The organism is Streptomyces reniochalinae, from assembly GCF_003323735.1.
Classification (GTDB): domain Bacteria; phylum Actinomycetota; class Actinomycetes; order Streptomycetales; family Streptomycetaceae; genus Streptomyces; species Streptomyces reniochalinae.
On sequence record NZ_QOIM01000042.1, the window covers coordinates 1 to 461373 of the forward strand.

Sequence of the window (461373 nt, forward strand, 5' to 3'; positions counted from 1 at the left end):
GCACTGGTCACACTGGCGCCGACGACGCCAGCACCAAGCCCGCATCAGCCACTACAAACGACGCGGACACAGCCCCTGACCTGGCCACCAGTCACCGCAAGCACCGTTGCAGTACTAGGGCAAGCCCCCGCCGCCCGGCACCCGTGCGGCTCGTCACGCCGATCCCGTCTCCGGCTCCCTGCGAGCCATCGGCACGACGAGACCCGTGGAGGGCTCCCGCCTCATGTCTTCTTTCGCCGCTGTCGTGGCGTTCCTGTCCGACGCACTCGAACCCGTTTTCTCTACCTCGGCCACCGCCGCCGCCATCGTCGTGTGCACGCTCTGCGTGCGGCTCGCTCTCCATCCGCTGGCCCGCGCGGCGGTGCGGGGCGAGCGGGGACGGGCCGCGCCGGCCCCGCGCGTGGCCGAGCTACAGCGCAAGCACCGCCGCGACCCGGACCTGTTGCGGCGCGAGATGAGCGCTCTCCACGCGCGCGAGGGCGTCTCGCCGGTGGCCGGATGCCTGCCGACGCTGCTGCAACTGCCGGTGTTCTTCGTGATGTACCACGTCTCCACCACCGACGACGCACTGCTGGAACACACCCTGCTCGGGGCTCCGCTGGGCGGCCGGTGGGCGGACGCGCTCGGGCACGGCGGGCCTCTGGGCGCGCAAGGGCTGGTCTACGCGGGCCTGTTCGCGCTGACGCTCGCGGTGGCGTCCTGGACGTACGCGCGAACGCGGCGAGCGGCGGTCCGGACCGCCGGCACGCAAGGAGCGACCGGCGGGGCGGGCGTGGACCGGACGGTTCCGCGGCCGGCGGCGCTGACGCGGCTGTTGCCGCTGCTCTCGTTCGCCACCGTGGTCACGGTCGCGGTGGTGCCGCTGGCCGCCGCGCTGTACGTGGTGACGTCGATGACCTGGACCGCTGTCGAGCGGGCCGCGCTGCGGGCCGGGAGCGTTCCCGGGCGCGAGGTGCCGGAGCGGAAGCGGAGGCCGAGGCTACGGTCCAGTACGTGAACGCGGTCTTGTGGATCTGAACGGGCTCTTGGAGGATCAGCTGATTCGCCTGGGAGGGAGAGCGACGTGAAACTGCTGCGCGTCGGATCGGCGGGGACTGAGCGCCCCGCGCTGCTGGACGAGGACGACACCCTGCGCGACCTGTCGGGGATCGTCCCCGACATCGACGCGGGGCTGCTCGCGGACGAGGCCGCGTTCGGTCGGATCCGCGAGGCCGCTGCCGCAGGACGGCTGCCCGGCCTGGCCGCGGGCACCGAGGCCGGGGCCGCGCGGGTCGGGCCGCCGCTGTCGGGGATCGGCAAGGTGGTGTGCATCGGGCTGAACTTCCACGACCACGCGCGGGAGACGGGCGCCGCGATCCCCGAGGAGCCGATCGTCTTCATGAAGGCGCCCGACACCGTGGTCGGGCCCGACGACACGGTGCTGATCCCGCGCGGAAGCGAGAAGACCGACTGGGAGGTCGAGCTGGCCGTCGTCATCGGCAGACCCGCGCGCTACCTGGCCTCGCACGAGGAGGCGCTGGCCTGCGTCGCCGGATACGCGATCGCCAACGACGTGTCCGAGCGCGCCTTCCAGATCGAGCGCGGCGGCCAGTGGGACAAGGGCAAGAACTGCGAGACGTTCAACCCGCTGGGCCCCTGGCTGGTGACCGCGGACGAGGTCCCGGACCCGCAGACGCTGACGATGCGGCTGTGGGTCAACGGCGCGCTACGCCAGGACGGCACGTCCGCCGACCAGATCTTCCCCGTCGCCGAAGTGGTGCGCTATCTCTCCCACTTCATGACGCTGTATCCGGGCGACGTCATCTCGACCGGCACCCCCGCGGGCGTCGCCATGGGCCAGCCGGAGCCCAAGCCGTATCTGCGTGAGGGCGACGTCGTCGAGCTGGAGATCGCGGGTCTGGGCCGGCAGCGCCAGGTGATGAAGTCCGCGTGAGCGGGCGCGGGCGAGCCCCGCGTGAGCGAGCGGGTCCCAAGGGACCCGCGGCGGGCCCCGGCCCTCACAGGGTGCGGGCGCGGGTGAAGGAGCGCGCCGTCTCCAGTACCTGGAGGGCGGCGGCCGCCTCGTGCGCCGTCACGGGAGGGGGCGTGCCCTCGCGCAGCGCGGTGGCGATCGCGTCGTAGAAGGCGGGATAGTCGCCGTCCAGGGTGGGGACCTCGCGGGTGTCCTCCAGCGCGCCCAGCGTGCCCCACGCCTCCTCGGGCTCCACGCCCCAGGGGGCGCCCTCGGCGGGGCGTGCGCCCTCGCGCAGCGCGTTCTCCTGCGGGTCGAGGCCGTACTTGACGTAGCCGGCCCTGCTGCCCAGCACCCGGAAGCGGGGGCCGAGCCGGGAGGCGGTGGCGCTCATCCACAGGTGGGAGTGGACGCCGCTCTCGTGGGTGAGGGCGATGAAGGTGTCGTCGTCCGCCTCGGCGCCCGGGCGGCGTACGTCGGCCTCCGCGTACACGGACGCGGCGGGTCCGAAGAGGGTCAGCGCCTGGTCGACGAGGTGGCTGCCCAGGTCGTAGAGGAGGCCGCCCACCTCCTGCGGGTCGCCCGACTCGCGCCAGCCGCCCTTGGGCCGGGGCCGCCAGCGTTCGAACCGGGACTCGAAGCGGTGGACCTCGCCCAGCGCGTCCTCGGCGAGGAGGGAGCGCAGGGTGAGGAAGTCGTTGTCCCAGCGCCGGTTCTGGAACGGGGCCAGCAGCAGCCCCTTCGCCTCGGCCTTGGCCGCGAGTTCGCGGGCCTCGGCGGCGGTGGGGGCCAGCGGCTTGTCCACGACGACGGGCAGCCCCGCGTCCAGGGCGCGGTGGGCGAGCCGCACGTGGGTGCGGTTCGGCGTGGCGACGACCACGAGGTCGAGCCTGTCCGGGTCCGCGAACAGGTCGTCGGCCGAGGGCAGCGTCCGCACCTCGCCGCCCGGGGCGCCCGCTTCCCGCGCCCGCTCGCGCCGCTCGGGTTCTGAGGTGACGACGGTGTCGAGCGCGAGCCCCGGCGTCGTGGCGATCAGCGGGGCGTGGAAGACCGAGCCGGCCAGGCCGAACCCGAGCAGGCCGACGCGGAGCGGCGAGGGGGAGGTGTCCATGCGGTTCATGCCCCCACCCTTGCAAAGCGGGTGCGGGCGGGCACGCACCGCCCGCCCCGAGGCCCGAGTACGTCCCGTCCGCCGTGAGTGCGCGCCCTGCGAGGATGCCGAGGTGGCTACCTCGCGCGAAAGCTCCGCACCCTACGAGATCCCCGCAGACGGGGCCGCGCCCGTGCGGGCCGGCATCCCCGAGCACGGGCGGGTCCCCAAGTACTACTGGCTCAAGGCGCGGTTGGTTCCGCTGCTGGAGGAGTTGGGCGAGGGCGGCGTGCTGCCCACGGAGCGCGAACTGGCCCTGCGGCACGAGGTCTCCCGTGAGACGGTCCGCCAGGCGCTGCGCGAACTGCTGCTGGAGGGGCGGTTGCGGCGGGCAGGGCGCGGCACGGTCGTCGCCGGGCCGAAGCTGGCGCAGCCGCTCGCGCTGGCCAGTTACACCGAAGGTGTCCGCCGTCAGGGCCGGGTGCCGGGGCGCACGTTGATCGGTCTGACCCGGCATCGCTGCCCGGCCGCGCTCGCCGCCGATCTCCGGATCGCCGAGGGGGAATGGGTCTGGCATCTGGAGCGGCTGCTGTTCGCGGACGACGAGCGGGTCGGCCTGGAGTCCACGTACGTCGCGGTCGAGCGGGTGCCGGAGCTGGAGCGGGACTTCGAGGCCGACTCGTCCTTCTACGCGTACCTGCGGGAGGGGCTGGGGATCCGCTTCGGCGCGGCGGAGGAGCGGCTGGAGACGGTGCTGGCGACCCCGCGGGAGGCGCTGCTGGTCGGAACGCCGCCCGGGCTGCCGATGCTGTTGATCCACCGGCGCTCCCGGGACGACGAGGGGGCGCCGCTGGAGCGCGTCCGGCTGCTCTACCGCGGCGACCGCTTCAGCTTCACCGTGCGGCTGGAGGGGTGAGGTGCGCGGCGCGGCCGGAGGTGACGTGCACGGTGCGGCCGGAGGGGTGAGCGCCGCACCGCGGTCTGCGGCGGGCCCGCCCGCACCGCGCGGAGCCGCCCGAGGGCTGATCACGAAAGCGTAACGGGTCCGGACCAGAATTGCCGGGCCGTTCACCCGGCCGTCGCCGACGGGCCATCGGGGCCCGGAAGGGTCGCGGACATGCGAGTCATAGTTGTCGGAGCCGGTGTGCTGGGGACCCTGCACGCCTGGCAGGCGGTTCAGCGCGGTCACGAGGTCGTGCACATCGAGCGGGAGGAGGCCGCCCGCGGCGCCTCCGTGCGGAACTTCGGCCTGGTGTGGGTCGGCGGGAGAGCGGAAGGACCCGAGCTGGAGGCGGCGCTGCGCGCCCGGGAGCTGTGGGAGCGGATCGGTCAGGAGGTCCCCGCGCTCGGCTTCCGCGCCTGCGGTTCCCTGACGGCCGTCACCACCGAGGCCGAACTGGCCGTCGCCCGCGCCGCCGCCGAGCGCCCCGACGCCGCCCGGCGCGGCTGCACGCTGCTGACGCCCGAGGAGGTCAGGGCCCTCAACCCGGCGCTGCGCGGCAGCGCGCTGCTGGGCGGGCTGTGGTGCGAGAGGGACGCGGCGCTCGAACCGCGCCCCGCACAGCGCGCCCTTGGGGAGGCGCTGCGCGAGCGGGCGGCGGGCCGCTACACGTTCCTGGGCGGGCGCGAGGTCCGCGACCTGCCGTCCGGCGCCGCGGCGGCGGTGCGGGACGACCGCGGTGAACTGCACGAGGGAGACGCCGTCGTCCTGTGCACGGGCGCCTGGCTAGGCGGGCTGGTCGGCGCGTTGCTGCCCGAGCCGCCGGTGCGCCGGGTGCGGTTGCAGATGATGCAGACCGAACCGCTGGGGGAGAAGCTGACCACGGCGGTCGCGGACGCCGACAGCTTCCGCTACTACCCGGCCTACGGCGGCGCCGCGCTCGACGCGCTGGCGGCGGCCCAGCCGCAGCCGCCCGTCGCCGCGGCGCACGCGATGCAGCTGCTGATGGTGCAGCGCGCGGACGGCTCGCTGACCATCGGCGACACCCACGAGTACGAGACGCCGTTCGGCTTCGACGTGGACGAGCGGCCCTACCGGCACCTGACCGCCGTCGCCGAGCGGCTGCTGGGGCGGGCGCTGCCACCGGTGCGCAGGCGCTGGGCCGGGGTGTACGCGCAGTGCACCGAGCCGGGGCGTGTGGTGCTGCGGCAGCCCGTGCCCGAGCGGACCTCGGCGTGGCTGGTGACCGGGCCCGGCGGGCGCGGGATGACCTGCTCGCCGGCGATCGCCGAACGTACCGCGGACGAGCTGGGCTGGTGAGGGCGTTGACGACAGCGGCACCGAAGGACCGTGCGCCGGACGTGGCGGGCACCACGCTGGTCGTGCTGGACATGGCGGGCACCACCGTGGCGGACGACGGCCTGGTCGAGCAGGCGTTCGGCGCGGCGGCGACGCGCCTGGGAACCGGACCCGGCACCCCGGGGTTCGCGGCGATGCTCGACCACGTACGCGCCACCATGGGCGAGTCGAAGATCTCCGTCTTCCGGCACCTGGCCGGCGGCGACGAGGAGCGGGCGCGGCAGGCCAACACCGCGTTCGAGGACGCCTACGGCAGGCTGGTGGCCGACGGGCACTGCGCCCCCGTGCCCGGGGCCCGCGCGGCCATCGAACAGCTGCGCGCCGCCGGGCGCACCGTCGTTCTGACGACCGGCTTCGCGCGGGCCACCCAGGACGCCATCTCGGCCGCGCTGGGCTGGAGCGACCTGGTCGCGGCCACCCTGTGCCCCGCCGACACCGGCCCGCTGGGACGTGGAAGGCCCCACCCCGACCTGGTGCTCGCCGCGCTGCTGCACACCGGCGCGGCCGACGACGTGCGCCGCGTCGCCGTCGTCGGTGACACGGCGTACGACATGCGCTCCGGCGTACGCGCGGGCGCGGGCGTGGTGGCCGGCGTGCTCACCGGGGCGCACGGCGCGGAGGCGCTGCGCGAGGCCGGGGCGACGCACGTGCTGGACTCCGTCGCCCGCCTGCCCGAGCTGCTGTCCTCCCTGGAGCGCGCGGATGTCTGAGCACGCCGGCACACCCGAGGCCGGCGGTATCCGCTTCGACCAGGTGACCGTCGCCTACGACGGCACGGCCGTCCTGGAGGACTTCGACCTGCGTGTCGAGGCGGGCGAGGTCATGGCCCTCCTCGGGCCCTCGGGGTCGGGCAAGACGACCGCCCTGCGCGCCGTCGCGGGATTCGTCCGCCCCGCGCGCGGACGCGTATGGATCGGTGACCGCGACGTGACCGACCTGCCGCCCCACGCCCGGGACGTCGGCATGGTCGTCCAGCAGTACGCGCTCTTCCCGCACCTGCGCGTCGCCGACAACGTCGCCTTCGGGCTCAAGGCCAGGAGGACACCGCGCGGGCAGGTGGCGGAACGCGTCGCCGAAGTGCTGGAGATGGTCGGTATGGGCGGCTACGCCCGCCGCTACCCCCGGGAACTGTCCGGCGGGCAGCAGCAGCGCGTCGCCATCGCCCGCGCACTGGCCGTACGGCCCGGGGTGCTGCTGCTCGACGAACCGCTCTCCGCACTGGACGCGCGGCTGCGGTCCGGCATGCTCGCCGAACTGGATCGGCTCCACCGCGAACTGCCCGGCGTCTCCGTCCTGTACGTCACCCACGACCAGGTGGAGGCGCTGACGCTGGCCGACCGGGTCGCCGTCATGGACCGGGCGCGGCTGCGGGAGGTCGGCACCCCGCGGGCGCTCTACCGGGCGCCGCGGGGGAGTTTCACGGCGTCGTTCGTCGGCTCGGCCAACCTGCTGCCGGTCACCCGGGCGGGCGAGGGGAGGGTCAGGTTCGGCGACACGGAGCTGCGGGTCGCCACCCCGGGGCCGGGTACCGGCGGTGCGGCCGCCACCTTGTGTGTACGCCCGCACCGGATCTCCCTCGGGGACGGCGGGACCAATGTGCTGCGGGGCGTGGCGAGAGCCGTCCAGTGGCGCGGCGCCACCTACCGCGTGGCCGTCGAGGTCGCCGGGCACGAGGTCGTCGCCGACGTCCCCGAGTCGGCCTCGACGCCCGCCGTCGGCGACCGTGCCGCCGTGTCCTTCGCGGCGGAGGACGGAGTGCTGATCGATGACTGAGACCGACGCCGTCCGCGGTGCTGCCGGGCCGCGCGTGCGCGAGCGGCCGGAGCAACGGCGGCGCGGCGCCCCCGCACCCGGCGGGCACGCCTGGCTGTGGGCCCTGCCGCCGCTGGCCGTGCTGGCCGTCTCCTTCCTCCACCCGCTCGCGCTGGTGGTGCGGGAGAGCTTCTCCGGCGGGACGGCGGCCTACCGGCAGGTGTTCGGCTCCGAGGCGTTCACCGACGCGTTGGTCACGACGGTCGCCCTCGCCGTCGGAGCCACCCTGGGGTGCGTCGTGCTCGGGTTCGCCCTCGCGCTGGTCGTCGCCTTCGTGCCGTTCCCCGGCAGCAGGTCGGTGGCGCGGTTCATCGACGTGTTCCTCTCCTTCCCCTCGTTCCTGATCACGCTCGCGCTGCTCTTCCTGTACGGCACGGTGGGGATGGCGAACGGCCTGTGGACGGGGGCGACGGGGGCCCAGGAGGGGCCGTTCCGCTTCCTGACGACCCCGTGGGGCGTGCTGCTGGCGGAGGTCACGTACTTCACCCCGTTCGTGATGCGCCCCTTGCTGGCCGCGTTCGCGCAGCTGGAGACCGCCCAGCTGGAGGTGGCCTCGTCCCTGGGGGCGCGTCCCGCGCGGATCGTCCGGCAGGTGATCCTGCCGGAGGCGTATCCCGCGCTGATGGCGGGCGGCGCCCTCGTGCTGGTGCTGTGCCTGAACGAGTTCGCCATCGTGCTGTTCACGGGGGCCAAGGACGTGGTGACGCTGCCGATGCTGGTCTACAGCAAGGCGATCCTGGAGTCCGACTACGTCTCGGCGTGCGTGGTCGCCACGGTCGACGTCGTCCTCTCCGTGGGCCTCTACGGCCTCTACCGCTCCCTCACCGGAAGGAGCAGCCGCCGTGCTCGTGCACACGCGTAAGGGGCGCTGGGCGGTGTGGGCCGTCTTCGCGGTGGTCTTCGTCCCGCTGTTCGCACTGCCGCTGCTGGTGATCGCCACGGCGTCGCTGTCCACGAACTGGAGCGGTGCGCTGCCCTCAGGACCCACGGGCGCGCACTACGCGTCGGCCACCCGAGGCGAGTCGCTCGCGGCGCTGAGCGTCTCCTTGCAGACGGCGCTGCTCGCGAGCGTGCTGGCGCTGGCCGTGGGGACGTGGGCCGCACTGTCCGCGGCGTCCCTGGGACGGCGTGGCCGCCGTGTGCTGGACGCGCTGTTCATGCTGCCGGTCGCGGTGCCCTCCGTGGTGGTCGGACTGGCCGTCCTGGTGGCGTACAGCCGCCCGCCCGTGCTGCTCAACGGCACCCGCTGGATCGTGATGCTGGCGCACACGGTGCTGGTGACCGCGTTCGCCTACCAGTCGGTTTCGGCGGCGCTGACCAGGCTCGACCCCGCCTACGCGCAGGCGGCCGCCTCGCTGGGAGCCCGCCCTTGGTACGTGCTGTGGCGGGTGAGGCTGCCGCTGCTGCTGCCGTCGCTGACGGCGGCGGCCGGGCTGTGCTTCGCCCTGTCGATGGGGGAGCTGAGCGCCACGATGATGCTCTACCCGCCGGACTGGATGCCGCTGCCCGTGCAGATCTTCGCCGCCACCGACCGGGGTTCGCCGTTCACCGGATCCGCGCTCGCGGTGGTGCTGATGGCGGCCACCTCGCTGGTGCTTTTCGCCGTCTCCCGTATCCGCACGAAGGCCACCTACCGCTGAGGCCCTCGTGCGGGACGACCCCGATGACCCCGTGGGTCTCGTCACCCTCCCACGTCTCCTCCCGCTGTCTCTCCGCTCCGCGAAAGGTGCGCATGCCCATGTCCCCGCACATCCGCTTTCCCCGGTACGCCCCGGCGCTACTCGTACTTCCGCTGACCGCGCTGACGCTCTCCGGCTGCGGTGGTACGGGTTCGGCCGCCGCGGGCGACGACAAGGTGGTCACCGTCTACAGCGCCGACGGCCTCAAGGGCGAGAGGGGCGACGGCTGGTACGACGAGCAGTTCGAGGCGTTCGAGCGCAAGACCGGTATCAAGGTCAGGTACGTCGAGGGCGGCTCCGGCGAGATGGTGCAGCGCACCGACCGGGAGAAGAACAACACCCAGGCGGACGTCCTGGTCACCCTCCCTCCGTTCATCCAGCAGGCCGACAGCAAGGGCCTGCTGAGCGGGTACGAGCCCGAGGGCGCCGCTCACATCCCGCGGGGGGAGCGGCCGGCCGACGCCCACTTCACGCCGCTGGTCAACAACTACTTCGGGTTTGTCCACAACGCCGAGAAGCTGCCGAAGCCGCCCGAGACCTGGGACGAGCTGCTCTCTGAGAAGTACGAGGGCAAGGTGCAGTACTCGACACCGGGCGTGGCCGGTGACGGAACGGCGCTGCTCGTCAAGGCGATCCACGACTTCGGCGGCAGGAAGCGGGCGATGGACTACCTGGGCGCGCTCCAGAAGAACAACGTCGGCCCCTCCTCCTCGACCAGCAAACTCGCCCCGAAAGTGGACAAGGGGGAACTGCTGGTCGCCAACGGCGACGTGCAGATGAACTACGCGCAGGCTGAGACCATGCCCAACCTCGGCATCTGGTTCCCCGCCGCGAAGAAGGGCGCGAAGCCCACCACGTTCGCGTTGCCCTACACGGCGGGTCTCGTCAAGGGCGGCCCGCACACGGAGAACGGCAGGAAGCTGCTGGACTTCCTCCTCGGCGAGAAGCCCCAGCGCGAGGTCTCCTCCGTCGGCGGCGGCTTCACCGTGCGCGACGACATCGAGGCGCGGGACGACCAGGCCGAGGAGCTGGCAGCGCTGATGAAGGGGGTCGAGGTCTTCCGCCCTGACTGGGAGGAGGTGGCAGGCGACCTCGACTCCTACCTCTCCGCCTGGAAGCGGGCCACCGGCAGCTGACGGCGAGCCGCGTCGCCGCAGCGTCCCTGGCCACGGACGGAAGGGCACAGCGGATGGCACGGTGGAAGGAAACGGCGGAAGGGAACGGCGGAAGGGAACGGTCACCATCGCACGGGATGGCGACGGGTCCGCGCAGGGGCCGGACACGGTCCCCCGGGGGGCCTGCCGTGCGGGGCGGTGCCTCCCGGGCCCGCACCGGCGCTTGCGCTGTGCCGGCGGGAAGACCGGTTCCGTGCGGCCGGCCCCGTCCGTCTCGGCTGACCTGCACCGGCCGCTGCGGTTACGCTGAGCGCGGCGGCCGGTTCCCGTACACCGTGGTACGTCCCTCACCGCCGCCCTGACCACCACGACCCCGGCAGGAGCCCACCCGTGGCAGAGCGCAAGCCCATCGAGTCCTGGCTCACCGACATGGACGGTGTGCTGATGCACGAGGGGATCCCGGTCCCCGGCGCCGACTCCTTCATCAAGCGGCTCAAGGAGTCGGGGCGTCCGTTCCTGGTGCTGACCAACAACTCGATGTACACCCCGAGGGACCTGCACGCGCGGCTGGCCCGCATCGGGCTCGACGTACCGACGGAGAACATCTGGACCTCGGCACTGGCCACCGCGCAGTTCCTCGACGACCAGCGGCCCGGCGGCACCGCCTACGTGATAGGGGAGGCCGGGCTGACGACCGCGCTGCACGACATCGGGTACGTGCTCTCCGACGCCGACCCCGACTACGTGGTCCTCGGGGAGACCCGCACCTACAGCTTCGAGGCCCTGACCCGCGCCATCCGGCTGATCAACGACGGGGCGCGGTTCATCGCCACCAACCCCGACGAGACCGGCCCCTCGGCGGAGGGCGCGCTGCCCGCCACCGGGTCCGTGGCCGCGCTCATCACCAAGGCGACAGGGGCGCACCCCTACTTCGTCGGCAAGCCCAACCCGCTGATGATGCGGGCCGGGCTCAACGCGATCGGCGCCCACTCCGAGACCAGCGCCATGATCGGCGACCGCATGGACACCGACGTGCGCGCCGGCATGGAGGCAGGTCTGGAGACCTTCCTCGTGCTGACGGGGCTGACCAGGCCCGACGAGATCGAGCGGTACCCGTTCCGGGCCTCCAGCGTCGTCGACTCGATCGCGGACCTGGTCGAGCGGGTCTGAGAACCGGCGGGGCACCGCGGGGCGAGCGGTGCCCCGCCGGTCCGTCACACGCCGCCCGGGCGCCGCCGGGGCAGCGGGGTCGCGAACAGGGCGCCGAGAACACCCCACAGCACGAGGTGCGCGCCCAGCGACAGCACACGGAAGTCCCACAGCAAGGTGGCCGGCACCGGCACGGCGTCGGGGTTGTCCGGCAGCAGGAAGAGCGCGGCCAAGGTGGCGACCACCGCGGCCGCCGCCGCCGACTGGCGGACGGGCAGCCCACGCGCCGAGCGGCCGAGCCGCAGGTGCACCTGGTGGGCGAGCACCATGCCGAGCACGCCGATGACGAGCGCGGCCAGCCACAGCGCCTGCCGTTCGGTGACGGTGCCGCTGTCGCCCACCCCCGGCGGGTTGGCCGGATAGCGGAGCGCGGGCAGCAGGGACAGGGCGAGCAACCCGGCCCCGGCCACCCCCATGGAGCGCTGCCAGCCGCGGCCGTCACCCGGGGGCGCGCCCCGGTGGACGAGGGCGTAGGCGACCGTGAAGAACACACCGATCGCGAGCCCGGCCACCACGGCGGTGACCACGAGCCCCAGGTGCTGGGTGCCCCGGCTGAAGATCTCCTCCGCCTCGGCGGCGTGGGAGTGGGCGTGGCCCGCGTGCCCGGCGGCCTCGGTGGCCGAACGCCGCTCCTCCAGCCGGATCGCGCGGTCCATCAGCGGTTCGGCCAGCAGGAGGGAGAACAGCCCCGAGGCGAGCCCGGCGAGCCCGCCGGCCGCGAGGCCGCGTCCGAGCAGGGGCAGCAGGGGATAGGGAGTCGTCTGAGCGGAGACGGACATGAGAAGCGGTGCCCCCGTTTCGTCAGTGGCAGGGAGCGCCGAACAGATGGCGGCCGTCGTGGGAGAACTCGTGCAGGTACGAGCCGGTGGCCGAGACGAGGTTGCCGTTGTCGACGAAGACGGCGTAGAGCGCGATCAGCGCGACGATCGCGGCGGCGGCCACGATGAGCCAGTCCCGGGTCCTGACCGCCGCCGGGTGTGCGGCGGCGGCCTCGGGCGCGGGGGCCGTGCCGACGGTGTGCGGGGACATCCGCATGCCTCCTTCTGGGGTTTCCACGCCCCATCGGTGGTCAGGCGACAGGTCAGTTCCTGACTCCCGTACGTGCGCGCGTCGCCGCGTACGGACACAGTGGCGGGACCGTCCCGGAGTCGCACCGGGTTCCTGCGCACTGTCGCCTCGGTAGTTTGCCGCTCAGGAGGCTCCCAGCCCGCATGTGTACTGTCAATAAGGGCTCCGTCACACCCCGTGGCAAACCCGTCGCCAACCAGCGCTTCTTCCCCGGCAGTTGAGTTGTCCACAGGCCCGGCCGCGGGCGGCGGGCCCTGTGGCACCATGAGGCGAAGAGCCGGGGGGACCGAGGGGGAGAGTGGATGTACGCCAGTCACGGCCGCAGGCCGCCGCGTGCGACGCGCGCCCGGCGCGGTGTCAGCACCCGGCGCCGTGCGCGGGCGCTGGCCGCGGCGCTCGCGGGCGCCGCGCTGCTGCTGGCGGGCTGCTCCTCCTCCGGTGACGGGAGCGGCGGCTCCGGCTCCTCCAAGCCCTCGCCCACCGTCGGGCAGCGCCCCAGGTCCGAGGCGCCGTACTGGGTGGACCCGGAGGGGAACGCCGCGCGCCAGGCCGCCGCCTACGAGCGGGACGGCAAGTCGGCCGAGGCCGCCCGGATGAAGAAGATCGCCGCGCAGCCGGTGGCGGAGTGGATCGGCACCGAGGAGCCGCGCCGCCAGACCGAACGGGTCACCAAGGCCGCCGCCGAGGCGGACCGCGGCGCGCTGCTCGTCCTCTACAACGTGCCCCACCGCGACTGCGGGCAGTACAGCAAGGGGGGCGCGAAGGACGCCGCGGCCTACCGGCAGTGGCTGGACGCCGTCGTCGCAGGCATCGGTGACAGAGCGGCCACGGTGATCGTCGAACCGGACGCCCTCGCCCACGTGGTGGCCGAGGGCTGCACCCCGCCCGAGTTCCACGACGAGCGCTACCGCCTGCTGGCCGAGGCCGTCACCAAGCTCAAGCGCCTCCCCGGCACCACCGTCTACCTCGACGCGGGCAACCCCGACTGGATACGCGACGCCGGCGCCCTCGTCGAGCCGCTGAACCGGGCGGGCATCGCCGAGGCCGACGGCTTCTCGCTGAACGTGTCCAACTACCAGACGACGGCCTCGAACATCGCCTACGGCAGACAGCTGTCGCCCAAGATCGGCAACAAGCCCTTCGTCATCGACACCAGCCGCAACGGCAACGGGCCGCTGGAGGGCGCGCACGCCGACGAGGAGGCGTGGTGCAACCCGCCGGGACGCGCCCTGGGCGAGGCGCCGACCGTCAAGACGGGCCACGAGCGGGTGGACGCCTACCTGTGGATCAAGCGCCCGGGCGAGTCCGACGGCGAGTGCAAGGGCGGCCCCGCGGCCGGCCGGTGGTGGCCTGCCTACGCCCTCCAGCTGGCCCGCAACGCCGAGGACTGACCGCCGCCGGGCCGCAACGCCGAGGAAGGACTTGCGGGGCCCGCGCGGGCTACTCCGGGTCCTGGCTTGTGACCGTGGCGTGCGCGGCGGCCGGGTCGACCTCCACCTTGATCCAGCGCGCCTCGGAGGGGATCCCGTCGTCGTCCACGGCGAAGACCATCCACCATCCCGGAGTGACCAGGGAGGGGTCGTCGGGGATGGTCGTCGTCACCTTGCCGTCCCCCGACCTGGTCATCTTCAGCGCGACCGACGACTGCTCCACGTTCGTCACGTGCGTGAACGACCCGGGCCGCACGAGGCGGAGCTTTTTGAGCGAGCCGGCGTCCTTGCTCCGGAAGGAGACGCGGTCGCCGGCCGCCACCGTCCTGCGGCTCTCGCCGGCGTCCCTGAGGTCGGGCTGCTTCTTGCCCTTGTTCAGGTAGGGGGGCGTGTAGATCTCGATGCGCTGGTCGAACTCTCCCGGCTTGGTGTTGGCCTTGTCGGCGTAGAGCGAGTCGGAGCCGAAGGTCATCACGCGGCCGTCCGGCAGCAGCAGGCCCCCCGAGTGGTAGTTGCGGCCGACGAGGGGCGCGGCGGCCTCCTCGTACGCGTTGGCCTTCGGGTCGTAGATCGCGGACTTGAGCACGTTGCTGTCGCTCTTGCCGCGGTACTGGCCCGAGCCGTTGGTGGTCAGCACCGTGTCGTCGGGCAGGATGACGCTGCTGGGGTAGCGGACCTTGTCGTAGAGGTCGGGGCCGTCCCGGAAGCGGGGCTTCTCCTCCTTGAGGTCGACGACGCGGGTCTTGGACGTCGAGGTGGGGGACTCGCCGACACCGCCACCGCCCTGCACCATGAACTTCCGCGACTGGGTGGGCGGCAGCGGCACGGACATGGCCGTCTCCAGCACGTCGGGGTCGCTCATGCCGGGGATCTCGGTGAACTCGTTGGTCTCGATGTTCCAGATGCCGGGCTTGCGGCCCTTGTCCGCGGGCCCGTAGCCAGCCGTCGTGCCGCTGTAGAAGAGGCGGTTCTCGCCGATCAGGTGCAGCCCGGGGTAGGTGGGGAAGAAACGGGTGTCGGGCAGGTAGTGCCACTTCTTCGTCTTCGGGTTGAAGACCTCGTTCTTGCCGGGGACGACCTGCCCGATGTCGTCGAGCCCGGAGACGGTCAGCACCCGGCCGTCCTGGAGCGTGACCTGTGTGGGGTACCAGCGGGCCTCGTGCATCGGGTCGACGGTCAGGTATCGCTCCGCCACCGGGTCGAACTCGTAGGCGTCCTTGATGCCCTGGAAGTCCTTCTTGTCGAAGGACATCTTCTGCGCGATGCCGTACACGTTCTGCTTCCAGGAGCCCGTCAGGCCGCTGACCGTGTACTTGTCCTGCGTGCCCGTCTGGTACTCGCGGCCCTCCTTCTCGGCCTCGGCGTAGACGCGCGTGACGCTGGCCTCGGTGCCGACCTCGCCGGTGTCCGGGTCCTTCACCTTCTTGGCGGGCGGCAGGTTGACGGCCTTCTGAGAGACGAAGGTCTTGCCGTGCCCGCGGCCGGTGAAGCGGGTGCCCTTCTCGATCATCTTGGCGCGGTCGGGGTTCTCGTTGTAGAGGAGCATCAGCCCGCCGGCCTTCTTCACATCGCCCTTGAGCGTCTCGTACCGCTGGGTGCCGCCCGCGACCAGCAGTTTGCCGTCCGGAAGCTGGTTGTGCCCGGAGCAGAACAGGTCGTTGGGGGTGGGGATGTTCTTGAAGGTGTTTTTGGCCGGGTCCCACAGCACGGTGCGGAAGCTCTTGGCGTCGAAGTTCTTCGCGTCGTTGCCCGAGCCCGCCACCAGCAGCACCTTGCCGGTGTTCAGCAGCGCGGCGTGGATGGTGTTGACGCGGTACTTCTCGGGAACGTCGACGATCTGCCAGTGGCCCTTGTCCGCCTTGTACTCGGGCCGGTTGATCTCGTAGTCGTGGTACTTCGCCGACGCGAAGCCGTACAGCGCGGGGCCGTTGAATCCGGCGATGGCGACGACGACCGCGGTACCGATCGCGATGCGCTTGACGCGGCGGTTCTTGGAACGGCGTCTGGCCTGGCGGCGGGTCGAGCGGGATGTCATGGTTCGGGTCCCCTAAGGGCGATCGGCGCGTGCTGTTCGGACGGGGGCGGCGGGCCCGCTCACGTGTGCGGTGCGCCGTGGGGCGGTTCGCCCCACGGCGGGGGCGCGGGCGACGGCGCCGCCGCCGGGGCGGGCCCGCTCCGCTCGCCCGCCTCGGTGCTCGGCGAGGGCCCGCCGTCCCAAGCGCCGCCCGGCCCGGCGTAGCCCCCGCCCCCAGCCCGGTGACCGCCCACCCCGGGGTGCCCCTGGGCCGCGGCCCGGGGGCCGTTCGGTCCCGGGTCGCCCTGGGGGGAAACCCGGGGGGCGTTCTGGCCCGGTGGGCGTCCGTGGGGGGAAGCCGTGCCGGCGTCCGCCGGGGGAGGGCCGGCCGGCCCGGCAGGAATCCCGTGCGGGCCCGGCTGTTCCGGCGCGGGGGCCCACGCGCCGGCTCGCGGAGCGTGGGCGGGCGCGGCGCCGCCGGCGTCGGGAGCCGTCGGCTGCCGACGCCTGCGGCCCGTTCCCGCGGCCCATGGCGCGCCGTCGCCACGCGCGGCCTCGGAGTCGGACGAGGAGCCGGCGGGCTCCGGAAGGCCACGGCGCCCCGTGCCGGGACGCCGCTCGCCGTGCCGGGCGAGCGGCGCGTGCGCGGCGCCGGTGGGCACGGGAACGGCGGACGGCGGCGCGGGCTCCTGGGGCGTGGCGGCGGCAGGGGTGCGGGGCGGCGCCCCGGCGTACCCGGCGGCGTCGTCCTGCCGGCCGCCCGCAGGGCGGCTCCGCGCCCTCCGGCGCGCTCTGCGCCGCTTCTCGGCGCGGACGGTGACGCGCCAGCCGATGATCGGGGCCGCCGTGATGAGCAGCGCGAGCCCGGCCCAGGTGAGCATCGCCGGGTGGTCGTGGCCCAGGAAGAGGGAGCCGGCGAGGGAGCCGCCGAAGACGGCGATGAAGAAGAGGTGGACGCGGAACGTGCCGAAGAGGGTGTCGGGGCTGGCCGAGTTGCCCTTGGGGGTGACCACGAACTTGCTCTTGCGGCGGAGTACCGCGTCGAAGAGGGAGCGTGCGTAGATCGGCGCCGAGAGCGCGGACATCAGCATGCCGGCGAGTCCGCCGGACCCCTCGGGTTCGTGAGGTGAGACGTTGTGCCGCCGGTTCCAGATGTAGAGGCCGATCTGGAGTGCGGTCGCGTTGCCGTACAGCGCCATCCACACCGTCGGGTCGATCTGCACGCCGGAGGCGCCCATACCGAGGAAGAGGGCGCAGGAGAGAGCGGCGAGGATCCAGTTGAGTGCCGAGATCGGGTAGAAGATCATCAGCATCGTGTAGTTGAACAGCTTGCCCAGCGGCATGGAGCCGAAGCCGCGCCAGTACTGGCCCAGGATCGTCTCGTAGGTGCCACGGGACCAGCGCAGTTGCTGGGTGAAGAAGTCCGTCCAGGCGCCTGGGCCCTCCCCGACGGCCAGGACGTCGGGGGTGTAGACGGAGCGCCACTTGTTGCCGGTGGCCGGGTTGCGGTGGCGGTGCATCTCGAAGCCGGTGGCCATGTCCTCGGTGATGGAGTCGTAGAGGCCGCCGATGGACTTGAGCGCCGAGACGCGTACCGCGTTGCTGGTGCCGACGAACATGGGCGCGTCGTAGGCGTTGCCGGCGCGCTGGATGAGGGCGTGGAAGAGGAACTGCTGGGACTCGGCCGCCTTGGTGACGAAGTTGTCGTAGTTGCCGTAGACCTGGGGGCCGATGACGAAGCCGACGTCGGGGTCGCGGAAGTAGCCGAGCATCCGCTCCAGGTAGTTGGCCAGCGGCACGTGGTCGGTGTCGACGCCGGCGAAGTAGTCGTAGGAGTCGCCGTGGGCGTCGAGCCACGCGTTGTAGTTGCCGTGCTTGGTCCTGGAGCGGAAGGCGCCCTTCTTGGTGTTCCACTGCGCGACGCCCTTGCGGGAGAAGTGGTGCACTCCCAGGCGGCGGCAGACCTCCTTGACCTCGGGGTCGTCGCCCTCGTCGAGCAGCCAGACGTGCACGGTGCCGCGGTGCCGTACCCGTACGGCCGCCTCCAGGGTCTTGGTGACCATCCCGATCGGCTCCTTGCCGGGCACGAACGAGGTGAGGAAGGCGACGCGGGTGCCGGCCTCGGGCACCACCGGTATCGGGTCGCGGGCCACCAGGGTGGCGTGCGCGTTGGATATGACGTTCAGCGTGCGGAACAGCTCGATCAGGCCGATGGAGACGAGCATGACGATGTCGAGCTTGAGCACCAGGTCGGAGACCTCACCGGCGTCGCGCTCCGTCCAGTGCGCGGGCTGCATCAGCCACACCAGCAGTCCGGCGGACAGCAGCGGGGCCAGGCACAGCAGGAAGCCGGCGCGCAGCCGGTGCGGTTCGTCCGCGAGCAGGCTGCGGTAGGCCACGCGGTAGGGAGTGCCGGGCTCGGGGCGGGTGAGCGGGCCCGCGAGCCGGCTGTAGTGCTCGTAGTCGTAGCGGGGCGCGGCGCGTTCCCAGGGGTGCGGTGAGGGGGTTCTGGGCGGTCTGGGTATGCGCAGCTTCGCCGTGCGGGTCGGGTCCTGGTTCTCCCGCGGGTTCGACTCCGGCTGCCGGGCACCCATCGGCGGCGTCGTCATTGAGACCTTCCCCCCGCACGCAGCGCGCTGCGTGCCTCGTGCTGGCCCGTGTCCTGCCCCCCTCGGCCCGGGCGCGGCAGAATTCGGCCGCCGTGCGCGGGAGACGGGTGCGGGCCGGTTCGCGGTTCCCCTGCGGTCGTTCGCTCGTCTGTGCCAGCCGTATCCGTGCGCCCCCGAGCACGGCAGGACTGATCGGTAACCGCACGTCAGGTTGTCGGACTCGTCACATGAACGCAAGACCGGTAGGGGCGGTTTAGCGCTGTTGTGGCGTTATGGCGGCGACAGATGTGACGGATGAGTCATCGAAGCGTGGCCGCCGCGTGGTGGGCTCCGGCGGGGACGAGCGGAGCCGTTCACGGATGTTGCCGAAGTGGTCGCGCACGGCCTCTTCCGCGCGCCGCATGTCACCGGAGCGGACCGCCGCCAGGATCTCCGCGTGCTGCCGCCAGGTCTCCACCGGATCGGCGCGCGGCTCGGCCAGATCCGTGCGCACGCGGTGGAACGCGTCCCAGAACGCGTCCAGCACCTCGCTCAGCAACGCGTTGCCGAGCCCCGCGTAGAGCGCCGAGTGGAAGGCACGGTCCGTCTCGGCGCGCACCGCGCCGGCGTGCGCCTCCTCGCGCATCCGTGTCACGAGCGCCTCCAACGCGGCCCACCGCTCCTCGCCCGCGCCGGACGCGCCCCCGTACTCGGCGACCAGCCGGGCCATCAGCCCCGTCTCCACCGCCTCGCGCAGCTCCAGCAGTTGCAGCAGGCTGCTCTCGCCGCGGTGGTGACCCGCGACGGTACGGAAGGAGAGCTGCTCGGTCATCGGCGCCAGGGACATCGCGCCGACGTACGTGCCGAAACCGTGCCGGATCTCCACGATGCCCATCGCTTGCAGCGCCTTGAGCGCCTCACGCACGGAGTTGCGGCTCACATCGAGCCGCTCCATCAGCTCGGACTCCGTCGGCATCGCCGCGCCCGGCGGCATCCGCTCCTCGAGGATCAGCCTCTTGATCCGCTCCTGGATCCGGCCGGGCCTTCCCCCGCCGCGCACCTTCCGGCCTCCTGCACCCGCCTCCCGAAAGCCTACGCGGGCCGCGTCAGCCTACGCGGGGTGCGGCAGCCGGGGCGCGGCGAAGGTCACCTGGCGCGGCACCGCCCGCCCGTCCGTCGCGAACTCCAGCAGCCGCTCGCCCTCCTCGGCCAGTGCCTGCCGCACCTCGTTAGCCGGCTGCGCGAACGGCGTCAGGGTCAGGGACGCCGACCCGCGCCCCGTCTCCGCCTTCCACGTGCCGCCCACCCGGCCGTCCACCAGGAAGGTTCCGGGCACCTGCCCGTTGCGGGTGGCCAGCGCGCGGCGCACCGGCTCGTCCATCAGGCGGGAGCGGTCGGCGTGCGAGAGGACGAGATTGTCGTACTCGGCCAGGAAGCGCACGGGCACGGGCAGTTCGGGGTGCGGGCGCGGCGCCTCGGGCAGGTCGAACAGCTCGCGCCCCTCCTCGTCGGCGAAGACGCGCAACTGCGGACGCAGCCGCTCCAGCACCTCGCCCAGCCGGGTGAGCCCCGACCAGGTCTGGGCGTCCCGCACCGAGGCGGGTCCGAAGGCGCCCAGGTAGCGCAGCACCATGGTCTCCACACACGGTTCGGCCGGCACGGGGCGGCCCAGCCAGGTCTCCACCGTCTCCAGCAGCGGCTGTCCCGAGCGCCCCCACAGCCCGCGCGGTGGCACCTGCACGAGCGGCAGCAGGCAGCGGGCCGCCATCGACAGCGCCCGCGCCTCCACGTCGGGCCACCGCTCCCGGAGGCGTTCACCCAGTGCGCTGCCCGTCATCGGGCCCTCGGCGAGCAGGTCCCGGGCGGCCTGTGCGACCTGCCAGGTGTCCGTCTCGCCGAGCGCCCCGGCGTAGTTGGCGCGCAGGGCCCGTTCCGTCACGACCCGGGTCAGGGCCCGCAGCTGGAGGGCGTCGCGGTCGCTGACGAGGTGGATGGTGCCGCGCATCACGGTCGTCCTGACCGCCTCGCGGTCCGTCAGCAGCCGGGACAGCTCGCCGGGGTCGAACCCGGCCAGCCTGCTCCACAGCGCGAAGTACGGCGGCGTCGGCGCCTGTGCCTGGAGACCCACCAGGTGTTCGAGGGTGTCCAGTACGGGCATCCGGGCGCGTTCGATCAGGAACTGGCGGGCGAGCAGGGCGCGGCTGAGCGCCGGACGCGTCAGGACTGCGGGCATGGCAGGAGTCTCACCCATGGCCGGGGACTTCGCCACGCGCCACCGCCGCACGGCGCGCCCGGGAGGCCAACAGGCGGTAATGAAGCGGGCGATGCGGTATGGATGGGAAATCACTCGCAGTGGTACCGAAAACGGAAGCCTCCAAGGAAACGGGTCCATGCACAACGCCACTTCCGGCGCCGGAGCCCGCGGCGCGTTCACTCCCGGCACGCTCGCGCTCGTCGTCGGTGTGTTCCTCGTCCAACTGGGCTTCCTGCTCTCCTACATCGGCTCCTTCCACCACCCGGATCCCCAGGGCATCCCCGTCGCCGTCGTCGCGCCGCAGCAGGCCGCCGACCGGCTCGACGGCCTGCCGGGGCACCCCCTGGAGCCCACCGTCGTCAAGGACGAGCAGGCGGCGCGGGAGCGCGTCGAGCAGCGGGACGCCGAGGGCGCCTACGTCATGGACCGGCGCGGCGGCCAGGACACCCTGCTGGTCGCCTCCGCCGCGGGCGGCCCGCAGGCCCAGGCGCTGCGACGCGTCGGGGAGAAGGTGGCCGCCGGGCAGGACCGGCGGCTCAAGGTCGTCGACATCGCACCTTCGGGTGACCGCGACTACGAGAGCCTGACCGCCTTCTACCTGATCGTCGGCTGGCTGGTGGGCGGCTACCTGCTGGCCTCGCTGCTGGGCGTGGTCGCCGGTACCCGTCCGGCCCGGCCGGGAGCGGGCGCGCTGCGGCTCGCGGGGGTGGCCGTCTACTCCGTGCTGTCCGGGCTCGGGGGTGCGATCGTCGTCGACCCGGTGCTGCACGCGCTGCCGCACCACTTCGTGGCGCTGTGGTGGCTGGGGGCGCTGCTGGTCTTCGCCACGGCGGCCTGCACGATGGCGCTGGAGGTTTTCTGCGGGATCGTCGGCATCGGCCTCGCCGTGATCATCTTCGTCGTCCTGGGCAACCCCAGCGCGGGCGGCGCCTTCCAGAAGCACCTCATCCCCTCGTTCTGGCGGGCCATCGGCGACTGGATCCCCACCGGCGCCGGCACCACGGCCGTCCGCAACATCGTCTACTTCTCCGGGAACGCGCTGGGCACCCCGCTGCTGGTGCTGGCCGTCTGGGCAGTCGCGGGCACGGTGCTGCTGCTGGTGGGTTCCGTGCGCCGGCGGGAGCCGGGGCTGACCCTGCCGCTCTGACGCCGGTCTGACGCGGCTCTGCCGCCGACCGGCCGGAGGCCCGGCTCGACGGTGCGTGACGCGGTGGTCGCGCAGCGCGGCGGCCCGCCGCCGTGGTCACGAGCACCCCCGTGAAGGGGGTAGTATTTCCGTCGTCGGCCGGGAACGGCCGACAGGCGCCGTTAGCTCAGTTGGTTAGAGCAGCTGACTCTTAATCAGCGGGTCCGGGGTTCGAGTCCCTGACGGCGTACCTCACAGACTGTGGCCCCCTTGATCACCAAGGGGGCCACAGTCCTTTGCGTGCGGTGTGGACAGTCCTGGCGCGGACGAGCTGGTCGGCGTTCCACCAGGTGAGGGCGGTTCCTCGGGCGGCAGGAGCCGGGACTCACAGCGCCAGCGACAGCATCACCGGTGCGGCCCGCTCGCTCAGCAGCTCGGCCGCCCTGCGTAGTCGGTGCGCTTCGGTGACGGGCAGTGACAGCGCCAGACAGCTCACCGCGGAGCCCGCCGTCACGGGCACCGCCGCGCAGACGGTGCCCACCGCGTACTCCTGGAGATCGAGGACGGGGACCGTCGGCGGCTGCCTGTCCAGGCTGTCCAGCAGCCGGCGCTTGTCGGTGATCGTCCGGGAGGTGAGCCGGGGCGTCCTGTGGCGGGCCAGGTGGTCGGCGCGCCGGTCGTGGTCGAGCTGGCTGAGCAGGCACTTGCCGAGCGCGGTCGCGTGCGCGGCGGAGCGGAAGTCCACCCACTGGTTGACCGCGGGTGTCGAGGGCCCGTCCGCGACCTGGGCGCTCTCCAGCTCGCCGTCCTGGTACCGGCCGAAGTAGACGGCCGCGCCCACCGTGTCCCGCAGCTCGTCCAGCGTGCCCTGTAGGCGCTCGCGCAGGGCCCGGGCGCGCTCCACCCCCGAGCCGAGCAGCACCAGTGCCTCTCCGACGACGTAGCTGCCGTCCTCCAGCCGGGAGAGATAGCCCTCGCGGCACAGCATCCGCAGCAGGTGTCCCAGGCGGACGTGGGGCAGCTCGGCCTCGCGCGAGATCGTCTCCTCGCACACCCCGTCCCGGTGCCGGGCGGCCGACTCCAGCACCCGCAGTGCGTACCGCACCGAGCCGAAGGGCGTGACCGGCTCCCGCTCCGGCTCCTCGGACGGGCCTGAGGACGGTTGGAGTAGCGCCACGGTGTCCCCCTGGGGTTGTGGACCGTCCGCACCGATGGCCGGTCCGTGGGGCACGGCGGTACGGCAGTACGGCTGTACGTCCAACGGTAGCGGTCAACCTCGCGGGAAGACGGGGGTGTTGCTGCTATCGGCATATGCCAGAAGGCTGGATGCGCCCCCGGACGCGCCCCCCTGTGCGCCCCTCGGCGCACAAGGAGGAAACGACACCCGACCAGTGCCGGTCACAGGACGGCGCTGAGGAACTCCCTGGTCCGCTCGTGCTCCGGGTCGCTGAAGATCTTCTCCGGCGACCCGGACTCGATGACCCGGCCCGCGTCGAACATCAGCACGTCGTCGGAGATGTCCCGCGCGAAGTTCATCTCGTGCGTGACGCAGAGCATGGTGATGTCCGTGGAGTGCGCGATGTCCCGCAGCACGTCCAGCACACCGGCCACCAGCTCCGGGTCGAGCGCCGAGGTGACCTCGTCCAGCAGGAGCACCTGCGGCCGCATCGCCAGCGCCCGCGCGATCGCCACCCGCTGCTGCTGACCGCCGGAGAGCTGGGTGGGGTACTTGTCGAGGTGCTCGGTCAGACCGACCATCTCCAGCAGCTCGCGCGCCCGCTGCTCGGCCTCGTCCTTGCCCATGCCCAGCACGTGCACCGGCGCCTCGGTGATGTTGCGGAGCACCTTCATGTTCGGGAAGAGGTTGAACTGCTGGAAGACCATGCCGATCTTCTTGCGCACCTCGCGGGAGTGCTTCTCCCCCGCGGGCACCAGCTTGCCGTTCCTCTCCTCGTGCGACAGGTACTCGCCCGCCACCTTGATGGTGCCCTCCTCGGGCTTCACCAGCGTCATCAGCAGCCGCAGGATCGTCGTCTTGCCGGAACCCGACGGGCCGATGAGCGTGACGTGCTTGCCGGACGCCACGTCGAAGCAGAGGTTGTCCAGCACCACGTTGCTGCCGTAGCGCTTGGTGACGTTGTCGAATCTGATCAGCTCGCTGCCGTCGACGGCCGGGTTCGTGGCCTCGTTCGCAGCGGCGCTCGGGGTTTTGTCAACGGACAAGACGACGCTCCAGGGCTCGCGTAAGCAGGGATGCCGGGTAGGCGATGACGATGAAGGCGATACCGATGACCGTGATCGGCTCGGTCGGCTGGAAGCTGGTCGCGGTGAACTGCCGCGCCTGGCCCAGCATCTCCAGCGCGCCGATCGCGGCGATCTGCGGCGAGTCCTTCAGCATCGCGATGACGTAGTTGCCCAGCGCGGGCACCACGCGGCGGATCGCCTGAGGCAGGATGACGGCGCTCCACGTGCGGCCGCGCGGCATGCTCAGCGCCGTGCACGCCTCCCACTGGCCCTCGGGCACACCCTCGATGCCGGCGCGGTACACCTCGGCCGTGTACGTCGAGTAGTGCAGGCCCAGGCCGATGATGCCGGTGGTCAGCGCCGAGAGGGTGACGCTCCACTCGGGCAGCACGTAGAACAGGAAGAACAGCTGCACCAGCAGCGGGGTGTTGCGGATGAACTCGGTGATGGCCGTCACCGGCCAGCGCACCGCCTTCAGCGGCGAACGCTGCGCCATGGCCCACACCAGGCCGAGCGCGAAAGCGATCAGGGAGCCGAGCACCAGCGCTTCGAGGGTGACGAGCACGCCGTCCCAGAAGCGCGGCATGAAGTCACCGACAGCGGACCAGTCCCACTGCATCAGGCCGCACCTCCCTGGCTGGAGCGGGAAATCGCCGTCGCCTGCTCGATGTCCGGCTTCCGCATGCCTTCGCTCTTCGTCGGAGCCTGGCCGATGCCCGCCTTCGCCTTCCGCTCCACCGCGCGCATCACACGCGTCAGCAGGAACGCCAGGATGAAGTACATGACCAGGATGATCGTGTAGACCGGGGCGCTCTCACCGAGCGCGTTGCGCACCAGCGAAGCCCCGAAGGTGATGTCGCCGACGCCCAGGACGGACACCAGCGCGGTGCCCTTGAGCAGCTCGATCAGCAGGTTGTTGGCGGGCGGGATCATCTCCGGCCACGCCTGCGGCAGCGAGATCTTCGTCAGCCGCTGCCAGGGCGAGAAGCTGAGCGCGATGCCCGCCTCCTGCTGGGCGGGCGCGACGGCGGCCAGCGCCCCGCGCACGATCTCCGAGCCGTACGCGCCGTAACTCAGGCCGAGCGCGAGCACCGCGGCCCACATCGGCACCAGCTGCCAGCCGAAGGCGACGGGCAGCACGAAGAACATCCAGAACATCAGGACCAGGGCCGAGGTGCCCCGGAATATCTCCATGTACAGACCGGAGACGAACCGGACGATCCACAGCCTGTTCGTCCTGGCCACACCCACCACGAAGGCGACGAAAGCGCCCAGTGCCGCGCTGAAGACGGTCAGCTGGACGGTCACCCACACGCCCTGGAGGAGCAGCTCCCACAAACCCGAGGTCAGGTCCGTCATGCGCAGCGCTCCTTCGCGGTCATCGTGGTCATCTCCTGCTTCACGAAGCCGAAAGGCTTCATGACGCGGAAGAGTTCGCCGCTCTCCTTCATCTTGTGCAGCTCACGGTTGAAGGCGTCGCGCAGCTTCGTCTCGTTCTGCCGGAAGGCGAACGCGCCGGTGCCCAGGTCCGGCTTGCCCTCCAGCTTCGGAATGAACGCCTCCGTGTACTCGGCCTTGCGGCTCTTGGTCTGCCTGACCACGTTGCGGACGGTCACCGCCGTCCCCGCGAAGACGTCGGCGCGGCCCTGCTCGACTGCCAGCAGCCCGGCCAGCTGGTCGGGCAGCAGGAGCATCTCCGACTCCTTGAGCCCCGCCTCCTCCGCGTAGGCGATCTCGGCGTAGCCGGTGCCGGTCGCCATCTTGGCGCCGGCCTTCGCGATGTCCTCGTAGCTGTTGAGGTTCTTCGGATTGCCCTTGCGCACGATGAACGCGTCCCGCATCTCGTACTCGGGATCCGCGAACAGCACCTGCTCGCACCGTGTGGGCGTGATGTACATGCCTGCCGCGACCACGTCGAACTGCTGCGAGTTGAGCCCCGGGATCAGCGAGTTGAACTCGGTCGGGAACGGCTGGACCTTCGAGACGCCCAGCCGCTCGAAGATGATCCGGGCGATCGCGGGCGAGGTCCCCGTCAGTTTGCCGTGCTTGTCGATGTAGCTGTAGGGCTGTTCACCGGCGAGGCCCAGCTTCACCGTGCCCTGGGCCTTCAGCCGTTCCAGCAGATCCCCCCCGTTCTTGGCGTCCGCGCTGGACACCCGACTGCATGCGGTTGTCGCCCCGAGCGCACTCACCGCACCCAAGGACGCCGCTCCTGCGAGCAGCGACCGACGGCTCAAACGTCTCCCGGCACGAGTGGTGTTGTTCCTCTGTGGTGGAGCCATGGGCGCGCGGCTACCCAACCGGGATGAAGATATGCGGATCATTTCCGGCCTGTGATGGGGTCGCGACATGCCCGATGTCTGGGCCACCATTGATCCGTCATTGCGCAACACGCTCACCTGGTGCGGAGGCACGATGCCTGATCGCTTCATCGAAGTGTCGTTGGACAAGCGGGGAGTCAGCTGCACGGCAAAGCTGCTCGACGACCGCGCACCGATCACCTGCGCCGCCGTATGGGACGCGCTGCCGCTCGGCGGCGACGTCTACCACGCGAAGTACGCGCGCAACGAGATCTACGCGCTCATCCCCCCGTTCGCTCCGCAGGAGCCGCCGCTGGAGAACCCCACCATCACTCCCATCCCGGGTGACCTGTGTTATTTCACCTTCTCCGACACCCAGCTGGCGACCTCGTCCTACGGCTACGAGGCCGCGGCCGAGCAGCGCGGGAACGAGGCCGCGCACGCGGGGCGCAACACCGTCATCGACCTCGCGCTGTTCTACGAGCGCAACAATCTGCTGATCAACGGTGATGCGGGGTGGGTGCCCGGCATTGTGTGGGGGCAGGTCGTGGAGGGGCTCGACGGGATGGCGGAGGCCTGTCAGGATCTTTGGCGCGCCGGAGCGCTTGGCGAAAGTCTCAACTTTCGCCGGGCCTGACCTTCTCTGGGGGCTCGCCCCCTGTCCCCCTCGTGGGGCGGGCCCCCCAGAGCCTGCCCTTTTCCAGTGGGGCCGCCCACCCCTCATGGGCCTGTCCTCTGTCTGGGGGGCTCCTCACCCAGACTCCGTCCGGGGGGACCCCCACCCCAGGCCCCCGGCCCCTCGCCGGGGAGGCTTTGGGGCGGCGCTGCCCCCCAAAGGCCCCCCGCTACGGGGGCTCCGCCCCCCTAGGAACCCCCGCCACGGGGCTCCGCCCCCTGGACCCCCACAGGAGACAGAACCGCAGTACGCAGGTGCTGGGCCATCTCTCACGCAAGAGGGCCCTCCCAGATACTCCAGGGGGCTCCTACGGGGGGCGGAGCCCCCCGTAGCGGGGGGCAGTTGGGGGGCGGAGCCGCCCCAACGCCCGGCCGGCGAGGCCAAGGGGGTGTGGGGGCGGAGCCCCCACCACGGCCGAGGGCACCTCAAAGAAAGAAGGGGAAGACCATGGGGGCAGGGGCGCAGCCCCGAGGAGAAGGGGTCACAGGGTCGAGGGGAGCTCGGAGGTGATGCCGCTCTCGAACAGAGCGTGCGCCGCACTCAGGACGAGGGCATCCGCGTGTCGCGCCCCGACAAGCTGCACTCCCACAGGCAACCCCCGCTCATCCGCGCCGCACGGCACCGACGCCGCGGGCTGCTGGGTCATGTTGAACGGGTAGGAGAACGGCGTCCATTCCGTCCACCGCTCCATTCCGGAGCCCTCCGGCACCTCGACGCCCGCCGCGAAGGCGGTCAGCGGCATGGTGGGCGTCACCAGGAGGTCGTACCGCTCGTGGAAGGCGCCCATGTGCTTGCCCAGCGCCATGCGTTCGTCGACGGCGGCCAAATAGTCGAGGGCGCTGCGCGCGGCGCCGTCCTCGCAGACGTCCCGTAGGCCGGGATCCAGCCCCGCCCGCTGATCATGGCTGAAATGTTGCGTCACGCGGGCGGCGCCGCTGAACCACAGGGTGTGGAAGGACTCGACCGGGTCGGTGAAGGAGGGGTCGGTCTCCTCCACGACAGCGCCGAGCTCCTCGAGCAGGGCCACGGCCTTGCCCACGGCGGCCGCGACATCGGGTGCCACCCGGACGCGGCCGCCGAAGTCGGGCGAGTAGGCGACGCGCAGACCCCGCACGCCCTCGGCCCCGGCCGCCAGGGCGCCTCGGAAGCTGTGCGGCACAGGCCCCAGGTGGGACCAGTCGCGCGAATCCGGGCTGCTGATGATGTCCATGAGCAGCGCGGCGTCCTCGGCGTCCCGCGTCATGGGGCCGACGTGGGCGAGAGTGCCGAAGGCGCTCGCCGGGTAGATCGGTACCCGCCCGTAGGTGGGCTTCAGCGCGAAGATGCCGCAGAAGGAGGCGGGGATGCGGACGGACCCGCCGCCGTCCGTGCCGAGCGAGAGCGGCCCGGCGCCGGCCGCCACGGCGGCCGCGCTGCCGCCGCTGGAGCCGCCCGCCGTGCGGTCGGGCGCGTGCGGGTTGCCGGTCGCTCCGTGGCGGGGGCTGTCGGTGACACCCTTCCAGCCGAACTCGGGGGTCGTCGTCTTGCCGAGGAAGACGGCGCCGTTCTCGCGCAGCCGGGCGACCGAGGGCGCGTCCTCGTCCCAGGGCCCTTCGCCGGACACGGCCTGCGACCCCTTCAGCGTGGGGCCGCCCCGCTGGAGCAGGATGTCCTTGACGGTCACCGGCACCCCGTCGACGGGGCCCAGCGGCTCGCCGCGGCGCCACCGGTCCGTCGACTCCTCGGCCTGGCGCAGCGCGGCCTCCTGGTCGATGCGGACGAAGGCGTTGACCCGCTCCTGCGTCTCCGCCGCGCGCTCCAGCGCCGCCCGGGTGACCTCGGTGGGGGAGAAGTCCCCCGTTTCGTAGCCCGCCGCGAGCTGGGTCGCGGTCAGGGCGGTGAGATCGGACATGACGAAACCTTCCGAGAGACCGGGCGGCCCCCGACGGGCCGCCCGAACCGAGGGGCCCCGCCCCGGCGGGGCCCCGACAACGGTGATGCCGGGCCCCGCCGGGCCCGTGGGCGGGTCCTGGCGGGGCGCCCGCAGGGGCTCAGGGCTGCGGCGCCGCCGGTCCGGCGGGCGCAGCGGCGGCCGCGGGGGCCGTGGGGACGTAGCCGAGGCGCTTGTCGACGACGTTGTGCAGCGGTTGGCCCCTCTCCCAGCGGTCGTAGTTGTCCAGGAACTGTTCGGCGAGGTCGTCGCGCCAGCCGAGGGTGTCGCCGCACATGTGGGGGGAGATGAGGAGCCCGGGGACGTCCCACAGCCTGCTGTCGGCGGGGAGGGGTTCCGCCGCGAACACGTCCAGGGCCGCTCCGCTGATCCGGTGCTCCAGGAGGGCGTCGACCAGGTCGTCCTCGACGACGTGCTGGCCCCTGCCGACGTTCACGAAGTGCGCTTCGGGCTTCATGCGCGCAAACATCGCGGCGTCGAACATGCCGGCGGACTCGGGGGTCAGCGGTGCCACGCACACGACCCAGTCGGAGTCGCCCACGAGGTGGGGGAGGGAGGCGGTGGCGTGGACGCGCCCGAATTCTGGATCGGTGTCCCGTGCGGTCCGGCCGACGAGGTCCACTTTGACACCGAGTGCCAGTAGTGCGCGGCCGATTTCCCGGCCGATCGGACCCGAACCGACGACGGTCGCGCGACTTCCGCCGACGCGGAATGTCTCCCGGTGCCGCCAACGCCTCTGCCGTTGCAATTCCCAAGTGCCACGGAAATCCTTGGCCATGGCTAGTACGAGGCCCAGGACGTATTCGGCAATCGGCCGGTCGAAGACGCCTCTGGCATTCGTGATGACGGTGTCGCGCGCGTCGGCCAGTTCCGGAAGCAGCCGGTCCACGCCGGCGCTGGGGGTGTGCACCCAGCGTGGCCGCGGGCCGTCGCCCGGCCACGCCCGGCGGACCGCGTCGGAGAGGAAGTCCCAGACCAACAGGACGTCGGCGGCGGGGAGTTGCTCGGCGAGCGTCTTCTCGTCGGCGTGGACGACACGTGCGCGCCCCGCCAGCCGGTCGAGGCGCGGCAGCGGCTCGGCATCGAGGACAAGAACGCAGGTTTCGGACATAGGCAGGAAACCGTTTCGAAACGCAGGGATGGTTGGCTGAGGGTGTGAGCCGACGAGGGACGGGAACCAGCCTCTGATGGCGGGATTGACCACGGTAGGGAGCGGAAACTACCTTCGTCAACAAAGACATCTGCCCCGGCGTCCCGGCTTCTGACCGGCTTTGCAGTTCTTGTGGTTCCTTGACTTCCCTTGACTCAGGGGCCTTCTGGCCATGAGCCATTCCCCTCCGTTCTTTTGGGGCCCGAAAATGGACGTCTCCTTCCTCGGCGGACCGCTGCCGCAGCGCGGCGTGGGAATCGTCGCTCCCTTCGACTTCGCACTGGACCGCGAACTCTGGCGCTGGGTGCCGGACGACGTGTCCCTGCACCTGACCCGCACCCCGTTCGTCCCCGTCGAGGTCAGCCTGGACCTCGCTCGCCTGGTCAGCGAGCACGAGACACTCCGTGAGGCGGTACGGGCGCTCAGTGCCGTGGCCCCCGAAGTGGTGGCCTACGCCTGTACATCCGGGAGTTTCGTGGGGGGCACGGCCGGTGAGCGGGCCATGACCTCGGCCATGGCCGACGCGGGCGAGATCCCCTCGCTCACCACCTCAGGCGCCCTGCTGGAGGCGCTGCGGGAGATCGACGCCCGGCGGATCGCGCTGGTCACCCCCTACACCAAGTCGGTGACCGACTCGCTGGAGGACTACCTGGACGAGGCGGGCATCGGCATCAGCGGCCGCTGCTACCTGGGGCTGACCCGGCACATCTGGCGGGTGCCGTACCGGGACGTGGTCGACATGGCGCGGGAGGCGGTGGTGGACGCGCCGGACGCGCTGTTCATCTCCTGCACCAACCTGCCCACGTACGACGTGATCCCGCAGCTGGAGGCCGAGCTGCGGATGCCGGTGCTCTCCGCCAACCAGGTCACCATGTGGGCGGCGCTGCGCGCCGTCGGCAAGGAGGCGGTCGGCCCCTACCAGGCGCTGCTCGACCCGGTCGCCCGGCGCGGCCCCGCCGCCATGACCTCCTCGATCGCCACCCAGCCGCTCGCGCACGAGACGGACGGCCTGGTGGAGCCGGAGGAAGTGCCGGTGGAGCACGAGCCGGAGGCGGCGCTCGCGGGCGCGGGCACCGAGCCGGCCGAGCCCCTGGAGGGGCCCGCCGACCTCGGATACGGGCAGGCCCTTCACCCGGACGAGTGGGGCGGCGGCGCCCAGCCCCCCGCCTGACCGGACCCGGGGCCCGAGCGGCCCCGCGATCTGACGAGACCCGGGGCCTCACGAGGCCCGTGGTCCGACGAGACCCGGGCCCGACGGGCCCGGGGACTTTCCCCTGCACCCACCCACAGCGGCGACAGCTGCGAGCTCTCACAGGAGGCGTAGATGGCACAGGCGGCATCGGCCCCGGCGGTCGGATTCCTCTACCCCGGCTACTCGGCCGAGGACGACTATCCGAGGCTGGAGCGGATCCTCGCGGAGGCGGGCACCGAGGTGCGGCTGCCGCTGGTGCACACCGACATCGGCGAGGACGCGCACCGGGTGGACGCCCTGCTGGAGATGGGCTCGGCCGCCCGGCTCGCCGCCAAGGTGGAGGAGGCCAAGGGGCACGGCATCCAGGCGGTGGTGTGGGCGTGCACCAGCGCGAGCTTCGTCTTCGGCTGGGACGGCGCGCACGAGCAGGTGCGGGAGCTGGGGGAGACGGCGTCGCTGCCGGCCTCCAGCACCTCCTTCGCCTTCGCCCACGCCGTCCGCGATCTCGCCCTCGAGCGGGTCAGTATCGCGGCGACCTATCCGGAGGACGTGGCCGACCTGTTCCGGGGCTTCCTGCGGGCGGCCGGGGCCGAGGTCGTCGCCATGCGCGGCAGCGGCATCATCACCGCGGCCGAGGTGGGCACCTGGGGCGAGGAGGAGGTGCTGGCCCTGGCCAGGGGCGGCGACCATCCGGAGGCCGAGGCGGTGCTGCTCCCCGACACCGCCCTGCACACGGCGGCCCACATCCCTGCGCTGGAGGCCGAGCTGGGCAAGCCCGTGCTGACGGCCAACCAGGTGACGGCGAAGGAGGGCCTGCGCCTGCTGGACGTCAAGGCGCGCTGCCCGGCACTGGGCGCTCTCTTCGCCTGACGGGCGCCTTCGCCCGCCAGGGCCGCCGGCCCTGGCGGGCGGGCCGGGAAGACAGCCGCCTCCCGGCGTGTTGTACCGGTTCGTGGGTCGTGCACCCGTACCCGTGCGGGCGGGTCCGTCCCACGTATCCGTACGCGCGAGGAAGGCGAGCCACCGTGAGCCGGTCAGGCGAGGACGCACAGGGCAGTGGGCACCGGGGATCCGGGATCCGGGGTGAGGCGCGGGGCTCGGCCCCGGTGCCCCTCTCCGTTCTCGACCTGGTCAACGTGGGCGAGGGCTACACCGCGAGCGACGCGCTGGCGGCCTCGACCCGGCAGGCGGCGCTGGCCGACGCCCGCGGCTTCACCCGCTACTGGGTCGCCGAGCACCACTCGATGCCGGGCGTGGCCAGCTCCTCGCCGGCCGTCATCCTGGCCCACCTGGCCGCGCACACGAGCCGCGTGCGCCTGGGTTCGGGCGGGGTGATGCTGCCCAACCACGCGCCGCTGGTCATCGCCGAGCAGTTCGGCACGCTGGAGGCGCTGGCCCCGGGCCGGGTCGACCTGGGTCTGGGCCGTGCGCCCGGCACCGACGGCGCCACGGCCGCCGCGCTGCGCCGCACCGAGCGGCTGCGTGAGGGCGCCGAGGACTTTCCGCAGCAGCTCGCCGAGCTGATCCGCTTCCTGGACGACGACTTCCCCCAAGGGCACCGCTACGCCCGCATCCACGCCGTGCCCGGGCCCGTGCAGGCCCAGGGCGAGGCGAGGGCCGAGGCGCACCGGCCGCCGGTCTGGCTGCTGGGCTCCTCCGGGTTCAGCGCGCAGCTGGCGGGGCAGCTCGGGCTGCCGTTCGCGTTCGCGCACCACTTCTCGGCCGCCAACACGCTGCCGGCGCTGGACCTGTACCGCGAGACCTTCCGGCCCTCCGCCGTGCTGGACGAGCCGTACGCGCTGATCGGGGCGGCGGCGCTGGCCGCCGACGACGAGAAGGAGGCCTACCGCCAGGTGCTGACGGGGGCCCTGTCGATGGTGCGGCTGCGGACCGGGCGCCCCGGTCTGATCCCGACGCCCGAGGAGGCGGAGGCTCACCCGTTCAGCCCCGTGGAGCGGGACTTCGTCGACAGCTGGCTGGGCAACGTCACCCACGGCACGCCCGACGCCGTGCGCGAGGGGCTGGACGCTCTGGTGAAGCGGACCGGCGCCGACGAGCTGATGCTCACCGCGAACGCGCACACGCCCGAGGCACGGGTCCGCTCCCTGGAGCTGATCGCCGACGCCTACGCGCTGCCCGCCGCCTGAGCCGACCACGCCAGCAGCTCGGCGATCCGGTCGGCCTCCATCGGCTTGGCGTAGTGCCAGCCCTGGCCAGTGTCGCAGCCGATCCGGCGCAGCCGCTCGGCCTGCGCCGGACCCTCCACGCACTCGGCGGTCACGGTCAGGCCCAGCTTGTGTGCCAGCTGCACCAGGGCCGTCACGATCGTCTCGTCCGCCGGGTTCTGGTGCCGGGCGGTGCGGAAGCCGCGGACGAACATGCCGTCCAGCTTGAGGGCGCGTACCGGGAGGCGGCTGAGGTAGGCCAGGTTGGAGTAGCCGGTGCCGAAGTCGTCGATGGCGATGTGGACGCCCATCTCCGAGAGCGCCTGGAGTGCCTGGAGAGGGCGTCCGGCCGAGCCCATCACCGCCGACTCGGTCAGCTCCAGCTGGAGCAGGTGGGCGGGCAGCCCGGTCTCCTGGAGAATCTCGGCGACGTCCCGTACCAGGTCCGAGTCCCACACCTGGCGCACCGCCACGTTGACGCTCACGTAGAGCGGCGGCCCGGGGTGGGCGAGCATCCAGCGCCGTGCCTGGCGGCAGGACTCCTGGAGCACCCACCGGCCGAGCGGCACGATGGCGCCGTTCTCCTCGGCCAGCCCGATGAACCGGTCGGGGCCGAGCATGCCGAACTGCGGGTGCCGCCAGCGCACGAGGGCTTCGACGCCGCGCAGCACGTCGTCACAGAAGCCGACGATGGGCTGGTACTCCAGCACGAACTCGCCGCGTTCCACGGCGCGGCGCAGCGTGGAGGAGAGGGCCTGGCGGGTCATGCGGTGGGCGTTGCGCTCGGGATCGAAGAGGGTCCAGCGCGCCTTGCCGTCGGCCTTGGCCCAGTACAGCGTGGTGTCGGCCGCCTGCATCAGTTCGGTGGGGGTGGTGCCGGCCGTCTCGCGTTCGACGACGCCGATGCTGGCGGAGACCGCGAGGCGCTGCCCGGCCAGGTCGAAGGGGCGCTGGAGCGCGGCGAGCACCGACTGGGCGAGCGCGGTCACCTGCTCGGTTCCGGTGGACGACTCGACCAGCAGCGCGAACTCGTCGCCGCCGAGCCGCGCCACCAGGTGCCCGCCGTCGTCGCCGCCGCGGGACTCGGCGCACTGGGTGAGCCGCTGCGCCACCGCGTCCAGCAGGCAGTCCCCCACCCGGTGTCCGAGGGTGTCGTTGACGGCCTTGAAACCGTCCAGGTCGAGGTAGCACAGGCCGGTTCTGCCGGTCGCCGAGTCGGCCAGCGCTCCGGCCAGCCGTTCGAAGAACAGGGTGCGGTTGGGCAGCCTGGTGACCGGGTCGTGCATCTGGAGGTGGCGCAGCCGCTCTTGCAGGTCGCGGCGCTCGCTGATGTCCGCGATCGAGAGCAGGGCCTCGCCGCCGTGCGCGGTGGGCGTCACGGTGATCTCCGCCCAGAGGGTGTGACCGTCGGCGTGCTTGAGCCTGCGGGTGCACGACATGCGGTCGGCGCGCCCCTGGAGCGCCTCGTGGTAGGCGCTGCGCACCCGCCCGTCCAGGCCGAGGCCCGCCAGCTCGGCGATGGGGCGCGCGGTCAGGCGCTGTGGATCGGCGCCGAGCAGGATGCCCAGCGCGCGGTTGGCCGTCAGCACGCGGCCGTGGGGGTCGACGATGGCCATCGGCAGCTGCGCCGCGTGGAAGGCGGCCCGGAAGTCGCTCTCGCTGTGCCCGTTGTGTGCGCGCCGTCGCCAGCGCTTGTGGCTACTTTCCGTGATGGTCTGGGGTTGCGTTACGAGGGCTTCGCCGGAGTCTTTGCCCGGTCCTTCGAGGGGTCCGTTCACCGATCGCTCCGCGGGGGGCTCGTCTCGTGCGGATCGGTCGGCCGGCTGCCCGTAGGCCGCCCAGGGGAGGATCCGCGCTGGAAATGTGCCGATCATAGAGGTTGGTGCAAGAGCGGAGCCAGTGTCTCCGCTGCCGTTGCCGGTCGCGGGAGCGGCCGGGGAGGGATGTGCGCGCGAGGCTGACCGTTTCGGCGCCAGTGCTGCCAGTCCCCTGACCGCTAATGACCGGGCGTTACGAAGAGTAGTCATACTGCGGTTGACTCGACTGGACTACCGAAACGGTGCAGAGCCGGACATACGACGGGAGGGTGGTGAGGGTCCGCCGTTCCTTTTCCGGTGAGGTCTCCACGTGGCGCCTGCGTCGGTACCCGGGGGTGTTAACAGCTCGGCCCGCGGCCGTCCGGCACACGGGCCCGGACGGCTGGGCCCCGGCATGCGGCACCGGGTGGGAGCGATCGTCATGGCGCTGACCGCCTTCATGGGGGTGGGGCTCTTCGCCGGGCCCGTGCGATCCGTTGCGGCGGGCATGCCGTGCGCTCTGCCGCGCACCGAAGCGCACCACTCGTTGGGTTTGGACACCTGGAACGCCTCCTATCCGCGCCCCGAAGGGACGCTCGATGCCGCCCTTCTCTTTCTCTCTTTCCCCGATGCGACCCCTATGGCCACCCCTCGAGAGCTTGTGAACGACCATTTCCCGGCCACATCGGACTTCTTCTCGCGGGCGAGTTACGGAAAGTTCCGGTTGCGACCGCGTCCGGTGAACCGCTGGATCGAGATGCCCAAGCCCGCCTCGTCCTACGGCATCCAGCGCGACTGGGACGCTGACCTGCGTCTTTCCTATCTGCACGACGCTGTGCGGGCCGTCGACCCGCACGTCGACCTGAGCCGTTACGACGTCGTCTACCTCATCGCCGACCCGGACGCCCCCGGTGTGGACTCCGATGCGACAAAAGTGGTCAATCTCGATGAGCCGATCACCGCAGACGGAACCGCGCTGAACCGTCTCGTCACGGTGTTCGAACAGAGCCCGCCCGACCGCAACGTCCTCGCCCACGAGACCGGCCACCTCTTCGACCTGCCCGACCTGTACCAACGCCCCGCCGACGGCAAGGCCGACTGGGACACCCGGGTCGGCGACTGGGACCTGATGGGCAGCCAGTTCGGACTGGCGCCCGAGCCCTTCGGCTGGCACAAGTGGAAGCTCGGCTGGCTGGAACCAGCCAATGTCAGATGCGTCCCCGTCACCGGCGGAGCACCCCCGCAGGCCCGCTACACCCTCCGGGCGCTGGCGGCACCCTCCCGGCGCGCCGCCGGACCCGACGGCGTCCGGCTCGTCGTCCTGCGCACCGGCGAGAACCGTGCCCTGGCCATGGAGGTCCGCGAACGCGCCGGCAACGACGGCGGCATCTGCACCCAGGGCCTGCTGCTCTACCGGGTCCGCAGCGACACCCCCTCCACCCACGGCCCGATCGAGGTGGTCGACGGGCACCCCGGCACCTCCGCCTGCCGCCGCACCTCCGTGCACAGCAAACTCGCCGACGCCACCTTGGGGGTGGGGGAGAGCTGGTCGGACCCCGGCGAGGCCGTCCGTGTCGAGGTGACCGGGCGCACGGCGGACGGCGACTGGGAGATCCGCGTCATCCGCGGCTGAGGGCGGCCCGCCCCCGGCGCCGGGACCTGCGCGGACACGACGAAGGCCCCCCGCTTCCACGGAGGGCCTTCACCTGTCTGTGCGCCGCCAGGGACTCGAACCCCGGACCCGCTGATTAAGAGTCAGCTGCTCTAACCAACTGAGCTAGCGGCGCCTGCTGACGTCGTAGACCTTAACACCCCGATCCGGTGAACCGGAAATCGATAATTCCGGCGGGCACCGCCCCCACCTGCACCGTCGCGCCCGGCGGCGTACGCCGGCCCGGACCGGAGGCTCAGCCTTGCGGCGAGGGCTCAGCCCTGCGGCGGCGGCTGCGTGCCGGGCACCCGGTTCCTGAGCAGGTCCTGGCCGAACTCGATCATCTTGCGCGCGTACTCCTCCGTCCACCCGCCGCGGTCCGCGATGGCGGCGTCGGGCAGCTTGTCGAACCGCTGCGGATCGGCGAGCTGCGCCGCGGCCGAGGCCTGGTACTCCTGGGCGCGGTCGGCGGCGGCCCGGAACGCGTGCACCAGCTCCGTCGAGCGGTCCAGCAGCTCCTGGGGGTCGGTGAGCGACTCCAGTCCGAAGAAGTGCTCGTCGTCTGGGGCCGCATCGGACGGCTCGAACAGCAGGGGCGCGGGGCGGCGGTACCGCGGGCCGCCGCCGCTCCCCCCGGCGGAGGAGCGCGAGGGGTCCGGAGCCGAGTGCGGCTCAGACATGTACATACCTCCAAGGTCGTGGGGCGCCCCCCATTGTGCGCCCGTCACCCCCGCCCCCGCACGGGTCCCGGGTAAGCCGCCCGGACCCGTCTCCCCCCAGGCCCAGGGACCGGAACTCCAGGGCCCGGGGGAATCAGGCGAGCGGGACCCGGTGCTCGGCCAGGTGGGAGAGCACCGCCTGGTGGGCCTCCCAGCCGTCCGGCGCCCAGGAGGCGGGGCCCAGCTGCACCGGCTCGGTCGCCGGATGGTCGTCCAGCAGCTCGGCGACGCCCGCGCGGCACACCACCACGCACGCGTGCCGGTGCCGGGAGGCCAGCACACACAGCCGCCCCGTCTCCAGGTGGAACTCGGTCGCGTCGGGCCGGCCGGACAGCGGGTGCAGGACGACCGTGACGTCGAACTCCCGGCCTTGCAGCCGGTTGGCCGTGTCCACGGTGACCCGGGCGGCGCGCCCGTCGCTCCCGGCTTCCGCGTACTCGGCCAGGGCGGCGCGGACCGCCGCCGCCTGGTCGCGGTGTGCGGTGCCCACGGCGATCCGCTCGGGGCCCAAGGCCGTGCCCCCGCCGTCCCCGTCCCGCTCACCGTGCGTGCGCCCCTCCCGCTCCAGCATCCGGTGCACGAGGCGGGCCACCGCAGCCACGGCCTCCGGGTCGGTGCGCGGCGTGCGCGCCGCGGGCAGCTCCAGGAGACCCCAGCCCGCGTCCGCCGCCTCGTCCAGCACCGCGTCCCAGGGCGATCCTTGTTCGGGCGCGCCGAAGACGAGCCTGCGGTCGCCCGGCCCCGTGCCGCTGCGGAACGGCGTGTACGGGTAGAACGCCTCCGAGACCAGCCCGGCCGCCGAGTGCGGCAGCCGCCAGGAGACCGGCAGCCGGTACCGGGGCAGCTGCGGATTGTGCGCCAGCAGGGTGCTCACGGCACTCGCCGACGGGTCGTGCGCCTGGCCCGCCCACTGCTCGGCACCGACCTGGCTGAAGGGGTCCAGCTGCCCGGGGTCCCCCACGAACAGCGCCCGCTCGAAGAGCCCGGCCACGGCCAGCAGCGCGTCGGAGCGCATCTGGTACGCCTCGTCCACGATCGCGTGCCGCCACCGCTCCTCGCCGCCCACCCACGCCCATTTGGCGGCCGTGGAGACGACGACGTCGAGCCCGGCGAGGTCGGCGGGGGTCGCGGAGGCGCGCACCGACGGATGGCGCTCCAGCGCCGGGTCGTACGGCTTCGGCTCGCTGCTGTGCAGCCGTCCCACCGGCAGCTCGGCATCGGCCGTCGCCAGCCGGTCGACCAGGTCGTCCACCTGCGCGTTCGTCTGCGCGATGACCATGAGCGGGTGGCCGGCGGCGGCCAGTTCACGCGCCGCGCGCACCACGAGGGTCGACTTGCCCGCGCCGGGCGGCGAGTTCACCACCACGCCACGGTGCGCGCCGTCCACGGCCGCGGCCAGGATCGCCTCGGTGGCCGCCGCGGCCGCCTGAGCCGGGGACGCGGCGGTCCCGGGCTGCTCCACGAGCGTCGTCACAGCACGTCCTCCGAGGTCACCGGGTCGGGCCGCTCCGCGCTCCGCTCACCGGGCGGGCCGCCGTGGGTCCAGGGCGTCTCCTCGGGCTCCGGCAGCCCGGGCCCGCCGCGCGGCGCGTGCTCGAACAGCGTCCAGCACACCAGATCGCCCTTCCGCGGCACGGTGCCAGGCGCGGGCTCCTTCGCCCGCCCCATCCCGTTCACCAGCCGCAGCACCAACTCGCCCGGCCCCGCCATCTCCACCAGCTCGGCCCGCTGCTGCCCGCCCTCGGGGAGCCTGCGGTGCAGCTTGTCCCCGTCGGTCAGCAGGGGCGCGTCCTGGGTGTGCACCGTCACCAGGGGGCGGGGCGAGGGACGCTTGCCCTGAGAGTAGGCCATCTCCACCTCCAGCACCTCCGCGAAGAACGCCTCGCCCGCCAGCCGCCGTACGGCCATCACCAGCGGGTCGTCCAGCGCCTCCTGCGCCTCCAGCTCGGCCTGGCGCTGCTCGCGCATGGCCAGCTTGCGGGCCGCCGTGACCGCGTCGTCCTTGCGCGGCTGGGGTGGCTCGGCGGCCCGCAGCCGGTCCCTGTGGTGGGTGTAGGACTGCCGGTCGCGCCGCCACCGGTCGGGCACATGCTCGGCCTCGGGCAGCGTGCGCAGCATCCCGGCGCCCTCCCACATCGCCTCCCAGGTGGGACGCAGCTGCGTCGCCACCAGCTCGTGCACCTCCTCCTCGGCGCCGGGCACACCGCGGTCGTAGCGGGTGAGCGCCGGAGCCAGCAGCTCGTTGTCGAACGCCGGGTCGGTGGCGGGCCCCGCCGGCGGCACCAGCAGCCGGCCCCGCCCGTCCCTGCCCAGCTCCGCGCGGAGCGCCGCCTCGGCCCCGGTCGCCCCCTCCGGCGGCGCCAGCCACGCCAGCAGCGCCCCCAGGTGCTGGTCCTCCAACTGGCTCTGACCCGTCGCCCAGTGCCGGGTCAGCAGCCCCGTCATGGACAGCAGCAGCGACGAGCCCGGCACCCTGGCGCGCTCGCCGTAGTGGCTCAGCCAGCGGCCCAGCAGCGGCAGCCGGGGCGGCGCAGGGTGCTCGGACTCCGGGTCCTCCTCGGCGGTCCGCCGGAACCGCGTCGAGCGCCCCAGCAGCCTGACGAAGTCCACACCGGGCCCGGTGGGCACCAGCAGCTGCGGCGCGTCGGTGCACAGCTCGGTCTCGACGGTGACCCGCTTGCCCGACTCGGGGTCGGTCTCCTTGCGCTCGACCAGCTCCACCTCGTCCTGGCACGACTCCAGGTGCGGCAGCACCGCCTCGGCCAGCCGGCCGAGGAACGCGAACCGCAGATCGCGGTCGCGCGGCTGGGCAACGGTGAGGATCGTCGGCGCCGACGGCTCGGTACCCAGCATCACCCCCAGCGGGGCACCGTTCTCACCGGCCGTCGTCAGCGGGACGAGGACGAGCGGGTGCTCGGCCAGGTGCCGGTGCCGGACCGTCGCCACCGGCCGTGCACGCCCGCAGGCGACGGCCTCCATGCGGGCCAGCGCGTCGAGCAACGACATCAGCCCACCTCCGCGTCCCGCACGGCGCCGGTCTCCGACGCCTCCCGTGCCCTACCGCGCGCTGCCGCGTCCTCCAGCGCCTCGGCGCGCAGCGCCGCAGCCCTGCGCAGCAGGGCTGCGGCCGGGTCCCGGGAGGCGGCGCTGTCCGGGTCGCCCGAGGCGGCGGCCAGGACGTCGGGCACCGTGGCCAGACCGCCCAGCTCGCCCCGCACCGAGCGGCCCAGTGCGACCACGGAGCCCGCGTCGCGCGCCCGCTGACGGCAGTGGAACGCCAGTTCGCACGTGGAGAGGCATTCCGGCGCGTACGTGGCCGGCACCGACTCCACCGCGGCGGCCAGCTCCTCGGGCTCCTGGGTCGGCGCGAAGTGGAGGCCGTCGGGCAGCTCGGCGGCGATCTCCTCCAGCCGGGTCAGCCGCCGCAGCTGGCGCCGGGTCGCGGCGATCTGCTTGCGCAGCGGGAGCAGCCCGGCCGCGGGAAGATTGGAGAAGTCCTTCGGACACACCAGCAGGGCGCTCTCCCGCACCGCCCGGGGCTGGTTCTCCAGCGCCAGCGCGTACACCGCCGACTGGCGCGCGGCGGCGCCCGCCTTCACCGTGTCGGCCGCGCCGTCCAGGATCGGGAACGACTTGATCTCGATGATGCTGAGGGAGCCGTCCGGGTGGACGGCCAGCGCGTCCGGCTCCAGGTAGGCGGTCGAGCCCGCCACCCGCAGGGACAGCCACGGGTGGTCGAGCAGCGCCCAGCGCCCTTCCGGCACCTCGGCCAGCGCCAGCCGGGTGCGCTCGACGCGCCCCGCGGGACCGTCGGCGGTCAGGTCGGGCACGACGACCTGTGCGGGCTCCGGGCGGGCCTCGCCCACCTGTTCGCACAGCAGTGCGAGCAGCACCTCACCGCCGTCCGCCTTCACGCGCGCCTCGAACGCGTTGCCGCGCACCAGTGCGAACTGCGACTGGCCGAACGGCGCGGGGGAGCCCAGCGCCTGCGCCACCGCTGACTTGTCGACACCCGCGCCGTCCAGCAGCGCCCGGCGGCGGCAGCCCGGATTCGCGGCGAGTGCGGCCAGCGCCCGCGCGTCGAGGTGCTTGTGCGGCACGTCGGGGCCGCCGCGCAGCTCGGCGAGCCGCCGCGGGGAGGCACCCGCCGGTGCCGGGGCCGGCGGCGCGCCCTGCGCGGCGGGTCCGGACGCACCGGGCCCGCTGGAGGTGCCGGACGCGCCGGACGGCTCGGGCGCGCCGGACGGCGGGGTCTGCTTCGGTAGCGAGGGTGTCATCGGCTGTGGCCTCGGGGGAGGGTGCGGTACCCGGTGAAGTCTCGCACCCGACGCCGACAACGCGCCCCGCGACCACCTGACGGACAGCCCCGCCGCCTCCCCGGCGCACCGGGCGGTTCTCCTCCTCCCCTTCTCCGCCCCGCCACTCCTTCGTCCCCTTCGCGCAGCGCCCCGCCGGGCGTCCTGGCGGGGCGCTGCGCGAAGATGGAGGGAGCGGTTTCCGGACACCCGGCCAGCCGCCTTCCGGGCACCCGGGCCCCGCTTCGGCTTTCCGGGCGGCCGGACGATCCAGCACGTCACGTCCGAGAGGTACCCATGGCAGCGCGCATCCTCCTCGTCCGGCACGGTCAGACCGAGTGGTCGATGACCGGGCAGCACACCGGCAGGACGGACATACCGCTGCTGGACGCGGGCCGCCGCATGGCCAAGCTGCTGGGCGAGCGGCTGCACCGCGCTCCCTGGAACGGGCTGCCGGGCGTCGAGGTGCGCACCAGCCCGCTGACCCGGGCCGCCGAGACGTGCACGCTGGCCGGCTTCGACGGCGCCCGCGGCTGGGACGCGCTGATGGAGTGGGACTACGGCGACTACGAGGGCCTGACCCCCGAGCAGATCCGCGAGCGGGCGGGCGAGGACTGGTTCATCTGGCGGGACGGCGTCACCGGCGGCGAGACCCTGGCCGAGGTGGGCGCGCGCGCCGACGAGGTGGTGGACTGGGCCCGTTCGGCCGACCGCGACGTGCTGGTCTTCGCGCACGGCCACATCCTGCGCGTCCTGGGCGCCCGCTGGCTGGGCTACGACCCCTCCTTCGCGGCCCGTCTCAAGCTGGACCCCGCCTCCCTGTCGGTCCTCGGCTGGGCCTACGGCGACCCCGCGGTCGAACGCTGGAACGACACGGGCCACCTCGACTGATCCCGGGCCCGCGGAGCCCGAGGTCCCCGCTCTTGGGCCCCGCCCCTGCCTCCGCCTCCGTCGGCGGCCACCGGTCAGGCCGTCGCCGCCGCCTGACGGCTGAGGAAGTCCGCGACGGCCGGCTCGGCGCGGAAGGCGCGCAGCCGGTCGGCCGCCGCCTGGAGCATCGCGCTGATCCTGGTGGACTGGACGGGCCCGAGGAATTCCAGCGCCCGCGCTCCCGCGGCCGCCGCCTCTTCCACCTCGCCGCGCGCCGCCAGGTCGCCGGCCAGCTCCGCGGTGAACAGCGCGCGGTTGCGGGTGAAGTGGGGTTTCTGCAGGCGTACGGCCTGTTGGGCGTGGTCCGCCGCCCGGTCCCACACCCCCAGGGCCGACCAGCACTGCGCCTCCAGGCCCTCCAGCTCCGCCTCGCCGAAGAAGCTCATCCACTCCGGATCGTCGTCGCGGACGCCGCGTGCGAACAGCCGCTGGGCCCGGGCGAGCGCCTGCCGGCAGCCGGACGTGTCGCCGAGGCCCGCCCAGCCGCCGGCCTCGCGCAGCGCGAGCAGCGACAGCAGGTGGGGGGAGCCCAGCCCCCTGGCGGCCTGCTGGCCCGCCTGCGCGGCGCGTACCGCCTCGCGGGGGCGGCCCGCGTCCCGGGCGAGGAAGGCCGTGTTGCAGAAGGCGTGCGCCTCCAGGGCAGGGTCGGCGGCGACGCGTGCGGTGGCCAGCGCCTCCGCGTAGTGGGAGCGGGCGTCGGCGTAGCGTCCTGAGTCGTGGGCCAGCCAGCCGACGGAGAGGGCGAGTTCGCCCGCGCCCGCGTGCAGCCGGTCGGCGACCGCCTGGCTGCGGGTGCCCGCGTCCAGCAGCTCGTAGGCGGTACGCAGGGGGCCTGCGGCCCGGTGGTAGAGCCCGGCGCCGCCGTGCCGGTCGTCCAGCAGCCGGATGTGCCGTACGGCTTCTTCGACGGCGCCCGCTTCGGTGTCCCCCGCGTACGCGGGGCAGGTGGGGCGGTCCGCGGACCAGGCGTGGGGGGCGCCGCCGAGGGAGGCGGTGGCGAGGGCGGCGGATCCGCCCGTCATGAAAGCGCGACGTAGCACGTCGCTCTCCTCGTCGTACTCGGGACAGTTGGGGAATGCGATGAGACCGGGGCTGTCGGGATGGTCGGTGTGCAGCGGGAGTTGACCGTGGGTGAGGTCGGCGCAGCGCGCGGTGGACCGGCGGGGCGCTTCTTCCACGGCGTGCGCCCCGCGAGCGCGCGCCGCGCGACCGCGTACGGACTCCCGGGGTGCGAAGCCCATGTCCGTCAGCGAAGTGCCGGGGAACATGTGCAGGAACACCCGCTCGTAGGCGTAGTTGGGGCACCTGATCTCGCCCGACTCGACGCGGCCGATGTACCGCGCGTCGCACGAGACCTGTTCACCGATCTCACGTGCCGAACGGCGCACGTTCGCCGCGAACTCTCCGGGGGAGAGGTGCCCCCTCAGTGCCCTGAACGCGGTGTTGGGAGTGTGCTGCGGTCGGGGTGACGTTGAGGGTGACGACGCCATGGCGGAAACGTACCGGCTGTGACGGGTCCGACACCGAGGGTTTGGCTACAAACGGGATATCTCACCCTGCTTCTGCCATGAAGTGCCATCCAATGCGCTGGTTCGCCGCCGTAGCCGTTGACGAAAAAAGCCGTTGGACCAAGCACAGCGACCGCGAGGAGGGGTCTGAGTTGTCGGACAGTGGCGAAGGCAGCCGCACTACTGGCGCCGGACCGGTACCCGAACCCTGCGACCTGGTGACCGTGCCCGCGCGGCACGGGCTGGAGGCGGCGGACATCCTCAGGCTCAGGGACGGGGTCGGACCCGTGCTGCACGACCGCTCCGGGGACACCCTCGGTTTCCTCGTCCCGCCCGGGACGGCGGACTGCTGGGACCTGCCGGGCAGCGCCTGTACGCAGACGTACGTGCGCGAGGCCCGCGCCGTGGCGAGCGCGGCCGGCGAACCGCCCGTGGCCGGCACCGGATGGCTGGTGCCGCCCTCCGTGGCGTACGCGCACGCGACCGAGCCGGCGGAGCTGCGGGCGGCGCTGGGCGAGGCCGCCCGCACGATCGAGGCCGCGAGCCGGGTCTGACCGTGGCTCGCGGCGCGGTGTGCGAAGAGTGCTCTGTCGACACAGGTGGTCGGGTCGGGGTGCTGAGGGCGCCGTCCTGTCACCGTCGCCTTTGTGGCCGGTCCCGGTGGACCGCGCGGAGCCCTCAGCCGGGCGTGCGGGGCGTCAGCGGCCGTAGGCTCCGCCCCGCAGCGCGCGGGTGCCGCCGGGGCAGGCCATGGTCACGCGCTTGGATCCGGAGAGCACCGGGGTGACGTACCTGACCCGGTTCGAGCAGTCGACGAACACGCGGTAGGCACTGCCCGAGCAGGAGATGGCGAAGTACCGCCCCGAGATGCCGGCGTTCCAGCAGCGCAGCGACGCGGCCTTCGACGGGGCGGCGGCGCCGTATCGGCCCGACTTGTGCGCGACGCCCTTCGTGGTGCGGCCCGAGCGGGAGTCCTTGGCCGTGAAGTGGGCGTCCGCCGCCACTTGCGCGGTCTGCGGCGCGGCCGGCGCGGATGCCGTCGCGGAGGGGGCCATGGCCCCGCCGAATCCGAGCGCCAGCAGTGCGCTCGTACCCAGGACAGCCAGTGAATTACGAACCGTCATTCGCGTGTTCCATTTCTTTGTGTCGCGCGGCCTGTGCGGCCGTTCACTCGGTTTTCGAGCGACAGGAAAAGAATCGACGCGGAAGAATGGGGAATCAATAATTCCCCGCTCCTAATATGATATTTGTGCTGGTCGGCGGCGTGACGATGCGCCTTTCCGTGCGCCAGAAGAAACGATTCGGTGCTTCGGTGGGTACGTCTGGAGAATCATGCATGTGGGTGACGCTCCTGGCCATGGATCCACGCCTTTCCGCGTCGGCGAGGGAATCTTTTTCCGTCACAGAAATCACACGGCCCGATATGCGGCGGCACAGAATGCCACCGCGTCCGACACGTGGGCGGGGCTGAGACCGCCGCGGCCCGTGGCGGATACTGGGGGCATGGCACGCGGTGAGAGACGACGGGGGCGGGACGCCGTCGTCGCCCAGGTCGACGGCGGCACCGCCTCGCTGGTGCCCGACCCGGACCGCCCCCGCGCCTGGTCCCTGCTGCTGCACGACGCGCCCCAGTCGCACGTCGACCTCGACGACCCCACCCACCTCGGCTTCGAGTACCAGCGCAGACTCGGCCACGTCGTCGACCTCCTCGCCCCGCCGGGACGGCCCGTGAACGCGCTGCACCTGGGCGGCGGCGCCCTCACACTGGCCCGCTACCTCGCCGCCACCCGCCCCCGCTCCACCCAGCAGGTGATCGAGGTGGATCCGGCACTGACCCGACTGGTGCGCTCCCACCTGCCCCTGGCGAAGGAGTGGCGGATCCGGGTACGCGGCGGCGACGCGCGCGAGGGGCTGGCCAAACTGCCGCCGGGGTGGGCCGACCTCGTCATCGCGGACGTCTTCAGCGGCGCCCGCACCCCCGCCCACCTCACCAGCACCGAGTTCCTGCACCAGGTGCGGCGCGTGCTGCGGCCCGGCGGCTGGTACGCGGCGAACATCGCCGACGGCGCGCCACTGGCCCATCTGCGCGCCCAGATCGCGACCTGCGCCACCGCCTTCGGCCGGCAGTGCGTGCTGGCCGACCCGGCGGTGCTGCGCGGACGCCGGTTCGGCAACACCGTGCTGCTGGCAGCCGACGACCCGCTTCCCGTCGCCGAGTTGACCCGGCGCACGGCGGGCGACCCGCATCCGGGGCGGGTGGAGTCGGGCCGTGCGCTGGACGCCTTCACCGGCGGGGCACGGCCGGTCACCGACGCCACGGCGAAGGCGTCCCCGCCACCGCCAGAGGGCACGTTCGGCTGAGCCCCCGAGCGCGCCCGCCGGTCAGCCGTCGAACGTCTCGATGCGCGGACGGGCCTCGTCCCAGCGGCAGAAGACCGACGAGGACGTGGCGCCCGAGGTGAACGTCACCCTGATGTAGCCCTGGTTGTGCCACACCTTCATCTCCCAGCCGGGATCGGGCGTCGCCGACACCAGCGTGGCGGAGTCGGCCCCCATGTCGAAGACGGCCCTGCCGCCGCGTACGGTCGCGCCCTCGACCTGCCCGGTGCCGCCCCGCCCCCGCTCGGGACCCGCCGAGGTCGGCCGGGGCTTCGTGGACGGGGTCCGCCGCGGTGCGCGGTGCGGCTTCCCGGAGGGCGAGGGCGAAGCGGAGGGGGTGTGCGGCCTGGGGCGGTGGGTCGAGGAGGCACGGGGCGCGGCGCCCGCGCCGGAAGCGCCCGCCTCGGGAGCGTCCGAGACGGGCAGCGCACGCGGCGGTTCGTAGGAGGTGTCGTCCAGCACCGTGTGCACGCCGAACCAGGAGAGGGTCGTGGCGGCGCCGGTGGCGAGCGTCCACGCGAGGGCGTGCGTCCCGCGCGGTCTGCGGAGTCGTCCGGTGCGCTGCATCCCCGTCACCTTAGGGGGCGCCCGGATGCCGTACGGTTCCGCCCATGGCAAGTGTGCTCGTGGTCGAGGACGACCAGTTCGTGCGCTCCGCCCTCATCCGGCACCTGACCGAGGCGGCCCACACGGTCCGCAGCGTGGGCACGGCGCTGGAGGCCCTGCGCGAGGTGGCGCAGGTCGGTTTCGACGTGGTCGTCCTCGACCTCGGGCTGCCGGACCTCGACGGCGCCGAGGCGCTGAAGATGCTGCGCGGCGTCACCGACGTGCCGGTGATCATCGCCACGGCGCGGGACGACGAGGCCGAGATCGTCAGGCTGCTGAACGCGGGCGCCGACGACTACCTGGTCAAACCGTTCTCCGTCGCCCACCTGTCGGCCCGGATGGCGGCGGTGCTGCGCCGTACCCGCACCTCCACCGCAGGCGGCGACGGTGCCGGGGACGCCGTGATCCGGGTGGGCGGCCTCGCCATCGACCCGCTGCGCCGTATGGCACAGCTGGAGGGCGTGCTGCTCGACCTGACCCGCCGCGAGTTCGACCTGCTGGCCTTCCTGGCGCGCCGCCCCGGCGTCGTGGTCGCGCGCAAGGAGCTGCTGGCCGAGGTGTGGCAGCTCAGTTACGGGGACGACCAGACCATCGACGTCCACTTGTCATGGCTGCGGCGGAAGTTGGGGGAGACGGCCGCCAAGCCGCGCTACCTGCACACCCTGCGCGGAGTCGGCGTCAAACTGGAGCCCCCCGCCACCGCGCCCGCTGCCCCGCCCCCTGGCGAGGGCGGGCCCACGTGAGATGGGCCCTGGTGAAGGTCTGCCTCGCCGTGACCGCGATGGTGGTGGTGGCCTTCGCCGTCCCACTGGCCCTCGTCGTCAAGGAGACCGCCAGGGACCGGGCCTTCGCCGGCGCCGAACGCCGGGCCTCCGCCATCGGCCCCGCCCTCGCCATCACCCGCGACCGCCGCCAGCTCCAGCGCGCCGTCGCCATCACCCAGGCCGGCGCCGAGGGGCGCGTCGCCGTCCACGTACCCGCCGAGACGGGGAAGAACGGCGCCAGGAGCGGCCCCATACGCGTCGGCCACAGCCGGGCACCCCGCGCCCGGCTCGCGGCGGCACGCCGCCTCGGCCGAGCCACCACCGTCGAGGTCGGCGGCGGCTACACGCTCCTGCGGCCCACCGCCGTGACGGGCGGCGTCGCCGTCATCGAGGTCTTCGTACCGGACGACGAGGTCACCCACGGCGTCGCCACCTCCTGGATCGTGCTCGCCGGCGTCGGCCTCGCACTGATCGTCGGCTCGGTCGCGGTCGCCGACCGGCTCGGCACCCGCATGGTGCGGCCCGCCGAACGGCTCGCGGGCGCCGCGCACGACCTCGGCGAGGGGCAACTGGACGTGCGGGTGCCCGAAGAAGGGCCGACCGAACTGCGCTCCGCCGCCACCGCCTTCAACTCCATGGCCGACCACGTCGTCCAACTCCTGGCCAACGAGCGGGAACTGGCCGCCGACCTCTCCCACCGGCTGCGCACCCCGCTGACCGTCCTGCGCCTGAACGCCGCCTCCCTCGGCGAGGGCGACACCGCCGAGCAGACCCGGGCCGCCGTCGCACAGCTGGAAGGCGAGGTCGACACCATCATCGCCACCGCTCGCGAACAGAAAGCACTCGCGCCCCACGCCGCCTCCTCCGCCACCTGCGACGCGGCCGAGGTCGTCCGCGAACGGATGGCCTTCTGGTCGGCGCTGGCCGAGGACGAGAGCCGTGAGGCGCGGGTCGCCGGGGTGGAGCGTCCCGTACGGGTGCCGGTCGCCCGCGCCGAGCTGGCCGCGGCCGTCGACGCACTGCTGGGCAACGTCTTCCGGCACACCCCCGAAGGCACCGCCTTCGCCGTCGACCTGCACAGCGGCGGCCCCGCGAGCGAGGCCGCCATCTTGCTGGTCTCCGACGCGGGCAGCGGCATCACCGACCCCGACGCCGCGCTGCGCCGTGGCCACGGCCACGGCGGCCCCGGCTCCACGGGGCTCGGCCTGGACATCGTGCGCCGCGTCGCCGAATCCACCGGCGGCGACGTGCGGCTCGGCCGCTCGGTGCTCGGCGGCACGGAGGTACGGGTGTGGCTCGCACTCCGCGGTGCCGCGCCCGGCGACGGGGCCCGCCGGGTCAGCCACCGGCTCCGCCGCGGCGCACGGCGCGCTCGACTCGCGCGCCGTGCGTGAGGGACGTCGCGGCGCGGTTGCGCGGCGCCTGGGCGCCGCGCCCCTGGGAGGTGCCGCGTTCGACGCCTGCCTGCTCCCTCCCTCAGGCGTCCGCCTGTGCGGGGGTGCGCTGCCGCGCGGGGATGTTGCGGCGCCGGGGACCGCCGTCTGGCGGGGACGCGTGCCCCCGTGCGGGGGCGCTGCCGCGCGGGCCGTCGCCGTGGGTGGGGATGCTGGTGTGCGGGGAACGCGACCCGTGCGTGGGAACGCCGCCGGGTCCGGCCCGTGGGGCGGGCCGGACCCGGCGGCGTGCGGGTGCGCGGTGCTTACTTGTTGGCGCAGGCGTTGCCCGCGGCGGGGTTCAGCAGGCCGATGACGTCGATCGAGTTGCCGCAGACGTTGGCACCGACGTTGACCGGAACCTGGACGACGTTCCCGCTGAGGACACCCGGGGAGTTGGCGGCGCCACCCTGGGCACCGGCGTCGGCGGCCGCGGCGGAGGCACCGCCCAGGACGAGGGCGGCGGCGAAAGCGGCCGTGGTCACGGAACGAAGCATGGTGTTTCTTCTTTCAGGAGACAGACAACTTGCGCTTGGGCACCATCCACGCACAGCGGGCGCGGTGCCGTCGTTGTGACTTTCCGACCGTCGCCCGCGCGTCACCCCACGGAGGGGTGCGTTCCGTGGCGTTCGGAGCAACGCGGCTCCGGTCCGGGCGGCGGAACGCTGCCCGCGGCCTGTTCCGGGCCGCCGCTCCTGAGGGGGCCCTTTCGGTTTCCTTAAGCGCGCCCTAAGGAAACCGGCCGAAGTCCGCAACACGGCATTCGTCCGTTTCACCGCGGCTAGCGTGCTGGCCGTTCCCGTCCCCCACCTCAGCGAGGCATCGACGCGATGACGCACTCAGCCGGCCACCGCCGCCGCACCCGCCGTACGACCACTCTGCTCACGGGCGCCGCTGCCGCCGCCCTCGTCGCGTCAGGCGGCTTCCTGCTCGCCGGCAACGCGACGGCGGGCGAGGAGGCAGCGGCCGCGCCCGACGCGGCCGGTACGCCCTTCGCGCCGTACGTCGACACCTCGCTCCAGCCCTCCTACGACCTGCTGGAGAGCGCGGAGAAGACCGGCGTCAAGGAGTACAACCTGGCCTTCGTCACCAGCGGCGGCGGCCAGTGCGTCCCTCAGTGGGGCGGCTCCCAGGAGCTGGAGGACAACCCCGTCGCCCAGCAGATAGCCGATCTGCGGGCGAAGGGCGGCGACGTCCGCGTCTCCTTCGGCGGCGCCAACGGCTCCGAGCTCGCTACGGCGTGCGATTCGCCGGACGCGCTCGCCGCGGCGTACGGCAAGGTCGTCGACACCTTCGATCTGAAGAAGATCGACCTGGACATCGAGGGCGCGGCGCTGCCCGACACCGAGGCCAACGAGCGGCGCGCCAAGGCCGTCGCCGCGCTCCAGGAGAGCCACCAGGATCTGGACGTCTCCTACACCCTGCCGGTGATGCCCGAGGGGCTGACGGAGCCCGGCGTGGCCCTGCTGAAGAACGCCGAGGCCAACGGGGTGCGGGTGTCGGCCGTCAACATCATGGCCATGGACTACGGGCCCTCCTACGACGGTGACATGGGCGAGTACGCCACCCAGGCGGCGACGGCCACGCACAAGCAGGTCGCCGAGGCGCTCGGTCTGGGCGAGGCGGAGGCGTGGAAGGCGCTGGCCATCACCCCGATGATCGGCGTCAACGACGTCAACGTGGAGGTGTTCGAGCCCGAGGACGCCAAGGAGGTCAGCGCGTTCGCGAAGGAGAAGGGCATGGGCTGGGTCTCGATGTGGTCCGGTACCCGCGACAAGCCCTGCCCCGGCGGCCCCAAGGACCAGGCTGACCCCACCTGCTCCAGCATCGAGCAGCAGCCCTACGACTTCACCGAGGCGTTCGCGGGCTGACCCCACGGCAGCCCCTGTCCGGCCGGACCCGCGTCACGGCCCCCGTCCAGGGCCCGTACCCGGCGCACCGGCCCGCCCGGCGGGGCGCGACGGCCCCACCCCCCACCCGTCGCGCCCCGCCGCGCCGTCGAAGGGGCCCGCGCACGCGCGGGCCCCTTCGACGGCCGTTGTAGTTGAATGAGCTCCCTCGCCCCGGCCTCGCCAGGTCCGGGGCCGGCGCGGGGAGGGGACCATGGCAGCAGCGCGCGGCGGACGACCCGGCAGGCCCGCACCGCCCCGGCCGACTCTGGAGGAGGTCGCACGCCGTGCGGGGGTGGGACGCGGCACCGTCTCCCGGGTGGTCAACGGCTCGCCTCGCGTCAGCGACCGCACCCGCGCCCTCGTCGAGGAGGCCGTCGCCGAACTGGGGTATGTGCCCAACCGGGTGGCCCGCGCGCTGGCGGCGGGCAGCGCGGACGCCATAGCGCTGGTCGTCCCCGAGGCCGGGTCCAGGTTCTTCACCGAGCCGTACTTCTCCGACATCGTCCGCGCGGTCGGTACGGAGCTCGCCCGCGCCGACATGCAGCTGCTCCTCACCCTGCTGGACTCCCAGAAGGAGCGGGACCGCTTCGCGCAGTACGCGATGGCGCACCGGATCGACGGGGTGCTGCTCGTCTCCGTGCACGCCGACCACACGCTGCCCGACCTGCTCACCCGCGCCGGTATCCCCACCGTGCTCGGCGGCAGGCGCCGCGCCGCCGAACCGGTGCCCTACGTCGACTGCGACAACACAGGCGGGGCTCGCGCCGCCGTCGCACATCTGCTCGACCGGGGACGCCGCACCGTCGCCACCATCACGGGACCCGGCAGCGTCCACGCCGCGCGCTGCCGTACGGAGGGCTACCGCGCGGCGCTGCGCGCGGCCCACCGCCCGCTGGACGAACGCCTCGTGGCGGGCGGGGACTTCACCGAGGAGGGCGGTGGCCGCGCCATGCGCCTGCTGCTGGAGCGCGCCCCCGCGCTCGACGCCGTCTTCTGCGCCTCCGACGTGATGGCCGCGGGCGCCCGGCACGCGCTGCGGGAAGCGGGCAGGTCGGTACCGGACGACGTCGCCCTCGTGGGCTTCGACGACTCGGTCGTCTCCCGCCACATGGATCCGCCGCTGACCACGGTGCGGCAGCCCCTGCCCGTCATGGGCCGGGAGATGGCCCGCCTCCTGCTGGACCTCCTCGGCAGGGGAACGCCTGGCGCCCCCGTCGCGCACACCACGGGGGAGGGCGACCGCCGCCACCGCGTCCTGCCCACCGAACTGGTCACCCGCGCCTCCTCCTGACGGCAGGCCGGCCCCTCCTCGGGCCCCTCCGCGGTGCGCGGTCCCGGCCGAAGGCCGTTGCCTCACAGGTACGGCTCGTACGACGACCGGCGGTGACCGGGCTCCCGGCGGACCGCGCCCGGCCACGGACGGGGCGGATGCTTCGGCCGTGTGGTGCAGGCGCCGCCGCGGGCTCCGCCGCCTCGCGGACCTTCAGCGCGCCGCGCGCAGCGCGCGGTCGGGGCGGCAGACGTCGCACACCCGCGCGTCCTCGCCGTCGGCCAGCAGTTCCACCGCCTCCCGTGCGGTGATCCGCCGGGTGAGCCACCCGTCCCTGGCCTGCCAGCAGTCGCGGCGGTGCACGCACCACCACGGCCCCTCCTGGCCGACACCGCGTACGCGGACCGCCACCCACTGGCGGCCGGTCACCGCGCCGGCCGTCGGCAGCGCCGCGTAGCTCTCGCCGGGGAGAGGGGTGATGCTCTCGGCCGCGACGACGATGGCGGTCGGCGCGCTGCCCGGCTCGACGCGTCCGTCGGGGTGCTGGTAGCGGCTGGGCAGGATCGCCTCGCACTCGTACCACCAGTGCCCGTCGGGGGTGCGGGAGCGGCCGGTGACGATGACGTCCAGTTCCTGTCCGTCGGGCATCCGGGCCCGCGCCCACGGCCCTGCCCTGTCACTCCACTCACTCACGTACCGAATATTAGTTCGAATATGGAGGGCTGCGCCGTCCGGGTTCAATCCGCGACGACGTTTTCGTGTTGTACCAAAAAGTGACACTTCGGCAGCCATCGTGGTGCTTCGTCCAACCAACCCTTGGAGGTTCCCATGCGTATGCGTACGCTCGCGCGCTCCGTCGCCGTCGGCTTCGCCGTTCTCGGCCTGGCCGGTGCGGGCGCGGGTTCCGCTGCCGCCTGGCCGAAGGGGCACCAGCACAACTCGGTGCACGAGTCGGTCAGCAAGGAGTGGAAGAAGATCCACGTCTCCGACGACGACCACATCATGAGCGACTCGGTCGTCTTCGTCTTCGGCCCGATGCAGAACGACTGAGCCGAGCGACCCGTAACGGCAGACACTCAAGCTCTGCCCGCCCGTCAGCACCGCGTTCCCGTCTCCCGGCAGGGAGTCCGGGAACGCGGTGTTTTCCGTACCCGGGTGGGACCCGTAGGACCCGTGAACGGTCGCACGGCACGAACGAGCGAGGCCCCCACCGGACTTGCCGGTGAGGGCCTCGCTCGAAGAGGGTGATCGACGGGACTTGAACCCGCGACATCCTGGACCACAACCAGGTGCTCTACCAACTGAGCTACGACCACCACGTCCGGTGCGGGGAGAAGACCTTCCCTGACCGGCCGCTACGAGTGTACAGGGTTCGGGCGTGTGCTCGCGCACGGGTTTCCGGGCGGGGCCGGGACAGGCCCTCCGCCGGTCGGTGCGGCGTCAGGACCGTCAGTGCGCCGGGGGCAGCACGTGCTGGGCGGCGATCTTCTTCGCCGTCTCCGAGTCGGGCCCCGGGTGCGGGACGAACACGGCCTCGCGGTAGTACCGCAGCTCGGCGATCGACTCGCGGATGTCGGCCAGCGCCCGGTGGTTGCCGTTCTTCTCCGGGCTGTTGTAGTAGGCCCGGGGATACCAGCGGCGGGCCAGCTCCTTGACCGAGGAGACGTCCACGATGCGGTAGTGCAGGTGGCTCTCCAGGGCCGGCATGTCCCTGGCGAGGAAGCCGCGGTCGGTGCCGACGGTGTTCCCGCACAGCGGCGCCTTCCCGGCGTCCGGAACCCACTCGCGCAGATACGCCAGCACCTGGGCCTCCGCGTCGGCCAGCGTCGTACCGCCGTCCAGCTCGGCGAGCAGACCGGAGGTGGTGTGCATCTGGCGCACCACCTCCGGCATCGCCTCCAGGGCTGAGGCGGGCGGGCGGATCACGATGTCCACGCCGTCCCCGAGTACGTTCAGCTCCGAGTCGGTCACCAGCGCGGCCACCTCGATGAGCGCGTCATCGGACAGCGAGAGGCCGGTCATCTCGCAGTCGATCCACACCATGCGATCGTTCATGCGCTTCACACTACGTGACCCGTCCCGCTCAGCCCGCCCCGCGGCCACGCTGGCCCGGGACCCGCGGGGCGAACGCGTCCGAGTCGGGTTTGCCCTGTTCTGAGCGGCCTTCCCGTACGCTCCGGTACTCGCGCACCCCCTGACGCCCGCCGTGTGCGGCGGCCGGGCCGTTCGCGGGGGCACCCGCCTGTCCGTGCCCGGCAGCGGCCCCCGGCTCGCCGCCCGGCTCCTGAGCGCTCCCGTACCCGTGCCCCTGACCGGCCGGCGGGTGTCCCGGCTGTACGGCGTGACCCGGCTGCCCGCCCGGGTACCCCGCGCCGGCGTGGACGGGGCCCGGCCCGTATCCCGGCACGTACCCGCCGCCCTGACCGCCGGGGCTCTGACCGCCGGGGCTGTGGCCGCCGGGGCCCGGCTGCGGCTGGTGCGGCAGGCGCGCTCCGCCCTCCGTGCCGTCCCCGCCGAGCAGGGGAGCGTCGTCGCCCTGCTCCCCGTCCACCTGCCGTGCCCGGTAGGCGGCCCGGTAGGCGGCGGGGGAGGCGCCGAGCTGGCGGCGGAAGTGGCCGCGCAGCGCGACGGGGGAGCGGAAGCCGCAGCGTCCCGCCACCTCGTCCACCGAGTAGTCCGACGTCTCCAGCAGCCGCTGCGCCTGGAGCACGCGCTGGGTGATCAGCCACTGCAGTGGAGCGCTCCCAGTAAGAGACCGGAAGCGTCGGTCGAAGGTGCGGCGGCTCATGTACGCGCGCGCGGCGAGGGTCTCCACGTCGAACTGCTCGTGGAGGTGTTCCAGCGCCCAGGCGACGACCTCGGCCAGCGGGTCGGCGCCGATCTCCTCTGGTAAGGAGCGGTCCAGGTGGCGGGGGTGGCCGCCGGTCTCCTGGCCGTTGCCGCGGCGGGGCGGGATGACCAGCCGCCGCGCGAGTGCCCCGGCCGCCTCGGCGCCGTGGTCGGTGCGCACCACGTGCAGGCACAGGTCTATGCCCGCCGCCGTGCCGGCGGAGGTGAGGATGTCGCCGTCGTCCACGAACAGTTCGCGCGGGTCGACGTGGACGGCCGGATAGCGCTTGGCCAGCGTCGGCGCGTACATCCAGTGCGTGGTGGCGGGGCGGCCGTCGAGCAGGCCCGCGGCGGCGAGGACGAACGCGCCCGTGCACAGCCCGATGATCCGGGCCCCCTCCTCGTGCGCGCGGCGCAGCGCCTCCAGGGCTGCCGGGGGTGGTGGCTGGGTGATGGAGCGCCAGGCGGGCACGACGACCGTGCCGGCGCGGGAGATCGCCTCGAGGCCGAACGGCGCGCTCAACTGGAGCCCGCCGGTGGTGCGCAGCGGTCCGTCCTCGCCCGAGCAGACCAGCAGCCGGTAGCGCGGAACTCCCGCGTCCTGGCGGTCGATTCCGAAGACGGAGAGCGGGATGGAACTCTCGAAGATGGGACCACCGCTGAAGAGCAACACCGCCACGATCTCGCGCCGGCGGCGCGCGGCCAGCTTGCGGGTCTCAACTGGGCCGTTCGTGGAGTCCTGGCTCATTGGAACTAAGCCCCCCTCAATCGTTGTGTTCCTCTCGGTCCATACACATCTCCCCCGCTCTCCCCCGCAGCGAAAGCCAAGATCGAATCTACTGCGTCGGACGAGGTGGGCGGTGCAAGTTCGGCATCCGGCGCTATGTCGACAAGGCAACTTGGCGTGAAGCATTCGATCACGAAGCGTTTCACTCAAAGGCGTTGCAGGGAAGTACGCATGCCCTCTCTGCCCCGTCAACGTAGGGTGCACACCCGCGCGGCGCTCCTTTCGTCCCTGGTGACAGGGGGTCGGGGGAGTGGTACGGGAAGGGATGAGGCGTGCTCCCAAGTTGGCCGAAAAACGAGGGGGGTCACACGTACGATCCAGTCACTCCCGGGGCGCACGCCATGGGTGGCCAGAGGCGTGGGAGGCGCATGCTGCGCCTGGTCATCCCCGGTCCGGCGGAGGGCCGAACGGCGCGTGACATCTGGTTACTCAGTGTGCGCCGGTGTGCGCCCCGAGCGATCGTCTCGCGCCATCGCATCGACCCGCTGCCGGGCCGGCGGCGACCGGCGGCCGCCGGTGGCCGACCGCTACTCGGCCGGTGCCCGACCGGGGCCGGCCTGGCGGTGCCGGTCGCGGTGCGGGTGCGCGTACCCGGTGTGCCGGGGTGCCGCGCCGGCGTGACCGGGCCGCCGCGCAAGGTGACCGGACCGCCGCGCAAGGTGGGCGGGTCCCCGGTGCAAGGTGGCGGGGGCCCGGTGCAAGGTGGGCGGGGCCCGCCCGGTGCGGTGCGGTGGCCTCCGCGGGCCCCGGCGGGCCCCGCCCGTGTCAAGGAGGCGCGTAAGGGGCGTAACGCGGCATTGCGCTGAGGGCCGCGCTCAGGCATGCTCCGGGGTCAACCGCCCCGGCGGCCGCCTTCTCTTGCCTGTGCAAGGGGGGAGTGCCGCCGTACCCTTTGGGTAAGGGAATTGGGAAGACGATTCCCGGTCTTCCCCGGTCTTCGTCCCCTTCGTCGAGCCGGCCGTGAGGCCCCGAGCAGAACGAGAAAGCGCAAGCCGTCCGTCGTCCCTCTGTACACAGGACTCATTCGCCGAGACAACTCATGGCAGGACACGAGATCCCTGACCCAGCGGACCGCAGGCAGATCGCCGACTCCACGGCGGTCCCCGAAGCGGCGGGCGAGCCACGCCACTCCTGCGATCCGGCCTTCCAGCACGGCGTCGTCGTCGGTTTCGACGGCTCGGTCTCCAGCGAGCGGGCGCTCGCCTACGCCATCGGCATGGCCCGGCGTACCGTCTCGGGGCTCATCATCGTGCACGTCGCCAACCGGCTGCCGACCACGGTGTGGGCGGGCTGCGAGCCGCCCGTCTTCGTCGACGTCCCCGACCACCGCACCGAGGTCCTCGGGCTCGAACTCGCCTGCGCCGAGCACCTGTCCGAGGTGCCGTGGATCCTGGTGGAGCGCGGCGGCGACATCTGCCACGAACTGGAGGAGGTCGGCAGCGAGTACGCGGCCGACGCCATCGTGGTCGGCTCCACGCACGGCCTGGTGGGGCGGATGTTCGGCTCGGTGGCGGGCCGCCTCGCGCGCCGCGCCCAGCGCCCGGTCGTGGTCGTGCCCTGATCCGGCCGGGGAGCCGAGGTGCCGAGCGCGCGGGGAGTGCCGCGGCCTGTGCCTCCGTGTGCGGTCGGGCGTGCGATCCGGTGTGTGATCCTCCAACTCCGGTGTGTTCACCGGCGGTTGATTCCGTGGGGATCGATAAATCTACTCGCCCGTAGAGGTGCGTTGTGCGCTTGTGAGGGGCATACAGACAGCACGTGGGCGCCCCGGACCGAGGGCGTGCCGCCGACCGGGAGTGACGGTCCCGCGCGGCGGCCCACCTGCCGGCGTAATGGGCGACGCCGGCACAGGGGAGGCGGAATCCCGCGCGGTTGGTGGCCCGCGCGGGATTCCGCCCATCCGCTACTCGACGGTGACGGACTTGGCCAGGTTGCGGGGCTTGTCGATGTCCCGGCCGAGGGCCAGCGCCGTGTGGTAGGCCAGCAGCTGGAGCGGGATGCCCATCAGGATCGGGTCCAGCTCGTCCTCGTTCTTCGGCACCACGATGGTGTGGTCCGCCTTCTCCTGCTCCTGGTGCGCCACGGCCAGAATCCGGCCGCTGCGGGCCTTGATCTCCTCCATGGCCGCGCGGTTCTTCTCCAGCAGGTCGTCCTCCGGCACGATCGCCACCGTCGGCATCGCCGGCTCGATCAGGGCCAGAGGCCCGTGCTTGAGCTCCGAGGCGGGGTAGGCCTCGGCGTGGATGTAGGAGACCTCCTTCAGCTTCAGGGATGCCTCCAGCGCGACGGGGTAGCCGCGCACCCGGCCGATGAAGAGCATGGAGCGGGCGTCCGCGTAGTTCTTGGCCAGCTTCTCGATCTCCGGCTCCTGCTTGAGGATCTCGGCGATCTGGGCCGGCAGCCTGCGCAGGCCCTCGATGATGCGCTTGCCGTCCTTGACCGACAGATCGCGGGTGCGGCCCAGGTGCAGGGCGAGCAGCCCGAAGGCCACCACGGTGTTGGTGAAGCACTTGGTGGACACGACGCAGACCTCGGGGCCCGCGTGCACGTACACCCCGCCGTCGGCCTCGCGCGCGATGGCCGAGCCGACGACGTTGATGACGCCCAGCACGCGAGCGCCCTTGCGCTTGAGCTCCTGGACGGCGGCGAGCGCGTCGTAGGTCTCCCCGGACTGCGAGACGGCGATGTAGAGGGTGTCAGGGTCCACCACCGCGTTGCGGTAGCGGAACTCGCTGGCCGGCTCGGCGTCGGCGGGGATGCGGGCCAGCTCCTCGATCATCTGTGCGCCGATCAACCCCGCGTGGTAGGAGGTGCCGCAGCCGAGGATCTTCACCCGGCGCACGGCGCGCGCCTCGCGCGGGTCCAGGTTGAGGCCGCCGAGGTGGACGGTGGCGAACCGGTCGTCGATACGGCCGGCCAGCACCCGGTCCACCGCGTCCGCCTGCTCGGCGATCTCCTTGTGCATGTAGGTCTCGTGGCCGCCCAGGTCGTAGGACTCGGCGGCGTACTCGACCGTCTCGGGCGAGGAGGAGGTGCGCGACCCCTCTGTGGTGTACGTGCGGTAGTCGCCGGCCTTGATGGTGGCCATCTCGCCGTCGTCCAGGGTGACGACCTGGCGCGTGTGGGAGACCAGCGCGGCGACGTCCGAGGCGACGAACATCTCGTTCTCCCCGATGCCCAGCACGACGGGGGAGCCGTTGCGGGCGACGACGATGCGCTCGGGGAAGTCGGCGTGCAGCACGGCGATGCCGTAGGTGCCCTCGATGTGGCGCAGTGCCTCCTGGATCCGGCCCTCGAGGCTCTCCGCCCGCGCGGCGGCGATGAGGTGGACGAGCACCTCCGTGTCGGTCTCGGAGACGAAGGCGACACCGTCCGCGCTCAGCTTGGCCCGCAGCTCGGCGGCGTTGTCGATGATGCCGTTGTGGACGACGGCGACCTTCTCGGCCGGGTCCAGGTGCGGGTGGGCGTTGACGTCGTTGGGGGCGCCGTGGGTGGCCCAGCGGGTGTGCGCGATGCCGGCCGTGCCGGAGAACCGCTTGGGGACGCGCTCTTCCAGGTCGCGGACGCGGCCCTTGGTCTTGGCCGTCTTGAGGGCGCCGGGTTTGCCCGCGGTGCCGCCGGTCTGGATGGCGATGCCCGCGGAGTCGTAGCCGCGGTACTCCAGTCGCTGGAGCCCCTCCAGCAGGAGCGGGGCGGTGTCACGCTTACCGATATATCCCACGATTCCGCACATACTGCTGATGCCCTGCCTCTCCGTCGTGCTGTGGTGCTGTTGAAGGTGGTGCCGCGTGGTGCGGGTGGTGGCGCCGTGCCCTGTCCGCCGTGGCCTGTTCGCCGCGATCGTCGGAGCAACGGCGCCGGAGGTCAGCCGTAGACGATGCGGCGCAGCTGTCTGAGCGACAGCTGAGGCGGTGCCACGGCGCGGTGCGGCAGCTCGGCCTCGATGCGTTCGAAGATCTCCGGATTCGTCAGGCCCTTGGCCTGGAGCTCCCGGTGCCGGCGCCGGACGAACTCGGATGCCGTCTCGTCGAAGTACGACAAGACGTCCAGCACCACCCGCGCCGCCTCGCCGCGCCGCAGCGGCGTGGTGCGGACCAGGTGGTCGAGTAGGTCGTCGTGGACCGGCGTCGGAGCGTCGAGCACTCGTCGATAGTGCGGTCTCGACGTCACGATCGCAAGAAATCTGCCCGATAGCGGGCACGGCGTGGCGAAAAGTGGAGCCATCCGATGTCTTCACGGTCGTCTTCGGGACCGCCATCATGACGAAGTGTCCTGAAGACGGCTTTCGTTGAGAGTGCGCCACCCCGGTGAACGACCGTTCGAAGAAATCCTGACCGGATCTCGGAGGGATCACTGAATGGGACGACGACTCCGACCGCTGCTGCTCCTGTGCGCCTCACTGCTCGCCGCCACCTCGCTGCCCGCCGTCTCGGCCACCGCCGACACCGGAGTGCGTTCAGGGCAGGGCACCGCGCACGGCCCCCGTTCGCTCGATGAGGTGATACCCGCGCCCGCCTCCGTACGGGCCAAGGGCAAGCCCTACACGCTGTCCCCGCGGACCGTGATCCGGGTGAGCGGCGGGCACGGCCCCGGGCGCGACCGCGTACGAGGGCACGGGCGGGGGAAAAAGGGTGGGCACGACGCCTCCTCGGGTGCGCGCCAGGTGGCCGAACAGCTGGCCGACCTGCTGCGGCCCGCCACCGGCTACCGGCTGCCCGTCACCACCCGCCCCGGACGCGACGGCATCCACCTGAGGCTGAGCGGCGAACGCGGACTCGGTCCCGAGGGATACCGGCTCCACGTCACCGAACGCGCCACCGTCCTCAGCGCCCGCGAGCCCGCGGGCCTCTTCCACGGCATCCAGACCCTGCGCCAGCTCCTGCCCGCCGCCGTCGAGGCCGACAGCACCCGTCCGGGGCCCTGGCAGATCGCCGGCGGCACCCTCACGGACAAGCCGCGCTACGCCTACCGCAGCGCCATGCTGGACGTCTCCCGGCACTTCTTCCCCGTCGACTCGGTCAAGCGCTACATCGACCAGCTCGCCCTCTACAAGATCAACACCCTGCACCTCCACCTCTCCGACGACCAGGGCTGGCGCATCGCCATCGACTCCTGGCCACGGCTGACCACCCACGGCGGCAGCACCCAGGTCGGCGGCGGCCCCGGCGGCTACTACACCAAGGCCGACTACCGCGACATCGTCCGCTACGCCGCCGACCGGCACCTGACCGTCGTGCCCGAGATCGACATGCCGAGCCACACCAACGCCGCCCTGGCCTCGTACGCCGAACTCAACTGCGACGGCAAGGCGCCGCCCCTTTACACCGGCACCGACGTGGGCTTCAGCTCGCTGTGCGTACCACTCGAGCGCACCTACGACTTCGCCGACGACGTGATCCGCGAACTGGCGGCCCTCACCCCCGGCCCCTACCTGCACATCGGCGGCGACGAGGCCCACTCCACCAGCGAGGAGGACTTCGCGGCCTTCATGAAGCGCGTCCAGCCCCTCGTCGCCAAGTACGGCAAGACCGCGGTCGGCTGGCACCAGATCACCGCGGCGCCGCGCCGGGGCACCATCGCCCAGTACTGGGGCTACGACGAGACCGGGGCTGAGGAACGCGCCCAGGTGGCCGCCGCCGCACGCAACGGCACCCGGCTGGTGATCTCCCCGGCGGACCGCTCCTACCTCGACATGAAGTACGACAAGGACACGCCCCTCGGCCTCTCCTGGGCCGGCTACGTGTCCACCGAGCGCTCCTACGACTGGGATCCGGCCACCTACCTCGACGGCGTCCCCGAACGGGCCGTCCTCGGTGTGGAAGCACCCCTGTGGACCGAAACCCTCTCGACCAGCGCCCAGCTCGAGTACATGGCCTTCCCGAAACTGCCCGGCATCGCCGAACTGGGGTGGTCCCCGGCCGCCACCCACGACTGGGACACCTACCGCGTGCGGCTCGCCCGGCAGGCGCCCCGCTGGGACCTGATGGGGGTGAACTACTACCGCTCCCCGCAGGTGCCCTGGGACGGCTAGGAGCCTGTTTCCCGGGTATGGCCGTGCGCTCGCCGGCGTGCGCGTGCCCGGTGACGCGCGACCGGCCTCCGGCTGATACCGGAGGCCGGTGCCGCGTACGGGGGGCGCCGGAGACGCGTCACCTGTCTGACCGGTGACGCGGGCGACCAAGGGGCGGGCGGCGGGCACGGGCATCGCCGGCGAGGCGGGCTCTCGTCCTCAGCCCGCCACGGGAGCGTCCGAGCGCGCGGTCACCGGACGCGTCCCGACCCGGCGGACCGGTGACCCGCCCGCAGCGTCAGAGGCGGTCGAGGACCGCCTTCTTGGCCAGGGCGAACTCCTCGTCCGTCAGAACGCCCGAGCGGTGCAGCTCGCCCAGCTCCCGCAGCCGCCGCAACAGCACGTCGTGGTCGGCACCCGCGGCCGCGGAGCCGCCCCCGCCCGAGGGGGCCGTCCCGGCGCGTGGGCCGCCGCCCGCCGTGGCCTTGGGCGGGGGATCCGCCGCGTCCGCCTCCGGAAGGGCCCGGCCGTCCCGCGCCTGCGCCGGGAGGGAGCCGCCGTGCGGGTGGGGCAGCCGGGCGGCGACGGCTGCCGCCAGCCGCACCGCGCCGCTCGTCTCCCTGGCCTGCCGCACGCCCCACAGCACCAGGCAGTTGGGGTCGTGCTCCGGCTTGAGCGCGCGCTGGTCCTCCTTGAGGCGGAAGCGCAGGCTGCCGTTCTCCCAGCCCAGCGCCGGCGTCCACTCCACACCCTCCAGATCCCCGAGCCCGAGACGGCGCGGGCCGGCCGACGTCTTGCTCTCCTCGGCCATCCAGTTCCAGTCCAGCTGGAGGTTCTCCCCGTCGAACGTCACCGTGCCGTCCGAACCGGTCGCTGTCAGCGGGACGGCCGGACCGGGCAGCAGAAAACGGTCGCACGCCGTCCCCGGCACCTCGGCGAGCAGCAGCGCGGTACGCACCTCCTCGACGAGGTATTCGGCCACGCCCGTGCGGTCCTTCTCCACGGGAAGCTGGTACGGGTCCGAGGAGTCGGGCAGCCGCCCCCGGGCCACCTGGGAGAGGGGGTCGGCGCCCTCACGGAGCCGCAGGCGCAACCTGCCGCCCTTGCGGCCGCCCGGCTCGTAGGCGATACCGGCCACCGCGCCCAGTGGCACGACGATCTCCCCCAGGACCTTGCGCAGCTGGTGCACCTGACGCTCGGTGCCGGGCACGATCCTGAGATGCTCCCCGTCGAAGGTCCAGGCTCCGGCTCGCTGCAAAATCTCCGCCATGCTCCGATTATTCGGGCTCGGGGCAGCGGTGCACACCCGGGTGACGGGCAGGGCCGTGGCGTCAGGCCCCCACCCCCAACTCGCGGGCCACCAGCATGCGCTGGACCTCGCTCGTGCCCTCGCCGATTTCGAGGATCTTGGCGTCGCGCCACATGCGGGCGACCGGGTACTCGTTCATGAAGCCGTAGCCGCCGTGCACCTGGGTGGCCTCGCGGGCGTTGCTGACGGCGATCTCGGAGGAGTACAGCTTCGCCAGCGCGGCCTGCTTCTTGAACGGCTCGCCCGCCACCAGCCGGGCGGCGGCGTCGCGCCAGGTGACGCGCGCGGTGTGCGCCCGCATCTCCATGTCGGCGATCTTGAACTGGATCGCCTGGTTCGCACCGATGGGCTTGCCGAACGCCATACGGGTGTTCGCGTAGCCGACCGACTCGTCCACACAGCCCTGCGCCAGCCCGGTCGCGAGCGCGGAGATCGCGATGCGTCCCTCGTCGAGGATCCGCAGGAACTGCGCGTAGCCGCGGCCCAGCTCGCCCAGCAGGTTGGCCTTCGGCACGCGGACATCGGTGAAGGACAGCTCGTGCGTGTCCGAGGCGTTCCAGCCGACCTTGGAATAGCCGGGAGCCACGGTGAAGCCCGGTGTGCCGGAGGGGACGATGATCGAGGAGATGCGCGGCGCGCCGTTGTCCTTGCGTCCGGTGACGGCCGTGACCGTGACCAGACCCGTGATGTCCGTCCCCGAGTTGGTGATGAAGCACTTGGTGCCGTTGATCACCCATTCCCCTGTGGACTCGTCCAGCACGGCAGTCGTGCGGGTGCCGCCCGCGTCCGACCCGCACTCCGGCTCGGTCAGCCCGAAAGCGCCCAGGACCTGGCCCGAACACAACTTCGGCAGCCACTCCTGCTTCTGCTCCCGCGTGCCGAACAGGTGGATCGGCATCGCCCCCAGGGACACGCCCGCCTCCAGCGTGATCGCCACGGAGGAGTCCACCCGGGCCAGCTCCTCCAGGGCGAGGCAGAGCGCCAGGTAGTCACCGCCCATACCGCCGTACTCCTCGGGGAACGGCAGCCCGAACAGGCCCATGGCCCCCATCTGGCGCACGATCTCGTACGGGAACGCGTGCCGCTCGTAGAAGTCACCGATCGTGGGCGCCACCACGTCGTGGGCGAACTCCTCGACGGTGCGGCGCAGTTCCTCGTGCTCAGGGGAGAGGCGGTGGTCGAGAGCCATGCTGCTCACTGCTCCTTGGTGTCAGTGTCAGGGGAGTTCGGACAAGTCGATGCGGTCGGCGACGTCGGCGCTGCCGGAGCGGACGGAACGCAGGGGGAGGATGGCGAGGGCGGTGCAGAGGGGGAGGGCGGGGATCCCGCGAGGGCGCGGACCGTGCGGGAGGGGCTGGGGCGGCCCAGCTGTTCCGCCATCCAGACACTGGTCGCCGTCAGCCGCGCGAGGTCGACACCCGTCTCGATACCGAGACCGTGCAGCATCCACACGAGGTCCTCGGTGGCGAGGTTGCCGGTGGCGCTCTTCGCGTACGGGCAGCCGCCCAGCCCGCCGGCCGAGGCGTCCACCGTCGACACTCCTCGCTGGAGGGCCGCCAGCGTGTTGGCGAGGGCCTGGCCGTAGGTGTCGTGGAAGTGCACGGCCAGCCGGGGACCGCCCTCGGTCCGCTCCGACAGCCCCGCCTCGTGGAGGGCCGACAGCAGCGCGTGGACGTGGCCCGGGGTGGCCACACCGATGGTGTCGCCCAGGCTCAGCTCGGCACAGCCCATCTCCGCCAGCGCGCGGCACACCCGCACCACCTGGGCCACGGGTACCGCGCCCTCCCACGGGTCCCCGAAGCACATCGACAGGTACCCGCGCACGGCGAGCCCCTCCCGCCGGGCCCGGGCCACGACGGGCTCGAACATCTCCAGCGCGCCGTCCACCGTGCGGTTGAGGTTGGCCTCGGCGAACGACTCCGTGGCGCTCGCGAACACCGCGACCTCGCGCGCCCCCAGCGCCAGCGCCCGCTCCAGACCGCGCGCGTTGGGCACCAGCACCGGCAGGCCCACCCCGTCCAGGACACTGGCGTCGGGGCCGTCGGGGCCGCGCCCGGTCAGCCGGGGGTACAGCTGTTCCGCGTCGGCCAGTTGGGGCACCCATCGGGGGTGTACGAAGCTGGTGGCCTCGACCGTCCTCAGCCCGGCCGCGGCCAGCCCGCGGACGAACTCCGCCTTCACCTCCGTCGGAACGATCGCCTTCTCGTTCTGCAGCCCGTCCCGTGGACCGACCTCGTGGATCCGCACCCGCGCGGGCAGCCCCTCCAGGGGGAAGGCCATGGGCAGCCCCGTCATCCCGCCGCCTCCATCTCGCCTCCCCCGGCGTCCCCGCCGGGCTCGAACGGGTCCACCACCGCGAGGATCTGGTCCATCGCGACGGTGGCGCCTGCCGTGACGTCCAACTGGGCCACGCGCCCCGCGTGCGGCGCCGCGATGACGTGCTCCATCTTCATGGCCTCCACCACCAGCAGGCTCTCGCCCGCCGCCACCTCGTCACCCACCGCGGCCTTGACGAGGGTGACGGTGCCGGGCATGGGAGCCGTCAGCGCGTCGGCACCCTGGGCGGCCCCGGCCCGCTGCAAAGCGGCCGCCACCGGGTCGTGCACCCGCACCTGCCACGCCTCGCCGTCCCGGCCCAGCCACACGCCTGGCGTCTCGCCGTCCCCGCACACGGCGCGGGTGAAGACGCCGCTCATCCCGTCCCAGTCCAGCCGCACCGTGGCGCCCCGGTCCCCGCCGGGCCCGCGGTCCTCTGCGGTGGGGCCAGGGGCCAGGCGCGCGCGCACGGGGGTCGCGCCCTCGACGCTGACCTCCATCTCGCCCGGGGATACGGGCTCGTGTGGGCGTTTGCCGTCCGGGGCGGGGGGACGGACGCGTACCGCCACCGGATCGTGGCCCGGCACCCGCAGATGGTGCACCGTCCACGCCCGCTGTCCGCCGAGCCGCCAGCCCGAGGGCACCGCGAAAGGACTCACCCAGGCCGCCGCCCCGCCGCCACCCGGCTCCCGGCCCGTGCCGGGCGCGGAGGGGCCGGCCCCGCCGCCGTCCTGGGCGGCTCCGGGCGCCGTCGTGGCCGGGGTCAGCGCGGCGTGGCGCAGCAGTGCCGCCGCGCCGTACACCTCGTCAGGCACCCCCTCGGGCAGCAGCTCCGCCGCGGCACGCTCCACCAGGCCCGTGTCCAGCTCGCCGGAGACGACCTCGGGGTGGGCGAGCAGGCCGCGCAGGAACGCCGTGTTGGTGTCCACACCCAGGACCGTCGTCCGCGCCAGCGCCGCCCGCAGACCGCGCAGCGCCGCGGCCCTGTCCGGGGCCCACGCGATGACCTTGGCGAGCATCGGGTCGTACACCGTGCCCACCTCGGTGCCCGTGGTCAGCCCGGAGTCGGTGCGCACCCCCTCGCCTCGCGCCTCCTCCAGCAGCAGCACCCGGCCGGCCGACGGGAGGAAGTCGACCCGTCCGTCGTCGGCGCCCGGCGCGCGGCGCGCCGTCTCCGCGCAGATACGGGCCTCCACCGCGTGCCCGTTCAACGCGACGTCCCCCTGTGCGAGGGGCAACGGCTCTCCGGCGGCCACCCGCAACTGCCACTCGACCAGATCCAGCCCGGTGATCAGCTCGGTGACCGGGTGCTCGACCTGGAGACGGGTGTTCATCTCCATGAAGTAGTACGCGCCCGAGCCGTCCCCCGGCACGATGAACTCCACCGTGCCCGCACCCCGGTAGCCGCACGAGCGGGCCGCGTCCGCAGCCGCCTCGCCCATCGCGGCGCGCGTCGCCGCGTCCAGCAGCGGGCTGGGAGCCTCTTCGACGATCTTCTGGTGGCGTCGCTGGAGGGAGCACTCGCGCTCCCCGAGGTGCAGCACGCTGCCGTGGCCGTCGGCCAGTACCTGGATCTCGATGTGCCGCGGGCGGTCGACCCACCGCTCCACCAGCAGTCCGTCATCCCCGAACGCGCCCCTGGCCTCGCGCCGGGCCGCGGCGATCTCATCCGGCAGCGCCGCCTCGTCCCGTACCAGGCGCATGCCCTTGCCACCGCCGCCCGCCGACGGTTTGAGCAGCACCGGGAGGCCCGTCTGCCGTGCAGCGGCGGCCAGTTCGGCGTCGGACAGGCCGCTGCCCGAGGAGCCGGGCACCACCGGGACCCCGGCCTCGCGCACCGTCTCCTTGGCGCGGATCTTGTCGCCCATCAGCTCGATGGCCGCGGCGGGGGGCCCGATGAAGACCAGCCCTGCCTCGGTGCACCGCCGGGCGAACTCGGCGTTCTCCGCCAGGAAGCCGTACCCCGGGTGGACGGCCTGGGCGCCGCCGCGCCGGGCCGCCTCCAGCAGCCGCTCGATACTCAGATAGCTCTGCACCGCCGCGGCCGGACCGATCCGCACCGCCGTGTCGGCCTCGCGCACGTGGCGTGCGTCGGCGTCCGCGTCGCTGTAGACCGCGACCGAGCGCACGCCCAGCCTGCGCAGCGTGCGGATCACCCGTACCGCGATCTCACCGCGGTTGGCCACCAGCACCGTGTCGAACATCGGTCCTCTCCTTGCCCTCACGACTTCCGTCAGCTCCGCCACCGTGCCCGCCCTCTTCCGTCCGGAAGAGCCCTCCCACCCCAAAGAGCCCTCCCATCCGGAAGCTCGCTCCCTCCGGTGGACCCCTCACATCCGGTGGACGCCCTCACATCCGGAAGACACCGAACCTGGCCGCCTCCGGATCGCGAGGCGGCAGCGGGGCGTTGGCGCACGCCGTCAGAGCCAGCCCCAGCACCTGACGGGTCTCCAGCGGGTCGATCACTCCGTCGTCCCACAGCCGGGCCGTGGCGTAGTAGGCGTTGCCCTGCGTCTCGTACTGGGCACGGACCGGGGCGCGGAACTCCTCCTCCGCCTCGGCGGGCCACTCCTCGCCCCTGGCCTCCAACTGGTCCCGCTTGACGGTGGCGAGCACCGACGCCGCCTGCTCGCCGCCCATCACCGAGATCTTGGCGTTCGGCCACATCCACAGGAACCGGGGGCTGTAGGCCCGGCCGCACATCGAGTAGTTGCCCGCCCCGTAGGAACCGCCGACCACCACCGTCAGCTTCGGGACCCGGGCACACGCCACGGCCGTGACCATCTTGGCGCCGTGCTTGGCGATGCCGCCCGCCTCGTAGTCCTTGCCGACCATGAACCCCGAGATGTTCTGCAGGAACAGCAGCGGGATGCCCCGCTGGTCGCACAACTCGATGAAGTGCGCGCCCTTTTGGGCCGACTCCGAGAACAGGATGCCGTTGTTGGCCACGACACCCACCGGGTGCCCGTGGATATGGGCGAAGCCCGTCGTAAGCGTCGTGCCGTACTCCGCCTTGAACTCCTGGAACCGCGAACCGTCCACCACACGGGCGATCACCTCCCGCACGTCGTACGGCGTGCGGGAGTCGGCCGGCACCGCGTCGTAGAGCCCGGCGGGGTCCAGGGCGGGCTCCTCAGGGGGGCGCACGGACCACGGAAGGGCGCCGGTCGCCGGCCCGCCGGGCGGCAGCGTCGAGACGATGTGCCGCACGATGCGCAGCGCGTGCGCGTCGTCCTGCGCGAGGTGGTCGGTGACGCCGGAGACGCGCGAGTGCGTCTCCCCGCCGCCCAGCTCCTCCGCGGTGACGACCTCTCCCGTGGCGGCCTTCACCAGCGGCGGGCCGCCCAGGAAGATCGTGCCCTGCTCCCGCACGATCACCGCCTCGTCGCTCATCGCCGGGACGTAGGCGCCGCCCGCCGTGCACGAGCCGAGGACGGCGGCGACCTGCGGGATGCCGGCGGCCGACATCCGGGCCTGGTTGTAGAAGATCCGTCCGAAGTGCTCGCGGTCGGGGAAGACCTCGTCCTGCATCGGCAGGAACGCGCCCCCCGAGTCGACCAGATACAGGCACGGCAGCCGGTTCTCCAGCGCCACCTCCTGTGCCCGCAGGTGCTTCTTCACCGTCATCGGGTAGTAGGTGCCGCCTTTGACGGTGGCGTCATTGGCGACGATCAGCACCTCGCGCCCCGAGACCCGGCCGATGCCCGCGATCACCCCGGCTGCCGGGGCCGCGTCCTCGTACATCCCGTCCGCCGCCAGCGGGCACAGCTCCAGGAACGGTGATCCTGGATCGAGCAGGGAGTCCACCCGGTCGCGCGGCAGCAGTTTGCCGCGTGCCACGTGCCGCTCGCGTGCCCGCGCGCCGCCGCCCAGCCGGGCGCGGGCCAGCTTCTCGCGGAGCCGGCCCGCCAGCTCGCGGTGCGCCCTGCGGTTGTCCGCCGACGCCTCCGAGTCCGGGTCGACGGTGCTCGCCAGACGTGGCGCAGCGGGCCCGTGCCCGCTCGTGTCCCGCACCGTCCGCTCGTCCATCAAGCCCAGCTCCCTCACTCGCACACACACCACCCGCCGGCCGTCATCGCCGGAAGGGCACGCGACCGGCCACGGCCGCCGCACGGCGAGACGAGTTAGTGCCCGTTAACCGACGACTTCAGGTTAACGGCTATTAACGAGGCTGTCTAGAATGGACGGATGAGCAACAGGACGGCGGCGGGCACAGCTGCACCAAGTCGGCGGGAGCAGATCCTGGGCGAGGCCGCGCGGCTCTTCGCCGAGCGGGGGTTCCACGGGGTGGGGGTCGACGAGATAGGAGCCGCCGTCGGTATCAGCGGCCCGGGTCTCTACCGCCACTTCGCGGGCAAGGACGCGATGCTGGCCGAGCTGCTGGTCGGAATCAGCGAGCGGCTCCACGACGGCGGGCGGCGCAGGGTGGAGGAGTCGCTGGCGGCCGGGCTCGGCCCCGAGGAGACGCTGGACGCGCTGATCGAGGGGCACATCGACTTCGCGCTCGACGACCGCGAGCTGATCACCCTGCACGACCGCGAGCTCGACCGGCTCCCCGAGGCGGACCGCAAAAAGGTCAGAAAGCTCCAGCGGCAGTACGTCGAGCTGTGGGTCTCGGCGCTGCGGGCGGTGAACGCCGACCTGACCGAGCTGGAGGCCCGCGTCGCCGTGCACACCGTCTTCGGGCTGCTCAACTCGACGCCGCACCTGAGCGGGTCCTCCTCGATGCCGGATCGCGAGACGACCGCGGCGCTGCTGCACCGGCTGGCTCGCGGAGCGTTCTCGGCCGCGGCTCCGCGCGGCCTCGCGCCCTGAGTGCTTGCGGCTCGCGCCTTGAGGGCTTGCGCCTCGCGCCTCGAACGCTTGCGCCTCGCGCCCTGAAGGCTTGCCTCGCGGGTCCCTGCTCCGGCGCCTGCGGCCCTGCTCCCGCTGAGGGGTGCCCCTGTCGGTGGTGTGCGGGCTGCGGGTGGGGTGTGGCTTGTCGCGCCGTTCCCCGCGCCCCTTCGGGGCGCGGGGTGAGCGGCTCTGGACAGTGGACGTGACCGGTCGGTAGCTTGGCCCTATAAGCTGAGCAAGCGCTTAGCCATGGCCGAGGCGACGAGGAGGCGTGCTGTGCGCCGCACGGTGTTCAACGAGGACCACGAGGCGTTCCGCCGGACGATCCGCGACTTCATCGCGGATCAGGTCGTGCCCCACTACGCCCAGTGGGCCGAACAGGGCCACGTCCCCAAGGACTTCTACAAGAAACTCGGCGAGCTGGGCGTCTTCGGCATCGAGGTGCCCGAGGAGTACGGCGGGGCGGGCGAGACCAGCTTCAAGTACAACGCCGTCATCACCGAGGAGTGCGCCCGCGCGGGCGTCAGCTTCGGCGGTTCGAGCGTGCACACGGCGCTCTGCCTCCCGTACATCCTCAAGTACGGCGACGAGGAGCAGAAGAAGCGCTGGCTGCCCGCCTTCGTCTCGGGCGAGATGATGACGGCCATCGCCATGACGGAGCCCGGCACCGGGTCCGACCTGGCCGGGATGAAGACGACGGCCAAGCTGTCCGAGGACGGCACCCACTACGTCCTCAACGGCGCCAAGACCTTCATCACCGGCGGGGTCCAGGCCGACCGGGTCCTGGTGTGTGCCCGTACCGCTCCTCCGTCGCCCGAGGACCGGCGGGGCGGCATCTCCATCCTGGTGGTGGACGCCAGGAGCGAGGGCTACGCGGTCGGCCGCAAGCTGGACAAGCTGGGGCTGCGCGCTTCGGACACGGCGGAGCTGTCCTTCACCGACGTCAAGGTCCCGGTCGAGGACCTGCTGGGCGAGGAGGGCAAGGCGTTCGGCTACCTGGGCCAAAACCTTCCGCAGGAGCGGCTCGGTATCGCGCTGGGCGCCTACGCGCAGTCGGCGGCGGCCGTGCGGTTCGCGCACGAGTACGTGAAGGAGCGGACGGTCTTCGGCAAGGAGGTCGCCTCCTTCCAGAACACCAAGTTCGTCCTGGCCGACTGCAAGGCCGACGTGGACGCGATGCAGGCCGTCTGCGACCGTGCTCTCGAAGCGCTGGACGCGGGGGAGCTGACGCCCGCCGACGCCGCTTCCGCCAAGCTGTTCACCACCGAGCTGGCGGCGCGGGTGATCGACAAGTGCCTCCAGCTGCACGGCGGGTACGGCTACATGCTGGAGTACCCCATCGCCAGCCTGTACGCCGACACCCGGGTGTCCCGGATCTACGGCGGTACCAGCGAGGTCATGCGCTCCATCGTCGCGAAGTCCATGGGGCTGTGACCCCTCCCCGCCGCACGGTCGCGCACGCGCGGCGCCCGGTGCGCGCGCCGCACCACGGGCGTGCGAGCGCGCCTCGCCGTGCGCCTGTGATCTGCGACGTAACACCTGTGGACCGCTCCTCGGCAGAATCGGGCGCATGAGCCAAGAACTGACGTCCCTGCTCGACCTGCTCGATCTGGAGCGGGTCGAGCAGGACATCTTCCGCGGCAGCAGCCGTGCCTCCGTGGTCCCCAGGGTCTTCGGCGGCCAGGTGGCGGCGCAGGCGCTCGTCGCCGCGTGCCGCACCGTTCCCGAGGGGCGGCTGCCGCACTCCCTGCACGCGTACTTCCTGCGCTCCGGCGACCCCGGTGCGCCCATCGTCTACACGGTGGACCGGATACGCGACGGGCGCTCCTTCACCACCCGCCGGGTGGTGGGCGTCCAGCACGGGCAGCCGATCTTCCACCTGTCCGCCTCGTTCCAGACGTACGAGGAGGGGATGGAGCACCAGGAGGCGATGCCGTCGGCGCCGGACCCGGAGACTCTGCCGACGGCGGAGGACATGCTGCCGCGCTACCACGGCCTGTTCACCGATCCCCAGGTGCCCGAGAGGCTGTTGCGGGCGCGGGCCGCGGTGGACCTGCGCTATGTGGAGGCGCCGCCCTTCGCCAGTGTCGGCAGTCCTTCCGAGCCGCGCTCGCAGGTGTGGTTCCGCACCAACGGCAAGCTGGACGGCGCCTCGGACGATCCGATGCTGCACATCTGTCTGGCGACGTACGTCTCGGACATGACGCTGCTGGACTCGGTGCTGCTGGCGCACGGCAGGGGCGGCTGGGCGGTCGGTGACGTGGTGGGGGCCAGTCTGGATCACGCCATGTGGTTCCACCGTCCGTTCCGTGCGGACGAGTGGCTGCTCTACGACCAGGAGTCGCCGACCGCGCAGGGCGGCAGGGGACTGGCCAAGGGCCGGATCTTCACCCGGGACGGCAGGCTGGTCGTCTCGGTCATCCAGGAGGGAGTGGTGCGCGTCCCGCGCTCGGAGGGCGGCAACGGTTCGGGGAGCGACGCGCGCGCGGACAGCGGAAACGTCCCGCGCGCGGACAGCGGCAACACCGCGGGGCGTGAGGGCGCTCAGCCCGCCAGTCCGGCCGCCGCGAGCACGTAGGCGGTCATCGGCTCGTAGAAGCGCGGGTCGACGACGTGATCGTCCAGGGGCACGGTGACCTCCAGCGTGCCCTCCGCCTCGCCGAGGAAGAGCGCGGGGTCGTTGCAGTCGGCGAAGCCGACGGTGGTCAGGCCCCTCTGGGCCGCGCGGCCCGCCCAGCCGTGGTCCGCCACCACCAGGTCGGGCAGCCGCTCCCCGGCCTGCTCCAGGCCGTGCAGGACGCCGGCCATCGGCTCGGGGGAGTGGGTGTGCCACAGCGAGGCGCCCCGCTCGTAGACGGCGACGCCCTGGAACTGCACGATGACGCCCTCGTCCGCGAAGACCCGCAGTGGTGAGCGGACGATGTCGCAGCCGACGGCGCGCAGCGCGGTGGCGAGCGTCCCGTGCATGTCGAGCAGCGCTCCCGGGTGGCCGGTGGCGAACAGCACCCGGGCGCGTCCCTCGGCGGCCTTGCGCAGTTCGGCGGCGGCCCGGTCGAGCGCGGCGACCGTCAGCTCGGGGTCGATGGTGTCCTGGCCCGTGCGGTAGTCCGGGTCGTCGCTGACGCCGCAGCGCTCCGCCATGACCGCGAGCACGTCCTGTTCGTCGGCCCAGCGCTCGCCCAGCTCCAGACCGAGCCAGTAGTGCCGGTCGCCGTTGGCGAGCTTGCGGTAGTGGTCGAGGTTGTTCTCCCGCGGAGTGGCGACGTCCCCCGCGATCCGGGTGCGCACCAGATGGCTGAGCAGCTCGTGGCGGGTGGGCGCTTCCGGGAGCGGCAGAGGGAGCGACACGGGCAAGAGAGGCTGTGGCATGGGGCCATTGTGTCTCGTACGGGCGCTCGATGGACGGAGTGTCCAAAAGGAGGCGTACGGCGCTCAGTACCGTCTAACGGTCCGACCAACCGTTCGGCCTACGCTCGACACCATGACCAGCAGCGACAACTCTCCCCGCCACGCCTCGGACGACGCGCGCCCGCCGCGCGGCCCCGTCGACTCCTCCCGGGTGCCCCGCTACGCCGGTCCCGCGACCTTCGCGCGGCTGCCCCGGATCGATCAGACGGAGGGCCGTGCGGACGTCGCCGTGGTGGGCGTCCCCTTCGACACCGGGGTCTCCTACCGTCCGGGCGCCCGGTTCGGCGGCAACGCCATCCGTGAGGCGTCCCGGCTGCTGCGCCCCTACAACCCGGCGCAGGACGCCTCGCCGTTCGCGCTGGCGCAGGTGGCGGACGCGGGCGACATCGCCGTCAACCCCTTCGACATCGGCGAGGCCCTCGAGACGGTCGAGCACGCGGCCGGGGAGCTGCTGGACGCGGGCTCCCGGCTGATGACGCTGGGCGGCGACCACACCATCGCGCTACCTCTGCTGCGCGCGATGGCCCGCGAGCACGGCCCTGTCGCCCTGCTGCACTTCGACGCCCACCTGGACACCTGGGACACCTATTTCGGCGCTCCCTACACGCACGGCACCCCCTTCAGGCGCGCGGTCGAGGAGGGCGTTCTCGACACCTCGGCGCTCTCTCACGTGGGCACGCGCGGTCCGCTGTACGGGAAGCGGGACCTGGACGACGACGCCAAGATGGGCTTCGGCATCGTCACCTCGGCGGACGTGATGCGCCGCGGAGTGGACGAGGTCGTCGACCAGTTGCGGCAGCGGATCGGCTCGCGTCCGCTGTACGTGTCGGTCGACATCGACGTGCTCGACCCGGCGCACGCGCCCGGCACGGGAACGCCGGAGGCGGGCGGACTGACCTCCAGGGAGCTGCTGGAGATCGTGCGCGGGCTGTCGGACTGCCACCTGATCTCGGCGGACCTGGTCGAGGTGGCTCCCGCGTACGACCACGCGGAGATCACCTCCGTCGCGGCCTCGCACACCGCGTACGAGCTGACGACGCTGATGACACGGCAGATCGCGGCCGCGCGCGGGAGCGCGTCCGGCGGGTGAGCGGCGCGCGGCAGCGGGTTCCGGCCGTGTTGCCGAGCGGGCACGGCCGGCCGTTCCCGCTCGTCCGTACGCGTGTGCTCAGGTCCGTACCGGTGAGCGGATCAACGGCGCAGGTCGGCGCGGACTTGACGGGGGACCGCCGCACACTGCGGCCTGTTACACAGTGCAACTGATTTAATACGAGACGTTACCGAATTTGATCGGTCGATGTGCATGCGGTGGAAGTTCTCGACAAACTGACGGAGCGATCCCGCGCGGGACGGCGGTGCGGAGCGCTGAGAAGAGCCGGCCTCGTGGGGGGTGCCGGCCTGAGCGCCCCAGGGACGCGCCGCCGGTGACCGGGGCGGCACGGGAAGAGCCAGCGGCTCGCCGTGCCGCCACCGGTCACTCTCCTGGAGTCCGCCGGGCGCCGCGGTTCGTGCCCCGTTTCCCGTTCAGTGGCCGGGCGTTGTGGTGGGGCTCGGTGCGTGCGGCTACCGTGCCGTCCCGCGGCACGGCCCGCCGCCCGCCCGCGCACCGCGAAGGGGTTCCACCATGCGTACGCGTATCCCGCTCGCCCTCGCGACCGCCGCCGTCGCACCGGCCGGCTGCGTCACGGCTCCGACGGCAGCCGAGGGGCGCGCGCCCGAACCGGGGGGCGCCCCCTCCCCACCGAGCGCCGTCCGTCGGGGCCGGGAGCCGCCCGCCCTGACCGGGCGACGATCCGCCTGGAATGAAAACCTCATCCTGTGATGTTGGGCCTTCCGCAGGCGGAGGCAGCGTCGAAGGGACGGGGAGCATCGTGGCCGTGGACAGTGGGGGCGTCACCCCGGAGAAACCGGGATGGGCCCGGCGGCTGGCCCGCTACTGCTGGCGCTACAAGCGCGCGGTGGTGCTGGCGCTGGGCGCCTCGCTCGGCGGCATGGGCGTCATGGCGCTCGTCCCGCTGCTGACCAAGGTCGTCATCGATGACGTGGTGGTCGGCGGCCAGGGCAGCCTGTGGACGTGGATCGGCCTGCTGGTGGTCGCGGCCGCCGTCATCTACGTCCTCACCTACGCCCGCCGCTACTACGGCGGGCGGCTCGCGCTGGACGTGCAGCACGACCTGCGCACCGAGATGTACCGCTCGATCGTCCGGCTCGACGGCCGCAGCCAGGACGAGTTGTCCACGGGACAGGTCGTCGGGCGCGGCACCAGCGACCTGCAACTGGTGCAGAGCCTGCTGTTCATGCTGCCCATGATGATCGGCAACGTGCTGCTGTTCCTCGTGGCGCTCGGCGTGATGCTGGTCCTCTCGCCGCTGCTCACCCTGGTGTCGGTGGCCGTCTTCCCGCTGCTGTGGTGGGTGGCCGACCTCAGCCGCAAGCGCCTCTTCCCTGCCACCTGGTACGCGCAGCAGCAGGCCGGCGCGGTCGCCTCGGTGGTGGACGGCGCCGTCACCGGCGTCCGCGTCGTCAAGGGCTTCGGGCAGGAGGCGCAGGAGACCGGCAAGCTGCGGGCGATCGGCCGCAGGCTGTTCGCCGGGCGGCTGCGCACCGTACGCCTGAACGCCCGCTACACGCCCGTCCTCCAGGCGGTGCCCTCGCTCGGGCAGGTCGCCATGCTGGCGCTCGGCGGCTGGATGGCCACCCGCGGCCAGATCACCCTGGGCACGTTCGTGGCCTTCTCCACCTACCTCGCGCAGCTGGTGGGCCCGGTGCGGATGCTCGCGATGATGCTCACCGTCGGGCAGCAGGCCCGCGCCGGTGTCGAGCGGGTGTACGACCTGATCGACACCGAGCCGCAGATGGCCGAGAGCCCGTACGCGCGCGAGCTGCCCGAGGCCACCGACGCCTCGATCGAGTTCGCGGACGTCACCTTCGGCTACACGGCGGGCGACCCGGTGCTGGACGGCTTCAGCCTGCGCGTCGAGCCCGGTGAGACGGTCGCCCTGGTGGGCGCCAGCGGCAGCGGCAAGTCCACCGTCTCGATGCTGCTGCCGCGCTACTACGACGTGACGGGCGGCGCCGTGCGCGTCGGCGGCCAGGACGTGCGCGAGCTGACGCTGGACTCGCTGCGCTCCGCGATCGGGCTCGTGCCCGAGAACCCCTTCCTGTTCTCCTCCTCGCTGCGCGAGAACATCGCCTACGGCGCGCCGGACGCCACCGACGAGCAGATCCGCGCCGCCGCCCGGGCCGCACAGGCCGACCGCTTCATCAACGAGCTGCCCGACGGCTACGAGACCGCCGTCGGCGAGCAGGGCCTGACCCTCTCCGGCGGCCAGCGCCAGCGCATCGCCCTGGCCCGCGCACTGATCACCGACCCGCGGCTGCTCCTGCTGGACGACGCGACCTCGGCCGTCGACGCGCGCGTCGAGCACGAGATCCACGAGGCGCTGCGCGGCGTGATGGCGGGCCGTACGACGCTGCTGATCGCGCACCGCCAGTCCACCCTCGCGCTGGCCGACCGGATCGCCGTCCTCGACGACGGCCGGCTGGCCGACATCGGCACCCACGAGGAGCTGACGCGCCGCTGCGCCCTCTACCGCAGGCTGCTGACCGACCCGGACGAGCTGGGCGACGTACGCCGCGACCCGGCCGGCCTCGCCGCGTCCCAGGACGAGCGGGCCGACCGCGGTGACCAGGGGATCACCCCCGAACTGTGGGTGCGCGAGGACGACCCCGACGCTCCCGGTGCCGCCGCGGGCGGCGCGGGCGTCACCGCGGCCCAGGCGGGACGGCCAGGTACCTTCGCCTCCGAGCTGGCGGGCCTGCCCGGCAGCCCCGAACTGCTCGCCAGGGTGGCCGCGCTGCCGCCCGCGGACGACACACCGGACGTCGACGAGGAGCGGGCCGAGCGCGCGGAGGAGAGCTACGGGCTGCGCAGGCTGCTGCGCGGCTTCGGTGTCGCCCTGCTCGTCGCGCTGGTCTTCGCGGCGCTGGACGCCGGCTTCGGGCTGCTGCTGCCCGTACTGATCCGGCACGGCATCGACGACGGCGTGGAGCAGGGCGCGCTGGGCGCCGTCTGGTTCGCCTCGGGGCTGGCGCTCGCGGTGGTCGTCGCACAGTGGGGCGCGCAGGTCGGCTCGCTGCTGCTGACCGGGCGCACCGGGGAGCGCGTGCTGTACGCCCTGCGGGTGAAGATCTTCGCTCAGTTGCAGCGGCTCGGCCTGGACTACTACGAACGCCACCTGGCCGGCGCCGTGATGACGCGCATGACGACCGACGTGGACGCCCTCTCGACGTTCCTCCAGACCGGTCTTGTCACCGCGGTCGTCTCGCTGTTCACGTTCCTGGGCATCATGGTCGCGCTGCTGCTGCTCGACCTCCAGCTCGCCCTGGTCGTCTTCGCGACGCTGCCGTTGCTGGTCGTCGGCACCGTCTTCTTCCGGCGCCAGAGCGTCAAGGCCTACGAACTGGCGCGCGAGCGCGTCAGCGTCGTCAACGCCGACCTCCAGGAGTCCGTGGCCGGGCTGCGGATGGTGCAGGCCTTCCGCGGAGAGGAGCGCGGCGCCGACCAGTTCGAGCGGCGCAGCGACGGCTACCGGCAGGCCCGGGTGCGCGGCCAGTGGCTGATCTCCGTCTACTTCCCCTTCGTGCAGCTCCTGGCCTCCCTGGCGACCGCCTCCGTACTCGTCGTCGGCGCCACGAGGGTGGAAAACGGCACCCTGACGGCGGGCGCGCTGGTGGCCTACCTGCTCTACATCGAGCTGTTCTTCGCCCCCGTCCAGCAGCTCTCGCAGGTCTTCGACGGGTACCAGCAGGCGGCCGTCTCCCTGCGCCGCATCCAGGAGCTGCTGCGCGAGGAGAGCACCACACCGGTACCCGCCGCCGCGCACGAGCCGGGGGCGCTGCGCGGCGAGATCGAGTTCCGCGACGTCCACTTCCGGTACGCCACGGCCGACCCGGCGGGGGAGCAGAAGCAGGAGCGGGCGCTCGACGACGTCCGGCTGACCATCCCCGCGGGCCAGACCGTCGCCTTCGTGGGGGAGACCGGAGCGGGCAAGTCCACCCTCGTCAAGCTCGTAGCCAGGTTCTACGACCCGAGCGAGGGCGCCGTCCTGGTCGACGGCCACGACCTGCGCGAGGTCGATCTGACCGCCTACCGGCACCGGATCGGGGTCGTACCGCAGGAGCCCTACCTCTTCCCCGGAACGGTGCGGGACGCCATCGCCTACGGGCGGATGGACGCCACCGACGCCGAGGTCGAGGCCGCGGCGCGGGCCGTCGGCGCGCACGAGATGATCGCCTCGCTGTCCGGGGGCTACCTGCACGAGGTGGACGAGCGCGGCCGCAACCTGTCCGCGGGGCAGCGGCAGTTGCTCGCCCTGGCGCGGGCCGAGCTGGTGGGCCCGAGCATCCTGCTGCTGGACGAGGCCACCGCGGCGCTGGACCTGGCGACCGAGTCACTGGTCAACCAGGCGACCGACCGGCTGGCGGGGTCCCGCACCACCCTGGTGGTCGCCCACCGGCTGACCACCGCGGCACGGGCCGACCGGGTCGTCGTCCTCGACCACGGCCGCGTCGTGGAGGACGGCACGCATCAAGAACTGCTGGCCGCGCGGGGCCGGTACGCGCAGCTGTGGCGCACCTTCGCGGGCGAGCCCGCCACGGGCACGGGCGGCGACCCGGAGCACGCGATGGTGTAGCGCTTCTCCCGCGGACCCTGCCAGGGCGCCCCGAGGGGGCGCGGGGTACGGCGCGGCAAACCCCCGCCCGCCCGCGGACCCGATTCCGCGGGCGGGTGGCATTCCCGTGTCGGGGCACGCTGCTGAGGTACGCGCGGGCCGCCGCACTCAGGTGCGGCGGTTACGCGGGTGCGCCCGCGCGGCGCGCTCGTTGCCCCGCTTGTAGTCGCCCGTCCAGCGGGCCATGACCAACTGCTCGTCCCCCGTGCGCACCTCCGCCAGGAAACGCTCGGCCCGGGCGCCGCGCAAAGTGGTGACGGGGCGGTGGTGATGGGAGATCACCACGCCCGCCCCGCCGCGTTGCTCGTAGGAGAATCCGCGGGGTGCAGGCATGCGCCGAGCGTAGGGCTCAGCTCTCCTCCGCTTCCAGAGCGGAGGCGTCCCCGCACAGCTCGACCATGTACTCGTCCACCGTCTGCACCTCGCCGTAGGGGAGGGGCTCGGTGCCGGTGCGCCAGTGGATCGCACAGATCTCCTCGTTCGGGGCGAAGGGCAGCACCTCGCTCAGCTCGCCGCTGAACAGGGCGCCGTACAGCACCCGTTGCTCGGGCCCCAGCGCGGTCTTGGAGAAGCCGACGAAGCGGAGCGCCCCGGCGTCCACCAGCTGGCCGCTCTCCTCCCGCAGCTCACGCGCTGCGGCCTCGCGTGGGGTCTCGCCCTCCTCGATGCCGCCGCCCGGCAGCTCCCAGCACCGGCGGCTGCGGACGTGCACCATCAGCACTCTGCCCTCGTGCCGGGCGGCCACCAGGGCGTAGCCGACGGGGGCGTCGGGGAAGCGGGTGTCCTCCGGCTCGCGCAGGAAGGCCAGCAGGCGCATCCCGCGGGGACCCGTGACCAGTGGAGCGGGCGGGGTGGCGGAATCACTCATGCCCGCAGCGTAAACCGGCGCGGTGACAGGGGTGTTCGGTACCGCTGAGCGGTGTGTGCCGCCCCACATGCGTACACATGGCGGGCTCCGGGGTCTGGCGGGAGCCGTACGCACGCCGATAGGTTCACGTCGACTTTTGGCGTTGTATGGGGAGGGTGAATGCGTAAAACGCTCAGATGGTTGCTGTCTCTGGTGGTGCTCATAGGCACTTTCAGCGTCGGCAGCGCGTCGGCGGGTGCCGCCACAGCGGCCCAGGCCGGCAAGAGCACCGACATCAAGGACCGCATCCTCGCGGTGCCCGGGATGAGCCTCATCGAGGAGAAGCCCGTCGACGGGTACCGCTATTTCGTGCTCAACTACGAGCAGCCGATCGACCATCGGCATCCCGGCAAGGGCACCTTCAAGCAGCGCATCTCGATTCTCCACAAGGACACCAGCCGGCCCACCGTCTTCTACACGGGCGGCTACGACCTCAGCACCACCCCCAGCCGCAGTGAGCCGACGCAGCTGACGGACGGCAACCAGGTCTCCATGGAGTACCGCTTCTTCACCCCGTCCCGGCCCAAGCCCGCCGACTGGTCGAAGCTGACCATCTGGCAGGCGGCCAGCGACCAGCACCGCATCTACAGGGCGCTGAAGAAGATCTACAGCAAGAACTGGATCGCGACCGGCGGCAGCAAGGGCGGCATGACGGCGACGTACTACCGCCGCTTCTACCCCCGCGACATGGACGGCACCGTCCCCTACGTCGCCCCGAACGACGTCCGCAACGACGAGGACTCCGCGTACTACAGGTTCTTCGAGAACGTGGGCACCAAGGAGTGCCGTGACCGGCTCAACGGCGTGCAGCACGAGATCTTCGAGCGCCGCGGCGAGATGGTCCCCCGTCTGAAGAAGTGGGCGAAGGAGAACGACTACACCTTCAAGATGGCCGGCAGCGCCGACAAGGCGTTCGAGCTGATCTCGCAGGACCTGGTGTGGGGCTACTGGCAGTACCACCTGGTCGACGACTGCGACCAGGTGCCCTCCCCGGACGCCTCCACGGACACGCTCTACGAGTGGGCCGACGAGATCGGCGGCTGGGACGCCGGCACCGACCAGGGCATGCTGCCCTACACCCCGTACTACTACCAGGCGGGCACCCAGATGGGGTCGCCCGACTACGAGGAGCCGCTCCTCGACGACGTGCGCAAGTACCCGGGCCTGAACACGCCGCGCGTCTACGTGCCGCGTGACATCCCGATGCGCTTCAACAAGCACGACAAGGCGATGCGCGACATCGACCGCTGGGTGCGCCACAGCTCCTCGCAGATGCTCTACATCTACGGTGAGAACGACCCGTGGGGCGCCGAGCCGTTCCGTCCGGGCAAGCACACCGAGGACACGGCAGTCTTCTGGGCGCCAGGCCAGAACCACGGCGCGAAGATCGCCACGCTCGCCGAGGACGACCGCGCGGCCGCCACCCGCATGGTGCTGGAGTTCGCCGGCCTCGACGCCGACAAGGACAAGAAGCCGAAGCGCCTGACGGCGTACGACAAGAAGCTGGACACGCCGCGGAAGGAGGCGCGGACGCTCCGTCCGTGACCCCTGTCCCCGGCCCTGCTCGCCGGCGCGCTCCTCAGGCCGCGTCGGCGAGCAGCTCCATCAGGTGGGCGCGCACGCCCGGGAGCAGCCCGGTCAGCTCGCGCACCTCGGGGTACCAGCGCTTCTCGTACTCCCAGCACAGCCACTCGACGCCCGTCCCCAGCCCGTGCGCGGGCGTGCGCGCGTCGGCCGACCTGGTGACCACCTCGACCACCTCGGCGAGCGGCAGCACGCCCTCGCCGGGCGGCAGCGGTGTGGTGTCCTGGCGCGAGGGCACGTCCTTGACCTGCACGTAGCCGAGGTGGGGGGCGAGCAGTTCGCAGGAGCGCTGCGGCTCCTCGCCGCCGCGCCAGGTGTGCAGCACGTCCCACAGGGCGCCCACGCCCGGACGGTCGACCGCGTCCAGGACGCGGGCCGCGTCGGCGCCGGTGCGGTGCGAGTCGTGGGTCTCCAGCAGGACGCGTACGCCCAACTCTTCGGCGATCCCGGCGGCGTGCGTGAGCCGGCGTACGGCGATCACGTCGGCCTCGCCCGGGTCGGTGTCGCCGCCGGGGAAGACGCGGGCGTAGGGCGCGCCCAGGTCGTGCGCCAGCTGTAGCAGGGCGCTTACCTCGGCCAGTACGGGCGCGTCGTCTCCGCGCGCGGCCATTTTCGGGTACCCCGCGACGCACAGCAGTTCGACGCCCGCGTCCGCGAACCGCTCGGCCACCTGTGCCCTCTCGCGGTGGTCCAGGCCCGGGTGTACGGGCTCCTCCGGGTGGGCCCGCAGCTCCACCCCGTGGAAGCCCGAACGGGTCGCCGCCCGCAGGACGTCGTCGAGGGGGGCGCCGGGTACACCGAGGGTGGAGAAGGCGAGTCGCATGCGCTCACCCGACCAGATGGGCGGGGGAAAGTCACGCCGCGCACGCGTCAGAACGGCACTCCGCAGCGCAGTACCACGTTCGCGTACGGTCGTGCCTCACCCGTGCGGACCACCAGGCGGGCCCGGTGCGTGAGGGTTTTCAACTCCTCGTGCGGCACCAGCCGCAGCCCGGGGAAGCGGGAGGCCAGCAGGGCGCCGCACTCCGGGTTGGCCTCGTGCACCTCGCTCGCTGCGGTCGCGCCCTCGGTCTCCAACTCCTCCAGGAGCCCGGTGAGCACCTCGGCGAAGGAGGGCACTCCCGCCCGGAAGGACAGGTCGACGACCGTGGGTCCTTCGGGGATCGGCAGCCCCACGTCGCACACCACGACGAGATCCGTGTGGCCCAGTGTGGCCAGCGCCCCGCTCAGGTGGCGGTTGAGTATGCCGGACTTCTTCACCGGGCGCTCTCCTCGGCGCCCTGGGCGGGCGCGTGACCGGTGGCCGTCTCGACGTCGGCGGCGGTCGGGTAGGACTCCTGCGCCCCGGCCCGGGTGACCGCGAAGGAGCCGACGCGTACCGCGTACCGCACGGCCTCCTCCAGGCCCGCGCCGCGGCCCAGCCGCCAGCCGAGCGCGCCGGTGAAGGCGTCGCCCGCGCCTGTGGTGTCCACGGCCTGCACGCGCGGGCTGGGCACCCGCACCATGCCGACCCCGTCCGTCACCTCCGCGCCCACTTGGGGGCCCGCGACCAGGGCGCCCTCGGCGCCGAGCGTGACCACGACGCTGCGCGGGCCGAGACCCAGGAGCGCGGTGGCCCACTCCTCGGGGTCGTCGCTGAGGGACTGGGCTTCCAGCAGCAGGCGTGCCTCGTGCTCGTTGACGACCAGCGGGTCGCACAGCGCCAGCACGTCCTCGGGCAGCCGTGCGGGCGGGGAGGGGTTGAGCACGAGGCGCGCCCCGTGCTCGTCCGCGGCCCGTGCCGCCGCGGCGACCGTCTCCAGGGGGATCTCCAATTGCAGGGAGACCACGGCCGCGGCCTGGAAGAGCCCACGCGCCGCCGCCACGTCGTCGGGCGTGAGGCGGGCGTTGGCGCCGGGGGAGACGACGATGCTGTTGTCCCCCGCCGCGTCGACGGTGATGAGGGCGACGCCGGTGGGTGCGTCCTTGCCCTCGACGGCCTCGGGCGCGCCGGTCGCGCCGGGGACCCTGATGCCGTCCTTGCCCACCGTGCCCGGCGTGTCCGTCGGGCCCACGAGGAGTCCCGCCAACGCCGCACCCGCGTCCCGCTGCGCCTCGGCCAGCATCCGGCCGTAGGCGTCGTCGCCGACGCGCGCCAGCAGCGTGGTGCGGGCGCCGAGCCGGGCGGCGGCAGCCGCCTGGTTCGCGCCCTTGCCGCCCGGGTGGACCCTCAGGTCCGACCCGAGCACCGTCTCGCCGGGTCCTGGCCTGCGGTCGAGACCGATGACCAGGTCGGCGTTGGCGGACCCTACGACCAGCAGGTCGTACTCGTGCATCCGGTGTGCTCCTTCACATCCCGCCGGGGCGTTCACCCGCGGCGGGCACATCCCGCGCGGCGCTTCCTCCGCGGCGGGCCGTTTCGCCTCTCCTGCGCCGGGCCGGTGCCGCCGGCCCGCCCGAAGGTCAGGAGAACCGGTCGACGTTCTTCTTGGTGACGACCTTCACCGGAACCTTGATCTGCTCTTGGACCGTGCCGTCGTCGATGGTGCGCATCGCGTTGCGGACGGCCATCTTGCCCAGCTCGGCCGGCTGCTGCGCCACGGTCGCGTTGAGGGTGCCCGCCTTGACGGCCTTCATCGCGTCCGGGGTGCCGTCGAAGCCGACGATCTTGACGCTCTTGCCCGCCTTGGAACCCAGCGCCTTGACCGCGCCCAGCGCCATCTCGTCGTTCTCCGCGAAGACCGCGTCGATCTCCGGGTGGGACTGCATGGCGTTGGAGGTGACGTCCAGGCCCTTGGCCCGGTCGAAGTCCGCGGGCTGCTTGGTGACGACCTTGATGCCCGGGTACTTCTTGAGGCCGTCCTTGAAGCCCTTGCCGCGCTCACGGGAGGCGGAGGTGCCCGTCTGGCCCTGGAGGACGAGGATCTCGCCCTTGCCGTCGAGCAGCTCGTTGACCTGCTTGGCCGCGGCCTTGCCGCCGGCGACGTTGTCGGAGGCGACCGTCGTCTTGATCTCGGCCTTGTTGACGCTGCGGTCCGCCGCGATGACGGGGATGTCCGCGTTGTTGGCGCCCTTGACGGAGGGGGCGGCCGCGTCGGAGTCGACCGGGTTGATGATGATCGAGTCCACCTGCTGCGAGGTGAAGGTCTGCATCTGGTTGGCCTGCTGGGACGCCTTGTTCGCGGCGTCCTGGACGGTCAGGTCCGCACCCTGTGCCTTGGCTTCCTTCTCGGCGCCTTCCTTCATCTGGACCATGAAGGGCTGGTTGAGCGCGGATATGGCGAAGCCGATCTTGGGCTTTTCCTTGCCGCCCTTGGTGTCGTCCCCGGAGCCACAGGCCGAGGCGGTCAGTGCGACTGCCGCGGCCACGACGACGACAGACGTGTTCTTTCTCTTGCTCATTGCTGCATTCCTTGCAGTCGGCAGATGGACGAACTACGCGAACCCCCCCGTCGCACAAAGATCACGTGCGACGACGCAGTGTATCGAGTAGCACAGCGAGCGCGATGACGACCCCGATGACGACCTGCTGCCAGAAAGCGGAAACGTCCAACAGGTTCAGACCATTGCGCAGAACTGCGAGGATGAGGGCGCCGATGAGCGTTCCGGAAGCCTTGCCGACCCCTCCGGCGAGGCTCGCACCTCCGATCACCACGGCCGCGATCGCGTCCAATTCGAAACCTTCGGCGCCCGTCGGCTGGGCCGAGGCGAGCCGCGAGGTCAGGACGATTCCGGCCACGGCGGCGAAGGCGCCCACCAGGGTGTAGATCACCAGCTTCTGCCGGCGGACGCGGATACCGGACAGGTGCGCGGCCTCCTCGTTGCCGCCGATCGCGTACATCGCGCGCCCGTTGTAGGTGCGGGTCAGGATCAGGGCGGCGATCAGGCCCATCACGATCATCACGATGACCTGTGTCGGCAGCCAGCCGCCGATGTTCTCGCCCATCCAGGAGAGCGAGTCGGGCATCAGGATCGGGTTGCCCTGCGAGACGACCAGCAGCAGGCCGCGCGCGGCCGAGAGCATCGCCAGGGTCGCGATGAACGGCGGCAGCTTGCCGTAGGCGATCAGCACACCGTTGAGCAGGCCGCAGGCCGTGCCGGTGAGGATGGCCAGGATGACGCCGAGGAACGCCGGCATGCCCTGGGTCGTGGTGAACCAGCCGAGCATGATGCCCGAGAACGCGGCCACCGAGCCGACCGACAGGTCGATGCCGCCGGCGACGATGGCGAAGGTCACGCCGAAGGCGAGGATGGCGGTCACCGCGGCCTGCTCGCCGACGTTGAGCAGGTTCGTCGTGGTGAGGAAGTTGCCGTTCACCAGTGCCAGGATCGCGACCAGGACGACGAGGGCGCTGAGCGCCCCGTTGTCCAGCAGGAAGCGGCGTATCGCCTGCGGCGGCCCGCTGCCGCCGGGGCGCTTGTCCAGGCGGTGACCCGGCTGCTGCGTGTCAGTGGCCACGGGGAGAGTCCTCCATCTCGCTCGTACTACCTGGCGCGGAGGTGCCGACGGCCAGCGCCATGACGGCGTCCTGGGTCGCTTCCCGCGCGGTCAGTTCACCGGCGATCCGGCCCTGGGACATCACCAGGACCCGGTCGCTCATGCCCAGCACCTCGGGGAGGTCGCTGGAGATCATCAGCACCGCGTGCCCCGAGGCCGTCAGCTCGTTGATGAGCTGGTAGATCTCGACCTTGGCACCCACGTCGATGCCGCGGGTGGGTTCGTCGAGGATCAGCACGCGGCTCTTGGCGAGCAGCCACTTGCCGATCACGACCTTCTGCTGGTTGCCGCCCGAGAGGGTGCGCACGTGCTGGTCGAGCCCGGCCATCCGCACCCCCAGCCGGTCGGCGATGCGGGCGGCGTCCTTGCGCAGCCCGCCGCGGTCCACCAGGCCGCCCTTGCTCGCCTCGCGCATCGAGACCAGGCCGAGGTTGTCCGAGACCGAGGCGTCGGGCAGCAGGCCCTGGCCCTTGCGGTCCTCGGGGACGAGCCCGAGCCCCACGGTGTGCGAGGCCCACACGTCACCGCCGGGCAGCCGCTTGCCGGCCACCTCGACACGTCCCGCGTCGTAGGCGTCGGCGCCGAAGACCGCGCGGACGACCTCGGTGCGGCCCGCGCCCACCAGCCCGGCGATGCCGACGACCTCGCCCGCCCGCACCTCGAAGCTGATGTCTTCGAAGACGCCCTGCCTGCGCAGCCCCGACACGCGCAGCAGGGGGGCCGCCGACGCCACGGCGTCCTCGGCCTTCACCGTCTCGCGCGGGTACTGCTGCTCGATGCTGCGGCCCACCATCAGCCGCACCAGCTCGTCCTGCGGCGTGGTCGCCGGCACCTGGCCGACGCTGCGGCCGTCGCGCAGCACGGTGACCCGGTCGCCGATGGCCGGGATCTCCTCCAGGTGGTGGGTGATGAAGACGATGCCCACGCCCTCGCAGCGCAGCCTGCGCACGATCGCGAAGAGCCGGTCCACCTCCTCGGAGGTGAGCACGGCGGTGGGCTCGTCCATGATCAGTACGCGGGTGCGCAGGCTGAGCGCCTTGGCGATCTCCACCATCTGGCGCCCGGCGATGCCCAGCTTGCCGACCGGGGTGCGCGGGGGCGCGGTGACGCCGACCCGCTCCAGCAGGACCTTGGCGTCGGCCTCCATCTTCTTGCGGTCCACCATGCCCAGGCGGCGCGGCTGGCGGCCCAGGAAGATGTTCTCCGCGATGGACAGCTGCGGCACCAGGTTGAACTCCTGGTGGATGGTGGCGATGCCCAGCTTCTCCGCGGCTTCCGCGTCCGAGATGCGCACCGCCTGGCCCTCGCGCAGCACCCGCCCCGCGTCCGCGCGGTAGGCGCCGGAGAGCACCTTGATGAGGGTGGATTTGCCGGCGCCGTTCTCGCCCAGCAGGACGTGGACTTCGCCCGCGCGCAGGTCGAAGTCGACACCGTCGAGGGCTACCACGCCCGGGAACGTCTTGCGGATGCCCTCCGTGCGCAGCAACTCCCGTGCCGGGGGCGGGTCAGGGGTGGTCAACGGCGGGTCCTTTCGTCTTCGCCGCAGGAGCGGCGCGCTATGAGGTGGGCGGAGAGCGTGACGGAGCCGGCGCTCCTTCCCTCCACGAGGTCGGTCAGTGCGGTGACCGCGCGGTGGCCCAGCTGTTGGGTCGGCTGGGCTATGGCGGTGATCGGGGGGTCGGTGTGCAGGAACCACGGGATGTCGTCGAAGGCGGCCAGCGACACGTCGTCGGGCACCCGCAGGCCGAGGGTGCGCACCTGTTCCATGACGCCGAGTGCCATCAGGTTGTCCGTCGCGAAAACGGCGTCGGGCGGTTCGGGGAGCGTGAAGAAGCCCTCGGTCACCCGGCGGCCGCTCGCCGTCTGGAAGTCGCCCTGCCCGATGTAGTGGCCGGGCAGCGGCAGGCCGTGCTCGGCCAGCGCGCCGCGGAAGGCGGCCAGCCGCTCGTTGCTGGTGGTGCTCGCGACGGGCCCCGCGATGATGGCCAGCTTCCGGTGGCCGAGGGCGTACAGGTGAGCGACGAGTTCGCGCACGGCGCTGCGCCCGTCGGCGCGCACCAGTGGTACGTCAAGACCCGCGATCCACCGGTCGACGAAGACCATGGGGATGCCGGCGAGCGCCGCCTCGCGCAGCGCGAGGGAGTCGCCGTCGGCGGGCGAGACGAGCAGGCCGTCGATCCTGCGGTCCAGCAGCGTGCGCACGTGGTGGTCCTGGAGGGTGAGCTGCTCGTCGGCGTTGCCGATGATGACGCTGTAGCCGCGGGCGCGGGCCTCGTCCTCGACGGCGCGGGCCAGCTCGGTGAAGAAAGGATTCAGCACGTCGCTGATGACCAGGCCGAGGGTGCGGGTCTGATCCGTGCGCAGGGAGCGGGCGAGCGTGTTGGGCCGGTAGCTCAGCTCGGAGACGGCAGCCAGCACCCGGGTCCTGGTTCCCTCGCGGACCCCGGAGTGGTCGTTGAGGACGCGCGAGACCGTGGCGACGGAGACGCCCGCACGTGCCGCGACGTCCTTGATGCCTGCCATTGCGGTGCCGTGTCCAAGCTGGGAGGGAGCGATCAGATACAGGGGGAGGCTGAAGTGCCGCCGTGCGCAGGGCACTCGGAGGAGGTGCAGCGCCGCGCATGGAAACGATTACATCGGTCATGGAATGTGATGTGCGCATGGTGACGCAAGCTGAGAGCGGTGCCGATGCGAGATCGTGATGATGCGCGTGCAGCCGCAACTACGGCCCTTACGCGGACAGTTCCCGGAGGTTACGAGGAGTTGTCCACGTCGGCCGCCGGACTGTCGCCGCGCGCGGTTACCGTCGTTGCATGACGTACCAGCCTGCTGTGCTCGAAGGGGTACTGGAGCGCATCACCTACGCCAACGAGGACAACGGGTACACCGTCGCCCGCGTCGACACGGGCCGTGGAGCCGGTGACCTGCTGACGGTCGTCGGTGCGCTGCTGGGCGCGCAGGCAGGCGAGTCGCTGCGCATGGAGGGCCGCTGGGGCTCCCACCCGCAGTACGGCCGCCAGTTCCATGTGGACAACTACGTCACGGTGCTGCCCGCCACCGTCCAGGGCATCCGCCGCTACCTGGGCTCGGGGCTCGTCAAGGGGGTGGGCCCGCGCATCGCCGACCGGATCGTCAGCCACTTCGGCGTGCGCACCCTGGAGGTCATCGAGGAGGACCCGAAGAAGCTGATCGACGTGCCCGGGCTCGGCCCCAAGCGCACCAAGCTGATCGCGGCCGCCTGGGAGGAGCAGAAGGCCATCAAGGAGGTGATGGTCTTCCTCCAGGGCGTCGGCGTCTCCACCTCCATCGCCGTGCGCATCTACAAGAGCTACGGCGACGCGTCGATCTCCGTGGTGCGCGGCAACCCCTACCGGCTCGCGGCCGATGTGTGGGGCATCGGCTTTCTGACCGCCGACCGCATCGCCCAGTCCGTCGGCATCCCGCACGACAGCCCGGAGCGCGTCAAGGCCGGCCTGCGGCACGCGCTGTCGCTCTCGTCCGACCAGGGGCACTGCTTCCTCCCCGAGGAGCGGCTCATCTCCGAGGCGGTCAAGCTCCTCCAGGTCGACACCGGCCTGGTCATCGACTGCCTGGGAGAGCTCGCCGCCGACGAGGAGGAGGGCGGTGTCGTCCGCGAGGCGGTGCCCGACCCCGAGGACCCCGAGCGGGACCTGACCGCCGTCTACCTGGTCCCCTTCCACCGCGCTGAGCGGGCACTGGCCGCCCAGCTCCAGCGGCTGCTGCACACGCCCGAGGACCTGCTGCCCGCCTTCCAGGACGTGGACTGGGAGGCGGCGCTCGGCTGGCTCGCCTCCCGTACGGGCGCCGCGCTCGCGCCGGAGCAGAAGGAGGCGGTCAGGCTCGCGCTGACCAGCAAGGTGGCGGTGCTGACCGGCGGCCCGGGATGCGGCAAGTCCTTCACGGTGCGCTCGGTGGTCGAGCTGGCGCGCGCGAAGAAGGCGCGCGTGGTGCTGGCGGCTCCCACGGGCCGGGCCGCCAAGCGGCTGGCCGAGCTGACCGGCGCCGAGGCCTCCACCGTGCACCGGCTGCTGGAGCTGAAACCGGGCGGCGACGCGGCCTTCGACAGGGAGCGCCCGCTCCAGGCCGACCTGGTGGTGGTGGACGAGGCCTCCATGCTCGACCTGCTGCTGGCCAACAAGCTGATCAAGGCGGTGCCGCCGGGCGCGCACCTGCTGCTGGTCGGCGACGTGGACCAGCTGCCCTCGGTCGGCGCCGGCGAGGTGCTGCGCGACCTGCTGGCCGACGGGGGGCCCGTGCCGGCCGTGCGGCTCAAGCGGATCTTCCGCCAGGCCCAGCAGTCCGGCGTGGTGACCAACGCGCACCGCATCAACGCGGGCTCCCAGCCGCTGACCCAGGGCATGAGCGACTTCTTCTGGTTCGTCGAGGAGGACACCGAGGCGGCCGGTGCGCTGACGGTGGACGTGGCGGCGCGCCGCGTCCCGGCGAAGTTCGGGCTCGCCCCGCGCGAGGTGCAGGTGCTGGCGCCCATGCACCGCGGCCCGGCCGGTGCGGGCGCCCTCAACGGGCTGCTCCAGCAGGCCATCACCCCGGCCCGTCCCGGGCTGCCCGAGAAGCGTTTCGGCGGCCGGGTCTTCCGGGTGGGCGACAAGGTCACCCAGATCAGGAACAACTACGAGAAGGGGGCCAACGGCGTCTTCAACGGCACGGTCGGCGTCGTGACCGCGCTCGACACGGACGAGCAGCGGCTGACGGTACGCACCGACGAGGACGAGGAGATCGGCTACGACTTCGACGAGCTGGACGAGCTCTCCCACGCCTACGCGGTCACCATCCACCGTTCCCAGGGCAGCGAGTATCCGGCCGTGGTGATCCCGGTCACCACCGGCGCCTGGATGATGCTCCAGCGGAATCTGCTGTACACGGCGGTGACGCGGGCCAAGAGGCTGGTGGTTCTGGTCGGCTCACGCAGGGCACTCGGCCAGGCGGTGCGCACCGTCTCGGCCGGCCGGCGGTGCACGGCGCTCGATCACCGGTTGGCCGGACGCAGACAGCCCCGAGAGGCGGGAAGGGTTCCGGGGGGTGACCATGACGGCCAGAAGGGTGCAGGATAGCTAGATGGGCGGCACTCCGTGCCACCATGGAGCCCTCTGGCTGACCCCCAGTGCACCGCACAGCGCTGGATAAGGGAGAGTGGAAGAAGCCAGGGCACCTCGAAGAAGAGGCACTACGTCGGTGAGGGATGACGTGAGCGAGAACCGCGACAGCGAGAAATCCGTAGTACTCCGCTACGGAGACGGCGAGTACAGCTACCCGGTCGTCGACAGCACGGTGGGCGACCGTGGCTTCGACATCGGCAAGCTGCGTGCCCAGACCGGTCTGGTGACCCTGGACTCCGGCTACGGCAACACCGCCGCCTACAAGTCGGCCATCACCTACCTCGACGGTGAGCAGGGCATCCTGCGCTACCGCGGCTACCCGATCGAGCAGCTCGCCGAGCGCGGCACCTTCCTGGAGACCGCGTACCTGCTGATCAACGGCGAGCTGCCCACCGTCGACGAGCTGAGCGGGTTCAAGAACGAGATCACGCAGCACACGCTGCTGCACGAGGACGTCAAGCGGTTCTACGACGGCTTCCCGAGCGACGCCCACCCGATGGCGATGCTCTCCTCGGTCGTCAGCGCCCTGTCGACGTTCTACCAGGACAGCCACAACCCCTTCGACGAGGAGCAGCGGGACCTCTCGACCATAAGGCTGCTGGCCAAGCTGCCGACGATCGCCGCCTACGCCTACAAGAAGGCCATCGGGCACCCGGTCGTCTACCCGAGCAACGACCTCGGCTACGTCGAGAACTTCCTGCGCATGACCTTCTCGGTGCCCGCGCAGGAGTACGACCTCGACCCGGTCGTCGTCAACGCCCTCGACAAGCTGCTGATCCTGCACGCCGACCACGAGCAGAACTGCTCGACCTCCACGGTGCGCCTGGTCGGCTCCTCGCAGGCGAACATGTTCGCCTCGATCTCCGCCGGCATCAACGCGCTGTGGGGCCCGCTGCACGGCGGCGCCAACCAGAGCGTGCTGGAGATGCTCCAGTCCATCCAGGCGGCGGGCGGCGACGTCGACACCTTCATCCGCAAGGTGAAGAACAAGGAAGACGGCGTCAAGCTCATGGGCTTCGGCCACCGCGTCTACAAGAACTTCGACCCTCGGGCGAAGATCATCAAGGCGGCGGCCCACGACGTGCTCTCGGCCCTCGGCAAGAGCGACGAGCTGCTGGACATCGCCCTGCGCCTCGAGGAGCACGCGCTCTCCGACGACTACTTCGTCGAGCGCAAGCTCTACCCGAACGTGGACTTCTACACCGGCCTCATCTACCGCGCCATGGGCTTCCCGACCAGCATGTTCACCGTGCTGTTCGCGCTCGGCCGGTTGCCGGGCTGGATCGCCCAGTGGCACGAGATGATCAAGGAGCCGAACTCCCGGATCGGCCGTCCGCGGCAGATCTACACCGGCGTGGTCGAGCGCGACTACGTTCCGGTCGAGGCCCGCTGAGGCGAGCGATCTCCCGACGGGGCGGCCGTCTCCCCTCCTCGGCCCCCGGTCTCTTCGGTCCTCTTCGGCCCTCCAGGAAGGCCCCGGTCCCTTCGGACCGGGGCCTTCCGGTTGTGCGGTGACGGGCCTTCCGTGTCCGGATTTTCGCCCTCCGCTTGTGAGAGTTGCGAAAGAGACGTAGGTCACAGAAATTGGGGGGTAACCATCGGCGGGGTTCGGGGGTCTAACCGGGTGGCGTCGGCCTCCCGGCGGAGTCGCCGCCGCGCTTCGTGTCCGTCTTGGGGGACGGACGTGAGGTGAAGAAATGGTGAACGTGTGCGGGGAGCTTTGAGCGGCCTCCCGACCCGCACGCTCACCCGTAGAGCGCCCGGCCAGGATCCCGTGGGGGGAATCCATGACCGGGAAGAGAAAGCGCCCCGTCGACGGGCCCGTGGGGGGACTCGGCCGATGGGGCGCTTTTCGCTGTCCGGGGCCGCCGCGCCTCGCCTGGCGGTGGGCGGACGTCTCCCGGGGCGGGGACCACCCGTCGAAGCGGCGGCGGGAGCGCGTTCGGGGCGTGGCCGTCGACGGCGTGCTCTCAGGCGCGGCCGACCAGTTCGTAGCCGGCCTCGTCGACGGCTTCGCGTACGGCGGTGTCGTCCAGTTCGCCGGTGGAGGTGACGTCGACCTGCCCCGAGGCGGCCTGGGCCCGCACCGCCGAGACGCCCTCGATCCGGGAGATCTCCTCGGAGACCGCGCCCTCGCAGTGGCCGCAGGTCATTCCGGAAACCTGGTATGTGGTCGTGACGGTGCTCATGGCCGACTCCTCGTTCTCGGTGCGGAGTGTCCGTACGGAGTACTCGCTGGGTGTATGCATGGGCGGCCCCCGGCGGGGGCCGGGCGCGTGCGCGAGGTCGACTCTATACCCCCTTAGGGTATGCGCCAAGCGTGCTCATGCCGCGCACCGGCCGCCGGAGCCGGGTCCACTAAGGGGGGCACCTTGAGGGGGCGCCGGCGGGGTGCGCCGCGCTGGTGCGGTGGGGTTTGCGGCGCCGCGCCCGTGGGGCGGCACGAGTGGTGCCGCCCCACGGGCGCGGGCCCTGTGAAGGGCTCTCCGGATCCTGCGGTGGGTCCTAGGGAGTGTCTTCAAAGTCCCGCCAGGCAGGCGGGACTTTGAAGACACGACCTAGCGGCCTCCGCGGTGTCCCGGCCTGCGGGTGACCCAGTCGCGGATGGTGTCGGCGAACCAGTAGGGCTTACCTCCTTCCACGAGGTCGGGCGGCGGCAGGAGACCGTGTTTCTTGTAGGAGCGCACGGTGTCGGTCCGGACGCCGATGTGCGCGGCGATCTCCTTGTACGACCAGAGCCGTCGGTCGGCCATCTCGCACCTCCCAGGTTGGCTGGTGGGCAGGCCGTCAGCCTGTGTGGGGTGAACGACGGGGAGTGATCCCCGGCGGGGCGCTGTGGGCGCCCTGTGACAGCGGACCTGTCGAACCGTGACATTGGTGACGGGCGTGCCGAAGGACGGGAGAGCAGGTCAATATGTAAGGACAAACTGTTGACAGGTGTCTCCGGGGCGGCGGACGATGTGCCGGGCACGCACCCGCCGAAGAGAGGGGACGCGATACATGACCGCACCGCACGACGTGGTCACCATGGGCCGCATCGGGGTCGACATCTACCCCCTCCAGACCGGCGTGCCGCTCCAGCACGTGGAGAGCTTCGGGAAGTTCCTCGGCGGGTCCGCCACCAACGTGGCGGTCGCCGCCTCGCGGCTCGGCCGCTCCACCGCGGTGGTGACCCGTACGGGCGACGACCCGTTCGGCGTCTACTGCCACGAGGCGCTGCGCGGCTTCGGCGTGGACGACCGGTGGGTGACACCCGTGCGGCGCTATCCGACCCCGGTCACGTTCTGCGAGATCTTCCCCCCGGACGACTTCCCGCTCTACTTCTACCGTCGGCCCAAGGCGCCCGACCTCGAACTGCTCGCCGACGAGCTGGACCTGGCCGGCGTCGCCGCCGCCCGCATCTTCTGGATGACCGGCACGGGACTGTGCGCGGAACCCAGCCGTACGGCCACCCTCGCCGCGCTGGCGGCACGCGGGAAGGAGCGGGCCCCGAGGAACCACACGGCCGGTGCGGGCCCGCACGGTGAGCCCGACGCCGTCGCCACCGTCTTCGACCTCGACTGGCGGCCCATGTTCTGGGGCGCGGGCGTCGAGGGGGAGTTGACCGAGGCGGAGGCCGCCGAGGCGGCCCGCCCCCACTACCGTGCGGCTCTCGCCCACGCCACCGTCGCCGTGGGCAATCTCGCCGAGTGCGAAGTCGCCACCGGGGTCCGCGAGCCGCGCGCCTGTGCCGAGGCCCTGTTGGCGGCGGGCGCCCGGCTGGCCGTCGTCAAGCTGGGCCCTGAAGGCGTGCTGGCGGTCCACGCGGACGGCTCGGCCGCGCGGGTGCCGCCGCATCCGGTGGAGGTCGTCAACGGGCTGGGCGCCGGGGACGCGTTCGGCGGCGCCCTGTGCCACGGACTGCTGGCCGGCTGGGACCTGGAGTACGTGATGCGGTATGCCAACGCCGCCGGGGCGCTGGTCGCCTCGCGGCTGGCCTGTTCCTCCGCGATGCCGACGGCGCCCGAGGTCGAGGAGCTGCTGCGCGGTTGAGCGGGCGCCTCGCCGCGGCGGCGACCCCCGCCGAGCCGGGGCCCTGCCGAGCTGCGGTGTCGTCGAGCCGCCGTGTTCCCCGCGTGCCCTGCCCCCAACCCTTCGAAAGCGAGCCCACCTTGGCCAGCAGCAGTGTCAGCCTCTCGGAGCTGGCGTCCGTGCGCACCCGGCATCCCGAGGCCATCGCCGAGGCGGCGGCTCGCCGTGCGCGCCGTCCGCTGGTGGACGAGCGCGAGCGGCTGGTGATCGTCGCAGCGGACCATCCGGCGCGCGGTGCGCTGGCCGTCGGGGGCGACGCGCTCGCCATGGCGAACCGTGCCGCGCTTTTGGAACGGCTGGTCGTCGCCCTCTCCCGGCCCGGTGTCGACGGGGTGTTGGCGACCGCCGACATCCTGGAGGACCTGCTGCTGCTGGGGGCGCTGGAGAACAAGGTCGTGCTGGGTTCGATGAACCGGGGCGGGCTGGCGGGGGCCGCCTTCGAGCTGGACGACCGGTTCACCGGGCACCGCCCCGAGGACATCGAGCGGCTGCGCTTCGACGGGGGGAAGCTGCTGCTGCGTATCGACTACAGCGACCCCGGTTCCCTGCGGACGCTGCACGCCACCGCGCGCGCCATCGACGAGATGGCGTCCCGCGCGCTGCCGGTCTTCGTCGAGCCGTTCCTGGCGGGACGGGTGGACGGCAGGCTGGTCAACGATCTGAGCGGCCCCGCCGTGGCGCGCTCGGTCGCCATCGCCTCCGGGCTCGGCGGTACGTCCGCCTACACCTGGCTCAAACTGCCGGTCACCGCGGACCCCGAGGACATGGCGTGGGTGTGCGAGACCTCCGCGCTGCCCGTGGTCCTGCTCGGTGGCGAGGTGAGCGGCGATCAGGAGGGCACCTATGAGAAGTGGCGCAGGGCGCTGAGCCTGCCGACCGTGCGCGGGCTGGTCGTCGGGCGTTCCCTGCTCTACCCGGCCGACGGTGAGGTGAGCGCGGCCGTGGACACCGCCGTCCAACTGACGAAAGGGCTGTGACGAGATGACAGGCACCGGGCAGGCGGGCACGGGCAGGACAGGCGCCGGGACGACGGACACCGGGGATACGGAGACCGGCATGACGGACACCGGGGACGGTTTCCATCTGCGGGCGGGGCGGGCCGCCTCGGGCCCCTACGCCCTCGACATCGATCCCAGGAGCGCGGGCTGGGGCTACTCCTCGCTGCGGGTGCTGGAGGTGGAGCCGGGCGGCTCGCACGTGTGGGAGACCGGCGAGAGCGAGTGGATCGTGCTGCCGCTGTCCGGCGGCTGCACCGTCGAGGCCGAGGGGGTGACGCTCCACCTGCACGGCAGGGAGAGCGTGTTCGCCGCCGTCAGCGACTTCGCCTACGTGCCGCGTGAGGCGGAGGTGACGCTCAGCAGCGCGGCGGGCGGCCGGTTCGCGCTGACGGGCGCGCGCTGCGAGCGGCGGCTGCCGGTGCGGTACGGCGCCGCCGAGGACGTCCCCGTCGAGCTGCGGGGCGGCGGGCAGTGCTCGCGGCAGGTCAACAACTTCGCCGCCGCGCACGTGTTCGAGGCCGACCGGCTCATCGCGGTCGAGGTGCTCACCCCCGGCGGCAACTGGTCCTCCTACCCTCCGCACAAGCACGACGAGGCGAGGGAGGGCGTCGAGAGCGAACTGGAGGAGATCTACTACTACGAGATTGCCCCGCACGGGGCCACCGACGGCGTCGGCTACCAGCGCGTCACCCCCAGCGGCCGCGGGCGCGGCACCGACGTGCTCGCCGAGGTGCGCGGCGGTGACGCCGTGCTGATCCCCGACGGCTGGCACGGCCCCTCCATGGCCGCGCCCGGCCACGACATGTACTACCTGAACGTGATGGCCGGTCCCGGGGTGGATCGCGCGTGGCATATCTGCGACCATCCTGACCACGCGTGGATTCGTGGTACGTGGGCCGAAACACCTGTGGATCCCAGGCTTCCGTTGTACGAGGCGAAGGATTTCGCAGCATCGCACGCCAGTTCGCCCGAAGCGGCGCGAGCCGGTGCGCGGGAAGGGGAGACGAAGCGGTGACCACCGTCAGGCTGACCGTCGCACAGGCCCTCGTACGCTTCCTCGCCGCGCAGTACACCGAACGCGACGGGCAACGGCACCGCCTCATCGACGCCTGCTGGGGCATCTTCGGGCACGGCAACGTCGCCGGCATCGGCCAGGCCCTCGTCGAGAGCGGGCAGGGCCCCGACGCGCCGCTCCCCTTCCACCAGGGCCGCAACGAACAGGCCATGGTGCACGCCGCCGTCGGCTTCGCCCGCCACAGGAGCCGGCTCTCCGCGCAGGCCGTCACCACCTCCATCGGCCCGGGCGCCACCAACCTGGTCACCGGCGCCGCGCTGGCCACCCTCAACCGGCTGCCCGTCCTGCTGCTGCCCGGCGACGTCTTCGCGACCCGCGCCCCCGACCCCGTCCTCCAGCAACTGGAGGTCCCCTACGCGGGCGACCTCTCCGTCAACGACGCGCTGCGCCCCGTCTCCCGCTACTTCGACCGGGTACTGCGCCCCGAGGCGCTGATCCCCGCCGCGCTCGGTGCCGCGCGGGTGCTGGCCGATCCCGCCGAGACCGGCGCCGTCACCCTCGCGCTGCCGCAGGACGTGCAGACGGAGGCCCACGACTGGCCCGAGGAGTTCTTCGCCGAACGGACCTGGCGGGTGGGCCGCCCGGGGCTGGAGCCCGACGTGCTGGCCGCGGCGGCCGAGGCGGTCCGTACCGCGCGCAGGCCGCTCGTCGTCGCCGGCGGCGGTGTCCACCACAGCGAGGCCGAAGCGGCGCTGCGGACGTTCGCGGACGTCACCGGCGTACCCGTCGCCTCCACCCAGGCGGGCAAGGGCTCCCTGCGGTTCGACCACCCGTGCGACGTGGGCGGGATCGGGCACACCGGCACCGCCGTGGCCGACGCGCTCGCGCGCACCGCCGACCTGGTCGTCGGCGTCGGCACCCGCTGGACCGACTTCACCACCGCCTCGGGCACCCTCTTCCCCGGCGAAGCCCGTTTCGTCAACCTCAACATCGCCGCCTTCGACGGGCACAAGATGGCCGGTCTCTCCGCCGTCGCCGACGCGCGCGCCGGCCTGGAGGCGCTCACCGGCGCGCTGCGCGGCCACCGGGTCTCGCCCGACTACGAGGCCGAGTACAGCCGTGGCAAGGAGGCATGGGAGCGCACCGTCTCCGAGGCGTTCGCGCCGCACCCCCTGGACGCGCGCGCGAGGCCCTCCCAGACGCAGGTGCTCGGCGCGCTCGACTCCGTCGTCGGCGACGAGGACATCGTCATCAACGCCGCCGGATCCATGCCGGGCGACCTGCACAAGCTGTGGCGCGCCCGCTCACCGCGCCAGTACCACGTCGAGTACGGCTACTCGTGCATGGGCTACGAGATCCCGGCCGCCCTCGGCGTCGCGCTGGCCGATCCGGAGCGCACCGTGTGGGCGCTGGTGGGCGACGGTACGTACCTGATGCTGCCCACCGAGATCGTCACCGCCGTGCAGGAGGGCGTGCCCCTCAACGTCGTCCTCGTCCAAAACCACGGCTACGCCTCCATCGGCGGCCTGTCCGAGCAGACCGGCGGCGAACGCTTCGGCACCGCCTACCGCTACCGCGACCCGGACGGCGGCTACACCGGTGACCCGCTGCCCGTCGACCTCGCCGCCAACGCCGCCTCACTCGGCATGGAGGTGCACCGCGCCGCCACCTGCGAACAGCTGCGCGAGGCGCTGGCGGCGGCCCGCGCCTCGGACCGGCCCACCTGCGTGTACGTCGAGACCGACACCGAGCCCGACGTGCCGGCGCCGGGACCCGAGGCATGGTGGGACGTGGCCGTCGCCGAGACCTCCACGCGCCCGGCGGCCCGCGCGGCGCGCCAGGAGTACGAGCGGCAACGCGCCCAGCGGCGCCACCACCTGTGACAGCCACCGGCGGCAGCGCGAGCCGGCAGCCGGCACAACCCCGTCCCAAGAAAGGTCCCGGCCCCATGAAGACCCTCGGCCACTGGATCGGCAACAAGCCCCACGAGTCGGCCTCCGGCACCGTCGGACCCGTCTGGAACCCGGCCACAGGCGCCCAGCACACGCAGGTCGCCCTCGCCTCCGTGGACGAGGTCGACGCGGCGGTCGCCGCGGCCAAGGCCGCCTACCGCGAGTGGTCGCAGACCTCACTGGCCAGGCGCACCGCCTTCCTGTTCCGCTACCGCGCCCTGCTGGACGCACACCGCGACGAGATCGCCGCACTCATCACCGCCGAACACGGCAAGGTGCACGCGGACGCGCTCGGCGAGGTCGCCCGCGGCATGGAGATCGTGGAGCTGGCCTGCGGCATCCCCGAGAAGCTCAAGGGCGAGCTGTCCACCGAGGTCTCCACCCGGGTCGACGTCTCCTCGATCCGGCAGCCGGTCGGCGTGGTCGCGGGCATCTCGCCGTTCAACTTCCCCGCCATGGTGCCGATGTGGATGTTCCCGCTGGCACTGGCCTGCGGCAACACCTTCGTGCTCAAGCCCAGCGAGAAGGACCCCTCGGCCGCCTACCGGCTCGCCGAGCTGGCCGCCGAGGCGGGGCTGCCCGAAGGCGTACTCAACGTCGTCAACGGCGACAAGGTGGCCGTCGACCGCCTGCTGTCCCACCCCGACGTGGCCGCCGTCTCCTTCGTCGGCTCCACGCCCATCGCCCGCCACGTGCAGGCCGAGGCCACCGCGGCCGGCAAGCGCGTCCAGGCGCTCGGCGGCGCCAAGAACCACATGCTCGTACTGCCCGACGCCGACCTCGACCACGCCGCCGACAACGCCGTGAGCGCCGCCTACGGTTCGGCTGGTGAACGCTGCATGGCCGTCTCCGTGGTGGTGGCCGTCGGCGCGGCGGGCGACGCGCTCGTCGCCAGGATCGCCGAGCGGGCCCGCGCGCTGCGCATCGGCCCCGGTACCGACCCGGCCAGCGAGATGGGCCCGCTCATCACCCGCGAACACCGCGACAAGGTCGCCTCCTACGTCACAGGCGCCGCGGCCCAGGGCGCCGAGGTCGTCGTCGACGGCACGGGCCCGGTCCTCGAAGGGCACCCCGAGTGCGCCGACGGCTTCTTCCTCGGCGTCTCCCTCCTCGACAAGGTCACCCCCGGCATGGCCGCCTACGACGACGAGATCTTCGGCCCCGTGCTGAGCGTCGTGCGCGCCGAGACCTACGACGAGGCCCTCGCCCTGATCAACTCCAGCAAGTGGGGCAACGGCACCGCCGTCTTCACCCGCGACGGCGGCGCCGCCCGCCGCTTCCAGCTGGAGGTCGAGGCCGGCATGGTCGGCGTCAACGTGCCCATCCCGGTCCCGGTGGGCTACCACTCCTTCGGCGGCTGGAAGCAGAGCCTCTTCGGCGACCTGCACGTCTACGGCAACGACGGCGTGCAGTTCTACACCCGCGGCAAGGTCATCACCACCCGCTGGCCCGACCCCGAGGACAGCGGCGGCGTCAACCTCGGCTTTCCGAGCAACCACTGACCACCCGCAGGACCACCCCGCCCCGCTCCGCCGCCGCCCGCCACGGACGGCGGCGGAGCTTCCGCGACCGGCCACAGCGGAGCTTCCGCAGGCCCCCACGACAGTGCTCCCGCCGCCCGCCACGGAGGGGATCGCCTGCTCAGACGGCATGTGACCCCGCTTTCTCGGTAACCTCGACCACATGCTCGGGAACATGAACGCCGCACCGCTGGCCTGGCTCCGGGCGCTCAAGGACACCGCCCGCTCCGGGCTGACCGTGGAGCGCGCGTCGCTGACGCCGCTGATAGCGGTACGCGGCGCGTGCGGCGTGGGCGTCGTGGTCGGGCTGGCACTGCTCATCGGCACGCCGCAACTCGCGGTCTCCAGCGCCTTCGGGGCCTTCGCCTCCGGCATCGCCACCTTCCAGCGCAGCTGGCGGCCCCGGCCCGTACTGGCGCTGGCCGCCTCCGCCGGACTGGCGATCTCCACCTTCCTCGGCTACCTGCTCGTCGGCTGGCCGTGGGCGTTCGTGCTGCTGCTCGCCCTGTGGGCGTTCCTCGCCGGCATGGCGTGGGGGATAGGGCCCACCTCGGGAGTGGTCGCCGCCTTCAACATCTCCGTGATGCTCATCACCGTCCACCTGCCCGCCTCCACACTGGGCGCGCTCAGCCACGCCGCGCTGATCGCCGCCGGCGGCGTGGTGCAGGCCGGACTCATCGTGCTGTTCCCCATCAGGCCCTGGGGCGAGCGGCGCGAAGCGCTCGCCGACGCGCTCGCCGGAGTCGCCGACTACGCCCGCCGGCTGCGGCACGACCCCATGGCGCCCTTCGATCCCGAACCCCTGATCGAGGCCCGCAGCGCCGCCTACGTCACCCCTCGCCAGGCCCGCCGCAGGCCGCGCCAGTTGCACGGCTACCGCGCGCTGGCCGAACGCTTCCGGCCCGTCCTCGCCTCGCTCGCCGACCCCGTCGTCGGCGGCGCGCCGATGGTCGGACCCGAACGCGACCGGGTACGCGAACTCCTGTCAGCCGCGGCCACCGTGCTGGACGCCACCGCCCGCGCCGTACGGCGCGGCGAACGCGTCCGCCTGCCCGACCAGGCACTCGACGTCCTGCGCGTGCCCAAGAGCGGACCCGTACTCTCCGGGCCCGCACGGCGCGCCGGACTCCGCCTGATCGCGCTCACCGACGACGCCGTCGAAGCCGCCCAGGAACCCGTCGAGGTCACCCGCGGCGGCGTACTGGCCCGCGTCACCTGGCACGTGGCCGACCGCGAAGGGCGCCGCCGCGGCTTCCCCGACCGCGCGCCCCTCGTCGACGCCAGCCTCGACGGACCCTACGGACCCGACCCGGAAGAGCTGGCAGCCGAGGAGGCCGAGGCGGCCCGCCTGAAGGAGACCAAGGCGGCAGGCGGCAAACACACCCCCGCCGCGGGGCACGCGCTCGCCCGCGAACGCCACCTGCACATGCCCACCCTCGCCGGGCTCGTCCCCGTCGCCGTCCGCGCCTTCCGCCGCGAACTCCACTGGCGCTCACCGATCCTGCGCCACGCGATCCGCGTCAGCGTCGTCGCCTCCGTCGGCTACCTCCTGGGCAACGCGCTGCCGCCCGCACACGGCTACTGGGTCCCCCTCACCGCCGCCATGGTGCTGCGACCCGACTTCTCCCGCACCTACGAACGAGGCGTGGGCCGGTTCGTCGGCACCCTGCTCGGCGTCGCCGTCGCCGGCACCGTCATGGCACTCGCCGGCCCGGGCCCCTACCTGAGCGCGGCCCTCGCCGTGGTCAGCGTCGGCTTCATGTACCTGCTGATGCGCACCGGACAGGCCATCACCTCCATCTGCACCGGCGCCTACGTCGTCTTCCTCCTCGGCATCCTGGGCACCGACTGGTACCAGACCGCCTACGAACGCGCCGGACTCACCGCACTCGGCGGAGTCCTGGCCATGCTCAGCTACGCCCTCTTCCCCGCCTGGGAAACCCCCCTGCTGCGCGACCGGCTCGCCGACTGGCTCGCCGCCACGGGCCGCTACGCCATCGCCGTCATGGACGCCTTCGCCGAACCCGCCGAACGAGCCCCCCGCCAGGTCCGCGAAGCCCTGCTCGACACCCGCGCGGCCCGCCAGACCTGGGAACAGACCCTCAACCGCGCCGAAGCCGAACCCGTACGCCACCGCGGCACCCACTCCCCGCTCTCCCGCCGCTCCGCCAGCGACGCCCAGTCCGCGCTCGTCACCCTCGGCCGCGCCACGATGCTGCTGGAGGCGCACCTCCCCGACAGGGAGGCCCCCTCAGACCCCGGGGCCGTCGACTTCTCCGCCGCCCTCGCGCCTGCGGTCGCCGCCGCCACCACCGCCATCCGATCGAGCGAACCTGTCGAGTGGGGCGACGTCCACGCCGCCCTCACCCGCTGGTGGGACCAGGCCGACCACCCGCCCCCCGTCGCCCTGCGCACCGCCGAACTCCTCACCGACGCGTTGGACGACCTCGCCCAAGCGGTGACTCCCCGCGACTCCTCGGGACGCGGGCGGGAGCCCCACGCAACTGGTGCCCGTACCGATAAATCATGATCGGCGGCGCGCCGTCGTCGGCTGCCGCCTCCAGCATGACCCGGTAGATGAACGGCGCGGGCCCCGTCACCTGCACGACGGTCCCCGCCTTCCCCGTCTTCCCCGTCTTCTCGTCGCGCACCCTGTCGCCCTCGCCCCACACGGTCACACACTCCGCAGCGGACGGCGAGGCGCGGCCTCGCCGCGCTCGCCTTCACTGTGCTTGTGCCGCAGGTGTGCTCCGAACAGCGCCTCCAGATCGGCCCGCGGCTTCGGGTCCCCGGCCGCCCGGTTGATCTGCGTCCGGTACCACTCGCAGTCCAAACACTGCTCGCGGCTCGCTCGTTCCCGTTCCATGGATGCCTCTATGCCTCTACGCCTCTATGCCTCTTGGATGCTGAAGATTTCCCTTCCGGACCTCAAGAGTGCGTCACCGGGCGTAATCACAACAGCACCGACAGCATGAGGGTTGAGTGGTAATGGGTCGGACTCGAACAACCGGTCCCGCAGCTGTTCGAGGAGCGCGTCAGGCTTCGCATGGCACGGCAATCGCGTCTGGACGAGCCCGGGGCTCCGTCGTTCCGCCTGGTCCTCGACCAAGGCGCGATCGAGCAAACCGTTGGCGGCAATCGGACGATGCGCGAGCAATTGCTGAGTCTGCGGCGGGCATCCGGCCGGCACACGATTCAAGTGCTTCCTTTCGGATCACGCGAGCACACGATGCTGGGGGGCACGCCGGTCCTCCTGACCATGCCCGACGGGTCGGAACTGGCTTACAGCGAAGGGGCGGACCACGGGCGGATCATCGACAAGCCCGAGCACGTCCGCGCCTACGCCCGGTCGTTCGAGCAACTGTGCGCCGACTCGCTCTCTGCGGAGCGGTCCGCGCGACTGATCACCGAGGCGGCGGCTCGCTGCGGGCGCGCACCACGCGAGCGTCGCGCCCTCACCGGCAAGGTGCTGCGTCATCGTGGCGGACGGCTACCACGGCATCGTCCCGGTGCGTGACAGCAAGGCACCCGCCCGCACGCCACTGATGTACTCGGCAACGGCCTGGACGGTGTTCGTCAACGGGCTGAAACGACAGGCGCGCTGACTGGGCCCGCGCCGGCCCGAGGTGGTCCCGCACCGGCGATCAGTCGAAGCCTCCCACTACTTTGCTGCCAGCCCATGGGTAAAACGCCTCGGAAGCCGGACCGGGAAATGCGCGTCACGGTAGTGCGGGGCTTGCACATCCGTGCTGCTCCGCGAGCTTTGATCCGAAGGCGTCGAGCAACTTTCGTTCGAAGTCGGCACTTACTGTGAGTCGGTCTTCATAATCGGCGAACGGAGGAGTCAAGCTGGCAGCTGTGAAGAGGGATGCCGACTCCGTTCCGTGACACCGTGCTGTGGACCAGGCCCAGCCCGGTGTCTCCTCGTCGCGCCCCGCCTTTCCTGGCACCCCGTTAATGATTGCGCCGACGGAGTACCCCCGTGCAAGGGGGCCGTAGAGAGCGGAAAGGCGATAGACCTTTTCATCCTTCTCGTTTACGAGTAGGCAATCCTGCGCGGGAACCTCAGCCACCGCTTCGGTGCCGATTGCCTTCGTGATGCCCCATTTTCGTGCCTCGCGGGCGATACTCCGTAGGCTGCGACACGTTCCGGTGGCCTGAGAGAGAGGCTTTGGTGCGCTCATCACCATGTCGGTAGGTGCCTGGCGCACCTCCTTTCCCAGCCCGGCGTGGCACTTCCATTTTTCGTCCGCTTTCCTGGCGATGACTGTGGTGGCTTGTGCCAGCCTAAGCCGCTCCTCAGCATTTTGAGAGAAGTGGGTATCTGTACCGGCCAAGTCGTACTTGACGTTGACAAGTATGTGCTCACGCCCTTTCGCACGGCAGTTCATCACCACCGTCGCATGCGCGGCGGTACCCCCGTCGACCGTCAGGACCCCGGTCCAACCTGCCCCCAGGGGAGCGGAGGTTGCATTGGTTGCCAGGGGTTTCTGGTTCGCTTGTGTGGCGACCCCGGGCGCCGTCGCCTCAGTGCCGATCGAGATCGTCGCGAGCCGTTTCTTGTCCTCGGCGACCGCCTTACATTCAGTGAGGAGACCATGCGAACCGACCACACCCCCGTACCGAGGCCTCCGGCTGTTGACCTCATTACCCGGGAACAGCTTCTGTGCGGCGTCTTCCTGGAACGCTCCCTCACACATGGGTTCGAAGCCTGTCTCGCCCACTTTCTGCTGTACGAGAATCGCTGCCGCTGCGCACATGACGAGTCCGACGGAGCCAGCGGCCACATGTTTACGCTTGAGCATCAGTCGTCACCGCGGCCGAGCCATCCGTCGGCCTGCCGACGTGACGCGTCCCGCCCACTCATCGCGAATGTCGACTTCAACACAGTGAGCGCGGAGTCCTGCCCTTTTACATCGGAAGAGTCTGCCCAGTCATTGACCAGGTATCGTATCTGCGAATCGGATGAAAGCCACTGCCGCGTAAGCTCTTGTCGCGCCTCGGTATCTGCTGACTGTTTCACGTTGTTGCTCTCTTCCCAAGTTCCCGTGTCAATCGACCGTTGAATCGAATCCCCTACGAAGGGAATGGGAGTGAACACCCCGCCGACGATGTGGTATTTGAGCTTGGCGTTCCAGTCCGCTTCGCTCATTTCCTCATCCCGCAGATCGAGAACACGGTCGCGCCGTATCGCTTCGAAAGCTCCCATGGAGGCTCCGGCGTGTGTCATGGCGTTTTGAACGTCGCCATCTTCGGGGCCTGCCTGCGGTGAAAGTTTCGCAACGTCTTGCCGAATCTGTTCTCGCTCGGCTTGATGCATCACGGCAAAACCTTCCGGTGTGTCCGCAACGCCCCGCATGACACGGACGAGTTTTTCTGGGTGGGCGGACAGGTGCGCGTTGTTCTCGGAGCCGTAGATGCCAATGTGATCCCGCACGTCCTCCCCGCGGTACAGAGTCGTGTGGGTATCCGGCGCATAGTCGGCCAAGGCGTTCGCTATCGGGCGTTGTAGGTTCTCCGGCAGCGAGGAGCCACCCATACCGGGGTCGGCCTGGTTGATGACCTGGTTCATGATCCTCGCCTCAGGGATCGTGTGCGTGGCGTGAGGGCGCGCGGCCCCGTCGCCCACGATCGGCTGTTCGCCAGTCGCTCCGGCCTCGATGGCCCGAGCCAAGCCCCTGCGAGCGTCGCTGTTCTCCTTGTCCGGATCATGCATCCCCGCCGGGTCGGGGGAGCCGAGGTCGACGTGGTTCCAGTCGCGGTCCTTCAGTAGGTACTTGAGATTGTCTCTCTTGTCGTCCGGGCCCGGATCAAGATATTCGGTGGAAGCCTCGGGGTCGTGTGACATCACTTCGAGAACTCCGTCGAGAGGGTCGTGAGCGAAGTGAGCCTCCTTCTTGCTGCCGAAGTCTCCCTTCAGGTCCCAGATATCAGGGTCGCCACCTTGGTCCTCGTCCTCAGCTTTCCGAATCGCGTCGGCAGTGTCGAAGAGGAACTGTTTGCCATAGCCGTCACCGCGTTGCATGAGGGATACCAGGCTTTGATAGCCGCGGACCTTCTGGCCGTGATCACCACTTCCGCTCTCTGCCGGGATCTTTTCTCCGGCAACTTTCAGATCGTATTCTTTGAGCCCGGCTTTTTTCATGCCCTCTTGGAATCTCTTGTAGAAGGCCGAGTCCGGGTTCTTCGTGGCACTGGAGAGGTTCGTCGCGAGTGCCTTGTCCAATGACGTGTAGGACTTCTTGTGGTCCTTGTCATCGTAGTAGGCGAGGTCATCGAGGCGGTCATGTGTCTTGATGAGGCCTTCTGGCCCCCCAAGGGAATTGATGAGGGTGCGGCTGAATGCAGGCTCGTCCCCGTGGGCGCGCGCCAGGATGGCTGCCTCGCGCAATTTCTCAGGCGCGGGCGTCTCGCCATCCTTGATGCTTTCGTAGGTCTTCGCTGCGCGGGCCGCGTTCTTTTTGATGACGTCATCGCCTACAGCACCGTTGAACCCGTTGGGCAGGCCCTTTTCGGGCTCTTTCGGATCAGTCATGAAAGTGGTACAAAGACCGGCATCGGCGTCTTGTGTGTCTTTGACAGCCTGCTTGATCTTGTTTGTCCACTTGTCCTCGACGACCGCTTTGGCTTTGGGGTTTTCGCGGTAGCCGTCGGCGACTTCCTTGCCCTTCTTCGCCGCGACCTTGTCAAGATTCATCGTGCAGTGGCCGCGCGAGTTCACATTCATGCCGGCGTCTTGTGCGTCGTCACGGGCTCGCTCAACTGCCTTCTTGTGGGCGTCCAGAGTCGCATGAGCCAGTCGGAAGAGGGCGCCCACTCCGTGAGCCTCGCCCTTGGCCTGGTCGTACTCCTCGGCTGTCTTACGGCCCCACTGCCCAAAGGCCTTCGCGGACGCCCCTTGCCAACTGTCGGCATCGACAGCGGCTTTGACGTGGTCTCTGTAGTCCTGGCCGAGAGTCCCGAACTTCTTGGCCATTCTTTCCCAGGCCTTTGCGGCCTCCTCTAGACAGCCCAAGTCCGCATGCAGGATATCGTCGTATGAAACCGCCATGCTGCTGTGCCCCTCAGAGGTCGTCGAGCTGGCTCTTGGCCCGAGGCTTGGATACGTCCATACTCGTTGAGACTTGCACGTCGATACCAGAGAGGATCTTGTTGACGTCCAGCAAGGCCTCGTGCTCGTACGTAAGACTTCGGGTGAGATGTTTGTGATGCTCGCGCCAAGAAGTCAGTCGATGGCGAACCCCGGCCCACAGTTCCCAACCGTGGAGTTTTCCGCGAGAAGTAGTCGGGCTTTGCGGGTTTCCCGAGATGAGCTCGGTATCAGCATCCGCGACAGAGCCGGCTGTGGTTGTTGCCGGCCCCAACGTATCGTGGATGTACACCGCTGCCGACTGCTTCTTCGACTCATCGTGGGCAAGGTCGGATCTTTTCGGGATATGCCCGCCAGGTCTCATGCCCGGACTGCGTTTGAGATCCGATTCCTTGTCGTCCCCCATGCCGTATTCGCCCCCCTGGGTCTCTCTTTCACGCGAGACCGCTCCATGGCGATGAGCAGGCCCTCCGGCCGCTGGTCCACGGGAAGGGTCTGCTGAGCGGCCGCGCGGAAAATCGGTCCCCAAAGCTAGCAAGGTCTGTCACCGAACGCCACCGGCAGAAGCGGAGGGTGACGGGTGCTGCTTGCCGTAGTGCAGAAACCCGGCGGGCGGCGGCTGTGGCCAGGTGGTGGGTGGTACGGCGACGGGCCGGATGTCAGCTGCGCGCGATGAACCGGATCCGGTCCTGGTCCCGTGGTGACGGTAGAGACCGCAACAGGAGAGACGATGACGCAACCACCGGGGTACGAACCCGTATCCCCTTTGGGCCCAGAGGAACAGAACGAGTTCGGGATCCCGGGTTCGCCCGTGTCACCGATCGAGTCCCGCACAACTGCCTGGCCCACGAAGGAGGCCAGGTCCGCTGAGGCGACCCAGCGGCAAGGGCAAGGGACGGCAGGGGCAGGCGCTGCCGGTGCCACCGAGCCGTGGCGGGGAGACGTCTCTCTGCCCGATCCGTACGCGTACCAGGCAGCAGCCAGGCTTCCGGACAACCAGGCACGGCAAATCAGCGCCAACGCCCCCTGGCTACGCAATTCCCTCTACATGAGTCCGTCGGAAGCCGCACGCAGTCAGGACCTCTCCTCTGTGCCTGGAAACCCCATTCCCGGCGGCGCGGGCACGTACGGACCCCGCGACGCGCCGGGTAGCAGCGAGAACAAGAACAACAAAAGATCGGAGAACCAAGGCCTCAAGCGGAGTATGGCGGTACGCGAAAGCCCCCTGCTCAAACAGGGCGGGCAGAGGAGAGGCCGGCGCTGACGAAGCACCGGCCGAGCGTCAGCGCTTGACGCGGCCGCGTACCGCCAGGACCGCCAGGCCCAGCAGGATCGGTTCCGACACGCGGGAGGCCATCTCCACGTAGGTGCCGGCCGTGGTCAGATCCTGCCCTGACGACCGGAAGACGACGGAGTTCAGGACGACGCGCAGCGACTGGTCGAGCCGGCGCGCGGTGAACCGGGCGTGGAGCGACGAAGGCGGCCGGCCCGGATCGGGCGTGTCGATCACGAGCCGGGCCTCGTCGCCTGTCAGCCGGCCGGTCGCCTCCTGCGCGGGAGTGTGTCCGGGGATGCCCCAGGCCGTCATCACCAGCACCGTCGCCCCCATCGCCAGGCCCAACCAGGCGAGGGCGCGCGTCGCGCGCAGTCCGTAGCCGGAGAGCGCCCAGTAGACGTGCAGGAGCACGCGTTCTCCCCACGGACGGGTGCGATCCGCGCGCCGCATCTCCATTTCTCCGTAGTAGAAATCCGCTCCTCCCGGCTCGTCCTTGGCGTCCTCGAACGACTTGCGCAACTGGCGGTAGTAAGAAGCCAACGCGGTGGGGGACAGCACCGGCACACCGTCGGGCCCCGCGTCCCAGCCAGGCAGGTTCCGCGCCGCCCGCCAGTGCTGTTCCTCGGCGAGGGTGATCCGGGAAGACCACCGGGTGGGGATGCCGCCCCGGCGGCGCCATCCGGAGGGTACGCGGCCGAACCGGTACTCCCCTTCGAGCCTGATCTGGTCGAGATGGACGGCACCGGCCACCCGGCAGGCACGCAGATCGACGCTGTCGAGCATGAGCTGCGCCGCGTCCACGCCCCGGAGGGAGAGCACCCGGACGGGAGACGCGGCCCCCGCGTCTCCGGCACGGGCGTCGTGCGTGGTCCCGTCCGCCGACCGTGTGGGAAACGGCTCGGTGTGCGCCACCAGGCTCATGGGCTGCTCGAAGACCGCATCCGACAGGTCGACGTCGGCGCGCCGTACGCGCAGCATCGCTGTCGCCGCCCACCGTGTCCGCCAGCAGGTGACACGATCCGCGTCCACTTCCAGGGTGACCGGATCGGAGAAGGTGACCTCGGACAGATCGAGGGTTCCACGGCATACCAGGGGGCCGAAGCGCGCTGTCTTGTCGAAGGTCACGCCCGTGAGATCCACGCCCGCCAGGAAGCGCACATCCGTCAGCTCAGGGGAGTCGGAGAACGTGGCCCTGCTGAAGAAGCACTGCCCCTCGAACACCGCGCCCCTCAAGGACACGTTGGCGGAGAAACGCGCACCGCCGAAATGGGCTTCCTTCGCGAACACCGCCTGCCTGAACGAGGCACGCTCGCCGAAGGCGGAGGAGCCGAACTGGCTGACGCCGTGGAACCGTGCGGCACGGAACGACGGCCGCGGGTCGAAGTGGACCTCGTGAAAGTTCACCGCCCGGTGGAAGACGGTCTCGGCGAAGGTAGCCCTGTCACCGAACCGCGCCCTGTCGAATGTGGCGAGCCCCGCGAACGCAGCGTGCTCCACGGTGGCTCCGTCGCCGAAGTGTGCGTCCGCGAACGTTGCCTCGCCTGTGAAGGCAGCCCTCTTGAAGCTCAACCGCGCGCCGAACCGCGCGGATTCGAAAGAGACATCCTCTGAGAACCGGGCCTCCTCGAAGTGGGCTCGGTCACCGAAGAAGGCGGAGCGGAAGTCGGTGCCTTTCCCGAAGACCGCTCCTCGGAACCGTGCACGGTCTTCGAACCGCGCGCCGTGGAACAGCGTCCCGTCACCGAACTGCGCGAGGGTGAAACTCGTGTTCTCTCCGAACGAGGCCCCGCTGAACCAGACGGCGCCCCCGAACAGCGCCTTCTTGAACACGACGTCGTCCCCGAACTCCGCCCGGTCGAACCGGGAGCCCGTCCCGAAGTGGGCCCCGAAGAACGATGCACGGCTCTCGAAGACCGCCTGCTCGAAAGCGGCCCACCCGAACCGTGCGACGTCGTCCGGGCCCCGTAACGCCGACAGCAACTCCTGAAGGAGAGCGGGCGTGAACCGCGTACCGGAGTAGTCGACGTCCGCCCCCGGCCGCAGCGAACCCAGGTGGCCGGCGCGCTCCTCCTCCGGGAGATGCGCCAGACACCGCGCGTACGGCGTCACCCGGCGACCCCGGCACCCCGTGCGGTTCTCCTCGTCGGCCCCCCACCCACAGTGCGGCCAGTGCGGCGGCTCCATCCGGATATCCCCTCCTTCCCGTCCTGTCCGACCCCCGCGAGGCCCCGTGGGTTGCGCCGACCCGCAGGGGAGCCTGCGCGACCGGCGCGCAGGAGGCAGTCGCAGGGCACGCCACCGCTGTGTACAGCTGCGGCGGCGCCTCCGCATCACGACTCCGCCCCTTGGAGAAAACCTGTAGCGGCGGGAGTAGACATCGGGAGAGGTGGGCGCTAGAGTTTCTCTCGTACTCACGAAGGACAGATGGGTGCGGCAGGTGACGAACTGCCGCACACGAAGTTCAGGGAAGGGAACGGCAGCCGAGCGGTGGGACCGGATACGTGAGGGTTCCGCCACTGGCTGCCGGGCCCGGCAGCCCCAGGGGCTGCAAGCAGTACGGCAAGTCGCAGTGCGAGTAAGTGATCAGAGAAGGAGGAGGTGCAGACGCCATCAGGATCGCCCGGGTGGGCAGGGTCCCCCGGGTACCGCAGACCCCGGATTGGAAGGTGGTCCCCGGTCACGCAGCCGCGATCCACGCACCCGTCCCTCTGGGCGGCGTTGCGGAACGAAGAAACCGGTACAGCTATAGCCGGTAGATGGTGTTGATCCCCCTCGGGGCCTTGGTGCCGTGTGGCACCAAGGCCCCTCGACGCGTTTCCCGAGAGGTGCCAGTGGCCGCAGACGATCGCTCCACCCCGTCGAGCCGTCTCGACGATGACGACTACCCCGCCTACACCATGGGCCGGGCCGCAGAGATGATCGGCACCACGCCGGCCTTCCTGCGGGCCATCGGCGAGGCGAAACTGATCGTTCCGCTCCGCTCGGAGGGCGGCCACCGCCGCTACTCCCGCTACCAGCTGCGCATCGCCGCGCGCGCCCGCGAACTGGTCGATCAGGGCACCCCGATCGACGCCGCCTGCCGCATCATCATTCTCGAAGACCAGCTCGAAGACGCCAAGCGCATCAACGAGCAACTGCGCCACAGCGGCGTTTCGTCACAGCCGTCGGCCGACGGCTGACGCGTGCCGCCACCGAGACCACGATCCGCGAGAACGCGGCCCCCGGATGCTCACTGCCCGCGTCCGCCGCCCGCTCCGGTTTCCCCGCCGAGACGCGACCCGCTGTTCCTCGCGGTCGGGTGCCGGCCGCGGACGACGGGACCGCCAACCGTAGGCGCATACCTCTTACCGCCGTTGCAGAAATACGCGAAGTGGGCGACCACAAATTCCGCCCCGGCACCTCTCGAATTGTCGGCCGCAGACGGCCGGGCGCAGCCCGTGTTACGGTGGATACCAGTTGCAGTTGTGGTTCCCAAAGATTTCATATGCTCTGACGACACGCGTCGACGAGTACGTTTTCAATTCCGGAGTTTCCGGAGGGGAAATCATCGCAGCGACACCGAGTCCGCAAGGTGTGGACTCCGGGCACTGCCCCCGAAGGAGATTCGTACATGGCATCTGGCACCGTTAAGTGGTTCAACTCGGAAAAGGGCTTCGGCTTCATCGAGCAGGAGGGCGGCGGCGCTGACGTCTTCGCCCACTACTCGAACATCGCCGCCACCGGCTTCCGTGAGCTTCTTGAAGGCCAGAAGGTGAACTTCGATGTCACGCAGGGCCAGAAGGGCCCGCAGGCGGAGAACATCGTTCCCGCCTGACGCGTACCACGCAGCTGGGGCCCGCACCATCGGTGCGAGCCCCAGCTCGCTTTGTTGTTACTGCCCGGGAATTCTTCCGTACCCGTGAATTCTGACGGGCACGCTGCCGGAACGAGCAGCACGCTTGTCCGCCGAAGGTCCGTGACCCCGGGTTGCCGGACGCGTTCCAGTCCAGCCCCCTCCCGCCGCCCGAGTCGCTCTCTCCGGTCTCTTCGGTGGTGAGGAAGAGTCCGTCTTTTCAACGGCTCGGTCTTGAGAATCCCCAGGCGGCACGACACTGCCGGGACGCATTCCTCGATACGTGCCGCATCGAGGAAGGTTCATCATGAACCGTACTGCTCGCACGAATGCCAACTTCTCCCGCTCGGGCACGGGCTCCGGCTCCGGGCGGGGCGGCCACGGGCGCACCGATCCGACGAGCCGTCGCCGCAGCGCTCCAGGCCGCCCGGTCAAGGCCGGGCGGAAGGACGGGCCACGTCGGCGGCCTGCCGCCCGCGCAGGGGAGTTCGCCCTGCCCACCAACACCACGGCGCCGCTGCCGGCCGTCGAGAGCTTCACCGAACTCGACCTGCCAGACCGCCTGCTTGCCGCGCTGCGCTCCGCAGGCATGGCCGCGCCGTTCCCGATCCAGGCCGTGACCTTGCCGAACTCCCTGGCAGGCCGCGACGTGCTGGGCCGTGGGCGCACGGGCTCGGGCAAGACACTGGCCTTCGGCCTCGCCCTGCTCGCCCGAACGGCCGGCCGACGAGCCGAGCCCCGGCAACCGCTGGTCCTCGTCCTCGTCCCCACCCGGGAACTGGCCCAGCAGGTCACCGACGCGCTCACCCCCTACGCCCGGTCGCTGCGCCTGCGGCTCACCGCCGTGGTCGGCGGTACGTCGATCGGCCGCCAGGCGAACAGGCTGCGCACCGGATCCGAGGTCGTCGTGGCGACCCCCGGCCGGCTCAAAGACCTCGTCGAACGGGGCGACTGCGCGCTCGACCACGTCGCGGTCACCGTCTTGGACGAGGCGGACCAGATGGCCGACATGGGCTTCATGCCCCAGGTCACCCACCTGCTCGACCAGGTACGGCCCGGCGGGCAGCGGATGCTCTTCTCCGCCACCCTGGACCGGAACGTCGACCTCCTCGTCCGCCGCTACCTGACCGATCCGGTGGTTCACTCCGTGGACCCCTCCGCGGGCGCGGTCACCACGATGGATCACCACCTGTTGCACGTGCACGGCAGCGACAAGCACGCCACCACCACGCAGATCGCGGCACGCGACGGGCGGCTGATCATGTTCCTCGACACCAAGCGTGCGGTGGATCGGCTGGTCAAGGACCTCCTGGCCGTCGGAGTCCGTGCCACGGGCCTGCACGGCGGCAAGTCGCAGTCCCAGCGCACCCGCACCCTCGCCCAGTTCAAGACCGGCCACACGAACGTCCTGGTCGCCACCAACGTCGCGGCCCGCGGTATCCACGTCGACAACCTCGACCTCGTCGTCAACGTCGACCCTCCCAACGACCACAAGGACTATCTGCACCGTGGCGGCCGTACCGCCCGTGCGGGCGAGTCAGGCACCGTCGTCACCCTCGTCCTGCCCGCCCAACGCCGCGACATGGACCGGCTGATGGCAGATGCCGGAATCGAGCCGCAGGTGACCACGGTCCGCTCGGGTGAGGCCGAACTCAGCCGCATCACCGGCGCCCAAGCGCCCTCGGGGCAGCCCATCGCGGCCACCGCGCCGGCCGCCGAGCGTCCCGAAGCCACCAAGCGCACCGGCCCCTCCGGGGCCGTACGCAGGAACCGTGCCGGCCGGGGCAACGGCTCGGCCCGAGGACACCGTTCGGCCCAAGGGCGCCCATCAGCGCCCGCGCCCTCCAGCTGATCTGAAGTCAGGGAGCACTTCCCCGTTTGGGGCTTCCCCAGGAGGCTGTGAGTAGATAGACCCACCACAACGGGTTGACGAAGTTATACCAAGCCTTCCTGCGTTCGAGGTGGTGCTTCCAGTAAGCGTCTTGCTGTTCCACTGATCCGATCCGCTCACAGCAATAGCCGAAGGTAGGAACCAGGTCGCGAATCGTTGGAGGTCGCCACATCCGTAGGATGTACACCATCCATGCCCCGTGCGATGCAGCTTGCGGGGAAGGTCGGGTATCGATTCTGGCGCCGTTACAGCAGAGGATGATATCTCGGCCTGCGAGTTCGGTTCTCAAGTCCTGCAAGGCGTGGAACACGTCTTCCCCTTGCGCCGATGCTTCCACGCCACCGGGAGATTCGAGCCGCAGTACCCAAGGGCCATCCCCTTCGATGGCCATCTTCCATTCCTTCTCCTCGCCCTCTTGCCTTACATGGATGGGAATTTCTTCATTCATTGGTGAACCTCGGGTTCTCTATTATTTCACCGGTTGGTCGCCCGTAGCGCCAGCGCTCTGCTCGCACGATGTTTGCACCGTCGATTCCTCTGAATATTACTTCCCGTTCGGACGGGAAGCCTGTTCCCTTGATGAAGGACTTAGTTGCTCCTCCGAGGGCTCGATTCACGTCTACGCCATAACCGTTGCCTCGTATCTCGTACACCCAAGTCCCCTGACCTCTGGCAGACTGTGGGAAGTTTCCGGCCTGTTTGGCGCTCTTGCTGGTTCCCACCCAGTTTGAAGGCGTGTCATGTAGAGCATACTTACCTATGTCTTCATTTGTCCCCTTAGGGGAGAACCCAGACGAAAATACGTCATTAGGGTCTCGTGTGTCGCCTCTGAAGACGCGTTTCGGGTTTATTGATGCTCTGCGGGGAACCCCGAAGCTCGAAGCCGTAGCCAATCGACAGCTATCTGGCGCGAGACCGAGGACATCTGTCGCGGTGTGAGGGTTACTCACATAAGTGACCGGGTTAGGCGCTGGTGCCAGCCCCAACGGATCGCCAGACACGTACCGCGCCGTCTCCGGATCGTAGTATCGGAAGCAGTTGTAATGCAGGCTTGTTTCGTCGTCTCTGTACTGCCCGGGGAAGCGCAGCGGACAGGCCGCGACGTCTGACCCGGTGGGTGTAACGAGTGGTGTCCCCCACAAGGTGGCCCTGTGGCCCCAGGTGACTTCGCCGTCCGGGGTGGCGAGTTCTGTTGGGGTTCCGGTCAGGTCGGTGAGGATCGCTTGGAAGCGGGGGCGGGGAGCTGTGAGCTTAGTGAGGAGGGAGGTGCCGGGTTCGTGGATGAGGGGGGTGTGATCCGTCTGAGTGAGTGGGCGGTGGGTGTCCGGGTTGTAGTCCCACGTCGTCGTGTGGCCCTCGATGGTGGTCTGTTCAGCCAGGCGGGTGCCGTCCCAGTTGAAGGTGACCCTCTCGCCGGTCGAGCCCTGCTTGGAGATGCGGCGGCCCAGTGGGTCGTAGGTGTACGTCCACTCGTCACCGGTTGAAGTGGTGACGGCTGTGAGACGGTCCTCGGCACTCCACGTGTAGGTCCAGGTGCGCTTCTGGCCGTTGAGGAGGCGGGTCGTCTTGGAGGTGCGGCGGCCCGCGGCGTCGTGTGTGTAGGAGGTGCGCCCGGCGCGGTGGAGGCGGGTTCCTTCCACGGTGCGGTCGCCGGGTGTGGGGTGGTCGGGGGCGTGGGCCGTGGTGAGGTTGCCGGCCGCGTCGTAGGCGTACGTTTCTCGCCAGCCGTGGGCCCGCACGGCTGTGACGCGTCCGACCGGGTTGAGGTCGTAGCGGCGCGTGCCGGAGGTGAGCTCCCGGATTTCCGTGACGTAGCCGTCGGGCCGGTATGCGTAGTCGCGGTGCTGGAGCAGCGCGGTGGGGGTGCGGGTGGTCTGGGTCGTGAGTCTGTCGGCGCGGTCCCATTCCTGCCGCAGCACGAGGGAGCCGGTGCGGCGTTCGGTCTCGCGGCCTGCCGCGTCGTGGGTAAAGGAGAGGATGCCGTGGTCGGTGGCCAGTTCCTGGGGGTGGCTCTCCGCGTCGTAGGTCCAAGTGGAGGTGAACCCTGACGGGGTAGTGCGCTGGACGCATTGGCCGAGCGCGTCGTAGGCGAAGGTCGTGGTGCGGCCGTTGATCGTCTCAGACAGGACGCGTCCCAGCGCGTCCCGTGTGAGGGCGAGGTCGGCTGCGGGGCTGGTGGCGGCGGTCAGTTCGCCCGTGGCGTCGAAGGCGAACGTGGTGGTCGCGTCCGCAGAGACGTCGTGTTGTTCGGTCACCTGGCCGAGGGCGTTGCGGGTGTAGCGGATTGTCTGGTCTTCGGCGTTGGTGCGGGCGGTGAGTCGGCCGAGGGCGTCCAGCTCGTACGTCAGCGTGGCGCCGTTGAAGTCCGTCTCGGAGATCAGGCGTCCGGCGGCGTCATACGCGTACGACCAGTGCAGGCCCTGCGGGTTGGTGACCCGCGTCAGGCGCATCTCCGTGTCGTAGGCGAAGGCGTAGGTAGCGCCGTCGGCGTCGGTGCGGGTGGCCGGGGCGTCGAAGGGGCCGGGCGTGTGCCGGGTGGTGGGGCCGGCCGCGTCCGTGTGGGTGAGGAGGTTGCCCTCACCGTCCCAGGTCCAGCTCTCGCGCGCGCCCTCGGGGCCCTCGCGCCGGCTCGGGTTGCCCTCCGTCGTCCAGGCCATCCGCGTCGTGTGGCCGAGTGGGTCGGTGATCTCGACGATGCGGCCGAACGGGTCGCGGACGACGTGAGTGGTGTAGCCCAGGGCGTCGGTCAGCGCGGTGGGGAGCCCGGCGGCGTCGCAGGTGAGGCGGCGGGTGTGGCCGAGCGCGTCGGTGGCGGTGGTCAGGCGGCCGCACGCGTCGTAGCCGTAGCGGGTGGTGGCTCCGGCCGGGTCGACGGTTCCTGTGAGGTTGCCCGCCTCGTCGTAGGTGTGCCGCCACACGGCGCCGCCGGGTTCGGTCACTTCGAGGGGTTGGTGCAGCGCGTTGTAGGTCGCGCGGGCGTGTGAGCCGTCGGGGAGGTGGACGGAGGTGAGGTTGTCGTCCTCGTCGTAGGTGTAGGTGGTGATGTGGCCCAGCGGGTCGGTCACGGACAGGGGCGCGGTTCCGCGTTCGTTCCACTCGGTGCGGGTCGTGTTGCCGAGCGGGTCGGTCTCGGCGACGACCTGACCGTCGGCGTTGTAGCGGCAGGTGGTGCGGTGGCCGCGGGAGTCGGTGTAGACGGTAGCGCCGGCCGCCTCGTCGTAGGCGAAGGCGCCGTCGTAAATACCGTTGGGGCCGATCGTGCGGACGACGCGGCCTGCCGCGTCGTACTCGTACCGGTAGGTGACACCGTTTCGGTCCGTCCACGAGAGCATGCGGCCCTCGTGGTCGTAGATGAAGCGGAGGGATTTTCCACTGGAGTTGACGACCTCGATGAGGTTGCCCGCCTCGTCGTAGGCGTAGCGCATGACCAGCGTGCTCGGGGGCGGTGTGCTGCTTCCGGGCGCGTAGGCGTCGGGAGCCTCGTGGAGCAGCCGTAGCGCTGTGACGCGCTGGTTTTCGGTCTCGACGCTGAGGTGGTATCCGCCCGAGTGCCGCACCGCAAGCGGGGCGGAGTTCAGGTTGCGGTCGATGTCGATGCCGACGCCGTTGCGGTCCCGGAGGGAGACCAGAGGGAGATGGGCCGCTTCGGGGTCGCCGCAAGGCTGTGGGTCGGCGAAGGTGCGGACGACGCCACTGTCCGGGTCGGTGATGGTGATGGTTCCGGCGGGCTTGCCGTCCCACTCCATGGGCCAGCGCGGCCCCTTCGACGGGGGCAGCGGCTGGTACGGCTCCGGGACGGGGTAGACGAGCCGCATCCCGTCCGCCGCGACGAAGACCACGCCGTGCTGGTCGATCTGGACGCGTTCGTCCAGCGTGGAGGCCCAGCTGGGGCCGAAGTGGACGCCGACCCGATGCGAGGAGAGGTAAGTCCTGGTGAGGACGAGGGGCAGCGACGCGGGCAGTGTCAGGTCCGTCTGCTCCATGAGCATCGTTCCTGTCGCCACGTCCACCGGCTCGCCCTTGGTGGGAGTCCGTTTGCGGGAGCGGGAGAACATCCCCTCCTTGATGAGCTTCGGGCGGAGGGAGGAGACGCGCAAAGAGGGCGGTGCCTTCGGGGCGAAGGTGTGGCCACCGCCGAGGACGCCGCCGAACAGCGTGCCGTACTTCGCGGCGTTGCTGACCTCTTCCAGACTGATCCCGTCCTGCTGCCCGGCCAGGATGCGCGCGGGCTGCGCCACGGCCAGGTCCATGGAGACGCTCGTCGCCCCGGTGAGGACGGCAGCACGCGTGACCCGCGTGAAGAGGGCGCCCGCTCGGGCCGCCAAGGAGCCGGACTTTTCGGCACTCAGGGTGACGATCCTGGTTGCCGCGGCACCGGCCGCCACGTCGGATATCCCGAACGTGGGACCGGTGAAGACGATCCCGGCCGCGATCAGCGCAGCGCTGCCGACGATCTCGCTTCTGATCTGGCTCTTGGTGTCGTCGATGTCATCGGCGAGTTCGTCCAGCGCCTTGGCCATGTCTCTGGCCGCCTCGGGGAGGTTGCGCAGCCAGCCCTTCTCACCCTTCCCGACGTAGCGCGACCAGAATTTCTCGAACGCCTCGACGGCCTCGCCGCTGTTGACGTCCATGATGCCGCGCGCCGAGTGGTTGGTGTCCCCCCTCACCTCCTCGGCGTCCTTCGCGAAGGTCCGCCATGCCTTGGCCGCGTCCCGAAGCTTCCCCTCGTCGCCGTCGGGCCAGATCAGCCCCATGCCCTCGAGGATCTCCCACGCCTTCTCCAAGGCGCTCACGAGCCGCCACTGCTCCTGTCACCTTCACGACCGTGCGCCTCGCGGTCACGGTGTTTGTTGTGTCCGGGGTCGACCTTGGTGAACATGCCCTCGATCAGGTGCTCGTTGTCGACATGGCCGTCCTTCATGTCGTCGAGCGCCTCGTGGATGCTCACCAGCCCGAGCACCAGAATCCCCGCGGAGCCCTCGATCGCGCGCTGGTTCGCCTGGTAGTCCTTAGCGAAGTTTTTTCCCGAGGGATCGTCGCCCCAAGGGTCGCCCAGCCCGTCCAGTGTGGTGATCAACGTGGTGAGTGCCCGGCTCAGCTTCCTGCTCTGCTCACCGAAGACCGGAGCCGCCAGCTTCAGTTCGGGCACCTGGATGCCCAGCACCTCGCCGCCCTTGGTCGCCCCCGCCCCGTAGTCCGAGCTGGTGGTGTGGTTCACCCGCGTGTGGACGGGACGGTCCTGAGCGGACATCGGCGCCTCCTACGACTCGGCGGAGCCTCGAAAATTTGTACGTCGAAAGCTGAGTGTAGTCGGTTGGTAACTTCCCGATGTATGTAATTCCATCGGTCGCAGCTCAGTTCTCCGCCGGACGCGGCTCCGCTCACAACCGCAATGTGCTCACAACCGGAGCGCGCTCGCGGCACCTACATGAACAGCAACCCGACGAAGAAGCCCAGCCCGATCAGGGCGAAGAGCGCGCCCACTCCGACGAAGAGCCACCACAGTGCGCTGCTCTCGTCCGGGAGCGTCCAACGGTCGGGGTTCGCCGGGTCGTAGCGCACCTCGACACGGGTACCGACGGCCAACGTCCGCTCGCGGGGGCGGGCGATGTTCCACCTGGTTTCCATGGCACGTCCCTCGGCCGTGGTCCAGGTGACGACCGGGTAGTACGCGGTCATGTCCCCGTACGTGCGCACGGTGATCGTGGACTCCGACCCAGGCCCCTTCATCTGGGTCGGTTCGAGGCCGCTCACCACACCCTGTGCGCGCGCGCCGCTTCGGACCAGGCCGCGCGTCCGACGGATGTGGACGTACATCCCGCCGCCGAGAAGGAGTCCTATCGGAGTGAAGACCAGCGCGAGTATCCAGGGGGCGGAGGAGTCGGACATGAGACCTGTTCCGATCGGTGGCGGACGGCCGGGCGGCGCGTGAGCGGAAGCCTACCGGCGGTGCCTTCAGCGGCTCCGCCCCACGCCCCCTGGCCATTGCGACAGGGCGGGAACACTTCCGCCGACCCCCTCGTTACGTTCGAGCCCGTTCCGTCGCTGTCCCGAGGAGCATCGTGTCCGAGACCACGCCCAGTACCTCCGCCGCCCTTCCCCCGCTTCCGGGCGCGCGCGCACAAGCCGAGCGGTTGATCGAGGCGGGGGTGGACCGGATCGCCGGGCTGTCCGCCGACGAGGTCCGTGCGTTCGCGAGAGAGGCGGAGGCGGAGGGCGCCGCCGGCGTAGGCGAAGCCCTCCTCGCCGTTCACCCGGAGCGGGCCCCTGCCTCGGCCCTCGCGCCGCTGCTCCGCCGCGACGAAGAGCCGGACAAGCCGGGGTTCGTCGTCACCGACATGCCCGACGTGGACCTCTTCGTTCCGCTCGGCACGGTCGCGCTGCCCGACAGCCCGCTCTACCTCGTCACCGGGCTCGACCGTGGTGACGCAATGGCGAACTGGAGCCCCAACGAGGCGCTGCCCGCCCTCACCACGCGGGGGCGTACCCCGCTGCTGCTCACGGAGGGCATCCACTGGGTGGTGCAGCAGCCCGCCGCCCTGGAGCGGAACCGCTGCTTCATGACCATCGGCTCCCGGCTGCGCAAGGCCGACGAAGCGCTGGACGCCCGCACCCCGGCGATCTGGATCAGCAACGGCACGGGGCGGGACGGCCGCGAGCGCCGCAACGCGCCCAAGGTCGGCTGGTGCTGGGCGGGCAACCGGCACACCTGGCTGGGCTTCGCCTCAGCGGCCGACCGCCGGACCCCGGGCTCGTAGGCACGGCGACGGGAGCGACGGCACGGCGACGGGAGCGACGGCACGGCGACGGGGGCGACGGCACGGCGCCGGTGCCGGCCTCGCTCCCGCTGCCGTCCGAGCCGTCAGTTGGTGATCCGGCCGCCCGCCACGTCGATGGTGAGGCCCGTGAGGTAGCCCGCGGCGTCGGAGGCGAGGAACAGGGCGGTCGAGGCGACGTCGCCGGGCTCGCCCATGCGGCGGAGGGGGTGGCGGAGGGCCAGCTTGTGCTGCACCTCCTTGGGCATGGCGGCGGCCGTCTTCTCGGTGCGGACAGCCGTGGGGGCGAGACAGTTGACGCGGATGCCTTGGGGGCCCAGCTCCGTGGCGAGTTGGCGGGTCAGCATGGTGAGGCCCGCGTGGGCGACGCCGTAGGCGAGGTTCGCCTGGCCGGGCTGGCGGCCCGCGGACGACGACAGGGTCAGGATGCTGCCGCTGAACCGTTCGACCATGCCGGGCAGGAAGGTGCGGACGGTCAGGAACGCGGAGGTCAGCTCCGAGTCGAGGACCTGATGCCAGCGTTCCTCGGTCAGGTCCGGGGTGGGTATGAGGGAGCTCCGTCCGCCCGCGAAGGCGGCGAGGACGTCGACGGGGCCGAGTTCGGCGGCCACCCGGTCGGCGACGCGGCGCAGGGCGCCCGCGTCCGTCACGTCCGCCACGGCACCGATCGCGGTGCCGCCCTGTTTGCCGATCTCCTCGGCCACCGCGAACAACGCGGGACGGTCCCGCCCCACCAGGCAGACGGCGACGCCCTGTGCGGCCAGAGCCCGGCCCGTCTCGGCCCCGATCCCACGCGAACCGCCGGTGACCACGGCCACCTTGCCCGCCAGGTCGGGATAGACCGGCACGTCGGGGTGGACGGGCTGCGCAGGTTTCTCCGCGGGGGGCTTCGCCCCGGCACCGAGTCCGCTGTCGGTGGGCGGCATCAGCGTTCACCCTCGCGTGTGGTGAGTCCCAACTCGGCGCGTCGGCGGTGGCCGTGGAGCGCGGCCCCCACGGCGCAGCCCAGAAGCACGGTGCTCGCGGCGCCCCAGCCCACGAAGAAACTCGCCAGGCTGCCGGGCGACGAGCGGCGCGGGCCCGCCTCGCCCTGCGGGTCGGCGTAGACACGGAAGGTGTCGCCGACCTCGGCGCCGCCGCAGCCGATGCTCAGGCCGGTGTCCGCCGGGACCACCCGCGGTGACAGGGAGCGCAGCTCGCACGTCGGGCCGCCCTTGGCGTGGTGCTGTTCGGCGGTCACCTCGACGTGCACCCACGCGCCGCGCTCCAGGAGGACGGAGGTGGAGTAGCCGACCCCGGCGACGGGGAGGAGGGCGATCCCTGCGAGGAGGACGAGCAGCAGATAGCGGCGCCGCGGCCCGTAGTGGGTCAACTCCAGCAGCAGGGCGAGCAGATAGACCCCGGTGAGCAGGAGAAGCACCCAGAACAGGGGTCTGCCGCCGCCCACGTACCGGGGCACCAGCGTCGTCGCGCCCGCGAGCGCGCAGCCGAGCAGTGCGGCGGACGTCGCCAGCGTCAGGGCGGCGGGGCGGGAGAGCCGCTGGACGCGGGCGTCCAGACGGGGGCTGAGGCGGTGCGGCGCGGCGGGCTGCCCGCCGAGCCGCGCGTAGAGCGCGGCCCTGGGCGAGGGGGGCGTCGTGGTGCGGCCCGTGCCGTCCGGCGTGCCCGGTCCGTACCTGCCCGTGGCCACGCCCGTGCTCGCCCGGTACCTGCGGCTCTTGGCGATGCCCGCGCATCCGGCTGCCGTCAGGATCACGGCCCACGCCAGCATGGCGCCGTAGACCGTGGGGTCGGGCTCCTCGTACGGGTCGGAGGAGAGGGCCTGGCCGAGCCCTGCGGCGAGGAAGACGAACGCGAAGGTGAGTGCGAGGACGGACATGCCCAGCCAGCCCCAGCGGCGTCCCCGCAGCCCGTGCCCCATTCTGTCTCTGCCGCTCGGCACGCCGTACAGCTCGATCAGTCTGCGCCGGTCACGGCTCCGGGCCCGCAGCGGGACCAGCAGGGCGAGCGTCGTCGGCACGAGTGCGGCGCCGACGGCGAGGGACAGGTTCGCCGCGAGCCCTTCGGGGCGGCCCGCGTGCGTGTAGTCGTAGATGCCGGAGGCGAGGAAGCCGCAGCCCGCGCAGAGCCCGATGATCAGCGCCACCCGAGCCCACAGCTCGCGCGGCGCCAGCTCGGACCGGAGCAGAGCCTCGCCACTGGACGTACCGACCGCTCCACCGCGCTCGGGATCGACACCGCGTCCGGGATCGCCCCCGCGCTCAGGATCGCCCCCGCGCCCGGGACCGCCGCCTTCGGGCCCCGGCCCCTGCCTCTGGGCGGCAGTAACTGCCATCGCTCTCGCCCCCGTGCTCCGCCTGTTCTCGCCCCTCGTGTGCGCAGCACTCTAGGCGGTGGCACCGACAGCGCCGGGCGCCGGGGCGCGACGGGCTCGCCTCGCGTGTCAAGTCACCGCGCTGAGTCGCGGGGCCTCGTTTGTGTGGGTCGCGTGCTGTACGCGCGGCGGCCGCCGCTGCCTAGCCTGGGCCCGATGCGGCGTCAGGGACGGTTCACGAGCGGAAGAAACAGGCCGGGCGGGCCGGAGGGGCGGCGGTGGCGCCTCGGGGTGGGGCTGGTGGCGGTCCTCGTCCTGCTCGGCGTGGGGCTGTCCGTGCCCGGCGACGAGGCGACGCGTGGCTGTTCGGGCGCGCGCGTCACCGGCTGGCGTCAGGACGAACGGGCGACGGCCGAGCTGGCGCGGTACGGGAACGACAACGCGCGGCCCGACGACTGGACCGGCGGTGACGGTACCCGCTCGGTGCGGTTGCCGGACGGGCGGACACTGTGGCTGTTCGCCGACACCTTCCTCGACCAGGTGTTTGACGCGGGCGGGTACCGCAGCCGTCGGCCCGACCCCGTGTGGGTGCGGAACTCCGCGCAGGTGATGTCGGAGGACGGGCGCTTCGAGCGGACGCTCCTGGGGGGTACCGACGCCAGGCCGGCGGCCCTGTTCGGGGGTACCGCCACCGCCGACGGGCGCGAGGTGTGGCGCTGGCCTGTGCAGGCGGTGGTGGAGCGGCGGCGGCCCGGAGCGCGGGAGAAGGTCGTCAGGGTGCTGTTGTGGCAGCGCGAGGCGGGCAGCGCGCCGTGGGTCTTCGGTGTGCCCCGGGCGACCGAGGTGGCGACGTTCTCGCTGCCCGAGCTGCGGCTGGAGGGCATCACCACGCTCGACCGGCCGCGCCGTACCGACCCCGAACGCCGCGTGCTGTACGGCACCTCGGCGCTGTCCCGCGGCCGGTGGACCTACGTTTTCGGGGCCGACGAGGGCAGCGTCGAAGGCAAGGCGTCCCGCGCGCACGTGGCCCGTGTGCCGCGCGGTGAGCTGGACGACCCGGAGGCCTGGCAGTACTGGAGCGGTTCCCCTGCGGTGGATCCGTCCGGGGGCGGCTGGCGGTCGGAGCCGGCCGGGTCCGAGCCGATACTCGTCGGCAGGACGGTCCAGCGCGGCGCCACGGGAACGTACACGGTGGTGTGGCACGGTGCCGGCTGGCTGTTGCTGACCATGGACGCCGGGGCCCCGGACGGGGGCGGCATCACGGATGTCGTCTCGTACTGGGCCTGCTCGCCGACCGGCCCCTGGCGCGGCCCGCACCGGGTGGCGAAGCCGCCGCTGCCCGAGGGCGCGGGCCGCTCCGGCGCTGTGCCGTACAACCCGCAGGCGCATCCGGAGTTCTCCCGTCCGGGGGAGGGCGGCGGGGGCGACGGCCTGCTGCTGAGCTACGACGTGAACGTGCTGGGACCCGACACGGGCGCCATCCAGCGGAACGTGGCGCTGTACCGGCCGCGCTTCCTCCGGCTCGACATCGAGCCGACGGGCGCCTCGGCGGGAGGCCCGACGGGCGCTTCGGCGGGAAGACCGTAGAAAGAGACCTCCAGGAGAGGAGAGGAGGGGAGAGGAAGGGAAGGCGTCAGGAGTTGTCGTCGCGCTCCCGTTGCCTTCGGGCGGCCTCCGTGGGGCGGCGCACCGGGTCCACCTCCTGGTCGATGTCGGGGATGCGGTCCAGGTCCTCGTCCCGGGTCTCCTCCTCCCACAGCGCCCGGTACTTCGCGTCCCGCAGTTTCAGCAGGACGCAGGCGACCAGCGCCGAGGCGAGGGAGCCGATGAGGACGGCGGCCTTGGTGTGTTCGGTGACGGCCGCGTCGGTGAAGGCCAGTTCGGAGACCAGCAGCGAGACGGTGAAGCCGATACCGGCCAGCATCGCGACCCCGGCGACGTCCGCCCACGCCAGGTCGGAGCTGAGGCGGGCGCGGGTGAAGCGGGCCGTCAGATAGGTGCCGGCGAACACGCCGACGAACTTGCCGGCGAACAGGCCGAGCATCACCCCGAGCGCCTCCGGTTGCCGGAAGGTTTCTCCCAGCGCGGATCCTGAGACGGCGACGCCGGCGGAGAAGAGGGCGAAGACGGGCACGGCGAACCCCGCGGACAGCGGGCGGACCCGGTGCTCGACGCGTTCGGCGGGGGAGGTGCTGCCGGGGTCCGAGGGGTCGTCGGGGGCGACGCGCAGCAGCAGTCCCATCGCGACGCCCGCGATGGTGGCGTGCACGCCGCTGTTGTAGGCCAGCCCCCAGATGAGGACGCCGAGCGGCACGTACACGTACCAGCCGCGGACGCGGAGGTTGACGTGGAGGACGCGGAAGAGCACCAGTCCCGCGACGGCACCCGCGAACGCCGCCCAGTTGAGGGTGGAGGTGTAAAAGACGGCGATGACGAGGATCGCGCCCAAGTCGTCGACGATCGCCAGCGTCAGCAGGAAGGCGCGGATGCCGGAGGGCAGGTTGGTGCCGATGACGGCGAGGACCCCGAGGGCGAAGGCGATGTCGGTGGCCATCGGCACGGCCCAGCCGTCGAGGCTGCCGCCGCGCGCCCCGTTGACGGCGACGTAGAAGAGCGCGGGTACGGCCATGCCGCACACCGCGGCGGCCATGGGGAGCGCGGCGGCGGCCGGGCGGCGCAGTTCACCGACCGTCAGCTCGCGCTTGAGCTCGATGCCGGCGACGAAGAAGAAGATGGTGAGGATGCCGTCCGAGGCCCAGTGCTCGACGGACAGGTCGAGGCCGAGCGCGGGGAGGCCGAAGTGGAACGCCCGTACGGTCTCGTACAGGTGGCCGAGCGGGGTGTTCGCCCAGACGAGCGCCACCACGGCGGCGGCCAGCAGCACCGTGCCGCCGACCGTCTCGGTGCGCAGCGCGTCGGTGAGGAGCCTCCGCTCCTTGGCGGAGGGCCGCGCGAAGAGCGCGGCCCGGGCACCGGACCGCGCGGAGTCGGTGTCACCGGGCTGCGCGGGGTCGGTGTCACCGGGCTGCGCGGGGTCGGAGGTGCCGCCCGACCGTGTGGTCCCGGACGTGTCGGGCTCCGCGGCGTCGGGGGCGCTCTCGGGCCGGCGCGGTGCGCGGCCGTCGTCCGCGGGGGACGGGGGCGGGGTCATGGTGGCTCCGGAGGGTCGGTACGGGCGGGACGCGGGGATACGTCCCCGCATCGCCGACCAGACTTCCCGGCACACCTATGACATTTTTGGCGTGATCCTGACGCCGCGCTGACACCGTACTCGTGCGGACCCGTCCGTGCACACCAGGCCAGGAGCCCGGCGCCGGAAAACGGAGCACTTTCCTCCGGAACCGGGCGCCGCCGGGTGCGAACTGCCCGCCCGGTGGCGGCGCATGGCCCCGGAACCGCCTTGAGGGGGTGGGGGGGTGTTGATACTGTGCCTTGGATTTACATGGCGTGAGCGTCGGCCGGATCGCGGGGGATGACCGGCTCGGCGGTGGGGGGCAGGTTCTCGTTGTGACACGTTCGACGCGCGGCGCACAAGCCCACGCACAAGCCACGGGGGTGGTGAGGTGAAGACCCAGGAGCGAGGCGCCGCCGGAGGTGGACGTACGGCTGCCCTCCCCGCTCCGGGCGGGGACCGGCTGCCCTCGGCACCCCGCGAACGCAAGCCGGCGCTCGCCGCGCTGGCCGTTCTCCTCGTCCTGCTCGGCGCGCTCGGTGCGACCGTCCTGGTGATGCGGGCCGGTGACCGGGTCGAGGCCGTCGCCCTGACCAAGCGGGTGCCCCGCGGCCAGCCCGTCCCCCATTCGGCGATCAAGTCGGTGATGGTCGCCGAGGACAGCGACATCGAGTACGTGCGCTGGGAGCAGCGCGGTCTGCTCACCAAGTACCGCACCGCGACCGACCTGGTCGACGGCACCGTGCTGGTCGGCAGCATGCTCACCAAGGACAAGGGCCTCGAACCCGGCAAGGCGGTGGTCGGGCTGTCCCTCAAGAGCGGCCAGTACCCGCCGCGCCTGGAGGAGGGCGACACCGTCTCCGCCTACCGGGTGGGCCGCAGCGCCTCCTCGGGCGGGGACGGCGGCTCCGACGACGAGACGGGGAGCGGCAGCGGCGGCCGCAGCGGCGGCAGCGCGGCGCTGGCCGAGGGGGTGCGGGTGCAGTCGATCAGCAAGGACGGAGGCGACTCGGTCGCCTCCAGCGGCAACCTGCCCGTCTCGGTCGTCGTGGACAAGAGCGACGTGGCACAGCTGACCGCCGCCGCCTCCAACGGGGAGGTCTCCCTCGTGCTCGACTCCGGCAGCGGCGGCTGACGGGCCGGCAGGAGCCCGCCGTGACCGTTCACCGGCTCCCGCCGGGACCGCACCCGCCGGTCCAGGACCGCCGCGCCCGCCGTGGAACCGCCCCGCGCGGCGGTGTCGTCGTCCGCTACGGCACCGCGGTGCCCCGTACGGGCACCCGGATGCCGGTCACCAGGCCGCACAGACGTTCCGACGAAGAGCCGACAGAGCTGACAGAGCCGACAGAGTCGAGGAAAGGCGTAGCCGGATGGCGCTGATCGCACTCGCCGCCGACAAGGGGGCACCGGGGGTCACCACGGCCGCCGTAGCCCTCGCGGCGGTGTGGCCGCGCCGCGCCCTGCTGGCCGAGGCGGACACCGCGGGCGGTGACCTCGTCTACCGCAGCCCCGGCACGGACGGCCGGCCGCTCGACCCCAACACCGGCATGCTCTCGCTCGCCGCCGCCGTGCGCCGCGGCCTCGCCCCCGAACAGCTGTGGGACCACGGGCAGCGGCTCTCCGGGGGACTCGACGTGCTCGTGGGGCTCGGCAACGCCGAGCAGTCGGCCGGGCTTGCGGGCCAGTGGGACACCGTAGGACGCGCTTTCGCGACCCTCGCCGACACCCCGCACCCGCAGCTGGCTGCCGACGTCATCGCCGACTGCGGGCGCATCGGACCCGAGGCGGCCTCGGTGGCGCTCTTCCCGCACGCCGCGCTGGTGCTGCTCGTCGCGCGGGGCGAGCCGGAGCAGATCGCGCGCGTACGGGACCGTGCGCTGGCTCTGGCCGCGCGGCTGCACGGGCCGCAGCGCGGCATGGCGCAGCTGGCACAGCCGCTGATCGGGGTGCTGCTGGTCACCGAGGCGCAGGGCGCCTCCAAGGTCGCGGGCCAGGTCAACGACATGCTGGTCGCCTCCCGCGCCGGTGCCAGGGTCGTCGGCGTCCTGGCCCACGACCCGGCGGGCGCCGAACAGTTGGCAGGGCGGCGCCGGGGCCGCGTGGACCGGTCCCTCCTCGTCCGCTCGGTCCGCAAGGTCGCCACCGACCTCCACCAGCAGTACGCCGCCTCCTGGACGACGGGCTCTCCCGCGGGCCGGCCGTCGCCCGGCATGTCACCGGGCGCCGGGGCGCCTCCGGCGGTGCCGGGCGCCCTGCCGGGCGCGGACACCGGCGCGACACCCGTTCCGCCGCACCCGCAGCCCCAGGGCCCGTACGGGGGCCGGCCGACGTGGACGGAACCCGCCCCGAACGCCCCCGGCCCCCCGCAGGCCGCCCAGCCCCCACACGCTGCCCAAGCCCCACAGGCCCCACCGGCCCCACAGGCCCCGCAGCCGCCGCGGGCCACCGAGCCCCCACGCGCCGCCCAGCCCCCACACATCCCGCAGCCCCCACACGCTCCACGGCCCCCGCAAGCCGGGCACGGTCCACAGGCCGGCCAGGCCGGTCCCGACAGCCCGGCCGGCCAGGCCGGCTCGCCAGGACAGGGCGTGGGCGAGACCACGCAGCAGTTCCGGCCCATCGGCGGGCGGCCCAGGCCGCCCGCCCCCGCACCGACTGAGCCCGTGCCCCTCCCGGGTGGCAGGCCGCCGCGGGACGAGGAGGCGGGGTCGTGAGCGTCCAGAGCGTCGTCGACCACCAGTTGGTGAAGCGGTTCCGGCAGGAGGCCGGGGACCGGATCGCCGAGCAGCGGAGGATCGACCAGGCGTCCGGTGTCGCGCCGATGACCACGGAGGACGAGCGGCAGTTCGCGCGCGCCGTGATCGCGCAGATCCTGGAGGAGTACGCGCGGGCGGAGATCAACGCAGGACGCACCCCGCCGGACGCGCACTCCGAGGAGGCGTACGCGGCGGCGGTGCACGCCGCGCTGTTCGGCGTCGGCAGGCTCCAGCCGCTGCTGGACGATCCCGAGGTCGAGAACATCGACGTCAACGGCTACGACCAGGTGTTCGTCGGCTACGCGGACGGCCGTGAGGTGCACGGCGAGCCGGTCGCCGAGTCGGACGAGGAGCTGGTCGAGCTGATCCAGGTGCTCGGCGCCTACTCGGGGCTGTCCTCGCGCCCGTTCGACACCGCCAATCCGCAGCTGGACCTGCGGCTGCCGGACGGCTCCCGGCTCTCGGCGGTGATGGACGTGACGCGGCGTCCCGCGCTGTCGATCCGGCGGGCCCGGATGGGCAAGGTGTTCATCTCCGACCTGGTCGGCAACGCCACGCTCACCCCGGAGCTGGGCAGCTTCCTGACCGCGGCGGTGCGCGCCCGGAAGAACATCATGATCGCGGGCGCCACCAACGCGGGGAAGACGACACTGCTGCGCGCCCTCGCCAACGAGATACCCCGGCACGAGAGGCTGATCACCGTCGAACGGGCCCTGGAGCTGGGGCTCGACCAGTTCCCCGAACTCCACCCGAACGTGGTGGCGTTCGAGGAGCGGCTGCCCAACTCCGAGGGCCAGGGCGCCATCACCATGGCAGAACTGGTGCGCCGCTCCCTGCGTATGAACCCCTCGCGGGTGATCGTCGGTGAGGTGCTCGGCGACGAGATCGTCACCATGCTCAACGCGATGACCCAGGGCAACGACGGTTCGCTCTCCACGATCCACGCCAACAGCTCCAGCGAGGTCTTCAACCGCGTGTCCACCTACGCGCTCCAGGCCCGCGAGCGGCTGCCCATCGAGGCCACCCAGATGCTGATCGCGGGCGCCATCAACTTCGTCGTCTTCGTCGAGCGGCGCAACGCCTACAGCACCGGGGGGCGGCTGACGCGTGCGGTCACCTCCGTCCGCGAGATCAACGGTGTGGACGGGCGGGTGCTCTCCAGCGAGGTGTTCGCCGAGGCGCCGGACGGGCGGCTGCTGGCGCACGCGCCGGTCTCCTGCGCGCAGGAGCTGGCCGTCTTCGGATACCGGCCGACCGGGAACTGGGGGTGAGTGGCATGCCGTACGCGTACTCGGCCTTCTCCGTCACCGCGGGCGGCCTCTTCTCGTTGGCCACCCTCTCGGCGCTGGCCTGCGGTGTCGCGGTCGGCGGCGGCATCGCGCTGTTGATCGTGGCGCTGCGCGGCCTGCCGGCCAAGCCGGCGAGCGAGCGCGCGGAGGCGGGCAAGCGCGCCTCCGAACTGGCGCGGTTCATGAGTAAGCGCGGCTCGATCGCCGTGTGCGCGGGCCTGGTGGTGCTGCTGCTGACGCGCTGGCCCGTCGCGGCCGTCGCCACCGGCATCCTGGTCTTCCTGTGGGACCGCCTCTTCGGCGGTGCCCGCGAGGAGCGGGCCGGGATGAAGCGGGTGGAGGCGCTGGCGGCGTGGACGGAGTCGCTGCGCGACACCATCGCGGGCGCCGTCGGCCTCGAACAGGCCATTCCGGCGTCGGCCCGCGCGGCGGCGCCCTCGCTGCGGCCGCACCTGGACGCCCTCATCGACCGGCTGCGCGCCCGCACCCCGCTGCCTGCCGCGCTCCAGCACCTGGCGGACGAGCTGGACGACCCGTCGGCCGACATCGTCGTCGCGGCGCTGATCCTCAACTCGCGGCTGCGCGGGCCCGGCCTGCGCGAGGTGCTGGGCGCGCTGGCGAAGTCGGCGCGGGAGGAGGTCGACATGCGGCAGCGGGTGATGGCCCAGCGCGCCTCGACGCGGCGCAGCGTGCAGATCGTCGTCGGGGTCAGCGTGGCGTTCGTGCTGGGCCTGGCCGTCTTCAACCGGGACTTCGTCGAGCCGTACGGCAGCCCGCTGGGCCAGACCATCCTCGCCTGCGTGTGCGCCATGTTCGCCTGCGGTTTCTGGTGGCTGCGCAAGCTGTCCAGGATCGAGACGCCGCAGCGGTTCCTGGTGCGGGCCGGCGAGACGGCGCAGGCACCGCGCGCCGCGCAGCCTGGCACACCGGGTGCACAGGGCACGCCGGGCGCTCAGGGCCTGCCGGGGGCGCCGGGCGCCCCGGACGACAAGGAGGTGCTGGAGCGGTGAACGCACTGACTCTCACCGCGCTCACCGGGGCCCTCGTCGGCCTCGGCCTGTTCCTGCTCGTCCGCGCGCTGGCACCCGGCAAGAAGGGCGCCGTCGCCTCGGTCGCCGAGATCGACGCGCTGCGCGCCCGTGCCGCGACCCACCAGCCCGGGAGCACGGCGGCGCAGGACGCCAAGGGTTTCGCCGCCGTCCGCGCCCGGCTCGGTGCGCGCATCGGCGACCTGTACCTGCGCCAGGGCTGGGAGTTGCGCAGCCTGCGCTCCGACCTGGACGTGCTGGAGCGCGGCTGGGAGAACTTCCTGGCCACCAAGGTGCTGCTGGGCGCGGCCGGGCTGTTCTTCGGGCCCTTCCTCTTCTCCGTCGCCTGGCTGATCGGCTTCGGGCGAAGCCCGCTGATCCCGGTGTGGCTGGCGCTGTTCTTCGCCGCACTGTTCTTCATGCTGCCGGACTTGGAGGTGCGGCGTGACGCCGCGGCCAAGCGCCGGGACCTGCGGCGCGTGGTCGGTGCCTACCTCGACCTGGTGGCGATGAACCTGGCGGGCGGCCGCGGGCTGCCCGAGGCCCTGAAAGCGGCCAGCGAGGTCAGCGAAGGATGGGCGCTGCGCCGCATCCGCGACACCCTCGCCGACGCGCGGATCACCGGGCAGAGCCAGTGGGCCGCCCTCGGCGACCTCGGCGTACGGCTCGGCGTGGACGAACTGAAGGACCTGTCCGCTTCACTGGCGCTGGTGGCGGACGACGGCGCGAAGGTACGCGCCTCGCTCTCCTCGCGCGCCGAGACCATGCGGCACAGAGAGCTGGCCGAGATCGAGGGCAGCGCCGGGGAGAAGTCCCAGTCGATGCTTGTGGCCCAGCTGATGCTCTGCGCTGGTTTCCTCGTCTTCCTCATTTACCCCGCGGCCATGCGCGTCTTCCAGATCTGACGCCCGGACGTGACATCCCGCAGCTGTGCCTCAGAAAGGACTGGGACGATGCCGAACACCTCGCGCAACCCGTTTCGCTCCGTCAGTCATCCCGCGTTCGACTTCCTCGTCACGTTTTTGCGCGGCCGCGTCCAGCGGGCCCGCTCGGGCGAGCTGGACCGCGGCGCGTCGGCCGTCGAGTGGGTGATCATCTCTGCGGTCGTGGTGGCGATCGTCGGCGTGGTCGCCGCCATCATCAACATGGCGCTCAAGAACGGCGCCGACAAGGTGAGCGACTGCATCGACGGTGCCGACCAGGACGGCACCTGCGAGTAGGGGGCAGGCAGTGGGAGGGGAGCGACGGCTCGCCGCGTTCGTACGCCGCAGAGGGGTGGAGGCCACCCACCGCGGCGAGCGCGGCATGAGCGCGATCGAGTTCGTGATCCTCACCCCCGTGCTGTTCTTCCTGATCTTCGCGGCGGTGCAGTTCGCGCTGTACTTCTTCGCCGACCACGTGGCGCAGGCCGCCGCGCAGGCCGGAGCGCGCAAGGCCCGCCAGGAGGCCGACGCCGACCCGGGCGGCTGGCGGGCCAGGGCGCGGGAGACCTCCGGCTCCTACATCGAGCAGCTGGGGCCCGAGCTGATCCTCGACCCCGACGTGAAGATGCTCCACCCCGAGCAGAACACCGTGGGCGTCGAGATCCGCGCCCGGGTGCCGTCCGTCTTCCCCGGTCTCGACCTGGACGTGTACGCGATCTCCCAGGGTCCTGTGGAGCGGTTCGTACCGGACGGGGGCGCGTGAGCGTGGCCACGGTGGCGCAGGCACGAAGAACGGGCCCGGCCCTCGGTACGCGGAGCCGGTGGTCGGACGCGGGCCTGTCCACCATCGAGGTCGTCATCCTCGCACCGGTGATGATCCTGTTCATCCTCGTCCTGGTCGCCTTCGGGCAACTGGTGGACGGGCGCGGCGCCGTCGACAGCGCGGCACGGGACGCCGCGCGCGCCGGATCGCTCCAGCACGGCAGCCACGCCGCGGCGATGACCGCCGCGCAGCAGGCGGCGACCGCCACCCTGAAGGGCACCTGCGCCTCAGGGGTGACCGTCAGGGACGCGGGCAGCGACTACCGCTCGGGCGGCCTGTTCACCGTCGAGGTCAGCTGCCGGGTGCGCGGCCTGGGAATGCTCGGCCTGGACATCGCCAAGGACATCTCGGGGCGCTCCAGTTCACCCATCGACCCCTATCGGAGGACCGGATGAGCCGGGCGCGGGTCCGAGGCGCGCGGGCTCTGGTCCGGCGTGTCCGCGCGGCGTGCGACGACCAAGGCTCGGGCGCCGCGGCGGTCATCATGTTCGCGCTGCTGTTCATGGTGCTGGCCGCGTTCGTCGTGGACGGCGGTCTGTCCATCTCCCAGCGCGAACGCGCCGCCGACATCGCCGAACAGGCCGCCAGGTACGCGGCACAGGACATCGACGAGGAGGCCCTGCGCGCCAGCGAGGGCCGCAACGCTCCCATCAACTACGAGAACTGCGCCGCGCGCGTGGCCGAGTTCGCCGGCCGGTCCGGCCTCTCCTCCGCTGACGTGGCCGCCTCGGGCTGCGTGTCCGCCGGCGCCCAGCAGGTGGAGGTCCGCATCCGGCTCACCTACCGGCCCGTCCTGACCGGCCTGTTCTACAGCGCACCGCTGACCGTCCACGGCACGGCGACGGCGGAGTCCGTGACCGGCTGACCGCGCCGGCCCCGCAGGCCGGCCGCCCCGCACCCGACCGCACGTGCCTTCCCGCCCCTTCCGACCTCCTTCCGATCCCGACCGCACTTCTCACCCCAGGAGCACACGAGATGGCGCGCCGCAGTTCGACACCGGCACCGGACCCGCGCGGGTCCGGATCCCGCTCGCGCTCGCGCACGCCCGTGCCCGTGCGCACCCGCCGCACGACCGGGGACGTGCTCAAGGCCTTCCTCGCGTTCGTCGCGCTCGCCGCGCTCGTCGTCGGCGTACCCCTGGCGCTGGCCTCCTTCCTGGGCTGGCCGCTGCCGCGCCGGATGCCGTCCTTCGACATGCTGCGGGACGAGGTGAGCGTCGGCGTCTTCATCAACGTCCTCACCGTGGTGGTGTGGCTGGCGTGGGCGCAGTTCACCGCCTGCGTCCTGGTCGAGGCGAAAGCCGCGCTCTCGGGTGTCGGACTGCCCGCACGGGTGCCGGGCGCGGGCCCGAGCCAGCTGCTGGCCCGCCAACTGATCGCGGCGCTGCTGCTGCTGGGCTCCACCACCGGGAGTTTCGCCCCGGGCCTCGCGCAGCTCGGCCACACCATGCAGCCGCACCAACCGCAGCAGACCGTGGCCTCCGCCCAGCTGACGCCCGGCACGCAGCAGGCACCCACGGGCGCGGCGCACGCGGACGGCGCCGGGCTCTCCACCATGGGCGGACACGGTTCCGGCACGGACGTCGTCCTGGCGGGCGCCGGCACGCAGCACAGGGCGGCCCTTCCCGCATCGACCCGGGACCTGGCCGGCGACGGCAGCAACGCGGGCACGAAGTTCTACCGTATCCAGCCGCCCGAGGGGCGCCACCACGACTCCCTGTGGGAGATCGCCCAGCGTCACCTGGGCGACGGCCGCCGCTACAAGGAGATCTACCGCCTCAACAAGGACCGCTTGCAGCCGGACGGCTCCCGGCTCTCGGAGGCCAGCCTCATCCGGCCTGGCTGGATCATGGAGATGCCCGCCGACGCACACGGCGGCGAACTCGTCGAGATGCCGGAGGAGACGGACGGACTGAGCGAGCGGGAACGCGCCCAGTACGAGCGCTACCAGGCGGGTGGCGGCCACGACCGGGCGGACGGCGGCCAGGGCGGCGGTGGCCACCAGGACGGCAGCGGCTCGCAGGACGACGGCTCCCGGGACGGCGGCTCCCGGGACGGGGACGGGCGGGACGGCGGCTCGCAGGACCGGGAGGCGGAGGGCAGCGGCCGCGGCGACGACGGCACCCACCGGGACGGGCAGGAGGAGCGGGACGGGCAGGATCAGCCCTCCGACAGCACCGAGCAGCCGGACCGTCCCACCACGCCCGACGATTCGGACGCCGACGCCGACGCCGACGCCGACGCCGACGCCGACGCTGACCCGGGCCGAGACGCGGACGGCACCGGTACAGGGCCCGGCGTCGACGACGACGCGGGCACGGGCGACGGCGCCGACCACCCCGACGAGCAGCCCAGCGTGCCCGACAGCAGCACGGACCGGCCGCCCATGCAGCCTGCCCCGGACGCCCAGGACGACGGCGGCGGCCACGCGGACGACGGCACCCACGGGCAGGACGACAGCGGCGTCGGTCCTGACGACGGCGGTTCCGCCCAGGGCGGCGGCCCGGACGAGACCGTGGATGTCGCACCGGACGAACACACCCCCGACCGCCAGGAGCAGTCCGTCCCCGAGGGGCCCGCCGACCGGCAGCCGACGCGTCCTGACCACCTCGGCGACCGTACGGACCAGGACGGCGGCCCGGGGTCCGGCATCGACCAGCCGGACGACACCCGGACGGACACGCCCGAGAGCCCGCGTGACGGCGCGCGCGGCCAGACCCCCTCGGCCGACGGCCCGGACGGCCGCGGCGGAGACGGGGAAGACTCCAAGGGAGCCGGGAACGGCGCCCGGGAAGAGGGACAGGGCGACGACACCCCCACGGACCTCGACCGCGCGGACGGCGCCGAAGCCGGCCATGCGCACTCCGGACCCTCCCCGCGGGACGAGCACGCCGACGGCGCCGCGCTCGGCCCCGTCGGGCTGCCCGAAGCGCTGCTCGGCGCGCCCCTGCTGGCGGCCGGCATCCTCGCCGCGCTGGGCCGCAGGCGCCGCACGGCGCTGTGGCGTACCGTCACGGGCGGCACCCGGCGCGCCCCCGCCGACGACTTCGCACCCCCGTCCGATCCGGCGGCCCAGGCGCGTGACGCGCTCCTCGTCGGCGCCGACCCCGGCGCCGTCCGCTTCCTCGATCTGGCGCTGCGCGGGCTGGCGGAGGACCTGCGCGCGGCCGGCCGCCCGCTGCCCGTCGTCTACGCCGCGTGGCTGACCGATCAGGACCTGCACCTCCAACTCGCCGCGGCGGCGGGCGAACCCCCGGCACCCTGGCGCTACGGGCAGAGCGACGCCTTCTGGACGATCCAGCGCGCCCACACCCGCTTCGACGTCGACACCGCGCAGGCACCGCCCTATCCGGGGCTGGTCGGTCTCGGGCTGCGCGGCCGGGCACGGCTCCTGCTCAACGTGGAGTCCGTGCCGGGACTGGTCTCGGTCGCGGGCGATCCGGCGCTGCGCGAGGCCGTGCTGGCCTCGGTCGCCGCCGAACTCGCCACCGGCACCTGGTCGCGGAACCTCCACCTCACCCTCGTCGGCTTCGGCGAGGACCTGACCGCGCTGGCCCCCGAGCGGATGCGCCACCTGCCCGACGTCCCCGCGCTGCTCGCCGAGCAGCGGGAGCCCTCCGCACAGCGGGGGCCCTCGGCGCCGCACGAGGACACGGGCGGGCGGCAGCGGGTGGTGCTCGTCGGGGCCGAACCGACCGGGGAGGAGGCGCGCCGCCTCGCCGCACTCGCCACCGAAGGGGACGCGGGCGCGAGCGCCCCCGCCGACGGCTTCGTCGTCGGCGTCTCCCCGGGCCGGCTGCCCATGCCCAGCGTCGTGTGGGAGTTCGAGATCGACGACGACGGCACCCTCGCCGCCCCCCGCATGGGCCTCGACGTACGCGCCCAGCAGCTCCCCCGAGACCTGCGCGCCGCGGTCCTCGAACTCTTCGCCGACACCGACGACACGCAGGCCGGCGGCAGCGAGGGCCCCGGCTTCCGTGTCGACCTCAGCGAAAGCGGGCGCCCCGCCGTCTACGCGCGCCTGATGGGCGGCTACGAGGTCACCGGCGTCCAAACCCCCGAGGAGAACCGCGGGCCCCTCCTTCACGAAGCGCTCGCGCTCCTGCTGCTCAACCGCGACGGAGTGCACCCCCGCGTACTGGCCTCGGCGCTGTGGCCCAGGGGCGTCACCGACGACGTCCGCGACGCACTCGTCGAGCGGCTGCGCCACTGGCTCGGCCACGAGAGCGACGGCGCGCCCCGGCTCCTCACCTCGGACGACGGGCGACTGGTCCTGCGGCGCTCCGTCGTCTCCGACTGGGACGTGCTGCGCACCCTCCACCACGGCTGCACCGGCGAACGCGGCGCCAGGCTGTCCGCCGTCGTGCGCCGGGCGCAGCTGACCGACGCGCTCGACCTCGCCCGCGGCCCCCTGCTCGCCGACCGGCCCGCGGGGCGCTACGGCTGGCTGACCCACCACGTCGCCGAGGCGCAGCACCCCGTGCTCGTCGCCGAGATCGGGCTGGCCCTGGCCACCGAACACCTCAGGGCCGGCGCGCCCGACGCCGCCGTGCGTGCCGTGCGGTCGGCGCTGCACAGCGCCCCCGCGGACGAGCGGCTGTGGGAGCAGCTGGTGCGGGCCGCGCACGCCACGGGGGAGCGCGCGGCGCTGGACGAGGCCGTGCGGTGGGTGGTCGAGAGGGCGGATCCGGTGCGGGGCGTACCGCCGCGTACGGCGGCGCTCCTCGACGAGCTGGCTCCCGGCTGGAGTCCGGCCCCGACCGCCCTTCCGTGACCGGCTGCCCCGCCCCGCCTCGCAGCCGGCCCGCCGCCCCGGCGGAGGGAGCCGGCAGGGGGGTTGGTACGTCTCAGCCCGCGAACGCCAGGAGCGGCAGGGCCCAGCGGGCGCGCTGAGGAGAGCCCTGGCGCCCTCCCAGCGGACCGATTCGCGGGGAGGGCGCGGGCGAAGGCGTGAGGGGAGAAAGGACCGTGGCCCGTGCCCTCGGGGGAAGAGGCACGGGCCACGGCGGTCTCCGCGGGGAAGTGGAGGGTCTCAGCTGACCTGGAGCTTCTGGCCGGGGAAGATGAGGTCGGCGTCGCCGCCGACGGTGGACTTGTTGTCCTCGTACACCTGGTGCCAGGTGGTGTCGTGCGCCTCGGCGATCGCGCTGAGGGTGTCACCGGACTTGACGGTGTAGTTGCCGTGCCCCTTCTTGGGGGTCTGCTGCGGCTGCGAGGGCTGCGCCGGCTTCGGCTCGGCCTGCTGCTGCGGGCGCTGCTGCTCCTGCTGCGGCGCCTGCTTCTGCTGCGGCTGTGCCTGCTGCTGGGAGCCGCCGTCGCTGCCGCCGTCCGGGTTCACGTCGGCCGCGGGGCCACCGGAGGTGAGGCCGCCGGCACCGGCGCAGGCCCAGGCGCCCGGGCCCTGCATCTCGAGCAGCTTCTCGGCGACGGCGATCTGCTGCTCCTTGGTGGCCTGGTCGGCGCGCGGCGCGTACTTGGTGCCGCCGGCCGCGGCCCAGCTGGAGTTGTTGAACTGGAGGCCACCGTAGTAGCCGTTGCCGGTGTTGGCCTGCCAGTTGCCGGAGGACTCGCACTGGGCGACCTTCTCCCAGGTGTCCACGGAGGCGGCGTTCGCACCCGTGGCCGACACCAGAGGAAGGGCGACGGCTGCGCCGGCGACGCCGGTCACGGTGGCGATGCGCACGGCCTTGGTGGGTCGACGGTGACGGCCCTTGCCGGAGAACAGCATGGTCTTTCGTTCCTTACGGTCGCGGCTGTTCGCCCAGGAGTTCGGACGAACGTGTCGAGCGGGAGCGACAGTAGGCACAGCTGTCCGGATGCTCCAATTAGTGACCGCAAAGATCCTTCCTGGCGCTTGACACGCAATGGCGGCATCTGTGCTGGTGATGCGGGTGCGCGGAGATCGGTAAAACCGGGTGTGACGTAACCGTTGGAGACAAGCGTCACAGGTATGGGGCATTTGTGCGGTGTTGGGCGTGGGTCACCAGCCGGGGGGCTTGGCCGTGCCCAACGCGCGGTCGACGGCGATCTCGATGACGACCCGGTCGGCGTTGGGGCGCGGCGGCTTGTAGCGGCGCGTGTAGCGGGCTTCGGCGTCGGCCACCGACTCCGCGTCCTCGCGCACCAGGGCCGTCCCCTCGAGCGTGCACCAGCGACGCCCCTCCGCCTGGCTGACCGCCACCCGCACGCCGGGGCCCGCGGCCAGCACGTTGCGCACCTTCTTGCTGGAGCGGCTGCTGATGACCCGTGCCAGGCGCGTCGCCGGGTCGTAGGTCACCCCGACAGGCACCAGGTGCGGGGTGCCGTCGGGCCGCGGGGTGGCGAGGAAGCAGATGTGGCGCTCCTCCCAGAAACCGGGGGAGTCGCCGGGGTCCGGCTGTGCGGGCCCGTTGGAGGTGTGGGTGCTCATGCCGGGCACGCTACCGCCCGCGGCGAGGCGCTCCCCGAGAAGAGCTGAGCCGCTCCTCAGGGGGAACGCAGCGGTGTGGCGGGCCAGTCGAGCAGACGTGCGCCGATCACCGCGGTCTGCAACATGTAGCGGTGGGAGGGGTCGGTGGGGCTGGCACCGGTCAGCTGTTCGATTCGTGCCAGCCGGTAGGTGAAGGCCCGCACGCTCAGCGAGAGCCGGCGAGCGGCCTCCGCGGCCACGCAGCCGGTGTCGAAGTAGGCGGTCAGCGTCTCCAGCAGCGGCTGCGCACCGCCGCGCGCCGTGGTCAGCGGGCCCAGGGCGGCCAGCACCAGGTCGGCCATCGCCTGCCGGTCGCGCGTCAGCACGGGATAGACGAGCAGATCCGCCGCGTAGAGCACCGGCTCCTCCAGCTCCAGCCGCTCCGCGAGGTCCAGCACACTGAGCGCCTCCTCGTACGACTGCACCACGCCGCCGGGCCCCGGCTGCACCCGGCCGATCGCCACCTGGCCGCCGTCGGTGGCGGCGTAGCTGTGCTTGGCGAAATGGGTGAGCACATCGGGCTGGTCGCCGGGCGCGACGCACAAGAGCCTGCCGTCCTTCGTGGTCAGCAGGGTGTTGCGGTTCTGGAAGCGGGCGATGAGCGCCCGCTCGACCTGCCGCGCCACCGGGTCGCCCTCGTCGTAGGCGACGGGGCCGTGTGCGACGGCCACCGCATGGCTGTGCGAGAGCCGCAGCCCGAAGCGTTCGGCGCGCTCGGCGAGCCTGCCCAGGTCGCTGCGGCCGTGGAGCAGGTCGTCGATGAACTCCCGGCGCGCCGCCTCCTCCTGGCGGACGGCCTGCCGCTGGGCGCGCTCGTACCCCTCGGCCACCGCGTCGACGGCCTGGTGCATCCCGGCCAGCAGACTGTCGGGGTCACCCCGCAGAGAGGGCCACGCGGCGCGGGTCGCCTTCAGATGCGCGCCGACGAGGTCGCGCAGTCCGTATCCCGCGTCGGCGGCCCGCTCGCCCAGTGCGCGCCGGGCCTCCAACTCGTCGCGGGTCAGCCGCCGTCCGCTCGTGCACACCTCCGACAGGATCTGCGCGTATCCCGCCAGGTACTCCTGCGGTATCTCCGCCGTTCGGCTCATCCGCTGCCCCGTGCTCCGTCGTCCTGAGGTTTCCGCCGGACCGCGCGTCTCTTAACGGTTTCTTGACGCCGTCCGGCACGCAGACCCTAGAGAACTCTGCCGGGTTCCGGCAATGCGGGGAGGGCGGTGGGACCGCCAGTATGCGTGGTGAGGGGGAACGGGGAAGCGTCCCGGTGCCTCACACCGGCAGGGGGCGGTGCCGGGCACGGGCCGGGGGGCGGTGCGGGGCACCGGCCGGGTGAGGCACCGGGACGGTGGGGGAACGGGGGCGGGGAGGGAGGGGGAATCGGGGGGTTGAGGGGGAAACACGGGGGATCGGGGGAAAGTGGGGGGATCGGGGGAGAAGAGGGCGGAGGGGGTGGCCGGGCGGCAGTCGTGTGCGACGCGGCGCCGGCCTTCCCCGCCGCCCTCTCCTGCGGACTCGACATGATGCTTCGGTGACAACTACTTGCCAACGTGGAAAGTAGATGGCTACCGTGCAAGACGTAAGGGATCGTCAGCACGGGGAGGCATGTCATGGAGGCAGCGGAAGCGCGGGCCGCACTGGCGCGGCGGGACGCGGTGCAGGGAGTCGGGCGACGGGCCCACGCCCAGTGGTACGGGCGGTACCTGCTCGGTTTCCTCCTCTACACGCTGCTGCTGCTCGGGGCCGCGGCGGCCGCACGGACGGAACCCGCGGTCGGGGTCACGCTCAACGCGGTGGGCGCCGTCCTCGGGATCGCCGCGATGGGGTACGCGGGCACGCGGCCCGTCGTCACCCGCGACTTCCGCCGCTTCCACGCCGTCTTCAGCCTCGGCTGGACGGCGCTGTACGTGGCGGCGGTCGTCGTCGGATCCGTGTGGAGCGGAGGTGCCCCGGCCGCCTGGTGGTGGGCGTCGTTCGTGGTGCTGGGGGCCTGGAGCGGTGGCGCGGCGCTGCTGGCGCGACGGGCGCGTGGACGCCGATGAGTGCCACGCGCCACCCGAGGCACCGGCTGGACCCGTTGCTCCAGTCCCCGGTGCGCTTCTCCGTGATGGCGGCGCTGGCCTCCGCGGAGCGACTGGAGTTCCGCTTCGTGCGGGACGCGGTGGAGATCAACGACTCGGCCCTCTCCAAGCAGTCCGCGACGCTGGAGGAGGCAGGGCTCGTCGAGGTGGAGAAGGGGTATCTCGGCAAGCGCCCGCGCACCTGGCTGTCGGCCACCCCGAAGGGCAGGGAGGTCTTCCAGGAGCACTGCGCCTGCCTGCGGGAGATCGCCCGCGGTGTCGAGGCGGACCGGCTGCCTGCGGACAGTGCCTAGCCGAACGCGGGGTGCGGCACGCGGGGGTGCGGCACGCGCCGGCGGTGCACACCGAGCCGCGTGCGCACCGGGCTGGGCCCCTCGAGCAGTACGCGCCGGGCCGTGCGCGGCGAGCGGTGAGGCCGCGAGCCGAAGGCGGGGAGCGATGCTTCGCCCATCGCTCCCCGCCTTCTTCTCTTCTTTTCGGACGCGAATAGCCTTATTGGACTCGCGTCAATCCACGCGTATTAAGCGGCGCCTGCTTTTCGCATCGGCTCGGGCCGCTCTCCCGCGTGCGCGCGACAGGCGTGCCGGGACGACGGCCGCGTACGGCACAGCAGGTCCATCCGGCACAGAATGTCGTGCGCGACCGGAACCATCCGCCTACCCGTCTCCGTCAGGCTCATGCCTCCCGGTGTCCGGCGGAACAGCGGCTGCTGGGTGTGGACTTCGAGCTGTCTTATCTGATCGCTGATGCTGGCTGCCGAGTAGCCCAATTCGGTGGCGGTCCTGGTGACGCTGCCTGTGCGTGCGCAGGTCACAAATGCGCGAAGCATCCGATCGTTCACTGAGTCTCCCCGTGTAGCAAATTACGCAAACTCGGTGTTTTCCGGACACAAGGGCGTTGCGAGCGGTGCAGCCCGGGCGTGGGAGGTCATCCCGCGGTATCCGTATGTCGGATGCCCACTATTCCGCCCAAGCCACCTGCGACACAAGGAGCCTGACGGGCAGTGGGCCGCCGGCCACGTCGGTTGCGTGCTCAACTGCCTGTCGCGGCAGTCCGGTTCCCGGGTTTCGGTGTCTCCGAACACCTCTTGCCGTGCCCGCCGCGAGGGGGCAAGCATTGGCCGCGTTCACCGCCGACCAGCCGACAGGACGCATAGCGCAGAACGTGCCGACGTAATGCGCGTGACGTGGGGATGCAGCGTCTATGTTCAGGATTGAAGAGCAAAGCGAACGCCCGAAATCGTCGATTTCAGAAGAAACCGAAGAAGGCGCCTCGCATGCGCTCGCCGTCAGCGGACTCACCGTTCGGTACGGGGATTTCACGGCGGTAAAGGACGTGGAGTTCACCGTCGGACGCGGTGAGGTCTTCGGTCTGCTCGGCCGCAACGGGGCGGGCAAGACGAGCACCATCGCGGCGGTCACCGGGCTGCTGCGGCCCGCGCAGGGCCGGGTCCGCGTACTCGGCAGGGACGTCGAGGACGGGCCGCGCGGCGGAACCTGGCTGGGCGGTGCCCTCTCCCTCCAGCCGCAGAAGACCAGCCTTTTCCCGCGTCTCACCGTCGAGGAGACGCTGCTGATGTGGGCGTCCCTGTACCCGGAGCCCCGTCCGGTGCCCGCACTCATCGAGGAGTTGGGCCTCGGCCAGAAGGCGCGCACCCGCGCCGCGAAGCTCTCCGGCGGTCAGCAGCAGCGGCTGCTGCTGGCCACCGCGCTGGTCGGCAACACCCCGCTCGTCGTCCTCGACGAGCCGACCACAGGGCTGGACCCGCACGCCCGCCGCGACGCCTGGGCGGTCATCAACCGGGCCAGGTCCCGCGGCACGACCTTCCTGCTGAGCACGCACGCCATGGAGGAAGCCGAGGAGATGTGCGACCGGCTGGCCATCCTCCACGAGGGGCGGCTGCTCACCTCGGGTTCCCCGGCGCGGATCGTGCGCGACCTCACCCAGGGCAGCACGGTCACCGTCAGGTCGAACCAAGAGGGCCTCGCCGTGGCCGCGCGCGGACACTTCGGCGCCGACGCGGTCCACGAGCGGGCAGGTGGCGGCGGCACCCCCCGGTTCAGCGTGGCGACCGAGCGCCCCGAGCGGGCCGTCGCCTGGTTCGAGGAGCGGGCGCCCCAGGCCGACGTACGCGTGCACCGGCCGACGCTGGAAGACGCCTTCCTCGCCGCGACCGGCACCGAAGGACCCCGCGCGAGCGAGGGGAGCGAGCAGTGAGCACGGTCGAGACCGGCAGGACCAGGGCGAACGGTCCGCACGGCGCGCCCGGCGACGAGGCCGGCACCAGCGAGGCGGCCCGCGCGGCGCACCCGGGCGCAGGGCCGCGCACGAGCGGCGGCGCGGGCACGCGGGGGCAGTTCGCACCGCTGGCCAAGGGCATGACCAAGGAGCTGGTCCGCGATCCGATGGCGCTGTTCTTCAGCGTCGTCTTCCCGGTGCTGCTCGCCGGACTGTTCGTCGCGATCATGCAGCTGACGTGGGCGGGCGGCCCGTACAAGATCGCCGTGGTGGGCAGCGGGAGCCAGGCCACCCAGCTGGCGGACGCACTCGGTGACGGGTCGAAGGTCACCGCGCTCGACTCGCCGCGCGGCGCGCCCGAGGGCATGGACGCGGTCGTCGCGCCCACCGCCGACGGCGACACGCTGCGAGTCCTCACCGACCCGGAGAGCCCCTCGGTGGTGACCGCGCTGCGCGACGCGCTTCCGCAGACCGGCTGGGAGGGGCGCGGCATCGACGCGCTGGGCACCGACGGCACACCGCCGTTCGAGCCCATGCCGTTCGTGGTGCCGGGAGTTCTCGTCTTCGCCCTGATGTCGCTGGCCCTCACCGCCACCGCGGGCACCCTCGTCTCGCTCCGCGCCAACGGCACACTGCGGCTGCTGCGCACCACCCCGGCCAGGCCGCAGGCCATCCTCACCTCGCTGCTGCCTGCGCGGGGCGCGCTCGGCCTGGCGCTGCTGGCCGTGGCGGGTGTCGCCGCCACGGCGCTGGGACTGCTCACGCCGCTGTCCGGGCTGACGATGCTGCTGACGACGGCGCTGGGCATGTGGCTGCTGATGTCGGTGGGCTTCCTTTTGGGCGGCACCCTGCGCTCGCCCGAGCTGACCAACGCCATCTCAGGGCTGCTCACCCCCCTGCTGCTGATGGGCTCGGGCGTCCTCTTCCCGCTGGAGCTGATGCCCGACGGGCTCGCGGACGTCCTGTCCTGGAACCCGGTCGCGCTCCTGGGCGACGCGTTGCGGCACGACGTGACCGGCGGCGTCACCCGGCACGCGCAGTGGCTCGACTGGCTGCTGATCGCCGCCACCGCCGCCGTGCTGACCTTCGCGGCCGTCCGCGCCTTCCGCTGGGACACGGAGAAGAAGAACTGATGCATCCGACGACGACACCCGAACGCTCCGGGACCGCACCCGCGACCGGCACCGGGACCGCGACCGCACCGCCCACCGGGACCGCGACCGACGCAGCCGCGCACACCGGCGAGGGCGCGCCGCGGTTCGACGCCGCGACCGCCGAGCCGCCCGGTTCGCTGCGCAGGATGGGCGACCTCGTCTCGCCGTACGGGCTGGTCAGCGGCGCCATCCGGCTCCCCGGCAGCCCCGGCGACCCCGACTTCCCCATCTTCACGGCCTCCCTCGGCGACCCCGGGCACGTGCTGACCGGGCACGAGGACTGGGACCTGGGAGCCGAGCACGGCAACTTCGACGGCGCGGGCGGTGACCTCTCACCCGAGCGTGCCGCGCTGCTGGCGGTCGCCGAGTCCCTGGAGCGGTACTCCTCGTGCGCCCGCGACGCCGACCGCTACCGCTGGGCCACCGCCGAGGAACTCGGCGACGAGGCGGTGCCGCTGGACGCCTGGCCCAGGCTGTCGGCCGCCGAACTCGCGGCCGGTGGACACGGCCTGGTCGGGCCCGACCCCACGGCGCCGATGCGCTGGGTACGCGGCTGGTCCTTCACCCGGCGGCGGCCCGTGTGGGTGCCGGCGGTGCACGTGTGGCTGAAGAACCCGCCCGAGGCGCTGGGCGAGCGCGTCAGCCATCCGGTCTCCACCGGCTGCGCCGTGCACACGGACGTGACCTCCGCCGTCGTCAACGGGCTGCTGGAGGTCGTCGAACGCGACTCGATCGCCCTGACCTGGCTGCAACGGCTGCGGCTGCCCCGGCTGACCCTCGACGTCGAGCGACTGACGCCCAAGCAGCGCCAGTTCGTCGAGCGGGCCGACAACCCGCACGTGCGCACCCAGCTGTTCGACGCCACCACCGACCTCGGCATCCCCGTGATCTACGGGGTGCAGTTGGCCGACTCCGACCCCGCGCTGGCCCAGGTCGTCGCCGCCACCTGCGACCCCGACCCCGGTGAGGCCGTCGCCAAGCTCTACCGCGAGGCCGCCTCGCTGCGCATCGCGCTGCGCCACCACATCACCACCAGCGCCACCACGGAGACGGGCGCGGACGGCGGGGCCGAACAACTCGTCAACGTCGTCGGGGGAGCGGCCGAGGCCGGCCCTGTGGCCGCACGCGACCGCTTCTCGTTCCTGCTGGAGGGCGAGCGCGGGGAACGGCCGCTGTCCGCACTTCCGCGCCCCGCGGCCACCGACCCGCACACCGTGCTGTCCTGGCTGCTCAGGCGCCTGCACGCCCGGGGCTGCGAGGTCGTCGCCGTCGACCTGACGACCGACGAGGCGCGCCAGGTCGGTGCCACCGCGGTGCGGGTGGCCGTGCCGCAGCTGATGCCGCTCTCCTTCGTGCACCGGGCCCGCTACCTGGGCCACCCGAGGCTGTACGAGGCACCGCGGGCCATGGGGCATCCGGTGCTGTCCGAGGACGAGATCACCCCGCTCCCGCAGCCGTTCGCCTGACGCGCCACGCGCCGCCACCCGCGCGTCCCCATCCACCACCCGGGCAGGAGAAGCGATGCACACCGGAACGACCGGTCCCCGCAGACCGCTGTTTCTCGCGGCGGGAGCCTTCGGGCACGCCGTCACCGAGCGCCTGGCCAAGGCGTACACGGGCGCCGTCGTCATGGGCGTCGACGAGGGCAGCCACCCGAGTTTCTGGCCGGTCAGCGACCTGCTGGTGCTGGTCACCGACCATCCGCGCCCCGCGCTGGCCGAGGCGCTGGACAGCTCAGCGTACGCCTGGGGTGTGCCCTGGTTCCCGATCGAGCTGGAGCCGGTCGAGCTGCGCTGCGGCCCCGCCGTCGCGCCCGGCGCCGGCGCCTGCCACCGCTGCTTCACCCGGCGCCGCGCCCAGCACGACCGCTCGCCCCTGCCCGCCGAGGCACGCCGCCGCGAGAGCAACGAGCCCGGCGCGGAGCGCGTGACCGGTTACGCGCCCCACCACGTCGGCATGGCCGTCGCGTTGGCCCGCGCCGCCGTCCGCGACCTGTTCGGCCCGGACGCCGCCGCCGGGGCCGGGGAGAGCGGCGAAGCCGGCGCTGAGGGGCCGCGTGCCGCTGCCCACGTCCGCTCCGTGAACCTCGCCGACGGCAGAACCGCGCGCCACCGCGTCGTCGCCGTCGACCAGTGCCCGCGCTGCCGTCCGGCGCGCGGAGGCGAGGACCTCTCCTGGCGGATCTTCGAACCGCTGACCGACGCCGCACCGGTGGGGAGCTGAACGACGATGGCCAACGGGGACGTACTCACCGCCGAACAGACCGGCGCCGCGGCGCTGCGCGACCCGCAGCTGTCGGTGCCCGCACTGCCCAGGATGCGCAGGGGCGTGGCCTGCTACCAGGCCGGCGGCGGCCTGGTCGTCGAAGGGCTGCCGGCGCCGCAGGTCTTCCGCGGAAAGGCCGCCACCGCACTGCTGCCCCGGCTGCTGCCGCTGCTGGACGGCGCCCGTGACCGCACCGCGCTCGCCGAGGAGCTGGGCATCGGCCCCAACGCCGTCTTCAAGGCGCTGTCGCTGCTGTGGATGTGCGGCGTCATCGAGGACACGCCGCCGCAGGACGGGCCCGCGGCGAAGGCGGGCGAGGACCTGGCGGACGAACTCGCCGACTACCTCTCCCGGATGGGCGACTCCACCGGCGCCAACCCCTCGTGGGAGGCGGGGGCGCTGCGGTTGGCTTCCGCGCGGGTCGTGCTGTACGGCACGGGCCCGACGGCGACCGCGCTGGCCGACGAACTCGCACCCTCCCTCGCCCTCACCCGCGTCTCGGGTCCTGACGCGGCGCCGCCCGAGGGGACCACGCTCGCTGTCGCCGCGGACGCGCCGCCGGCCGAGCTGGCCGCTGCCGCCGCCGTCTGCCGGGAGCGGGAGATCCCCCTCGTGCGGATCGCCGCCGCGCACGGCACCGCCCACCTCGGCCCCTTCGTCCACCCCCGCTACACGCCGTGCCTGGATTGCCTCCTGGCGGAGGAGACGAGGCCGGACGGGAACGCGGCGGGCACGGCCACGGCCGGTGCGGCCACCGCGGGGGAGGCCGGCCACGAGACCGAGCACGAGACCGACGACGAGGCTGCGGCGCTGACCGCCGCGCTCGCCGCCCACGACCTGTTCGGCTTCCTGGGCCGCGCGGTTCCCTCCCCCTACCCCAACCAGTGGCGGACCGTCGACCTCGACGATCTGGGGCAGCGCCGCCACAGCGGCGCCACCCGCCCCGGCTGCCCCACCTGTTCGGCGCTCGCGCCCGCACACGACGGCCCGGGCACCGCGCCGCTGGCCGCCCGCTACGAGGCCTTCATCGGCTTCCCCCCGCACGAGTACATGGACCTCAAGGGCCACCAGCAGCACTACAAGCCGTCCAACCTGGCGCTCCAACGCCAGGAGAAGACCTGGCCCGTCTGCCCCGAGGTCGCACTGCCGGCGCCCGACACCGCCCGCCTCGCGGGCCTCGGCCCCGAGCGGCGCGGCGCGGGCGAGGCCACCACCGGCCTGGAGACGCTCTCGCTCGTGCTGGCCACCGTCGCCGGAGTCCAGGAGCCCGAGGGCGACTTCCTGCGCCGCTGGACCCCCAGCGGCGGCAACATCGGCTCCGTCCTCGCCCACCTCGCCGTCCGCGACGTGCCCGGGCTGGCACCGGGGATCTACGGGTACGTGCCCGGCGGCCACCGGCTGGCCCTCCTTTCGCCCGGCGCCGAGGCGACGGCGGACCTCCCCGGAGAAGCCCCGGCGACCCTGCTGCTGACCGGCAACCTGGGCAAGGTCGCCAAGAAGTACCACTCGTTCGCGCTGCGGGTCACCCTCCTGGACGCGGGCTGCGCCCAGGCGACGCTGCGCCGCGTCTGCCACACCCTCGGCCTGCCGCGCACACCGGTGCGGCGCTGGGACGAGCGGACCGTCACCGCGGCGCTCGGCGTGGACCCGCGCGTCGAGCCCGTCACCGCCGTCACCGACCTCGGGAGGCCGCTGTGATCGCCCCTGACGACCTCGCTCTCCAGCTCGTCGAGTCCTTCCAGCACGCGCCCGCGCACCCGAGCCCCGACGTGCCGCCCCAGCGCGCGGCCCACCCGCGGCCGCTGGGCCCGGACACCCGCATCGGCCCCGGCACGGCCGGCGCCGAACGGCTCGATCTGCTGGACACCCTCCGCACCCGGCGCGCGAGCCGGCTCTGGTCGCCCGAGCCGCTGCCCGCGCCCCTGCTCGCGGACATCGTCGGCGAGGGGGTCACGGCCGACGCCGAGGAGTGGCCGGACGAACAGCCCTACACGCCGCTGGAGATCACCGTGGTGGCCTTCCGGGTGACCGGTATGGAACCCGCCGTGCACCGCTTCGACGGGCTGACCCGCACCACCCGCCCCGTCATGGAGCTGCCGCCGCCCGAGCGGCGCCGCACCCTGACCCTCCAGGCCGAGTTCGGCGACGCGCCCGCCATCGTCTCCGTCGCCGTGGACCCGCACACAGCCGAACTGCGCGACGGCGGCCACGGCTACCGGACGCTGCTGACCCGCGCGGGCGCGGCGGTTCACACCATGTGGCTCGCCGGCGTCTCGCACGGGCTCACCGGCTCGGCGTTCGCCGGATTCATCCCCGCCTCCGTCCGCACCCCGCTGCGCTCCGACGGCACCAGCAGGCAGCAGGTGTTCGCGCTCGCGCTCGGCCACCCGCCCGCGGCCCCGCCCGGCGGCGCCGCGCCACCCGCCGGTCCCCCGGCGGCCGGCCCCTGACCGTCCGCGGGCCCGCCCCGGGGTGACGGGTGTCCCCCGGCACGGGCCACGGACGCACGACCGGCCGCCGTCCGCGGCGGCCGGGCACCGACCCGGCACCGTCCGGTGTCCGTGGAAGAACACCGACAAGGAAAGGAGGGATGCGCGATGGAAGACGCCATCGACCTGTACGCGGTGGCCGAGGACGAGCTGGCCCTGGAGGAACTGCCCGAGGGCAACGCCCTGGCCAGCTTCTCCACCTCGACCAGCGCCAGCACCGCCTCGTGCCCGGCGACCAGCGCGTCCACCGCGTCCAGCGTCTCCAGCTACGGCTGACCAACCCGCCGGACCCGGCCTACTCAGGAAGAGGAGCACCCATGGAAGCCATGGACAACCTCGAGCTCGACCTCTACATCGAGGACCAGGAACTCGCCGTCGAGGAGCTGCCGGACGGCAACGCGCCCGGTGGCTGCTTCGCCTGCGCGGGCTCCGCGTCGACCGCGTCCTGCCCGGGCTCGTCCGCTGCCACCGTCGGCAGCGCGTCCTGCATCGGCTGACGCGAGCGGACCGGACAGCGCACCACCCGCTTGCACACCCCTACGCAGAAAGGAGATGAGAGATGCAGAACAGCGACGACCTCGACCTGTTCGTCGAGGCGTTCGACGACGACCTCGCCGTCGAGGAACTGAGTGAGGGCACCGCGCTGAGCACGTGGTCCAGCGCCACCACCGCGGGCTCCGCGTCCTGCCCCTGGAGCACCGCCTCCTCCTCGTCGTGCGCGTCCAGCTACGGCTGATCGCACGGCGCCGTCAAGAGCCGGGGGAGCACCCCCGTGAACCACGAGTCGCGCACAGGAGGTGACACACATGGACAACAGCGTCGAGCTCGAACTGTGGGCCGAGGACCTGGAACTGGAGGCACTGCCCGAATCGGACAGCCCCTTCACCACCTTCGGCTGCGCCGCCACCGCAGGCTGCGGCAGCTGCCCGGCCGCCTGTCTGGGCACGGCCGGCTGCTTCTCCTCCAACGGCAACTGACGCACGGGACACCCCGTTCGTCCAGCGGACCGGTGATACGCGAACACCGGACCGCGCGCTGAGGTGAACCCCGGTTCCGGAGCGGGCGAAGCGCCCCGGAACCGGGTGCTCGCGGACGCGACCCGCGAGCACGCTCAGGCTAGGGCCTGTCGTTCAGATCTTGCTGGGCTCGCGGCGCCCGGTACCGCGCCTCGCGGCGCTGTCGTCGGTCGCCGCTTCCCCCAGGGCTCGGCTTCGCTCGCCCCGGGAGGTGCCCCCACGCAGGGACTCCTTCCTCCGCCTTGCGAGAGCACGCACCGGACCCCGCTCCCTGATCCAGCCATATCCAAACGCAAGACCCTAGCCGCGGTCCGCCCGCCGAACCGCTACCGGGAGACGTGCCACCACAGGAGCTGTGCATGGAGACCCTCACCCGACCGAAACTCCGCGAGGGCCTGGAAGTCATCCGCGGGATGGACGACCACCCGCTGCTGTACGACGCGGACTCCGGCATCTACCACCGGCTCAGCCGGTCGGCCGCCGGGCTCGTCCAGCGGCTCGACGGCTCCCGGTCCCTGGAGGACATCGCCACGCTGATGACGCAGCGCGGCACCAAGACACCCGAGGCGGCCCGCACCGAGCTGGACCGCTTCGTGAAGAACCTCTACGACAGCGGGCTGCTGGACGGCTCGCCCACGCCGCAGCGGGCCCACCACGCCGGGCGGCGCGGCAAGCGCAGCCAGATGATGCCCCGCTTCGTCGTCAGCCGCACGGTGATGCCCCGGCTGCTGGAGCCGGTGGCCGCCGTCCTGCGCACGGTGCCCGGCAGCGCGCTGGCGGGCGTGCACGTCGCGGGCGGTATCGTCGGCACCCTCGTCGCCGTGTGGGCCCTGTTCGTGGGCCCCTCGGCCGACCCCAGGCTCGCCCACTGGACGACGCTGATCGCGTTCGTGCTCTTCCTGCTCCAGATCGTGCTGCACGAGACGGCGCACGCGATGGTCGCGCAGATCCTGAAAGTGCCCGTACGGGGCTTCGGCTTCGCGCTGCTCTTCTACTTCATGCCGCTCGCCTACGTCGACCGCACCGACGCCTACCGGCTGCGGGAACGCGGCAGCAGAGTCGTCCTGGCACTGGCGGGACCGGTCAACGACGGCTGGGTCGCCGGGGTCACCGGGCTGGTGGCCGTCACCGCGAACGGCACGGTGGCGACCGTGGCCGCCACGATGCTCGTCTTCCAGGTCTTCAGCGTCATCACCAACCTCAACCCGCTGCTGCCCAGCGACGGTTACGCCGCCCTGGAGGCCGGGATGGGCACCGTCGACGCACGCGGCCGCGGATTCGGCCTGCTCAAACACGTCCTGCTGCGCCGCCCGCTGCCCTCCCACCTGGCGGCCATGACGCCCGCGGCGCGCCGACTGCACCTGGCCTACGGGGCACTGTGCACGCTGTACGTGCTGGTGCTGGCCTACGCGGCGGTGCGCGGCACCGCGTTCTCGTACAGCAGCGTCCAGGGGGTGTGGAACCAGTGACGACGACCGTGCGCGACCTTCAGGCGCAGGCCGGCGACGGCACCGCGCACCCGACCGGCGAGACCGGTACCGGGCCCGCTTCCGGGCCAGGAAGCGGGGCGGCCACCGCCTCGCTCACTCCCAGGCTGGGCGGCGTGGCGGTGACCCGGGTCGCCGGGCTGCCCGCCGCGTTCTGCCCGCGCCCCACCGAGCGCACCGCCGCGCTGCTCGACGAACGCGCCGACGCGCAGGCCGCCCTTCAAGAGCTGCGCCCGCGGGTGGAGGACGCGCTCTACGCCCTCGTGCCCGTACTGGACGCGGCCGGTGACGGCGCCACCTCCCTGCGCCGCAAGGTCCTCGCCGCCCGCCGCGCCGCCCACCGGCTGGCCCCCTTCGGCTGGGACGAGACGACCGGCGAACGCGTCGCCGCGCACGCGGACGAGGAGACCCGCGAGGCGCTGGCCCGCTGGCAGACGCTGACCTCCGCCCGGCAGGCGAGCGCCACCGCGCTCGACGCGGCGCTCGCCGACGACCGTGCCGCCGCCGAGGAGACCCTGAGCGCCGCCCTCGAAGCCCCCGGCTTCGCCGACTCCCTCGCCCTGGCCACCCCCGACTGGGTGCGCTACGGCAACGCCCGCCGCACCCGCAAGCGGCAGCGCGCGCTGCGCACCCTCTACTCGTACACCGTCCGCGCCGCCGCCAAGACCAGCCCCTTCGCGCGGCTGACGACGGTGGGCGTCCCCGGCCGCGGCCACGCGGGACACGCCGTCCACCAGGTCTCGGCCACGGTCGCCCTCACCGCTCTGTACGCGCTGGCCCGCGCCCCCCAGACAGCGCCCCTGCTGCGTTACCGTCCCGCCCCGGTCCGCCCGGCGACCGCCCGCACCGGGCCCGGCGAGCCCGCGCGTTCCCTGATGCTGCACCCCGAGTACGTCGCCACGGGCGGTGTCACCTGGCGCAACGACCACGTGGTGGAGGCCGGCGCGGCCGCCGACTGGGCCCGCGCCCTGGCCCGCGCCGGCGACGACGACGGCTCCCTCGGCCACGCGGCGGTGCTGCGCACACTCGGCGGCGCTGACCCCTTCGGCCGCTTCCGCCGCCTGCTCGACACCGGCGTACTGTCCCCCCTCGCGCCCTGGCAGCGCGGCGAGGACGCGGTGCGCGTCCTGTCGGACCTGACCAGCCACCTGGAGATCCCGGAGCCCCCGGGCGCGCCGGGCGACGCCTGGGGCGGGGACGGATCGGACCCGGAGGCCCCGGGTCCGGATTTCTCGGGGCTGGACGTCGTCAGGGAGTTGCGGGTCCTCGAGGGCGAGCGTGAAGCGATGGCGGACGACCGGCGCTCCCCGTCCGCCCAGACCGCCCAGACCGCCCAGACCGTTCGGGGTACGGCCTGCGAAGCGGCCACGGACGCGGCCGGACCCCGCACCGACGGGCCGCGCACCGGCGGACCCCCCACCGACGGGCCACGGCGGCGTGCCGCCGCGGTCGCCCGGGTGCGCGAGCTGGGCAGGGGCTGGGCGCGGGCAGCGGGCTGGGACCGGTTCGAGCCGACCGAGGTCTGGTACGAGGACGCCGCCTGCGACCTGCGGCTCCCGCCGGTGCTCGACGACCCCGGTACCGCCGCCGACCTGCGCGGGCTGGGCGAGGCGCTCAGGCCACGGCTGTTCCGCTCCCACCTCTACGACGAACTGGTGCGCCGCTTCGTCGCCGACCACGGCAGCGGCGGCACCTGCGAGGACGTCCTCGGCTTCGCCATGCGCTGCGGCGCCGAGACCGACCGCGACCCCGGCATGGAGCGCGCCGTACGCCTCGACCTCGCCGCCCGCGAGGATCCGGCCGAGCGCGCGTGGCTGCCCGTCGGGCCCAGCAGCGCGTCCCCGTCGGCGGCCCTTCTGGTCCAGCACATCGCCCCGCCGCCGGACGGGACGGACGGAGTGGAGGGGCCGCGGCTCGTCGTCAACCAGTTCAACCCCGGCACCGGCGGCCTCCTCACCCGCTTCAAGGGGCTGCTGGGCGAGGACTTCGCCGACGCGCTGCGCAGCCACGTGCGCCGCCTGTGGCCGCACGCCGCGCACCACCACGAACTCGTGCTGTGGACCGAGTGCGGCACCGCGCAGGCCCAGTCCGCCGGACTGCTGCCACCGCTCACCCTGCCCGGCGAACTCGACGGACCCGGCGCCCTCGACCTGACCGAGGTCCGCCTCGTCCACGACCCGCGCCAGGACACCCTCACGCTGCTGGCCCCCGACGGGCTTCCGCTGGCCGCCGCGTACACCGGCCTGGTGCCCACCCACCTGTTCCCGAAGTTCGCCCGCTTCCTGGCGGTCCTCTCCGACCCGTGGGTCAACGGCTCGCCCCTGTCGGACTACCGCATGCCCTTCCAGCTGCCACGCGAGCCCGACCGCGTGGTCGCCCTGGAGCGGCGGACACTGACGGCGGGCGCCGCCACACCCCCCGACGGAGGCGAGGGCGACGACGGCGCCACGGAACGCGGCGAGGCCCTTCTCGGCGGCGCGGGCGGCGTGGTGACGCGGCGCGCCCAGTGGACCGTCCCCGTCGGCCACCTGCCGCTGCTCGGCGCCGACGCGACCGACGCGGAGACCGTCGCGGCGGCGGACGCCTTCCGCCGCCGGCACGGCATGCCACGCGAACTGTTCGCCTACCTGCTCCCCGCCAGCGGCGGCATGTCCCCCGACCACGACCGCAAACCCCTGTGGATCCGGCTGGACTCGGCCGTCTCGCTCGACGTACTGGCCCACTGGATCACCCCCGACACGGGACACCTGCGGCTCGTCGAGGCACTGCCCGCACACCACCAGCACCCCCTGCGCGACGCGGACGGTGAACGGCGCGCCGCCGAACACGCCGTCCTGCTGCACTGGGCCGACGGGGAGGAGGACCGATGACCGGCACCGGCACCGGGACGGCGACCCGGCCGCCGGGCGGCGCGCACGCCGCCCCGTCCGGCGAGGACGCGCCGCCGGAAGAAGTCCCCGGCGCGCCCGCGGCGGACTGGTGGTACGTGCGCGCCTACCCCGGCGGCCCGGGCGCCATGGACGCGGCCGTCCGCGCCGCCCTCCCCTGGCTGGCGGCCCGCGCCGCCGAGCTGGACGCTCCCGCCTGGCACTTCCTGCGCTTCTGGGACGCGACGGGCCACCACCTGCGGCTGCGCCTGCGCTGCACGCCCGACCAGGCCGACGCGCTGCACGCCCGCACGGACGAGCTGCGCGCCCTGCTGACGGACCTGCCGCATGACGCGGAAGCCCACGCGGGGGAGGCGGGCGGCGGGCTGTTGCCGGCCGAACCGAGCATGGCCCCGCGCCGCCAGCCCGTCGGCGTGAGCCCCGCGCCGTACGCGCCCGAGCTGGCCAAGTACGGCGGCGCCCGCGGCATCCGCCTCGCCGAGGACGTCTTCACCGACGGCTGCGCCCTGCTGGCAGAGACGGACCTGGTGGCCCTCCCCGCCGCGTACGACCGCGCGGCCGCCGCCGTGGCCCTGACCCAGGCACTCGTCACCGTCTGCCTGGCCCCGGGCGAGAGAGACGCCTTCTGGACGGCCCACCGCCGCCGCTGGCTGGCCCGCCTGCGGATGGCCCTCCCGGCCGACGAGACCCGGCAGCGGCTCAACTCCCTGGCGTCACGGGTACGGAACGCACCGTGGCCCCCGGGTGCGGTGCGCGCCAGACTGGACGCCCACGTGGAGGTGACCGCCGGGGTACTGGACCGCTGCGCCGCGGCCCGTGTCCCCGTCCCCCGCGCCGAGCTGCTGCTCCACCACGTCCACATGGCGCACAACCGGCTGGGCTTCCCGCCGCCGGAGGAGGCGGCGCTGGTGCTGGTGGCGCGCGGTCTGATGGCCCACTGAGGGGCCGCGTCACCACTGCCCCGGCCGGGGCGTTCACGCGCGACGAGCGGGTGGGAGGGTGTTCCTCCCACCCGCTCGGGGTGTCGCATGCGTGGGGTGTTGTCGGCTGGGGGCCTTCTGCTCAGTAGGCGGAGTCGACGTTGTCCATGGAGCCGTAGCGGTCGGCCGCGTAGTTGCAGGCGGCGACGATGTTGGCGACGGGGTCGGTGAGCTTATCGGGGGTGCCCTTGACGTGGTACTGGTCGAAGGTGGGCTGGATCACCTGGAGCAGGCCCCTGGAGGGGGTGCCCTTCTGGGCGTTGACGTCCCAGTCGTTGACGGCGTTGGGGTCACCGGCGGACTCGCGGATGATGTTGCGCTTGATGCCGTCGTAGGAGCCGGGGATGTCGTGCTTGTCCATGATGGCCTTGGCCTCACGGATCCAGCCGTCCAGGTTGTCGGGGTAGGACTTGCCGTCCTTCGCCTCGCCCTTGGTCTCCACCTCGCCCTTGTCCTTGCTCTCGGGCTTGGCCTTGGCCTCGTCCTTCGCGGAGGCGTCGGCCGTGGCGGGCTTCGTCCCGGGCCTGGGGGCGTGGGCGGCGGCGTCGGCCTTGGCGACCTCGTCGACCTTGACCGCGTAGGAGGCGGGCTTGGCCGGCTTCGCCTCGTCCTGGGTGGCGGCGTGGGCGGTGCCGGTCAGCGTGGCGGTGGCGATACCGGCGGCACCCAGGACGGTCAGGCCGGTGGACAGCTTGGTGTTGCGCAGAGCAGTACGCATGCGAGCGGGATGCCTTTCGAAGGGGACACATCCGGCCGCGTCTCCGGGCGGTGCGCCCGGTCTCGTCGCGACCTGGGCCCACCCTGCGGACCGGCTCCCCACCCCGACAACTATGTGACGTACTATCCTGCTTCGTCCGGTTCGTGGGGTGGTGGGGGCTCCGCCGCCGTGACCCCCGGCTCGGGCAAAACGGGCATCCGAAGCCGCTTCGTATGTGATCTGGCCCCTATGGGTGCCCTCACACGCGGCCCCCGCCGCCCTCACCGGCAGCCGAGTGACCCCTCACGCACCGTCGGCAGAATTCAGCCCTCAACGGCGGCGCCGGCGGCCCTGGAGGCCGCTTCCGGCCGCACGTTCGAGGGGGCTCGGTGCATCGTCCGGCATAGCTGACACGCCGGGGCGGAGCCGGTGCCGCGCACGAATTCGAACGCATGATCTAATTCGGGTATGGCGCAGCGCTCCTCCTGGCCGAGGACGAGTACGGCCAGGCCGAATGGGCCGAGGTGTCTCGCGCCGGTCAGCGACCCCGTGCAAAGCCAACCTCGCGCCACCGTTCACGGCAGGTCGTGGCGCCCAAGCCACGCCGGCTTGACCGGTACCCCGTCTGCGTACCGCTCGACCTGCTTGACCTGCTCGACCTGCTCGACCTGCTCGACCTGCTCACTAGCTGAAGCGACGGGCGTGCTCGACGCCTCCACAGGTTCCGGGGCGGCGGGCGCGGCTGAGTCCTCCAGTACCTCCGCCACCGTGAACCGTGTGACGAACGACTGCCACGCCCCGTCAACGACAAGGAGGAACCCGTCGCCCTCCCGAAGCAACCGACGGCGCTTGGGACTTCTGGGGTGCTCGGGAAAGTGGCTCCGAGCCCGCCGCTCCAGCTCTGCGAGCGCCTCCGCACGAGATCCGGAAAGGTGCGCCACCACGTGCGCCTCCGTGTGCTTGCGCTCGCCGACACCCACGGTCGTCTCGATGACCAACCCCCATATCGTCATGCTCTTCACCCCTATACACACTCGTGTGACTCCCTACGGTAGGAGGTGCGGCCGGCCCAGCAGGCCCCACCCGACCGGAGGATCCGGCTGAGAAGAAAGGGGCAGACGGTGGGCCGGGCTGTCCCTCGGAGCGCTGACCTGCACGGTCACTCTTCAGTGGCACGAACTGCCGTCCTCCGACCATCGATGGCACACGATCAAGGGTCGATGACACAGGACACCTGATCACCGCGCAGCGCGAGTGGGACCGCACCTGTCGAGCGCTCGCCGACCACCCCCGCGACCCGAGCCCCTGCGCCGCCGGCTGATGCGGCTCACGAACACGGTGCTCCGGCACCGGTACTGGGGTGGCGGCGGAGGCCGCGGTCCCGGCTGGATGGACCTCTCCCGTCGTGCCCGGGAGCAGGACGGGCACCGATGACCTGGCAGCGGTAGGTTCTCCGCGATGACCTTGATGGAGACGCAGGGCCTCGCGTCGATGACGGACGGGGCGCAACTACGTTGGACGGCACTGGGGGACACGACTCGGAAGCCGCCCGTGGTCATGCTCCATGGCGGTCCGGGGCTGCCGGATTACCTGGGCGTTGTCGCCCCCATGATCGCGGATCTCGCACCCGTGTACCGGTACGACCAGCGTGGCACCGGCCGATCCCCGTGGCGGGGCCGCCATTGTGGTGCCCGGCATGTCGACGACCTCGCCGAGCTGCTCGACGCATGGGGCGTGCCCAAGGCCGTGCTGATCGGACATTCCTACGGCACCGACCTGGCGAGCCGCTTTTGTCTGGCGCACCCTGACCGGGTCGCCGCGATGCTGCTGATGTGCGGGCCGTTCGTCGGTGAGTGGCGCACCGGGGACCGGGCGGAGCGCGAACGTCGCATGTCCGCAGCGCAGCGGGAGCGGCTGCGCGCGCTGGAGGCGGCACCGCGCCGCACCGAGGAGCAGGAAGTCGAGCTGCTCACCCTGGCCTGGTTCACCGACCATGCCGATCCCGAACGCGGATGGCACTGGGCCGCACAGGGTGCCCGGCAGCGGCGCCCCGTCAACTGGGCCATGAACAGCGAACTCGGCAAGGAAGCACGCGCGGACCCGCTCGATGAGCACCTTGCCGATCTGCGCGCGCACCTACCCGCGCGAGCGGAACTCCTCGGTGGGGTCCACGATCCCCGCCCTCTGTCGGCCCTCGCATCACTCGCGTTCCGTCTCGCTCTTCCGCTGACGCGGATCGAGGACGCTGGGCACGAGCCCTGGCTGGAGCAGCCCGACGCCGTGCGTGGGCACCTTCGGAGATTCGTGCAAGGCGCGGTGGGCACATAGGGCTTGGCGCGGTTCGCCGGCGCCATCCCGGGTGCGGTCCGCTTCGGCCCGGCCCCGGACGGCCGCCCGGCGCCCCGAACAGGTACCGGGCCCCCGCTACGACGTGGGCGAAACCGCACGCGAGAAGCTCGGCTGGAAGGCACCAGCCGAGCTTCTCGCGTGGGCTGCTCACCGCCTGGATCAGGCGGTGTGGCAACGACCACTGGAATTCACGTGCCACCGAGACCGAACAGGCCCCGGGCCGGCCCGTGCCGAGGAGTCCTCAGCATCCCCTGGTGGAGATCCCGCCCTTGGGGGAAGCCTGAGCAGCCGTGCTGTTCGGAGTCGCCGACTTGCAGGTGTCCTCGACGACGAGCAGCCACCAGCTACCGTCCTCGTTCTGGTCGCAGATGTACTTGACGATGTTCGGGTTGTTCTCGGCTGACGACTTGCAGGACGAGAAGCTCCCGTACGTGCCGTTGTAGTACCCGCCGCCCTTGGTGATCGGGGCGGCCGGTGCGGCCTGGGCGGACTGGGCAGCGATGCCGGAGAAGGCCAGAAGGCCGACGGCGGCGACTGCCGCGCGCTGGAACTTGCGCATATCTTCCTCTTTTCACGTGCATAGGTGTGGTGGTTCCTGCACACCTGGATTGCATAGCGGCCCGGTTGTCACGGAGCGCGGCCGGAGCGGCCGGCTTCGCTGTCGGCCGGAGTCGTGTCCGGCCGCGGCAAAGTGCCGCGTCGCACTCCAAGATCTCTCCGGGTCACTTGGAGCCGACCACACGTTCGGATGACGCTTCAAGGTCTCAAGATCCTTTGTTACGCGACTATCACAGCCGGCCAAAGCCCTTGCTCTGCCTCCCATGGGCACGGCCCCGACGCCTACCGCGACGAGACGCGGCGCCGCATCCGCACGCACGACTTTGCGTGCCCCGGCCGCGTGCCGCCGGCGTCCCTCGCTCCCACGAGGTGGACAAACCCGTTGCGCGGGGCGGGGATCGGGAAAGACGGCGTGCCCTGGCGACGAGCCCGGGACTCAGGTGTGCAGGTCGCCGTGCTGGACGGCGATGACCGTGCCGGAGTCCCTGGCGTCGTTGGTCTGCGCGAACAGGACGGTGCGGCGTTCCTGGGGGAGAGCGGCGCCGATCTCGGCGGCGAGTCCGGCCAGGTCCTGGCTGCGGGCGGGGTCCCGTTGCAAAAGAGCCGTCAGTTCCAGGGTCTACAGGCCGAGCAGGGTCCGCCGGACGTCGTCGGGTTCCGCGGCCTCCTCGACGAGTTGTCGAGCTGCGCGGCGATCGCCGCCCGGCGATCCGGGGCCTCGCCGCGGTGGAAGAGCCGGAGCACGGCTCCCCTCGTGTCCTGCCACAGGTCCGTCGCCATGGCCGCGACGACCTCCTCGGCGCCGGTCTCGGCGAGGGCCGTCAACTCCTGGGTCACCTGCGCTCCTTCACTGCCCGCGGGTGAGGTGGATGTTCTGCGTACCGTTCTGTGTCGCGTAGACGACCCCGTTGCCCGACGCCCGGTTGACCATCTTTCCGGGAGGCGGGGCCGAGGCTGCGTCCGGAGCGGTTGGGGTCCCGTCGGCCGGGGCGGTGGTGGCGGCGGGTCCGGGCGCGCGCGGGGCGCCCGCGTACCCGGGCAGGTGCAGCCACGCGTGCGCGGCGTACTCCTTCTCCGCGAGGGCGACCCTGGTGAAGGTCTCGGGTTCGATGCCGGGGTAGCCGTGGCGCACGGTCTCGTCGTAGAAGTGCTGCGAGATCAGGAGTGAGGCGGTCACGGTGTCGGGGGCCGCGTCGAGGGCGGCCCGCGCCTGCCGGGCGTCGAGCATTCTGGCGAGGACTTCGAGGGGGCGCCCCGTGACCTGGCCGTCCTGGCCGAGGCAGACGTCTCCCGCGTGCAGCGCTGCCCGGACCCTGACGCTGGTCGAAGGCCCCGCCATGCGGTTGTGGGCGCGTATCGACTTCGCCGGGTGCGACGCCGGTACCCGGCCGGCCCGCGTACTGCACCAGATCGCGATGACGTACGGGGAGCCGCTGGGCGCCGGGGCGGTCATCCGCTGGCCCCTCACCCAGCCGGAGTTGGCCACGTTGTCCGGTGCGGCGGAACCCACCGTGCACAAGGCCCTGCGCAGGCTCCGCGAGACCGGCGTGATCTCGACGGGGTACCGGTCCATCACGGTGGAGGATCTCGCCCTGCTGCGCGGCGTGGCGTTCGCCGACCCGTGACGTGGAGGGGGAATCGGCGTCCCGTGACGTGGAGGGGAGGGCCGCCGCGTGGCGGTGGCCGCGTCCGGAGGCGGCGGTGGAGGAATCGAGCAGAAACCGTCGTGTGACGGGATCGCCGCACCGGACCGTTCCTAGTGTGGCGCACGGAGACCGAGGGTGAGGACACGGCCGTGCCGACCCGCGGCCCGTAAAGGCGGTGGTGAGGCCATGGAACAGCCGGAAGACCACGACGACGCGGCGGCCGCCGGATCCGGGCAGGGCGACGACCGGGAACCGGGCCGGGCGGCCGGATACCGGGTGGACATCGGCGGCGCCGCGAGCGGGCCGGTGATCGCGGGCCACCACAACGTGGTGGTGGACGCCCAGCACGGGTCCGCCGTCACTCTGCTGATGGCGGGGCAACGGCCCAGGCCCGAACGCCGTGACCGCGTCCACCTGCTGCCAGGACGGCAGCACACCCCGCTGGGCCGGAACGCGGAACTGGCGGCTCTGGCCGACGCCGTCGGCTCCGGCGGCCCGGTGTTGCTGTGGGGGCCTCCCGGCGTCGGCAAGAGCACCCTGCTCCGCCACGCCGCGCGCACTCTGTCGCCGGGCCCCGACGGCGTGCTGCTCTTGTCCGCCGCCCACAGGGAACCCCGGGACCTGGCCCAGGACCTCTTCGAAGCCTGCTACGACACCGGCGGATACGCCCCCTCCGGCACCGAACTGCGCCGTCTGATGGCCGGTGTCGAGGTGACGGTCTACCTCGACGACGCGGACCTGACCGCCGAGCAGTTACAGGAACTCACGGACGCGGCACCCGACGCCACGTTCGTCCTCTCCAGCCGGGAGCGGGTACTGCTCGGCGCGGGCACGGCGCTGGAGATCAAGGGGCTGGACCGCGCCTCGGGTCTGGAACTGCTGGCCCGCGAACTCGGCCGCCCCCGACCGGGGGAAGCGCAGGCCGCCGCCGAGCTGTGGCAGGCGGCGGAGGGCGTACCCCTGCTCCTCCTGCGCGCGGCGGCCCTCGCCCGGCGCGACGCCTCCGGCAGCGTCCAGCTGCCACGGCCCGGTGCGAGCGCGGAGCTGCTGCCGCTGCTGCTCGACCAGTTGGACCGCGACACCGCGAACGTGCTGCGCCTGCTGGCGACCCTGGCCGACGCCGAACTCGCCGCCGCCCACATCAGCGCACTGACCGAGGTGCCCGAACCCTCCGCCGTATGCGGGCGCCTGGTGAACCTCGGCCTCGCCACGGCCACGGACGTCGGGTACCGGTGCGCCGCCGACGCCGCACCTGCCGTGCTCGAACGCCACCCGGAACCGTTTGACGCAGAGCACCTGTGCCTCCACCTCGCGCGGTGGGCCGCGCAGCCCTCCACCCCGCCCGCCGACGTCGCCGACCACGCGCGGGCCCTGGAGGCGGCCGCCGAACTGGCCGAGCACGCCGGGCGCCCCGACCTGACCATCGGCCTCGCGCGCGCCGCCGTCCCCGCCCTGGCCCGCGCGCTGCGGACCGACGCGTGGGGGCGGATGCTCGAGATCGGCCTCGAAGCGGCCCAGCGCACGGGCGACATCCGCGCCGTCGCCTACTTCACCCACGAGAGCGGCGTGCGCAGCCTCGTCACCGGGCGCCGTGTCGTGGCCGGGATCCTGCTGTCCGAAGCCGTGGTGCTCTGGCGTCAACTCGGCGACCACGTCGGCGCCGACGCCGCGGCGGGCGCGGGGCAGTACGCGCCCGCCCCGCCCTCCGTGGCGCCCGACGGAGGCGCCGCGACGATGCCGCACGGCGGCAGCGCCCAGAACGGCGACGCGGGTTCCTCCGGCGTCACCGGTTCGACCGGGACGTGGAGAGACAGCCAGGGGGACGTCTTCTCCATCGCGGAGAAAGCGCCCGGGGTCTACGCCATGAGGATCGGTGCCTGCGGCGGTGGCTTCACCGTCGCGGAGTTCAAAGGCGGCAACGGCACCTATCGGGGAAATCCGTCGGTGTCCGCGCACGACACCGACGGCTCGTGCGGCCGACTGGACCTCAGTGCGACCATCACCCTCGCCGGTGGGGACGACAGCGACACCGGCCAGTACACGAAGCAGTTGCGTCCGGGGTCCTCGCAGAGGGTCCAGTGCACCACCTGCGGGACGCGAACGATCACCCGCCTGCGGTGACGCCGGCCGCCTTCTTCCGCCTGCCGATTGGAGATTCCCATGGCGCCCCCACCGGACAACCGTTACTCCGTCAGCACCGGCGGTGACGCCTTCGGACCCGTCGTGGCCGGTCACGACAACCGTGTCGAGGTCCGACAGGCCCCGCCTGCCGATGCCCGGGGGAGGAGGCAGGGAACACCACGGACACCCAAGACCAACACGGCGAGCGACAGCGCCAGCGTCTACACCGTCATGAACGGCGAGTTGCACATCCACTACCCCGAAGGGGCCGACACGCCCTAGCCGGCGGTGGCCGGCACGGTGGCCCGGCGCGGTGGCCCGGAAAACCGGGCTTATCCGCGCCACGCTGCACCACCGGAGGGCGAGTCGGCGTATTCCGCTGCACGCCCGCGGGGTGAGCCTCAGGCGGGCTGTAGCGCGCCGGTGAACTCCCGCACGACGGCGTTGCAGAAGGCGGGCAGGTCGTGCGGGCCGCGGCTGGAGACGAGCCGGTCGTCGACGACGACCTCCTCGTCGACGACCTCGGCGCCCGCGTTGCGCAGGTCGGTGCGGATGCTGGGCCACGAGGTGAGGCGCCGCCCGCTCAGCGCGCCCGCCTCGGCCAGGGTCCAGGGGCCGTGGCAGATGGTGGCCACGGGCTTCCCGGCCTCCATGAACTCCCGCGCGAAGCGCACCGCGTCGGGGTCGGTGCGCAGCTGGTCGGGGTTCATGGTGCCGCCAGGCAGCAGCAGGGCGTCGTAGTCCCGTACGGCGGCGTCGGCCACCTGTTTGTCCACGGGGAAGGTGCCCGCCGGGTCGATGTCCATCTGGCGCGCGTTGATCTGACCGGTGTGGAGGGAGACCAGCTCCGTCTCCGCGCCGGCGCCGTGCAGCGCGCCGCGCGGCTCCTCCAGTTCGACGCGTTCGACCCCGTCGGTGGCGAGAATGGCGATCTTCTTGCCGTGCAGTTCCTCGGTCATGGTGCGGTGTCCCTCCGCTGTCGGTGCCGGCTCCGCGTCCGGCGTCCGCTCACCACAACAGGCTCCCATCTGGCTGCCCAAAGGTGTCAAACGGGACGAAACGCCGAGCGGTCGGCCCGCGTCACCGTGAGCCCGCGTGCGTCACCGTGAGTCAGCCACCGAGGGCGCGCACCAGCGCTCCCGCCAGGGTGTCGGGGGGTGGCGCCGCGGCGTGGGCGGCGGCCCGGGCGCGGCCCTCGGCACGGGCCCAGTCCCACCAGTGCTGCAAGGTCTCCCCGTCCAGCCGCTCGGCGGGGATCACGGCGGGCCAGTCGAGCGCCCGCGCCTGGGCGCTGACCTTCGCACCGCCCGCCACGGGGTCGACGGCGATGACGGGCACGCCCACGCGCAGCGCGAGGACCAGCCCGTGCAGGCGGTTGGTCACCACCAGGTCGGACCTGGCCAGCAGAGCGTCCACCTGTTCGGGGGTGGCGCACAGCCGCCAGTCGCGGGTGTCCAGCCGCGTCTCCAGCGGCAGTCGCGCGCAGTCGTGCGCCCCCAGCCACGCGGTGAGGCGCCGCACCGTCTCCTCGTGGCGGCGCTGTTCCGCGTACTCGTGCTGTCCCGAGGTCAGCACGGTGGCCACGACGGGGGGCGGCTCCCGGGGAGGCCGGGTGCCCGCCGACAGATCGGGCCTCGGGCCGGTGGCCGGCGGCCCGTCCCTGGCGATCACCTCCGCGAAACCGCGCACCGCCCGCGACCCCGGATCGATGACGGAGACGCCCACGGCGACGCGGCGGCAGTGTCCGAACTCCTCGTGCAGCGCCGCGACCTGCGGGCCGTGCAACGGCCCGCAGACGAAGACCAGCACGTCGTAGCGTTCGGGGCGGACCGTGGCCAGCGAGAGCTCGCCGGGCCGGAACGCCGGGCTCCACGCCACGTCGTAGGCCAGTCCCACCTCCCGTGCCACGCCCTCGACGCGGCGCAGCGCCAGCACGTCCCCGGCGGTCGCCTCCCCGTCCTCGAAGCTGAACCAGCCCGCCAGCAGCGCCCGTCGGAAACTCACGGCGCTCCGCCCTCCCCGCTCGCGGCGGGAGCGGCGGTGGCGGGCGCCGTTCCCTCCGCCGCGCCGCGTGCGGCAACGCCCCGGAACCCGCCGTCTCCCCGGGCGCCGTGCGGGCCCGTCGTGCCGGTGCTCGCCCCGGTCGGCTCCGTACCGTGCGGTACGCCGTCGTCGGGCGGCCGCGGGGCCGGGTCCCGGTCCTCAAGTCGTGCGCAGGCGTCGAGCACGTCGGCCGGGTGCAGCCGCAGCAGGCGGGGGTCGGGACGGGTGCCGTGCGGGTCGCCGGGGCGCGGTCCGTCGCCGGGGGAGGGGCGCCACAGCGTCCGGTGCCCGGGGTGCGGCGGCGGGCCCCACAGCGTGGGAGAGACGGGGCCGAACAGGACGACGGACGGGGCGGCGAGAGCGGAGGCGAGGTGGGCCACGCCCGTGTCGCCGACCACCACGGCGCGGGCCCGGGCCACCAGCGCGGCCAGCAGCTCGAAGGGGAGGCCGGAGGCGCCGCCCGGTACCGCGCGCGCCGGGAGCCCGGCGCGCGCGGCCACCTCGTGCGCCAGGGCGAGTTCGCCGGGGCCGTGCGTGATCACGATCTCGTCGCCGCGCGCCCGCAGTTCCCGCGCGACCTGGGCGAACCGTTCGGCCGGCCACCGCCGGGCGCCCGCGTCGGCTCCCGGGTGCACCACCACGGCGCCGGGTGCGGGCGAGGGCACCTCGGGGCGGCCCAGCAGCAGCTCGCAGGGGTCGGCGGGGATGCCGTACCACCGCAGCAGGCGGCACCAGCGCGGCCGTTCGTGTTCGTACTCGCGCCAGGCGGGTGCCGAGCCCTCCGCGTAGGCGAGCAGGCGTGCCGGTGCGCTCGCCGCGAGCGCGTCGCGGCTGGGCGCGCCGTTGCCGTGCAGATCGACGGCCAGCCGTGGCGGCGGCCACGGCCAGCCGAGTGCGGCGGGGACCTCGCGTGCCGTGCCGCCCGCGGGCAGCAGCACGTCGGCGACCTGGGCGGCGCGGGCCGCCGGGGCCAGCCATGCCGGTGCGGCCAGGACCAGTTCGTGCTCGGGGTGGGCCCGCCGCAGCGCCCGCAGCGCCGGTACGGCGGTCAGCAGGTCGCCCAGCCCCAGCGCCCGCAATACCAGCGTCCTGGGCGTCCCCGCCCGGACCCCGGCACCGGCACGGAGCGCGACGGGCCGCCCCTCGCCTTCCCCGCCGCCGGCCGGCCCGCCGGCGGGCCGCCGCCCGCTCGCGCCGGGGCCGCTCCCGCTCACGACTCCACCCCGGGCCGTCCACCCGGCCCGCCCCGCCCGTCCGAACCCGCCGCACGGCCGCCCGGATCGGCGACCTGGGCAGCCCCGCCCGCCCCACTCGCCCTGGCCGTCTCACCCGTACTGCCCGCCCCTGCCGTGCCCGCCGTCCCACCCGCCCCCGCCGAGCGTCCGGCGCGGCGGGCCAGCGCGGTGGTGGAGCGGCCGTCCAGGTACGGGAGGAGGAGGACACGGCCGCCCCACTCCTCCAACGTGCCGGCTTCGGGGAGGCGTTCGGTGCCGTAGTCGCCGCCCTTGACCCACACGTGGGGCCGCAGGTCGCGCAGCAGCAGTTCGGGGGTGTGCTCGTCGAAGACGGCGACCGCGTCGACGCAGTCGAGCCCCGCCAGCACGGAGATCCGGTCGGCCTCGGGGGTGATGGGGCGGCCCTCGCCCTTCAACCGGCGTACGGACACGTCCGAGTTGAGGCAGACGATGAGGCAGTCTCCGGTGCGGCGGGCGTTTTGCAACATGCCGACGTGCCCGGCGTGCAGCAGGTCGAAGCAGCCGCCGGTGGCCACGACGGTCCCGCCGCGTGCCCGCACCGAGGCGGCCAGGGCGCGGGCGTCCGTCAGCGAACGGTCGGCGGCGCGGACCGGCGGCGGCGCGGCGGACGCCGACGGGGCGCCGCCGGGCACGCCGCCCCACAGCCGGGGGTTGCGCACGCCCCCCGCGGCCACGAACGCGCCGGACTGCCGTACCGCCTCCTGGGTGGCCTCCTCCGGCAGCGCGCCCTCGGCCAGGGCGCGGGCCGCTGTCGCGGCGAAGCAGTCGCCGGCACCGCACGGGTCGCCGTCGGCTTCCTGGAGCGGCGGGAAGTAGAGGGGGGCCTCGTCCCCCGGCCTGGCCAGCACGGCGCCGCGCCGCCCCAGCGTCACGGTCACGGCCGCGCTGCGCCACGCGGTGGCGAGGGCGGCGCCGCGCCGCCCGTGCCCGTGCAGCCCTTCGCCGTCCGCGTCGGGGTGGGGGTCGGCGCACAGCGCTGTGGCCTCGGCGGCGTTGGGGGTGACCAGGCGGGCGCCGGGCACGGGGGGCTCCCCGCGCGGATGCGGGTCCCACACGACCTGGGTGTGTCCGGCCAGTACGGCGAGTTCGGCGCGCAGCCGGGCGGCGACCCCGCGCCCGTAGTCGGCGACGAGCACGGTGTGCGCCCCGGCGAGCGCGGCCCTTACCTCGTCGGTGACGGGCCCCACGGTGCCGCCGCCCCGGTCCACCCGCAGCAGCGGGCGCCCCTCGGCGCACAGCCGGGTCTTGACGGGCACGCTGCCGCGCAGGGGCAGCTCCAGCACCTCCACGTGCGGGGCGAGCAGGTCGCGGACGAGCTGGTCGGAGCGGCTCGTGCCCAGCGCGGTGACCAGGACGACCCGGGGGCGTTCGGCGTCCGGGCCGGGGAAGGCGGTGGCGAGGACGGCGGCGAGCCCGGCGCCGCCGGGCCTGCTGTGCTCCTCGGACACGTCGAGCACCGGAGCGGGCGCGTCCGGCGCCAGCCGGCTGGCCTGGCCCTCGACGTCGGTGTCCAACAGGGTGTCGCCGACGACGACGAGCGGGCGGTTGCGCGGCATGCACGCCTCCTTCGGGGGCGGGGCTCAAGCAGGTGGCCCGGGCGACGGCGCGCCCGTCGGTTCACGTCTCGGGCGACATCTCGGGCGGACCTGTGTGCTCCGCGGCCGGCAGCCTCACCTCGCCGCCGACGGCCGGTGCCGGGGCCGTCGCGGCGAGCAGGCCGGCGGCCGGCTGACCGGCCGCGTCGAACGCCTCGCACAGCAGGTGCACGGCGACCAGGTGCACTTCCTGCACGGTCGCGGTGGTGGCCGCGGTCACGCACAGCGCGTCGTCGGCGGCCGCGGCCAGCGGGTTGGGTCCCGGCCCGGTCAGTGCCCACACCCGCAGCCCGGCGCGGCGCCCGGCGAGCGCCGCGGTGAGCAGGTTCTCGCTCCGCCCCGAGGTGGACAGCAGCATCAGCACGTCGCCGCGGCGGCCGTGGGCCGCGACCTGACGGGCGTACAGCTCGGCGAAGCCGTAGTCGTTGCCGATGGCCGTCACGGCGGAGGTGTCGGCGTGCAGGGCGATCGCCGAGTAGGGGGGACGCTCGCTTTGATAGCGGCCGACGAGCTCGGCGGTCAGGTGCTGTGCCTGGGCGGCGCTGCCGCCGTTGCCCGCGGCCAGCAGCCGCCCGCCGTCGCGCAGCACCTCGGCCAGTTCCTCGCCCCACGCGCTCACCTGGGGGGCGTGGGTGTGCCGGAAGGCGGCGACGGCCTGTTCGAGCGCCCGGCAGTGGGCGTGTGCGGGGTCGATGGGGAGCATGGTGGTGGCCGCGGGCCGGGTGGTGGGCCGCGGCCTCCCTCCTTCGCGTGACGAGTAACGACAGGTGACCGGCGCGGGAAGCGGACCGGCGGGGCCGGGGTCGTGGGGGCGGGACGCTGTGTCAGGGGACCGCCGGGGCCGTCAGGGGGCCGCCGTCACCGTGGCCGGTTCGGCGGCGGGCGCGGAGCGGGCCGCGAGCACGTCCCGGTAGACCTCCTCGGTCTGGCTCACCACCTGCTCCCAGCTGTAGCGGGACAGCACCCGCCGCCGCCCCGAGGCTCCGTAGGCCCGGCCCCGGGCGGGCATCGCCAGCAGTGTCCGTACGGCGGTCGCCAGCGCGGCGGGGTCGCGCGGCGGCACCAGAAGCCCCGTGCCGCGGTGCGCGACCGTGTCGCGCTGGCCGCCGACCTCGGTGGCCACCACGGGCGTGCCGCAGCTCATGGCCTCCAGCGGGACGATGCCGAACGGCTCGTAGTCCGCCGGGCACAGCACCGCGTCCGCGGCCCGCATCAGCCGCGGTACCTCCTCGCGGCCCAGCCCGCCCGTCAGGTGCACCCGGTCGGCGACGCCCAGTTCCCGCGCCAGCTCGCGCAGCCGCCGCGCCTCCGGGTCCCGGTCCAGCGCGGCGCCGCCGGGGCCGCCCGCGACGAGGAGTTCGGCGCCGGGGACGCGGGCGAGCGCGGCGATCGAGACGGCCGCGCCCTTGCGCGGCACCAGCCGCCCCACCTGGACCAGCAGCGGACGCCGCGCCGGGCGCGGCCACAGCGGCCCCGTGGGCGTGAACACGTCCGGGTCGACGCCGCAGGGCACCACCGAGACCCGGTCGGTGCCCACGCCCATCGCGGCCAGTTCCTCGACCTCGTCGCGGCAGGTCGCGATGATCCGGTCGCAGGCGGTGCCGACCGCCGTCTCGCAGGGGATGCGCTCCCCCGGGCTGGTGTCGGCCTCCCCCTGGTGCCGCCTCTTGACGGTGCCCAGCGCGTGGTAGGTGTGCGCGAACGGCAGCGCCCGCTCCTGCGCCGCCTGGAGAGTGGCCAGCCCCGACATCCAAAAGTGCGAGTGGACGAGGTGGGGCCGCTCTGCGGCCCACTGGGCGGACAAGAAGGCGCCGAACATGCCCATGTAGGGCAGCAGTTCGTCCTTCGGTACGGGTTCGGGCGGCCCCGCGGGCACGTGGTGGACGTCGACACCGTGGCGCAGCGGCAGCCGCTCGGGCAGGTCGGGGCAGTCCCGCCGGGTGTAGACGGTCACCCGGTGCCCGCGGGCGGCCAGCGTCTCGGCCAGCCGCGCCACGTGGACGTTCTGACCGCCCGCGTCGGCCCCGCCCAGGGCGGCCAGCGGACTGGCGTGCTCGGAGACCAGCGCGATCCGCAGCGGCGCCTGCTCCTTCTTTCCGCCCGTCATCAGCGGGTCACCTCCTCGAGAAGCCGCTCCCAGCTGTGCAGGAACGGTTTGAGCCCGTAGCGGCCCAGCGCGGCGCGCCGGGCACGGGCGCCGTCCTCGGCGGCCGCCTGGGGCTCGTGCAGGTAGCGGCGGGCCGCGTCGGCCAGCACCTCGGGCCGCGTGGAGAGCACCCCGGCGCCCTCGGGCACCGCCTCGAGGGCTTCGGTGGTGGCCAGCGCGACCACCGGCATGCCCAGGTGCATGGCCTCCAGCAGGGACAGACCCAGCGACGTCCAGCGCACCGGGTGCAGATAGCAGCGCCGCCGTGCCAGTTCGGTGTGCAGCCGCTCCTGCGGCAGGTCCTCGGCGCGGCACCGCTCGGGATCCACGCCCAGGTGCGCGGCGAGACCTTCGGTGCGCATGCCGAACACGTCCAGCGGCGCGGCCTCGCTGAGCGCGGGCAGCAGGTCGGTGCCCACGTGCCGGCCGCGCCGTACGGGGTCGTTGACGACGACGGCGGCCCGCTCCAGCTCGCCGGTCCACTGGTGTCCCGGGTCGACGATGCCGTGTTCGATGACGGTGGTGGGGCTCGAGCCGTTGTCCCAGAAGAGCCGGTTGAAGTGGGTGACGTGCACCAGCGTCAGCCCGGGCCTGTCGGCGTACGGGTGGCGGGTGTCGGGCACGTTCCCGTCGGGCGCGTTGTGCTCCAGGTAGACGGCGGGGATGTCGCGGCCCGGGCGGCGCCCGCCCAGCCAGCGGGTGGCCAGCTCCTCCTCGTGGGGGCGTTGCAGCACGACGGCGTCCACGTCCGCCTCGGCGAGCTCGGGCGGGGTCACCTCGCGTACGGAGTCGGGCCAGGCGAACGTCTCGGCGCGGCCCAGCCCGTCGGGACCGCGGTCGGGCAGCACCGGCACCAGGTAGGTGTGCGGTCCCTGCACGAACGCCGTCGTCCAGGAGCCGTGCACGTGCCAGATCAGGATGTTCATGCCCCGGCCTTTCGGTTCGTCGTCACAGTCGCGCGGGTCGCGCGGGCCGCACCGGCGGTGCTGTCCGCACGGCTGGTGCGTGGCGTACGGGCGGAGCGGGCACGGGCTGCGGGCGGCAGCCGGTCGAGGGCGGCCAGCACCTCGGCGTCCTCGATCCCGTCCAGGCAGGGGTGGCCCGGCACGGGGCAGCCCACGGCGCGGGTGCCGGCGCACGGCGCGTCCCGGTCGCCCAGCAGCACGTGCGGCACCCCGAAGGGCGCCCAGCGTCCGGCCGGGACGACGGGCGCGAACAGGCACACGACCGGGGTGCCCACCGCCGCCGCCAGGTGGGAGGGCCCGGTGTTTCCGACGATCACCGCGCGGGCGCCGGCCAGCACGCCCGCCAGCTCGTGCAACCCGGTGCGGCCGCCCAGGTCGAGGGCGTGCTCCCCGGCGACGGCGGCCGTCAGTTCCTTCTCCGAAGCGCCGCCCGTGACCACCACCCGGTGCCCGGCCCCGGCCAGCGCCGAAACGGCTCGCGCCGCCCGCCGCTCGCTCCAGGCGCGGGCGGGCGCGGTGGCGCCCGGGTGGACGACGACGTAGGGGTCGGTGCCGGTCAGCGGGCCCGTGTCGGGCGGGGGCTGGATGTCCAGTCCGCCGTGGTCGCCGGGCGGGAGGGCGAATCCGGCGGCGGCCGCCAGGTCCATCGCGGCCCGCGCCTCGTGCCGCCCGCGCCCCCTGCGGTGCCGCAGCTGGAGCAGCGAGCCCGGATAGTCCTCGCTGTCGGCGGCCACCCACTCCACCCCTGCCAGCTTCAGCAGCAGCGCGGCCGGCAGCGGGCTCTGGTGGTAGGAGGTGAGGATCAGCGCGCGGTCGACACGCCGGGTGGCCAGGGCGTCGACGAGTGCGCCCGCGGCTCGTCCGTCCACCGCCGCCGGGTCGCGCCCCACCCACGGGGCGTCGAAGGTGACGACCTCGTCGACCCCGGGCAGCAGCCGTGCCGCCGCCTGCCCCAGCGGCCCCGCCAGCATGGTGACGCGTCGCGACCCGGCGGCCGCCATCCGCACGGCGGGCCCCGCCAGCAGGACGTCACCGACGCTGTCGAGCCGCACCACGAGCGTGTGGGGGCGCTCGGCGCCGCGGGTCGCCGGGTCGCCGGTCGCCGGGTCGCCGGGTGCGGGGCGGCGGGGTGTGGGTTCCGGGTGCGTCATCCGCGGCCTCCGGGACGGGAGCGGGCGTGGGCGCGTGCGCCGCCCGGGCCGGCGCCGACGCCGCGCTCGGGGCGGCCTTCGGGGCGGCGGCCGGGCGCGTCGGCCGCGGGCCCGTAGGGTCTCCCGGGCGCGGGGCCGAGCAGGGTGCGGACCGCCGAGGCCAGGTGGCCCGCGGCGCGCGGCGCCGCGTCGGTCTCCTCGGGACGGGTGGCCTCGTTGGGGACGAGCAGGCTGGGCGCGCCCGCGTTGTGGGCCGCCAGCAGGTCGGTGCCGACGTCGCCGACGACGACCGTACGGGCCGGGGGCAGGCCCAGTACCCGGCAGACCGCGTGCACCAGCCCCGGAGCCGGCTTGCGGCAGCCGCATCCCGCGCCGGGGACGTGCGGGCACACGGCCGTGACCTCGATGGGCCCCAGCAGCTGAGCCATGCGCGCGTGCAGCGCTTCGAGCTGGGCCAGGGTGAGCAGGCCGCGGCCGACGTCGGGCTGGTTGGTCACCACGGCGGCGCGTGTCCCCGCGGCCTCCAGCAGCCGCATGGCCTCCGCCGCGTGCGGCCGCGCCCGTACCCGCGCGGGGTCGGTGTTGTGCGGCACGTCCTCGATGAGGGTGCCGTCCCGGTCGAACAGCACGGCCCCGGGCGCGCCGTGGACCAGGGCGTCGGCCTCGGACGGGGCGTCGGCCGCGAGCGTGGCGGCGGCCTCGGCCGGGGCGGCGGCCGTGAGCGTGCTGCCGGTGGGGATCCGCAGCAGCGGCGCGTCCGGCCCGTCCTGGTACCAGGTGGCGGCCGCGGTACGGAGCACCACGCCGGTGCGCGCCGGGCCGTGCGGCGGCTGGGCCTCGGTGCGGGTGCTCACGGCCACACCCCCGTGCCGTCGCACCACCGGGCGGGCCGGGCCCGGAGCTGGGCGCGGGCCCAGTGGAAGGTGGCCACCGGCGGGATCAGCAGGCTGCTGAGGGCCATGGTGACGCCCTCGTCGCGGGTGCGGGGACCGGGGCGCAGCCGGGCGGTCAGGAACTCCGCGGTGCCCAGCAGCCACAGCCCCCCCAGCGCGGCCGAGAGGCGGGGCCTTCCGGCGGCCAGCCCGCCGAGGGCCGCCCCGGCCGCCGCCGTGGTGACCAGGTGCCGGGGCAGCCGGCCGCGCGCCGCGCCGGCCCGCCGCCACCATCCGGGACCGTGCAGCCGGTTCATCAGCACGTCGTCCGCGTTGCCGCGCTGCGCCCGCACCGACACCCAGCGGTCGGCGGCGCGTACCGGGTGGACGGTGTGCCGTTCCCCCTCCGCCAGCGACCACCCCGCCGCGTCCAGCCGCAGTGCGAGGTCGGCGTCTTCGCGAAACGCGCGGCGGAAGCGTTCGTCGAAGCCGCCGACCGCCTCCAGCGCCTCGCGCCGGTAGGCCATGTCGGCGGTGATCCACTGCGCGGTGGCCAGCCCCGCGGTGGTGCGTTCCCAGTCCGTGGCCGGCCGGTCCTCGGGCAGCGGGACGGTGATGCGCCCCTGGGTGCCCGCCGTCGCGAGGGGGGAGGAGTCCGCCGCGGCCAGGTCGGCGGCCAGCCGTGCCGTCCAGCGTTCGCCGGGGACGACGTCGTCGTCGAGGAAGGCGATCCACTCCTCCTCGGCGGCGCGCCAGCCCACGTTCCGCGCGGCGGCGGGCCCGGCGGCGGCGCCGGACACCACCGTGACCAGTCCGGCCAGTTCCGCGGGCACCTCGACGGGCAGCGGGTCGCACTGCTGGGCCGGGCGGTCGTCGACGAGCACGATCCGGCGGGGCAGCGGCGGCCCGGCCTCGGCCAGCGCCTGAAGCGTACGGTTCAGCGACGGCCTGCCCAGGGTCGGGATGACGACCGCGAACACGGGCCCGGGCGCCTGGCGTCCGCCGCCCGCGCGGCTCACGCCGCCTCCCCGTGGACGGCGCCGGACTCCGGGGGCTGCGCCTCAGCCTCCCGGCGCGTCGAGCCGGCCGCGCGGGACGGCGAGTCGGCCGCGCGGGACGGCGAGTCGGCCGCGCGGTGGAAGAAGTCGGCTCTGCGCACCACGTACGGGCCGATGGCGAGGAGGTCGACGGGGGAGGAGCCGAAGCACTCCAGCGCGTCGCGCGGGTCGTCCACCATGGGCCGCCCTGCCGTGTTGAGGCTGGTGTTGACGACGACGGGCAGCCCCGTCAGCCGCTCGAACGCGGTCAGCATCCGCGCCACCAGCGGCTCCCTCTCGCTGCTGACGGTCTGGATACGGGCCGTGCCGTCGGTGTGCACGACCGCCGGGATACGGTCCAGCCAGGCGGGACGCACCTCGTGCACGAACAGCATGTACGGGCTGGGCAGCACCCCGTCGAAGATCTCCGGCGCCCGCTCCCGCAGCACCATGGGGGCCACCGGGCGGAACTGTTCGCGGCCCTTGACGTCGTTGAGCCGCTCCAAGTTCGCGGCCCTGCCCGGGTGCGCCAGCAGCGAGCGGTGCCCCAGGGCGCGCGGCCCGTACTCGCTGCGGCCCTGGAACCAGGCGACGATCCCGTCGTCGGCCAGCGCCCTGGCCACCGTCTCGGCCACGTCGTCGGGCTCCTCGAACGGCACCCCGGCCACCGTCAGCCACTCCCGCAGCGCGCTGTCCTCCCAGCGCCGCCCCAGGTCGGCGCCGGCCATCGGTACGGTGGCGTCACCGCCCCGGGAGGCCAGGGCCAGCGCCCCGCCGAGCGCGGTCCCCGCGTCCCCCGCCGCCGGCTGCACCCACACCTGCGAGAACGGGCCCTCGGCGGCGATCCGCGAGTTGGCCACGCAGTTGAGCGCGACGCCGCCCGCCATGGTGAGCAGCTCGTCGTGGGTCCGGCCGTGCAGCCAGCGCACCATGTCCAGCAGCGTGTCCTCCAGACAGCGCTGGGCACTGGCCGCGAGATCGGCGTGCTCCTGGGTGAAGTCCTGCCCCGGTCCGGCCGGCGGGGCGAAACTCTCCCAGGGCACCTGTTCGGCCACGAACCCGCCGTCCCCCGTGGAGTGCACGTAGCGGCTCAGCTCGGCGGCCATGCGCGGCTTCCCGTAGGAGGCCAGGGCCATCACCTTGTACTCGTCCGAGGAGCGCAGGAACCCCAGGTGCGCGGTCAGCTCCTCGTAGACCAGACCGAGCGAGTGCGGCAGCTGCTGCCCTCGCAGCGGCTCGACGACGGCGCCCCGGCGGCGCGCCGCCAGATGGGACGTCGACTCGCCCCGCCCGTCCACCACCAGTACGGAGGAGCGGTCCGCGTCCGGCGCGGCGAACGCCGAGGAGGCCGCGTGCGCCAGGTGGTGCGCCACGAAGTGCACCTTCTCCGGCTCCAGACCCGGCAGCGCCTCGCACAGGAAGGAGGGGGCCTCGCGCGCGTAGGTGAGGCGCAGCGGGTCCCACGGGTCGTCAAGGCCCATGTCCGCGGCGGGCTTGGCCAGGTCCGGGTCGAAGGAGTAGGCCACCGCGTCGAGGTCCTGCGGGCGCAGCCCCGCCTCGGCCAGACACCAGGCGGCCGCCTGCTGCGGGAGCTCCCAGGCGGCGAACGGCACCGGGCGTTTGCCGTGCTTGCGGCGGGAGAACCGCTCCTCCTCCGCCGCGGCCACGGTGTGTCCGTCGATGACGAGCGCCGCCGCCGGGTCGTGGAAGAGAGCGTTGATTCCGAGAACGCGCATGGTCTGGTCCGCCTTTCGCCGGACGGGCGCCGACTGGAGAAGGGGAGAGGGTGAGGTGGGCGGCGTCATCCGGCGGCGTGCTGCCGGAACCAGTCGATGGTGCGCCGCAGGCCGTCCCTGGCCGTCACCGTCGGCTCCCACTGGAGCTTGCCGCGGGCCAGGGTGATGTCGGGACAGCGCACCGCCGGGTCGTCGCTGGGCCGCTCGATGAAGCGCAGCCCCGAGGCGGAGCCGGCCAGATCGATGACGAGACGGGCCAGTTCCTGCATGGTGATCTCGTCGGGGTTGCCGATGTTGACGGGTCCCGGCAGCTCGGAGTCCGCCATCGCCAGGACGCCGCGCACGGTGTCGTCGATGTAGGCGAGCGACCGCGTCTGGCGCCCGTCCCCGGTCACCGTCAGCTCCTCGCCCGCCAGCGCCTGCCGCACGAAGGTGGGGACGGCGCGGCCGTCGTAGCCGCGCATCCGGGGCCCGTAGGTGTTGAAGAGGCGGACGATGCCCACGTCAGCGCCGCGGGCACGGGCCTCTGCCGCCGTCAGGGCCTCCCCGAACCGCTTGGCCTCGTCGTACACGCTGCGCGGCCCCACCGGATTGACATGGCCCCAGTAGCGTTCGCTTTGCGGATGCTCCTGCGGGTCGCCGTAGGCCTCCGAGGTGGAGGCGTGCAGGAAACGCGCACCGTGGCGCCGGGCCAGCGCCAGCGCGTTGCGGGTGCCGGAGCTGCCCGTCTCCAGCGTGTGCAGGGGCATGCGCAGATAGTCGGCGGGGGAGGCGGGCGAGGCGAAGTTCAGCACCAGGTCGGGCGCGCGGTCCGCGCCTGCGCCCGCCACCTCGGCGTCGAACGGGTGGCAGATGTCGGCCTCGACGAGACGGAATCCCGGGCGGCCCGCCAAATGCGCCACATTCTCCCGCCTGCCGGTGCAGAAATCGTCGACACATGTGACCTCGCACCCGCCGTCGAGCAGCGCGGTGCACAAATGCGAGCCGACGAATCCGGCGCCGCCCGTGACGACGGCGTGCCGGAATCCCCGGAAACCGGGTATGGAGTCGGTGGGCTTGTCCATGAGCACTCCTGAGGCTTTCGCTCAGTTGTCCCGAAGGGCGTGCGCGAGACCGTCGACACCGCGCGGGAAACCGCCGTGCCGAGCACCGGTGTGCTCGCTCTCACAAGCCTGCGGTGCCCCGCACCGCGTCGCAACCGAGAGGCTGACGAGCGCTGCTCACCGTGGCGCTGCGCTGCGTGAACGAACGCTGTGCAGCGGGGTCGGGTGCGAACGGGGAGTAGGCGGGTACTTCCCGCTCCCCGGCCTGTGAGCAAGGCAACCCGGCCCCTTTTCCCGCTGGTCATCCCGGGCGCGGGAAGGAAGGCGGCGCGCCGGTCGCAGGAACGGCGACCGAGTCGGCGCGAGCCGTCTGTGAATATGGCTGAGGGCCAGGGCGAGAGCACCGAGAAAGCCCCCTTTTCCGCCCCGCTCCCCGCCCGTTCCCGCGCCCCCTTTCCTCCTGTCCCCTGCCTTCCTGCGTGCATTCCTCATGCCTTTTCACTCGACTGCCGACAGCCTTGCCGAGAGTCCTGCCGACAGCCCTGCCCAGAGCCCCGCGGCGAGTCCGCCCCCCGAGGGCCGGCGCAGCCTGGGCGCACGGTTTTGTGACCGCCTGCCCACGCGGGCCGGGCTCCGCGAGAAGCGGGACGCCGGCGGCTCCGACCGCTCCGAACGCAACCCCTGGCGCTCGCTGCGGTACCCCAGCATGCGCTGGTGGTCCGCGGCCAACCTCGTCTCCAACGTCGGCACCTGGATGCAGTTGACGGTGCAGAACCTGCTCGTCCTCCAGCTCACCGGGTCCGCCGCCACCACCGGGCTGTCGCTGGCCGTGCAGGCCGCGCCCGGACTGCTGCTCAGCCTGGTCGGCGGCAGCCTCGTCGACTCCTGGCCGCGCAAGCTGACCGCCTCGGTCAGCCAGGCCCTGCTGGGCCTCGTCGGCTTCGCCACCGCGGCGTTCGTCGCCACCGGCATGCTCACCGTGCCGCTGCTGATGGTGCTCGCCGCCGTCACCGGATCCATCGCCACGGTCGACAACCCCGCCTGCTCCCTGCTGGGCAACGACCTGGTCAAGCGCAAGGACGTGCCCTCGGCCATCGCGCTCGGCTCCGTGGTGCACAGCGCGGGCCGGCTGATCGGTACGGCCGCGGCCGGTGCCGCCGTCGCCTGGTTCGGCATGGCGTCGGCCTACCTGGTCAACGGCGTCTCGTTCCTTGCGGTGGCCGCCGTCATCCCGTTCCTGAAGCTGGTGCCCAAGGAGGAGCGCGAACCCCAGACCGCGCACGAGCGGCCCGCGCAGGCCACGGCGAAGCCCGCCCGGCGGCGCGCCGGGCTCGGCGGCGACACCCGCGAGGGCCTGGTCTACTTCGCGCGCAACCCCAGGCTGGTCGCCCTGGCCGCCATCACCGGCATCTCCGCCATCTTCGGCCGCAACTACCAGCTGACGCTGGCCGTCCTGGTGACCGGGCCGCTGGCCGCCGGTGCCGGCGCCTTCAGCACCGTCTCGACCGTGCTGGCCGTCGGCGGCATGGCGGGCGCCGTGCTCGCGGGCTGCCTGCGCAAGCCCGCCGTGCGCCACGTGGCCACCCTCGCGGCGGCCGGGGCGCTGCTTCAGGTGGTGGCGGGCTTCTCCCCGTCGCTGGCCTTCCTGATCCTGCTGGTGGCCCCCATGGCCGTGGTCGAGTCCGTCTCGGACACCGCGGGGACGACCGTGCTGCAGACCGAGCCGCCCGCCCACATGCGCGGCCGCGTGCTCGGCGTGTGGCGCAGCGCCTCCACCGGCTGGGGCCTGGTCGGTCCCCCGCTGCTGGGCGCCCTGATGGAGTTCGCGGGCGCACGCGGCGGACTGATCGCGGGCGGGCTGGCCATCGTCGCCGTCACCGGCGCCGCGCAGCTGCTCCAGCAGCGGCCCGTGCGGCTGCCGCGCCCGCGGCGGCGTGCCTCCTCCGGTACCGCCCCGGCGCCGGCCGCCACGGTGGCCGAGGCGGAGCCCGCCACGGTTTGAGGCGGCCCCGCCGCCGGCACAGGCCGCTCCGCCGCAGGCACACCGCTGAGCCGTGGCCGTGGGCCGAGAGCCCGGCCACCGCCCGAGAACCGGGAGCCAGGGGACGCTCCCAGGGGCCCGCGCCCTGCCCCCACCGGCAGGGCGCGGGCCCCGCGCTCTCGCGCCGCGTCCCCACGCGTTTCCTGTGTTGCGGGCCACACGGGTGGCTCCCACCATGGAGTGAGCAGGAAAGGGCATAAGGGACATCCGATATCCCCCGTGCGGCGCACACGTGCCCGTACGGCGCACCCGTGGAGGAACGATGAGCGACGTGAACCCCATCGAGGTTCAGCGGGCCCTCAAGGGCGCCTCCTACCCGACCGACCGGCAGACCCTCACGGACCTCGCCAAGAAGAACAAGGCGAGCGACAAGGTCGTCGACAAGATCTCCCACATGAGGACCGACCGCATCGAGGGGCCTGACCAGGTCGAGAAGGAGATGTTCCGCGGCTGACGCGGCACCATGGCAGCCACCCCCCGCAGCACGCCCGGCCCACTGGACGGCCCACGCCGCCCGGATGGGCCCGGCGGCGTCGACCGGGACAGGCCGGCCGAGAGCTGTCCGCGTGACCTGCGCGGACAGCTCGGTGTCGTCATCGCGACCAGGGACAGGCGCGAGACCCTCGCCCGGACCCTGGAGCGGCTTCGTGCCCTCCCCGAGACCCCCCGCGTCCTGGTGGTGGACAACGCCTCGGCGGACGGGACGGCCGACATGGTCACACGGTCCTTCCCCGGCGTCGAGGTGCTGCGGCTGACCGTCAACCGGGGCGCGCTGGCCCGCAACGAGGGCGTCCGCGCCCTGCACACCCCCTACGTGGCCTTCAGCGACGACGACTCGTGGTGGGAGCCCGGCGCGCTGACCACGGCGGTCGACCTGCTCGCCGCGCGCCCCGCCACGGGTCTGCTGGCGGCCGGCATCACCGTAGGACCCGAGGGCGCCCCCGACCCGCTCAACACCGTGCTGGCCGCGTCCCCGCTGGGGGAGGGGCCGGTCCCGCGCAGCCGCAGAGTGCTCGGCTTCCTCGGCTGCGCCGCCGTCGTGCGCAGACGGGCCTACCTCGACGTGGGCGGCTACCACCCGCTGCTGTTCTTCGGCGCGGAGGAGACGCTGCTCGCCTACGACCTGGCCGCCGCCGGCTGGGAGGTCCTGCACTGCCCCGACGTGGTCGCCCGGCACTCTCCCGCCGACGCGCCCCGACCCGGCCGCCAGGCCCTGGTCCGCCGCAACGAACTCCTGATCACCTGGCTGCGCCGGCCGCTGCCCGTGGCGGTCCGCCGTACGGCCGCGCTGTGCGGTGAGGCCGTGCACGACGCCCAGGCGCGCCGCGTCGCCCGCGCCCTGCTGCCCCGCCTCCCGGCCGCACTGAGGCTGCGCCGCCCCCTTCCCCGGGCCGTGGAGGAGGCCGCACGCCGCGTCGAGGCGGCGCGCCCCGCGGAGGAGGCCGGCGCGTGGGGCGCCGCACCGTCCCCGGAGGGGGCGGGAGCATGACACCGGCCGACGGCGCGTCGCGAAGCCCGGACGGCCCCGGCGGGCCGCACGGGCGGGACCAGGCGCCGCGCGACCCGGCTGCGCGGGCGCTGGATCGACGAGGGCCGGAGTGGCGAGGGCCGGAACGGCGAGGGCCGGCTCGGCAGGGGCCGGATCCGGGGGCGCCGGCTCGGCGGGGGCCGGACGGGACGGGGCCGGACCGGCGGGTGACGGTCGTCGTCATCACCCGGGACCGCCGCGGCGAGCTCCTCCGCACGCTGGGCCTGCTGGCCGACCTCCCCGAGCGGCCCGAGGTCGTCGTCGTGGACAACGCCTCGCGCGACGGCACCGCCGACGCCGTGCGGGCCGCACACCCGCGGGTGAGACTGTTGCGGCCGGGCCGGAACACCGGAGCCGTGGGCCGCAACCTGGCCGTACGCCACGTGACGACCCCCTACGTCGCCTTCTGCGACGACGACTCGTGGTGGGCGCCCGGAGCGCTGCCCGCCGCCGCCGACCACCTGGACGCCCACCCCGCTCTCGCGGGCGTCGTGGCGCGCATCGTCGTCGAACCCGAAGGCACCGAGGACCCTGTCGTGGAGGAACTGCGCACCTCACCGGTACGCGGCCCCGGCTGGCTGCCGGGCCCCGCGCTGGGCTCCTTCCTCGCGGCCGCGACCTGCCTGCGGGTCACCGCGTTCCGCGAGGCGGGCGGCTTCGACCCACGGCTGTGGCTGGGCGGCGAGGAGGAACTGCTGGCCACCGACCTGGCGGTCCGTGGCTGGTGGCTGGCGTTCGCCGAGGAACTGACCATCCACCACGCCCCCTCCAGGGCCCGCGACGCCACGGGCCGGCGCGTGGACGGGCTGCGCAACACCCTCTGGTACACCTGGCTGCGCCGCCCGCTTCCCGCCGCCCTGCGCCGCACCTGCTACCTGGCCCGCACGGTGCCCCGCGACGCGGCCAGCGCCCGCGCCTTCGCCCGCGCCCTGGCCGGACTCGGCTGGGTCGTCGCCGAGCGCCGCCCCGTCCCCGCCCACGTCGAAGACCGCCTGGCCACCCTGGAGCGCGCCCAACGGGCCTCGACGGCACGCCAGTACGTGGGCTGAGCCCTCACTTCGGCGGAAGCCGGCCTGAGCGCGACGTAACGCCTGGTGGGAGCCCCACCGTGCATCTCCCGGCGGGCCGGGAGATGCCGAGGTCCCGGGTCACGGGGCACTGCGGCGCTGGTCGTTGCCCGCCTGGCGGAGAGCCTCGGTGTGCTGTGCGAGGCCCTCGACGCGGGCCGCGAGGGCGGGGTGGCCGGTGGCCAGGTGGGGGCCTGTGCCGGTCAGCGGAGCGATGAGGCGGGCCGCGTCCCCCTCACCCAGGGCCTGGGTGAGGGGGACGCGCGCTGTGGCGGGCAGGTCGGTCAGAGCGGTGATCTCCCCGGCGAGCTGGCGCAGGATCGCGGCGTTGTCACGGGCCCAGGCGGTGACGCTGCGCTCGGCGGCGCGGCGGTCGCGGGTGGCCTGGATGCGCTGTTCGCCGGTGGTGTCCGGGGCTCCGGGGCGTAGCCGCAGGTAGCGGCGTTCGGCGGACTGCCGGTTGGCGACCCCGAGGGGGTGGGCGAGGTCGGCCCAGCTGGCTCCGGCCTCCCGTGCGGTTTCGATCAGCCCGGTTTCCCAGCCGCCGAGCCGGTCCCGCAGCCGGCGCAGCAGCAACAGAGCCGCCAGCGCCTGCTCGGCGCTGGTCCCGGTGTCGGTATGCCGGTCCGGCTGCGGCGCCTGGGCGGTGCGGACGGCTTCCTCGATCGTCTCCAGCGCTGCTTTGGCGGCGGGGAAAGACGCGGGCGGGGAAGCCGGGTCCCCCTCCTTTGCAGGCATGAGTCACCTCCACTCGGAGTGTCATCGTATGGGCGACGCCCTCGCTTGTCATCGTCTGGATGACATGCTACAAGAGAGGCAGGTAGCAGCGCATGGGCATGAACAGCCCGACCCGACAATGGAGGTGACTTCCGATGCTGATGCGCACCGACCCCTTCCGCGAGCTGGACCGACTCACCCAGCAGTTCCTCGGCAACGGCGCGTCCGGCACATGGTCGCGCCCCTCGGCGATGCCGATGGACGCCTACCGCGAAGGCGACGAGTACGTGCTCGCCCTCGACCTGCCCGGCGTCGACCCCGAGGCGATCGACATCGACGTCGAGCGGAACATGCTCACCGTCAAGGCCGAGCGACGCCCGCTCGCCAAGAAGGACGGGACGCAGGTGGAACTGTCCGAGCGCCCGCTGGGCGTCTTCTCGCGCCAGGTCATGCTGGCCGACACCCTGGACACCGAGCACATCGACGCCGACTACGACGCGGGTGTGCTGACCGTGCGCATTCCGATCGCCGAGCGCGCCAAGCCCCGCAAGATCTCCGTCGGTGCCGGGTCCGGCCGCAAGGAGATCCGCGGCTGAGGCAGGCGACTCACGCCGCAGCGGAGGACGGGACCCCGCTTCTCTCCCCCCTACGCGCCCCGTCCTCCGCTCACCCGCGAATCCACGGTCACAGGCATGAGAAAGGGGGCAGTGTCGGCCATGCTGCGGGAAGCGTTTCTGGAACAGGTCCAAGAGCGCGGTGAGTACCCGACGCGTACCGAAGCGGACCGGGCGGCGCGGACCGTGCTGGCGCTGCTGGGCGCACACCTGGTCGGCGAGGTGCGGGCGGACTTGGCAGCACGGCTGCCGGAGACCTTCGCCCTGATCCTCCTCAACCCGTTGCAGGCCGCCGAGCCCCTCTCGTCCGAGCGGTTCGTGCGGGCCGCTGCGGCGTGGATCGAAGGAGCCACCGACGCCACCGCGGCCTGGGACGTCAGCGCGGTGCTCAGCGTGGCCGCCGACGCCGCCGGCGAGGAACTGACCCGGCGCGTGCTGCTCCAGCTCCCACCCGGGTACGACCTGCTCTTCGGCCGCCCCCAGGACGTCGGCACCGCCGGACCCGGCCCGCACGGCCGGTGACCGTTCTCGCTGGTCACCGGCCGCTCACCACTGGACAACCCCAATAACCGCGAACAACCCCATATCGAGAGAGGCACCCTCCACCGATGCAGCCCATGTCGGAGCCGGCGACGCTCACCGCCCCGGCCATGTCCTATACGCGCATGTTGGAACGTGTCCGCTATGACGGCGCCTACTCCACTCGGGAGCGCGCCGAAGAGGTCACCTGCGCGGTCCTGGCCGCCCTCGGCCGACGGCTCGCGGGCGAGGAGCGCGTCGAACTCGCCGCCCGCCTCCCCCGCCAGGCAGCGCAGATCTTCACCGCCCAGATGCCCGAGACCGCCCCGGTGACCGGCTGGGCCTTCGTCAAGGACCTCGCCGCCCGCACCGGCGGCACCCTGGCCACCACACGCTGGGATGTCGGCTCCGTCCTGGGCGTCGTCGCCCACCTGGCGGGCCCGGAACTCCTGGATCGCGTCCTCGCCCAACTCCCCACCGGCTACGCCCTCCTCTTCGGCCGCGCCGAACTCACCCAGGCCGCCTGACGAGAGCTGCACACCGGGAGAACGCGCGGGGGGCGCAGCCGGCGGTGACGCGGCCGGCGGCGGGGTGAGCACGAGCGCCGCCGGAAGCAGCCGCGTCCGAGGGGCGGTCCGCCGCCCCTGCGGGACCTCGGCCTGCGCGCCGCCGGTACGGAGGCTCCGGAGGTACTGCCCCAGCCCACCGCCCGCTCTCCCGGGCCACCCGAAACGGCCCACCGGGAGATCTGCGACGGTTTCCGGCGGGAGGTCCGCTGCGAGCGGCCTCTTCGGGAGACCCGCCTCCAGGTGGCCGTCTCCGCCGCCACGGCGACCGCTCTGATCCGCGTGGCCCGCGACACGCCGACCGGGGCGAACGGTGTCGCCCCTGGCCGGCCATGTTCGGTGCGCCCCCGGCAGGACTCGAACCTGCGGCCAAGCGCTTAGAAGGCGCCTGCTCTATCCACTGAGCTACGGGGGCCGGTCTCCGTTGCGGCGGGCGGGCTCGCCGTCCCCCGGAGTGACCACGGCGGGGTCAAGGATAGGGGGCCGTGCGGCTCGTCCTGTGCGCTTCACGTCCGCGACGTCTTGTGGAGGTTCCGTGAAGCGGTCCCGATAATCGCAGGCTGGTGCGATTCACGCAGCGGTTTTGGCGGCGTGCGGTGCGGGTGTTGCGCAGTCGTTATGGGTGCGGCCGGGTTGCAGGTGGTACATCGGGCTCCAATGCGGCGAAAGAGGTTATTAGACCCCTAAAGCACCTATTTTCCCCGCCTGGTGAGGCGGATACGCTTCAAAACTGCCGCAAAATTGGGCATTCTGCGCATGTGGCGATCTTGGACGTACGGCTCGAACTGCTCGACGCGCTCACCGCACTGCGCGAACGCGTCGCCGCCGCGCGCTTCCCCCTCCCGTTGCCGGGCGCCGAACGCGCCCGCCGCTCGCGGGACGAGCTGCTCGCTCAGCTCGACGACTATCTCCTCCCGCGCGTCCGCACCCCCGAGGCCCCGCTCCTCGCGGTGATCGGCGGGTCGACGGGTGCCGGCAAGTCGACACTGGTCAACTCGCTGGTCGGGCGGAAGGTCAGTGAGGCGGGGGTGCTGCGGCCCACGACACGGACTCCGGTGCTGGTCTGTCATCCGGACGACCGCGCCTGGTTCATCGGCAGGCGCGTGCTGCCGGGCCTGGAGAGGGTGTGGGTCCCCAGACAGGACGCCCCGGGCGCCCCCGACCCCGCCGTCGGCTCCGGTTCCGGAGGTGCCGGCAGCGCCGCCGGGCCGAGGACCGGCACGAGAGCCGGGGCGGGAGCGGGGGGCAGAACCGGAACCCGGCTCGGAGCGGGAGCGGGAGGCGTAGGCGGACCCGGGCCCCGCGGTGACGTGGGAAGTGGCGGCGGCGCCGGCGCCGTGAGAGGCCCCGGCGGCGCCGGCGCGGACGTCGGCTTCGTCGGCCTGCCCGCCGACGACGGCAGGAGCGGACACGGCGGCGGCTGGAGAGGCGGCCCCGGCCGGAGCCGGGACGGTGAGCGGGCCGCGCCCCCGGACACCGACTGCGACCCGGCCGCCTGGGGCCCCGACGGGAACGCGGCCGCCTGGGGCACCGACGGCGAGTCGCAGTGGCAGGCCGACGGGTCGCGGTGGCAGACCGGCGCGTCGCGGTGGCAGGCCGGGGACCCGCAGTGGCAGGGCGACGGGGTAACCGAGCGGGCGTCCGGACGCCGGCCGACGTGGGAGGCCGGCGGGGAGCACGACTGGGAACCCGGCTGGGAGTCCGGCTGGGACGGCGACGAGGCCGCCGAAGGCGAGGCGCCGCTGCCCACCCTGCGCATCGAGACCGACAGCGGCCTGCCGCCCGGACTCGCGCTCCTCGACGCGCCCGACATCGACTCCCTCGTCGCCCACAACCGCGACCTGGCCGCCGAACTGATCTGCGCCGCCGACATCTGGGTCCTGGTGACCACCGCCGCCCGCTACGGCGACGCCGTCCCCTGGCACCTGCTGCGCAGCGCCAAGGAGTACGACGTCACCCTCGCCACTGTCCTGGACCGCGTGCCGCACCAGATGGCCACCGAGGTGGCCGCGCAGTACGGGCTGCTGCTCGACCGCGAGGGCCTGGGCGAGGTGCCCCGCTTCACCATTCCCGAGCTGCCCGAATCGGCCTCGGGCTCCGGACTGCTGCCCGTCTCCGCCGTCAGTGGCCTGCGCGACTGGCTGGAGGGGCGCGCCGCCGACCCCGCCGCACGCCAGGCAGCCGCCGACCGCACCGCCGCCGGGGCGCTCGCCTCGCTGCGCCCACGGATCGCCGCCCTCGCGGGCGCCGCGGCGACCCAGTACGCCGCGGTGTACCGCCTCACCCGGCACATCGAGACCGCCTACGACCACGCCGGCACCCGGCTGCGCGCCCGGATCACCGAGGGCGAACTGCTGGCGGGTGACGCCGCCGAACACTGGCGCTGCTTCCCCGCGGACAGCGACGGCGACGAACTCCTCGACGCCCTCTGCGACGGTCTGGCGGCCCTGCTGTGCGGAGCGGTGGCCGCCGCCGACGAACGCGTGGCCGAACAGTGCCGGTCCACCCCCGCCCTCGACCACTGCGGCCCGTCGGGCCCCGAAGGGGAGCAGGAACGCGGCGAGGCGGCGGGGCGGATCGGCGTCATGGTCCGCCGCTGGCGCCGCTGCGTCGAAGAGCTCGCCGAAGAGGAGACCCGCGCCGCCGGCCGCGCCGCCGCGCCCGACGGCGACACCGAACGCGTGGCGGGCCTCCTCGTCGCCGCCCTGCTCGGCGGCCGGCGCGCCGCCGGAGCCGACGACTCCCTCGCCGCCCTGCTCGGTGAGGACAACGCCCACGAGCTGCGCGAACAGTGCGCGGAAATGCTGGACGAATGCGTCGAACGCGTCCTGAACGGCGAACGCGACCTGCGCCTCGCCCCGCTGGATGACGTCAACACAGGCCCCGAACCGCAAATGGAACTGGTCGCCGCGTTCTCCGCGGTGATCCGGCTCGACAAGGCCCCGCACCGGCTGCGCGAGCCGGCCGGAGCCCAGACGCCGACCCGTGACTTCCCGCCGACGCGTACCCCGCTCGGCCTGCACACCAGCACGCAGCGTGGCCCGCAGCGCGGTCTGCTGAGCGCGCACATGGAGAGGTGACCGCAGTGACGTCCACCGATGCTGCCACCAGCGGAGCCGACGAGACGCCCGACCGCTGGTACGTCGGCACGCCCGGTCACGTCGAAGGGCAACTGGAACTGGCCCTCGACGAGGAGCCGGCGACCGAGCCGTCGCCGGATCCGGTGCCGGGTGCGGCGGCGGGCCTGACGGCGGGCCTGACGGCGGGTCCGGCGGGGCAGGAGCCCCTGCCGCCGCGTTCGATTGCCGCTGAGCCCGCGCCGGGGACCGGAGCGGCGCCCGGGGCCACGGCGGAGCCTGTGCGCGGGCCTGAGCCCGCGCCCGTGTCCGCGCCTGAGCGCGTGTCCGAGCCCGCGCGGAGCGCCGAGCCGGGGGGCGCCGGTGGGGATGTTCCCTCGGCAGCGGGGACCGCCGGCTCGCCTGTGGTGCCCTCGACGGCGACGAGTGAGGCCACCACGCCGGTGAGCCCCGTCAGCGCCCCCGGAGTCGGCGCGGGAGGTCTGCCGTCCCAGGTCGTACCGGTGCCCCACCAACAGGCCGAAACCCCGGCGGACGGGATGTCCACCTCCACCGAAGCCGAAGCCGGAACCGGAACCGGGACCGGGACCGGGACCGACGTTGAGGCCGACGCCGGCAACGTGGCCGGATACGGGTCAAGGGGGGCAGAGGCGGACGACGACGCGGGCTCGCGGACAGGGGACGGTTCGCAGGGCGCGCGTGCCGCCGCGAGCGAGGCGGGGCTCGTCTGGGACGACGGTGTCATCGCCCGTCGCGTCCGCGCACAGCGCACCCCCGAACCCGTGGAGCACAGCCCCGAGCCCCTCCAGGAGGCGGACGGCCGTGCGCCGTTGACGCCCACCCACTCTCCCGTGAGCGACGGCACGAGGCACGAGACGGACTCCCTGGCGCCCGGTCTGGCACCGCCCTGGCGCAGTGCGTCCTGGCCCGACTCCCACGCCCCCGGCACCACCACCGGCACCGGTAGCGACATCGCTACGGAAACGAGCACGGGCACCGTCACGAGTACCGGCACCGGCACCGGCACCGGCGCCCTCGGCCCAGGCGTCGGCAGCGGTCCGGGCCGGGGCCCGGACACAGGCGCGCCGGGCCAGGAGCCGGGCGCGGGCCGGGACCTCGTCACGGAGACCGGTACCGCTCTTCCCTCCGACGGGGCCGCCCCCGGCCCCGTCGCCGCTCCGGCTGCCGCCCGGATCCCCCGGGCGGCGGAAGGAGAGCCGCGACGGGACGCGCGTGGCGACGGCCGCCGCGACACCACGGGACCGGGCCTGGGCCCCGACGCGCAAGATGCCGACGAGCCCGGACCCGCAGCCGACAACAGGCCCACCATCGACAACAGGCCCACCATCGACAACAGGCCCACCATCGACAACAGGCCCACCATTGACAACAAGTCGACCGCCGGCGGCAGGTCCGTCCCCGACAGCGTCCCCGACAGCAGGCGCGCCGCCGGCACCGGGCAAGGCGGCGACGACACGGACGCGGCCGACGGGTTCCCCTGGGACGAGTACGTGGCCGCACACCGGGACGCGCACCAGAACGCGCGCCGCGCCGCGTGGGAAACGGGCGAAGGGGCGGACGCACCGGACGCGCGGGGCGCTGGAGAGCACATGCTGCGGCAGCGGCTCGGAGCCCTGCGCGAACTCGTCGGCCTGTCCCACACCCGGCTCGACGCCGACGTACTGGCCGAGGCAGGACGGGTACTGGACGAGGCTGCGGCCCGCCGCGGCCTGCCCCGCTCCTACACCACTGTGGCGCTGGCGGGCGCCACGGGCAGCGGCAAGTCGTCGCTGTTCAACGCGCTGGCGGGGGCCCGCCTCTCGGAGGTCGGCATGCGCCGCCCCACCACCGCCGCCCCCGTCGCCTGCACCTGGGAGGCGGCAGGACGCGAGGGCGACGCCGGACCCGACGGGCTGCTGGACAGGCTCGGCATCCCGCACCACGCCCGGCACCGTACGCGGGAGATCGGCCTGAGCGGTCTGGTCCTCATCGACCTGCCCGACCTCGACTCCGCCGCGTCCGGGCACCGCGAGCAGGTGGACCGGCTGCTGCGACTGGTCGACGCGGTGGTGTGGGTCGTCGACCCGGAGAAGTACGCCGACGCCGTGCTGCACGAGAGCTACCTGCGTCGCCTGGCCGGACACGCCGAGGTCACCTTCGTCGTCCTCAACCAGACCGACCGCCTCACCCGCGACGCCGTCGACGCGGTCCTCGACGACCTGCGGCGGCTGCTGGACGAGGACGGTATGGCGCTGGGCGAGCACGGCGAACCCGGTGCCGTCGTCCTGTCCGCGTCCGCGCTCACCCACGAGGGCATCGGCGTACTGCACGAGGAGCTGGGCGACTTCGTCGCACAGCAGCGCGCCGCCGTTCTGCGGCTCAGCGCCGACCTCGACGGCACCATGGAACGTCTCCGACCCGTCTACGCGGATCCGGGCCCTGGAGGGTCGGGCGCTCCCGTCGGACTCACCGAAGGTGCCCGCGAGGACTTCGAGGACCGCCTCGCCGTCGCCGTCGGTGCGGCCGCCGCGGGCCAGGCCGCCGAACGCGCCTGGCTGCGCCAGGCCGCACACTCCTGCGGCACGCCCTGGGTACGGGCCCTGCGCTGGTACGCCTCCCGCCCCGGCCTCGCCGACCGGGCCGAACACTCCGACCAGTCGGCGACGGCCGCCACCGAGACGCAGCCAGGACCGGAGCCGGAGCCGGAGCCGGGGCGGGCGCCGGGTGCCGGGGCGGCCGTGGGCGTGGGTGCCGGTACGGACACCGGCGCCCGGGCGGAGCCGGGCTCCCGCGCGGGTGCCGGTGCGGGCGCCGAGCCCGCCACCGGTATCCACAGCGGTGAGCGCGCCCGTGGCCGCGGGCGGGAGCGCGAGACGCTGCAACAGCCGCGTGCCGCCCGGCCCGTGGTGGCGCAAGCCGTACGGGAGCTGGCCGACGCGGCCGCAGCCGGCCTGCCCGGCGCGTGGGCGCGCACCGTACGGGAGTCCGCGCGGCGCGGTGCGGCAGGTCTGCCGGAGCGCCTGGACGAGGTCATGGCCGCCTGCGCCGCCGAAACCCGCGTCGTCCCCGCCCCCCAGGAGCACCGCCCGAACGGCGGCGAGCAGACCCCCGGCGCTCCGCCGGTCCCCGGCGCGGAAGACGGGGAGGTGAGCACGTCCACGCCGGAGCGTGCGGGCGCGCGGCTCCCGGGTGACCACCTCGCGGGCGAGACGGCGGCGGACGTGCCGCCGGACGGCACGCAGGCGGAGGCCGCCTCCCGTTCCTCCCGCCTTCCCCGCTTCGTCCGCCTCTCCCGTTCGGCCCGTCCTGTTCCTTCGGCCCGTGCGGGGCGTGCAGGGCGTGCGGGGCGTGCGGGGCTTACGGGGCGGCGTCGGCCGGGGCGGGCGTCGCGTCCGCCGTGGCACACCGCCGCGCTCGGTGGCCAGTGGCTGCTCCTCGGACTCCAGTTGGCCGCGGTCGTGTGGGCGCTGGCCACGGTCGCGATGGCGGGTGGCGTCACGCGCGCGGTCTCGCTGCCGTGCGCGGCTTTGATGGCGGCGACGTTGGCCGGGCCGCTGCTCGCTTGGGGATGCCGCAGGGCGGCGCGAGGCCCCGCCCGCGCCTACGGGCTGGAGGCGGAACGCAGGCTGCGGCAGCTCGCTGCCTCCAGCGGCAGGGAACGGGTGCTGGAGCCGGTGGCGGCGGAGCTCGTCCGGTACCGCGAGGTGCGGGAGCAGTTCGCCATCGCGGCGGGCTCGGTCCCAGCCGCGGGAGACCCTCTGGGCCCGTGGGGGCAGCCGTCGACCGCCGAGAGCCGGTGGCCGGACACCGCGGACCGCCCGGGCAGCACGAACCAGCCGGGTATCGCGAATCAGTCGGGTATCGGGAACCAGCCGGGCAGTACGGACCGGCGGGGTAGCGCGGGCCGGCCCGAGGGGGCGGGCCGCCCCGAGGCCGCCGGCACCGAGCCGTCACCCACATCGGTGACCGACTTGTGCACAACCGGCGAGTAATACACAGATTCAAGCCGGTTTGCCCACGGCCCCGCTTCCTCCCCCACTCTGGAAACCGAAAGCAGAAGACGGCACGAGAAACACGGGCAGCGGCGGCCGGTCCGCCGCTGCACGGGGGTGGTTCGCATGTATGAGACGCACGTGACGGTGATGGGGAACGTGGCGACGAAGGTCGACCACTGGACCTCGTCGTCCGGGGTTCCGGTCGCCAGGTTCAGGCTCGCCAGTACGGTGCGCCGCTTCGACAAGCGCACCGAGCAGTGGACGGATGCCTCCACCAGCTTCTACACGGTGTGGGCCTGGCGTTCCCTCGCCACCAATGTCGCCTCGTCGGTCTCCCGCGGGGAACCCGTCGTCGTCCGGGGGCAGCTGCGGCTCGCGGAGGAGGAGCGGGAGGGCAGGCGCTACCTGAACGCCGACCTGACGGCCGCCACGGTGGGGCACGACCTGTCGCGCGGCACAGCCGCCTTCGTACGGGTCTCCCGCGCGGCCCCGGAGCTGTCGCGGGGCCCGGCGCCCGCGTGGCCGCCGTTGAGTGCGGCGGTGCCCGACCCGTTCGGCACCTCCACGTCACTCCAGGCCACAGGGGGCGAACGAGTCGAGTGGGGTTCAGGAGAAGGAAGCGCGGAGAAATCCGTCGAGGAGCCCGCCGCCACGGAGCCCGCCGCCACGGAGCCCGTCGCCACGGAGCCTGTCGTCGGGAAACCCGTAGCCGGGAAACCCGCTGGTCGCCTCGCCCGGAATGCCCGGCCCGGTCGGTCCACCCGCAAGGGCCGAGTACGCACCGAGGGAACGGGCGGTTCCGGCGCGGAGCCGGCCGAGGCGCAGGGACCGCGGGGCGAGGCGCTGCTGTCCGAAGCGGCAGCGGAAGGAAGCGTTCCAGGTCAGCGCGGTGCGTCGTGATCGTCCCGGTCCGCCGGATTCGCTGATAACGATTCCGAGTCGGAATGTGTGCCCGACGTGAATCCTGGGGATTCCGCGCTGTTGATCTTCCTACGATCCCACCCGTACCGACTGGGGGGTTCAGCTTTGCGGCAGACCGGCCGCACGGGGGCCAGACGGCTTCGTGCGCGCGCTGCCAAGAGGGGAAGACCATGACTTCTGTAGGCGCGCGGACGGCTCACCGCCTCATGGCCGCCGCCGTGGCCACCGGGCTGTCCGCAGCCGGCGTGGCGGCGGGTGCGCCACCGGCGGCAGCACACCCGGCGGCGGGCCCATACGCCGCGCAGGACGTGCCCGCCGGAGGGCAGCCGGAACAGCGGAACGGGGCGACCGCCACGTTGAACGGCCTCACGACGGCCGACGAGGCGGTCATCACGGTGGACGGCGAGCGGCAGGAGATCAAGGCCGGACTCTTCGAGATGGCCGTCGACGGGGGCGGCACCCTCCAGACCTACGGCATCGACGCGCTCAATCCCGTACGGGAGCAGTCGCGTTACGCGGAAGGGGAGTGGAAGACCTCTCCGCTGTGGGGGAATCGCAACGCGGGCCGGATCCGCTGGGTCGTCGACCATTCCTACCCGCACAGGAACGACCTCCAGGCACTGGCGAAGGCGGCGGGAGCCAAGCGGCTCACCCCGCAGGCCGCCGCTGCCGGCACACAGGTCGCCATCTGGCGGTTCGCCGAAAAGGGGGCACGGGGGGACGTGGGGGGAGGGGGGAGGGGGGCGGCCCCCCAAGAGCCCCCCTCCATCACCCCCACCGACCCCGCCGCCCGGAAGCTGGCCGGCTACCTCGTCAAGAGGGCCCGGAGCATGGCCGAGCCCGGCCCGTCCCTGGCCTTCGACCGGGCGGAGGTCTCCGGCAAGAGCGGCAGCCGCACCGGTCCTGTGGCGGTCCGCACGTCCGCCTCCACCGTCAGCGTGGCGCCGAGTCCCCGTGCCGCTTCTGCGGGGGTGCGGATCGTCGACAAGAGGGGCGAGCCGGTCGAGTCGGCGCGCAACGGTACGAAGGTGTACTTCGAGCTGCCGAAGTCGGCCGAGCCCGGGGCCGCGTCGCTGACCGCGCAGGCGGCGGCCAAGGTTCCGGTGGGCAGGGTGCTGACCGGGGCCGGGGAGCGCGGCAGGGGCCAGGCGCAGATCCTGGCCGGTTCCAGCCAGGCGACGGTTTCGGCCACCGCTTCGGTCAACTGGGCCGAGCGGGACCCCGTGCCGGCCACCACGTCCCGGGAGAACTGTGCGGGGCACGGTGTGGACATCGACGTCGACAACAGCGGGGACGCGACCTTCCCGTTGCGGGTCGGCAAGGAGCGGGAGGAGATCGCCGGAGGCGAGCGGGGCACGGTGACCGTTCCCGTCGAGGAGGACCAGCCCTACCGCATCCCGGTGCGCGGGCCGCACGGGTACGCGAAGACGTTCAGCGGTGTCCTCGACTGCACCACCTCCGCCGCGGTGGGCGGGGTGACCCGGCGAAGCGCCCCGGCGACGGCGGAGCGTCCGGCGACCGTCGGCGGTGGCGGAGCCGTCGTGGGCGAGGGTGACCTGGCCCGGACGGGCGGTGGCGAAACCCGGCTGTTCGCGGCGGTGGCCATCGGTCTTCTCGCGGTCGGTTTCACCACCTTGCGGATCGTGCGCCGGGGCGGGAAATGAGCAGCTGCGGGAAGTGAGCAGTGCTGCCCGACGCTCACTCCGTCGGGCAGCCCCACGTCCGGGCCGGCACGCGCCACTCCTCACCCTGGCTCGCCCCTCCAGGGCGACCCGGCCCCGCCCTGCCCTGGCCCGAAACCTCAGGGAACGGCCGGCCCAATCCACCCCAGGCGGCGCGGACCCGTCACGCCCTCGGGCCGGGGGTCCATCGGCGACGAGACGCTGGCCGAACAGGGGTTTTTCCCTGCGTGGCAGTACGAAGGCGCCCGTGGCCACCGGTGCGGGAAAAAGGAGTCGGTCCAGTCCTCAGTTCTCTTCCGTGGGGTGGGCGCCGGGCTCCGGTGAGGTGTACGCCGTGCGCGTGGCCGGGCGGCAGGCGGATCGGCCGGGATCGTCGCCGGGCGCCGGCCCCGCGGGCCGCGCCCCGTCCGCACCGCTCTCTCCTTCCGGCCCACCCCGGCGCCGTAGCGCACGGTACGTTGCCTCGTTGCGCCGCTGCTGGCGGCGCGACACGGAGGGGCTCGAGAAGCTGCACGCGGCGGCGAACAGGAGCAACACGCCTGCCCCGTAGGTGTGATCCCATATCTGCATGGCGGCGGCGAGCAGTTGGACAACGCCGGTTCCGTAGGCGATCCGGCGGTTTCCGCTCCCCCACTGTTCCAGCGCACGGCCACGGCGGGCCAGGATCTCCGCGGCCGCCTGCCGTTCGGCGGGGTCGGAGGGGATGACGCCGCCCCGCCGGAGGCGCTGCGCCAGCCGGAGGTAGCGGCTGGTCGCGAGACCGGCAACGCGCGCTCTGCGGCGTTCGCGGTACCAGACCACGGACATCACCGTCACGGCGAGGATGAGGAAGAGGCCGGCACCGGTGAGAGCAGCGGTCCGGCGGCCGCTGCTCACCGCCAGCGCGCCGACGGTCATTCCCCACAGCACTGCCGCCACTGCCGTGCCCGAGAGCTGGAAGGCCAGCGTCCGCCGGTCGGCGGATGCCTGTCTGTCCCGTGTCCTCACCTGCCGCCGCCCCCCTCGTTACCGAACTGGACCCTCCCCGAACGGGCCGGGCCATGACGGCTGTTGGGGTACCCGCGGTCGAGGTGGCTATCCCCTTCGCACCGTCCCCCCTCCGCATCGGAGTGGCGGTGCAGGGACGTTCCGTACCGGGAAGGCTTGTCGGGACGTGCCCGAGCGATACGTTCCGTTGTCCATGGTGCTCATTCGGTTACGCCGGCGGGCGCGGGACGGCGCTTTCGAGTGGATACTCCGAGCCGCCCAGGGGGGGCGGATGCGGTGGATCTGGTCAGGCCGCCCCGGGACCGGCCGAGCCCGCAGCTGCGGAGGCCCTGTCCGGGGGCCAGCAGTGTGGGGCCCAGCAGTGTGCTGGTGGGCACCGACCACGGTGGAGTCGGCCGACACGAGCCAGTCGGCCGGTTATGGCGCGGCATCGAGCGATGGCCCGGCGGGCCGGGGTTCCGGCCGGTGTCGGGGGGAGTCCGGGGCCGGGGGTCCGGCCGGTGACGAGTGGTGGCACGGGCCAGGCCGGAATCGTGTGGTGGCCCGGTGGCTGGGGGTGCGGTGGCCCGGTGGCCGGGGGGCGGTGGTGTCGAAGTTGCGGCCCCCGGCCACGGCCGGGATCGGGGGGACCGCTTCGGAGCCCGTTTCCGGGGCGGGGGGCGGGTGCGGCAAGATGGGGTGCGTATGCCTGACGTGGTACGGCCGCGGCTCACTCACGGGCGAGCGGCGCGGCGCGCTGCCGCATGATGAGACGACCCGCGCGGCCCGGCCGCGTACGACTACCTACAGAAGCTCGGACGGTTCCTCTTGGCTGAGTACATCTACACCATGCGCAAGGCGCGCAAGGCGCACGGCGACAAGGTGATCCTCGACGACGTCACCTTGAGCTTCCTGCCCGGCGCCAAGATCGGTGTCGTGGGCCCCAACGGCGCGGGCAAGTCGACCGTGCTCAAGATCATGGCGGGGCTGGAGCAGCCCTCCAACGGTGACGCCATGCTCGCCCCCGGCTACAGCGTGGGCATCCTGTTGCAGGAGCCGCCGCTGGACGAGTCGAAGACGGTTCTGGAGAACGTCCAGGACGGTGTCGCGGAGACGAAGCAGCAGCTCGACCGGTTCAACGAGATCGCCGAGCAGATGGCGACCGAGTACACCGACGCGCTGATGGAGGAGATGGGCAAGCTCCAGGAGAAGCTGGACCACGCGAACGCCTGGGATCTGGACGCGCAGCTGGAGCAGGCCATGGACGCGCTGGGCTGCCCGCCCGGTGACTGGCCGGTCGTCAACCTCTCCGGTGGCGAGAAGCGCCGGGTGGCGCTGTGCAAGCTGCTGCTGGAGCAGCCCGATCTGCTGCTGCTGGACGAGCCCACCAACCACTTGGACGCCGAGTCGGTGCAGTGGCTTGAGCAGCACCTGGCCAAGTACCCGGGCACCGTCATCGCGATCACCCACGACCGGTACTTCCTGGACAACGTGGCCGAGTGGATCATGGAGTTGGACCGTGGCCGGGCCGTCGGCTACGAGGGCAACTACTCCACCTACCTGGACAAGAAGCAGGCCCGGCTGAAGGTGGAGGGCCAGAAGGACGCCAAGCGGGCCAAGCGTCTCAAGGACGAGCTGGAGTGGGTCCGCTCGAACGCCAAGGGGCGGCAGGCGAAGTCGAAGGCGCGTCTGACGCGGTACGAGGAGATGGCGGCCGAGGCGGAGAAGACCCGGAAGCTGGACTTCGAGGAGATCCAGATTCCGCCGGGGCCGCGCCTGGGCAACGTCGTCGTCGAGGTGGACAAGCTGAACAAGGCGTTCGGCGACAAGGTCCTCATCGAGGATTTGTCGTTCACTCTTCCGCGTAACGGCATCGTCGGCGTGATCGGTCCGAACGGTGCGGGCAAGACGACGCTGTTCAAGATGATCCAGGGCCTGGAGGAGCCGGACTCGGGCTCCATCAAGGTCGGCGACACGGTCAAGATCTCCTACGTCGACCAGTCGCGCGCCAACATCAACCCGGACAAGACGCTGTGGGCGGTCGTCTCGGACGAGCTGGACTACATCAACGTCGGCCAGGTCGAGATGCCGTCGCGCGCGTACGTGTCGGCGTTCGGGTTCAAGGGCCCGGACCAGCAGAAGCCGGCGGGTGTGCTCTCCGGCGGTGAGCGCAACCGGCTGAACCTGGCGCTGACACTCAAGCAGGGCGGCAACCTGCTGCTGCTCGACGAGCCGACGAACGACCTGGACGTGGAGACGCTCTCGTCGCTGGAGAACGCGCTGCTGGACTTCCCCGGCTGTGCGGTGGTCGTCTCCCACGACCGCTGGTTCCTCGACCGCGTGGCCACGCACATCCTCGCCTACGAGGGCGACAGCAAGTGGTTCTGGTTCGAGGGCAACTTCGAGTCGTACGAGAAGAACAAGATCGAGCGGCTGGGTCCGGACGCGGCGCGTCCGCACCGGGCGACGCACAAGAAGCTGACGCGGAGCTGAGCGCGTGCGGCACAGCTACGCGTGTCCGCTGCGCTGGTCGGACATGGACGCCTTCGGGCACGTCAACAACACCGTCTACCTCCGGTATCTGGAGGAGGCCAGGATCGATTTCCTGGCCTTGGCGGCGCGGGTGGCGGACCCGGAGGCGTTCACCGGCGGCACGGTCGTGGCGCGACACGAGATCGACTATCTGCGGCAGCTGGTGCACCGTGCCGACCCGGTGACGGTGGAGCTGTGGGTGGTCAAGCTGACGGCCGCTTCGGTGACGTTCGCGTACGAGATCAAGGATGCGGCCGGTGGCGGCGGCCCGTATGTGCGGGCCAGGACGGTCGTGGCGCCGTACAACATCAAGGAGGGGTATCCGCGGCGGCTGTCGCCGGCCGAGCGGTCCTTCCTGGAGGGCTACTTCGATGACAGCCACAGAGGCTGACCGGCTGGTTTTCGCCGATCCCGGGGAGGCGGCGGGGCTCGCCGCCTTCCTGGAGCGGCTGGTGCGCTGGGAGAAGAACGCCGCCGTGCGCATCCAGGCGGGCGACGGTGTGGCCGGGGTGTTCGCCAAGCCGGCCCGTTTCGAGGTGCTGGCGGTGCGCACGGGACGGCTCCTGGAGCCGGCCGAGCTCGATGTGACGGTGGCGGCCGGCGCGTTGCTCGAACTGGTCGAGGAGGAGCGCGAGTCCGTCGGCGTTCCCCGGCCCGTCACCGGCCCCTCGTGGGCGGGGGTGCTGCCGCCGCGAGGCGGGTGGCGGGAGTTCGCCCGGGTGCCGGTCGACGCCGTCGGTACGGTCGCGGCGGCCGCCGTGGGCGAGTTCCGGCAGCGGGCGGAGAAGCTGCCGGCCGAGCGGGGCGGCCGTCAGGCGCTGGACGCGCTCGCCGAGGAGATCTGGTCCCGCCCGCTGGGGCACACCCAGCTGCCGCTGCGCGCCGCGCACGCCGCGCACGCGCTGGGCTTCCTGCGCGGCACCGATCCGGTGACGCTGCTGGAGTCCGGCGCGTGGCTGCGGCTGCGCACGCTCTACGGCTCCGTCGCGGTACGGCGCCAGGGCGGTGCGGGGTCCGGCGCGGGCGCGGGTCTGAGCGTCACCCCGGTGTGAGTTCCACCCGGCGCTCAGCCGGGTTCCTCCTCACCGCGGTCGGGTGCGTCCGTCTCCCGGGCACCGGCCCCCTCGGTCCCTGCCCCGGGCTCCGATGCGGCCCAAGCCCCGGGCTCCGTCGCGGTCCCGCTTTCGGGTCCTGTTCCGGTACCGGGTCCCGTCCCCGTCCCGGGCTCTTCCGACTCCTGTGCCCGGGTGCCGTCGCCCGGGCGGACCTGTATGTGGTCAGGGCGCAGTTCCAGGAGTACGCGGTCGCGGAGGGCGAGCGGCGTGGTGAACTCGGGCGGCAACTGGAGGCGGCCCGAGCGGTCGATCGTGGTGTACTCGCGCCCCACGGTGGCCGCGCCGCCCTCGGCGTCCGGGGTGGCGGTGCGCAGCGTCTCGGTGCTGGTGCGCCCGTCGCGGATGGAGACGGTGCGGTTGACCTGCGCGGACACCGCGGCGTCGTGGGTGACGACCAGGATGGTGGTGCCCAGTTCGGTGTTGGCCCGGCGCAGCGCGGTGAAGACCTCGGCCGCCGTGGCGGTGTCGAGTTCGCCGGTGGGCTCGTCGGCGAGGATGACGGACGGGTCGTTGGCGAGCGCCACCGCGATGGCCACCCGCTGCTGTTGGCCGCCCGAGAGCTGTGCGGGGCGCCGCCCGGCGTGGTCGGCCATGCCGAGCAGGTCGAGGAGTTCGAGGGCCCTCCGCCTCCGCCGCCTGCCCCGGCCGAGGCCGGCCGCGACGGGGTGTGCGCCGCCGGTGCCGGTGCGTCCGCCGCCTGCGCTCAGTTTCATGGGCAGCGCCACGTTCTGTGCGGCCGTCAGATAGGGCAGCAGGTTGCGGGCGGTGCGTTGCCAGATGAAGCCGACGACCCGGCGGCGGTAGTGCAGCCTGGTGCGCGCGTCCATGGCCGGCAGGTCGTGTCCGGCGACGCTCGCGCTGCCCGCCGAGGGGGTGTCGAGTCCTGCGAGGATGTTCAGCAGGGTCGACTTTCCGCTGCCGGACGCTCCGACGAGGGCGGTGAGTTCGCCCTCGTGTACGAGGAGGTCGAGTCCCTGGAGGGCCTGGACCTCGACGCCGTCGCCGCTGAAAATCCGTACCAGGCGGTCGCAGGCGATCAGCGCGTCGGCACCGTAGGCGCGCTCCCGCCGCCCGGCCGCGGCGCGCCGCTCCAGATCGCCGAGGGTGGTGGCCCGCCCCTCGCCGCCCGTGGACGCGGGCGGGGACGCGGACGCGGACTGACGGGGCCGGGGTCGGGGTGTCATGAGGGCTCCTGGTTCTCCGTGCGCAGGTCCGCCGCACCGCCGCCGTGCCGGGCCTGTGCCAGCAGCCCGAGCGTGGCCAGGGCCAGCAGCGCCAGCGGCGGTGCGAGCAGGGGTGGGGCGTCGGCGGTCAGCCCCACGGGCAGGGTGTCGGGCGTGCCCGCCAGGGCGCTCAGGTCGATCCCGGGCCCCAGCAGCGGCACGGTCGCCAGCCCGGTGGCGGCCCCCGCCGCGGCGGTCAGTACGTACAGCGGCAGGCTCTCCAGCAGCAGGACGCCCCGGCCTTGGCGGCGGGCCAGCCCCAGGGTGCGCAGCCGGGCCAGGAGTGCCCGGCGGGCGGGTGCGGTCTGTGCCAGTGACAGCCCGACGGCCAGGGCGCTGTAGCCGGCGGCGGCCAGCACGGCGAGGGTGTAGAGGTGTTCGGCGCCGGACTGGAGCACGGTGTCGGCGTACTCGGCGCGTTCCTCGGCGCGCAGGGAGACCAGGGATCCCGTGTCCGCCTCGGGGAAGGCCGCGGCCGCCAGCCGGCGCAGCGTGCGGGCGTCCGGGCCCTGGCCGCCGGCCAGCAGTGTGGTGGGGGCGAGGAGTGCGGTGCCGCGCACGTCGGGGCGGGCGCGGGCGACGGCTTCGCGGGAGAGGACCACGAAGTCGCCCTGCTGGGTGGCGGGGGTGGCCTCGCGGATGACGGCGGGCCGCACGGGCAGTTGCAGGCCGGGCAGTACGAGGTCGGTGTACTCGGTGCCGTTGCCGAGTTTCCCGGCCAGGCCGGGGGACATCAGCGCGGGGAGGGGCTCGGTGGAGGCGTTCGAGGCGTCGGGTACCAGGGAGTCGGCGGGAAAGGCGGGGAGGCCGTCGTCCCCGGTGAGGCGGGCGTAGGCGGGTGCGTCGACCAGGGCGACGGTCACCGCGTCGGCGACGCCGGTCAGTTCGCCGTCGTCGTGCGCACGGTAGGCCGTCACCGTGTCCACCCCTGGTGCGCGGCGGACCTCTTCCGTCATCCCTGCGGGCAGGTTCTGCGCGCCGGGTGCCTCGATGCGGGCGTCCGCTCCGACGGCGCGCAGGGCGGCGGTGTCCCTGCCGTGTGCGATGCCCGTGAGGACGGTGCCGCCGAACGAGGCCACGGTGAGCGCGACGAGCAGGGCGAGCAGCGCGGGCCCCGACACGGCGGCCGAGGGCGCGCGGGCCGCGCGGGCCACCCCGAGGAACGCGACGGGGCCGGGGCGGCGCGCGGTGAGCCGTTCCAGCAGCCGCAGCGGCAGCGGGTAGCAGCGCAGCAGGAGCAGCGCGGCCGCCAGCGCGACCAGTACGGGGGCGAGCGCCAGCAGCAGGTCCGTGTCGCCCGCTGCGCCTGATCCGTCCGCACCCCCGGCCGTGGCCGTCCCCTGTGCGCTGTTCCGGCCGCCGGTGCCGCGCTGCCGCAGTGCCACGACGGCGGCGACGGCGAGCACGAACGTGCTCACCTCCACCACCGTGCGGCGCCGCGAGGGGCGTCGCCGGGTCAGGTCGCCGCGGGGTGCGGCGGCCCTGACGCGCCGGTGCGCCAGCGCCGCGCGCACCGGCAGGGCCAGCGAGGCCAAAGCGGTGACGGCCGCCGCCGCGGTCAGCGCCGCCGCGCTGCGGGTGCCGTCGGTGGCCGTGTACGCGAGTCCGGTGCCCAGCGCTCCCGCGGGCACCGCGACGGTGGCGCTCTCGGCCAGCAGTCTGCCCGCCAGGCCGGGCAGTGAGGCGCCGCGGGCCCGCAGCAGCGCCAGTTCGTCCGCGCGCCGTTCGGCGGTCAGCAGCGCGGCCAGGAGCAGCACCATCAGCGCTGTGGTGGCCAGGCCGAGCGCGGCGATCAGCAGGAGGGGGGCGACGGCGGAGTTCTCCCGCTCGAAGGCGGTGAGGGTTTCGGCCGGCCCCGTCTCGAAGGTCAGTTCGCCGACGCCCGCGGTCTCGCGCAGCCGTGCCGCGTCGGCGCCGGACGCGAGCCGGGTGAGGTCGCCCGCGGCCTGCCGTGCCTGGTGCCCGGCGAGCGCGCCGGTGTCGAGCGGGTGGTGGAAGTACAGTTCGGCACCGTCGCGCAGGGACAGCAGCGCGGGTGCCGCTTTCGGGTGGATGAACGCGGTGAAGTGCCAGTAGCGCTTCGGTGTTCCGCCCCCGCCGGAGGGCGGGATCGACAGCAGGGAAGGGCGCGCGAGGCTCTGTTCGGCGTTCCAGAAGGGGCTGTGGGCGACCTGTTCTCGGGAGCCGCGCGGCGCCAGCACTCCGGTGACCTGGACCGTGACAGCGCTTCCGCCCGTGCCCGTACGGTCCGGCAGGTGGAAGGTGTCACCCGGGGCGAGGTGCATCCGGCGGGCGGTCTCCTCGGTGACCGCCGCCTGCACCCGGTGCCCCTCCCGCTCCGGGCCCGGCATCCGGCCCCGGGTGAGGGTCGCGTGCCGGGCGAGCCGCGCCTGCGCCGTCAATGTGGCCTTGGGGGCGACGTCCGGGGAGGGGCGGGGCAGTGTCGGATCGTCGGTGTCCGCGGGGCTGGTGTTGCGCACCCCGTACGCCGCCTGCCCGGCCGCCAGGCGCAGGGGGGCGTGGACGGCGCGGCGGAGGGCCGTGTCCGCCCGGTCCACCGCCGCGGGCGCGACGCGCTCGCGCAGTTCGGCGGGGCTTCCCGCGTCCGGCGCGGCGGAGGCCGTGGCGCGGAGCGCGCGGTCGGCGGGGCGGGCCCGTTCGAGAGCGGCGCGCAGCGCGTCGTCAGCGGAGGCGTCGACGGCCCGCGGCAGCGCGGCCGCCACGAACGCCGTCGCCAGCACCAGCACGGCGAACGCCAGCGCCCCGCCGGGCGCCGCCCGCAACCGCGCCCACAGCCACCCGCCGCGGGGCGTGGCCTCTTCGTCGGGGCGCGCGAGGTCCGGCACCGGTCAGTCACCCCTCTCCGTGCGTGGAGCCGCCACGGGGCCCGCGCGGCGGAATGCGGTGGCGGCGACCACCGCGAGCGGCACCGCCAGCACCGCCGCCAGCAGGGCGGCCGTCCCGCCCGCCGGGAGCCGTACCAGCAGGTCGGGCACGGGCGCGCGGGCGTCACCCGTGACGACGATCAGCGGCACCACCAGGCGGACCAGCAGCGCCCCCAGTCCGAGCCCGAGCGCCGCCGAGAGCACCAGCACGAGCCCCTGTTCGGCGGCGAGGGCGTGCGCGAGCCGCCGCCGGGGCGCGCCGAGAGCACGCAGGACGGCGAACTCGTCCGCGCGTTCCCGCGCCGCGCCCGCGGCGCTGACGGCGAAGCCGGTCGCCGCCAGCACGGCGGCGGCAGCGGCCAGCGCGGTCAGCGCGCTGCGGGGCCCGGCGCCCAGTGGGTCGCCGCGCAACTCGGCGGCGACCTCGTCGCGTACCCGTACGGCGCCCACGGCGGGTTCGGCCCTCAGCTTTCCGGCCACCCGGTCGCCCGCGCCCCCGGCGACCGAAAGCCACCACGTGCGCGGCTCCAGCAAGGTGGCGTCCCGTCCCGCCAGCGTCCGGTTCAGCGTCCCCAGGTCGAACAGCAGGGCCCCGGCGCTGCTTTCACCTTCGGTGGCCGGGGCGGGCGAGACGGTGGGCAGGGCGCGGACGGCGCCGGTGAGGCGGACGCTCAACTCGGTCCCCAGGGCGTCGACCGTGACCGTGTCCCCCACCTCGGCACCGCTCGCCCGCAGGTAGGCGTCCGTGGCGACGGCGGCGATCGGCCGGTGCGCACCACCCGGCGGAGCCCCGGGCGACCACAGGACGGAGACGGTGACCGGGTCCGTCTCCCGCGGCGCCTCAGGGGGCGCGGAACCGGTGGTGTAGCGGGCGGTCAGCGCCGCGCCGTCCGGCCGCAGCGCGGCCTTGCGGGCGTCGGCGTCGGCGTACGGGCCGCGCCCCAGGGAAGCCTGCGCGTCGTCGGCGCGGACCCGGGGCGTCCACTGCTCCTGGCGTGCGGGGCGCACCGTGCGGCTGCCGTGCGATCCCGTCGCGGCGATCTCCTCGACGGTCAGCTCCCGTTGCCGGCTGTGCGCGGGAGCCGGGTAGGAGACGCCGATCCCGGTCAGCCGCACCGGCCCCGCCGGTGTTCCGCCGCCCTGCGCGAGGGCGGCGCTCAGCGTGTGCGCCTCCCCGTCGCCCGGCACGTCACCGAGCGGTAGCCGGTAGGGCACGCCGAAACGGTCCTCGACGGTGAGTGAGAGGGTGTCCGCGGCAAAAGAGCCGGCATCGGTGTCCGCGGCGGCGTTCTTCTCGCCCTTTCCGCCCTTGTCAGGGGAGCCCTGCTCAGTACCGGAGGAGCCGCGCTCGTCATCCGGGGAGGCACGCTCGCCCTCCAGCCGTACGCGCAGCCGCAGCCCCCGCGTGTCCTCCGGCAGCCGCACACCGGTCTCCGTACGGTCCTGGCCGGGCAGCGGCCGCAGCAGCCGGGAGGGGGCCTCGTCGGCCAGGTCGTCCCGCAGCCGCAGTATCCCGTCGCCCGCCGTGCTCGCGTCGGTGGCCAGAAGCTGCGCCGTACGGTCGCCCGCCGTGCTGAACGACGCCCGCGCCACCGGCGCCACCCCCTCGACCCCGCGCAGGCCGGTGAACAGCCCGCCCTGCGCGAGCGGGGGTGCGCTGGAGCCGCTGACAAAGATGTCGGCCCCGGTGCGGAAGTCCGCCTGGTCGTCCTGCGAGCGGTCCCAGCTGGCGCCCTGGCCGACCGCGAACACCCCCGTCGCCACGGCCAGGACGAGCAGCAGCGCGGGCCCGGCGCCGCGCAGCGGCCGGCGGCTGAGCTGCCAGCCGGCCAGTGCCGCGGCCAGCCCCCGTCCCCGGGTGGCGAACCGCTCGCCCAGCCGCGCCGCGAGCGGCAGCACCCGCAGTACCAGCACGGTGCCCGCGAGCAGCGCCAGCGCGGGCGCCGCCACCAGCACCGGGTCGATGCCCAGCGCCCCGCCGGACCCTCCCCGGGCGCCGGAGTCCGCGCGCGCCGACAGGACGCCGGTGCCGCCCGCGCGCCGCTCCAGCTGCCAGTAGGCGACCGCTGCCAGCACGACCAGTGCGAGGTCGGCGCCGCCGCGCAGCAGGGTCGCCGCCGTACGCCGCCGGCGCGCGGGCGTGCGGGGGCCGCCGCCCCGGGTGGCGTCGCTCTCCGGGTCCTCGTCCCCCGCGCGGCCACGGGCGAGCAGTGTGGGCAGGGCGATCAGCAGCGCGCAGCCGAGCGCCGTCGCGGCCGCCACCCACCAGCCGCCTGGCACCCCGGCGGCCGGTTCGACGCCCGCGCGGGCGAGCGCGCCGTGCGCTGCCTGCCACCGCACCGCGGGCCCGGCGAGCAGGGGCGCGGCGACCGCCGCGGGCAGCGCCAGCAGCAGCGCCTCGGCGGCGGCCAGGGTGCATACCCGGGTCCTGGAGGCGCCGCGGGCCCGCAGCAGCGCCGTCTGGGAGGCACGTTCGGTGTGCAGCAGTTGCGCCACGAGCAGCAGCGTCAGCCCGGTCAGCAGCACCAGGGGGAGCGCGGCGATCAGCAGGGTGGAGCGCATCACGAGCAGCGACCTGGTGAGGGAGTCCAGCAGCTCGGGGAGGTCCGTGGTGGCCACGGCGTGCGGGGTCAGGGGCGAGGCCCCGATCCGGTCGGCGGCCCTGGCCACGTCGTCGCCCAGAGCGTCGAGGCGGGAGGTGTCCAGGCCGGTGAAGTCGGCGTCCGCCTGCCAGCGGGTCTCGGCGGGCCACAGCGCCATACCCGCGCCCCGGGCCTTTTCCGCGCCCCGGGTTTCTGCCGTTCTTCCCTCCCCGCCGGCGAAGGCGCCGTCGGGGACGGCGAGCGGGCCGTACGTGGTGAAGTCGCCCACTGCCATGCCCCGGCCCGCCAGCGGGTCCAGCCACTTCCAGTAGGCCGAGCCGGGGGAGGCGGGCGCGTAGACGCCGGTGACCTCGACGCGGACGTCGGGCGGCCCATCGAGCCTGCTCGTGACGCGGAAGGTGTCGCCCGGGCGCAGCGAGAGCCGCTCGGCGGCCCGCTGGGGCACCGCCGCGCCGACGGTGCGCTCGCCCGCGCGGGGGGCTCGCGGCCAGGATCCGTCGACCATCGTCACGCGGGCGCGGTCGAAGGTGGCGAAGCGCGTCAGAGCGGGCTCGTCGTCCTGAGAGGCGCCCGAAGCGCCGGAAGCTCCCGGGGCGCCGGCGGCGAGGTCACCGGTGCCGCCCGGGCGCAGCGAGGAGGGCAGCGCGTACGCGCCGGAGTGGGTGCTGGCGGCGGTCCGCACGGGCAGCCCGCCGAAGGCGTCGCGCGCTGCCTGGCGGACGGCCGCGTCCGTGGCCTTCCGGTCCTCGGCGGTGACGTCCGAGCGGACGTCCAGCACGGTACGGGGGGCCGCCCTGTGCTCCAGTGCGCGCCGCGGCCCGGCGTCGCCGACCGCGGTGGCGAAAGCGGCGAGGGTGGTTCCTACGCAGGTGGCCAGCAGGACGGAGAGCAGCGCGGAGGCGAGGAGCAGCCGGTGTGCACGCATGCGTGCCACGACGAACCCGGTCACGCCTTGCCGCCCCCTGTCCCCCTCCGCGCGTGGGGCCGTCGGGGCCCGTACCCCCGTTACGTGCGCGGGGTGGTGCGCTCACGCTCCCGCGTGCGGGTCGGCACGTGCCGGGATCGCGGTCCGACGGTCCGCTCAGTCCGCGGAGTTGACCATAGACCCGGCGGCGTAAACGAGATAGTCCCACAGCGGGGTTTCCAGATGCTCGGGCAGCTCCAGGCTGTCCACCGCGTCCCGCATGTGCCGCAGCCAGGCGTCGTGCGCGGCGCGGTCGACCTTGAACGGGGCGTGCCGCATGCGCAGCCGGGGGTGGCCCCGCGACTCGCTGTAGGTGCGCGGCCCTCCCCAGTACTGCATCAGGAAGAGCGCCAGCCGGTCCTCGGCGGGGCCCAGGTCCTCCTCGGGGTACATCGGCCGCAGCAGGGGGTCCTCGGCGACCCCCTGGTAGAAGCGGTGCACGAGCCGTCGAAAGGTCTCCTCGCCGCCGACCTGCTCGTAGAAGGTCTGCGTGGGAAGGCTGCCGTGCCGGATCTCCATCACCCGTCCATGGTGGCAGACGCCCCGACGGAGGACCCCGGACCTACGACCCCGCCGGGGGCCAGGGAACCGCCGGTGGCGCGGGGTGCGTGTGGACAGGACAGGAGGAGGTGCGAGCGGCGGCGCGGGAAGGACGCGTCGGCGGCGCGGGTCCGGTGCTCGCGTACCGGGCGTTCGGCCGCGGTGTTTGGTCGCGATACGAACAAGATCCCGCCCAATCCGGTGTGGTCACCGGCCGCTGCCGCCATACTGCTGCACCGAGGCACCACAGTCGGGCGGCCCGGCGCCCGCGGCCCCGGGCAGGGGAGCCGGGGGCCGCACGGAGGGGAGCGGGGGCGTACGCGACCGGCAGGGTGTCTGTCAGCGACCGAGGGGGAGGGCTCAGCCGTGACACAGCCGCCGACCGCGCCACCGACACCGCCGCCCGTGCCCGCGGTACCGGCAGCCGGGCACACCGCGGGCGGCGCCCCGGGTCCGGCACCGGGCGCGCGGCCGCCGGGCGACCCGGGCGCCGTCGCGAGCGGCGCGGGACGCCGTACGGCCTGGTCCGAGGGGAGGGCGCGGCTGCGGGCCGCGGTGACGACCGAGCCGGGACGGCTGCGGGCGATCGGCGCCGCTCTCGCCCTGCTGGTGGTGGTGTTCGGAGCGGTCTCGGCCTGGCAGGTGTCCGACCGGAAGGCCGCCGCCGACGCGGTGGCCGAACACAGTCAGCCGCTCAGCGCGGACGCGGCACGCGTCTACCGCTCGCTGGCGGACGCCGACACCTCCGCCTCCAGCGGGTTCCTGGCGGGCGGGGACGAGCCGGACAAGGTGCGGAAGCGGTACGAGGACGACATCCACGAGGCGTCCGGGCTGCTGGCCGACGCGGCGGCCGGCTCCTCGGGTTCGGGTACGGCCCAGCGGCAGATCACCGCGCTCAACCGCGGCCTGCCCGTCTACACGGGGCTGGTCGAGGCGGCGCGGGCCAACAACAGGCAGGGCCTGCCGCTGGGCGGCGCCTACCTGCGGTACGCCAACGAGAAGATGCGCGGCGAACTCCTGCCCGCCGCGCGCAAGCTGTACACGGCCGAGAGCGGGCGTCTTGAGGGCGACTACGCGGACGCCACCTCGTGGCCCCTGTTCGCCCTCGGCGCCGGTGTCGTCGCGCTGGGGGCGCTGGGCTGGGCGCAGCGCCGCACCTACCTGCGCACCAACCGGGTCTTCAACCAGGGGCTGTTGGGCGCGAGCGCCGCCGTGCTGGTGCTGCTGGTGTGGCTGACGGGCGGCCACGCGCTGGCCCGCGCGGGGCTGCACGAGTCGGACACCAGGGGCGCGGCCTCCCTCCAGGCGCTCAACGAGGCGCGGATCGCCACCCTCCAGGCGCGCGGCGACGAGAACATGACGCTGGTCGCCCGGGGCGGCGGTGCCGCGTACGAGGAGAGCTACCGCAAGCGGATGCGGGCCATCACCGGTGACGAGAAGGCCGGCGGCGAGGGGGACGGGGCCCCGGGGACGGGCCTGCTCCACAAAGCACAAAGCCGCGCGGACGACCGTAGGGGGCGGCAGGCCGTGCGGGACGCCGAGAAGGCCGTCGAGGCGTGGCAGCGGCGGCATCTGGCGGCCCGGGTCAAGGACAACAACGGCGACTACGAGGACGCCGTCGCGCAGGTGATCGGCGCCGAGAACAGCACAGGGGAGAGCTTCGACCAGGTCGATGAGAGCCTGAGCCGGGCGACCGCGCACGAGCAGGAGCAGTTCGAGCAGGCGGCCGACAGCGCGCGCGGCAGGTTCGGCGGGCTGGCGGTCGGCGCCCTGGTGCTGGCCGTTCTCGGTGCGGCGGCGGCCGTGCTGGGTATCGGGCGCAGGCTGGCGGAGTACCGGTGAGGCCGGTGAGGGGGGACGCGATGACAGGCGCAGGGACCGCACGCACACGGCCGGCGGGTGCGCGGCAGACGGGCGCGCGGGGCAGGGGCACGCGAACAGGCGGGCGCGGCGGACGGTGGGCCGCCGTGGCGGGCGGTCTGCCGGCCGCCGCCGCCCTCGTCGCGGCCGCGCTGCTGGCTCCCGCGCCCGCCGCGCCGCCCCCGCCCTCCCCGGCCGACGGCGCCGCGCACGGCGCGGGGGCGGCCGCGGGACGTCCCGCCTCGGCCACCGACCCGGACGAGAAGCCCGAGCCGGAGGAGTGCGAGGACGGCGGCAACCCCGCCGAGAGCCTCAAGCCCTCGGGGAAGGCGGGGGAGGCGGTCGAGCGGATCAAGGACGAGGGCAAGCTGGTCGTCGGCGTCGACCAGAACAGCTACCTGTGGGGCTACCGGGATCCGACGACGGGGAAGATCGAGGGCTTCGACATCGACCTGGTCAAGGCCATCGCCCGCGACCTGCTCGGCGGTGACGGGCCCGACAGGATCACCTACAAGACCATCCCCACCGACCAGCGCATCCCCGCCATCGAGAAGGGCGAGGTGGACATGGTCGTGCGGACCATGACCATCGCCTGCGACCGCAAGGACAAGGTCGCCTTCTCCACGGCCTACTTCGAGGCGGGGCAGCAGCTGCTGGTCCCCAAGAAGGATGCCCGCGTCAAGGGCTTCGACGCGAGCATGCGCGGCAAACGCGTGTGCTACGCCTCGGGTTCGACGGCGGAGACGATGATGAAGTCGGACAGGTACGAGGAGCTGGGTGCCGAGCCCGTCGTCGTCCCCAACCAGCTCGACTGCCTGGTGCGCCTCCAGCTCGGCCAGGCCGACGCCACCGTCACCGACAGCGCCCTGGCAGCCGGGCAGGCGGCGCAGGACCCGTCCGTCGAACTCATCGGCGAGCCGCAGACGATCGAGCCGTACGGCGTCGCGATGAACCTCGAGGACGAGGATCTGGTCCGCAGGGTCAACAAGGTGCTGGAGGACTACCGCGAGGACGGGTGGAAGTCCTCCTACAAGCGTTGGCTCGCCGACGACATCGTGGGTACGGAAGGGAAGAAGCCCGCACCGCCGAAACCGCTCTACCGTGACTGAACCGATGCCGGTAGGCGGGTCGCCGCCGGCGCCGGCCCGAGAGAGTGCACGTACGCGTCGAACAGCGAGGTGATCGATGGGGACCGCCGGGCCCGCCGGAGAGGTGATGAGCCGGGAGGAGGCCGACCGCGCTCTGGAGCGTCTCGACGCCGAGCACGAGGCCGTCGAGTCCTCCCTGCTGGCACTCCAGGACCACGCCGGGCGCAGGCTGCTGGAGGGCGCGCGGCTCACCGGGACGACCGCGCACCGCTGGGCGCGCGCCGAGACCGCCATCACCTCGCTGTGGAACGGGTTCGAGACCTACTCGCGCACGCTGGAGCGGGCGCGTGAGCTGCGGGCCCGCCGCCGCTGGCCCAGCCGCGACGACCTGGCGGAGCTGACGCGCCTGCTGCGCGGCACGCTCACCGTCTCCGGCGGCGCACTGGCGGGCTCGCCGGGCGCGAGCCTGACGGAGAGCCCGAAACTCGCCGAGGAGCTGACGCTGAGCCGCCTCGTCGAGCGGATGAACGAGTGGTACGCGCAGGCCCTCGACGTGGTGGCCGCCGCCGACTCGGTGTGGTCGGCGCTGCCCGCCAGGATCGACCTGCTCGCCGCCGAACTCGGGCGCGTGCGTTCCCTGGCGCACTCCGTCGGCGTGCGCCCCGGTGAGCACCCGGCCGCCGACGACCTGGAGCGCACCACCCGTGAACTCACGGCCCTGCGCGAGGAGGTCGTCGCCGACCCGCTCGCCTTCTGGACACCCACCTCGGGCAGCGGCGCCCCCGGCGGCGGCCGCCCCGACACCACGCGCTACGACAACGCGGCCCGCACCCTGGAGGACGTACGGCGCGAGATCGACGCCGTCCTCGCCGTGCGGCAGGACGCCGAGACGCGGCTGATGACCCTCCGCGACGTGCTCAGCCGCGCCGATCGCACCCTCGCCGAAGCGCGCGCCGCGCGCGGCGAGGTACTCGCCAAGATCGCCGCTTGGGACGTACCCGCCGTCAGCGGCCCGCCCACCGCGCTCCAGGAACAGCTCGCCACCGCGGCCGAGCACCGCAGGCACGCGCGCTGGCACCGGCTCTCGCCGCTGCTGGAGAGCCTGGAGGAGCGCGCCGATGAGGAGTTGGAGCGCGCCCGCGCCGAACTGTCGGCCGTCACCGCGCCGCTGGCCGTCCGCGCGGAACTGCGCGGGCGCCTGGACGCGTACAAGGCGAAGGTGGCACAGAACGGCCTGGCGGAGGACCGCATCCTCATCGAGCGCTACGACGCGGCACGCCGCATGCTGTGGAGCGCGCCCTGCGACCTGAGGGCCGCAGAGGAGGCCGTACTGCGCTACCAGCGGGCCGCACAGGAGGCGCTGGCCCAGCGGCAGCGAGATGCCCGGCACACCGCGGGCGGAGCGATGAACATGGGGGCAGAGTGAGCGAGCAGGCGAGCGCGCCGCGGCGGCCGTGCCAACGGCCGCAGTGCGAGGGCGCCTACGAGGACATGGGCGGCGGGGAGCTGTACTGCGACACCTGCGGGCTCGCGCCCGTGGTGGCGCCCGGCGGGGTGCTCGGCTCGGCGCCGACGGGGGTGACCAGCCCGGGGCGGGGCAGCCGCTCCTCGGGGTCGGCCCGCACCGGCTCCGCGCGCGCCTCCGCGCGCTCCCGCTCCTCCCGCCGCTCGGTCTCCGGGCGGCTCTCCCGCTCCCTGTCGGGCCGCTCCACCAGCCGCTCGGTTTCCGTACGCACCGGCCGCTCCTCCACCGGGCCGTCGTCCTCGGCGCGCGGCCGGCTGGGCGCCGGACTCGTCCAGGTCCCCGACGTGCCGCGGCCGGACCCGGCCACCGTGGTGCTGGAGAACCCCGAGGTCCCCGAGCGCAAACGGTTTTGCAGCAACGGCGACTGCGGGGCGCCCGTGGGCCGCTCCCGCGGCGCGCGCTCGGGACGCACCGAGGGGTTTTGCACCCAGTGCGGCCATCCCTACTCGTTCGTGCCCAAGCTGGGCCCGGGCGACATCGTGCACGGCCAGTACGAGGTCGCCGGATGCCTCGCGCACGGCGGGCTCGGCTGGGTCTATCTCGCCGTGGACCGCGCCGTCTCCGACCGCTGGGTCGTCCTCAAGGGCCTCCTCGACACCGGCGACGAGGACGCCATGGCGGCCGCGATCGCCGAGCGGCGCTTCCTGGCGGAGATCGAGCACTCGGGCATCGTGCGCATCTACAACTTCGTCGAGCACCTGGACCAGCGCACCGGCAGCCTCGACGGCTACATCGTCATGGAGTACGTCGGCGGCAGCTCGCTCAAACAGATCGCCAACGAGCGCCGCGCCCCGGACGGGAGACGCGACCCGCTGCCCGTCGAAGTGGCCTGCGCCTACGGCATCGAGGCGCTGGAGGCCCTCGGTCACCTGCACAGCCGCAACCTGCTCTACTGCGACTTCAAGGTCGACAACGCCATCCAGCAGGGCGACCAGCTCAAGCTCATCGACATGGGCGCCGTGCGCCGCATGGACGACGAGGACAGCGCCATCTACGGCACCGTCGGCTACCAGGCGCCCGAAGTGGCCGAAGAGGGACCCTCGGTCGCCTCCGACCTGTACACGGTGGCGCGCACCCTGGCCGTCCTCACCTTCGACTTCCAGGGCTACACCAACGTCTACGTCGACAGCCTGCCCGAGCCCGGCAACATCGAGGTCTTCCACAGGTACGAGTCCTTCTACCGCTTCCTGGTACGGGCCACGGACCCCGACCCGCAGCGCCGGTTCGCCTCGGCCGAGGAGATGTCCGAACAGCTGTTCGGCGTGCTCCGTGAGGTCGTGGCCGTCCAGTCCGGGCGGCCACGCCCCGCCCTCTCCACCCTCTTCGGCCCCGAACTCCGCGTCGTGGACACCGACCTGGTCACCGCGCAGCAGGGCGACATTTCCCTGCTGGGGGCCCGCACGGGCGCGCGCGGCAGCGGCCGGCGCGGCCCACGGCCCGCCGCACGCGGCGGACCCGCGCAGGTGACGCTGCCCGCCCAGGCGGTGGCCCCCGCGAGCGGGAACGCCACGGCCCCCGCGGCGACTGCGGGGACCGCCCTGGCCGCCGCGGGCGGTGCGGGCGCCGCTCCAGGCACCGCCCCGGACGGTGCCGCCGCGGGCAGCGCGCCCGCGCCGCTCGCCTCCTTCCCCGCGCCGGCGCCACCCGCGGCGGGCGCGGCCGGGATCGCGCTGCGCCCCCTGGAGGCGGGCGCGACGGCGCTCGCGCTGCCCGTACCGCGCGTCGACCCGTCCGACCCGAACGCGGGATTCCTCGCGGGGCTGATGGCCTCGGCCCCCGCCGACCTGCTCACCGCGCTGGAAGCCGCCACCACCGACTCCCCCGAACTGCGGCTGCGCACCCTGCGCGCCCACCTCGAACTCGGACCGGGGCCGCAGGGGCCGGACGCCGCGCTCAGTGCGCTCGGCGCGCTGGAAGCCCGGCACGCCGAGGACTGGCGGGTCGTGTGGTATCGCGGCGTGGCCTCCCTGGTGACCGGAGACCGGGAGGCCGCGGCCCTCTCCTTCGACGCCGTCTACGACGCCTTTCCCGGCGAGCCGGCACCCAAGCTGGCGCTCGGCATCTGCGCGGAGGTCCTGGGCCAGTGGGACAACGCCGCCGAGTACTACCACCTGGTGTGGACCACCGACCCGGCCTACGTGAGCGCCGCCTTCGGGCTGGCGCGGGTACGGCTGGCCACCGGCGACCGCGCCGGTGCCGTACGCGTGCTGGAGTCGGTTCCGGAGTCCTCCATCCACTTCACCGCGGCCCGTGTCGCGGCCGTCAGAGCGCGCCTGCGACAGCGCTCGCCGCACGAGCCGCTGCTGGATGACCTTCAGGCGGCCGCACGGCAGGTCGCCGGTCTGGAGGACGTCGGACTGGACGCCGTCCGCCGTCACGAGCTGACCTGCGAGGTACTCGGCTGCGCGCTCGACTGGCTGTTGTGCCAGGCTGGTGCCGCCCGGGGGACGGTCTCCGGGCCCGCGCCTGCGGGTGCGCCGGGCTCACCTCCCGGCGCCGGGGTACGGCTGTTGGACAGTCCGCTCACCGAGGAGGGGCTGCGCTTCGGCCTGGAGCGCTCCTACCGGCTGCTCGCCCGGCACGCGCAGACCGGAACCGAGAGGATCGAACTGGTGGAACGCGCCAACCGCTTCCGCCCCCGGACGTGGGTGTGACCATGCCTCAGCTCGACCAACTGTCCGCCTGCCCGAGCTGCGCGGAGCCGCTCGAGGAGGGTGACCGTTTCTGCGGCGCCTGCGGCGCCGACCTGGAAGCAGCCGCCCGCGACCTCGCCGCCGGCGCACAGGACGCCACGCAGGGGCGCACCCCCACGCTCCCCGACGGCCTGCCGACGGTGCCCCCGCCAGGACAGGGCCACCCGGCCGCACCCCCGCCCCCGCCCGCGCCACCGGCGGACCAGGGCCACGCTTCCGCACCCCCGCCCCCGCCCGCGCCCCCCGCCCCGCCCGTACAGCCGGGTGCCGCCGCGGGTACGGGCCCGCAGCGGCCCGGGGCGGACGGCTGGGAGCATCCCCCGGCCGCGGGCCCGCAGCCCCCCTCACCCGCGTCCGGGCCCCTGCCCGCCTCCGCCGAGCAGGACTTCGCCCTGCCGCCCGCGGCCGGGGAGCCTGTGACGCCCCCACCACCGGCCGGCGCCGGTCCCGTTCCGCCCACCGCCGAAGCGGGCTTCCCTTCGGCCGGTGCCGGGCCCGTCCCACCGGCCGACGGTGCGGGCGTCTCACCGGTCCGGGACGCGGGTGCCCCGACGCCGCCCGCGCAGGGCCCCGCGCCGACCGGTCCCGACCCGCGCACCGTCTCCGACGACCCCGCCGGACCGACGGGCCACGTCACCGGCACCGGTGAAGCCGACGGCTTCGCGGGCGGTCCCGAACCGCTCGGCCCCACCTGCGTCGCCTGCGGCACCGGCACCATCGACGACGACGGCTACTGCGAACACTGCGGCCACAAGCAGCCCCGCGACCGCGACCACATGGAGTCGGCCCTGGCCACCGTGGCCGCAGCCAGCGACCGCGGTCTGCGCCACCACCGCAACGAGGACTTCTACGCCCTCGCCGAGACCGCCACCGGCGAAGGCGCGCCCGTGACGATCGCCGTCGTCTGCGACGGCGTCTCCTCCGCCACCCGCCCCGACGAGGCGTCAGCCGCGGCGGCCGAGGCGGCCAGCGCTTCCCTGCGCACGGCGCTGCCGCAGGGCCGCCACGCGCAGCAGGCCATGCACGACGCGCTCGTCGTCGCCGCCGAGGCGGTCAACGAACTGGCCGCCGACACCCCCGTCGACCCGGCCAAGAACGCGCCCGCCTGCACCGTCGTCGGCGCGCTCAGCTGCGCGGGCATCCTGACCGTCGGCTGGATCGGTGACAGCCGCGCCTACTGGGTGCCCGACGACCGCACGGCCGGCGCCACGCGCCTGACCGAGGACGACTCCTGGGCCGCGCAGATGGTCGCCGCCGGGCTGATGAGCGAGGCCGAGGCCTACGCGGACCCGCGCGCGCACGCCATCACGGGGTGGCTGGGCGCCGACGCCTACGAACTCGACCCGCACACCGCCTCCTTCCAGCCCGAGCGGGCAGGCGTCGTGGTGGTGTGCACGGACGGGCTGTGGAACTACGCCGAGTCCGCCGACGAGATGGCCGCGGCCCTGCCGCCCGACGCAGGCACCCACCCGCTCCACACCGCCCGGCACCTGGTCGGCTACGCGCTGGACGGCGGGGGCCACGACAACGTGACGGTCGCGGTGCTGCCCGTTCCCGCGCCGTCGCCCGCACCGCAGGAGGGGACGAGGCCGGCCTGAGCCGCGCACATGGCGGGCCCCGCCACGACATGGGCCCACCGCGACCCGGCCCACCGCGACCGGGTCCCTCACAACCGGGGGAGAGGGACGGTCGCGGGACGCCGTCCGGGGGGAAGCGCCGCGCACACCGGCACACTTCCGCCCGCCCCTTCGTCTACCTGTCGCCGCAGCACACACAGGAGCGGAAAACATGGCCAACTTCGCCAAGTCCAACGCGCCGCGCTTCTCCGTGGACGTCTACCAGAACGAGTTCCTGCCCGAGGGCGCCCGCGAGGTGAACGCGATCGTCACCGTCACCTCCACCGGCGGCGGCACCACCGGCGGCCTGCCCCTGACGGTGACCGGCACCGGGCACGGCGGCGCGGGAGCGGACGCCGCCGTCGTCATCATGGTCGACTGCTCCGGCTCGATGGACTACCCGCCGACCAAGATGCGCAACGCGCGCGAGGCCACCGCCGCCGCCATCGACACCCTGCGCGACGGCGTCAGGTTCGCCGTCGTCGCCGGAACCCACAAGGCCGTCGAGATCTACCCGGGCGACGGCTCGCTCGCCGTCGCGGGCTCAACCACCCGCTGGGAGGCCAAGGACGCGCTGCGCGGCCTGAGCGCCAACGGCGGAACCGCCATCGGCACCTGGCTCACCCTCGCCGACCGGCTGCTCGGCTCCGCCGATGTCGCCATCCGGCACGGCATCCTGCTCACCGACGGCCGCAACGAGCACGAGTCGCCCGCCGAGTTGAGGGCCGCGCTCGACGCCTGCGCGGGCCGCTTCACCTGCGACGCCCGCGGAGTCGGCACCGACTGGGAGGTCAAGGAGGTGACCGGCATCGCCTCCGCGCTGCTGGGCACCGCCGACATCGTGGCCGACCCCGGCGGCCTCGCGGCGGACTTCACACAGATGATGGAGAACGCCATGGGCAAGGAGGTCGCCGACGTGGCCCTCCGCCTGTGGACACCGCTGGGCACCCGGATCAAGTACGTCAAGCAGGTGGCGCCCACCGTCGAGAACCTGACCGAGCGCCGCACGGAGGCGGGCCCACGCGCCGGGGACTACCCGACGGGGTCATGGGGCGACGAGTCACGCGACTACCACGTCTGTGTGGAGGTGCCCGCCGCCGAGGTCGGCCAGGAGATGCTCGCGGCCCGGGTCTCCCTCGTCCTGCCGGCGCCCGAGGGCGGCACCCCCCAGACCCTCTCCCAGGGCCTCGTGCGGGCGGTGTGGACGGACGACATGGTGGCCACCACCTCCCTCAACCCGCAGGTCGCGCACTACACGGGGCAGGCCGAACTCGCCCAGGCCATCCAGACGGGGCTCGATCTGCGCAAGGCCGGCGACGAAGCGGGCGCAACGGCCAAACTGGGGCGAGCCGTACAGTTGGCGAGCGCCTCGGGGAACACGGATACTGCGAAACTGCTTTCGAAGGTGGTCGACGTGGTGGATGCCGCGACGGGTACTGTTCGACTGAAAGCGAAGGTCGCCGAGGCCGATGAGATGACGCTGGAGACGCGGTCCACCAAGACGGTCCGCGTCAAGCGCTAGCCGCACCGGCCGCGGCGCGCATCCCTACCCGGCGAGGCGCCGGGTACGCACCCGAGCAGGAGCACGGAGGGGGAGGCACTCACCATGCCGACTTGCCCGAACGGCCACCAGTCGGCGGCCGACGACTGGTGCGAGGTCTGCGGTCACCGCATGACCGACGCGCCCGCGTCGCCCGCTGGGGCCGTACCGCCGCCCCCTCCGCCACCCGCCCCCTCCGGCGGCTACGGCTATCCGGGCCCGCCCGGACCCCCGCCCGCGCCCGGCCAGGGGTACGGCCACCCGGGCCCCGACGCGCCCCCGCCCGGCGGCTACGGCTACCCCGGCCCCGGTGCTCCCCCCGGCAGGCCGGAGCTGTGCCCCCAGTGCGGGACCCCGCGCGAGTCGCAGGCGCCCTTCTGTGAGGAGTGCCGCTACAACTTCCTCACCCACACGCCGACCACGTTCGCGCCGCCGCCCGCGCCCAACGCCGCGCCGGGGGCCCCGGGCCCCGACGCCCACGGGCCCCCCGGCTTCCCGCGCCCGTCAGGCCCCGGCTCCCCGGGCCCGGGCGAGCAGGCCCCCGACCCCTTGCGCACCCCGGGCTACGCGGGCCCCGGCTACCCGGCCCCCGGTGACGAGCCCGGCCCCGACCCCCTCCGGACCCCCGGCTACCCCGGCGCCCCCGGCGAGGCCGGTGCCCCGACGGGCCCCGACACACCGCCCGCCCCGGGCGCGCCCCCCGGCTTCCCGGCCCCGGGCGGCCCCGGGCGTGAGAGCCACGGGGCACCCGGCTTCCCGGGCGGCCCGGGTGACGCCGGCGGCCCGGGTGATCCGGCAGGGCCTGACGGCTCGCCGGTGCCCGGCTCCGAGGGGCCTGGCGGTCCGGCGTTCCCCGGGCCGAACGGGCCCGGTTCCGGCGGCCGGGACGCTCCCGCGTTCCCCGGCCAGGCGGGCCCCGGCGGCCCCGAGGGCGCGGGTCACCCCGGCTTCCCCGGCCCGGGCGCTCCCGGCCCCGAGGGCCCGGGTGGTCCCGGCTTCCCGGGCGCCCCGGGTGGTCCTGGCGGACATGGCGCTCCTGCCGGGCCCGGCGGGCCGGGTGGACCGAGCGGACCTGGCCCCGAGGGGCCTGGCGGTCCTGCTTTCCCGGGCGGCCCGGGTGGTCCGGCTGGTCCTGGCGGACATGGCGGTCCGGCTGGCCCTGGCGGTCCGGGTGGGCCCGGGTCCGAGGGTCCGGGTGGTCCTGGATTCCCGGGCGGCCCGGGTGGTCCTGGCGGACATGGCGCTCCTGCCGGGCCTGGCGGCCCGGGTGGCCCCGGGCCCGAGGGCCCGGGCGGGCCTGGTTTCCCGGGCGGTCCCAGTGCCCCGGCTGGTCCTGGCTCCGAAGGTCCTGGCGCTCCCGGCGCCCCGGCCGGCCCTGGTGGCCCCGGGTCCGAGGGGCCTGGCGCGCCGGGCGGGCCTGGTTTCCCGGGTGGGCCGGGTGAGCCCGGAAGGTCTGGCGGGCAGGGCCCGGACGGGCCGGACGCCGGCGGACAGCAGATGCCCGCCGGACAGCACATGCCCGGCGGCCCCGCGGGCCCGGCTGGGCCGGGCGCCGGTCCGTACGGCCCCGACGCGGGGCGGCCCGGTGTTCCGGGCGAGCGTGAGCCGGGGGCTCCCGGCTGGCCTGGCGGCGCCGGTGGCTCGGGACAGGAAGGCCCTGGGCAGCCCGGCGGCTCGCCCGACGCCGGCCCCGGGTGGCGTCCCGGAGCGGAAGGCATGGGCCGGGGCGGCCCCGGCCCGCAGGTTCCGGGGGCACCCGGCGGCGGGGAAGGGGCGCCGGGCCAGGGGCGGCCGTTCCCGGCGAACGAGACCTATGGCGGGCAGCCCACCGGTGGGGACTGGGAGCTGTCCCCGCCGGAAGCCGCCGAGCAGCGCGTCGGCGCCCCGCAGGCACCTGCGGGCGTGCCGGAGGGCCACCCGGGTCAGCCGGGGCACCCGGGGCACCCGGGGCAGCCCCCCGGCGGACCGGCCCCGCAGGGGCCTGGCGCACCGGAGTTCGCGTCGCAGGGCGGGGCACCGGCCCCGCAGGGCGGCGGTGCGTGGACGGCGCTCATCGGCCCCGACCGTGCGTACTTCGCGGCGATGATGCAGCGCAGTGGCCCGGAGGCCGCATCGCTGAACCTGCCCGCCTACTCCCCGGAGCAGCAGTTGCCGTTGACGGGGCCGCAGGTGACGATCGGCCGGCGCCGCGCGTCGACGGGGGAGGCGCCGGACATCGATCTGGGCCGTGCGCCGGAGGATCCGGGGGTGTCGCACCAGCACGCGGTGCTGGTGCAGCAGCCGGACGGTTCCTGGTCGGTGGTGGACCAGGACTCGACCAACGGCACCACGCTCAACGGTGCGGAGGATCCGATACAGCCGTACGTGCCTGTTCCGCTCAAGGAGGGGGACAGGGTGCACGTGGGCGCCTGGACGACGATCACGCTGACGCGGCGGTAGTCCACACCGGGTGGGCGCACCGGCAGGTGCGCCCACCCGTCGGCGCCCGCATCCCCGGGCAGCCGGGCTCCACCAGGCGCCGGGGCCCGACGGGCGCCGGGGGCTACTTCTCCAGCGGCACGGGCGCCCGTGCCGCTTCGAGCGCGAGCGCCTGCTCGTCGACGATGCGGATGCCCCGCGCGTCCAGCGCCTGCTTGACGCGCCACCGCAGCTCGCGCTCGACGCCGAGGCTCTTCTCGGGCATGGTTTTGACGGAGACGCGCAGCACCATGGAGTCGAGTGTCACCTCGTCCAGGCCGAGGACCTCGACGGGCTCCCACAGGACTTCGTCCCAGGGGCTCTCCTTGCTCATCCCCTCGCCCGCGGCGAGGACGGTGGCGCGGACTTCTTCCAGGTCCTCCTCGGCGCGTACCCGTACGTCGAGGGTGGCCATGGCCCACCCCTGGCTGAGGTTGCCGATGCGTTTGATCTCGCCGTTGCGGATGTACCAGATCTCGCCGCCGTCGCCGCGCAGCTGCGTCACGCGGAGGCCGATCTCCATGACGACGCCCGAGGCCTCGCCGGCGTCGATGCGGTCGCCGACGCCGTACTGGTCCTCCAGGAGCATGAACATGCCGGCGAGGACGTCCATGACCAGGTTGCGGGCGCCGAAGCCGAGTGCTACCCCCGCGACGCCCGCGCTGGCGAGGAGCGGCGCCGGGTTGATGCCGAGCCCGGACAGGACGGTCAGGGCCGCGGTGCCCAGGATCATGAAGGAGGCGACGCTGCGCAGGATGGAGCCGATGGCGGCCGACCGTTGCCGTCGGCGTTCTCCGCTGACCAGCAGTCCGCGCAGGGCGTTGCCGCTGTCGACGATCTCGGCGCGGCGGTTCATGCGGGTTATGAGCTGGGTGATGGCCCGGCGGATGAGGTAGCGCAGGACGACGGCGACGACGCAGATGAAGACGATGCGCACGCCGGAGGCGAGCCAGTCCGTCCAGTTGTCCTGGATCCATCCAGCGGCCTCGCTCGCGCTGTCCTGGGCGTCTTCGAGGGACCTCGGCGGCTGGGGTCCATCGGGTGGGGGAGAGGCGCTGAGCAGCCAGTACACAGGATCGACCTTCCGTGCGAGTCACATCCACAGGGCACACGAACGGATGCCTCGACCACACTAACGGCGCAGGGGCTTCACATTTGGTGCCACAGAGCAGTATGGGGCCAGGCGTTCGAGGGAGACGTTCGATCCCGCGTCGCCGGTGTGAGGTGTGGTCCAAAACACGCTGAGCTCGTTGCCCGGTCGTGGTGGCGGAGTGACCAGGGCACGGGACACACTGAGGGGAGATCGTCACGGCGCGAGCCACGCGCCGCCGACGTACGAGGAGGCACCGTGCCGCATGTCCTGGTCCTCAACGCGTCGTACGAGCCGCTCGGCGTCGTACCGCTCCGCCGCGCGCTCGTTCTCGTCCTCAACGAAAAGGCTGTCAGCCTGGAGGACTCCGGCGCCCTGATGCACAGCGCGACTCGTGTGATACCCGCGCCCAGTGTCGTCCGTCTCAAGCGCTTCGTGAGGGTGCCCTTCCGCGGCAGTGTTCCTCTCACGCGCCGCGCGTTGTTCGCCCGGGACGGCGGCCGTTGCGCTTACTGCGGTGGCGTCGCAACCAGCGTCGACCACGTCATTCCGCGCAGCAGGGGCGGGGTGCACGCCTGGGAGAACGTGGTGGCGGCCTGCCGCCGCTGCAACCATGTGAAGGCCGACCGCCATGTCGCCGAGCTGGGCTGGAGGTTGCGTCATCAACCCGCGCCGCCGTCCGGACTCGCCTGGCGGATCATCGGCACGGGGCACCGGGATCCGCGCTGGCTGCCGTATCTCATGCCATACGGCGCGGACGACGATCTCGCCCGGATCGACGGCAAAGCCACTGCCTGAGTTCCGGGCTTTGTTGTGTCGGGTGGCGGGCGCGGTGGGGGGGCGGCCAGGGGCGGCCACCACCGCGTCGCGCGTCGCGGTCCAGTTGGGCCGGCAGCAGGTCGACGGAGCGTTCGCCCGCGCGCGGCGGAGCCGGAGGCGCAGGCGTTGACGGGGTGGTTGTCCAGCGTCATCAGGCGGTGGCGGGGAACGCGCCGCGGGCGCGGGTGAGTTCGCCGCCACGGAGGGTGCGGCGGACGGCGCCCACGCCGCTCCAGCCGATCTGCCCCCGGCTCCGTCCTTCGGCCCGCGCTCAACACCGCGCAGCCGCGGGCGTGCCCAGCTCGCGGGCGCGTGCCCGCGCGTGCGCGCGGGCCCCGCGCGCCGCCCGCACGGTGCGCCGTCCGCACGGTCGCGACCGGGCGCGGAGCCTACACCGTCGGTGCCCCGGATTCCATGGCTCCGGGGCACCACCGTGCCGGGGCCCGCAAAACCTGCCGCCGGATGTCCGGTTCGTCCCTCGTTTCTCCGCTTCCCGATCCGCCCCGTCGGCGATTCGCCGCGGGAACCGACGTGAGCTGGGACACGTTCTCGGGGCGGGCACGTCTGTACTCCGGTCGACTGGGTAGGGCGAGTCCTGTCCGCAATTCGTCAACGAACGGAGGCCCGTCGTGGCCGCGTCCGCTGAACTCCTGCTGTCCGCGCTCGCTCCGCTTCCGCAGCAGCGCACACTCTCCAAACGAGGGCACGAGCCGGTAGACCTGTCCGGTGTGTCCGACCCCGACTCCGGACTCGACGGCTCGTGCACGTGCGGGTGCGCCGACGCCCCCCTCACCAGCGAGCCCCCGCTCGCCGACGCCATCCCGCTGACCAGTGAGCCGCCCCTCGCCGAGGCGCCGCTGACCAGTGAACCCACCGGGGTCGGTTACGGCACGGAGCCGGCGGACATCTGATGCCCCTCCCCCAGGCACGGTCCGGGGGGAACCCCACCCGGCTCGCGCGGCTCGCCGAGGCCCACGGCGTCGCCCTCTCCTACGAGCCCGAACCCGGCCGGCACGTCCAGGTGCCCGAGGGAACGGTCGTGGAGGTGCTGGCGGCGATGGGTGTCGACGCCTCGACGCCGCGTGCTGTCCGTGCGGCGCTGGAGCGGCACGAGTGGGACGGCCGGCAGTTGCTGCCACCCACCGTCGTGCTGCGCTCCGGCGCGCGTCCCGCGTCCGCGCCGGCTCGCACCTCGTGCTTATCCCAGCTTCCCGACGGGACGGTGCTGCGCGTCGTCACCGACAGCGGCACGACCCTGGACTGGGGCCCCGGCACCCGCCTGCCTGTGGGGGTGCACACCCTCTTCGGGCACGCGCCCGACGAACGCGCGGCCCACAGCACGCTCATCGTGGCGCCCGAAACCCTCCCCGCTCCTCGGACCCGGGCCTCGGGCGAGCGCGGTCCCGGGCTCCGCGTCCGGTTGCGGTCGCTGCTTTCGGCCCGCTCCTGGGGGATGGGCGACCTGGCCGACCTCGGTGAGCTGGCCGGCTGGGCGGGGCGCTGTCTCGGTGCCGACTTCCTCCAGCTGGACCCGCCGCACAGCGCCGTGCCCGTCCCCGGCGGGACCGCGCCCGTCCCGCAGGCCGGTGAGCCGGCGGGCCACGCCGACCTCTCGTCCCTTCTGCCCTCCTCCCGCCGCTTTCCGGATCCGGTGCACCTGCGCGTCGAGGAGATCCCGGAGTTCGCGTATCTGGGGGAGGGACAGCGGCGCCGGACCGAGGTGCTCCTGGGGCGTGCAGCGGCCCTGCGCGAGGCCGTGCTCGGCGGTCACGCGCCCCTCGACCGGGGCGCGGTATGGGAACTCAAGCGGGAGGCGCTTGAGCTGGTGCGCCAGGTTCCGCTCGGCCCCGGGCGCCGGGCCGCGTACGACGATTTCGTGGCCGAACGCGGGCAGGCGCTGGTGGATCACGCCACCTGGTGCGCTCTCGCGGAGGTGTACGGCTCCGACTGGCGTTCCTGGCCCGCCGGTCTCGACGACCCCCGGTCCGCGCACACGGCTCGCGTGCGCGAGGAGCGGCGAGACCGGGTCGACTTCCACGTCTGGGCCGCGTGGCTCACCGACTGCCAGTTCGCTGCGGCCCAGCACGCCGCGCGGCGGGCCGGTATGGCCGTCGGTCTGGTGCTCGATCCGGCGGCGGGCGCGCATCCCGGGGGCTCGGACGCCTGGGCGCACCAGGGCAGTCTGGCCCAGGGCGTCAGCCTCGGCGCGCCGCCTGACGGGTGCGGCGCCCGGGGTCAGGACTGGGGGCTGCCGCCCTGGCGGCCGGACGCGCTGGCCCGTGCGGGGTACGCGCCCTACCGCGAGGTCCTGGCCGGGCTCTTCCGGCACGCCGGGGCCCTGCGTCCTGGCGGTGCCGTGGGCCGCTCCAGGCTGTGGTGGATCCCCGACGGCCGTCCGCCCGCACAGGGTGCCTACGTCCGCTACGACGCCGAGGCGATGCGCGGCGTTCTCGCTCTGGAGGCCCACCGGGCGGGCGCTGCCGTCCTCGGCGAGGGGCCTGGCACCGCCGGGCCCGGGGCGGGGGAGGGGCCGTCGGTGCTGGAGGGGCGGGCGCGCGACGCCTCGGTGCCGTGGCCGCGGTGTCCCGACCGGTCCCTTCCCCTGCTGGATGGCCAGGGCCGCCCCGTGCCCTGGGAGGAGAGCGCGGCCTCGCCGCGGGTCAGGGAGCTGCTCGCGGAGTGGGGCGCGCTCCGCGACTGAGAACCCGCCCGCCCCAATAGATCGGACCTATCTCTTCACGCCGTCCCCGGCCTGCGGCACCATGCCCACGTACCCCCCAAGAGATCGGATCTCTCCGGGTGAGGAAGGTGGAGGACTCATGGTGAGACGCCGCTCCCGCGTACGGCTGCTGGTGTCCGCGCTGGCGCTGGCCCTGGCCGGCGCCGTGCTGTCGGCGCCCGCGCAGACGGCTTCCGGGGCCGCACGAGGGCCGGAGGGTGCGGGCTGCCATCGGCCTGTGCGCCCCGCCTCGCAGATGCGGATCGAACCCTGCGACAGCCCGCGCCGCGTCATCGAGAAGGCCGCGAAGACGGTGCCCACGAAGGGGCAGTACGCCTGGCAGCAGCGGGAGGTGACGGCGTTCACGCACTTCGGCATGAACACCTTCACCGACCGCGAGTGGGGTTCGGGAGCGGAGGACCGTTCCCTCTTCGACCCCGGGCACATCGACTTCGACCAGTGGATGCGTGCCTACAAGGCGGCCGGCGCCGAGCAGGTGATGCTGACCGCGAAGCACCACGACGGGTTCGCGCTGTGGCCCAGCCGCTACACCGAACACTCGGTGGAGAACACCCCCTACGGGCGTGACATCGTCGGGCAGTACGTGAAGGCGGCCCGCAAGGCCGGCCTGAAGGTCGGGGTCTACCTCTCTCCCGCCGACGGCGCCGAACTGCCGCACGGCTGGCACGAGAAGTGGCTGGCCGGCCTCCAGGCGAAGCAGGACGCGGGCGAGCAGCTGACCACGGTGGAGCGCACGGCGCTCGCCGACGGCGGTCCTCCGCGGGGGAAGGGCAGATACGGCAACGGCAGCGAGCCGGCCGAGCGCACGTTCCCCACCCTCGTGCCGGGCGACGACCGCGCGGAGAAGGTGGCCTCGGGGAAGCTGCCCCGCTTCACGGCGAAGGTCAACGACTACGACGCCTACTACCTCGACCAGGTCTACGAGATCGTCACCGAGTACGGGCCGCTGGACGAGCTGTGGCTGGACGGCGCGAACCCCTGGAAGGACGCGGGCATCACCCAGGAGTACGGCTGGAGCGAGCTGTTCCGCGCCGTGCACGAGCTGGCGCCCGACACGCCCGTCTTCGGCGGCCCGCAGGGCGTGCGCTGGGTGGGCAACGAGAACGGTGTCGCACGGGAGAGCGAGTGGAGCGTGACGCCGTCGACGGTCGACCCGTGGACGGCGTACGCCGGAGGGCTGCCCAACGACTCCACCGACCCCGACATCGGCTCCCGCGAGAAGCTCCTCGACCCGTCGGTGAAGTATCTCCAGTGGTATCCGGCCGAGGCGGACGTGTCGATCAGGCCGGGCTGGTACCACCACGCCGACGAGCACCCCAAGAGCGCGGCGCAGCTGCTGGAGCTGTACGAGAAGAGCGTCGGGCGCAACGCCTCGCTGCTGCTCAACGTCCCGCCCGCGAAGAACGGCAGGATCGACGCGGCGGATGTACGGGAGCTGACGGCGTTCGGGAAGGCGGTGCGCGACATCTACGGCACCGACCTGACCGAGCGCGGCCCTGGGCCCCCTACGTTCGACCGGGTGGCCGTGGGGGAGGACGTCCGCGAGGGGCAGCGGGTGGAGCGCTTCGCCGTCGAGGCCAGGTCGGGTGGCGCGTGGCGTGAGATCGCCTCGGGTACGACGATCGGCCACCGCCGCATCCTGGCGCTGCCACAGCCGGTGACGGCACGGCAGGTGCGGGTGAAGGTCGAACGCTCGCGCGGGAAGCCGCACCTGAGGCCCCTCACGCTGCACCTGGCGGCGCAGTCGGCGCACCAGAGGGCCACCGTCGACCGATAGCCCACCCCGGCGCGCGGGGCGTGCACCCGTCCGATATCTTGGCGGGGTGAGCAACAAGGTCAACAAGAACGCCCTGCGCGCCGGAACGGTCACCGCCGGTGCGACGCTGATGATGCTCCTGTCGTCCCCCGCGTTCGCGTTCACCCGCGACGACGGCGACGACCCGGGCCCGGGTCTGAGCGTCGCCGAGACGCTGGGGCTCTACGTCGGCATCCCGGTCGTGCTCTTCCTGGTGATCGCCGGGCTGGTCACGCTGGGCGACAAGCGCAAGAAGAGCCACTGACGCCGCGACGGCCGTTATCGGCGCTCGAACGGCCGTGCTTTAGCGCAGAGTTGTCCGCGTTCCGCGACAGCTTCGTCACAAGCGGTGGCAGCCGCCGGGCGGCGGGGAAGTGGCCCCGACATGACGCACGAGGTACCACTCCCGCCCCGCACAGGACTGCCCACCAGTGAGCAGCGGCTGCACGCCGCGCTCCGGTACGCAGGCACCGACGCCGCCGCCCCGCCCGGCGCCGTCTCCAGAGCCCCGCACCGCGCGATGATCACGGGTCTGGCCGCGCTCGCGCTGCACTGCTTCTCCGCCGCGCCCTCCCTGCTGGACCTGGAGCGGATCGACGTGCTCGTCCCCGAACTGGACGACAGCGCCCGCCCGGGGCCCCGCGCCCCGTCCCCCGCGGTCTGCGCCTACACCTCCGCGCACCTGGTGCGCACCCGCATCCTGCCCGAGCCCGAGGAGATCACCGGGCTGCCCGTGGCGCCCGCGCCCCGCGCGCTGGCCGACGCCGTGGCCCAGCTCACCGACGCGGAGGACGTGCGGCGGCTGCTGGTCGAGGCGGTGCGCGGCGGTCACTGCGAGCCCCAGCCCGTCGTCCGCGAGCTGACCCGCGCCCGGCTGCTGGGGCTGCCGCACGTCGCCGACGCCGTGGACAGCCTGCTGGCCGAGGGGCGCGCGCTGACGGAGGGCTGCCTGTACGACATGGTCTTCACCCACGGGCTGCCCGACCCCTGCTGGAACGTCGAGCTCCGCGTCCCCGGCGGCCCGCCCGTCGGCGCCGTGGACGCGTACTGGCCCGACCACGGTGTCGCGCTGGAGATCGACGCGCGTACGCCCCGGGCCGGTGCGGAGGCGGCCTGGGACGCGTACGCGCGCAAGCGCGAGACGCTGGAACAGCTCGGCGTCACCGTCGTGCACGTGACCGAGGCCAAGCTGCGCGACGCCCCCGCCCAGCAGGCGACGGTGGTCCGTACGGCGCTGATGACCTCGTGCGAACGGGAGCCTGCCGCCTACCTGAACGTACTGCCACGCTGACGCGACGGCCGCGGGACGCCTCCCTCAGGGCTCAGCCGCGGTGCTCGGCCTCCACCGGGGCGCGCCGCGGGGGCGTGCCGGGTGACGTCGGCGCATCGCCCCGGCTGGTGTCGGCAGCACGGTGCGCACCCTGCTGCCCGACGTGCTCGCCACGCTCACCGCCGCCCACCCCCGGCTGCGGGTGACCGTCGTCGACGGTGAGGACGTGGACCTGCTGCCCCTGCTGCTCGGCGACGCACTCGACCTGCTCCTGATCGAGAGCTGGCACAGCCGCCCCATGCCGCTGCCCGGCGGCGTCCGGGTCAGGACACTGACCGTGGAGGAGGTGCGGGTCGCGCTCCCGGCAGGACACCCGCTCGCCGACCGCCCCGGACTGGACCTCACTCAGCTGGCCGGCGCCGTCTGGGCGAGCTGCCCCACGGGCACCGAGCCCTACGAGGCGCTGGTACAGGCGCTGCGGGAGCGCGGTATGGAGCCCAGGATCCGCTACGCCGTCGCCGAGTACGCCACACAGCTCGCCTTCGTGGCCCGGGGACTGACCGCGGCGCTCATCCCCGCGATGGGGCAGACGCCCTGCCCGCCCGGCGTCGCCTTCGTGCCCGTGGACCCGCCGCTGACCCGCGAGGTGCGGGCCGCCTGGCGCACGGGCGGCGACAGCCCCCTCCGTACGGGCGTGCCTGGCGGCCCTCACGTCCGACGAGCAGGACGCGGGGGCGCACTGAGACCACCGGGCGTCCCGAACACCCGCTCCAAAGCCCCCGGCGGCCCGCCGCGTCCCGCGGCGCCCGCGTGGAAGGATGGCCCCCAGCACGACTGCGCCGTAAGCCGCGAGAGTTTCGCGAGAGTGGGGAGATCACCAAGTGCCTGGCACGAATCTGACGCGCGAAGAGGCCCAGGAGCGGGCTCGGCTGCTCACCGTCGACTCCTACGAGATCGAGCTGGACCTCAGCGGCGCTCAGGGCGGGGGTGCCGCGGCACCGGGCGGTCCTGACGACGGCGAAGGGACCTTCCGTTCGGTCACCACGATCCGGTTCACCGCCAGGGAAGCGGGCGACACCTTCGCCGACCTGATCGCGCCCGCCGTCCGCGAGGTCACCCTCAACGGCACCGCCCTCGACCCGGCGGACGTCTTCGCCGACTCCCGCATCGCCCTGCGGGGGCTGGCCGCGGGCCGGCAGGAGCTGCGCGTCGTCGCGGACTGTGCCTACACCAACACCGGTGAGGGCCTGCACCGTTTCGTGGACCCGGTGGACGGCCAGCCCTACCTCTACACCCAGTTCGAGGTCCCCGACGCGCGCCGCGTCTTCGCCAATTTCGAGCAGCCCGACCTCAAGGCCACCTTCCAGTTCACCGTCCGCGCCCCCGAGGGCTGGACGGTGATCTCCAACTCCCCGACGCCGCGGCCTCAGGGGACGCTGTGGCGGTTCGCGCCCACACCGCGGATCTCCACCTACATCACGGCGCTGATCGCCGGACCGTACCACGCGGTGCACAGCACCTGGGAAGGCGAGGGCCGCAGCGTTCCGCTGGGCATCTACTGCCGCCCCTCGCTGGCCGAGTACCTGGACGCCGACGCGCTCTTCGAGGTCACCCGGCAGGGCTTCGACTGGTTCCAGGACAAGTTCGACTACCCGTACCCGTTCGAGAAGTACGACCAGCTGTTCGTGCCCGAGTTCAACGCGGGCGCCATGGAGAACGCGGGCGCGGTCACCATCCGCGACCAGTACGTCTTCCGCTCCAAGGTGACCGACGCCGCCTACGAGGGCCGCGCCGAGACCCTCCTGCACGAGCTGGCCCACATGTGGTTCGGCGACCTGGTCACCATGGAGTGGTGGAACGACCTGTGGCTGAACGAGTCGTTCGCCACCTACACCTCCATCGCCTGCCAGGCGCACGCCCCCGGCAGCCGCTGGCCGCACGCCTGGACGAGCTTCGCCAACCAGATGAAGACCTGGGCCTACCGCCAGGACCAGCTGCCCTCCACCCACCCGATCATGGCGCCGATCCGCGACCTGGACGACGTCCTGGTCAACTTCGACGGCATCACCTACGCCAAGGGCGCCTCCGTCCTCAAGCAGCTGGTCGCCTACGTCGGCATGGACGAGTTCTTCCAGGGCGTACGCGCCTACTTCAAGCGCCACGAGTGGGGCAACACCCGCCTCGCCGACCTGCTCGGCGCCCTGGAGGAGACCTCGGGGCGCGACCTGAAGACCTGGTCGAAGGCGTGGCTGGAGACCGCGGGCATCAACGTCCTGCGCCCCGAGCCGACGACGGACGCCGACGGTACCCTGACCGCACTGGCCATCCGCCAGGAGGCGCCGGCCCTGCCCGCGGGCGCCACCGGATCCCCGACCCTGCGCCCGCACCGCCTCGGCGTCGGCTTCTACGATCTGCGCGACGGCAAGCTGGTGCGCACCGACAGCGTCGAACTCGACGTCGACGGCGAGCTGACCCAGGTGCCGCTGCCGAGGGCCCGCAAGCGCCCCGACGTGCTGCTGCTCAACGACGGGGACTACACCTACGCCAAGGTCCGTCTCGACGCCGACTCGCTGGCAGCCGTCACCCGCCACCTGGGCGACTTCGCCGACCCCCTGCCGCGCGCCCTGTGCTGGGCCTCGGCCTGGGACATGACACGGGACGGCGAACTGCCCACCCGCGACTACCTCGAACTCGTCCTGACCGGCGTCGGCAAGGAGTCCGACATCGGCCTCGTCCAGTCCCTGCAACGCCAGGTCAAGCTCGCCCTCGACCTGTACGCGGCGCCCGACTGGCGCGACGCGGGGCTCACCCGCTGGGCCGAGGCCACCCTGGAGCAGCTGCGCGCCGCACGCCCCGGCAGCGACCACCAGCTGGCCTGGGCCCGTGCCTTCGCCGCCGTGGCCAGGACCGACGCCCAGCTCGACCTGCTGGCCGCGCTGCTGGAGGGCGGCGAGTACATCGAGGGGCTGACCGTCGACACGGAGCTGCGCTGGGCCTTCCTCCAGCGGCTCGCCGCCACCGGGCGGGCCGACGAGGCGCAGATCGGCGCCGAACTGACCCGGGACGCGACCTCGGCGGGCGAGCGGCACGCGGCGGCCGCCCGCGCCGCGCGGCCCACGCCGGAGGCGAAGGCCGAGGCGTGGCGCGCCGTCGTCGAGAGCGACACCCTGCCCAACGCGGTGCAGGAGGCCGTCATCTCCGGGTTCGTGCAGACCGACCAGCGCGCCCTGCTCGCGCCTTACACCGAGCGGTACTTCGCCGCCGTCAAGGGCGCCTGGGAGGGGCGCAGCCACGAGATGGCCAGCCAGATCGTGGTCGGCCTCTACCCGGCGCTGCACGTCGAGCAGGGGACGCTGGAGGCCACCGACGCCTGGCTCGCCTCGGCCGGGCCCAGTGCCGCGCTGCGCCGCCTGGTGACCGAGTCCCGGGCCGGTGTCGAGCGGGCGCTGCGCGCCCAGGCGGCCGACGAGGCGGCGGGCGCCGCTCGCTGACCGGCCGCGTACCGCAGACGTCGGCCCCCGGCTGGAAGCCGGGGGCCGACGTGCGGGGAGACGGGGCTCCGCCCGGCCCGTGGGGGGGAGAGGGCCGGTGGGGGGTGGCAGGAGAGCGGCCCTGTGAGCCGTTGGGCGGAGCCCCGGTGGAGCAGCCGGCGCCCGGCCGCCGTCCCGGCGCCGCGAACGGGCCGGAACGCCGGGATGGCGACAGGTGCCGTCAGGTGCGGGGAGTGCGGGGGGAGGTCAGACGCCCGAAGAAGTCACCTGAGCATGGCCGCCTTCTCGAACATCACCTCGGCGACACCGTTGGCCCACAGCTGTTCGACCTGGGCGCGCTCGGTCGCGTTGGGCTGGTCGTTGGTGCAGGACGGGCCGGGGCCGCCGCCGGACATCAGCTCGTCGCAGGGGCCCTCGTAGTGGTCCGGCAGACCCAGCACGTGACCGGTCTCGTGCGCCACGACCCGGTTGGAGTCGTACTGCTGGTTTTGCGCGTAGTCGAGGAAGATGTAGCCGCTGCCGTGCCCGTCGGTGGAGGCGTAGGAGCCGCGCGGGTCGTCGCCCTCGCGGTAGTCGAAGCTGGCGCCGCTGCCCTCGGCGAGCTGCACGTTCTGGACGGCGGAGTTCCACACGGCGGCGCTGTTGGCTATCTGGCTGCGGAAGCTGGGCGCCCCGCTGGCGTCGTACTTGACGGTGACCTGCTGGAAGCCGGGCTTCTCACCCTGCTTCTTGAGCGCTTCCTTGACGATGAACTTGAAGAACTCCTGGTTCTGGCGGTCGCTCTCCCCGGTGTAGCCCTGGACGCTGCCCGCTTCGGTGTGCGAGGTGGCGGCGGCGGGGGCGTGGGAGTCGGCCGTACCGGCGTCGGAGGCGGTGGCGGGGACGGCGCCGAGTCCGAGGGCGACGGTCGTGCCGAGGCCGATCGCTGCGGACAGAACAGAAGTGCGAAGTCTCATGGGGGGATCTCCTCGAGTTCCGAGGGACCGGCGCCGCTGCGAAGTGGCGTGGGGGCGCCGCCGGTCCCTTGGGACGGATTCCTTGGGACGGATTCTCGCTGCGGGAGAGTCTGTTCGAGCGGACGGCGTTCCGGAATGATGCCAGGTGGCGATAGGACCGGGCTATCGCCCGTGCGTCCCGTCCTCCGGGAGGGAACCGGTCGGCCAGGCGGCGCCGTTCACCGCGCCGTCGCCGCCGCTTCGCGGCCCCGTCGCCGTCTGGTAGGACCACTGGCACCGCCGCTATGCTCCCAGGCGTGGAGCTCGAAGTGAGGCATCTTCGTGCACTGTGCGCGATAGCCGACACCGGCAGCGTGCACAAGGCGGCCCGCCAACTCGGCATGACACAGCCTTCGTTGACGACCCAGCTGCGGCGCATCGAGCAGGCCGTCGGCGGCCAGCTCTTCACCAGGCAGCGCACCGGCAGCAAGCCCACCCCGCTCGGCCGCACCGTCCTCACCCGCGCCCGGCCGATCGTCGCGCAGATGACCGAACTGGTCCGCGAGGCCAAGGACGCCGCGGGACTCGGCCCCGGCGGCACGGGCGCGCGGCTGCGGCTCGGCAGCACCGGCAGCAGGGCCGTCCCCGGCTGGCTGCGGCGCCTGAACGGCAGGCTGCCCGAGCGCGACATCACCATCCAGACCGACGTCTCCGCCAACACCCTGCTGTGCATGGTCGCGGGGAACCAGCTCGACGCCGCCTTCGTGCACGAGGTCGAGGGCTCGCCGCTGCGGGTGCCCGACGGCGTCGAACTCCGCGTCCTGGTGCGCCGCGAGCCCCAGTTCGTGGCCGTTCCCGAGACCCACGCGGCCGCCCGCGCGGGTCGGGCCGTCGCGCTCGGCGAACTGGCCGACCAGAAGTGGATGGTCGACCCGTCCGTCGACGGGGACTGGGACGGACTGCGGCGGGTGTTCACGGACGCGGGCGTCGACCCGCGCATCGTCTACGGCGACTACCTGTCCGCCGGCGACCTGGTGGCGGCGGGCGAGGTCGTCACCCCCTGCCAGCCCACCGCCCAGCCGCGGCCCGGCATGTCCATCGTCCCCCTGGAGGGCGATCCGCTCGGGGTGCGGCTGGTGGTGGGCTTCCGCTGCGGGACGGGACTCGGTGAGGAGGGTGAGGCCGTCTTCGCCGACCTGCGGGCCTCCTACGAGGCGGTCGCCTGGTCGAGCCCCGCCTACGCCCGCTGGCTGACCGGCCGGAACGACGCCCCGGCCCCGCCCTTTCACCGTTTCCTGGGGGCTCCGCCCCCAGACTCCGTCCGGGGGGACTCCCACCCAGACCCCCGGTCTTCCATCGCCGGACAGGCTGATTTCAGCCTGTCCGGCGATTGAGGACGAGCGAAGCGATCCCGGGGGGGGCGGGGGGCAGCCCCCCACAGAAACGCTGGAAGGGCGGGCCCGGGCCTTCCTCAGGCACCCCCAGCGCAGGCGTCCACGTGCTGGGCCCGCAAGGCTCGGGCCAAGTCGTCGCGGGACTCCGCGACGAGCCGCCTCAGGGCCGGGGCCGCGTCGGCGTGGGCGGCGAGCCAGGCGTCCGCCGCGTCCAGCGTCGCCTGGTCGCCCTGCGCCGCGGGGAACAGCCCCCGCACGACGGCCATCGCGATCTCGATGGAGCGCGAGGCCCACACCGACTCCAGCACCTCGAAGTACCGTGCGGCGTAGGGCGCGGTCAGCTCCGCCTGCCCGCTCTGGTCGAATCCGGCGATGGTCGCCTCGACGAGCGCGTTGGAGAGCGTGTCGGACTCCACGACCACGGCCCACGCCTGGGCCTTGACCGCGGCGGTCGGCCGGGCCGCCAGGCACCGCACCTGGTGCCGCTTGCCCGACGCGGTGTCGTCCCTGGCCAGCTCCGCGCCGATCGCGGCCTCGTCGGCGATCCCTTCGGCCGCGAGTGCCCCCAAAAACGTCCAGCGCAGTTCCTGGTCCACCTCGAGCCCGTCGACGCGCGCCGTGCCGGCCAGCAGGCCTTGCAGCAGGCGCAGCTCCGCCTCCCCGGAGGCGACGGCGGCCAGGAACCGGGCCCAGGCCAGCTGGTGGCCGCTGCCGGGCTCCGCGTTGCGCAGCCGGGTGACGGCGCCCTCGGACAGCAGCCGTCCGCCCTCGGCCCGCCAGGCGGGCGCGGTGTACCGGTCGAGGGCGAGTTTGGCCTGGCCGTGCAGCATCTGCACGACGCCGATCTCCCTCTCGTCGCCGGCGAACCTGAGCACCAGCGCCAGGAAGTCCCTGGCGGGCATCAGGCCGTCACGGGTGAGGTTCCACAGCGCCGACCAGCACAGGGCGCGGGCGAGGGGGTCGGTGAGTTCGCCGAGGTGGCCGCGGAGGGTGGCGAGGGAGGCGTCGTCGAAGCGGACCTTGCAGTAGGTGAGGTCGGCGTCGTTGACGAGGACCAGGTCGGGCCGGTCGGCGCCGGACAGCTCCGAGACGGTGGTGCGCGCTCCTGTGACGTCCACCTCGGCGCGCGCGTACCGCTCCAGTACGCCGGCCGCCGGGTCACGGCGGTAGAGGCCCACGGCGACGCGGTGCGGGCGCAGCACCGGGTGCGAGTCGGGAGCCTCCTGGAGGACGGCGAGTTCGGTGACGCGGCCGGCCGCGTCGTAGGTGAGCTGCGGGGTGAGGGTGTTGACCCCGGCGGTCTGGAGCCACGCCTTGGACCACTCGCCCATGTCACGCCCCGAGGTCTCCTCCAGGACGGCCAGCAGGTGCTCCAGGCGGGTGTTGCCCCACTGGTGGCGCTGGAAGTAGCGGCGGGCGCCCTCCAGGAAGGCGTCCTGGCCGACGTAGGCGACCAGCTGCTTGAGGACGGAGGCGCCCTTGGCGTAGGTGATGCCGTCGAAGTTGAGCTTGGCGTCCTCCAGGTCCCGGATGTCGGCGGTGACGGGGTGGGTGGAGGGGAGCTGGTCGGCACGGTAGGCCCAGGACTTGCGGCGGTTGGCGAAGGTGATCCAGCCGCCGGTGAACCGGGTGGCCTCCACGAGCGAGAAGGCGCCCATGAAGTCGGCGAAGGACTCCTTGAGCCACAGGTCGTCCCACCACTCCATGGTGACCAGGTCGCCGAACCACATGTGCGCCATCTCGTGCAGGATGACGTTGGCGCGGCCCTCGTAGGAGGCCTCGGTGACGTTGCCGCGGAAGACGAACTCCTCGCGGAAGGTCACGCATCCGGGGTTCTCCATGGCGCCGATGTTGTACTCGGGCACGAACGCCTGGTCGTACTTCCCGAACGGGTACGGGTAGCCGAAGTGGTCGTGGAAGAAGTCCAGACCCTGCTTGGTGACGGTGAAGATGTCCTCGGCGTCGAAGTGGGGGGCCAGCCCCTTGCGGCACAGCGCGCCGAGCGGGACCTCCAGCTCGCTGCCGTCCGCCAGGGTGCGCCGGTAGGTGTCGGCGACGTAGTGGTAGGGGCCGGCGACGACGGCGGTGATGTAGGTGGAGATCGGCCGGGTGCGGGCGAAACGCCACAGGGCGCCGCCGTCGTCGACCGGGCGGGGCTCGCCCTCCTGGGCGCCGTTGCTCAGCACCGTCCAGCCGGCCGGCGCGGTGACGGTGAAGTCGAAGGGCGCCTTGAGGTCCGGCTGTTCGAAGTTCGCGAAGACGCGGCGCGCGTCGGCCGGCTCGTACTGGGTGTAGAGGTAGACCTCGCCGTCCTGCGGGTCGAGGAAGTGGTGGAGGCCCTCGCCGGTGCGGCTGTAGGCGCACCGCGCGTCGATGGTGACCACGTTCTCACCGTCGGCGCGCAGCCCCGGCAGCGTGACGCGGGTGCCGTCGAAGACCTCGTCGACGGGCAGGGAGGCGCCGTTGAGGGTGACCGAGTGGACGTGCGGTGCCACCAGGTCGGCGAAGGTGGTGGCGCCCTCCTCCGCGCACGTGAAGCGGATGGTCGTCGTCGACCTGAAGGTGCGCGGCCCCTCGGCCGGTGGTGCTTCGACGGCCGAGCGCAGGTCGAGCGCCACGTCGTACCCGCTCACGCTCAGCAGCGCGGCGCGCTGCCGGGCCTCGGTGCGGGTCAGGTTCTCTCCGGGCACTGCCACGCTCCCTCTCGCTTCAGGGTCTGGTCCGTCCACGTCTCGTATGGTGAACAACCCGCTCAGCATCCCACGTGCCGCTGAGCACCCGTACCCGGGAATGCGGTCGGTGCCGCCGACGTTGTCGGCGTCCGAGACGATCCGCCCCACTGCCAAGGAGAGCGTATGTCCGAGACGCCCGAGGCGACCCCCGCCGATTTCTGGTTCGACCCCCTGTGCCCCTGGGCGTGGATGACCTCTCGCTGGATGCTGGAGGTGGAGAAGGTGCGGCCGGTTTCGGTCCGCTGGCACGTGATGAGCCTGTCGGTCCTCAACGAGAAGCGGGTCGACGACCTGCCCGAGCGCTACCGCGAGCTGATGGCCCGTGGCTGGGGCCCGGTCCGCGTCTGCGTCGCCGCCGAGCAGGAGCACGGCAGCGAGGTGCTCGGCCCGCTCTACACCGCGATCGGCACCCGCGTGCACCCGGGCGGACGTGAGCTGGACCGCGAGGTGCTGATCGAGGCGCTGGAGGAGGTGGGGCTGCCCGCCGCGCTGGCGGACGCCGCCGACACCGACACCTACGACGCCGCCCTGCGCGCCTCACACGAGGAGGGCATCTCCCTGGTCGGTCAGGAGGTCGGCACGCCGGTCATCGCCGTTCCGGACGCGGCGGGCAAGCAGACCGCCTTCTTCGGGCCCGTGGTCACCCCGGCACCCAAGGGCGAGGCCGCGGCCAGGCTGTGGGACGGCACCCTGATGGTGGCCTCGACCCCCGGCTTCTTCGAGATCAAGCGCACCAGGGACGTGGAGCCGATCTTCGACTGAGCCGACGGGCGGCGAGCGGCCCCCTGTGCGTCACGTCCGCACAGGGGGCCGCTCTCTTTCCATCTCCCGCCCGCCGCGAAAGGTGAGAAGACGATCACGAGGACGGAAGCCGGGCTGCCGCGCGCCGCCGGGTTACGGCGCCAGCAGGAGGTTGTTGGCGCGCTCCTTGGCGGCCGTGTAGCGGGCCGAGACGTCGCGCCAGTTGACGACGCGCCACATGGCCTCGACGAAGTCGACCTTCTGGTTGCGGTATTGCAGGTAGAAGGCGTGCTCCCAGGCGTCGAAGACCAGAATCGGCACCGAGCCCTGCCCGACGTTGCCCTGGTGGTCGTAGACCTGCTCGACGATGAGCCGCCCTGTGACCGGCTCGTAGGCCAGCACGCCCCACCCTGAGCCCTGTGTGGTGGCCGCGGCCTTGGACAGCTGCGCCTTGAACTTGGCGAAGCTGCCGAAGGATTCCGCGATGGCGTCCGCCAGCTCGCCGGTGCCGTCCTTCTCCAGGGGCTCGCCGCCGCCGTCACCGGTCATGTTCTGCCAGTAGATGGTGTGCAGGATGTGCCCCGACAGGTGGAAGGCGAGGTTCTTCTCCAGGCCGTTGATCGACCCCCACGCGTCCTTGTCGCGGGCCTCGGCGAGCTGTTCGAGGGTGTCGTTGGCCCCCTTCACGTACCCGGCGTGGTGCTTGTCGTGGTGCAGCTCGATGATCTCGCCGCTGATGACCGGCTCCAGCGCGGAGTAGTCGTACGGCAGCTCCGGCAAGGTGTATGTCGACATGCCCTCTCGCCCTTCGCTCGCTAATGCACATTACTTGCAACAAGAAGTTAGCAGCAAGAGCGCGCGAAAGAGCGGAGCGCCCCTCGGGGTGAGGGGCGCTCCGCTCCTGGCCTGTCGGGCCGGAGCCCTGTGGTCCTCTCCTTCGGACCGTCCCGGGCTCGCGGCCGGGGCGCCGTCAGGCGTCCTCGGCCACCGCGGGACCCGGACGCGCGCGCTGCCGCAGGTAGCCGACGGCGGCCAGTACCACCGTCAGGCCCGCCGTGAAGGCGAGCTGGGTACGGGTGTCGCCCTCGCGCAGCATCAGCAGCAGGACGGCGAGGATCGCCAGCACGGCCACGATCGTCAGGCCCGGGAAGAGCCACATCCGTACCACCAGCTTCTCGGGCGCCTCACGCTCCAGCCGGTAGCGGGTGACCAGCTGCGAGACGGCGATGAAGCCCCACACGACCAGCGTGGCCGCGCCGACCATGTTCAGCAGCCAGGTGAAGACCGTCTTCTCCCAGAAGATGTTCAGCAGGACCGCGACGAAACCGAAGAAGGACGAGGCGATCACCGCGTAGCGCGGCACGCCCTGCGGGCTCAGCCGGTTCAGGAAGGCCGGGCCCTCGCCCCGCTCCACCAGCGAGTACGACATGCGCGAGGCGCCGTAGATGTTGGCGTTCATGGCCGAGAGCAGCGCGATGAGCACCACCACGTTCATCACCTGCGCGGCGGCGGGGATGCCGACGTAGTCCAGCACGGCGGCGTAGGGGCCCGACTTGACCGTCTCGTCGCTCCACGGCATCAAAGTGACGATCACCAGCATGGAGCCCACGTAGAACAGCGCGATCCGCCACACCGCGGTGCGCACCGCCTTGGCGACGCCGGAGACCGGCTTCTCCGACTCGGCCGCCGCGATCGTCACCGTCTCCAGACCGCCGAACGCGAAGACGGAGGCGAGCAGCCCGACGATCAGCCCGTCGGTGCCGGTGGGGAAGAAGCCGCCGTCGCCGGTCAGGTGGCTGCTGCCGGGCGCGTGGGTGCCGGGCAGCAGTCCGGCTATGGCCAGGACGCCCAGCACCAGGAACGCGCTGATCGCGAGCACCTTCAAGGTGGCGAACCAGAACTCGTACTCACCGAAGTTGCGGACCGCGGCCAGGTTGCTGGCGCAGAACAGGACCATGAAAAGCGCGACCCACATCCACTGCCCTGTCCCCGGCAGCCAGCCCGTCATGATCTTGGCGGCCGCGGTGGCCTCGGTCGCGATGGCGACGCACAGCAGCGTCCAGTAGATCCAGCCCGACGCGAACCCCGCCCAGGGCCCCAGGGCCCGCTCGGCGTGGACGGAGAAGGAACCGGAGGCCGGGCGGGCCGCCGACATCTCGCCGAGCATCCGCATCACCAGCATCACCAGCGCCCCTGAGGCGGCGTAGGCGAGGACGATCGAGGGGCCCGCGGCGGCGATGCCCGCGCCGGAGCCGACGAACAGGCCCGCGCCGATGACGCCGCCGAGGGCGATCATCGACAGGTGGCGCTGCTTGAGACCGTGGGAGAGGGAGCGCCCGTCGGACGTGCCGCCGTCCGGTCCCGAGGGCTTGGCGGGCTCGCCGGGCGGGTGCGGCGCGTCGGACGTCTCGGTGCGCGTCATAGGGGGCCGTTCCTGGGTGTGAGGGGGTGAACGGGGACAGAGCGGTGCGTGGTGCGTGGTGCCCCCACAGTGTTCGGGAGGCAGCCCCGGCACATCAATAATCGTGCAGCCCATCCCGCGATACGGACAGACCGCGTTACGGGTGAATACGGGGTGAACCGCCCACCCGGGCCCGGCCGTCGTGAAGTGCGCCCCGTCCCCGCGCGCCCGGACACTGTCGCCAAGCTCACGGTCCGCTCACGTCCTGGGCACTGTCGCCAAGCTCACGGTCCGCTCACGCACAGCCATCGGACGGTTTCGGCTAGCGTCTTGGGGCACGAGACCGACGAGACGGAGATGCCAGATGAGTGCCCTCACTTCCGCCGCAGCCACCCCGCGCCCCGGAGCCGTGCTCGCGGATCTGCTGCCCGCCTCCAGCGCCGCCCGCGCCCGCGTGAGGGACGCCGCGCTGGTCGTCGGCGGCGCCGCGCTGACGGGGATCGCCGCGCAGATAGCACTGCCGATCCCCGGCTCGCCCGTGCCGGTGACCGGACAGACCTTCGCCGCGCTGCTGGTCGGCGCCGGGCTGGGCGCCGGGCGCGGCTTCCTCGCGCTGGCGCTGTACGCGGTGGCGGGCGTCGCCGGCATGCCGTGGTTCGCCGAGGCATCCTCCGGCGCGGGGCTGCCCACGCTGGGGTACGTCATGGGCATGCTCCTGGCCTCCGTCGCCGTGGGCACGCTGGCCCGCCGCGGCGGCGACCGGGGCGCGCTGCGTACGGCGGGCACGATGGCGGTCGGCATGGCGCTGATCTACGCCGTCGGCGTCCCCTACCTGGCGCTGTCGACCGGCATGTCGCTCGGCGAGGCGGTCGCCGCGGGCCTGGTGCCCTTCCTCATCGGTGACGCCCTCAAGGCGGCGCTGGCGATGGGCGCACTGCCCGCCGCCTGGAAGCTCGCGGGCCGCAAGGGCTGAGCAGGCTCGCACGGCGAAGCACGACGCGCACGGCGTCGTACGACGCGCACACCCAGGGCCCGGCGCCGTACAGGCGCCGGGCCCTCGTGCGTCCAGGGAGCGGGTTGCTCAGCCCGCGTCGGCGGGGGAGCGCGAGGGCACCTCGGCCGCCCCGCCCAGCGGCTGCCCCGCGGTCGCCTTCCCGCGCCCGAGGCGGTCCTTGACCAGCGAGGTGATCAGCACGCCCGCCGCGACGGCCAGCGAGAGGATCATCTGGGTGCGCCCGTCGCCGTCGGTGAACATGTAGCCGATCACGAAGACGATCAGGCCGATGGTCGCCCACGTCAGGTACGGGTACAGCCACATCCGCACCGTCAGCCGCTCGGGCGCCTCCCGTTCGATGCGGCGCCGCATCCGCAGCTGCGAGGCGCAGATGACCAGCCACACGAACAGCGCGACGGCGCCCGAGGAGTTGAGCAGGAACTCGAAGACGGTGTCCTTGGCGATGTAGTTGAAGAAGACCGCGACGAAACCGAAGGCCACCGACGCCAGGATCGCTGCGGTGGGCACCCCCCGCTTGTTGGTACGGCCGAAGGAGGCCGGGGCGTCGCCGCGCTCGCCCAGCGAGAACGCCATCCGGGAGGCCGTGTAGAGGCCGGAGTTGAGGCAGGAGAGGACGGCGGTCAGCACGACGACGTCCATGACGGTGCCCGCGTAGGGGATGTCCAGCGTGTCGAGTACGGCCACGTACGGGCCGTCGGCGGCGATGGCCTTCGAGTCCCACGGCAGCAGCGCCACGATCACGAACATGGAGCCGATGTAGAACAGGCCGATCCGCCAGATCACACTGTTGACGGCCTTGCGCACGGCGGCGACCGGGTTGGGCGACTCGGCGGCGGCCAGCGTGACGATCTCGCTGCCCATGAAGGAGAAGACCACCAGCAGCATCCCGGAGAGGATGGCGCCAGGACCGTTGGGCAAAAACCCGCCCTCGCCCGTCAGGTGGGAGAGCCCGGCCGCGCTGTCGGCGGGCGGCAGGCCCACGAAGGCGACCATGCCGACGACGATGAACGCGACGATCGCCACGACCTTGATGCCGGCGAACCAGAACTCGAACTCCCCGTAGGAGCCGACGGAGATCAGGTTGGTGCCCGTCAGCACCAGCATCACCAGCAGGGCCCACACCCACTGGTCGACGGCGGGTATCCAGCCCTCCAGGATGTCGGCGGCGGCCGTCGCCTCCACGGCGAGCACGACGGCCCAGAAGAACCAGTACAGCCAGCCGATGGTGAACCCGGCCCAGCGGCCCAGCGCCCGGTCGGCGTAGGTGGAGAACGACCCGGAGGCCGGGTCGGCGGCGGCCATCTCACCGAGCATCCGCATCACCAGGACGACCAGCAGCCCGGCCAGTGCGTAGGAGAGCAGGATGCCGGGTCCGGCGTCGGCGATGCCGGCCTTGGAGCCGACGAAAAGACCGGCGCCGATGACGCCGCCAATGGCGATCATGGACAGATGGCGGTTCTTGAGGCCTGCCTGGAGGCCGTCGCCGTCCTGTGCGGCCGCCGGGGCCGCTGCGGTCCCGGCGGACCGGGGCGGCGGCTTCCGCGGCGGCTCCCCCGGCGTAGGCGGGGTCTGCTGAGAACTCATCGGGCAGCCGGCTCCTCGTGAGGTCGTCTTTAACGAGCGTTCACATGTAAGAGGTCGTGCTGCCCACAACGGAAGAGCCGAATCCGGATTGTTGTCCGCGCGACAGCGGACGGCGACGTACCGGGACGCGGCCACCGCGCACGGTCACCGGCGTGACATACCGTGCCGCCTCCTCGGCCCTGCGCGGGGCCACGCCCCGCGGGGATGACACACTCTCGGTATGCGCGTGTACCTCGGCTCCGACCATGCCGGTTACGAACTGAAGAACCACCTCGTCGAGTGGCTGGCCTCCGCGGGCCACGAGCCCGTCGACTGCGGCCCCCACCTCTTCGACGCCGAAGACGACTACCCTCCGTTCTGCCTCCGTGCCGCCGAACGCACGGTCGCCGACAGCGGATCCCTCGGCGTCGTCATCGGCGGCTCGGGCAACGGCGAGCAGATCGCCGCCAACAAGGTCCCCGGCGCGCGCTGCGCCCTGGCCTGGTCCGCCGAGACGGCCGCGCTGGCCCGCGAGCACAACGACGCCAACCTCGTCAGCGTCGGCGCCCGGATGCACACCACCGAGGAGGCCGTCTCCTTCGTCGAGACGTTCCTGAACACGTCCTTCTCGCAGGGCGAGCGCCACCGGCGCCGCATCGGCATGCTCGCCGACTACGAGCGCACCGGTGAGCTGCCGCCCGTCCCCGCCCACCACCCGCAGGCATCCTCGCAGCCCTGATCCCGTGCCCGAGGGACACACCATCCACCGGCTGGCCCGCGACGTCGCGGACCGGTTCGCCGGGCGCACGCTGGACGCGTCCAGCCCGCAGGGCAAGTTCGCCGACGGCGCCGCGCTGCTCGACGGCACGGCGCTGACGGCGACCGAGGCGCACGGCAAGCACCTCTTCCTGGGCTTCGGGTCCGTCGGCTGGGTGCACATACACCTGGGCCTGTACGGCACCTTCCGCTTCGGCGAGGGGGTACCCCCCGAGCCCGTCGGCCAGGTACGGCTGCGGCTGGCCACCCGCCCCGGCGAGACCCCGGCGGGGCCGCTGCACTACGCGGACCTGCGCGGCCCCACCCGCTGCGAGCTGCTGGCCGAACCGGAGAAGCAGGCCGTCAGCGACCGGCTGGGGCCCGACCCGCTGCGTGCCGCCTCCGCGCCCGAGGCGGCCTGGGCGCGGATCTCCCGCAGCCGTACGAGCATCGCCGCGCTGCTCATGGACCAGAAGATCGTCGCCGGGGTCGGCAACGTCTACCGCGCCGAGGTCCTCTTCCGGCACGGCATCGACCCCTACCGCGCGGGCCGCGACCTGACCCGCGCCGAGTGGGACGGGCTGTGGGAGGACCTGGTCGCCCTGATGACGGACGGGGTGCGCAAGAACCGCATCGACACCGTCAGTCACGCGCACACCCCCGAGGCCATGGGGCGCCCGCCGCGCGTGGACGACCACGGCGGCGAGGTCTACGTCTACCGCCGCGCCGGGCAGCCCTGCCTGGTGTGCGGCAGTCCCGTCGCCACCGCCGAACTGGCCGCCCGCAACCTCTTCTGGTGCCCCCACTGCCAGCAGGAGCGACCGCCGGACCGATGAGGCGCCCGGGCGTGCCCGCCGCCCGAGCGGGCCTGGCGCGCGCCTCGTCAGAAGCCGTGCGGCAGCCAGGGGGCCGTCTCGCTCGCGAAGGCGGTGGCCGCCGCCCGCAGCGCGCCCGATCCCGGCCGTACCTCGCGCACCAGACCCGCACGGCCCAGCGCGGCCAGGGAGACCCCTCCCAGATAGGCGCGGCCCAGCTCCCGCACGGACAGCGACAGATCGGCCGCCTCCCGGGTGGGCTCGCACACCGCGCCCTTCTCGTCGCCCGCCAGCCGCCACCGTCCGCTGTTCCACGGGCAGAAGGCGTCCTCGACCTCCAGGACGACGTCCAGCGGGGCACCGTAGGAACGGGCGGCCAGCGCGTCGCCCACCTGAACGAGGCGCACGTACAGCGTGTCGTCGTTGAGGTGCTTCGCGGAGCGGCGCGGGTCGTCCACCAGGTGCAGCCACGGGTCGTCCACCGGCCGGTTGTCCGCGACGATCGACGTCGTCAGGTCGAGGGACCACAAGAAGCGCCACATCGCCGCGTGTCCGGCCGCGTCCACGGCCTCCAGGTCCCGCAGCCGCACCTCGCCCTCGGGCGCGCCCGACTCGGAGGCGCCGAGCCTGACCGCGTAGCGGGCGAACGCCACGGGTGTGCCGTCGCGCAGGGCCACCACGCAGCGCAGGGGCGAAGCGCCGTCGCGCCGGCGCTCGGGGTCGAGCAGGGGCGTGTGCTCCCATCCCGGGCGCCTCTCCAGCATCCCCGGGCGCCGGGGCACGGCCCGCGCGTAGACCGCCTCGCACTCCTGGAGCAGCGCGGACGCCGTGTCCGAGGCCCGCAGCTGAAGCCCGTCCGCCTCGGTGGCCAGGGGCGCGGGGAGGCTCAGCGTGCTCCTGCCGGTGTCGATCCTGACCGCCATACGGCCCGCCGCCAGGCCGTATCCGAACCGCCCGTAGATGGCCGCCTCGGACGCCGTCAGCACGGCCAGCGGCTCCTCACCCGCCGCCCGGATGTCGTCCAACTGGCGGCGCATGAAGGACCGCAGGATGCCGCGCCTGCGATGGGTCGGTGCCACCGTCACCATCGTCACCCCCGCCGTGGGCACCACCGCGCCTCCGGGAACGGCCATGCGGAACGACAGCAGCCCCGCCGTGGCCACCGGACGCCCCTCGTCCCACACCCCCAGGCAGCGCGCGGTCTCGGTCAGCGAGCGGTACAACTTCCGCTCCTCGGGCGTCTCCACCCCCACGAAGGCGCTCAGAACCCTCTCGTACCAGGTGTCCCACTCCGACGGCAGGAGAACACGCAGCTCAGTCGTCATACGGCCATCACTAGCAGGCGATTCGAACACCGGCTAACGGTTTTGACCGCGGGCGCGCCGCCCCGCCGCCACCGCGCGCCCCGCACGCCCCCAGGGCCCACGCCGGGAATCGACGGGCCGCCAGAGGGGTGGCTAGGCTCCGTGGGCATGGCGCAGCGCCGCGCGGAACCCTCCAAGGCGACGACCCGGTCGCACCAGGCACTCAAGGCCTGGCACCGGGTCCGCACCAACCTGCGCAGATCCGCCGTCGACTACTTCCGCGGCGGCGCCTCCGACTGGGTCGCGCTGGCCGGACTGCTGCTCACCGTCCCGGCGTTGACGTGCGCCACCGTCCTCACACCGCTGTGGTGCGCGCCCGAGGCGCTGGTGCTGCCCATCATCGCCGGCGGCCTGCTGCTGCGTCCCGCCAGCCTGCTGGCGCTCTACGCCGCCGCCGCGGTCGCGCTGATGGTCGAGTCGCTGCTGCTGGAGCCCTGGGAGTTCCACGACGGCGCGGGACGCGTCACCCCCGGCACCATCCTGGTGGTCGCCGCCGCGGGACTCTCGGGCCTGCTCATCGCGCAGTTCCGCAGCCGCGTCGGCGTGCCCTGGAGACGCGGCGGCACCATGCTCTTCGACCTGCGCGAACGCATCCGCGTCCAGAGCAAGCTGCCCAAGCTGCCCGCGGGATGGCACCACGAGATGGCGCTGCGCCCCGCGGGCGGCCAGTCCTTCTCCGGGGACTTCGTCGTCGCCGCCAGGACCGGGCCGAGGCGGCGCACCCTGGAACTCGTCCTCACCGACGTCTCGGGCAAGGGCATGGACGCCGCCTCCCGGGCCCTGCTGCTGTCCGGCGCCTTCGGCGGGCTGCTCGGCTCGCTGCCGCCGCACGCCTTCCTGCCCGCCGCCAACGGCTACCTGCTGCGCCAGTCCTGGGACGAGGGGTTCGCCACCTCCGTGCACCTCGTCCTCGACCTCGACAGCGGCGACTACGAACTGCTCTCCGCGGGCCACGTTCCCGCGATGCAGCTCCACGCCGGTTCCGGCAAGTGGGAGGAGAAGGCCGCCGAGGGCCCGCTGCTGGGCGTCTACGACGGTGCCGAGTTCGACCCGGTCAAGGGCAGGCTGCGCCGCGGCGACGTGCTGATGCTCTTCACCGACGGACTGGTGGAGACCGCGGAACGCGATCTCACCGAGGGCATGGACCGCCTCACGGGCGAGGCCGACCGCTACGTCTCCTCCAGTTTCCACGGCGCCGCCTGGCACCTGATCGAATCGGTGGCGCGCGACGTCAACGACGACCGCGCACTGCTGCTGATCTGCCGCGACTGAGGGCCGCACCCGGCCTGCCCGACGCCCCGTACTGGTGCTGCCCCCACCCCGGCTCTGGGGCGAGCGGGATGGCCCGGACCCACCCGTGATCCATACGTTCGAGGTGGCCAACTCGCGGGATCACCAGGGACGGAGAGCGGCATGCGCGAGCATCGGAAGGGGGCACCCATCGCACCGGGAGGGGCGATGGGCGCCGTGGAGCTGCGCGGGGTCACCCGGCGCTACGGGCGCGGGGTGCGGGCCCTCGGCGGCATCGACCTGACACTCCCGTACGGCAGCTTCACGGCCGTCATGGGCCCCTCGGGCTCGGGGAAGTCCACCCTGCTGCAATGCGCCGCCGGACTCGACCGGCCCACCTCGGGCACCGTCCGCCTCGGCGGTACCGACCTGGCCGCGCTCGGGGAGAACAAGCTCACCGAACTGCGCCGCACCCGGCTCGGCTTCGTCTTCCAGGCGTTCAACCTGCTGCCGTCCCTGACCGTCGAACAGAACGTGCTGCTGCCGCTGCGGCTTGCCGGGCACCGCCCCGACCGACGGCGGTCAGCGCGCGTGCTGGCCCAGGTCGGCCTCGGCGCGTACGCGCGCCGCCGTCCCGACCAGCTCTCCGGAGGCCAGCAGCAGAGAGTGGCGCTCGCCCGTGCGCTGGTCACCTCACCCGACGTGATCTTCGCCGACGAGCCGACCGGCGCCCTGGACACCGGTACGGCGGGCGAGGTCCTCGCCCTGCTGCGCGCCGCGGTGGACGCCCCGCCCGAACCGGTCGGCCCGGCGGGCACCGGCGCGACGATCGTCATGGTCACCCACGATCCGGCCGCCGCGGCCCACGCCGACCGCGTCCTCTTCCTGGCGGACGGCACCCTGGTGGACAGCCTGGCCTGCCGCGCGGGCACGGACACCGCCCGCACGGCCGGCCTGATCGCGGCGCGCATGAGCGACCTCACCGCCCGCCTCGCGCGGCGCGGACCGCGGCCGCTCCCCGAGGCCGTCGCGTGAGCCCGCACGGTGCCCGGCGCCCACGGGCGCCCTGGCCGGTCAGAATGGTGCCCAACGGGCTGGCGCGGTCCGCGGTCCGCGCCCATCCGGTCGCCTTCGCGGGCACGTTCGTCGCGCTCACCATGACCGCGATGATCGTCTCGGCCTGCGCCTTCCTGGCGGACACGGGTGCGCGCGCCCGCGCGGTACCGCACCGCTACGCCGACGCGCCCGCCGTGGTGACCGCCGACCAGCGCGCGCACCTGTTCACCGGCAGCGGCGAGGCCCGTGAGGACGTCGGCGAGACCGTCCCCGAACGCGCCAGGATCGCTGTGGGGAAGGCCGCGGCCACGGCGCGCGCCGTGGCCGGCGTGGCACGCGTCGTCCCCGACGTGACCGCCACCGTCGGCGCCCACCACCCCGCGGCGACCCTCACCGGCCACGGCTGGGGCTCCGCCGCCTTTACGGGAACCGAACTCACCGCGGGCGGGCCGCCCCGCACCGGCCGCGACGTGGTCCTCGACGCGGACACCGCGGCCGCCCGCGACCTGACCCCCGGCGACACCCTCCGGCTCACCACGGCGGACGAAGACCGCGCGTTCCGCGTCACCGGCGTCGCGCGAGCGGGGCCGGGGGACGAGGGGACGGCGGCCTGGTTCTCCGACGCCGGCGCACGGGCGCTCGCCGGCCACCCCTCCCGCGCCGACGCCCTCGCCGTCCTGACCGCACCGGGAGCCGACACCGAGGCGGTGGCCTCCCGACTGCGCCGCGCCCTCGGCGAAGGACCCGTCGTCCGCACCGGCCAGGCCAAAGGCGCCGCGGAGGACACGGACGTGGCGTACGGCAAGGAGGCGCTGGAGGCCCTCGGTATCTCCTTCGGCGCCCTCGCCACGCTGACCGCCGTCTTCACCGCCTCGGGCACCGTCGCGCTCTCCCTCACGCAGCGCCGCCGCGAGTTCGCCCTGTTGCGCGCCGTCGGCGCCACCCCGCGCCAGATACGCCGCACGGTCGCCACCGAGACGCTGTTGGTCGCGCCGCTCGCCGGGGCGCTGGGCTGCGTGCCCGGAGCGGCGCTGGCCCGCTGGTGGTTCGGCGCGCTGCGCGAGCGCGACGCCGTACCCAAGAGCGTCCACCTCCACCTCGGCGCGGCCCCGGTGGCCGTCGCGCTCGGCGTCACCGTCGGCACCGCGCTGCTGGCAGGCCACCTCGCCGCCCGCCGCCCCGCCAGGACGCGGCCGAGGGAGGCGCTCGGTGACGCGGCCCGCGAACGGTTCCGGCCCGGCGTCGTCCGCACCCTCCTGGGGCTCGGCGCGCTGGCGGGCGGCGTGGCCATGGCGCGGGTGGCGGGCCAGGAGGGCGGTGAGGACGCGGCGAACCTGGCGCTCGGCGTCGTGCTTCTGCTGATGACGGCGGTCGCCCTGCTCGGCCAGTACGTCGCCAAGGCCTGCTCCTGGCTGCTCGGGCTGCCGCTGCGCGCCGGCTCCGCCGCCTCCGAGCTGGCCGCCGCGGGCACCTGGGCCAACGCCCGCAGGCTGGCGTCGGCGCTCACGCCCGTCGTCTCGGCCATGGCCTTTTGCTGCACGCTGCTCTTCCTCCAGACCAGCGAGGACCGGCAGGCCGGCCTCCAGCAGCGGGCCGGGCTGCGTGCCGATCACATCGTCACCGGCTCAGGGGGTGACGAGAGCGCGGGGCTGCCGCGCACCGCGGCCGAGCGCGCGGCCCGCACGCCCGGCGTGGCCGCCGCGGTGGGCGTGCTGCGCACGACGGTGCTGGTGGAGATCCGCTCCGGCGGCACCTTCCTGCAGACGGCGGACGCCCAGGGCGTCACCGAGCGCGCGGGCCGGCTGTCCGCGGTGGAGGACCTCGGCGTGAGCCACGGCTCGCTCGACGACCTGCGGGAGGGCACCGTTGCCGTCGACCGCCTCGTCGCCCGCGGCGCCCGCGTGGGCCTCGGTGACCGGATCGGTCTGCGGCTGCCGGACGGCACCGAGGTGCGGCCCGAGGTGGTCGCCGTCCACACCCGGGGCACCGGACTCTCCCCGATCGTGCTGGACCGCGCGACGCTGAAGGGCCACGTTGCCTCGCCCTACGACGCGGAAGTACTGGTCCGCCAGGAGCCGGGCGCCGACACCGCGCGGGTCGCCGAGGCCCTGAGCGTCCTCGGCGAGGTCCTCGACACGTCGGCCTGGACCAGGGCGGCGGACCGCGACCGCGCCGTCAACAGGTGGGGCAACCTCACCATGGCCCTCGTCCTGGGCTGCTTCGCCGCCGTGGCCGCGGCGAACACCCTGGTGATGACCGTCGCCGACCGGCGCCGCGAGATGGCCGCGCTGCGGCTGCTGGGCGCGACCCGGGGGCAGGTGCTGCGGATGGTGCACTGGGAGGCGGCGCTGATCACCGTCTCGGCCCTCGCCCTGGGCACCGGGATCGCCCTGCTCACCCTCCGCCCGATGACCGAAGGGCTCTTCCAGGCGCCGCCGCACGTTCCCCCCGCCCTGTACGCGGCGATCGCGGCCACGGTGACGGTGCTCACGTTCGCCTCCACGACGGTGCCCGCGCGTGCGGTGCTGGCCGGGATGGGCCGGCGCTGACGGGCCCGGGCCCCGCGCACACGAGTCGGCCCCCTGCTCCCGTGGAAGGGAGAGGGGGCCGAGCCGTGCGCGGGTGCGGGCTACCGCTTCCGGTGCGAGACCGGACGCCGTGCGGCCTCGCCCGACGCGGGAGCGGAACCCGTGGTGGGGGAGGACTCCCTCTTGCGGGCCATGGCGCCCGGGTCGCGCTTGAAGAACCAGTCCATCTTCGGCTCGATCGCGAACTTGAAGAGCCTCGTCACCCACGGCGTGCACAGCACCGTCATCATCACGGCGGCCAGCACGGTGATGGCGACCCGGCTCAGCGGGTGGTCGACCCAGTCCATCTCGTACCAGTCGAACTGGCGCGAGCCCTGGATGAAGAAGATGTGCAGCAGGTAGGCGTAGAGCGTGCCCGCGCCCAGCACGGTGAACCACATGTGCCGCCTCGGCACCCAGGACAGGAAGCAGGCCGTCATCACCAGGCCGCAGCCGAACAGCGCGAGATACATCACAGCACCCGCCCAGGAGGGCACGTCCATGTCCGCGGCCGCCTTGTCGTGCAGGAACCAGGCCTTGGACATCCGCGGCACCGCCCAGTAGGCGAAGACCATGGCGCACAGCGTGACCGGCACGGCGATGTACCGCGCCTCCTTGCGCTTCACCAGCTGGAAGTGGCGGGGCTGCAATTGCAGGCCGAGCACGAAGAAGGGCAGGAACTGCCCGATGCGCATCAGGTTCAGGTCGCCGCCGATCGACGGCGTCACGCTGGCCGCAGCCCCGACCGCCAGCGCGACCGGCATCGGCCAGCGCAGGCTCTTCCACAGCGGGGTCGTCAGCCGCCAGACGAACAGTGCGCACAGGAACCACAGTGCGAATCCGGGCTCCTGGAAGTGGAACTCCCTGTCCGGGTCGTCGTTGGCCCAGCGCATGAAGAAGGTGTAGGCGAACTGAATCGCCAGGTAGGGCACCACGACCCCGGTGACCAGCCGCTGCACCTGCTTCGGCTTGCCCTCGAAACTCCTGGACAGATAGCCGGAGATGATGATGAAAGCGGGCATGTGGAACGTGTAGAGGACGAAGTACAGCGCTTCCGCCGTACGGCTGTCCTCGCGCAACGGGTCCCAGGCGTGGCCGATCCCGACGAGAACGATCGTCAGGTACTTGGCGTTGTCGAAGAACGGGTCCCGCTGCTTGGCTGCTGGTTTCTTCTGCGCCTTGGGGGACTGCGGCTTCGCAGGCTCCTCCGACGACGCCGGTGGCGTCTCGGAGGGTGACTCCTGGCGGACGGGGGGGAGCGGCGCCCGCTCATAACCAGCGTGCAACATCTGCCGCACCATAGCGCGCGAACCTGTGGACCGTAAATTCTCGTCGCGGCCCTTCTTCCCGCCTGGTTGCGTCCTATTCCCCCCGCACAGGAACGGGGCTGAGGGATCATGGCGCGAATGTTCGGTTTGGCGCCCGTTGCCCCGCTCGAACCCGGTCCCCAGGAGGCCGGCGGCCCCGCGCTCGTGCCCCCGTCGGCGCCCCGTGAGCCCCCTGTCGGGTCTGTGGGTCCCTGTGAGCGAGCCCACAATTCACAGACCCGCACCGGCAATTCACGGGCGACGACAAACGGCACTCGGTGCCGACCGCAATGCACCACGTGCACATATGCGACGCCGCGCATTGATCAGGCCGAATTGGTGGCTGAATTGCGGGCCCGGGCGCCCCTCCCCGGGCGCGCCTCCGTCAACATCGTGGAGCACGTACCCCTGTCAACGGCGAGGATTTACCCGATGATGGGGCCGACGGACGGTCACCCGGTCCCTGCGCCACCGCAGTTGGTGGCACGATGGGTGGGCGCCGTGTGCGCGGGGGTGTGGCCACGGTGGCAGGCCCCCAGGCCGGGTGAGGTTCCGACCATGAGGGTGTGAGCAGTTGTGGCCATCTCGCTGTCCGTAGTCGTGCTGTTGGCGGTCATCCTGGTGGTAATGATCAGGGGCAAGTCCATCAAGCCGGGGCCGGCCATCGTCGCCATGCTCTTCGGCTTCTTCCTTGCCTCCACGGGCATGGCGCCGTCGATCAACAGGTTCCTGAACTCGATCGCGGACACGATCAACCAGATCAGCTTCTAGCCGTACCACCGCCCCGCCGAGCCCCGGCCGCCCCAGGAGACGCCCCGGGCGGCCGCGGGCTGTCCGCGCGCGGACACGACGGGACACGGTGCGTACGCGGGATGTGCGCGAGAGGTACGCGGCGCGCGCCCATCAGTGCTGCCGCGCAGGCGCTGGACAGCTGCCGCGCAGGCGCTGAGCAGGCTCTTTCCACGGCGAAGGCCCGGCCCCCACCAGGGGGCCGGGCCTTCGTTGCGAGCGGGCGACGGGAATCGAACCCGCGTAGCTGGTTTGGAAGACCAGGGCTCTACCATTGAGCTACGCCCGCAGAGGCCGGATCGGCACAGCCGCATCCTACGACATGTACTCTACGTGTCGCATCGACGGGGTGTGGCGCAGCTTGGTAGCGCGTCCGCTTTGGGAGCGGAAGGTCGTCGGTTCGAATCCGGCCACCCCGACCACGTACTATGAAAGACGCGCGTGCCTGTGTCGTGTCTGCATGCATACGGGGCGCAGCTCAAGAATCAGCAAGACCCCCAATGCCAGCCCCAAGGAGACCGACCGTGAAGAGCGCCGTGGAGACCCTGAACCCGACCCGGGTTCGGCTCACTGTCGAGGTGCCCTTCGAGGAGCTCAAGGACAGCCTCGACGCGGCGTACAAGAAGATCAACCAGCAGGTCAGCGTTCCCGGCTTCCGCAAGGGCAAAATCCCCGCGCGCCTGATCGACCAGCGCTTCGGCCGCGGTGCCGTCCTCGAAGAGGCCGTCAACGACGCGCTCCCGAAGCTGTACCAGTCCGCCGTCGACGAGGGCGAGCTCAACGTGCTCGGCCAGCCCGAGGTGGACATCACCGAGCTGAAGGACAACGAGCTGCTGGCCTTCACCGCCGAGGTGGACGTCCGCCCCGAGATCGAGATCCCCGACTACCAGGGCATCGAGGTCGAGGTCGACGCCGTCGAGGTCTCCGACGAGGACGTGGACAAGGCCGTCGAGCAGCTGCGTGAGCGGTTCGCCTCCACCTCGGTCGTCGAGCGCGCCGCCGCCGACGGTGACGTCGTCAAGGTCGACCTCGAGGCGAAGATCGACGGCGAGGTCCTGGAGGACGGCGTCGCGCAGGGCGTGGACTACACGATCGGCTCCGGTGAGCTGCTGGACGGCATCGACGAGGCCGTCACGGGTCTGGAGGCCGGCGGTTCGGCCACCTTCACCTCCGAGCTCAAGGGCGGCTCCGGCGCCGGCCGGGAGGCCGACGTCTCCGTCACGGTCGAGTCCGTCTCCGCGCGGGAACTCCCCGAGCTGGACGACGAGTTCGCGCAGATGGCCAGCGAGTTCGACACGCTGGAGGAGCTGCGCGAGGACAGCCGCAAGCGGCTGGCCGACCAGAAGAAGTACGAGCAGGCCACCCAGGCCCAGGAGAAGGTGCTCGACGCCCTTCTGGAGCTGACCGAGGTGCCGATCCCGGAGAAGCTGCTCGCCGACGAGATCGAGAGCCGCAAGCACAACCTGGTCAACCACCAGCTCGGCCAGCTCGGCCTCGACTTGGGCTCGTACCTGAAGATGCAGGACAAGTCCGAGGAGGACTTCGACGCCGAGCTCAAGGAGCAGGCGGAGAAGGGCATCCGCACCCAGTTCGTCCTGGACGAGCTGGTCAGCAAGGAGAAGCTCAACGTCAGCCAGGAAGAGCTGACCGAGCACCTGATGCGCCGTGCCCAGTCCTCCGGCATGAGCCCGGACCAGTTCGCGCAGGCCGTCGTCGAGGGCGGCCAGGTGCCGGTCCTCGTCGGTGAGGTCGCCCGCGGCAAGGCCCTGGCGAGCGTGGTCGAGGCCGTCACCGTCAAGGACACCAACGGCGAGCCCGTCGACCTGAGCGACGAGGACGAGGCGGCCGAGACCGAGGCCGCCGCCGAGACGGCCGAGGCCGCCGCCGAGGGCGACGAGAAGTCCGGCGCGGAGAAGGCCGAGGGCTGACCGGGCTCTCCCGGAAACGGACCCGCGAACGGGGGGCGCCGGGGCGCGCGAGAGCACGCCCCCGGCGCCCCCCGTTCGGCTGTCGGCCCGGCCGGTCGGGTGACCTGCGCTCACAGCGAAATGCGCTCTGACCGGGATGGCTGCCGCCGGGTGGCGCGTTAGGGTCCCCAGTAGACGAAGACCCCAGTGACGGCCAGCTTCGCGTGGCCGTCCGGACACGAGCAGGTGGACACGTGACGCTTCCGAAGCCTTCCGCCGCCGGTGAGCCCAACTACGGTGGCGGCCTCGGCGACCAGGTCTACAACCGGCTGCTCGACGAGCGCATCATTTTCCTCGGCCAGCCGGTGGACGACGACATCGCCAACAAGATCACCGCCCAGCTCCTTCTCCTCGCCGCCGACCCGGACAAGGACATCTTCCTGTACATCAACAGCCCGGGCGGTTCGGTCCAGGCGGGCATGGCGATCTACGACACCATGCAGTACATCAAGAACGATGTCGTCACCATCGCCATGGGACTCGCGGCGTCGATGGGCCAGTTCCTGCTGACGGCCGGCACGCCCGGCAAGCGGTTCGCGCTGCCCAACGCCGACATCCTCATCCACCAGCCCTCCGCGGGCCTGGCGGGCTCGGCCACCGACATCAAGATCCACGCCGAGCAGCTGCTGCGCACCAAGAAGCGGCTGGCGGAGCTGTCGGCGGCGCACAGCGGCCAGACCGTCGAGCAGTGGACCCGCGACGCGGACCGTGACCGCTGGTTCACCGCCGAGGAGGCCAAGCAGTACGGTCTCATCGACGAGGTCTACGGCAGCGCCGCGCAGCTTCCGGGCGGCGGCGGAACGGGCGCGTGAGGCCCGCCACAGCGCCGCACGGCACGCCTTCGTGCGGCCCCGGGCCGCACGGCCCCCGCCCCGACCGCAGCCACCCGTTCACCTCCAGGAGAACCTCCCGATGACCTCACTTCAGCCGGGCCCGCGGGCCGAGTTCACCGGCATCGCGCCCGAGTCCCGCTACGTCGTCCCGCGCTTCGTCGAGCGCACCTCGCAGGGCGTGCGGGAGTACGACCCGTACGCGAAGCTCTTCGAGGAGCGCGTGATCTTCCTCGGGGTGCAGATCGACGACGCCTCCGCCAACGACGTCATGGCGCAGCTGCTGTGCCTGGAGTCGATGGACCCCGACCGCGACATCTCGGTCTACATCAACTCCCCGGGCGGCAGCTTCACGGCGCTGACGGCGATCTACGACACGATGCAGTTCGTCAAGCCCGACATCCAGACCGTCTGCATGGGCCAGGCGGCCTCGGCCGCCGCGGTGCTGCTCGCCGCCGGTACCCCCGGCAAGCGGATGGCACTGCCGAACGCCCGCATCCTCATCCACCAGCCCTACAGCGAGACGGGCCGCGGCCAGGTCTCCGACCTGGAGATCGCGGCCAACGAGATCCAGCGGATGCGCGACCAGCTGGAGGACATGCTCACCAAGCACTCCACCAAGGAGCGCGAGGTCATCTCCGCGGACATCGAGCGGGACAAGATCCTCACCGCCGAGGAGACCCTGGAGTACGGGCTGATCGACCAGATCGTCTCCACCCGCAAGTCCTCCGTGGGAGTCTGACGGACAGCCCGTTCAGGCGGCCCACAGCCCCTTGGAACGACACGGCGCGGTGCGGGAAGTGTCGGCCAGGTCGTTCCAAGGGGGGCCCATTCCGGCGGCCGGGCAAGGTACCGTCGTTTCAGCACGTACCTCGGTCCGTACATCCCTGACGGATCCCAGGCGAAGGGGAAGCTCCTCGTGGCACGCATCGGTGATGGCGGCGATCTGCTCAAGTGCTCGTTCTGCGGCAAGAGCCAGAAGCAGGTGAAGAAGCTCATCGCGGGGCCAGGTGTGTACATCTGCGACGAGTGCATCGATCTCTGCAACGAGATCATCGAGGAGGAGCTCGCCGAGTCCTCCGAGGTGCGCTGGGACGAGTTGCCCAAGCCCCGGGAGATCTACGAGTTCCTCGAGGGCTACGTCGTCGGCCAGGAGGCCGCGAAGAAGGCGCTCTCGGTCGCGGTCTACAACCACTACAAGCGCGTCCAGGCGGGCGAGAACGGGAGCGGACGGGACGACGGCATCGAGCTGTCCAAGTCCAACATCCTGCTGCTGGGGCCCACGGGCTCCGGCAAGACACTGCTGGCGCAGACGCTGGCCAGGATGCTGAACGTGCCCTTCGCCATCGCCGACGCGACGGCGCTCACCGAGGCGGGTTACGTCGGTGAGGACGTCGAGAACATCCTGCTGAAGCTCATCCAGGCGGCCGACTACGACGTCAAGAAGGCCGAGACCGGCATCATCTACATCGACGAGATCGACAAGGTCGCCCGCAAGAGTGAGAACCCGTCGATCACCCGGGACGTCAGCGGCGAGGGCGTTCAGCAGGCGCTGCTGAAGATCCTGGAGGGCACCTCGGCCTCGGTGCCGCCGCAGGGCGGCCGCAAGCACCCGCACCAGGAGTTCATCCAGATCGACACGACGAACGTGCTGTTCGTCGTGGGCGGTGCCTTCGCGGGGCTGGAGAAGATCATCGAGTCCCGCGCCGGTGCCAAGGGCATCGGTTTCGGCGCCGACATCCGCTCCAAGCGGGAGATCGAGGCCACCAACCAGTTCGAGGAGGTCATGCCGGAGGACCTGGTGAAGTTCGGGATGATCCCCGAGTTCATCGGCCGGCTCCCGGTCATCACCTCGGTGCACAACCTCGACCGCGAGGCGCTCCTGCAGATCCTGATGGAGCCCCGCAACGCCCTGGTCAAGCAGTACCAGCGGCTGTTCGAACTCGACGGCGTCGAGCTGGACTTCGACCGCCCCGCGCTGGAGGCCATCGCCGACCAGGCCATCCTGCGCGGCACCGGGGCGCGCGGCCTGCGCGCCATCATGGAGGAGGTCCTCCAGTCGGTGATGTACGAGGTGCCGTCCCGCAAGGACGTGGAGCGCGTCGTGATCACCGAGGAGGTCGTGCACTCCAACGTCAATCCGACGCTGGTTCCGCGCGCCCGCGGCAACGGCGAGCAGCAGCGCCACGAGAAGAGCGCCTGAGCGCCCACGGCGCCGCCTCACGCCCCCGAGGGCAACGGTGAGGGCCCGCACCCCGACCGGGGTGCGGGCCCTCACCGTTCTGCCGCCCGAAGGGCGCCTTACCGCCGTCCGAAGGGCGCCTTACTTGGGCACGGTCACCTTGTCCTTGACGCGGGAGGTGAGGCCGGCGAACTCCTCCAGGTCGATGGAGCCCGGGGCCGTGTTGGCGATGTCGACCTCCAGCACGACGGCCATCGTGGACTCGTCCGCCCACGCGCAGGCGGGCGCGTAGACGCTGGCGCCGCCCTGGGAGAGGTGCGTCAGCTGGCAGGAGAGCTCCACGCCGCCGCGGGTGAACTCCTTGCGCTCCCCGACGACCCGCCCGTTCTGGCTCTGCCCCATCCCGTCCAGCATGTCGTCGCGCATCTCGGACGAGGAGGCGTCGATGTCCCCGTAGGCCCCGGAGACGGCCAGTCCGCCCGCTGTCGGGCTGCCCGAGGAACCGGCGGAGTACGTGGCGACCTTGGCGACACCGTCGGCAGGCAGCTCGTCCTGGAGCTGCCGCTCCTGCTCGGTCACCTGGGCGTTGTCGTCCACCCTGCTGTAGGAGCCGCTCTCCAGCGTGGCGGGGAACCGGATCTTCTCGGTGCCGTGCGGCTTGCTCGCGGACACGAGCGCGCCGATGCCGAACAGCGCACCGCCGACCACCACCAGGCTGCCGAGCACGATGGCCGTGATGGCACCCCCGCCCAGGCCGCGGCGGGGCGGCGGCAGAGGAGGGGGCGGCCATGCACCGTAAGGGCCGGGAGCGCCGGGCGGCCCGCCGTACGGCCCCGGCGCTCCGTACGGGCCGGGGCCCTGCGGGGGCTGTCCGTAGGGGCCGGGGGCGCCGTAGGGCCCCGGGGGCTGCTGCCCGTGTCCGCCCGGTGGGTTCGGGCCGGGTGGCTGGGTCATGCGGTGGGCTCCCTCCCCTGGACGTGTGCGGAATCGGCCGACTGCCGACTGCCGACTGCCTGCTCAGGCCTTGACGCGGGCCTTCGTCCGCAGGTCGGCGGCGAACTTGGCGACCTCGTCCTTGGAGACGCCGCCGGTGCCCTTCATGGCCGCGGCGACGTCGACACCGACGACGGTGCCCATCGTGCTGTGGTCCGCCCACACGCAGATCGGCATGGACAGGCTGTTGCTGCCCTCAGTGACCTTCGCGGTCCGGCACTTCATCAGCGCGCCGTCCAGCCCCGCGGGCTCCACCGACTCGGCCTCGCCGTCCCAGGAGACCTTCTCGGACTCGCCGACGTTGTCGCCGGTGTCCTGGGAGTTCTCGTTGGCCTTGGAGAAGGCGTCGTCGATGGTCTTCTCCGGGTCGTCGATCGTGCCGTAGACGCCGTTGAAGCTCATGGACTTGCTGCTGGTGCCGCTGCCGGTCGTGTATCCGCCGGTCACCTTCTTGGCGTCCTCGACGCCGAGTTCGGCGGCCTTGGCCTCGTCCGTCGCGCCGACGGGGCCGCCGTCGCTGTCGCCCGCGGACGAACTGGTCTTGTACGCGCCGACCTGGTCGGGGACGGTCAGCTTGTGCGGCCCGTCGTCGGCGACGTCGCTGTTGCCGCCCAGGACGCCGAAGGCGAACAGCCCGCCGATGACGGCGCCCACGACGACCAGCGCGCCGATGACGATGCCGATGGTCTTGCCCTTGCCGCCGCCGCCCTGCGGCGGCATCGGCATCCCGGGCTGGCCCGGCTGCCCGTAGGGGCCCGGCTGTCCTGGCATGCCCGGAGGCTGTCCCGGCATCCCCGGCTGCCCGTGGCCCGGCTGCCCCGGCTGTCCGTACGGTGCGCCGCCCTGTGGCTGGCCCTGCTGCGGGAAGCCGTAACCGGGCTGCTGCGGCTGGCCCTGCTGGGGGTAGCCGTAGCCGGGCTGCGGCTGGCCCGGAGCGCCGCCGTAGGGGCCCGGCCCTCCGGGCTGCGGCGGCTGCTGACCGTACGGCCCAGGCTGGCCGTAGGGGCCTGGCTGGTTGTGGCTCATGGCGGCGCTTCCCCTCCGTTGATGTGCTTATCGCGCCAGCTCATCTTGACGGATGCACGACGAGAACGCCGCACCGGGCGCCGAATCGGTGCCGGGCGGGGACGCAATCGTGAAACTCGCGCAGCGGATTGCCCCGCTCTGCGCGTAATCCGTCGGGACGCGTGGTGTGTGCGGTCCGAGGCGCGCAGAGTCTTCCGAGGCGGGCGGGGTGTGAAGCGCGCCGTGTGCGCGACGGCGCCCGGCAGAGACCGCCGGGCGCCGTCGTCACCCCTGGTCGCCCTCGCCGCCCGAGGCGCGCGGGCTCACTTGAGCGGCACGCGCACGTCCTTGCGGACCTTCGCCGTCGTCTCGCCGGCCTCGGACACGGGGGTGTTCTTGCCGCTGATCACATCGGCCGAGGAAGCGGTCACCACGAAGCCGATGGTGCTGTGGTCGCCCCACATGCAAAACGGCATGGTGAAGCCCTTAATGCCCGAGGAGTCGCCGGGAGGCGCGGTGAACTTCACCTTCTGGCACTTCATCACCGCGTCGTCCCCCAGACCCGCCGGGTTGACCTCCTGCGGCTTGCCGTCCAGTTCGGCCTTGCCGCCACCGCCGGTGCTCGGGTCCTTCTCCGCCTCCTTGGCCACCATCAGCAGCGCGGCGTTGACGACCGCCTCGGGGTTGTCGATCTCGCCGTAGACGCCACCGAAGTTGAGCGACTTGGCGTTGATCCCCTCGCCGCTCTCGTAGGTCGCCGAGACGCTCTTGGGGTGCTTGACCCCGAACTGCTCGAACTTCTGCCGGTCGGACTCGCTGAACCCGCTGGAGGAGTTGTTCTCCGAGCCCGGCTTCTTGTCGTACTCGGACGCCACCGTCTCCGGCGTGATGAGCTTGTACTTCTTGCCGTCGTCCGCGACCGAGGAGCCGCCTCCTCCGCCGCTGCCGCCGCCCTTGTCGTCGTCCTTCCCGGTGAAGAGGACGACGCCGCCTATCACCGCGCCGACGACGACCAGGGCCGCGACGACGATGCCGATGGTCTTGCCCTTGCCGCCGCTGCTCGGCGGCGGCGTCGGCATCCCGGGCATCCCCGGCTGGCCGGGCTGCCCGTAGGGGCCGCCCGGCTGTCCCGGCATGCCGGGCTGCTGCATGCCGGGCTGCTGCTGCGGATAGCCGTAGGGCGCTCCGCCCTGCTGGGGCGGGGGCCCGGGAGGCTGCTGCGGTGCGCCGGGCTGTTGTGGATAGCCGTAGCCGGGCTGCCCTGGGGCGCCGCCGTACGGGTTCGGGCCGCCGGGCTGCTGGGGCGGCTGCCCATAGGGACCCGGCTGCTGGCCGTAGGGCCCGGGCTGCCCTGGCTGGCCGCCGTACGGGCCGGGCTGGTTGTCACTCATGGCGGCGCTTCCCCTCCGTGAACATGTAGTCGAATGCGCTGACGCACATAGTGACGGATGCCGTTCCCGAGCGCTGCACCGGTCCTCAAACCGATTCGAGACCGGGACATCGGCGCCCGTACACTGGCGGTCGTGACGGACAACACTCAGCAGAGCCCGGACGCGAACGGGCCGCACAGCGCCATCCCCGCAGATCTGCCGACCCAGTACGCGCCGGCCGAGGTAGAGGGGAAGCTGTACGAGCGCTGGGTGGAGGCGGGCTGGTTCGAGGCGGACGCCAAGAGCGAGAAGCCGCCGTACACCATCGTCATCCCGCCCCCGAACGTCACAGGATCTCTCCACCTCGGGCACGCTTTCCAGCACACCCTCATGGACGCCCTCACCCGCCGCAAGCGGATGCAGGGGTACGAGGCGCTGTGGCTGCCCGGCATGGACCACGCCGGCATCGCCACCCAGAACAAGGTCGAGCAGCAGCTCGCCGAGGAGGGCAAGTCCCGTCAGGACCTCGGCCGTGAGGCGTTCGTGGAGCGCGTGTGGCGGTGGAAGGAGGAGTACGGAGGCAAGATCCTCGGCCAGATGCGGCGCCTCGGTGACGGCGTCGACTGGTCCCGTGAGCGCTTCACCATGGACGAGGGCCTCTCGCGCGCCGTCCAGACCGTCTTCAAGAAGATGTACGACGACGGGCTGATCTACCGCGCCGAGCGGATCATCAACTGGTGCCCGCGCTGCTTGACGGCCATCTCCGACATCGAGGTGGAGTACAGGGACGACGACGGCGAGCTGGTCCAGCTGAAGTACGGCGAGGGTGAGGAGACGGTGGTCGTCGCCACCACCCGCGCCGAGACGATGCTCGGTGACACCGCGGTGGCCGTCCACCCGGACGACGAGCGCTACCGCCACCTGATCGGCAAGCAGATCAAGCTGCCGCTGACCGACCGCACCATCCCGGTCGTCGCCGACTCGCATGTCGACCCCGAGTTCGGCACGGGACAGGTCAAGGTCACCCCGGCCCACGATCCGAACGACTTCGAGATCGGCCGCCGCCACGACCTGCCGATGCTCACGGTCATGGACGAGCGCGGCGTGATCACCGCGCACGGCCCCTTCCAGGGCCTGGACCGCTTCGAGGCCCGTTCGGCCATCGTGGCCGCGCTGCGCGAGCAGGGCCGGGTCCTGGAGGAGAAGCGCCCCTACGTGCACAGCGTCGGTCACTGCTCGCGCTGCAAGACGACCATCGAGCCGCGGCTGTCCATGCAGTGGTGGGTCAAGGTCGCCCCGCTGGCGAAGGCCGCGGGCGACGCCGTCCGCGACGGCCGCACGAAGATCCACCCGGCCGACATGTCGTCCCGCTACTTCGACTGGGTCGACAACATGCACGACTGGACGATCTCCCGCCAGCTGTGGTGGGGCCACCGCATCCCGGTCTGGTACGGCCCCGAGGGCGAGGTCGTGTGCGTCGGCCCGGACGAGGAGCCACCGGCCCGTGAGGGCTGGCACCAGGACCCGGACGTCCTGGACACCTGGTTCTCCTCGGGCCTGTGGCCCTTCTCGACCCTGGGCTGGCCGGACGAGACGCCGGACCTGGCGAAGTTCTACGCCACCGACGTCCTGGTCACCGGCTACGACATCATCTTCTTCTGGGTCGCGCGGATGATGATGTTCGGCACGTACGTCATGGACGAGCCGCCGTTCCACACCATCGCGCTGACCGGCCTGGTGCGGGACGAGCACGGCAAGAAGATGTCCAAGTCCTTCGGCAACGTCGTCGACCCGCTGGAGTGGATGGACGCCTACGGCTCCGACGCGCTGCGCTTCACCCTCGCCTCCGGCGCCAACCCCGGCACCGACGTGCCCATCGGCGAGGACTGGGTCAAGGCGTCCCGCAACTTCGCCAACAAGATCTGGAACGCCACCCGCTTCGCGCTGATGAACGGCGCCACGGTCGAGGGGGCGCTGCCGGACGCGAGCGAGATGGCGGCCACCGACCGCTGGATCCTCTCCCGGCTGAACACGGTGCTCTGTGAGGTCGACGGCCACTACGAGGACTACCAGTTCGCCAAGCTGGCCGACGCGCTGCGCCACTTCGCCTGGGACGAGGTCTTCGACTGGTACGTCGAGCTGTCCAAGACCACCTTCGCCCGGGGCGGGCGGGCCGCGGAGGTCTCCCGCCGCGTCCTGGGCGAGGTCCTGGACGTCACGCTGCGGCTGCTGCACCCGATCGTCCCGTTCGTCACCGAGGAGCTGTGGACGACGCTGACCGGCGGCGAGTCCGTTGTCGTGGCCGCCTGGCCGCAGGACTCCGGCTTCCGCGACGCGGCGGCCGAGGCGGAGATCGCCACCGTGCAGCAGGCGGTGACCGAGGTCCGCCGCTTCCGCGCGGACCAGGGCCTCCAGCCCGGCCAGAGGGTCCCCGCCGACCTCGCGCTGGCCGGCACCCCGCTGGTTGCCCACGAGGAGGCCGTCAGGCAGCTGCTGCGGCTCCAGCCGGCGGGCGAGGGCTTCCAGGCGACGGCCTCGCTGCCGGTCGCGGGCGCCACCGTCAGCCTCGACCTGTCCGGCGCCATCGACGTGGACGCCGAACGCAAGCGGCTGACGAAGGACTTGGCCGCGGCTCAGAAGGAGCTGGCGCAGACGGGGGCCAAGCTCACCAACGAGGCGTTCCTGGCCAAGGCGCCCGAGCACGTCGTGGACAAGATCCGGGGCCGCAAGGCCGCGGCCGAGGCGGACATCGCGCGCCTGACGCAGCAGTTGGACCGGCTCGCCTGACGCGGGCGGTGACGGCAACGCCCCCTTCTCCGTACGCGGAGGAGGGGGCGCGGTGTTTCCGTGAGGCCGGCGGACTCACTGTCCCATCACGTACTTGACGGTCGGCCCTGTGGTCCAGCCGCCGTCGACGGCGAGCTCGGCGCCGGTGATGTACGACGCCGCGTCCGAGAGCAGGAAGCACACCGCCGAGGCGATCTCACCCGGCTCGCCCACGCGGGCCATCGGGGTGTTGGGGTAGTTGCCCTCGCCCTGCCGGATGCCGACCTCGGCGGTCATCGGGGTGTAGGTCATGCCGGGGTGCACGGAGTTGAGCCGGATGCGGTCGGTGCCCAGCTCGACGGCGCCGATCTTGGTGAGGCCGCGGACGCCCCACTTGGAGGCGCCGTACCCGGCGGTCAGGGCCAGGCCCATCAGCCCCGCCGCCGAGGAGATGTTGACGATGGAGCCGCCGCCGGCCGCCCGCATCGCGGGTACGGCGGTCTTGATGCCGATGAAGACGCCCGTCAGGTTGATGTCGAGCACCTTGCGGAAGAACTCCGTGGAGACGGACTCCAGCGGGGCGCCGGTGGAGATGCCCGCGTTGTTGACGAGGCCGTCGAGGGAGCCGAACTCGGAGACGGCGTGGTCGGCGACGCGCTGCCAGTCCTCCTCCGAGGTGACGTCGTGCGCGGCGAAGCGGGCGTGGTCGCCCAGCGTGGCGGCGGTGGCCTTGCCCTCGTCCTCCAGGACGTCGGTGAGCACCACCCTGGCGCCCGCGGCGACGGCCTGCCGGGCCGTCTCGGCGCCGATGCCGCGTGCTGCTCCGGTGATCAGGAGGGTCTTGCCGTTGAGGTCGGTCATGTCGTGCTCCAGGGGGATTCGCTCAGGGATGTGATGCAGCGCGCGGCGAGCGCCGCGGGGCCCTCGGGCCCGTCGGCCGGCGCGTCACCGGCCGCCCAGGTCTCGACGGCCACGCGGACCGCCGTCGCCGCTGTGCCGGCCACCAGCCGCACCGGGAGCGCGGCGGCGTGCCGCGGGTCGCCCGCGCGCTCGGCGAGCGCGGCCGCCAGTTCGGTCTCGGACGCGTGGTAGGCGTCGTTCCACACCGAGCGCAGCGCGGGGTTCGCCGCGGCCAGCCGCAGCAGCGCGCGCACCCACTCCAGGGATTCGGCGTTGGCGGCGTCGTCGGTGGTGAGCGCTTCGCGGGTGCCGTGCACCAGGGCCTGGGCGAGGGTCAGGTGCGCGGGGGCTGCCCGGGTGGCGTCCACCCACTGCCTGGCCCCGGCCGCGAAGAGCGGGGCGACGGCCTCTTCCTTGGTGGGGAAGTAGCGGTAGAAGGTCCGCGGTGCGACGCCCGCTTCCCGTGCGATGTCCTCGGCCCGGGTGTCCCGCACGCCGCGTTCGACGAAGAGCGCGGCGGCGGTGCGTGCGATGTCCGTGCGGGTCTTCGCCTTGCGGCGCTCGGTGAGCGAAATCGACGGGTTACTGGCGACCAGCATGTCAGCAGACTATGCCTGCATGACACAATATGCCACCGCGGCTGAAACCGGCCCGGGTACGGCCCGGTGCGGGGGCCGGACGCGAGCGGGGGAGACGAGCGACCGTACGACCATGGGTGGCAAGACCAGTGCATCGACGCCAGTTCCTCCTCGGCGCCTCCTCCCTCGCGACCGCCACGGGCCTGGGGCTCACCGGGTGCTCGGCTGACGGCGGGGAGCAGAAGCTGACCGTGCTCGCCTCCAGCTACGACAAGAGCGTCGGATCGGGCATCACCGACCAGTGGAGCGACGTCGTCAAGGCGTTCGGGAAGAAGCACCCGGACATCGAGGTCGACCTCCAGCTCGTCCCCTTCACCCGCATCGACAAGGAGCTCGCCAAGCGGGTCAAGGAAGGCAACCCGCCCGACATCTCCCAGGGCAACGTCTTCGCCGGCTACGCGGAGGACGGCAGGCTCTTTCCCGCCAGCGACGTCTTCAAGATCCCGGTCCAGGCCGACTTCATCACCTCCTTCGCACAGGCGGGCGAGGTGAACTTCGCGCAGTACGGAATCCCGTTCCTGGCCAGCACCCCGCGCCTCTTCTACAACACCGCCCTCTTCGAGAAGGCCGGCATCAGCGGCCCGCCCCGCAGCTGGGAGGAGCTGCGCACCGCGGCCCAGGCGCTCAAGCGGGCGGGCGTGCCCACCCCCTACGGGCTCGCGCTCGGCCCGGAGGCCGCCGAGGACGAGGCGCTCGCCTGGATGCTGGCCGCCGACGGCGGCTACGCCAGCACCGCCGGCTACGACTTCGTCAAGACGGAGAACGTCCACGCACTGACCTGGCTGCGCGCACGCATGGTCGCCAAGGGGCTGGCCGGCGCCCACCCGGAGAAGCTGACCCGCACGAAGGCATACGAGGGCTTCCTCAAGGGGCGGATAGGCATGCTCAACGCGCACCCGGTGCTCCTGGGCACCGCTCAGAAGGCCGGGTTCCCGTACGCGCACGCCGCCTTCCCCAAGGAGGACGGCGGCGCCGCACCGCCCGTCGGCCTCTCCGACTGGCTGATGGCGTTCACGGCCGGCGGCCGCCGCGAGCAGAGCGCGGCGTTCCTCAACTTCCTCTACCAGGTCACCTCCGTGCGCCAGTACGGCAGCGGCCAGGGCACCCTCCCCGTCACCGTCTCCGGCTCGCGTGCCCTGCGCGAAGACCCCTCGGGCAAGCCGCTGCGCCGGTTCATCGACCAGATGCCGGACGCCGAGTTCCAGCCGGTGGGGCGCACCTCCTGGCCGACCGTGCGCACCCGCGTCCAGGGCTCCGTCGGCAAGGCAGTCGACCCCCACGGGCCCTCCCCGCGAGCGGTTCTCGACGCTTTGCAGAAGGCCGCCGACGAGGCCGACCGCGCGGCCCGCCGCGACTGACCGGCGGCGGCCCCGGTGCGACCCGGCGGCCTGCGCCAGCCGCGGCACCCTTACGTAGACTGGTCCGCGTGAGCGACGAGCCCCAGCCCCACGAACCCGACCCGTCCCTCTACGAGCCCGCGGAGTCCCTCGACCCCGACGAGTCGCCCGACGCGTTCGAGGAGATCGTCGGCGAGGAGACCGACCGCGATCCGGATCTCGCGGTGATCGAGGCGGGCAGCCGCACCCTGCGGGCCCAGGCCGGACCCCCGCAGCCGGACGTCGTGCCCGGCAGGCCCGAGGACCCCGAGGTGGACCGGGCGCTGCGCGAGGTGGAGGAGGCGCTGGCCACCCGCTGGGGCGAGACGAAACTGGACCCCTCGGTCCAGCGCATCGCCGCGCTGGTGGACGTGCTGGGGGACCCGCAGCGCTCCTACCCCTCCATCCACATCACCGGCACCAACGGCAAGACGACCACGGCCCGCATGGTCGAGGCGCTGCTGTCCGCTTTCGAGCTGCGCACCGGACGCTACAGCTCCCCGCACGTGCAGTCGGTCACCGAGCGCATCAGCATCGACGGCGCCCCCGTCTCCGCGGAGCGCTTCATCGAGACCTACCGCGACATCGAGCCGTACGTCGAGATGGTCGACGCCCGGCAGGACTACCGGCTCTCCTTCTTCGAGGTGCTCACCGGCATGGCGTACGCGGCCTTCGCCGACGCGCCGGTGGACGTCGCCGTCGTCGAGGTGGGCATGGGCGGCAGGTGGGACGCCACCAACGTCATCGACGCGGGCGTCGCGGTGGTCACCCCGATCTCGCTGGACCACACCGACCGGCTCGGCGACACGCCCGAGGCGATCGCGGTGGAGAAGTCCGGCATCGTCAAGCCCGACGCCACGGTGGTGCTGGCACAGCAGCCGGTGGAGGCGGCCTCCGTCGTGCTGAAGAAGGCCGTCGAGGTGGACGCCACCGTCGCGCGCGAGGGCATGGAGTTCGGCATCGTCGAGCGGCAGGTGGCGGTCGGCGGCCAGCAGCTGACCCTGCGCGGTCTCGGCGGCGAGTACCCCGACGTCTTCCTGCCGCTGCACGGCGCCCACATGGCGCACAACGCGAGTGTGGCCCTGGCCGCCGTCGAGGCCTTCTTCGGCATCGGCAGGCAGCAGGCCCGCGCCCTGGACATCGACGTGGTGCGCCAGGCCTTCGCCTCCGTCTCGTCGCCCGGCCGCCTGGAGGTGGTGCGCACCAGCCCCTCCGTGGTGCTGGACGCCGCCCACAACCCGGGCGGGGCGCGGGCCACGGCGGAGGCCGTCAGCGAGGCCTTCGACTTCAGCAGGCTGGTCGGAGTCGTCGCCCCGAGCGCGGGCAAGGACGTCCGCGGGCTGCTGGAGGCCTTCGAGCCGCTGTTGGCCGAGGTCGTGGTCACCCGCAACTCCAGCCACCGCGCGATGGACGTGGACGAGCTGGCCGCGGTCGCCGTGGAGGTCTTCGGCGAGGAGCGGGTCCAGGTCGAGCCGCGGCTGGATCTGGCGCTGGAGGAGGCGGTGACCCTCGCCGAGGAGGAGGGCGAGTACGCGGGGGCCGGGGTGTTGGTCACCGGCTCCGTCATCACGGTCGGCGAGGCCCGGCTGCTGCTGCGAGGGAGGCGCTAGATGCGCATGCTGGGTGCGTCCACGCTGATCGGTGAATTCTTCATCATCGGTTTCGCCGGATTGGTCGCGATGCGAACGAGTGACCTTTCTGCCTCCACCGTCTGGACGGTCAGCGGTATCGCGATGGTGCTGTGTGTACTGCTGTGCGGATTTCTCACCCGTCCGGGTGGCGTGCAGCTCGGCTGGGCGCTCCAGATCGCGTTGATCGCGAGCGGTTTCGTCGTTCCGATGATGTTTTTCCTGGGTGCCTGCTTCGCCGCGCTGTGGTGGGCTTCGGTGCACTTCGGCAAGAAGATCGACGAGGCGAAGGCGCGGTTCGCCGCGCAGTCGGCGGCCCAGGCCGCGCCCGAGCCGGACGCTGCGTGAGACCGGCTGCCCTCACCCATGTAGCCTCTTTTGACCGCCGGGCTTCACGTCGCGTCACCGCGCCCGGCCTGGCGGAGCCTGCCCTCCCTTTGGGGATGCCTCCCGGCGGCAGCCGGGGGACTCCGGCCGGGAGGTGCGCCCAGCCGTCGCACGACCAGCCAAGGAGTCGCCCCACATGCCCGAGCGCACCCTCGTCATCCTCAAGCCCGATGCCGTCCGACGTGGTTTGACGGGTGAGATCATCGGCCGTATCGAGCGCAAGGCGGGCTGGTCTCTCGCGGCTCTCGAGCTGCGCACTCTGGACCGCGCCACGCTGGAGCAGCACTACGCCGAGCACGAGGGACGCCCGTTCTACGAGCCGCTGGTGGAGTTCATGGCCTCGGGCCCGTCCGTCGTCATGGTCGTCGAGGGCGAACGGGTGATCGAGGGGGTGCGTGCTCTCGCGGGGCCCACCGACCCGATCGCCGCCGCTCCCGGCTCGGTACGCGGAGACTTCGGCACCATCGTGCGGGAGAACCTCATTCACGCCTCGGACTCCGAGGAGTCCGCGGAGCGGGAGATGAAGTTTTTTTTCCCGAGTTTTGCCTGAGGCGAGCGGCTTACCGGCACGGGGGGCCGATTGAGGCGCGAGAGGCGCCCGGAGCGCCTCCGACACGACGTCACCATTACGGTGGCGGTTCCCACTTCCGCCGACAATGGCAAAGGAACCGTCTCCACGTGTTCGAGCAAGCGCGTCTACGATGGAACCCTCGCGCTTTGAGCACGCACCGGGCGCGTACCCACCTCCTTCCGTAGCCGCACTCCACATCGCCCCACTTGGAAGGCCAGACGCATCCATGGGAACCAACATGTCGTTCATCGGCCGTGATATGGCTGTCGACCTCGGGACCGCCAACACGCTGGTGTACGTCAGGGGTCGCGGGATCGTCCTCAACGAGCCGTCCGTCGTCGCGATCAACACGAACACGGGCGGAATCCTCGCGGTCGGCGCCGAAGCGAAGAAGATGATCGGCCGCACCCCTGGCAACATCGTCGCGGTCCGGCCGCTGAAGGACGGCGTCATCGCCGACTTCGAGATCACCGAGCGGATGCTCCGCTACTTCATTCTGAAAATCCACAAGCGCCGTTATCTCGCCCGCCCCCGGGTGGTGGTGTGCGTGCCGTCGGGTATCACCGGCGTCGAGCGCCGTGCCGTCATCGAGGCCTCCACCCAGGCCGGCGCCCGCCAGGTGCACATCATCGAGGAGCCGATGGCCGCGGCGATCGGTTCCGGCCTGCCGGTGCACGAGGCCACCGGCAACATGGTCGTGGACATCGGCGGCGGCACCACCGAGGTGGCCGTCATCTCGCTCGGCGGCATCGTCACCGCGCAGTCCATCCGGGTGGCGGGTGACGAGCTGGACAACGCGATCATCCAGCACATCAAGAAGGAGTACAGCCTCCTGCTGGGCGAGCGCACCGCCGAGTCCATCAAGCTCACCATTGGTTCGGCGCACGACCTGGAGAAGGACGAGCACACCGAGATCCGCGGCCGTGACCTGGTCAGCGGCTTGCCGAAGACGGTGGTGATCTCCGCGGGCGAGGTCCGCAAGGCTATTGAGGAGCCCGTCAACGCCATCGTCGACGCGGTCAAGACGACGCTCGACAAGTGCCCGCCCGAGCTGTCCGGTGACGTGATGGACCGCGGCATCGTGCTCACCGGCGGCGGCGCCCTGCTCCGCGGCCTGGACGAGCGGCTCCGCCGGGAGACGGGCATGCCCATCCACATCGCCGAGGACCCGCTGGACTCGGTGGCGCTGGGTTCGGGCAAGTGCGTCGAGGAGTTCGAGGCGCTCCAGCAGGTGCTCGACGCCCAACCGCGCCGCTGACCGGCGAATAGCACGCCTGTTCGCGACAACCGCAATAACTGACCGTTCAGCGGCGGGTCGTTAAGCCCAGTGGCGGCCGCCGTCACGCACCCCGCCCCGGCGGGGCTGCCTCACCAGAAAGGCACGGCCGCCGCACGTGAGGGACACACGAGAAAGCCGGCTGCTGCTCGTCCTGCTGATCGCCATCGCGTTCGCACTGATCACGGTGGACCTCAGAGGGGGCGAGCAGTCTCCGCTCGACGGCGTACGGCAGGGGGCCGCCTCCGCGCTCGGTCCGGTCGAGAGCGGGGTGGCCACCGCGGTCGACCCCGTCGGCAACGCCATCGCCGCCGTCCGCGACTCGGGTGACCGCCACGACAGAATCACCCGCCTGGAGCAGGAGAACGCGGCGCTCAAGCAGCAACTCGGCTCCAAGGACCGCAACCGCGCCCGCGCCAAGGAACTCGACAAGCTCCTCAAGACCGCCGGCGCGGGCGGCTACGGGGTCAAGGGCGCACAGGTCATCGCGATCGGTGCGGCGCAGGGTTTCTCGTGGACGGTCACCCTGGACGCCGGCCGTGAGGACGGCATCCGCCGCGACATGACCGTCCTCAACGGTGACGGACTGGTCGGCCGGGTCACCACCGTCGGCTCCTCCACCTCCACCGTGCTGCTCGCCAACGACCCGGACTTCACCGTCGGCACCCGCATCGAGAAGACCAACGAACTGGGCTTCGCCGCGGGGCGCGGCGGCAACGCGCTCAGCGTCCAGCTCCTCAACGGCAAGGCCAAGGTGGACAAGGGCGACCGGCTGGTCACCTTCGGGTCCAGCAACGACAAGCCGTTCGTGCCCGGCGTGCCCGTCGGCGAGGTCACCAAGGTCGAGCGGAACAAGGGCACGCTCACCCGTACGGTCCAGGTCAAGCCCTACGTCGGCTTCACCCGTCTCGACGTGGTCGGCATCGTCGTCGAGCCCCCGCGCGAGGACCCCAGGGACGAGGTTCTCAGGTCCAAGAAGCCCGCCAAGCCCAAGCCCGCACCCACGGTGACCGTGACCGCCACGCCCGGCGGCGAATCCTCGCCCAGGAGCTGATCCGCAGTGCTGTACGTCAACCGGATGCTTCTCACGGCCGCTCTCGTGGTCGTCGCCCTCATCGTGCAGGTCACCGTGTTGGCCCGGCTCCAACTGCCCGGTGCCGTCCCCGACCTGCTGCTGTTGACCGTCCTCGGCCTCGCGCTGGTCTACGGCCACACCGCCGGCGCCCTCGTCGGCTTCGTCGCCGGACTGCTGGCCGACGTCGCCCCGCCCGCCGACCACGCCGTGGGGCGCTACGCGCTGGTGCTCTGCCTCATCGGCTACGCCGCGGGCCTGACCAAGCCGGAGGCGGGGCAGCACCGCTCGGCGACCGTCCCGATGCTCGTCGTCGCCTCCGCGGCGATCGGCTCCACCCTGCTGTACGCGGGCGTCGGCGCGCTGGTCGGCGACACCGCGGCCCGGCAGGTCGGCCTCACCGGACTGCTGGCCACCGCCACCCTCTACGACCTGCTGCTCGCGCCGTTCGTCGTCCCCCTGGTCATGGCGCTGGCGCGGCGCGGCGAGAAGGATCCGCTCGGTGCCGAACCGGGCGGCGGCAGCGCAGGCGGCGGTATGCGCGCCTACGGCTGGCTCGCCTCCGGCGCCAGCCTCAGCCCCTCGGGCAGCGGTCTGCTCGGCAAGGGCGGCAAGCCGGGCAAGGGTGTGAAAGCCGGCAAACGCACCTCGCGCAACAAGACGATGGACCTGAGCGGCGGCGGCCGGTCCAAGACGGGCGGGATCAAGGGGGTCAAGCGGCTGTGAGAGCCCTCCCTCCCCAGCCTGCGGCCGGGAGGTGCCCCCACCCGACCACCACCCCTCAAGGAGGCGCTTCGCGCCGTGAGTAACATTCCTGAGACCGGCCGCACCTCCCGTGTCACGATCCGGCTGATCGCCATTCAGGTCCTGGTGATGTCGTTGCTGCTCACTCTCGGCGGGCGGCTGTGGTACTTGCAGATCCGCAATGGCGACGAGTACCAGAAGGAAGCCAAGGGCAACCACGTCCAGCAGGTCGTCGAGCCCGCCGTGCGCGGCTCCATCCTGGACTCCCGCGGGGTACCCATCGCCGACAACGAGACCCGGCTGGTCGTCTCCGCCTCCCGCACCGAACTGATGAAGCAGGACGACGAGGGCGAGGCCGTCCTCGAACGGCTCGCCAAGGTCCTCGGCATGGAGGCCAAGACCGTCAAGCAGAAGGTCCGCCTCTGCGACGCGAAGACCCCGCAGCCCTGCTGGAACGGTTCCCCCTACCAGCCGATCCCGGTCACCGACGACGCCAAGCCCAAGCAGGCCCTCCAGATCCGGGAGCGCTCCGAGGACTTCCCCGGCATCACCGCCGAGCCGGAGGCGGTACGCCGGTACGCCGCGCCGTACGGGGCGAACACCGCTCAGGCGCTCGGCTACCTCTCGCCCGTCACCGACGAGGAGATCGAGAAGGCCAAGGACACCGACTCCCCCTTCCTGCCCTCCGACGAGATCGGCCGCTCGGGCCTGGAGCGCACCTACGACAGCAAGCTGCGGGGCAGCTCGGGCGTCACCCGCTACGAGGTCGACAACCTCGGCCGGGTGATGGGGGAGGCCGAGAGCGAGAAGGCCCGCCCCGGGTCCAACCTGGTCACCTCCATCGACTCCCGCGTTCAGGCCGTCGCCGAGACCCAGCTCGACCAGGCGATGAAGAACGCGCGCAAGGAGTTCGACAAGAACACCGGCCGCAACTACAAGGCCGACGCCGGCGCCGTCGTCGTCATGGAGAACAAGACGGGCCGCGTCGTGTCCATGGCCTCCAACCCCGAGTACGACCCCAACGCCTGGGTCGGCGGCATCTCCGGCAAGGAGTACGCGAAGCTCACCGGCAAGGACTCCAACTACCCGCTGCTCAACCGCTCCATCCAGGGCCTGTCTGCGCCGGGATCCATCTTCAAGGTCATTTCCACCAGCGCCGCCGTCAAGGCCGGGTACCCCTTCAACGGCAACTACGAGTGCTCCTCGGACTACAAGGTGGGCGGCCAGGTCTTCAAGAACTACGAGTCCAAGGGCTACGGCGACATCGGCCTCGGCCGCGCCCTGGAGGTCTCCTGCGACACCGTCTTCTACCGGCTGGCCCACAAGGAGTGGAAGAAGGACGGCGGGAACATGCCCAAGAAGGGCGCCCGCGACCACTTCTACAAGACGGCCCACCAGTTCGGCCTCGGCGAGAAGACCGGCATCGACCTGCCCAACGAGGTCTCGGGCCGCGTTCCGGACCGCGAGTGGAAGAAGAACTACTGGGAAGCCAACAAGGACGCCTGGTGCAAGCAGGCCGAGGACGGCGGCGACAACCCCAGCTACGCCGAGAAGATCGCCAAGGAGAACTGCGTCTCCGGCATGAAGATGCGCGCCGGTGACAGCATCAACTACTCCATCGGCCAGGGCGACACCCTCGTCACCCCCATCCAGATGGCCACCATCTACGGCGCCCTCGGCAACGGCGGCACCCTCTACGACCCCACCCTCGGCAAGGCGGTCATCAGCCCCGACGGCAAGACCGTCAACGAGATCGAGCCCACCTCGCACGGCAAGCTGCCGCTGACCAAGAAGACGCTGGGGCAGATGGACAAGGCACTCCAGGGCGTCGCCACGCGCGGCTCGGCGGCCTGGCGGTTCGGCGAGGCCGGCTGGCCCCAGGACAAGATCAAGATTCGTGCCAAGACCGGTACGGCCGAGGTCGCGGGCAAGCAGACCACCTCCTGGCTGGCCACCTACACCGACGACTTCACCGTCGTGATGACCATCTCCCAGGGCGGTACGGGATCCGGCGCCTCCGGGCCCGCCGTGCGCAACATCTACGACGCGATGTACGGCGTCGGCGAGGACGGCGGCATCGACAAGAAGAAGGCCCTGCTGCCCAAGCCCCAGGCCGCGCTGCCCAAGATCTCCAAGGACGGCACCATCGTCCCCCAGCGGGACAAGCGCCCCGCCGACGACGGCGCCAAGCGCCGGGTCGCCGAACCCCCGGCCGAGTCCCCCGAGACGCGGCGCGAGGCCCAGGCGGCGCGGCACGAGGGCGAGCGGCAGCAGCGGCAACGCGACGGCGCCCGCCAGGCACGTACAACCCTCCAGATCGCGGGAGGTGAACGACGATGAGCACCCGCACGTTCGCGCTGGACGGCTACGGTCCCCGCAAGCGGTCCGCCTGGAACCGGCTGACCGCACGCGACTCGGTCGTGTGGCGCATGGACTGGATCATGCTGCTGTCCGGCACGGTCCTCGCCGTCATCGGTTCGCTGCTCGTCTACTCCGCCACCCGCAACCGCACGGAGCTCAACCAGGGAGACCCCCAGTACTTCCTGGTACGGCACATCATCAGCCTCATCGTCGGCGTGGCCCTGATGGGCGCCACCGTGTGGCTCGGCCACCGCAGACTGCGCAGCGCCGTACCGGTGCTCTACGGCGTCACCGTGCTGCTCGCCCTCGCCGTCCTCACCCCGCTCGGCGCCACCATCAACGGCTCCAGGGCCTGGCTGAACCTGGGCGGCGGCTTCACCGTCCAGCCCGCCGAGTTCATCAAGATCACCGTGATCCTCGGCATGGCGATGCTGCTCGCCGCCAAGGTCGACGCCGGCGACCGGGAACACCCCGACCACCGCACCGTGCTGCACGCGCTGGGCATGGCGGCCCTGCCCATCGTGATCATCCTGGCGATGCCCGACCTCGGCTCCGTCATGGTGCTGGTCATGATCGTGCTGGCCGTCCTGCTGGCCTCCGGCGCCTCCAACCGCTGGGTCATCGGCCTGTGCCTGGCCGGGGCCCTCGGCGCGGTGCTGGTGTGGGCGCTCGGGCTGCTCGACGAGTACCAGATCAACCGGTTCGCGGCCTTCGCCAACCCCGCGCTGGACCCGGCGGGCGTGGGCTACAACACCAACCAGGCCCGCATCGCCATCGGCTCGGGCGGCCTCACCGGCAAGGGGCTCTTCGAGGGCACCCAGACCACCGGGCAGTTCGTCCCCGAACAGCAGACCGACTTCGTCTTCACCGTCGCCGGGGAGGAACTCGGCTTCGTCGGCGGCGGACTGATCCTTCTCCTCCTCGGCGTCCTGATCTGGCGCGCCTGCCGGATCGCGCGGGAATCGACGTCGCTCTACAGCACCATCGTCGCCTCCGGCGTGATCGCCTGGTTCGCCTTCCAGGCGTTCGAGAACATCGGCATGACGCTGGGCATCATGCCCGTCGCGGGACTGCCCCTGCCCTTCGTCTCCTACGGCGGCACGTCCATGTTCGCCGTCTGGATCGCGGTGGGACTGTTGCAGTCCATCCGCACCCAGAAACCCATAGCGGCGTAGGGCAGCGCAGGGGAGCCCGGGCGGAGCCATCGGGCGGGTGGGCGACAACCGTTACTCTGGACGACCGGCCCTGTCATCCCCGGAGCCCGTCCGGGGGCACCCCCCAGTGAAAGTGCGCTCACCAGATGCCCGTCGAGTCGGTCTTCCCCCAGCTAGAGGCCCTCCTCCCGCACGTTCAAAAGCCGATCCAGTACGTGGGCGGCGAGCTCAACTCCACCGTCAAGGACTGGGACGCGGCGGACGTCCGCTGGGCGCTGATGTACCCGGACGCGTACGAGGTGGGTCTGCCCAACCAGGGCGTCATGATCCTCTACGAGGTGCTCAACGAGCGCGAGGGCGTTCTGGCGGAGCGCACCTACAGCGTCTGGCCGGACCTGGAGAAGCTGATGCGGGAGCACGACGTCCCGCAGTTCACCGTGGACGCGCACCGTCCCGTCGGCGCCTTCGACGTGTTCGGCGTCTCCTTCGCCACCGAACTGGGCTACACCAACCTGCTGACGGCCCTCGACCTGTCCGGCATCCCGCTGGAGGCGAAGGACCGCACCGAGGACCACCCGATCGTGATGGCGGGCGGACACGCGGCGTTCAACCCCGAGCCGATCGCCGACTACATCGACGTCGCGGTGATCGGCGACGGCGAGCAGGCCGTGCTGGAGGTCAGCGAGATCATCCGGGCCTGGAAGGCCGAGGGCCGCCCGGGCGGCCGGGACGAGGTGCTGCTGCGCCTGGCCAGGACCGGCGGCGTGTACGTGCCGCGCTTCTACGACGTGGAGTACCTGCCCGACGGCCGGATCGCCCGGGTCGTGCCGAACCGCTCCGGCGTCCCGTGGCGGGTGAGCAAGCACACCGTCATGGACCTGGACGAGTGGCCCTACCCCAAGCAGCCGCTGGTCCCGCTGGCGGAGACGGTGCACGAGCGGATGTCCGTGGAGATCTTCCGCGGCTGCACCCGGGGCTGCCGCTTCTGCCAGGCCGGCATGATCACCCGCCCGGTGCGGGAACGCTCGATCACCGGCATCGGCGACATGGTCGACAAGGGGCTGAAGAACACCGGCTTCGAGGAGGTCGGCCTGCTCTCCCTCTCCTCCGCGGACCACAGCGAGATCGGCGACGTCGCCAAGGGGCTCGCCGACCGCTACGAGGAGGACAAGGTCGGCCTCTCGCTCCCCTCCACGCGGGTGGACGCCTTCAACATCGACCTGGCCAACGAGCTGACCCGCAACGGCCGCCGCTCCGGTCTCACCTTCGCCCCCGAGGGCGGCAGCGAGCGCATCCGCAAGGTCATCAACAAGATGGTCTCCGAGGACGACCTGATCCGCACCGTCGCCACGGCCTACGGCAACGGCTGGCGCCAGGTGAAGCTGTACTTCATGTGCGGGCTGCCCACCGAGACCGACGAGGACGTCCTCCAGATCGGCGACATGGCCGTCAACGTCATCGCCAAGGGCCGCGAGGTCGCGCAGTCCAACGACATCCGCTGCACCGTCTCCATCGGCGGCTTCGTCCCCAAGCCGCACACGCCCTTCCAGTGGGCGCCGCAGCTGTCGGCCGAGGAGACGGACGCCCGTCTGGGCAAGCTGCGGGACAAGATCCGCGGCGACAAGAAGTACGGCCGCTCGATCGGCTTCCGCTACCACGACGGCAAGCCGGGCATCGTCGAGGGCCTCCTCTCGCGCGGTGACCGCCGGATCGGCGCGGTGATCCGCGAGGTGTACGAGCGCGGCGGGCGCTTCGACGGCTGGCGCGAGTACTTCTCCTACGACCTGTGGATGTCCTCGGCCGCCGAGGCGCTGGACGGCACCGGCGTGGACGTCGACTGGTACACCACCCGCGAGCGCTCCTACGAGGAGGTCCTGCCCTGGGACCACCTCGACTCCGGTCTCGACAAGGACTGGCTCTGGGAGGACTGGCAGGACGCCCTCGACGAGACCGAGGTCCCCGACTGCCGCTGGGACCCCTGCTTCGACTGCGGGGTGTGCCCGCAGATGGACACCGAGATCCAGATCGGGCCCACGGGCAAGAAGCTGCTGCCGCTCACCGTGGTCAAGTAGGCGCGTGCGGGGGCCGGATACGGCCCCCGGCCGAGCCCCCGGGCCGGCCCGGCCGAGGGCGCTGGCACACTGGCGCGATGCCGCAGCTGAGTGAGCCCGCGACCGCCGTGCACCTCTCCTTCGTCGCCGCGATGGAGGAGTTCGCCGCCGAGGGGCGGGGTGCGCCCGAGGACGGTTCGGCGATCGCCCGTGACCTGCGCAGGTTCGGGAAGAGCTGGCAGGATCCGGACGTCTTCGCCGAGTACGTGGCCTTCGTCCGCAGCCAGGCCACGCAGGAGACGGCCGCCGCCCTCCGCCACCGGCTCAACGCCATGCTGCTGGAGTACGGCGGCCACATCGGGTACGACGTGCGGCGGACCGCGCGGCGCCGCGGGTACGCGACCGCGATGCTGCGTGCCGCGCTGCCGCGTGCCGCGGCGCTCGGTGTCGAGCGGGCGCTGGTGACCTGCGACCACGACAACGTGGCGTCCCGCAGGGTGATCGAGGCGTGCGGCGGTGTCTTCGAGGTCCGGCGCGGGGTCAAGCTCCGTTACTGGATCGCCACACCGGCGGCCGAACCGGCTGCGTCCTCGCCCCCGTCCTCACCCGCGTGAGTGAACGCGTATCGGCCACGGCCCGGGCCGCACGCGCTGCGGGCCGCGCGCTGCGGGACGCCGGACGCGCGGTGGGCCGCTCCCTGCGGGACGCCGGGCGCGCGGCCGGCGCGGCTTACGCCGCGGTCCGTTCCTCCTTCCGTGCGACCGGGGCCGAGCTGCGGCGCGCCCTGTTCGGAGCGCCCCGCTCCCGGGAGCGGGAGCCGCTGCCGTAGGGCGGCCGCGTACCCTGGGCAGAAGGATCATCCGCACAAACGCACAACGCGTCCGGGTATCGGCCCCGGGGACACGCCGGGGACGGGCCCTCCGGGACGCGTGGCGTCCGGCCGCGGGTGAGGTGCTCCGCGCTCGCGCGGCGCCGCCCTGGCGGCCGGTGCGGACCTCCGCCTTCGTATCGTCCTGTCAGACAGGGGCGGCCCGCCTGAGCGTGCCGCCCGGCACCGAGGAGGGAACCACTGGGCAAGCGACAGCCCGAAGGCCCGCCGCCCGCACCGGCCGTGCAGCGCGTCCGCCTGCGCTACACCAAGCGAGGCCGCCTTCGGTTCACCAGCCACCGCGACTTCCAGCGTGCCTTCGAGCGGGCACTGCGCCGCGCCGAAGTGCCCATGGCGTACTCGGCGGGGTTCACCCCGCACCCCAAGGTCAGCTACGCCAACGCCGCTCCGACCGGAACCGGCAGCGAGGCGGAGTACCTGGAGATCGCCCTCGTCCAGCGGCGTGACCCCGAGCAGTTGCGCGCGCTGCTGGACGCCTGCATGCCGGACGGTCTCGACGTCGTCGACGCGGTCGAGGCGCACGGCTCCGACTTCAGCGACCGGCTCGAGGCGTCCGAGTGGGAGCTGCGGCTCGCCCGCGTGGAGCCGGAGACGGCGCGCGCCGCGGCCGAGGCGTTCCTGGCGGCCGAGACGGTCGAGGTCGAGCGCCGGACCAAGAAGGGCATCCGCACGTTCGACGCCCGCGCCGCCGTCCTGGCGCTCGGGGTGTCCCCCGCTCCGGGGGCGCCTCCCGGACGAAGCCCGGGGCCGGGAGCGGGAACCGTCGCCTCCCGTCAGGACGGCGCCGATAGGCCGGGCGAGGGGGGCTGTGCGATACTGCGGCTGGTAGTACGACACGTGACACCTGCCGTACGACCCGACGACGTCCTGTCCGGTCTCCGCGCTACGGCCGACCTGGCGCCGCCGGTCCCCGCAGCGGTGACCAGGCTGGCGCAGGGGCCGCTCGACGAGGAGAGCGGCGCGGTGACCGACCCGTTCGCACCCGACCGTGACGCGGTCCCGGAGCCCACAGGCACCGGGGTTTCCAGCGCCGGGACGGTGCCGGGCCCCACCGCGTAGGAGCGCCGCCGAAGCCGCGCGCCGCCGCTGAACGCACGCCAGGGAGCCACCCGGGCCGCTGTACGGCAGGCGAGCGCACAGACCAGCAGACTTTCGCCGTAGCCGGGCCGGACCAGGGCCGGAACCGGCGAGTGAGACAACAGCTCCCGTGCGGCGCCCGCGCCCCGGAGAGCGGCCCGCCCCCCGGCGGGCCGCCCCGGTACGAACGAGCGCGGCGCCCGGGAGCGTGACGGGAGAACCGCCCGCATGCTCGAACCAACTGAATCCAACGAGGCAGAGGCCCCGACGACCGGCGCCGCTCCCGCGGGGTCCGTCGTCTCCGGCGACGCCACCGCCGGTGGCGGGGACGCCCAGGCGCCGCAGACGGCCGGGGGTGCGCAGAGCACGCCCAGCGACACGCTGCCGCCCCGCCGCCGTCGCGCGGCCAGCCGCCCCGCGGGCCCGCCCACGGGCGCTGAAGCGTCCGCTTCCGGGTCCGAGGCCCTCACCGTACGAGACAGCGCGGCCCAGGCCCCGCAGGGCGCGGCCCCCGAGGCCCCGCAGGCCGGTGACGCCGCCGACGCCCCCGCCCCCGCCGCGCGCACCCGCCGCAGGGCCACCCGGAAGGCGACGGCCCCCGCCGGGTCCCCGCCCCCGGCCGACCCCGCGACCCGGTCCGCCGAGGCCGAGCCGGCCGAGGCCACCGACTCCGGTGCGCGGCAGCCCGCGGCCGGTGGCGGCCGAAGGACAGGCGAGGCGCCCGCCGCCACTTCCGAGGCCGCCGCCGAGGAGCCGAAGCCGCGCACCCGCCGCCGCGCCACCCGGAAGGCGACCGCCCCCGCCGGCGCTCCGGCCACGGCCGCCGAGGGGGAGACCTCCGGCGCGTCGGCCGAAGCCGAGCAGGCCGGGGAGCAGGCCCCCAAGGCAGCTCGCACCCGCCGCCGGGCCACCAGCCGCAAGGTCTCGCCCGCCGCGCCTGAGCAGGAGACGGCCGACGCCGCCGCGCCCGCCGACGCCGCCGCACAGACGGCCACCGGGTCAGCGGGCGAGGACACCCCGGAGCAGCCCGCGCCGCGTACCCGCCGCCGCGCCACCCGCGCGACCACCGCCCCCGAGCCCGAGACCCCCGAAGCCGACGGCACTGCCGCGGCCTTTGAGGGGACGCCGGCGCAGCCGGAGAGCCCGCGCGGCGCCCGCACGTCCGAGGACACCGCGGAGGCGGCGCCCAAGAGCCGTACCCGCCGCCGCGCCACCCGCGCGTCGGGCGCGACCGAGGCGACCGCGCAGCCGGCTGGGGAGGCCGGGCAGCCGGCCGCCGAGCCCGAGGCGAGCGCACCGGCGCCCGCCGCGCCCGAACGCGCTGCCGAGGAGGAGCCCGCAGCCGAGTCGGCCTCCGGCTCGCAGGGCCGCTCCCGGCGCCGTGCGACCCGCAAGTCGGACGAGGCGGAGCAGACAGGACAGACGGGCAGGAGCGGCAAGGCGGGCAGGCGCCGGGCGACGGACGGGGCCGAGGAGCCGGCCGCCGGCGCCGACGAGCAGGCCGGTGCCGACGAGGGCGACCAGGGCCGTGCGGCCTCGCGGGTCGCCCGCGGCTTCGCGGCGCCGCCCACGGCGAAGAAGCGGCAGCGCGCCGAGCCCGCGGCCGCCGAAGGGGAGGAGACCGGGGAGTCGGCCGGCCGCCGCAAGCGGCCGACGCCGCCCATGGCGGTCTTCCAGGCGCCCGTCTTCACCGAGCCGGCCTTCCAGACCCCGCAGAGCGCCGCCGCCGCGGCCGAGGCGGAGCGCAGGGCCGGGAGCGAACCGGAGGAGGAGCCCGAGCCGGAGCCGGAGACGGCGGAGGAGGGCGCGGGTGCCTCGCGCCGTCGCCGTCGCCGCCGTGCGGACGCGTCCGAGCAGGCCCCCCGTGAAGAGGGCCGGGAGGAGCGCGAGGCCCGTACGTCCGAGCAGGAGACCGACGCCGACGCCGACGCCGACGCCGAGACCGACGGCGAGCCGGACGAGGAGGACGAGGCCGCGCAGGGGGGCGAGCGCCCCACGCGTCGCCGCCGCCGGGGCGGCCGTCGCCGTCGCCGGGGCGAGAGCGGCGAGCAGGGCGAGGGCGCGGACTCCGACGAGGCGGAGGCCGGCCCCCGGGCGGCCCGGGACACCGAGGCCGCCGAGAGCGAGGGCGGCGCCGGGGAGGAGGCCGCCGAGGCCGACGAGGAGGGCGACGCCGGGGGCGGCGGCTCCACCAGCAGCTCGCGCCGTCGCAGGCGCCGTCGTCGCCGTTCGGGGGACGCGGAGGAGCGTTCGGGCGGGCCCGCCACCGCCGACGACCCCGAGCGCACCGTCGTCAAGGTCCGCGAGCCCCGCAAGAAGAAGGACACCGAGCCGGCCGACGAGGTGCAGGCCATCAAGGGCTCCACGCGGTTGGAGGCCAAGAAGCAGCGCCGCCGCGAGGGGCGTGAGCAGGGCCGCCGCCGGGTGCCGATCATCACCGAGGCGGAGTTCCTCGCCCGCCGCGAGGCCGTCAAGCGGGAGATGATCGTCCGCCAGAGCGGCGAGCGCACCCAGATCGGCGTCCTGGAGGACGACGTGCTCGTCGAGCACTTCGTCAACAAGGAGCAGTCGACCAGCTACGTCGGCAACGTCTACCTGGGCAAGGTGCAAAACGTCCTGCCGTCGATGGAGGCCGCCTTCGTCGACATCGGCAAGGGCCGCAACGCCGTGCTGTACGCGGGCGAGGTCAACTTCGAGGCCCTGGGCATGTCGGGCGGCCCGCGCCGCATCGAGACCGCGCTCAAGTCGGGCCAGTCGGTGCTGGTGCAGGTCACCAAGGACCCGATCGGCCACAAGGGCGCCCGTCTGACCAGCCAGGTCTCGCTGCCGGGACGCTACCTCGTCTACGTGCCCGAGGGCTCGATGACGGGCATCAGCCGCAAGCTGCCCGACACCGAGCGCTCGCGGCTCAAGCAGATCCTCAAGCGGGTCGTCCCCGAGGACGCGGGCGTCATCGTGCGCACCGCGGCCGAGGGCGCCAGCGAGGACGAACTGCGCCGCGACGTGGAGCGGTTGCAGGCCCAGTGGGAGGAGATCCGCAAGAAGTCCCACAAGGGCAACGCGCCCACGCTGCTGTACGGCGAGCCGGACATGACGGTCCGCGTGGTGCGGGACATCTTCAACGAGGACTTCTCCAAGGTCATCGTCAGCGGCGACGAGGCGTGGGAGACCATCCACGGCTACGTCGAGCACGTGGCGCCCGACCTGTCCGACCGGCTCCAGAGGTGGACCTCGGACGTGGACGTGTTCGCCACGTACCGCATCGACGAGCAGCTGGCCAAGGCGCTGGATCGCAAGGTGTGGCTGCCCAGCGGCGGCTCGCTGGTGATCGACAGGACCGAGGCGATGATCGTCGTCGACGTCAACACCGGCAAGTTCACGGGCCAGGGCGGCAACCTGGAGGAGACCGTCACCAGGAACAACCTGGAGGCGGCCGAGGAGATCGTCCGCCAGCTGCGGCTGCGCGACCTCGGCGGCATCATCGTCATCGACTTCATCGACATGGTCCTGGAGTCCAACCGGGACCTGGTGCTGCGCCGCCTGCTGGAGTGCCTGGGCAGGGACCGCACCAAGCACCAGGTGGCGGAGGTCACCTCGCTGGGCCTCGTCCAGATGACCCGCAAGCGGGTCGGCCAGGGGCTGCTGGAGTCCTTCTCCGAGCCGTGCGTCCACTGCAACGGGCGCGGCGTGATCGTGCACCTGGACCAGGTGACGGCCGCGCCGGGCGCCGGTGGCGGCGGCAAGAAGGGCAAGAAGGGCAAGGGCAAGGGCGAGTCGAAGGCGGAAGCCAGGGCCGAGGCCAAGGACACGGCCAAGGCGGACGCCCGGCCGGAGGGTCCTGGCAAGGGCGGCGGTCGCCACGGCGGCAGGCCGGAGCCGGCCGAGGAGCGGACCGCGCCGGAGCCCTCGCCCGCGACCGCTCCGGCGGCCGCGGCCGTGGAGCCCGCCGACACGGCCGAGGCGGCGGAGCTGGCACCGGCGCCCGTCGAGTTCGTCCCTGACGAGGACCTGTTCAGCAGCGCGGCCGAGGCGGAGGCGGCGGCGTCCGCCCCGCGGGGCCGTGGCCGGCGCCGGGGCAGCCGGAAGGCGGGCGCGCCCGCCGGCTCGCCGCCGAAGGCCGCGAGCGAGACCGCCGAGGTGGTCAGGCCCGCCGAGCCGGTCGCCGTCGAGGCGGCGCCGGAGCCGGTGCCCGCCGCGGAGCCGGTGTCGGCACCCGAGCCCGCTGCCGCGGCGCCTCGGGCGCGCCGGCGGGCGACACGGAAGGCGAGCGCTCCGGCCGGAGCGCCCCGTACGAGTGACGACACCGGTGCGGTGATGGTCGTCACCGCCGAGGAGGCGCCCGCGCCCGCCGCCGCTGCCGAGCCTGCTGACGGTGGCGAGGTCGTCACCGATGTGGCTCCCGCGCGGCCCCGGCGCAGGGTGACGCGCACGGTGACCACCACGGCCCCCGAACAGGAGGCCGCGGCGGAGCCGCAGTCGGAGTCGGGTGCGGAGTCGGAGTCCGCGACGGAGAAGAAGGCCGCCAAGAAGACGGCGAAGGCCGCCAAGACGGCCAAGACCGCCAAGAAGGCGGCGGCCAAGAAGACGACGACGGCGAAGAAGGCGACGGCCAAGAAGGCGGCGGCGAAGACGACGGCCGCCAAGACCACGGCCAAGACGGCGACCGCCAAGAAGACGACGGCCAAGAAGACCGCGAAGAAGAGCGCCGCCAAGAAGACGGCCGCTGCCGGTCAGGAGGGCACGTCGTCGGTGTCGGCACCGGCTGCCGAGGAGTGAGCCGGACCTGAGCCGCCGTCCGGGACCGGGGTGCTGTGCGCCCCGGCCCCGGACGGCGGCAGCGAGGCCGGAGGTACCGCGGGGCCCGGCGGGGGGCCCGTCCGGATGGGGTACCCTTGACCGTCGGCGTGTCGTTTCTGCGACGCGCCGCTCCTGAGCAACCACCTCCCCTTCCGGGGGGAGAGGCCGTTCAATCCTTCCGGATCAGCTCCGCGCTCGGCGTGGGCGTCGGACGGCTGGCATCAGGGGCTCCGTTTCGAGCGAAGGAGAGTTCCGCGTGTACGCGATCGTGCGCACCGGCGGGCGCCAGCAGAGGGTCTCTGTGGGCGACGTCATCGAGGTTGACCGTATTTCCACCAGCAAGGTCGGCGACACCGTCGAGCTCTCGACCCTGCTCGTCGTCGACGGTGACGCGGTCACCAGCGACCCCTGGGTGCTGGACGGTGTCAAGGTCACGGCCGAGGTGGTGGACCACCACAAGGGCGACAAGATCCGGATTCAGAAGTACAAGAACAAGACCGGATACAAGAAGCGCATCGGCCACCGCCAGCTGCACACCGCGCTGAAGGTCACCGACATCCCCGCCCCGGCCAAGAAGTAAGGACTGAGGAGAGATGGCACACAAGAAGGGCGCATCGTCCACCCGGAACGGTCGCGACTCCAACCCGCAGTTTCTCGGCGTGAAGCGCTTCGGCGGTCAGGTCGTCAGCGCGGGTGAGATCCTGGTCCGCCAGCGCGGCACCCACTTCCACCCGGGCAAGGGCGTCGGCCGCGGCGGCGACGACACCCTGTTCGCGCTGGACGCGGGCGCGGTGCAGTTCGGCACCCACCGCGGCCGCAAGGTCGTGAACGTCGTCCCGGCCGCTCAGTAAGCAGCCGGACGGCACACTCACTCACTCCGAGGGCGGACCTCCTCTCCCCGCCGTACGCGCACGCGCCGTACGGAAGGGAAGCGGGTCCGCCCTCGGCGCGTTCCCCCTCAGTACGCCGGTACATCAGTACCGCAGCACATCGGCACGCCAGCACGCCTTGGAGGCACACCCCTATGACCACCTTCGTGGACCGCGTCGAACTGCACGTCGCCGCGGGTAACGGTGGGCACGGCTGCGCCTCCGTGCACCGGGAGAAGTTCAAGCCGCTCGGCGGCCCGGACGGCGGCAACGGCGGGCGCGGCGGCGACGTCGTCTTCGTCGTCGACCCGGACGTGACGACGCTGCTGGACTACCACCACAGCCCGCACCGCAAGGCCACCAACGGCAGGCCGGGCGAGGGCGGCCACCGTTCGGGACAGGACGGCAAGAGCCTGGTTTTGCCGGTGCCGGAGGGCACCGTCGTCCTCGACCGGCACGGTGAGGTGCTGGCCGACATGGTCGGCGCGGGCACCACCTTCATCGCCGGGCAGGGCGGCCGGGGCGGACTCGGCAACGCCGCGCTGGCCTCCGCCCGGCGCAAGGCGCCGGGCTTCGCCCTGCTGGGGGAGCCCGGCGAGGAGCGGGACGTGGTCCTGGAGCTGAAGACGGTCGCGGACGTCGCGCTCGTCGGCTACCCGAGCGCCGGCAAGTCGTCGCTGATCTCGGTGCTCTCCGCGGCGAAGCCGAAGATCGCCGACTACCCCTTCACCACCCTGGTGCCGAACCTGGGCGTCGTCACCGCGGGCGCGACGGTCTACACGATCGCGGACGTTCCAGGGCTGATCCCCGGCGCCAGCGAGGGCAAGGGCCTCGGGCTCGAATTCCTCCGGCACGTCGAGCGCTGCTCCGTGCTGGTGCACGTGCTGGACTGCGCCACCTTGGAGACCGACCGCGACCCGCTCAGCGACCTCGACGTGATCGAGTCGGAGCTGTCCCGCTACGGCGGTCTCGACGACCGCCCGCGCGTCGTCGTCCTCAACAAGACCGACATCCCCGAGGGCAAGGACCTCGCCGACCTCGTACGGGCCGAGATCGAGGCTCGCGGCCTGCCCGTCCTGGAGGTCTCGGCCGTCTCCCGGCAGGGCCTCAAGGAGCTGTCGTACGCGCTCGCCCGTCTGGTCGACGAGGCCCGCGCGGAACGTCCGGCGCCGGAGGCCACCCGCGTCGTGATCCGCCCCAAGGCGGTGGACGACGCGGGCTTCACGGTGACCCGCCTCGACGAGGGCATGTTCCGGGTACGCGGCGAGAAGCCCGAGCGCTGGGTGCGGCAGACCGACTTCAACAACGACGAGGCCGTCGGCTACCTCGCCGACCGCCTCGCCCGCCTCGGCGTCGAGGAGGAGCTGTTCAAGGCGGGCGCCCGGGAGGGCGACGGCGTGGCCATCGGCGCCGAGGACGACGCGGTCGTCTTCGACTGGGAACCCACCATGATCAGCGGTGCCGAGATGCTCGGCCGCCGCGGCGAGGACCAGCGCTTCGACGCGCCCCGCCCCGCAGCGCAGCGCCGCCGCGACCGCGAGGCCGAGCGCGATGAGGTCCTGGGCGAGTACGAGGGCTTCGACCCGTTCGAGTGACCGTCCGACGCCGCCGCCGGCCTCCCCTCGCCGGGGGAGGCCGACGGCGGTCGTCACGTGACGGGAAGGCCCGAGCCCCTCAGTCCTCCGGCTGGGGGCTGACGCCCTTGCAGCTGGGGGTGTTGTCACGGGTGCCTGGCAGGGCCGAGGCGCGCAGGGCGCGGTAGCGGTCGGCGTAGGCGTCGTGGACGCTGTCGCGCTCCACCTTCAACAGCGTCTCGTCGTTCTTGGTCAGGGCGGGGCCCGAGTAGTTGTGGCTGCCGGTCCACACCAGCTTGCCGGTGGCCTTGGCGTAACGTCCGGAGATCATCAGGGTCTTGGAGTGGACGACCTCGCGCGAGGTGCCGGGGTCGCCGTCGTCGTCGTAGTGCAGGCACCGCACGGCCGGTCCGCCCGGCGCGTGCAGGGCCTCCCAGGTGCCCGGGGAGCCGGTGCTGGCCTCGCTGTCGGTCTGGGCGTAGACGATGTCCACGGCGCAGCCCTGGCGCTGGAGGGAGGCGAGTTTCTCGGCGACGCCCTGGCGGGTGAGCTTGAACATCGCCAGCCGCACGCTGGTGCGGTGGCTGCCCGAGGCGTCCTTCCAGCGGCAGGTGACGTTGTCGAGGATGCCCGTCACCGTGTCGCCGCCGCGCGGGCGCGGGAAGAAGTAGCTGGTATAGGGGGAGGCGGCGGCGCGGGTGTAGCGCCAGGAGCGCCAGTCGGACCCTGCGGCCTTGTCGAAGTAGCGGCTGTAGGCGGCGTACGTGCCGCGCTGGGCGACGACCATCGCGTCGTTCCAGAACTTGGTGTAGCTGCCGGTCGACAGGTTCGACGACGTCTGCACCACGACGTCGCGTAACCCGCCCGTCCGCGAGAAGAGCCAGAACTTGTTGTGCGCGATGGAGTTGCCCGCCGACGGGTCGCCCAGGCACGACGTGCTCTTGGGGCAGAGCCCGACGAAGGACCGCCTCTCCCTGTCGGTGCCCAGCGCCTTGCGCAGGATGGAGTAGGACGTGCTGGAGGGCATGGAGCTGACACTGGACTCGTCCAGCATCACCTGGACGTGCACGCGGCGTTCCGGCGCGGTGTGCGCGGTGGCGAGCGCGCGGGCCACCTCGGCGTCCCAGAAGTGGTAGAGCGCGACCTTGATGGTGGAGCGCGGGGCGGCGCCCTCGATACGTGCCAGCAGATCGCTGCGGATGGCGCGCTGCTGCGCGGCGGTGCCGTTCGGCTGGTTGAAGACCGGGCCCGTGCCCGGGGAGGCCGCAGCGGCGGACGGGGGAGTGGTGAGCGTGAGCCCGGCGCCGAGTAGCAGGGCGAGGGGCGGCGCGGCGGCTCTCAGACGTGACAAAGGGGCCTCCCTGGCGGCTGGTGCGGACCGTGCGGCCGGTACCGGGAGGTACCGGCCGGGTCGCAAGCGAGAGTAGGGACGCCAGAAGGTCCTGCTCAGCCCGTCTCGCCGCCCAGCCGCTACGCCTGGGGCCGGTGTGACGCACGAAGACGGAAGGGCCCCAGGAGGCGAATCCTCCTGGGGCCCTTCCACCGTCTCGCGCTCCCGCGCGCCGGTGTGCGCCGCGCACGCCGCCCGAACGGGTGACGGCTTTGGCGACGCGCTCCGGCCAGGCGCGCGGCCACTGGATGACCGGATCCCGGCCGGGGCCCGGCTACGGAAGACGCGACCCGGCCGGGAGCGGTTACTGGGTGACCGCGTCCTCCGGATCGGAGGCGCCGCCCGGCGCCTCCATCTCCGCCTCCTCGGCGGCCTCCTCCGCTTCCCGCTGTCCGGGGATCTCGGCCGTGCGCCGTGCGACGCGCACGTTGCGGGCCTCCGTCTCGTCGGCGAGCTCCAGCGCCGCGGCGTTGAAGCGCGCGAGCGACGGCGGTTCCGAGGGGCCCAGCAGGCGCGTCTTGAGCTCCTTGCGCGCCCCCGCAAGGGTGTCCTTGCCCGCGTCGCGCACCGACTCCAGAAGGGCCGGGATCTGCTGGGCGTCGGGGGTGAGCACCGTACCGGCCCGCACCGTCGGGAAGGCGTGCCGGAACTCCTCCTCGGTCATGCCGCTGGTGTTGGCCACCGCGTACGGCTTCTCGCTGCTGAGGTAGTCCGAGACGACGGAGGAGACGTCCGAGATCAGCAGGTCGGCCTGGTTGAAGCAGCTGAAGATCGCCGGGCGCGGCCCGGTGACGATCTGGTGCTCGGAGTCGGGGAAGGACGCCCAGTAGGCGGCCTCCCACGCCTCGGTCGCCTCGCGCACCCGTTCGGCGTTGCCCTTCTGCGGGGTGCCCTGGCTCTTCATCCGCTCCATCTCGTCCGCGCTGGCGCGGAACGCCGTGGTGGTGGCCTCGTCCAGGACGGCCGTCCGCCGCTCCAGCTCGGCGGTGGCCCGCGGGTCGCGGCGCCCGGCGCCGCGCTCCACGTTGGCCTGCGTGATCATGGCGCGGATGCGCTGGTCGGCGGCGCCCGCCCGCGGGTCGACCGAGCCGGTCATCGGGTGCGGCTTGTACAGCAGCCGCACCTTCGGGTCGGCCAGCAGCGCGGCGACGATGTGCTCGCCCGCCAGCGGCACCGAGGTGTTGCCCGGGTTGCCGTCCCAGCCCTCCCAGGTCGGCGCGTACAGCACCGTGGTGTAGTCGCTGGCGGGGGCCGCGGCCCGCTCGTCGGCGTGCTGGATGGGGGTCAGCTGGGGGCGGCCGACCTCGACGACGTCCTTGTCGTCCACTCCCACCTCGGCCAGCGCGTACCGCTCCCGGGCGGCCTCGCCCGCCACCCACACCTGGTCGTAGGCCTTGGCGTAGGGGTTGCATGAGGAGAGCTTGTCGGACTCGCCGTGGTTGATGAAGGCGTGCTTGAGGGTGGGGATGCGCAGCACCTGCGAGGTCTTGCCGGAGTTCGCCGGGTGCAGCAGCACCTTGAGCGTCGAGTGCTCCAGGTGCATGAGGTGGGCGACCTTGGGGATGCAGACGATCGGGATGTCGGTGGCGTCGATCTTCTGCACCATGAACCGCTCACGCAGCACGATCAGCGGCCGCCCGTCGAGCTCGGCCAGCGTGCTCAGCCACATGTTCGCCTGGTAGGCGCTGGTCGTCCCGCCGGAGAAGTACATGCCGACGGTCGGCTTGTAGGCCGCCAGCCACTTGTCCAGCCACACCATGACCTCGTGCTCGCTGCGGGAGCGCTTCTTGGGCAGCAGCCAGGTACCCAGGTAGACGGCGCTGCCCAGCGACAGCAAAAACGTGCAGCTGATCCCGACCAGACCCCACTCCTGCTGGGAGAGGCCGGCGGAGAGCATCAGCCCGACGGTGCCCGGGATCGAGAAGCGCAGCAGCCTGCGGCTGGGCTGCCGGGCCAGCAGCCGGGAGGGCGCGTCGGTCAGCCGCAGCGCCGAGGCGTCGATGTTGCGGGTGACGACCGGCAGGGTGCGGGTACGGCGCACCAGCTGGGCCACCGCCTGGCACAGGAAGTGCGCCGCGTAGGCGAGCAGCAGCAACAGGGTGAGCGGGCGCTCTATGTCCGGCGGCACGTCGGGGATCCGGACCAGCCCGATGACGATCAGCATGTCGCGCAGCAGCTGGCGGGTGGTGACGTCGAAACGGACCTTCCCGAGCAGCGCCAGCAGCCCCGGCTGCCGGTGCGTCAGGTACAGGTCGAGAGCGAGGCCCGCCAGGGAGGCGGTGAGGAAGACGGGCACGTTCGGCAACAGCGCACCCGCGAGCTGTGCGGTGTAGAACACCGCCAGCGCGAGCAGCGCCGCGAGCTGCACGGCGCGTCGTGGGGAGAGTCCGGCAGAGGGCACGGGCTGGGCTCCTGGCATGGAGATCGAGGGTCTGCGGAAAAGGGGCGGCCGGTGGCGGTGGGGCCAGGGTCGACCCCTGACCGTATGTCGCCCGCGGGTCAAGTGACAATCTTCGACGGACCCGGATACGTGCTTACGTGGTCAAAGGTAACCATCCGCCCCCGTCCACCGCGCGGAACGGATGAGCGCCCCGGACCAGCGCTGACGTAGATTGCGGACGAGAACCCGCGGCGGGTCACGGGTCAGGGGCGCACACGGGCACCCCGGGCGCGCCGTGGCGGCATGGGTATGAGGGGTACGTACGGGCGTGGCAGGCAGGACGGGAACCACCGGCGACGAGCGGCGCGGCGACGGCGCGGCGCGGACACGCGGCGAGGACGCGGCGCCGTCCGCGGCCGTGCCCGCGGCGGTGTCGGCCGCGGGTGAAGCCGCGGCGCGCGGCGACGGCGGGGAGGCAGCGCCCGGCGACCGCGTGGTGCGCCTGCCCGACGATGGCGCGGCCGAGGCGCCATCGGCCGATCCCGCCGAGGCGCCGGTGACCGGTGTGGCCGTGGGGCCAGCTGTCGGTGCGGCCGAGGCGCCGGTAACCGGTGCGGTCGAGGGGGCAGCTGTCGGTGTGGCCGAGGGGCCGGGGGCTGGTGCGGCAGGGAGGTCGGCGGCCGGTGCGGCCGGGGCGCTGCCGGGGGCGGGCACGGACAGCGGTGCGGCGCGCCACCGGCCGGGGCCCGAGGCGTCGTACCGCGCGGCCGTGCGGGACGCCCGCCGGGTGGTCGTCAAGATCGGCTCCTCCTCGCTGACCACCGCGGCCGGCGGCCTGGACGCCGACCGGGTGGACGCCCTCGTCGACGTCCTCGCCCAGCACGCCGGCCGCCCCGACCGGGAGATCGTGCTGGTCTCCTCCGGCGCCATCGCCGCGGGACTCGCCCCGCTGGGCCTCACCAAGCGCCCCCGCGACCTGGCCCGCCAGCAGGCCGCGGCCAGCGTCGGCCAGGGCCTGCTGGTGGCCCGCTACACCGCGTCCTTCGCGCGCTACGGGCGCCGCGTCGGACAGGTGCTGCTGACCTCCGACGACACCAGCCGCCGCGCCCACTACCGCAACGCCTACCGGACCCTCGGGCAGCTGCTGTCGATGGGCGCGGTGCCCGTCGTGAACGAGAACGACACAGTGGCCACGGACGAGATCCGTTTCGGCGACAACGACCGGCTCGCCGCGCTCGTCGCCCACCTGGTCCGCGCCGACCTGCTGGTCCTCCTCTCCGACGTGGACGGCCTCTACGACGGCAACCCCGCCACGCCCGGCACCCGCCGCATCGACCAGGTGCGCGACCCGGCCGAGCTGGAGGGCCTGGACATCGGCAGCGCGGGCCGCGCGGGCGTGGGCACCGGGGGCATGGTCACCAAGGTGGAGGCGGCGGGCATCGCGGCCGGCGCCGGGGTGCCCGTGGTGCTGACCTCGGCCGTGCACGCGGCGGACGCGCTGGCGGGCCGCGAGACGGGTACCTATTTCCACCCGACCGGGCGACGCGCTGCGGGGCGGCTGCTGTGGCTCGCGCACGCCTCGGCGCCCACCGGTGCGCTCACCCTGGACGAGGGTGCCGTGCGGGCCGTCGTGGAGCGCCGCACCTCGCTGCTGCCCGCGGGCATCGCCGGGCTGGAGGGCGACTTCTCCGCGGGCGATCCGGTGGAGCTGCGGGACACCGCCGGGCGTGCGGTGGCACGGGGACTGGTGAACTTCGACGCGAAGGAACTGCCACGGCTGCTCGGCCGCTCCACCCGCGAGCTGGCCAGGGAGCTGGGCCCGGCCTACGAGCGGGAGGTCGTCCACCGCGACGACCTGGTGCTGCTGCGCTCGTGAGGGGTTCCGGGCTGGGTGTGCGGCCCGTGCCGGTCGTACAGCTGAGCGGTGCCCTACTCGAAGGGGACAGGGAAAAAGACCAGCCTTTCCACGGACACCTTCTGCAAAACGGCCCCACGGGCCCGCGTGGACTGGTCAACTTTGACTCGGGCGGTCCGCGCGGCACGTGCACCCGCACGTGCACGTACCCTCCCCACGCCGCACTCACCAGCACCACTCCAGGAGGCCACCGGTGGGACGACTGGCCAGCGTCGACATGGCGCCTTCTCCCCAGCCCGAGGAACGCATCGGCTCCCGTCTCTGGCACATCACGCTCAGCGTCGCCGGACGGGAGGCGCCGCTCGCCGAGGTGCGCAGCGCCCTCGAACAGCTCGCTCACGATCACCCGTTCCTGCTGACCAGCCGCTACGCCAACGACCACGCCGAGATCCGCTACTGGGAGGAGGCGGAGGATCTGCACGACGCCGCCGCCGTGGCGCTGCGGCTGTGGGGGGAGCACCGCTCCTCGGCCAAGCTGCCGCCCTGGGAGATCGTCGGTCTCGAGGTGATCGGCCGCGAGACCTATCACCAGCGGGTCGCAGAGGGCTACGGACCGCCACCGGCCAGCCCGATCGGTGTCCACCCCTTCTGAGCCGTACACGGACTGCCGAGCCCTCCACGGACTGCCGGTCCCTCCGGGGACTGCCGAGCCGTCCGCGGGGTGCCGACCCACACGCGGGCTGAACGTCCGCGGTAGCCCGGGCGCGGCCGTGAGACGCCGGGGCGCCTCGTCGCGGGCCCCGGCTACCATGCGCGCCATGAGCGCATCCCAGACCAGCGGCTCCCCGACGTTCCCGGCCGAGGGGGCCCCGACGCCTCCGGCCGGCACCGCGCGGCCCGGCGCCGCCGCACCGGCGGCGGACAGCCCCGTGCGCGCGGTGGCCCGGCGCGCGCGCACGGCGGCAGCGGCCCTCGCCCCGGCGCCCCGCACGCTCCGTGACGCCGCGCTGGCCCGTATCGCCGACGCGCTCGTCGCGCGCACCGGCGAGATCGTCGCCGCCAACGCCGACGACGTCGCCGCGGCGCGCTCCGAGGGCACCCCCGAGTCCGTCGTCGACCGGCTCACGCTCACCCCCGAGCGGGTCGCGGCCATCGCCTCCGACGTGCGCGACGTGATCGCGCTGCCCGATCCCGTGGGCGAGGTCCAGCGCGGCTCGACGCTGCCCAACGGCCTGGAGCTGCGGCAGGTCCGCGTCCCGCTCGGCGTCGTCGGGATCGTCTACGAGGCGCGCCCCAACGTCACCGTGGACGCGGCCGCGCTCTGCCTCAAGTCCGGCAACGCCGTCCTGCTGCGCGGCTCCTCCTCCGCGCACGCCTCCAACACGGCCCTGGTGGCCGTGGTGCGTGACGCGGTGGCCGAGGCGGGGCTCCCCGCCGACGCCGTGCAGCTGGTGCCCGGACGGGGCCGCGAGAGCGTCACCGAGCTGATGCGCGCCCGCGGCCTGGTGGACGTGCTCATCCCACGCGGCGGTGCCTCGCTGATCAAGGCGGTGGTCGAGCAGTCGACGGTGCCCGTCATCGAGACCGGCACGGGCAACTGCCACGTCTACGTCGACGAGAGCGCCGATGTGGAGACGGCGCTGGCCATCCTCGTCAACTCCAAGGCCCAGCGTCCCAGCGTCTGCAACGCCGCGGAGACGGTGCTGGTGCACGAGGGCATCGCCGGCGCCTTCCTCCCGCGCGCCCTCGAAGCGCTGGCCGAGGCGGGCGTGACGGTGCACGGCGACGCGGCCTGGCAGAAGGCGGGTGGCGCGGCGGACGGCCGCGCGGTGGTGCCGGCCACCGAAGCGGACTGGGCCGACGAGTACCTCTCCCACGACATCGCCGCGGCGGTCGTACCCTCCCTGGACGCCGCCGTCGAGCACATCCGCGCGTGGTCCTCCGGGCACACCGAGGCCATCGTCACCCGGGACACGGCGGCCGCCCGCCGCTTCACCGCGCTGGTGGACTCCGCGGCCGTCATGGTCAACGCCTCCACCCGGTTCACCGACGGTTCCCAGTTCGGATTCGGGGCCGAGATCGGCATCTCCACGCAGAAGCTGCACGCCCGCGGCCCGATGGGGCTGCCCGAGCTGACCTCGACGAAGTACGTGGTCACCGGTGAGGGGCACGTCCGCCGCTGAGCCACCGTCCCGCTGAGCCGTCCCGCTGAGCCGCCGTCCCACTGGGTGGCGGGAGCGGCCCGGCAGGACGGCGCGGGTGCGTTTCCCGCCTTCTTCCCGTCCTCTTGCCGGCCGATTCCCGTTCGCCCTGCCCAAATTGACCGCATAGGTCTACGCTGGACCGCGTGCCGGACGAGGTGGGGGGCCAGCCGTTCCCGGACGGTGAGGAGCCCGAGTACCGCGACCACGGGGCGGCGGACGACGAGTTCGCCTCCGTGGTCCTCGACGAGGGTTTCGTGCGGGCCGCGCAGGTCCATGAGCCGAGCGCGGCGGAGCGCGTGCGCGCGGCCGCCCAGTCGCACGCAGAGCACACGGAGACCGACGTTCCGCGGGTGGCGGAGGACGGCCTGGTGTACGGCCGCGGCATGGCCGAATTCCCGGAGTCCCCGTACGGCGAGCCGCCCGAGGACGACGCCTGGGACGAGGACCCGGACGGTGACGACGACCGGTTCGACCGCCGGGACCTCTACGCGGAGTACGGCCCCGGCGGGCTCCCGCCCGAGCTGGAGGCGTACGAACACGGCGCCGACTTCGGGTACGCGCGGGGCGCCCACGGCTCGTACGCGGCGCGCGGCGGCGCTCCGCGCCCATACCGGGGGCACCGCAGCTGGCAGCGGCCGATCGCCTGGGTGCTCGCCGTGGTGATGGGGATCGGCATGGTCGCGCTCGCCTTCTCCGCCCTCTACCGGGGCAGCTCCGACCGGGGTGAGGAGCCCGTCCCGCCGCCCGCCACCACGGGCGTGGAGCCGCCGGAGCCGGGCACGCTGCCCACCGTCACCGCGCAGCCGCCCGGCGGCTGACGCCGCCCGCCGCGCCCGCGAGCCGTGCGGACGGCGTAGGAGAACAGGACACCGGCGCTTCGGCAAGTTGTCCGGGACCACGTCGTTTACCTCCCTGCGCGCGGTTCTACCCTGTTGGTATGGCAGGGCGAGTGGAACCTCCTGACGGGACGCCCGACGGGGCTCCCGGCGGCGACGACGAATACCGGTCCCTGGTGTTCGACGAGTCGTTCGTCAACGCTGCGCAGCTCCAGGAGTTCTCCGCCCAGGAGCGGCTGGACGACGAGGAGCACGCGGCTGTCCGCCCCCGCGCTGAGGCGGAACGCCACGGCAGGCTGGGCCTCAGCTTTTCCCGGCAGGGCCTGATCCTGGTCCTGCTCATCGCCCTGGCCTTCGGTACCGCGATCTACATGGGGATACGGAACCCCTACAGGTCGCCCGCCAAGCCGGAGGCCGAGCCCGTGCACAGCGAACTGATGCCGCTCGCGCCCCTGGATCCCGTCGCCGGCGCCACCCCCGACGACCTGTTCGAGCACAGCCCCGCCGCGAGCTTCGAGAACGGGGCCGACGGGGTGACGCTGCCCTCACCCGTTCGCAGCAGCGACCACTTCACCCAGAACCAGGTCGAGGCCGCGCTGCTGGGGGCCAAGGACTACATCGTCCAGAGCTCGCTCGACCCCAGGGTCCTCACCGGCAGCGCCGTGGGGCCCGTGCGCGAACTGCTCGATCCGCGCCAGCACCGCCAGTTCGACCAGAGCGTGAACAACCCGCGCAACGACGGACGGCACGCCGCCACCGCCTGGATGGTGCGCTTCGACCCGGCCAAGGCAGCGCTGGCCGGTGAGCAGGTGCGGGTCCACGGCACCCTCACCGCCCAGGAGGTCTCGGCCAACGCGCTGGAGGTCATCGCCGACCACGTCTTCGTGTACGCCGTACGGCCCGCGGACGCCGGCGACGGCGAGGACGCCGAGCGGGGCACCTCGCTCTTCTCCGTGCGCCGCGAGGTGCGCTTCCACTTCGAACGCGGCGACCTGCGCGACCACCAGGTCACCCTGCGCCAGGTCTCGATGCGGGCGGGGCCGATGAACTGCGGCGAGGATCCGGCGGACAGCCTGGCGCCGCTGCTGGCGGGGGAGAAGGCCAAGGACGCGGGAAAGGCGGGGACCGACCCCTTCGCGCGGGGCCGGTCCACCGCCTCCATGTGCGGGCTGCTGTCGCCCAGTGCCCAGCCGAGCCCGGCGCATCCTTTCAAGGAAAAGGACTGAGGTTCCTCTCCTCGGAGAGGGGCCGGGGCGGCCGCTTCAGCTCGGGTCGGACCCGCCGGGGCGCCCGGTGCCGTCCGTGTCCGGGCCGGAGTCGCCGCTGCCGTCGGCGCCGTTGGTGTTGCCGTTCGAGCCGCCCTGGCCGCCGCCGGAGCCCCGGCCCGTGAAGGTGTCGCGCAGCCGGCCGCCGACGTCCCCGACGCCGCCCGCGATGTCGCGCACGATGCCCATGAGCGGGTCCTTGCTGCTGCGCATCGAGTCCGAGTAGTGGGTCGCCGACTCTCGGAAGGAGTCCCGTATCGACGCCTCCCTGTCCTCCTGGCGCCGGGGGTAGTGGCCGTCCATGATCCGCTGGTAGTCGCGGCTCTCCGCCCACTTCTTCAGCTCGGCGGCGCGCACGGTGGTGAACGGGTGGCTGCGCGGCAGCACGTTCATGATCTTGAGCACGGAGTCGCGCACGTCGCCGCCCGCCTCGTACTCCTTGGCCTGCGCCAGGAAGGCGTCCACGTTCATCTCGTGCAGGTGGTTGCCGCCCGCCAGCTTCATCAGGCCCCGCATGGACGCCTGCAAGTCCTGACCCACCAGCAACCCGGCGCGATCGGCGGACAGTTCCGACTTGCGGAACCACTCGCGCAGGGCGATCACCAGCGCCCGCACCGCGACGCTGCCCAGCGGAATCCACGCGATCTTGATGGCGAGGTCCGACAGGAACAGCAGGATGGTGCGGTAGACGGCGTGACCGGAGAGCGCGTGCCCGACCTCGTGGCCGACCACGGCGCGCATCTCCTCCTCGTCGAGGAGTTCGACCAGGCCCGTGGTCAGCACGATCACCGGCTCGTCCATACCCACGCACATCGCGTTGGGCTTCGGGTCCTGCGTGACGTACATCGGCGGGACCTTCTCCAGGTCCAGGATGTAACAGGCGTCCCGCAGCATCGCATTGAGGTGCGCGAACTGCTGGTCGCTGACCCGGACCGAGTCGGAGAGGTACAGCAGCCGCATGCTGCGCTCGGGCAGCAGCCCGCTCAGCGCCTTGACGACCGTGTCGAAACCGCTCAGCTTGCGCAGCGACACCAGCGCCGAGCGGTCGGTCGGGTGTTCGTACGCCCGGGATGAGATACCCGGGAAGCGCCGCCTCTCGCGGCCCGGCAGGCGCTCCGTGCCGCCAGTGCCGTCTGTCATGGTCTTTCCCCCTCCTCGACTGGGCTGTCCACACTAGAGTGTGGGACGCGGAGCGCGGCCCTCCCGTTGCGTCCGGACGTCTCCGTTCTCACGCACCGCCCGCTCCCCGCCCGTTTCGTGGCCGTCCCGACCCGTGTGGACTGAGTCGGCGTGAGCCGCCGCGAGGCGGCCGCTTACGATGTGGCTGCGCAGCTTTCGTGCCGCCACACGGTGGGCGGTCCGAAGAAGCGCCGCCCAGTGTCCGCGCCTCACGGGATAGGTTCTGCCGACGATGATGCTGCCCAGCACCGCACACGACGCCCTGCTGACCCTCGCCTCCAGCGGCGAGCACGGCGAGAGCGCACGGCACGAGAGCCTCAGCCCGTATCTGACGGGCGGGGGCGCGCTCGTCGCGCTCTTCCTGCTGCTGTGGATCACCACTCGCTTCAACCGGGACCGCTGAGCGGCCCGCCGGGCGCGGGCGTCCGTACACACGTCTCACGAAACGGCACAGGATAGGGTCGTCCCGCATGGGAGAGGACATAGTGCCCGGCACCGGTAAGCGGCGGCTCGGCGTGATGGGGGGCACCTTCGACCCCATCCACCACGGTCACCTGGTGGCCGCGAGCGAGGTGGCCGCGCGCTTCCACCTCGACGAGGTCGTGTTCGTCCCCGCCGGGCAGCCGTGGCAGAAGAGCCACAAGCAGGTCTCGCCCGCCGAGGACCGCTACTTGATGACGGTCATCGCGACCGCGTCGAACCCGCAGTTCTCCGTCAGCCGGATCGACATCGACCGCGGCGGCAGGACCTACACCATCGACACGCTGCGCGAGCTGGCCGAGGCCAACCCGGACACGGACCTGTTCTTCATCACCGGCGCCGACGCGCTGTCGCAGATCCTCAGCTGGCGCAACACCGAAGAACTCTTCTCGCTGGCCCACTTCATCGGCGTCACCCGTCCGGGGCACGCGCTGGCCGATCCGGGGCTGCCCCAGGGGGGCGTCTCCCTGGTGGAGGTCCCGGCGCTCGCCATCTCCTCGACGGACTGCCGCGCACGGGTGGAACGCGGCGATCCGGTCTGGTATCTCGTCCCTGACGGCGTGGTCCGGTACATCAGCAAACGTGCGCTGTACCGGAGCGGCCCAGGGGAGGAATCGCAAGCGTGAGCGACGGCTACGGATACGACCCTTACGCACCACAACCCGAGATCGTCGGCTACGACGAGTACGGCAGGCCCGTATACCGCAGGCAGGACGCGTACGACCAGTCCTACGGCGCCCAGAGCGGTTACGGCCCCCAGGGCGGTTACGACCCCCAGGGCGGTTACGACGCCGGGGGTGGTCACGGCGCCCAGGCCGGGCAGGGTGGCCAGGGCCCCCAAGCCGGTCAGGGCGGGTACGGCGGCCCCTACGACTCCTACGGCCGGCCCGGCGCCGCCCCGCAGCAGCCGGGTTACGACGCGTACTCCGGCTATCCGGACGCCGCCCCGCAGCAGGGCGGCCACGCGGGCACGTACGACTACGGGTCTCAGGCCCCCTACGCTCCGCAGCCGGCCGCCCCGCAGCAGGCGCAGGACACCCAGCAGCAGGCCGGGTTCCCCGAGCAGACCCCGGCGCCCCCGCAGGAGCGGTACGCACCGGAGCAGGCCCGGCAGAGGACCCACGGCCCCGGGGAGCCGTCGCGGGGGCGTCAGGCGCCGCAGGACGGCCCCCATCCGCCCTCCTCGCCGCAGGGGCGGCAGCAGCCCGGCGGCGAGGAGGCCGGATACCACACCGAGCAGTTCTCCTTCGTCGAGGAGGCCAGCGACGAGTCCGAGGACGTCATCGACTGGCTGAAGTTCAGCGAATCCCGCACGGAGCGCCGCGAGGAGGCCAAGCGCCGGGGCCGCAACCGGATCGTCGCGCTCGTCGTGGTGCTGGCGCTCGTGGTGGCCGGCGGTGTCGGCTACCTCTGGTACGCGGGCATGCTGCCGGGCACCGGAGGTGACGAGAGCAGGAGCGGGGCCGCGGCGGGCAAGCACCGGGACGTCATCGTCGTACACCTGCGCGAGGAGAACGGCGACAGTTCCACCGCGCTGCTGGTCGACAACGCCGGCACAGGCCAGGGCACGTCCCTGCTGCTGCCGAACGCCCTGGCCGTCACCACGGAGGACGGGACGACCACGACGCTCGGCAAGTCGGTCGACGACCAGGGCGCGGGGCCCACCAGGGACGCGCTCAACACCCTGCTCGGCTCCGACATCAAGGGCACCTGGCGGCTGGATACGCCTTTCCTGGAGAAGCTCGTCGAACTCGTGGGCGGCATCTCCGTGGACACGGACACCGCCGTGCCAGGCGAGAAGAAGGGCTCGGGGCCGCTCGTCGGGAAGGGGGCGGCGCAGCAGATGGACGGCAGGGCCGCCGTCGCCTACGCCACCTACCGCGCCCAGGGCGAGCCGCAGGACAAGCAGCTCGCCCGCTTCGGCCGGGTGATGCGGGCCGTCCTCAAGAAGGTCTCCAGCGAGCCGCGGGGCGCCACCAGGACCGTCGAGTCGCTGGGCCAGATCCCCGACCCTTCGCTGTCCGAACCGCAGCTCGGCGCCTCGCTCGCGAAGCTGGCCGCACACGCCAAGAAGGGCGACTACCGCTCCCAGGTGGTTCCCGTGCGGGCGAACGGCACCCTGAGCGGGCAGGTCGGCGACGGCATCGTGAGCAAGGTCCTGGGCGGCACCGTGAAGAACTCCGACCCCGACGCGGCGCCCAGGGTGAGCCTGAAGAACGCCACCGGAAAGCGCGGCCCGGACGCCACCGCGTCCGTCGCCCTGGTCAACGGCGGCTACACCGTCGTCAAGGGTGGCGCCGGCGCCACCCGCGCCACCTCGCTGGTGACCTACGCGAAGGCGGCACAGAAGTCCAAGGCCGAGCAGGTCGCCAAGACCCTGGGCCTGCCGGGCGGCGCCGTACGCGAGGGGGAGGGCACCGCCAACGCGGACGTCGCCGTCGTGCTGGGCGCCGACTACGGGGGCTGAGACCGCGCCAGGGCACCGTCGGCGTCCGCGTCTCACCCTCCGTGAGCGAGGCTTCGCGTCGCCGTGATCGCTGTGGTCTCCGTGATTTCCGTGAGCGAGCCCCCGCGGCCACCCGGCCGCGGGGGCGAAGGACCGAGGCCGCCGGGCGGCCGTGAGACCCTGGAATACGACATGCTTCCGACTCGAAAGCCTTGCCTGTGACCGCCACCGACCGTTCCCTCGAGCTCATCGAAACCGCCGCACAGGCGGCCGCCGACAAGCTCGCGCACGACATCGTCGCCTACGACGTCAGTGACGTGCTCGCCATCACCGATGCCTTCCTCCTCGCCTCGGCCCCCAACGACCGGCAGGTCAAGGGCATCGTCGACGAGATCGAGGAGCGACTGCTCAAGGAGCTGGGCGCCAAGCCCGCCCGCCGCGAGGGCGAGCGGGACGGCCGCTGGGTGCTCCTGGACTACGTCGACATCGTCGTCCACGTGCAGCACAGCGAGGAGCGGGTCTTCTACGCCCTGGAGCGGCTGTGGAAGGACTGCCCCGAACTGAGACTCCCCGAGGACGCCGAGGCGACCCGCGGCAAGGGCGCCGAGCACGCGAACGCGGCAGGCGCCGAAGGGCGGGAATCCGCGGCGGACACCTCCGACGAGCTGGACGGAGAGCTGCGCTGAACGGCACCGCGGCGGTCCGCAACCGCAAGATCGTTCTGTGGCGGCACGGCCAGACGGCGTGGAACCTCGAACGCCGTTTCCAGGGCACGACCGACATCCCGCTGACCGACGCGGGGCTCGACCAGGCGCGGCGTGCCGCCCGGCTGCTGGCGGCGCTGCGCCCGGACGCGATCGTCTCCTCCGACCTGCGGCGCACCGTGACCACCGCGACCGAGCTGGCCGCCCTCACCGGGCTCGACGTCACCTACGACGAGGGCCTGCGGGAGACCTTCGCCGGGGACTGGCAGGGGCTCACGCACGAGGAGATCGTCGCCCGCTACGGCGAGCAGTACGCGGCCTGGAAGCGGGGCGAGCCGGTGCGGCGCGGCGGCGGCGAGCTGGAGACGGAGGTCGCCGACCGGGCGGCACCCGTCGTGGAGCGCAGCGCCGACAAACTCCCGGACGGCGGCACGCTCGTCGTCGTCAGCCACGGCGGCACCATCAGGACCACCATCGGGCGGCTCATCGGACTGCCCTCCTCGACCTGGGAGGCGCTGGGCGGCCTCTCCAACTGCAGCTGGTCCGTGCTGGGCGAGACGGTGCGCGGCTGGCGGCTCATGGAGCACAACGCGGGCAGCCTGCCCGAGCCCGTGCTCGGGGACGACGACTGAGCATGCGCCGGTGCCGGTGCCGGTGGGAACCGGCGCCGGAGTCGGGCCGGGTGGCCGAGACCGGCGCCCCTCAGGCCGATTTCTCATTCGGCCTGGCCACCCGCTAGGATTCTTCTCGTTCGCGGCACTCAGGTGCCGGAGCCCGGGGCTATAGCTCAGTTGGTAGAGCGCTTGCATGGCATGCAAGAGGTCAGGAGTTCGATTCTCCTTAGCTCCACGGAAGCGAGAGGCGAGGTGTGCCCACGCAGAGCGTGGGCTGCCTCGCTTCCTTTGTTTTTGCGCGGCTTCGCCGCGCGTTCGTGGGGGCTTCGCCACCCACACCCCCGGCTCGGGGGCTCGGAGGAGTCCGGTGCTCCCCTCGGGCTCTTCTGCTCCTTCGAGTTGTCCTCTCTTCGAGCGGTGTTCCCTCTCGTCCGTGTGCTCTTCCGCGGTCCAGGTCCGGGTGCCTTCTGTGGAAAGGCGGCGCAGGAGGCGGGGCCCCGCAGCGGATCGCTGACCGGGCCTTAAGACAGGGCGGCCGAACGTGGCAGAATCGTGACGGCTGGAGGGGGGAAGGCCCAGGGAGGGACGAGTGCGATGCCGGCGACGGTCCTCGGCGAGGACGCCACCGAGCCCGCATCCGTATGGTCCCCGCCCCACCAGGAGCGCCCACGGGGCGTCCCGGACAACCTGCAGTGCCCGTCCTGTGGTTCGGCGAACGTCGCCCAAGTGCTCGGCGACAATGGAGGAGTGTCCTACGTGTGCACGGCTTGCGGCCACATCTGGAGCTGACTGAGCGATGGGCGCCCACAGCAGGAAGTGCGACTGGTGCGGCAGTGGCACCCCGATCGTGCGCGACATGGAGCCGGCCAACAGCGCGTACCAGTACTGGTGCGAGGACTGCGCGCGAGCGCTGATCATAAAGGGTGACCCGATCGAGACCTACCGCGAACTCGACGGTGAGCCGATCTACGGACGTCTGCTGGACGCCCACTGCACCCTGAAGCGGTTCTACTCCTTCGCGACGGCCTGACGCCGCGCCGCCGTCCTGCCGTCCCGGCGCCTTCCGTCGCCCTGCCCTCCTGACGTCTGCCGCCGTCCCGCGCCGCGCCCGCGAAGGGCCCGCAGTGCCACGACCGCCGTCAGCACGAGAAACGCCGTCCCGGCGAGCGGGTAGCAGGCGGACAGCAGCATCTGTGCGCCGTTTTGGCCCAGTTCGGGAGCGCGGGCGGCGTCCGCGTCGCGGGGCACCCACCAGAGCGCGTACGTGCAGAAGACCGCCACCGTCGCCGCGGCCGCGGCCGCCCAGCGGCGGCTCGCGCGGCGGTGCGCCTCCGCGCCGAGCAGCAGCGCCAGCGGAACGCACCACACCCAGTGGTGGGACCAGGAGATCGGGCTGATCAGCAGCGCCGTCACCGCGCAGGCGACAGCCCCCCACGCGGCGGCGTGCGGCAGCCGCCGCTGCCCGGCCAGCGTGGCCGCCGTCGCGGCCCCCAGCCCCAGCACGGCCGCTGTCACCGCCGCCGCGACCCACAGCGCGCCCGGTTCTCCGGTGTGCAGCAGACGGGCTGCGACGCCGCTCAGCGACTGGTTGTCGGTGATCTCGGAGCGCCCCACGCGTCCCGACTGGAAGAGGGCCTCTCCCCAAAAGTGCCGCGAGTCGCGCGGCAGCAGCACGGCGGACAGCAGCACGGTGGCCGAAAAGGTCGCGGTGGCCACGGCAGCCTGACGCGTCCACGGGTTCCACAGCGCGGCCGCGCTGCCCGAACGGCGCATTCTGCTCACGCCGTGGACGAGGCCGCACAGGGCGAGGAAAACCGCGAACAGCGCGGGGGTGAGTTTGATGCCCGCCGCGACGCCGATCCCCACCCCCGCCCAGCGGTGCCCCTCGCGCCGCGTCAGATCCCACAGCACCAGCACGGCCAGCAGCAGGTTGATCTGCCCGTAGCGCAGCGTCGTCCACACCGGTTCGCACCACACAGCTACCGCGGCGATCACCAGCGTCGCGGCGGTACGGGGGATGTGCAGCGGGCGATCCAGCAGCCGCAGCGTCAGATGGACGAGGGCCACCAGCAGGCCGAGGTTGACGAAGGTCGCCACGCTCCGCATGTCCGCCACGTCCAGCAGCGTCAGCGGCATGAACAGCAGGGCGGCGAAGGGCGGATAGGTGGTCGGCAGGTCGGCGTAGGTGGCCCGCATCGTGTACAGGTCGTAGCCGCCCCGGACGGCCCACCCCTCGGCCCGGTAGACCATCAGGTCGATCATCGAGACGTCCGCCGTGCGCTGTGCCGCCCAGAAGGCGGCGAAGGAGACCATGCACAGGGCCGCCGCCAGCGTGACCGGGCGGCGAAGCAGGTACGCCCTGAGCGTCGGTGTCCATTTGCTCTCGACGGCCTGTTGCAACGTGCTCACGGGGCGACAGTACCGGCTGGTCAGTGGCGGGAACGGGCGGCCCGTGCCCCCCCCCGTCCCCGGTGCGAGGGGAAACCGATTTGGCGAAACGCCGCCCACGCCGTGTAAGCTGGCGGAGCCGCCGAGGGGAAGACCCCGGCGGACCACCCCACGGGGCTATAGCTCAGTTGGTAGAGCGCTTGCATGGCATGCAAGAGGTCAGGAGTTCGATTCTCCTTAGCTCCACGGAAGCGAGAGGCGAGGTGTGCCCACACAGAGCGTGGGCCTCCTCGCTTCCTTTGGTTTTGCGCGGCTTCGCCGCGCGTTTGTGGGGCTTCGCCACCCACACCCCCCCCTGGGGGGTGCCGGATCCCTGGGGAATGCCGGCTCCATGGGGTGCCGGCCGATTGAGGGTGGCCCCTTTTGGTGCCCTCTGACGTGTTGGGGTGTGAGGTCGGGCGGGGTGCTCTTTCCTGTCCGGAAGGGCGATCTCTTCTTGTTCGGGGGGAGTGGTCTCTTCTCGCACGGGTCTCCCGGGCTCCAGGGTGGGCTCCTTTCCTCGTGCGGTACCCTGAGCGCTATGCGTGCCGTACGCCTTCTGCTTAGCGAGCCGCGCTGAACCACTGCCGGTCCCTCCTCCGCGGACCGGAATCGGCGCGGCTCCCCCTCCTGTGCGAGGGGTTTTTTCGTTTCAGGAGCGCTGGGCAGAGACGACCGATGGAGCTTTGAGGACGATGAGCGAGACCACCACCGCCGCCGAGACCGCGGCCCCGTATCGCTACACGGCGGCGCTGGCCGCCGACATCGAGGCACGCTGGCAGGACTTCTGGGAGAAGGAGGGCACCTACGAGGCGCCCAACCCCGGCGAGGGCCCGCTGGGAGGGGAGCCCGCGAAGGCGGCCAGGCCCAAGAAGTTCATCATGGACATGTTCCCGTACCCCTCGGGGGCGGGCCTGCACGTCGGGCACCCGCTGGGCTACATCGCCACCGACGTCTACGCCCGCTACCACCGCATGACCGGGCACAACGTGCTGCACACCCTGGGCTTCGACGCCTTCGGGCTGCCCGCCGAGCAGTACGCGGTGCAGACGGGCACCCACCCGCGGACCTCCACCGAAGCCAACATGGTCCAGATGAAGGCGCAGCTGCGCCGCCTGGGCCTGGGACACGACCAGCGCAGGTCGTTCGCGACGATCGACCCCGAGTACTACCGCTGGACCCAGTGGATCTTCCTGCAGATCTTCAACTCCTGGTACGACGCCGAGGCCCGCACGGCGCGCCCCATCGAGGAACTGGTCGAGCAGTTCGCCTCCGGCGCCCGCCCGACCCCCGAGGGCTGGGGCGCGTGGAGCGAGCTGAGCGAGCGCGGACGGGCCGACCTGCTGGGCGAGTACCGGCTGGCCTACGCCTCTGACGCGCCGGTCAACTGGAGCCCGGGCCTGGGCACCGTGCTGGCCAACGAGGAGGTGACAGCGGACGGGCGCTCCGAGCGGGGGAACTTCCCCGTCTTCAAGGCGAAGCTGCGCCAGTGGAACATGCGGATCACCGCCTACGCGGACCGGCTGCTGGACGACCTGGACGACCTGGACTGGCCCGAGGCCATCAAGCTGCAACAGCGCAACTGGATCGGCCGCAGCGAGGGCGCCCGTATCGCCTTCCCCCTGCAGGACACGACGATCGACGTCTTCACCACCCGCCAGGACACCCTCTTCGGCGCCACCTACATGGTGCTGGCACCCGAACACCCGCTGGTCGCCTCCGTGGTCCCGGACGTGTGGCCCGAGGGCACGCACGAGGTGTGGACCGGCGGCTACGCGACACCCGCCGAGGCCGTCGCCGCCTACCGCGCGCAGGCGGAGGCCAAGTCGGACGTGGAGCGCCAGGCGGAGGCCAAGGACAAGACCGGCGTCTTCACCGGCGTCTACGCCACCAACCCGGTCAGCCAGGAGCGGGTGCCGGTCTTCATCGCCGACTACGTGCTGATGGGCTACGGCACCGGCGCGATCATGGCGGTGCCCGCGCACGACCAGCGCGACTTCGAGTTCGCGCGCGCCTTCGAACTGCCGATGCGCTGCGTCGTGGAGCCGAACGACGGCCGCGGCCTGGACCCGTCGGCGTGGGCGGACGCCTTCAGCTCGTACGACGCGGCCCTCGTCAACTCCGCCGGCGACGGCATCAGCCTGGACGGCCTGGGTGTGGCCGAGGCCAAGGAGCGGACGCGGCGCTGGCTGGAGGAGCACGGGCTGGGCGAGGGCACGGTCAACTACCGGCTGCGTGACTGGCTGTTCAGCCGGCAGCGCTACTGGGGCGAGCCGTTCCCCATCGTCTACGACGAGGACGGCATCGCCCACCCGCTGCCCGAGTCGATGCTGCCGCTCCAGCTGCCCGAGGTCGAGGACTACTCCCCGCGCACCTTCGACCCCGACGACGCCGACACCTCTCCCGAGACGCCGCTGTCGCGGAACGAGGAGTGGGTCCACGTCACGCTGGACCTGGGCGACGGCAAGGGCCCGCGGCGCTTCCGCCGCGAGACCAACACCATGCCCAACTGGGCGGGCTCGTGCTGGTACGAGCTGCGCTACTTGGACCCGCACAACGACGACAAGCTGGTCGACCCCGACGTCGAGCGCTACTGGATGGGCCCGCGCGAGGGGCAGCCGACCGGCGGTGTGGACCTGTACGTGGGCGGCGCCGAGCACGCGGTGCTGCACCTGCTGTACGCGCGCTTCTGGTCCAAGGTGCTGCACGACCTGGGGCACATCTCCTCCGCCGAGCCGTTCCACAAGCTGTACAACCAGGGCATGATCCAGGCGTACGTCTACCGGGACGCGCGCGGGATCGCCGTCCCGGCCGCCGAGGTGGAGGAGCGCGACGGCGCGTACTACTACCAGGGCGAGAAGGTCAGCCGCCTGCTCGGCAAGATGGGCAAGTCCCTGAAGAACGCGGTCACCCCGGACGAGATCTGCGCGGAGTACGGCGCCGACACGCTGCGGCTGTACGAGATGGCCATGGGGCCGCTGGACGTCTCACGGCCCTGGGACACCCGTGCCGTCGTCGGCCAGTTCCGGCTGCTGCAACGCCTGTGGCGCAACGCGGTGGACGAGACGACCGGTGAGACCACCGTCGTCGACACGGAGCCGGACGAGGCGACCCTGCGCGCCGTGCACAAGGCGATCGACAGCGTCACCCAGGACATGGCCGGACTGCGCTTCAACACCGCCATCGCGAAGATCACGGAGCTGAACAACCACGTCACCAAGCTGGGCGAGGTTCCGCGTTCCGTCGCGGAGACGATGGTGCGGCTGATCGCCCCGCTGGCTCCCCACGTCGCGGAGGAGCTGTGGCGCAGGCTGGGCCACGAGGAGAGCGTCGTCTACCAGGACTTCCCCGTCGCCGACCCCGCGTACCTGGTGGACGAGACGGTGACCTGCGTCGTCCAGATCAAGGGCAAGGTCAAGGCCCGCCTGGAGGTCTCGCCCTCCGTCTCCGAGGCGGACCTGGAGGCGGCGGCCCTGGCCGAGCCCGTGGTCGTCAGGGCGCTGGGCGGCGCCGGGGTGCGCAAGGTGATCGTCCGTGCGCCGAAGCTGGTCAACATCGTCCCGGCCTGAGCGTTCCGGTCGGCCTGAGCGTTCCGGCCGCCGGAGAGTTTCGGCCTGAGTCCGGACCTCCGTGTCCGGAAGTGGGTGTCCGGATCTGAGTGTCCGGTCGGACCCCTACGGGACTTCACGGGGACTGCTCCGGGTTCTTCGGAACCCGCGGCAGTCCCCGTCCGTTTACGCTGAACAAAGACGGCGGGACGGACCGACGACGGAGGAGCGACCTGTGGACGTGGCAGTCGTCATCGGGCTGGTGCTCATGCTGGCCGTCCTCGCCCTGGGCACGGTCGTGACCGTGCGGGGCGTACGAGCCGTCAAGAGGGGCGTGGAGCGCACGGGCGTGCAGGTGCGCCGCACGGTCGAGGAGACGACGCTCAAGGCCCGCTCCGCGCAGCCGGGGCCGATCGGCGAAGCCGCCCGCATCCGCCTGGAGTTGCGCAACTCCATCGACGGAACGCGCGCCGCGCTGGAGTCCGGCGCCCGTGACGACCCCGGGCTCAGCGACGCGGTCCACCTGCTGGACCGCCTGCACGAGCACGCCCGCCAGCTCGACGGCGAGCTGCGGCTCCTGATGGAGCACGAACCGGACAGGACGCGGTTCAGCGGGAGGCTCCAGGACGCGCGCGAGCGGATGCGCCGCATCAAGGAGTCCGCCGACTCACTGCGCTTCGCGGCCCAGGACCGGGCACGCCAGTTCGACGCCGAGGGGCTTGACGCGCTGCGGAACCAGATCGACATCGAGTCCGGCGCCCTGCGCCACTGGACCCCGGGGCCGGCCGGTGACATCAGCACCACCGCTTCGCCCGCAGACTCAGCCGCGCAGCGGCCCACCGGCGGAAGGAAGCGCGAGACGCCCCCGTCCACGCCCCGGCGGGGCACCGGAGGAACCGAGGGACAGCCCGAGCTCGGCCCCTCAGGGCAGGGCCTCGACCCGTCGTGGACCGACCCGACGGCCGACCGTGGGCGCGCGCCGCACACGTTCGGGAAACGACCCCCGCGCAGCGCCTCCTGAGCCCGCCCCCTCGCCCGCCCGATACGCTCCGTTCCATGCACGGCCGCCTCGCGATCATCACGGACTCCACCGCCTACCTGCCGCCCCGGGCCCTGCGACGGCATGCGATCGCGGCCGTGCCGCTCACCGTCGTGCTCGGTGACGAGGCGCTCGAAGAGGGCACGGAGATCTCGGCCCGCGCGCTGGAGGCCGCGCTGCGCGAACGGCGCCCCGTGACCACGTCCCGGCCCAGCCCCGACACCTTCGCCCGCGCCTACCGCGCCGCCGCGCGGGCCGGGGCCGAGGGCGTCGTTTCGCTGCACCTGTCCTCCGAGTTCTCCGGCACGTACGACGCCGCCGTGCTGGCAGCCAAGGAAGCGACCGTCCCGGTGCGGGTCGTGGACACCGGCGTCGTGGCGATGGCTCTGGGTTTCTGCGCCCTGGCGGCCGCCGAGACCGCCGAGGCGGGCGGCACGCTGGACGACGCGGTGGCCGCCGCCCGCAAGTGTGCGGAGGCCACCTGCGCGGTCTTCTGTGTCGACACGCTCGACTACCTGCGCAGAGGCGGCCGGATCGGCGCGGCACAGGCCCTGCTGGGCTCGGCACTCGCCGTCAAGCCGCTGCTGGAGGTGGAGGACGGGCGCATCGGAATGCTGGAGAAGGTGCGTACCGCGTCGAAGGCCGTCGCCCGCCTCGAAGAGATCATCGTGGACCGCGCGGGGGACGCCCGGGTGGACATCGCCGTCCACCACCTGGCCGCGGCCGAACGCGCGGCCAAGCTCGCGGAGCGCTTTCGCGAGCGGGTGCCCGGCCTGCGGGAACTGCACGTCAGCGAGGTGGGCGCGGTCATCGGCGCCCACACGGGGCCGGGGCTGCTGGGGGCCGTGCTGTCCGTCAGGTGAGGCTCCGCGAGCCGGAGGCCCGTTTCTGAATGCTGCCTCCTTGGCGTGAAGCTGCCCTCGCCTTTCCCCCCTGTCCCCCGGGCGGGTGAGCGAGTTATCCACAACCCGCGGGTTGTCCACGGGAATCGAGCAAGATCATCATGTGGCGGCGGGGCTGCCTACCGTCCTGGGCATGAGCGAAGGAGTGGGAGAGCCCGAAGCGGAGCGCGGGGTGCGGGGGCGGCCGCCGGCGTGGGTCGCGGACGCGGTCTCGGCGCGTGCGACAGCACAGGGAGCACCGAGTGGACGAAGCCCGGCGCCGCGCCGGGTCGAGGGTGACGACGACGCGGGGACGGCAGGTCCGCCGGGAGACCGCGGAGGGACAGTGGCGAGCCCGGCCGGTGACCAGGGCGGGGTGGCGGGGAGTCCAGGTGGTGACCAGGGCGGGTGGGAGGGCCCGCGAGGTGAGAAGGACGGCGTAGCCGTCGCGGACGGTCGGCCCGCCGTGAGCGGGGCCGGCGTGCGCAGCCGTCGTCCGGCCCGGCGCCGACCACCCCGGGGGCCGCGGGGCAACCCCGGCACGGGTCCGGGCCGGCGGGACGGACACCGCCTCGTACGTCGCTCGCGGCGCACGGCGCCCGATCCGGGAGGGACAGCGACCCGCGCCAGGTCACTGCTCACCGAGGCCCCGCCCCATGGTGAGACGGCTCCGCTCCCGGATGAGACGGCTCCGCTTCCGGATGAGACGGCTCCGCCTCCGGGCAGCGCGACGGCCCCGCTTCCGGGCACGACGGCCGCCTTCCACGAGGGGGCGCCGCCTCTTGTTGAACCATTCGCCGAGCCTCTCGCCGAGCCTCTCGCCGAGCCTCTCGCCGAGCCTCTCGCCGAGCCTCTCGCCGAGCCTCTCGCCGAGCCGCTCGGCGAGGGGGAGGCGCTGCCCGAGCCCCGCGCCAGGACCCGTCCTCTCGTCGAGCGGCCCGCGCCCGAGCACGAGACGTGGGCCATGCCCCGCGCGGAGGCCATCGCGGCGGCCCGTGAGGCCGTCCACCGGAGCCGCGAGCGACTCCACCCCGGGCCGGACCGGAGGGGTGAGTGGCCGGGGGACGAGTGGAGCGGCGGCGCGGCCCGGCCGCCGGGCCCCGAGCCGCACCGTCGCGAGGGGCAGGTGCCTCCGAGGAGCAGGCGGTACGCAGGGGGAGCCGAACCTCTCCCGCCTGCCGCACGGCGGCACGAAGAGGAGCACGGGGAGGACGAGGGTCCCGGGCCGGGCGACGGCTTTGAGCCGGGGCGGGTGGGGGGCGGGTTCTTCACCGAGCAGGACGGAGAACGCGGGGCGGCGCGGGCGAGGCTGCCCTGGCGGGAACGCTGGGGGCTCGCCTTGGAGGAGCGACTGCCGGCGTGGCTGCGGCTGCGCTGCGGAATCGAGCCGAAGACCCTGGTGGCGCTCGTGTTGGTGCTGCTGGTCGCGGTGGGGTTCGCGGTGCACCACTTCTGGACGGGCCGGCCCCAGGGCGTCGCCGTCCCGAGCGCGGAAGGCGCCCCGGAAGGAGGTCCCACAGCGCGCCCACCGGGCGGCGCCTCTCCGGTGCCGGGGTCCGGTGGCGTGGCGGCGGCCTCCACCAGCGCGTCGCCGGGCAAGCGGCTCGTGGTGGACGTCTCCGGAAAGGTGCGCGATCCCGGAGTCCACCGCTTGCCGGCGGGGTCGCGGGTGACCGACGCGCTGGAGGCGGCGGGCGGGCTCCGCAAGGGAGCCGACACCAGTGGGCTGAACCGGGCGCGGCTGCTGGTGGACGGGGAGCAGATCGTGGTGGGGAAGCCCGGCAAGGGCGGGGCCGCCGCGCCCCCCGGCGCCACCGCGGGCGGCGGCGCGTCCACCGGCGCGGCGAGCGGCGGACCCGCGGCGCCGGTCAGCCTGAGTGCGGCGACCCCCGAGCAGTTGGAAAACCTTCCGGGGGTCGGGCCCGTGCTCGCCCAGCACATCGTCGACTACCGCACGGAGCACGGTGGCTTCACAACGGTCGACCAGCTCAAGGAAGTGAACGGCATCGGCGAGAAGCGGTTCGCGGACATCGAGCCCAAGGTCACACCGTGAGCACGAGCCGCCGCCGACGGCGGGCGGCCGGGGGCCTGGCTCCTCCCGACGGCCGTCCGGGCGAAGCGGAAGCGGGGGGAACACCGCAGGAGCCACGGGACTTACGGCTGGTCGGGCCCGCACTGGCGGCCTGGGCGGCGGCTGCCGGAGCACTGGGCGTCTCCGGAACGCGGGCGGCGGTCGGTGTCGCGCTGAGCGGCCTGGCCGGACTCGCGCTGGTGGCCTTCGCGCTACGGGGCAGGAGCGTGAGGACTGCTCCCCCGGGCCGGGCCGCCACCCCGTCCGGCGCTGCGGGCAACGCGGCGCCCGGGACCGCAGCCCAGGTCGGCCACGGGGCGCGGAGGCGGACCGTGCTTCTCGGCGCGGCGGTCAGCCTCCTGTGCGCGGCAGCGGCCGGGGGCAGTGCCGCGCTGCACGCGGCCGACCTGCGCAGGGGACCGTTGCCCGAACTGGCCGAAAGACAGGCGGAGGTGACCGTCGAGCTCACCGTCACAAAAGACCCCCGGGTGACCCGGCCCCGGGTGCGGGGATCACAGCAGTCGCCCGGAGTCGTGGTGGTCCAGGCCCAGGCGGACGCCCTCGTGGCCGGGGACGGCTCCAGGACCCGACTGCGCACACCGGTACTGCTGCTGGTCAGGCTGGACGGGGAGGGAGGCGGAGCGGCGGGGGAGGGGAGGGGCAAGGACAGCGGTCATGACAGCGGCCCGGAGGTGAACGCTCCGCCGTCCCGTACCGCCTGGCTGCGACTGCTGCCCTCCACTCGCCTCCGGATCCGCGGCGACCTCGTGCGGCCCGACTCCGACAGGAGAGGAGGCAGGGACGTCGCGGCGGTGCTGCGGGCCGACTCCGGTCCCCCCGAGGTCATCGGACGACCGACAGCCGTGCAGCGGGCCGCGGGCCGGCTCCGCGCCGGGTTGCGGAGCGCCGTCACCGGTCTGGACGAGGACGCGCGGGGGCTGTTGCCGGGGCTGGTGGTCGGCGACACCTCCGGGCTGAGCCGGGAGCTGGAAGATGCCTTCCGCGCCACGGACATGACACATCTGCTCGCTGTGAGCGGGGCGAACCTGTCGATCCTGCTGGTCCTGCTCATCGGTCCGCCGGGTCTCGCCCACCGGGCGGAGCGGCGGGGGCTCGCTCCACGGCTCGGGCTTCCGCTGCGGACGACGGCGGTGGTCGCGGCCTTGCTGACGCTCGGCTTCGTCGTGGTGTGCAGACCGGAGCCGAGTGTGTTGCGGGCGGCGGCCTGCGGGCTGATCACGGTCTGGGCGATCGGCACGGGACGGCGGCGTTCGCTGTTGCCCGCCCTCGCAGCGGCGGTGCTGGTGCTGGTCTTCTACGACCCCTGGCTGGCGCGGGACTTCGGTTTCCTGCTCTCCGTGCTGGCCACCGCGTCCCTGCTGACGGTGGCGCCCTGCTGGTCCGCGGCCCTGCGCAGGCGCGGGTGGCCGGGCAGGCCGGCGGAAGCCCTGGCCGCCGCGGCCGCGGCGCAGGCCGGGTGCGCGCCGGTGGTCGCGGTGCTGGCGGCGCACGTGAGCCTGGTGGCGGTGCCGTGCAACCTGCTGGCGGAGTTCGCGGTCGCGCCGGCCACCGTGCTCGGTTTCGCCGCGCTGGTGGCCGCGCCGCTCGCGATGCCGGTGGCGAAGGGGCTGGCGTGGCTGGCGAGCTGGCCGGTGGAGGCCATCGCGGGCATCGCACGGACGGGTGCGGGGCTGCCCGGCGCGGAGATCGGCTGGCCGGGGTCCTGGCCGGGGGCGCTGGGGCTCGCGACGCTGCTGGCCGTGCTGTTCCTGGTGGCGGCCCGGCTGCGGCTGCCGTACCGGCCGTGGTGGTGTGCCGCGTGTGTGCTGGCGCTGCTGCTGGCGGTGGTGCGGCCGGTGCCGCTGGTCCGGCCGTTCACGGGGTGGCCGCCGACGGGGTGGCGGATGGTCGCGTGCGACGTGGGCCAGGGCGACGCGCTGGTGCTGGCCGTGGACGCGGGGCGGGGTGGGGCGGGCGGAGCCGTGGTGGTGGACGCGGGCCCCGATCCCGCAGCGGTCGACCGGTGTCTGACCCGGCTCGGTGTGACGTCGGTGCCGCTGGTCGTACTGACGCACTTCCACGCCGACCATGTGGCGGGCGTGACCGGGGTGTTGCGGGGCAGAAAGGTCGGAGCCGTCGAGACGACCGGGCTGGAGCGGCCCCCTGGCCAGGCGGAGTTCGTGCGCGAGGCGGCACGGCGGGCCGGGGTGCCGGTGCTCACCGCCCGCGCGGGCGAGCGGCGCCGTGTCGGAGACCTGCGGTGGGAGGTGGTCTGGCCCCAGCAGGCCGCGGGAGACGGTGTGCCGGGCGGAAGCGGCCTCAACGACGGGAGGAGCGGTGAGGCGGACGGAGAGAGCGGGGAGGGCGCCAACGACGCGAGTGTCACGCTGCTCGTGCGCACGGCCGGTCTCAGCCTGTTCCTGGCCGGCGATCTGGAGCCCGAAGCGCAGCGGGGCTTGCTGGCGCTCCGCCCTGATCTGCCGCGGGCGGACGTGCTGAAGGTGGCGCACCACGGTTCGCGCTTCCAGGACCCCGAACTGATGCGGCGGCTGCGACCGCGGGTGGCCCTCGTCTCGGCGGGGCGGGACAACCCCTACGGGCATCCGGCCCCCGAGACGCTGGATGCGCTGGCCGCCGCGGGGGCGCTGGTCGCGCGGACGGACCGCAACGGGGCGCTGGCACTGGTGCGGCGCCCCGACGGCACCCCTGCCGTGGTCACCCAGCGGGGCGACCCGGTCGGGGGCGGCCCGGTCGCGGCCGGAGGCGGCCCGGACCGTGCAGCGGCGTCGGGCTGCGCACCGGCACCGGACCGCGGGGCGGTGCTGGTCCGCGGGGCGGTGCTGGACCGCGGGGCGGCGCCGGACCAGGCGGTCGCGGCGGTGTCGGGCCGCGGAGTGGCAGCGGGGTACCGCGAGCGTGCCGGGCGGCTCAGTCGTTCTCCAGCCAGCCCTCGTGTTCCTCCGCGAGCGAGGCCAGGAGGGCGGTGTCGAAGGCGCCGTGCGGATCTTCGAGGACGACCAGCCACTGTGCGTCCTCGGCGTCGTCCTCCCCGGCGAGGGCGTCGCGGACCAGTTCGGGCTCCTCACAGAGACCGAGCCGCAGTTCGACCTGGACGGCCACCTCCTCGGCCGCGTCCCTGTCGGGCAGTACCAGTACATGCCGTACGTCGCTCACCGTCACCGGGGCATTCTCCCAGCGGAAGGCCCTGCCGGGTCGGCTGGGGGTTCGGTGGCTCCTGGTGGCCGGACACCGTGACGGGGCGCCGAGAGGCGGGGCGGCGGGGCTGGGAGGTGCTCGGCTGTCGGTGCGGTGTGGGATCCTGGTCGGGATGGCTGCGCGTAAGAAGACCTCCGACGATCCGCTGGCCCCCGTGACCCTCGCGGTGGGCCAGGAGGAGCTGCTCATCGACCGGGCCGTGCGGGCCGTGATCGACGCGGCGCGGGCCGCCGACGCCGACACCGACGTCCGCGACCTCGCGCCGGGAGAGCTCCAGCCGGGCACGCTCGCCGAGCTGACCAGCCCGTCGCTGTTCGCCGAGCGGAAGGTCGTGGTCGTGCGCGCGGCGCAGGACCTGGCGGCGGAGACGGTCAAGGACGTGAAGGCGTACCTGTCCGCGCCGGTGGAGGAGATCACTCTCGTCCTCGTGCACCCGGGCGGCGCGAAGGGCAAAGGGCTGCTGGACGCCGCACGCAAGGCGGGGGCGCGCGAGGTCGAGTGCCCGAAGATGACCAAGCCGGCCGACCGGCTGGCCTTCGTACGCGGTGAGTTCCGGACGCTGGGGCGTTCGGCGACGCCCGAGGCGTGCCAGGCGCTGGTCGACGCCATCGGCAGCGACCTGCGGGAGCTGGCTTCCGCCTGCACGCAGCTCACCGCCGACATCGAGGGGACGATCGACGAGGCCGTGGTCGGCCGCTACTACACGGGCCGGGCGGAGGCCTCCAGCTTCACCGTCGCCGACCGGGCGGTCGAGGGCAGGGCGGCCGAAGCGCTGGAGACGCTGCGCTGGGCGGTGTCCACCGGTGTCGCGCCCGTGCTGATCACCAGCGCGCTGGCGCAGGGGGTCCGGGCCATCGGCAAGCTGGCCGCCGCCCCGCGTGGGGCGCGCCCCGGCGACCTGGCGCGTGAGCTGGGTATGCCGCCGTGGAAGATCGACCGCGTGCGCCAGCAGATGCGTGGATGGACGCCGGACGGCGTGGCCGCCGCGCTGCGGGCCGTCGCGGAGGCGGACGCGGCGGTCAAGGGCGCCGGCAGTGATCCGGAGTACGCGCTGGAGAAGGCGGTCGTCACCATCGCGGGTGCCGCCCGCTCCCGCTGAGCCGGCGCCCCGCCCGCTCCCTCTGCCCCCGAGCCTCGTCGGCTCCAGTCGGCCTCCGAGCCCGGTCCCTCCCGCTGACCTCCGAGCCCCGTCGGCTCCCGCTGACCCGGGCCCCACCAGGCGCAGCCCTCGTCGGCCGTGGCCCAGGGGGGTAACCCCTTACTTGCGAGTAGCAGTACTTGGGCTGCCGGACGGCGCGAGTGCCGCCGCGCGGGGCGGCATTGCACCCGGTCGTACTCGTGCCCGCGCAGCGGTCTACCGGATCAGACTCGGGCGCGCAGGTGAGACCACACAACGATCGCGACGCGATACGCGCCTCAGCGCAGGGTTCCGGCCGTGCGTACTTCGATGAGTGCTTGCCGTGCGAGCGGGCCGAAGTCCTCGCTGTTGTCGGCGTCGATCCACTGGTCGAAGGCGATCTCCCAGGCGAGCGCGCCCAGTTGGGCGGCTACGCGCGCGGTCAGGTCCGGGGTGCCGCGGCGGGTGAGGGCCTCGATCATCGAGGCGGTGAGGTCGATCCTTTTCAGGGCTTCGCGTTCACGCAGTTCCGCATTGGCGCTCAAAACGGCCTGTCGTCGGCTGCTGAACTCGCGGCGGTCGGCGGTGAAGAACGTCCGGCCGAGCGCGTCGAGGGCGTTGCCCACCGTGTCGAGCGGCCCGGCCGCCGGTGGCGCCGAGGCGATCCCTTCGAGGAGTAGACCGGTCACCGTGCCCCTGCCGAAGAGCACTTCGCGCTTGTCCGGGAAGTACCGGAAGAACGTGCTTTTGGTGAGCCCCGCACGCTCCGCGATCTCGATCACGGTCGTGTTCTCGTAGCCGTTCTCCTCGAAGAGGTCGAGGGCGGCGGCGGCGAGTCGTCCTGGTGCGTCGGGTTGCCAGCGAGCCATGAGAGCAGTCTACGGGACTTGGTCCCATCACTGATGTAGGGTCGATGAGACCAAGTCCCATCACTGGCCAAGAGGGGTCACCTATGAGCAAAGCTGTCCGTTACCGGCGATTTGGCGGTCCCGAAGTGCTCGAACTGCACGAGATACCCGAGCCACACGCGGCACCGGACGAAGTCCGCGTCCGGGTCACGGCCGCCGGGCTGAATCCGATGGATTGGCAGATCACCACGCAGCCCGACATGGCAGCGCGGTTCGGCATCACCTTGCCCGCCGGTTTCGGCAGCGACTTCGCCGGAGTGGTGGACGAAGTGGGCTCCGAAGCCACGGGGTTCGCGACCGGCGACCGGGTGTACGGCGGTGCGATTGGCCGGTCCGTCGCCGACTTCGTGCTGGTCAAGACACCGGCGACAACGATATGGCCCACCCCGGAGGGCGTCGCCGACGAGGTGGCGGGCACGCTTCCGGTCTCCGGCCTGACGGCCTCCGCCGCGCTCGCCTCGATCGGGCTCCGCACCGGGGACACCGTCCTGATCGGCGGGGCGGCGGGCGGCGTGGGCATCTTCGCCGTGCAGCTGGCGAAGCTCGCGGGCGCCCGAGTGCTCGGCACCGCCTCCGAGGGCACGTTCGGATTCCTGCGCGGGCTCGGCGTCGAGCCCGTCGCGTACGGCCCCGGCCTGGTGGACCGGGTACGGGCCCTCGCGCCCGAGGGCATCACTGCCGCGACCGACCTGTTCGGAAGAGAGGCAGCCGAGGTCGCGCTCAAGCTCGGCGTGGCACCCCAGCGCGTCTCCGTCGTGGCCGACGGCCCCGCCCCGCCGCCTGGTGTACACAAGGCGGGCGCCCTCGACGCGGGTCCGGGCGCCATGGAGCGAATCGCCGACGCGATCCGTTCCGGCGGGATCACGGTGCCGATCGCGGCCACCTTCCCTGTCGAGCAGATCCGCGAAGCCGTGACGAAGCAGGCCGAGAGGCATGTCCACGGCAAAATAGTGATCGCACTGTGAACCGGCGCTAGGGAGTGTCTTCAAAGTAGCGGCGTCCGCCCGCAAGGCAGGCGGGACTTTGAGGACACGACCTAGGGTCTGTTGTGGAAGTGCTGGTCACAGCCACTCGTCGATGGCTGCGACCAGCACCGTCGCTTCGTAGCGGACGGCGCGTTTGTCGTATCGAGTGGCGACGGCCCGGTGTCGCTTGAGCCGGCTGATCCCATACTCGACCCCGTACCGGTGCTTGTAATCGACCTTGTCCGGACTCCGGGGACCGCCCGCCACGCGGTCCCCGTTCGAGGCGGTTGCGGATCCGGTCCGCCGGAACCGGGATGGTGGCCTTGATCCCGCCTCTGCGCAGGTGGGAGCGATCGGGAAGCGTACGCCTTGTCGGCGCGCACCCGGTGCGGGCGCTTGCGCGGCCTGCCGAGTCCCGGCCTCGGCACCCGGATGGCTTCAGGGCCGCTGCGAACTGCGGGGAGTCGCCCCGCTGCCCCACTTTCGCAACGGACCTAGGCGCGGCCCCCGCCGGCCGTGGGCCCGGTCGTGCCAGCCCTCACCAGGCGCAGCCCCCGCCGGCCGCGGGCCCGGTCGCGCCAGCCCCCACCAGGCGCAGCCCCTGCCAAGCGCGGGCGCCACTCGGCGCGGGCCCCACCCCGGCGCAAGCCCCTCCGGATGCGGGGCTCTCCCTGCACCGGCCGCAGCCGGTGCAGGAACCGCCGGGCGCATGCGAAAGACCCCGCCGGTTCCCTGGGGAAGAGGGAAACAGCGGGGTCTTCCGTGGTGCTGTGTGGTGCGCCGCACCCGCGTGGCGAACGCAGGCCGCGTGCGGCGCGCTGTCTCAAGCGGTGGTCCGGGCGTACGGCGGATGAGAGAGGGCCCGCCTCACGACGCCCGAGCCGGATGGGGTCGGTGCCCCGTCGAGCTGAGAGAGGAGAGGTCAGCCGTTGACGGTGGAGACGTGCTTGGCCAGCGCCGCCTTCTTGTTGGCGGCGTTGTTCTTGTGCAGCACGCCCTTGCTGACGGCCTTGTCGAGCTTGCGGGCCGCCTCCTTCTGGGCCTCGGTCGCCTTGGCGGCGTCACCGGTGGCGACGGCCTCGCGGGTGCGACGGATCGCGGTCTTCAGCTCGGACTTGACGGCCTTGTTGCGCTGCCGCGCCTTCTCGTTCGTCTTGATCCGCTTGATCTGGGACTTGATGTTCGCCACGAAAGAGCCTTTGCGGTTCGGAGTTTCCAACGCCGGTGCCGTGGGGCACCGCATCAGTGCCATAAGGCACAGTCGCCCAGGCTACCAGTCGGGCACCGGCCCCTCCCAATCCTCTCGGTGTCCCGCACGCATGGGACCATGGTGTGCGACACACCCGCGCGAATCCCGCGAACCCTGCCCGAAGACGACCCTGCCCGAAGACGAAACCCAGCCCGAAGATCCCGACAGGCCAGACCCGACAGGACACTGCGTGCCCGCGACCCCAACGAACGCGCCGGAGCCGAGCCGTACCGACCCGGCGCTGATCCGTAACTTCTGCATCATCGCGCACATCGACCACGGCAAGTCCACGCTTGCCGACCGGATGCTCCAGCTGACCGGCGTCGTGGACAAGAGGCAGATGCGCGCGCAGTACCTCGACCGCATGGACATCGAGCGCGAGCGGGGCATCACGATCAAGTCCCAGGCCGTGCGGATGCCCTGGGCGCCCTCGGACGACCCGGGCAGCCCCCATGTGCTCAACATGATCGACACCCCGGGGCACGTCGACTTCACCTACGAGGTCTCCCGCTCCCTGGCGGCGTGCGAGGGGTGCATCCTGCTGGTGGACGCCGCGCAGGGCATCGAGGCGCAGACCCTCGCCAACCTGTACCTGGCGATGGAGCACGACCTCACGATCATCCCCGTGCTGAACAAGATCGATCTGCCGGCCGCGCAGCCCGAGAAGTTCGCGGCGGAGCTGGCGCACCTCATCGGCTGCGAGCCGGAGGACGTGCTGAAGGTCTCAGCGAAGACGGGCGAGGGCGTCGAGGAGCTGCTGGACGAGGTCGTCCGCCAGGTCACCCCGCCGACGGGGGTGGCGGACGCCCCGGCCCGCGCGATGATCTTCGACTCGGTCTACGACGCGTACCGCGGCGTGGTGACCTACATCAAGGTCGTTGACGGGCTGCTCAGCAAGCGCGAGCGCATCCGCATGATGTCGACGGGCGCCACGCACGAGCTGCTGGAGATCGGCGCGAACTCGCCGGAGATGACGCCGGCCGACGGGCTGGGCGTGGGCGAGGTCGGCTACCTGATCACCGGCGTGAAGGACGTGCGCCAGTCGAAGGTGGGTGACACGGTCACCCAGCAGTCCAAGGGTGCCGAGGATCCGCTGCCGGGCTACAAGGACCCGAAGCCGATGGTCTTCTCGGGGCTGTATCCGCTGGACGGCTCCGACTATCCGGAGCTGCGCGAGGCGCTGGACAAGCTGCTGCTCAACGACGCCGCGCTCACCTACGAGCCGGAGAGTTCGGCGGCGCTGGGCTTCGGCTTCCGGGTGGGCTTCCTGGGCCTGCTGCACCTGGAGGTGATCCGGGAGCGGCTGGAGCGCGAGTTCGGACTCGACCTGATCGCCACGGCGCCGAACGTGGTCTACCGGGTGGAGATGGAGGACGGCACCGAGCACGTGGTGACCAACCCCAGCGAGTTCCCCACGGGCAAGACCGCGACGGTGCACGAGCCGGTGGTGCGGGCGACGCTCATCGCGCCCAGCGAGTTCATCGGCGCGATCATGGAGCTGTGCCAGTCGCGGCGCGGCAGCCTGCAGGGCATGGACTACCTGTCGGAGGACCGGGTCGAGCTGCGCTACACGCTGCCCCTGGCGGAGATCGTCTTCGACTTCTTCGACGCGCTGAAGTCCCGTACCCGGGGTTACGCCTCCCTCGACTACGAGCCGACCGGCGAGCAGACGGCCGATCTGGTCAAGGTCGACATCCTCCTCCAGGGGGACAAGGTGGACGCGTTCTCCGCGATCGTCCACAAGGACAAGGCGTACTCCTACGGCACCCGGATGGCCAACAAGCTGCGCGAGCTGATCCCGCGGCAGCAGTTCGAGGTGCCCATCCAGGCGGCGGTCGGTGCCCGCATCATCGCCCGCGAGACGATCCGCGCGATCCGCAAGGACGTGCTGGCTAAGTGCTACGGCGGTGACATCTCGCGGAAGCGGAAGCTGCTGGAGAAGCAGAAGGAGGGCAAGAAGCGGATGAAGGTCGTCGGCCGGGTGGAGGTGCCGCAGGAGGCGTTCATCGCGGCGCTGTCGACCGACGACAGCGGCGGTGGCGGCGAGGCCAAGTCGAAGAAGTAGCTACGAGAGCCCGACGCCGGCTCTCGGGCCCCCGAGTGCCGGGAGAGAGGCTCGGTGCCGTCACCCTCCGCTTCGGCGGCGATCCGCGCAGCAGCCCCCTTACGTAAGGGGGCTGCTGCCTTTAGTCTGATCTCTGCTCAGTAGTTACTCGCCAGTCATAAGACTTGTCGGTCAGGCAGACCCGGGGAGCGCGAGGCGACGCGGCGAGCCGACTCGAGCGAGCAGCCGACACACAGGACGCAAGGACGCGGGTCCCGGAGGATGGCGTGAGCGACACACAGTCCCTGATCGAGAACCGGCCGCCTTCCGTGGCGACGCTCTTTCTGGAGCGGGTCGAGGCCACCCCGGACGCGGAGGCCTACCGGTATCCCGTCATCCGTCCCGCGGGGCAGAGCGAGGGACCCGACGAGTGGCGCTCCTACAGCTGGCGCGAGTCGGCGGAGCGGGTCTTGTCCATCGCGGCGGGCCTCATGGACCTGGGGGTGAGCCCGGAGGAGCGGGTCGCCATCGCCTCCGGTACCCGGATCGAGTGGATCCTGACCGACCTGGGGATCCTGTGCGCGGGAGCGGCCACGACGACGGTCTACCCCAGCACGAACGACGACGAGGTCGCCTACATCCTCGCCGACTCGGCCAGCCGTGTGCTGATCGCCGAGGACGCCACCCAGCTCGCGAAGGTCCGTGCGCACCGCGACGAGCTGCCCGAGCTGGCCCACGTGGTGCTGATGGACGGCGAGCCGGAGGCCGAGGACGCCGCGAGCGGCTGGGTGATCGGCTTCGAGGAGCTGGAGCGCCGCGGTGCCGCCTACCGCGAGGAGCACCCGCGGGCGGTCACCGAGACGGTCGAGGCCCTGCGCGCCGACCAGCTGGCCACGCTGATCTACACCTCGGGCACGACGGGCAGGCCGAAGGGCGTGCGGCTGCCGCAGGACGCCTGGTCGTACATGGCCAGGGCGGTTCCGCAGGCCGGTCTGCTCACCCGGGACGACGTGCAGTACCTGTGGCTGCCGCTGGCGCACGTCTTCGGCAAGATGCTGATCTCGGTGCAGATCGACTCGGGCCACGTCGTCGCCGTGGACGGCCGCGTCGACAAGATCATCGATAATCTGCCGGTCGTGCAGCCGACGAAGATGTGCGCGGTGCCGCGGATCTTCGAGAAGGTCTACAACGGGGTCGCCCAGAAGGCACGGGCGGGCGGGCCGGCGAAGTACAAGATCTTCCTGTGGGCGGCCGAGGTCGCCCGCGAGTACGCGAAGACGACGCAGGACAACCAGCGCCGCACCGGTGTGCCGGACGCGCCCGCGGGCCTGAGGGTCAAGCACGCCATCGCGGACCGGCTGGTCTACAGCAAGCTGCGGGAGGCGTTCGGCGGCCGCATGGTCGGCTGCGTGTCAGGATCCGCCGCGCTCGCTCCGGACCTGGGCTACTTCTTCGCGGGCGCCGGTATCCCGGTGCTGGAGGGCTACGGGCTCACCGAGTCGTCGGCCGCCAGTTTCTGCAACCGCAGCGACAACTTCCGTACGGGCACGGTCGGCAAGCCGATGCCGGGCACCGAGGTGCGTATCGCGGACGACGGCGAGGTCCTGCTGCGCGGCCCCGGCATCATGGAGGGCTACCACGGCCTGCCGGACAAGACCGCGGAGGTGTTGGAGGAGGACGGCTGGTTCCACACCGGAGACATCGGCGAACTGTCCGAGGACGGCTACCTGCGGATCACCGACCGCAAGAAGGATCTGATCAAGACCTCGGGCGGCAAGTACATCGCGCCGGCGGAGGTCGAGGGCCAGTTCAAGGCCGTCTGTCCGTACGTGTCCAACATCCTGGTGCACGGCGCGGGCCGGAACTTCTGCACGGCCCTGATCGCGCTGGACGAGCCCGCCGTCATGGCCTGGGCCGCGGACCAGGAGGACCTCAAGGGCAAGCCGTACGCGGAGGTCGTCGTCTCCGAGCAGGTGCGCGCCCTGGTGGACGGCTACGTCGAGGAGCTGAACAGCGGCTTGCAGCGCTGGCAGACCATCAAGAAGTTCCGTGTGCTCCCGCGTGACCTCGACATCGAGCACGGAGAGCTGACGCCCAGCCTGAAGATGAAGCGCCCCGTGGTGGAGAAGAAGTTCGGCGACCTGATCGACGAGATGTACGAGGGCGCCCGCGAGCGCTGAGCCCGTCGGAGCGCGCGCTCACCGCGCTCAAGGCGCTCACAGCGCCGGGCCCGTCCGGGATGCCACGTGACGCCCGGAGGCACCGTGCGGCTCGTTCAGACGCCGCGCAGCCCGTTCAGCGTGTCGGCCAGCTGGGCGACGTCGCGGGCGAGCCGCGCGGTGTCGGCGCCGCCGTCGGCCAGGCGGGTTTCGACCGCCTCGAGGCGGCGTGCGAAGTCGTCCAGCCGGTGCTGCTCCTCCGTCAGCAGGTGGCACAGCCGGCGGCTCTTGCGGTCCAGGTCGAGGAAGACGCTCACCTTGGTGCGCAGCACCCAGGGGTCGAACGGCTTGGGCACGTAGTCCACGGTGCCGGTGGCGTAGCCCCTAAAGGAGAAGCCGGACTCGCGGGTGGCGGACGGGCCCGTCAGGAAGATGACGGGAAGGTCCTTGGTGTGGTCGGAGCGTTTCAGGCACCGGGCTGTCTCGAAGCCGTCCATGCCCGGCATCGCGACGTCGAGCAGGACGAGCGCGATCTCTTCCCGTTCCAGCACGGTCACCGCCTCAGCGCCGGACGCCGCCCGCGCGAGTGGGACGTGTAACGTCGAGAGCACGGCTTCCAGCGCGACGAGGTTGTCCTCCATGTCGTCGACGAGCAGGACGCCCGCGTCGTGTGGGGGGCGTCCTGTGCCCCTCGTGGATCCCCTGCTCATCGCTCCTCGTCGGTGTCGCCGGGTGGTTGATTCTCGAACGGGAAGAAGGCGAGCACGGTACCCGGCCGTCGCGGTGTGTCAACTTTCGGGGCACGCTTGGTGGTTAGGGGGCGCTTTACTTCCCGGTGAGGGGATTTTCAGCCACCTTTTCCGTGACTCCACGCGTATGAGCGGGCCCCTTCTGTCACTCTTGCTTCACCGCGCTGAGCGGTGACGGAGCAGCTGGGCCGGGGGGAGAGGCACGATGCCGCACACGCGGGCGGAGGCGGGAGCGGAGACCGGCACGGAGGTCGCCGCCGGTGGGGGCGGAGGGTGGGCGAGTCAGGGTGTCCTCTGTTTTCTCGCGGAAGCCTCCGATCTGCTGGCCGGACACACCGACGAGGACAAGGTCGCCTCGCTCGCCGGGCAGTTGATGGTGCCCCGCTTCGCCGACTGGTGCGCGGTGTGGCTGCGGGACGAGGAGCGCTCACGACCGCCACGGCTCGCCCGGGTGTGGCATGCGCAGGAGGGCCGCATCGCCGCTTTGCGCGCCGAGCTCACCCGTCACCCGCCGCTGGGCACCCCCCGCGCCCTCCCGGGCCGGGCCGTCCCCTGGCACCGTCACCGCGAACCGGCCGGTGCCGACGCACGAGCCGGTACCGACGGGAAGGCCGGTGCCGATGGAAAGGCCGGTGCCGACGGGAGAGCCGGTGCCGAGGTCCGCTGTGACTTGGTGGTCGGTGGGCGCACCCTCGGTTCGCTGGTGCTCGGGCGGGAGGGGCTGCCGCGGTTTCCTGACGGAGTCCTCGGCCTGGTCGAGGACTTCGCACGCCGGGTGGCCCTCGCCGTGCTCTCGGCGCGCCGCTACACCCTCCAGGCCACCATCAGCCAGGTCCTCCAGCGGGGGCTGCTGCCCAGCGAGGAGGTGCACGTCCCCGGCCTGGACACCGCGCTGGTCTACGAGCCGGCCGGCGAGGGGGCGTGGGCGGGCGGCGACTTCTACGATCTGCTGCGGCTGCCCTCGGGCCGCTGGCGCTTCGCTCTCGGCGACGTGTGCGGCAGCGGCCCCGAGGCCGCCGTCGTCACCGGGCTGGCCCGCCCCGTGCTGCGGCTGCTCGCCAGGGAGGGCTACTCGGTCACCGAGACGCTGAACCGGCTCAACCGCGAGGTGGGGGAGCAGGCACGGTTCCTCTCCGTCGTCTACGGCGAACTGGCCTTCCGCGACGGGCTGGTGGACTGCACGCTCACCTGCGCCGGGCATCCGCTGCCGCTGGTGCGCGACGCCTCGGGCGCCGTCCGCACCGCCGCGCTGCCGCAGTTGCTGCTCGGCGTCGCACAGGATGTGGACTACGACAGCCAGTCCTTCACCCTGCGCCCCGGCGACACGCTGCTGTGCGTCACCGACGGCGTGACCGAACGCCGCAGCGGGCGGCACCTGTTCGACGACGGAGACGGGCTGGCCGCCCTGTTCGCGGAGTGCGCGGGCCTGGAAGCGGGTGCCACCGCCGAGCGTCTGCGGCGCGCGGTCCACGCCTTCGCCCCGGACCTGCCCGCCGACGATCTGGCCATGCTGGTGCTGCGGGCGCCGGACGGGCCACCGCGGCGCCCGCACACCACGTGAGAACGCCCGGGGACCGCGTGGATACGCCCGCCTACCGCGTGCGCACTCCCGCGTACCACTGGAGCACGCCCGCACGCCGCCCGACGGCCTGCTCGGGGAGGGGGCCGCTCAGTCGACCAGGTCACGCACCACGGCGTCCGCCAGCAGCCGGCCCCGCAGGGTGAGAACGGCGCGTCCCCGTGCGTAGGGTTCAGGATCCAGCAGTCCGTCGTCGCGGGCCCGCCGCGCGGCCTTCGCCCCGTCCCGCGCCAGCAGGCCGAGGGGGCAGCCGTCCCGCAGCCGCAGCTCCAGCAGGATCCGTTCGACGCGCCGGTCCTCGCCGTCGAGGATCTCGCGGCCCGCGCCGGGGGAGCGGCCCTCGGCGAGGGCCTTCGCGTAGCCGGCGGGATGCTTGACGTTCCACCAGCGCACCCCGCCGACGTGGCTGTGCGCGCCGGGCCCCGCGCCCCACCAGTCGGCCCCTGTCCAGTACAGCTCGTTGTGGCGGCACCGGGCGGTCGCGTTCCCTTCCCCCGGACTCCGTCCGTCAGGCGCCTCCATGGCCCAGTTGGAGACCTCGTACCACTCCATGCCCGCCGCGCTCAGGCGCTCCTCGGCGATCAGGTAGCGGTCCGCGTGCACGTCGTCGTCCGTCATGGGCACCTCGCCCCGCCGGATCTGCCGCGCCAGCCGGGTGCCCTCCTCGACGATCAGCGCGTAGGCGGAGACGTGGTCGGGGCCCGCGGCGAGCGCGGCGTCCAGCGAGGCCCGCCAGTCGTCGTCCGTCTCGCCCGGCGTGCCGTAGATCAGGTCGAGGTTGACGTGCGAGAACCCCGCCTTGCGGGCCTCCGCGACGCACTCCTCGGGGCGGCCGGGCGTATGGGTGCGGTCCAGTACCCGCAGTACGTGCGCGCGGGCGCTCTGCATGCCGAACGAGACCCGGTTGAAGCCCGCCTCGCGCAGCTGCGCCAGGTACGCGGGGCCGACGGACTCCGGGTTCGCCTCGGTGGTGATCTCGGCGTCCTTGGCCAGCCCGAACTCCTGGTCGACCGCCCTCAGCATCCGCCCCAGCTCGGCCGCCGGCAGCAGGGTGGGCGTGCCGCCGCCGACGAACACCGTCGAGACGGGACGCGGATCCTCGCCGAGCACCCGGCGGGCGAGGCGGATCTCCTCGACGACCTGCTCCGCGTACCGGTCACGGCTGGTTCCGCCCAGCTCGGAGGCGGTGTAGGTGTTGAAGTCGCAGTAGCCGCAGCGGGTGGCGCAGTACGGCACGTGCAGATAGAAGCCGAGCGGGCGCGTGGCCGCGCCGTCGAGCGCGTGGCGGGGCAGCGAGCCGTCTGCGGGCATCGGCTCGCCGTCGGGAAGTGCGGAGGGCATCTGTCCATTGTCCCCGTTCCCGAACGAAGCCCTCCGTGCGGGAACGGGAACGGGGACCAATCCTCTGTCCCCGTGCGGGACGCCCCCTCGGTGTCAGGCGGCCGTGCCCCCCGCTGCGGTGAGGCGTCGGCCGCGCAGCGCCCGGTAGAGGGCGCCGATCGCGGCTGCCTGCACCAGCGCGGAGAGGCCGACCAGCAGCGCCAGGGCCCAGCCGCTGTCGGGGACGAGCGGCAGGAGGAGCACGGAGACGGGCGCTGTGGCGAAGAACATCCACACCCCCGCGAACGAGGCGTCGGGCCCCGAGCCGAACAGGCTGACGCCGACGGTCAAGAGCACGGAGACCCCGACCAGCGCGAGGTAGACCAGCGACGCCGGGTTGAGCAGCAGTCCCCGAGCGGTCGTTTTTCGTTTGGTGTCCCCGGACCCTGCCATGATCAGACCCCCTGATCCCGGTCGCACCCGAGTGCGACGCCGATGTGTGCGGTGTGCGCTCCCACGGTAGGCACGCCCCGCGGTCCACGGCTTGAGTACGCGTACTCAAGCCGTGCAGGAGAGGGGAGAGGGGAGAGGCGGCGCAGGGGACACGGAGACCGGGAGGCCCTGGCCGGGTCTCAGGCCCCTTCCGGTGCCGTCACGAAGTCGATGAGCTCCTCCACGCGGCCCAGCAGCGCGGGTTCCAGGTCCTTGTAGGAGCGCACGCTGCCCAGGATGCGCTGCCAGGCGGCGCCCGTGTTGGCTTCCCAGCCCAGTCCCGCGCACACGCCCAGCTTCCAGTCCGTTCCCCTGGGTACCTTCGGCCACGCGCCGATCCCCACCGAGGCGGGTTTCACGGCCTCCCAGATGTCGATGTAGGGATGCCCGACGACCAGCACGTTCCCCCCGCTGCGTGTCCCTGCCTCCGCCGCGATCCGCGACTCCTTCGACCCCGGCACCAGGTGGTCCACGAGCACCCCGAGCCGCGCGTCGGGGGCGGGTGCGAAGGTCTCGACGACGGCAGGCAGGTCGTCGACGCCCTCCAGGTACTCCACGACGACCCCCTCGATCCGCAGGTCGTCACCCCACACCTTCTCCACCAGTTCCGCGTCGTGCCGTCCCTCGACGTAGATGCGTCCGGCGCGCGCCACCCGGGCCCGTGCGCCGGGTACGGCGATCGAGCCCGAGGCCGTCAGCCGCGGTCCCCTGGCTGCCGCGGCGGCGGGGGCGGCACGGGGCCGTACGAGCGTGACGGCCCGCCCCTCCAGCAGGAAGCCGCGCGGCGCCATGGGGAAGACCCGGTGCTTGCCGAAGCGGTCCTCCAGGGTGACGGTCGGCCCCTCGGCGGTCTTCTCGCACCGTACGACCGCCCCGCAGAAGCCCGTGGTCACCTCTTCGACCACCAGGTCCGGCTCGGCGGCCACCTCGGGCACGGGCTGCTTCCGCTTCCACGGGGGAGTCAGGTCGGGGTTGTCGTAACGGTCGTGACGGCTGCGCATGGGGCACATTCTGCTACGCGTCGGGGACCGGTTCTGCTACGCGTCGGGCCCGGCGAACCGCCGCGCCAGATCCTCCCGTTGTGCCCGCACGAACGCCGCGTCGACGACGGCCCCGTGCCCGGGTACGTACAGCGCTCCCTCGCCGCCCAGGGCCAGCAGCCGGTCGAGCGCCGCGGGCCAGCGGGCTGGGTGGGCGTCGCCTCCCGCCTGGGGTTCGTCCGACTCCTCCACCAGGTCCCCGCAGAAGACGACGTCGGGGTCTCCCGGCACCAGCACGGCCAGGTCGTGTTCGGTGTGCGCCGGGCCCACGTTGACCAGGACGACCTCGCGCCCTCCCAGGTCGAGGGTCAGCTGTCCGCTGACGGGATGGTGCGGGCGGGCCAGCACGTCGGCGGCCTCGGCGGCCTCGTCCTCCAGCAGCCCGTGTGCGACGGCGTCGTCCCGCAGCGCCTCCCCGTGCCGGCCGAGGAACGCGGCGGCACCGACCGCTCCGTACACCTGCGCTCCGGAGAAGACGGCGGTGCCGAAGACGTGGTCGAAGTGCGGGTGTGTGAGCGCCACCCACCGCACCCGGCGGCCCAGCAGCGCGGTCACGTCCGCGCGGATCCCGGCGCCCTCCCGCAGCGAGGAGCCGGTGTCGATGACCAGGGCTCCGCCGTCGCCGCTGACGGCGCCCACCGTCGCGTCCCACCCCGGCAGCCTGCGCCGCACCACCCCGTCCGCGAGCTGCTCCCAGCGTCGGCCGTCGCCGCCCACGAGCGCGCCGGCGGCCCGCGGTGGGTGCGGCATGTGTGGCGTGTGCGTACGACTGTCCCCTCGCGCCTGCATACGACGACGCTAACGGCAGTGCGCGGCCGGCGCCCCCTCCCGGTGCCCGGGGTACGGTTCGGGGCGGCGGATGAGGCGGCCCTTGCCCCGGCTGTGGTGACCGGCCGTACACTGGCTCAGGGGCTTGGCACTCCGGCATGCAGAGTGCCAGGCGAAGTGCCAGGGATGACCGCCGGGGAACGAACCTGGAGCAGCGGCCGGACGGGAGGTGTGCGCCATGCTCAGCGAGCGCCGACTGGAAGTGCTCCGCGCCATCGTCCAGGACTACGTCGGCACCGAGGAGCCGGTGGGCTCGAAGGCCCTCACAGAGAGGCACAACCTGAAGGTGTCACCGGCCACGGTGCGCAACGACATGGCGGCGCTGGAGGACGAGGGCTACATCGCGCAGCCGCACACCAGCGCGGGGCGCATCCCCACGGACAAGGGGTACCGGCTGTTCGTCGACAAGCTTGCCGGCGTCAAGCCGCTGTCGTCGCCGGAGCGGCGCGCGATCCAGAACTTCCTCGACGGTGCCGTCGACCTCGACGACGTGGTGGGGCGCACGGTGCGGCTGCTGGCCCAGCTCACCCGGCAGGTGGCCGTCGTGCAGTACCCCTCGCTGACGCGTTCGACGGTGCGCCACGTCGAGCTGCTGGGGCTCGCGCCCGCGCGGCTGATGCTGGTGCTGATCACCGACACCGGGCGCGTCGAGCAGCGTTTGATCGACTGCCCGGCGCCGATCGGCGAGACGGTGCTGGCCGATCTGCGCGCCCGGCTCAACAGCCGCGTGGTCGGCCAGCGGTTCACCGAGGTGCCCTCCCTGGTGCAGGACCTGCCCGAGGCGTTCGACGCCGACGACCGCGCCACCATCTCCACGGTCCTGGCGACGCTCCTGGAGACCCTGGTCGAGGAGACCGAGGAGCGGCTGATGATCGGCGGCACCGCCAATCTCACCCGCTTCGGACACGACTTCCCCCTCACCATCCGCCCGGTCCTGGAGGCGCTGGAGGAGCAGGTCGTCCTCCTCAAGCTGCTCGGTGAGGCAAAGGACTCGGGCATGACCGTACGAATCGGGCACGAGAACCAGCACGAGGGACTGAGTTCCACATCGGTCGTCTCCGTCGGCTACGGTTCGGGCGACGAAGCAGTCGCCAAACTCGGCGTGGTCGGACCGACCCGCATGGACTACCCCGGAACGATGGGAGCTGTACGCGCAGTGGCACGGTACGTCGGACAGATCCTGGCGGAGTCATAAGGTGGCGACGGACTACTACGCGGTCCTCGGCGTGCAGCGCGACGCCTCGCAGGACGAGATCAAGAAGGCTTTCCGCAGGCTCGCCCGCGAGCTGCACCCGGACGTCAACCCGGACCCGAAGACCCAGGAGCGGTTCAAGGAGATCAATACCGCCTACGAGGTGCTCTCCGACCCGCAGAAGAAGCAGGTCTACGACCTGGGCGGCGACCCGGCCTCCGGCGCGGCGGGCGGCGCGGCGGGCGGCTTCGGCGGCGGCTTCGGCAACTTCAGCGACATCATGGACGCCTTCTTCGGCACGGCGGCGCAGCGCGGCCCGCGCTCGCGCACCCGCCGCGGCCAGGACGCCATGATCCGCCTCGACATCGATCTGGACGAGTCCGCGTTCGGCACGACCAAGGACATCCAGGTCGACACCGCCGTCGTGTGCAACACCTGTAGCGGCGAGGGCGCGGCCCCCGGCACCTCCGCGCAGACGTGCGACATGTGCCGAGGGCGCGGCGAGGTCTCCCAGGTCACCCGCTCCTTCCTGGGGCAGGTCATGACCTCGCGGCCCTGCCCGCAGTGCCAGGGCTTCGGCACCGTGGTGCCCACGCCCTGCCCCGAGTGCGCGGGCGACGGCCGGATCCGCTCGCGGCGCAGCCTGACGGTGAAGATCCCCGCCGGTGTCGACAACGGCACCCGCATCCAGCTCGCCGGCGAGGGCGAGGTCGGTCCCGGCGGCGGCCCCGCGGGCGACCTGTACGTGGAGATCCACGAGAACTCCCATCCGACGTTCCAGCGCCGCGGTGACGACCTGCACTGCACCGTCACCATCCCCATGACGGCGGCGGCCCTCGGCACCAAGGTGCCGCTGGAGACGCTGGACGGCATGGAGGAGATCGACATCCGTCCCGGCACCCAGTCGGGGCAGTCGGTCCCGCTCCACGAGCGCGGCGTCACCCACCTGCGCGGGGGCGGGCGCGGCCAGCTCATCGTCCACGTCGAGGTCACCACGCCCTCGAAGCTGGAGCCGGAACAGGAGGAGCTGCTCCGCCGCCTCGCCAAGCTGCGCGGTGAGGAACGGCCCACGGGCCAGTTCCAGCCGGGCCAGCAGGGCCTGTTCTCCCGCCTGAAGGACGCCTTCAACGGGCGGTGACCCGGGCGCTTTCGCACCCTCCCCCAGACCCTCGGACTGCGGGGAAAGGGGGCGGGAGGGGCGCGGCAACGGGCTGTGAGGCTGTCTTGCGGGGCGTGACAGGATGGCGTCATGCCCACCCCGTACGCCTCGATGTTCTCGCTGTCCGAGCTGGCTGAGCACCCCGTCATCCAGGCACCGATGGCCGGCGGGGCCGCGGGCCCCGAGTTGGCCGCGGCCGTGAGCGAGGCGGGGGGTCTGGGCTTCCTCGCCGCCGGCTACAAGACGCCGGAGGCGATGTACGAGGAGATCAAACACGTGCGCCGGCTCACGGGCCGCCCCTTCGGCGTGAACCTGTTCCTGCCGCAGCCGCGCACCGCCGAGCCCGCCGCAGTCGACGTCTACCGCGAACAGCTCGCCGGTGAGGCCACCTGGTACGAGACGGAACTGGGTGACACGGAGGGCACGGCGGACGACGCCTACGAGGCGAAGCTGGCGATCCTGCTGGAGGATCCGGTGCCCCTCGTCTCGTTCACGTTCGGCTGCCCCTCGGCCGCCGACCTGGAACGGCTGGCGAAGGCGGGCACCCGCACCCTCGTGACGGCCACCTGCGTCGCGGAGGCACGGGCGGCACAGGAAGCGGGCGCGGACGCCGTGTGCGTCCAGGGGATCGAGGCCGGCGGCCACCTCGGCTCGCACCGCGACGATCCGCAGCGCGAGCCCGGCAGCGGCGGCGTCGGACTGCTCTGTCTCATCGCCCAGGCCAGGGAGGCGGTCACGCTGCCGCTCGTCGCCTCGGGCGGGCTGATGCGCGGCGGGCAGATCGCCGCCGTGCTGGCGGCCGGTGCCACGGCCGCCCAGCTGGGCACGGCCTTCCTCGTCACCCCGGAGTCCGGTGCCGATCCGCTGCACAAGCAGGCCATGACCAACCCGACGTTCACCCGGACCGACTTCACCCGCGCCTTCTCCGGCCGCGCGGCGCGCGGACTGGTCAACCGCTTCATGCGCGAGCACGGCCCGTACGCGCCCGCCGCCTACCCGCAGGTCCACTACCTGACGGCCGGACTGCGCAGGGCCGCGGCCCGGGCGGGCGACCCGCAGGCCATGGCGCTGTGGGCAGGACAGGGACACAGGCTCGCCCGCGAGCTGCCCGCGGGGCAGCTCGTGGAGGTCCTCGTCGCCGAGGTCGCCGCCGCACGGGAGGCGCTGGCATGAGCGCCCCCGTCTTCCTCGCCGACACCGCGTTGCTGAGCCGCGGCACGGTCGTGCTCGACGGGCCCGAGGGACGGCACGCCGTCTCGGTGCGCCGGCTGCGTCCTGGCGAAGAGGTCGTCCTGACCGACGGCGCGGGCACCGGCGCCTGGGGCAGTGTCACCGCCGTGGAGGGCAAGGACCGGCTGGAGGTCACCGTCCGCGAGGTCCGCGTGGAGCCGGAGTCGCAGCCCGCGCTCACCGTCGTCCAGGCCCTTCCCAAGGGCGACCGGGGCGAGTTGGCCGTCGAGACGATGACGGAGACGGGCGTGGACGCGATCGTCCCGTGGGCCGCCTCGCGGGCCGTCACCCGGTGGAAGGGCGAGCGCGCCGCCAAGGCGCTCGGCAAGTGGCGCAGCACGGCGCGGGAAGCGGGGAAGCAGGCGCGGCGGCTGCGGTTCCCCGCGGTGGCCGAGCAGGCGTCGTCGTCCCAGGTGGCCGCGTTGCTGGCCGACGCCGACTTCGCCGGGGTGCTGCACGAGGAGGGCGCGGTGCCGCTGGCGACGGCGCCGCTGCCGTCCTCGGGAAAGATCGTGCTGGTGGTGGGGCCCGAGGGCGGGGTCGCGCCGGAGGAGTTGGAGCTGTTCGCGCGGGCGGGCGCTGAGCCGTTCCGGCTGGGGCCGAGCGTGTTGCGGACGTCCACGGCGGGGACGGCCGCGGCGGCGGTGGTGCTGGCGCGGTCGGGACGCTGGGGCTGAGGGCGCGGCCGCCGGGGGAGGGCCCCCGGGTCCAGGACCGGCCCCGCCTCGGCGGTGGATCACCCGGCGGAATCGGTGAAAGGGCGAGGCGGTGGCCTCGGGTAACATCCGGGCATGGCTTCCAACGGAGAACCGCAGCAGGACTGCCTGTTCTGCAAGATCGTCGCGGGTGAGGTCCCCGCGACGCTGGTGCGGGAGACGGAGACCACCGTCGCGTTCCGCGACATCAACCCGCAGGCCCCCACGCACGTGCTGGTCATCCCCAAGGCGCACTATCCGGACGCCGCCTCTTTGGCGGCCGCCTCACCGGAGCTGATGGCCGACGTGGTGCGCGAGGCGGGCGAGGTCGCGGCGATGGAGAACATCACCCCGGCCGAGAGCGGCGGCCCCCACACCGGCTACCGCGTGGTCTTCAACACCGGTTCGGGGGCCGGGCAGACGGTCTTCCACACGCACGCGCACGTCCTCGGCGGCCGCGGCCTCGAATGGCCGCCCGGGTGACCGGCGGACGGTGACCGGATGCGGACCGGATACAGGGTGACGCGCGTTGTCCGTACGTGAACTGGTCGTTCTGGGCACCGCCAGCCAGGTGCCCACGCGGCGGCGGAACCACAACGGGTACGTACTCCTGTGGGACGGCGAAGGCATCCTCTTCGACCCCGGCGAGGGGACGCAGCGGCAGATGCTGCACACGTCACTCGCCGCGCACGACCTGACGCGGATCTGCCTCACCCACTTCCACGGCGACCACACACTCGGCCTGCCGGGCGTCATCCAGCACATGAGCCTCGACGGGGTGCCGCACGAGGTGACCGCCCACTACCCGGCGAGCGGGCAGGCATACTTCGAGCGCCTGCGCCACGCCACCCCGTTCCACGACACGGTGGCCCTCCGCCAGGCACCCGTCACCGGACCCGGCGTGCTCGCGGGCGGCGCGGACGGACCCGAGGCGCCGTTCACGCTGGAGGCGCGGGAACTCTCGCACCGTATCGACGCGTTCGGCTACCGGCTCACCGAGCCCGACACCCGCCGCATGCTGCCGGAGAAGCTCGCCGAGCGTGGCATCAGCGGCCCGGACGTGGGCCTGCTCCAGCGGCGCGGGGAGCTGCGCGGGGTGCGTCTCGAGGAGGTCAGCGCGCCCCGAGCCGGGCAGCGGTTCGCCTTCGTCATGGACACCCGGCTGTGCGAGGGGGTGTACGAGCTGGCGCAGGGCTGCGACATGCTCGTCATCGAGTCGACGTTCCTGCACGCCGATGCGGAACTCGCCGACGTCTCAGGGCACCTGACGGCCTACCAGGCGGGCCGTGTCGCCGCCGGCGCCGGCGTACGCCACCTGGTGCTGACGCACTTCTCGCAGCGCTACCAGGACACCTCGCTGTTCGCCGCCGAGGCCCGTGCCGCCGGGTTCGAGGGGACGCTGACGGCGGCGGAGGACCTGACGCGGGTGCCGGTACCCAAGCGCCGCTGAGCTGCGGGTCAGCCGCCCATGACGCTGATGAGCCGCTCCAGGCCGATGTTGCCGCCCGAAAGGATGACGCCCACCCTCCTCGGGCCCCCGCCCTCCCGGTGCCCGGCGGGCGGCGGGTCGAGGCGGTCGGCGAGCAGGGCGGCCAGCGCGCAGGCGCCCGCGGGCTCGACCAGCATCTTGAGCCGTTCGAGGACGAACCGCATCGCCGTGCGCAGCTCGTCCTCGCTCACCAGCAGCACGCCCTCCAGGAGCCGCCGGTTGATCGGATACGTCAGGGCGCCGGGCGTGGTGGCTGTCAGGGCGTCGGCGATGGTCCGCGGCACCCGAACGCTCACCCGCTCACCGGCCGCCAGTGAGCGGGCGGTGTCGTCGCCCGCCTCCGGCTCGACGCCGAGAACGCGCATGCCGGGATACAGCCCCTTGGCGGCGGTGGCGCATCCGGCGGCCAGCCCGCCACCGCCCACCGGGACGAGCAACGCGTCCAGCTCGCCCGCCTCCTCCAGCAGCTCCAGGGCTGCGGTGCCCTGGCCCGCCATGGTGCGCGGATGGTCGTAGGGCGGGATGAGGGTCAGCCCGCGGTCGGCGGCGAGCTTCTCGCCGATGGCTTCCCTGCTCTCGGTGTAACGGTCGTAGGTGACGACCTCGGCTCCGTACCCCGCTGTCGCGTCCAGCTTGGCCGTGGGGGCGTCGGCGGGCATGACGATGACGGCGCCGGTGCCGAACTCGCGGGCGGCGAGCGCGACCGCCTGCGCGTGGTTGCCCGACGAGTAGGCCACCACGCCGTGCTCCCGCTGGCGCGGCGTGAGCTGCGTCATCCAGTTGTAGGCCCCGCGGAACTTGAAGGCGCCGGCCCGCTGGAGGTTCTCGCACTTGAGGAACACCTCGGCCCCCACCAGCCGGTCGAGCGTCCGGGAGCGCACGACGGGCGTCCGGTGCACCCCTGCCTCGATGCGGGCGGCCGCCTGGCGGACATCGTCCGGCGTGAGTACGGGATCGGAGGTCTCGGTCACCCCGTGACCGTATCCCAGGGGGTAGGACACCCGCGCGGAGAGGGCACCGGCTGCCGCCGGGCGGCAGGGCGGGGCCTCAGAAGCCGAGCCGGCGCAACTGCTTGGGGTCGCGCTGCCAGTCCTTGGCCACCTTGACGTGCAGGTCGAGGTAGACGGGGGTGCCCAGCAGCGCCTCGATGTGGCGGCGGGAGGTGGAGCCGACCTCCTTGAGCCGCTTGCCCTTGGGGCCGATGACGATGCCCTTCTGGCTGGGCCGCTCCAGGAAGATGTTGGCGTGCACGTCCAGCAGGGGACGGTCCGCCGGGCGGCCCTCGCGGGGCACCATCTCCTCGACCACCACGGCGATCGAGTGCGGCAACTCGTCACGGACGCCTTCCAGCGTGGCCTCGCGGATCAGCTCGGCCACCATGACCTGCTCCGGCTCGTCCGTCAGGTCGCCGTCCGGGTACAGCGGCGGCCCCTCGGGCAGCAGCGGCACCAGCAGGCCGGCCAGCAGCTCCACCTGGGTGCCGGCGGTGCCGGAGACCGGGACGATCTCGGCCCACTCGATGCCCAGCTCCTTGCCGAGCTGGTCGACGGCCATGAGCTGCTCGGCGAGGGCCTCGTGCGTCACCAGGTCGGTCTTGGTGACGACGGCGACCTTCGGCGTCTTCTTCCGCACCTCGGCCAGCTCGCCGGCGATGAACCGGTCACCGGGACCGATCCTCTGGTCGGCCGGGACGCAGAAGCCGATGACATCGACCTCGGCCCAGGTGGTGCGCACCACGTCGTTGAGGCGCTCGCCCAGCAGGGTGCGCGGCTTGTGCAGCCCTGGGGTGTCCACCAGGACGAGCTGCGCGTCGGCCCTGTGCACGATGCCGCGCACCGTGTGCCTGGTGGTCTGCGGCCTGGTGGAGGTGATCGCGACCTTCGTGCCCACCAGCGCGTTGGTCAGCGTCGACTTGCCCGCGTTCGGGCGGCCGACGAAGCAGGCGAAGCCCGAGCGGTACCCGGCCGCGTCCGGATCGTGGCCTGCGTCGGCACCGGGGGCGGTGGAGGAAGCGTTCATGCGCTCCATTGTCCCCGATGGCCGGTACTGGCCCGCACGCCGACTCCGGGCGCCCGGGCGCTCGGCTCAGCCCGCCGTCACGGTCGCACGGAGGGCGCCGTCCGGGCCGGCCAGGAGCACCGGCGTGGCGGGGCCGCCCAGGTCCCCCACGGTCGCCAGGTCCTCGTCCGGCACCTGCTCCGCGTCCGCGACGACGGCCGCCGCCTCCAGCGACTTCGCACCCGAGGCCACGGCCATGGCCACGGCCGTGCGCAGCGCCGACAGGTGGAGGGAGGGCAGCGCGACGGAGCCCGCCACGTAGGTGCGGCCGGTCCCGTCCCGTACGGCGGCGCCTTCGGGGACGGCGTTGCGGGCGCGGGCGCTGCGCGCCAGCGTGAGGATCTTGCGGTCTTCCGGGTCGAGCCCGTCCGTGCTGCTCAGGTCACTCATGACGGCGAGCATATGCGGTGTGCGGGCTGCCTCGAGAGGGCGCCCCGTGGCCAGGCGACGGGCCCGTGCCCCGGCGGCCGGCCCGCGCCCGGGCGGCGGGAGGGTCGGTCCGTGCCCCGGCGGCCGGGCCCGCGTCTTGGCGACCCCCGCACGGTCACCCCGCGACCTGGTGCATGCCCGCGCGGCGTACCTCGGGGTCGGTCAGCCGCGCCGGCTTCTCTCCCGTGCCGGTACCCGCCACCGGGTTGTGCTCGGCTGGGCCGGTGCCGTCCGCGCCGACGGCGCGTCAGCCGCTGAGGCGAGGCTCGCCGGTATCAGGCTGAGCGTCGCCGCCGACGCCGCGGCGCTGCCGGCGGTCGGCCTCCTCGTCGCCCTGACGGTGGGCCGGCGCCGGACGGCCCCCGAGCGGAACCGGCGCCGGGACGGAGGCCGGGCCCGGGGCTGGGACCGGGGCCGAGGCGTGGGGCCCGGGGATCAGTCGTCCTGCTCCGGCGGCACCGTCGGAGTGGGCGTCCGGCCCTTGGCGACCGTCTTGAGGCGCTTGGCCGCCTCCTTGGCCACACCGGTGGTCATCGTGGTGTCGCCCTTGCCCGTGGTCAGCAGGGCGAGACCGGTGGTGGACCCCTCCGCGCGGGTGAGGACGAGGTCCAGCGTGAGCTGCTTCCCGTCCGCCGAGCCGCCCTTGGCGGTGCCCCGCAGCCGGGCACCCGCGCTGTCGCCACCGGCCTTGGTCTTCAGCTCGGAGACCTTCCACTCGACGGTGGTCGCGTTGTTGCGGGTGGTGACCTTCTTGCAGCTGTCCCGCACGCTCTTGAACGTGCTCAGCGCCCGCTTCGCGTCGCGGGTGGCGTCGTAGGAGGCGATCTCGCTGGACAGGTACGGGCCGCTCGCTTTCTTGCTGTAGTCGCGGGAGGCGTCGGTCCGTGCCTCGTGCTTGTCCAGATCGCCGCCGAGGGTGTCCATCAGCTTCTTGCAGTTGCGGTCCTTGGTGCTCAGATCGTCGGGCGCGTCACCCGCCGCCGTGGTGTCGTCCAGGTCCGCGCTCTTCCACCCCGCCGGCAGGTTCTGCTCGACCACCAGCGCCGCGCGGGCCTGCTGTTCGCTGAGCGGGCCCTGCGCCTTCGAGGGCGAACCCGTGGGCGTCGCGTCGGACTTCGAGGGCGAGGGCGACTCCCCGCTGGAGTCGGACTCGCCGTCACCGCCGCATCCGGCGACGGACAGCAGGAGGGCGGCGGACAGGACACCGACGAGCGGGGCACGGCGGCGCGAGGGGCGAGGACGCGGCATGGCGGCGGGCCTTTCGACGAGGGCTCCCCCCACCGCACCAGCTTCCGGCGCTCGCCGCCACCCCACCCGCACCGAACGTGTGACCGGCGCCGGGGACGCCCCTGGCGGCGGCTGACCGCCCCGCGCGGCCGACCCCCGGGGCGGTCATCCGCCGCCCAGCCGCAGCCGCTCCCAGCGGGGCAGCCCGGCGACCACCAGGTCCCAGGAGTCCTCGACCATCTCGCGCACCGCGCGGTCCGGCAGGCTGCCGTCGAGCGTGACCGTGTTCCAGTGCCGCTTGTTGAGGTGCCGGCCGGGCCGCACCGCCGGATACGTCTCGCGCAGCCGCAGCGCGATCTCCGGCTCGCACTTGAGGCTGACGAGGAGCGGCGCTTCGTCCAGTGAACTGAAGGCGAAGATCCGTTTCTTGACCTTGAACGTGGACAGGCCGGGGTTCGCGGGGAACGGGAAGTCCTCCCACGCGTCGTTCTGTCCCAGACAGCAGGCCCTCAGCTCCTCCGGCGTCATGGGACAAGCCTAGGGAACGGGTACGACAGCGCAGCGTCCACGACGCTCGGGCACGGGGGGTGAGCCGCCGCGCCGCCTCAGCCCTCGCCGACGGCCGTGCTTCGCTCGCCGTCGGTCGTCACCGGCTCGCGCACCGCCTCGACCAGCACCGTGACGATCTTGTTGCGGCGCCCTGCGGGGGACTCGGCCGTAAGGCGCAGGCCCGTCAGCGTCGGGTCCGAATGGTCCTCGGTGACGTCCACGACGGTGGCGGCCCCGGCGATCGGGACCCGGCCCAGTGACTTGGCCAGCAGCCCTCCGACCGTCTCCACGTCCTCGTCGTCCCAGCCGGTGAGCCCGTACAGCTCGCCCAGATCGGCGATGTCGAGGCGCGCGGTGACGCGGTAGCGGCCCTCGCCCAGGTCCTCGACGGGCGGCAGCTCGCGGTCGTACTCGTCGGTGATCTCCCCGACGATCTCCTCCAGGATGTCCTCGATGGTCACGACGCCCGCCGTGCTGCCGTACTCGTCGATGACGACGGACACGTGGATGCGGTCCTGCTGCATCTCGCGCAGCAGGTCACCGGCGTTCTTGGTGTCGGGCACGAAGGTGGCGGGGCGCATCGCGGTCGAGACCAGCTCGGTCTCCGCGTCGCGGCTGACGTGTACCTTCCGCGCCAGGTCCTTGAGGTAGACGATGCCCACGACGTCGTCCTCGTTCTCGCCCACCACGGGGATCCGCGAGAACCCGGAGCGCAGCGCCAGGGTCAGCGCCTGGCGGATCGTCTTGAACCGCTCGATGGTGATCAGGTCGGTACGCGGCACCATCACCTCGCGCACCAGCCGGTCGCCGAGCTGGAAGACGGAGTGCACCATCTTCCGCTCCTCCGCCTCGATCAGCGACTCCTGCTCGGCGAGGTCGACCATCGCGCGCAGCTCCGCCTCGCTGGCGAACGGGCCCTTGCGGAACCCCTTGCCCGGCGTCAGCGCGTTGCCCAGCAGGATCAGCAACTGCGGTACGGGGCCCAGGATGCGGGCCAGCGGGAGCAGCACGAAGGCGGAGGCCGTCGCCGTGTTGAGGGGGTGCTGGCGGCCGATGGTGCGCGGCGAGACGCCGATCGCCACGTAGGAGGCGAAGACCATGACCCCTATCGCGACGGCCAGCGCCTGCCAGGTGCCCTCGACGGCCCGCAGGCACGCGTATGTCACCAGCGACCCGGCCGCCACCTCGCACGCCACCCGCAGCAGCAGGGCGAGGTTGAGGTAGCGGGTCGGGTCTGCCGCCACGGCCGCCAGCTTGTCGCTGCCGCGCCGCCCCTGGCGGACCGCCTCCTCGGCGCGGTAGCTGGTCGTACGGGCCAGGCCCGTCTCGGCGCACGCGGCCAGCCAGGCCACGATCACCAGCAGCACGACGGCTGCGATCAGTGGCGTGCTCACGAGGTGGTGGTGGGGGCGGGAGACGGTCCGGTCAAGCCCTGCTCGGCGCGCCAGCCGTCGACGATCGCGGACTGGAGGCCGAACATCTCGGCCCGCTCGGCGGGCTCCTCGTGGTCGTAGCCCAGCAGGTGCAGCACCCCGTGCACGGTGAGCAGCTGCAACTCCTCGTCCATGGAGTGCTTGGTCGGCGCGTCCGCGCCCTGCCTGGTCGCGACCTGGGGGCACAGCACGATGTCCCCGAGGAGCCCCTGCGGGGGCTCCTCCTCGTCCCTGGAGGGCGGGCGCAACTCGTCCATCGGGAAGGACATCACGTCCGTGGGCCCCGGCAGGTCCATCCACTGGAGGTGCAGCTGCTCGATCGTCTCGGGGTCGACGCAGATCACCGACAGCTCCGAGAGCGGATGGATGCGCATCCGGGCCAGCGCGTAACGGGCGATGTCGAGCAGTGCCTGCTCGTCGACCTGGTGCCCTGACTCGTTGTTGACGTCGATCGACATGGTGCGGGTCGACTACTTCCTCTTGCCGTGGTTCCGCCTGGACGGCGGGGCTTCGCTCTCGCCCTGGGCCTCGCGGGCGCTGTCGTAGCGCTCGTACGCGTCGACGATACGGCCCACCAGCTTGTGCCGGACCACGTCGGTGCTGGTCAGCTGGGAGAAGTGCACATCATCGACGCCCTGGAGGATCTCCCGCACCTGGCGCAGCCCGCTCTTCGTGCCGCCGGGCAGGTCCACCTGCGTCACGTCACCGGTGATCACTATCTTGGAGTCGAAACCGAGCCGGGTGAGGAACATCTTCATCTGCTCGGGGTTCGTGTTCTGCGCCTCGTCCAGGATGATGAACGCGTCGTTGAGCGTCCTTCCCCGCATGTAGGCCAGCGGAGCCACCTCGATGGTGCCCGCGGCCATCAGCCGGGGGATCGAGTCCGGGTCCAGCATGTCGTGCAGCGCGTCGTACAGCGGCCGCAGATACGGGTCGATCTTCTCGTAGAGCGTGCCCGGCAGGTAGCCGAGCCGCTCGCCCGCCTCCACGGCGGGACGCGTCAGGATGATCCGGGTGACCTGCTTGGCCTGGAGCGCCTGCACCGCCTTGGCCATCGCCAGATACGTCTTGCCCGTGCCGGCCGGTCCGATACCGAAGACGACCGTGTGCGTGTCGATCGCGTCCACGTACCGCTTCTGGTTGAGCGTCTTGGGACGGATCGTGCGGCCGCGGTTGGAGAGGATGTTCTGGGTGAGCACCTCGGCGGGCGTCTCGTCGGCGTCGCCCGTGCCGTTCTCCTGTGCGCGGAGCATGGAGATGGAGCGCTCCACCGCGTCCTCCGTCATCGGCTGGCCGGTGCGCAGCACCAGCATCATCTCGTCGAAAAGGCGCTGGACGAGCGCCACCTCCGCCGGGTTGCCGGTCGCGCTGATCTCGTTCCCCCGCACGTGGATGTCCGTGTCGGGAAACGCCTCCTCGATGACTCGCAGCAGAGAGTCTCCGGAGCCCAGCACCGTGACCATCGGGTGCTTGGGAGGCACGGTGAAGCGGGCTGTCTCCTGCCCGGATCCGGCCTGGGATGGGGTTGTCTGCGTCATGGGCGGCCTCTGGGGCCTGCTCATCTCCCTTACTGCGCCGTTGTCGCTACGGCTTCCAGGGTACGACGCCCCTCCCGTGGGGCTCACCCGTTTTGCCGAGGACGAGAGTGGCAACGGGCACGGCCGCACCGACACGGAGCGTAATCGTCCGCTGCCCCGATCCCCCGGGCGTCTCACCTCCAGGTGCTGGTGAACGACCGTCCGGGCACCGGCTCGGCGATGAGCGCCACGGCGAGGAAGAAGTGGACCTGGCCGATCGCGGACATCAGCGTGGCGGGCCCCGCTCGCTCAGCGAGGCCGACGACTGTCCCCGGCGCTCTCAGGGGCGCGTACGTCCAGGAGGGGGGCCGTGCGCCAGGCCGGGTCAGCCCGGGGGCTGCTCCGGTGGCCGGAAGCCCAGCGTGGGGACCGCCCGCCGTGGCGGAGCCGACGCCGCGCACCCGGCGAGGATCCGTTCGAGGAAGGCATAGCGCGTGCGGTGCGGCCCGCGCGCGCCCACGCCGCGCCACCAGGCGGCGATCTCGGGCCAGCCGGGCGCGGACAGCGAGCCGCCGAACTCCTGCACGGACAGCGCGGCGGTCAGCCCCGCGAAGGCGAGCCGGTCGGCGAGCGGCCAGCCCGCCAGGCTGCCGGTGACGAAACCGGCGACGAAGACGTCCCCCGCACCGGTCGTGTCCAGCGCCTCCACGGCCACCCCGGGCACGTGGGCCGCCTCTCCGGTACGGGCGTCGACGGCGTACGCCCCCTCGGCACCCAGCGTCACCACGACGAGCGGCACGTACTGAGCGAGGGCGTGCGCGGCGGCGCGCGGGCACTCGGTGCCGGTGTAGCGCATCGCCTCGACCGCGTTCGGCAGGAACGCCTCGCAGTGGGGCAGCTCGGCCAGCGCCGCGAGGTCCCAGCGGCCGGTCTCGTCCCAGCCGACGTCCGCGAAGATCCGGCTCCCGCGCCGCGCCGCCGCCGCGATCCACTCCTGGGCGCGGCCGGGGACCAGCGACGACACGCACGCGGCGGAGGGCGGCGGGCACTCCGGCGCCTCCGGGTCGTAGGCACCGCCGTGCGACCCCGCGCCCTCCGGGGCCCCCGCCTTCCGCGGCGGCGCCTCGTGCCCGTGCGAGATCATCGTCCGCTCGCCCTCGTACGCCATCGAGACGGTGACGGGCGAGTGCCAGCCGGGCACGGTGTGGGACAGCGACAGGTCGATGCCCTCGCCGGCTTCCAGCTCCTCCCGGCAGTAGTCGCCGTACATGTCGTCGCCGAACGCCGCGGCGAGCGACGTACGGAGCCCCAGCCGGGCGAGCGCGGTGGCCATGTTGGCGATGCCGCCGGGGGAGGAACCCATGCCCCGCGCCCACGACTCGGTGCCGCGCACCGGAGCCGAGTCGAGCCCGGTGAAGATGATGTCGAGGAAGACCGTCCCCGTCAGATACACGTCCCGGGAAGGCCCGTCCGGCGCGCGCCTCGCGGCCAGGGGATCGAGCAACGGCCGCGAGAGCGCGGCCCGGGGCGCCTGCCACGGATGCGTGAGCCCACCCCCGGTCGCCCCCGCGCCCCGCGCCGGCGGCTGCTCACCGCAGGGCGGCGCCTGTCCGTCGCGGGGCGGCGCCTGTCCGCCGTCGGGGGCCGGTCGCCCCGGGTGGGGCGGCGTCGGCTCGCGGCTGGAGACCGGCTGTTCGCCGCCGGAGGCCGGGTGCCCGCCGCCGGGCACCGACTGTGGGCGGCCGTGCGCCGGTCCACGGGCGTGCGCGGGGTCACGGACGGGCTCCGGCCGCTCACCGTCGGGCACCGACGCGGGGCCGGGCACCGGCTCGTCGCCCGGCGCCGGCTGCTCAGGCCGGCGCGCGCCCGCTCGCGTCCGGGGCGGCTGCGGGCCGTCGGAGCCCGGCTGTCCGGGCAGCGGCGGCCGGTCGTGGCCGCCTGATGCCGACGGGCCGGACTCGGGGCTCCTGCGCGTGCTCACCGTGCTCACCGTGCCTTCTCCGTCAACTCACCGTCCCCGTCCCGCCATGGCGCGGAACGCCCGCCACGGGCCGGGCCGCTCGCGAGGGCGGGAAGCGCCCGCCACGAAGGCCGAACGCCCCCGTGGCGCCGCACGCCCGCCGCCATGCGGAACGCCCGCCGCAGCGTGCCACCGACGATAGTGCCTGCGTACCCGCGCCGACGCCCCGGCGCGGGACGGGCTCTCCAGGGCGCCGGTGCTCGCGCCCCGGGGCCGCGCGCGCTGCTTCACACCCAGTCGCGGGGGTGTCCAGGCGGCGTGACGCGGGACGGCGCGGACGCTCGCGCGGGAGGGGCCGGCCTCAGGGCCGTGTCGCGCAGGGCGACGGCCGGCGGGTGGGCGAGTTGCCCGCCCATCCGGCCGGCACGGCGCGTGCCACCGGCCGGCTGCGGGGGCGCTCCGCGTCGTGGCGGGCCGGCGCCGACGCGACGGTGGGCTCGGTGGCGAGCGCGGTGACGAGGGTGACCGCGTCCTCCGGCGCCGGGCGGACCCGCCGTCGCCCGCGCGGTTTTTGCCCACTGTTGAATCTCCGCGCGTAGATAAGGACTTGGCGGCACTGCTACGGTCCCGGGGTTCCTCAAGCCCCCGCCTTCTCTGGAGCCGGTATGTCCCGTCGGTCCGTCCGCACCGTCCTGCCTCTCGTGGCCGTCGCAGCCCTCGCCGGTACGGCGTTCTTCGGGGTCGGTCAGGCCACCGCGGAGCACGCGGTGCCCAGGAGCGACAAGGAGATTCCCAACCTCGACCAGGTGAAGACGAAGATCGAGGCGTACTACGGCGACATCGAGACGGAGGACGGCGAGCACTACGCCTCTCCGCGCGGCAACTACGCCAAGCAGACGCGCGGTATCGCGGCGAAGGCCCGTAAGGACATCGAGCGGGACCTGCGCGGGCACGGGCACCACCGGGGCGGTCACCGGGGCGGGAAGCCGGCCATCGTCCTGGACGTGGACGACACCACGCTGCTGACCTACAACTTCGAGCGCCGCATCGGCTACAACTTCAGCACCGAGGCGCAGGACGACTACCTGCGAACCGAGGACATGGCGCCGGTCTTCGGCATGCGCAAGCTCGTCAACTGGGCCCACGGCAAGGGGGTCACCGTCTTCCTGGTGACCGGGCGCGCGGAGTACCAGCGGGACTGGAGCGTGCGGAACCTGGAGAAGGCGGGGTACGACATGCCCGTCGACAAGGAGCACTTCTTCCTCAAGGACGAGAAGAACCCGCCCGCCTACCTGGAGTGCGGAAGCGACTGCACGACGGTCGAGTACAAGTCGGGCACCCGCGCCCACATCGAGGACCAGGGGTACGACATCCTCGCCAACTTCGGGGACCAGTACAGCGACCTCGCGGGCGGTCACGCCGCCCGCGAGGTCAAGCTGCCGAACCCGATGTACTACCTCCCGTAGCGGAGCCGCCGCGGCCCGCCCGCGGGGTCAGGCTCCTTCCTTGAGGACCTTTCTCACCAGCGCGGCCTGCGCCTCGGTGAGTTTGGGGTCGGCGAAGTGGGCGGTGCCGTGGGCACCGCCCTCGACGTCGAGCTCGTAGTGGAACCCGTCGGGTACCCCCATGGGGGCCTCGCTGAGTCCCTCACGCAGTGCCCGGTCGGCCAGGGAGGCGACCTCGTCGGCGTCGGGCCGTCCGGTGGTCTCGAGGGTGGCCCGGCGGGTGAGTCCGCCGAAGCCACCCGTGCGGATGACGGTGATACGCATGCTTCCATCTTCCCGGCCATCCGGCCGCACGTTAAGGCTTGGGCGGCCGGCTTTACGAACGCGTGGTCAGGCTCCTTCCACACCCACCTCGGACCAGCACTTGCGTACCGCCTCCAACTCGTCGCTGCCGTCGCCGTAGCGGGACTTGGCGGCCTCGGCGGTCGCCTTGGCGAAGGCGGCGAAGTCGGTGTCGGCCTTCAGGGTGCCGCCGGTGAGGGTGTCGTACCAGATCTGTCCCGCCCGCTCCCAGGCGTTGCCGCCCAGGTCGACGGCCAGCTTGTAGAAGGCGTGGTTGGGGATGCCGGAGTTGATGTGCACCCCGCCGTTGTCCGAGCTGGTGTTCACGTAGTCGTCCATGGTCGCCGGCTGCGGGTCCTTGCCCAGGACGTCGTCGTCGTACGCGGTGCCGGGCGCCTTCATCGAGCGCAGCGCCTCGCCCTCGACCTGGTCGGTGAACAGCCCCGAGCCGATCAGCCAGTCGGCCTCCTGGGTGCTCTGGCCGAGGCTGTGCTGCTTGATCAGGGAGCCGAACACGTCGGAGACCGACTCGTTGAGCGCCCCGGACTGGCCGAGGTACTCCAGGTTGGCGGTGTACTGGGTCACCCCGTGAGTCAGCTCGTGGCCGATGACGTCGACGGGCAGCGTGAAGTCGCGGAAGACCTCCCCGTCGCCGTCGCCGAAGACCATCTGCTCGCCGTCCCAGAAGGCGTTGTTGTACTCCTCGCCGTAGTGGACGCTGGCGGTCAGCGGCAGGCCGGCGCCGTCGATGGACCAGCGGTCGTAGACGCTGAGGTAGAGCTCGAAGGTGGCGCCCAGTGCGGCGTAGGCGCGGTTGACGGAGGCGTCCTGGGAGGGCGCGGCGCCCTCCTCGCGGACCTTGGTGCCGGGGAGCTGCTGGGTGTGCTCCGCGTCGTAGATGGTGCGCTGCGGCTTCCGCTCGGCGGGGTCGACGTCGGCTGCGGAACGCGCCGCCGCGAGCAGTCCGTTACGCACGGTAGTGATCTGGCGTCGGGTGCGCTGGGTCGCGTCCAGCTCCAGGGTGCGCCGGGCGGGCCGTGAGAAGAGGTCGTCGCCGTGGATCGATACCTGGTCGAGGAGGTGTGGGGGCACGATCGTGCAGAAGACGGGGTGGGTCTGCGGGGAGCGCGCGCGGTGTGACTTCATAGAAAGCAATGTGGCACTGAGTCACCATCCTGTCACCACTGGCTGCCATGATTTCCCGCGAAATGGTGGTGAACGGGACGCTGAAACGTCCCTTTCGCGCCTGTGGCGCCGCTGCTCTCCGGTATCCCGCATGGTGATACGCCTCTGTGGGCACGGCGGGCCTCCGTTATGCTGCTGACATCATGCGTTTCGGGCTGCTTCTTCTTAGCTGCCGCGGCGAGGGTCTGTAGCCACCGCAAGGCCGACCCCCTCCCCGCGGAGTTCGATGCTGTCGTCGGTCCTTACGAAACCTTCGCCTCTTGCCCGCGAACGCGTCCCCGTCCGAGCCTCATCACCTCGGCGGACCCTGCGGGCGGCGAGACATCCGCAGGAGCCTTCGCGTCATGACATCCCAAGCCGACCAGGACACTCGGGCAGACGGTTCACCGCGCTCGCCCATCAGCCGCGCCACCCCGATCACCGCCGCCTCGGTACGCCAGCGCCCCTCCGGCATGCCGGTCCACAAGTACGGGCAGTACGAGGCCGTCGACATCCCCGACCGCACCTGGCCGGGCAACCGGATCACCAGGGCGCCCCGCTGGCTGTCGACCGACCTGCGCGACGGCAACCAGGCGCTGATCGACCCGATGTCCCCGGCCCGCAAGCGCGAGATGTTCGACCTGCTGGTGCGCATGGGCTACAAGGAGATCGAGGTCGGATTCCCCTCCTCGGGCCAGACGGACTTCGACTTCGTGCGCTCCATCATCGAGGAGGGCGCGATCCCCGAGGACGTGACGATCTCCGTCCTCACCCAGGCCCGTGAGGAGCTGATCGAGCGCACCGTCGAGTCGCTCAAGGGCGCCCACCACGCCACCGTCCACCTGTACAACGCGACGGCCCCCGTCTTCCGCGAGGTCGTCTTCCGCGGCACCCGCGACCAGGTCAAGCAGATCGCCGTGGACGGCACCCGGCTGGTGCTGGAGTACGCCGAGAAGCTGCTGGACGACCGCACCGTCTTCGGCTACCAGTACAGCCCCGAGATCTTCACCGACACCGAGCTGGACTTCGCGCTGGAGGTCTGCGAGGGCGTCATGGACGTGTGGCAGCCGGAGGAGGGCCGCGAGATCATCCTCAACCTGCCCGCCACCGTCGAGCGCTCCACGCCCAGCACCCACGCCGACCGGTTCGAGTGGATGGGCCGCCACCTGTCGCGGCGCGAGCACGTCTGCCTGTCCGTGCACCCGCACAACGACCGCGGCACCGCCGTGGCCGCCGCCGAGCTGGCCGTGATGGCGGGCGCCGACCGCGTCGAGGGGTGCCTGTTCGGGCAGGGCGAGCGCACCGGCAACGTCGACCTGGTGACCCTGGGGATGAACCTGCTCAGCCAGGGCGTCGACCCGATGATCGACTTCTCGCAGATCGACGAGATCCGCCGCACCTACGAGTACTGCAACCAGATGGAGGTCCACCCGCGCCACCCGTACGTGGGCGACCTGGTCTACACGGCCTTCTCCGGCTCCCACCAGGACGCCATCAAGAAGGGCTTCGAGGCCATGGAGGCCCGCGCGGCGCAGGCGGGCAAGACGGTGGACGACATCGAGTGGGCCGTCCCCTACCTGCCCATCGACCCCAAGGACGTGGGCCGCTCCTACGAGGCCGTCATCCGGGTCAACTCGCAGTCGGGCAAGGGCGGCATCGCCTACGTGCTCAAGGGGGAGCACAGCCTGGACCTGCCGCGCCGCATGCAGGTGGAGTTCTCCCGGATCATCCAGGAGAAGACCGACGCGGACGGCGGCGAGGTGACCCCCGGCGACATCTGGGAGGTCTTCCAGGACGAGTACCTGCCCACGCCCGAGAAGAGCTGGGGCCGCATCGCGCTGCGCGGTGCGCAGACGTCCGCGACGAGCGAGGGCGCCGACGCGCTCACCGTCGAAGCCGTCGTGGACGGCGAACCGGTGACCCTCAGCGGTACCGGCAACGGCCCGCTGGCCGCCTTCTTCGACGCGCTGCACGCGCTGGACGTGGACGTGCGGCTGCTCGACTACGTGGAGCACACCATGAGCGAGGGCGTCGGTGCCCAGGCCGCCGCCTACATCGAGTGCGCCATCGACGGGCAGGTGCTGTGGGGCGTGGGCATCGACGCCAACATCGTGCGCGCTTCGATCAAGGCAGCCGTCTCGGCGGTCAACCGCGCCTACCGCTGAGGGTGATGCGGCCGAAACCCCTGCTGGGAGCCGCTTGTCGGCTCCCGGCAGGGGACCGGGCCGCCGCCTCGGCAGCGGCCGAAAACCGCGGCGCGGGAGCGAATCGTCGGCCGTGGGGCTGACTCCACCGCACGACTGTGGTTAACATCACGTCCATCCGGCGACGTTGCCGAATCGTGATGGAGGTGCGAGGCCATGCGCCAACGACCCTTCCGTGTACGTCTCGCAGGGGTCCGCACGAGCTGGCGCACCCTCGAAGACGGCGACTTCTTCTGCCCCGGCTGCGGAGGTGACCGCCGCTACCGCAGACGCACGGGCAGGCGCCGCTTCGTGCTCCTGGGCGTCCCGCTGATCCCCCGCGGGCCGGCCGGGCCCGTCGTCGAATGCGTCGCCTGCCGCGGCCACTTCGCCGTCGGCGCGCTCGACCACCCCACCACGGACCGGCTCGCCACCATGCTCCGCGAGGCCGTGCACAGCGTGGCGCTGGCCGTGCTGGCCGCCGGCGGCGCCCAGGCGCGTGCCGTGCGCGAGACGGCGGTGGAGACGGTGCGCGCGGCCGGCTTCCCCGGCTGCCGCGAGGAAGAGCTGATGACGCTGCTCGCCGCGCTCACGCAAGAGAGCGGTCCAGGCGATCCCACCCCGGTGTCCCGGGAGATCGAACTGCACGAGGTGCTCGCCCCGCTCGCCCCGCACCTGGCCGTGCCGGGCCGCGAGAGCCTGCTGCTCCAAGGCGCGCGGATCGCGCTCGCCGACGGGGTGTACTGCGCGGCCGAGCGCGACGTGCTCACCACCGTCGGGCAGGCCCTGCGGATCGGCACGCAGGACGTGGACCGGCTGCTCGCCCAGGCGCACACCCCCTCCTGACCCCGCCGCGGCACGGGGCCCCGTCCCGCCGGGCGGGACGCCAACACCGTTGTTACGCACGAGTATTGACGGGTGCACGCCCGCGCTGATGAGTTGGCCGTATGACGAGCCATCAGCCGCTGCCTGCCTTTCCCGACGGGTTCCTGTGGGGTACGTCGACCTCCGCTTTCCAGATCGAGGGGGGCGCGGAGGCGGACGGGCGGGGCCCCTCCGCCTGGGACGCCTTCACCCGGCAGCCGGGCCGGATCAAGGACGGCAGCGACGCCGCCGTCGCCACCGACCACTACCACCGGTGGCGCGAGGACGTCGCACTCCTGCGGGAGCTGGGCGTGGGCGCCTACCGGTTCTCCGTCTCCTGGCCCCGCGTCCTGCCCGCCGGCAAGGGAGCGGTCAACGCGCCGGGGCTCGACTTCTACGACGCGCTCGTCGACGCGCTGTGCGCCGCGGGCATCGAGCCGGTGCCCACCCTCTTCCACTGGGACACGCCGCTGCCACTGGAGGAGCGCGGCGGCTGGCTGGAGCGGGACACCGCACAGCGGTTCGCCGACTACGCCGACGTGGTCGCCGCCCGCCTCGCCGACCGCGTCACCCGCTGGATCACGCTCAACGAACCCGCCGAGCTCACCCTCCTCGGCTACGGCCTCGGCGAACACGCACCCGGCAAGAGGCTGCTGTTCGACGCGCTGCCCGCCGCCCACCACCAACTGCTCGGCCACGGCCTCGCCGCCCGCGCGCTGCGCGCCCGCGGCGTGCGCTCCCTCGGCGTCGCCAACTCGCACGGGCCCGTCTGGCCGGTGTCCTCCAGCGAGGAGGACACCGGCGCGGCGGCGCTCTACGACCTGCTCACCAACCGGCTGTTCACCGAACCGCTGCTGCTGGGCCGCTACCCCGACGAAGGGCTGGCCGCCATGCTGCCGGGACCCGTCGCCGACGACCTCGACCTGATCGGCGGCTCCCTGGACTGGTACGGCGTCAACTACTACCAGCCCACCCTCGTGGGCGCCCCCGACCCGCACACCCAGGCGGACGAGTTCGCCGGCATCGGCATGCCCGCCGAACTGCCCTTCGGCATCAGGGAGATACCCGGCAAGGAGCGCACCGGATTCGGATGGGCCGTTGTCCCCGAAGGGCTCGGCGAAACCCTGCGGACCCTGCGCGAGAGGTACGGCGAGCGACTGCCTCCCGTCCTCGTCACGGAGAACGGCTGCGCCTACCCCGAACCGGTGGCCGACACCCGCAGGATCGCCTTCCACGACGCACACCTGCGCGAGCTGCACGCGGCCCTCGAAGAGGGAGCCGACGTCCGCGGCTACTTCGTCTGGTCGCTGCTGGACAACTTCGAGTGGGCCGAAGGGTACGAGCAGCGCTTCGGGCTCGTCCACGTCGACTACGCGACGGGCCGCCGCACACCCAAGGACTCCTTCCGCTGGCTGCGGGACGCGCTGCGCGCCCAGCGCCCACCGGGGCGTGAGGCCGGCCGGTGACGGTCGTCCCCCCTTTGTCCGGAGCGGCCGGCGGCCCCGCCGGCCCCGCCGCCGGGCCCCTCGCCGAGCCCACCGCGCCGGTCACCCCGCGCTGGACGACAGCGCTCTCCCTGGCCAACGGCTCGGTATGGGTGGGCTGGTACGGGCCCCTCCAGGTGCTCCTCGCCCTCCAGGCGGCCGAACTGGCCCCCGCGGGGTGGGGCAAGGAGTCCGTACTGGCCTGGGTGACGGGCATCGGCGCCGCCGTCTCCCTGGCCGCCAACCCCCTCTTCGGCGCCCTCTCCGACCGCACCACCTCCCGCTGGGGGCGGCGCATCCCGTGGATCGTCGCGGGCGCGGCCGGCGGCGGCGCGGGCCTGGTGGTCCTCGCGCTCGCGCGGAACATGACGGCGATGGTGCTGGGCTGGTGCCTGGTACAGCTCGCGCTCAACGCCACCTTCGCCGCCCTGGTCGCCGCCGTGCCCGACCGGGTACCGGTCGGGCAGCGCGGCGCCGTCGGCGGCTGGCTGGGCGTCTCCCAGACCCTCGGCGTCGTCCTCGGCACCGGCCTGGCCATGGCCGCGGGCGGCCTCACCGCCGGCTACCTGGCCTGCGCGCTGTTCACCGTGCTCGCCGTAGGCCCGTACGTGCTGCTGCGCCAGGACACACCGCTGCCGCCCGCGCTGCGGCCCGCGTTCACCTGGCGGGGGTTCACCCGCGGCTTCTGGATCAGCCCGCGCGCCCACCCCGACTTCGGCTGGGCCTGGCTGACCCGCTTCCTGGTCAACCTCGGCAACGCGCTGGCACTGCTGTACCTGCTGTACTACCTGCGCGACGAACTGCACGTCGCCGCCCCCGGGGACGGGGTCCTCGTCCTGACCGCCGTCAACGCCGCGCTGCTGCTGGCCACCGTCGTGGCCGGCGGCCTCTGGTCCGACCGCGCGGGGCGGCGCAAACCCTTCGTCCTGTGGGCCGGCGTCGTGATGGCCGCCGCCGCGGCGCTGCTGGCCTGCTGGCAGACCTGGACGGGAGCCCTGTGCGCGGCCGCCCTGCTCGGTGTCGGCTTCGGCGTCTTCACCTCCGTCGACTTCGCCCTCATGGCGGACGTGCTGCCCGCCGCCCTCGACCGCGGCAAGGACCTGGGCGTCATCAACATCGCCAACTCCCTGCCCCAGGTCGCAGCCCCCGCGCTGGCCGCACCCCTGGTCACCCACGCGGGCGGCTACCCGACCCTCTACCTCACCTCCGCCGCCATCGGCCTCGCCGGCGCCCTCCTGGTGCTCCGCATCCGCGGAGTCCGCTAGGGAGTGTCTTCAAAGTAGCGGCGTCCGCCCGGAGGGCGGGCCTGGCGGTGTCTGGTGCGTGCGCTCGCAAGGCGGAGGAGGGAGTCCCTGCGTGGGGGCACCTCCCGGGGCGAGCGAAGCCGAGCCCTGGGGGAAGCGGCGACCGACGACAACGCCGCGAGCGTGCGTGCCAGGCGCCGCCAGGCAGGCGGGACTTTGAAGACACGACCTAGCCCCGCCGGCCGCGGACGGCACCCCCGGCTGCCCCAACCCTCGCGGCCTGGCGCAGGATTGGGCGTGTGCGGATGCCACGGGACCCGATGAACACCGTCATGGACCGCGTCCTGCGGCCCCGGAGCCCCTCGGTGCCCGTCGCCCGGAACGACCTGCTGCTCGCGCTGGGCATGTGCCTGGCCCAGACCGCCATGGCAGCGGGCGCGCCGCCCTCCGACGGGCACACCCCCACGGCGGCGGGCTGGGCGCTGCTCACCTGCTCCGGCGCCGTCCTCGCCCTGAGGCGCAGGGCGCCGTGGCTGACCGTCGCCGTGATCATCGCGTGTGTCGGCCCCTACCACGCCCAGGACTTCTCCCACTCGGCGGCGGTACCCGCGGCCCTCGTCGCCCTGTACTCCATGGCCGCCGCCGGACCCCCGTGGCGCACCTTCACCACGCTCGGCGTACTCGTCGGCATCATGGCGACGGTGATGGGCGGCCTCGGCGCCACCCGCCAACTGGGCGAGATGCTGCGCTCCTCCGGGTGGCTGGTGGTGTGCGTCCTGGTCGGTGAAGCCATCCGCATCCACCGCAACTACGTCGCCGCCGTGGTCGAGCGCGCCGAGAGGGCCGAGCGCACCCGCGAGGAGGAAGCCGCGCGCCGCGTCGTCCAGGAACGGCTGCGCATCGCACGCGACCTGCACGACCTGCTCGCCCACAGCATCACCCTGATCGGCGTGCAGACCTCGGTGGCCGCACACGTGCTCGTCGCCGACCCCGACCGGCTCGACCGCGAAGCCGTCGCCAAGGCGCTCGACGGCATCTATGACACCTGCCGCGGTGCCCGCACGGAACTCAGGACCACGCTGGAGGTGCTGCGCGCCGGCGACGCCGACGGCAGGGAACCGCTGCCGGGACTGTCCTCACTGCCCGATCTGGCACGGGCGGCGTGCGACGCGGGCGCCCACGTCGAACTGTCCGTGACCCGCGGCGCGTACGACCTCGCGCCCGAGCCCGCGGTCGGAGCCGCCGCCTACCGCATCGTCCAGGAGGCACTGACCAACGCCGTACGCCACGCCGGGGCCTCCGTCGGCGTGCGGGCCGCGGTGGAGAGCGCCGGCTCCGCGCTGCGGGTGAGCGTCGTCGACGACGGCGGCGCCGCGGGCACCCGGGCAGCCGCCACCGAACAGGCCGGGGACGGGGGAGGGTTCGGCATCGTCGGCATGCGGGAGCGGGCCCGCAGCGTCGGCGGCACCCTCGAAGCCAGGCCACGCACCGGCGGCGCCGGATTCGCGGTGACCGCCCTGCTGCCCGCGCGGCTCACCCCCTCCCCGCCCCCCTCTCCGTCCACCGACCACGCCCTTGGGAGGAAGGAACCTCGATGAGCGGCCAGACACACGCCTCGGCGAGTGCGTCGGCGAGCGCCTCGACGAGCGCGTCGGCGAGTGGGAGAACGCCGGACGCACCGCGCGGCGCCGGCACCCCCCTGCGGATCGTCCTCGCCGACGACCAGACACTCGTGCGCTCCGCCTTCGCCATGCTCATCGCCTCAGCGCCGGGCATGACCGTCGTCGGGGAGGCCGGCACGGGACGCGAGGCCGTCGCGCTGGCCAGGTCGGCACACGCCGACCTGGTCGTCATGGACATCCGCATGCCCGATCTGGACGGCATCGAGGCCACCCGGCTGATCGCCGCCGCCGGCGACCTCGACCAGGTCAAGGTCCTCGTCCTGACGACGTACGACACCGACGAGCACGTCGTCGAGGCCCTGCGCGCCGGGGCCTCCGGCTTCCTCGTCAAGGACACCAGGCCCGCCGAGTTGCTCGACGCGATCCGCACCGTCGCCGCAGGCGACTCCCTCCTGTCGCCGGGGCCCACGGCCCGGCTGATCGCCCGCGTGCTGCGCACACCGGAGCCCGGCGACAGTGCGGACCGCGCCGAGCCCGCCCCCGGCGCATTGGACGTGCTCTCCGCACGGGAACGCGAGGTCCTCGCCCTGGTGGCGCGCGGCCACAACAACGCCGAGATCGCCCACGCCCTCGCCCTGTCCCCCCTGACGGCCAAGACCCATGTGAGCCGCATCATGGGAAAGCTCTCCGTGCGCGACCGCGCACAACTGGTGATCGCCGCCTACGAATCGGGCCTCGTCACCCCGGGAGCCGCCCCACAGCCACCCGACTGACACCCCGGTACGGGACAATGGCCCCATGTGCTCTTCCCCGGACGCGGCGGTGGTCGTGTGAGCTTGTTCCGCGACGACGGGATTGTTCTGCGCACGCAGAAACTCGGCGAAGCCGACCGCATCATCACGTTGCTCACTCGGGGGCACGGGCGGGTGCGCGCGGTGGCGCGCGGGGTGCGGCGGACGAAGTCGAAGTTCGGGGCGCGGCTGGAGCCGTTCAGCCACGTGGACGTGCAGTTCTTCGCGCGGGGCAGCGATCTCGTGGGGCGCGGCCTGCCGCTGTGCACCCAGACGGAGACGATCGCCCCGTACGGCCGGGGCATCGTCGCGGACTACGACCGCTACACCGCGGGGACGGCCATGCTGGAGACGGCCGAGCGGTTCACCGACCACGAGGGCGAGCCGAACGTGCAGCAGTACCTGCTGCTGGTGGGCGGGCTGCGCACCCTCGCCTCCGGCGAGCACGGCGCGGACCTGGTGCTGGACGCCTTCTTGCTGCGCTCCCTGGCCATGGGCGGCTACGCCCCCAGCTTCGCGGACTGCGCCAAGTGCGGAATGCCCGGGCCCAACCGGTTCTTCTCGGTGGCCTCGGGCGGTGTGGTGTGCGGCGACTGCCGCGTCCCGGGCAGCGTCGTCCCGTCCCCGGAGGCGCTGCGGCTGCTGGGCGCCCTGCTGACGGGCGACTGGGAGACGGCGGACGCCGCCGAGCGGCGGCACTGCCGGGAGGGCTCGGGGCTGGTCTCGGCGTATCTGCACTGGCACCTGGAGCGGGGGCTGCGCTCCTTGCGGTACGTGCGGCAGGCGTCGAACGGTTAGGCTCGGGCGGGTCAGCTGCCCCTTGCCCGCCCGCTGGAGATGAGTACCGAATGGCACGCCGCGGAATGCTGTCCTGGTCGCAGCAGCGCGAGTACCAGGCGCCCGAGCCGCATCCGTCGGGGGCCAGGCCGCCCAAGATCCCGGGTGAGCTCGTCCCGGGGCATGTGGCGGTCGTCATGGACGGCAACGGCCGGTGGGCCAAGCAGCGGGGTCTGCCGCGCACGGAGGGGCACAAGGTCGGTGAGGGCGTCGTGATGGACGTCCTCAAGGGCTGCCTGGAGATGGGCGTCAAGAACCTGTCGCTGTACGCGTTCTCGACGGAGAACTGGAAGCGTTCACCGGAAGAGGTGCGCTTCTTGATGAACTTCAACCGGGACGTGATCCGCCGGCGCCGCGACGAGATGGACGCCCTGGGCATCCGCATCCGCTGGGTGGGCCGGATGCCGAAGCTGTGGAAGTCGGTCGTCCAGGAGTTGCAGGTCGCCCAGGAGCAGACCAGGGACAACGACGCGATGACGCTGTATTTCTGCGTCAACTACGGCGGCCGCGCCGAGGTCGCGGACGCGGCGCGTGCCATCGCCGAGGAGGTCGCCGCGGGCCGGCTCGACCCGTCGAAGGTCAACGAGAAGACGTTCGCGAAGTATCTGTACTACCGCGACATGCCGGACGTGGACCTCTTCCTGCGCCCCTCGGGGGAGCAGCGCACCTCCAACTACCTGATCTGGCAGAGCGCCTACGCGGAGATGGTCTACCAGGACGTGCTGTGGCCGGACTTCGACCGGCGCGACCTGTGGGCGGCCTGCCTGGAGTACGCCCAGCGCGACCGGCGCTTCGGCGGCGCCCTGCCGAACGAGGGCGGAGCGGCCGCGTCGGGCAAGCCCTGAGCGGGCGCCGCGGGCGGGGCTAGCCCGCGAAGTTCCAGGAGACCGTGCCGCCGGTGGTCACGAGGGTTGCCAGCACGATCAGGTCGGCGGCGCCGAGGGCGAGGCCGAGCAGGGCGCGGCGGGGCCTGGTGGTGTGGCGGGCCAGTGCCAGTCCGCCGAGGACCAGGGCGCAGGGGCCCAGGACGATGTTGAAGACCAGCAGTCCGACCAGGCCCATCACGAACGAGGCCACGGCCATGTCGTTCGCGTCGGCCCGGCGGGTGCGGCCCTTGGTCAGTGCGTGGGGGGTGGTGCTCGTCGTGCTCATGGTCGGCTCAGCTCCTTGGTCTGACGGGGCTCGGGCCGAGCGGCCCGGTGCCCCGGTGGCCGGTGTCTGCGGGACCCGGGGTCTTTGGGCCTCAGCTGTGTCGCCTGTGGCGGCGGTGGTGCTCGCGCACGGCGAAGACGAGCAGCCAGGCGGCGATGACCGCGGCTGCGGTCAGGCTCACGGCCGGCGGCAGGTGCGCGGGTGGGCCCACCAGGACGCCGAGCAGGAGGAACGCTGCGACGAGGAAGAGCATGTGTCCCTCTCTCCGAACGGGTACGGCAATTCCAGTGAACAAGTGTGGTGACAACTGTTCACTGAATCTGAGAGTACCCCATTGCGGCGTCCGGCACACAACTGTTTACTGAACCCATGAGCACCACCCCCTCGCAGCGGGACCTCCAGAAGGCCAGGACGCGCCGCGCCCTGCTCGACGCGGGCCTCGGTCTGCTCAAGGAGCAGAGCCTCAGCAGCCTCGGCCTGCGGGAGATCACCCGGGCCGTGGGCATCTCACCCGCGGCGTTCTACCGGCACTTCCGCGACGTCTCCGATCTCGGCGTCGCCCTCGTCGAGGAGTCGCTCGGCAGCCTGCACGAGGTGATACGGAGCGGGCTGACCGAGCACACCGAGGACGCCGAGCGCATCGACCACCTCGTCGGCGCCATCGCCGCCTACGTGCGGGCGCACCCCGAGCACATCCGGTTCGTGGCCAGCGAGCGGCACGGCGGGGTGGCCGCCGTCCGCACCGCCATCGCCGCCGAACTCGACCGCTTCGCCGCGGAGGTGGCCAGGCTGCTGGCCGAGGACGAGGTCTCCCGCGGCTGGAGCGCCGAGGACCTGCGCATGCTGGGGGAGACGTACGTCGACAACATGGTGATGACGGCCTCCGCGTTCCTGGAGGCCGCCCAGGGCGAGGGCCCCGCGTCCGAGACGGTCGCGCACACGGCCCGCCGCCAGCTCCGCCTCATCAGCCTGGGCCGCCGCCACTGGACGACGTCAGGACAGATCTCCGACGCGTGACCCCCGCTCCTGCCGCCGCCCGCCGCCCGCCGTCCCCGCTCGCCGGATCCGCGGGGCAGGCGGAGCGCTCGTCAGGCGGTACGCCTGCGGTACAGCGCCGCGCACGCCGGCAGGGTGACCGCGAGCAGTCCGCCGCACCACGCCAGGGCGAGCCAGGGGCTGTTGCCGGTCGGCTGGTCCAGCAGCAGCCCGCGCAGGGATTCGATGACGGGGGTCACCGGCTGGTTGTCGGCGAAGCCGTGCAGCCACGCCGGCATCGTCTCGACCGGCACGAAGGCACTGCTGGGGTAGGGCAGGAAGAGCATCACGAACGTGAAGCCGCTCGCTGCCTCCGGGGTCTTGGCCAGCAGGCCCGCCGCCGCGCCGAGCCAGGAGAGGGTGGTGATGTAGGCGAGCAGGATGCAGACGGCGGCCAGCCACTGGCCGGTCCCGGCGTGCGGGCGGAAGCCGATGGCGAAGGCGACGCCCAAAACGGCCGCCGTGGCCGCCGCGTTGCGGGCCACGCTGGCGGCCACGTGCCCGGCCAGTACGGCGGTGCTGCTGGTGTCCATCGAGCGGAAGCGGTCGATGATGCCGCCCGTCATGTCGTTCGAGACGGTGGTGGCCGTCATGGACGCGCCGTAGCCCGCGCACAGGATGAGCACGCCGGGTGCCACGTAGGTGACGTACTTTCCGGTGCTCGTCTCGATGGCGCCGCCGAAGAAGTAGACGAACACCAGCATCAGCAGCACCGGCAGCACCAGGGCCGTGATCACGGCGTCCGGGTTGCGGCGGGTCAGCCGGACGGACCGGCTCGCGAGGACGGCGTACTCACTCATGGGTCAGCTCCAAGAAGACGTCGTCGAGCGTGGCAGTGTGCAGGGCGAAGCGCTCCACCTCGGCGCGCGCGGGGTCCAGTTCGTCGAGCAGGGCCCGCACGTGCGCGGCGCTGCCGTCCGTCGCGACGCCCAGCAGCAGTTCCTCCGGCGCCTTGTGCAGCAGCCGCCCGGCCAGGCGCGCGGCCATCGCCTCGTACGCCTCGTGGCCCGCCATGGTCAGGTCGAGGCGCTGGGCCGCGACGGTCTTCTTCAGCTCGGCGGGGGAGCCCTCTGCGATCACACGGCCCCCGTCGAGCACGGCCACGCGGTCGGCGAGCCGGTCGGCCTCCTCCAGGTACTGCGTGGTGAGCAGGACGGTGACGCCGGCCGCCGTGAGCGCTCCGACCGCTTTCCACATCGTGCGGCGGCTGCGCGGGTCGAGCCCCGTGGTCGGCTCGTCGAGGAAGACCACCTCGGGGTCGCCGACGAGGCCCGCCGCGATGTCCAGCCGCCTCCGCATGCCGCCCGAGTAGGTGGCGACCCGGCGGCCCCGCGCCTCGGTGAGAGCGAACCGCTCCAGGAGCTGGTCGGCGCGGCGGGCGGCGGCCCTGCGTGAGTGGCCGCGCAGCGCCGCCATCATGCGCAGGTTCTCGCGCCCGGTCTGGTCCTCGTCGAGCGCCGCGTACTGCCCGGTCAGGCTGATGGCGCGGCGTACCCGCGACCGCTCGGTGACCACGTCGTGGCCCGCGACGCTCGCCTGTCCCGCGTCGGGGCGGGTCAGCGTGGCGAGGATGCGCACGGTGGTGGTCTTGCCCGCTCCGTTCGGCCCGAGCAGCGCGTAGACGCTGCCGCGCCGGACCCGCAGGTCCAGGTTTTCGAGTACGGACACGGAGCCGTACGCCTTGCTCAGCCCCCGGGCCTCGATCGCCCAGTCGGCTTCAGGGCGTGGTCGCGTGACAGTCACGGCAGGCCCCCCTCTCCTGTGTATCCCATACGCGCTACTGCGTATGCCGTATACGTTACAGCGTATGCTATACACGTCCCGGGGGTCAGGAAGCAAGCGGAAGGCGGGAAATGGCGAAGCAGCGCACCGCACAGAACGGTCTCCCGGCCGGAGTGGCAGCCGCCTGGGGCCTGCGCGAGCGCCCTGGCAGAGGCCCGGCGCGCGGTCTGGACGTGGCGCGGATCGTGCGGGCGGCCATCGCGGTCGCCGACGCCGAGGGGCTGGGCGCCGTGTCCATGAGCCGCGTCGCCACGGAGGTCGGCGTCTCCACGATGGCGCTCTACCGCTACGTCGAGGGCAAGAACGACCTGCTGATCCTCATGGAGGACGAAGCGGCCGGCACCCCGCCGCCCGGCCCCGGGCCCGGGGCCGGCTGGCGCGCGGGGCTGGAGCACTGGGCCCGGGCGCACCGGGACGTGCTCACCCGCCACCTGTGGATGGTCCGCATCCCGATCAGCACCCCGCCGCTGAGCCCCCACAGCGTGGAGTGGATGGAGCTGGCGCTGGGGTGCCTGCGCGGTACGGGGCTCGACGCGGAGGAGAAGCTGGGCGTGCTCATTACGCTCAACGGCTACGTCCGCAGCAGCGTCTCCCTGACCGCGGACATCGCCGAGGCGGCGCGCGGGGAGGGCGGCGCCGACTGGGAGGAACTGGAGCCCCGCTACTGGCGCCTGCTGACGCAGTTGACCGCGGCCGGTGACTTCCCCGCGATCAAGGAGATGTTCGCCTCGGGCGAGGTGGACACCGCCTTCGAGGAGGAGGGCGAGGGCAGCGCCGACTTCGAGTTCGGCCTGGCCCTGGTGCTGGACGGGACACAGGCCCTCATCGAACGCCGGGCGTGACCGGGCGCGAGGACCTGACGGCGCTACCGTCCCGTGGCGCACTCCCCGCAGGTGCCGAAGATCTCGACCGTGTGGCCGACGTCGACGAAGCCGTGCTCGGCGGCCACCGAGGCGGCCCACTTCTCGACGGCGGGGCCCTCTACCTCGACGGCCTTGCCGCAGGCGCGGCAGACCAGGTGATGGTGGTGGTCGTCGCTGTGGCAGCGGCGGTAGACGGCCTCACCCTCGTCCGTGCGCAGCACGTCGACCTCGCCGGCGTCGGCGAGGGACTGGAGGGTGCGGTAGACCGTGGTGAGCCCCACCGAATCGCCCCGGTGCTTGAGCATGTCGTGCAGTTCCTGGGCGCTGCGGAACTCCTCGACCTCTGCGAGCGCGGCGGAGACGGCGGCGCGCTGCCGGGTCGACCGGCCGCGTACAGGGGGACCTGCGGTGGTCACGCTCTGGCTCCTTACGTTCGTCGGCTCCGGGGAGTCGCCGGGCGGGGGCTCCGATGCTGCACGGCGTTCGCGAGGACCCATTGTGCCAGGCGAACCCGGAGCGCGGGTATTACACCCTGGTAGGACGGTCCGTACCGGCCGCACTGTCGGTGCGCACACCGCCACGGGCGCCGGCGGCGGCCTCGCCGCCGTCCGCCTCCAGGGCGTCCTCTCCCTCCCCCCGGAAGTCCTCTCGGGAGTCCTTCCCGCCGGTGCCGCCGGGATGCGTGGCCCGGAAGCGCCGCCGGGCCAGCGGCGCGGCCAGCGCGGTGACGACGCCGAACAGGACGATGGCCAGGACGACGATGCTGGCCCCCGGCGGCACGTCGACGTAGTAGGAGGTCACCGTCCCCGAGAGGGTGACGACGACGCCGAAGCCGACCGAGAGCCCCAAAGTGGCCGCGAATCCCCGGGTGGCCTGCTGGGCGGCGGCCACCGGAATCACCATCAGCGCGCTGACCAGCAGCAGCCCGACGACCCGCATCGCCACGGTGACCGTCACCGCCGCCGTCACGGCCAGCAGCAGGTTCAGCAGCCGCACGGGCAGCCCGGTGACCCGCGCGAACTCCTCGTCCTGGCAGATCGCGAACAGCTGACGGCGCAGGCCGAGAGAGACGAGCAGCACGAAGACCGACAGGCCGACGATGGCGACGATGTCCTCGGCGGAGACGGTGGTGATGGAGCCGAACAGGTACGTGGTCAGGTTGGCGTTGGACCCGTTCGGGGCGAGGTTGATGATCATGACGCCGCCCGCCATGCCGCCGTAGAACAGCATGGCCAGCGCGATGTCGCCGCGGGCCTTGCCGTACCAGCGGATCAGCTCCATCGCGACGGCACCCAGCGACGAGACGAGTACGGCCATCCACACCGGGTTGCTGTTCAGCAGGAAGCCGAGCGCGACACCGGTCAGCGCGACGTGCCCGATGCCGTCGCCCATGATGGCCTGACGCCGCTGCACCAGGTAGATGCCCACGGCGGGCGCGGCGATGCCCACGAGCAGCGCGGCGAGCAGCGCGCGCTGCATGAAGGCGAAGTTCAGCATCTCGATCATGAGAGCAGCCCCGTCTCGATCTTCGGTGCGGCCTCGGCGGGTTCGGCGCCGTGCGGGTGGCAGGCCAGGTCGTGCAGCCGGTCGGGATCGTCCACCCGCTCGACCTGCCCGTCGCGCAGCACCACGGCCCGGTCGATGAGCGGGGCGAGCGGGCCCAGCTCGTGCAGCACCAGCAGCACGGAGGTGCCCTCCTCCACCTGCCGGCGCAGCGTGTCGGCCAGCGCCTCCTGGTTGCCGACGTCCACCCCCGCCAGCGGCTCGTCCATGATCAGCAGTTCGGGCTCGGCGGCCAGCGCGCGGGCGATCAGCACCCGCTGGTGCTGGCCGCCGGAGAGCGCGTCCACCGGGTCCTTGATCCGCTCGGCCATGCCCACCTGTTCGAGGGCGTGCCGCACGGCGGCCTTGTCCTCGCGGCCGAGCGGTCCGAAGCGGCGCCGGGCGAGCCGGCCGGCCGCCACGACCTCGCGCACGGTCGCCGGGACCCCGGCCGCAGCCGTGGAGCGCTGCGGTACGTAGCCGAGCCGCTGCCAGCGGCGGAAGCGGGCGAAGGGGGTGCCGAACAGCTCCAGCGTGCCGCCGGTGAGCGGCACCTGGCCGAGGACGGCGCGGATGGTGGTGGACTTGCCCGAGCCGTTGGCCCCCAGCAGCGCGACCGTCTCGCCGCGCGCCACCGTCAGGTCCACGCCGCGCAGCACGGGCCGCCCGCCCAGTGAGGCGGTCGCCCCGCGCAGTGCCACGGCGGGCGGGTCCTCGGCTACGGCCGGCCCGTCACGGCCCGCCGTCGGCTTCGTCGTCATGCCTTCCGTCCTCACTGCGCGCCGAGCGCGGTCTTGAGCGCGGTCAGGTTCTGGTGCATCACGGAGAAGTAGTCCTGCGTCTTCGGGTTCTTCACACTCTCCAGGGGGCTGAGCACCGCCGTCTTCAGGTTGAGGTCGCCGGCGAGGGTCTTGGCGGTCTTGTCGCTGGCGTTGTTCTCGAAGAAGACGGTGTCCACCTCGTCCTTCTTCGCGACGTCGTGCAGCTCCTTCATCCGGGCCGCGCTGGGCTCGGACTCGGGGTCGATCCCGGCCACGGCCTCCTCGTGCAGGCCGTACCGCTCGGCGAGGTAGCCGAAGGCGGCGTGGGTGGTGATGAAGGTGTCGGACTTCTTGCCCTTGAGGCCGTCCTTGAACTCCTTGTCCAGCTTCCCCAGCTTCTTGACGAGGGCTTCGGTGTTCTTCTCGTACTCGTCCTCGTGGTCGGGGTCGGCCTTCTGGAGCTGCTTGCCGACGCCCTCGGCGACCTCCGCGTAGCGGACGGGGTCGAGCCACACGTGCGGGTCGCCGCCGGTCTCGTCGCCGTGGTCGTGGCCCTCGTGTTCCCCGTGGCCGCCGTGGTCGTGGCCCTCCTCCCCGTGCACGTCGGTGCCGTGCTTCTCCAGGGTGGTGAAGGAGGCGGCCTCGGCGATGTTGTCCACGCCTGACTGCTCGACGGCCTCGTCCACGGCGGGCTGGAGCCCCTTGAGGTAGACGATCATGTCGGCCTCGCCGAGCTGCCCCGTCTGCTTGGGGCTCAGCTCCAGGTCGTGCGGCTCGGTGCCGGGCTGGGTGAGGTTGCGGACCTCGACGCGGTCCCCGCCGATCTGCTGCGCGAGGTAGGCCATCGGATAGAAGGAGGCCGCCACGTGCACCTTGCCGTCGTCCCCGGCCCCGCTGCCGCACGCGGCCAGGGTGAGGGAGCCGGCGCCGAGGGCGGTGAGAGCGGCGCTGGTGCGTATGAGGCGGGGGAGGCGAGGACCAGTGTTCATGACACTCATTTTCACGTGCAATGGAAACGATTGTCAACTAGAGCTTAGCGCTACGTGACCGACACGGAGGGCGACGAAGCGGCGCGGAAGGCGGGCCGCACGCGCCCGGGAAAGGCGGCCAACCGATTTGCTGAGTACCCCTCGCTCCCCAGTAATCTGAGGGTTCCGTCTCGCCGTCAATGAAGAGAGCACCGTGGCCGCCGACAAGATCGACACAATTGTCAGCCTCAGCAAGCGCCGTGGCTTCGTCTACCCGTGCAGTGAGATCTACGGCGGTCAGCGTGCCGCCTGGGACTACGGACCGCTGGGCGTGGAGCTCAAGGAGAACATCAAGCGCCAGTGGTGGCGCTCCATGGTCACCTCGCGCGACGACGTGGTGGGAATCGACTCGTCGGTGATCCTGGCCCCCGAGGTGTGGGAGGCATCGGGCCATGTCTCCACCTTCACCGATCCGCTCACCGAGTGCACCTCGTGCCACAAGCGGTTCCGTGCCGACCACCTGATCGAGGCATACGAGGCCAAGCACGGCCGCGAGCCCGAGAACGGCCTGGCCGACCTCAACTGCCCGCACTGCGGCAACAAGGGCGGCTTCACCGAGCCCAAGCAGTTCTCCGGCCTGCTCTCCACCCACCTCGGTCCCACCCAGGACTCCGGCTCGGTCACCTACCTGCGCCCCGAGACCGCGCAGGGCATCTTCACCAACTTCGCCGCCGTCCAGCAGACCTCGCGCAAGAAGCCGCCGTTCGGCATCGCGCAGACGGGCAAGTCGTTCCGCAACGAGATCACGCCGGGCAACTTCATCTTCCGCACCCGCGAGTTCGAGCAGATGGAGATGGAGTTCTTCGTCAGGCCGGGCGAGGACGAGGAGTGGCAGCAGTACTGGATGGACCAGCGCTGGGCCTGGTACCGCGACCTGGGCATCCGCGAGGAGAACATCCGCTGGTACGAGCACCCGAAGGAGAAGCTGTCCCACTACTCCAAGCGGACGGCCGACATCGAGTACCGCTTCCAGTTCGGCGGCAGCGAGTTCGGTGAGCTGGAGGGCATCGCCAACCGCACCGACTACGACCTGACGGCCCACTCCAAGGCGTCCGGGCACGACCTCTCGTACTTCGACCAGGAGGCGGGCGAGCGCTGGACGCCGTACGTCATCGAGCCGGCGGCCGGTGTCAACCGCGCCATGCTCGCCTTCATGCTCGACGCCTACATCGAGGACGAGGCGCCCAACGCCAAGGGCAAGATGGAGAAGCGCACCGTCATGCGCCTCGACCCGCGGCTGGCCCCGGTCAAGGTCGCGGTGCTGCCGCTGTCCCGCAACGAGAAGCTCTCGCCGAAGGCGCGCGGCCTCTCGGAGACGCTGCGCAGGAACTGGAACATCGAGTTCGACGACGCGGGCGCCATCGGCCGCCGCTACCGCCGTCAGGACGAGATCGGCACGCCGTTCTGCGTCACCGTCGACTTCGACACCCTCGACGACAACGCGGTCACGGTGCGTGAGCGCGACACGATGAAGCAGGAGCGGGTCTCCCTGGACCAGATCGAGGGCTACCTCGCGGCCCGCCTCCTGGGCTGCTGAGCGCCTTCGCCTGCGCTGAGTGCCTCCGCCTCCGCGCGGCAAGGGCCCGGCTCCTCCACCGAGGAGCCGGGCCCTTCGCCGTACGCGGCCTTCATGTCTCCTCGAGTCACCCGGCGGTACGGCGCAGCAGCAGGCACACGAAGCCGAAGCTGTCCCGGTAGTCGCGCAGCCACTCGTCCCGGTGTTCGGCTGCCGCGCGCAGCGCCTCCGCGCTGTCGGGGTGGTCGGGATGGTCCAGCGCCCAACGGGAGAGCGAGCCCGTCCAGTTCCACTCGTAGTCGTCCAACTCGTGGCGGGTGGACAGGTGGGCGTACGTGGGCGTCCAGCTGTCCGCGGTCACCGCGTCCACGGTGCCCGCCAGGTCCTGGTACTCGCCCAGCATCTCCCGCGCCCGCGCGCTCGGTTCACCCTCCCAGTAGGCGTCGCCCACCAGTACGGCTCCGCCGGGGGCCAGGTGCCGGGCGGCCGCGTCCAGGGTGGGCAGCAGGCCGCCGAACGCGTGTGTGGCGCCCACGCTGAGCACCACGTCGTAGGCGTGCGGTGCGGTGAACGTGTCGGCCTCGGCGCGGTGCAGCCTCAGCCGCTCGGCCACGCCCGCCTGTTCGGCCCGCTGCCGGGCCCGCTCCAGCGCCGGCGCGGAGACGTCGACGCCGGTCCCCGTCGCGCCGGGGTGCTGCTGGAGGGCGTGCAGCAGCCAGGCGGCCTCACCGCAGCCGAGGTCGAGCACACGCTCGTCACCCCGTACGAGGGCGCGCGCGAGCAGCCGGTGCACGGAGGAGTCGTCGAGCGGGGCGGCGACGGGGTGGTCGGCGTGGGCGAGAAGAGAGCGCGTCTGTCGGTCCATCCGGGCACTGTGGCAGACGGCCCCTCGCTCACTCCTGGTTTTCGGGCATTTCGGGGTCTCCTAAGTTCGCTGCGTTCTCCCGGTGTTCCGGGACCGCGCCGGACCCGGTGGTGTCCAGGTCGAAGTCGAAGGGCGGGGGCAGTCGAAGCTTCTCGCCTAACTTGGCCACGCCGCGCTCCGCGTATCCCTGCGGTGTCGGCTCCCAGAAGGCGGACGCCGTGTGTACCTGCATGTCGAGGACCAGGTACACGGTCACGCCCGCTCTGGCGTAGACGGGGAGCTTGTCCAGCCAGTCGGCGTTGCGGGTGGAACTGGAGGTCAATTCGGCGGCCAGAGTGAGGGCCTCGCCGTCGATGAAGCGCTCTACATCGAGGTAGTACCCCCGCGACCACGGAGACATGACGATGTTTCCCCCGATGATCTCCGCCCGGTAGCCGTCGGGTACCTCCATGGTCATGAGTGTCCGGAACAGCGCCTGGAAGCTGTCCTCGGGTACCTCGGGGGTCTCTGTGGCCGTCGGTCGATCGAGCATCACTGTCATGCTGCGCCTTCCCGCTACGGTGAGCTAGTCGCAACTCACCGTAGCGACGCGCTCGGACAATCGGAGCGCGTGCGGGGGGGGGAGGTCCCCCGAAGGGGTCACGCGTGGGAGGCCGCCGCCCGCAAGACCGCGTCCAGCAGGCCGGGGAAGAGGGCGTCGAGGTCCGCGCGGCGCAGGCAGTTGATCTTCGCGGTGCCGCGGTAGCACTGGTTGATGACGCCCGCCTCGCGCAGGACGCGGAAGTGGTGGGTCGAGGTCGACGTGGCGATGGGAAGCTCGACCTGCGAGCAGGTGGCGCCCTGGCCCTCGCCCTCTCCGTAGCCGTTCAGCGCGGTCACGATGCGCAGCCGCATGGGGTCGGCGAGCGCGTGCAGCACGGCGTCGAGGCGGATCTCCTCGCGGGCGGGGTGCGGGAGTTCGCGTACGGCTGTAGTCGTCGGCACAGGGTCATAGTACGGCAGGCATCGAAATTTGACAGCCTTCGTACTACGGTGGTTATCGTACTAGCGCCGAGGTTCCACGACCGATTGGAGAGCGCCGTGAGCGCACTGTTCGAGCCCCTCACTCTGCGGTCGGTGACCGTGCCCAACCGCGTCTGGATGGCGCCGATGTGCCAGTACTCCGCCGCCCCCGAGGGCCCGGACCAGGGTGCGCCCACCGACTGGCACCTCGCCCACCTCGGCGCCCGCGCCTCCGGCGGTCTGGGCCTGGCGCTGGTCGAGGCCACGGGCATCACCCCCGAGGGCCGGATCAGCCCCTACGACCTGGGCCTGTGGAACGACCGCCAGCAGGAGGCCTTCACCCGCGTCACCCGCTTCCTGGCCGAGCAGGGCACCGTCCCCGGCATCCAGCTCGCGCACGCCGGACGCAAGGCCTCCACCGAGCGCACCTGGGTGGAGCGCGGTGCGCCCCTCGCCCCGGGGGAGAACCACGGCTGGCAGCCGGTCGGCCCCAGTGCTCTCTCGTTCGACGAGCGGCACTCCACGCCCACCGAGCTGTCCAGGGACGAGATCGCCACGCTGGTGCGGCAGTTCGCCGACAGCGCCCGCCGCGCGCACGCGGCCGGCTTCCAGGTCGTCGAGATCCACGGCGCCCACGGCTACCTGATCAACGAATTTCTCTCCCCGTTCACCAACCGCCGCACCGACGAGTACGGCGGCACCTTCGAGGGCCGTACCCGCTTCGCGCTGGAGGTCGTGGACGCCGTCCGCGCCGTGTGGCCCGAGGAGCTGCCGCTGTTCTTCCGCGTCTCCGCCACCGACTGGCTGAGCGAGAACACCGAGGACGGCCGCGAGGGCTGGACCGGCGAGGACACCGTGCGGCTCGCCAAGGAGTTGCTGGCCCGCGGCGTGGACCTGCTCGACACCTCCACGGGCGGCAACGCGCCCGACGCGCGGATCGAGGCCGTGCCCGGCTACCAGGTCCCGTTCGCCGAGCGGGTCAGGCAGGAGACCGGCCTGCCCGTGGGCGCCGTCGGTCTGATCACCGAGCCGCGCCAGGCCGAGGAGATCATCGCCTCGGGCCAGGCCGACGCCGTACTGCTCGGGCGCGAGCTGCTGCGCCGCCCGTACTGGGCGAACGAGGCCGCCGTCGAACTGGGTGCCGAGCCGCGCCGCCCCGTGCAGTACCACCGGGCGTGAGCCCACGGCGCCGCTCCACCGTGGCGTGCTGCACGGTGGCGCCTCACCGTGGAGCTTCGCCGTGGCGCTCTCGGGCGGCGGCCTACCGCCGGGCCGCCGCCTGAACGGTCAGGGCGAGCAGCGTGGCGATCGTCCCCTCGCCCACACCGCCGGGCATGGGCGTGGGGGACGTCAGTTCAGCTGCCGTACGAAGGCGACGAGGAACAGGGCACCGGCCAGGCAGCCCAGCCACACCGTCGGCAGCACCCAGCCGCCACGGCGCTCGCCCCGCAGGGGGGCCGTCACCCGGCGGTGCAGCCCCGCGAGGCCGTAGAGCAGGGCCGTCGCCGCGACGGCGATCGGGCAGCTCACCGCGGCGTGCGCGAGCCACGCGCCGGCCCTGCTGGGGCCGCCCCAGGACGTGTCGTAGGGCCCGTCGTCGACGAACCCGTACAGCACCCCGCGGGCGACGAACAGCACCAGCAGCCCGACGAGCATCAGCGCGAGGACACCGAGCAGCGCGGTGAGGACGGCGTGCACCACGAGCCGGGCCGTCCCGGGGCGCGGGCCGCCGCCGGGCTCCGCCCGCGCCCGCAGCAGCCGCAGCGCGCTTGCGGCGCGCCCCGAGAGCGCGGCGACGAGAGCGAGCAGGCCGACGGGCAGCAGCACGGCCGCCTGTCCCACCCCGCGTCCCGACCGCCGTATGAAGGACTCCCGCACTGCCGGCACCGGCGAGGACGGGACGGAATTTCCCGCAACGTTCATGGGCGGGACGCTAGAGCGGCGCCCACGCCCCTCACGACACACCACGGAGCCATCCCGCCCCCGTACCCCGGTAGGGGGCGGGATGGCTCCCCGGGGTGGGTCGGCGGCCGGCGTGCCCGGTGCGCGGGTTACCGTCCGCTGATGCACATCCTCAGCGTGAACGTCGGCCCGCCACGCAGGGTGGAGTACACCGACGCGCCCTCGGGCGCCACCGGCATCGGCAAGAGCCCCGTGGACGCGCCCGTCCGGGTGGCCGCGCCGTCGGAGTCCGGCGCGGGGGCCGGTGGCGTGAGCGGCGACGCGGTCTGTGACCTGCGGTACCACGGTGGCGACGACAGGGCCGTCTACGCGTTCGCCCGCGAGGACCTCGACGCCTGGCAGCGGGAGCTGGGCTGCGTCCTTCCGCACGGCGCGTTCGGGGAGAACCTCACCACCACCGGCGCCGACCTGCGCGAGACCCTGGTCGGCGAACGCTGGCGGGTCGGCCCCGAACTGGTGCTGGAGGCCACCGGCAGCCGCATCCCGTGCCGCACCTTCGCGGGCTGGGTGGCCGAACAGGGCTGGACGACCGCCAAGGGCTGGCTGCGCCGCTTCACCCTGGCGGGCTCGCCCGGCGCCATGTTCCGCGTCGTCCACCCCGGCACCCTGCGGGCGGGCGACGAGGTGGAGGTCCTCCACCGGCCCGGCCACCGGGTGACGGTCGGCGGCCTCTTCCGCGCCGTGACGACCGAGCGCGAGCGGCTCCCCGACGTCCTGGCCGCCGCCGCGTGGATGGAACGGGAGCAGCGGGAGATCGCCGAGAAGTACGCCGCCAAGTACGCCACCGACTGACCGGTCCGCCCGCGCGTGGGCCGGCTACAGGCGCTGCGTGCCCCACAGTGCCATCGGAAGACGGTCCGCCCGCGCGTGGGCCGGCTCGGGCCGCGCTCCGCCCACGCCGCCCCTCCCGGGCGCACTCGCGCCCCCCCACGGCGCGTCACCGCGTTCCGCGCGCTGCCCGCACTCCCGCCGCCGCCAGGGCCACAAGACCGCAGGACCGGACCGCGAACACCGCGGCCGGCGCCCCGCGCGTTCCCCGGTGCGGCAGCAGTGCCAGGAACACCCAGGAACAGGGAGCCCAGCGTGGCCACGCCCACCGCCGGGCCGGACTGCTGTGCCGTCGCGGCCAGGCCGCCGCCCGCTCCGGCGCGCGAGGCGGGGGCGTCCCCGGATGGGGGACAATGGGGAGTCGCCCCGCCCGCCCCGTCACCCGAAGGACCGCCGCCGCATGACCCGGACCGCCACGCAGCCGCTGCACATCGGACCGCACGCCGTCTGGCCGCCCGTCGTGCTGGCGCCGATGGCGGGGATCACCAACGCGCCGTTCCGTACCCTGTGCCGGGAGTTCTCGGGGGACCGGGGCCTGTTCGTCAGCGAGATGATCACCACGCGGGCGCTGGTGGAGCGCAACGAGAAGACGATGCAGCTCGTGCACTTCGACGCGAGCGAGAAGCCGCGCTCCATCCAGCTGTACGGCGTGGATCCGGTGACCGTCGGCAAGGCGGTGCGGATGATCGCCGACGAGGACCTGGCCGATCACATCGACCTCAACTTCGGCTGCCCCGTGCCCAAGGTCACCCGCAAGGGCGGCGGCTCGGCGCTGCCGTACAAGCGGCCGCTGCTGCGCGCCATCCTGCACGAGGCCGTCGGCAACGCGGGCGGCCTCCCGGTGACCATGAAGATGCGCAAGGGCATCGACGACGACCACCTCACCTGCCTCGACGCGGGACGTATCGCCGTCGAGGAGGGCATCACCGCCATCGCTCTGCACGGCCGCACTGCGGCACAGCACTACGGAGGCACCGCCGACTGGGACGCCATCGCGCGCCTCAAGGAAACGGTTCCGGAGATTCCGGTGCTGGGCAACGGCGACATCTGGTCCGCCGACGACGCCGTGCGGATGATGCGTCGGACCGGCTGCGACGGTGTCGTCGTGGGCCGCGGCTGCCTGGGGCGGCCGTGGCTGTTCGCCGATCTGGTGGCCGCGCTCGCGGGGGAGGGCGAGGCCGGGTACGCGCGGCCCACCCTGCGCGAGGTCGCCGAGGTGATGGTGCGGCACGCGCGGCTGCTGGGGGAGTGGCTGGGGGACGAGGGGCGCGGCGTCATCGACTTCCGCAAGCACGTCGCCTGGTACACCAAGGGCTTCTCCGTGGGCTCCGGGCTGCGCCGGAGGCTCGCGGTCGCGGGCTCGCTGGACGAGCTGCGCGGCCTGCTCGACGAGTTGGACCTCTCCCAGGAGTGGCCCCAGGGGGCCGACGGGCCCCGCGGCCGCACCCACTCGCGCAACAAGGTCGTCCTGCCCGACGGCTGGCTGGACGACCCCTACGCATACGGCACGGGCGTCGGCGCGGACGCCGAACTGGCCACCTCCGGCGGCTGACCGCCCCTTTCCCGGCACGCACGCGCCGCGCGGGGCGTGCCCCCGCGCGGGCTTACCGCCGCCCGGCCTGCGTGCGCAGGGCTGCCGCCTCCAGGCGCGCCGCGTACCCGTCGAGTCGTGCCTCCGCGAAGGTGTCGGCTTCCCAGTCGGCGGGGCGGATCTCGGACGGGCTCGCCCAGACGTACGCCCAGGCCCGGCGGGGTGCCGCCCGGCCGGTGCGGTCGGGCCCAGCGCTGCTGCCGGTTCGACCGGCCCCGTCGGCTTCGTCGCCCCGGTCGAGAACGAGGGTGCGCAACTCGTACGCGTCGTCCTCGAAGTCGTCCAGTACGCGCCACTCGTGCGCCGTCAGCCCGGTCAGCAGCAGGCCGTGCGCGGTCCGTCCGGGGGCCGGGACGAGGCCGGGATACGGCCTGTTCCGCAGCGCCGCGGTGCGCCAGCCGGAGGCCGTGGCGCCGGCGGCGGGCGGAACCTGTCCGAGAAGTGCCGTCAGTATCCGGCGGAAGCGCAGGGTGCCGTAGACGAAGAGGGCGTCGGCGCCGGTGTCGACGGGGCTGAGGCGGGGGCGTCGGGTGCTGTTCGGAGGGGTCATGCGGGGCACCGTACGGTGGCACGGAGACTGTCCGCATGGTGAGACGTTCACTCGAATGGCCGCGTGATTCGCGCCACCTTGATAAGGGTGCCGCTCATATGAGCGATGTGAACGCGCTCAAATGAGTGGTGTATGTCTCCAAGGAGCAGGCGGCGGTTTTACCGACCCTTGGTTCCGAGGTCGTACGCATGTGTCGCGTTCCGTCCGCAAGGCGGCCCGCCGTGCTCCTCAGCGTCATCATCCGTTCGGCTTCTGAATGGAGCGGCCAATCAGCCTCAACCGGTCAGTACTTTCGATCTCTCGGCAGACGGGTGGTTACGGCCGTGTGACATGCCGCTGGACGTACTCGCAAGCCTTTGATCTGGGTACGCTCCCCGCCGTCAGGGCAACCGACCACGAGGAGCCGAGTCCGGTGCCGGTTCACGCGAAGAACACAAAGTCCGCAGTAGACGCACAGCAGACCAAGTACGTCTACGACTTCAGTGAGGGCAACAAGGACCTCAAGGGCCTCCTCGGTGGCAAAGGAGCCAACCTCGCCGAGATGACCAACCTCGGCCTGCCCGTCCCTCCGGGCTTCACCATCACCACCGAGGCGTGCAAGGCCTACCTCGACTCCGGCGAGGCCCCCGCCCAGCTGCGGGACGAGGTGAGCGCTCACCTGAGCGCGCTCGAGGAGCGCATGGGGAAGAAACTCGGCCAGGCCGACGACCCGCTGCTCGTCTCGGTGCGCTCCGGCGCCAAGTTCTCCATGCCCGGAATGATGGACACGGTCCTCAACATCGGCCTGTCCGACGAGTCCGTGCACGGGCTCGCCGCCCAGTCGGGCGACGAGCGCTTCGCCTGGGACTCCTACCGGCGCCTCATCCAGATGTTCGGCGACACCGTGCTCGGCATCCGCGGCGAACGCTTCTCCGAGACGCTGGAGGAAGCCAAGACAGCGCGCGGTGCCACCACGGACGTGGACCTGAGCGCCGAGGCCCTGAAAGAACTGGTCACCAAGTTCAAGAACATCGTCTCCGAGGAGACGGGGCGCGACTTCCCGCAGGACCCGCGCGAACAGATGGACCTGGCCGTGCGCGCGGTCTTCGACTCGTGGAACGGCAGCCGCGCCCGCCTCTACCGCCGCCAGGAGCGCATCCCGCACGACCTGGGCACCGCCGTCAACATCTGCTCGATGGTCTTCGGCAACCTCGGCCCCGACTCGGGCACCGGCGTCGCCTTCACCCGCGACCCCGCCAGCGGCCAGCAGGGCGTCTACGGCGACTACCTGCAAAACGCGCAGGGCGAGGACGTCGTCGCCGGCATCCGCAACACCGTGCCGCTCGCCGACCTCGAAACGCTCGACAAGGCGTCGTACGACCAGCTCATGCAGATCATGGAGACCCTGGAGAACCACTACAGGGACCTGTGCGACATCGAGTTCACCATCGAGCGCGGCAAGCTGTGGATGCTCCAGACCCGGGTGGGCAAGCGCACCGCGGCGGCCGCCTTCCGCATCGCCACCCAACTCGTCGACCAGGGCCTCATCGACGAGGCCGAGGCGCTGCGCCGCGTCAACGGCAGCCAGCTCGCCCAGCTGATGTTCCCCCGCTTCGACTCGAACGGCGGGGTCAAGAACGCCGAGCAGCTCGGCTGGGGCATCGCCGCCTCGCCCGGCGCGGCCGTCGGCAAGGCGGTCTTCGACTCCTACACCGCCATCAAGTGGTCCCGGTCCGGCGAGAAAGTCATCCTCATCCGCCGCGAGACCAACCCCGACGACCTCGACGGCATGCTCGCCGCCGAGGGCATCCTCACCTCGCGCGGCGGCAAGACCTCGCACGCGGCCGTCGTCGCCCGCGGCATGGGCAAGACCTGCGTGTGCGGCGCGGAGGAGCTGGAGGTCGACACCAAGCGGCGCTGCCTCAAGGCCCCGGGCGGGAAGGTCGTCGAGGAGGGCGACGTCGTCTCCATCGACGGCTCCACCGGCAAGGTCTACGCCGGTGAGGTGCCGGTCGTGCCCTCCCCGGTCGTGGAGTACTTCGAGGGCCGCATGCACGCCGGTGCCGACGACGCCGACGAGCTGGTCAAGGCCGTGCACCGGATCATGGCCTACGCGGACCGGGTGCGCCGCCTGCGGGTGCGGGCCAACGCCGACAACGCCGAGGACGCCGCCCGCGCCCGCAGGTTCGGCGCCCAGGGCATCGGCCTGTGCCGTACCGAGCACATGTTCCTCGGCGAGCGGCGTGAGCTGGTCGAGCGGCTCATCCTGGCCGACACCGAGGAGGAGCGGAAGCGGGCGCTGCACGCTCTCCTGCCGCTCCAGCAGGGTGACTTCGTCGAGCTGTTCGAGTCGATGGACGGGCTGCCCGTGACGGTGCGGCTGCTCGACCCTCCGCTGCACGAGTTCCTGCCGGACATCACCGAACTGTCCGTACGGGTCGCGCTCGCGGAGTCGCGCAAGGACGCCAACGAGAACGACCTGCGGCTCCTCCAGGCCGTCCACCGGCTGCACGAGCAGAACCCCATGCTGGGCCTGCGCGGCGTCCGCCTCGGGCTGGTCATCCCCGGCCTTTTCACCATGCAGATCCGCGCCATCGCCGAGGCCGCGGCCGAGCGCAAGGCCGGCGGCGGCGATCCGCGCGCCGAGATCATGATTCCGCTGGTGGGCACCGTGCAGGAGCTGGAACTCGTCCGCGAGGAGGCGCAAGAGGTCATCAACGAGGTCGAGCGGGAGCGCGGCGTCGGCCTGGGCCTGTCCCTCGGCACCATGATCGAGCTGCCGCGGGCCGCGCTGACGGCCGGCCAGATCGCCGAGTGCGCCGACTTCTTCTCCTTCGGCACCAACGACCTCACCCAGACGGTGTGGGCCTTCAGCCGGGACGACGTGGAGGCCAGCTTCTTCACGGCCTACCTGGAGAAGGGCATCTTCGGCGTCTCCCCGTTCGAGACGATCGACAAGGACGGCGTCGGCTCGCTGGTCCGCAGCGCCGCGGAGGCGGGCCGGGCCACCCGGCCCGACCTCAAGCTCGGTGTCTGCGGCGAGCACGGCGGTGACCCCGAGTCGGTGCACTTCTTCCACGAGGTCGGCCTCGACTACGTCTCCTGCTCGCCGTTCCGCATCCCGGTGGCACGTCTGGAGGCGGGCCGTGCGGCGGCCCAGCAGGAGGTTTCCGCGTAAAGGCCGGCCAGCACCCACCCCGGGCCCCCGTCCGCTCACCACCCTCACCGCGGAAGGGGCCCGGTCCCAAGGGGGCGGCACCCGTGCGGGGGTGCCGCCTCCTTCACGCGTGCGTGCCGGCCTCCATGCGTAACGGTCAGCGGGGCCCGGCGCAGGAGCCCGCACGGGCGGGTCTCACCGCGTCTCCTCCAGGCCCAGCGCCTCCACCAGACGGCGCTCCGGATGGGCGCCGACCACCGAGCGGGTGGGCTCGCCGTTCCGGAAGAGGACGAGCGTCGGCATCGACAGGACGCTGTAGGCGGCTTGCGTGGCCGGGTTGCGGTCCACGTCGAGGGAGACCACTTTCAAGGTGCCCTCGCGCTCGGCGGCGATGTGGGCGAGCACCGGGGCGACCATGCGGCACGGCGGGCACCAGTCGGCGGTGAAGTCCACCAGTACCGGCACGTCGCAGCGGAGCACCTCCTCCTCGAACGTGTCGTCGGTGACCTCGGGCAGGTGGCTGGTCCTCGTGCTCATCGTTCTCCCTCGAAGTCGTGTGCGTGCGGCGGAGCCGGTGCGTGGACCGGTGCCGCTGTGCGGGGCCAGACCGGTGTGCGCGGCGGTGCCGGGGCGTGAGCTGGTGCCGGTGTCGGGGGCGGCGGTGTCAGCTCGCAGCGCGGTTGCGGGCCGTGCGGCGACCCGGCCGCCGCCTCGACCTCGGCGCGCGCGAGCCGCGCGTCGACCTCGTCCCGTACGAGGCGCAGTTCGGCGATGCAGGCGTCCAGTTCAGCGAGTTTGCGGCGGTAGACCTCCAGCGAGTCGGGGCAGGAGTCGCCCGCCGGGTGGCCCGCGCGCAGGCACTCCACGAAGGGCCGGGTCTCCTCCAGTTCGAAGCCGTGGTCCCGCAGTGTTCTGATCTGCCGCAGCACCGCGAGGTCGTCCTCGCCGAACGTGCGGTGCCCGTGGGCGTCCCGGTCCACTCGCAACAGGCCGCGCGCCTCGTAGTAGCGCAGTGTCCTGGTGGTGGTGCCCGCGCGTTTGGCCAGCTCCCCGATACGCATCAGGCCCGCGTCCCTCCGTCGTCCGTCGCCGTTTTCGCTGTCCTCGGCGCTGCTTCACACGCTGTGCGTGTGCGGTGCTGTGCACGCTATGCGTTGACGCCGACGTCAACGCAACGGCGTGCGCGGGGTGTTGCCGAGCACGACGCGAGTGGTACACGACACGCCGGGCCGTGACAGCCGCGGGCCTCACAGCCGTGGCCGCCGGAGAGCCGGCAGGACCCCTCTCGTCCCGCGCCGCCGCCCCACCCCAGGCGGCGGCCGGCGAAGCCCCCTTCGTCGTACCGGCCCTGCGTGCGTGGCACGCGGAGGCGGGCGAGTTGCGAGCGTGACACCCGGCAGCGGACCCGACTGCGACACCTTCCGGCGCGGCGTCGCCTCACTGGGCCCGGGCCCCGGCCCGGAACTGCTGGCGCCGACCAGTCACCCGGGACCGCGTCGGCCGGGCGCGGTCACACCGGGTGGTAGCGGCGCTCCGGACGGCCCGTCGTGCCGTACCGGAGAGTGACCCGCGCGGTGCCCGTGGTCACGAAGTGCTCCAGGTAGCGGCGCGCGCTCACCCGGGACAGACCGCTGTGCCGGGCGCACTCGGAGGCGGACAGGCCCGCCTGGGCGCAGCTCGCGTCGAGCGTCGCACGCACCAGGGCCGACGTCTGCTCGGTCAGCCCCTTGGGCAGCGGGCCCCGGCGGGTGGCGAGCGCCCCGCCCGCCGGGGCCTCACCCGCCTGCGGGGCGGGCACGGGCGCGCCCGCTGACGCGGGCGCGGACTGCGGCACGCCCGTACCGGCGCCCGTGAAGACCCGGTCCAGTTCGTCCTGCCCCGGCGAGGTCAGCTCCTCGAACTCCCGCCGGTCGCGCGCGTACCGCTCCAGACGCTCGACCAGCAGCCGTCCCTCGAACGGCTTGACGACGTACTGCACCGCGCCCCCGTGCCGCGCGGCCCGCACGCTGGCCGCGTCCCGCGCCGCCGTGATCACGAGCACGTCGGGGCCGCCACCGGGCGCGCCGTCACCCCGCAGCCGCCGCAGCACCTCAAGGCCGCTCACATCCGGCAGGTACAGATCGAGCAGCACCAGGTCGGGGGCCAGCTCCCGCACCAGGGACAGCGCCTGCGCGCCGCTGTGCGCCACCCCGTCCACCTCGAAGCCCGGCACCCTCGCCACCAGCGTGCTGTGCAGGCGGGCCACCATGAAGTCGTCGTCGACGACCAGTACGCGGATCACGAGGGCACCCCGTAGGCGACCCCCGTCAGCTCCTCCGAGGCCGCCCACAGACGCTGGGCCGCCGCGTCGTTGAGCGTCCACGGTGCCCGCAGCGACGGTGCGGGCGCGCCCCGCCAGCTCGCCAGCCGCGGCCCGGTGAAGGAGTCGGCGCCCACGCCGGGCGCCGTCGCCGCGTACAGCGTCGGCAGCGCGCCGGCCTCTGCGGACTGCGCGATTAGCCGGTTGCCCAGCCGCATCACGCGCTCGGCCGCCCTCCTGCCCTCCATGCGTGCGCTCGCGCTTTGCAGGTTCGTCGCCGCGTAGCCGGGGTGTGCCGCCGCGGCGATCAGCGGCGTGTCGGCCAGGCGGCCTGCCAGCTCGTGGGTGAAGAGCAGATTGGCTGTCTTGGACCGCCCGTAGGCGACCCAGCGCCGGTAGGAGCGCTCGCTGTTCAGGTCGGTGATGTCGATGTTGCCCAGCAGGTGCAGGGCGCTGGAGACGGTGACCACCCGGGGAGCAGGTGAGGCCAGGAGCCTGTCCAGCAGCAGCCCGGTCAGGGCGAAGTGCCCCAGGTGGTTGACGCCGAACTGCCTCTCGAAGCCGTCCGCCGTGCGACCGTACGGCAGCGCCATCACGCCCGCGTTGTTGACCAGCAGGTCCACCCGCTCGTCCGGCAGCTCCTTGGCGAACGCGCTGACCGAGGCCAGGTCGCCCAGGTCGAGCAGGCGCAGCTCGGCGCGCGGCCCCGCCTCCGGCAGCTCCCGCACGAGCCGGTCGCGGGCCCACCGCCCGCGCTCCTCGTCGCGGCAGGCGAGGACGACGCGTGCGCCGCGCCGCGCCAGCTCCCTGGCCGTGACGAAACCCAGCCCGCTGTTGGCGCCGGTCACCACCGCGGTGCGGCCGCTCTGATCGGGGATGTTCCGCGCTGTCCAGCCCATCGCTCGCCCTTGCTCCTCGCCTCGCCGGCGCCCGTCCGTGCGGGGGCCTCTCCCTTCGGAGGCTAGCGGCACCTCCACCCCCGGTCGAGGTCGGCGGTACCGGCGGCGGTGCGTACCGGAGCCCGCGAGTCCGGCGGGCTCCGCACGAGGTCCAGGATTCGGGGCGGGCTCTAGGCTGCCTCCATGAACGCGACTTCCTCCCCGTCCTCCGCCGAGACGTCCGCTTTCGCGGCGCCCCACGTGCTGCTGCTGCACGGCCCCAACCTCAACCTGCTGGGCGAGCGCGACCGCGACACCTACGGCAGCACCACCCTGCGGGACGTCGAGGAGCGCACCACGGCGCTCGGCAAGGAGCTCGGTGCCGAGGTGCGCTGCGCTCAGAGCAACAGCGAGGGCGCGCTCATCGACCTGATCCACGCCACCCGCGGCAGTGACGACGGCATCGTCTTCAACCCGGGCGCCTACGCGCACTACAGCTACGCGCTGCGTGACGCGCTGGAGGCCGTCACCGGGCTCGGTATCCCCTGCGTGGAGGTCCACATCTCCAACGTCCACGCCCGCGAGCCGTTCCGGCACACCTCCGTCACGGCACCGGTGTGCCAGGGCATGGTCTCGGGCCACGGCGTCTTCGGGTACGAGCTGGCGCTGCGCTCCGTACTGCACCGGATCGGGGAGTGGGGCAGCCGGCAGGCGGTCTGAGCCCGCCTCATCCGGTCCGCCTCACCCGGGCGGCCCCACGCCCGGGCCGCCTCGCTCGCCCGGCGTGCCTCAGCCGGCGTGGCTCACTCGGTGCCCGTCACCGCCGTGAGGATGAACACCGAGTCCTCCAGCGCCAGCACCCCGTGCCGCAGGTGCGGAATCCGCTGGATCTGCCCGGCGGCGACGTCCTGGTCGGCGGTGCCCTCGGTGAGCCTGACACTGCCCTGCAAGACGTGCAGGCTCGCCGCCGGGGGAGTGTTGTGCTCCTCCAGGGAGGAGCCCTCCGTCAGCGCGATGACGGACTGCCGCAGCGGCCCGTCGTGCAGGAAGAGGTACGCGCTGCGGCCGTGCGGGTCTTTCCTCGCCAGCGCCAGGTGCTCGGCTGCCAGTGCGGTCATATCATCCATGCGTCCATCGTGCCTCGCACTCCACACGATGCAACCGGCCGACCCGCGCGGGAGCCCGCGCAATTCCCCCCTCGGAACCCCGCGCGGACCTCGCCGGGCCCCGCACGCCGTCGGCCCGGGTCAGCGGTTTCCAGGCCCGCTCTAAGCTGCTGCCGTGACGGCGACCGGGGCGGGGAACGGGCGGACGAGCGCGGCGGCAAATGGCGCGGGGGCCGGGGAGGCGGTGCGGCCCGGCGGCGGGGACGAACTGGCCGAGGCCCTCGCCGAGGTGCTGAGCGGAGCACGGGCGTGCGGCGGACTCCTCCACCGGGCGGTGCTCGCGCCTCCGTGGGGCGTACGCGTCCAGGACGGCGCACCGCTGGCGGTCGCCTCCCTGGTGCGCGGCGAGGGCTGGGTCCTCCCCTCCGGCACACCGGAACCGGACCCGGGGCCGAGCACGAGCCCGGGGCCGGCACCGGCCCCGGCCCCGGAGCCGGGGCCGGCACCCGTGCCGGAGCCGATACCGCTCGCGCCCGGCGACGTGGCGGTACTGCGCGGGCCCGCCCCCTACGTGCTCGCCGACGACCCGGCGACCCGGCCTGATCTGCTGATCCAGCCCGGTGACTGCTGCACCACCGTGGACGGCGTCGACCTGTGCGAGGAGATCGCCCTCGGGGTCCGCACCTACGGCCGCGACCCCGAGGCCCCCACCGTCCTGCTGAGCGGCGGCTACCAGCTGCACGGCGACCTGAGCGGCCGGCTGCTGGACGCGCTGCCGCCGGTGCTGGTGCTGCGCGACACCGAGTGGGACGCGGGGTTGCTGGCGCTCGTCGAACAGGAGATCGTCAGGGACGCGCCCGGCCAGCAGATGGTGCTCGACCGGGTGCTCGACCTGCTGCTGGTGTCGGTGCTGCGGGCGTGGTTCGCCCGCCCCGAGGCGGACGCGCCCGCCTGGTACCGCGCCCAGAGCGATCCCGTGGTCGGCGTCGCGCTGCGGCTGCTGCGCGAACAGCCGGGGCACGGCTGGACGGTGGCCTCGCTGGCCGCCCAGGCCGGGGTCTCCCGCGCGAGCCTCGCCCGGCGGTTCACCGAACTGCTGGGCGAGCCGCCCATGTCCTACCTCGCGCGGCGGCGCATCGACCTGGCCGCACGGCTGCTGCGGGAGCCGGGGGCCACGCTGGGAGCCGTCGCCCGCCGGGTGGGCTACGCGGACGGCTTCGCGCTCAGCGCCGCCTTCAAACGCGTGCGCGGGGTCAGCCCCGCCGAGTACCGCGCGGGGCGGCCCGTCCGAGCCTGAGACGGCGTGCGCGCGCCTCCCGCGGACAGGATGTCGGTGCCGGCAGGCATGCTGCGCGTATGTACCAGGAGAGGGCTTCTCGGGTGCCGGGAGCCGTGGCGTGGTCCCGCGCCGCGGCCGCGCCCGGCACGAGCGGGCGGGTGCTGCCCGACGGCTGCATGGACCTGCTGTTGTGGAACGGCGAACTGGTGGTCGCGGGCCCCGACACCCGCGCGTACACGACCACGGAGCGCCGGGGACTGCCGGTGTACGGGGTGCGCCTGGCGCCGGGGACGGGCCCGCGCGTCTTCGGCGTACGCGCCTGGGAGCTGTGCGACCAGCGGGTGCCGCTCCAGGCGCTGTGGCCGGACCGCCAGGTGCGCGGGCTCCGCGAACGCGTCGCGCACGCCGCCGACCCGCTGGCCGCGCTGGAACAGGTCGCCGCCGAAGCGCCGGCCGCGGGCGCGTACGAGGCCGCCGGCCCGCGGGCCGCCGCGCTGACGGAGACGGTCGCCGCCCTGTTGCGTCGCGGCGCCGGCGTCGCCCGGACCGCCGGACACGTCGGCCTGAGCGAGCGTCAGCTGCACCGCCGCTGCCGGGACGCCTTCGGCTACGGACCCAAGACGCTGGCACGGGTGCTGCGCTTGCAGCGGGCGCTGCGCGCGGCCGGTTCCGGGCTGCCCCTCGCCGAGACCGCCGCGCGGGCCGGCTACGCCGACCAGGCGCACCTCACCCGCGAGGTGCGCGCCCTCACGGGTTTGACACCCGCGAAGCTCCTGCGCACCGCGGACTAGTTGCTTGCGAACAGGTCGATGCCGTTGCCGTCCGGGTCCAGCACGACGGCGTAGCGCTGTCCCCAGAAGGCGTCCCACGGTGCGTGGCGGCCCTCGTATCCGGCGTCCGTCAGCTCGCCGTACACCGTGTCGACCTCGGCGGGGGAGTCGCACGCGAACGCGAGCCCGACGCGTGAGGCCCCGTGCGGCGGTGCGCTCCAGTCGCTGTCGAACGAGCGGACCATCTCCTCCGTGTCCCACGCCAGCCGCAGCCCGCCGGGCCCGGCGGCCTCCACATGCGCTTCCGTGTCCGCGTCCGCGGGAATGTCGAGACCCAGTCGCCGGTAGAAGGCCAGCGAGGCGGCCATGTCCGCGGTGACGATGCCGATCAGGTCGAGTCGAGGTGTCATACGCGCACGCTAGGCGCGGGGCGGGCGCGGTCTCTTGAACGAATCGGACGCCCTCGCGCGGAACCTGGGACCGACCTTGAAAGCGGCCCTCCGGGGCTTACCGTGGCGGCATGGCTGAGGCATTGAGCGTGTTGACGACCGTGGGATCGCAGGAGGAGGCGCGGGCGCTGGCGGCGGGTGCCGTGGAGCGACGGGTCGCGGCGTGTGCGCAGATCAGCGGCGCCGTCACCTCCGTGTACCGGTGGGAGGGCGCGGTGCAGACCGACCCGGAGTGGCAGGTGCTGTTCAAGACCGCCGCCGGCTCCTACGACGCACTGGAGACCTACCTGAACGAGGCCCACCCGTACGACGTCCCGGAGATCATCGCCACCCCGATCGTGCGCGGCAGCGCCGCGTACCTGGAGTGGGTCCGCCAGGAGACGCAGCAGACGCAGGAGACCCAGGGAGCTTAGGAGGCCCGCCCTCCGGTTACCGTCGGCGTATGCGCCCCACGTACGGCACACCCGCAGCGGAGGGCCCCGGCACCCGCCAGGGGCCGAGGTACACGCCGTCGGACATCGCGCGCTGGGTGCCCGAGCCGGACAAGCGCCCGGGGCGTACGGCGTTCCAGCGGGACCGCGCCCGGGTGCTGCACTCGGCGGCGCTGCGCCGTCTCGCGGGCAAGACGCAGGTCGTCGCGCCCGAGACCGCGGCACCTTCCTGGGACGCGTCGCCACGCACCCGGCTGACGCACTCCCTCGAATGCGCCCAGGTCGGCCGCGAGCTGGGCGCCTCGCTGGGCTGCGACCCGGATCTGGTGGAGACCGCGTGTCTGGCACACGACCTGGGGCACCCCCCGTTCGGGCACAACGGCGAGGCCGTCCTCGACGAGATCGCCGCGCCGGCGGGCGGTTTCGAGGGGAACGCACAGTCGCTGCGGCTGCTGACCCGGCTGGAGCCCAAGCGGTTCTCCGCCGAACCCGACGGGCAGGCGCCCGTGGGGCTGAACCTGACGCGGGCCGCGCTGGACGCCGCGACGAAGTACCCGTGGCGCCGGGGCGCGCATCCGGCGGACCCGGCGTCGGGCAAGTTCGGGGTCTACGACGACGACCTGCCGGTCTTCCGCTGGCTGCGCGAGGGCGCGCCCCCGGGCCGCACCTGCTTCGAGGCGCAGGTCATGGACTGGTCGGACGATGTGGCCTACTCGGTGCACGACCTGGAGGACGGCATCAGGGCGGGGCACCTTCAGCCGCGGTCGCTGCGTTCGGGGCCGGAGCGCGGTGACGTGTTCGCCTGCGCCGCCGCACGCTACGCGCCGGGCGCGGACGAGGCGGAGCTGGCCGAGGCGCTGGACCGGCTGCTCGCCCAGGAGTGGTGGCCGCACGAGCACGACGGCACGGCCCTGGCGCAGGCCAGGCTCAAGGACGCGACCAGCCAGCTGATCGGCCGCTTCGCCCTGGCCGCCGAGGCGGCGACCCGCGCCGCCTACGGTTCCGGGCCGCTGACCCGGTACGGGGCCGAGCTGATCGTGCCGGGGCCCGCCCGGCTGGAGTGCGCGGTCCTCAAGGCGGTCGCCGACTGCCACGTGATGCAGCGTCCGGAGCTGGAGCGGCTGCGCGTGGAGCAGCGCGCCGTCCTCCGCGAGCTGGCCGAGGTCCTGCTGGCGCGCGCGCCCGAGGGGCTGGACGCGCAGTACGCGGACCTCTACGAGGAGGCGTCCGGCGCCGAGGGGGTGGCGGCGGCGCGGCTGCGCGTGGTCGTCGACCAGATCTCCACACTCACCGACGCGGCCGCCCGCTCCCTCCACCAGGTGATGACAGCGGGTACGGGGAGGTGACGGTGAGCGAACGGTGCGGAACCCGCCACGGTGCCCGCACGTCCCTTACGCACCCCTGCCTCTTCCCGCGCATGGTGCGATGAGGGACGCTCACGGTGAACGCTCGCAGGTGAACGACGGGGGACGACAGCACGGCCCGCGGGGGCCGGCTCTCCAAGGGGATTCGAGGAGGAGCTTCAAGTGGTGGACGCACACCGTACGTTCGTCATCGTCGGCGGGGGGCTCACGGGGGCGAAAGCCGCCGAGGCCCTGCGCGCCGAGGGGTTCACGGGCCGCGTGATCCTGATCGGTGACGAGCGTGAGCATCCCTACGAGCGTCCCCCGCTCTCCAAGGGCTTCCTCACCGGTTCGGCCGAACGCGGCAGCGTCTTCGTGCACGAGCCGGCCTGGTACGCGGCGGCCGACATCGAGCTGCACCTGGGGCAGCCCGCCGTCCAGCTCGACCCGGAGAGCAGGGCGGTCAGGCTGGGCGACGGTACCCGCATCCACTACGACAAGCTGCTGCTGGCCACCGGGGCCGAGCCGCGCCGGCTGGAGATTCCCGGCACCGATCTGGCGGGCGTGCACCACCTGCGCCGTCTCGCGCACGCCGAGCGGCTGCGCGGGGTGCTGACGGCGCTCGGCCAGGAGAACGGCCACCTGGTGATCGCCGGGGCGGGCTGGATCGGTCTTGAGGTGGCGGCAGCGGCGCGCACGTACGGTGCGGAGGTCACCGTCATCGAGCCGGAGCCCACCCCGCTGCACTCGGTGCTCGGCCCGGAGCTGGGGGCGCTCTTCGCCGACCTGCACCGCGAGAAGGGCGTCAGGTTCCACTTCGGCGCCCGGCTCACCCGGATCGCGGGCGTGGACGGAATGGTGCAGTCGGTGTACACCGACGACGGTGACGAGCACCCCGCGCACGACGTCGTCGCCGCCATCGGGGCCGCGCCCCGCACGGCGCTGGCCGAGGCGGCGGGCCTGGAGACGGCCCCGGGTCCCGGCGGTGGCATCGCGGTGGACGCCTCGCTGCGCACCAGCGACCCGGACGTCTTCGTGGCAGGTGACGCCGCCGCCGTGCGGCATCCGCTGCTGGGCAGGCGGCTGCGGGTCGAGCACTGGGCCAACGCGCTGAACGGCGGCCCGGCCGCCGCCCGCGCGATGCTCGGCAAGGACGTGTCCTACGACCGGGTGCCCTACTTCTTCTCCGACCAGTACGAGCTGGGCATGGAGTACTCCGGTTACGCGCCGCCGGGCTCCTACGACCAGGTGGTGTGCCGGGGCGACGTGGGCAAGCGGGAGTTCGTCGCCTTCTGGCTGAGCGAGGGCCGGGTGCTGGCGGGGATGAACGTCAACGTCTGGGACGTGACGGGCCCCGTGCAAGACCTGATCCGTTCGGGTGCGGAGGTGGACGCGGAGGCGCTGGCGGACCCCGGCGTGCCGCTGGAGTCGCTGGGCGCCACGGCGTGATGCCGGGGCGGCGCCTGGGGGATATGTTGCGGAAAGGAACGGGAGGCGGTGCCGGACGGGGGCCCCGGCCCCTCGGCGTCGCCCCGCCGCGGCGAGCTAAGGACGAGTGAGCGATGGCGAAGCAGACGGTGGCCGAGCAGTTCGTCGACACGCTGGTGCGGTCCGGCGTCGAACGCCTGTACGGAGTGGTGGGGGACAGCCTCAACCCGGTCGTGGACGCCATCCGGCGCAATCCGGCCATCGACTGGATCCAGGTCAGGCACGAGGAGGCCGCCGCCTTCGCCGCCGGGGCCGAGGCCCAGCTGAGCGGGAAGCTCACCGCGTGCGCCGGCTCCTGCGGCCCGGGCAACCTGCACCTGATCAACGGCCTCTTCGACGCGCACCGCTCCATGGCACCCGTGCTGGCGCTGGCCTCGCACATCCCCAGCAGCGAGATCGGCACCCGTTTCTTCCAGGAGACCCACCCCGACCGGCTCTTCGTGGAGTGCAGCCACTACAGCGAGCTGATCTCCAGCGAGCAGCAGATGCCGCGGGTCCTCCAGACGGCCATCCAGCACGCGGTGGGGCAGCAGGGCGTCAGCGTCGTCGCGCTCCCGGGCGACCTGGCCTCCCAGCCCGCGCCCGAGACGCCGGTGGAGCACGCGCTGGTCACCTCCCGGCCCACGGTGCGTCCCGGTGACGCGGAGATCGACGCGCTGGTGCGCATGATCGACGAGTCCGACAAGATCACCCTGTTCTGCGGCGCGGGCACCGCGGGCGCGCACGCGGAGGTCATGGAGTTCGCCGAGCGGATCAAGTCCCCGGTGGGGCACGCGCTGCGCGGCAAGGAGTGGATCCAGTACGACAACCCCTACGACGTGGGGATGAGCGGACTGCTCGGATACGGCGCCGCCTACGAGGCCACCCACGAGTGCGATCTGCTGATCCTGCTGGGCACCGACTTCCCGTACAACGCGTTCCTGCCCAAGAACTGCAAGATCGTCCAGGTGGACGTGCGGCCCGAGCACCTCGGCCGCCGCACCCAGCTCGACCTCGCCGTGTGGGGCGACGTCCGCGAGACGCTGCGCTGTCTCACCCCGCGCGTGCCGCTCAAGACGAACCGCAAGTTCCTCGACCGGATGCTCAAGAAGCACGCCGAGGCGCTGGAAGGCGTCGTCAGCGCCTACACCCGCAAGGTCGACAAGCACACCCCGATCCACCCCGAGTACGTCGCCTCCCTGCTGGACGAGGAGGCCGCCGACGACGCCGTCTTCACCGTGGACACGGGCATGTGCAACGTGTGGGCGGCCCGCTACATCACCCCGAACGGGCGGCGCCGGGTGATCGGCTCCTTCAGCCACGGGTCGATGGCCAACGCCGTTCCGCAGGCCGTCGGGGCCCAGCTCCTCGACCGGGACCGCCAGGTCATCTCCATGTCGGGCGACGGCGGCTTCGCCATGCTGATGGGCGAGTTCCTCACGCTGGTGCAGTACGACCTGCCGGTCAAGGTGGTGCTGTTCAACAACTCCTCGCTGGGCATGGTCGAGCTGGAGATGATGGTGGACGGCATGCCGGCGTACGGGACGAACAACCGCAATCCGGACTTCGCGGCGCTCGCGCAGGCCGCGGGTGCCCACGCGGTCCGCGTCGAGAAGCCCAAGCACCTGCGGGGCGCCCTCAAGGACGTGCTCAAGCACAAGGGTCCGGCGCTGATCGACGTGGTCACCGACCCGCACGCCCTCTCGCTCCCGCCGAAGATCACCCGCGAACAGGTGAGCGGCTTCGCCCTCTCGGCGGGCAAGACGGTGCTGGACGGCGGTGTGGGCCGGATGGTCCAGATGGCCAGGTCCAACCTGCGCAACGTCCCGCGCCCCTGAGCGGACCCCGGCCCGTGGGCGGGGCCGCGGCCCCGCCCACGGGGCCTGACCGCGGCCCCGACCGGCGCGGTGGACGGTGGTCCTGACCACGGGGCGGGACTGTCACCGGCGCGCCGTAGACTTGCCGCGTGGCTGGAAGGATCAACGACGAGGACGTGAAGGCGGTACGGGACGCGGTCCCGATCGACTCCGTCGTCTCCGAATACCTCCAGCTGCGCAACGCGGGCGGCGGCAACCTCAAGGGCCTGTGCCCCTTCCACGACGAGAAGTCCCCCTCCTTTCACGTCAGCCCGAGCAAGGGGTTCTACCACTGCTTCGGCTGCCAGGAGGGCGGGGACACCCTCGACTTCGTGATGAAGGTCGACCACCTGTCCTTCTCCGAGTCCGTCGAGCGGCTCGCGGCCCGCGCCGGCATCACCCTCCGCTACGAGGAGGGCGGCTACGGCCGCGCCTCGCAGCAGGGCGAGCGCACCCGGCTGGTCGAGGCCCACAAGATCGCCGCCCGGTTCTACGCCGAGCAGCTGGACGGGCCCGAGGCCGAGATCGCCCGCCGCTTCCTCGCGGAGCGCGGTTTCGACCAGGAGGCGGCCCGGCACTTCGGCATCGGCTACGCGCCGGCGGGCTGGGACCACCTGGTGCGGTATCTGCGCGGGCAGGGCTTCACCGACAAAGAGCTGACGCTCTCGGGGCTCGCCCAGGAGGCGCGCAACGGCCGCCCCATCGACCGCTTCCGCGGCCGGCTGATGTGGCCGATCCGCGACATCACGGGTGACGTGGTCGGCTTCGGCGCCCGCAAGCTGCGCGAGGACGACCAGGGGCCGAAGTACCTGAACACGCCCGAGACACCGATCTACCGCAAGTCCCAGGTGCTCTACGGCATCGACCTGGCGAAGCGGGAGATCGCCAAGGCCAACCGCGCCGTGGTCGTCGAGGGCTACACGGACGTGATGGCCTGCCATCTGGCCGGGGTCACCACGGCCATCGCCACCTGCGGTACCGCCTTCGGCGGGGAGCACGTGAAGATTCTGCGCAGGGTGCTGATGGACAACGCGCAGTCGGAGGTCGTCTTCACCTTCGACGGCGACGCGGCGGGCCAGAAGGCGGCCCTGCGCGCTTTCGAGGACGACCAGAAGTTCGCAGCGCGCACCTGGATCGCGATCACGCCCGGCGGGATGGACCCGTGCGACCTGCGGCTGGCCGAGGGTGACGAGGCGGTCGCCAAGGTGGTCGAGGGCCGCACCCCGCTCTTCGACTTCGCGATGCGCTCGATCGTCGACCGGCACAACCTGGACACCGCGGAGGGCAGGTCGGCGGCGCTGGAGGAGGTCGCCCCCGTCGTCGTCCAGATCAAGGACCCCTCCATCCGGCGGGGTTACGCGGTGCGGCTGGCGGGCCTGCTGGGCATCGTGGACGAGGAGTTCGTCGTCCGCCGCGTCGCCCAGCTCGCCCGCTGGGCGCGCGAGCGCGGCCATGCCTCCCCGCGCGCCTCCCAGGGCGCCCGGCGGCACGAGGCCGCCGCCGTGCAGGCGCCGTTCGTGCCGCGCGGTCCGGCGCTGAACCTGCGCAGTCCGGCGCACCGGGTCGAGCGGGAGCTGCTGAAGCTGGCGCTCCAGCGTCCGGAGCTGGTCTCGCCCGCGTTCGACGCCTACGGAGCCGACGAGTTCACCGCGCCGCCCTACGCCGTGGTGCGGCAGGCGCTGGAGTCGGCGGGCGGCGCCGAGGCGGGGATCTCCGACAGCGGCTTCCTGGGCCGGGTGCGGGACGCGGCGCCGGACGACACCGTGCGGTCGCTGGTCACCGAGCTGGCCGTCGAGCCGCTGCGCAGCTCGCGCAGCCGCGATGTCGACGAGGCGTACGCGGGGGAGCAGTTGGTCGCCGTGCGCCGCGCCGCCGTGCTGGCCCGGATCGCCGAGCTGGAGGGCGCGGCGCGCCGCCTGGAGGCCCGTGGGGAGTACGAGCGGTCCGCGGGGGTGCGCCAGCAGATCTGGACGCTCCAGCAGTACGGCACGGCGCTGCGTGAGCGGGGGGCGGCGGCGCTCTGACCCGCTGACGGCGCGGCCATGGGGGCGGGCGTAGGGGCAGGCCCCCGGGTCCCAGGTCCGGACCCGGGCAGGGTCCAGACGCAGACGCAGACGCAGACGCAGGAGCGGAGCCCCGGGTTCCGTCCCATCGGTGCGTCTGCGCCTCCCGCGCCCCGTCCGTGTGTAGTGGGTCGTGCGCTGTGGGTCACATTCGGCGGAAAAACTGTGCGCACGCCCCTCGTGGCCGGGCTGTGTCCTGCCCCACACTGGTGAGCGGTGCCTGAGTCCTCGGAGCGGGGCGGTGTCGGCCAGGACGGGTCGCGATCCCCCGCGGATGCGCACATATCGAACGGGATGGAGCGCGGCCCGGCCGCAGCCGTCCCCGTCTCGCACGCCGCCCCCGAACCGGCAGCGATCACCATGGAGGTCGCCCCCGTGCAGACCCGGACCCTGAACGCGGCGCCTGCCGCCGCCCCGGCAACGCCCCTCGCCCCGCCCACCGTTCCCCTCGTCGCGCCGCCCCAGCCGGTGCCCGGGACCGCCCCCGTCCAGGACGCCGCGCCCGGGGCCGGTCCCGAGCCGGCCGCCCGCCGGGAGCCGGCCACCACCGGACCCTCGGCGGACCTCTTCCGCCAGTACCTGCGCGAGATCGGCCGCATACCCCTGCTGACGGCGGCAGAGGAGGTGGAGCTGGCCCGCCGGGTGGAGGCGGGGCTGTTCGCCGAGGAGAAGCTCGGCAACACCCCCGAACTGGAGGGCGCGCTCGCCCTCGATCTCGACCGTCTCGTGGTGCTCGGCAGGGTGGCCAAGCGCCGCCTGATAGAGGCGAACCTGAGGCTGGTCGTCTCCGTCGCCAAGCGCTACATCGGGCGGGGGCTGACGATGCTCGACCTCGTCCAGGAGGGCAACCTCGGTCTGATCCGCGCGGTGGAGAAGTTCGACTACGCGCGCGGCTACAAGTTCTCGACGTACGCGACCTGGTGGATCCGCCAGGCCATGTCCCGCGCCCTGGCCGACCAGGCCCGGACGATCCGCGTCCCGGTGCACGTCGTCGAGCTGATCAACCGGGTGGTGCGGGTCCAGCGCCGGCTGCTCCAGGAGCGCGGTTACGAGCCGGCGCCCGAGGAGGTCGCGGCCCAGCTCGGGCTGACGCCGGAGCGGGTGAGCGAGGTGCTGCGGCTCGCTCAGGAGCCGGTCTCCCTGCACGCTCCCGTGGGGGAGGAGGACGACGTCAACCTCGGCGACCTGATCGAGGACGGTGACGCGGCCTCACCCGTGGAGTCGGCCGCCTTCCTGCTGCTGCGCGAGCACCTGGAGGCCGTGCTCTCCACCCTCCAGGAGCGCGAACGCCGGGTCGTCCAGCTGCGGTACGGGCTGATCGACGGCCGGCCCCGCACGCTGGAGGAGATCGGCAATCTCTTCGGCGTCACGCGGGAGCGCATCCGGCAGATCGAGTCGAAGACCCTCACCAAGTTGCGGGAGCACGCCTTCGCCGACCAGTTGCGGGGTTACCTGGATTGAGGGGTCTGCATGGTCCGGGGAGGGCGGGGAAGGTGAGGGACCGAGGGGGTTGAGGAGGTCTCGGCGGAGGCACCCTTGTCAGCGTGTTCGATTCCTCTCCATAATCACGGCATTCGCTTGGCATGCGCCCGTCACGCGGGTGTCGTGTGTGCGAGTAACCCCCCACGAGAGGAAGCACGTTGAAGAACCCCACGAAGCACCTGAAGAGACTCACCGCCGTCGGTGCCGTCGCGCTCGCCGCCTTCAGCCTGAGCCCCGCCGCCGCCTCCGCGCTGCCCTCGGGCAACCCGGCAGGCGACGGCGAACCCGGCACGACCATCGTCGGCGGAACCCGCGCCGAGCAGGGCGAGTTCCCCTTCATGGTGCGGCTGTCCATGGGCTGCGGTGGCGCGCTGCTGGAGAAGGACATCGTGCTGACCGCCGCCCACTGCGTGGACGGCAGCGGCTCGGACACCAGCATCACCGCCACCGGCGGCGTCGTCGACCTCGAGGACCCGGCGGCCGTCACCGCCAAGTCCACCGAGGTCCTCCAGGCCCCCGGCTACGACGGGCAGGGCAAGGACTGGGCGCTCATCAAGCTCGACAAGGCCCTCGACCAGCCCACCCTCCCCATCGCCAAGGACGACGCCTACAACGAGGGCGACTTCACCATCGCGGGCTGGGGCGCCGACCAGGAAGGCGGCGACCAGCAGCGCTACCTGCTCAAGGCCGAGGTCCCCTTCGTGGACGACGCCACCTGCAAGAGCGCCTACCCCGACCTGGTCGAGGGCGAGGAGCTGTGCGCGGGCAAGCTCGACACCGGCGGCGTCGACAGCTGCCAGGGCGACTCCGGCGGCCCGATGTTCCGCAAGGACGACGCCGGCGAGTGGGTCCAGGTGGGCATCGTCAGCTGGGGCGACGGCTGCGCGAGGCCGGGCAAGCCCGGCGTCTACACGGAGGTCAGCACGTTCGCCGCTGACATCGAGGACGCCGCGGCGCAGCTGGGCGGCTGATCCCGCTCCGGCTGGGCGGCTGAATCCGCCTCGCACGCCTTCGGCCGTGGCCCGCCGGTGAGGACACCGCGGGTCACGGCCGGTGCGGCGCCCGGCCTGGCTGTCGGCCGGTTCCGGGCTGCTAGTCCACCTCGGCCACGGCCTCCGCGAACTGGGACTGGTAGAGCCTCGCGTACGCGCCGTCCGCGGCCAGCAGGGCCGCGTGGTCGCCCTGTTCCACGATCGAGCCGTTCTCCATCACCAGGATGACGTCTGCGTCCCTGATGGTGGAGAGGCGGTGGGCGATCACGAAGCTGGTGCGCTCGGAGGCGAGCCGCTCCATCGCGCGCTGGATCAGCACCTCGGTGCGGGTGTCGACGGAGCTGGTCGCCTCGTCCAGCACCAGGATGACCGGGTCGGAGAGGAAGGCGCGGGCGATGGTGATGAGCTGCTTCTCGCCGGCGCTCACCGTCGCGCCCTCGTCGTCGAGCACCGTGTCGTAGCCGTCCGGCAGCGTACGGATGAAGCGGTCGGCGTGCGCGGCACGCGCGGCCTCCTCCACCTGCTCGCGCGTCGCCCCCTGGGCGCCGTAGGCGATGTTCTCCGCGATGGTGCCGCCGAACAGCCAGGTGTCCTGGAGGACCATGCCGATGCCGGCGCGCAGTTCCTCACGGGACATCGCCGCGATGTCGGTGCCGTCCAGCAGGATGCGGCCCGAGCGGACCTCGTAGAACCGCAGCAGCAGGTTGACCAGCGTCGTCTTGCCCGCGCCCGTGGGGCCGACGATCGCCACCGTCTGACCGGGCTCCACCGCCAGGGACAGGTCCTCGATCAGCGGCGTGTCCTCGGTGTAGCGGAACGAGACGCGCCGCAGCTCCACCTGGCCCCGCAGCCGTTCGGGACGCTGGACGTGGGCCTCGTCCGGTTCGGCGGACTGCTCCTCGGCGTCGAGGAGTTCGAAGACCCGCTCGGCCGAGGCCACCCCCGACTGGATGAGGTTCGCCATGGAGGCGACCTGGTTGAGCGGCTGGCTGAACTGCCGCGAGTACTGCACGAACGCCTGCACGTCACCGATCGACAGCGCGCCGGACGCCACCCGCAGCCCGCCGACGACCGCCACCAGCACGTAGTTGAGGTTGCCCACGAACATCATCGCCGGCTGCATGATGCCGCTGATGAACTGCGCCATGAACCCGGCCTTGTACAGCTGCTCGTTCTGCTCGGCGAAGACGGTGGCCGACTCCCGCTGCCGCCCGTACACCTTCACCAGCGAGTGGCCCGTGTACATCTCCTCGATGTGCGCGTTCAGCGCGCCCGTGGACTTCCACTGGTCGACGAACTGCGGCTGCGCGCGCTTGCCCACCCGCGTGGCGACCAGCGCCGAGAGCGGCACGGTCACCAGCGCGACCAGCGCCAGCAGCGGCGAGATCCAGAACATCACGCCGAGCACACCGATGATCGTCAACAGCGAGTTGACGATCTGGCCCATCGTCTGCTGGAGCGTCTGCCCCAGGTTGTCGATGTCGTTGGTGACCCGGGAGAGCACCTCGCCGCGTGACTGCTTGTCCAGGTAGGACAGCGGCAGCCGGGACAGCTTCGCCTCGACCTGCTCACGCAACCTGAAGACCGTGCGGCTGATGGCCCGCACCGAGATCCGCGTGCCCCACAGCATCAGCAGCCCGGCGGCCACGTACACGGCGACCGCCGCCAGCAGCACGCCGCCCACGGCAGAGAAGTCGACGCCGTGCCCCGGGCGGAAGTCCATGCCCGAGAGCATGTCGGCGGCCCCGCCGTCCCCGCGTTCCCGCAGCCCGTCGAGCGCCTGCTCCTTGGTGAGCCCCTCGGGCAGCCTGCCGCCGATGAAGCCGCCGAAGACCAGGTCGGTGGCGTGCCCGAGGATCTTCGGACCGATCACGTTCAGGCCGACACTGGCGACGACGAGAGCCAGCATCAGCAACAGCCTGCCGCGCTCGGGGCGGAACTGGCCGAGCAGCCGTTTGCCCGACCCCTTGAAGTCCATCGACCGCTGCGGCGGCGCTCCACCCGTTCCCGCACCACTCATCAGGCGGCCTCGCTCTCGGTCAGCTGGGACAGCACGATCTCCCGGTAGGTCTCGTTGCTCTCCATCAGTTCGTCGTGCCGTCCCATGCCCACCACGTGTCCCTCGTCCAGGACGAGGATGCGGTCGGCGTCCCGGATGGTCGCCACCCGCTGGGCGACGATCACCACCGTCGCCTCGGCGGTCTCCCTCTCCAGCGCGGACCGCAGCGCCGCGTCGGTGGCGTAGTCCAGCGCCGAGAAGGAGTCGTCGAACAGGTAGATCTCGGGGCGGTGCACCAGTACCCGCGCGATCGCCAGCCGCTGCCGCTGCCCGCCGGAGACGTTGCTGCCGCCCTGCGCGATCTCCGCGTCCAGACCGCCCTCCATCCGCTCGACGAAGTCCCTGGCCTGCGCGACCTCGAGCGCGTGCCACAGCTCCTCGTCACTGGCGTCAGGGCGGCCGTAGCGCAGGTTGGAGGCGACCGTGCCGGAGAACAGGTACGGACGCTGCGGCACGAGCCCGACGGTCGAGGCCAGCAGGTCGGGGTCGAGGGTGCGCACGTCCTCTCCGTCGACGAGGACCTGGCCCTCCGTGGCGTCGAACAGCCGCGGGATCAGACCCAGCAGGGACGACTTGCCGCTGCCCGTCGAGCCGATCACGGCCGTCACCTCGCCGGGGCGCGCCACCAGATCGACGCCCTCAAGCACGGGGGCCTCGGCGCCGGGGAAACCGAACCCGGCGCCGCGCAGCTCCAGATGGCCGTGGCGGCGCAGCCGGCGGACGGGCGCCGACGGCGGCACGACGCTGGAGTCGGTGTCGAGCACCTCCTGGATGCGCTCGGCGCACACCTCGGCGCGCGGCACCATCATGAACATGAAGGTGGCCATCATCACCGACATCACGATCTGCATCAGGTAGGAGAGGAACGCGGTCAGCGCGCCGATCTCCATGGCCCCGTCGTCGATGCGGTGGGCGCCGAACCAGACCACGACGACGCTGGAGAGGTTCACGACCGTCATCACGACGGGGAACATCAGCGCCATCAGCTGCCCGGTCCGCACCTGTAGGTCGGTCAGGTCCGTGTTCGCCCCGTGGAAGCGGCGCCGCTCGAAGTCGTCCTTGACGAAGGCGCGGATGACGCGGACCCCGGATATCTGCTCGCGCAGGATCCGGTTCACCTGGTCGAGACGCTCCTGCATGGTGCGGAACAGCGGCCGCATCCGGCGCACGATCAGCGTGACGGCGATGCCGAGCACGGGGACCACGCCCAGCAGCACCGAGGAGAGCGGCACGTCCTGGCCGAGCGCCATGAAGATACCGCCGAAACACATGATCGGCGCGGTGACCACCAGCGTGAACGCCATCAGCGTCACCATCTGCACCTGAAGCACGTCGTTGGTGGTGCGGGTGATCAGCGACGGGGCGCCGAAGTGACCGACCTCACGGGCCGAGAAGGACTGCACCCGGTCGAAGACGCCCGCGCGGATGTCCCGGCCGAGCGCCGCGGCGGTGCGCGCCCCGAGGTAGACGGCACCGATGTTGCAGACGACCTGCACCACCGAGACCGCCAGCATCAGGCCGCCGTGCCGCAGGATGTAGCCGGTGTCGCCGAGGACGACACCGTTGTCGATGACGTCCGCGTTGAGCGTGGGCAGGTAGAGCGTGGCGCTCGTCTGTATGAGCTGGAGCAGGACGAGGAGCGCGATCGGCCGCTGATAGCGGCGCAACCGGGCGCTCAGTAGGCGGATCAGCACACGGATGTCCTCGTGGTCAGTGAGGGAGGGAAGCAGAAGTGGAAGAGCGTAACTGCGTGCGGCACGCGGCCGCCTCTCCTTTTGAGTTTTTCCACCGCAACCTGGGCCAAGTCCTGGCAAAGGGAGGGGACTACGGGCGGGGCCGCGCCGGACCCAGGTGTCCCGTCGCGGCGGGCTGTCCGCCGCGACGGGACCGCCGCTTGCGGACTACACCGGCAGTGCGCCCGGATACATCTCCTCGCGCACCGTGACGTACTGCTGCCGCACGGCCTGTCCGACGGCGCGCTCGTCACCCGCCTCGAACACCTGGCAGGCCGCGGCGGGCCACTGTGGAGGGTAACCCGAACCGGACAGCGCCCAGGCGGCCTGCCGCGCCGCACCGATCGCGGCGTAGTCGGCCGGCTCGGCCACCACCACCTGGGCGTCCAGCAGCGCGGGCGCCGCCGTCCGCACGGCCGGCAGGTTCGCGGCCTGCCCCAGCAGGAAGACCCGGCGCACCGAGACTCCGCGGCTGCGCAGCACCTCCAGCGCGTCGGCCAGCCCGCACAGCATGCCCTCGACGGCGGCCCGCGCCAGGAACTCGGGCTTCATGCTCTCGCGCCGCAGCCCGTGCAGCGAGCCCGCCGTGTGCGGCAGCTGCGGAGTGCGCTCACCCTCCAGATACGGCAGCAGCACCAGCCCCGAGGCGCCGGGCGTCGACTCCGAAGCCAGCTCGGACAGGCCCTCCAGATCGGTGTTCAGCATCCCGGCGGCGCCCCGCAGTACCCGGGTGGCGTTCAGCGTGCGCACCACGGGCAGGTACATGCCGGTCGCGTCCGCGTACGAGGTGATGGTGCCGGTCGGATCGGCCGGCGCCTCGTGGTGGACGGCGCAGACCGAGCCCGTGGCGCCCAGCGAGATCACCGCGTCGCCCAGCCCCAGGCCCAGCCCGAAGGCGGCGGCCATCGTCTGCCCCGTACCCGCGGAGATCAGCAGTCCCTCGGGCGTGTGCCCGGCCGGCTGGGAGGGGCTGACGACCTCGGGGAGCCTGGCCGGACGGCCCAGCGCCAGTTCCACCAGGTCGGGCCTGTAGGACTCGGTCGCAGCCGACCAGTAGCCGGTGCCCGAGGCGTCGCCCCGGTCGGTCACCCGGCGCTCCGGACGGCCCAGCAGCTGCCAGACCAGCCAGTCGTGCGGCTGCATCACCTCGGCCACCCGACGGGCGGCCTCCTCCTGCTCGCGCGCCAGCCAGCGCAGCTTGGAGACCGGGTGGGAGGCCTGCGGGACCGTGCCGACGGCCTGCGCCCACGCCTCGCGGCCGCCCAGCGCGTCCACCAGGTCGGCGGCCGCGGTCTGCACCCGCTGGTCGTTGCCGAGCAGTGCGGGCCCGACCGGGGCGCCCGTCTCGTCGAGCGCGACGAGGCCCTGCTGCTGCCCTGAGACGCCGATGGCCTGCACGTCGGCGAGCTGCCCGCCGCCCGCCGCCTCACCGAGTGAGAGCAGCCAGGACTGCGGATCGTCGCGCTCCCCAGGGTGTGCGGCGTGGCCGTGCCGTACGACCGCGCCCGTCTCCGCGTCGCAGACGACGATGCTTGTGTACTCGGCTGAGCTGTCCAGTCCGGCGACTATCCCCATGGCCGGAATGATGCCTCATAGGTACCCGTACCGGACCCGGCCCCCCGCACCCGTGACCCACGCCTCATCCCGCCCGTCAGCTCGCGCCTGCCTGCCCCGCACGCGTGCACCGTCGCGGATCGTGTCCGGTCGTCCTAGCGTGAGAGCGGTCACCGCCGTGCGTCGTGCACCCCCTCCGCACCGGGAGACGCCCGGAAGCCGCACCGCGGATGCGATGGCCGTTGCCGTTGCCGTTGCCGTGAAGGGAGCCCCTGTGACCCGCGTGACCGAGCCCGATCCGCTGCGGCGCCTGACCCTCGACCAACTGCGCCGCCGCACCAGCATGAAATGGCGCACCTACGCACCCGACGTGCTGCCCCTGTGGGTGGCCGAGATGGACGTGCCGCTGGCGGAACCGGTCGCCGAGGCGATCACCGAGGCGGTGCGGCTGGGCGACACCGGCTATCCGGCCGGCACGGTCTACGCACAGGCGCTCGCCGACTTCACCCGGCGCCGCTGGGGCTGGGAGGTGCCGCCGGAGCACACGGCCCTCGTCCCCGACGTGATGCTCGGCGTCGTCGAGGTGCTCAAGCTGATCACCGGGCCGGGGGACGCCGTGGTGGTCAACTCCCCCGTCTACACGCCCTTCTACCAGTTCGTGACGCATCTGGGCCGCCGGGTGGTCGAGGCCCCGCTGGACGAGGCGGGACGGCTGGATCCGGCCGTCCTGGAGACCGCCTTCGCCCGGGCCGTCGAGGGCGGCCGCCGGGCCGCCTACCTGCTGTGCAGTCCGCACAACCCCACCGGCACCGTGCACACGGCCGGTGAACTCACCGACGTGGCCGCTCGCGCGCGGGCACACGGCGTACGGGTGGTCGCCGACGAGATCCACGCGCCGGTGGTGCTGCCGGGCGCACACCACGTGCCCTACCTCTCGGTGCCCGGTGGCGAGCGCGCGTTCAGCCTGATGTCCGCCTCCAAGGCGTGGAACCTGGCCGGGCTCAAGGCCGCGCTCGCCCTCGCGGGGAGCGAGGCCGCCGACGATCTGGCCCGCATGCCCGAAGAGGTCGGCCACGGCCCCAGCCACCTGGGGGTCCTCGCCCATGCCGCGGCGCTGCGGCACGCCACCGGCTGGCTCGACGGCCTGCTGGAGGGGCTCGACCACAACCGGCGGCTGCTCGCCGGGCTCCTGGAACGCCACCTGCCCGGCGTCGGCTACCGCCCGGCCGAGGGCACCTTCTTGGCGTGGCTCGACTGCCGCGCCCTGGGCCTGGGCGACGATCCCGCCGCCGTCTTCCTGAAGCGCGGGCGGGTGGCCCTCAACTCCGGCCCCGCCTTCGGCACCGGGGGAGCCGGGCACGTGCGGCTCAATCTGGCCACCTCGCCAAAGATCCTCGACGAGGCCGTGCGCCGGATGGCGTCGGCGGTGTGAGCGCCGCGGCACGGGCTCCGCGGCACAGGCTCCGCGGTACGCGGCGGACCCGTGACCGGTCTGTACGGTCACGGGTCCGGGGTCCTGCGGGGTGGTGCGGACGCGGTCGCGTCAGCAGCGCTTCGAGGAGTACGCGAAGTTCTGCTTGCTGTCGCCGGGGGCGCGCACGACGCCGCGGGCCGCCGTGCAGTGGCGCACCGTGTCCGCGGGGTACGACCAGAAGGACGATGCCTTGGTGTGGTTCCAGCTGCGCAGACCCACCAGCTTGTGCGTCTTGAAGTCGTACACGGCGATGTTGGTCGACCAGTACGGGTGCTTCTGCCGGAAGCTCTTCCACACGTACAGGTAGCCGTAGTTGCGGTTGCAGCGCGGCGAGTAGAACTGCTTCACCGACGCGATGACGTGGCCCTTGCGCTTGACGTAGCCGGTGGAGCCGATCTGGTAGGCGTCGGCGCACACGCGCGCCTGCTGGGCCGAGCCCTCGGAGGCGTCGGACTCGGGGGCGGCGTTCATGGCCGTCGCCCCGCGGTCGCCGCCAGGAGCGGGAGCCGGACCGGAACCGGCCTGGGCGGCACCGGCGGGCAGCAGGGCCAGCGCGCAGGCCGCGGCTACGAGGGCGCCCTTGACGGGCGGAAGGGTACGCATGGGGTCTCCTCCTCGGGGAGAGCGTGAGCTTCCGGACAAAAAGGCCGGATCGGGCATCACAGTAAGATCCCACGGCGTCCACGGCCGGGATTCGCGCGTCACGGCGGGTCGTGCGACCGGGGCCCGGCCCGCCAACGCGGTGCCGGACCCCGGTCATTGGCCCCCGGTCGTCCCCGTGCTCAGCAGCGCTTCTGCGAGAACGCCTGGTAGGCCTGCGGCGAGCCCGCCGGGCGCAGCGAGCCCACGGCGGACGTGCATGCCTCGACCGTGTTCGCCCCCTCGGACCAGAACTCCTGCTGCTTGGTGGCCTTCCACGTCTTGGCGGCGTGCACCGAGTCGTCGTCGTAGCTGTAGACGCCCAGGGTCACGTCGTAGGGCGCGGCGGTCTCGCGGAAGCTCTCCCACACCCACAGGTACGCGTAGTTCTCGTGGCACTTCTTCGAGTAGAACTGTTTGACGGAGGCAAGTGTTTCCGAGCCGCGCTTGATCAGCGCGCGCTCGCCGATCTGCACCGCGTCGTCGCAGACGCCCGAGGCCTTGGCCAGCTTGCTCGCCGGGTTCCCCTCAGGGGAGGGGGCCGAGGTGCGGGTCAGCTTCTGCGAAGGGCCGGTGGCCGGGCCGCTGCCCGCGTACGCCGCGCCGGCGGGCAGCAGCACCAGTGCCGTGGTGGCGGCGACCAGTGCGCCCTTGGAGAAACGAGTGGAACGCATAGCGACTTTTCCCCCTCTTTCCTGAACAACGGTCGGATACGAGACATTCGAGGCATGTGGTCGATGCCCCGGATACCCAGTAAGACACGTTGGCCCCGCCCGGGGTTGTACGCCTCCTGCGGAGCGCACCAGGCGAGTTGACGTCACGTCAGCCACATCGGCCCCGTCCGCCCCCCTGCCCCCGGCGGCCTCAGGCGGCGGCCTCCCGCAGGTCGCTGAGCACCCGTTCTCTGAGGACCTCGGGAGCGACGCCGAGCCGGGCGAAGAGGCCCAGGGAGAGGGGGTCGTCGGAGCGCGACAGGCCGAGCACGACGTGCTCCACGCCGATGCGCCGGTCCTTGCGCGCCAGCGCCTCGCCCAGCGCGCCCTTGAGCGCCTTCTTCGCCCGGGCGGCGAACGGGAGGTGCCGGGACAGCGCCCGGCCGCCGCCTGACTGGCGCCGCCCGCCCGGCCCGCGGACGCCGGTGTCCCCGGCGCCCGCCCGGCCGTCCAGCGCGCCGTGGCCGAACGACTCCTCCGCGCGCCGGCGGACCTCCTCCAGGTCGATACCGAACGTCCGCAGCGCCTCGGCGTCCCGCGGCCCGAGATCGTCACTCGTCCCGCTCACCACTCCGGCGACCGCCGCCCGGCACGAGGCGGGGGTGACGCCGAGGCGGACGAGGGTCGCCGCGCCCGGCTGCCGAGGGTGGCGCAGCGCCGCGAGCAGCAGGTGCTCGGTGCCGATCCACTCGTGCCCCAGCGCTCCGGCCTCCTCCTGCGCGCGGATCACGACCTCCCGCGCCTCCTTGCTGAACCGTTCGAACACCGGCCTCACCTTCCCTTCCGCTTCGCGTGCTTCTTGTGCACCGCCTGCCGGCTGACACCCAGGGCCGCCCCGATCTCGTCCCAGGACCAGCCCTGGCGCCGGGCGCCCTCGACCTGGAGTGCCTCCAGCCGCTCGGCGAGCCGCCGCAACGCGGCGACGGCCCGCAGGCCGACTGCCGGGTCGCTGTTCAGGGCGGCCTGAGCGGTATGCACCGTTTCCTGCGCTTCGGTACCTGCCATGCTGTCAACCTAGGATGACAAGCAGAGGGCTGTCAACCGGTGTTGACACGTGCGGTTCGCTCGCTTCGTCCCGGTCCGGCGTCGCCGGGGGCCGGCGGGTGGCGCCCGGTGTGCGGGCGTCACCGGTCTGGGGGGTGACGACTTTTCATGGTGGCCGGCCCCGGCGGGCGTTCGCCGCCCGGAGCGAGGAGGGGGTGGCCTTTCGGTGCCCGAAGGAGTGAAGTCGAGGTTCACTCGAAGGAGGGGCCAAGGGGATGGTCCGGCTCGCCTCGGGGCTCGCGAGTCGCCCCTGGAAAGCCCGAGCGCCCCACCGGGCCGGGGCCGGGTGGGGCGCTCGCTGTGCAGGTGGCGACGGCTTTTCGTACACCTGCGCCCGTGGGGCGGGTGGGACTCGAACCCACGGCCGACGGATTATGAGTCCGCTGCTCTAACCGGCTGAGCTACCGCCCCGTAACGGCGCACCGCGCACATCTGTGCGCGCCGTCTGCCGCAGCATAACCGTTCATAGGATCTCCCGCCCGCGCCGGGGGAGATCTACGCAGGTGAGGACCCCGAACCAGGGGTGATCGGTTCCCGGCCGGCGCCAACTTCCCCGAAGTCACCCGCGACAGCCCGGAACAGGGCGGGGACCGACACAGAAGAAGGGGCCCCTCAGGGGCCCCTTCCGGTGCTGCTCCCGCGACTGGACTCGAACCAGTAACCTGCCGGTTAACAGCCGGCTGCTCTGCCGATTGAGCTACACGGGAATGTCCCGCCGGTCGCGCTCCCGATGGCCGGGGCGCTCCCTTGCGACGGGGAATACATTAGCGCATGCCAGGGGGTGCTCCGAAATCGGTATTGCCGTCGCCCATGCGCGGTACCCCTTGAGGCGTCCCGGCGGCCGACGCGGCCGGGACGCCGGGAGATGGACCTCAAGGCCGAGAGAAGGGGCAAAGCTATGCGCTACCGGCTCACGTTCGTGTCCGGACTGGCCGTCGGCTACCTGCTCGGCGCCCGCGCGGGACGCGAGCGCTACGAGCAGATCAGGAAGAGCGTGCGGAGGATCTCGGAGAACCCGGCGGTGCGCAACGCGGGAGAGGCGGCGGCCCTCAGCGGCCGGCAGGCCGCGTCCAAGGCGGCCGACCGGGTCCAGGACCGGCTCCCCTCCTCGCTCGGCGACCGTGTGCGCACGGTCCGGGACCACCGCGCCCGCTCCGGCGACGACTGGGGCGCCGAGGGCCGCTAGCACCCCGGCGCGCTGCGGCGGCCCCGGCTCTGGACGGCCGGGGCCGCCGCAGCACGCGCCGGCTCGCCGGGCAGTCGCGCTACCGGGGAATCCGGCCGCGCGCGCTCTTCTTGCGGCTGCCCTTCTTCTCCTCCGCGAGCAGGGGCGCCAGCAGGTCGCCGTGTTCCTCGATGCGGGCGGGAAGGTCAAAGGTGAGGAAGACGAGGTCGTCCGGCTTCCGGGCAGCGGCGAGCTCCTCCCAGGTCAGCGGCGTGGAGACGGTGGGGCGGTCCTTGGCGCGCAGGGTGTAGGGCGTGGCGGTGGTCTTGGCCTGGTTGTTCTGCGACCAGTCCACGAAGACCTTGCCGCCGCGCAGATTCTTCGCCATCTTGCTGACCGCCCGGTCGGGCATGTCCGCCTCGGCCTCCTGCGCGAGCTTCTTCGCGTACGCCGACACCTGGTCCGAGGGCGTGCGTTCGAGGGCGGCGATCAGGTGCAGGCCCTTCGAGCCCGAGGTCTTGGGCAGCAGGGTGATGTCGTCGTCGGCGGCGCGTGCGCGCAGCCAGTCGGCGAGGGTGCGGCAGTCCAGGATGTCGGCGCCTTCGCCTGGGTCGAGGTCGAAGACGAGGCGGTCGGCCCTGGCCTGGTGGTCGGACCGCCACTGCGGGGTGTGCAGTTCCAGCGCGGCGAGGTTCGCGGCCCACACCAGGGTCGCCTCGTTCTGGATGAGCACCTGGTGCAGCGGTTCCTTGCTGACGACGTTGATCTTGCGGGTCGTCACCCAGCTGGGCGTGCCGGGGGGAACGTGCTTGGTGAAGAACTTCTCGCCCTCCACGCCGTCCGGGTAGCGCAAGAAGGAGAGGGGGCGTCCGTCGAGGTGAGGCAGGACGGCGTCGGCGATCGAGGCGTAGTAGTGGATCGCCTCTCCCTTGGTGAAACCCGTCGCCGGATAGAGCACCTTGTCGAGGTTGCTGAGGGCCAGCCGGTGGCCCCCGATCTCCGTGTGCGGCATAACCTGAGAGTCCCATAGAAGGGACAAAGTATGCGTTCAATCTGGAAAGGGACCGTCTCCTTCGGGCTGGTCTCGATCCCGATCAAGGTGGTGTCCGCCACCGAGAACCACAGCGTCTCCTTCCACCAGGTGCACACGGACGACGGGGGCCGCATCCGCTACCGCAAGGTGTGCGAGCTGGACGAGCAGGAGGTCCCGCGCGAGGAGATCGGCCGCGGTTTCGAGACGGAGGAGGGGCGCACCATCCTCCTCACCGACGACGACATGGCGGCGCTCCCGCTGCCCACCGCCAAGACGGTGGAGATCCTCGGCTTCGTCCCCGCCGAGGACATCGACCCCATCCAGCTCGACCGCTCGTACTTCCTGGCCGCGGACGGCCGGCGCGCCGACAAGCCGTACGTGCTGCTGCGTGAGGCCCTCAAGAGATCGGGCAAGGTCGCCGTCGCCAAGCTGGCGCTGCGTGCGCGCGAGAGCCTGGGGATGCTGCGGGTCTACGAGGACGCGCTCGCGCTGCACACCATGCTGTGGCCGGACGAGATCAGGTCGGCCAGTGGTGTGGCGCCCGAGGGGGAGGTCGCCGTACGGGACCAGGAGCTGGATCTGGCGGACACCCTGATGGAGACGCTGGGCGAGCTCGACTGGAGCGACCTGCGCGACGAGTACCGGGAGGCGCTCGAGGAACTCGTACGGGCCAAGGCCGAGGGGGTGGAGCCGCCGCCCGAGGAGTTGCGCCGCAGGACGGAGGCCGGCGGCGGGAAGCTGGTGGACCTGATGTCCGTGCTGGAGCGCAGCGTGCAGGAGGCCCGCGGCGGGCGGGACGCGGGGGAGGGCGGCGAGGCGACGGTGCACGAGCTGGCGGAGCGCCGTGCGGGGGAGCGCCCGGCCGAGAAGACGGCGTCCAAGAAGGCCGCGTCGAAGAAGACGGCCTCCCGGAAGCCGGCGGGCACGAAGAAGGCCGCCAAGAAGTCCACCGCGAAGCAGCCGGCCGCCAAGAGCACGAAGCAGTCAGGCGCCAAGAGCACGAAGAAGGCCGCCTCCAAGAGCACGAAGACGGACGCCGCGAAGAAGACGGCGGCCAAGAAGGCCGCCCGTCCCCGCAAGACCGCCTGAACGGTACTGGGCGCCGCAGGGAGGCGGCTACCCGTGCCGCTCAGGTCTGCGGCCCTCGGGCAGGAACAGGGCCGAGTTCACGTAGCGGCGGTGCGGCGTGAGGGAGCGTCGCACCAGCCCGTGGTCGGCGACGTGCACGGTGCGCCGCTGGTGTGCCGCCAGGTCGAAGTCGGCCAGCCGCACCCAGGTGTCCGCGGGCAGCACCCAGCCGCTGTAGCCGAGCGAGGCCAGTTGTGACAGCACCGGGGGGAGCGGCTGGATACGCGCTTCCAGTTCGACGAACAGCGCGGGCCTCTCCCGGGCCAGGGTCGACTCGGCGCCGTGCAGGACGGCTCGCTCACCGCCGTCCACGTCGATCTTGACGAGGGAGACGTCGGTCAGCCCCAACGCGTCCAGCGGGAGGCAGGGAACGTCCAGCGAGACCTCGTGCACCTGGCGGCGCACCAGGGAGGACACGCCCCGGTCCCCGCGTCCGTCCGGTGGCAGCCACAGCGTCGCCCTGCCCGTGTGGTCGCTGGCCGCCGCCTGGAGGATCCGGGCGTTGGGCGGTGCCGTGGCTCGCAGGTGGCGGGCGAGGTGCGGGACGGGTTCGAGGGTGACGACGCGGTCGGCGCGGTGTGCCAGCCGGCGCGTCCACGGCCCGTACCAGCCGCCGACGTCGACCGCCGTACCCCCGCGCGGACAGTAGTCGGACAGGCGGCCCAGTTCGGGTTCGAAGCGCGGGTAGAGCCAGTCGGTGCCCGCGGTCAGCAGGCGCCGGGGCAGGTGGGGGCCGAGGCGGGAGGCGAGCGTCATGGCGCCGGCTCCTTAGGGGCGGCCGGCGCCTCGATGAGCCGCTGGTGTTCCTCGTCGGCGACCTGTTCGCCGGAGGACGGAAGGAGCTGCGGTATGCCGTCGAGGACGGGGTAGCGGCGGCGCAGCCGGGGGTTGTAGAGCGTCTGGTCCGGCTCGATCAAAACGAGCGGCCCCTTGTCCAGGGGGCAGGCGAGGATCTTCAGGAGGGGGTCGTCGGCGGAGAGGCTGGGCATGGTCAGGGCCTTTCGGGTGCGTGGTGGGGGCTCTTGGGGCGGGTGGGCGGCAGCGTCGCCGACAGCGGGCGCCCGGCCGGTGGCAGCACCGTGTGTGCCGGGCCGTCCGCGGGAAGGACCTCTTCCGGCGCGCCGTCCGCCGTGGTGTCGGGCTCGTGGCGGGGCAGGGCCACCAGGACGCAGACGGCGAGGACGGCGCCGCCCAGCCGCAGGGCGAGCCGCAGCGGCTCGTCGGGCAGCGGCTCGGCGAACGCGACGGTGCCGCTGACCGTGGCGTAGAGGAAGTTGACGGTGGTGCACACGGGCACCACCAGGGAGGCGCGGCAGCGCTGGAGCGCGGTCTGCGACAGGACGAGCCCCGTCGTGCCGGTGAAGGCCAGCAGGTAGGGGTAAGGGGAGGTGACGAAGGACACCACGGTGCCGCGCACGTCGCCGGGGTCGAGCAGCCCCGCGACGCCCTTGACGGCCAGCGAGCTGACCCCGTACAGGAAGCCGACCGCCACTCCGTACGGCACGCCGGCGGTGGGCAGCCGGTGGCGCCGGCGGGAGCGGCGCTCGGCGCTCAGGAACAGCCCGATCCCCACGGCCAGGGACGGCAGACTCAGGGCCAGCAGCAGGGGCGCGGGTGCCAGGGCGCTGATCGTCTCGGAGCTGTCCCGCAGCGACGCGACGATCATCACGAGCGCGGCCACGATGGCCGCCATCCCCAGCCGTTCGCGTCCGCCGGACTTCTCGCCCAGGAACGCCGTGGACAGCAGGAGGAGCATCACGAGACCGGTCACGAACAGGCCCTGCGCCGCGATGAGGGGCAGCGTGCGGTAGACGGCGAGCTGCGCGGCGAAGCCCAGCAGCAGCGAGGCGGCGCCGACCAGCCACAGCGGGCTGCGCACCAGGTGCCGGACGAGCCGCGCCGGCTGTCCAGCGGACAGGGGAGGAAGGGCGGACAGCGCCCGCTTCTCGATGACGAAGCCCACGCTGAAGAGCAGGTTGGCCAGCAGCGCCGCCGCGACGCCGAGGACCATCAGCTGCCCTTGCGCGGGGCGGGGTCGGCGCGTGGCCCGCGCTCCCGTCTGGGCACAGCGCGGGCGTGTACCAGCAGGATGGACGCCAGGGACGGCGTGTGGCAGGCGGCGCGGTCCAGCGGGCGGAACGGGCGCGGTACGTCGTGGTAGGGCGCCCCGGTGATCCGTACGACGTGGAAGCCGGCGGCCGGCAGCAGGGAGCGCAACGCCCGCGCCGTGTACAGCCGCAGGTGTCCGACGACCTGGGATCCGGGCCTGCCGTGTATGCCGCGCAGCGACACCTCGGAGAACACCGGCTGGGTGCCGCACAGCAGCAGCAGGCGGTTGTACCAGGCGGCGAGGTTGGGGGTGGACAGCAGCAGATGGCCGCCGGGGCGCAGCACGCGATGCAGCTCCTCCAGGGCGGCGTCCGGGTCGACGAGGTGCTCGATCACCTCGGAGAAGAGCACGGCGTCAGCAGCGCCGGTCGCGAACGGCAGCCCGGGCGCGGACAGTTCGCCGCGCACGGCACTCAGGTGTTCGGCGGCGCGGCGCAGCGCGTCCTGCGACCAGTCGACGCCGACGATCCGGTGCCGGGCCAGGGCGGTGGCCGCGGCGGCGGCAGCGGTGCCGTCACCGCACCCGATGTCCAGCACCGTCGAGGGGACGGGCCCCAGCGCGCGGGAGAGAACGGCCGCCTGGCGGAATGCCCGGTCGGGCCCCGAGGCGACCGGAGTGGCGGGGTCCTCGTACAGCTCCCGCAGACCGCCTTCAGCGCCGCCCTGCCAAGCGCCGCCCTGCCAAGCGCCGCCCTGCCAAGCGCCGTCCTGCCGCGTGTCGTCTTGCCAGGCGCCGTCTTGCCGCGCGCTGTCCCGCGCACCGCCGTGCGTCCCGCCGTGCCGGTGTCTGCGTACTGTGCCGCCGCTCATCGCGGTCCTCCCTCAGCTCGGCTCGTCCACCGCGTACGCCGTCTCCGTCAGCGCGTCGGCGAACAGTTCCCCGAGGCGCCGGCCCGCCTCGTCGTCCAGCCGGGCGCGCGACCAGCGCAGAGCCAACTGGAGCCGCCCGCCCGTGGAGACGGTCGTGACCGAAAGACCGCGCGGGCGCTTCGCCGGTGCGGAGAACCACACGGCGCGGGCGCACCCGGCCTCGCCGAAGTCCAACGGGTAGGGCACGCGCCCGATGTTGGAGAGCAGCACGCTGGAGGCCCACGGGGCGGCCGCCCTGCGCAGGGCACGGGTGCCGGCCGCGCGCAGCCCCACGGGCAGCAGGGGCGTGGTCAGCAGGTCACCGCTGAAGCCGAGTGGGGGCCGGTCGGCGGACTTCAGGGCGCGGGTGCGGGCCGCGGTGGTGCGCAGCAGCCGTTCGACCGCGCTCCGGTCGGCCGCCCCCGGCTCCGCCAGTGACGCGTACAGCGCGCGTTCCCCGGGCCCGAAGCCGACCTCCACCAGCCGGGTGCCGTTGCCGATGGGCATCTCGGCGGTGCGGGGCCTGTCGTCAACGGGCATGGTGACGCGGACGGGGCGCACCGGCGCCGCGTGCGCCCTGTTCCACCGGGCGACCATCAGCCAGGTGGCCACCAGCAACTGGTCGTTGACCGTGTAGGGGCCGGGCACCCCGGCCGCGCGGGGCGGCCGCGCCGGCACCGGCAGGTCGGCGATCAGCATGCCGTTCCCCGGGGCGCCGGGGTGGCGGGTGTGCGCCGCGACGCGGGCCGGCCGCTCCCGGGAGCGGGTGGATGCTTTTGTGCCGGCTCCCGTGTGCCCGGCAGCGAGGGGAGACCGTACGGGCGGCGGGGCGGGGGCGTTGTCCGCGCCGCCGTACAGGTGCGCCGCCGTGGCGACGACCCGCAGACAGGCCGGGCCGTCCAGCGCCGTGTGGTTGATCGTCACCAGCAGGACGCAGCCGTCCCCTTCCCCGGTGTTCTCGATCACCTCGGCGCGGAACGGCGGGGAGGCGTCCAGCGGAGGGCACTGAGCGAGCGCCCGCCGCCGCGCCTCCTGGAGCGTCCCGCCGGGGAAGACGACCGGGTCGCGATCGGGCTCGCCGGTGAGCACCCACGTGTACCGCGACCGCCACCAGCGCGACGGCGACTGGCGCACCAGGATGCGCGGATGCCGTCGCATCGCCTCACCGAACGCCTGCCGCAGCCGGTCGGGTTCGGGCACGGCGGGCAGGTGGATCTCCACGTGGACCGTTTCCGGCTCGTCGTCGTCCAGACAGTGCCGGGTGATCTCGTCGACGGTGGGGAAGGGGATGCGGTGCTCAGCGGGCGCCGGCGGGCGGGGCGGCCCGGCGGGCGGCAGGCCGGCACCGCCGCCGGAGACGATCTCGGAGGCAGGCCGCTCCCCGGCGGCCCTCGGCGCCGAACCGCTCACCCTGCTGTGCGCGTGCGCTCCCGTAGTGCCGTCGGCGCCCGTGTGCGGTGCTGTCATGGGGCGGTCCCCTCCCCCTCGTGCGGGCCGTTCGTCGTGTGCGTCCCTTGGTGCGGTGCGGACGGAGGCTGCTGGGGTCCCCACGGCGCGGACGGCGCGGACGGTGGGGGCGGGGGCCCGAACACCGGAGTGCCCGGCTCCGCCTCGGGGGCGGTTTCGCGCTCCCGTACGGGCAGCGTCACCAGCGCGGCGGTCAGGGCGAGCAGCGCCAGTGCCTGCGCGGCGTGTCCGAAGGCACCCCGCCCCTCGGCGACGGCCGACCCCGCGCCGAGGGCCGCGATCACCCCGGCGCCCGCCATGGCGAAAAGCGCCACCGGCACGAGCACCCCCGGCCGAAGCCGGGCGAGCACCGCCAGCGCGGGCACGATCAGCGCGTAAGGACCCGCCGCGAGGGCGACCACGCAGGTGAGCGCGACCGTGCCCAGGATCGGGCCGGGTGCGGGCACGGCGCCGTCGTCGTCCTGCCCCACAGGCGTGCCGCGCCGCGGGGCCAGGAAGGCGAGGGCCAGCAGCGCGGCGATGCCCAGGCCGCCGGCCACGAGTCCGGCCGTGTACCAGGTGGCGGGCCGGTACTCCAGCTCGACGGTGCCCTTTTCGCCGGCCGGGACGAGGAAGCCCTGCTGCCAGCCGTCGAGCCGCAGTGGGCGCAGTTCCTCGCCGTCGAGGGTGGCTTTCCAGCCCTCGTTGGCGTTCTCGTGCGTGACGAGGTAGGAGGCGGGCCCGTCGGCGACCTCGACGGTACGCTCGTCGCCCGCCCAGTCGCGGACGGTGCTCTCGCGCTCGTCCGGAGCGCGAGAGACCTCGGGGTCCTGGACGGCGCTACCGGAGGAGGCACGGGGCTCGTCCTTCGCGCCCTGCGGCGCGGCGGCGCCCTTCTCGCCGGCTCCCAGAGTCACCTGGGTGAGGGCCAGGGGCCCGCTGTCGCCCGCCTCCACCGTGTGCCGGCCCGCGTCCATCCGCAGGCTGCCGTCCTCGGCTTCCCCGGCGCACAGTTCCACCTCGACGGGGCGCCGCAGGGTCAGGTCGCGCACGGTGCCGGACGCCTTGGTGGCGTGCAGGGTCCCGTCGACGGCGAGCATCGGTCCCTTGCCGCAGGGCAGGTCGAACTTCTGGTCGGCGCTGGGCGCGGTCACGCGGTACTCGTCGAGCGCGGGCAGGTAGACCTCGTTGAGGCCGACGGGCAGGGGGAGTTCGCGGTCGGCGAGCGGATTGTGGACGGTCACCTTCCTGGTCTTGGTGACGGTGAGCGTGAGCCGGTCCGTCTCGATGGGTTCGAAACGGGCCTGGCCGTTCTTGTCGACACCTGCGCTCGCCGCGCCGTCCGGTGAGCTGATGCGGATCTCCTCGGCCGCGGCGGAGATGCCGCCCGCCGGTGCCAGGACGATCTCGTCGATCTCCTTCTTCTCGGGCCACGTGAGCCGGATCGTCGGCTTGTCCCCGGCGATCCACGCGGTGGACAGGTTGCCGTCCACCAGGTTGCGCGCGCTCAGCGAGCGGCCTGTCCTGGACGTCGAGTCGGCGGTGGCGGTGATCCGTTCCCGGGGGCCGGGGGCGGCCTCGTCCAGCAGCCGGTCGAGTGGGCCGCCCGCCACGGGCAGGGCGCGGGCGCGCACGTCGTAGTCGTGTCGGCGCTCCGTGGAGAACGTGCGGTGCAGCCCTGCCTCGGAGGCGGACGGTGCCAGGCCGCCGGGGTCGTCACCGCGGTGGAGGGAGAGCAGTTCGCTGTCCGCTCCACCGCCCCCGGCGTGCCCGCTGTCCCCGGTGTCGGCGGGGAGCCGCAGCAGCCGGGTCACCTGGACGTCCGGGATGCGGATCTCGGCGAATCCGGCCCCGGAGAGTCCGGGGCGTGGGGTCTGGGCCTCGGTGATGGTCAGCTTCAGCCACTTGGTGGCGCCCCGCGGCGCCTTGATCTTCTGGGGCTTGCCGGTGGGGCGCAGGAAGCTGGACGCGCTGCCGTGCGTGGTCTCCACGGTGACGCGGGTGGGCGCGGCGCGGGTGGCGTCGCCGGGCAGCGGCGTCACCTCGATCGAGGGGGGGATGTCGACACGGTCGTCGAACTCCGCCTTGATCCACTGTCCTTCGGGCTCTCCGGCGGTGCCCTCGGCCCACGCGGTGTCCGGGTTGCCGTCGAAGGCGCCCACGGGGTCGAACTGGGGCAGGTGGAAGAGCCAGTTGCCGCTGCTGGAGGCCGTCACCGAGGCCGCGCCGCGCAGGACGGACGTGGTCTGGTGCCGGACGCCGTCGGTCGGCAGGATCTGTTTGGGCTCCTCGCCGGGCTGCTGGAGGCTGTCGGGATGGTTCCGCTCGGTGGCCGTGTAGGTGTACGAGGTGTTGGTGTTGACCAGCCCGAAGCGGGTGTCGGCACGGCGCATCCCGTCGCCCCTGACCTGGAGCGCCGGCGCGCCGAGCCCCGGATGGTCGTCGCCGCGCAGCACGGCGGGCCGCCCCTTGAGGCGTGGATCGCCGGCGAGCGGCAGCAGCGACTCGGGTCCGCCGCTGACCTCGGCGGTGCCTGAGACGGGCCGCACGTCCGCGCGTTCGGGCCGCTCGACGCCGGTCGGCCGGTAGATCTCCACGGCCTGTCCGCGCGGGTAGAAGCCGGCCACCTGCACGGGCGTGCCCTCGGGTATGCGGCCCCCGGTCAGCGTCGGCCCGAACGCCTCGACCTTCTCGTAACCCGACTCCTCAAGCGTGCGTTCGACGGTCTGCGGCGGTACGTAGCCGAGCTGGTCGGGGTCCAGATCACCCCGTACGACGACGTAGTAGAGGCCCGCGCGCGCCAGGAAGTCGGCGAGCCCCGGGACTTCACCGCCGCTCATGAGGGCCTGCTCGACCGCGTCGGTGGCCCTGCGGTTGCCGGGAGTGCCGAACGGGACGTAGTCGCGTTGGGCCCAGGGTGATTCGGCGAGCACGTCGAGGGGCTGGTCGATGGGGGAGCCCCAGGTGTGGAGGCCGTGCGCGGTCGCCGGGGTGACGTAGGCGCGGGTGTGCGGGGAGTGTTCCTTCAGCCATGCGGCGGTCTGCTGCCAGTGCGCGGGGAGCTTGTCGAACGCGCCGGGCTGGAGGACGTTCCCGCCCAGGTAGGGCAGGCACAGTCCCGGCAGTACCGCCAGCGCGGCCACCCACAGCAGCAGGGGGCGGCCCGGCAGGGCGCGGGTGCCGCGGGTGGAGACGGCCACGGCGCTCAGGTGGGCGAGTGCGAAGGACAGCGCCAGGGCGAGCCCCGGCTGGAACTTGTAGATGTTGCGGAACGGACGCAGCCAGCCGTCCAGCCAGTCCTGCACGGTGCCGGAGAACGGCGCGCCCAGTGCGCCCCCGTATCCGGCCAGGACGATGCCGGTGACGGTCAGCACGCACAGCAGCAGCCAGCGCCGCTCGGGCAGGTCGCGCCGTGCCAGCCCCGCCAGTCCGAGCGCGGCGGCGAACGCGCCGCCCAGGATGGCGGGCCATCCGGCCGCCACCGTCCATCCCGCGGGCAGCCACGGGTCACCGAAGTGCAGGTAGGCCGTCCAGTTGCCGGCGCCGCGCAGCATCTCGGTGGCCGACATGGTGCCGGTGGTGGTCTCGGCGTTCTCCACGTACGGCATGAAGTCCTCGCCGTACGCGCCGAGCAGCAGCAGCGGCACCCACCACCACAGGGTGGCCACCACGACGCCGGGCAGCCACCAGGCCAGCAGGGTGCGCCGCCGGCGGCCCGTACGGGTGACGACGTACAGCAGGGCGGGCAGCAGCGCGGCCAGGGTGGAGGCCGCGTTGACGCCGCCCATGAACGGGATCGCCAGGGCGGAGCGGGCCGCCGCCACCCGGGGTGCGGCCGTCAGCGAGGTGAGCGGCAGCAGCACCCACGGCAGCACGGCGCCCGGCAGTGCGGCGGCCGAGGTGGAGCCGACCACGATGGTGCAGGTGGGCCACAGCGCGTACACCACGGCGCCCAGCAGCCGGGTGGGCGGCGTGCCCACGCCGAGCCGCTCGGCGAGCCGCAGCACCCCCCAGAACGCCGCCGCGACGATCAGCGACATCCACAGCCGTTCGGCCAGCCAGGTCGGTATGTGCAACAGGTCGGTCAGCCCGTAGTAGGGCAGTGAGGGGAAGAGGTAGCCGGCGTACTGGTCGGCGATGCCGCCGAAGCCGCCTCGGGAGTGCCACAGCTGCCCCAGGTCCCCGAGGAACTTCCCCGGGTCCGCGGCCACGCCCAGCTTCGTCTCGAACGTCATCTTCCCCGGTGAGGGGGCGAGGAAGGCGATCAGCACGACCGCCCAGAAGCCGAACAGCCAGCGCCGGCCCCTGGGCGCTTCGTGGGGCGGTCCTGTCCGGGGTGCGGGGGCCGGGGCCTGGGGTGGCGCCTGGACGGTCGTGGTCATGAGGGACACCGCCGGAGGATGAGGAGGAGGTTCCAGGTGGCCAGTTCGCGCAGCACGGGGACGCGGGTGACGGCGTGCGCGAGGAACGGCCAGTAGCGAGAGCGGGCAGCGACGATCCGCACGTCGTCCCGGGCGCGCACGTGCCTGAGGGTGGGGCCGACGTGGACGGCGAACAGATTCTCGCCGAGCGTGTGCTTGGCGGCGTGCCCGGTGCGCCGCAGGTAGCGGGAGCGGGCGCGCTCGGCGCCGAACCAGTGCCAGGGGGAGGTCTCGTGACCGCCCCAGGGCGAGTACCAGTTGGTGAACGAGACGTAGATCAGCCCGCCGGGACGGGTCACCCTGACCATTTCGGACAGGAACGTGACCGGGTCGGCCACGTGCTCGAGCACGTTGGAGGAGAAGCACACGTCCGCCGCGCCGTCGGCCAGCGGCAGCAGGTAGCCGTCGGCCAGCACAGCGCCCTCGGGGCTGCGCCCGCCCGCGTGCAGCTCACGCGGGTCGGGCTCGAACAAGAAGCAGTCGGCGCCCCGGCGGCGGAACTCCTCGGTGAAGTGCCCGCTGCCGCCGCCCACGTCCACCACGGTGCGGCCACCGAGCGGGACGTACCGCTCCACCTGGGCGACGGCGTCCCGTGCGAGCAGGCCGTAGCAGTGGGCCGGGTCCGACTGTTCGCGCAGGAAGGCACGGAAGAGGGCGAGGGAGCGTCTGAGGGAGGGGTCCCGCACGGCCTCCTCACCGCCCCGTGGCGGCTGGATGGGGGGCCGTGTGAGCGGCGGGTTCGCCGGGGCCCGGCAGTGGTGCGGCCGGGGCGTGGGTGGCGGCCCCGGTGGCGCGCGCGTACGCCTCCGCCGCGACCGCCCGGAACCCGCTGACCGTGTGCGCCCAGCGGAAACCGTCGGCACGGCGCCGCGCCGCCTCCCCCAGCGCCAGGCGGCGCCGTTCCGAGAGCGCCAGCGCGCACCAGTGCGCGGCGAAGGTGCTCTCGCCGCGTGCCAGCAGCCCGGTCACCCCGTCCTCGACCGAGTCGCGCAGTCCGGGGATGTCGAAACCGATCGTGGGAGTGGACCGCGCTGCGGCCTCCATCACGACCAGGCCCCACCCCTCCACCAGCGAGGGGTGGAGCAGCAGCCAGGCCTGGCACAGCAGCCGGTGCTTGTCGGCTTCGCTCACGTGTCCCGCGAAGGTGACGCCCTCTCCCGCCCTCGCCTCCAGCGCGTGCCGCTCGGGGCCCTCGCCCACGATGACGAGCCGGCCCCCCGTGACCGGGCGCACCCGCTCCCACAGGCGCAGCAGCAGATCGACGCGCTTGTACTCGACGAGCCGGCCCATCGCCAGGAACAGCGGCTCGGGTGAGGCGGGGTGCAGCGGTCCCGGATCCTCGACGCCGTTGTGCACGATCCTGATCTCGTCGGGGGGTACGCCGATGCGGGCCAGCGCCGTCGCGGTCGACCCCGAGACGGCGACCTTGAGGTTGCGCCGGTGGTTGCGGGCCAGCGACCAGTGTTCGAGCTGCCGGCCCAGGCGTGCGGCGGGTGCCGGGTAGCGCATGCCCCACAGGTCGGTGTGCACGTGGTTGACCAGGCACAGCGTCGGGCCGCTGTGCCACAGCGGAGCCAGGTACGGCATGCCGTTGCAGACCTCGACCAGCAGGTCGCAGTCGCCCACCTGCTGTGCGAAGGCGCGCCGGGCCCGCAGGAAGTGCGCCGCGTCGCCTCCCGCGGAGACGACGCGGTAGCCGCGGTGGGCGGCAGGCCCGCCGCACAGGAGGGTGACCTGGTGGCCGTGGTGGGTGAGCCCCTCGGCGATCCGGTCGATCAGCAACTCCGAGCCGCCGGCGGCCGGGTTGTCCAGATCGCGCCGTGCCAGGAAGACGATGCGGCGGGGTGCCCCCGAAGCGGTCTGCCGCACTCTGCGCGGGGCGGCCTCCCGTCCGCCCGCGGGGACGGACGGGAGGCCGGCGTGCGGGCCGTGCGGGGGAACCAGTGAGGCGCGTACGTGCTGGGGCATGGGTGCTCCAACTCGTCTCGGGGGTGCGGGGGATACGCAACCGTGCGAGACGTTGCGAGTGAGCCTGCGGGACCTTGCGGGTGCGCTTGCGGGGCAGTGCGGGGACCCTCGCGGGTCGCTTGCGGTGCGGTGCGGTGCGGTGCGCTTGCTGACCTTGCTGAGCACGTGCGGAACACATGCGGAACCGTGTGGAACACCTGCAAAGGCGGTGCGGAGGTTGTGCGCAGGGGAGGTGCCGGAGGCGTGCGGGGCGGTGCACGTCGGAGGCTCAGTGTTCGCCGCAGCGTTCGCGGGTGGCTACTCACCGAAGTGACAATTTTCGCCCGGAGCCGGGCCGACGCTTCATCACTTCGCGCTCCGTCGCGTGTTCAACCACACGCGGCGGGCCCGACCAGGGCCGTCGGTGAGCGGACGTGGGCGACTGTGAGAGGTCCTGAGGGAACCTGAGGGGAAAGGCGCGGACGGGGCGGACCGCCTCACGCCTCGTCCGGCTCGGGAGCGTGCCGCGCGCGCCCCCGGCTGCGGCGGCCCCTGACCACCAGCACCGCACCGACCGCCGCGCACACCGCCCCCGCCGAGGCGGCGGCGACCGGCGCCACACCGCCCACCAGCCGCAGCCGCGCGTTGTCGTCCTCGGCCAGCTCGACGGCCTCCCGCTGCGTCTTGTCGGTGAACTCCAGCTTGTCACTCTGCAGCAGCGTCACCTTGTCGGCCCGGCCGCCGGGTGCGCGCAGCGCGAGCTTCGGCCCTGTCGCCGCGTACAGGATGCGCCCTGTGCGCTGGTCGACGACGAACTCCAGGCCGGTGTTGGAGTACCACTGCTCGGCGTTGACCTGGCCGCGCTCCGGCTCGTCCACGAGCAGCCCGGGCACCTGCCGGGTGCCGGCCCTGGTGGGCTCGACCGTCCCCGCGAAGCGCAGCCCCTTGTGGCCGTGCACCGTGGCCTCGCCCTGGTAGCGCACCGGCACGGTGTCGCCCAGGCTGCTGTCCCACCAGGCGTAGTCGCGCTTCTCCACGTCGAACGGCCACTTCAGATACGCCTCTCCGGCGATGTCGTCGGGCCTGGAGGCGCAGCAGTCCACAGGACGGTTGGTCCTGCGGTCGGTCACCAGCCGTTCGGTCGTCCACTGGAACGACTTGCGCGGGTCGTCCAGCTTGCGCGTCCTGGGGTTGTCGATGGTCTGCGAGACGTCCCACACGGCGCGCCCGCTCTTCTCGCTGGCCGCGACGTCGCCCAGCACGCGCCGCGTGACGGTGAGCTTCTGACCGCTTCTGGTCTTGAGTTCCTGCTGGTCGAAATACCTGCCCCGGCCTGTGAAGACGGAGGTGATGTCGACGTCGGTGGGGGTGCGTTCGGCCCGCGGCTCGACGTACCAGGCGAGCATCGGCGTCAGGACGAGCAGGAAGACACCGAGGCCCAGCACAACCAGGGCGAGGGGTGAGGCGGTACGGCGCATGACGGGGCACTCCGAGGGTGTGTTGACCCGCGCCCCGAGGGTGGTTCCCCACAGGGAGCGGGTACGGCGCTGAGGCGGGGGAAGTGCGCGTGCGGGAACCGGGCCGTCCGTCCAGGGCCGTCCAAGGACGGGTCGAGCGAAAGCCGTGCGGGAGAAGGCGAACGGGGCGGAGAGAACGAGGAGTTCGTGTGGACGGTCCGTATGGGCCGGAAACCGTAGGGCGCACCTTGACACGGAGTCAATGCCCACCGACACTCAGCAACTCACAAGGGGTTGGCTCCTGGGGCGGAGCCGTCGCACCGGGCCGGCGTGTGCGCGCGTGACACACACGGCCGTCACGGCACCGACGAAGAGAGGTTCGCCTCCGCCATGCACAGATCCCTCGCCGCCGCGCTCACCTGCGTACTCGCCGCCGGTCTCGCCGTCGGGGCCGGCGTCGGCATCGTCGCCGCGCTCGACGCCACCCCCGAGCAGCCCAACGTGCCGCTCGTGCACTTCCACTCGTCCCCCGACGAGATCCCCGGCCTCGGCGAGTCCGCGCTCCCCTCGCCGTCACCGTCCCCCCAAGACTCCGGCGGCACCGCGGGCCCCGGCGCCTCCTCGGACTCCGGCGACGCGGGGCGCACACCAGGCGGGCCGGACGACGGCTCGGGGGAGGGCGCCGCAGCCGGCGACGACCCGTCACCCTCCTCCGCCGCTCCCAGGGACTGACACCGTGCCGACCGCACCCGTCCGCTCCGCGTGGCAGGACGTCCCACCGCTGCGCGTGCGGCAGTTCGCGAGCCGGGCCATGGGCGAGGTGCCGGTGCTCGCCCAGGACATCCTCTCCGCCATCCGCCGCGAGTACCCCGCGCTGCCCCTGATGCTGGACGAGACGGGCGAGCCCATGGCCCTCGTCGGCATCCGGCGGGCACTGGAGCACTTCGTGGAGAACCTGGCCACGGGGCTGGAGGCACCGCACGTGCCGCCGCAGGTCTTCCAGGAGTTCGGCCGCGGCGAGGTGCTTCAAGGGCGCAGCCTCGACTCCCTCCAGGCGATCTACCGGCTGGGCATCCGGCTGGCCTGGCGCCGGCTCGCCGAGATCGGCACCCAGATGGAGATTCCGCCGCCCGCGATGTACGAGCTGGCCGAATCCGGGTTCCAGTACCTCGACGGGCTGGTCGCCGAGTCGGTACGCGGCTACGCCGAGGCAGCGGCCCGGCAGGCGGGGGAGCGGCTGCGCCTCCAGCGCAGACTGCTCGACCTGCTGCTGTCCGAGCACCCGCCGCGCGGCGGCGCCGACCGCGCCGACCTGCTCGCCGACCGCGCCGCCCGCATCGGCTGGAGGATGCCCGCCACCGTCGCCGTCGCCGTCCTGGTGCGCCCGGCCCGCTCCGCCGTGCCCCCCGCCGTGGGTGACGAGGTGCTGCTCGACATGGAGTGCGAGCAGCCCCGCATGGTGGTGCCGGAACCGGAGGCGCCCGGCAGGCCGGAGCTGCTGCGCCGCTCGACCGCGGGATGGTCGGGCGCGGTGGGGCCTCCGGTGCCGCTGGCCGACGCCGCCAAGTCGCTGCGCTGGGCCGTCACCGCCGTCGCCCTCATCGAGCGCGGACTGCTGCCCGGTGGGGCGCTGCTGCACTGCACCGAGCACACGGAGGCCCTGGTGCTGCTGCCGCCCGAGGAACTGATCGCAGGGCTGGGCCGGCGCCGGCTGGCTCCGCTGGAGACCTGCGGCCCCGCCCACAGCCGCAGGCTGGCCGAGACGCTGCTGGCCTGGCTGGAGACGCGCGGCGGCGCCCCGGAGGTCGCCGCCCGCCTCGGGGTGCACCCGCAGACGGTCCGCTACCGGCTGCGGCAGATCCGCGAACTGTGGGGCGAGGACATCGACGACCCCGACAGCCGCTTCGAGCTCGAACTCGTGCTCCGTTCGATGCGGCTGCGCGGCGAACTGGGGGCGCCCTGAGGGCCGGTCCGGCCGGAAGAGCCATGGCAGCCGGCCTGCGGGAGGCAGCCGGCCCACCGGAGGCGGCCTAGCGGTCGGTCGGGAGTGTCCCGTCGGGTGACGGCTCCCCGCCGCCTTCCTCTCCCAGCATGCGTCGGAGCAGGTCACGCAGGAGGGTCCGCTCGACCGGGGTGAGCCCCTTGAGCGGCTTCCCGGCGAAGCCGAGCTCGCCGCGCAGCCGGTCCGCCGTGGCGAGCCCCTCCTCGGTGGCGGCGGCGAGCTTGACCCGGCGGTCGCCGGGGTCCGGCCTGCGCTCGACCAGCCCGCGCGTCTCCAGGCGGTCGACTATGCCGGTGACGTTGGACGGCTCGCACTTCAGCTGCCGGGCGAGCCGTCGCATGGGGGTGGCTCCGCGGGCCAGCAGGGTGAGCACCCGGGCCTGCGCGCCGGTCAGCGCGTGCGCGGAGGCGGCCAGCTCGTACTCCTCGTGGTAGCGCGTCACGACCGTGCCGATCAGCCCCGCCACCTCGACATCGAGCGCGTCCCCGGCCGTTTCGGTGCTCCGCGCGTCCGGAACAAGAGTGTCCGCTGCCATACGACCAGCCTAACGCATTGCTTGACAACCTGAAATATTCAGGCGCAAGGTTGTTTCAGCACCTGAAACAACGAGGAAGGGCGCCACCGTGACCCCACCCGCTTCCGCCCACTCCGGCACCGGCCGGCTCCCGGAGACCGGCCATGCCTGGCACCTGACGGCACGCCCGCAGGGCTGGCCCACCCCGGACGACTTCGCCCTGCGGGAGGAGCCGGTCGCCGAGCCCGCCGACGGCCAGATCCTGGTGCGCAACATCCACCTGTCCGTCGACCCGTACATGCGCGGCCGGATGAGCGAGGCCAAGTCCTACGTCGCTCCCTACAAGCTGAACGAGCCGATGTACGGCGGCGCGGTCGGTGTCGTCCTCGCCTCCCGCGCGGACGGCTTCGCACCGGGCGATCACGTGCTGCACGACCTGGGCTGGCGCGAGTACGCCACGCTCGCCGCCAAGCACGCCACCAAGGTCGACCCCCAGGCCGCGCCGCTGACGACGTATCTGGGCGTGCTGGGGATGCCGGGCCTGACGGCGTACGCGGGTCTGATGCGGGTGGCCGCCTTCCAGCCGGGCGACGCGGTCTTCGTCTCCGGCGCCGCGGGCGCGGTCGGCAGCGAGGTGGGCCAGATCGCCAAGCTGAAGGGCGCCTCCCGGGTCATCGGCTCCGCCGGCTCGGACGAGAAGGCCGAGGTCCTGACGGGGGAGTACGGCTTCGACGCGGCGATCAACTACAAGAAGGCCCCGGTCGCCGAGCAGCTGCGCAAGGCGGCTCCCGAGGGCATCGACGTCTACTTCGACAACGTCGGCGGTGAGCACCTCGAGGCCGCCATCGGCGCCCTCAACCTCCACGGCCGGATCGCCGTGTGCGGCATGATCTCGCAGTACAACGCCACCGAGCCGACCCCGGCCCCGCGCAACCTCTCCCAGATCATCGCCAAGCGGTTCCGCATGGAGGGTCTGCTGGTTATGGACCACCAGGACCTCCGGCCGCAGTTCGTGCGAGAGGTCTCCGCCTGGGTGCGCTCGGGCGAGCTGACGTACCGCGAGACGGTGGTCGAGGGCGTGGAGAACACCCTGGACGCCTTCCTCGGCCTGCTGCGCGGGGAGAACATCGGCAAGATGATCGTCACCCTCGGCGACTGAGCCGCCGGGACGCACGGGGCTGGCTGCCCCGCCGGTGGACACAGCGCATACGCTGGTCGTCGCACCGGCGGGGACAGGGGCGCGAGTTCCCCCGGCTGTGCCACCAACAGGAGGACATACATGGCAATCCAGCCCATCGACGTCAAGTACACCGCTGTCGCCACCGCGGAGAACGGCCGCGACGGCCGCGTCGCCAGCGACGACGGTCAGCTCGACGTCGTCGTCAACCCGCCCAAGGCGATGGGCGGCAGCGGCGCGGGCACCAACCCCGAGCAGCTCTTCGCGGCGGGCTACAGCGCCTGCTTCCAGGGTGCGCTCGGTGTCGTGGCCCGCAAGGAGGGTGCCGACATAACCGGCTCGACCGTCACGGCCGAGGTCGGCATCGGCAACCTGCCCGAGGGCGGCTTCGGCCTCACCGTCGCGCTCAAGGCCACCCTCCCCAACGTGGACGAGGCCACGGCCAAGGACCTGCTGGACAAGGCCCACCAGGTCTGCCCGTACTCCAACGCGACCCGCGGCAACATCGAGGTCACGCTGCACGTCGGCTGAGCCCCGGCTCGTCCGGCTCCGGAACGCTCGTCCGGCTCCGGGGCGGGGACGCCGCAGCGTGGGTGGCGTGCCCCGACCGGGGGCGGGCTGGCCGAGCAGCGCCCCACCGGTGCCATCCGGTGGGGCGCACCCGTCTCAGCCCGTGGGGCGCCTCTCGGTGATCTCCTCGTAGGCGAGCTCGGCGAGGCTGCGCTGGCCCTCTTTGCTGGGGTGGAACCAGTCCCAGCTGCTCAGCTCGGCGGGGGTGAAGCGGTAGTCGAAGACGGCGCCGTTGTCGTAGCGGCAGCGCAGGTCCTTCGCGCACTCCTGCTCGAGGACGGTGTTGTAGGCCACGACCCGGTCGTGGACCTGCTGCCGTCGCTGCTTGTCGGCCGCGTCCATCGACTGCGGGTCCCTGAGCATCGACTGGCAGATGCCCAGCCCCCACACCCGCTGTCCTATGGGGTTGGTGCGGCCCTGCTGCCACAGCCGTTTGAGGTCGGGGACGCTGGAGACGTAGACCTGCGTCGAGGGCGAGGCGGAGCGCAGGGCGCGCAGGGACTCCCGGAAGTCGGCGCGGAAGTCCGCCACCCCGGTCATCTGCTCGACGGTGGGGCGGCAGGCGTCGTTGGCGCCGCTCATCACCGTCACCATGTCGGGTTCTTTTGCGGCGGCCTTGCGCATCTGCTGCGGGAGGTCGGCGACGACGGCGCCGCTGACGGCGTAGTTCCAGCTCTTGCCCTTAGGATCGCTCAGCAGCCGCCGGGCGAGGCTGTCGACGTCGTGGGCTGTGCCGGTGGCCCAGGAGACCCGGGTGCAGTCGGCGAGCAGCGAACAGGCGTCGAAGCCGCGGGTGATGGAGTCCCCCACGGCGGCCAGCGACGCGGGCGAGCGGTCCCAGACGCGGCGGGGGCTGGGCTTGGCAGGGGGGCGCGTGGAGCCGTCGGCGCGCTGTGCGCCGTCCCGGTCGCCCCCGTCGGGTGTGCCGCCGCAGGCCACGGCCAGCACGAGACCGGCGACGGCGACGAGGACGAAAGCGCAGATGGCGGCCGTGCGGGAGCGCCGTGGACGGGGAATCCTGGACCGGCTGGGACGCGTGTTCGCCGCCTCGTGGCTGTCCGGCATGCGTCCCCCTGTTTCGCTGGTGCCTCACCGACGGTACGTCACCTACCGTGCGCCGCCGCGCGGTAGCTTGTTCCGCAACCGGTGCACCCGGTGAAGCCGGAGCGACCGCGGGCACAGGCGACGAAACAAATATTACCTCGCGTCATAACCTGTCCCTTTCGGGGAGAATTGGGCGCAGTGGTGTTTACTATTCGTAACCTCGGGAGCTGGTAGAGAAGTGACCGGTGGTGCAAAATGTCAGGCGCTCTTCCGGCGCGTGACCGAGAGATGATCGAGGCCGCCCGGTGGCGACCTTCGCAGCGCACTGGAGGTCCCGGTGACGACACGTGGAGTTCTGTACGTCCACTCGGCGCCCCGCGCCCTGTGCCCGCACGTCGAGTGGGCCGTCGCGGGCGTCCTGGGCGCCCGCGTCAATCTCGACTGGATCAGACAGCCGGCCTCGCCCGGCACCTGGCGCGCGGAGTTCTCCTGGCAGGGCGATCCCGGCACCGCCTCCAAGCTGGCCTCCGCACTGCGCGGCTGGCACCTGCTGCGCTTCGAGGTGACGTCCGAGCCCTGCCCCACGGCGGAGGGCGAGCGCTACAGCTCCACGCCGGGCCTCGGCATCTTCCACGCCGTCACCGGCATGCACGGCGACATCCTCATCCCCGAGGACCGGCTGCGTGCCGCCGTCGCCCGCGCGGGACGCGGCGAGAGCGACCTGGAGGCCGAGATCGCCAAGCTGCTGGGCAAGCCCTGGGACGACGAGTTGGAACCGTTCCGCTACGCCGGCGAAGGCGCCCCGGTCCGCTGGCTGCACCAGGTCGTCTGACCCGGTACCCCAACCCCGGGCGCCCTCGCCTGTTCGGGTGAGTTGTGCCGGCGTCGGCGCGAGTCGGGTCACGCTCCCGCGCCGGCCCGACCGTCTGGGGTGCGTGCCGCCGGGACGGGGGCGTGTGTCAGCCTCTACGGTTCCCGCATGGCTGACGAAACTTCTCCGCTGTCCTCGGTCGCGGTGCTCGGCACCGGCATCATGGGCGCCGCCATGGCCCGCAACCTGGCCGCCGCCGGGCTGGAGGTCCGCGCCTGGAACCGTACGAGGGAGCGGGCCGAGCCGCTGGCCGCCGACGGGGTCACCGTCGCGGCCGAGGCGGCCGAGGCGGTACGCGGTGCCGACGCCGTCTTGACAGCACTGACCGACGGCCCCGCCGCGTTGGAGGTCATGCGCGCCGCCGCCCCCGGGGCCGCCGGGGGAACGCCGTGGATCCAGGCAGGCACGGTCGGACCGGAAGGGCTGGTTCCGCTGGTCGAGCTCGCCGAGGAGCGGGGGCTGCGGCTGCTGGACGCGCCGGTGCTCGGCACCAGGGAACCCGCCGAGGCCGGGGAGCTGACCGTGCTGGTCTCCGGCCCTTCGGCCCTCGAGACCAGGGTCGCGCCGGTCCTGGACGCGATCGGTGCCCGTACCCGGTGGCTGGGGGAGGAGCCGGGGGCGGCCAGCCGGCTGAAGCTGGTGCTCAACAACTGGGTCCTCACCCTCATCAACGGCACCGCCGAGACGCTGGCGCTCGCCGAGGGGCTGGGCGTGGACCCCCGCGACGTACTCGGCGCGGTGGCGGGCGGCCCGCTGGACGTCCCGTACCTGCACGCGAAGGCCAGGCTGATCCTGGAGGGCGCCTACGAGGCGAGTTTCCCGCTCTCGGGGGCCCGCAAGGACGCCGACCTCATCTCCCGTGCCGCCCGGAAGGCGGGCGTACGGCTGGACGCGACTCCGGCGCTCGCCGAGCGGCTGCGCCGGGCGGAGGCGCAGGGGCACGGCGCGGACGACGCGGCCGCCTCGTTCTTCGCGGCCTTCACCTCCTCCGACCACGGCAGGGGCGACGCCCGCGGCGCGTCGTGAACGCGAAACGGGTGGGGCGGCCTCAAAGGAGACCGCCCCACCCGCCGCAGGAGGGTGTGTCAGACCGTGCGGAAGGCCAGCACCACGTTGTGACCGCCGAAGCCGAAGGAGTTGTTCAGCGCGGCGATCCGGCCGCTGGCCGGCAGCTCGCGCGCGGTGTCGCGCACGATGTCGCCGTCGGCCTCCGGGTCCAGGTTCTTGATGTTGATCGTGGGCGGGGCCGTGCGGTGGTACAGCGCCAGCAGCGTGGCCACCGTCTCGACACCGCCCGCGCCGCCCAGCAGGTGGCCGGTCATCGACTTGGTCGCGGAGATGGCCATGTGGTCCATGTCGTCCCCGAACACCTTGCGCAGCGCCTTGAGCTCCGCCAGATCGCCCGCCGGGGTGGAGGTCGCGTGCGCGTTGATGTGCACGATCTCGGCCGGGTCGATGTCGTTCCTGGACATCAGGTTCTCCAGCGCGTGTGCGATGCCGTTGCCCGAGGGCTCCGGCTGCACGATGTCGTGGCTGTCGGCGGAGATGCCCTGGCCCACGACCTCGACGTAGACCCTCGCGCCACGGCGTCGCGCGTGCTCGGCCGACTCCAGGACGATCACGCCTGCGCCCTCGCCCAGCACGAAACCGTTGCGGTCCGTGTCGAAGGGGCGGGAGGCGCCCTGCGGGTCGTCGTTGCTCTTGGACATCGCCATCATGTTGGCGAACGCGGCGACCGGCAGCGGGTGTATGGCCGCCTCCGTGCCGCCCGCGACCACGATGTCGGCCCGGCCGCTGCGGATCATCTCGATCGCGTAGCCGACGGCCTCTGACCCGGAGGCGCAGGCGCTGACCGGTGTGTGGACACCGGCGCGTGCGTTGACCTCCAGGCCGACGTTGGCCGAGGGACCGTTGGGCATCAGCATCGGCACGGTGTGCGGGGAGACGCGGCGGACGCCCTTCTCCCTGAGCACGTCGTACTGGTCGAGCAGGGTGGTGACCCCGCCGATACCGGACGCCACGACGGCTCCGAGCCGGTCGGGGTCCACACTCGTCTCCTCGCCGGCGCGGGCGGTGAAGCCCGCGTCGGCCCACGCCTGGCGGGCGGCGATCAGCGCGAACTGCGCCGAGCGGTCCAGCCTCCGCGCCTGGGGGCGGGGGATGCTCTCGCCCGGCTCGACGGCGGCCCTGGCGGCGATCTGCACGGGCAGGTCGGCGGCCCACTCCTCCTGGAGGGGTGCGACACCGGACCGTCCGGCGACGAGTCCTTCCCAGGTCGATGCGCTGTCGCCACCCAGCGGTGTGGTTGCGCCGATACCGGTGACGACCACGGAAGTCTTGGTCGCGTTCACTGGATTTCTCTCCACGGTAGGGGTGACTCGTTTGAGCCACCCGGAGCCGGGTGGCGACAAACGCGTCAACGGTCTTCCCAGTACTGCCGCATCGGTCAGCGCCGCCGCGCGGGCGGGGCGCTGCCGCGTGGGTCAGTCCTGGTGCTTGAGGATGTAGTCGGTCGCGTCGCCGACGGTCTTGAGGTTCTTGACGTCGTCGTCCGGGATCTTCACGCCGAACTTCTCCTCGGCGGCCACGACCACCTCGACCATGGACAGCGAGTCCACGTCCAGGTCGTCGGTGAAGGACTTCTCCAGCTGGACGTCCTCGGCGGGGATGCCGGCGATCTCGTTCACGATCTCGGCGAGGCCCGAGACGATCTCTTCCTGAGTGGCGGCCATTGCGGCGCTCCTTCGTATCTGCGGTGAGTCCGCAGCGCCCGACCCTGTCGTACGGGGCTGCTCGGATGGTGACTAGGGGAGAGTAACGACCGTGGCTGCGTAGACGAGACCCGCCCCGAAGCCGATGACCAGTGCGGTGTCGCCGCTCTTGGCCTTCCCCGTGGCCAGCAGCCGCTCCATCGCCAGCGGGATGGAGGCGGCCGAGGTGTTGCCCGTGGTCTCCACGTCGCGGGCGACCGTGACGTGCTCGGGCAGCTTGAGAGTCTTGACCATCGAGTCGATGATCCGCATGTTCGCCTGGTGCGGAATGAAGACGTCGAGGTCTTCGGCCGCTATTCCGGCGGCGTCCAGTGCCTGCTGGGCGACCTTGGCCATCTCGAAGACCGCCCAGCGGAAGACCGTCTGGCCCTCCTGGCGCAGCGCGGGGAACTTCAGCTCGCCGGTCTTCTCGTCGACGGGCAGCCGGGAGACGTCACCCACCCGGTAGTCGTCCCACGGCACGGTCTGCGAGATGACGTCCCGCTTGTCGCCCTCCGAGCCCCACACCGAGGGGCCGATGGCGGGCTCGTCGGAGGGGCCGACGATGACCGCGCCGGCGCCGTCCCCGAACAGGAACGCCGTGGAGCGGTCCGTCAGGTCCGTGAGGTCGGAGAGCCGCTCGGCGCCGACCACCAGCACGTACTCGGCGCTGCCCTCGACGACCAGGCCCTTGGCGAGGGTGAGGCCGTAGCCGAAGCCCGCGCAGCCCGCGTTGATGTCGAAGGCCGCGGCCTTGCCCGCGCCCATCCGGTCGGCGATCTCGGTCGCGATGGCGGGGGTCTGCTTGAAGTGCGAGACGGTCGAGATGATGACCGCGCCCACCTGTGAGGCCGAGATCCCCGCGTCCGCGACCGCCTTGCCCGCGGCCTCCAGGGTCATCTCGGCGACCGTCTCCCCGGGGCCCGCCCAGTGCCGGGTGGCGATGCCCGAGCGGGAGCGGATCCACTCGTCGGAGGAGTCGATGTGCTTGAGGATCTCCTCGTTCGGAACGACGCGGGTCGGACGGTATCCGCCGACACCGAGGATGCGCGCGTAGGGGGAGCCCTGCGCGGGCTTGATCTTCGCGGTCATGCTCTCGGGACTCCTTGGTCTCAGGCGGACGTGTGCGCGGCGAGCAGGTCCCGGGCCGCGGCGAGGTCGTCGGGCGACTTGAGCGCCAGCCTCTCCACGTCCGGCAGGGCACGCTTGGCCAGCCCGGTGAGGGTGCCGCCGGGGCACAGCTCGATCAGCGCCGTGACGCCCAGCTCCCGGAAGGTGTCCATACACAGGTCCCAGCGCACGGGCGCGGAGATCTGGCGGACGAGCCGGCCCACGATCTCGGGCCCACTGGTCACGACGGCGCCGTCGAAGTTGGAGACGTAGCGGCTTCGCGGGGTGCCGGGCGTGATGCCGTCCACGGCCGCTTCCATGGCGGGCAGGGCGCCCGCCATGTGGTCGGTGTGGAAGGCGCCGGCGACCTGTAGCGGCCGCACCCGCGCAGCCTCCGGGCGGTCCTCGGCCAGTGCGGCGAGCTGCTCGACGGTGCCGGCGGCGACGATCTGTCCCGCGCCGTTCCTGTTGGCCGGGGTCAGCCCGAGCTTGTCCAGGTGCGCGGTGACCGCCTCCGGGTCGCCGCCCAGTACGGCCGACATGCCGGTCTCGCTCACGGCGGCGGCCTCGGCCATCGCGGTGCCGCGGGCGCGCACGACGCGCAGCGCCTCGACGGGGGTGAGCACCCCGGCCAGTGCCGCGGCGGCCAGCTCGCCCACGCTGTGACCGGCGAACGCGCCGATGGCGGCGGCCTTGCCCAGCTCCTGCTCGGTGGGCTCGCCCTCCAGCAGTTCGTAGGCCGACAGCAGGGCCGTGGCGACCAGCAGCGGCTGGGCGACGGCCGTGTCGCGGATCGCGTCGGCGTCGGCCTCGGTGCCGTAGTGCACCAGGTCGAGATCGATGGCGGCGGACCACTGGGCGAGCCGGTCGGCGGCGCCGGGCAGTTCCAGCCAGGGGGTCAGCAGGCCGGGCTTCTGGGCGCCTTGGCCGGGAGCGACGAGTACGAGCACTCTTTCACTCTCTCCTGTGAACAGGCGTCTCGACCGGTGGGGACCGAGACGAAGAACGGTGAGGGGTTTTGTGGGCCTTCCACAAAACGTGCCCGCAAGCCTACGGCTGGCCGCCGGAGTCGGCGAGACGCCCCAGGATCAGCGCGATACGCAGCGTGAAGGCGGAACGCACATCAGACGGCGACCAGCCGGTGACGTCCGTCACACGTCGTAGCCGGTAGCGAACGGTGTTGGGGTGCACGAACAACATCCGCGCGGCACCCTCCAGACTACTCGCCTGCTCCAGATAGACGCTCAGCGTCTCCAGCAGCGCCGACCCCGCCTCCTCCAGCGGTCTGTAGATCTCCTCCACCAGCAGCTGCCGCGCCACCGGGTCACCGGCCATCCCGCGCTCCGGCAGCAGATCGTCGGCCAGCACGGGCCGGGGCGCGTCGGGCCAGGCCGCGCACGCTTTCAGCCCGGCCATCGCGGCCTGCGCCGACCGGGGCGCCGCCAGCAGGTCGCCCACCACGGGCCCGGCCACCACAGGCCCGGCCGCGAACGGGCCGATCAGCGACTTCGCGGCCTTGAGCGGATCGTCGCAGCCGCCCGCGATCACCACCAGGCGGCTGCCGAGCACCCCGGTGAGCACCTGGAGCTTGGCGTGCCGGGACGCCCGCCGGATCGCCTCCACGGTCAGCTCGTTGTCCCCGTCGGGCGCCGTTCCCAGCACGACGGCCACGTGCTCGGGCGAGTTCCAGCCCAGCGCCGCAGCCCGCGATACGGCGCCCTCGTCGGCCTCCCCGGAGAGCACCGCGTTGACCACCAGCGACTCCAGGCGCGCGTCCCAGGCGCCGCGCGCCTCCGCCGCCTGCGCGTACACCTGCGCCGTGGCGAAGGCGATCTCCCTGGCGTACACCAGCAGCGCCTCGCGCAGCACCGCCTCGTCGCCGGGCGCGGCCACCTCGTCGATGGCCGCCTCGACGACCTCGATCGTGGTGCGCACCATCTCCACGGTCTGCCGCAGCGTGATCGCCCGCGTCAGCTCTCGCGGCGCCGTTCCGAAGACGTCGGTGCTGATGGCCTGCGGGGTCTCCGGGTGACGGAACCACTCGGTGAAGGCCGCGATGCCCGCCTGCGCGACCAGGCCGATCCAGGAGCGGTTCTCCGGCGGCATCGCGCGGTACCAGGGCAACTGCTCGTCCATGCGCGCGATGGCGGCGGCGGCGAGCTTCCCGGAGGACTGCTCCAGCCTGCGCAGGGTCGCCAGATGCGGGTGCTGGGGTGGATCTGTGGCTTCGGGCACGGGACAAGCCTGCCTTACCGGGCGCGCCGCGCGGCTGCGGGGGGCGGACGGCAGCCGCACCTTCCCGCACCGCCGGGACTACGGTGGGGCGCATGGCACAGGTGGTGTGGCGGGCCGCTGACCGGTACCGCGGCGGCGAGGCGGACGCCGGGATCGAGACCCGGCACGCCTTCTCCTTCTCCGGGTTCTACGACCCCGGCAACGTCGGGTTCGGACTGCTGGTGGCCTGCAACGAGGAACGCCTCGCGCCGGGCGCGGGATTCGCCCGGCACCCGCACCGGGACATCGAGATCGTCACCTGGGTCCTCGAAGGCGAGCTCGAACACCGCGACTCGGCCGGGCACGACGCGGTGGTGCGGCCCGGGGACGTACAACGGCTCGGCGCGGGCAGCGGCGTACGCCACACCGAACGCAACGCCGGGAGCGGGCCGCTGAGGTTCGTGCAGATGTGGCTGGTGCCCGGCGCCTTCGGCACCGAACCCGAGTACGAGGTCGTGCGCGGCATCGCGGACAACACCCCCTTCGCGCTGCCCCGCACCGAAGCGGTGCTGCACGTGCGGCGGCTGGCCGACGGGGAGCGCACGGCGGTGCCGGACGCGGCCTTCGGCTACGTGCACGTGGCCCGCGGCCAGGCGGTGCTGGACGAGGGCGAAGCGACGCCGCACCAGGGCGACACGGTGCTGCACGAGGGGGACGCGGCGCGGCTGACCGAGCCGCGGGAGCGGGAGCTGCGCGCCCGCGGCGGAGCCGAACTGCTGCTGTGGGAGATGCACGCGGAGCCCAGCTACGGCTGAACTTCGCGCGGTGTTTCCGCGCGGCGGGGCGCAGACGCTAGCCGCGCAGTTCGGCGAGGACCGCGTCGGTGAAGGGCGTCCACGCCTCGACCGCCCACGGGCCGAAGGCCCGGTCGGTGAGCGCCACACAGGCGGCACCCGCCTCCGGGTCCACCCACAGGAACGTTCCGGACTGCCCGAAGTGCCCGAACGTGCGCGGCGAGGACGTCTCACCCGTCCAGTGCGGCGACTTGCCGGAACGGATCTCGAATCCCAGACCCCAGTCGTTCGGCTTCTGGTTGCCGTACCCGGGCAGCACACCGTTCAGGCCGGGGAAGACCACAAAGGTCGCCTCCCGCACCGTCGAGGGGTCCAGCAGCGTGGGGGACTGGAGTTCGGCGGCGAACCGCGTCAGGTCGGCGCAGGTGGAGACGGCGTCCTTGGCCGCCGACCCGTCCAGCTCGGTGGAGGCCATGCCCAGCGGCTCCAGGACCCCCTCCCGCAGGTACGCGGGGAAAGGGATCCCGGTGGCCTTGGCCACGTGCTCCGCCAGCGTCTCGAAACCCGCGTTGGAGTAGATCCGCCGGGTGCCGGGATCGGCCTGCGTGCGGTGCTCGTCGAAGGCGAGCCCCGAGGTGTGGGCCAGCAGGTGCCGCACGGTCGCCCCCTCGGGCCCCGCGGGCTCCTCCAGCTCGACGGCGCCCTCCTCCAGCGCCATCAGCACGGCGTACGCGGACAGCAGCTTGGTGACGGAGGCCAGAGCGAAACGCTGCGCGGCGGGCCCCCGGCTCCCGGCCACACTGCCGTCCGCCCGTACGACGGCCGCCGCCGCGCTCGGCACCGGCCAGGTCTCGATCATCCGCAGGCTCTCCATGCGCACGAGCCTAACGGCAGCACTCCGCGGCCGATTTTGGCCTCCCTTTGCTCTTGCTTGGAGTGCGCTCCAACTTCGTACCGTTCACTGGTGAGTGTGACCGAGACGCAGCGACGGACCAGCCAGGAAGCGGCACCGCCCGCGCAGTGTGCCGCCCGAAACGAGGGCCGCCCGCGGCCGGACGGAAGCGAGCGGTACACCATCAGCGAGGTCGCGGCGTTCACCGGGCTGAGCGCGCACACCCTGCGCTGGTACGAGCGGATCGGCCTGATGCCGCACGTCGACAGGTCCCACACGGGGCAGCGCCGCTTCTCCGCTCGGGACCTGGAGTGGCTGGACCTGGTCGGCAAACTGCGGCTGACCGGCATGACGGTCGCGGACATGGTGCGCTACGCGGAACTGGTGCGCCAGGGCGAGCGGACCGTCGCGGAACGCCAGTCCCTCCTGGAGGCCACGCGCGAGGGCGTACTGACCAGGATCGCGGAACTGCGCGACACCCTCGACGTGCTCGACTACAAGATCGGCCACTACTCCCGGAAGACCGGTGAACCGCCCGCGGCCCGCACGGGCCCGGCGCACACGTCCACCTGCCAGGCCCCGGGTGCGGGTCACGCCTCCACGGATGCGGGTCACGCCGCGAGCGCGGGTCACGGCTCCACGAGTCAGGTGTCGGCCGGCCGGACCACGGTGATCGGGTAGGACCGCAGCCCGAAGGACAGCCGGCCTGCGACGGGAGCCGGGGCGGGAGCCCGAGCCGGCGCGGTAAGGGCTCAGCCGGCGTCGGCGCACTCCCGCGAGGAGGGAGCGCAGCGCACCGACTCGTACGCCCCCACGGCGATGGCGGCGAAGTTGGCGCGCGAGTCGGTGCCGGGACGCAGGTAGCCGCTGTGCCCCTCGGCCCTGTCGGCGGTCACGACACGGGCGCCGAAAGCGGCGTCCGTGGGGTCGGCACCGTGCCCGAGCCCCAGGAACTCCACGTGGGGGACGCGCGCGATCCAGTCCCCCGGGGCGCGCGCGGCCCACACCGGCACACCGGTGTGGAGCGCGGCGACCGACCCCGCGCGCATCCCCGGCGACCCGAAGACGAGCAGACCCGTGGCGTCCTCGCCGTCCAGCCCGGGCGCGGCCCGCCCGCAGACCACGGAGCCGTAGCTGTGGCACAGCACGGCGGGTGTGGCCACCCCGGTACGGGTCAGGCCGTGCAGGAAGCGGGTCAGACGCGGTGCGCCCGCCTCGGCCAGCCGCCCGGTGGCCGCGTCCGTGCCGAGTCCGACCGGGGTCGTGTAGCCGACCCAGGCGATCACCGCGACGCGGGCGCGGGGTACGCGCCGCGCCATCCCCGCCCGAAGGGACTCGGCCATCCCGGCGGGCCTGCCGTAGCGGTTGGCGCCGTCGTCGTCGAAGGTGTGCAGGTCGGTGTCGGAACCCGGCACCACGACCGCTGTCCGCGCGGCGTGCACGAGGTCTCCGTAGACCTCGGCGATCTGCCCGCGCCCGCGCGGGTCGAAGGCGAGGATCTGCCGCCCCGGCGCGAGGAGTTCCCCGTACCGTTCGGCCCGCTCCCGCGCCCGGCCGTGATCCTCCCGCGTCCCCGAGGGGGCGTGCGCCAGCCTCCTGACCCGCGTCCGCTCCCTCTTGAGCGCCACCCGGTTCGCCTGGTACCGAAGATCTGGGGGGACGCCGTCCAGGTTCCCCACCGTCAACGGATGCCGCCGCACCAGCGTCCCGCGCTCCTCCTCGTCCAGCTCCGCGAAGAACGTGGCGACCCGTTCGGGTCCCGCTGTAGCGGGGTCGGGCAGCGTGCGCCCCAGCGAGTGGTCCGCGCGCCAGGCGGCGGCTCCTGGGGGTGGCCCGGTGACCGGAGTCTGCTCCGTACCGCTCGTGACGCCCGTCGTTCCGGCGAAGACCGCCGCCACCAGCGGGGCGGCGAGCAGAGCACGCTTGCGGCGGCGCTTCATGACGGGTCTCCCTCCTCGTGTCTCCCGCCCGTCTCGTCGGCGCGGGACTCGTCGGCGGGAGAGAGGAAGAGGGTGCGGGTCCGTACGTGCCCGGGGCGTCACGCCGGAGAGCCAACTCCCCGCGTGCTACGGGGGTAGGGGGGCGTACGGGGGTAGGGGGACACACGAGCCGCGCCCGGTGTCCGGTTCCGCCGGCCCGGGCTACTGCTCGCCAGGTGCCACGAGACCTGACTCGTACGCGAAGATGACCGCCTGGGCGCGGTCGCGCAGGGCGAGTTTGGCGAAGATGCGGCTCACGTGGGTTTTCACCGTCTGTTCGGCCAGGACGAGCGAGGCGGCGATCTCCTGGTTGGACTGTCCGCGCGCGAGCAGCCCCAGTACCTCGGTCTCCCGTTCGGTCAGGTCGTTGAGCCGGAGCTGTGGCGCCGAGGAGCGCCCCTTGCGGGTGACGGAGTGCGGCCGCTGCCGGGCGAACTCGGCGATCAGCCGCCGGGTCACCGACGGCGCCAGAAGAGCCTCCCCTTCGGCCACCACCCGTACGGCGGCGATCAGGTCGGCGGGCGGCGCGTCCTTGAGGAGGAAGCCGCTCGCGCCCAGCCGCAGCGCCTCGTAGACGTAGTCGTCCACGTCGAACGTGGTCAGCATCAAGACCTTGGGCCTGTGGACGACGCCAGGGGGAGGTTCGAGGAGCGCTCGCGCCGCCTCCAGGCCGTTCAGCCGCGGCATCCGCACGTCCATCAGGACCACGTCCGGGTGGACGGTGCGGCACACCTCGACGCCCGCTGTGCCGTCCGCCGCCTCGCCCACGACGTCGATGTCGCTCTGGGCGGCCAGCAGCGCGGCGAATCCCGCCCTGACCATGGCCTGGTCGTCGACGATGACCACCCGGGTCACCTTGTCCGTCGGGGAGCCTGGCGTGCCGGTGCCGTTCATGCCGGGGGAGTGTCCTTCGTGTGCGGGGCGGGTCGGGGCGCGGCGTGTTCCGGGGCGTCCTTCGCGCCCTCGTGCCGCTCGTCGCTGAGGACGCCGGACGGCTCCTTCGGCGTTCCGGCGGGCGGATGCAGCGGCAGCCGGGCCGCGACACGGAAACCGCCGTCCGGCAGCGGGCCGACCTCCAGTGCCCCGCCCACCAGGCGCACCCGTTCGCGCATGCCCACGAGGCCGTGCCCGGTGCCGGACGTCTCCAGCGGCGGCCCCTCGGGTGCGGGGGAGGGCCCGTTGACGACGAGGACGAAGAGCCAGGCCGCCCGCCCGCCGTTCTCGTCCTCCTGCTCGCCGTTCAGGTCGTCCCGCCCGCTGTTTTCGTCCTCCCTCGCGTCCTTCGCGTCCGGACGCCCGCCGTTCCTCTCCCTCGCGCCGTTCTTGTCCGCCCGTGCGCCGTTTCCGTCTCCCCCGCCGTTCCCTTCCCGTCCGCTCCTCTCGTGCTCCTGGACGGTCACCGAGATGCGGGTGGCGGCCCCGGGCGCGTGCCGCACGACGTTCGCGAGCGCCTCCTGGACGATGCGGTACGCCGACAGCGTGACGGTCTGCGCGGGGCCGGAGCCGCCACCGGGCGCACCGTCCTGGCCGTCGGCCAGGCCGAGGTGCAGTTCGGCGGGGACGCCTGCTCGTACGGTGGCCTCCACGAGCTGTTCCAGCCGTTCCAGGCCGGGCTGGGGCGCGCGCTCCGAGCGCGCGTCCTCGCTGCGCAGCACGCCCAGCAGGCGCCGCATCTCGGTCAGTGACTCGCGTGCGGCGGTGGCGATGGCCCCGAACTCCTCGTTCGCCTCCCGCGGCAGGCCCGCGATCCGGTAGGGGGCGCTGTCCGCCTGGACGGTGATGACCGACATGTGGTGGGCGACGACGTCGTGCAGTTCGCGCGCGATGCGGGTGCGTTCCTCCAGGAGCGTGCGCTGGGCGCGCTCGGTCTCGCTGATGGTCTCCTGTTCGGCGAGCCGGCGCTGGGCCTCTGCCCGCTCCCGCAGGGTGGCGCCGAGCAGCAGCATCGCGCCGCTGAGCACGATCAGCAGCACGTTCGAGCCCTCGCTGCGCTCCGGGGAGACGGCTCCGAGCGCGAGGGAGGTGACGACGGTGACCAGCCAGACGGCCAGCAGGGTGCGCCGGCTCTCCCGCAGCGCCAGTGCCAGGCACAGCAGCACGTAGCCCACGAGCACCATCGGCGTCCACGGCCAGGGACGGCCCGCGGTGTGGTCCGTGGCCATCAGCAGCAGTGCGCCGACGACGTCGGCGGTGAAGATGACCCACCAGGCGTGCAGCGGCCGGGTCACGGCGAGCAGCAGCGGCACCACCTGCGCCACCCCGAGCGCCCCGGCCCAGCTGCCGTGCAGCCCGTAGTCGGTGGACAGCAGCTGGGCGGTGGAGGGGAGCAGGACGGCGTTGAAGCCGAACGCCAGCGCGTAGGGCAGCGACCTGACCCACCGCGACGAGGCGTGGTGCAGCAGCGGCTCGCGGGAGGCCGCCGGGGTGGCCAGGGCGGAGCCCAGGCCGCGCAGCCCGTCGGCGAGAGGGGACGCGAGGTTGCGTCCGCTCACAGCTCCGCCAGGAGCTGAGCCTTCTTGGCCGTGAACTCCTCGTCGGTCAGCAGCCCCGCGTCGTGCAGCTCTCCGAGGTGCCGGATGCGTGTCGCCACGTCGGCGGGGTCGGAGCGCTGCCGTGTGACCGTCGGAGCGGCCGTGCAGACGCTCTCCGGGCCAGGAACGGGATCGGCGGCGCGTACCGCCTCCAGGACCGAGGCGGCGAAGGGCAGCGATTCGTAGACGGGCCCGTAGCCGAGTCCGAACACCACGGAGGCCGGGTCGTGGTCGGCGTCCACGAGGACCTCGGCGCCGCGCGCACGCAGCCGCAGGTGGCCGCCGGCGCCCTCGGGGGAGCGCCACTCGATGCCCTCCAGCTCTTCCACGGGGAAGAACTGGTCACCCGCCTTCCACTTGGCGGTGGAGGCGCCTGTCCAAAACCAGCGGAAGGCGACGACGCTGCCGTCGAACGAGGCTTTCCCGTCGTAGGCCTTGAAGCTCTGCGGCGCGGACGGTGCGGCGACCAGGTACCGCTCGGCCGGTTTGGCGGCCTCCTCGGGCAGCACGGCGCGCAGCTCGGTCGCGTAGTAGTCGGCCAGGGTCTCGCGCTCGGCGGGCAGCACCAGGCGGTAGGGGTCGCTGCCCTCCTTGAGCTGCCCGGCGGCGGCTTCCAGCAGAGGATCGGCCCCCTGCCGGGGCACGGCGCGCAGCACGACGGTGCCGCGCTTGCTGCCCGGGGACAGCTCGACGGCGCTCAGCGCCTCGTACGGAACACGCCGCTGTGACAGCACCTGGAAGAGCTTGGGCGTGCGAATCCCCCGTTCGAAGCGGATGAGCACGGAGTCCGCTGCGAACTCCCAGGTGGAGTGAATTCCAGCCAGTACATCACCCATGTGGGTCATCGTATGCGGCGGTCGCCCGCGCGTCCCCCTTCTGCTGGTCTCGGCCGTACTCCGCGCCCCGTCGCGGCGGTGACACATCCCGGGGCGGCGCCGGGTCAGCCCGCTCGGACGGGGCCGCCGCACCCGGGGACACCTCAGTGCGGCTCAGGCACGAAGGAGCACTCCGGGTCGGACGGGGCGCACGTCACCTCCCCGTACGAGCCGGTGCCGACCGCGGCGAGATTGTGCAGGCTGCGCGTGTGCGGCACGAAGTACCCGGTGTGGCCGACGGCGCCCGCGGCCGACAGGTGGCGCGCGCCGAAACCGTCCGCGACCGGGTCGGCGCCGTGCCCCAGGCCGCCCACGTCCATGTGCGGCACGTCCGCGATCCAGTCGTCGCGATCCCGCATCGCCCACACGTGCGCGCCGGTGCCGAGTTCCGAGGCGCTGTCCGCGCGCATGCCGGGGCTGCCCGCCACGGCGATGTCCGTGACGCTGTGCGGCAGCCGACCGGCGGCCAGACCGCAGACCACGGAGCCGTAGCTGTGGCAGAAGAGCGAGACCTTCGGGGCGGCCTCGTCCGAGGCGACGGGCAGGGTTCGCACCAGACGGTTGAGCCGTACGGCACCGCCTTGGGCCAGCTCGCCGGACGCCGCGTCGACGCCGAGCCCGACGGGCGCGGTGTAGTCGGCCCACGCGATGGTCGCGGTGCGTACCCCGGGTGCCTCGGCCCGCTGCTGGTTCTGTAGCGCGCGGGCCATCCCCGCGGGCGCAGAGTACGCGCGCGCGGACTTCTCGAAGGTGAGCAGATCGGTGTCGACCCCGGGGACGACGACGGACACCCGCTGGGCGTGCTCCAGGTCCCCGAAGACCTCGGCGGCACGACCGCGTCCCGTCGGGTCGAAGGCGAGGATCTGCCGCCCGTCGGCCAGCATCGAGCTGAAGCGGTGCATCCGCCGTCCCGCGTCCTGGCGGCCCTCGTCGGTCAGCCGCTCGTCCGTCATCCGCTTGACCTCGACGGCGCGTGCCTGCCTGAGCGCGGTGTGGTTGGCCCGGTAACGCAGCTTCACGGGGGCGCCCGCGAGGTTGCCGACGACCAGCGGATAGCGCTCGGCGAGCGTGCGCCGCTGCGCCGCGTCGAGGCGCGCGAAATAGCGGGAGACACGGCCGGCGGAGGCGTCGGGGTCGGGCAGCGGACGCCCGGCGAAGCTGCCCTTCTCCCAGGCGAGCAGGGCCGCCGCGCGGGGCCCCGCGTCCGCGTGGTGCTTGCGCACCGCGGTCCAGCCGGTCGTCGCCAGCAGCACCAGGACGACGGCCAGGGCGAGCAGCGCGCGCCAGGCGGTGGAGCCCGGGGCTCCCGACGGGGGGAGGCCTGATCCGGACAGCGGGTTGCCTAGAGCGGAGAAGTAAGTCACTGGGGCGACACCTTAGGAGATGCGCGATGTCGGTCCCGGCACGGACGAGGCCCGCGTGAGTCATCTCACGTTTCCTACAAGGCATTCGGGTCAGTGCGGCGCTTCCGTACGGGGAAGTGTTCACCCTGTGCGACCAGGGCCCTGGTCCGGGAGGTTTACCGGTGGTGTTCCCGGCCCCAGTCGCCTGTCAGTGCGGGGCCCAGTTGCGCCACGTAGTCGCGGGTCACCTCGCGGGCGGTCTCCAGCGAGGTGCCCTCCCGCATGCCCCACTGCCGTGCCGCGGTGCGCATCACTGCGGAGAACGCCGCCACCAGGACGCGCGGACGCGGATCCGCCTCGGCGTCCACGCCGGTGCGCCGGGCGATCTCCTGCACGAGCTTCTCCTCCATCAGCAGCGAGTGCCGCAGGTGTGCGGCCAGCAGCGAGGGGGTGGTCTCGATGACCTGACACATCTTCAGGTGCAGGTCGAGCGGGACGATCTCCTCGACGGAGCGGCCGACCTCGTCCCAGACGTCATTGAGGGTGCGGCGCAGGCACTCCAGGGGCGGTGTGCCGGGCGGTTCCGCGCACACCGCTCCGTAGAAGCACGCCTCGACCATGTCCTGCACGAACAGTGCCACTTCTTCCTTGTTCGTGAAGTAGCGGAAGAAGGTGCGCTGGGAGACGTCGACGGCCTCCGCGATCTGGTCCACGGTGGTGGTGTCGTACCCCTGCGTGACGAACAGTTCGTGGGCCGCCACGACCAGAGCGTCCCTTGTGCGCTGTTTCTTCCGTTCACGCAGACCCGTCAATGTCGCTTCCTTCCCGTACCGGACTTCCTCTCCCGTGCCGGACGCCGACGGTCCGCTCACGATACGTGAGCGCTGACTGACATTTACCGGCGAATAATTCCGTTTGTCAATTGTCAGCGGCTGTCATTACCCTCGCGCTCATGAGCACCCAGACCAGCACCGTCGCGCCCGACGCGCCGGACCCAGCCGGCCTCGAAGGCGGAGGAGGGGGCACCCGGAAGGGGATGCGCGGGCACCCGTGGCTGACCCTCGTCACCGTCGCCTTCGGCGTCACCATGGTCGCCCTCGACGGGACCATCGTCGCCATCGCCAACCCCGCCATCCAAAAGGACCTCGGCGCCTCGCTCTCCGACGTCCAGTGGATCACCAACGGATACCTGCTCGCACTCGCTGTCGCGCTGATCACCGCCGGCAAGCTCGGTGACCGCTTCGGCCACCGCCAGACCTTCCTCGTCGGTGTCGTCGGCTTCGCCGCCGCCTCCGCCGCCATCGGGGTCTCGGGCAGCGTCGCGCTCGTGGTCACCTTCCGTGTGCTGCAAGGCATATTCGGGGCGCTGCTGATGCCCGCGGCCCTCGGACTGCTGCGTGCCTCCTTCCCCGCCGAGCGGCTGAACGCGGCCATCGGCATCTGGGGCGCGGTCATCGGTGCCTCCACCGCCGCCGGACCCATCGTCGGCGGTCTGCTGGTCGAGCACGTCAACTGGGAATCCGTCTTCTTCATCAACGTCCCCGTCGGCGCCCTCGCCCTCGTGATGGGCCTCGTGCTGCTGCTCGACCGGCGCTCCGAGAACGCCCCGCGCTCCTTCGACCTGCTGGGCGTCGTGCTGCTCTCGGTGGCGATGTTCTGCCTCGTGTGGGCCATCATCAAGGCCCCCGAATGGCAGTGGGGCGACGCCAGAACGATCGGCTTCCTGGCCGTCTCCGTGCTGGCCTTCGCCGCCTTCGGCTTCTGGGAGACCCGGGCCAAGGAACCGCTTTTGCCCATGAGCATGTTCCGCTCGATCCCGCTGACCGCCGGCACGGTCCTGATGGTGCTCATGGCCTTCGGCTTCATGGGCGGCCTCTTCTTCGTCACCTTCTACCTGCAGAACGTCAACGGCCTCTCCCCGGTGGACAGCGGGCTGCGGCTGCTGCCGCTGACGGCCATGATGATCGTCGCCTCGCCGCTGGCCGGAACGGTCATCACCAAGGTGGGTCCGCGCATCCCGCTGGTCGCCGCCATGGTGCTCACGGCCGTCGCCATGTTCGGCCTCTCCTCGCTCAACGCCGACAGCGGCATGGGCATCACCGCCGTGTGGTTCGCGCTCCTGGGACTGGGGCTCGCCCCCGTCATGGTCGGCGCCACCGAGGTGATCGTCGGGAACGCGCCGCTACAGCACGCGGGCGTCGCCGGCGGCCTCCAGCAGGCCGCCATGCAGGTCGGCGGCAGCCTGGGCACGGCCGTGCTCGGCGCCGTGATGGCCTCCCGCGTCGGCAGCGAACTGCCGCAGAAGTGGGCTGAGGCCAAGCTGCCGCCGCTGCCCGAGCAGAAGGAGGAAGCGCTCAAGAAGGCCGCCGAGGTGGGCATGGCCCCGCCCGCGCCCAAGGGCACCCCGGCGCAGGTGGCCGACGCGATCGAGCGCGTGGTGCACGACTCGTTCATCTCCGGAATGGGCCTGGCGTTCGTCTGTGCCGGCATCGTCGCGGTGCTCGCCGCGGGCGTCGCCGTCTTCACCAGCCGGGGCACGAACGACGCGGGCCCCTCGGTCCACATCTGACGCGGGCCGACGGCGATTCGAGGGGGATCGACGGGGCTCCGCCCGGCGATGGGCCCGGCGTGGTGACGCGCGTCCGACCGTGAGCACTCACGTCGCGCGTCCGACGTGAGGCACATACGCCGCGCGTCCGGCGTGAGGCACATACCTCGCGGTGGCGCTGACGTCGCGGTGCGCACACTGGTCAGAACGGCCCGGTGACGCCGGGACGGTGGATAACTCGGGAGTTGTGGATAACTCCGCCACCTGTCCTGGTGAACCGGGCCGTTTGCTCTTGGCGCGCTCTTCCCGGCACGGAGATGCTGGTCAGGCGCCGGGCGATCGAGTGCCCGGCCCTGAGCGGGGGAGTGATCAGCATGCGAGGCATGCGCAGTACGCGAGGCGTGAGTGACGCGCGAGGCGTGAGTGACGCGCGAGCCCTGGGTGGGGCGCGCAGCCCGCGCGGCGGGGGCCGCAGCGCCAAGGCGGGGGCGGGAGCCGTGGCGGTGGCCGCGCTCGCCACGGCCGCGCTCGCGGTCGCGGCACAGCCGGTCGGTGCCGAGCCGGCCGCCGCCGAGACGGCCGGGGCCCGGCAGGCCGCGGCGCAGGACCGGGCGGACGCGGGGCCCGAGCTGGGCAAGTGCGGGACGGGAGAGCTGTGCCTGTGGGAGCGGGCCCGGTTCAAGGGCAAGCCGCGCACCTTCGAGCTACGCGGAGTCGACATCGAGAGCTGTACGCCGGTGCCCGGCGGGGCCGCGGTCGAGTCGGCGGCCAACCGCACCGGCCGCCCGGTCACGCTCTACCAGAGTGAGGAGTGCGCGGAGACGGCGGAGTTCGACACCTACCCGTCCGGCTCCTGGACGCCAGAGCTGTCCTACAAGGCCCGTGCGTTCAAGGTGTGGGAGCACTGAGATGCACACCGCGCGCGAGGCTCCCGGCGCGGCCCTTGGCGCGGCGCCCGACGCGGCGTTCGGCGGAACGGCTGGGCGCGGTCCCGCCAGGGAGCGCGCCCAGCCCCGAGGCCGGTGCGGGAAGCCGGCCGGCTTCCCGCACCGCGCGGCGGACTCAGGCGTCGCCGCCCGCTGTGCCCGGGTCGGCCGACGCCACCTCGAGCAGGTCATAGCGGTCGATCGCCTGCTTGAGGGCGGAGCGGTCCACCTTCCCCTCCCTGGCCAGCTCGGTCAGCACCCCGAGCACGATCGACTGCGCGTCGATGTGGAAGAAGCGCCGGGCGGCGCCCCGCGTGTCGGCGAATCCGAAGCCGTCCGCGCCCAGCGACTGGTAGGTGCCCGGCACCCAGCGGGCGATCTGGTCGGGCACGGCCCGCATCCAGTCGGAGACCGCCACCTTGGGGCCTTCCGCCCCCTGGAGCTTGCGCGTGACGTAGGGGACGCGCTGCTCCTCCTCCTCCGGGTTCAGCAGGTTGTGCTCTTCGACCGCCACGGCCTCGCGCCGCAGCTCGTTCCAGGAGGTCGCCGACCACACGTCGGCCTTCACGTCCCACTCGTCGGCGAGGAGACGCTGCGCCTCCAGCGCCCACGGCAGCGCCACCCCGGAGGCGAGGATCTGCGCGGAGTGGGTCCCCCGCTCGCCCGCCTGGTACCGGTAGAGGCCCTTGAGGATGCCCTCGGTGTCCACGTTCTCGGGCTCGGCCGGCTGCCGGAGGGGCTCGTTGTAGACGGTGAGGTAGTAGAAGACGTCCTCACCCTGCGGGTGCTCCTCGCTGGAGCCGTACATCCGCCGGAGCCCGTCCTGGACGATGTGGGCGATCTCGAAACCGAACGCCGGATCGTAGGCGACGACGGCCGGGTTCGTGGAGGCGAGCAGCTGCGAGTGGCCGTCGGCGTGCTGCAACCCCTCGCCGGTCAGCGTGGTGCGCCCGGCGGTGGCTCCCAGCACGAAGCCGCGCGCCAGCTGGTCGCCCATCTGCCAGAACTGGTCGCCGGTCCGCTGGAAACCGAACATCGAGTAGAAGACGTAGATCGGAATCAGCGGCTCGCCGTGGGTGGCATAGGCCGACCCGGCGGCGATGGCCGCGGCGATGCAGCCCGCCTCGGAGATGCCGTCGTGCAGCATCTGCCCGGTGGGCGACTCCTTGTAGGCGAGCAGCAGTTCGCGGTCCACGGACTCGTACAGCTGCCCGAGCGGGTTGTAGATCTTCGCCGAGGGGAAGAAGGAGTCCATCCCGAAGGTGCGGTACTCGTCGGGCGCGATCGGCACGAAGCGCCTGCCGACCTCCTTGTCCCGCATGAGGTCCTTCAACAGCCGTACGAACGCCATGGTCGTGGCGATCTCCTGCTGCCCGGACCCCTTCTTCAGCGTGGCGTAGGCCTTGTCGTCGGGAAGCTGGAGCGGTTTGGCCCGGTTGATCCGTGTCGGTACATAGCCGCCGCACTCCCGGCGGCGGTCGTGCATGTACTGGATTTCCTCCGAGTCCCGGCCCGGGTGGTAGTAGGGCGGCGCACCCGACTCCAGCTCCTTGTCGGGGATCGGCAGGTGCAGCCGGTCGCGGAAGTGCTTGAGGTCGTCGACCGTCAGCTTCTTCATCTGGTGCGTGGCGTTGCGGCCCTCGAAGTTGGGGCCCAGCGTCCAGCCCTTGATCGTCTGCGCCAGGATGACGGTCGGCTGCCCCTTGTGCTCGGCCGCGGCCTTGTAGGCGGCATAGACCTTGCGGTGGTCGTGTCCGCCACGGCCGAGGTGCAGCAACTGGTCGTCGGTCATGTTCTCCGCCATCGAGCGCAGCCGCTGGTCACCGCCGAAGAAGTGCTCGCGGATGTAGGCGCCGCTCTCGGTGGCGTAGGTCTGGAACTGCCCGTCCGGTGTGGTGTTCAGCTTGTTGACCAGCACACCGTCCCGGTCCTGCGCCAGCAGCGGGTCCCAGGAGCGGTCCCACACCAGCTTGATCACGTTCCAGCCTGCACCCCGGAAGTAGGACTCCAGCTCCTGGATCACCTTGCCGTTGCCGCGCACCGGCCCGTCGAGGCGCTGGAGGTTGCAGTTGATGACGAAGGTGAGGTTGTCCAGCCCCTCGCGGGCCGCCAGGGACAGCTGTCCGAGGGACTCGGGCTCGTCCATCTCGCCGTCCCCGAGGAAGGCCCACACCCGCGACTTGGAGGTGTCGGCGATGCCCCGTGCCTCCATGTAGCGGTTCATCCGCGCCTGGTGGATCGCCCCGATCGGGCCGAGGCCCATGGAGACGGTGGGGAACTCCCAGAAGTCCGGCATCAACCGCGGATGCGGATAGCTGGAGAGGCCGTGGGGCGCCTTGCTCTTCTCCTGCCGGAACCCGTCGAGCTGCGCCTCGGAGAGCCGGTCGAGCAGATAGGCGCGGGCGTAGATGCCGGGGGAGGCGTGCCCCTGGAAGAAGACCTGGTCGCCGCCGTCACCCTCGTCCTTGCCCCGGAAGAAGTGGTTGAAGCCCACGTCGTAGAGGGAGGCGGAGGAGGCGAAGGTGGCGATGTGTCCGCCCACCCCGATGCCGGGGCGCTGGGCGCGGGAGACCATCACGGCCGCGTTCCAGCGGGTCGCGTTCAGGACCTTCCGCTCGATCTCCTCGTTGCCGGGGAAGAACGGCTCGTCCTTGGTCGCGATGGTGTTGACGTAGTCCGTGCTGCGCATCTCCGGAACGGCCACGCGCTTCTCGCGGGCGCGTTCGATGAGCCGGAGCATGAGGTAGCGGGCGCGTTCCCGGCCTCGCTCGTCGACGGCGGCGTCGAGCGAGTCGAGCCATTCCCGGGTTTCTTCGGGGTCGAAATCCGGGACCTGGCTGGGAAGGCCGCCAATGATGATCGGGTTGCGATCGGATCCGGAAGCCACGCTGTTCCTTCGCTGTATCGGTCGTGTGGTGCTCTGCGAGCCGGGTGGCGGCGCACGCCGTGCCTTCCTGCCGGAGGGGGCCTCGCGCCGCCTCCATCGTGTACCGCCGGTGCTGTGACGTCATCTGTACCGAGAGGTAACCCGGCGGGTCCTGGGGCGGGCCGGCGGCCGGGTCGCGCTCGGGCGGCGAGGCGGTCAAACCGCAACCTTACGCCCATCGGGGATGCGGGCCCGCTCTCCGCTCCGACCACCCCAAACGTCCGTTCGGCCCCGGGTGCATCCCTACGGCTCCCCCGGCACAGCCGGGGCAAACCTGGCGGATCGCGGCGACCGCAATGTGGCCTGAACCACTCTCGATCAGGCATTGTGGGATGACACGTCAACGTTTGTGCGGGATCGACGGCCGGGTACTTGCGTGATCCGGCCCGCCCGTGTGGACTACGGCCCATGCTTCGCGTACGCGCGAGGCTCAACCCCATATTCGCGAGACATGACTGGAGGCAATCCGTGAGCGCGACCGCGGACCACGCGGAGGAGCGGACCAACCCCGCCGCAAGGCTGGGTTTCCAGCCCGGACAGGTGGTCCAGGAGATCGGCTACGACGACGACGTCGACCAGGAGCTCCGCGAGTCCATCGAGGAGAGCACCGGCACGGAGCTGGTCGACGAGGAGTACGACGATGTGGCCGACGCCGTGGTGCTGTGGTTCCGCGACGAGGACGGTGATCTGACGGACGCGCTGGTGGACGCGATCACGATGATCGACGAGGGCGCACCCGTCTGGCTGCTGACCCCGAAGACGGGGCGCGAGGGCTATGTCGAGCCCAGCGAGATCGGCGAGGCGTCCAAGACCGCGGGCCTGTCCCAGACCAAGAGCTTCAACGCGGCCAAGGACTGGACGGGCAGCCGCCTGGTCACCCCGAAGGGCGCTCCGAACAAGCGCTGAGCGACGGCGCGACAGCGCGCCGTCGCCGCGGGTATCCCGCCCCGTGCGTGTCCGTACACGCGGCCGGCCCCGGTGCGACTCGGACCCCTCCGAGCAACACCGGGGCCCGACCTGTGCTCGGGGCCCGACCTGTGCTCGGGGCCCGACCTGTGCTCGGGGCCGACCTGCGCCCGAAGCCCCACGACCCTCGGCGGTCTCGGGGCGGGATCCTTGCACCCGTCGGCCCCCGGCCAGGGCTTCGCTCCAAGGCTCCGCCCCGGCCCCGCCCCCTGGCCCCGCTTCTAAGCCTTGGCCCGCGCCCCTGAGGCTTGGCCCGCGCCCTCGACTTGGCTGTCGGTCCCGGCCCGCAGCCCGGGCGCCCGGGCTGCGCCTCTCGACCTTCGCCGCCGGCTCCGGCCCGGGCACCTGGCCCCGGCACCCGGTCCCGGCCCGGGCACTCGGCCACGATGCGTGGCCCTCGGTCGAGATTCCGGCTCCCCACCCCCAGCCCGGCTGGCGTCCGACTCACGTTCCCCACCCCCCACCTCCGGTCCATGGCCCCGACCACGGGTGTCACTCGCCCACCCTTGATGTCACCAGCCCCGGCTTCGGCGCCCCTGGCCCACCCGGGCCTTCCGGGCCCCCGACCCAGTCCGTCTCGGGCCGCCCCGGGCGCCAGCTGACCCCGGAGTGGGCGGTGCGGCTCGTCACCCTTCCCTGGGCGTCACCTGATCCCGGACCGGGCGGGCAGCCCGTCACCTTCCGTGGGCATCACCTGGCCCGGACTGGGCGGGGCCCGTCACCTGCCCTGGACGAAGCCTGGCCCACGGACTGGCGGGGGAAGCGATCCCCCCGACCCCCGGGGCATCAGCTGATCCCTGGCCCAGGTGGGCGGCCCGCTCCCCCCCCGGGGGGGTCACCGGGGCAGCGGCCCCGGTCCATCCCACGCGGGGTGGCGGCCCGATCCGACCCGGGGGCGGCGGCCCGACTCCGCCCCCAGCGGCAGCAAGGCCCCGCCCCGAGCGGCGAACAACGCCCCGCCGCGAGCGGCAGCAAGGCCCCGCCCCGGCGGCGGGCAAGCCCTGACCACGGGCGGCAGCCCGGCCCCGTCGCCGGGCTGCCGGGCTGCCGCCCCGCTGCACCGGCCCCTGACCGCCGCCCGGCGGTCAGGGGGCGGTGCATAGGGTGGGGGCATCTTTGTCCCGTCCACCGAAGGGAAAGTGCCAATGGCGATCGAGGCCGGCACCAAGGCCCCCGACATCGAGCTCAAGGACCAGCACGGCCAGGCCGTGCGGCTCTCGGACTTCCAGGGCAAGAAGAACGTCGTCTTGCTCTTCTACCCCTTCGCCTTCACCGGGGTGTGCACCGGTGAGCTGTGCGCCCTGCGGGATGAGCTGCCGCAGTTCGTCAACGACGAGGTGCAGCTGCTCGCGGTTTCTAACGACTCGCCCTTCGCGCTGCGTGTCTTCGCGGAGAAGGAGGGTCTGGAGTACCCGCTGCTGTCCGACTTCTGGCCGCACGGTGAGGCCTCGCGTGCCTATGGCGTCTTCGACGAGGAGAAGGGCTGCGCGGTGCGCGGCACCTTCGTCATCGACAAGGAGGGCGTCGTCCGCTGGACCGTGGTGAACGGTCTGCCCGACGCGCGGGACCTCAACGACTACGTCAAGGCTCTCGCAAGCCTCTGAGTACGCGTGTCACCGCACGCCATTGCCGTCCCGCCGCGCCGGGACGGCGCTTCCGGGCGCCCCCGGGGGGCCCGGTGCGACCCGGATCAGCTCTGTAAGAGGGCTGTGTCCCGGGGAACCGCTCACTAGGATCGAATCGTTGATCTGACGGCATCCGAAAACGGGGGCACGCAGTGCTCCTCACGAACAACTGACCAGGAGGACTCGTGGGAGTCAGCCTCAGCAAGGGCGGCAACGTCTCGCTGACCAAGGAGGCCCCGAACCTGACGGCGGTCATCGTCGGTCTGGGCTGGGACGCGCGTACGACGACCGGCGCCGATTTCGACCTCGACGCGAGCGCCCTGCTGACGAATCCGGAGGGCAAGGTCGGCAACGACCAGAACTTCGTGTTCTTCAACAATCTCAAGAGCCCCGACGGCTCGGTCGAGCACACCGGTGACAACCTCACCGGTGAGGGCGAAGGCGACGACGAGGTCATCAAGGTGAACCTCGCGGGAGTGCCCGCCGACGTCGACAAGATCGTCTTCCCCGTCTCGATCTACGAGGCGGAGAGCCGCCAGCAGAGTTTCGGCCAGGTGCGCAACGCCTACATCCGCGTCGTCAACCAGGCGGACAACAACGAGCTGGCGCGCTACGACCTCAGTGAGGACGCGTCGACCGAGACGGCCATGGTCTTCGGGGAGCTCTACCGGCACGGTGCCGAGTGGAAGTTCCGCGCCATCGGCCAGGGGTACGCCTCGGGTCTGCGCGGTATCGCGCAGGACTTCGGCGTGAACGTCTGAGGAACCCAGGGCGGGTACTCCGCGCCCCGCGGGCCCGAGCGTCGGGCCGGCGGGGCGCGCTGCCAGGGACCGGCAGCCACGGGCGCCGCAGGCTTCCGTAATCGGGAGGTGTGCGGCGCCCGGTGGTACGGACACACTGAGGGCACCGCGGTGCGCCGCTCCGGCCGCACGCGGACCGAGTGGCCCGGAGCGAGCCGGGAGGCGGAAGCGCCCATCCGGCCGTGGGCCGGGAGACGGATGAGCCGGCCGTGGGCCGGGAACGGGAGAGCCGGGGCTAGCCGGGAGAGCCGGGGAGAGGAACATCGAACATGAGCGTGACGCTCGCCAAGGGGGGAAACGTCTCCCTCTCGAAGGCCGCACCGAATCTGACCCAGGTCCAGATCGGTCTCGGCTGGAAGGCCCGTTCCACGACGGGTGCCGATTTCGACCTCGACGCGAGTGCGCTGTTGTGCTCGGGCGGCCGGGTCATGGGTGACGAGTACTTCATCTTCTACAACAACCTCAAGAGCCCCGAGGGCTCTGTGGAGCACACCGGCGACGAGTTGGTCGGTGGCACGGGCGGTGGGGACGACGAGACGGTCCTGGTGGACCTGTCGCTGGTCCCCGCCCAGGTCGACAAGGTGGTCTTCCCCGTCTCGATCTACGACGCGGAGAACCGGCACCAGACCTTCGGGCAGGTCACCGACGCCTACATCCGGGTCGTCAATCAGGCTGACGGCGTGGAGCTGGCCCGTTACGACCTGACGGAGGACGCGTCCTCGGAGACGGCGATGATCTTCGGGGAGCTCTATCGCTATAACGGAGAGTGGAAATTCCGTGCAGTCGGCCAGGGGTACGCCTCGGGGCTGCGGGGCATCGCTCTAGACTTCGGCGTCAATGTCGCCTGAGAGCCGCTGCTGTCTTCGGCGCTTCTGTCGTCTTTGACATCTCTGTCGTCTTCGGGCGTTTCTGCCGTCACCGTCGGCTCGGCCGTCATGGCGCTTTGTGAACATACGTAGACCGGATACCGGATTGGGAAGCCAGTGCTCCTGAAAACCTTTGGCTGGTCCTTCGGCGTGACAGCCGTCGGACTGGCCGCAGCGGCGTTCTTCTGGGGGTGGGAGGCGTTCGCCCTCGTGGCGATCCTGTCCATCCTGGAGATCTCGCTGTCGTTCGACAACGCGGTCGTCAACGCCGGCGTGCTGAAGAAGATGAACGCCTTCTGGCAGAAGATCTTCCTCACGGTCGGCATTCTTATCGCGGTATTCGGTATGCGGCTGGTCTTTCCGGTCATTATCGTCGCGATCACCGCCCAGGTGGGCCCGATCGAGGCCGTGCAGGTCGCGCTGGACAATCCGGACCGCTATGAGCAGCTGGTCACGGACGCGCATCCGGCCATCGCCGCGTTCGGCGGGATGTTCCTGCTGATGATCTTCCTGGACTTCATCTTCGACGAGCGCGAACACACGTGGATCAGCTGGCTGGAGCGTCCCCTCTCGCGGCTCGGGAAGGTCAACGGTCTCTCCGTCTGCATCGCGCTGATCGCGCTGCTGGTGGCCTCCACCACCCTGGCCACCGCAGCCCACCAGCACGCTGGCGCGCACGCCGACAAGTCCGGCACGGTGCTGCTGGCCGGTATCGCCGGTCTGATCACGTATCTGATCGTCGGCGGACTCTCGGGGCACTTCGAGGACAAGCTGGAGGAGGAAGAGGAGCGCGAGCAGGAAGAGGAGGAAGCGGCCAAGCGCGCGGGGAAGCAGCCGACGGCCGTGGGAATGGCCGGCAAGGCCGCCTTCTTCATGTTCCTCTACCTGGAGGTGCTGGACGCCTCGTTCTCCTTCGACGGGGTCATCGGCGCCTTCGCGGTCACCAACCACATCTTCTGGATGGCGCTCGGTCTGGGCATCGGCGCGATGTACGTCAGGTCGCTCACGGTCTACCTGGTGCGCCAGGGGACGCTGGACGACTACGTCTACCTGGAGCACGGCGCGCACTACGCCATCGGTGCCCTGTCCGTCATCCTGCTCGTCACCATCAAGTTCCAGATCAACGAGGTGATCACGGGTCTGGTCGGTGTCGTACTCATCGCCCTGTCGTTCTGGTCCTCGGTGCGGCGCAACCGTGCCATCGAGGCTGCTGGGGGAGAAGGCGGCGACGGGGACGAGAGCGAGCAATCCGAGGCCGCCTCACGCGTGTGACCGGCTGACGAACGAGGAACGCTCCCAGCGGGGCGGCTTCGCGGTGGTGCGGACCCTCTCGGGTCTCGCGGGCCCCGGAGCCGCCCCGTGGCGTGAGTGGGCGTTCCGAGCAGGAGTTGGGGGTGCGGGATGGTCTCCCTGTGGGAGAACTGGCGGCGCGGTGTGGGCATGTCCCGGCGCGGACCGAAGTTCGACACGGTCGGCGGTCCTTCGACGTACGCGGTGGAGCTGACCAAGCGGCACTCCGAGCTGTCGCTGACCAAGCAGGGTGCGGACAGCGGCAGCATGCGCGTCAACCTGTCGTGGCGGATGCGCAGTTCGGATCTGGACGGGCGCTCCCGGAGCAGGGGCTCGCTGCGCCATCCCCTGCGGGCACTGAGACCGCACGCCGTGCAGGGGCACACCCAGGGCGTCGTCAACGTCGACCTCGACCTGGCGTGCATGTACGAGTTGGTGGACGGCAGCAAGGGTGTCGTCCAGCCGCTCGGCAACTTCCTGGGGGACTGGAACGCGCCGCCTTACGTCAAGCTCACCGGTGACGACCGGTTCGGCTCGCCGTCGGGCGAGACCATCTACATCAACCTCGACCACAAGGACGAGATCAGGCGGTTGCTGTTCTTCGTCTACATCTACGACGGCACCCCGGCGTTCGACCGTACGCACGCCATCGTCTCGATCTTCCCCAGCAACGGCCCACGTGTGGAGGTCGGGCTGGACGAACGGGCGCCGCAGGCGCGTTCGTGTGCCGTGCTGCTGATGGAGAACGTCAAGGGGGAGCTGCGGGTGCGGCGCGAGGTGCGGTACGTCTACGGTTTCCAGGCCGAGCTGGACCGGCTCTACGGCTGGGGTCTCCAGTGGGGCCGGGGCTACAAGACGCAGAAGGTCTGAAGCGCGCGGGCGAACGGAGCACCTGCGAGGGGCCCCGGCCGGTACCGGCCGGGGCCCCTCGCGCGCTGGTGAGACCGTGCAGCACCGGGCCTCTCGCGCAACACGGCTGCCGTGGTGACGCCCACCCGCGTGCGGAGCGCCCCTCTAGTGCCGGGTGAGGAACTGCGGCCCCTGGGGCGGCAGTGCGAACGCCGGGTCGGGCTGCGGGTAACCGTAGGTGGGCTGCGGGTAACCGTACGCAGGCTGGGTCGTCGGAGGCTGCTGGGGCGGCTGAGGGTAGCCGTAGGCGGGCTGGTGGGCGGGCGGAGCCGGGATGGACTGGGCGCCCTGCGGACCGAACGGTGGGGCGCCCTGCGGCGGCAGGGGCGCCGTGACGGCCCCGGCCGCCACCCCGGCCGGGTCCGGCTGCGGGGTGGGCTGCGGCGGTTCGGGGGAGGGCGGCTGCGGTGGCGGGCCGGGCTCGGGCGCGGGTGCGGGCCCGGGGCCCGGCGTGGGCCCCGGCGGCGGGCCCGGGGGCACCGGGTCGGGACGGGGCCCGGGTCCGGGAGGTCCGGGCGGTGGCCCGGGCTCGGGTCGGGGCGACGGCTCGGGCTGCGGCTCGGGCGGCACCGGGTGCGGTGAAGGCTCGGGGTGCGGTTCGGGCGGCGGCTGGGGGACGGTGCCGCCGGGCGGCCGCAGGGTGAAGTCGTCGGCGCCGACGGTGTCGGCGCCCGGTACGTGGGCGACCGTGGCGTCCGGGTCGCGCTCGGGGCGCCGGGCCGTTCCCGGCGCGTTCTGCTCGGGGTTGTCCGTCTCGTCGACGGAGATGCCGAACTCCGTGGCGAGGCCGATCAGCCCCGTGTCGTAGCCCTGTCCGAGCGCCCGGAACTTCCATCCGTCGCCGCGCCGGTAGAGCTCACCGCAGACCATGGCCGTCTCCGCGCCGGTCTCCGGTTCGATGTCGAAGCGTGCCAGCAGCTGTGCGCCTGCCGTGCCGTTCATGTGCGCGCTCCCTCCCGTGCCCGCAGCGCTGTCCGCCGTGCCGTTCCGCGCCCCCGCGTCGTGCAGCAGCAGCCGCAGCTCGCGGACGGCGGCGAAGGTGCCGCCGTCCGCCGACGCGGCGAGCAGTACGCGCTCGACGGTCTCGTCCAAGGCCGCCAGGTCCGCCTCGACGGTGTCCCGCAGCCCCTCCGGCTCGCGCTTCTTGGCGAGGTGCCGTACCAGCCCCGAGGGGTGCCGGGGCTGGTTGTAGAAGACGAAGTCGTCGTCGGTTCTGACCCGGCCGTCCGCGCCCAGCAGCAGCGCCGAGGCATCGACGTCGGGTACGCCGGTGCCAGGCGCCCAGCAGAGCACGGCACGCACGGCCGTGGTCTCCAGCTGGATGTTCGAACCCTTCGTCATCGCGTGCGTCATGTCTTCATCCTGCCCCCGCAGGGACGGCCGCGACAACGCGGGACGGGCACCGGGCGGGGCTGCCACCCGTACGTGTCCGCGGTGCCCAGCGCTGAGCGGGGGAACTTCCGAGCGGTCCTCGTACGTACGATGAGCAGCCGTACGGCCACCGCGGCGGTCCGCGGGAGGAGAGATACGCCAGCCGGCTGCGGACGGCCGCGCGGCAAGCGAGATCGGCGAGACGGGGACTTCATGCGGCACTTCCGGCACCTGACGCCAGAGCGTCTCGGCGCCCTCTTCCACCGCCCACCGGCGGAGTTCACGGCCGACGCGCCCGTCGGCACCCTGGCGGTGGCGCTCGGTGCGACGCTCTACAGCCCGGCCACCCGCGAGGAGCTGGCCGACGACGTGCGCAAGCAGGCGGCCCGGGGCGTGGTCTCGATGGTGCTCTGCCTGGAGGACTCGATAGCCGACGCCGACGTTGTGCGGGCCGAGGAGAATCTGGTGCGCCAGCTGGGCGCGCTGGCCGAGGCGGGGGGCGGCGAGGAGCTGCCGCTGCTGTTCGTGCGGGTGCGGGCGGCGGAGCAGATCACCGGGCTGGTGCGCAGGCTGGGTCCCGCGGTGCGGCTGCTGTCGGGTTTCGTGCTGCCCAAGTTCACCGAGGACCACTCGGTGGCGTTCCTGGAGGCGCTCACCGAGGCCGAGGTCTCGTGCGGGCGGCGGCTGTTCGCGATGCCCGTCCTGGAGTCGCCGCAGCTGCTGCACAGGGAGACCCGGCCGGAGGCCCTGGCGGGCATCGCGCGCACGCTGGAGAAGTACCGCGAGCGGATCCTGGCACTGCGGCTGGGGGTCACCGACTTCTGCTCCGCCTACGGGCTGCGCCGCACCCCCGACATGACCGCTTACGACGTGCAGATCGTCGCCTCGGTCATCGGGGACGTGGTGAATGTGCTGGGCCGTGCCGACGGCACCGGGTTCACCGTCACCGGGCCCGTGTGGGAGTATTTCCGGCCACAGGAGAGAATGTTCAAGCCGCAGCTGAGGCAGAGTCCGTTCCGGAGCGGCCGCGCCGAGGAGATACGCACGGCGTTGATCGAGCACGACATGGACGGGCTGCTGCGCGAGATCGCCCTCGACCGCGCCAACGGCCTGCTCGGCAAGACCTGCATCCACCCCTCGCACGTGGCTCCCGTGCACGCGCTGTCGGTCGTCAGCCACGAGGAGTTCTGCGACGCGACCGACGTGCTGCGCCCTGAGCGCGGCGGAGGCGGAGTGCTGCGCTCCGCGTACACGAACAAGATGAACGAGGTGAAGCCGCACCGCGCCTGGGCCGAGCGCACACTGCTGCGCGGCGAGGTCTTCGGCGTGGCACGCGAGGGCGTGAGCTTCGTCGAGCTGCTGGCGGCGGGAGTCAAGTGAACGGAAACGCACCGGGTGACGGCGGCGTGCGCGGGCGGAGCGGGTGGGCCGCGGGAGCCGCGGGGTCCGCGTGGGACACAGACGCCGCTGTCTGGCCGGGCGACTGGGTGTCCGAACGGCTCGGCGTACGCCTGGACGAGGGGCTGCGGGGACTCCTGGGCCTCGCCCTGCGGCGCAACCCCAAGCGGGCGCACCTGCTGGTCTCGACCGTCCTGGGCAAGCACGTGCCGCAGCGGCCCGCGGCGGTCCTGGGAGCAGGACGCCGCCTGGGCGAACAGGTGCGCGCACTGCTCGGCGCCGACGAGGCCGCACGCTCCGCCGTCCTGGGCTTCGCGGAGACGGCAACCGGGCTCGGACTGACCGTCGCGCACACCATGGGCAGCCGCGTGGGCGCCCTGCATTCCACCCGGCGGGCCGTCCAGGGAGTGGGCCGGTTCGGCGGCTTCGAGGAGGAGCACAGCCACGCCACCTCACACCTGCTGCTTCCCCAGGATCCCGGGCAGCTGCGCACGGGCGGCCCGTTGGTACTGGTCGACGACGAGCTGTCCACCGGCAGGACGGTGCGCAACACCATCGCGGCGCTGCACGCCGCCGCGCCGCGCGCCCGGTACGTCGTCGCCGCCCTGGTCGACACCCGTGCCGAGGCGGACGTGGCGGCGCTGGAGAAGTGCGCCGCCGACCTGGGCGCCCGCGTCGACGTGGTGGCCCTCGCCTCGGGCGGCGTCGAGCTCCCCGACGACGTGCTGGCGCGTGGTCGCGCGCTGGTCGAGACCCACGGCGAAGCTCCCGCGGCGCCACCGCCGCCGGCCGGAGGAACGCTTGAGCGGGTGGAGCTCGGCTGGCCGGCGGAGCTGCCGGACGGCGGACGCCACGGCTTCGGCCCGCGCGAACAGATACGGCTCCAGGCGGCGCTGCCCGCCATGGCGGAGCGGGTGTGCTCCGCGCTCGCCCTCCCCAAGGCGTCCGGGGAGCCGCCCCGTGTCCTCTTCCTCGGCAACGAGGAACTGATGTACGCGCCGCTGCTCCTCGCCCGCGCGGTGGAGGAGCGCACCGCGGGGCGCGCCGAGATCCGCTTCTCGACCACGACCCGCTCGCCCGTCCTGGCCGTGGACGACCCCGGCTACGCGATCCGTACCGCGCTGCGCTTCCCCGCGCACGACACACCCCCGCAGGCCGGAGCGCAGGAGCGTTACGCCTACAACGTGGCGGGAGGGGGCTACGACGCCGTCGTCGCCGTCGTCGACAGCGAGGGCGACACCCCCGCGCTGCACGCGCCCGGCGGACTGCTGGACCAGCTCACCGGATGCGCGCCCACGGTGCTGCTGGCCGTCGTCCCGGCCCACGTCCCCTCCCCGCAGCCGCCGTCCCCGCCCACTCCGCTGTACGGGCCCGGCTTCTCCTCGTACGCGCCCCAGGACGTCGCCTGGCTGCTGCGCGACCTGTCGGACGTCGATCTCGAGGCGCCCACCGAGGAGCGCGAGGAGGCCATCCAGGCGGGCGGCGCCCACTACGCCGAGTCGCTCCCCGTCGAATACCAGCCCTCCGCCGCGTACCAGCGCCTCTTCCACAGCGCGCTGGAGACCTCGGCCGAGCGGCTGGCCCGCGCGGTCGGCACCGTGACCGAGACGGTGCTCGCCGAGCGCGGCCCCCGTCCGGTGCTGGTGTCGCTGGCGCGCGCCGGCACGCCCGTCGGCGTGCTGATGCGCCGCTGGGCACTGCACACACAAGGGCTGGAGCTGCCGCACTACGCCGTCTCGATCGTCCGGGGCCGCGGCATCGACGTCGGCGCGCTGGCCCACCTGGCCGCCCACCACGACCCGGCCGACGTCGTCTTCGTGGACGGCTGGACCGGCAAGGGCGCCATCACCAGGGAACTGGCCCAGGCGCTCGCCGCCCATCCCCGCTTCAACCCGGAGCCCGCCGTCCTCGCCGACCCCGGCTCCTGCGTGCGCACCTACGGCACCCGTGAGGACTTCCTCATCCCCTCGGCGTGCCTCAACTCGACCGTCTCGGGGCTGATATCGCGCACCGTGCTCCGCGCCGACCTGGTGGGCCCGCACGACTTCCACGGCGCCAAGTTCTATCGCCACCTGGCCGGAAATGACCTCTCGCAGCTGTTCGTGGACACCGTCGCCGAGCGCTTCGCCGACGTCCGCGAGGGCGTGCTGCGGGACGTGGCGGCCCTCGCCGCCGCCGACCGCACCCCCACCTGGGAGGGCTGGCGCGCCGTCGAACACATCAGCGAGGAGTACGGCATCGGCGACGTCAACCTGATCAAGCCGGGCGTCGGGGAGACGACCCGCGTACTGCTGCGCCGCGTCCCCTGGCGCGTACTGGCCCGCCGCGGCGCCGGCGCCGACCTCGACCACGTACGGCTCCTGGCCCGGCAGCGCGGCGTCCCCGTCGAGGAGACGGACGACCTGCCCTACACCTGCGTCGGGATCATCCACCCCCGCTACACGCGCGGTGCCACCGGCGCTGACGGAAAGGCCGCCAGGTGACGACGGACCGGGTGCTCGTCGCCAGCGACCTCGACCGCACCCTGATCTACTCCGCCCCCGCGCTGGAGCTGACCATGCCCGACCACCGGGCGCCCCGCCTGCTGTGCGTCGAGACGTACGAGCACAAGCCGCTCTCCTACATGACGCAGGAGGCGGCCGCACTGCTGGAGGACCTCGCCGGCCGCACCGTCTTCGTGCCCGCCACCACGCGTACCCCCGAGCAGTACCGCCGCATCCGGCTGCCAGGACCTTTGTCCCGCTTCGCCGTCTGCTCCAACGGAGGCCATCTCCTCGTCGACGGCCACAGCGACCCCGACTGGCGCGCCCACGTGCGCGCACAACTGGCCGCGTGCGCGCCGCTCGCGCAGGTGCGCGCGCACATGCTGCGGCAGGCACGGCCCGAGTGGTTGCTCAAGGAGAGGGTCGCCGACGACCTGTTCGCCTACCTCGTGGTCGAGCGCGCCCTGCTGCCCGACACCTGGGTCAAGGAGCTGGCCGACTGGGCGGGTCCGCACGGCTGGGGCGTCTCCCTCCAGGGCCGCAAGATCTACGCGGTGCCCCACCCGCTGACCAAGAGCGCCGCCGTGGCGGAGGCGGCCCGCAGGGCCGGTACCGAACGCGTCCACGCGGCCGGCGACTCGCTGCTGGACGCCGACCTCCTCCAGGCCGCCGACCTGGCCTGGCGTCCGGCACACGGCGAACTCGCCGACAGCGGCTGGCAGCTGCCGCACCTGCGGGTGCTGCCGCGGCGCGGCGTGCTGGCGGGCGAACAGATCCTGCGGGAGATGAAGGCAGCGGCGACGGCGGAAACGCAATCGCCCGCACCGCGTCCCTGAGGTGCGGGGCCGCCGAGGTGCTCGCGGGGCGGGCCGAGGAACTTTCGCGCACGGGCGAGGCGGCCCTGAGGCCGGTCACTCACGCGGACCGCGACCGTACCCCCGCCCGTCGACCGCCGCCTCCTGCGCGGCGGACGACGCCTCCGCCTCGGCCTCCGCGCCGGGGACGGGCGGCTCCTCCTCGCCGCCGTACAGCGAGGCACGGCGCCGCAGCTCCTCACCGCGTGCGCGCGCCCTCACCTGCCGCGCGCGCACGTCCCGGGCGCGCCGGACGCGTTCGTCCTGTTCCGGATGGCGCTGCTGCCAGTACGGGTTGTCGTGCGGCAGGGCGCTCCCCACCCGCCCGTACATCCCGAAGACGAGCAGCAGCAGCCCGACGACGAAGCTGAACAGCACGTTCTGCAACTCGAAAGCCAGCAGATTGAAGCCCGTCTCCAGCAGCGCCAGATTGACGAAGCCGCTGAGGACGAACAGACCACCGACAACGATGTTGAGGCTGGAGGCGAAGTTGCCGCCGCGCACCGTGCCGGAGAACAGCAGCAGCCCGACCAGGATCGACAGCACGCTGAGCGCGCCGTTCGTGTTGAGCCCGCCGACCTGGGCGCCGCCGGTGTCGAAGAAGCCGATGTTGTCGGTGAGGCCCAGGACACCGAAGGAGGTCAGTACCAGCCCCACCAGCCCGGCACCTGCCCGGTAGATCCGGCTGAGCCTGTGGTGCACGGGCATGTGCTCGTCGAGGATGCGGCGCCCGAGCGGCAGCCGGGGCAACCGGGACAGCCGGGGCGACCGGCGGCCGGAACGGGCGGGAGAAGCGGCCACGGGGGCCTCCTCGAAGCGGTCGGAGGCGCTCGGTACTCACCCTCCAGCATCCTCCCGTGGCGAGCCGGACTCAACACGGCGCCTGGTGACCGGACGACTCCGCACGGCCACCGGGGGTCAGCTGCCCGAGGCCCGCTCGTGCCGGATCCGCTCCACCACCTGCTGGACCGTCTCGCGCACCGCGTCCAGCTCCGTGAGCAGGTGCCAGTAGTCCGGGTGGCGGCCGCTCAGCGAGGCGACCGCGCGGTCCACCCGCTCCACCGCGTTGTCCAGCGGCTGCGCGTGCCGCGGGTCGGGCGTGCTGCGCCCGGCCATCGCGAGGCGCTGCGCGTCACGGATCGCGAAACGGGTCCGCTCGACCTCCTCGCTGTGGTCGAACGCGACCTCGTTGAGCCGCCGCAGCCGTTCCCCGGCGGCCTTGACCGCCTCATCGGTGGTGTTCAGCAGCGCCCGCACCGTCGAGAGCAGCGACGTGGCGTCGGGCCAGCGCTGCTCGGCCCGCGCGGTGCGGGCCTCGCCCAGCTTCTCGTTCGCCTGCCGCGCCGAGTGCTCGGCCTGCTGCGGCACGTTCTGCAGATCCTGCCAGCAGGCGACGCTGAAGCGGCGCCGCAGCTCGCTGAGGACCGGCTCCACCTGCCCCGCACGGGTCTGGAGCGCCTCCGTGCGGGTGCGCAGCGACGCCAGCCGCTTGTCGATGTCCGCCGCCTTCTGCGGCAGCCCCTCGGCCTCCGCGCGGATCGCCTCCGCCTCCCGTACGACCCGGTCGGCGCGCTGCAAGGTCTCCTGCACCCCGTGGGTGCCGGCGCCCTCGTTGAGCTTGGTCAGCTCGGGTGAGAGCGCCGCCAGCCGGGCCGCCAGCGCATCCGCCTTGAGACCTTGGGCCCGCACCGCGTCCAGCGCGTTGCTCGCGGCCAGCAGCCCCTGGCGGGCCCGCTCGATGGCGGGGGCCAGCCGGGCGAGCTGGTTCTCGGCCCGCGTCAGCAGGGATCCGAGGCCCTGTGCGAACCGGTCGAGCTCCCCCTTGACCCGCTCCAGCTCCTGCCGCGCCCGGTCCAGCTCGGCGCGGGCCCGGGAGGCCGCCGCGGCGTCGAGGTCGTCGCGGTCCAGATCGTGCGCGTCGACGGTGGTGATGTACGCGTGGCTGACGCTGTCGATGCGTCTGCCGAAGTCGGCGAAGTCCGCCGCGGCCTTGCGCCCCGCGGGGGAGGCGTCGACGGCGGTGATCGTCTCGATGGAGATGCGCAGGTCACGCTGGGCGGTGTCCAGCTCGTAGAAAGCGGCGGCCGCGGCGTCCTTCGCCGCCTGCGCCTCGGTCCGCGACTGCTCGGCACGGCCACTGCCCCAGCCCCAGCGGCGGGTACCGCCGCCGTTCATCGCCGCCACGCAACCTCTCCCCGTGTGTGCCGCTCGCTCATCGACCGATTGTCATTCTCCCACCCGAGGTCAACGAACACCCGAGTCGATTCGTTCACGGCCCCGCCCTCCCCGCCCCACCCCGTGTTTGCGCTGCCCACCGCCGGGCAGGGTACGCTGTCCTCCCACCACTCCGGGCGCATAGCTCAGCGGTAGAGCGCCTGCCTTACAAGCAGGATGTCACTGGTTCGATCCCAGTTGTGCCCACCGGTCCGAGAACAGGTCATAGCAGGACAGTAGCCCCTGTCGGGCGTACCGATAGGGGCCTTGTTCGTGATCAGGGCCCACATCCCACGGGTGCCGTGCGGCCGTCGCCGCAGGGACGTGACGGCTCCGAGCGAATGCGCGTACAGCCCCTCGGCGCCGTTTCCCGCCCTACCCGCGAGACGTGGTGCCGTCCCTCCCGGCGGATCAGCGGGAGCGGAGCGGGTATGCGGAGCGCATGATCTGGTTGAAGTGGATCGGATTAGCCGTTGCCTGGGGGATTTTCGCCGCCGTCGTGTCCCGGCTTTGGTACGACTCCTGGCAGGACTCCATCAGCATGGCCGTCACGATGGGCGTGGTACTGCTGGTCATCAGGTGGGTGGAGCAGCGGATCAGCCAGTCCGGGAAGTAGGCGGCCGCCGCCTGCGCTCTGCCCCGGTGCGGTGGCGGCAGCCTCCGGGCGCGCGACGGTTGCCGGAGAACCGGGGCTGCCCGACCTTGCCAGGCCGTGCGGGAGTCGGACACGCGCGGCCTGGTGGCACGGCGCGGTGCGCAGCGGTGATCGGGGCTTCCGCGGGTGTGGGCGGCCCCGCGGAGACGGGGTCTGGCGGGGCCGCGGTGAGGGGGTCAGTAGTTGCCGTTGGAGAGGATCTCGCCGCTGGCGTCGTAGACGGTGACGAGGCCGTTGTCGGAGTGTTTCCAGCTGGCGAAGGCGGTGGCGAGGAGTTTGCCGTCGCCGCTGTGCGGACCGGTGAGGCCGCCGGAGTAGTCGGTGTGGATCTCCGCCGCGTCCATGATGTCGTTCCGCTTGTCCGCGCCGGTGACACTGGTGATGTGCTTGGACGCCTCCTGCTGCGGCGCAGTGCCGTTCTTGGCTATGTGGGCCTTGAACTGGTCGGCCTGCGAGGCCGGCTTGGGGTTGTCGGCCTTTTCCGCCTTCGTGTCGTCCTTCGTGTCACCCTTCTCGGCGTTTTCGGCGGGGGCGACGGAGGTGGTGTCGGCGGCCTTGTCCTTGCTGCCCGCGTCGTCGTCCTGACCGCTGCCGGCGAAGGCGCCGACGACGATGAGCCCGGCGACGACGCCGAGTGTCACCTTGAGGC

The 461373-nt window shown here is 72.7% G+C and carries 383 protein-coding genes, 11 tRNA genes, 6 pseudogenes and 1 riboswitch; of the genes and pseudogenes, 218 read left to right on the forward strand and 182 right to left on the reverse strand.

Features of this window, described 5'->3' with window-relative positions:
- The first annotated feature begins 223 nt into the window (after positions 1-223).
- Positions 224-997, forward strand: coding sequence for a YidC/Oxa1 family membrane protein insertase (locus DQ392_RS25405; RefSeq protein WP_114018613.1), 774 nt, complete (start codon positions 224-226; stop codon positions 995-997).
- Positions 998-1063: 66 nt separating this feature from the next.
- Positions 1064-1933 (forward strand): fumarylacetoacetate hydrolase family protein, encoded by an 870-nt coding sequence (locus DQ392_RS25410; protein ID WP_114018053.1) that lies wholly within the window; start codon positions 1064-1066, stop codon positions 1931-1933.
- Positions 1934-1997: 64 nt separating this feature from the next.
- Here the strand turns inward: DQ392_RS25410 and DQ392_RS25415 are convergent, their stop codons facing one another.
- A complete protein-coding gene (locus DQ392_RS25415; RefSeq protein ID WP_114018054.1) occupies positions 1998-3071 on the reverse strand; it encodes a Gfo/Idh/MocA family protein in 1074 nt (357 codons plus the stop codon).
- A 103-nt stretch (positions 3072-3174) separates the two neighbouring features.
- On the opposite strand from DQ392_RS25415, the gene DQ392_RS25420 reads away from it, so the two are divergent.
- The 8 genes from DQ392_RS25420 (at position 3175) to DQ392_RS25455 (ending at position 11116) form a co-directional block, all read left to right on the forward strand.
- The gene (locus DQ392_RS25420) at positions 3175-3957 is read left to right on the forward strand and encodes a GntR family transcriptional regulator (protein ID WP_114018055.1); all 783 of its coding nucleotides are present in this window, start codon (positions 3175-3177) and stop codon (positions 3955-3957) included.
- A gap of 201 nt (positions 3958-4158) precedes the next feature.
- Positions 4159-5301 (forward strand): TIGR03364 family FAD-dependent oxidoreductase, encoded by a 1143-nt coding sequence (locus tag DQ392_RS25425; RefSeq protein WP_114018056.1) that lies wholly within the window; start codon positions 4159-4161, stop codon positions 5299-5301.
- A gap of 5 nt (positions 5302-5306) precedes the next feature.
- Positions 5307-6050, forward strand: coding sequence for a phosphonatase-like hydrolase (locus tag DQ392_RS25430; protein WP_281273037.1), 744 nt, complete (start codon positions 5307-5309; stop codon positions 6048-6050).
- The gene (locus tag DQ392_RS25435) at positions 6043-7113 is read left to right on the forward strand and encodes an ABC transporter ATP-binding protein (protein WP_114018057.1); all 1071 of its coding nucleotides are present in this window, start codon (positions 6043-6045) and stop codon (positions 7111-7113) included. The genes DQ392_RS25430 and DQ392_RS25435 overlap by 8 nt, the downstream gene beginning before the upstream one ends.
- The gene (locus tag DQ392_RS25440) at positions 7106-8014 is read left to right on the forward strand and encodes a 2-aminoethylphosphonate ABC transporter permease subunit (RefSeq protein WP_114018058.1); all 909 of its coding nucleotides are present in this window, start codon (positions 7106-7108) and stop codon (positions 8012-8014) included. The genes DQ392_RS25435 and DQ392_RS25440 overlap by 8 nt, the downstream gene beginning before the upstream one ends.
- Entirely contained in the window at positions 7995-8792 is a 798-nt protein-coding gene (locus DQ392_RS25445; protein ID WP_114018059.1) for an ABC transporter permease subunit, read from the forward strand. Before DQ392_RS25440 ends, DQ392_RS25445 begins: the two co-directional genes overlap by 20 nt.
- A 98-nt stretch (positions 8793-8890) precedes the next feature.
- Positions 8891-9967: a 2-aminoethylphosphonate ABC transporter substrate-binding protein gene (locus tag DQ392_RS25450; protein ID WP_114018060.1), complete on the forward strand. Its 1077-nt coding sequence runs from the start codon at positions 8891-8893 to the stop codon at positions 9965-9967.
- 369 nt (positions 9968-10336) lie between these two features.
- Positions 10337-11116, forward strand: a complete 780-nt coding sequence (locus DQ392_RS25455) for an HAD-IIA family hydrolase (RefSeq protein ID WP_114018061.1) — start codon at positions 10337-10339, stop codon at positions 11114-11116.
- Positions 11117-11160: 44 nt separating this feature from the next.
- On the opposite strand, the gene DQ392_RS25460 is transcribed toward DQ392_RS25455, so the two are convergent.
- Together DQ392_RS25460 and DQ392_RS25465 are read right to left on the reverse strand one after the other, a co-directional pair.
- Positions 11161-11934, reverse strand: a complete 774-nt coding sequence (locus DQ392_RS25460) for a CbtA family protein (protein WP_114018062.1) — start codon at positions 11932-11934, stop codon at positions 11161-11163.
- 22 nt (positions 11935-11956) lie between these two features.
- Positions 11957-12184, reverse strand: coding sequence for a CbtB-domain containing protein (locus DQ392_RS25465; RefSeq protein ID WP_114018063.1), 228 nt, complete (start codon positions 12182-12184; stop codon positions 11957-11959).
- A gap of 33 nt (positions 12185-12217) precedes the next feature.
- Positions 12218-12342, reverse strand: a riboswitch (cobalamin riboswitch).
- A 183-nt stretch (positions 12343-12525) separates the two neighbouring features.
- On the opposite strand from DQ392_RS25465, the gene DQ392_RS25470 reads away from it, so the two are divergent.
- Positions 12526-13614: a glycoside hydrolase family 6 protein gene (locus DQ392_RS25470; RefSeq protein ID WP_114018064.1), complete on the forward strand. Its 1089-nt coding sequence runs from the start codon at positions 12526-12528 to the stop codon at positions 13612-13614.
- A 49-nt stretch (positions 13615-13663) separates the two neighbouring features.
- Here DQ392_RS25470 and glxA read toward each other — a convergent pair whose 3' ends face one another.
- The 4 genes and pseudogenes from glxA to DQ392_RS25490 form a co-directional block, all read right to left on the reverse strand.
- The gene (gene glxA, locus DQ392_RS25475) at positions 13664-15688 is read right to left on the reverse strand and encodes a radical copper oxidase GlxA (protein ID WP_114018065.1); all 2025 of its coding nucleotides are present in this window, start codon (positions 15686-15688) and stop codon (positions 13664-13666) included.
- Between the two features lie 662 nt (positions 15689-16350).
- Positions 16351-18276 (reverse strand): annotated as a pseudogene (locus tag DQ392_RS25480) (glycosyltransferase family 2 protein); the annotation flags it as partial.
- 253 nt (positions 18277-18529) lie between these two features.
- Complete coding sequence (locus DQ392_RS25485; RefSeq protein ID WP_114018615.1) at positions 18530-19249, reverse strand: FadR/GntR family transcriptional regulator; 720 nt, start codon at positions 19247-19249, stop codon at positions 18530-18532.
- A 117-nt stretch (positions 19250-19366) separates the two neighbouring features.
- The gene (locus DQ392_RS25490; protein ID WP_114018066.1) at positions 19367-20488 is read right to left on the reverse strand and encodes a winged helix DNA-binding domain-containing protein; all 1122 of its coding nucleotides are present in this window, start codon (positions 20486-20488) and stop codon (positions 19367-19369) included.
- 157 nt (positions 20489-20645) lie between these two features.
- Between DQ392_RS25490 and DQ392_RS25495 the strand changes: the two genes are divergently transcribed.
- Positions 20646-21656 carry an ABC-2 transporter permease gene (locus DQ392_RS25495; RefSeq protein ID WP_114018067.1) on the forward strand — a complete coding sequence of 337 codons (1011 nt, stop codon included), beginning with the start codon at positions 20646-20648 and terminating at the stop codon, positions 21654-21656.
- Positions 21657-21811: 155 nt separating this feature from the next.
- A tRNA-Lys gene (locus tag DQ392_RS25500) sits at positions 21812-21885 on the forward strand.
- Positions 21886-22020: 135 nt separating this feature from the next.
- Here the strand turns inward: DQ392_RS25500 and DQ392_RS25505 are convergent.
- The 5 genes from DQ392_RS25505 to ehuB form a co-directional block, all read right to left on the reverse strand.
- Positions 22021-22812, reverse strand: a complete 792-nt coding sequence (locus DQ392_RS25505; protein ID WP_114018616.1) for an IclR family transcriptional regulator — start codon at positions 22810-22812, stop codon at positions 22021-22023.
- 221 nt (positions 22813-23033) lie between these two features.
- Positions 23034-23858 carry an ectoine/hydroxyectoine ABC transporter ATP-binding protein EhuA gene (gene ehuA / locus DQ392_RS25510; RefSeq protein WP_114018068.1) on the reverse strand — a complete coding sequence of 275 codons (825 nt, stop codon included), beginning with the start codon at positions 23856-23858 and terminating at the stop codon, positions 23034-23036.
- A complete protein-coding gene (gene ehuD, locus DQ392_RS25515; protein ID WP_114018069.1) occupies positions 23848-24498 on the reverse strand; it encodes an ectoine/hydroxyectoine ABC transporter permease subunit EhuD in 651 nt (216 codons plus the stop codon). Before ehuD ends, ehuA begins: the two co-directional genes overlap by 11 nt.
- Complete coding sequence (gene ehuC / locus DQ392_RS25520; RefSeq protein ID WP_114018070.1) at positions 24498-25238, reverse strand: ectoine/hydroxyectoine ABC transporter permease subunit EhuC; 741 nt, start codon at positions 25236-25238, stop codon at positions 24498-24500. Before ehuC ends, ehuD begins: the two co-directional genes overlap by 1 nt.
- Positions 25235-26161: an ectoine/hydroxyectoine ABC transporter substrate-binding protein EhuB gene (gene ehuB, locus DQ392_RS25525; RefSeq protein WP_181856585.1), complete on the reverse strand. Its 927-nt coding sequence runs from the start codon at positions 26159-26161 to the stop codon at positions 25235-25237. Before ehuB ends, ehuC begins: the two co-directional genes overlap by 4 nt.
- Before the next feature lie 133 nt (positions 26162-26294).
- Here ehuB and DQ392_RS25530 point away from each other — a divergent pair, with 133 nt between their 5' ends.
- Complete coding sequence (locus tag DQ392_RS25530) at positions 26295-26816, forward strand: DUF3830 family protein (RefSeq protein WP_114018071.1); 522 nt, start codon at positions 26295-26297, stop codon at positions 26814-26816.
- 520 nt (positions 26817-27336) lie between these two features.
- On the opposite strand, the gene DQ392_RS25535 is transcribed toward DQ392_RS25530, so the two are convergent.
- The gene (locus DQ392_RS25535) at positions 27337-28746 is read right to left on the reverse strand and encodes an amidase (RefSeq protein WP_114018072.1); all 1410 of its coding nucleotides are present in this window, start codon (positions 28744-28746) and stop codon (positions 27337-27339) included.
- A 139-nt stretch (positions 28747-28885) separates the two neighbouring features.
- Positions 28886-29896 carry a D-2-hydroxyacid dehydrogenase gene (locus DQ392_RS25540; protein WP_114018073.1) on the reverse strand — a complete coding sequence of 337 codons (1011 nt, stop codon included), beginning with the start codon at positions 29894-29896 and terminating at the stop codon, positions 28886-28888.
- 247 nt (positions 29897-30143) lie between these two features.
- Between DQ392_RS25540 and DQ392_RS25545 the strand changes: the two genes are divergently transcribed.
- From DQ392_RS25545 to DQ392_RS25555, 3 genes are all read left to right on the forward strand, one after another.
- Positions 30144-31106, forward strand: a complete 963-nt coding sequence (locus tag DQ392_RS25545) for a maleate cis-trans isomerase family protein (RefSeq protein WP_114018074.1) — start codon at positions 30144-30146, stop codon at positions 31104-31106.
- Between the two features lie 153 nt (positions 31107-31259).
- The gene (locus DQ392_RS25550) at positions 31260-31997 is read left to right on the forward strand and encodes a maleate cis-trans isomerase family protein (protein WP_114018075.1); all 738 of its coding nucleotides are present in this window, start codon (positions 31260-31262) and stop codon (positions 31995-31997) included.
- A 155-nt stretch (positions 31998-32152) separates the two neighbouring features.
- Positions 32153-33274 (forward strand): LLM class flavin-dependent oxidoreductase, encoded by a 1122-nt coding sequence (locus tag DQ392_RS25555; RefSeq protein ID WP_114018076.1) that lies wholly within the window; start codon positions 32153-32155, stop codon positions 33272-33274.
- On the opposite strand, the gene DQ392_RS25560 is transcribed toward DQ392_RS25555, so the two are convergent.
- Positions 33253-35070 (reverse strand): putative bifunctional diguanylate cyclase/phosphodiesterase, encoded by a 1818-nt coding sequence (locus tag DQ392_RS25560; protein ID WP_181856586.1) that lies wholly within the window; start codon positions 35068-35070, stop codon positions 33253-33255. The two genes, DQ392_RS25555 and DQ392_RS25560, sit on opposite strands and share 22 nt — an antisense overlap.
- A gap of 460 nt (positions 35071-35530) precedes the next feature.
- Between DQ392_RS25560 and DQ392_RS25565 the strand changes: the two genes are divergently transcribed.
- Positions 35531-36721 carry a M6 family metalloprotease domain-containing protein gene (locus DQ392_RS25565; protein ID WP_425470607.1) on the forward strand — a complete coding sequence of 397 codons (1191 nt, stop codon included), beginning with the start codon at positions 35531-35533 and terminating at the stop codon, positions 36719-36721.
- 80 nt (positions 36722-36801) lie between these two features.
- Here DQ392_RS25565 and DQ392_RS25570 read toward each other — a convergent pair.
- From DQ392_RS25570 to DQ392_RS25590, 5 genes are all read right to left on the reverse strand, one after another.
- Positions 36802-36875, reverse strand: a tRNA-Lys gene (locus DQ392_RS25570).
- A gap of 139 nt (positions 36876-37014) precedes the next feature.
- Positions 37015-37419, reverse strand: a complete 405-nt coding sequence (locus tag DQ392_RS25575) for a hypothetical protein (protein WP_114018078.1) — start codon at positions 37417-37419, stop codon at positions 37015-37017.
- A 133-nt stretch (positions 37420-37552) separates the two neighbouring features.
- A complete protein-coding gene (locus DQ392_RS25580; protein ID WP_245981961.1) occupies positions 37553-38932 on the reverse strand; it encodes an AAA domain-containing protein in 1380 nt (459 codons plus the stop codon).
- The gene (locus DQ392_RS25585) at positions 38929-40464 is read right to left on the reverse strand and encodes a hypothetical protein (RefSeq protein ID WP_114018079.1); all 1536 of its coding nucleotides are present in this window, start codon (positions 40462-40464) and stop codon (positions 38929-38931) included. Before DQ392_RS25585 ends, DQ392_RS25580 begins: the two co-directional genes overlap by 4 nt.
- Positions 40464-41735 carry a hypothetical protein gene (locus DQ392_RS25590; protein WP_114018080.1) on the reverse strand — a complete coding sequence of 424 codons (1272 nt, stop codon included), beginning with the start codon at positions 41733-41735 and terminating at the stop codon, positions 40464-40466. The genes DQ392_RS25585 and DQ392_RS25590 overlap by 1 nt, the downstream gene beginning before the upstream one ends.
- A 315-nt stretch (positions 41736-42050) precedes the next feature.
- Between DQ392_RS25590 and DQ392_RS25595 the strand changes: the two genes are divergently transcribed.
- Positions 42051-42644 carry a histidine phosphatase family protein gene (locus DQ392_RS25595; protein ID WP_114018081.1) on the forward strand — a complete coding sequence of 198 codons (594 nt, stop codon included), beginning with the start codon at positions 42051-42053 and terminating at the stop codon, positions 42642-42644.
- A gap of 74 nt (positions 42645-42718) precedes the next feature.
- On the opposite strand, the gene DQ392_RS25600 is transcribed toward DQ392_RS25595, so the two are convergent.
- Positions 42719-44173: an NsdA family TPR-like regulatory protein gene (locus tag DQ392_RS25600; protein WP_114018082.1), complete on the reverse strand. Its 1455-nt coding sequence runs from the start codon at positions 44171-44173 to the stop codon at positions 42719-42721.
- A 170-nt stretch (positions 44174-44343) separates the two neighbouring features.
- Here DQ392_RS25600 and DQ392_RS25605 point away from each other — a divergent pair, with 170 nt between their 5' ends.
- On the forward strand, positions 44344-44745 hold the full coding sequence (locus tag DQ392_RS25605; protein WP_114018083.1) for a hypothetical protein: 402 nt from the start codon (positions 44344-44346) through the stop codon (positions 44743-44745).
- A gap of 144 nt (positions 44746-44889) precedes the next feature.
- On the opposite strand, the gene DQ392_RS25610 is transcribed toward DQ392_RS25605, so the two are convergent.
- Positions 44890-45315, reverse strand: a complete 426-nt coding sequence (locus DQ392_RS25610; protein WP_114018084.1) for a hypothetical protein — start codon at positions 45313-45315, stop codon at positions 44890-44892.
- A gap of 379 nt (positions 45316-45694) precedes the next feature.
- Here DQ392_RS25610 and DQ392_RS25615 point away from each other — a divergent pair, with 379 nt between their 5' ends.
- A complete protein-coding gene (locus DQ392_RS25615; RefSeq protein ID WP_114018085.1) occupies positions 45695-46552 on the forward strand; it encodes a spermidine synthase in 858 nt (285 codons plus the stop codon).
- Positions 46553-46573: 21 nt separating this feature from the next.
- Here DQ392_RS25615 and DQ392_RS25620 read toward each other — a convergent pair whose 3' ends face one another.
- Positions 46574-47137, reverse strand: coding sequence for a hypothetical protein (locus DQ392_RS25620; RefSeq protein ID WP_114018086.1), 564 nt, complete (start codon positions 47135-47137; stop codon positions 46574-46576).
- Positions 47138-47181: 44 nt separating this feature from the next.
- Between DQ392_RS25620 and DQ392_RS25625 the strand changes: the two genes are divergently transcribed.
- A complete protein-coding gene (locus DQ392_RS25625; protein WP_114018087.1) occupies positions 47182-47919 on the forward strand; it encodes a response regulator transcription factor in 738 nt (245 codons plus the stop codon).
- Positions 47916-49334: a sensor histidine kinase gene (locus DQ392_RS25630; protein ID WP_114018088.1), complete on the forward strand. Its 1419-nt coding sequence runs from the start codon at positions 47916-47918 to the stop codon at positions 49332-49334. Before DQ392_RS25625 ends, DQ392_RS25630 begins: the two co-directional genes overlap by 4 nt.
- Before the next feature lie 305 nt (positions 49335-49639).
- Here the strand turns inward: DQ392_RS25630 and DQ392_RS25635 are convergent, their stop codons facing one another.
- Entirely contained in the window at positions 49640-49870 is a 231-nt protein-coding gene (locus tag DQ392_RS25635; protein WP_114018089.1) for a chaplin, read from the reverse strand.
- 333 nt (positions 49871-50203) lie between these two features.
- Between DQ392_RS25635 and DQ392_RS25640 the strand changes: the two genes are divergently transcribed.
- Both DQ392_RS25640 and DQ392_RS25645 read left to right on the forward strand, forming a co-directional pair.
- The gene (locus tag DQ392_RS25640) at positions 50204-51244 is read left to right on the forward strand and encodes a chitinase (RefSeq protein ID WP_114018090.1); all 1041 of its coding nucleotides are present in this window, start codon (positions 50204-50206) and stop codon (positions 51242-51244) included.
- 232 nt (positions 51245-51476) lie between these two features.
- Positions 51477-52556 carry a LacI family DNA-binding transcriptional regulator gene (locus DQ392_RS25645; protein ID WP_114018091.1) on the forward strand — a complete coding sequence of 360 codons (1080 nt, stop codon included), beginning with the start codon at positions 51477-51479 and terminating at the stop codon, positions 52554-52556.
- Between the two features lie 192 nt (positions 52557-52748).
- On the opposite strand, the gene DQ392_RS25650 is transcribed toward DQ392_RS25645, so the two are convergent.
- Positions 52749-53228, reverse strand: coding sequence for a DUF6233 domain-containing protein (locus tag DQ392_RS25650; protein ID WP_147266568.1), 480 nt, complete (start codon positions 53226-53228; stop codon positions 52749-52751).
- A gap of 135 nt (positions 53229-53363) precedes the next feature.
- On the opposite strand from DQ392_RS25650, the gene DQ392_RS25655 reads away from it, so the two are divergent.
- The gene (locus tag DQ392_RS25655; RefSeq protein ID WP_114018093.1) at positions 53364-53585 is read left to right on the forward strand and encodes a hypothetical protein; all 222 of its coding nucleotides are present in this window, start codon (positions 53364-53366) and stop codon (positions 53583-53585) included.
- A gap of 193 nt (positions 53586-53778) precedes the next feature.
- On the opposite strand, the gene DQ392_RS25660 is transcribed toward DQ392_RS25655, so the two are convergent.
- From DQ392_RS25660 to DQ392_RS25670, 3 genes are all read right to left on the reverse strand, one after another.
- Positions 53779-53851 (reverse strand) — tRNA-His (locus DQ392_RS25660).
- A gap of 133 nt (positions 53852-53984) precedes the next feature.
- Positions 53985-54590: an oligoribonuclease gene (gene orn, locus DQ392_RS25665; RefSeq protein ID WP_114018094.1), complete on the reverse strand. Its 606-nt coding sequence runs from the start codon at positions 54588-54590 to the stop codon at positions 53985-53987.
- Between the two features lie 28 nt (positions 54591-54618).
- Complete coding sequence (locus DQ392_RS25670) at positions 54619-56112, reverse strand: GlxA family transcriptional regulator (RefSeq protein ID WP_114018095.1); 1494 nt, start codon at positions 56110-56112, stop codon at positions 54619-54621.
- 1078 nt (positions 56113-57190) lie between these two features.
- Between DQ392_RS25670 and DQ392_RS25675 the strand changes: the two genes are divergently transcribed.
- Positions 57191-57712: a universal stress protein gene (locus DQ392_RS25675; protein ID WP_114018096.1), complete on the forward strand. Its 522-nt coding sequence runs from the start codon at positions 57191-57193 to the stop codon at positions 57710-57712.
- Positions 57713-58051: 339 nt separating this feature from the next.
- Here the strand turns inward: DQ392_RS25675 and glmS are convergent, their stop codons facing one another.
- Positions 58052-59881 (reverse strand): glutamine--fructose-6-phosphate transaminase (isomerizing), encoded by a 1830-nt coding sequence (gene glmS / locus DQ392_RS25680; protein WP_114018097.1) that lies wholly within the window; start codon positions 59879-59881, stop codon positions 58052-58054.
- 131 nt (positions 59882-60012) lie between these two features.
- A complete protein-coding gene (locus tag DQ392_RS25685; protein WP_114018098.1) occupies positions 60013-60291 on the reverse strand; it encodes a hypothetical protein in 279 nt (92 codons plus the stop codon).
- Positions 60292-60505: 214 nt separating this feature from the next.
- On the opposite strand from DQ392_RS25685, the gene DQ392_RS25690 reads away from it, so the two are divergent.
- A complete protein-coding gene (locus DQ392_RS25690; protein ID WP_114018099.1) occupies positions 60506-62179 on the forward strand; it encodes a beta-N-acetylhexosaminidase in 1674 nt (557 codons plus the stop codon).
- A 277-nt stretch (positions 62180-62456) separates the two neighbouring features.
- On the opposite strand, the gene DQ392_RS25695 is transcribed toward DQ392_RS25690, so the two are convergent.
- The 5 genes from DQ392_RS25695 to DQ392_RS25715 all read right to left on the reverse strand — a co-directional run bounded on the left by DQ392_RS25695 (position 62457) and on the right by DQ392_RS25715 (position 69812).
- Positions 62457-63428, reverse strand: a complete 972-nt coding sequence (locus DQ392_RS25695; RefSeq protein ID WP_114018100.1) for a DUF4429 domain-containing protein — start codon at positions 63426-63428, stop codon at positions 62457-62459.
- A gap of 61 nt (positions 63429-63489) precedes the next feature.
- On the reverse strand, positions 63490-64656 hold the full coding sequence (locus DQ392_RS25700) for an acyl-CoA dehydrogenase family protein (protein ID WP_114018101.1): 1167 nt from the start codon (positions 64654-64656) through the stop codon (positions 63490-63492).
- 5 nt (positions 64657-64661) lie between these two features.
- Positions 64662-65762, reverse strand: a complete 1101-nt coding sequence (locus DQ392_RS25705) for a hydroxymethylglutaryl-CoA lyase (RefSeq protein ID WP_114018102.1) — start codon at positions 65760-65762, stop codon at positions 64662-64664.
- Entirely contained in the window at positions 65759-67987 is a 2229-nt protein-coding gene (locus DQ392_RS25710; RefSeq protein WP_114018103.1) for an ATP-binding protein, read from the reverse strand. The genes DQ392_RS25705 and DQ392_RS25710 overlap by 4 nt, the downstream gene beginning before the upstream one ends.
- A 145-nt stretch (positions 67988-68132) precedes the next feature.
- Entirely contained in the window at positions 68133-69812 is a 1680-nt protein-coding gene (locus DQ392_RS25715; RefSeq protein ID WP_114018104.1) for a carboxyl transferase domain-containing protein, read from the reverse strand.
- A 159-nt stretch (positions 69813-69971) separates the two neighbouring features.
- On the opposite strand from DQ392_RS25715, the gene DQ392_RS25720 reads away from it, so the two are divergent.
- The 3 genes from DQ392_RS25720 (at position 69972) to tesB (ending at position 73197) form a co-directional block, all read left to right on the forward strand.
- Positions 69972-70598, forward strand: a complete 627-nt coding sequence (locus DQ392_RS25720; RefSeq protein WP_114018105.1) for an SACE_7040 family transcriptional regulator — start codon at positions 69972-69974, stop codon at positions 70596-70598.
- Between the two features lie 297 nt (positions 70599-70895).
- A complete protein-coding gene (locus DQ392_RS25725; RefSeq protein ID WP_114018106.1) occupies positions 70896-72053 on the forward strand; it encodes an acyl-CoA dehydrogenase family protein in 1158 nt (385 codons plus the stop codon).
- A 136-nt stretch (positions 72054-72189) separates the two neighbouring features.
- Positions 72190-73197 carry an acyl-CoA thioesterase II gene (gene tesB, locus DQ392_RS25730; RefSeq protein WP_245981963.1) on the forward strand — a complete coding sequence of 336 codons (1008 nt, stop codon included), beginning with the start codon at positions 72190-72192 and terminating at the stop codon, positions 73195-73197.
- Here the strand turns inward: tesB and DQ392_RS25735 are convergent.
- A complete protein-coding gene (locus tag DQ392_RS25735) occupies positions 73164-73988 on the reverse strand; it encodes a phosphatase (protein ID WP_245981966.1) in 825 nt (274 codons plus the stop codon). The two genes, tesB and DQ392_RS25735, sit on opposite strands and share 34 nt — an antisense overlap.
- 112 nt (positions 73989-74100) lie before the next feature.
- Between DQ392_RS25735 and speB the strand changes: the two genes are divergently transcribed.
- Entirely contained in the window at positions 74101-75117 is a 1017-nt protein-coding gene (speB, locus tag DQ392_RS25740) for an agmatinase (protein ID WP_114018107.1), read from the forward strand.
- A 712-nt stretch (positions 75118-75829) separates the two neighbouring features.
- Positions 75830-79723, forward strand: a complete 3894-nt coding sequence (locus DQ392_RS25745; RefSeq protein WP_425470608.1) for an ABC transporter ATP-binding protein — start codon at positions 75830-75832, stop codon at positions 79721-79723.
- Between the two features lie 147 nt (positions 79724-79870).
- On the opposite strand, the gene DQ392_RS25750 is transcribed toward DQ392_RS25745, so the two are convergent.
- Together DQ392_RS25750 and DQ392_RS25755 are read right to left on the reverse strand one after the other, a co-directional pair.
- Positions 79871-80095: a hypothetical protein gene (locus DQ392_RS25750; protein ID WP_114018109.1), complete on the reverse strand. Its 225-nt coding sequence runs from the start codon at positions 80093-80095 to the stop codon at positions 79871-79873.
- Positions 80096-80111: 16 nt separating this feature from the next.
- Complete coding sequence (locus DQ392_RS25755) at positions 80112-80630, reverse strand: NUDIX domain-containing protein (RefSeq protein ID WP_114018110.1); 519 nt, start codon at positions 80628-80630, stop codon at positions 80112-80114.
- A 159-nt stretch (positions 80631-80789) separates the two neighbouring features.
- Here DQ392_RS25755 and DQ392_RS25760 point away from each other — a divergent pair, with 159 nt between their 5' ends.
- A complete protein-coding gene (locus DQ392_RS25760; protein ID WP_114018111.1) occupies positions 80790-82214 on the forward strand; it encodes a S28 family serine protease in 1425 nt (474 codons plus the stop codon).
- Between the two features lie 34 nt (positions 82215-82248).
- Here the strand turns inward: DQ392_RS25760 and DQ392_RS25765 are convergent, their stop codons facing one another.
- The 7 genes from DQ392_RS25765 to DQ392_RS25795 all read right to left on the reverse strand — a co-directional run bounded on the left by DQ392_RS25765 (position 82249) and on the right by DQ392_RS25795 (position 89253).
- Entirely contained in the window at positions 82249-83076 is an 828-nt protein-coding gene (locus tag DQ392_RS25765; protein WP_114018112.1) for a sugar phosphate isomerase/epimerase family protein, read from the reverse strand.
- A gap of 47 nt (positions 83077-83123) precedes the next feature.
- Positions 83124-83513 carry a D-ribose pyranase gene (rbsD, locus tag DQ392_RS25770; RefSeq protein ID WP_114018113.1) on the reverse strand — a complete coding sequence of 130 codons (390 nt, stop codon included), beginning with the start codon at positions 83511-83513 and terminating at the stop codon, positions 83124-83126.
- On the reverse strand, positions 83510-84568 hold the full coding sequence (locus tag DQ392_RS25775) for a ribokinase (RefSeq protein ID WP_114018114.1): 1059 nt from the start codon (positions 84566-84568) through the stop codon (positions 83510-83512). Before DQ392_RS25775 ends, rbsD begins: the two co-directional genes overlap by 4 nt.
- A gap of 127 nt (positions 84569-84695) precedes the next feature.
- The gene (locus DQ392_RS36280) at positions 84696-85634 is read right to left on the reverse strand and encodes a substrate-binding domain-containing protein (protein WP_114018115.1); all 939 of its coding nucleotides are present in this window, start codon (positions 85632-85634) and stop codon (positions 84696-84698) included.
- A 61-nt stretch (positions 85635-85695) separates the two neighbouring features.
- Positions 85696-86691, reverse strand: coding sequence for an ABC transporter permease (locus DQ392_RS36285; RefSeq protein WP_114018116.1), 996 nt, complete (start codon positions 86689-86691; stop codon positions 85696-85698).
- Positions 86681-88249, reverse strand: coding sequence for a sugar ABC transporter ATP-binding protein (locus DQ392_RS25790; protein ID WP_181856587.1), 1569 nt, complete (start codon positions 88247-88249; stop codon positions 86681-86683). Before DQ392_RS25790 ends, DQ392_RS36285 begins: the two co-directional genes overlap by 11 nt.
- Positions 88246-89253: a LacI family DNA-binding transcriptional regulator gene (locus tag DQ392_RS25795; RefSeq protein ID WP_114018117.1), complete on the reverse strand. Its 1008-nt coding sequence runs from the start codon at positions 89251-89253 to the stop codon at positions 88246-88248. The genes DQ392_RS25790 and DQ392_RS25795 overlap by 4 nt, the downstream gene beginning before the upstream one ends.
- A 290-nt stretch (positions 89254-89543) precedes the next feature.
- On the opposite strand from DQ392_RS25795, the gene recD2 reads away from it, so the two are divergent.
- The gene (gene recD2 / locus DQ392_RS25800; RefSeq protein WP_114018118.1) at positions 89544-91823 is read left to right on the forward strand and encodes an SF1B family DNA helicase RecD2; all 2280 of its coding nucleotides are present in this window, start codon (positions 89544-89546) and stop codon (positions 91821-91823) included.
- A gap of 121 nt (positions 91824-91944) precedes the next feature.
- Complete coding sequence (locus tag DQ392_RS25805) at positions 91945-93261, forward strand: citrate synthase (protein WP_181856588.1); 1317 nt, start codon at positions 91945-91947, stop codon at positions 93259-93261.
- Between the two features lie 577 nt (positions 93262-93838).
- On the opposite strand, the gene DQ392_RS25810 is transcribed toward DQ392_RS25805, so the two are convergent.
- Positions 93839-94057, reverse strand: coding sequence for a heavy-metal-associated domain-containing protein (locus DQ392_RS25810; RefSeq protein ID WP_114018120.1), 219 nt, complete (start codon positions 94055-94057; stop codon positions 93839-93841).
- 369 nt (positions 94058-94426) lie between these two features.
- Positions 94427-94621, reverse strand: coding sequence for a helix-turn-helix transcriptional regulator (locus DQ392_RS25815; protein WP_114018121.1), 195 nt, complete (start codon positions 94619-94621; stop codon positions 94427-94429).
- A 247-nt stretch (positions 94622-94868) separates the two neighbouring features.
- Here DQ392_RS25815 and iolC point away from each other — a divergent pair, with 247 nt between their 5' ends.
- The 6 genes from iolC to DQ392_RS25845 all read left to right on the forward strand — a co-directional run bounded on the left by iolC (position 94869) and on the right by DQ392_RS25845 (position 103954).
- Entirely contained in the window at positions 94869-95900 is a 1032-nt protein-coding gene (iolC, locus tag DQ392_RS25820; RefSeq protein WP_114018122.1) for a 5-dehydro-2-deoxygluconokinase, read from the forward strand.
- A gap of 119 nt (positions 95901-96019) precedes the next feature.
- Positions 96020-96916 (forward strand): Cgl0159 family (beta/alpha)8-fold protein, encoded by an 897-nt coding sequence (locus tag DQ392_RS25825; RefSeq protein ID WP_114018123.1) that lies wholly within the window; start codon positions 96020-96022, stop codon positions 96914-96916.
- A 79-nt stretch (positions 96917-96995) separates the two neighbouring features.
- A complete protein-coding gene (gene iolB / locus DQ392_RS25830; RefSeq protein WP_114018124.1) occupies positions 96996-97952 on the forward strand; it encodes a 5-deoxy-glucuronate isomerase in 957 nt (318 codons plus the stop codon).
- Complete coding sequence (gene iolD, locus DQ392_RS25835) at positions 97949-99835, forward strand: 3D-(3,5/4)-trihydroxycyclohexane-1,2-dione acylhydrolase (decyclizing) (RefSeq protein WP_114018125.1); 1887 nt, start codon at positions 97949-97951, stop codon at positions 99833-99835. Before iolB ends, iolD begins: the two co-directional genes overlap by 4 nt.
- Positions 99836-99900: 65 nt before the next feature.
- Entirely contained in the window at positions 99901-101406 is a 1506-nt protein-coding gene (locus DQ392_RS25840) for a CoA-acylating methylmalonate-semialdehyde dehydrogenase (protein ID WP_114018126.1), read from the forward strand.
- A gap of 181 nt (positions 101407-101587) precedes the next feature.
- On the forward strand, positions 101588-103954 hold the full coding sequence (locus DQ392_RS25845; RefSeq protein ID WP_114018127.1) for an FUSC family protein: 2367 nt from the start codon (positions 101588-101590) through the stop codon (positions 103952-103954).
- Positions 103955-104098: 144 nt separating this feature from the next.
- Here the strand turns inward: DQ392_RS25845 and DQ392_RS25855 are convergent, their stop codons facing one another.
- A complete protein-coding gene (locus DQ392_RS25855; RefSeq protein WP_114018129.1) occupies positions 104099-104290 on the reverse strand; it encodes a hypothetical protein in 192 nt (63 codons plus the stop codon).
- Between the two features lie 153 nt (positions 104291-104443).
- On the opposite strand from DQ392_RS25855, the gene DQ392_RS25860 reads away from it, so the two are divergent.
- Positions 104444-104941: a DUF5753 domain-containing protein gene (locus DQ392_RS25860; protein ID WP_281273045.1), complete on the forward strand. Its 498-nt coding sequence runs from the start codon at positions 104444-104446 to the stop codon at positions 104939-104941.
- Positions 104934-105029, forward strand: coding sequence for a DUF397 domain-containing protein (locus DQ392_RS25865; RefSeq protein WP_245982078.1), 96 nt, complete (start codon positions 104934-104936; stop codon positions 105027-105029). Before DQ392_RS25860 ends, DQ392_RS25865 begins: the two co-directional genes overlap by 8 nt.
- Positions 105030-105143: 114 nt before the next feature.
- Here DQ392_RS25865 and DQ392_RS34130 read toward each other — a convergent pair whose 3' ends face one another.
- The 4 genes from DQ392_RS34130 to DQ392_RS25875 all read right to left on the reverse strand — a co-directional run bounded on the left by DQ392_RS34130 (position 105144) and on the right by DQ392_RS25875 (position 111974).
- Complete coding sequence (locus DQ392_RS34130) at positions 105144-106229, reverse strand: hypothetical protein (RefSeq protein ID WP_147266569.1); 1086 nt, start codon at positions 106227-106229, stop codon at positions 105144-105146.
- Positions 106229-108475, reverse strand: a complete 2247-nt coding sequence (locus DQ392_RS25870) for a DUF6571 family protein (RefSeq protein ID WP_147266570.1) — start codon at positions 108473-108475, stop codon at positions 106229-106231. Before DQ392_RS25870 ends, DQ392_RS34130 begins: the two co-directional genes overlap by 1 nt.
- A gap of 13 nt (positions 108476-108488) precedes the next feature.
- Positions 108489-108920, reverse strand: a complete 432-nt coding sequence (locus DQ392_RS34135) for a hypothetical protein (RefSeq protein WP_147266571.1) — start codon at positions 108918-108920, stop codon at positions 108489-108491.
- A gap of 876 nt (positions 108921-109796) precedes the next feature.
- Positions 109797-111974: a pentapeptide repeat-containing protein gene (locus DQ392_RS25875; protein WP_114018133.1), complete on the reverse strand. Its 2178-nt coding sequence runs from the start codon at positions 111972-111974 to the stop codon at positions 109797-109799.
- A gap of 713 nt (positions 111975-112687) precedes the next feature.
- On the opposite strand from DQ392_RS25875, the gene DQ392_RS25880 reads away from it, so the two are divergent.
- The 3 genes from DQ392_RS25880 (at position 112688) to DQ392_RS25890 (ending at position 115474) form a co-directional block, all read left to right on the forward strand.
- A complete protein-coding gene (locus DQ392_RS25880) occupies positions 112688-112969 on the forward strand; it encodes a helix-turn-helix domain-containing protein (protein ID WP_114018622.1) in 282 nt (93 codons plus the stop codon).
- Positions 112970-113400: 431 nt separating this feature from the next.
- Complete coding sequence (locus DQ392_RS25885; protein WP_114018134.1) at positions 113401-113604, forward strand: cold-shock protein; 204 nt, start codon at positions 113401-113403, stop codon at positions 113602-113604.
- A gap of 325 nt (positions 113605-113929) precedes the next feature.
- On the forward strand, positions 113930-115474 hold the full coding sequence (locus DQ392_RS25890) for a DEAD/DEAH box helicase (protein ID WP_114018135.1): 1545 nt from the start codon (positions 113930-113932) through the stop codon (positions 115472-115474).
- A gap of 7 nt (positions 115475-115481) precedes the next feature.
- Here DQ392_RS25890 and DQ392_RS34140 read toward each other — a convergent pair whose 3' ends face one another.
- The 4 genes from DQ392_RS34140 to DQ392_RS25905 all read right to left on the reverse strand — a co-directional run bounded on the left by DQ392_RS34140 (position 115482) and on the right by DQ392_RS25905 (position 121402).
- Positions 115482-115961 (reverse strand): hypothetical protein, encoded by a 480-nt coding sequence (locus tag DQ392_RS34140; protein WP_147266572.1) that lies wholly within the window; start codon positions 115959-115961, stop codon positions 115482-115484.
- Positions 115954-120306: a DUF6531 domain-containing protein gene (locus DQ392_RS25895; protein WP_245981969.1), complete on the reverse strand. Its 4353-nt coding sequence runs from the start codon at positions 120304-120306 to the stop codon at positions 115954-115956. The genes DQ392_RS34140 and DQ392_RS25895 overlap by 8 nt, the downstream gene beginning before the upstream one ends.
- On the reverse strand, positions 120303-120764 hold the full coding sequence (locus DQ392_RS25900) for a hypothetical protein (protein ID WP_245981972.1): 462 nt from the start codon (positions 120762-120764) through the stop codon (positions 120303-120305). Before DQ392_RS25900 ends, DQ392_RS25895 begins: the two co-directional genes overlap by 4 nt.
- 173 nt (positions 120765-120937) lie before the next feature.
- Positions 120938-121402 carry a DUF3592 domain-containing protein gene (locus tag DQ392_RS25905; protein WP_114018136.1) on the reverse strand — a complete coding sequence of 155 codons (465 nt, stop codon included), beginning with the start codon at positions 121400-121402 and terminating at the stop codon, positions 120938-120940.
- A 173-nt stretch (positions 121403-121575) separates the two neighbouring features.
- On the opposite strand from DQ392_RS25905, the gene DQ392_RS25910 reads away from it, so the two are divergent.
- A complete protein-coding gene (locus DQ392_RS25910; RefSeq protein ID WP_114018137.1) occupies positions 121576-122271 on the forward strand; it encodes a DUF5701 family protein in 696 nt (231 codons plus the stop codon).
- Positions 122272-122375: 104 nt separating this feature from the next.
- Here the strand turns inward: DQ392_RS25910 and DQ392_RS25915 are convergent, their stop codons facing one another.
- Together DQ392_RS25915 and DQ392_RS25920 are read right to left on the reverse strand one after the other, a co-directional pair.
- Positions 122376-123215 (reverse strand): SDR family NAD(P)-dependent oxidoreductase, encoded by an 840-nt coding sequence (locus tag DQ392_RS25915; protein WP_114018138.1) that lies wholly within the window; start codon positions 123213-123215, stop codon positions 122376-122378.
- Complete coding sequence (locus tag DQ392_RS25920) at positions 123215-124624, reverse strand: hypothetical protein (RefSeq protein WP_147266573.1); 1410 nt, start codon at positions 124622-124624, stop codon at positions 123215-123217. Before DQ392_RS25920 ends, DQ392_RS25915 begins: the two co-directional genes overlap by 1 nt.
- Positions 124625-124903: 279 nt before the next feature.
- Between DQ392_RS25920 and DQ392_RS25925 the strand changes: the two genes are divergently transcribed.
- Positions 124904-126190 carry a glycoside hydrolase family 183 protein gene (locus DQ392_RS25925; protein ID WP_245981974.1) on the forward strand — a complete coding sequence of 429 codons (1287 nt, stop codon included), beginning with the start codon at positions 124904-124906 and terminating at the stop codon, positions 126188-126190.
- A 46-nt stretch (positions 126191-126236) separates the two neighbouring features.
- Here DQ392_RS25925 and nhaA read toward each other — a convergent pair whose 3' ends face one another.
- The gene (gene nhaA, locus DQ392_RS25930; protein ID WP_245981976.1) at positions 126237-127754 is read right to left on the reverse strand and encodes a Na+/H+ antiporter NhaA; all 1518 of its coding nucleotides are present in this window, start codon (positions 127752-127754) and stop codon (positions 126237-126239) included.
- 412 nt (positions 127755-128166) lie between these two features.
- Between nhaA and DQ392_RS25935 the strand changes: the two genes are divergently transcribed.
- The 10 genes from DQ392_RS25935 (at position 128167) to DQ392_RS25980 (ending at position 139367) form a co-directional block, all read left to right on the forward strand.
- The gene (locus DQ392_RS25935) at positions 128167-128910 is read left to right on the forward strand and encodes a hypothetical protein (protein ID WP_114018141.1); all 744 of its coding nucleotides are present in this window, start codon (positions 128167-128169) and stop codon (positions 128908-128910) included.
- Between the two features lie 235 nt (positions 128911-129145).
- Entirely contained in the window at positions 129146-130489 is a 1344-nt protein-coding gene (locus DQ392_RS25940; protein ID WP_114018142.1) for a hypothetical protein, read from the forward strand.
- The gene (locus DQ392_RS25945; protein WP_114018143.1) at positions 130486-131802 is read left to right on the forward strand and encodes a TadA family conjugal transfer-associated ATPase; all 1317 of its coding nucleotides are present in this window, start codon (positions 130486-130488) and stop codon (positions 131800-131802) included. Before DQ392_RS25940 ends, DQ392_RS25945 begins: the two co-directional genes overlap by 4 nt.
- Before the next feature lie 5 nt (positions 131803-131807).
- Entirely contained in the window at positions 131808-132830 is a 1023-nt protein-coding gene (locus tag DQ392_RS25950; protein ID WP_114018144.1) for a type II secretion system F family protein, read from the forward strand.
- Positions 132827-133753: a type II secretion system F family protein gene (locus tag DQ392_RS25955; RefSeq protein WP_114018145.1), complete on the forward strand. Its 927-nt coding sequence runs from the start codon at positions 132827-132829 to the stop codon at positions 133751-133753. Before DQ392_RS25950 ends, DQ392_RS25955 begins: the two co-directional genes overlap by 4 nt.
- A gap of 48 nt (positions 133754-133801) precedes the next feature.
- The gene (locus tag DQ392_RS25960) at positions 133802-134068 is read left to right on the forward strand and encodes a hypothetical protein (RefSeq protein ID WP_114018146.1); all 267 of its coding nucleotides are present in this window, start codon (positions 133802-133804) and stop codon (positions 134066-134068) included.
- Positions 134069-134078: 10 nt separating this feature from the next.
- The gene (locus DQ392_RS25965) at positions 134079-134534 is read left to right on the forward strand and encodes a TadE/TadG family type IV pilus assembly protein (RefSeq protein WP_114018147.1); all 456 of its coding nucleotides are present in this window, start codon (positions 134079-134081) and stop codon (positions 134532-134534) included.
- A gap of 11 nt (positions 134535-134545) precedes the next feature.
- Positions 134546-134989 (forward strand): TadE/TadG family type IV pilus assembly protein, encoded by a 444-nt coding sequence (locus DQ392_RS25970; RefSeq protein WP_114018625.1) that lies wholly within the window; start codon positions 134546-134548, stop codon positions 134987-134989.
- Positions 134986-135459: a pilus assembly protein TadG-related protein gene (locus DQ392_RS25975; protein ID WP_114018148.1), complete on the forward strand. Its 474-nt coding sequence runs from the start codon at positions 134986-134988 to the stop codon at positions 135457-135459. The genes DQ392_RS25970 and DQ392_RS25975 overlap by 4 nt, the downstream gene beginning before the upstream one ends.
- A gap of 110 nt (positions 135460-135569) precedes the next feature.
- The gene (locus DQ392_RS25980; protein ID WP_114018149.1) at positions 135570-139367 is read left to right on the forward strand and encodes a BTAD domain-containing putative transcriptional regulator; all 3798 of its coding nucleotides are present in this window, start codon (positions 135570-135572) and stop codon (positions 139365-139367) included.
- Positions 139368-139625: 258 nt separating this feature from the next.
- On the opposite strand, the gene DQ392_RS25985 is transcribed toward DQ392_RS25980, so the two are convergent.
- The 3 genes from DQ392_RS25985 to DQ392_RS25995 all read right to left on the reverse strand — a co-directional run bounded on the left by DQ392_RS25985 (position 139626) and on the right by DQ392_RS25995 (position 142129).
- The gene (locus DQ392_RS25985; RefSeq protein WP_114018150.1) at positions 139626-140321 is read right to left on the reverse strand and encodes a LysM peptidoglycan-binding domain-containing protein; all 696 of its coding nucleotides are present in this window, start codon (positions 140319-140321) and stop codon (positions 139626-139628) included.
- 252 nt (positions 140322-140573) lie between these two features.
- Positions 140574-141002, reverse strand: coding sequence for a pyridoxamine 5'-phosphate oxidase family protein (locus tag DQ392_RS25990; RefSeq protein WP_114018151.1), 429 nt, complete (start codon positions 141000-141002; stop codon positions 140574-140576).
- A 56-nt stretch (positions 141003-141058) separates the two neighbouring features.
- Entirely contained in the window at positions 141059-142129 is a 1071-nt protein-coding gene (locus DQ392_RS25995; protein WP_114018152.1) for a PucR family transcriptional regulator, read from the reverse strand.
- 516 nt (positions 142130-142645) lie between these two features.
- Between DQ392_RS25995 and DQ392_RS26000 the strand changes: the two genes are divergently transcribed.
- Entirely contained in the window at positions 142646-143077 is a 432-nt protein-coding gene (locus tag DQ392_RS26000; protein ID WP_114018153.1) for a hypothetical protein, read from the forward strand.
- Positions 143074-143409, forward strand: a complete 336-nt coding sequence (locus DQ392_RS26005) for a winged helix-turn-helix domain-containing protein (protein WP_114018154.1) — start codon at positions 143074-143076, stop codon at positions 143407-143409. Before DQ392_RS26000 ends, DQ392_RS26005 begins: the two co-directional genes overlap by 4 nt.
- Positions 143410-143636: 227 nt before the next feature.
- On the opposite strand, the gene DQ392_RS36290 is transcribed toward DQ392_RS26005, so the two are convergent.
- A complete protein-coding gene (locus DQ392_RS36290) occupies positions 143637-143945 on the reverse strand; it encodes a LysR family transcriptional regulator (protein ID WP_114018155.1) in 309 nt (102 codons plus the stop codon).
- 506 nt (positions 143946-144451) lie between these two features.
- On the opposite strand from DQ392_RS36290, the gene DQ392_RS26015 reads away from it, so the two are divergent.
- From DQ392_RS26015 to DQ392_RS26075, 13 genes are all read left to right on the forward strand, one after another.
- On the forward strand, positions 144452-145333 hold the full coding sequence (locus DQ392_RS26015) for an ABC transporter ATP-binding protein (protein WP_181856590.1): 882 nt from the start codon (positions 144452-144454) through the stop codon (positions 145331-145333).
- Positions 145330-146487 (forward strand): ABC transporter permease, encoded by a 1158-nt coding sequence (locus tag DQ392_RS26020; RefSeq protein ID WP_114018157.1) that lies wholly within the window; start codon positions 145330-145332, stop codon positions 146485-146487. Before DQ392_RS26015 ends, DQ392_RS26020 begins: the two co-directional genes overlap by 4 nt.
- Positions 146487-147974 carry a YcaO-like family protein gene (locus tag DQ392_RS26025; protein ID WP_114018158.1) on the forward strand — a complete coding sequence of 496 codons (1488 nt, stop codon included), beginning with the start codon at positions 146487-146489 and terminating at the stop codon, positions 147972-147974. Before DQ392_RS26020 ends, DQ392_RS26025 begins: the two co-directional genes overlap by 1 nt.
- 55 nt (positions 147975-148029) lie before the next feature.
- Positions 148030-148731, forward strand: a complete 702-nt coding sequence (locus DQ392_RS26030; RefSeq protein ID WP_114018159.1) for a TOMM precursor leader peptide-binding protein — start codon at positions 148030-148032, stop codon at positions 148729-148731.
- Between the two features lie 6 nt (positions 148732-148737).
- Positions 148738-150471, forward strand: a complete 1734-nt coding sequence (locus DQ392_RS26035; protein ID WP_114018160.1) for a TOMM precursor leader peptide-binding protein — start codon at positions 148738-148740, stop codon at positions 150469-150471.
- Positions 150468-151223 (forward strand): nitroreductase family protein, encoded by a 756-nt coding sequence (locus DQ392_RS26040; RefSeq protein ID WP_181856591.1) that lies wholly within the window; start codon positions 150468-150470, stop codon positions 151221-151223. Before DQ392_RS26035 ends, DQ392_RS26040 begins: the two co-directional genes overlap by 4 nt.
- 147 nt (positions 151224-151370) lie before the next feature.
- Positions 151371-151538: a thiocillin family RiPP gene (locus DQ392_RS26045; protein WP_114018161.1), complete on the forward strand. Its 168-nt coding sequence runs from the start codon at positions 151371-151373 to the stop codon at positions 151536-151538.
- 41 nt (positions 151539-151579) lie between these two features.
- Positions 151580-151759, forward strand: a complete 180-nt coding sequence (locus tag DQ392_RS26050; protein ID WP_114018162.1) for a thiocillin family RiPP — start codon at positions 151580-151582, stop codon at positions 151757-151759.
- A gap of 62 nt (positions 151760-151821) precedes the next feature.
- The gene (locus DQ392_RS26055; RefSeq protein WP_114018163.1) at positions 151822-151998 is read left to right on the forward strand and encodes a thiocillin family RiPP; all 177 of its coding nucleotides are present in this window, start codon (positions 151822-151824) and stop codon (positions 151996-151998) included.
- Between the two features lie 70 nt (positions 151999-152068).
- Positions 152069-152239 carry a thiocillin family RiPP gene (locus tag DQ392_RS26060; protein ID WP_114018164.1) on the forward strand — a complete coding sequence of 57 codons (171 nt, stop codon included), beginning with the start codon at positions 152069-152071 and terminating at the stop codon, positions 152237-152239.
- Positions 152240-152637: 398 nt separating this feature from the next.
- Positions 152638-153747: a PqqD family peptide modification chaperone gene (locus tag DQ392_RS26065; protein WP_114018165.1), complete on the forward strand. Its 1110-nt coding sequence runs from the start codon at positions 152638-152640 to the stop codon at positions 153745-153747.
- A complete protein-coding gene (locus DQ392_RS26070; RefSeq protein WP_114018166.1) occupies positions 153744-156635 on the forward strand; it encodes a hypothetical protein in 2892 nt (963 codons plus the stop codon). Before DQ392_RS26065 ends, DQ392_RS26070 begins: the two co-directional genes overlap by 4 nt.
- Complete coding sequence (locus tag DQ392_RS26075; RefSeq protein ID WP_114018167.1) at positions 156632-157594, forward strand: lantibiotic dehydratase C-terminal domain-containing protein; 963 nt, start codon at positions 156632-156634, stop codon at positions 157592-157594. Before DQ392_RS26070 ends, DQ392_RS26075 begins: the two co-directional genes overlap by 4 nt.
- Before the next feature lie 121 nt (positions 157595-157715).
- Here the strand turns inward: DQ392_RS26075 and DQ392_RS26080 are convergent, their stop codons facing one another.
- Both DQ392_RS26080 and DQ392_RS26085 read right to left on the reverse strand, forming a co-directional pair.
- Positions 157716-158351, reverse strand: coding sequence for a transglycosylase SLT domain-containing protein (locus tag DQ392_RS26080; protein ID WP_114018168.1), 636 nt, complete (start codon positions 158349-158351; stop codon positions 157716-157718).
- 554 nt (positions 158352-158905) lie between these two features.
- Positions 158906-159343, reverse strand: a complete 438-nt coding sequence (locus DQ392_RS26085) for a hypothetical protein (protein WP_114018627.1) — start codon at positions 159341-159343, stop codon at positions 158906-158908.
- A 445-nt stretch (positions 159344-159788) separates the two neighbouring features.
- Here DQ392_RS26085 and DQ392_RS26090 point away from each other — a divergent pair, with 445 nt between their 5' ends.
- A complete protein-coding gene (locus tag DQ392_RS26090) occupies positions 159789-160658 on the forward strand; it encodes an alpha/beta fold hydrolase (protein WP_245981983.1) in 870 nt (289 codons plus the stop codon).
- A gap of 262 nt (positions 160659-160920) precedes the next feature.
- On the opposite strand, the gene DQ392_RS26095 is transcribed toward DQ392_RS26090, so the two are convergent.
- The 4 genes from DQ392_RS26095 to DQ392_RS26105 form a co-directional block, all read right to left on the reverse strand.
- A complete protein-coding gene (locus DQ392_RS26095) occupies positions 160921-161238 on the reverse strand; it encodes a hypothetical protein (RefSeq protein WP_114018169.1) in 318 nt (105 codons plus the stop codon).
- A gap of 435 nt (positions 161239-161673) precedes the next feature.
- Entirely contained in the window at positions 161674-161835 is a 162-nt protein-coding gene (locus tag DQ392_RS35435) for a hypothetical protein (RefSeq protein WP_245981986.1), read from the reverse strand.
- A gap of 8 nt (positions 161836-161843) precedes the next feature.
- On the reverse strand, positions 161844-162074 hold the full coding sequence (locus DQ392_RS35440) for a hypothetical protein (protein ID WP_245981988.1): 231 nt from the start codon (positions 162072-162074) through the stop codon (positions 161844-161846).
- Positions 162075-162084: 10 nt separating this feature from the next.
- Entirely contained in the window at positions 162085-162576 is a 492-nt protein-coding gene (locus DQ392_RS26105) for a hypothetical protein (protein WP_114018170.1), read from the reverse strand.
- Between DQ392_RS26105 and DQ392_RS26110 the strand changes: the two genes are divergently transcribed.
- The 3 genes from DQ392_RS26110 to DQ392_RS26120 all read left to right on the forward strand — a co-directional run bounded on the left by DQ392_RS26110 (position 162575) and on the right by DQ392_RS26120 (position 165286).
- A complete protein-coding gene (locus DQ392_RS26110; protein ID WP_245981992.1) occupies positions 162575-162862 on the forward strand; it encodes a helix-turn-helix domain-containing protein in 288 nt (95 codons plus the stop codon). The two genes, DQ392_RS26105 and DQ392_RS26110, sit on opposite strands and share 2 nt — an antisense overlap.
- A gap of 207 nt (positions 162863-163069) precedes the next feature.
- Complete coding sequence (locus DQ392_RS26115) at positions 163070-165004, forward strand: ATP-binding protein (protein ID WP_114018171.1); 1935 nt, start codon at positions 163070-163072, stop codon at positions 165002-165004.
- Positions 165005-165043: 39 nt separating this feature from the next.
- Positions 165044-165286 carry a hypothetical protein gene (locus DQ392_RS26120; RefSeq protein ID WP_114018172.1) on the forward strand — a complete coding sequence of 81 codons (243 nt, stop codon included), beginning with the start codon at positions 165044-165046 and terminating at the stop codon, positions 165284-165286.
- Between the two features lie 119 nt (positions 165287-165405).
- Here the strand turns inward: DQ392_RS26120 and DQ392_RS26125 are convergent, their stop codons facing one another.
- The 12 genes from DQ392_RS26125 to DQ392_RS26180 form a co-directional block, all read right to left on the reverse strand.
- Positions 165406-165963 (reverse strand): type 1 glutamine amidotransferase domain-containing protein, encoded by a 558-nt coding sequence (locus tag DQ392_RS26125; protein WP_114018173.1) that lies wholly within the window; start codon positions 165961-165963, stop codon positions 165406-165408.
- Between the two features lie 151 nt (positions 165964-166114).
- The gene (locus DQ392_RS26130; protein WP_114018174.1) at positions 166115-167008 is read right to left on the reverse strand and encodes a polysaccharide pyruvyl transferase family protein; all 894 of its coding nucleotides are present in this window, start codon (positions 167006-167008) and stop codon (positions 166115-166117) included.
- Positions 167005-168261, reverse strand: coding sequence for a glycosyltransferase family 9 protein (locus tag DQ392_RS26135; protein WP_114018175.1), 1257 nt, complete (start codon positions 168259-168261; stop codon positions 167005-167007). The genes DQ392_RS26130 and DQ392_RS26135 overlap by 4 nt, the downstream gene beginning before the upstream one ends.
- Entirely contained in the window at positions 168258-169859 is a 1602-nt protein-coding gene (rfaE2, locus tag DQ392_RS26140; protein WP_245981994.1) for a D-glycero-beta-D-manno-heptose 1-phosphate adenylyltransferase, read from the reverse strand. The genes DQ392_RS26135 and rfaE2 overlap by 4 nt, the downstream gene beginning before the upstream one ends.
- Positions 169860-169920: 61 nt before the next feature.
- Entirely contained in the window at positions 169921-170601 is a 681-nt protein-coding gene (locus DQ392_RS26145; protein ID WP_114018176.1) for a D-sedoheptulose-7-phosphate isomerase, read from the reverse strand.
- Positions 170602-170742: 141 nt separating this feature from the next.
- The gene (locus DQ392_RS26150) at positions 170743-172005 is read right to left on the reverse strand and encodes a glycosyltransferase (protein WP_114018177.1); all 1263 of its coding nucleotides are present in this window, start codon (positions 172003-172005) and stop codon (positions 170743-170745) included.
- A complete protein-coding gene (locus DQ392_RS26155) occupies positions 172005-172970 on the reverse strand; it encodes a glycosyltransferase (RefSeq protein ID WP_114018178.1) in 966 nt (321 codons plus the stop codon). Before DQ392_RS26155 ends, DQ392_RS26150 begins: the two co-directional genes overlap by 1 nt.
- Complete coding sequence (locus DQ392_RS26160) at positions 172967-174160, reverse strand: glycosyltransferase family 9 protein (RefSeq protein ID WP_114018179.1); 1194 nt, start codon at positions 174158-174160, stop codon at positions 172967-172969. Before DQ392_RS26160 ends, DQ392_RS26155 begins: the two co-directional genes overlap by 4 nt.
- Entirely contained in the window at positions 174157-175014 is an 858-nt protein-coding gene (locus DQ392_RS26165) for a D-glycero-alpha-D-manno-heptose-1,7-bisphosphate 7-phosphatase (RefSeq protein WP_245981997.1), read from the reverse strand. The genes DQ392_RS26160 and DQ392_RS26165 overlap by 4 nt, the downstream gene beginning before the upstream one ends.
- Positions 175011-176051 (reverse strand): glycosyltransferase family 2 protein, encoded by a 1041-nt coding sequence (locus DQ392_RS26170; RefSeq protein WP_114018180.1) that lies wholly within the window; start codon positions 176049-176051, stop codon positions 175011-175013. The genes DQ392_RS26165 and DQ392_RS26170 overlap by 4 nt, the downstream gene beginning before the upstream one ends.
- Positions 176048-177805, reverse strand: coding sequence for a carbamoyltransferase family protein (locus DQ392_RS26175; protein WP_114018181.1), 1758 nt, complete (start codon positions 177803-177805; stop codon positions 176048-176050). The genes DQ392_RS26170 and DQ392_RS26175 overlap by 4 nt, the downstream gene beginning before the upstream one ends.
- Before the next feature lie 65 nt (positions 177806-177870).
- Entirely contained in the window at positions 177871-178869 is a 999-nt protein-coding gene (locus tag DQ392_RS26180) for an NAD-dependent epimerase/dehydratase family protein (protein WP_114018182.1), read from the reverse strand.
- 685 nt (positions 178870-179554) lie between these two features.
- On the opposite strand from DQ392_RS26180, the gene DQ392_RS26185 reads away from it, so the two are divergent.
- The 4 genes from DQ392_RS26185 to DQ392_RS26200 all read left to right on the forward strand — a co-directional run bounded on the left by DQ392_RS26185 (position 179555) and on the right by DQ392_RS26200 (position 183466).
- Positions 179555-180850: an MFS transporter gene (locus tag DQ392_RS26185; RefSeq protein ID WP_114018183.1), complete on the forward strand. Its 1296-nt coding sequence runs from the start codon at positions 179555-179557 to the stop codon at positions 180848-180850.
- A 301-nt stretch (positions 180851-181151) separates the two neighbouring features.
- Complete coding sequence (locus tag DQ392_RS26190) at positions 181152-181343, forward strand: DUF2795 domain-containing protein (protein WP_114018184.1); 192 nt, start codon at positions 181152-181154, stop codon at positions 181341-181343.
- Between the two features lie 9 nt (positions 181344-181352).
- Entirely contained in the window at positions 181353-182378 is a 1026-nt protein-coding gene (locus tag DQ392_RS26195; RefSeq protein WP_114018185.1) for a glycosyltransferase family 2 protein, read from the forward strand.
- Between the two features lie 206 nt (positions 182379-182584).
- Complete coding sequence (locus tag DQ392_RS26200) at positions 182585-183466, forward strand: glycosyltransferase family 2 protein (RefSeq protein WP_114018186.1); 882 nt, start codon at positions 182585-182587, stop codon at positions 183464-183466.
- Positions 183467-183565: 99 nt separating this feature from the next.
- On the opposite strand, the gene DQ392_RS26205 is transcribed toward DQ392_RS26200, so the two are convergent.
- The gene (locus DQ392_RS26205; protein WP_114018187.1) at positions 183566-184222 is read right to left on the reverse strand and encodes a type III effector protein; all 657 of its coding nucleotides are present in this window, start codon (positions 184220-184222) and stop codon (positions 183566-183568) included.
- A gap of 134 nt (positions 184223-184356) precedes the next feature.
- Here DQ392_RS26205 and DQ392_RS26210 point away from each other — a divergent pair, with 134 nt between their 5' ends.
- The 3 genes from DQ392_RS26210 to DQ392_RS26220 all read left to right on the forward strand — a co-directional run bounded on the left by DQ392_RS26210 (position 184357) and on the right by DQ392_RS26220 (position 185861).
- On the forward strand, positions 184357-184797 hold the full coding sequence (locus DQ392_RS26210) for an Hsp20/alpha crystallin family protein (RefSeq protein ID WP_114018188.1): 441 nt from the start codon (positions 184357-184359) through the stop codon (positions 184795-184797).
- A 120-nt stretch (positions 184798-184917) separates the two neighbouring features.
- Entirely contained in the window at positions 184918-185337 is a 420-nt protein-coding gene (locus DQ392_RS26215; RefSeq protein ID WP_114018630.1) for a DUF2267 domain-containing protein, read from the forward strand.
- A gap of 86 nt (positions 185338-185423) precedes the next feature.
- Positions 185424-185861, forward strand: a complete 438-nt coding sequence (locus DQ392_RS26220; RefSeq protein WP_114018189.1) for a DUF2267 domain-containing protein — start codon at positions 185424-185426, stop codon at positions 185859-185861.
- Between the two features lie 381 nt (positions 185862-186242).
- On the opposite strand, the gene DQ392_RS26225 is transcribed toward DQ392_RS26220, so the two are convergent.
- Positions 186243-186315 (reverse strand) — tRNA-Arg (locus DQ392_RS26225).
- Positions 186316-186658: 343 nt separating this feature from the next.
- On the opposite strand from DQ392_RS26225, the gene DQ392_RS26230 reads away from it, so the two are divergent.
- The 4 genes from DQ392_RS26230 to DQ392_RS26250 all read left to right on the forward strand — a co-directional run bounded on the left by DQ392_RS26230 (position 186659) and on the right by DQ392_RS26250 (position 195557).
- A complete protein-coding gene (locus DQ392_RS26230; RefSeq protein WP_245981999.1) occupies positions 186659-188980 on the forward strand; it encodes a GTPase domain-containing protein in 2322 nt (773 codons plus the stop codon).
- A 5-nt stretch (positions 188981-188985) separates the two neighbouring features.
- A complete protein-coding gene (locus tag DQ392_RS35445; protein WP_245982002.1) occupies positions 188986-192969 on the forward strand; it encodes a GTPase in 3984 nt (1327 codons plus the stop codon).
- 126 nt (positions 192970-193095) lie between these two features.
- Positions 193096-193872 carry a single-stranded DNA-binding protein gene (locus tag DQ392_RS26245; RefSeq protein ID WP_114018190.1) on the forward strand — a complete coding sequence of 259 codons (777 nt, stop codon included), beginning with the start codon at positions 193096-193098 and terminating at the stop codon, positions 193870-193872.
- Between the two features lie 191 nt (positions 193873-194063).
- On the forward strand, positions 194064-195557 hold the full coding sequence (locus DQ392_RS26250) for a thioester domain-containing protein (protein ID WP_114018191.1): 1494 nt from the start codon (positions 194064-194066) through the stop codon (positions 195555-195557).
- Positions 195558-195860: 303 nt separating this feature from the next.
- On the opposite strand, the gene DQ392_RS26255 is transcribed toward DQ392_RS26250, so the two are convergent.
- Positions 195861-196562, reverse strand: coding sequence for a hypothetical protein (locus DQ392_RS26255; RefSeq protein ID WP_114018192.1), 702 nt, complete (start codon positions 196560-196562; stop codon positions 195861-195863).
- 807 nt (positions 196563-197369) lie between these two features.
- Here DQ392_RS26255 and ettA point away from each other — a divergent pair.
- The 3 genes from ettA to DQ392_RS26270 are packed head-to-tail and all read left to right on the forward strand — an operon-like array spanning position 197370 to position 200125.
- Positions 197370-199034: an energy-dependent translational throttle protein EttA gene (ettA, locus tag DQ392_RS26260; RefSeq protein ID WP_114018193.1), complete on the forward strand. Its 1665-nt coding sequence runs from the start codon at positions 197370-197372 to the stop codon at positions 199032-199034.
- Between the two features lie 4 nt (positions 199035-199038).
- Positions 199039-199464: an acyl-CoA thioesterase gene (locus DQ392_RS26265; protein ID WP_114018194.1), complete on the forward strand. Its 426-nt coding sequence runs from the start codon at positions 199039-199041 to the stop codon at positions 199462-199464.
- Positions 199445-200125 carry a DUF8185 domain-containing protein gene (locus tag DQ392_RS26270; RefSeq protein WP_114018195.1) on the forward strand — a complete coding sequence of 227 codons (681 nt, stop codon included), beginning with the start codon at positions 199445-199447 and terminating at the stop codon, positions 200123-200125. The genes DQ392_RS26265 and DQ392_RS26270 overlap by 20 nt, the downstream gene beginning before the upstream one ends.
- Before the next feature lie 14 nt (positions 200126-200139).
- On the opposite strand, the gene DQ392_RS26275 is transcribed toward DQ392_RS26270, so the two are convergent.
- The 4 genes from DQ392_RS26275 to DQ392_RS26295 all read right to left on the reverse strand — a co-directional run bounded on the left by DQ392_RS26275 (position 200140) and on the right by DQ392_RS26295 (position 208382).
- The gene (locus tag DQ392_RS26275; protein WP_114018196.1) at positions 200140-201372 is read right to left on the reverse strand and encodes an ABC transporter ATP-binding protein; all 1233 of its coding nucleotides are present in this window, start codon (positions 201370-201372) and stop codon (positions 200140-200142) included.
- Positions 201369-204257 (reverse strand): ABC transporter permease, encoded by a 2889-nt coding sequence (locus DQ392_RS26280; RefSeq protein WP_147266575.1) that lies wholly within the window; start codon positions 204255-204257, stop codon positions 201369-201371. Before DQ392_RS26280 ends, DQ392_RS26275 begins: the two co-directional genes overlap by 4 nt.
- A gap of 3 nt (positions 204258-204260) precedes the next feature.
- On the reverse strand, positions 204261-207848 hold the full coding sequence (locus tag DQ392_RS26290; RefSeq protein ID WP_114018199.1) for an FtsX-like permease family protein: 3588 nt from the start codon (positions 207846-207848) through the stop codon (positions 204261-204263).
- Positions 207849-207980: 132 nt separating this feature from the next.
- Positions 207981-208382, reverse strand: a complete 402-nt coding sequence (locus DQ392_RS26295) for a globin (RefSeq protein ID WP_114018200.1) — start codon at positions 208380-208382, stop codon at positions 207981-207983.
- 387 nt (positions 208383-208769) lie between these two features.
- On the opposite strand from DQ392_RS26295, the gene DQ392_RS26300 reads away from it, so the two are divergent.
- The 7 genes from DQ392_RS26300 (at position 208770) to DQ392_RS36020 (ending at position 221164) form a co-directional block, all read left to right on the forward strand.
- The gene (locus DQ392_RS26300) at positions 208770-210245 is read left to right on the forward strand and encodes a hypothetical protein (RefSeq protein WP_114018201.1); all 1476 of its coding nucleotides are present in this window, start codon (positions 208770-208772) and stop codon (positions 210243-210245) included.
- Positions 210246-210265: 20 nt separating this feature from the next.
- Positions 210266-211372: a glutamate ABC transporter substrate-binding protein gene (locus DQ392_RS26305; RefSeq protein ID WP_114018202.1), complete on the forward strand. Its 1107-nt coding sequence runs from the start codon at positions 210266-210268 to the stop codon at positions 211370-211372.
- Between the two features lie 106 nt (positions 211373-211478).
- The gene (locus DQ392_RS26310; RefSeq protein ID WP_245982008.1) at positions 211479-212777 is read left to right on the forward strand and encodes a coiled-coil domain-containing protein; all 1299 of its coding nucleotides are present in this window, start codon (positions 211479-211481) and stop codon (positions 212775-212777) included.
- Entirely contained in the window at positions 212774-215530 is a 2757-nt protein-coding gene (locus DQ392_RS26315; protein ID WP_114018204.1) for a serine/threonine-protein kinase, read from the forward strand. Before DQ392_RS26310 ends, DQ392_RS26315 begins: the two co-directional genes overlap by 4 nt.
- Positions 215531-215532: 2 nt before the next feature.
- Positions 215533-217167 carry a PP2C family protein-serine/threonine phosphatase gene (locus tag DQ392_RS26320; protein WP_114018632.1) on the forward strand — a complete coding sequence of 545 codons (1635 nt, stop codon included), beginning with the start codon at positions 215533-215535 and terminating at the stop codon, positions 217165-217167.
- Positions 217168-217357: 190 nt separating this feature from the next.
- Positions 217358-218707 carry a vWA domain-containing protein gene (locus tag DQ392_RS26325; RefSeq protein WP_114018205.1) on the forward strand — a complete coding sequence of 450 codons (1350 nt, stop codon included), beginning with the start codon at positions 217358-217360 and terminating at the stop codon, positions 218705-218707.
- A gap of 1734 nt (positions 218708-220441) precedes the next feature.
- Positions 220442-221164 carry an FHA domain-containing protein gene (locus DQ392_RS36020; protein ID WP_342774976.1) on the forward strand — a complete coding sequence of 241 codons (723 nt, stop codon included), beginning with the start codon at positions 220442-220444 and terminating at the stop codon, positions 221162-221164.
- A 103-nt stretch (positions 221165-221267) separates the two neighbouring features.
- Here DQ392_RS36020 and DQ392_RS26335 read toward each other — a convergent pair whose 3' ends face one another.
- Positions 221268-222254, reverse strand: a complete 987-nt coding sequence (locus tag DQ392_RS26335) for a mechanosensitive ion channel family protein (RefSeq protein WP_114018206.1) — start codon at positions 222252-222254, stop codon at positions 221268-221270.
- 276 nt (positions 222255-222530) lie between these two features.
- On the opposite strand from DQ392_RS26335, the gene DQ392_RS26340 reads away from it, so the two are divergent.
- The 8 genes and pseudogenes from DQ392_RS26340 to pepN (DQ392_RS26375) all read left to right on the forward strand — a co-directional run bounded on the left by DQ392_RS26340 (position 222531) and on the right by pepN (DQ392_RS26375) (position 232387).
- The gene (locus DQ392_RS26340) at positions 222531-223070 is read left to right on the forward strand and encodes an HNH endonuclease (RefSeq protein WP_114018207.1); all 540 of its coding nucleotides are present in this window, start codon (positions 222531-222533) and stop codon (positions 223068-223070) included.
- A 650-nt stretch (positions 223071-223720) separates the two neighbouring features.
- A complete protein-coding gene (locus DQ392_RS26345; protein WP_114018208.1) occupies positions 223721-224002 on the forward strand; it encodes a hypothetical protein in 282 nt (93 codons plus the stop codon).
- A pseudogene (locus DQ392_RS26350) lies at positions 224002-225729 on the forward strand (4-alpha-glucanotransferase); the annotation flags it as partial. The gene DQ392_RS26345 and the pseudogene DQ392_RS26350, both read left to right, overlap by 1 nt.
- A 181-nt stretch (positions 225730-225910) precedes the next feature.
- Positions 225911-227608 carry an alpha-L-fucosidase gene (locus tag DQ392_RS26355; RefSeq protein WP_181856592.1) on the forward strand — a complete coding sequence of 566 codons (1698 nt, stop codon included), beginning with the start codon at positions 225911-225913 and terminating at the stop codon, positions 227606-227608.
- Positions 227609-227654: 46 nt separating this feature from the next.
- Positions 227655-227891: a hypothetical protein gene (locus tag DQ392_RS26360; RefSeq protein WP_114018210.1), complete on the forward strand. Its 237-nt coding sequence runs from the start codon at positions 227655-227657 to the stop codon at positions 227889-227891.
- A gap of 120 nt (positions 227892-228011) precedes the next feature.
- A complete protein-coding gene (locus DQ392_RS26365; protein WP_114018211.1) occupies positions 228012-228917 on the forward strand; it encodes a hypothetical protein in 906 nt (301 codons plus the stop codon).
- Between the two features lie 121 nt (positions 228918-229038).
- Entirely contained in the window at positions 229039-229908 is an 870-nt protein-coding gene (locus DQ392_RS35455; protein ID WP_245982010.1) for a LysR substrate-binding domain-containing protein, read from the forward strand.
- Positions 229793-232387, forward strand: a complete 2595-nt coding sequence (gene pepN / locus DQ392_RS26375; RefSeq protein ID WP_245982082.1) for an aminopeptidase N — start codon at positions 229793-229795, stop codon at positions 232385-232387. Before DQ392_RS35455 ends, pepN (DQ392_RS26375) begins: the two co-directional genes overlap by 116 nt.
- Positions 232388-232650: 263 nt before the next feature.
- On the opposite strand, the gene snpA is transcribed toward pepN (DQ392_RS26375), so the two are convergent.
- Positions 232651-233343: a snapalysin gene (gene snpA, locus DQ392_RS26380; RefSeq protein ID WP_114018213.1), complete on the reverse strand. Its 693-nt coding sequence runs from the start codon at positions 233341-233343 to the stop codon at positions 232651-232653.
- 284 nt (positions 233344-233627) lie between these two features.
- On the opposite strand from snpA, the gene DQ392_RS26385 reads away from it, so the two are divergent.
- Positions 233628-234716 carry a LysR family transcriptional regulator gene (locus tag DQ392_RS26385; RefSeq protein ID WP_114018214.1) on the forward strand — a complete coding sequence of 363 codons (1089 nt, stop codon included), beginning with the start codon at positions 233628-233630 and terminating at the stop codon, positions 234714-234716.
- 77 nt (positions 234717-234793) lie between these two features.
- On the opposite strand, the gene pepN (DQ392_RS26390) is transcribed toward DQ392_RS26385, so the two are convergent.
- The gene (gene pepN / locus DQ392_RS26390) at positions 234794-237406 is read right to left on the reverse strand and encodes an aminopeptidase N (protein WP_114018215.1); all 2613 of its coding nucleotides are present in this window, start codon (positions 237404-237406) and stop codon (positions 234794-234796) included.
- Positions 237407-237571: 165 nt separating this feature from the next.
- On the opposite strand from pepN (DQ392_RS26390), the gene DQ392_RS26395 reads away from it, so the two are divergent.
- Complete coding sequence (locus tag DQ392_RS26395; protein WP_114018216.1) at positions 237572-238210, forward strand: DsbA family protein; 639 nt, start codon at positions 237572-237574, stop codon at positions 238208-238210.
- A 132-nt stretch (positions 238211-238342) separates the two neighbouring features.
- On the opposite strand, the gene DQ392_RS26400 is transcribed toward DQ392_RS26395, so the two are convergent.
- Both DQ392_RS26400 and DQ392_RS26405 read right to left on the reverse strand, forming a co-directional pair.
- Positions 238343-238984, reverse strand: a complete 642-nt coding sequence (locus tag DQ392_RS26400; RefSeq protein WP_114018217.1) for a superoxide dismutase — start codon at positions 238982-238984, stop codon at positions 238343-238345.
- A gap of 175 nt (positions 238985-239159) precedes the next feature.
- On the reverse strand, positions 239160-240611 hold the full coding sequence (locus DQ392_RS26405) for an amino acid permease (RefSeq protein ID WP_114018218.1): 1452 nt from the start codon (positions 240609-240611) through the stop codon (positions 239160-239162).
- A 343-nt stretch (positions 240612-240954) separates the two neighbouring features.
- Between DQ392_RS26405 and DQ392_RS26410 the strand changes: the two genes are divergently transcribed.
- Positions 240955-241563: a biotin transporter BioY gene (locus tag DQ392_RS26410; RefSeq protein WP_114018219.1), complete on the forward strand. Its 609-nt coding sequence runs from the start codon at positions 240955-240957 to the stop codon at positions 241561-241563.
- 108 nt (positions 241564-241671) lie between these two features.
- Here the strand turns inward: DQ392_RS26410 and DQ392_RS26415 are convergent, their stop codons facing one another.
- Complete coding sequence (locus DQ392_RS26415; RefSeq protein WP_114018220.1) at positions 241672-243189, reverse strand: amino acid permease; 1518 nt, start codon at positions 243187-243189, stop codon at positions 241672-241674.
- Positions 243190-243409: 220 nt separating this feature from the next.
- Between DQ392_RS26415 and DQ392_RS26420 the strand changes: the two genes are divergently transcribed.
- Complete coding sequence (locus DQ392_RS26420; protein ID WP_114018221.1) at positions 243410-243907, forward strand: ribose-5-phosphate isomerase; 498 nt, start codon at positions 243410-243412, stop codon at positions 243905-243907.
- A gap of 4 nt (positions 243908-243911) precedes the next feature.
- Complete coding sequence (locus tag DQ392_RS26425; RefSeq protein WP_114018222.1) at positions 243912-244760, forward strand: Fpg/Nei family DNA glycosylase; 849 nt, start codon at positions 243912-243914, stop codon at positions 244758-244760.
- Between the two features lie 47 nt (positions 244761-244807).
- On the opposite strand, the gene DQ392_RS26430 is transcribed toward DQ392_RS26425, so the two are convergent.
- Positions 244808-246064: a GNAT family N-acetyltransferase gene (locus DQ392_RS26430; protein ID WP_114018223.1), complete on the reverse strand. Its 1257-nt coding sequence runs from the start codon at positions 246062-246064 to the stop codon at positions 244808-244810.
- A 147-nt stretch (positions 246065-246211) separates the two neighbouring features.
- Here DQ392_RS26430 and DQ392_RS26435 point away from each other — a divergent pair, with 147 nt between their 5' ends.
- From DQ392_RS26435 to DQ392_RS26445, 3 genes are all read left to right on the forward strand, one after another.
- A complete protein-coding gene (locus DQ392_RS26435) occupies positions 246212-247375 on the forward strand; it encodes a PP2C family protein-serine/threonine phosphatase (protein WP_114018635.1) in 1164 nt (387 codons plus the stop codon).
- 141 nt (positions 247376-247516) lie between these two features.
- Positions 247517-248368 (forward strand): ABC transporter ATP-binding protein, encoded by an 852-nt coding sequence (locus DQ392_RS26440; RefSeq protein WP_114018224.1) that lies wholly within the window; start codon positions 247517-247519, stop codon positions 248366-248368.
- Positions 248369-248412: 44 nt separating this feature from the next.
- On the forward strand, positions 248413-250938 hold the full coding sequence (locus DQ392_RS26445; RefSeq protein ID WP_114018225.1) for an FtsX-like permease family protein: 2526 nt from the start codon (positions 248413-248415) through the stop codon (positions 250936-250938).
- Positions 250939-251018: 80 nt separating this feature from the next.
- Here DQ392_RS26445 and DQ392_RS26450 read toward each other — a convergent pair whose 3' ends face one another.
- Positions 251019-252257, reverse strand: coding sequence for an acyltransferase family protein (locus DQ392_RS26450; protein ID WP_114018226.1), 1239 nt, complete (start codon positions 252255-252257; stop codon positions 251019-251021).
- Between the two features lie 582 nt (positions 252258-252839).
- Here DQ392_RS26450 and DQ392_RS26455 point away from each other — a divergent pair.
- Positions 252840-253034, forward strand: coding sequence for a hypothetical protein (locus DQ392_RS26455; RefSeq protein WP_114018227.1), 195 nt, complete (start codon positions 252840-252842; stop codon positions 253032-253034).
- A 236-nt stretch (positions 253035-253270) separates the two neighbouring features.
- Here DQ392_RS26455 and DQ392_RS26460 read toward each other — a convergent pair.
- A tRNA-Gly gene (locus DQ392_RS26460) sits at positions 253271-253341 on the reverse strand.
- A 56-nt stretch (positions 253342-253397) separates the two neighbouring features.
- Between DQ392_RS26460 and DQ392_RS26465 the strand changes: the two genes are divergently transcribed.
- From DQ392_RS26465 to clpX, 5 genes are all read left to right on the forward strand, one after another.
- A tRNA-Pro gene (locus DQ392_RS26465) sits at positions 253398-253474 on the forward strand.
- Positions 253475-253576: 102 nt separating this feature from the next.
- A complete protein-coding gene (tig, locus tag DQ392_RS26470) occupies positions 253577-254980 on the forward strand; it encodes a trigger factor (protein ID WP_114018228.1) in 1404 nt (467 codons plus the stop codon).
- A 233-nt stretch (positions 254981-255213) separates the two neighbouring features.
- Positions 255214-255831, forward strand: coding sequence for an ATP-dependent Clp protease proteolytic subunit (locus DQ392_RS26475; protein ID WP_114018229.1), 618 nt, complete (start codon positions 255214-255216; stop codon positions 255829-255831).
- Positions 255832-255931: 100 nt separating this feature from the next.
- On the forward strand, positions 255932-256591 hold the full coding sequence (locus tag DQ392_RS26480) for an ATP-dependent Clp protease proteolytic subunit (protein ID WP_114018230.1): 660 nt from the start codon (positions 255932-255934) through the stop codon (positions 256589-256591).
- A gap of 177 nt (positions 256592-256768) precedes the next feature.
- On the forward strand, positions 256769-258052 hold the full coding sequence (clpX, locus tag DQ392_RS26485; RefSeq protein ID WP_114018231.1) for an ATP-dependent Clp protease ATP-binding subunit ClpX: 1284 nt from the start codon (positions 256769-256771) through the stop codon (positions 258050-258052).
- A gap of 120 nt (positions 258053-258172) precedes the next feature.
- Here clpX and DQ392_RS26490 read toward each other — a convergent pair whose 3' ends face one another.
- From DQ392_RS26490 to DQ392_RS26505, 3 genes are all read right to left on the reverse strand, one after another.
- On the reverse strand, positions 258173-258985 hold the full coding sequence (locus DQ392_RS26490; protein WP_181856593.1) for a hypothetical protein: 813 nt from the start codon (positions 258983-258985) through the stop codon (positions 258173-258175).
- A gap of 63 nt (positions 258986-259048) precedes the next feature.
- On the reverse strand, positions 259049-260050 hold the full coding sequence (locus tag DQ392_RS26500; protein ID WP_114018233.1) for a hypothetical protein: 1002 nt from the start codon (positions 260048-260050) through the stop codon (positions 259049-259051).
- Positions 260051-260352: 302 nt separating this feature from the next.
- A complete protein-coding gene (locus DQ392_RS26505) occupies positions 260353-261420 on the reverse strand; it encodes a hypothetical protein (RefSeq protein ID WP_114018234.1) in 1068 nt (355 codons plus the stop codon).
- 132 nt (positions 261421-261552) lie between these two features.
- Here DQ392_RS26505 and DQ392_RS26510 point away from each other — a divergent pair, with 132 nt between their 5' ends.
- On the forward strand, positions 261553-264186 hold the full coding sequence (locus tag DQ392_RS26510) for a valine--tRNA ligase (RefSeq protein WP_114018636.1): 2634 nt from the start codon (positions 261553-261555) through the stop codon (positions 264184-264186).
- A gap of 75 nt (positions 264187-264261) precedes the next feature.
- On the opposite strand, the gene DQ392_RS26515 is transcribed toward DQ392_RS26510, so the two are convergent.
- Together DQ392_RS26515 and DQ392_RS26520 are read right to left on the reverse strand one after the other, a co-directional pair.
- Entirely contained in the window at positions 264262-265026 is a 765-nt protein-coding gene (locus DQ392_RS26515) for a glucose 1-dehydrogenase (protein ID WP_114018235.1), read from the reverse strand.
- Complete coding sequence (locus DQ392_RS26520) at positions 265023-265664, reverse strand: TetR/AcrR family transcriptional regulator (RefSeq protein ID WP_114018236.1); 642 nt, start codon at positions 265662-265664, stop codon at positions 265023-265025. The genes DQ392_RS26515 and DQ392_RS26520 overlap by 4 nt, the downstream gene beginning before the upstream one ends.
- Before the next feature lie 128 nt (positions 265665-265792).
- Here DQ392_RS26520 and DQ392_RS26525 point away from each other — a divergent pair, with 128 nt between their 5' ends.
- From DQ392_RS26525 to obgE, 17 genes are all read left to right on the forward strand, one after another.
- Entirely contained in the window at positions 265793-267061 is a 1269-nt protein-coding gene (locus tag DQ392_RS26525) for an ABC transporter substrate-binding protein (protein ID WP_114018237.1), read from the forward strand.
- Between the two features lie 68 nt (positions 267062-267129).
- Positions 267130-268689 carry a bifunctional tetrahydrofolate synthase/dihydrofolate synthase gene (folC, locus tag DQ392_RS26530; RefSeq protein ID WP_114018238.1) on the forward strand — a complete coding sequence of 520 codons (1560 nt, stop codon included), beginning with the start codon at positions 267130-267132 and terminating at the stop codon, positions 268687-268689.
- Positions 268690-269055, forward strand: coding sequence for a DUF4233 domain-containing protein (locus DQ392_RS26535; protein WP_114018239.1), 366 nt, complete (start codon positions 268690-268692; stop codon positions 269053-269055).
- 175 nt (positions 269056-269230) lie between these two features.
- Positions 269231-269644 (forward strand): nucleoside-diphosphate kinase, encoded by a 414-nt coding sequence (ndk, locus tag DQ392_RS26540; RefSeq protein ID WP_114018240.1) that lies wholly within the window; start codon positions 269231-269233, stop codon positions 269642-269644.
- A 259-nt stretch (positions 269645-269903) separates the two neighbouring features.
- Positions 269904-270923 (forward strand): rod shape-determining protein, encoded by a 1020-nt coding sequence (locus DQ392_RS26545; protein ID WP_114018637.1) that lies wholly within the window; start codon positions 269904-269906, stop codon positions 270921-270923.
- 136 nt (positions 270924-271059) lie between these two features.
- Complete coding sequence (gene mreC / locus DQ392_RS26550; protein WP_114018241.1) at positions 271060-271995, forward strand: rod shape-determining protein MreC; 936 nt, start codon at positions 271060-271062, stop codon at positions 271993-271995.
- A 9-nt stretch (positions 271996-272004) separates the two neighbouring features.
- Positions 272005-272739, forward strand: coding sequence for a rod shape-determining protein MreD (gene mreD / locus DQ392_RS26555; RefSeq protein ID WP_114018638.1), 735 nt, complete (start codon positions 272005-272007; stop codon positions 272737-272739).
- A 75-nt stretch (positions 272740-272814) separates the two neighbouring features.
- Entirely contained in the window at positions 272815-275097 is a 2283-nt protein-coding gene (gene mrdA / locus DQ392_RS26560; protein ID WP_114018242.1) for a penicillin-binding protein 2, read from the forward strand.
- Positions 275094-276293, forward strand: coding sequence for a rod shape-determining protein RodA (rodA, locus tag DQ392_RS26565; RefSeq protein WP_114018243.1), 1200 nt, complete (start codon positions 275094-275096; stop codon positions 276291-276293). Before mrdA ends, rodA begins: the two co-directional genes overlap by 4 nt.
- Positions 276294-276418: 125 nt before the next feature.
- Complete coding sequence (locus DQ392_RS26570) at positions 276419-278344, forward strand: TIGR03960 family B12-binding radical SAM protein (RefSeq protein WP_114018244.1); 1926 nt, start codon at positions 276419-276421, stop codon at positions 278342-278344.
- Positions 278345-278421: 77 nt separating this feature from the next.
- The gene (locus DQ392_RS26575; RefSeq protein WP_114018245.1) at positions 278422-278937 is read left to right on the forward strand and encodes a GNAT family N-acetyltransferase; all 516 of its coding nucleotides are present in this window, start codon (positions 278422-278424) and stop codon (positions 278935-278937) included.
- Positions 278934-279152, forward strand: a complete 219-nt coding sequence (locus DQ392_RS26580) for a hypothetical protein (protein WP_114018246.1) — start codon at positions 278934-278936, stop codon at positions 279150-279152. The genes DQ392_RS26575 and DQ392_RS26580 overlap by 4 nt, the downstream gene beginning before the upstream one ends.
- 282 nt (positions 279153-279434) lie before the next feature.
- Positions 279435-280271 (forward strand): TIGR03936 family radical SAM-associated protein, encoded by an 837-nt coding sequence (locus tag DQ392_RS26585; protein WP_114018247.1) that lies wholly within the window; start codon positions 279435-279437, stop codon positions 280269-280271.
- Between the two features lie 246 nt (positions 280272-280517).
- Positions 280518-285065 carry a ribonuclease E/G gene (locus DQ392_RS26590; protein ID WP_114018248.1) on the forward strand — a complete coding sequence of 1516 codons (4548 nt, stop codon included), beginning with the start codon at positions 280518-280520 and terminating at the stop codon, positions 285063-285065.
- Between the two features lie 277 nt (positions 285066-285342).
- The gene (gene rplU, locus DQ392_RS26595; protein ID WP_114018249.1) at positions 285343-285666 is read left to right on the forward strand and encodes a 50S ribosomal protein L21; all 324 of its coding nucleotides are present in this window, start codon (positions 285343-285345) and stop codon (positions 285664-285666) included.
- A 13-nt stretch (positions 285667-285679) separates the two neighbouring features.
- On the forward strand, positions 285680-285937 hold the full coding sequence (gene rpmA, locus DQ392_RS26600) for a 50S ribosomal protein L27 (protein WP_114018250.1): 258 nt from the start codon (positions 285680-285682) through the stop codon (positions 285935-285937).
- A 173-nt stretch (positions 285938-286110) separates the two neighbouring features.
- Positions 286111-287550, forward strand: a complete 1440-nt coding sequence (gene obgE, locus DQ392_RS26605; RefSeq protein WP_114018251.1) for a GTPase ObgE — start codon at positions 286111-286113, stop codon at positions 287548-287550.
- A gap of 79 nt (positions 287551-287629) precedes the next feature.
- Here the strand turns inward: obgE and DQ392_RS26610 are convergent, their stop codons facing one another.
- Together DQ392_RS26610 and DQ392_RS26615 are read right to left on the reverse strand one after the other, a co-directional pair.
- Positions 287630-288880 carry a phospholipase D-like domain-containing protein gene (locus DQ392_RS26610; protein WP_114018252.1) on the reverse strand — a complete coding sequence of 417 codons (1251 nt, stop codon included), beginning with the start codon at positions 288878-288880 and terminating at the stop codon, positions 287630-287632.
- Between the two features lie 343 nt (positions 288881-289223).
- Entirely contained in the window at positions 289224-291320 is a 2097-nt protein-coding gene (locus DQ392_RS26615) for a hypothetical protein (protein ID WP_114018253.1), read from the reverse strand.
- 748 nt (positions 291321-292068) lie between these two features.
- Here DQ392_RS26615 and proB point away from each other — a divergent pair.
- The 5 genes from proB to DQ392_RS26640 all read left to right on the forward strand — a co-directional run bounded on the left by proB (position 292069) and on the right by DQ392_RS26640 (position 297420).
- A complete protein-coding gene (proB, locus tag DQ392_RS26620) occupies positions 292069-293175 on the forward strand; it encodes a glutamate 5-kinase (RefSeq protein ID WP_114018639.1) in 1107 nt (368 codons plus the stop codon).
- A gap of 232 nt (positions 293176-293407) precedes the next feature.
- The gene (locus tag DQ392_RS26625) at positions 293408-293806 is read left to right on the forward strand and encodes a hypothetical protein (protein ID WP_114018254.1); all 399 of its coding nucleotides are present in this window, start codon (positions 293408-293410) and stop codon (positions 293804-293806) included.
- Between the two features lie 166 nt (positions 293807-293972).
- Positions 293973-295337 carry a glutamate-5-semialdehyde dehydrogenase gene (locus tag DQ392_RS26630; RefSeq protein ID WP_281273040.1) on the forward strand — a complete coding sequence of 455 codons (1365 nt, stop codon included), beginning with the start codon at positions 293973-293975 and terminating at the stop codon, positions 295335-295337.
- Between the two features lie 164 nt (positions 295338-295501).
- Complete coding sequence (locus tag DQ392_RS26635) at positions 295502-296176, forward strand: SCO2584 family spore wall biosynthesis protein (protein WP_114018255.1); 675 nt, start codon at positions 295502-295504, stop codon at positions 296174-296176.
- Between the two features lie 119 nt (positions 296177-296295).
- Entirely contained in the window at positions 296296-297420 is a 1125-nt protein-coding gene (locus tag DQ392_RS26640; RefSeq protein WP_114018256.1) for an SCO2583 family membrane protein, read from the forward strand.
- 36 nt (positions 297421-297456) lie between these two features.
- Here DQ392_RS26640 and DQ392_RS26645 read toward each other — a convergent pair whose 3' ends face one another.
- Entirely contained in the window at positions 297457-298599 is a 1143-nt protein-coding gene (locus tag DQ392_RS26645) for a M48 family metallopeptidase (protein WP_114018257.1), read from the reverse strand.
- Between the two features lie 271 nt (positions 298600-298870).
- On the opposite strand from DQ392_RS26645, the gene DQ392_RS34595 reads away from it, so the two are divergent.
- The 8 genes from DQ392_RS34595 (at position 298871) to DQ392_RS26680 (ending at position 303912) form a co-directional block, all read left to right on the forward strand.
- Positions 298871-299041 carry a hypothetical protein gene (locus DQ392_RS34595; RefSeq protein WP_181856594.1) on the forward strand — a complete coding sequence of 57 codons (171 nt, stop codon included), beginning with the start codon at positions 298871-298873 and terminating at the stop codon, positions 299039-299041.
- Between the two features lie 67 nt (positions 299042-299108).
- Positions 299109-299744, forward strand: a complete 636-nt coding sequence (nadD, locus tag DQ392_RS26650) for a nicotinate-nucleotide adenylyltransferase (RefSeq protein ID WP_114018258.1) — start codon at positions 299109-299111, stop codon at positions 299742-299744.
- On the forward strand, positions 299741-301585 hold the full coding sequence (locus DQ392_RS26655; RefSeq protein WP_114018259.1) for an LCP family protein: 1845 nt from the start codon (positions 299741-299743) through the stop codon (positions 301583-301585). Before nadD ends, DQ392_RS26655 begins: the two co-directional genes overlap by 4 nt.
- Positions 301586-301782: 197 nt before the next feature.
- The gene (gene rsfS, locus DQ392_RS26660) at positions 301783-302250 is read left to right on the forward strand and encodes a ribosome silencing factor (RefSeq protein ID WP_114018641.1); all 468 of its coding nucleotides are present in this window, start codon (positions 301783-301785) and stop codon (positions 302248-302250) included.
- Positions 302247-302900, forward strand: a complete 654-nt coding sequence (locus tag DQ392_RS26665) for a histidine phosphatase family protein (RefSeq protein ID WP_114018642.1) — start codon at positions 302247-302249, stop codon at positions 302898-302900. The genes rsfS and DQ392_RS26665 overlap by 4 nt, the downstream gene beginning before the upstream one ends.
- A gap of 144 nt (positions 302901-303044) precedes the next feature.
- Positions 303045-303117, forward strand: a tRNA-Ala gene (locus DQ392_RS26670).
- Between the two features lie 359 nt (positions 303118-303476).
- Complete coding sequence (locus DQ392_RS36295) at positions 303477-303671, forward strand: hypothetical protein (protein ID WP_114018260.1); 195 nt, start codon at positions 303477-303479, stop codon at positions 303669-303671.
- Positions 303672-303678: 7 nt separating this feature from the next.
- Entirely contained in the window at positions 303679-303912 is a 234-nt protein-coding gene (locus tag DQ392_RS26680; RefSeq protein ID WP_114018261.1) for a hypothetical protein, read from the forward strand.
- On the opposite strand, the gene DQ392_RS26685 is transcribed toward DQ392_RS26680, so the two are convergent.
- Positions 303891-305195 carry a glycosyltransferase 87 family protein gene (locus DQ392_RS26685; RefSeq protein ID WP_114018643.1) on the reverse strand — a complete coding sequence of 435 codons (1305 nt, stop codon included), beginning with the start codon at positions 305193-305195 and terminating at the stop codon, positions 303891-303893. The genes DQ392_RS26680 and DQ392_RS26685 overlap by 22 nt on opposite strands.
- A gap of 248 nt (positions 305196-305443) precedes the next feature.
- Between DQ392_RS26685 and DQ392_RS26690 the strand changes: the two genes are divergently transcribed.
- The 6 genes and pseudogenes from DQ392_RS26690 to DQ392_RS26720 all read left to right on the forward strand — a co-directional run.
- A tRNA-Ala gene (locus tag DQ392_RS26690) sits at positions 305444-305516 on the forward strand.
- Between the two features lie 488 nt (positions 305517-306004).
- On the forward strand, positions 306005-308878 hold the full coding sequence (leuS, locus tag DQ392_RS26695) for a leucine--tRNA ligase (protein ID WP_114018262.1): 2874 nt from the start codon (positions 306005-306007) through the stop codon (positions 308876-308878).
- A 214-nt stretch (positions 308879-309092) separates the two neighbouring features.
- On the forward strand, positions 309093-309878 hold the full coding sequence (locus tag DQ392_RS26700) for a hypothetical protein (RefSeq protein WP_245982012.1): 786 nt from the start codon (positions 309093-309095) through the stop codon (positions 309876-309878).
- A 35-nt stretch (positions 309879-309913) separates the two neighbouring features.
- The gene (locus DQ392_RS26705) at positions 309914-310759 is read left to right on the forward strand and encodes a DegV family protein (protein WP_114018263.1); all 846 of its coding nucleotides are present in this window, start codon (positions 309914-309916) and stop codon (positions 310757-310759) included.
- A 1270-nt stretch (positions 310760-312029) separates the two neighbouring features.
- Positions 312030-312830, forward strand: a complete 801-nt coding sequence (locus DQ392_RS26715; protein ID WP_342774977.1) for a ComEA family DNA-binding protein — start codon at positions 312030-312032, stop codon at positions 312828-312830.
- Between the two features lie 218 nt (positions 312831-313048).
- Positions 313049-315568 (forward strand): annotated as a pseudogene (locus DQ392_RS26720) (ComEC/Rec2 family competence protein); the annotation flags it as partial.
- A 208-nt stretch (positions 315569-315776) separates the two neighbouring features.
- Here DQ392_RS26720 and DQ392_RS35460 read toward each other — a convergent pair.
- Positions 315777-316022 carry a hypothetical protein gene (locus DQ392_RS35460; protein WP_245982085.1) on the reverse strand — a complete coding sequence of 82 codons (246 nt, stop codon included), beginning with the start codon at positions 316020-316022 and terminating at the stop codon, positions 315777-315779.
- Positions 316023-316176: 154 nt separating this feature from the next.
- Between DQ392_RS35460 and holA the strand changes: the two genes are divergently transcribed.
- On the forward strand, positions 316177-317163 hold the full coding sequence (gene holA / locus DQ392_RS26725) for a DNA polymerase III subunit delta (RefSeq protein WP_181856595.1): 987 nt from the start codon (positions 316177-316179) through the stop codon (positions 317161-317163).
- A gap of 317 nt (positions 317164-317480) precedes the next feature.
- Here holA and DQ392_RS26730 read toward each other — a convergent pair whose 3' ends face one another.
- The gene (locus DQ392_RS26730; RefSeq protein ID WP_114018266.1) at positions 317481-318050 is read right to left on the reverse strand and encodes a TetR/AcrR family transcriptional regulator; all 570 of its coding nucleotides are present in this window, start codon (positions 318048-318050) and stop codon (positions 317481-317483) included.
- A gap of 83 nt (positions 318051-318133) precedes the next feature.
- On the opposite strand from DQ392_RS26730, the gene DQ392_RS26735 reads away from it, so the two are divergent.
- Positions 318134-319054 carry an NADP-dependent oxidoreductase gene (locus tag DQ392_RS26735; RefSeq protein WP_114018267.1) on the forward strand — a complete coding sequence of 307 codons (921 nt, stop codon included), beginning with the start codon at positions 318134-318136 and terminating at the stop codon, positions 319052-319054.
- A 922-nt stretch (positions 319055-319976) separates the two neighbouring features.
- On the opposite strand, the gene rpsT is transcribed toward DQ392_RS26735, so the two are convergent.
- Positions 319977-320243 (reverse strand): 30S ribosomal protein S20, encoded by a 267-nt coding sequence (gene rpsT, locus DQ392_RS26745; RefSeq protein ID WP_114018268.1) that lies wholly within the window; start codon positions 320241-320243, stop codon positions 319977-319979.
- Positions 320244-320493: 250 nt separating this feature from the next.
- On the opposite strand from rpsT, the gene lepA reads away from it, so the two are divergent.
- Positions 320494-322368 (forward strand): translation elongation factor 4, encoded by a 1875-nt coding sequence (lepA, locus tag DQ392_RS26750; protein ID WP_114018269.1) that lies wholly within the window; start codon positions 320494-320496, stop codon positions 322366-322368.
- 266 nt (positions 322369-322634) lie between these two features.
- Complete coding sequence (locus tag DQ392_RS26755; protein ID WP_114018270.1) at positions 322635-324527, forward strand: AMP-dependent synthetase/ligase; 1893 nt, start codon at positions 322635-322637, stop codon at positions 324525-324527.
- A gap of 95 nt (positions 324528-324622) precedes the next feature.
- Here DQ392_RS26755 and DQ392_RS26760 read toward each other — a convergent pair whose 3' ends face one another.
- Positions 324623-325216: a response regulator gene (locus DQ392_RS26760; protein ID WP_114018271.1), complete on the reverse strand. Its 594-nt coding sequence runs from the start codon at positions 325214-325216 to the stop codon at positions 324623-324625.
- A 316-nt stretch (positions 325217-325532) separates the two neighbouring features.
- Here DQ392_RS26760 and DQ392_RS26765 point away from each other — a divergent pair.
- A pseudogene (locus DQ392_RS26765) lies at positions 325533-326816 on the forward strand (PP2C family protein-serine/threonine phosphatase); the annotation flags it as partial.
- 108 nt (positions 326817-326924) lie between these two features.
- Here DQ392_RS26765 and hemW read toward each other — a convergent pair.
- The 4 genes from hemW to DQ392_RS26785 all read right to left on the reverse strand — a co-directional run bounded on the left by hemW (position 326925) and on the right by DQ392_RS26785 (position 330436).
- On the reverse strand, positions 326925-328175 hold the full coding sequence (gene hemW, locus DQ392_RS26770) for a radical SAM family heme chaperone HemW (protein WP_114018272.1): 1251 nt from the start codon (positions 328173-328175) through the stop codon (positions 326925-326927).
- Positions 328176-328268: 93 nt separating this feature from the next.
- On the reverse strand, positions 328269-328607 hold the full coding sequence (locus DQ392_RS26775; RefSeq protein WP_114018273.1) for an SCO4225 family membrane protein: 339 nt from the start codon (positions 328605-328607) through the stop codon (positions 328269-328271).
- Positions 328608-328786: 179 nt separating this feature from the next.
- Positions 328787-329647 carry a DUF3097 domain-containing protein gene (locus DQ392_RS26780; protein WP_114018274.1) on the reverse strand — a complete coding sequence of 287 codons (861 nt, stop codon included), beginning with the start codon at positions 329645-329647 and terminating at the stop codon, positions 328787-328789.
- Between the two features lie 36 nt (positions 329648-329683).
- Positions 329684-330436: an MBL fold metallo-hydrolase gene (locus tag DQ392_RS26785; RefSeq protein WP_114018275.1), complete on the reverse strand. Its 753-nt coding sequence runs from the start codon at positions 330434-330436 to the stop codon at positions 329684-329686.
- A gap of 256 nt (positions 330437-330692) precedes the next feature.
- Between DQ392_RS26785 and hrcA the strand changes: the two genes are divergently transcribed.
- From hrcA to DQ392_RS26815, 6 genes are all read left to right on the forward strand, one after another.
- Positions 330693-331709 (forward strand): heat-inducible transcriptional repressor HrcA, encoded by a 1017-nt coding sequence (gene hrcA / locus DQ392_RS26790; protein WP_114018276.1) that lies wholly within the window; start codon positions 330693-330695, stop codon positions 331707-331709.
- A gap of 1 nt (position 331710) precedes the next feature.
- Positions 331711-332844 (forward strand): molecular chaperone DnaJ, encoded by a 1134-nt coding sequence (dnaJ, locus tag DQ392_RS26795; RefSeq protein WP_114018277.1) that lies wholly within the window; start codon positions 331711-331713, stop codon positions 332842-332844.
- A 111-nt stretch (positions 332845-332955) separates the two neighbouring features.
- Entirely contained in the window at positions 332956-334038 is a 1083-nt protein-coding gene (locus DQ392_RS26800) for a nitronate monooxygenase (protein ID WP_114018278.1), read from the forward strand.
- Entirely contained in the window at positions 334035-334772 is a 738-nt protein-coding gene (locus DQ392_RS26805; RefSeq protein WP_114018279.1) for a 16S rRNA (uracil(1498)-N(3))-methyltransferase, read from the forward strand. The genes DQ392_RS26800 and DQ392_RS26805 overlap by 4 nt, the downstream gene beginning before the upstream one ends.
- Before the next feature lie 114 nt (positions 334773-334886).
- Complete coding sequence (locus DQ392_RS26810; protein ID WP_114018280.1) at positions 334887-335273, forward strand: histidine triad nucleotide-binding protein; 387 nt, start codon at positions 334887-334889, stop codon at positions 335271-335273.
- A gap of 46 nt (positions 335274-335319) precedes the next feature.
- A complete protein-coding gene (locus tag DQ392_RS26815) occupies positions 335320-336240 on the forward strand; it encodes a ribonuclease Z (protein WP_114018281.1) in 921 nt (306 codons plus the stop codon).
- 8 nt (positions 336241-336248) lie between these two features.
- Here DQ392_RS26815 and DQ392_RS26820 read toward each other — a convergent pair whose 3' ends face one another.
- The 9 genes from DQ392_RS26820 to DQ392_RS26865 all read right to left on the reverse strand — a co-directional run bounded on the left by DQ392_RS26820 (position 336249) and on the right by DQ392_RS26865 (position 344996).
- Positions 336249-337250 (reverse strand): pyridoxal-phosphate dependent enzyme, encoded by a 1002-nt coding sequence (locus DQ392_RS26820; RefSeq protein ID WP_114018647.1) that lies wholly within the window; start codon positions 337248-337250, stop codon positions 336249-336251.
- A gap of 76 nt (positions 337251-337326) precedes the next feature.
- Positions 337327-338307, reverse strand: coding sequence for a GTPase Era (gene era / locus DQ392_RS26825; RefSeq protein WP_114018282.1), 981 nt, complete (start codon positions 338305-338307; stop codon positions 337327-337329).
- A 57-nt stretch (positions 338308-338364) separates the two neighbouring features.
- Positions 338365-338739 (reverse strand): cytidine deaminase, encoded by a 375-nt coding sequence (locus tag DQ392_RS26830; RefSeq protein ID WP_181856596.1) that lies wholly within the window; start codon positions 338737-338739, stop codon positions 338365-338367.
- A 462-nt stretch (positions 338740-339201) separates the two neighbouring features.
- Complete coding sequence (locus DQ392_RS26835) at positions 339202-340014, reverse strand: hypothetical protein (RefSeq protein WP_114018649.1); 813 nt, start codon at positions 340012-340014, stop codon at positions 339202-339204.
- A gap of 144 nt (positions 340015-340158) precedes the next feature.
- Positions 340159-340521 (reverse strand): MmcQ/YjbR family DNA-binding protein, encoded by a 363-nt coding sequence (locus DQ392_RS26840; RefSeq protein WP_114018283.1) that lies wholly within the window; start codon positions 340519-340521, stop codon positions 340159-340161.
- Positions 340522-340598: 77 nt separating this feature from the next.
- Positions 340599-341936 carry a hemolysin family protein gene (locus tag DQ392_RS26845; RefSeq protein WP_114018284.1) on the reverse strand — a complete coding sequence of 446 codons (1338 nt, stop codon included), beginning with the start codon at positions 341934-341936 and terminating at the stop codon, positions 340599-340601.
- On the reverse strand, positions 341933-342433 hold the full coding sequence (gene ybeY / locus DQ392_RS26850; protein ID WP_114018285.1) for an rRNA maturation RNase YbeY: 501 nt from the start codon (positions 342431-342433) through the stop codon (positions 341933-341935). Before ybeY ends, DQ392_RS26845 begins: the two co-directional genes overlap by 4 nt.
- A 12-nt stretch (positions 342434-342445) precedes the next feature.
- On the reverse strand, positions 342446-343513 hold the full coding sequence (locus DQ392_RS26855) for a PhoH family protein (RefSeq protein WP_114018286.1): 1068 nt from the start codon (positions 343511-343513) through the stop codon (positions 342446-342448).
- Positions 343514-343877: 364 nt separating this feature from the next.
- Positions 343878-344996 carry a carbohydrate kinase family protein gene (locus tag DQ392_RS26865; RefSeq protein WP_114018650.1) on the reverse strand — a complete coding sequence of 373 codons (1119 nt, stop codon included), beginning with the start codon at positions 344994-344996 and terminating at the stop codon, positions 343878-343880.
- A gap of 1121 nt (positions 344997-346117) precedes the next feature.
- Here DQ392_RS26865 and DQ392_RS26875 point away from each other — a divergent pair.
- Positions 346118-346918 carry an HAD family acid phosphatase gene (locus tag DQ392_RS26875; RefSeq protein WP_114018288.1) on the forward strand — a complete coding sequence of 267 codons (801 nt, stop codon included), beginning with the start codon at positions 346118-346120 and terminating at the stop codon, positions 346916-346918.
- 27 nt (positions 346919-346945) lie between these two features.
- On the opposite strand, the gene DQ392_RS26880 is transcribed toward DQ392_RS26875, so the two are convergent.
- Both DQ392_RS26880 and DQ392_RS26885 read right to left on the reverse strand, forming a co-directional pair.
- Positions 346946-347221 carry a protealysin inhibitor emfourin gene (locus DQ392_RS26880; RefSeq protein WP_114018289.1) on the reverse strand — a complete coding sequence of 92 codons (276 nt, stop codon included), beginning with the start codon at positions 347219-347221 and terminating at the stop codon, positions 346946-346948.
- 66 nt (positions 347222-347287) lie between these two features.
- On the reverse strand, positions 347288-348385 hold the full coding sequence (locus tag DQ392_RS26885) for a M4 family metallopeptidase (RefSeq protein ID WP_114018290.1): 1098 nt from the start codon (positions 348383-348385) through the stop codon (positions 347288-347290).
- Between the two features lie 383 nt (positions 348386-348768).
- Between DQ392_RS26885 and leuA the strand changes: the two genes are divergently transcribed.
- From leuA to DQ392_RS26930, 8 genes are all read left to right on the forward strand, one after another.
- The gene (gene leuA / locus DQ392_RS26890; protein ID WP_245982017.1) at positions 348769-350568 is read left to right on the forward strand and encodes a 2-isopropylmalate synthase; all 1800 of its coding nucleotides are present in this window, start codon (positions 348769-348771) and stop codon (positions 350566-350568) included.
- A 195-nt stretch (positions 350569-350763) separates the two neighbouring features.
- Positions 350764-351432 carry a TerB family tellurite resistance protein gene (locus DQ392_RS26895; RefSeq protein WP_114018291.1) on the forward strand — a complete coding sequence of 223 codons (669 nt, stop codon included), beginning with the start codon at positions 350764-350766 and terminating at the stop codon, positions 351430-351432.
- 101 nt (positions 351433-351533) lie between these two features.
- A complete protein-coding gene (locus tag DQ392_RS26900) occupies positions 351534-352916 on the forward strand; it encodes a GH1 family beta-glucosidase (RefSeq protein WP_114018292.1) in 1383 nt (460 codons plus the stop codon).
- Complete coding sequence (locus DQ392_RS26905) at positions 352913-354199, forward strand: MFS transporter (RefSeq protein ID WP_245982020.1); 1287 nt, start codon at positions 352913-352915, stop codon at positions 354197-354199. The genes DQ392_RS26900 and DQ392_RS26905 overlap by 4 nt, the downstream gene beginning before the upstream one ends.
- A 284-nt stretch (positions 354200-354483) precedes the next feature.
- A complete protein-coding gene (locus DQ392_RS26915) occupies positions 354484-355776 on the forward strand; it encodes a sensor histidine kinase (RefSeq protein ID WP_245982087.1) in 1293 nt (430 codons plus the stop codon).
- Positions 355773-356573: a response regulator gene (locus tag DQ392_RS26920; RefSeq protein WP_114018295.1), complete on the forward strand. Its 801-nt coding sequence runs from the start codon at positions 355773-355775 to the stop codon at positions 356571-356573. The genes DQ392_RS26915 and DQ392_RS26920 overlap by 4 nt, the downstream gene beginning before the upstream one ends.
- 57 nt (positions 356574-356630) lie before the next feature.
- Positions 356631-357389: a DNA repair protein RecO gene (gene recO / locus DQ392_RS26925; protein WP_114018296.1), complete on the forward strand. Its 759-nt coding sequence runs from the start codon at positions 356631-356633 to the stop codon at positions 357387-357389.
- 50 nt (positions 357390-357439) lie between these two features.
- Positions 357440-358273 (forward strand): isoprenyl transferase, encoded by an 834-nt coding sequence (locus DQ392_RS26930; RefSeq protein WP_114018297.1) that lies wholly within the window; start codon positions 357440-357442, stop codon positions 358271-358273.
- Positions 358274-358292: 19 nt separating this feature from the next.
- Here the strand turns inward: DQ392_RS26930 and DQ392_RS26935 are convergent, their stop codons facing one another.
- Both DQ392_RS26935 and DQ392_RS34600 read right to left on the reverse strand, forming a co-directional pair.
- A complete protein-coding gene (locus DQ392_RS26935; protein WP_114018298.1) occupies positions 358293-358580 on the reverse strand; it encodes a DUF4190 domain-containing protein in 288 nt (95 codons plus the stop codon).
- Between the two features lie 91 nt (positions 358581-358671).
- Complete coding sequence (locus DQ392_RS34600; RefSeq protein ID WP_181856597.1) at positions 358672-358833, reverse strand: hypothetical protein; 162 nt, start codon at positions 358831-358833, stop codon at positions 358672-358674.
- Between the two features lie 116 nt (positions 358834-358949).
- Between DQ392_RS34600 and DQ392_RS26940 the strand changes: the two genes are divergently transcribed.
- The gene (locus DQ392_RS26940; protein ID WP_114018299.1) at positions 358950-359597 is read left to right on the forward strand and encodes a TetR family transcriptional regulator; all 648 of its coding nucleotides are present in this window, start codon (positions 358950-358952) and stop codon (positions 359595-359597) included.
- 71 nt (positions 359598-359668) lie between these two features.
- Here DQ392_RS26940 and DQ392_RS26945 read toward each other — a convergent pair whose 3' ends face one another.
- Positions 359669-360415: an ABC transporter permease gene (locus DQ392_RS26945; protein WP_114018300.1), complete on the reverse strand. Its 747-nt coding sequence runs from the start codon at positions 360413-360415 to the stop codon at positions 359669-359671.
- Positions 360408-361358 carry an ATP-binding cassette domain-containing protein gene (locus DQ392_RS26950; protein WP_114018301.1) on the reverse strand — a complete coding sequence of 317 codons (951 nt, stop codon included), beginning with the start codon at positions 361356-361358 and terminating at the stop codon, positions 360408-360410. The genes DQ392_RS26945 and DQ392_RS26950 overlap by 8 nt, the downstream gene beginning before the upstream one ends.
- Positions 361359-361468: 110 nt before the next feature.
- On the opposite strand from DQ392_RS26950, the gene DQ392_RS26955 reads away from it, so the two are divergent.
- Positions 361469-362239, forward strand: a complete 771-nt coding sequence (locus tag DQ392_RS26955) for a TetR/AcrR family transcriptional regulator (RefSeq protein WP_114018302.1) — start codon at positions 361469-361471, stop codon at positions 362237-362239.
- Positions 362240-362262: 23 nt separating this feature from the next.
- Here the strand turns inward: DQ392_RS26955 and DQ392_RS26960 are convergent, their stop codons facing one another.
- The 4 genes from DQ392_RS26960 to DQ392_RS26975 all read right to left on the reverse strand — a co-directional run bounded on the left by DQ392_RS26960 (position 362263) and on the right by DQ392_RS26975 (position 365552).
- Entirely contained in the window at positions 362263-362676 is a 414-nt protein-coding gene (locus DQ392_RS26960; protein WP_114018303.1) for a Fur family transcriptional regulator, read from the reverse strand.
- Positions 362677-362785: 109 nt separating this feature from the next.
- Positions 362786-363766: a metal ABC transporter permease gene (locus DQ392_RS26965; RefSeq protein ID WP_245982022.1), complete on the reverse strand. Its 981-nt coding sequence runs from the start codon at positions 363764-363766 to the stop codon at positions 362786-362788.
- Positions 363763-364563 carry a metal ABC transporter ATP-binding protein gene (locus tag DQ392_RS26970; RefSeq protein ID WP_114018304.1) on the reverse strand — a complete coding sequence of 267 codons (801 nt, stop codon included), beginning with the start codon at positions 364561-364563 and terminating at the stop codon, positions 363763-363765. The genes DQ392_RS26965 and DQ392_RS26970 overlap by 4 nt, the downstream gene beginning before the upstream one ends.
- 11 nt (positions 364564-364574) lie before the next feature.
- On the reverse strand, positions 364575-365552 hold the full coding sequence (locus DQ392_RS26975; protein WP_114018305.1) for a metal ABC transporter substrate-binding protein: 978 nt from the start codon (positions 365550-365552) through the stop codon (positions 364575-364577).
- Positions 365553-365745: 193 nt separating this feature from the next.
- On the opposite strand from DQ392_RS26975, the gene DQ392_RS26980 reads away from it, so the two are divergent.
- Positions 365746-367128, forward strand: a complete 1383-nt coding sequence (locus DQ392_RS26980) for a glycine--tRNA ligase (protein WP_114018306.1) — start codon at positions 365746-365748, stop codon at positions 367126-367128.
- 106 nt (positions 367129-367234) lie between these two features.
- Here the strand turns inward: DQ392_RS26980 and DQ392_RS26985 are convergent, their stop codons facing one another.
- From DQ392_RS26985 to DQ392_RS26995, 3 genes are all read right to left on the reverse strand, one after another.
- Positions 367235-367972 carry an SAM-dependent methyltransferase gene (locus DQ392_RS26985; RefSeq protein ID WP_114018307.1) on the reverse strand — a complete coding sequence of 246 codons (738 nt, stop codon included), beginning with the start codon at positions 367970-367972 and terminating at the stop codon, positions 367235-367237.
- A gap of 28 nt (positions 367973-368000) precedes the next feature.
- Entirely contained in the window at positions 368001-368504 is a 504-nt protein-coding gene (locus tag DQ392_RS26990; RefSeq protein ID WP_342774978.1) for a Uma2 family endonuclease, read from the reverse strand.
- A 107-nt stretch (positions 368505-368611) separates the two neighbouring features.
- Positions 368612-368956 (reverse strand): ArsR/SmtB family transcription factor, encoded by a 345-nt coding sequence (locus tag DQ392_RS26995; protein ID WP_114018309.1) that lies wholly within the window; start codon positions 368954-368956, stop codon positions 368612-368614.
- 96 nt (positions 368957-369052) lie between these two features.
- Here DQ392_RS26995 and DQ392_RS27000 point away from each other — a divergent pair, with 96 nt between their 5' ends.
- Entirely contained in the window at positions 369053-370153 is a 1101-nt protein-coding gene (locus tag DQ392_RS27000) for an NADH:flavin oxidoreductase/NADH oxidase (RefSeq protein WP_114018310.1), read from the forward strand.
- A 171-nt stretch (positions 370154-370324) separates the two neighbouring features.
- On the opposite strand, the gene DQ392_RS27005 is transcribed toward DQ392_RS27000, so the two are convergent.
- Positions 370325-370897, reverse strand: coding sequence for a hypothetical protein (locus DQ392_RS27005; RefSeq protein WP_147266576.1), 573 nt, complete (start codon positions 370895-370897; stop codon positions 370325-370327).
- Positions 370898-371038: 141 nt separating this feature from the next.
- Between DQ392_RS27005 and DQ392_RS27010 the strand changes: the two genes are divergently transcribed.
- Positions 371039-371728, forward strand: a complete 690-nt coding sequence (locus tag DQ392_RS27010; RefSeq protein WP_114018312.1) for an MOSC domain-containing protein — start codon at positions 371039-371041, stop codon at positions 371726-371728.
- Positions 371729-372164: 436 nt separating this feature from the next.
- Entirely contained in the window at positions 372165-373316 is a 1152-nt protein-coding gene (gene dusB, locus DQ392_RS27015; RefSeq protein WP_114018313.1) for a tRNA dihydrouridine synthase DusB, read from the forward strand.
- A 52-nt stretch (positions 373317-373368) separates the two neighbouring features.
- Here dusB and DQ392_RS27020 read toward each other — a convergent pair whose 3' ends face one another.
- Positions 373369-373905, reverse strand: coding sequence for a gamma-glutamylcyclotransferase family protein (locus tag DQ392_RS27020; protein ID WP_114018314.1), 537 nt, complete (start codon positions 373903-373905; stop codon positions 373369-373371).
- 412 nt (positions 373906-374317) lie between these two features.
- Between DQ392_RS27020 and ppdK the strand changes: the two genes are divergently transcribed.
- Complete coding sequence (gene ppdK / locus DQ392_RS27025) at positions 374318-377062, forward strand: pyruvate, phosphate dikinase (protein WP_114018315.1); 2745 nt, start codon at positions 374318-374320, stop codon at positions 377060-377062.
- 174 nt (positions 377063-377236) lie between these two features.
- Here ppdK and trxA read toward each other — a convergent pair whose 3' ends face one another.
- From trxA to DQ392_RS27045, 4 genes and pseudogenes are all read right to left on the reverse strand, one after another.
- Positions 377237-377578 carry a thioredoxin gene (trxA, locus tag DQ392_RS27030; RefSeq protein ID WP_114018316.1) on the reverse strand — a complete coding sequence of 114 codons (342 nt, stop codon included), beginning with the start codon at positions 377576-377578 and terminating at the stop codon, positions 377237-377239.
- A gap of 128 nt (positions 377579-377706) precedes the next feature.
- Positions 377707-378102: pseudogene (locus DQ392_RS27035) on the reverse strand (MerR family transcriptional regulator); the annotation flags it as partial.
- A 449-nt stretch (positions 378103-378551) separates the two neighbouring features.
- Positions 378552-379322 carry a response regulator gene (locus DQ392_RS27040; protein ID WP_114018318.1) on the reverse strand — a complete coding sequence of 257 codons (771 nt, stop codon included), beginning with the start codon at positions 379320-379322 and terminating at the stop codon, positions 378552-378554.
- Complete coding sequence (locus DQ392_RS27045) at positions 379319-380239, reverse strand: oxidoreductase (protein WP_114018319.1); 921 nt, start codon at positions 380237-380239, stop codon at positions 379319-379321. Before DQ392_RS27045 ends, DQ392_RS27040 begins: the two co-directional genes overlap by 4 nt.
- A gap of 183 nt (positions 380240-380422) precedes the next feature.
- On the opposite strand from DQ392_RS27045, the gene aroQ reads away from it, so the two are divergent.
- Complete coding sequence (gene aroQ, locus DQ392_RS27050; RefSeq protein ID WP_114018320.1) at positions 380423-380938, forward strand: type II 3-dehydroquinate dehydratase; 516 nt, start codon at positions 380423-380425, stop codon at positions 380936-380938.
- 83 nt (positions 380939-381021) lie between these two features.
- Here aroQ and DQ392_RS27055 read toward each other — a convergent pair whose 3' ends face one another.
- The gene (locus DQ392_RS27055) at positions 381022-381345 is read right to left on the reverse strand and encodes a cupin domain-containing protein (protein ID WP_114018321.1); all 324 of its coding nucleotides are present in this window, start codon (positions 381343-381345) and stop codon (positions 381022-381024) included.
- 247 nt (positions 381346-381592) lie between these two features.
- Here DQ392_RS27055 and DQ392_RS27060 point away from each other — a divergent pair, with 247 nt between their 5' ends.
- Entirely contained in the window at positions 381593-382621 is a 1029-nt protein-coding gene (locus tag DQ392_RS27060; RefSeq protein ID WP_425470626.1) for a cupin domain-containing protein, read from the forward strand.
- 59 nt (positions 382622-382680) lie between these two features.
- Positions 382681-383394, forward strand: a complete 714-nt coding sequence (locus DQ392_RS27065) for a helix-turn-helix transcriptional regulator (protein ID WP_114018323.1) — start codon at positions 382681-382683, stop codon at positions 383392-383394.
- Here DQ392_RS27065 and DQ392_RS27070 read toward each other — a convergent pair.
- Positions 383391-383783: a VOC family protein gene (locus tag DQ392_RS27070; RefSeq protein WP_114018324.1), complete on the reverse strand. Its 393-nt coding sequence runs from the start codon at positions 383781-383783 to the stop codon at positions 383391-383393. The two genes, DQ392_RS27065 and DQ392_RS27070, sit on opposite strands and share 4 nt — an antisense overlap.
- Before the next feature lie 110 nt (positions 383784-383893).
- Between DQ392_RS27070 and cutA the strand changes: the two genes are divergently transcribed.
- From cutA to DQ392_RS27105, 7 genes are all read left to right on the forward strand, one after another.
- A complete protein-coding gene (cutA, locus tag DQ392_RS27075; protein ID WP_114018325.1) occupies positions 383894-384235 on the forward strand; it encodes a divalent-cation tolerance protein CutA in 342 nt (113 codons plus the stop codon).
- A gap of 29 nt (positions 384236-384264) precedes the next feature.
- Positions 384265-385599, forward strand: coding sequence for a deoxyguanosinetriphosphate triphosphohydrolase (locus tag DQ392_RS27080; RefSeq protein WP_114018326.1), 1335 nt, complete (start codon positions 384265-384267; stop codon positions 385597-385599).
- A 180-nt stretch (positions 385600-385779) separates the two neighbouring features.
- The gene (locus DQ392_RS27085; protein WP_114018327.1) at positions 385780-387045 is read left to right on the forward strand and encodes an NAD(P)/FAD-dependent oxidoreductase; all 1266 of its coding nucleotides are present in this window, start codon (positions 385780-385782) and stop codon (positions 387043-387045) included.
- Between the two features lie 113 nt (positions 387046-387158).
- Positions 387159-388901 (forward strand): pyruvate dehydrogenase, encoded by a 1743-nt coding sequence (locus DQ392_RS27090; protein ID WP_114018328.1) that lies wholly within the window; start codon positions 387159-387161, stop codon positions 388899-388901.
- Positions 388902-389029: 128 nt separating this feature from the next.
- The gene (dnaG, locus tag DQ392_RS27095; RefSeq protein WP_114018329.1) at positions 389030-390943 is read left to right on the forward strand and encodes a DNA primase; all 1914 of its coding nucleotides are present in this window, start codon (positions 389030-389032) and stop codon (positions 390941-390943) included.
- Positions 390944-391198: 255 nt separating this feature from the next.
- Complete coding sequence (locus DQ392_RS27100) at positions 391199-392443, forward strand: RNA polymerase sigma factor (RefSeq protein WP_114018330.1); 1245 nt, start codon at positions 391199-391201, stop codon at positions 392441-392443.
- Positions 392444-392622: 179 nt separating this feature from the next.
- A complete protein-coding gene (locus tag DQ392_RS27105) occupies positions 392623-393435 on the forward strand; it encodes a S1 family peptidase (RefSeq protein ID WP_114018331.1) in 813 nt (270 codons plus the stop codon).
- 121 nt (positions 393436-393556) lie between these two features.
- On the opposite strand, the gene DQ392_RS27110 is transcribed toward DQ392_RS27105, so the two are convergent.
- The 3 genes from DQ392_RS27110 to DQ392_RS27120 all read right to left on the reverse strand — a co-directional run bounded on the left by DQ392_RS27110 (position 393557) and on the right by DQ392_RS27120 (position 398823).
- A complete protein-coding gene (locus tag DQ392_RS27110; protein WP_114018332.1) occupies positions 393557-395476 on the reverse strand; it encodes an ABC transporter ATP-binding protein in 1920 nt (639 codons plus the stop codon).
- The gene (locus tag DQ392_RS27115) at positions 395476-397209 is read right to left on the reverse strand and encodes an ABC transporter ATP-binding protein (protein ID WP_114018333.1); all 1734 of its coding nucleotides are present in this window, start codon (positions 397207-397209) and stop codon (positions 395476-395478) included. The genes DQ392_RS27110 and DQ392_RS27115 overlap by 1 nt, the downstream gene beginning before the upstream one ends.
- A gap of 207 nt (positions 397210-397416) precedes the next feature.
- On the reverse strand, positions 397417-398823 hold the full coding sequence (locus DQ392_RS27120) for an FGGY family carbohydrate kinase (protein WP_114018334.1): 1407 nt from the start codon (positions 398821-398823) through the stop codon (positions 397417-397419).
- A gap of 214 nt (positions 398824-399037) precedes the next feature.
- On the opposite strand from DQ392_RS27120, the gene DQ392_RS27125 reads away from it, so the two are divergent.
- The gene (locus DQ392_RS27125) at positions 399038-400234 is read left to right on the forward strand and encodes a MalY/PatB family protein (protein ID WP_114018335.1); all 1197 of its coding nucleotides are present in this window, start codon (positions 399038-399040) and stop codon (positions 400232-400234) included.
- Positions 400235-400345: 111 nt separating this feature from the next.
- On the opposite strand, the gene DQ392_RS27130 is transcribed toward DQ392_RS27125, so the two are convergent.
- The 6 genes from DQ392_RS27130 to DQ392_RS27155 all read right to left on the reverse strand — a co-directional run bounded on the left by DQ392_RS27130 (position 400346) and on the right by DQ392_RS27155 (position 403379).
- Positions 400346-400879, reverse strand: coding sequence for a hypothetical protein (locus tag DQ392_RS27130; RefSeq protein WP_114018336.1), 534 nt, complete (start codon positions 400877-400879; stop codon positions 400346-400348).
- Between the two features lie 179 nt (positions 400880-401058).
- Positions 401059-401589, reverse strand: coding sequence for a hypothetical protein (locus tag DQ392_RS27135; protein WP_114018337.1), 531 nt, complete (start codon positions 401587-401589; stop codon positions 401059-401061).
- Positions 401590-401779: 190 nt separating this feature from the next.
- A complete protein-coding gene (locus DQ392_RS27140) occupies positions 401780-402394 on the reverse strand; it encodes a Clp protease N-terminal domain-containing protein (protein ID WP_114018338.1) in 615 nt (204 codons plus the stop codon).
- A 5-nt stretch (positions 402395-402399) separates the two neighbouring features.
- Positions 402400-402633, reverse strand: coding sequence for a hypothetical protein (locus DQ392_RS27145; protein ID WP_114018339.1), 234 nt, complete (start codon positions 402631-402633; stop codon positions 402400-402402).
- Positions 402634-403009: 376 nt separating this feature from the next.
- Positions 403010-403083, reverse strand: a tRNA-Ile gene (locus tag DQ392_RS27150).
- Positions 403084-403306: 223 nt separating this feature from the next.
- Positions 403307-403379: transfer RNA gene (locus DQ392_RS27155), tRNA-Asn, on the reverse strand.
- Positions 403380-403570: 191 nt separating this feature from the next.
- Here DQ392_RS27155 and DQ392_RS27160 point away from each other — a divergent pair.
- Positions 403571-403858, forward strand: coding sequence for a YtxH domain-containing protein (locus tag DQ392_RS27160; RefSeq protein WP_114018340.1), 288 nt, complete (start codon positions 403571-403573; stop codon positions 403856-403858).
- A gap of 79 nt (positions 403859-403937) precedes the next feature.
- On the opposite strand, the gene ligD is transcribed toward DQ392_RS27160, so the two are convergent.
- Positions 403938-404849: a non-homologous end-joining DNA ligase gene (gene ligD / locus DQ392_RS27165; RefSeq protein WP_114018341.1), complete on the reverse strand. Its 912-nt coding sequence runs from the start codon at positions 404847-404849 to the stop codon at positions 403938-403940.
- 30 nt (positions 404850-404879) lie between these two features.
- On the opposite strand from ligD, the gene ku reads away from it, so the two are divergent.
- Positions 404880-405959, forward strand: a complete 1080-nt coding sequence (ku, locus tag DQ392_RS27170) for a non-homologous end joining protein Ku (protein WP_114018342.1) — start codon at positions 404880-404882, stop codon at positions 405957-405959.
- A gap of 27 nt (positions 405960-405986) precedes the next feature.
- Here ku and DQ392_RS27175 read toward each other — a convergent pair whose 3' ends face one another.
- The 9 genes from DQ392_RS27175 to pgfA form a co-directional block, all read right to left on the reverse strand.
- Positions 405987-406754, reverse strand: a complete 768-nt coding sequence (locus DQ392_RS27175) for an FkbM family methyltransferase (protein ID WP_114018343.1) — start codon at positions 406752-406754, stop codon at positions 405987-405989.
- A complete protein-coding gene (locus DQ392_RS27180) occupies positions 406751-406987 on the reverse strand; it encodes a Trm112 family protein (RefSeq protein WP_114018344.1) in 237 nt (78 codons plus the stop codon). Before DQ392_RS27180 ends, DQ392_RS27175 begins: the two co-directional genes overlap by 4 nt.
- Before the next feature lie 2 nt (positions 406988-406989).
- The gene (locus DQ392_RS27185) at positions 406990-408009 is read right to left on the reverse strand and encodes a DMT family transporter (RefSeq protein WP_114018345.1); all 1020 of its coding nucleotides are present in this window, start codon (positions 408007-408009) and stop codon (positions 406990-406992) included.
- A complete protein-coding gene (locus DQ392_RS27190; protein WP_220182664.1) occupies positions 408009-408917 on the reverse strand; it encodes a class I SAM-dependent methyltransferase in 909 nt (302 codons plus the stop codon). Before DQ392_RS27190 ends, DQ392_RS27185 begins: the two co-directional genes overlap by 1 nt.
- A gap of 12 nt (positions 408918-408929) precedes the next feature.
- Positions 408930-410423, reverse strand: coding sequence for a condensation protein (locus tag DQ392_RS27195; RefSeq protein WP_245982025.1), 1494 nt, complete (start codon positions 410421-410423; stop codon positions 408930-408932).
- The gene (locus DQ392_RS27200; protein WP_114018346.1) at positions 410420-414784 is read right to left on the reverse strand and encodes an alpha-(1->3)-arabinofuranosyltransferase domain-containing protein; all 4365 of its coding nucleotides are present in this window, start codon (positions 414782-414784) and stop codon (positions 410420-410422) included. The genes DQ392_RS27195 and DQ392_RS27200 overlap by 4 nt, the downstream gene beginning before the upstream one ends.
- Complete coding sequence (locus DQ392_RS27205) at positions 414781-415509, reverse strand: class I SAM-dependent methyltransferase (protein WP_114018347.1); 729 nt, start codon at positions 415507-415509, stop codon at positions 414781-414783. The genes DQ392_RS27200 and DQ392_RS27205 overlap by 4 nt, the downstream gene beginning before the upstream one ends.
- Before the next feature lie 7 nt (positions 415510-415516).
- The gene (locus tag DQ392_RS27210; protein WP_181856598.1) at positions 415517-416791 is read right to left on the reverse strand and encodes a glycosyltransferase family 4 protein; all 1275 of its coding nucleotides are present in this window, start codon (positions 416789-416791) and stop codon (positions 415517-415519) included.
- Between the two features lie 476 nt (positions 416792-417267).
- Positions 417268-418248: a cell envelope lipid trafficking protein PgfA gene (gene pgfA, locus DQ392_RS27215; protein ID WP_114018348.1), complete on the reverse strand. Its 981-nt coding sequence runs from the start codon at positions 418246-418248 to the stop codon at positions 417268-417270.
- Between the two features lie 369 nt (positions 418249-418617).
- On the opposite strand from pgfA, the gene DQ392_RS27220 reads away from it, so the two are divergent.
- Both DQ392_RS27220 and DQ392_RS27225 read left to right on the forward strand, forming a co-directional pair.
- The gene (locus DQ392_RS27220) at positions 418618-418959 is read left to right on the forward strand and encodes a hypothetical protein (protein WP_147266577.1); all 342 of its coding nucleotides are present in this window, start codon (positions 418618-418620) and stop codon (positions 418957-418959) included.
- Between the two features lie 4 nt (positions 418960-418963).
- Positions 418964-420190, forward strand: a complete 1227-nt coding sequence (locus DQ392_RS27225) for a PucR-like N-terminal domain-containing protein (protein WP_245982026.1) — start codon at positions 418964-418966, stop codon at positions 420188-420190.
- A gap of 67 nt (positions 420191-420257) precedes the next feature.
- On the opposite strand, the gene DQ392_RS27230 is transcribed toward DQ392_RS27225, so the two are convergent.
- Positions 420258-420764, reverse strand: coding sequence for a MarR family winged helix-turn-helix transcriptional regulator (locus DQ392_RS27230; RefSeq protein WP_114018350.1), 507 nt, complete (start codon positions 420762-420764; stop codon positions 420258-420260).
- An 88-nt stretch (positions 420765-420852) separates the two neighbouring features.
- On the opposite strand from DQ392_RS27230, the gene DQ392_RS27235 reads away from it, so the two are divergent.
- A complete protein-coding gene (locus DQ392_RS27235) occupies positions 420853-421902 on the forward strand; it encodes an NADP-dependent oxidoreductase (protein WP_114018351.1) in 1050 nt (349 codons plus the stop codon).
- A gap of 120 nt (positions 421903-422022) precedes the next feature.
- On the forward strand, positions 422023-422451 hold the full coding sequence (locus tag DQ392_RS27240) for an organic hydroperoxide resistance protein (RefSeq protein WP_114018352.1): 429 nt from the start codon (positions 422023-422025) through the stop codon (positions 422449-422451).
- Positions 422452-422586: 135 nt separating this feature from the next.
- On the opposite strand, the gene DQ392_RS27245 is transcribed toward DQ392_RS27240, so the two are convergent.
- The gene (locus tag DQ392_RS27245; protein ID WP_114018353.1) at positions 422587-423555 is read right to left on the reverse strand and encodes an SGNH/GDSL hydrolase family protein; all 969 of its coding nucleotides are present in this window, start codon (positions 423553-423555) and stop codon (positions 422587-422589) included.
- A 316-nt stretch (positions 423556-423871) separates the two neighbouring features.
- Between DQ392_RS27245 and DQ392_RS27250 the strand changes: the two genes are divergently transcribed.
- Both DQ392_RS27250 and DQ392_RS27255 read left to right on the forward strand, forming a co-directional pair.
- Complete coding sequence (locus DQ392_RS27250) at positions 423872-424366, forward strand: DUF3145 domain-containing protein (RefSeq protein ID WP_114018354.1); 495 nt, start codon at positions 423872-423874, stop codon at positions 424364-424366.
- Positions 424367-424513: 147 nt separating this feature from the next.
- Positions 424514-425431, forward strand: coding sequence for an NAD(P)-dependent oxidoreductase (locus tag DQ392_RS27255; protein ID WP_114018355.1), 918 nt, complete (start codon positions 424514-424516; stop codon positions 425429-425431).
- A 59-nt stretch (positions 425432-425490) separates the two neighbouring features.
- On the opposite strand, the gene DQ392_RS27260 is transcribed toward DQ392_RS27255, so the two are convergent.
- The 5 genes from DQ392_RS27260 to DQ392_RS27280 all read right to left on the reverse strand — a co-directional run bounded on the left by DQ392_RS27260 (position 425491) and on the right by DQ392_RS27280 (position 430500).
- Positions 425491-426756: a beta-ketoacyl-[acyl-carrier-protein] synthase family protein gene (locus DQ392_RS27260; protein WP_114018356.1), complete on the reverse strand. Its 1266-nt coding sequence runs from the start codon at positions 426754-426756 to the stop codon at positions 425491-425493.
- A gap of 132 nt (positions 426757-426888) precedes the next feature.
- The gene (locus DQ392_RS27265) at positions 426889-427137 is read right to left on the reverse strand and encodes an acyl carrier protein (RefSeq protein WP_114018357.1); all 249 of its coding nucleotides are present in this window, start codon (positions 427135-427137) and stop codon (positions 426889-426891) included.
- 72 nt (positions 427138-427209) lie between these two features.
- On the reverse strand, positions 427210-428247 hold the full coding sequence (locus DQ392_RS27270; RefSeq protein ID WP_114018358.1) for a ketoacyl-ACP synthase III: 1038 nt from the start codon (positions 428245-428247) through the stop codon (positions 427210-427212).
- A gap of 20 nt (positions 428248-428267) precedes the next feature.
- Complete coding sequence (locus DQ392_RS27275) at positions 428268-429215, reverse strand: ACP S-malonyltransferase (protein WP_114018359.1); 948 nt, start codon at positions 429213-429215, stop codon at positions 428268-428270.
- Between the two features lie 100 nt (positions 429216-429315).
- Entirely contained in the window at positions 429316-430500 is a 1185-nt protein-coding gene (locus DQ392_RS27280; protein ID WP_114018360.1) for a PucR family transcriptional regulator, read from the reverse strand.
- Positions 430501-430592: 92 nt separating this feature from the next.
- Here DQ392_RS27280 and DQ392_RS27285 point away from each other — a divergent pair, with 92 nt between their 5' ends.
- Entirely contained in the window at positions 430593-431294 is a 702-nt protein-coding gene (locus DQ392_RS27285) for a pirin family protein (protein ID WP_114018361.1), read from the forward strand.
- Between the two features lie 37 nt (positions 431295-431331).
- Here DQ392_RS27285 and DQ392_RS27290 read toward each other — a convergent pair whose 3' ends face one another.
- Positions 431332-432147 carry a serine hydrolase domain-containing protein gene (locus DQ392_RS27290; RefSeq protein ID WP_114018362.1) on the reverse strand — a complete coding sequence of 272 codons (816 nt, stop codon included), beginning with the start codon at positions 432145-432147 and terminating at the stop codon, positions 431332-431334.
- Between the two features lie 90 nt (positions 432148-432237).
- Between DQ392_RS27290 and DQ392_RS27295 the strand changes: the two are divergent.
- Positions 432238-432687: pseudogene (locus DQ392_RS27295) on the forward strand (MerR family transcriptional regulator); the annotation flags it as partial.
- 230 nt (positions 432688-432917) lie between these two features.
- On the opposite strand, the gene DQ392_RS27300 reads toward DQ392_RS27295, so the two are convergent.
- From DQ392_RS27300 to DQ392_RS27325, 6 genes are all read right to left on the reverse strand, one after another.
- Positions 432918-434105 carry an alpha/beta hydrolase gene (locus DQ392_RS27300; protein ID WP_114018364.1) on the reverse strand — a complete coding sequence of 396 codons (1188 nt, stop codon included), beginning with the start codon at positions 434103-434105 and terminating at the stop codon, positions 432918-432920.
- 201 nt (positions 434106-434306) lie between these two features.
- The gene (locus DQ392_RS27305) at positions 434307-435038 is read right to left on the reverse strand and encodes a response regulator transcription factor (protein ID WP_114018365.1); all 732 of its coding nucleotides are present in this window, start codon (positions 435036-435038) and stop codon (positions 434307-434309) included.
- Positions 435035-436636 carry a histidine kinase gene (locus DQ392_RS27310; RefSeq protein WP_114018366.1) on the reverse strand — a complete coding sequence of 534 codons (1602 nt, stop codon included), beginning with the start codon at positions 436634-436636 and terminating at the stop codon, positions 435035-435037. Before DQ392_RS27310 ends, DQ392_RS27305 begins: the two co-directional genes overlap by 4 nt.
- Entirely contained in the window at positions 436633-437520 is an 888-nt protein-coding gene (locus tag DQ392_RS27315) for a DUF4429 domain-containing protein (protein WP_114018367.1), read from the reverse strand. Before DQ392_RS27315 ends, DQ392_RS27310 begins: the two co-directional genes overlap by 4 nt.
- Positions 437521-437654: 134 nt before the next feature.
- On the reverse strand, positions 437655-438914 hold the full coding sequence (locus DQ392_RS27320; RefSeq protein ID WP_114018368.1) for an alpha/beta hydrolase: 1260 nt from the start codon (positions 438912-438914) through the stop codon (positions 437655-437657).
- A gap of 155 nt (positions 438915-439069) precedes the next feature.
- Positions 439070-439705, reverse strand: a complete 636-nt coding sequence (locus tag DQ392_RS27325) for a TetR family transcriptional regulator (protein ID WP_114018369.1) — start codon at positions 439703-439705, stop codon at positions 439070-439072.
- A gap of 224 nt (positions 439706-439929) precedes the next feature.
- Here DQ392_RS27325 and DQ392_RS27330 point away from each other — a divergent pair, with 224 nt between their 5' ends.
- Both DQ392_RS27330 and DQ392_RS27335 read left to right on the forward strand, forming a co-directional pair.
- On the forward strand, positions 439930-441462 hold the full coding sequence (locus DQ392_RS27330) for an MFS transporter (protein WP_425470627.1): 1533 nt from the start codon (positions 439930-439932) through the stop codon (positions 441460-441462).
- Between the two features lie 476 nt (positions 441463-441938).
- Positions 441939-442349 (forward strand): peptidase inhibitor family I36 protein, encoded by a 411-nt coding sequence (locus tag DQ392_RS27335; RefSeq protein ID WP_425470628.1) that lies wholly within the window; start codon positions 441939-441941, stop codon positions 442347-442349.
- A 154-nt stretch (positions 442350-442503) separates the two neighbouring features.
- On the opposite strand, the gene aceE is transcribed toward DQ392_RS27335, so the two are convergent.
- Positions 442504-445254, reverse strand: coding sequence for a pyruvate dehydrogenase (acetyl-transferring), homodimeric type (gene aceE / locus DQ392_RS27340; protein ID WP_114018371.1), 2751 nt, complete (start codon positions 445252-445254; stop codon positions 442504-442506).
- Between the two features lie 507 nt (positions 445255-445761).
- Here aceE and DQ392_RS27345 point away from each other — a divergent pair.
- The 6 genes from DQ392_RS27345 (at position 445762) to DQ392_RS27370 (ending at position 451710) form a co-directional block, all read left to right on the forward strand.
- A complete protein-coding gene (locus DQ392_RS27345) occupies positions 445762-446199 on the forward strand; it encodes a DUF3052 domain-containing protein (RefSeq protein ID WP_114018372.1) in 438 nt (145 codons plus the stop codon).
- Between the two features lie 1205 nt (positions 446200-447404).
- Positions 447405-447863: a peroxiredoxin gene (locus tag DQ392_RS27350; protein ID WP_114018373.1), complete on the forward strand. Its 459-nt coding sequence runs from the start codon at positions 447405-447407 to the stop codon at positions 447861-447863.
- A 206-nt stretch (positions 447864-448069) separates the two neighbouring features.
- A complete protein-coding gene (locus DQ392_RS27355; protein ID WP_114018374.1) occupies positions 448070-448645 on the forward strand; it encodes a TerD family protein in 576 nt (191 codons plus the stop codon).
- A gap of 308 nt (positions 448646-448953) precedes the next feature.
- The gene (locus DQ392_RS27360) at positions 448954-449532 is read left to right on the forward strand and encodes a TerD family protein (protein WP_114018375.1); all 579 of its coding nucleotides are present in this window, start codon (positions 448954-448956) and stop codon (positions 449530-449532) included.
- A gap of 135 nt (positions 449533-449667) precedes the next feature.
- Positions 449668-450822, forward strand: a complete 1155-nt coding sequence (locus DQ392_RS27365) for a DUF475 domain-containing protein (RefSeq protein WP_114018376.1) — start codon at positions 449668-449670, stop codon at positions 450820-450822.
- A 129-nt stretch (positions 450823-450951) separates the two neighbouring features.
- Complete coding sequence (locus DQ392_RS27370; RefSeq protein ID WP_114018377.1) at positions 450952-451710, forward strand: TerD family protein; 759 nt, start codon at positions 450952-450954, stop codon at positions 451708-451710.
- A gap of 144 nt (positions 451711-451854) precedes the next feature.
- On the opposite strand, the gene DQ392_RS27375 is transcribed toward DQ392_RS27370, so the two are convergent.
- The gene (locus DQ392_RS27375; protein WP_114018378.1) at positions 451855-453102 is read right to left on the reverse strand and encodes a TerD family protein; all 1248 of its coding nucleotides are present in this window, start codon (positions 453100-453102) and stop codon (positions 451855-451857) included.
- Positions 453103-453333: 231 nt separating this feature from the next.
- Between DQ392_RS27375 and DQ392_RS27380 the strand changes: the two genes are divergently transcribed.
- The 3 genes from DQ392_RS27380 to DQ392_RS27390 all read left to right on the forward strand — a co-directional run bounded on the left by DQ392_RS27380 (position 453334) and on the right by DQ392_RS27390 (position 457837).
- On the forward strand, positions 453334-454500 hold the full coding sequence (locus DQ392_RS27380) for an HpcH/HpaI aldolase/citrate lyase family protein (protein WP_114018379.1): 1167 nt from the start codon (positions 453334-453336) through the stop codon (positions 454498-454500).
- Between the two features lie 26 nt (positions 454501-454526).
- A complete protein-coding gene (locus DQ392_RS27385; protein WP_114018657.1) occupies positions 454527-457001 on the forward strand; it encodes a phosphoribosyltransferase in 2475 nt (824 codons plus the stop codon).
- A 74-nt stretch (positions 457002-457075) separates the two neighbouring features.
- Complete coding sequence (locus tag DQ392_RS27390) at positions 457076-457837, forward strand: HAD family hydrolase (RefSeq protein WP_245982093.1); 762 nt, start codon at positions 457076-457078, stop codon at positions 457835-457837.
- 75 nt (positions 457838-457912) lie between these two features.
- Here DQ392_RS27390 and DQ392_RS27395 read toward each other — a convergent pair whose 3' ends face one another.
- Complete coding sequence (locus DQ392_RS27395; protein ID WP_114018658.1) at positions 457913-458563, reverse strand: DUF4383 domain-containing protein; 651 nt, start codon at positions 458561-458563, stop codon at positions 457913-457915.
- A gap of 210 nt (positions 458564-458773) precedes the next feature.
- Positions 458774-460030 carry a coiled-coil domain-containing protein gene (locus tag DQ392_RS27400; RefSeq protein ID WP_425470629.1) on the reverse strand — a complete coding sequence of 419 codons (1257 nt, stop codon included), beginning with the start codon at positions 460028-460030 and terminating at the stop codon, positions 458774-458776.
- 174 nt (positions 460031-460204) lie between these two features.
- Between DQ392_RS27400 and DQ392_RS27405 the strand changes: the two genes are divergently transcribed.
- Positions 460205-460276 (forward strand) — tRNA-Val (locus tag DQ392_RS27405).
- A 624-nt stretch (positions 460277-460900) separates the two neighbouring features.
- On the opposite strand, the gene DQ392_RS27415 is transcribed toward DQ392_RS27405, so the two are convergent.
- On the reverse strand, positions 460901-461365 hold the full coding sequence (locus DQ392_RS27415; protein WP_114018383.1) for a hypothetical protein: 465 nt from the start codon (positions 461363-461365) through the stop codon (positions 460901-460903).
- Between the last annotated feature and the right edge of the window lie 8 nt (positions 461366-461373).

Bases quoted from the DNA above. Each gene is read 5' to 3' on its own strand.
- DQ392_RS25405 (WP_114018613.1), top strand. From the start codon at position 224: ATGTCTTCTTTCGCCGCTGTCGTGGCGTTCCTGTCCGACGCACTCGAA.
- DQ392_RS25415 (WP_114018054.1), bottom strand. From the start codon at position 3,071: ATGAACCGCATGGACACCTCCCCCTCGCCGCTCCGCGTCGGCCTGCTC.
- DQ392_RS25425 (WP_114018056.1), top strand. From the start codon at position 4,159: ATGCGAGTCATAGTTGTCGGAGCCGGTGTGCTGGGGACCCTGCACGCC.
- DQ392_RS25435 (WP_114018057.1), top strand. From the start codon at position 6,043: ATGTCTGAGCACGCCGGCACACCCGAGGCCGGCGGTATCCGCTTCGAC.
- DQ392_RS25440 (WP_114018058.1), top strand. From the start codon at position 7,106: ATGACTGAGACCGACGCCGTCCGCGGTGCTGCCGGGCCGCGCGTGCGC.
- DQ392_RS25450 (WP_114018060.1), top strand. From the start codon at position 8,891: ATGTCCCCGCACATCCGCTTTCCCCGGTACGCCCCGGCGCTACTCGTA.
- DQ392_RS25460 (WP_114018062.1), bottom strand. From the start codon at position 11,934: ATGTCCGTCTCCGCTCAGACGACTCCCTATCCCCTGCTGCCCCTGCTC.
- DQ392_RS25465 (WP_114018063.1), bottom strand. From the start codon at position 12,184: ATGTCCCCGCACACCGTCGGCACGGCCCCCGCGCCCGAGGCCGCCGCC.
- DQ392_RS25470 (WP_114018064.1), top strand. From the start codon at position 12,526: ATGTACGCCAGTCACGGCCGCAGGCCGCCGCGTGCGACGCGCGCCCGG.
- glxA (WP_114018065.1), bottom strand. From the start codon at position 15,688: ATGACATCCCGCTCGACCCGCCGCCAGGCCAGACGCCGTTCCAAGAAC.
- DQ392_RS25485 (WP_114018615.1), bottom strand. From the start codon at position 19,249: ATGCCGCCGGGCGCGGCGATGCCGACGGAGTCCGAGCTGATGGAGCGG.
- DQ392_RS25490 (WP_114018066.1), bottom strand. From the start codon at position 20,488: ATGCCCGCAGTCCTGACGCGTCCGGCGCTCAGCCGCGCCCTGCTCGCC.
- DQ392_RS25495 (WP_114018067.1), top strand. From the start codon at position 20,646: ATGCACAACGCCACTTCCGGCGCCGGAGCCCGCGGCGCGTTCACTCCC.
- ehuD (WP_114018069.1), bottom strand. From the start codon at position 24,498: ATGCAGTGGGACTGGTCCGCTGTCGGTGACTTCATGCCGCGCTTCTGG.
- ehuC (WP_114018070.1), bottom strand. From the start codon at position 25,238: ATGACGGACCTGACCTCGGGTTTGTGGGAGCTGCTCCTCCAGGGCGTG.
- ehuB (WP_181856585.1), bottom strand. From the start codon at position 26,161: ATGGCTCCACCACAGAGGAACAACACCACTCGTGCCGGGAGACGTTTG.
- DQ392_RS25530 (WP_114018071.1), top strand. From the start codon at position 26,295: ATGCCTGATCGCTTCATCGAAGTGTCGTTGGACAAGCGGGGAGTCAGC.
- DQ392_RS25535 (WP_114018072.1), bottom strand. From the start codon at position 28,746: ATGTCCGATCTCACCGCCCTGACCGCGACCCAGCTCGCGGCGGGCTAC.
- DQ392_RS25540 (WP_114018073.1), bottom strand. From the start codon at position 29,896: ATGTCCGAAACCTGCGTTCTTGTCCTCGATGCCGAGCCGCTGCCGCGC.
- DQ392_RS25545 (WP_114018074.1), top strand. From the start codon at position 30,144: ATGGACGTCTCCTTCCTCGGCGGACCGCTGCCGCAGCGCGGCGTGGGA.
- DQ392_RS25550 (WP_114018075.1), top strand. From the start codon at position 31,260: ATGGCACAGGCGGCATCGGCCCCGGCGGTCGGATTCCTCTACCCCGGC.
- DQ392_RS25565 (WP_425470607.1), top strand. From the start codon at position 35,531: ATGGCGCTGACCGCCTTCATGGGGGTGGGGCTCTTCGCCGGGCCCGTG.
- DQ392_RS25575 (WP_114018078.1), bottom strand. From the start codon at position 37,419: ATGTCTGAGCCGCACTCGGCTCCGGACCCCTCGCGCTCCTCCGCCGGG.
- DQ392_RS25585 (WP_114018079.1), bottom strand. From the start codon at position 40,464: ATGTCGTTGCTCGACGCGCTGGCCCGCATGGAGGCCGTCGCCTGCGGG.
- DQ392_RS25590 (WP_114018080.1), bottom strand. From the start codon at position 41,735: ATGACACCCTCGCTACCGAAGCAGACCCCGCCGTCCGGCGCGCCCGAG.
- DQ392_RS25595 (WP_114018081.1), top strand. From the start codon at position 42,051: ATGGCAGCGCGCATCCTCCTCGTCCGGCACGGTCAGACCGAGTGGTCG.
- DQ392_RS25600 (WP_114018082.1), bottom strand. From the start codon at position 44,173: ATGGCGTCGTCACCCTCAACGTCACCCCGACCGCAGCACACTCCCAAC.
- DQ392_RS25610 (WP_114018084.1), bottom strand. From the start codon at position 45,315: ATGACGGTTCGTAATTCACTGGCTGTCCTGGGTACGAGCGCACTGCTG.
- DQ392_RS25615 (WP_114018085.1), top strand. From the start codon at position 45,695: ATGGCACGCGGTGAGAGACGACGGGGGCGGGACGCCGTCGTCGCCCAG.
- DQ392_RS25620 (WP_114018086.1), bottom strand. From the start codon at position 47,137: ATGCAGCGCACCGGACGACTCCGCAGACCGCGCGGGACGCACGCCCTC.
- DQ392_RS25625 (WP_114018087.1), top strand. From the start codon at position 47,182: ATGGCAAGTGTGCTCGTGGTCGAGGACGACCAGTTCGTGCGCTCCGCC.
- DQ392_RS25635 (WP_114018089.1), bottom strand. From the start codon at position 49,870: ATGCTTCGTTCCGTGACCACGGCCGCTTTCGCCGCCGCCCTCGTCCTG.
- DQ392_RS25640 (WP_114018090.1), top strand. From the start codon at position 50,204: ATGACGCACTCAGCCGGCCACCGCCGCCGCACCCGCCGTACGACCACT.
- DQ392_RS25645 (WP_114018091.1), top strand. From the start codon at position 51,477: ATGGCAGCAGCGCGCGGCGGACGACCCGGCAGGCCCGCACCGCCCCGG.
- DQ392_RS25655 (WP_114018093.1), top strand. From the start codon at position 53,364: ATGCGTATGCGTACGCTCGCGCGCTCCGTCGCCGTCGGCTTCGCCGTT.
- orn (WP_114018094.1), bottom strand. From the start codon at position 54,590: ATGAACGATCGCATGGTGTGGATCGACTGCGAGATGACCGGCCTCTCG.
- DQ392_RS25670 (WP_114018095.1), bottom strand. From the start codon at position 56,112: ATGAGCCAGGACTCCACGAACGGCCCAGTTGAGACCCGCAAGCTGGCC.
- DQ392_RS25675 (WP_114018096.1), top strand. From the start codon at position 57,191: ATGGCAGGACACGAGATCCCTGACCCAGCGGACCGCAGGCAGATCGCC.
- glmS (WP_114018097.1), bottom strand. From the start codon at position 59,881: ATGTGCGGAATCGTGGGATATATCGGTAAGCGTGACACCGCCCCGCTC.
- DQ392_RS25690 (WP_114018099.1), top strand. From the start codon at position 60,506: ATGGGACGACGACTCCGACCGCTGCTGCTCCTGTGCGCCTCACTGCTC.
- DQ392_RS25695 (WP_114018100.1), bottom strand. From the start codon at position 63,428: ATGGCGGAGATTTTGCAGCGAGCCGGAGCCTGGACCTTCGACGGGGAG.
- DQ392_RS25700 (WP_114018101.1), bottom strand. From the start codon at position 64,656: ATGGCTCTCGACCACCGCCTCTCCCCTGAGCACGAGGAACTGCGCCGC.
- DQ392_RS25705 (WP_114018102.1), bottom strand. From the start codon at position 65,762: ATGACGGGGCTGCCCATGGCCTTCCCCCTGGAGGGGCTGCCCGCGCGG.
- DQ392_RS25710 (WP_114018103.1), bottom strand. From the start codon at position 67,987: ATGTTCGACACGGTGCTGGTGGCCAACCGCGGTGAGATCGCGGTACGG.
- DQ392_RS25715 (WP_114018104.1), bottom strand. From the start codon at position 69,812: ATGGACGAGCGGACGGTGCGGGACACGAGCGGGCACGGGCCCGCTGCG.
- DQ392_RS25720 (WP_114018105.1), top strand. From the start codon at position 69,972: ATGAGCAACAGGACGGCGGCGGGCACAGCTGCACCAAGTCGGCGGGAG.
- tesB (WP_245981963.1), top strand. From the start codon at position 72,190: ATGAGCCAAGAACTGACGTCCCTGCTCGACCTGCTCGATCTGGAGCGG.
- DQ392_RS25735 (WP_245981966.1), bottom strand. From the start codon at position 73,988: ATGCCACAGCCTCTCTTGCCCGTGTCGCTCCCTCTGCCGCTCCCGGAA.
- speB (WP_114018107.1), top strand. From the start codon at position 74,101: ATGACCAGCAGCGACAACTCTCCCCGCCACGCCTCGGACGACGCGCGC.
- DQ392_RS25745 (WP_425470608.1), top strand. From the start codon at position 75,830: ATGAAAACCTCATCCTGTGATGTTGGGCCTTCCGCAGGCGGAGGCAGC.
- DQ392_RS25750 (WP_114018109.1), bottom strand. From the start codon at position 80,095: ATGCCTGCACCCCGCGGATTCTCCTACGAGCAACGCGGCGGGGCGGGC.
- DQ392_RS25755 (WP_114018110.1), bottom strand. From the start codon at position 80,630: ATGAGTGATTCCGCCACCCCGCCCGCTCCACTGGTCACGGGTCCCCGC.
- DQ392_RS25760 (WP_114018111.1), top strand. From the start codon at position 80,790: ATGCGTAAAACGCTCAGATGGTTGCTGTCTCTGGTGGTGCTCATAGGC.
- DQ392_RS25765 (WP_114018112.1), bottom strand. From the start codon at position 83,076: ATGCGACTCGCCTTCTCCACCCTCGGTGTACCCGGCGCCCCCCTCGAC.
- DQ392_RS25775 (WP_114018114.1), bottom strand. From the start codon at position 84,568: ATGCACGAGTACGACCTGCTGGTCGTAGGGTCCGCCAACGCCGACCTG.
- DQ392_RS36280 (WP_114018115.1), bottom strand. From the start codon at position 85,634: ATGAGCAAGAGAAAGAACACGTCTGTCGTCGTCGTGGCCGCGGCAGTC.
- DQ392_RS25795 (WP_114018117.1), bottom strand. From the start codon at position 89,253: ATGGCAGGCATCAAGGACGTCGCGGCACGTGCGGGCGTCTCCGTCGCC.
- recD2 (WP_114018118.1), top strand. From the start codon at position 89,544: ATGACGTACCAGCCTGCTGTGCTCGAAGGGGTACTGGAGCGCATCACC.
- DQ392_RS25810 (WP_114018120.1), bottom strand. From the start codon at position 94,057: ATGAGCACCGTCACGACCACATACCAGGTTTCCGGAATGACCTGCGGC.
- DQ392_RS25815 (WP_114018121.1), bottom strand. From the start codon at position 94,621: ATGGCCGACCGACGGCTCTGGTCGTACAAGGAGATCGCCGCGCACATC.
- iolC (WP_114018122.1), top strand. From the start codon at position 94,869: ATGACCGCACCGCACGACGTGGTCACCATGGGCCGCATCGGGGTCGAC.
- iolB (WP_114018124.1), top strand. From the start codon at position 96,996: ATGACGGACACCGGGGACGGTTTCCATCTGCGGGCGGGGCGGGCCGCC.
- DQ392_RS25840 (WP_114018126.1), top strand. From the start codon at position 99,901: ATGAAGACCCTCGGCCACTGGATCGGCAACAAGCCCCACGAGTCGGCC.
- DQ392_RS25845 (WP_114018127.1), top strand. From the start codon at position 101,588: ATGCTCGGGAACATGAACGCCGCACCGCTGGCCTGGCTCCGGGCGCTC.
- DQ392_RS25855 (WP_114018129.1), bottom strand. From the start codon at position 104,290: ATGGAACGGGAACGAGCGAGCCGCGAGCAGTGTTTGGACTGCGAGTGG.
- DQ392_RS34130 (WP_147266569.1), bottom strand. From the start codon at position 106,229: ATGCTCAAGCGTAAACATGTGGCCGCTGGCTCCGTCGGACTCGTCATG.
- DQ392_RS25870 (WP_147266570.1), bottom strand. From the start codon at position 108,475: ATGGCGGTTTCATACGACGATATCCTGCATGCGGACTTGGGCTGTCTA.
- DQ392_RS34135 (WP_147266571.1), bottom strand. From the start codon at position 108,920: ATGGGGGACGACAAGGAATCGGATCTCAAACGCAGTCCGGGCATGAGA.
- DQ392_RS25875 (WP_114018133.1), bottom strand. From the start codon at position 111,974: ATGGAGCCGCCGCACTGGCCGCACTGTGGGTGGGGGGCCGACGAGGAG.
- DQ392_RS25880 (WP_114018622.1), top strand. From the start codon at position 112,688: ATGGGCCGGGCCGCAGAGATGATCGGCACCACGCCGGCCTTCCTGCGG.
- DQ392_RS25885 (WP_114018134.1), top strand. From the start codon at position 113,401: ATGGCATCTGGCACCGTTAAGTGGTTCAACTCGGAAAAGGGCTTCGGC.
- DQ392_RS25890 (WP_114018135.1), top strand. From the start codon at position 113,930: ATGAACCGTACTGCTCGCACGAATGCCAACTTCTCCCGCTCGGGCACG.
- DQ392_RS34140 (WP_147266572.1), bottom strand. From the start codon at position 115,961: ATGAATGAAGAAATTCCCATCCATGTAAGGCAAGAGGGCGAGGAGAAG.
- DQ392_RS25900 (WP_245981972.1), bottom strand. From the start codon at position 120,764: ATGTCCGCTCAGGACCGTCCCGTCCACACGCGGGTGAACCACACCACC.
- DQ392_RS25905 (WP_114018136.1), bottom strand. From the start codon at position 121,402: ATGTCCGACTCCTCCGCCCCCTGGATACTCGCGCTGGTCTTCACTCCG.
- DQ392_RS25915 (WP_114018138.1), bottom strand. From the start codon at position 123,215: ATGCCGCCCACCGACAGCGGACTCGGTGCCGGGGCGAAGCCCCCCGCG.
- DQ392_RS25920 (WP_147266573.1), bottom strand. From the start codon at position 124,624: ATGGCAGTTACTGCCGCCCAGAGGCAGGGGCCGGGGCCCGAAGGCGGC.
- nhaA (WP_245981976.1), bottom strand. From the start codon at position 127,754: ATGACCCCGCCCCCGTCCCCCGCGGACGACGGCCGCGCACCGCGCCGG.
- DQ392_RS25940 (WP_114018142.1), top strand. From the start codon at position 129,146: ATGGCGCTGATCGCACTCGCCGCCGACAAGGGGGCACCGGGGGTCACC.
- DQ392_RS25950 (WP_114018144.1), top strand. From the start codon at position 131,808: ATGCCGTACGCGTACTCGGCCTTCTCCGTCACCGCGGGCGGCCTCTTC.
- DQ392_RS25960 (WP_114018146.1), top strand. From the start codon at position 133,802: ATGCCGAACACCTCGCGCAACCCGTTTCGCTCCGTCAGTCATCCCGCG.
- DQ392_RS25975 (WP_114018148.1), top strand. From the start codon at position 134,986: ATGAGCCGGGCGCGGGTCCGAGGCGCGCGGGCTCTGGTCCGGCGTGTC.
- DQ392_RS25980 (WP_114018149.1), top strand. From the start codon at position 135,570: ATGGCGCGCCGCAGTTCGACACCGGCACCGGACCCGCGCGGGTCCGGA.
- DQ392_RS25985 (WP_114018150.1), bottom strand. From the start codon at position 140,321: ATGCTGTTCTCCGGCAAGGGCCGTCACCGTCGACCCACCAAGGCCGTG.
- DQ392_RS25990 (WP_114018151.1), bottom strand. From the start codon at position 141,002: ATGAGCACCCACACCTCCAACGGGCCCGCACAGCCGGACCCCGGCGAC.
- DQ392_RS25995 (WP_114018152.1), bottom strand. From the start codon at position 142,129: ATGAGCCGAACGGCGGAGATACCGCAGGAGTACCTGGCGGGATACGCG.
- DQ392_RS26000 (WP_114018153.1), top strand. From the start codon at position 142,646: ATGGAGGCAGCGGAAGCGCGGGCCGCACTGGCGCGGCGGGACGCGGTG.
- DQ392_RS26005 (WP_114018154.1), top strand. From the start codon at position 143,074: ATGAGTGCCACGCGCCACCCGAGGCACCGGCTGGACCCGTTGCTCCAG.
- DQ392_RS36290 (WP_114018155.1), bottom strand. From the start codon at position 143,945: ATGCTTCGCGCATTTGTGACCTGCGCACGCACAGGCAGCGTCACCAGG.
- DQ392_RS26025 (WP_114018158.1), top strand. From the start codon at position 146,487: ATGCATCCGACGACGACACCCGAACGCTCCGGGACCGCACCCGCGACC.
- DQ392_RS26030 (WP_114018159.1), top strand. From the start codon at position 148,030: ATGCACACCGGAACGACCGGTCCCCGCAGACCGCTGTTTCTCGCGGCG.
- DQ392_RS26035 (WP_114018160.1), top strand. From the start codon at position 148,738: ATGGCCAACGGGGACGTACTCACCGCCGAACAGACCGGCGCCGCGGCG.
- DQ392_RS26045 (WP_114018161.1), top strand. From the start codon at position 151,371: ATGGAAGACGCCATCGACCTGTACGCGGTGGCCGAGGACGAGCTGGCC.
- DQ392_RS26050 (WP_114018162.1), top strand. From the start codon at position 151,580: ATGGAAGCCATGGACAACCTCGAGCTCGACCTCTACATCGAGGACCAG.
- DQ392_RS26055 (WP_114018163.1), top strand. From the start codon at position 151,822: ATGCAGAACAGCGACGACCTCGACCTGTTCGTCGAGGCGTTCGACGAC.
- DQ392_RS26060 (WP_114018164.1), top strand. From the start codon at position 152,069: ATGGACAACAGCGTCGAGCTCGAACTGTGGGCCGAGGACCTGGAACTG.
- DQ392_RS26065 (WP_114018165.1), top strand. From the start codon at position 152,638: ATGGAGACCCTCACCCGACCGAAACTCCGCGAGGGCCTGGAAGTCATC.
- DQ392_RS26075 (WP_114018167.1), top strand. From the start codon at position 156,632: ATGACCGGCACCGGCACCGGGACGGCGACCCGGCCGCCGGGCGGCGCG.
- DQ392_RS26080 (WP_114018168.1), bottom strand. From the start codon at position 158,351: ATGCGTACTGCTCTGCGCAACACCAAGCTGTCCACCGGCCTGACCGTC.
- DQ392_RS26085 (WP_114018627.1), bottom strand. From the start codon at position 159,343: ATGACGATATGGGGGTTGGTCATCGAGACGACCGTGGGTGTCGGCGAG.
- DQ392_RS26090 (WP_245981983.1), top strand. From the start codon at position 159,789: ATGACCTTGATGGAGACGCAGGGCCTCGCGTCGATGACGGACGGGGCG.
- DQ392_RS26095 (WP_114018169.1), bottom strand. From the start codon at position 161,238: ATGCGCAAGTTCCAGCGCGCGGCAGTCGCCGCCGTCGGCCTTCTGGCC.
- DQ392_RS26110 (WP_245981992.1), top strand. From the start codon at position 162,575: ATGCGGTTGTGGGCGCGTATCGACTTCGCCGGGTGCGACGCCGGTACC.
- DQ392_RS26105 (WP_114018170.1), bottom strand. From the start codon at position 162,576: ATGGCGGGGCCTTCGACCAGCGTCAGGGTCCGGGCAGCGCTGCACGCG.
- DQ392_RS26115 (WP_114018171.1), top strand. From the start codon at position 163,070: ATGGAACAGCCGGAAGACCACGACGACGCGGCGGCCGCCGGATCCGGG.
- DQ392_RS26120 (WP_114018172.1), top strand. From the start codon at position 165,044: ATGGCGCCCCCACCGGACAACCGTTACTCCGTCAGCACCGGCGGTGAC.
- DQ392_RS26125 (WP_114018173.1), bottom strand. From the start codon at position 165,963: ATGACCGAGGAACTGCACGGCAAGAAGATCGCCATTCTCGCCACCGAC.
- rfaE2 (WP_245981994.1), bottom strand. From the start codon at position 169,859: ATGCCGCGCAACCGCCCGCTCGTCGTCGTCGGCGACACCCTGTTGGAC.
- DQ392_RS26145 (WP_114018176.1), bottom strand. From the start codon at position 170,601: ATGCTCCCCATCGACCCCGCACACGCCCACTGCCGGGCGCTCGAACAG.
- DQ392_RS26150 (WP_114018177.1), bottom strand. From the start codon at position 172,005: ATGACGGGCGGAAAGAAGGAGCAGGCGCCGCTGCGGATCGCGCTGGTC.
- DQ392_RS26155 (WP_114018178.1), bottom strand. From the start codon at position 172,970: ATGAACATCCTGATCTGGCACGTGCACGGCTCCTGGACGACGGCGTTC.
- DQ392_RS26160 (WP_114018179.1), bottom strand. From the start codon at position 174,160: ATGACGCACCCGGAACCCACACCCCGCCGCCCCGCACCCGGCGACCCG.
- DQ392_RS26175 (WP_114018181.1), bottom strand. From the start codon at position 177,805: ATGCGCGTTCTCGGAATCAACGCTCTCTTCCACGACCCGGCGGCGGCG.
- DQ392_RS26180 (WP_114018182.1), bottom strand. From the start codon at position 178,869: ATGGACAAGCCCACCGACTCCATACCCGGTTTCCGGGGATTCCGGCAC.
- DQ392_RS26185 (WP_114018183.1), top strand. From the start codon at position 179,555: ATGCGCTGGTGGTCCGCGGCCAACCTCGTCTCCAACGTCGGCACCTGG.
- DQ392_RS26190 (WP_114018184.1), top strand. From the start codon at position 181,152: ATGAGCGACGTGAACCCCATCGAGGTTCAGCGGGCCCTCAAGGGCGCC.
- DQ392_RS26195 (WP_114018185.1), top strand. From the start codon at position 181,353: ATGGCAGCCACCCCCCGCAGCACGCCCGGCCCACTGGACGGCCCACGC.
- DQ392_RS26205 (WP_114018187.1), bottom strand. From the start codon at position 184,222: ATGCCTGCAAAGGAGGGGGACCCGGCTTCCCCGCCCGCGTCTTTCCCC.
- DQ392_RS26210 (WP_114018188.1), top strand. From the start codon at position 184,357: ATGCTGATGCGCACCGACCCCTTCCGCGAGCTGGACCGACTCACCCAG.
- DQ392_RS26215 (WP_114018630.1), top strand. From the start codon at position 184,918: ATGCTGCGGGAAGCGTTTCTGGAACAGGTCCAAGAGCGCGGTGAGTAC.
- DQ392_RS26220 (WP_114018189.1), top strand. From the start codon at position 185,424: ATGCAGCCCATGTCGGAGCCGGCGACGCTCACCGCCCCGGCCATGTCC.
- DQ392_RS26245 (WP_114018190.1), top strand. From the start codon at position 193,096: ATGTATGAGACGCACGTGACGGTGATGGGGAACGTGGCGACGAAGGTC.
- DQ392_RS26250 (WP_114018191.1), top strand. From the start codon at position 194,064: ATGACTTCTGTAGGCGCGCGGACGGCTCACCGCCTCATGGCCGCCGCC.
- DQ392_RS26270 (WP_114018195.1), top strand. From the start codon at position 199,445: ATGACAGCCACAGAGGCTGACCGGCTGGTTTTCGCCGATCCCGGGGAG.
- DQ392_RS26275 (WP_114018196.1), bottom strand. From the start codon at position 201,372: ATGACACCCCGACCCCGGCCCCGTCAGTCCGCGTCCGCGTCCCCGCCC.
- DQ392_RS26295 (WP_114018200.1), bottom strand. From the start codon at position 208,382: ATGGAGATCCGGCACGGCAGCCTTCCCACGCAGACCTTCTACGAGCAG.
- DQ392_RS26305 (WP_114018202.1), top strand. From the start codon at position 210,266: ATGACAGGCGCAGGGACCGCACGCACACGGCCGGCGGGTGCGCGGCAG.
- DQ392_RS26310 (WP_245982008.1), top strand. From the start codon at position 211,479: ATGAGCCGGGAGGAGGCCGACCGCGCTCTGGAGCGTCTCGACGCCGAG.
- DQ392_RS26320 (WP_114018632.1), top strand. From the start codon at position 215,533: ATGCCTCAGCTCGACCAACTGTCCGCCTGCCCGAGCTGCGCGGAGCCG.
- DQ392_RS26325 (WP_114018205.1), top strand. From the start codon at position 217,358: ATGGCCAACTTCGCCAAGTCCAACGCGCCGCGCTTCTCCGTGGACGTC.
- DQ392_RS36020 (WP_342774976.1), top strand. From the start codon at position 220,442: ATGGGCCGGGGCGGCCCCGGCCCGCAGGTTCCGGGGGCACCCGGCGGC.
- DQ392_RS26355 (WP_181856592.1), top strand. From the start codon at position 225,911: ATGGTGAGACGCCGCTCCCGCGTACGGCTGCTGGTGTCCGCGCTGGCG.
- DQ392_RS26365 (WP_114018211.1), top strand. From the start codon at position 228,012: ATGACGCACGAGGTACCACTCCCGCCCCGCACAGGACTGCCCACCAGT.
- snpA (WP_114018213.1), bottom strand. From the start codon at position 233,343: ATGAGACTTCGCACTTCTGTTCTGTCCGCAGCGATCGGCCTCGGCACG.
- DQ392_RS26385 (WP_114018214.1), top strand. From the start codon at position 233,628: ATGCTCCCAGGCGTGGAGCTCGAAGTGAGGCATCTTCGTGCACTGTGC.
- DQ392_RS26395 (WP_114018216.1), top strand. From the start codon at position 237,572: ATGTCCGAGACGCCCGAGGCGACCCCCGCCGATTTCTGGTTCGACCCC.
- DQ392_RS26400 (WP_114018217.1), bottom strand. From the start codon at position 238,984: ATGTCGACATACACCTTGCCGGAGCTGCCGTACGACTACTCCGCGCTG.
- DQ392_RS26405 (WP_114018218.1), bottom strand. From the start codon at position 240,611: ATGACGCGCACCGAGACGTCCGACGCGCCGCACCCGCCCGGCGAGCCC.
- DQ392_RS26410 (WP_114018219.1), top strand. From the start codon at position 240,955: ATGAGTGCCCTCACTTCCGCCGCAGCCACCCCGCGCCCCGGAGCCGTG.
- DQ392_RS26415 (WP_114018220.1), bottom strand. From the start codon at position 243,189: ATGAGTTCTCAGCAGACCCCGCCTACGCCGGGGGAGCCGCCGCGGAAG.
- DQ392_RS26420 (WP_114018221.1), top strand. From the start codon at position 243,410: ATGCGCGTGTACCTCGGCTCCGACCATGCCGGTTACGAACTGAAGAAC.
- DQ392_RS26430 (WP_114018223.1), bottom strand. From the start codon at position 246,064: ATGACGACTGAGCTGCGTGTTCTCCTGCCGTCGGAGTGGGACACCTGG.
- DQ392_RS26435 (WP_114018635.1), top strand. From the start codon at position 246,212: ATGGCGCAGCGCCGCGCGGAACCCTCCAAGGCGACGACCCGGTCGCAC.
- DQ392_RS26440 (WP_114018224.1), top strand. From the start codon at position 247,517: ATGCGCGAGCATCGGAAGGGGGCACCCATCGCACCGGGAGGGGCGATG.
- DQ392_RS26445 (WP_114018225.1), top strand. From the start codon at position 248,413: ATGGTGCCCAACGGGCTGGCGCGGTCCGCGGTCCGCGCCCATCCGGTC.
- DQ392_RS26450 (WP_114018226.1), bottom strand. From the start codon at position 252,257: ATGGTGCGGCAGATGTTGCACGCTGGTTATGAGCGGGCGCCGCTCCCC.
- DQ392_RS26480 (WP_114018230.1), top strand. From the start codon at position 255,932: ATGACCTCACTTCAGCCGGGCCCGCGGGCCGAGTTCACCGGCATCGCG.
- DQ392_RS26490 (WP_181856593.1), bottom strand. From the start codon at position 258,985: ATGACCCAGCCACCCGGCCCGAACCCACCGGGCGGACACGGGCAGCAG.
- DQ392_RS26500 (WP_114018233.1), bottom strand. From the start codon at position 260,050: ATGAGCCACAACCAGCCAGGCCCCTACGGCCAGCCTGGGCCGTACGGT.
- DQ392_RS26505 (WP_114018234.1), bottom strand. From the start codon at position 261,420: ATGAGTGACAACCAGCCCGGCCCGTACGGCGGCCAGCCAGGGCAGCCC.
- DQ392_RS26515 (WP_114018235.1), bottom strand. From the start codon at position 265,026: ATGACCGACCTCAACGGCAAGACCCTCCTGATCACCGGAGCAGCACGC.
- DQ392_RS26520 (WP_114018236.1), bottom strand. From the start codon at position 265,664: ATGCTGGTCGCCAGTAACCCGTCGATTTCGCTCACCGAGCGCCGCAAG.
- DQ392_RS26535 (WP_114018239.1), top strand. From the start codon at position 268,690: ATGCGCATGCTGGGTGCGTCCACGCTGATCGGTGAATTCTTCATCATC.
- ndk (WP_114018240.1), top strand. From the start codon at position 269,231: ATGCCCGAGCGCACCCTCGTCATCCTCAAGCCCGATGCCGTCCGACGT.
- DQ392_RS26545 (WP_114018637.1), top strand. From the start codon at position 269,904: ATGTCGTTCATCGGCCGTGATATGGCTGTCGACCTCGGGACCGCCAAC.
- rodA (WP_114018243.1), top strand. From the start codon at position 275,094: ATGAGCACCCGCACGTTCGCGCTGGACGGCTACGGTCCCCGCAAGCGG.
- DQ392_RS26570 (WP_114018244.1), top strand. From the start codon at position 276,419: ATGCCCGTCGAGTCGGTCTTCCCCCAGCTAGAGGCCCTCCTCCCGCAC.
- DQ392_RS26575 (WP_114018245.1), top strand. From the start codon at position 278,422: ATGCCGCAGCTGAGTGAGCCCGCGACCGCCGTGCACCTCTCCTTCGTC.
- DQ392_RS26590 (WP_114018248.1), top strand. From the start codon at position 280,518: ATGCTCGAACCAACTGAATCCAACGAGGCAGAGGCCCCGACGACCGGC.
- rpmA (WP_114018250.1), top strand. From the start codon at position 285,680: ATGGCACACAAGAAGGGCGCATCGTCCACCCGGAACGGTCGCGACTCC.
- obgE (WP_114018251.1), top strand. From the start codon at position 286,111: ATGACCACCTTCGTGGACCGCGTCGAACTGCACGTCGCCGCGGGTAAC.
- DQ392_RS26630 (WP_281273040.1), top strand. From the start codon at position 293,973: ATGAGCGCATCCCAGACCAGCGGCTCCCCGACGTTCCCGGCCGAGGGG.
- DQ392_RS26640 (WP_114018256.1), top strand. From the start codon at position 296,296: ATGGCAGGGCGAGTGGAACCTCCTGACGGGACGCCCGACGGGGCTCCC.
- DQ392_RS26645 (WP_114018257.1), bottom strand. From the start codon at position 298,599: ATGACAGACGGCACTGGCGGCACGGAGCGCCTGCCGGGCCGCGAGAGG.
- DQ392_RS34595 (WP_181856594.1), top strand. From the start codon at position 298,871: ATGATGCTGCCCAGCACCGCACACGACGCCCTGCTGACCCTCGCCTCC.
- nadD (WP_114018258.1), top strand. From the start codon at position 299,109: ATGGGAGAGGACATAGTGCCCGGCACCGGTAAGCGGCGGCTCGGCGTG.
- DQ392_RS36295 (WP_114018260.1), top strand. From the start codon at position 303,477: ATGCCGGCGACGGTCCTCGGCGAGGACGCCACCGAGCCCGCATCCGTA.
- DQ392_RS26680 (WP_114018261.1), top strand. From the start codon at position 303,679: ATGGGCGCCCACAGCAGGAAGTGCGACTGGTGCGGCAGTGGCACCCCG.
- DQ392_RS26685 (WP_114018643.1), bottom strand. From the start codon at position 305,195: ATGGTCTCCTTCGCCGCCTTCTGGGCGGCACAGCGCACGGCGGACGTC.
- leuS (WP_114018262.1), top strand. From the start codon at position 306,005: ATGAGCGAGACCACCACCGCCGCCGAGACCGCGGCCCCGTATCGCTAC.
- DQ392_RS26705 (WP_114018263.1), top strand. From the start codon at position 309,914: ATGCACGGCCGCCTCGCGATCATCACGGACTCCACCGCCTACCTGCCG.
- holA (WP_181856595.1), top strand. From the start codon at position 316,177: ATGGCTGCGCGTAAGAAGACCTCCGACGATCCGCTGGCCCCCGTGACC.
- DQ392_RS26730 (WP_114018266.1), bottom strand. From the start codon at position 318,050: ATGGCTCGCTGGCAACCCGACGCACCAGGACGACTCGCCGCCGCCGCC.
- DQ392_RS26735 (WP_114018267.1), top strand. From the start codon at position 318,134: ATGAGCAAAGCTGTCCGTTACCGGCGATTTGGCGGTCCCGAAGTGCTC.
- DQ392_RS26760 (WP_114018271.1), bottom strand. From the start codon at position 325,216: ATGAGCAGGGGATCCACGAGGGGCACAGGACGCCCCCCACACGACGCG.
- hemW (WP_114018272.1), bottom strand. From the start codon at position 328,175: ATGCCCTCCGCACTTCCCGACGGCGAGCCGATGCCCGCAGACGGCTCG.
- DQ392_RS26775 (WP_114018273.1), bottom strand. From the start codon at position 328,607: ATGGCAGGGTCCGGGGACACCAAACGAAAAACGACCGCTCGGGGACTG.
- DQ392_RS26780 (WP_114018274.1), bottom strand. From the start codon at position 329,647: ATGCGCAGCCGTCACGACCGTTACGACAACCCCGACCTGACTCCCCCG.
- DQ392_RS26785 (WP_114018275.1), bottom strand. From the start codon at position 330,436: ATGCCGCACCCACCGCGGGCCGCCGGCGCGCTCGTGGGCGGCGACGGC.
- hrcA (WP_114018276.1), top strand. From the start codon at position 330,693: ATGCTCAGCGAGCGCCGACTGGAAGTGCTCCGCGCCATCGTCCAGGAC.
- DQ392_RS26800 (WP_114018278.1), top strand. From the start codon at position 332,956: ATGCCCACCCCGTACGCCTCGATGTTCTCGCTGTCCGAGCTGGCTGAG.
- DQ392_RS26805 (WP_114018279.1), top strand. From the start codon at position 334,035: ATGAGCGCCCCCGTCTTCCTCGCCGACACCGCGTTGCTGAGCCGCGGC.
- DQ392_RS26810 (WP_114018280.1), top strand. From the start codon at position 334,887: ATGGCTTCCAACGGAGAACCGCAGCAGGACTGCCTGTTCTGCAAGATC.
- era (WP_114018282.1), bottom strand. From the start codon at position 338,307: ATGGAGCGCATGAACGCTTCCTCCACCGCCCCCGGTGCCGACGCAGGC.
- DQ392_RS26830 (WP_181856596.1), bottom strand. From the start codon at position 338,739: ATGCTCGCCGTCATGAGTGACCTGAGCAGCACGGACGGGCTCGACCCG.
- DQ392_RS26835 (WP_114018649.1), bottom strand. From the start codon at position 340,014: ATGCCGCGTCCTCGCCCCTCGCGCCGCCGTGCCCCGCTCGTCGGTGTC.
- DQ392_RS26840 (WP_114018283.1), bottom strand. From the start codon at position 340,521: ATGACGCCGGAGGAGCTGAGGGCCTGCTGTCTGGGACAGAACGACGCG.
- ybeY (WP_114018285.1), bottom strand. From the start codon at position 342,433: ATGTCGATCGACGTCAACAACGAGTCAGGGCACCAGGTCGACGAGCAG.
- DQ392_RS26855 (WP_114018286.1), bottom strand. From the start codon at position 343,513: ATGACGCAGACAACCCCATCCCAGGCCGGATCCGGGCAGGAGACAGCC.
- DQ392_RS26875 (WP_114018288.1), top strand. From the start codon at position 346,118: ATGTCCCGTCGGTCCGTCCGCACCGTCCTGCCTCTCGTGGCCGTCGCA.
- DQ392_RS26880 (WP_114018289.1), bottom strand. From the start codon at position 347,221: ATGCGTATCACCGTCATCCGCACGGGTGGCTTCGGCGGACTCACCCGC.
- DQ392_RS26885 (WP_114018290.1), bottom strand. From the start codon at position 348,385: ATGAAGTCACACCGCGCGCGCTCCCCGCAGACCCACCCCGTCTTCTGC.
- leuA (WP_245982017.1), top strand. From the start codon at position 348,769: ATGACATCCCAAGCCGACCAGGACACTCGGGCAGACGGTTCACCGCGC.
- DQ392_RS26895 (WP_114018291.1), top strand. From the start codon at position 350,764: ATGCGCCAACGACCCTTCCGTGTACGTCTCGCAGGGGTCCGCACGAGC.
- DQ392_RS26900 (WP_114018292.1), top strand. From the start codon at position 351,534: ATGACGAGCCATCAGCCGCTGCCTGCCTTTCCCGACGGGTTCCTGTGG.
- DQ392_RS26915 (WP_245982087.1), top strand. From the start codon at position 354,484: ATGCCACGGGACCCGATGAACACCGTCATGGACCGCGTCCTGCGGCCC.
- DQ392_RS26920 (WP_114018295.1), top strand. From the start codon at position 355,773: ATGAGCGGCCAGACACACGCCTCGGCGAGTGCGTCGGCGAGCGCCTCG.
- DQ392_RS26930 (WP_114018297.1), top strand. From the start codon at position 357,440: ATGGCACGCCGCGGAATGCTGTCCTGGTCGCAGCAGCGCGAGTACCAG.
- DQ392_RS26935 (WP_114018298.1), bottom strand. From the start codon at position 358,580: ATGAGCACGACGAGCACCACCCCCCACGCACTGACCAAGGGCCGCACC.
- DQ392_RS34600 (WP_181856597.1), bottom strand. From the start codon at position 358,833: ATGCTCTTCCTCGTCGCAGCGTTCCTCCTGCTCGGCGTCCTGGTGGGC.
- DQ392_RS26940 (WP_114018299.1), top strand. From the start codon at position 358,950: ATGAGCACCACCCCCTCGCAGCGGGACCTCCAGAAGGCCAGGACGCGC.
- DQ392_RS26945 (WP_114018300.1), bottom strand. From the start codon at position 360,415: ATGAGTGAGTACGCCGTCCTCGCGAGCCGGTCCGTCCGGCTGACCCGC.
- DQ392_RS26955 (WP_114018302.1), top strand. From the start codon at position 361,469: ATGGCGAAGCAGCGCACCGCACAGAACGGTCTCCCGGCCGGAGTGGCA.
- DQ392_RS26965 (WP_245982022.1), bottom strand. From the start codon at position 363,766: ATGATCGAGATGCTGAACTTCGCCTTCATGCAGCGCGCGCTGCTCGCC.
- DQ392_RS26970 (WP_114018304.1), bottom strand. From the start codon at position 364,563: ATGACGACGAAGCCGACGGCGGGCCGTGACGGGCCGGCCGTAGCCGAG.
- DQ392_RS26975 (WP_114018305.1), bottom strand. From the start codon at position 365,552: ATGAACACTGGTCCTCGCCTCCCCCGCCTCATACGCACCAGCGCCGCT.
- DQ392_RS26985 (WP_114018307.1), bottom strand. From the start codon at position 367,972: ATGGACCGACAGACGCGCTCTCTTCTCGCCCACGCCGACCACCCCGTC.
- DQ392_RS26990 (WP_342774978.1), bottom strand. From the start codon at position 368,504: ATGCTCGATCGACCGACGGCCACAGAGACCCCCGAGGTACCCGAGGAC.
- DQ392_RS27005 (WP_147266576.1), bottom strand. From the start codon at position 370,897: ATGAACGTTGCGGGAAATTCCGTCCCGTCCTCGCCGGTGCCGGCAGTG.
- DQ392_RS27010 (WP_114018312.1), top strand. From the start codon at position 371,039: ATGCACATCCTCAGCGTGAACGTCGGCCCGCCACGCAGGGTGGAGTAC.
- dusB (WP_114018313.1), top strand. From the start codon at position 372,165: ATGACCCGGACCGCCACGCAGCCGCTGCACATCGGACCGCACGCCGTC.
- DQ392_RS27020 (WP_114018314.1), bottom strand. From the start codon at position 373,905: ATGACCCCTCCGAACAGCACCCGACGCCCCCGCCTCAGCCCCGTCGAC.
- trxA (WP_114018316.1), bottom strand. From the start codon at position 377,578: ATGAGCACGAGGACCAGCCACCTGCCCGAGGTCACCGACGACACGTTC.
- DQ392_RS27045 (WP_114018319.1), bottom strand. From the start codon at position 380,239: ATGGGCTGGACAGCGCGGAACATCCCCGATCAGAGCGGCCGCACCGCG.
- aroQ (WP_114018320.1), top strand. From the start codon at position 380,423: ATGAACGCGACTTCCTCCCCGTCCTCCGCCGAGACGTCCGCTTTCGCG.
- DQ392_RS27055 (WP_114018321.1), bottom strand. From the start codon at position 381,345: ATGGATGATATGACCGCACTGGCAGCCGAGCACCTGGCGCTGGCGAGG.
- DQ392_RS27065 (WP_114018323.1), top strand. From the start codon at position 382,681: ATGTACCAGGAGAGGGCTTCTCGGGTGCCGGGAGCCGTGGCGTGGTCC.
- DQ392_RS27070 (WP_114018324.1), bottom strand. From the start codon at position 383,783: ATGACACCTCGACTCGACCTGATCGGCATCGTCACCGCGGACATGGCC.
- cutA (WP_114018325.1), top strand. From the start codon at position 383,894: ATGGCTGAGGCATTGAGCGTGTTGACGACCGTGGGATCGCAGGAGGAG.
- DQ392_RS27080 (WP_114018326.1), top strand. From the start codon at position 384,265: ATGCGCCCCACGTACGGCACACCCGCAGCGGAGGGCCCCGGCACCCGC.
- DQ392_RS27090 (WP_114018328.1), top strand. From the start codon at position 387,159: ATGGCGAAGCAGACGGTGGCCGAGCAGTTCGTCGACACGCTGGTGCGG.
- DQ392_RS27110 (WP_114018332.1), bottom strand. From the start codon at position 395,476: ATGAGTGGTGCGGGAACGGGTGGAGCGCCGCCGCAGCGGTCGATGGAC.
- DQ392_RS27120 (WP_114018334.1), bottom strand. From the start codon at position 398,823: ATGGGGATAGTCGCCGGACTGGACAGCTCAGCCGAGTACACAAGCATC.
- DQ392_RS27125 (WP_114018335.1), top strand. From the start codon at position 399,038: ATGGCCGTTGCCGTTGCCGTTGCCGTGAAGGGAGCCCCTGTGACCCGC.
- DQ392_RS27130 (WP_114018336.1), bottom strand. From the start codon at position 400,879: ATGCGTACCCTTCCGCCCGTCAAGGGCGCCCTCGTAGCCGCGGCCTGC.
- DQ392_RS27135 (WP_114018337.1), bottom strand. From the start codon at position 401,589: ATGCGTTCCACTCGTTTCTCCAAGGGCGCACTGGTCGCCGCCACCACG.
- DQ392_RS27145 (WP_114018339.1), bottom strand. From the start codon at position 402,633: ATGGCAGGTACCGAAGCGCAGGAAACGGTGCATACCGCTCAGGCCGCC.
- DQ392_RS27160 (WP_114018340.1), top strand. From the start codon at position 403,571: ATGCGCTACCGGCTCACGTTCGTGTCCGGACTGGCCGTCGGCTACCTG.
- ligD (WP_114018341.1), bottom strand. From the start codon at position 404,849: ATGCCGCACACGGAGATCGGGGGCCACCGGCTGGCCCTCAGCAACCTC.
- ku (WP_114018342.1), top strand. From the start codon at position 404,880: ATGCGTTCAATCTGGAAAGGGACCGTCTCCTTCGGGCTGGTCTCGATC.
- DQ392_RS27175 (WP_114018343.1), bottom strand. From the start codon at position 406,754: ATGACGCTCGCCTCCCGCCTCGGCCCCCACCTGCCCCGGCGCCTGCTG.
- DQ392_RS27180 (WP_114018344.1), bottom strand. From the start codon at position 406,987: ATGCCCAGCCTCTCCGCCGACGACCCCCTCCTGAAGATCCTCGCCTGC.
- DQ392_RS27185 (WP_114018345.1), bottom strand. From the start codon at position 408,009: ATGGTCCTCGGCGTCGCGGCGGCGCTGCTGGCCAACCTGCTCTTCAGC.
- DQ392_RS27190 (WP_220182664.1), bottom strand. From the start codon at position 408,917: ATGAGCGGCGGCACAGTACGCAGACACCGGCACGGCGGGACGCACGGC.
- DQ392_RS27195 (WP_245982025.1), bottom strand. From the start codon at position 410,423: ATGACAGCACCGCACACGGGCGCCGACGGCACTACGGGAGCGCACGCG.
- DQ392_RS27200 (WP_114018346.1), bottom strand. From the start codon at position 414,784: ATGACCACGACCGTCCAGGCGCCACCCCAGGCCCCGGCCCCCGCACCC.
- DQ392_RS27210 (WP_181856598.1), bottom strand. From the start codon at position 416,791: ATGCCCCAGCACGTACGCGCCTCACTGGTTCCCCCGCACGGCCCGCAC.
- pgfA (WP_114018348.1), bottom strand. From the start codon at position 418,248: ATGCGCCGTACCGCCTCACCCCTCGCCCTGGTTGTGCTGGGCCTCGGT.
- DQ392_RS27220 (WP_147266577.1), top strand. From the start codon at position 418,618: ATGCACAGATCCCTCGCCGCCGCGCTCACCTGCGTACTCGCCGCCGGT.
- DQ392_RS27230 (WP_114018350.1), bottom strand. From the start codon at position 420,764: ATGGCAGCGGACACTCTTGTTCCGGACGCGCGGAGCACCGAAACGGCC.
- DQ392_RS27240 (WP_114018352.1), top strand. From the start codon at position 422,023: ATGGCAATCCAGCCCATCGACGTCAAGTACACCGCTGTCGCCACCGCG.
- DQ392_RS27245 (WP_114018353.1), bottom strand. From the start codon at position 423,555: ATGCCGGACAGCCACGAGGCGGCGAACACGCGTCCCAGCCGGTCCAGG.
- DQ392_RS27255 (WP_114018355.1), top strand. From the start codon at position 424,514: ATGGCTGACGAAACTTCTCCGCTGTCCTCGGTCGCGGTGCTCGGCACC.
- DQ392_RS27265 (WP_114018357.1), bottom strand. From the start codon at position 427,137: ATGGCCGCCACTCAGGAAGAGATCGTCTCGGGCCTCGCCGAGATCGTG.
- DQ392_RS27270 (WP_114018358.1), bottom strand. From the start codon at position 428,247: ATGACCGCGAAGATCAAGCCCGCGCAGGGCTCCCCCTACGCGCGCATC.
- DQ392_RS27285 (WP_114018361.1), top strand. From the start codon at position 430,593: ATGGCACAGGTGGTGTGGCGGGCCGCTGACCGGTACCGCGGCGGCGAG.
- DQ392_RS27290 (WP_114018362.1), bottom strand. From the start codon at position 432,147: ATGGAGAGCCTGCGGATGATCGAGACCTGGCCGGTGCCGAGCGCGGCG.
- DQ392_RS27300 (WP_114018364.1), bottom strand. From the start codon at position 434,105: ATGAAGCGCCGCCGCAAGCGTGCTCTGCTCGCCGCCCCGCTGGTGGCG.
- DQ392_RS27305 (WP_114018365.1), bottom strand. From the start codon at position 435,038: ATGAACGGCACCGGCACGCCAGGCTCCCCGACGGACAAGGTGACCCGG.
- DQ392_RS27315 (WP_114018367.1), bottom strand. From the start codon at position 437,520: ATGACCCACATGGGTGATGTACTGGCTGGAATTCACTCCACCTGGGAG.
- DQ392_RS27330 (WP_425470627.1), top strand. From the start codon at position 439,930: ATGCGCGGGCACCCGTGGCTGACCCTCGTCACCGTCGCCTTCGGCGTC.
- DQ392_RS27350 (WP_114018373.1), top strand. From the start codon at position 447,405: ATGGCGATCGAGGCCGGCACCAAGGCCCCCGACATCGAGCTCAAGGAC.
- DQ392_RS27360 (WP_114018375.1), top strand. From the start codon at position 448,954: ATGAGCGTGACGCTCGCCAAGGGGGGAAACGTCTCCCTCTCGAAGGCC.
- DQ392_RS27370 (WP_114018377.1), top strand. From the start codon at position 450,952: ATGGTCTCCCTGTGGGAGAACTGGCGGCGCGGTGTGGGCATGTCCCGG.
- DQ392_RS27375 (WP_114018378.1), bottom strand. From the start codon at position 453,102: ATGACGCACGCGATGACGAAGGGTTCGAACATCCAGCTGGAGACCACG.
- DQ392_RS27380 (WP_114018379.1), top strand. From the start codon at position 453,334: ATGCGGCACTTCCGGCACCTGACGCCAGAGCGTCTCGGCGCCCTCTTC.
- DQ392_RS27390 (WP_245982093.1), top strand. From the start codon at position 457,076: ATGCCCGACCACCGGGCGCCCCGCCTGCTGTGCGTCGAGACGTACGAG.
- DQ392_RS27395 (WP_114018658.1), bottom strand. From the start codon at position 458,563: ATGCCCGTGCACCACAGGCTCAGCCGGATCTACCGGGCAGGTGCCGGG.
- DQ392_RS27400 (WP_425470629.1), bottom strand. From the start codon at position 460,030: ATGAACGGCGGCGGTACCCGCCGCTGGGGCTGGGGCAGTGGCCGTGCC.